376 protein-coding genes and 9 pseudogenes (2 of these 385 running past the window's edge) are annotated in these 461,373 nt (G+C 60.4%); 173 read left to right on the forward strand and 212 right to left on the reverse strand.

The window, feature by feature from the left end; all coding sequences use genetic code 11:
- The 3 genes in view from PBDP_RS13650 to PBDP_RS13660 are tightly spaced (at most 17 nt apart) and all read left to right on the forward strand, a layout consistent with a single transcriptional unit that may run on beyond the window.
- Window positions 1-261: the final stretch of a SphA family protein gene (locus tag PBDP_RS13650; RefSeq protein ID WP_116832292.1), read on the forward strand. The gene continues 672 nt to the left of window position 1, outside the view; 261 of the gene's 933 nt are visible here — the last part of the coding sequence; its start codon lies beyond the left edge, outside the window; its stop codon occupies window positions 259-261.
- A gap of 12 nt (window positions 262-273) precedes the next feature.
- Complete coding sequence (locus PBDP_RS13655; protein WP_109756094.1) at window positions 274-1,530, forward strand: MFS transporter; 1,257 nt, start codon at window positions 274-276, stop codon at window positions 1,528-1,530.
- Window positions 1,531-1,547: 17 nt separating this feature from the next.
- Complete coding sequence (locus PBDP_RS13660) at window positions 1,548-3,005, forward strand: amidase (protein ID WP_109756093.1); 1,458 nt, start codon at window positions 1,548-1,550, stop codon at window positions 3,003-3,005.
- A 147-nt stretch (window positions 3,006-3,152) separates the two neighbouring features.
- Here PBDP_RS13660 and PBDP_RS13665 read toward each other — a convergent pair whose 3' ends face one another.
- Window positions 3,153-4,640, reverse strand: a complete 1,488-nt coding sequence (locus PBDP_RS13665) for an aldehyde dehydrogenase family protein (RefSeq protein WP_109756092.1) — start codon at window positions 4,638-4,640, stop codon at window positions 3,153-3,155.
- A gap of 628 nt (window positions 4,641-5,268) precedes the next feature.
- Here PBDP_RS13665 and PBDP_RS30290 point away from each other — a divergent pair.
- A pseudogene (locus PBDP_RS30290) lies at window positions 5,269-5,559 on the forward strand (PAS domain-containing protein); the annotation flags it as partial.
- Window positions 5,548-5,817, forward strand: a pseudogene (locus tag PBDP_RS30295) (methyl-accepting chemotaxis protein); the annotation flags it as partial. The pseudogenes PBDP_RS30290 and PBDP_RS30295, both read left to right, overlap by 12 nt.
- 42 nt (window positions 5,818-5,859) lie before the next feature.
- Here the strand turns inward: PBDP_RS30295 and PBDP_RS13675 are convergent.
- On the reverse strand, window positions 5,860-7,188 hold the full coding sequence (locus PBDP_RS13675) for an alginate export family protein (protein ID WP_212802395.1): 1,329 nt from the start codon (window positions 7,186-7,188) through the stop codon (window positions 5,860-5,862).
- 292 nt (window positions 7,189-7,480) lie between these two features.
- On the opposite strand from PBDP_RS13675, the gene PBDP_RS13680 reads away from it, so the two are divergent.
- From PBDP_RS13680 to feaR, 3 genes are all read left to right on the forward strand, one after another.
- Window positions 7,481-8,980: an APC family permease gene (locus PBDP_RS13680; protein WP_212802396.1), complete on the forward strand. Its 1,500-nt coding sequence runs from the start codon at window positions 7,481-7,483 to the stop codon at window positions 8,978-8,980.
- A complete protein-coding gene (locus PBDP_RS13685) occupies window positions 8,925-9,545 on the forward strand; it encodes a DUF3156 family protein (protein ID WP_162893824.1) in 621 nt (206 codons plus the stop codon). The genes PBDP_RS13680 and PBDP_RS13685 overlap by 56 nt, the downstream gene beginning before the upstream one ends.
- A 122-nt stretch (window positions 9,546-9,667) precedes the next feature.
- Window positions 9,668-10,630 carry a transcriptional regulator FeaR gene (gene feaR / locus PBDP_RS13690; protein ID WP_163853821.1) on the forward strand — a complete coding sequence of 321 codons (963 nt, stop codon included), beginning with the start codon at window positions 9,668-9,670 and terminating at the stop codon, window positions 10,628-10,630.
- A 134-nt stretch (window positions 10,631-10,764) separates the two neighbouring features.
- Here feaR and PBDP_RS13695 read toward each other — a convergent pair whose 3' ends face one another.
- The 6 genes from PBDP_RS13695 to PBDP_RS13720 form a co-directional block, all read right to left on the reverse strand.
- Window positions 10,765-11,538 (reverse strand): SDR family oxidoreductase, encoded by a 774-nt coding sequence (locus PBDP_RS13695; RefSeq protein ID WP_176687959.1) that lies wholly within the window; start codon window positions 11,536-11,538, stop codon window positions 10,765-10,767.
- Entirely contained in the window at window positions 11,531-12,331 is an 801-nt protein-coding gene (locus tag PBDP_RS13700; RefSeq protein WP_109756614.1) for an SDR family NAD(P)-dependent oxidoreductase, read from the reverse strand. The genes PBDP_RS13695 and PBDP_RS13700 overlap by 8 nt, the downstream gene beginning before the upstream one ends.
- Window positions 12,324-13,145 (reverse strand): molybdenum cofactor biosynthesis F family protein, encoded by an 822-nt coding sequence (locus PBDP_RS13705; RefSeq protein ID WP_109756613.1) that lies wholly within the window; start codon window positions 13,143-13,145, stop codon window positions 12,324-12,326. The genes PBDP_RS13700 and PBDP_RS13705 overlap by 8 nt, the downstream gene beginning before the upstream one ends.
- 78 nt (window positions 13,146-13,223) lie before the next feature.
- Window positions 13,224-13,883, reverse strand: a complete 660-nt coding sequence (locus PBDP_RS13710; RefSeq protein ID WP_109756612.1) for a helix-turn-helix transcriptional regulator — start codon at window positions 13,881-13,883, stop codon at window positions 13,224-13,226.
- A gap of 50 nt (window positions 13,884-13,933) precedes the next feature.
- Entirely contained in the window at window positions 13,934-14,299 is a 366-nt protein-coding gene (locus tag PBDP_RS13715; protein ID WP_116832302.1) for a cupin domain-containing protein, read from the reverse strand.
- Window positions 14,300-14,479: 180 nt separating this feature from the next.
- The gene (locus PBDP_RS13720; protein WP_163853819.1) at window positions 14,480-15,778 is read right to left on the reverse strand and encodes an NAD(P)/FAD-dependent oxidoreductase; all 1,299 of its coding nucleotides are present in this window, start codon (window positions 15,776-15,778) and stop codon (window positions 14,480-14,482) included.
- A 312-nt stretch (window positions 15,779-16,090) separates the two neighbouring features.
- Here PBDP_RS13720 and PBDP_RS13725 point away from each other — a divergent pair, with 312 nt between their 5' ends.
- The 3 genes from PBDP_RS13725 to hpaR (PBDP_RS13735) all read left to right on the forward strand — a co-directional run bounded on the left by PBDP_RS13725 (window position 16,091) and on the right by hpaR (PBDP_RS13735) (window position 18,815).
- On the forward strand, window positions 16,091-17,260 hold the full coding sequence (locus tag PBDP_RS13725; protein WP_212802397.1) for a p-hydroxyphenylacetate 3-hydroxylase oxygenase component: 1,170 nt from the start codon (window positions 16,091-16,093) through the stop codon (window positions 17,258-17,260).
- A 58-nt stretch (window positions 17,261-17,318) separates the two neighbouring features.
- Window positions 17,319-18,260, forward strand: coding sequence for a p-hydroxyphenylacetate 3-hydroxylase reductase component (locus PBDP_RS13730; protein WP_109756607.1), 942 nt, complete (start codon window positions 17,319-17,321; stop codon window positions 18,258-18,260).
- Window positions 18,261-18,392: 132 nt separating this feature from the next.
- Entirely contained in the window at window positions 18,393-18,815 is a 423-nt protein-coding gene (gene hpaR / locus PBDP_RS13735; protein ID WP_109756606.1) for a homoprotocatechuate degradation operon regulator HpaR, read from the forward strand.
- A gap of 171 nt (window positions 18,816-18,986) precedes the next feature.
- Here hpaR (PBDP_RS13735) and hpaI read toward each other — a convergent pair whose 3' ends face one another.
- The 8 genes from hpaI to PBDP_RS13775 all read right to left on the reverse strand — a co-directional run bounded on the left by hpaI (window position 18,987) and on the right by PBDP_RS13775 (window position 26,403).
- The gene (gene hpaI / locus PBDP_RS13740; RefSeq protein WP_212802398.1) at window positions 18,987-19,784 is read right to left on the reverse strand and encodes a 4-hydroxy-2-oxoheptanedioate aldolase; all 798 of its coding nucleotides are present in this window, start codon (window positions 19,782-19,784) and stop codon (window positions 18,987-18,989) included.
- Window positions 19,785-19,798: 14 nt separating this feature from the next.
- Complete coding sequence (hpaH, locus tag PBDP_RS13745) at window positions 19,799-20,602, reverse strand: 2-oxo-hept-4-ene-1,7-dioate hydratase (RefSeq protein ID WP_212802399.1); 804 nt, start codon at window positions 20,600-20,602, stop codon at window positions 19,799-19,801.
- 12 nt (window positions 20,603-20,614) lie between these two features.
- The gene (locus PBDP_RS13750; protein ID WP_116832308.1) at window positions 20,615-21,919 is read right to left on the reverse strand and encodes an MFS transporter; all 1,305 of its coding nucleotides are present in this window, start codon (window positions 21,917-21,919) and stop codon (window positions 20,615-20,617) included.
- Between the two features lie 52 nt (window positions 21,920-21,971).
- A complete protein-coding gene (locus tag PBDP_RS13755; protein ID WP_212802400.1) occupies window positions 21,972-22,364 on the reverse strand; it encodes a tautomerase family protein in 393 nt (130 codons plus the stop codon).
- 45 nt (window positions 22,365-22,409) lie between these two features.
- Window positions 22,410-23,267: a 3,4-dihydroxyphenylacetate 2,3-dioxygenase gene (gene hpaD / locus PBDP_RS13760; RefSeq protein ID WP_109756602.1), complete on the reverse strand. Its 858-nt coding sequence runs from the start codon at window positions 23,265-23,267 to the stop codon at window positions 22,410-22,412.
- Between the two features lie 225 nt (window positions 23,268-23,492).
- Complete coding sequence (gene hpaE / locus PBDP_RS13765; protein WP_109756601.1) at window positions 23,493-24,953, reverse strand: 5-carboxymethyl-2-hydroxymuconate semialdehyde dehydrogenase; 1,461 nt, start codon at window positions 24,951-24,953, stop codon at window positions 23,493-23,495.
- Window positions 24,954-24,958: 5 nt separating this feature from the next.
- Complete coding sequence (locus PBDP_RS13770) at window positions 24,959-25,729, reverse strand: fumarylacetoacetate hydrolase family protein (RefSeq protein WP_109756600.1); 771 nt, start codon at window positions 25,727-25,729, stop codon at window positions 24,959-24,961.
- Window positions 25,726-26,403, reverse strand: a complete 678-nt coding sequence (locus PBDP_RS13775) for a fumarylacetoacetate hydrolase family protein (protein WP_109756599.1) — start codon at window positions 26,401-26,403, stop codon at window positions 25,726-25,728. The genes PBDP_RS13770 and PBDP_RS13775 overlap by 4 nt, the downstream gene beginning before the upstream one ends.
- Window positions 26,404-26,589: 186 nt before the next feature.
- Here PBDP_RS13775 and hpaA point away from each other — a divergent pair, with 186 nt between their 5' ends.
- Both hpaA and hpaR (PBDP_RS13785) read left to right on the forward strand, forming a co-directional pair.
- Window positions 26,590-27,495 (forward strand): 4-hydroxyphenylacetate catabolism regulatory protein HpaA, encoded by a 906-nt coding sequence (gene hpaA / locus PBDP_RS13780; RefSeq protein ID WP_212802401.1) that lies wholly within the window; start codon window positions 26,590-26,592, stop codon window positions 27,493-27,495.
- Between the two features lie 214 nt (window positions 27,496-27,709).
- Window positions 27,710-28,132, forward strand: coding sequence for a homoprotocatechuate degradation operon regulator HpaR (gene hpaR, locus PBDP_RS13785; RefSeq protein WP_116832310.1), 423 nt, complete (start codon window positions 27,710-27,712; stop codon window positions 28,130-28,132).
- A 52-nt stretch (window positions 28,133-28,184) separates the two neighbouring features.
- Here the strand turns inward: hpaR (PBDP_RS13785) and PBDP_RS13790 are convergent, their stop codons facing one another.
- The 6 genes from PBDP_RS13790 to wecB all read right to left on the reverse strand — a co-directional run bounded on the left by PBDP_RS13790 (window position 28,185) and on the right by wecB (window position 37,202).
- Entirely contained in the window at window positions 28,185-28,433 is a 249-nt protein-coding gene (locus tag PBDP_RS13790; protein WP_109756595.1) for a phage infection protein, read from the reverse strand.
- Window positions 28,434-28,633: 200 nt separating this feature from the next.
- A complete protein-coding gene (locus PBDP_RS13795) occupies window positions 28,634-29,419 on the reverse strand; it encodes an alpha-amylase family protein (protein ID WP_249411862.1) in 786 nt (261 codons plus the stop codon).
- A gap of 177 nt (window positions 29,420-29,596) precedes the next feature.
- Complete coding sequence (locus PBDP_RS13800; protein WP_212802403.1) at window positions 29,597-31,600, reverse strand: bacteriophage N4 adsorption protein A; 2,004 nt, start codon at window positions 31,598-31,600, stop codon at window positions 29,597-29,599.
- Window positions 31,597-33,711 carry a glycosyl transferase family protein gene (locus PBDP_RS13805; protein WP_116832313.1) on the reverse strand — a complete coding sequence of 705 codons (2,115 nt, stop codon included), beginning with the start codon at window positions 33,709-33,711 and terminating at the stop codon, window positions 31,597-31,599. The genes PBDP_RS13800 and PBDP_RS13805 overlap by 4 nt, the downstream gene beginning before the upstream one ends.
- 12 nt (window positions 33,712-33,723) lie before the next feature.
- Complete coding sequence (locus tag PBDP_RS13810; RefSeq protein WP_212802404.1) at window positions 33,724-35,937, reverse strand: hypothetical protein; 2,214 nt, start codon at window positions 35,935-35,937, stop codon at window positions 33,724-33,726.
- Window positions 35,938-35,975: 38 nt separating this feature from the next.
- Window positions 35,976-37,202: a non-hydrolyzing UDP-N-acetylglucosamine 2-epimerase gene (gene wecB / locus PBDP_RS13815; protein ID WP_109756616.1), complete on the reverse strand. Its 1,227-nt coding sequence runs from the start codon at window positions 37,200-37,202 to the stop codon at window positions 35,976-35,978.
- Between the two features lie 933 nt (window positions 37,203-38,135).
- Between wecB and PBDP_RS13820 the strand changes: the two genes are divergently transcribed.
- The 3 genes from PBDP_RS13820 to PBDP_RS13830 are packed head-to-tail and all read left to right on the forward strand — an operon-like array spanning window position 38,136 to window position 41,044.
- Window positions 38,136-38,696 carry a TRAP transporter small permease gene (locus PBDP_RS13820; protein WP_212802405.1) on the forward strand — a complete coding sequence of 187 codons (561 nt, stop codon included), beginning with the start codon at window positions 38,136-38,138 and terminating at the stop codon, window positions 38,694-38,696.
- Complete coding sequence (locus tag PBDP_RS13825; RefSeq protein WP_212802406.1) at window positions 38,693-39,973, forward strand: TRAP transporter large permease subunit; 1,281 nt, start codon at window positions 38,693-38,695, stop codon at window positions 39,971-39,973. The genes PBDP_RS13820 and PBDP_RS13825 overlap by 4 nt, the downstream gene beginning before the upstream one ends.
- A gap of 51 nt (window positions 39,974-40,024) precedes the next feature.
- Window positions 40,025-41,044: a TRAP transporter substrate-binding protein gene (locus PBDP_RS13830; protein ID WP_212802407.1), complete on the forward strand. Its 1,020-nt coding sequence runs from the start codon at window positions 40,025-40,027 to the stop codon at window positions 41,042-41,044.
- A 159-nt stretch (window positions 41,045-41,203) separates the two neighbouring features.
- Here PBDP_RS13830 and PBDP_RS13835 read toward each other — a convergent pair whose 3' ends face one another.
- Window positions 41,204-41,995 (reverse strand): transporter substrate-binding domain-containing protein, encoded by a 792-nt coding sequence (locus PBDP_RS13835; RefSeq protein ID WP_116832317.1) that lies wholly within the window; start codon window positions 41,993-41,995, stop codon window positions 41,204-41,206.
- A 108-nt stretch (window positions 41,996-42,103) separates the two neighbouring features.
- On the reverse strand, window positions 42,104-42,742 hold the full coding sequence (locus PBDP_RS13840) for a TetR/AcrR family transcriptional regulator (protein ID WP_212802408.1): 639 nt from the start codon (window positions 42,740-42,742) through the stop codon (window positions 42,104-42,106).
- Window positions 42,743-42,883: 141 nt separating this feature from the next.
- Between PBDP_RS13840 and PBDP_RS13845 the strand changes: the two genes are divergently transcribed.
- Window positions 42,884-44,113, forward strand: a complete 1,230-nt coding sequence (locus tag PBDP_RS13845) for an arabinose transporter (RefSeq protein ID WP_212802409.1) — start codon at window positions 42,884-42,886, stop codon at window positions 44,111-44,113.
- Window positions 44,114-44,169: 56 nt separating this feature from the next.
- Window positions 44,170-45,036 (forward strand): SDR family oxidoreductase, encoded by an 867-nt coding sequence (locus PBDP_RS13850; protein ID WP_109756584.1) that lies wholly within the window; start codon window positions 44,170-44,172, stop codon window positions 45,034-45,036.
- A 112-nt stretch (window positions 45,037-45,148) separates the two neighbouring features.
- On the opposite strand, the gene PBDP_RS13855 is transcribed toward PBDP_RS13850, so the two are convergent.
- On the reverse strand, window positions 45,149-45,781 hold the full coding sequence (locus PBDP_RS13855) for a response regulator (protein WP_212802410.1): 633 nt from the start codon (window positions 45,779-45,781) through the stop codon (window positions 45,149-45,151).
- A gap of 31 nt (window positions 45,782-45,812) precedes the next feature.
- On the reverse strand, window positions 45,813-47,174 hold the full coding sequence (locus PBDP_RS13860) for a cache domain-containing protein (protein WP_116832320.1): 1,362 nt from the start codon (window positions 47,172-47,174) through the stop codon (window positions 45,813-45,815).
- Window positions 47,175-47,488: 314 nt separating this feature from the next.
- On the opposite strand from PBDP_RS13860, the gene PBDP_RS13865 reads away from it, so the two are divergent.
- Complete coding sequence (locus PBDP_RS13865; protein WP_116832321.1) at window positions 47,489-49,549, forward strand: carbon starvation CstA family protein; 2,061 nt, start codon at window positions 47,489-47,491, stop codon at window positions 49,547-49,549.
- Between the two features lie 13 nt (window positions 49,550-49,562).
- Window positions 49,563-49,760, forward strand: coding sequence for a YbdD/YjiX family protein (locus PBDP_RS13870; protein WP_003201656.1), 198 nt, complete (start codon window positions 49,563-49,565; stop codon window positions 49,758-49,760).
- 196 nt (window positions 49,761-49,956) lie between these two features.
- Here PBDP_RS13870 and PBDP_RS13875 read toward each other — a convergent pair whose 3' ends face one another.
- Window positions 49,957-51,753, reverse strand: a complete 1,797-nt coding sequence (locus PBDP_RS13875) for a methyl-accepting chemotaxis protein (protein ID WP_176687946.1) — start codon at window positions 51,751-51,753, stop codon at window positions 49,957-49,959.
- Window positions 51,754-51,963: 210 nt separating this feature from the next.
- Here PBDP_RS13875 and PBDP_RS13880 point away from each other — a divergent pair, with 210 nt between their 5' ends.
- Entirely contained in the window at window positions 51,964-54,078 is a 2,115-nt protein-coding gene (locus PBDP_RS13880; protein WP_176687945.1) for a TonB-dependent siderophore receptor, read from the forward strand.
- Between the two features lie 69 nt (window positions 54,079-54,147).
- Here the strand turns inward: PBDP_RS13880 and PBDP_RS13885 are convergent, their stop codons facing one another.
- From PBDP_RS13885 to ribBA, 8 genes are all read right to left on the reverse strand, one after another.
- Window positions 54,148-55,155, reverse strand: coding sequence for an acyltransferase family protein (locus PBDP_RS13885; RefSeq protein ID WP_212802411.1), 1,008 nt, complete (start codon window positions 55,153-55,155; stop codon window positions 54,148-54,150).
- Window positions 55,156-55,321: 166 nt separating this feature from the next.
- Entirely contained in the window at window positions 55,322-56,365 is a 1,044-nt protein-coding gene (locus PBDP_RS13890; protein WP_116832324.1) for an LLM class flavin-dependent oxidoreductase, read from the reverse strand.
- 29 nt (window positions 56,366-56,394) lie between these two features.
- Window positions 56,395-56,880 (reverse strand): flavin reductase family protein, encoded by a 486-nt coding sequence (locus PBDP_RS13895; RefSeq protein ID WP_109755462.1) that lies wholly within the window; start codon window positions 56,878-56,880, stop codon window positions 56,395-56,397.
- A gap of 44 nt (window positions 56,881-56,924) precedes the next feature.
- The gene (locus PBDP_RS13900; protein ID WP_109755313.1) at window positions 56,925-58,076 is read right to left on the reverse strand and encodes an ABC transporter ATP-binding protein; all 1,152 of its coding nucleotides are present in this window, start codon (window positions 58,074-58,076) and stop codon (window positions 56,925-56,927) included.
- A gap of 17 nt (window positions 58,077-58,093) precedes the next feature.
- Entirely contained in the window at window positions 58,094-58,903 is an 810-nt protein-coding gene (locus tag PBDP_RS13905) for an ABC transporter permease (protein WP_053125546.1), read from the reverse strand.
- Window positions 58,904-58,909: 6 nt separating this feature from the next.
- Window positions 58,910-59,833 (reverse strand): ABC transporter permease, encoded by a 924-nt coding sequence (locus PBDP_RS13910; protein WP_212802502.1) that lies wholly within the window; start codon window positions 59,831-59,833, stop codon window positions 58,910-58,912.
- Window positions 59,830-60,855, reverse strand: a complete 1,026-nt coding sequence (locus tag PBDP_RS13915; RefSeq protein WP_212802412.1) for an ABC transporter substrate-binding protein — start codon at window positions 60,853-60,855, stop codon at window positions 59,830-59,832. Before PBDP_RS13915 ends, PBDP_RS13910 begins: the two co-directional genes overlap by 4 nt.
- A gap of 287 nt (window positions 60,856-61,142) precedes the next feature.
- A complete protein-coding gene (gene ribBA / locus PBDP_RS13920) occupies window positions 61,143-62,252 on the reverse strand; it encodes a bifunctional 3,4-dihydroxy-2-butanone-4-phosphate synthase/GTP cyclohydrolase II (protein ID WP_116832327.1) in 1,110 nt (369 codons plus the stop codon).
- A gap of 82 nt (window positions 62,253-62,334) precedes the next feature.
- Between ribBA and PBDP_RS13925 the strand changes: the two genes are divergently transcribed.
- Window positions 62,335-62,628, forward strand: a complete 294-nt coding sequence (locus PBDP_RS13925) for a DUF1330 domain-containing protein (protein WP_163853790.1) — start codon at window positions 62,335-62,337, stop codon at window positions 62,626-62,628.
- A gap of 6 nt (window positions 62,629-62,634) precedes the next feature.
- Here the strand turns inward: PBDP_RS13925 and PBDP_RS13930 are convergent, their stop codons facing one another.
- The 7 genes from PBDP_RS13930 to PBDP_RS13960 are packed head-to-tail and all read right to left on the reverse strand — an operon-like array spanning window position 62,635 to window position 67,909.
- Window positions 62,635-63,198, reverse strand: coding sequence for an NUDIX hydrolase (locus tag PBDP_RS13930; RefSeq protein WP_109755319.1), 564 nt, complete (start codon window positions 63,196-63,198; stop codon window positions 62,635-62,637).
- Window position 63,199: 1 nt separating this feature from the next.
- Window positions 63,200-63,952 (reverse strand): GntR family transcriptional regulator, encoded by a 753-nt coding sequence (locus PBDP_RS13935; protein ID WP_109755320.1) that lies wholly within the window; start codon window positions 63,950-63,952, stop codon window positions 63,200-63,202.
- A 60-nt stretch (window positions 63,953-64,012) separates the two neighbouring features.
- Window positions 64,013-64,417 (reverse strand): carboxymuconolactone decarboxylase family protein, encoded by a 405-nt coding sequence (locus PBDP_RS13940; protein WP_109755321.1) that lies wholly within the window; start codon window positions 64,415-64,417, stop codon window positions 64,013-64,015.
- A 46-nt stretch (window positions 64,418-64,463) separates the two neighbouring features.
- Window positions 64,464-64,949 (reverse strand): flavin reductase family protein, encoded by a 486-nt coding sequence (locus PBDP_RS13945; RefSeq protein WP_109755322.1) that lies wholly within the window; start codon window positions 64,947-64,949, stop codon window positions 64,464-64,466.
- A gap of 12 nt (window positions 64,950-64,961) precedes the next feature.
- Window positions 64,962-66,443 (reverse strand): aldehyde dehydrogenase, encoded by a 1,482-nt coding sequence (locus PBDP_RS13950; RefSeq protein ID WP_212802413.1) that lies wholly within the window; start codon window positions 66,441-66,443, stop codon window positions 64,962-64,964.
- Entirely contained in the window at window positions 66,440-67,273 is an 834-nt protein-coding gene (locus tag PBDP_RS13955; protein ID WP_116832331.1) for an alpha/beta fold hydrolase, read from the reverse strand. The genes PBDP_RS13950 and PBDP_RS13955 overlap by 4 nt, the downstream gene beginning before the upstream one ends.
- Window positions 67,274-67,318: 45 nt before the next feature.
- Complete coding sequence (locus tag PBDP_RS13960; protein WP_042728218.1) at window positions 67,319-67,909, reverse strand: amino acid synthesis family protein; 591 nt, start codon at window positions 67,907-67,909, stop codon at window positions 67,319-67,321.
- Between the two features lie 638 nt (window positions 67,910-68,547).
- Here PBDP_RS13960 and PBDP_RS13965 point away from each other — a divergent pair.
- Genes PBDP_RS13965 through PBDP_RS13975 form a run of 3 tightly spaced genes read left to right on the forward strand, consistent with a single transcriptional unit; the run spans window position 68,548 to window position 71,705 of the window.
- Window positions 68,548-69,957, forward strand: coding sequence for a circularly permuted type 2 ATP-grasp protein (locus PBDP_RS13965; protein WP_003201697.1), 1,410 nt, complete (start codon window positions 68,548-68,550; stop codon window positions 69,955-69,957).
- Window positions 69,958-69,960: 3 nt separating this feature from the next.
- Window positions 69,961-70,911 carry an alpha-E domain-containing protein gene (locus tag PBDP_RS13970; protein ID WP_003201699.1) on the forward strand — a complete coding sequence of 317 codons (951 nt, stop codon included), beginning with the start codon at window positions 69,961-69,963 and terminating at the stop codon, window positions 70,909-70,911.
- Window positions 70,908-71,705, forward strand: coding sequence for a transglutaminase family protein (locus tag PBDP_RS13975; protein ID WP_109755325.1), 798 nt, complete (start codon window positions 70,908-70,910; stop codon window positions 71,703-71,705). Before PBDP_RS13970 ends, PBDP_RS13975 begins: the two co-directional genes overlap by 4 nt.
- Window positions 71,706-71,906: 201 nt before the next feature.
- On the opposite strand, the gene PBDP_RS13980 is transcribed toward PBDP_RS13975, so the two are convergent.
- Both PBDP_RS13980 and PBDP_RS13985 read right to left on the reverse strand, forming a co-directional pair.
- Entirely contained in the window at window positions 71,907-72,758 is an 852-nt protein-coding gene (locus PBDP_RS13980; RefSeq protein ID WP_109755326.1) for a CAP domain-containing protein, read from the reverse strand.
- A 194-nt stretch (window positions 72,759-72,952) separates the two neighbouring features.
- Window positions 72,953-73,726: an L-iditol 2-dehydrogenase gene (locus PBDP_RS13985; protein WP_109755327.1), complete on the reverse strand. Its 774-nt coding sequence runs from the start codon at window positions 73,724-73,726 to the stop codon at window positions 72,953-72,955.
- Between the two features lie 246 nt (window positions 73,727-73,972).
- On the opposite strand from PBDP_RS13985, the gene PBDP_RS13990 reads away from it, so the two are divergent.
- Window positions 73,973-74,875: an AraC family transcriptional regulator gene (locus PBDP_RS13990; protein WP_212802414.1), complete on the forward strand. Its 903-nt coding sequence runs from the start codon at window positions 73,973-73,975 to the stop codon at window positions 74,873-74,875.
- An 11-nt stretch (window positions 74,876-74,886) separates the two neighbouring features.
- Here PBDP_RS13990 and mhpT read toward each other — a convergent pair whose 3' ends face one another.
- Entirely contained in the window at window positions 74,887-76,098 is a 1,212-nt protein-coding gene (mhpT, locus tag PBDP_RS13995; protein WP_109755328.1) for a 3-(3-hydroxy-phenyl)propionate transporter MhpT, read from the reverse strand.
- A gap of 316 nt (window positions 76,099-76,414) precedes the next feature.
- On the opposite strand from mhpT, the gene PBDP_RS14000 reads away from it, so the two are divergent.
- From PBDP_RS14000 to PBDP_RS14015, 4 genes are all read left to right on the forward strand, one after another.
- A complete protein-coding gene (locus PBDP_RS14000) occupies window positions 76,415-77,722 on the forward strand; it encodes an OprD family porin (protein ID WP_109755329.1) in 1,308 nt (435 codons plus the stop codon).
- A 383-nt stretch (window positions 77,723-78,105) separates the two neighbouring features.
- Entirely contained in the window at window positions 78,106-79,548 is a 1,443-nt protein-coding gene (locus PBDP_RS14005; protein WP_212802415.1) for a coniferyl aldehyde dehydrogenase, read from the forward strand.
- Window positions 79,549-79,567: 19 nt separating this feature from the next.
- The gene (locus PBDP_RS14010; protein WP_212802416.1) at window positions 79,568-80,539 is read left to right on the forward strand and encodes an alpha/beta hydrolase; all 972 of its coding nucleotides are present in this window, start codon (window positions 79,568-79,570) and stop codon (window positions 80,537-80,539) included.
- Complete coding sequence (locus tag PBDP_RS14015; protein WP_212802417.1) at window positions 80,539-81,237, forward strand: TetR/AcrR family transcriptional regulator; 699 nt, start codon at window positions 80,539-80,541, stop codon at window positions 81,235-81,237. The genes PBDP_RS14010 and PBDP_RS14015 overlap by 1 nt, the downstream gene beginning before the upstream one ends.
- Before the next feature lie 27 nt (window positions 81,238-81,264).
- Here PBDP_RS14015 and PBDP_RS14020 read toward each other — a convergent pair whose 3' ends face one another.
- Window positions 81,265-83,094 carry a sigma-54-dependent Fis family transcriptional regulator gene (locus tag PBDP_RS14020; protein ID WP_109755333.1) on the reverse strand — a complete coding sequence of 610 codons (1,830 nt, stop codon included), beginning with the start codon at window positions 83,092-83,094 and terminating at the stop codon, window positions 81,265-81,267.
- A 274-nt stretch (window positions 83,095-83,368) separates the two neighbouring features.
- Between PBDP_RS14020 and PBDP_RS14025 the strand changes: the two genes are divergently transcribed.
- From PBDP_RS14025 to PBDP_RS30305, 7 genes and pseudogenes are all read left to right on the forward strand, one after another.
- Window positions 83,369-84,136, forward strand: a complete 768-nt coding sequence (locus PBDP_RS14025) for a coniferyl-alcohol dehydrogenase (RefSeq protein WP_109755334.1) — start codon at window positions 83,369-83,371, stop codon at window positions 84,134-84,136.
- 109 nt (window positions 84,137-84,245) lie between these two features.
- Entirely contained in the window at window positions 84,246-85,892 is a 1,647-nt protein-coding gene (locus PBDP_RS14030; RefSeq protein ID WP_109755335.1) for a DUF1302 domain-containing protein, read from the forward strand.
- A gap of 18 nt (window positions 85,893-85,910) precedes the next feature.
- Window positions 85,911-87,272, forward strand: coding sequence for a DUF1329 domain-containing protein (locus tag PBDP_RS14035; protein ID WP_109755336.1), 1,362 nt, complete (start codon window positions 85,911-85,913; stop codon window positions 87,270-87,272).
- 84 nt (window positions 87,273-87,356) lie between these two features.
- Window positions 87,357-88,436 (forward strand): WD40/YVTN/BNR-like repeat-containing protein, encoded by a 1,080-nt coding sequence (locus PBDP_RS14040; RefSeq protein WP_212802418.1) that lies wholly within the window; start codon window positions 87,357-87,359, stop codon window positions 88,434-88,436.
- A gap of 43 nt (window positions 88,437-88,479) precedes the next feature.
- Window positions 88,480-90,915 (forward strand): efflux RND transporter permease subunit, encoded by a 2,436-nt coding sequence (locus tag PBDP_RS14045; protein WP_109755338.1) that lies wholly within the window; start codon window positions 88,480-88,482, stop codon window positions 90,913-90,915.
- A 113-nt stretch (window positions 90,916-91,028) separates the two neighbouring features.
- Window positions 91,029-92,132 (forward strand): annotated as a pseudogene (locus PBDP_RS30300) (methyl-accepting chemotaxis protein); the annotation flags it as partial.
- A complete protein-coding gene (locus PBDP_RS30305; RefSeq protein WP_502936875.1) occupies window positions 92,124-92,987 on the forward strand; it encodes a methyl-accepting chemotaxis protein in 864 nt (287 codons plus the stop codon). The pseudogene PBDP_RS30300 and the gene PBDP_RS30305, both read left to right, overlap by 9 nt.
- 12 nt (window positions 92,988-92,999) lie before the next feature.
- Here the strand turns inward: PBDP_RS30305 and PBDP_RS14055 are convergent, their stop codons facing one another.
- Window positions 93,000-93,488 carry a MarR family winged helix-turn-helix transcriptional regulator gene (locus PBDP_RS14055; RefSeq protein WP_109755340.1) on the reverse strand — a complete coding sequence of 163 codons (489 nt, stop codon included), beginning with the start codon at window positions 93,486-93,488 and terminating at the stop codon, window positions 93,000-93,002.
- A 214-nt stretch (window positions 93,489-93,702) separates the two neighbouring features.
- On the opposite strand from PBDP_RS14055, the gene PBDP_RS14060 reads away from it, so the two are divergent.
- From PBDP_RS14060 to PBDP_RS14070, 3 genes are all read left to right on the forward strand, one after another.
- Window positions 93,703-94,533: a p-hydroxycinnamoyl CoA hydratase/lyase gene (locus PBDP_RS14060; RefSeq protein ID WP_109755341.1), complete on the forward strand. Its 831-nt coding sequence runs from the start codon at window positions 93,703-93,705 to the stop codon at window positions 94,531-94,533.
- A gap of 108 nt (window positions 94,534-94,641) precedes the next feature.
- The gene (locus tag PBDP_RS14065) at window positions 94,642-96,090 is read left to right on the forward strand and encodes an aldehyde dehydrogenase (protein WP_212802420.1); all 1,449 of its coding nucleotides are present in this window, start codon (window positions 94,642-94,644) and stop codon (window positions 96,088-96,090) included.
- Window positions 96,091-96,229: 139 nt separating this feature from the next.
- The gene (locus PBDP_RS14070) at window positions 96,230-98,107 is read left to right on the forward strand and encodes a feruloyl-CoA synthase (protein WP_163853772.1); all 1,878 of its coding nucleotides are present in this window, start codon (window positions 96,230-96,232) and stop codon (window positions 98,105-98,107) included.
- Between the two features lie 182 nt (window positions 98,108-98,289).
- On the opposite strand, the gene PBDP_RS14075 is transcribed toward PBDP_RS14070, so the two are convergent.
- Window positions 98,290-98,607, reverse strand: coding sequence for an ElaB/YgaM/YqjD family protein (locus tag PBDP_RS14075; RefSeq protein WP_163853770.1), 318 nt, complete (start codon window positions 98,605-98,607; stop codon window positions 98,290-98,292).
- Between the two features lie 158 nt (window positions 98,608-98,765).
- On the opposite strand from PBDP_RS14075, the gene PBDP_RS14080 reads away from it, so the two are divergent.
- A complete protein-coding gene (locus tag PBDP_RS14080) occupies window positions 98,766-99,020 on the forward strand; it encodes a hypothetical protein (protein ID WP_003181187.1) in 255 nt (84 codons plus the stop codon).
- 3 nt (window positions 99,021-99,023) lie between these two features.
- On the opposite strand, the gene PBDP_RS14085 is transcribed toward PBDP_RS14080, so the two are convergent.
- On the reverse strand, window positions 99,024-99,932 hold the full coding sequence (locus tag PBDP_RS14085) for a LysR family transcriptional regulator (RefSeq protein ID WP_212802503.1): 909 nt from the start codon (window positions 99,930-99,932) through the stop codon (window positions 99,024-99,026).
- Between the two features lie 86 nt (window positions 99,933-100,018).
- Here PBDP_RS14085 and PBDP_RS14090 point away from each other — a divergent pair, with 86 nt between their 5' ends.
- Window positions 100,019-100,942 (forward strand): carbon-nitrogen hydrolase family protein, encoded by a 924-nt coding sequence (locus tag PBDP_RS14090; protein WP_163853768.1) that lies wholly within the window; start codon window positions 100,019-100,021, stop codon window positions 100,940-100,942.
- Window position 100,943: 1 nt separating this feature from the next.
- Here the strand turns inward: PBDP_RS14090 and PBDP_RS14095 are convergent, their stop codons facing one another.
- Window positions 100,944-101,414: an LEA/WHy family protein gene (locus PBDP_RS14095; RefSeq protein ID WP_109755346.1), complete on the reverse strand. Its 471-nt coding sequence runs from the start codon at window positions 101,412-101,414 to the stop codon at window positions 100,944-100,946.
- Between the two features lie 269 nt (window positions 101,415-101,683).
- Here PBDP_RS14095 and PBDP_RS14100 point away from each other — a divergent pair.
- From PBDP_RS14100 to PBDP_RS14115, 4 genes and pseudogenes are all read left to right on the forward strand, one after another.
- Window positions 101,684-102,399 (forward strand): annotated as a pseudogene (locus PBDP_RS14100) (helix-turn-helix transcriptional regulator).
- Window positions 102,400-102,450: 51 nt separating this feature from the next.
- Entirely contained in the window at window positions 102,451-102,792 is a 342-nt protein-coding gene (locus PBDP_RS14105; RefSeq protein ID WP_212802421.1) for a nuclear transport factor 2 family protein, read from the forward strand.
- 259 nt (window positions 102,793-103,051) lie between these two features.
- A complete protein-coding gene (zapE, locus tag PBDP_RS14110; RefSeq protein WP_109755349.1) occupies window positions 103,052-104,173 on the forward strand; it encodes a cell division protein ZapE in 1,122 nt (373 codons plus the stop codon).
- Between the two features lie 56 nt (window positions 104,174-104,229).
- A complete protein-coding gene (locus PBDP_RS14115; protein WP_163853763.1) occupies window positions 104,230-104,724 on the forward strand; it encodes a GNAT family N-acetyltransferase in 495 nt (164 codons plus the stop codon).
- 24 nt (window positions 104,725-104,748) lie between these two features.
- On the opposite strand, the gene PBDP_RS14120 is transcribed toward PBDP_RS14115, so the two are convergent.
- Window positions 104,749-106,488, reverse strand: coding sequence for a phosphoethanolamine transferase CptA (locus PBDP_RS14120; protein ID WP_212802422.1), 1,740 nt, complete (start codon window positions 106,486-106,488; stop codon window positions 104,749-104,751).
- Between the two features lie 388 nt (window positions 106,489-106,876).
- Window positions 106,877-107,050, reverse strand: a complete 174-nt coding sequence (locus PBDP_RS14125; protein ID WP_018601582.1) for a DUF6026 family protein — start codon at window positions 107,048-107,050, stop codon at window positions 106,877-106,879.
- A 250-nt stretch (window positions 107,051-107,300) separates the two neighbouring features.
- On the opposite strand from PBDP_RS14125, the gene gnd reads away from it, so the two are divergent.
- Genes gnd through PBDP_RS14140 form a run of 3 tightly spaced genes read left to right on the forward strand, consistent with a single transcriptional unit; the run spans window position 107,301 to window position 110,640 of the window.
- Window positions 107,301-108,305, forward strand: a complete 1,005-nt coding sequence (gnd, locus tag PBDP_RS14130) for a phosphogluconate dehydrogenase (NAD(+)-dependent, decarboxylating) (protein WP_256594279.1) — start codon at window positions 107,301-107,303, stop codon at window positions 108,303-108,305.
- The gene (gene zwf, locus PBDP_RS14135; protein WP_109755353.1) at window positions 108,302-109,822 is read left to right on the forward strand and encodes a glucose-6-phosphate dehydrogenase; all 1,521 of its coding nucleotides are present in this window, start codon (window positions 108,302-108,304) and stop codon (window positions 109,820-109,822) included. Before gnd ends, zwf begins: the two co-directional genes overlap by 4 nt.
- Window positions 109,819-110,640 carry an HAD family hydrolase gene (locus PBDP_RS14140; RefSeq protein WP_109755354.1) on the forward strand — a complete coding sequence of 274 codons (822 nt, stop codon included), beginning with the start codon at window positions 109,819-109,821 and terminating at the stop codon, window positions 110,638-110,640. The genes zwf and PBDP_RS14140 overlap by 4 nt, the downstream gene beginning before the upstream one ends.
- 172 nt (window positions 110,641-110,812) lie before the next feature.
- Here the strand turns inward: PBDP_RS14140 and nhaB are convergent, their stop codons facing one another.
- The 3 genes from nhaB to PBDP_RS14155 all read right to left on the reverse strand — a co-directional run bounded on the left by nhaB (window position 110,813) and on the right by PBDP_RS14155 (window position 114,150).
- The gene (gene nhaB / locus PBDP_RS14145) at window positions 110,813-112,315 is read right to left on the reverse strand and encodes a sodium/proton antiporter NhaB (protein WP_116832350.1); all 1,503 of its coding nucleotides are present in this window, start codon (window positions 112,313-112,315) and stop codon (window positions 110,813-110,815) included.
- A 95-nt stretch (window positions 112,316-112,410) separates the two neighbouring features.
- The gene (locus PBDP_RS14150; RefSeq protein ID WP_116832351.1) at window positions 112,411-113,700 is read right to left on the reverse strand and encodes a hypothetical protein; all 1,290 of its coding nucleotides are present in this window, start codon (window positions 113,698-113,700) and stop codon (window positions 112,411-112,413) included.
- Between the two features lie 183 nt (window positions 113,701-113,883).
- On the reverse strand, window positions 113,884-114,150 hold the full coding sequence (locus tag PBDP_RS14155) for a hypothetical protein (protein ID WP_109755357.1): 267 nt from the start codon (window positions 114,148-114,150) through the stop codon (window positions 113,884-113,886).
- A gap of 341 nt (window positions 114,151-114,491) precedes the next feature.
- Here PBDP_RS14155 and PBDP_RS14160 point away from each other — a divergent pair, with 341 nt between their 5' ends.
- Window positions 114,492-115,817: a sigma-54 dependent transcriptional regulator gene (locus PBDP_RS14160; protein ID WP_109755358.1), complete on the forward strand. Its 1,326-nt coding sequence runs from the start codon at window positions 114,492-114,494 to the stop codon at window positions 115,815-115,817.
- A gap of 137 nt (window positions 115,818-115,954) precedes the next feature.
- Here the strand turns inward: PBDP_RS14160 and fapF are convergent, their stop codons facing one another.
- From fapF to PBDP_RS14205, 9 genes are all read right to left on the reverse strand, one after another.
- Window positions 115,955-117,238 (reverse strand): fibril amyloid transporter FapF, encoded by a 1,284-nt coding sequence (gene fapF, locus PBDP_RS14165; protein WP_109755359.1) that lies wholly within the window; start codon window positions 117,236-117,238, stop codon window positions 115,955-115,957.
- Window positions 117,239-117,284: 46 nt separating this feature from the next.
- The gene (gene fapE, locus PBDP_RS14170; RefSeq protein ID WP_109755360.1) at window positions 117,285-118,031 is read right to left on the reverse strand and encodes a fibril amyloid subunit FapE; all 747 of its coding nucleotides are present in this window, start codon (window positions 118,029-118,031) and stop codon (window positions 117,285-117,287) included.
- A 58-nt stretch (window positions 118,032-118,089) separates the two neighbouring features.
- Entirely contained in the window at window positions 118,090-118,770 is a 681-nt protein-coding gene (gene fapD, locus PBDP_RS14175; protein WP_109755361.1) for a fibril amyloid maturation endopeptidase FapD, read from the reverse strand.
- 104 nt (window positions 118,771-118,874) lie between these two features.
- Complete coding sequence (fapC, locus tag PBDP_RS14180; protein WP_109755362.1) at window positions 118,875-119,852, reverse strand: amyloid-like fimbrin subunit FapC; 978 nt, start codon at window positions 119,850-119,852, stop codon at window positions 118,875-118,877.
- 59 nt (window positions 119,853-119,911) lie between these two features.
- Window positions 119,912-120,505 carry a fibril amyloid subunit FapB gene (gene fapB / locus PBDP_RS14185; protein ID WP_212802423.1) on the reverse strand — a complete coding sequence of 198 codons (594 nt, stop codon included), beginning with the start codon at window positions 120,503-120,505 and terminating at the stop codon, window positions 119,912-119,914.
- Window position 120,506: 1 nt separating this feature from the next.
- Complete coding sequence (gene fapA / locus PBDP_RS14190; protein ID WP_109755364.1) at window positions 120,507-120,953, reverse strand: functional amyloid chaperone FapA; 447 nt, start codon at window positions 120,951-120,953, stop codon at window positions 120,507-120,509.
- Window positions 120,954-121,272: 319 nt separating this feature from the next.
- Window positions 121,273-121,797, reverse strand: coding sequence for an AAA family ATPase (locus tag PBDP_RS14195; protein ID WP_212802504.1), 525 nt, complete (start codon window positions 121,795-121,797; stop codon window positions 121,273-121,275).
- Window positions 121,794-122,357, reverse strand: coding sequence for a nicotinamide riboside transporter PnuC (pnuC, locus tag PBDP_RS14200; protein WP_109755365.1), 564 nt, complete (start codon window positions 122,355-122,357; stop codon window positions 121,794-121,796). The genes PBDP_RS14195 and pnuC overlap by 4 nt, the downstream gene beginning before the upstream one ends.
- Window positions 122,358-122,623: 266 nt before the next feature.
- Window positions 122,624-124,258, reverse strand: coding sequence for a methyl-accepting chemotaxis protein (locus PBDP_RS14205; protein ID WP_212802424.1), 1,635 nt, complete (start codon window positions 124,256-124,258; stop codon window positions 122,624-122,626).
- A gap of 273 nt (window positions 124,259-124,531) precedes the next feature.
- Here PBDP_RS14205 and PBDP_RS14210 point away from each other — a divergent pair, with 273 nt between their 5' ends.
- Window positions 124,532-125,362, forward strand: a complete 831-nt coding sequence (locus PBDP_RS14210) for an undecaprenyl-diphosphate phosphatase (protein ID WP_109755367.1) — start codon at window positions 124,532-124,534, stop codon at window positions 125,360-125,362.
- Entirely contained in the window at window positions 125,359-125,778 is a 420-nt protein-coding gene (locus tag PBDP_RS14215; protein WP_212802425.1) for a DUF1294 domain-containing protein, read from the forward strand. Before PBDP_RS14210 ends, PBDP_RS14215 begins: the two co-directional genes overlap by 4 nt.
- Before the next feature lie 4 nt (window positions 125,779-125,782).
- Here the strand turns inward: PBDP_RS14215 and PBDP_RS14220 are convergent, their stop codons facing one another.
- Window positions 125,783-126,133 (reverse strand): MmcQ/YjbR family DNA-binding protein, encoded by a 351-nt coding sequence (locus PBDP_RS14220; RefSeq protein ID WP_109755369.1) that lies wholly within the window; start codon window positions 126,131-126,133, stop codon window positions 125,783-125,785.
- A complete protein-coding gene (locus PBDP_RS14225) occupies window positions 126,130-127,038 on the reverse strand; it encodes a LysR substrate-binding domain-containing protein (RefSeq protein WP_109755370.1) in 909 nt (302 codons plus the stop codon). Before PBDP_RS14225 ends, PBDP_RS14220 begins: the two co-directional genes overlap by 4 nt.
- Window positions 127,039-127,166: 128 nt before the next feature.
- Between PBDP_RS14225 and PBDP_RS14230 the strand changes: the two genes are divergently transcribed.
- Both PBDP_RS14230 and PBDP_RS14235 read left to right on the forward strand, forming a co-directional pair.
- A complete protein-coding gene (locus PBDP_RS14230; protein WP_109755371.1) occupies window positions 127,167-127,775 on the forward strand; it encodes an FMN-dependent NADH-azoreductase in 609 nt (202 codons plus the stop codon).
- Between the two features lie 184 nt (window positions 127,776-127,959).
- Window positions 127,960-128,997, forward strand: coding sequence for an alpha/beta hydrolase family protein (locus tag PBDP_RS14235; RefSeq protein WP_109755372.1), 1,038 nt, complete (start codon window positions 127,960-127,962; stop codon window positions 128,995-128,997).
- Between the two features lie 106 nt (window positions 128,998-129,103).
- On the opposite strand, the gene PBDP_RS14240 is transcribed toward PBDP_RS14235, so the two are convergent.
- Together PBDP_RS14240 and PBDP_RS14245 are read right to left on the reverse strand one after the other, a co-directional pair.
- On the reverse strand, window positions 129,104-130,297 hold the full coding sequence (locus PBDP_RS14240) for an MFS transporter (protein ID WP_212802426.1): 1,194 nt from the start codon (window positions 130,295-130,297) through the stop codon (window positions 129,104-129,106).
- A 210-nt stretch (window positions 130,298-130,507) separates the two neighbouring features.
- Window positions 130,508-132,097 carry an ABC-F family ATPase gene (locus PBDP_RS14245; RefSeq protein WP_003181279.1) on the reverse strand — a complete coding sequence of 530 codons (1,590 nt, stop codon included), beginning with the start codon at window positions 132,095-132,097 and terminating at the stop codon, window positions 130,508-130,510.
- Between the two features lie 403 nt (window positions 132,098-132,500).
- Between PBDP_RS14245 and lpxO the strand changes: the two genes are divergently transcribed.
- Window positions 132,501-133,400 (forward strand): lipid A hydroxylase LpxO, encoded by a 900-nt coding sequence (gene lpxO / locus PBDP_RS14250; protein ID WP_163858837.1) that lies wholly within the window; start codon window positions 132,501-132,503, stop codon window positions 133,398-133,400.
- Window positions 133,401-133,415: 15 nt separating this feature from the next.
- Here the strand turns inward: lpxO and ligD (PBDP_RS14255) are convergent, their stop codons facing one another.
- Both ligD (PBDP_RS14255) and ku read right to left on the reverse strand, forming a co-directional pair.
- Window positions 133,416-135,401 (reverse strand): DNA ligase D, encoded by a 1,986-nt coding sequence (gene ligD / locus PBDP_RS14255; RefSeq protein ID WP_163858835.1) that lies wholly within the window; start codon window positions 135,399-135,401, stop codon window positions 133,416-133,418.
- Window positions 135,402-135,433: 32 nt separating this feature from the next.
- Window positions 135,434-136,324 carry a non-homologous end joining protein Ku gene (gene ku / locus PBDP_RS14260; protein WP_212802427.1) on the reverse strand — a complete coding sequence of 297 codons (891 nt, stop codon included), beginning with the start codon at window positions 136,322-136,324 and terminating at the stop codon, window positions 135,434-135,436.
- Window positions 136,325-136,599: 275 nt separating this feature from the next.
- Between ku and PBDP_RS14265 the strand changes: the two genes are divergently transcribed.
- The 4 genes from PBDP_RS14265 to PBDP_RS14280 all read left to right on the forward strand — a co-directional run bounded on the left by PBDP_RS14265 (window position 136,600) and on the right by PBDP_RS14280 (window position 140,184).
- A complete protein-coding gene (locus tag PBDP_RS14265) occupies window positions 136,600-136,941 on the forward strand; it encodes a hypothetical protein (RefSeq protein WP_212802428.1) in 342 nt (113 codons plus the stop codon).
- 47 nt (window positions 136,942-136,988) lie between these two features.
- Window positions 136,989-138,137, forward strand: coding sequence for a PQQ-dependent sugar dehydrogenase (locus PBDP_RS14270; protein ID WP_116832362.1), 1,149 nt, complete (start codon window positions 136,989-136,991; stop codon window positions 138,135-138,137).
- A gap of 363 nt (window positions 138,138-138,500) precedes the next feature.
- A complete protein-coding gene (ilvA, locus tag PBDP_RS14275; protein WP_116832363.1) occupies window positions 138,501-139,565 on the forward strand; it encodes a threonine ammonia-lyase, biosynthetic in 1,065 nt (354 codons plus the stop codon).
- A gap of 319 nt (window positions 139,566-139,884) precedes the next feature.
- On the forward strand, window positions 139,885-140,184 hold the full coding sequence (locus PBDP_RS14280) for a DUF1652 domain-containing protein (RefSeq protein ID WP_109755379.1): 300 nt from the start codon (window positions 139,885-139,887) through the stop codon (window positions 140,182-140,184).
- Between the two features lie 81 nt (window positions 140,185-140,265).
- Here the strand turns inward: PBDP_RS14280 and PBDP_RS14285 are convergent, their stop codons facing one another.
- The 11 genes from PBDP_RS14285 to PBDP_RS14335 all read right to left on the reverse strand — a co-directional run bounded on the left by PBDP_RS14285 (window position 140,266) and on the right by PBDP_RS14335 (window position 152,281).
- Entirely contained in the window at window positions 140,266-140,529 is a 264-nt protein-coding gene (locus tag PBDP_RS14285) for a DUF2790 domain-containing protein (protein ID WP_109755380.1), read from the reverse strand.
- 204 nt (window positions 140,530-140,733) lie between these two features.
- Window positions 140,734-141,672: a carbohydrate kinase family protein gene (locus PBDP_RS14290; RefSeq protein ID WP_109755381.1), complete on the reverse strand. Its 939-nt coding sequence runs from the start codon at window positions 141,670-141,672 to the stop codon at window positions 140,734-140,736.
- 12 nt (window positions 141,673-141,684) lie between these two features.
- A complete protein-coding gene (gene xylB / locus PBDP_RS14295; protein ID WP_109755382.1) occupies window positions 141,685-143,172 on the reverse strand; it encodes a xylulokinase in 1,488 nt (495 codons plus the stop codon).
- A 207-nt stretch (window positions 143,173-143,379) separates the two neighbouring features.
- On the reverse strand, window positions 143,380-144,861 hold the full coding sequence (locus PBDP_RS14300) for a mannitol dehydrogenase family protein (protein WP_163858828.1): 1,482 nt from the start codon (window positions 144,859-144,861) through the stop codon (window positions 143,380-143,382).
- Window positions 144,862-144,876: 15 nt separating this feature from the next.
- The gene (locus PBDP_RS14305) at window positions 144,877-145,980 is read right to left on the reverse strand and encodes an ABC transporter ATP-binding protein (RefSeq protein WP_163858826.1); all 1,104 of its coding nucleotides are present in this window, start codon (window positions 145,978-145,980) and stop codon (window positions 144,877-144,879) included.
- Window positions 145,981-146,019: 39 nt separating this feature from the next.
- Window positions 146,020-146,850 (reverse strand): carbohydrate ABC transporter permease, encoded by an 831-nt coding sequence (locus tag PBDP_RS14310; protein ID WP_109755385.1) that lies wholly within the window; start codon window positions 146,848-146,850, stop codon window positions 146,020-146,022.
- Window positions 146,851-146,860: 10 nt separating this feature from the next.
- Complete coding sequence (locus PBDP_RS14315) at window positions 146,861-147,796, reverse strand: carbohydrate ABC transporter permease (protein ID WP_053184628.1); 936 nt, start codon at window positions 147,794-147,796, stop codon at window positions 146,861-146,863.
- Between the two features lie 163 nt (window positions 147,797-147,959).
- The gene (locus tag PBDP_RS14320) at window positions 147,960-149,270 is read right to left on the reverse strand and encodes an ABC transporter substrate-binding protein (protein WP_109755386.1); all 1,311 of its coding nucleotides are present in this window, start codon (window positions 149,268-149,270) and stop codon (window positions 147,960-147,962) included.
- Window positions 149,271-149,563: 293 nt separating this feature from the next.
- The gene (locus PBDP_RS14325; RefSeq protein WP_109755387.1) at window positions 149,564-150,469 is read right to left on the reverse strand and encodes an AraC family transcriptional regulator; all 906 of its coding nucleotides are present in this window, start codon (window positions 150,467-150,469) and stop codon (window positions 149,564-149,566) included.
- Window positions 150,470-150,539: 70 nt separating this feature from the next.
- The gene (locus PBDP_RS14330) at window positions 150,540-151,832 is read right to left on the reverse strand and encodes a glycosyltransferase (RefSeq protein ID WP_116832368.1); all 1,293 of its coding nucleotides are present in this window, start codon (window positions 151,830-151,832) and stop codon (window positions 150,540-150,542) included.
- Window positions 151,833-151,909: 77 nt separating this feature from the next.
- On the reverse strand, window positions 151,910-152,281 hold the full coding sequence (locus tag PBDP_RS14335) for a response regulator (RefSeq protein ID WP_212802429.1): 372 nt from the start codon (window positions 152,279-152,281) through the stop codon (window positions 151,910-151,912).
- Between the two features lie 259 nt (window positions 152,282-152,540).
- Between PBDP_RS14335 and PBDP_RS14340 the strand changes: the two genes are divergently transcribed.
- Genes PBDP_RS14340 through PBDP_RS14360 form a run of 5 tightly spaced genes read left to right on the forward strand, consistent with a single transcriptional unit; the run spans window position 152,541 to window position 159,078 of the window.
- Entirely contained in the window at window positions 152,541-156,023 is a 3,483-nt protein-coding gene (locus PBDP_RS14340; protein ID WP_212802430.1) for a response regulator, read from the forward strand.
- Window positions 156,023-156,838: a CheR family methyltransferase gene (locus tag PBDP_RS14345; protein ID WP_109755391.1), complete on the forward strand. Its 816-nt coding sequence runs from the start codon at window positions 156,023-156,025 to the stop codon at window positions 156,836-156,838. Before PBDP_RS14340 ends, PBDP_RS14345 begins: the two co-directional genes overlap by 1 nt.
- Window positions 156,835-157,422 carry a chemotaxis protein CheB gene (locus PBDP_RS14350; RefSeq protein WP_116832370.1) on the forward strand — a complete coding sequence of 196 codons (588 nt, stop codon included), beginning with the start codon at window positions 156,835-156,837 and terminating at the stop codon, window positions 157,420-157,422. Before PBDP_RS14345 ends, PBDP_RS14350 begins: the two co-directional genes overlap by 4 nt.
- Window positions 157,423-157,427: 5 nt before the next feature.
- On the forward strand, window positions 157,428-158,708 hold the full coding sequence (locus tag PBDP_RS14355) for a hybrid sensor histidine kinase/response regulator (protein WP_109755393.1): 1,281 nt from the start codon (window positions 157,428-157,430) through the stop codon (window positions 158,706-158,708).
- Window positions 158,701-159,078, forward strand: coding sequence for a response regulator (locus PBDP_RS14360; protein ID WP_109755394.1), 378 nt, complete (start codon window positions 158,701-158,703; stop codon window positions 159,076-159,078). The genes PBDP_RS14355 and PBDP_RS14360 overlap by 8 nt, the downstream gene beginning before the upstream one ends.
- 204 nt (window positions 159,079-159,282) lie before the next feature.
- Here PBDP_RS14360 and PBDP_RS14365 read toward each other — a convergent pair whose 3' ends face one another.
- The 8 genes from PBDP_RS14365 to PBDP_RS14400 all read right to left on the reverse strand — a co-directional run bounded on the left by PBDP_RS14365 (window position 159,283) and on the right by PBDP_RS14400 (window position 172,104).
- Complete coding sequence (locus PBDP_RS14365) at window positions 159,283-160,953, reverse strand: response regulator (protein WP_109755395.1); 1,671 nt, start codon at window positions 160,951-160,953, stop codon at window positions 159,283-159,285.
- Entirely contained in the window at window positions 160,950-162,452 is a 1,503-nt protein-coding gene (locus PBDP_RS14370) for an ATPase domain-containing protein (protein WP_212802431.1), read from the reverse strand. Before PBDP_RS14370 ends, PBDP_RS14365 begins: the two co-directional genes overlap by 4 nt.
- A gap of 151 nt (window positions 162,453-162,603) precedes the next feature.
- Window positions 162,604-163,662, reverse strand: a complete 1,059-nt coding sequence (locus PBDP_RS14375) for a tetratricopeptide repeat protein (protein ID WP_109755397.1) — start codon at window positions 163,660-163,662, stop codon at window positions 162,604-162,606.
- A 347-nt stretch (window positions 163,663-164,009) separates the two neighbouring features.
- Entirely contained in the window at window positions 164,010-165,431 is a 1,422-nt protein-coding gene (locus PBDP_RS14380) for an efflux transporter outer membrane subunit (RefSeq protein WP_109755398.1), read from the reverse strand.
- Window positions 165,428-168,607 (reverse strand): efflux RND transporter permease subunit, encoded by a 3,180-nt coding sequence (locus PBDP_RS14385; protein WP_003202298.1) that lies wholly within the window; start codon window positions 168,605-168,607, stop codon window positions 165,428-165,430. The genes PBDP_RS14380 and PBDP_RS14385 overlap by 4 nt, the downstream gene beginning before the upstream one ends.
- A 15-nt stretch (window positions 168,608-168,622) precedes the next feature.
- A complete protein-coding gene (gene mexE / locus PBDP_RS14390; protein WP_109755399.1) occupies window positions 168,623-169,876 on the reverse strand; it encodes a multidrug efflux RND transporter periplasmic adaptor subunit MexE in 1,254 nt (417 codons plus the stop codon).
- A 337-nt stretch (window positions 169,877-170,213) separates the two neighbouring features.
- The gene (locus PBDP_RS14395; protein ID WP_109755466.1) at window positions 170,214-170,978 is read right to left on the reverse strand and encodes a substrate-binding periplasmic protein; all 765 of its coding nucleotides are present in this window, start codon (window positions 170,976-170,978) and stop codon (window positions 170,214-170,216) included.
- A gap of 247 nt (window positions 170,979-171,225) precedes the next feature.
- Entirely contained in the window at window positions 171,226-172,104 is an 879-nt protein-coding gene (locus tag PBDP_RS14400; RefSeq protein WP_109755400.1) for a LysR family transcriptional regulator, read from the reverse strand.
- A gap of 101 nt (window positions 172,105-172,205) precedes the next feature.
- Between PBDP_RS14400 and PBDP_RS14405 the strand changes: the two genes are divergently transcribed.
- The 4 genes from PBDP_RS14405 to PBDP_RS14420 all read left to right on the forward strand — a co-directional run bounded on the left by PBDP_RS14405 (window position 172,206) and on the right by PBDP_RS14420 (window position 175,612).
- Entirely contained in the window at window positions 172,206-172,631 is a 426-nt protein-coding gene (locus tag PBDP_RS14405) for a VOC family protein (RefSeq protein WP_109755401.1), read from the forward strand.
- A 100-nt stretch (window positions 172,632-172,731) separates the two neighbouring features.
- Window positions 172,732-173,352 (forward strand): TetR/AcrR family transcriptional regulator, encoded by a 621-nt coding sequence (locus PBDP_RS14410; protein ID WP_109755402.1) that lies wholly within the window; start codon window positions 172,732-172,734, stop codon window positions 173,350-173,352.
- Between the two features lie 113 nt (window positions 173,353-173,465).
- Window positions 173,466-174,290, forward strand: coding sequence for a thioesterase family protein (locus PBDP_RS14415; protein WP_232201563.1), 825 nt, complete (start codon window positions 173,466-173,468; stop codon window positions 174,288-174,290).
- 50 nt (window positions 174,291-174,340) lie between these two features.
- A complete protein-coding gene (locus PBDP_RS14420) occupies window positions 174,341-175,612 on the forward strand; it encodes an OmpP1/FadL family transporter (RefSeq protein WP_212802432.1) in 1,272 nt (423 codons plus the stop codon).
- Between the two features lie 125 nt (window positions 175,613-175,737).
- Here PBDP_RS14420 and PBDP_RS14425 read toward each other — a convergent pair whose 3' ends face one another.
- Window positions 175,738-176,523 (reverse strand): SDR family NAD(P)-dependent oxidoreductase, encoded by a 786-nt coding sequence (locus PBDP_RS14425; RefSeq protein WP_116834217.1) that lies wholly within the window; start codon window positions 176,521-176,523, stop codon window positions 175,738-175,740.
- 44 nt (window positions 176,524-176,567) lie between these two features.
- Entirely contained in the window at window positions 176,568-178,028 is a 1,461-nt protein-coding gene (locus tag PBDP_RS14430) for an efflux transporter outer membrane subunit (protein ID WP_212802433.1), read from the reverse strand.
- A 207-nt stretch (window positions 178,029-178,235) separates the two neighbouring features.
- On the opposite strand from PBDP_RS14430, the gene PBDP_RS14435 reads away from it, so the two are divergent.
- The 10 genes from PBDP_RS14435 to PBDP_RS14480 all read left to right on the forward strand — a co-directional run bounded on the left by PBDP_RS14435 (window position 178,236) and on the right by PBDP_RS14480 (window position 194,915).
- Window positions 178,236-179,345, forward strand: coding sequence for an efflux RND transporter periplasmic adaptor subunit (locus PBDP_RS14435; protein WP_212802434.1), 1,110 nt, complete (start codon window positions 178,236-178,238; stop codon window positions 179,343-179,345).
- Entirely contained in the window at window positions 179,342-182,422 is a 3,081-nt protein-coding gene (locus PBDP_RS14440; RefSeq protein ID WP_109755406.1) for an efflux RND transporter permease subunit, read from the forward strand. Before PBDP_RS14435 ends, PBDP_RS14440 begins: the two co-directional genes overlap by 4 nt.
- A gap of 52 nt (window positions 182,423-182,474) precedes the next feature.
- Window positions 182,475-183,767 (forward strand): beta-ketoacyl-ACP synthase II, encoded by a 1,293-nt coding sequence (gene fabF, locus PBDP_RS14445; RefSeq protein ID WP_212802435.1) that lies wholly within the window; start codon window positions 182,475-182,477, stop codon window positions 183,765-183,767.
- 284 nt (window positions 183,768-184,051) lie between these two features.
- A complete protein-coding gene (locus PBDP_RS14450) occupies window positions 184,052-185,767 on the forward strand; it encodes a type I secretion system permease/ATPase (RefSeq protein ID WP_163858810.1) in 1,716 nt (571 codons plus the stop codon).
- A gap of 19 nt (window positions 185,768-185,786) precedes the next feature.
- On the forward strand, window positions 185,787-187,097 hold the full coding sequence (locus PBDP_RS14455; RefSeq protein ID WP_249014923.1) for an HlyD family type I secretion periplasmic adaptor subunit: 1,311 nt from the start codon (window positions 185,787-185,789) through the stop codon (window positions 187,095-187,097).
- 1 nt (window position 187,098) lies between these two features.
- Window positions 187,099-188,439: a TolC family protein gene (locus tag PBDP_RS14460; protein WP_212802437.1), complete on the forward strand. Its 1,341-nt coding sequence runs from the start codon at window positions 187,099-187,101 to the stop codon at window positions 188,437-188,439.
- A gap of 90 nt (window positions 188,440-188,529) precedes the next feature.
- Complete coding sequence (locus tag PBDP_RS14465; protein WP_212802438.1) at window positions 188,530-192,288, forward strand: M10 family metallopeptidase; 3,759 nt, start codon at window positions 188,530-188,532, stop codon at window positions 192,286-192,288.
- A gap of 318 nt (window positions 192,289-192,606) precedes the next feature.
- Complete coding sequence (locus tag PBDP_RS14470) at window positions 192,607-193,440, forward strand: oxidoreductase (protein WP_109755412.1); 834 nt, start codon at window positions 192,607-192,609, stop codon at window positions 193,438-193,440.
- An 84-nt stretch (window positions 193,441-193,524) separates the two neighbouring features.
- Window positions 193,525-194,511, forward strand: coding sequence for an acrylyl-CoA reductase (NADPH) (acuI, locus tag PBDP_RS14475; protein WP_212802439.1), 987 nt, complete (start codon window positions 193,525-193,527; stop codon window positions 194,509-194,511).
- On the forward strand, window positions 194,508-194,915 hold the full coding sequence (locus PBDP_RS14480) for a hypothetical protein (RefSeq protein ID WP_109755414.1): 408 nt from the start codon (window positions 194,508-194,510) through the stop codon (window positions 194,913-194,915). The genes acuI and PBDP_RS14480 overlap by 4 nt, the downstream gene beginning before the upstream one ends.
- A 37-nt stretch (window positions 194,916-194,952) precedes the next feature.
- On the opposite strand, the gene PBDP_RS14485 is transcribed toward PBDP_RS14480, so the two are convergent.
- The 12 genes from PBDP_RS14485 to PBDP_RS14540 all read right to left on the reverse strand — a co-directional run bounded on the left by PBDP_RS14485 (window position 194,953) and on the right by PBDP_RS14540 (window position 204,170).
- Window positions 194,953-195,777, reverse strand: a complete 825-nt coding sequence (locus PBDP_RS14485; protein WP_163858803.1) for a DUF4198 domain-containing protein — start codon at window positions 195,775-195,777, stop codon at window positions 194,953-194,955.
- Between the two features lie 8 nt (window positions 195,778-195,785).
- Window positions 195,786-196,076, reverse strand: a complete 291-nt coding sequence (locus PBDP_RS14490) for a hypothetical protein (RefSeq protein ID WP_232200777.1) — start codon at window positions 196,074-196,076, stop codon at window positions 195,786-195,788.
- 55 nt (window positions 196,077-196,131) lie between these two features.
- A complete protein-coding gene (locus PBDP_RS14495; protein ID WP_249411852.1) occupies window positions 196,132-197,118 on the reverse strand; it encodes a metal ABC transporter solute-binding protein, Zn/Mn family in 987 nt (328 codons plus the stop codon).
- On the reverse strand, window positions 197,115-198,020 hold the full coding sequence (locus tag PBDP_RS14500; protein WP_109755417.1) for a metal ABC transporter permease: 906 nt from the start codon (window positions 198,018-198,020) through the stop codon (window positions 197,115-197,117). Before PBDP_RS14500 ends, PBDP_RS14495 begins: the two co-directional genes overlap by 4 nt.
- Complete coding sequence (locus PBDP_RS14505; protein WP_232200779.1) at window positions 198,017-198,697, reverse strand: metal ABC transporter ATP-binding protein; 681 nt, start codon at window positions 198,695-198,697, stop codon at window positions 198,017-198,019. Before PBDP_RS14505 ends, PBDP_RS14500 begins: the two co-directional genes overlap by 4 nt.
- Window positions 198,698-198,711: 14 nt before the next feature.
- Window positions 198,712-199,644, reverse strand: coding sequence for a metal ABC transporter solute-binding protein, Zn/Mn family (locus PBDP_RS14510; RefSeq protein ID WP_109755419.1), 933 nt, complete (start codon window positions 199,642-199,644; stop codon window positions 198,712-198,714).
- A complete protein-coding gene (locus PBDP_RS14515) occupies window positions 199,641-200,375 on the reverse strand; it encodes a DUF6162 family protein (protein WP_109755420.1) in 735 nt (244 codons plus the stop codon). The genes PBDP_RS14510 and PBDP_RS14515 overlap by 4 nt, the downstream gene beginning before the upstream one ends.
- A complete protein-coding gene (locus PBDP_RS14520) occupies window positions 200,375-200,863 on the reverse strand; it encodes a DUF6644 family protein (protein WP_109755421.1) in 489 nt (162 codons plus the stop codon). The genes PBDP_RS14515 and PBDP_RS14520 overlap by 1 nt, the downstream gene beginning before the upstream one ends.
- A 39-nt stretch (window positions 200,864-200,902) precedes the next feature.
- Window positions 200,903-201,385, reverse strand: coding sequence for a DUF6644 family protein (locus PBDP_RS14525; protein ID WP_109755422.1), 483 nt, complete (start codon window positions 201,383-201,385; stop codon window positions 200,903-200,905).
- 21 nt (window positions 201,386-201,406) lie between these two features.
- Window positions 201,407-202,903, reverse strand: a complete 1,497-nt coding sequence (locus PBDP_RS14530; protein WP_249411853.1) for an alpha/beta hydrolase domain-containing protein — start codon at window positions 202,901-202,903, stop codon at window positions 201,407-201,409.
- Between the two features lie 44 nt (window positions 202,904-202,947).
- Window positions 202,948-203,712 carry a hypothetical protein gene (locus tag PBDP_RS14535; RefSeq protein ID WP_212802440.1) on the reverse strand — a complete coding sequence of 255 codons (765 nt, stop codon included), beginning with the start codon at window positions 203,710-203,712 and terminating at the stop codon, window positions 202,948-202,950.
- Window positions 203,713-203,786: 74 nt separating this feature from the next.
- A complete protein-coding gene (locus tag PBDP_RS14540; protein ID WP_109755425.1) occupies window positions 203,787-204,170 on the reverse strand; it encodes a DUF6152 family protein in 384 nt (127 codons plus the stop codon).
- Between the two features lie 237 nt (window positions 204,171-204,407).
- Between PBDP_RS14540 and PBDP_RS14545 the strand changes: the two genes are divergently transcribed.
- Window positions 204,408-205,745 carry an alginate export family protein gene (locus tag PBDP_RS14545; protein ID WP_109755426.1) on the forward strand — a complete coding sequence of 446 codons (1,338 nt, stop codon included), beginning with the start codon at window positions 204,408-204,410 and terminating at the stop codon, window positions 205,743-205,745.
- Window positions 205,746-205,844: 99 nt separating this feature from the next.
- Here the strand turns inward: PBDP_RS14545 and PBDP_RS14550 are convergent, their stop codons facing one another.
- From PBDP_RS14550 to PBDP_RS14560, 3 genes are all read right to left on the reverse strand, one after another.
- A complete protein-coding gene (locus tag PBDP_RS14550; RefSeq protein WP_109755427.1) occupies window positions 205,845-206,408 on the reverse strand; it encodes a cytochrome b in 564 nt (187 codons plus the stop codon).
- 105 nt (window positions 206,409-206,513) lie between these two features.
- Window positions 206,514-207,968: an aldehyde dehydrogenase family protein gene (locus PBDP_RS14555; protein ID WP_212802441.1), complete on the reverse strand. Its 1,455-nt coding sequence runs from the start codon at window positions 207,966-207,968 to the stop codon at window positions 206,514-206,516.
- Between the two features lie 42 nt (window positions 207,969-208,010).
- A complete protein-coding gene (locus PBDP_RS14560) occupies window positions 208,011-209,384 on the reverse strand; it encodes an aspartate aminotransferase family protein (RefSeq protein ID WP_109755429.1) in 1,374 nt (457 codons plus the stop codon).
- Window positions 209,385-209,599: 215 nt separating this feature from the next.
- On the opposite strand from PBDP_RS14560, the gene PBDP_RS14565 reads away from it, so the two are divergent.
- From PBDP_RS14565 to PBDP_RS14575, 3 genes are all read left to right on the forward strand, one after another.
- A complete protein-coding gene (locus PBDP_RS14565) occupies window positions 209,600-210,568 on the forward strand; it encodes a helix-turn-helix domain-containing protein (RefSeq protein ID WP_109755470.1) in 969 nt (322 codons plus the stop codon).
- 44 nt (window positions 210,569-210,612) lie between these two features.
- Window positions 210,613-211,353, forward strand: a complete 741-nt coding sequence (locus PBDP_RS14570) for an IclR family transcriptional regulator (RefSeq protein WP_109755430.1) — start codon at window positions 210,613-210,615, stop codon at window positions 211,351-211,353.
- A 203-nt stretch (window positions 211,354-211,556) separates the two neighbouring features.
- Window positions 211,557-213,005 carry an APC family permease gene (locus tag PBDP_RS14575; RefSeq protein WP_109755431.1) on the forward strand — a complete coding sequence of 483 codons (1,449 nt, stop codon included), beginning with the start codon at window positions 211,557-211,559 and terminating at the stop codon, window positions 213,003-213,005.
- Between the two features lie 55 nt (window positions 213,006-213,060).
- Here the strand turns inward: PBDP_RS14575 and PBDP_RS14580 are convergent, their stop codons facing one another.
- From PBDP_RS14580 to PBDP_RS14600, 5 genes are all read right to left on the reverse strand, one after another.
- On the reverse strand, window positions 213,061-214,005 hold the full coding sequence (locus PBDP_RS14580; protein ID WP_212802442.1) for an alpha/beta hydrolase: 945 nt from the start codon (window positions 214,003-214,005) through the stop codon (window positions 213,061-213,063).
- A 52-nt stretch (window positions 214,006-214,057) separates the two neighbouring features.
- Window positions 214,058-215,080, reverse strand: a complete 1,023-nt coding sequence (locus tag PBDP_RS14585; protein ID WP_109755433.1) for a transketolase family protein — start codon at window positions 215,078-215,080, stop codon at window positions 214,058-214,060.
- The gene (locus PBDP_RS14590) at window positions 215,077-215,925 is read right to left on the reverse strand and encodes a transketolase (protein ID WP_109755434.1); all 849 of its coding nucleotides are present in this window, start codon (window positions 215,923-215,925) and stop codon (window positions 215,077-215,079) included. Before PBDP_RS14590 ends, PBDP_RS14585 begins: the two co-directional genes overlap by 4 nt.
- Window positions 215,926-215,942: 17 nt before the next feature.
- Window positions 215,943-217,244: an MFS transporter gene (locus PBDP_RS14595; protein ID WP_163858786.1), complete on the reverse strand. Its 1,302-nt coding sequence runs from the start codon at window positions 217,242-217,244 to the stop codon at window positions 215,943-215,945.
- Window positions 217,245-217,338: 94 nt separating this feature from the next.
- The gene (locus PBDP_RS14600; protein ID WP_212802443.1) at window positions 217,339-218,088 is read right to left on the reverse strand and encodes an SDR family NAD(P)-dependent oxidoreductase; all 750 of its coding nucleotides are present in this window, start codon (window positions 218,086-218,088) and stop codon (window positions 217,339-217,341) included.
- Between the two features lie 190 nt (window positions 218,089-218,278).
- On the opposite strand from PBDP_RS14600, the gene PBDP_RS14605 reads away from it, so the two are divergent.
- Complete coding sequence (locus PBDP_RS14605; RefSeq protein ID WP_109755437.1) at window positions 218,279-219,196, forward strand: LysR substrate-binding domain-containing protein; 918 nt, start codon at window positions 218,279-218,281, stop codon at window positions 219,194-219,196.
- A 56-nt stretch (window positions 219,197-219,252) separates the two neighbouring features.
- Here the strand turns inward: PBDP_RS14605 and PBDP_RS14610 are convergent, their stop codons facing one another.
- Window positions 219,253-220,008, reverse strand: a complete 756-nt coding sequence (locus tag PBDP_RS14610) for an NADPH-dependent F420 reductase (RefSeq protein ID WP_212802505.1) — start codon at window positions 220,006-220,008, stop codon at window positions 219,253-219,255.
- A 231-nt stretch (window positions 220,009-220,239) separates the two neighbouring features.
- The gene (locus PBDP_RS14615) at window positions 220,240-220,998 is read right to left on the reverse strand and encodes an SDR family oxidoreductase (RefSeq protein WP_109755438.1); all 759 of its coding nucleotides are present in this window, start codon (window positions 220,996-220,998) and stop codon (window positions 220,240-220,242) included.
- A gap of 100 nt (window positions 220,999-221,098) precedes the next feature.
- Here PBDP_RS14615 and PBDP_RS14620 point away from each other — a divergent pair, with 100 nt between their 5' ends.
- The gene (locus PBDP_RS14620) at window positions 221,099-221,725 is read left to right on the forward strand and encodes a TetR/AcrR family transcriptional regulator (RefSeq protein WP_178082499.1); all 627 of its coding nucleotides are present in this window, start codon (window positions 221,099-221,101) and stop codon (window positions 221,723-221,725) included.
- A 103-nt stretch (window positions 221,726-221,828) separates the two neighbouring features.
- Here PBDP_RS14620 and dctA read toward each other — a convergent pair whose 3' ends face one another.
- On the reverse strand, window positions 221,829-223,136 hold the full coding sequence (dctA, locus tag PBDP_RS14625) for a C4-dicarboxylate transporter DctA (protein ID WP_109755439.1): 1,308 nt from the start codon (window positions 223,134-223,136) through the stop codon (window positions 221,829-221,831).
- 102 nt (window positions 223,137-223,238) lie between these two features.
- Complete coding sequence (locus PBDP_RS14630; protein WP_212802444.1) at window positions 223,239-224,408, reverse strand: mandelate racemase/muconate lactonizing enzyme family protein; 1,170 nt, start codon at window positions 224,406-224,408, stop codon at window positions 223,239-223,241.
- Window positions 224,409-224,507: 99 nt separating this feature from the next.
- Between PBDP_RS14630 and PBDP_RS14635 the strand changes: the two genes are divergently transcribed.
- Entirely contained in the window at window positions 224,508-225,401 is an 894-nt protein-coding gene (locus PBDP_RS14635; RefSeq protein ID WP_109755441.1) for a LysR family transcriptional regulator, read from the forward strand.
- 137 nt (window positions 225,402-225,538) lie between these two features.
- Here the strand turns inward: PBDP_RS14635 and PBDP_RS30310 are convergent.
- The 9 genes and pseudogenes from PBDP_RS30310 to oxdA form a co-directional block, all read right to left on the reverse strand.
- Window positions 225,539-225,654, reverse strand: a pseudogene (locus PBDP_RS30310) (methyl-accepting chemotaxis protein); the annotation flags it as partial.
- 276 nt (window positions 225,655-225,930) lie between these two features.
- On the reverse strand, window positions 225,931-226,608 hold the full coding sequence (locus PBDP_RS14640) for an energy-coupling factor ABC transporter permease (protein WP_025569543.1): 678 nt from the start codon (window positions 226,606-226,608) through the stop codon (window positions 225,931-225,933).
- A 59-nt stretch (window positions 226,609-226,667) separates the two neighbouring features.
- Window positions 226,668-227,108, reverse strand: coding sequence for a nitrile hydratase accessory protein (locus tag PBDP_RS14645; RefSeq protein WP_212802445.1), 441 nt, complete (start codon window positions 227,106-227,108; stop codon window positions 226,668-226,670).
- Entirely contained in the window at window positions 227,105-227,758 is a 654-nt protein-coding gene (gene nthB, locus PBDP_RS14650; protein ID WP_212802446.1) for a nitrile hydratase subunit beta, read from the reverse strand. The genes PBDP_RS14645 and nthB overlap by 4 nt, the downstream gene beginning before the upstream one ends.
- A 19-nt stretch (window positions 227,759-227,777) precedes the next feature.
- On the reverse strand, window positions 227,778-228,410 hold the full coding sequence (nthA, locus tag PBDP_RS14655) for a nitrile hydratase subunit alpha (protein ID WP_109755443.1): 633 nt from the start codon (window positions 228,408-228,410) through the stop codon (window positions 227,778-227,780).
- A gap of 76 nt (window positions 228,411-228,486) precedes the next feature.
- Window positions 228,487-230,001, reverse strand: a complete 1,515-nt coding sequence (locus PBDP_RS14660) for an amidase (protein ID WP_109755444.1) — start codon at window positions 229,999-230,001, stop codon at window positions 228,487-228,489.
- 302 nt (window positions 230,002-230,303) lie between these two features.
- A complete protein-coding gene (locus PBDP_RS14665) occupies window positions 230,304-230,828 on the reverse strand; it encodes a group I truncated hemoglobin (protein WP_025569551.1) in 525 nt (174 codons plus the stop codon).
- A 160-nt stretch (window positions 230,829-230,988) separates the two neighbouring features.
- A complete protein-coding gene (locus PBDP_RS14670) occupies window positions 230,989-231,855 on the reverse strand; it encodes a transporter (protein ID WP_109755446.1) in 867 nt (288 codons plus the stop codon).
- Window positions 231,856-231,942: 87 nt separating this feature from the next.
- Window positions 231,943-232,998 (reverse strand): aliphatic aldoxime dehydratase, encoded by a 1,056-nt coding sequence (gene oxdA, locus PBDP_RS14675; RefSeq protein ID WP_109755447.1) that lies wholly within the window; start codon window positions 232,996-232,998, stop codon window positions 231,943-231,945.
- A gap of 571 nt (window positions 232,999-233,569) precedes the next feature.
- On the opposite strand from oxdA, the gene PBDP_RS14680 reads away from it, so the two are divergent.
- Window positions 233,570-234,505, forward strand: a complete 936-nt coding sequence (locus tag PBDP_RS14680; RefSeq protein WP_109755448.1) for an AraC-like ligand-binding domain-containing protein — start codon at window positions 233,570-233,572, stop codon at window positions 234,503-234,505.
- A 145-nt stretch (window positions 234,506-234,650) separates the two neighbouring features.
- Here the strand turns inward: PBDP_RS14680 and PBDP_RS14685 are convergent, their stop codons facing one another.
- Both PBDP_RS14685 and PBDP_RS29920 read right to left on the reverse strand, forming a co-directional pair.
- Window positions 234,651-234,851, reverse strand: a complete 201-nt coding sequence (locus tag PBDP_RS14685; RefSeq protein WP_212802447.1) for a hypothetical protein — start codon at window positions 234,849-234,851, stop codon at window positions 234,651-234,653.
- Between the two features lie 151 nt (window positions 234,852-235,002).
- Window positions 235,003-236,865: an NAD(P)-binding domain-containing protein gene (locus tag PBDP_RS29920; protein WP_239548638.1), complete on the reverse strand. Its 1,863-nt coding sequence runs from the start codon at window positions 236,863-236,865 to the stop codon at window positions 235,003-235,005.
- A 118-nt stretch (window positions 236,866-236,983) separates the two neighbouring features.
- On the opposite strand from PBDP_RS29920, the gene PBDP_RS14695 reads away from it, so the two are divergent.
- Window positions 236,984-237,844, forward strand: coding sequence for a LysR family transcriptional regulator (locus tag PBDP_RS14695; protein ID WP_212802448.1), 861 nt, complete (start codon window positions 236,984-236,986; stop codon window positions 237,842-237,844).
- 1 nt (window position 237,845) lies between these two features.
- Here the strand turns inward: PBDP_RS14695 and PBDP_RS14700 are convergent, their stop codons facing one another.
- A complete protein-coding gene (locus PBDP_RS14700; protein WP_212802449.1) occupies window positions 237,846-239,303 on the reverse strand; it encodes an MFS transporter in 1,458 nt (485 codons plus the stop codon).
- A gap of 222 nt (window positions 239,304-239,525) precedes the next feature.
- Between PBDP_RS14700 and PBDP_RS14705 the strand changes: the two genes are divergently transcribed.
- Entirely contained in the window at window positions 239,526-240,284 is a 759-nt protein-coding gene (locus PBDP_RS14705; RefSeq protein ID WP_212802450.1) for an SDR family oxidoreductase, read from the forward strand.
- Window positions 240,285-240,363: 79 nt separating this feature from the next.
- Window positions 240,364-240,870, forward strand: coding sequence for a nuclear transport factor 2 family protein (locus PBDP_RS14710; RefSeq protein WP_109755451.1), 507 nt, complete (start codon window positions 240,364-240,366; stop codon window positions 240,868-240,870).
- A gap of 58 nt (window positions 240,871-240,928) precedes the next feature.
- Here the strand turns inward: PBDP_RS14710 and PBDP_RS14715 are convergent, their stop codons facing one another.
- Both PBDP_RS14715 and PBDP_RS14720 read right to left on the reverse strand, forming a co-directional pair.
- Entirely contained in the window at window positions 240,929-242,323 is a 1,395-nt protein-coding gene (locus PBDP_RS14715; RefSeq protein ID WP_212802451.1) for a heavy metal sensor histidine kinase, read from the reverse strand.
- Window positions 242,296-242,991 (reverse strand): heavy metal response regulator transcription factor, encoded by a 696-nt coding sequence (locus PBDP_RS14720; RefSeq protein ID WP_109755453.1) that lies wholly within the window; start codon window positions 242,989-242,991, stop codon window positions 242,296-242,298. The genes PBDP_RS14715 and PBDP_RS14720 overlap by 28 nt, the downstream gene beginning before the upstream one ends.
- A 215-nt stretch (window positions 242,992-243,206) precedes the next feature.
- Here PBDP_RS14720 and PBDP_RS14725 point away from each other — a divergent pair, with 215 nt between their 5' ends.
- From PBDP_RS14725 to PBDP_RS14745, 5 genes are all read left to right on the forward strand, one after another.
- Window positions 243,207-243,818 carry a hypothetical protein gene (locus PBDP_RS14725; RefSeq protein WP_109755454.1) on the forward strand — a complete coding sequence of 204 codons (612 nt, stop codon included), beginning with the start codon at window positions 243,207-243,209 and terminating at the stop codon, window positions 243,816-243,818.
- 71 nt (window positions 243,819-243,889) lie between these two features.
- Window positions 243,890-244,513, forward strand: coding sequence for a cytochrome b/b6 domain-containing protein (locus PBDP_RS14730; RefSeq protein WP_212802452.1), 624 nt, complete (start codon window positions 243,890-243,892; stop codon window positions 244,511-244,513).
- On the forward strand, window positions 244,506-245,276 hold the full coding sequence (locus PBDP_RS14735) for a molybdopterin-dependent oxidoreductase (RefSeq protein ID WP_109755475.1): 771 nt from the start codon (window positions 244,506-244,508) through the stop codon (window positions 245,274-245,276). Before PBDP_RS14730 ends, PBDP_RS14735 begins: the two co-directional genes overlap by 8 nt.
- A 1,136-nt stretch (window positions 245,277-246,412) precedes the next feature.
- Entirely contained in the window at window positions 246,413-246,805 is a 393-nt protein-coding gene (locus PBDP_RS14740) for a RidA family protein (RefSeq protein WP_109755476.1), read from the forward strand.
- 711 nt (window positions 246,806-247,516) lie between these two features.
- A complete protein-coding gene (locus PBDP_RS14745; protein ID WP_146206877.1) occupies window positions 247,517-247,747 on the forward strand; it encodes a hypothetical protein in 231 nt (76 codons plus the stop codon).
- Between the two features lie 92 nt (window positions 247,748-247,839).
- On the opposite strand, the gene PBDP_RS14750 is transcribed toward PBDP_RS14745, so the two are convergent.
- The 4 genes from PBDP_RS14750 to PBDP_RS14765 form a co-directional block, all read right to left on the reverse strand.
- Window positions 247,840-249,957 (reverse strand): AAA family ATPase, encoded by a 2,118-nt coding sequence (locus PBDP_RS14750; protein WP_109755457.1) that lies wholly within the window; start codon window positions 249,955-249,957, stop codon window positions 247,840-247,842.
- 3 nt (window positions 249,958-249,960) lie between these two features.
- A complete protein-coding gene (locus PBDP_RS14755; RefSeq protein ID WP_109755458.1) occupies window positions 249,961-250,404 on the reverse strand; it encodes a hypothetical protein in 444 nt (147 codons plus the stop codon).
- 2 nt (window positions 250,405-250,406) lie between these two features.
- Window positions 250,407-251,267, reverse strand: coding sequence for a hypothetical protein (locus PBDP_RS14760; protein WP_109755459.1), 861 nt, complete (start codon window positions 251,265-251,267; stop codon window positions 250,407-250,409).
- 472 nt (window positions 251,268-251,739) lie between these two features.
- Complete coding sequence (locus PBDP_RS14765) at window positions 251,740-253,119, reverse strand: DUF6035 family protein (protein ID WP_109755460.1); 1,380 nt, start codon at window positions 253,117-253,119, stop codon at window positions 251,740-251,742.
- Between the two features lie 1,331 nt (window positions 253,120-254,450).
- Between PBDP_RS14765 and PBDP_RS14770 the strand changes: the two genes are divergently transcribed.
- The gene (locus tag PBDP_RS14770; protein ID WP_109754020.1) at window positions 254,451-255,740 is read left to right on the forward strand and encodes an ABC transporter substrate-binding protein; all 1,290 of its coding nucleotides are present in this window, start codon (window positions 254,451-254,453) and stop codon (window positions 255,738-255,740) included.
- Between the two features lie 24 nt (window positions 255,741-255,764).
- Here the strand turns inward: PBDP_RS14770 and PBDP_RS14775 are convergent, their stop codons facing one another.
- The 4 genes from PBDP_RS14775 to PBDP_RS14790 form a co-directional block, all read right to left on the reverse strand.
- Complete coding sequence (locus tag PBDP_RS14775) at window positions 255,765-257,138, reverse strand: sensor histidine kinase (protein WP_109754021.1); 1,374 nt, start codon at window positions 257,136-257,138, stop codon at window positions 255,765-255,767.
- Window positions 257,107-257,793 carry a response regulator transcription factor gene (locus tag PBDP_RS14780; protein WP_109754022.1) on the reverse strand — a complete coding sequence of 229 codons (687 nt, stop codon included), beginning with the start codon at window positions 257,791-257,793 and terminating at the stop codon, window positions 257,107-257,109. Before PBDP_RS14780 ends, PBDP_RS14775 begins: the two co-directional genes overlap by 32 nt.
- Window positions 257,794-258,121: 328 nt before the next feature.
- The gene (locus PBDP_RS14785) at window positions 258,122-258,826 is read right to left on the reverse strand and encodes a helix-turn-helix transcriptional regulator (RefSeq protein ID WP_109754023.1); all 705 of its coding nucleotides are present in this window, start codon (window positions 258,824-258,826) and stop codon (window positions 258,122-258,124) included.
- 2 nt (window positions 258,827-258,828) lie between these two features.
- Window positions 258,829-259,761 carry an NAD(P)-dependent alcohol dehydrogenase gene (locus PBDP_RS14790; protein ID WP_109754024.1) on the reverse strand — a complete coding sequence of 311 codons (933 nt, stop codon included), beginning with the start codon at window positions 259,759-259,761 and terminating at the stop codon, window positions 258,829-258,831.
- Window positions 259,762-260,099: 338 nt separating this feature from the next.
- On the opposite strand from PBDP_RS14790, the pseudogene PBDP_RS29925 reads away from it, so the two are divergent.
- Window positions 260,100-260,273 (forward strand): annotated as a pseudogene (locus PBDP_RS29925) (LysR family transcriptional regulator); the annotation flags it as partial.
- Window positions 260,274-260,434: 161 nt separating this feature from the next.
- Here the strand turns inward: PBDP_RS29925 and PBDP_RS14795 are convergent.
- The 4 genes from PBDP_RS14795 to PBDP_RS14810 all read right to left on the reverse strand — a co-directional run bounded on the left by PBDP_RS14795 (window position 260,435) and on the right by PBDP_RS14810 (window position 262,706).
- Complete coding sequence (locus tag PBDP_RS14795) at window positions 260,435-260,776, reverse strand: putative quinol monooxygenase (protein WP_212802453.1); 342 nt, start codon at window positions 260,774-260,776, stop codon at window positions 260,435-260,437.
- Window positions 260,777-260,864: 88 nt separating this feature from the next.
- Window positions 260,865-261,275: a DUF1330 domain-containing protein gene (locus PBDP_RS14800; RefSeq protein WP_109754025.1), complete on the reverse strand. Its 411-nt coding sequence runs from the start codon at window positions 261,273-261,275 to the stop codon at window positions 260,865-260,867.
- A gap of 39 nt (window positions 261,276-261,314) precedes the next feature.
- Window positions 261,315-261,728, reverse strand: a complete 414-nt coding sequence (locus PBDP_RS14805) for a putative quinol monooxygenase (protein ID WP_109754026.1) — start codon at window positions 261,726-261,728, stop codon at window positions 261,315-261,317.
- A gap of 72 nt (window positions 261,729-261,800) precedes the next feature.
- Complete coding sequence (locus PBDP_RS14810) at window positions 261,801-262,706, reverse strand: LysR family transcriptional regulator (RefSeq protein ID WP_109754027.1); 906 nt, start codon at window positions 262,704-262,706, stop codon at window positions 261,801-261,803.
- Between the two features lie 195 nt (window positions 262,707-262,901).
- On the opposite strand from PBDP_RS14810, the gene PBDP_RS14815 reads away from it, so the two are divergent.
- The 4 genes and pseudogenes from PBDP_RS14815 (at window position 262,902) to PBDP_RS14830 (ending at window position 264,726) form a co-directional block, all read left to right on the forward strand.
- Entirely contained in the window at window positions 262,902-263,474 is a 573-nt protein-coding gene (locus tag PBDP_RS14815) for a flavodoxin family protein (RefSeq protein ID WP_109754028.1), read from the forward strand.
- A gap of 36 nt (window positions 263,475-263,510) precedes the next feature.
- Window positions 263,511-263,810: a superoxide dismutase gene (locus tag PBDP_RS14820; protein ID WP_109754029.1), complete on the forward strand. Its 300-nt coding sequence runs from the start codon at window positions 263,511-263,513 to the stop codon at window positions 263,808-263,810.
- Window positions 263,811-263,874: 64 nt separating this feature from the next.
- Window positions 263,875-264,024: pseudogene (locus PBDP_RS14825) on the forward strand (NAD(P)-dependent alcohol dehydrogenase); the annotation flags it as partial.
- A 12-nt stretch (window positions 264,025-264,036) separates the two neighbouring features.
- Window positions 264,037-264,726, forward strand: a complete 690-nt coding sequence (locus PBDP_RS14830; RefSeq protein ID WP_109754030.1) for a type 1 glutamine amidotransferase domain-containing protein — start codon at window positions 264,037-264,039, stop codon at window positions 264,724-264,726.
- A 114-nt stretch (window positions 264,727-264,840) separates the two neighbouring features.
- Here PBDP_RS14830 and PBDP_RS14835 read toward each other — a convergent pair whose 3' ends face one another.
- Window positions 264,841-265,581 (reverse strand): SDR family oxidoreductase, encoded by a 741-nt coding sequence (locus PBDP_RS14835; RefSeq protein ID WP_109754031.1) that lies wholly within the window; start codon window positions 265,579-265,581, stop codon window positions 264,841-264,843.
- 296 nt (window positions 265,582-265,877) lie between these two features.
- On the opposite strand from PBDP_RS14835, the gene PBDP_RS14840 reads away from it, so the two are divergent.
- The 3 genes from PBDP_RS14840 to PBDP_RS14850 all read left to right on the forward strand — a co-directional run bounded on the left by PBDP_RS14840 (window position 265,878) and on the right by PBDP_RS14850 (window position 268,468).
- Complete coding sequence (locus PBDP_RS14840) at window positions 265,878-266,909, forward strand: amidohydrolase family protein (protein ID WP_212802454.1); 1,032 nt, start codon at window positions 265,878-265,880, stop codon at window positions 266,907-266,909.
- Between the two features lie 282 nt (window positions 266,910-267,191).
- A complete protein-coding gene (locus PBDP_RS14845) occupies window positions 267,192-267,683 on the forward strand; it encodes a (R)-mandelonitrile lyase (protein WP_178082487.1) in 492 nt (163 codons plus the stop codon).
- A complete protein-coding gene (locus PBDP_RS14850) occupies window positions 267,680-268,468 on the forward strand; it encodes a carboxymuconolactone decarboxylase family protein (RefSeq protein WP_109754033.1) in 789 nt (262 codons plus the stop codon). The genes PBDP_RS14845 and PBDP_RS14850 overlap by 4 nt, the downstream gene beginning before the upstream one ends.
- A gap of 4 nt (window positions 268,469-268,472) precedes the next feature.
- Here PBDP_RS14850 and PBDP_RS14855 read toward each other — a convergent pair whose 3' ends face one another.
- The 7 genes from PBDP_RS14855 to PBDP_RS14885 form a co-directional block, all read right to left on the reverse strand.
- Entirely contained in the window at window positions 268,473-269,387 is a 915-nt protein-coding gene (locus tag PBDP_RS14855; protein WP_109754034.1) for a LysR family transcriptional regulator, read from the reverse strand.
- Between the two features lie 28 nt (window positions 269,388-269,415).
- Window positions 269,416-271,626 carry an aldehyde oxidoreductase molybdenum-binding subunit PaoC gene (gene paoC / locus PBDP_RS14860; protein ID WP_109754035.1) on the reverse strand — a complete coding sequence of 737 codons (2,211 nt, stop codon included), beginning with the start codon at window positions 271,624-271,626 and terminating at the stop codon, window positions 269,416-269,418.
- 52 nt (window positions 271,627-271,678) lie between these two features.
- Window positions 271,679-272,629, reverse strand: coding sequence for an FAD binding domain-containing protein (locus tag PBDP_RS14865; protein WP_109754036.1), 951 nt, complete (start codon window positions 272,627-272,629; stop codon window positions 271,679-271,681).
- Complete coding sequence (gene paoA / locus PBDP_RS14870; RefSeq protein ID WP_109754037.1) at window positions 272,626-273,294, reverse strand: aldehyde dehydrogenase iron-sulfur subunit PaoA; 669 nt, start codon at window positions 273,292-273,294, stop codon at window positions 272,626-272,628. The genes PBDP_RS14865 and paoA overlap by 4 nt, the downstream gene beginning before the upstream one ends.
- A 445-nt stretch (window positions 273,295-273,739) precedes the next feature.
- Complete coding sequence (locus tag PBDP_RS30315) at window positions 273,740-274,165, reverse strand: LysR substrate-binding domain-containing protein (RefSeq protein ID WP_109754038.1); 426 nt, start codon at window positions 274,163-274,165, stop codon at window positions 273,740-273,742.
- Between the two features lie 421 nt (window positions 274,166-274,586).
- The gene (locus PBDP_RS14880; protein WP_212802456.1) at window positions 274,587-274,943 is read right to left on the reverse strand and encodes a type II toxin-antitoxin system RelE/ParE family toxin; all 357 of its coding nucleotides are present in this window, start codon (window positions 274,941-274,943) and stop codon (window positions 274,587-274,589) included.
- A 2-nt stretch (window positions 274,944-274,945) separates the two neighbouring features.
- Window positions 274,946-275,236 carry a type II toxin-antitoxin system ParD family antitoxin gene (locus PBDP_RS14885; protein WP_212802457.1) on the reverse strand — a complete coding sequence of 97 codons (291 nt, stop codon included), beginning with the start codon at window positions 275,234-275,236 and terminating at the stop codon, window positions 274,946-274,948.
- A gap of 280 nt (window positions 275,237-275,516) precedes the next feature.
- Between PBDP_RS14885 and PBDP_RS14890 the strand changes: the two are divergent.
- A pseudogene (locus PBDP_RS14890) lies at window positions 275,517-276,499 on the forward strand (5'-nucleotidase).
- A gap of 74 nt (window positions 276,500-276,573) precedes the next feature.
- Here PBDP_RS14890 and PBDP_RS14895 read toward each other — a convergent pair.
- From PBDP_RS14895 to hxsD, 5 genes are read right to left on the reverse strand one after another with little or no spacing between them, the layout of a single operon-like run.
- The gene (locus tag PBDP_RS14895) at window positions 276,574-277,251 is read right to left on the reverse strand and encodes a DUF5710 domain-containing protein (RefSeq protein ID WP_212802550.1); all 678 of its coding nucleotides are present in this window, start codon (window positions 277,249-277,251) and stop codon (window positions 276,574-276,576) included.
- Between the two features lie 53 nt (window positions 277,252-277,304).
- Complete coding sequence (gene hxsA / locus PBDP_RS14900; protein WP_069023878.1) at window positions 277,305-277,913, reverse strand: His-Xaa-Ser repeat protein HxsA; 609 nt, start codon at window positions 277,911-277,913, stop codon at window positions 277,305-277,307.
- Window positions 277,910-279,145: a His-Xaa-Ser system radical SAM maturase HxsC gene (gene hxsC / locus PBDP_RS14905; protein WP_212802458.1), complete on the reverse strand. Its 1,236-nt coding sequence runs from the start codon at window positions 279,143-279,145 to the stop codon at window positions 277,910-277,912. Before hxsC ends, hxsA begins: the two co-directional genes overlap by 4 nt.
- Window positions 279,145-280,632, reverse strand: coding sequence for a His-Xaa-Ser system radical SAM maturase HxsB (gene hxsB, locus PBDP_RS14910; RefSeq protein WP_212802459.1), 1,488 nt, complete (start codon window positions 280,630-280,632; stop codon window positions 279,145-279,147). The genes hxsC and hxsB overlap by 1 nt, the downstream gene beginning before the upstream one ends.
- Complete coding sequence (gene hxsD / locus PBDP_RS14915; RefSeq protein WP_212802460.1) at window positions 280,629-280,928, reverse strand: His-Xaa-Ser system protein HxsD; 300 nt, start codon at window positions 280,926-280,928, stop codon at window positions 280,629-280,631. The genes hxsB and hxsD overlap by 4 nt, the downstream gene beginning before the upstream one ends.
- 689 nt (window positions 280,929-281,617) lie before the next feature.
- On the opposite strand from hxsD, the gene PBDP_RS14920 reads away from it, so the two are divergent.
- From PBDP_RS14920 to PBDP_RS14935, 4 genes are all read left to right on the forward strand, one after another.
- Window positions 281,618-284,557, forward strand: a complete 2,940-nt coding sequence (locus PBDP_RS14920; protein ID WP_212802461.1) for a DEAD/DEAH box helicase — start codon at window positions 281,618-281,620, stop codon at window positions 284,555-284,557.
- A gap of 117 nt (window positions 284,558-284,674) precedes the next feature.
- Window positions 284,675-284,905, forward strand: coding sequence for a hypothetical protein (locus PBDP_RS14925; RefSeq protein ID WP_249411856.1), 231 nt, complete (start codon window positions 284,675-284,677; stop codon window positions 284,903-284,905).
- Between the two features lie 174 nt (window positions 284,906-285,079).
- Window positions 285,080-286,294, forward strand: a complete 1,215-nt coding sequence (locus PBDP_RS14930) for a PDDEXK family nuclease (protein ID WP_212802462.1) — start codon at window positions 285,080-285,082, stop codon at window positions 286,292-286,294.
- 407 nt (window positions 286,295-286,701) lie between these two features.
- Window positions 286,702-287,625: a phage exclusion protein Lit family protein gene (locus PBDP_RS14935; RefSeq protein WP_212802463.1), complete on the forward strand. Its 924-nt coding sequence runs from the start codon at window positions 286,702-286,704 to the stop codon at window positions 287,623-287,625.
- Between the two features lie 245 nt (window positions 287,626-287,870).
- On the opposite strand, the gene PBDP_RS14940 is transcribed toward PBDP_RS14935, so the two are convergent.
- The 3 genes from PBDP_RS14940 to PBDP_RS14950 all read right to left on the reverse strand — a co-directional run bounded on the left by PBDP_RS14940 (window position 287,871) and on the right by PBDP_RS14950 (window position 294,180).
- On the reverse strand, window positions 287,871-288,962 hold the full coding sequence (locus PBDP_RS14940) for a hypothetical protein (RefSeq protein WP_212802464.1): 1,092 nt from the start codon (window positions 288,960-288,962) through the stop codon (window positions 287,871-287,873).
- Window positions 288,963-289,761: 799 nt separating this feature from the next.
- Window positions 289,762-292,425 carry an ATP-binding domain-containing protein gene (locus PBDP_RS14945; RefSeq protein WP_212802465.1) on the reverse strand — a complete coding sequence of 888 codons (2,664 nt, stop codon included), beginning with the start codon at window positions 292,423-292,425 and terminating at the stop codon, window positions 289,762-289,764.
- An 840-nt stretch (window positions 292,426-293,265) separates the two neighbouring features.
- Complete coding sequence (locus tag PBDP_RS14950) at window positions 293,266-294,180, reverse strand: LysR family transcriptional regulator (protein WP_109754039.1); 915 nt, start codon at window positions 294,178-294,180, stop codon at window positions 293,266-293,268.
- Between the two features lie 257 nt (window positions 294,181-294,437).
- Here PBDP_RS14950 and PBDP_RS14955 point away from each other — a divergent pair, with 257 nt between their 5' ends.
- From PBDP_RS14955 to pgm, 4 genes are all read left to right on the forward strand, one after another.
- Window positions 294,438-295,463 carry a zinc-dependent alcohol dehydrogenase family protein gene (locus PBDP_RS14955; RefSeq protein ID WP_109754040.1) on the forward strand — a complete coding sequence of 342 codons (1,026 nt, stop codon included), beginning with the start codon at window positions 294,438-294,440 and terminating at the stop codon, window positions 295,461-295,463.
- A gap of 679 nt (window positions 295,464-296,142) precedes the next feature.
- Entirely contained in the window at window positions 296,143-297,633 is a 1,491-nt protein-coding gene (locus tag PBDP_RS14960; protein ID WP_109754041.1) for a hypothetical protein, read from the forward strand.
- Between the two features lie 96 nt (window positions 297,634-297,729).
- Window positions 297,730-299,127, forward strand: a complete 1,398-nt coding sequence (locus PBDP_RS14965) for an aminotransferase-like domain-containing protein (protein ID WP_109754042.1) — start codon at window positions 297,730-297,732, stop codon at window positions 299,125-299,127.
- A 91-nt stretch (window positions 299,128-299,218) separates the two neighbouring features.
- Complete coding sequence (gene pgm, locus PBDP_RS14970) at window positions 299,219-300,865, forward strand: phosphoglucomutase (alpha-D-glucose-1,6-bisphosphate-dependent) (protein ID WP_212800838.1); 1,647 nt, start codon at window positions 299,219-299,221, stop codon at window positions 300,863-300,865.
- A gap of 54 nt (window positions 300,866-300,919) precedes the next feature.
- On the opposite strand, the gene PBDP_RS14975 is transcribed toward pgm, so the two are convergent.
- Window positions 300,920-301,615: a pirin family protein gene (locus PBDP_RS14975; protein ID WP_109754044.1), complete on the reverse strand. Its 696-nt coding sequence runs from the start codon at window positions 301,613-301,615 to the stop codon at window positions 300,920-300,922.
- Between the two features lie 237 nt (window positions 301,616-301,852).
- Between PBDP_RS14975 and PBDP_RS14980 the strand changes: the two genes are divergently transcribed.
- A complete protein-coding gene (locus tag PBDP_RS14980) occupies window positions 301,853-304,318 on the forward strand; it encodes a UvrD-helicase domain-containing protein (RefSeq protein WP_212800839.1) in 2,466 nt (821 codons plus the stop codon).
- 146 nt (window positions 304,319-304,464) lie between these two features.
- Here the strand turns inward: PBDP_RS14980 and PBDP_RS14985 are convergent, their stop codons facing one another.
- Together PBDP_RS14985 and PBDP_RS14990 are read right to left on the reverse strand one after the other, a co-directional pair.
- A complete protein-coding gene (locus PBDP_RS14985) occupies window positions 304,465-304,743 on the reverse strand; it encodes a DUF1652 domain-containing protein (RefSeq protein ID WP_003201764.1) in 279 nt (92 codons plus the stop codon).
- Window positions 304,744-304,936: 193 nt separating this feature from the next.
- Window positions 304,937-306,400 (reverse strand): MFS transporter, encoded by a 1,464-nt coding sequence (locus PBDP_RS14990; protein WP_212800840.1) that lies wholly within the window; start codon window positions 306,398-306,400, stop codon window positions 304,937-304,939.
- A gap of 127 nt (window positions 306,401-306,527) precedes the next feature.
- On the opposite strand from PBDP_RS14990, the gene PBDP_RS14995 reads away from it, so the two are divergent.
- The 8 genes from PBDP_RS14995 to PBDP_RS15030 all read left to right on the forward strand — a co-directional run bounded on the left by PBDP_RS14995 (window position 306,528) and on the right by PBDP_RS15030 (window position 319,391).
- Entirely contained in the window at window positions 306,528-307,433 is a 906-nt protein-coding gene (locus PBDP_RS14995) for a LysR family transcriptional regulator (protein WP_109754047.1), read from the forward strand.
- A gap of 333 nt (window positions 307,434-307,766) precedes the next feature.
- Window positions 307,767-309,224 (forward strand): serralysin family metalloprotease, encoded by a 1,458-nt coding sequence (locus PBDP_RS15000; protein ID WP_109754048.1) that lies wholly within the window; start codon window positions 307,767-307,769, stop codon window positions 309,222-309,224.
- Window positions 309,225-309,295: 71 nt separating this feature from the next.
- A complete protein-coding gene (locus PBDP_RS15005; RefSeq protein ID WP_109754271.1) occupies window positions 309,296-309,718 on the forward strand; it encodes an AprI/Inh family metalloprotease inhibitor in 423 nt (140 codons plus the stop codon).
- 152 nt (window positions 309,719-309,870) lie between these two features.
- Window positions 309,871-311,646, forward strand: a complete 1,776-nt coding sequence (locus tag PBDP_RS15010; RefSeq protein ID WP_212800841.1) for a type I secretion system permease/ATPase — start codon at window positions 309,871-309,873, stop codon at window positions 311,644-311,646.
- Complete coding sequence (locus tag PBDP_RS15015) at window positions 311,643-312,977, forward strand: HlyD family type I secretion periplasmic adaptor subunit (RefSeq protein ID WP_212800842.1); 1,335 nt, start codon at window positions 311,643-311,645, stop codon at window positions 312,975-312,977. The genes PBDP_RS15010 and PBDP_RS15015 overlap by 4 nt, the downstream gene beginning before the upstream one ends.
- Window positions 312,978-312,991: 14 nt before the next feature.
- A complete protein-coding gene (locus PBDP_RS15020; protein WP_109754051.1) occupies window positions 312,992-314,341 on the forward strand; it encodes a TolC family outer membrane protein in 1,350 nt (449 codons plus the stop codon).
- A gap of 87 nt (window positions 314,342-314,428) precedes the next feature.
- Window positions 314,429-317,488 carry an autotransporter serine protease gene (locus PBDP_RS15025; RefSeq protein WP_212802506.1) on the forward strand — a complete coding sequence of 1,020 codons (3,060 nt, stop codon included), beginning with the start codon at window positions 314,429-314,431 and terminating at the stop codon, window positions 317,486-317,488.
- A 49-nt stretch (window positions 317,489-317,537) separates the two neighbouring features.
- Complete coding sequence (locus PBDP_RS15030) at window positions 317,538-319,391, forward strand: polyurethane esterase (RefSeq protein ID WP_212800843.1); 1,854 nt, start codon at window positions 317,538-317,540, stop codon at window positions 319,389-319,391.
- Window positions 319,392-319,643: 252 nt separating this feature from the next.
- Here the strand turns inward: PBDP_RS15030 and PBDP_RS15035 are convergent, their stop codons facing one another.
- A complete protein-coding gene (locus tag PBDP_RS15035; protein WP_109754053.1) occupies window positions 319,644-319,868 on the reverse strand; it encodes a YgdI/YgdR family lipoprotein in 225 nt (74 codons plus the stop codon).
- A gap of 223 nt (window positions 319,869-320,091) precedes the next feature.
- On the opposite strand from PBDP_RS15035, the gene PBDP_RS15040 reads away from it, so the two are divergent.
- From PBDP_RS15040 to PBDP_RS15050, 3 genes are all read left to right on the forward strand, one after another.
- The gene (locus tag PBDP_RS15040; protein WP_212800844.1) at window positions 320,092-321,822 is read left to right on the forward strand and encodes a VRR-NUC domain-containing protein; all 1,731 of its coding nucleotides are present in this window, start codon (window positions 320,092-320,094) and stop codon (window positions 321,820-321,822) included.
- Window positions 321,819-324,122 (forward strand): ATP-dependent DNA helicase, encoded by a 2,304-nt coding sequence (locus PBDP_RS15045; RefSeq protein ID WP_212800845.1) that lies wholly within the window; start codon window positions 321,819-321,821, stop codon window positions 324,120-324,122. Before PBDP_RS15040 ends, PBDP_RS15045 begins: the two co-directional genes overlap by 4 nt.
- Window positions 324,123-324,187: 65 nt before the next feature.
- The gene (locus tag PBDP_RS15050) at window positions 324,188-326,116 is read left to right on the forward strand and encodes a hybrid sensor histidine kinase/response regulator (protein ID WP_212800846.1); all 1,929 of its coding nucleotides are present in this window, start codon (window positions 324,188-324,190) and stop codon (window positions 326,114-326,116) included.
- A 186-nt stretch (window positions 326,117-326,302) separates the two neighbouring features.
- Here the strand turns inward: PBDP_RS15050 and PBDP_RS29930 are convergent, their stop codons facing one another.
- Window positions 326,303-326,533, reverse strand: a complete 231-nt coding sequence (locus tag PBDP_RS29930) for a hypothetical protein (protein WP_109754057.1) — start codon at window positions 326,531-326,533, stop codon at window positions 326,303-326,305.
- A gap of 151 nt (window positions 326,534-326,684) precedes the next feature.
- Here PBDP_RS29930 and PBDP_RS15055 point away from each other — a divergent pair, with 151 nt between their 5' ends.
- A complete protein-coding gene (locus PBDP_RS15055; RefSeq protein ID WP_109754058.1) occupies window positions 326,685-327,221 on the forward strand; it encodes a hypothetical protein in 537 nt (178 codons plus the stop codon).
- Between the two features lie 12 nt (window positions 327,222-327,233).
- On the opposite strand, the gene PBDP_RS15060 is transcribed toward PBDP_RS15055, so the two are convergent.
- Window positions 327,234-328,571: a cation:proton antiporter gene (locus PBDP_RS15060; RefSeq protein WP_116832412.1), complete on the reverse strand. Its 1,338-nt coding sequence runs from the start codon at window positions 328,569-328,571 to the stop codon at window positions 327,234-327,236.
- Window positions 328,572-328,964: 393 nt separating this feature from the next.
- Here PBDP_RS15060 and PBDP_RS15065 point away from each other — a divergent pair, with 393 nt between their 5' ends.
- The 4 genes from PBDP_RS15065 to ligD (PBDP_RS15080) are packed head-to-tail and all read left to right on the forward strand — an operon-like array spanning window position 328,965 to window position 335,133.
- Window positions 328,965-330,350 (forward strand): iron-containing redox enzyme family protein, encoded by a 1,386-nt coding sequence (locus tag PBDP_RS15065; protein ID WP_212800847.1) that lies wholly within the window; start codon window positions 328,965-328,967, stop codon window positions 330,348-330,350.
- Between the two features lie 10 nt (window positions 330,351-330,360).
- Complete coding sequence (locus tag PBDP_RS15070; RefSeq protein WP_163858725.1) at window positions 330,361-331,374, forward strand: methyltransferase; 1,014 nt, start codon at window positions 330,361-330,363, stop codon at window positions 331,372-331,374.
- A complete protein-coding gene (locus tag PBDP_RS15075) occupies window positions 331,346-332,509 on the forward strand; it encodes a carboxylate-amine ligase (protein ID WP_212800848.1) in 1,164 nt (387 codons plus the stop codon). Before PBDP_RS15070 ends, PBDP_RS15075 begins: the two co-directional genes overlap by 29 nt.
- Entirely contained in the window at window positions 332,506-335,133 is a 2,628-nt protein-coding gene (gene ligD / locus PBDP_RS15080; protein WP_212800849.1) for a DNA ligase D, read from the forward strand. Before PBDP_RS15075 ends, ligD (PBDP_RS15080) begins: the two co-directional genes overlap by 4 nt.
- 36 nt (window positions 335,134-335,169) lie before the next feature.
- Here the strand turns inward: ligD (PBDP_RS15080) and PBDP_RS15085 are convergent, their stop codons facing one another.
- Window positions 335,170-335,781, reverse strand: a complete 612-nt coding sequence (locus PBDP_RS15085; protein WP_109754064.1) for a Yip1 family protein — start codon at window positions 335,779-335,781, stop codon at window positions 335,170-335,172.
- Between the two features lie 167 nt (window positions 335,782-335,948).
- Between PBDP_RS15085 and PBDP_RS15090 the strand changes: the two genes are divergently transcribed.
- Genes PBDP_RS15090 through PBDP_RS15100 form a run of 3 tightly spaced genes read left to right on the forward strand, consistent with a single transcriptional unit; the run spans window position 335,949 to window position 337,432 of the window.
- Window positions 335,949-336,449, forward strand: coding sequence for a CinA family protein (locus tag PBDP_RS15090; protein ID WP_116834224.1), 501 nt, complete (start codon window positions 335,949-335,951; stop codon window positions 336,447-336,449).
- A gap of 13 nt (window positions 336,450-336,462) precedes the next feature.
- Window positions 336,463-336,981 (forward strand): hypothetical protein, encoded by a 519-nt coding sequence (locus tag PBDP_RS15095; RefSeq protein WP_109754065.1) that lies wholly within the window; start codon window positions 336,463-336,465, stop codon window positions 336,979-336,981.
- Between the two features lie 7 nt (window positions 336,982-336,988).
- Window positions 336,989-337,432 carry a DUF421 domain-containing protein gene (locus PBDP_RS15100; protein ID WP_109754066.1) on the forward strand — a complete coding sequence of 148 codons (444 nt, stop codon included), beginning with the start codon at window positions 336,989-336,991 and terminating at the stop codon, window positions 337,430-337,432.
- A gap of 65 nt (window positions 337,433-337,497) precedes the next feature.
- Here PBDP_RS15100 and PBDP_RS15105 read toward each other — a convergent pair whose 3' ends face one another.
- Window positions 337,498-338,355, reverse strand: coding sequence for an SDR family oxidoreductase (locus PBDP_RS15105; protein WP_212800850.1), 858 nt, complete (start codon window positions 338,353-338,355; stop codon window positions 337,498-337,500).
- A gap of 185 nt (window positions 338,356-338,540) precedes the next feature.
- Here PBDP_RS15105 and PBDP_RS15110 point away from each other — a divergent pair, with 185 nt between their 5' ends.
- Window positions 338,541-338,945, forward strand: coding sequence for a VOC family protein (locus tag PBDP_RS15110; protein WP_116832418.1), 405 nt, complete (start codon window positions 338,541-338,543; stop codon window positions 338,943-338,945).
- A gap of 164 nt (window positions 338,946-339,109) precedes the next feature.
- Here PBDP_RS15110 and PBDP_RS15115 read toward each other — a convergent pair whose 3' ends face one another.
- Window positions 339,110-340,258, reverse strand: a complete 1,149-nt coding sequence (locus tag PBDP_RS15115) for a MalY/PatB family protein (RefSeq protein ID WP_212800851.1) — start codon at window positions 340,256-340,258, stop codon at window positions 339,110-339,112.
- 983 nt (window positions 340,259-341,241) lie between these two features.
- On the opposite strand from PBDP_RS15115, the gene PBDP_RS30320 reads away from it, so the two are divergent.
- Window positions 341,242-341,949: a methyl-accepting chemotaxis protein gene (locus PBDP_RS30320; protein ID WP_371925593.1), complete on the forward strand. Its 708-nt coding sequence runs from the start codon at window positions 341,242-341,244 to the stop codon at window positions 341,947-341,949.
- A 128-nt stretch (window positions 341,950-342,077) separates the two neighbouring features.
- Here the strand turns inward: PBDP_RS30320 and PBDP_RS15125 are convergent, their stop codons facing one another.
- Window positions 342,078-342,686 (reverse strand): hypothetical protein, encoded by a 609-nt coding sequence (locus tag PBDP_RS15125; protein WP_212800853.1) that lies wholly within the window; start codon window positions 342,684-342,686, stop codon window positions 342,078-342,080.
- A 309-nt stretch (window positions 342,687-342,995) separates the two neighbouring features.
- Between PBDP_RS15125 and PBDP_RS15130 the strand changes: the two genes are divergently transcribed.
- The 3 genes from PBDP_RS15130 (at window position 342,996) to PBDP_RS15140 (ending at window position 346,207) form a co-directional block, all read left to right on the forward strand.
- Window positions 342,996-344,069: an alpha/beta fold hydrolase gene (locus PBDP_RS15130; RefSeq protein WP_212800854.1), complete on the forward strand. Its 1,074-nt coding sequence runs from the start codon at window positions 342,996-342,998 to the stop codon at window positions 344,067-344,069.
- A gap of 238 nt (window positions 344,070-344,307) precedes the next feature.
- Window positions 344,308-345,054 (forward strand): YkgJ family cysteine cluster protein, encoded by a 747-nt coding sequence (locus tag PBDP_RS15135; RefSeq protein ID WP_109754073.1) that lies wholly within the window; start codon window positions 344,308-344,310, stop codon window positions 345,052-345,054.
- Between the two features lie 244 nt (window positions 345,055-345,298).
- Window positions 345,299-346,207: an AraC family transcriptional regulator gene (locus PBDP_RS15140; protein ID WP_109754074.1), complete on the forward strand. Its 909-nt coding sequence runs from the start codon at window positions 345,299-345,301 to the stop codon at window positions 346,205-346,207.
- A gap of 46 nt (window positions 346,208-346,253) precedes the next feature.
- On the opposite strand, the gene PBDP_RS15145 is transcribed toward PBDP_RS15140, so the two are convergent.
- From PBDP_RS15145 to PBDP_RS15190, 10 genes are all read right to left on the reverse strand, one after another.
- Window positions 346,254-348,494, reverse strand: a complete 2,241-nt coding sequence (locus PBDP_RS15145) for a xanthine dehydrogenase family protein molybdopterin-binding subunit (RefSeq protein WP_109754075.1) — start codon at window positions 348,492-348,494, stop codon at window positions 346,254-346,256.
- Window positions 348,495-348,506: 12 nt separating this feature from the next.
- Complete coding sequence (locus tag PBDP_RS15150) at window positions 348,507-348,980, reverse strand: (2Fe-2S)-binding protein (protein WP_109754076.1); 474 nt, start codon at window positions 348,978-348,980, stop codon at window positions 348,507-348,509.
- A gap of 201 nt (window positions 348,981-349,181) precedes the next feature.
- Window positions 349,182-350,501, reverse strand: coding sequence for an OprD family porin (locus tag PBDP_RS15155; protein ID WP_109754077.1), 1,320 nt, complete (start codon window positions 350,499-350,501; stop codon window positions 349,182-349,184).
- A gap of 178 nt (window positions 350,502-350,679) precedes the next feature.
- The gene (locus PBDP_RS15160; RefSeq protein ID WP_109754078.1) at window positions 350,680-351,510 is read right to left on the reverse strand and encodes a phosphodiesterase; all 831 of its coding nucleotides are present in this window, start codon (window positions 351,508-351,510) and stop codon (window positions 350,680-350,682) included.
- 25 nt (window positions 351,511-351,535) lie between these two features.
- Window positions 351,536-352,567 carry an ABC transporter ATP-binding protein gene (locus PBDP_RS15165; RefSeq protein ID WP_212800855.1) on the reverse strand — a complete coding sequence of 344 codons (1,032 nt, stop codon included), beginning with the start codon at window positions 352,565-352,567 and terminating at the stop codon, window positions 351,536-351,538.
- Window positions 352,564-353,358: an ABC transporter permease gene (locus PBDP_RS15170; protein WP_116832430.1), complete on the reverse strand. Its 795-nt coding sequence runs from the start codon at window positions 353,356-353,358 to the stop codon at window positions 352,564-352,566. The genes PBDP_RS15165 and PBDP_RS15170 overlap by 4 nt, the downstream gene beginning before the upstream one ends.
- Window positions 353,355-354,173 carry an ABC transporter permease gene (locus PBDP_RS15175; protein ID WP_212802507.1) on the reverse strand — a complete coding sequence of 273 codons (819 nt, stop codon included), beginning with the start codon at window positions 354,171-354,173 and terminating at the stop codon, window positions 353,355-353,357. The genes PBDP_RS15170 and PBDP_RS15175 overlap by 4 nt, the downstream gene beginning before the upstream one ends.
- A gap of 51 nt (window positions 354,174-354,224) precedes the next feature.
- The gene (locus PBDP_RS15180; RefSeq protein ID WP_212800856.1) at window positions 354,225-355,229 is read right to left on the reverse strand and encodes an ABC transporter substrate-binding protein; all 1,005 of its coding nucleotides are present in this window, start codon (window positions 355,227-355,229) and stop codon (window positions 354,225-354,227) included.
- On the reverse strand, window positions 355,213-356,232 hold the full coding sequence (locus PBDP_RS15185; RefSeq protein ID WP_212800857.1) for a LacI family DNA-binding transcriptional regulator: 1,020 nt from the start codon (window positions 356,230-356,232) through the stop codon (window positions 355,213-355,215). The genes PBDP_RS15180 and PBDP_RS15185 overlap by 17 nt, the downstream gene beginning before the upstream one ends.
- Before the next feature lie 157 nt (window positions 356,233-356,389).
- Window positions 356,390-356,947, reverse strand: a complete 558-nt coding sequence (locus tag PBDP_RS15190; protein ID WP_109754083.1) for a helix-turn-helix domain-containing protein — start codon at window positions 356,945-356,947, stop codon at window positions 356,390-356,392.
- Between the two features lie 301 nt (window positions 356,948-357,248).
- On the opposite strand from PBDP_RS15190, the gene PBDP_RS15195 reads away from it, so the two are divergent.
- The 8 genes from PBDP_RS15195 to PBDP_RS15230 are packed head-to-tail and all read left to right on the forward strand — an operon-like array spanning window position 357,249 to window position 365,986.
- Entirely contained in the window at window positions 357,249-357,959 is a 711-nt protein-coding gene (locus PBDP_RS15195) for an iron-containing redox enzyme family protein (protein WP_109754084.1), read from the forward strand.
- Between the two features lie 36 nt (window positions 357,960-357,995).
- Complete coding sequence (locus tag PBDP_RS15200) at window positions 357,996-359,099, forward strand: pyridoxal phosphate-dependent aminotransferase (protein WP_256594259.1); 1,104 nt, start codon at window positions 357,996-357,998, stop codon at window positions 359,097-359,099.
- Window position 359,100: 1 nt separating this feature from the next.
- Window positions 359,101-360,270: an NAD(P)/FAD-dependent oxidoreductase gene (locus PBDP_RS15205; protein ID WP_212800858.1), complete on the forward strand. Its 1,170-nt coding sequence runs from the start codon at window positions 359,101-359,103 to the stop codon at window positions 360,268-360,270.
- Entirely contained in the window at window positions 360,261-361,118 is an 858-nt protein-coding gene (locus PBDP_RS15210) for a TauD/TfdA dioxygenase family protein (RefSeq protein WP_109754087.1), read from the forward strand. Before PBDP_RS15205 ends, PBDP_RS15210 begins: the two co-directional genes overlap by 10 nt.
- Window positions 361,119-361,127: 9 nt before the next feature.
- Window positions 361,128-362,411 carry an ATP-grasp domain-containing protein gene (locus PBDP_RS15215; RefSeq protein WP_212800859.1) on the forward strand — a complete coding sequence of 428 codons (1,284 nt, stop codon included), beginning with the start codon at window positions 361,128-361,130 and terminating at the stop codon, window positions 362,409-362,411.
- A gap of 46 nt (window positions 362,412-362,457) precedes the next feature.
- Window positions 362,458-363,405, forward strand: a complete 948-nt coding sequence (locus tag PBDP_RS15220; protein ID WP_212800860.1) for an EamA family transporter — start codon at window positions 362,458-362,460, stop codon at window positions 363,403-363,405.
- 23 nt (window positions 363,406-363,428) lie between these two features.
- Entirely contained in the window at window positions 363,429-364,670 is a 1,242-nt protein-coding gene (gene argE / locus PBDP_RS15225) for an acetylornithine deacetylase (protein ID WP_176687871.1), read from the forward strand.
- Window positions 364,667-365,986, forward strand: a complete 1,320-nt coding sequence (locus tag PBDP_RS15230; RefSeq protein WP_212800861.1) for an MFS transporter — start codon at window positions 364,667-364,669, stop codon at window positions 365,984-365,986. The genes argE and PBDP_RS15230 overlap by 4 nt, the downstream gene beginning before the upstream one ends.
- 20 nt (window positions 365,987-366,006) lie before the next feature.
- On the opposite strand, the gene PBDP_RS15235 is transcribed toward PBDP_RS15230, so the two are convergent.
- Entirely contained in the window at window positions 366,007-367,215 is a 1,209-nt protein-coding gene (locus PBDP_RS15235; RefSeq protein WP_212800862.1) for an MFS transporter, read from the reverse strand.
- Between the two features lie 153 nt (window positions 367,216-367,368).
- On the opposite strand from PBDP_RS15235, the gene PBDP_RS15240 reads away from it, so the two are divergent.
- On the forward strand, window positions 367,369-368,250 hold the full coding sequence (locus tag PBDP_RS15240; protein ID WP_109754091.1) for a LysR family transcriptional regulator: 882 nt from the start codon (window positions 367,369-367,371) through the stop codon (window positions 368,248-368,250).
- 71 nt (window positions 368,251-368,321) lie between these two features.
- On the opposite strand, the gene PBDP_RS15245 is transcribed toward PBDP_RS15240, so the two are convergent.
- From PBDP_RS15245 to PBDP_RS15315, 15 genes are all read right to left on the reverse strand, one after another.
- Window positions 368,322-369,023 carry a helix-turn-helix transcriptional regulator gene (locus tag PBDP_RS15245; RefSeq protein WP_162893827.1) on the reverse strand — a complete coding sequence of 234 codons (702 nt, stop codon included), beginning with the start codon at window positions 369,021-369,023 and terminating at the stop codon, window positions 368,322-368,324.
- Window positions 369,024-369,026: 3 nt separating this feature from the next.
- Window positions 369,027-369,959 (reverse strand): NAD(P)-dependent alcohol dehydrogenase, encoded by a 933-nt coding sequence (locus tag PBDP_RS15250; RefSeq protein WP_116832439.1) that lies wholly within the window; start codon window positions 369,957-369,959, stop codon window positions 369,027-369,029.
- A 176-nt stretch (window positions 369,960-370,135) separates the two neighbouring features.
- Window positions 370,136-370,915: an SDR family NAD(P)-dependent oxidoreductase gene (locus PBDP_RS15255; protein ID WP_212800863.1), complete on the reverse strand. Its 780-nt coding sequence runs from the start codon at window positions 370,913-370,915 to the stop codon at window positions 370,136-370,138.
- A 16-nt stretch (window positions 370,916-370,931) separates the two neighbouring features.
- Window positions 370,932-372,248 (reverse strand): MFS transporter, encoded by a 1,317-nt coding sequence (locus tag PBDP_RS15260; RefSeq protein ID WP_212800864.1) that lies wholly within the window; start codon window positions 372,246-372,248, stop codon window positions 370,932-370,934.
- The gene (locus PBDP_RS15265) at window positions 372,238-390,042 is read right to left on the reverse strand and encodes a non-ribosomal peptide synthase/polyketide synthase (protein WP_212800865.1); all 17,805 of its coding nucleotides are present in this window, start codon (window positions 390,040-390,042) and stop codon (window positions 372,238-372,240) included. The genes PBDP_RS15260 and PBDP_RS15265 overlap by 11 nt, the downstream gene beginning before the upstream one ends.
- The gene (locus tag PBDP_RS15270) at window positions 390,039-399,647 is read right to left on the reverse strand and encodes a non-ribosomal peptide synthetase (protein WP_212800866.1); all 9,609 of its coding nucleotides are present in this window, start codon (window positions 399,645-399,647) and stop codon (window positions 390,039-390,041) included. The genes PBDP_RS15265 and PBDP_RS15270 overlap by 4 nt, the downstream gene beginning before the upstream one ends.
- Window positions 399,648-400,097: 450 nt before the next feature.
- Entirely contained in the window at window positions 400,098-401,384 is a 1,287-nt protein-coding gene (locus PBDP_RS15275) for a TIGR02270 family protein (RefSeq protein ID WP_212800867.1), read from the reverse strand.
- Window positions 401,385-401,421: 37 nt separating this feature from the next.
- A complete protein-coding gene (locus PBDP_RS15280) occupies window positions 401,422-402,330 on the reverse strand; it encodes a hypothetical protein (protein WP_163858684.1) in 909 nt (302 codons plus the stop codon).
- A gap of 10 nt (window positions 402,331-402,340) precedes the next feature.
- Window positions 402,341-403,423: a PAAR-like domain-containing protein gene (locus PBDP_RS15285; RefSeq protein ID WP_109754100.1), complete on the reverse strand. Its 1,083-nt coding sequence runs from the start codon at window positions 403,421-403,423 to the stop codon at window positions 402,341-402,343.
- A complete protein-coding gene (locus PBDP_RS15290) occupies window positions 403,423-404,460 on the reverse strand; it encodes a hypothetical protein (protein ID WP_212800868.1) in 1,038 nt (345 codons plus the stop codon). The genes PBDP_RS15285 and PBDP_RS15290 overlap by 1 nt, the downstream gene beginning before the upstream one ends.
- Window positions 404,457-405,572, reverse strand: a complete 1,116-nt coding sequence (locus tag PBDP_RS15295) for a DUF2169 family type VI secretion system accessory protein (RefSeq protein WP_212800869.1) — start codon at window positions 405,570-405,572, stop codon at window positions 404,457-404,459. The genes PBDP_RS15290 and PBDP_RS15295 overlap by 4 nt, the downstream gene beginning before the upstream one ends.
- A 15-nt stretch (window positions 405,573-405,587) precedes the next feature.
- Entirely contained in the window at window positions 405,588-406,046 is a 459-nt protein-coding gene (locus tag PBDP_RS15300) for a DUF6484 domain-containing protein (RefSeq protein WP_109754103.1), read from the reverse strand.
- A 16-nt stretch (window positions 406,047-406,062) separates the two neighbouring features.
- Complete coding sequence (locus tag PBDP_RS15305) at window positions 406,063-408,288, reverse strand: type VI secretion system Vgr family protein (protein ID WP_109754104.1); 2,226 nt, start codon at window positions 408,286-408,288, stop codon at window positions 406,063-406,065.
- 450 nt (window positions 408,289-408,738) lie between these two features.
- Window positions 408,739-410,292, reverse strand: a complete 1,554-nt coding sequence (locus PBDP_RS15310) for a GMC family oxidoreductase (protein ID WP_212800870.1) — start codon at window positions 410,290-410,292, stop codon at window positions 408,739-408,741.
- 172 nt (window positions 410,293-410,464) lie between these two features.
- The gene (locus PBDP_RS15315; RefSeq protein WP_109754106.1) at window positions 410,465-411,226 is read right to left on the reverse strand and encodes an alpha/beta hydrolase; all 762 of its coding nucleotides are present in this window, start codon (window positions 411,224-411,226) and stop codon (window positions 410,465-410,467) included.
- 116 nt (window positions 411,227-411,342) lie between these two features.
- On the opposite strand from PBDP_RS15315, the gene PBDP_RS15320 reads away from it, so the two are divergent.
- The 9 genes from PBDP_RS15320 to PBDP_RS15360 all read left to right on the forward strand — a co-directional run bounded on the left by PBDP_RS15320 (window position 411,343) and on the right by PBDP_RS15360 (window position 421,183).
- Window positions 411,343-412,776, forward strand: coding sequence for an HD domain-containing phosphohydrolase (locus PBDP_RS15320; protein WP_212800871.1), 1,434 nt, complete (start codon window positions 411,343-411,345; stop codon window positions 412,774-412,776).
- A 197-nt stretch (window positions 412,777-412,973) separates the two neighbouring features.
- Window positions 412,974-413,678 carry a heavy metal response regulator transcription factor gene (locus PBDP_RS15325; RefSeq protein WP_109754108.1) on the forward strand — a complete coding sequence of 235 codons (705 nt, stop codon included), beginning with the start codon at window positions 412,974-412,976 and terminating at the stop codon, window positions 413,676-413,678.
- The gene (locus PBDP_RS15330) at window positions 413,678-415,051 is read left to right on the forward strand and encodes a heavy metal sensor histidine kinase (protein ID WP_212800872.1); all 1,374 of its coding nucleotides are present in this window, start codon (window positions 413,678-413,680) and stop codon (window positions 415,049-415,051) included. Before PBDP_RS15325 ends, PBDP_RS15330 begins: the two co-directional genes overlap by 1 nt.
- Window positions 415,052-415,188: 137 nt before the next feature.
- Window positions 415,189-415,449: a DUF2790 domain-containing protein gene (locus PBDP_RS15335; RefSeq protein WP_109754110.1), complete on the forward strand. Its 261-nt coding sequence runs from the start codon at window positions 415,189-415,191 to the stop codon at window positions 415,447-415,449.
- 44 nt (window positions 415,450-415,493) lie between these two features.
- Window positions 415,494-416,546 (forward strand): oxidoreductase, encoded by a 1,053-nt coding sequence (locus tag PBDP_RS15340; RefSeq protein ID WP_212800873.1) that lies wholly within the window; start codon window positions 415,494-415,496, stop codon window positions 416,544-416,546.
- A gap of 69 nt (window positions 416,547-416,615) precedes the next feature.
- Window positions 416,616-417,938, forward strand: coding sequence for an NTP/NDP exchange transporter (locus tag PBDP_RS15345; protein ID WP_116832451.1), 1,323 nt, complete (start codon window positions 416,616-416,618; stop codon window positions 417,936-417,938).
- A gap of 46 nt (window positions 417,939-417,984) precedes the next feature.
- Window positions 417,985-418,485 carry a lipocalin-like domain-containing protein gene (locus PBDP_RS15350; RefSeq protein ID WP_212800874.1) on the forward strand — a complete coding sequence of 167 codons (501 nt, stop codon included), beginning with the start codon at window positions 417,985-417,987 and terminating at the stop codon, window positions 418,483-418,485.
- A gap of 310 nt (window positions 418,486-418,795) precedes the next feature.
- Complete coding sequence (locus tag PBDP_RS15355) at window positions 418,796-419,401, forward strand: class I SAM-dependent DNA methyltransferase (protein WP_212800875.1); 606 nt, start codon at window positions 418,796-418,798, stop codon at window positions 419,399-419,401.
- 234 nt (window positions 419,402-419,635) lie between these two features.
- Window positions 419,636-421,183, forward strand: a complete 1,548-nt coding sequence (locus PBDP_RS15360; protein WP_109754115.1) for a TerC family protein — start codon at window positions 419,636-419,638, stop codon at window positions 421,181-421,183.
- Between the two features lie 759 nt (window positions 421,184-421,942).
- Here the strand turns inward: PBDP_RS15360 and PBDP_RS15365 are convergent.
- Window positions 421,943-422,947: an NAD(P)-dependent oxidoreductase gene (locus PBDP_RS15365; RefSeq protein WP_212800876.1), complete on the reverse strand. Its 1,005-nt coding sequence runs from the start codon at window positions 422,945-422,947 to the stop codon at window positions 421,943-421,945.
- A 113-nt stretch (window positions 422,948-423,060) separates the two neighbouring features.
- Between PBDP_RS15365 and PBDP_RS15370 the strand changes: the two genes are divergently transcribed.
- Window positions 423,061-423,684, forward strand: coding sequence for a TetR/AcrR family transcriptional regulator (locus PBDP_RS15370; RefSeq protein WP_178082488.1), 624 nt, complete (start codon window positions 423,061-423,063; stop codon window positions 423,682-423,684).
- Between the two features lie 83 nt (window positions 423,685-423,767).
- Here the strand turns inward: PBDP_RS15370 and PBDP_RS15375 are convergent, their stop codons facing one another.
- The gene (locus PBDP_RS15375; protein WP_212800877.1) at window positions 423,768-425,147 is read right to left on the reverse strand and encodes an XAC2610-related protein; all 1,380 of its coding nucleotides are present in this window, start codon (window positions 425,145-425,147) and stop codon (window positions 423,768-423,770) included.
- 157 nt (window positions 425,148-425,304) lie between these two features.
- On the opposite strand from PBDP_RS15375, the gene PBDP_RS15380 reads away from it, so the two are divergent.
- Both PBDP_RS15380 and PBDP_RS15385 read left to right on the forward strand, forming a co-directional pair.
- Complete coding sequence (locus PBDP_RS15380; RefSeq protein ID WP_109754119.1) at window positions 425,305-425,934, forward strand: LysE family translocator; 630 nt, start codon at window positions 425,305-425,307, stop codon at window positions 425,932-425,934.
- A gap of 63 nt (window positions 425,935-425,997) precedes the next feature.
- Complete coding sequence (locus PBDP_RS15385; protein WP_116832460.1) at window positions 425,998-426,678, forward strand: class I SAM-dependent methyltransferase; 681 nt, start codon at window positions 425,998-426,000, stop codon at window positions 426,676-426,678.
- 3 nt (window positions 426,679-426,681) lie between these two features.
- Here PBDP_RS15385 and PBDP_RS15390 read toward each other — a convergent pair whose 3' ends face one another.
- On the reverse strand, window positions 426,682-427,920 hold the full coding sequence (locus tag PBDP_RS15390; RefSeq protein WP_109754121.1) for an OprD family porin: 1,239 nt from the start codon (window positions 427,918-427,920) through the stop codon (window positions 426,682-426,684).
- Window positions 427,921-428,038: 118 nt separating this feature from the next.
- Complete coding sequence (locus PBDP_RS15395; protein ID WP_162893829.1) at window positions 428,039-429,322, reverse strand: MFS transporter; 1,284 nt, start codon at window positions 429,320-429,322, stop codon at window positions 428,039-428,041.
- 253 nt (window positions 429,323-429,575) lie between these two features.
- On the opposite strand from PBDP_RS15395, the gene PBDP_RS15400 reads away from it, so the two are divergent.
- The 8 genes from PBDP_RS15400 to PBDP_RS15435 all read left to right on the forward strand — a co-directional run bounded on the left by PBDP_RS15400 (window position 429,576) and on the right by PBDP_RS15435 (window position 437,880).
- The gene (locus PBDP_RS15400) at window positions 429,576-430,523 is read left to right on the forward strand and encodes a LysR family transcriptional regulator (RefSeq protein WP_109754123.1); all 948 of its coding nucleotides are present in this window, start codon (window positions 429,576-429,578) and stop codon (window positions 430,521-430,523) included.
- Window positions 430,524-430,614: 91 nt separating this feature from the next.
- Window positions 430,615-431,418 carry a putative hydro-lyase gene (locus tag PBDP_RS15405; protein ID WP_109754124.1) on the forward strand — a complete coding sequence of 268 codons (804 nt, stop codon included), beginning with the start codon at window positions 430,615-430,617 and terminating at the stop codon, window positions 431,416-431,418.
- A 41-nt stretch (window positions 431,419-431,459) separates the two neighbouring features.
- Window positions 431,460-431,999 carry a hypothetical protein gene (locus PBDP_RS15410; protein WP_212800878.1) on the forward strand — a complete coding sequence of 180 codons (540 nt, stop codon included), beginning with the start codon at window positions 431,460-431,462 and terminating at the stop codon, window positions 431,997-431,999.
- A gap of 188 nt (window positions 432,000-432,187) precedes the next feature.
- Window positions 432,188-433,123, forward strand: a complete 936-nt coding sequence (locus tag PBDP_RS15415) for a LysR family transcriptional regulator (RefSeq protein WP_116832464.1) — start codon at window positions 432,188-432,190, stop codon at window positions 433,121-433,123.
- A gap of 97 nt (window positions 433,124-433,220) precedes the next feature.
- The gene (locus tag PBDP_RS15420; RefSeq protein ID WP_109754127.1) at window positions 433,221-434,600 is read left to right on the forward strand and encodes a UDP-glucose dehydrogenase family protein; all 1,380 of its coding nucleotides are present in this window, start codon (window positions 433,221-433,223) and stop codon (window positions 434,598-434,600) included.
- 176 nt (window positions 434,601-434,776) lie between these two features.
- On the forward strand, window positions 434,777-435,484 hold the full coding sequence (locus PBDP_RS15425; RefSeq protein WP_109754128.1) for an HPP family protein: 708 nt from the start codon (window positions 434,777-434,779) through the stop codon (window positions 435,482-435,484).
- Between the two features lie 134 nt (window positions 435,485-435,618).
- The gene (locus PBDP_RS15430; RefSeq protein WP_109754129.1) at window positions 435,619-436,725 is read left to right on the forward strand and encodes an enoyl-CoA hydratase/isomerase family protein; all 1,107 of its coding nucleotides are present in this window, start codon (window positions 435,619-435,621) and stop codon (window positions 436,723-436,725) included.
- Between the two features lie 3 nt (window positions 436,726-436,728).
- A complete protein-coding gene (locus tag PBDP_RS15435) occupies window positions 436,729-437,880 on the forward strand; it encodes an acyl-CoA dehydrogenase family protein (RefSeq protein WP_122568594.1) in 1,152 nt (383 codons plus the stop codon).
- Between the two features lie 126 nt (window positions 437,881-438,006).
- Here PBDP_RS15435 and PBDP_RS15440 read toward each other — a convergent pair whose 3' ends face one another.
- The 11 genes and pseudogenes from PBDP_RS15440 to pssA form a co-directional block, all read right to left on the reverse strand.
- Window positions 438,007-438,780, reverse strand: coding sequence for an enoyl-CoA hydratase (locus tag PBDP_RS15440; RefSeq protein ID WP_109754131.1), 774 nt, complete (start codon window positions 438,778-438,780; stop codon window positions 438,007-438,009).
- A gap of 13 nt (window positions 438,781-438,793) precedes the next feature.
- A complete protein-coding gene (locus PBDP_RS15445) occupies window positions 438,794-439,921 on the reverse strand; it encodes an acyl-CoA dehydrogenase (protein ID WP_109754132.1) in 1,128 nt (375 codons plus the stop codon).
- A gap of 9 nt (window positions 439,922-439,930) precedes the next feature.
- A complete protein-coding gene (locus PBDP_RS15450; protein WP_212800879.1) occupies window positions 439,931-441,121 on the reverse strand; it encodes an acetyl-CoA C-acyltransferase in 1,191 nt (396 codons plus the stop codon).
- A 12-nt stretch (window positions 441,122-441,133) separates the two neighbouring features.
- Window positions 441,134-441,895, reverse strand: coding sequence for an SDR family NAD(P)-dependent oxidoreductase (locus PBDP_RS15455; RefSeq protein ID WP_109754133.1), 762 nt, complete (start codon window positions 441,893-441,895; stop codon window positions 441,134-441,136).
- Window positions 441,896-441,911: 16 nt separating this feature from the next.
- The gene (locus tag PBDP_RS15460; protein ID WP_212800880.1) at window positions 441,912-443,576 is read right to left on the reverse strand and encodes an AMP-binding protein; all 1,665 of its coding nucleotides are present in this window, start codon (window positions 443,574-443,576) and stop codon (window positions 441,912-441,914) included.
- 397 nt (window positions 443,577-443,973) lie between these two features.
- Window positions 443,974-445,398 carry an ArnT family glycosyltransferase gene (locus tag PBDP_RS15465; protein WP_232200858.1) on the reverse strand — a complete coding sequence of 475 codons (1,425 nt, stop codon included), beginning with the start codon at window positions 445,396-445,398 and terminating at the stop codon, window positions 443,974-443,976.
- 100 nt (window positions 445,399-445,498) lie between these two features.
- Window positions 445,499-445,792, reverse strand: coding sequence for a lipid-A-disaccharide synthase N-terminal domain-containing protein (locus PBDP_RS15470; protein WP_109754136.1), 294 nt, complete (start codon window positions 445,790-445,792; stop codon window positions 445,499-445,501).
- Between the two features lies 1 nt (window position 445,793).
- A complete protein-coding gene (locus PBDP_RS15475; protein ID WP_212800882.1) occupies window positions 445,794-446,537 on the reverse strand; it encodes a glycosyltransferase family 2 protein in 744 nt (247 codons plus the stop codon).
- Between the two features lie 32 nt (window positions 446,538-446,569).
- Window positions 446,570-447,541, reverse strand: a complete 972-nt coding sequence (locus tag PBDP_RS15480; protein ID WP_212800883.1) for an NAD-dependent epimerase — start codon at window positions 447,539-447,541, stop codon at window positions 446,570-446,572.
- Window positions 447,542-447,788: 247 nt separating this feature from the next.
- Window positions 447,789-448,805 carry an AraC family transcriptional regulator gene (locus PBDP_RS15485; protein WP_212800884.1) on the reverse strand — a complete coding sequence of 339 codons (1,017 nt, stop codon included), beginning with the start codon at window positions 448,803-448,805 and terminating at the stop codon, window positions 447,789-447,791.
- An 11-nt stretch (window positions 448,806-448,816) separates the two neighbouring features.
- Window positions 448,817-450,159, reverse strand: a pseudogene (gene pssA / locus PBDP_RS15490) (CDP-diacylglycerol--serine O-phosphatidyltransferase).
- Window positions 450,160-450,280: 121 nt separating this feature from the next.
- Here pssA and PBDP_RS15495 point away from each other — a divergent pair.
- The 3 genes from PBDP_RS15495 (at window position 450,281) to PBDP_RS15505 (ending at window position 452,106) form a co-directional block, all read left to right on the forward strand.
- Window positions 450,281-450,859 (forward strand): TetR/AcrR family transcriptional regulator, encoded by a 579-nt coding sequence (locus PBDP_RS15495; RefSeq protein ID WP_109754139.1) that lies wholly within the window; start codon window positions 450,281-450,283, stop codon window positions 450,857-450,859.
- A 48-nt stretch (window positions 450,860-450,907) separates the two neighbouring features.
- The gene (locus tag PBDP_RS15500; protein WP_212800885.1) at window positions 450,908-451,387 is read left to right on the forward strand and encodes a nuclear transport factor 2 family protein; all 480 of its coding nucleotides are present in this window, start codon (window positions 450,908-450,910) and stop codon (window positions 451,385-451,387) included.
- A gap of 317 nt (window positions 451,388-451,704) precedes the next feature.
- A complete protein-coding gene (locus PBDP_RS15505) occupies window positions 451,705-452,106 on the forward strand; it encodes a hypothetical protein (RefSeq protein ID WP_003202036.1) in 402 nt (133 codons plus the stop codon).
- Window positions 452,107-452,142: 36 nt separating this feature from the next.
- Here PBDP_RS15505 and PBDP_RS15510 read toward each other — a convergent pair whose 3' ends face one another.
- The 4 genes from PBDP_RS15510 to PBDP_RS15525 all read right to left on the reverse strand — a co-directional run bounded on the left by PBDP_RS15510 (window position 452,143) and on the right by PBDP_RS15525 (window position 456,775).
- On the reverse strand, window positions 452,143-454,566 hold the full coding sequence (locus PBDP_RS15510) for a TonB-dependent receptor (protein WP_212800886.1): 2,424 nt from the start codon (window positions 454,564-454,566) through the stop codon (window positions 452,143-452,145).
- Window positions 454,567-454,633: 67 nt separating this feature from the next.
- Window positions 454,634-455,578 (reverse strand): FecR domain-containing protein, encoded by a 945-nt coding sequence (locus PBDP_RS15515; RefSeq protein ID WP_212800887.1) that lies wholly within the window; start codon window positions 455,576-455,578, stop codon window positions 454,634-454,636.
- Entirely contained in the window at window positions 455,578-456,087 is a 510-nt protein-coding gene (locus PBDP_RS15520) for a sigma-70 family RNA polymerase sigma factor (protein ID WP_134924423.1), read from the reverse strand. The genes PBDP_RS15515 and PBDP_RS15520 overlap by 1 nt, the downstream gene beginning before the upstream one ends.
- A 166-nt stretch (window positions 456,088-456,253) precedes the next feature.
- On the reverse strand, window positions 456,254-456,775 hold the full coding sequence (locus PBDP_RS15525; protein WP_109754144.1) for an SgcJ/EcaC family oxidoreductase: 522 nt from the start codon (window positions 456,773-456,775) through the stop codon (window positions 456,254-456,256).
- A 173-nt stretch (window positions 456,776-456,948) separates the two neighbouring features.
- On the opposite strand from PBDP_RS15525, the gene PBDP_RS15530 reads away from it, so the two are divergent.
- The 4 genes in view from PBDP_RS15530 to PBDP_RS15545 are tightly spaced (each overlapping or abutting the next) and all read left to right on the forward strand, a layout consistent with a single transcriptional unit that may run on beyond the window.
- The gene (locus tag PBDP_RS15530; RefSeq protein ID WP_212800888.1) at window positions 456,949-458,133 is read left to right on the forward strand and encodes a sensor histidine kinase; all 1,185 of its coding nucleotides are present in this window, start codon (window positions 456,949-456,951) and stop codon (window positions 458,131-458,133) included.
- Complete coding sequence (locus PBDP_RS15535) at window positions 458,130-458,798, forward strand: response regulator (RefSeq protein ID WP_109754146.1); 669 nt, start codon at window positions 458,130-458,132, stop codon at window positions 458,796-458,798. Before PBDP_RS15530 ends, PBDP_RS15535 begins: the two co-directional genes overlap by 4 nt.
- Complete coding sequence (locus tag PBDP_RS15540; RefSeq protein WP_212800889.1) at window positions 458,795-461,107, forward strand: ATP-binding protein; 2,313 nt, start codon at window positions 458,795-458,797, stop codon at window positions 461,105-461,107. The genes PBDP_RS15535 and PBDP_RS15540 overlap by 4 nt, the downstream gene beginning before the upstream one ends.
- On the forward strand, window positions 461,104-461,373 hold the 5' portion of the coding sequence (locus tag PBDP_RS15545; protein ID WP_109754147.1) for a response regulator. It continues 198 nt past the right edge of the window; the window shows 270 of its 468 coding nt (coding positions 1-270); the start codon lies at window positions 461,104-461,106; the stop codon falls past the right edge of the window. Before PBDP_RS15540 ends, PBDP_RS15545 begins: the two co-directional genes overlap by 4 nt.

Below are 461,373 nucleotides of genomic sequence, written 5' to 3' on the forward strand. Positions count from 1 at the left end.
TACCGCCACGAGTTCGCCGTGGGCCAGCACGTCGGCCCATGGACCGTGGGCATGGGTGGCTATTACTACCGGCAATTCACCGACGACGATGCCCCGGGCCTGGAAACAGGCAATCGCGCCCGAGTGCTGGCTGTCGGGCCGGCGGTGAGCTACTTCAAGCCAGGTATGCCCCCAGTGTGGCTGCATGTCTACAAGGAGCTCGACGCGCGAAACCGCGCCGAGGGCTACACCACGGCGCTGCGTATTTCTCACAGTTTCTAAAAGGGGCTCGCCATGAACCAATCAAGTTCCGTTTCAACGGCGACCATCCTGTCTCGCCAGGCCAGTTGGCGTGAAGGACTGGTGCTGATGCTAGGCAGCAGTCTGACAATCATGGGTTCGGTGATGGTCGCGCCCGTCTTGCCCAGGTTGGGCGCAGAATTCGGGCCCCTGGAGCCACGCGCCGATCTGTTGGTGCCGTTGGCGGTCACCGGGCCGGCCCTGGCGATTGCCCTGTGCGCGCCATTGGCCGGCTGGCTGGCCGACAGGGTCGGGCGCAAGGCCTTGCTGGTGCTTGCGACGATTCTCTACGCCTTGCTCGGCGCGTTGCCGGCCATGCTCGATAGCCTGCCCTCGATTGTCGGTGTGCGGCTGTTGTTCGGTTGTACGGAGGCGGCGGTGATGACCTGTTGCGCGACGCTGATAGCGGACTATTGGCACGGTGAGGAGCGACTGCGCTACGTCAACCGGCAAGTGGTGACCATCGGCCTGGTGGGAGCGCTGTTTTTCGTAGTGGGAGGTGCGCTTGGAGAACACTCGTGGCGTGCGCCGTTCCTCCTGTACTTGCTGCCATTGTTGCTGGTGCCGGCAATGATGAAGGTGCTTTGGGAACCGCCGGTTTTGAAGCCGCAGGGGGGCGAGCCGCACGTCGAGGCGTCGGGGCCGGCCAAGGTCGCCTTGCCTCAACTGCTGGTCGGCTACCTGATGATCCTCGGTGGCATGGTCCTGACGTTCATCATGCCTATCCAGGCGCCGACGCTGTTGGTCAGCCTCGGCATCACCTCCAGCACGATGATCGGCCTGGCGGCGGGGCTGAGCCTGTTGGCGACCTTGGTCGGTTCGCTGACGTGGCCGTTGCTGCGCCGTCGCTTCGGCATCGCCGGTTGCAATGCGTTGTTGCTTGGCCTGATGGGCCTGGGGCTGTGGCTGTTGATGCGCGGGCAAAGCTATAACGAAGTGCTGGTGGCGGTGTTCATCCAAGGCCTGGGGGCCGGGCTGTTGGTGCCCAACGTGATGGCGCCGGTGATGAATGCGTTGACCGCCAGCACCCGCGGCCGGGGCCTGGGTGGGTTTACCTCGTGCCTGTATATCGGCCAGTTCGTCAGTCCGCTGGTGGTGGCCTTGGTGATTGTGTTCGCCGGTGACCTGCGTCACGCCATCCAGTGGCTGGCCCTGACCAGTTTTGCCTTGGCGCTGCTCTGGGTCGTTGCCGGCCTGCGCACACGCGGCCAAGGGCAAGCGACCACCGTCGGATCACATCAATCGTCGTGACATAAGGAACCTGAAACATGGGTACGCAAGACATTCACCACTTGATGGACAGTGAAGATGCCACGGCGCTGGCCGAATGGGTCAGGCGTGGCGAGGTCCGGCCAGGCGAACTGCTGGAGACTGCCATCGAGCGTCTGGAGCGAGTCGAGCCGCAGCTCAATGCGGTGGCCGAGCGCTTGTACGATTCGGCCCGGCAGACGGCGCGCACGCCACAGGTCGGTCAAGGCCTGCTGGCCGGTGTGCCGACCTTGATCAAAGACCTGTTTTCACCAGTTCATGGTGCGGCGATGACCAACGGTTCTCGCGCACTGGGCGACTTTCGTGCGGATTTCGAATCGGAAATCGTGACGCGTTTGCGGCGTGCCGGATGTCTGGTGATGGGCACCAGTACTTCGCCTGAGTTTGGCACTTCATACTCCACCGAGTCTGCGCGTTTTGGTGCCACACGCAACCCTTGGAGCACCGACCACAGCGCCGGTGGTTCCAGCGGTGGCGCGGCGGCACTGGTGGCGGCCCGGGTGGTGCCGTTCGCCCACGGCAACGACGGTGGCGGTTCATTGCGCGTGCCGGCGTCCTGCTGCGGTGTGTTCGGGTTCAAGCCCAGCCGTGGCTTGCTGCCGTCAGGACCAATAGTGGGCGAGGGCTGGGCGGGGATGGGCACACCTCATGCCATCACCCTGTCGGTGCGCGACAGTGCGGCGTTGCTGGATGCCACTGCTGGGATGGACCTGGGCGCGCCTTACGCCGCGCCGATCCAGGCGTTGCCGTATGCGATGGCAGTGCAGGCCGATCCCAAGCCGCTACGCATAGCCCTGGTCGAGCAGCTCGGTCCTTGGCCTACGTCACCACAGAGCCTTCAGGCGGTGGGCGAGGCCGCGCGGTTGTGCGAGTCGTTGGGGCATCGCGTCGAATCGGTGAGCCTGCCGGTGGGGCTGCTGGAATTTCTCGATCACGTGTTCACCATCATCGGCGCCAGCTCTCGTCACTATGTTGACCTGCTGGGCCAGATGCGTGGGTTTGCCGTGCAAGCCGAAGAGCTGGAGGTACGCACGCGGATTATCTTGCGGGACAAGGGCAACGTCAGCGGCGCCCAGTATGCCGCGGCGGTGGAGTGGATTCATGCCCTCGGCCGGCAGTTGGCGGTGTTCATGCAGGATTACGACGTGATCCTGACCCCGGTCCTGACTCGTGAGCCGGTGCCAATTGGCGAGCTGGATCTGCAGGACGTGTGCATGAGCCTGGATCAACTGATCGAGCGCTACCACAGTTATTCGCCGTTCACCGCGCTGTTCAATGCCAGCGGCCAGCCGGCGATGTCAGTGCCGTTGTCCTGGAGCGCCAATGGCCTGCCGATGGGCGCGCATTTTGCCGGTCGTTTCGGCGAGGAACACACGCTGCTGGCGCTGGCCGCGCAACTGGAGCGCGCCCAACCATGGCGCGGCCGAATCCCAACGGTCAACGCCTGCCGGCGGTAAAAGTGTGGGAGCGAGCCTGCTCGCGATGGCGTTGTGTCAGTCGGCATTAACATTGACTGATGCTCCGCTATCGCGAGCAGGCTCGCTCCCACAGAGGGATTTGGGATGGGTAGGGCCCTGGGGTATGGCTCCAGGGCCCTTTGTTGTTCAGTAGCGGATCATCACCGATTTCAGCTCGGTGTAGTCGTCGATGAATGCGCTGCCGAATTCACGGCCTATCCCGGAAGACTTGTTGCCGCCAAAAGGCACGGCTGGGTCGAGCAGGGTGTGCATGTTCACCCACACCGTGCCGGCTTCGATGGCGGGGACCATGCGCAGGGCCTTGCCCAGGTCGTTGGTCCAGAGGCTGGCGCTCAGGCCGTAGGGCGTGTCGTTCATCAGCTCCAGCAACTCCTCCTCTGTGTCGTAAGGGAAGAACGTGGCGATCGGGCCGAAGGTTTCTTCGTGGAGCAGGCTGTCGTCGCGGCGATTGGCGAGGATGATGGTTGGCTCGACGTAGCAACCCGGCCCATCGATCAGCTTGCCGCCGTGGACGATGGTGTTGTTCTGCGCGCGGGCCTTGGCGAAGAATTCCTCGAGCTTGCGTTGGTGCTGACGGTTGGTCACCGGGCCGAATTCGGTGCGTTCGTCCAGGGGTGAGCCGATAGTGAGTTTGCCCAGGCGCTGGGCTAGTTTGTCCATGATCGACTCGATCTGCGAGCGATGGACAAAGAACCGTTCCGCCGCCGCGCAGATCTGTCCCGAATGCAGAAATCCCGCCTCGATGATGCCGTTGACCGCGACCTCGGGGTCGATATCAGGCAGGAACCCCGCTGCATTCTTCCCACCCAGTTCCAGGGTCGTACGGGTCAACCCGGCGCCCATGGCCGCCTGGCCCACCGCCAGGCCGGTGGGTATGGAGCCGGTGAATGAAACCTTGTTGGTGCCCGGATGCTCGATCAGCCCCTTGCCCACCTGGCCGCCGCCGGTCAGCACATTCAGGGCACCGGCCGGCAGGCCAGCCTCGATGGCCAGTTCCGCGATGCGCAGGATGGTCAGCGGGGTGAACTCGCTGGGCTTGATGATGACACTGCAACCGGTCACCAGGGCTGAAGCCAGTTTCCAGATGGCGATCATGGTGGAGAAATTCCACGGCACGATACCGACCACCACCCCGACTGGTTCGCGCAAGGTGAACGCGGTGTAGCGTTCGCCTGTGAAGGAGGGCAACGATGGGGTGATCGTCTCGCCGTTGATCTTGGTCGCCCATCCAGCGTAATAGCGCAGGAAGTGGGCGGCCTGGTCGACTTCGAAGGCACGGGAGATGTGGATGATCTTCCCCGACTGGCAGGTTTCGATCTGCGCCAGCTCTTCGCGGTTGCGCTCCAACAGGTCCGCCAGCTTGAGCAGCACATGGCCGCGGACCGCCGGCGCGGTTTGAGACCACTGCTCGAAGCCGCGGCGGGACGATTGCACCGCCACATCGATATCGCCGGCAGTGGCGTCGCTGACCTGGGCGATGACCTGGCCGGTGGCAGGGTTGACGACGTTCAGTGTCTGGCTGCCCTGGCTTTCGACGTAGCCACCGTCGATGAACAGGGCGTGATGTCTATCGAGGAAGGCTTGAACCTGAGGCAGCAGGGCAATATCGCTCATGAGGGTTTCCTGATCGCGAACAAGGGAAAGCCCCGAGAGTAATACCGGCAGGGCTGTCCAGCTTGACTGTGCCTGCCGCGTCGTATGTCTGTGGCTGCCAGTCTGCGCGTTGGCAGCCAGGAGCAAGGCCCTGTGCAGGCAGGGACAAGCCAGCCTGGCCGGTTTGCGATCAGATCCAGGTTTCGACTTGATGGCATAGGGGCAGGCGATGTTTCTCCAGACCAACAAACAGAAACTGGCGTTGACCGTACAGGTGCAGCGCGTGCTGGCCGGCGAAATGGAAGGCACGCCGATGCTCGATGCATATCCGCAACTGCGGAACCTCCTTGAGCAGCACGCGCGGCAGATGGAGAACGTCGCTGCGCACCTGCGTCAGGCCGAAGCGCAGGTGGAGGCGCAAACCCTGCGATGGCAGCAAAGTGAGCACGAACTGCACTTAGTGCGCCAGCAGCTGGAGCAAGCCTGCGAGCGCGAGCAGGCGCTTGAAATTCGCTTGGACGAACTCGGCCAGCAGGTGCAGCGACAACGCCAGGACGCGCAGATCTGGGAGTTGCTGCAATCGACCCTGACTGAAGGCTGCTGGGATATCACGGTCGTCAACGGTGATCTCCAGCACCCGGCCAGTGGCATGCGTTTTTCCAGTCAGTTCCGTTCACTGCTGGGTTACGGGCCTGACGATTTGCACGACGGCTGGGATGCCCAGGTTGGCATCACCCACCCGGACGACCTGCCGAAGATCATGGCTGTCTTCGACCGGGAAATCCTCGGTCCCCAGGGCAGCGGCGAATACGTTTTCGAATACCGCATGCGCCACAAGAGCCGCGATTACATCTGGTGCCGTGAGCGGGGTCGGGCGGTACGCGACCCACACGGGCAACTGGTCCGGGTCATTGGTGCGGTACGTGATATCAGTGACGAGCGCTCGGCCCAGTCCACCCATCAGCGCATGCTCGAACAGAACCAGGTGACCTACGCCCAGATTGCCACGGTCGTGGGGGTAATCAAGGGCATCGCCGACCAGACCAATCTGCTCGCCTTGAATGCCGCGATTGAAGCCGCCAGGGCCGGTGAAGTCGGGCGCGGTTTTTCGGTGGTGGCCGATGAGGTGCGCAAGCTGGCGCAAAGTACCCGGCAGGCAACCCATCAGATCCAGACCATGTTGCATCAGCACAGACAGTAGACCGACCGGGAACTGCCGCTGGGGCAGTTCCCGACACGTTCAGAACGGAACCGCCACCACCAACTGGCTGTAGACGTTGGTGCCGTTGCCGCCTACCTGATTGCCACCGCTGCCCTCATCCTTTTCAGGCTTGTACAGGCCCAGCAGCGGCGTGACGATCAGGTGTTCATTCACCGCCCATTCCACGTACAGGTCCAGCTCCTGCGCGTCGAGGTTCAGCGCTTGGCGGGTGTGCAGGGTCTGGTAGTCGAAGAACAGCGCGCCAATGGTCACGGTTTCTGCTGGCTTGAGTTTGAGGCCGATGTGCTGGATGGCAGTGTTGCTGTTGAACGGGCCAGCATAGTTGCCCGCCACTTCACCCTGGAACCAGGTGCCATAGCCACGGTTCTGCCCGTTGAACATCGAGTCCCAGTCCTTGGAGTAGCGGCTGTAGCGATAAGTCAGGTCCGGCGTCCAGGGCAGGTCGGCGAAGGTGTAGCCGGCTTCGGCATACCAGGCTTTTTCCGGGCCCGCATCCTTGTCCTGCCAGGCGTACTCGAAGGCGAAGTGGGCATTTTCGATGCCGGCATTCCCGGCGCCGCGCAGGCTGTAGATGTCCATGCCTTCGCGCTGTTTCTGGAAGTCGCTGGCATAACGGTCATCGACATCGATGCCATGGATATAGGTCAGCCCCAGGGTGCCAGGCGCGGCGGTGTATTCCAGGGTGCTGGCGGTCATCTCGGTATTGGCCTGGGCAGGGTTGTCGGACTTGATCCACATCAGGCTGCCATGCACGCCGTCCTTGCCACCCAGGCGTACGACAGCGGTCTTGTCGAAGGCATGACGGGCTGCCAGGTAGTAGGCGCCGCCGCGGTTGAGCTCGCCATCGGCCACACCTTTGCCCAGGTTCAGGCCATCGTCGTTGATGATGAAACCGTCGCCCAGGGTGATCACTTGGCGACCGTAGGACAGGTCCATACCGTCCTTGCCCAATGCCGGGAACAGATCCCCCGAACGCCAGCCGGCAAAGGCTTCATCGAACTTGGTGGTGCGCTCGGAGCCGTCGCTCAGGCCGGCCGCATCGCCATCGCCCCAAGTGCCGGAGCTGACCAGATTGGCCGTGCCATAGACGCTACCCAGGTCGCCGAGTGTCTGGTCGATACTCAGGCCATACTTGATGAAGCCTTCGCGCCAGCTCGAACCGCCGGCGGTGCCGTCATAGTTCTTGCGGCTGTTGAACAGCCCGTAGACCGCCAGGAAGTTACCGGTGACGGTGGTGTCTTCGTCGGTGTAAAGCTCATAGGCCTGGGCCGATGAATCAGCGACCAGCAGGGCGATGCCCAGGCCGATGGCGTTGCGCAGCAAAGGCGGACGACGTGTGTGCTCCATGATGGATTCCCCAGTGTGATAGGACAGCAGAGAGGGCATTAAGGGGAGTGACACCTGGGGAAGTCTTTCACCTGCCTGCCAGGGAGTTGACCCAGGCCGCCAGCGTGGCGGTGTTGGCAGGCAGCAACAAAACCGGCGGCAGACATGGGCAAGACGCCCAGGGCGGGGGGGCGCAGAGTAATGCTGCACGCAACGCCGTTTCGATCAGGGACCGGTTGGGGAAGGCATGATCGCCGGTTCCTGGACGGCTGTGGCATCCATACTAAAAATCCGCTTTCGAGGATCTTGCACCATGTCGATCAATGACAGGCTCTCCGAGCACTTGAACCGGGGTTCGGTGGGTTTTCCCACTGCGTTGGCCAGCACCATTGGCCTGATCATGGCGAGCCCCGTGATTCTCACCGCGACCATGGGCTTTGGCATCGGCGGCAGCGCCTTTGCCGTGGCGATGCTGATCGCCGTGATAATGATGCTGGCCCAGGCGACGACGTTTGCCGAGGCGGCGTCGATTCTGCCCACCACCGGCTCGGTCTATGACTACATCAACTGTGGCATGGGACGCTTCTTCGCGATTACCGGTACCTTGTCGGCCTATCTGATTGTCCATGTGTTCGCCGGCACCGCCGAGACCATCCTGGCCGGTGTCATGGCCCTGGTGAATTTCGAACACCTCAACACCCTGGCCGAATCGGCAGGCGGCTCCTGGTTGCTGGGCGTGGGGTTCGTGGTGGTCTTTGGCGTGCTCAATGCGTTTGGCGTCAGCGCCTTTGGCCGGGCCGAAATCATCCTGACGTTCGGCATGTGGACCACCCTGATGGTGTTCGGCGTGTTGGGCCTGATCGCCGCACCAGCGGTGGAGCTGGAGGGCTGGTTCGGTGCATCCATGGTGGGCACCGATCTGGTCACGGTGTTGTCGTTGGTGGGCATGGCCATGTTCATGTTCGTCGGCTGTGAATTCGTCACGCCGCTGGCCCCGGACCTGCGTCACTCCGCCCGGACCATGCCCCGGGCCATGATGCTGGGCTTGTTCAGCGTCGCCACCTGCATGTTCATCTACGGTGCGGCGATGAAGCGCCAGGTGGAAAACGTGCTGCTCGATGCCACCAGCGGTGTGCATCTGCTGGACACCCCCATGGCGATTCCACGGTTCGCCGAACAGGTCATGGGCGATATCGGCCCGATGTGGCTGGGGATCGGCTTTCTGTTTGCCGGTGCGGCGACCATCAACACCCTGATGGCTGGCGTGCCGCGGATTCTCTATGGCATGGCGGTGGATGGCGCCTTGCCGAAGGTTTTCACGTATCTGCACCCGCGCTTCAAGACGCCGCTGCTGTGCATCCTGATGGCGATGCTGATTCCCTGCCTGCATGCGTTGTGGCTGGGTGGCAATACCGACAACATCATGCACCTGGTGCTGGCTGCGGTGTGTGCCTGGAGCTTTGCCTACCTGCTGGTGACCGTGTCGGTGGTCAGCCTGCGCATTCGTCGCCCTGATCTGCCGAGGGCCTATCGCTCGCCGTGGTTCCCGTTGCCACAAATCGTGTCCAGTGTCGGCATTGTCCTGGGCATGTGGTTCATCACACCGCCTGGCATGAACCCGGCGGACATCTACATTCCATTCGCGGTGATGCTCGGCGGCACCGCAGCGTATGCCTTGTTCTGGACCCTGGTGGTGCAGAAGGTCAATCCATTCAAGCCAGCGTCGGTGGAAGACGTACTGGCCAAGGAGTTTTCCCATGAGCCAGGGCAACCTGCGGACGAGTTTATCGAGCCTGCTGCAAAAACTGTCTGAGTTGTTCAGCCCCCAGCGCCCCCCGGCCGGTTATCGGCCCGGGGTAACCCTGGAGCACCTGCGACGCAACATCGCACTGGCGCGATTCGAAGTCACCGGCCCGGCGATGGCGACGGCTGTCAGCGACGATGGCAACCTGCAACTGGAGGTTGTCGAACGCACCGAATCGCAGTTGCTGATGCACCTGGTGATGACCGAGTTCGTGCTGCGCGTGCCTGCTTCCCGAGAGGGCACGGCACGCCTGGAATTGCACCACGGCGGGGCTGTCCGGCGCAGTGGTATTCGTTGTCGGCAGCGGGACGGGCACAGTGACCTGGCGACCAGAGTGCAGACGGCTGTGGAGAAGGACCCTGTGCTGTATCAAGCCCTTATGCCGCTGGATTTCAAACGGCTGCGCATTGACCTGCAGGGACACCAGTGGTGCGTGCGCCTGGAACACATGGGCGGTAGCGAAGTGGTCAATCGCATGCCGGCCTTTCGTCGCTATATCCCGTTGAGCCGCGAGCAGCGCAGCGTCTTGCTGGCGACCTTGAGCGGCCTGCAACGAGTGCTGGCAACGCTCTGATTCGATTCTCTGCCCTGGCATCATTCCTGCTACTGCTCTGGCGATCAGGTACTTGTTGCGTGCATATAGATAACATGTTAACTATTGCCGTACAAAAACAATAAGCCACTGCGGAGAACGCCATGAGCATGCAACAGGTTGGACAAGACGGTCTGGACGCCTGGAACCGGGATCTGCGGGCGACTTGCGGCCACTTCGATACCGAGCTGGCCTTCAATCGTGCGTTGTTCATTGGTGAAGTATCGAATGTCCATCGCGGTGGCCTTGCCCTCGCGAACCTGCGGACCAATGCCGGTAGCATCAAGCGTCACTCATCCAACGCCGATCACGATGATGACCAGGATTGCCTCCTGGTCAGCCAGCGCAGCGGCTACTGCCGCATTACTCAGAATGGCCGGAGTATTCAATTGGCGCCCGGTGAATTGTTGTTGATGGATTCCGTAGGGGCGCTTGAGATCAGCCCGTTCGGCCTGATCGAGCACGCGGTGCTGTCCTTGTCTCGCCAGAAAGTGTCGCGGCAACTGGGCGGGGAAACCAAGACCTTCGGCAAGGTGTCGTCCAGCAAGGCGTGCGGGCGGATGCTGCATGTGTTGATGGACCAGTTGTGCAAGGACACACCGGACGGTGATGGCGCGGCGGGCGAGGGTGAAGCCTTGCAGAGTGCCTTCGTTTCGCTGTTGGGCTCGGCCCTGGAACAGGGCAGCGATGCCCGTGACGAGGGCGTTGCGTTACAGGGCAGCCACTTGCGCAGCTATGTGCAGAAGGTCATCGACGAATCACTCAGCCAGCCCGGCCTCACCCCGGTGGGCCTGGCCAATCGGCTGAATATTTCGGTGCGGCATCTGTATCGTTTGTTCGAAGAGCAGGATGACAGCGTTTGCCGCTACATCCAGCGGGCCCGGCTCAAGCGCAGTGCCGATGACCTGACCAACCCGTTCCTGCGGGACGAGTCCATTACCTCGATCGCCTACAAGTGGGGCTTCACCGATTCGGCGCATTTCAGCCGTTCATTCAAGAAGCAGTTCGAGCTGTCGCCCAAGGAGTTTCGCTCCAGCCGTTTGCAGGTGGGGCAGGGGGTGGCTTGAGCGAGGTGGACGATCGCTATCGCGAGCCAGCTCGCTCCCACAGAGGGAGTTGATGGCTGGATAAAATGTGGGAGCGAGCCCGCTCGCGATGACGGTGGTCCAGCCACCTCCACCGCAAGCAGACTCACCCCCATTCAGGTTAAAACCTCCGGCAAGGTCGAACCGCCATCGACCACCAAGGTCTGCCCGGTCACATAGCCGGCCAGGCTCGATGCCAGGAACAGCATGGCGCCTGCGATGTCGTTCGGTTGGCCCAGTCGACCCAGCGGCACCCGGCGGGCGATGTCCTGATTGACCTCATCGTCGCCCAGGTTGGCCATGGCCGGTGTGGCGATCATGCCCGGTTCGACCCCGTTGACGCGGACATTCTCGGCCGCCAGTTCCAGCGCGGCGTTGCGAATGAAACCATTGACCCCGGCCTTGGAGGCCGCGTAGTGGCTGAGCCCCGGATACGCTACCCGCGGCCCGGTGACCGAGGATGTCACCAGCACGCAGCCTCGGCCCTGGCGCCGGAACATCGGCAGTGCGGCCTGGGTCAGCCAGAACAGCGCCGACAGGTTCACCGCCAGCGTTCGTTCAAGTATCGACGGGGTGATCTCGGCGAATGGCGTCAGTGGAAAATACCCGGCGTTGTGCACCAGGATATCCAGCCGGCCCAAGCGTTGCTCCAGCGCGGTCATCATCCCGAATATCGCCGTCGCGTCGGCCAGGTCGACGCCCACGGCTTGCACCTGACAGCCCACGGCGGTCAATTCGTCGGCCACTGCCTCGGCCCGGGCCAGGCCCAGGTCGGCGATGACCACCTGGGCCCCGCGCAGGGCAAACGCTTCGACGATGGCCCGGCCAATACCTTGTGCACCGCCCGTGACCAGTACGGTCTGGCCGCTGAAATCCAGATCGTCAGACATCGCTGGCCTCCATCCGGCTGAAGGCCAGCGTCGGCACGTCGACGATGCTGGAGCCGCCATCGGCCACCAGCGTCGCCCCGGTGATGATGGACGCTTCAGGCGAGGCCAGGAAACGGCAGACGTTGGCGATTTCCGTCGCGCTGGCCGGCCTGCGCAACGGCACGTCGGCGCAGACCCGGTCATAGGCCTGCTGCAAGGTTTCGCCATGGAATTGCATCAATACCTGCATCTCTTCATCGGCCATGGGCGTGCGCACCCAGCCAGGGCAAACCGCATTGACCCGCACGCCGTGAGGCCCATAGTCCCTGGCCAGGGAGCGGTTGAGACCCAGCAGAGCATGCTTGGCGGTGGTGTAGCCGCACACGTGCGGGCCCGCCGCCAATGAAGCAATGGAGGCGATCAGCACAATGTTGCCGGCGCTTTCCCGCAGCAGTGGCAGGCAAGCCCGGGCGCTGTAGAAGGCGCTGTCGAGATTGCTGCGCATGGCTGCCTCCCAGGACGACGGGGCGGTTTCGGTGGCGCTGCCCAATCCCATGCCACCGGCACAGGCCAGCAGCACATCGAGTCGGCCAAAACGCGTGCGAATCTGCTCGACGAAGCCGTCCCAGGTGTTGGGGCAGGCTGCGTCGCCCACCAGCACCAGGCCGCCGATGTCCTCGGCGAGCGCTTCCAGGGGCTCGCGACGGCGGCCGATCAGTACCAGGTTGGCGCCTTCGGCGGCATGCAGGCGGGCGCAGGCCGCACCGATGCCGGTGCCGGCACCGGTGATCACCACGGTGCGTGATTCAGGCATCGGGGTACTCCGTCTGATTGAGCACCTGGCAGTAGGAACTGACCGGGAAGTTGGAAAACTCATCGAAGGATTCACCGGCGTAGCCGAAGATTTTGCCGTCGCTGCGGTGCTGTTGCAGGTCGATCAGCACCAGGCCCAGGGTCGGGATGATCTTTTCTCGCCACACGAACAGGTACAACTGATCGGCGATCCTGTAGGTGTCGCAGCGATCGGTGTCGCACAGGCCTTGCTCAACGCCCTTGAGGCACTGCCAGGAGTAGAACTGGTCGTTGAGGTAAATGTGTTCGTAGACTTCGCTCGGGCTGTAGCGATACAGGTTGCGCAGCCCCACCAGCTCGGTGGTCGGTGCGTGCGGGCACAGGCCAGGCTGCCAGGGACGGTCGAGACTGCCGTGCAGGAATTGCGTTTGAACCGAGGTCAGGGGCTTGCCGGTCAACGCGCGGCTGTAGAGACCTTCACCGGTTTCTTGCTGGCTCGGCATGCGGCCGATCACGGCGGTGAAGGCGGCGCTGGCGGTATCGAGCACCAGGCTTACCGACGACGTCAGCTCGCCTTCGCGCTTGATGAAGTCCACCAGGTACAGGCCCGGGCGTACGGATGTGGCCCGGTAGGTCGCGGTGCCGCTGGAATGCCCATCGGCGGCGCTCCAGGTCAGGGTGTCCTGTTCGAAGCGGTGCTCGATCTGCCAGCCGTTGGCGAAATGCAGGGTGAAGGTCTTGCCGTCCAGGTCAGCCAGGTTTGGCAGGATGAAGGCTTCGGGGGCAAAGCCATCGGCCAGGGCGCCGACGGTGATCCAGTCTGAAGATGTGCTCATTGCAAGGCTCCGGTGGTTGAAGTAGCCACTCGGATCATGGAGCGCCGGGCAACGACGGCCTATCAACCAAATGGTTGATCAGAGGAACAGTGCGCTGACCAACTCGGTGCGACTGCTCACACCGACTTTGCGGAACAGGTGGATCAGGTGAGTCTTGATGGTCGGCAAGCCGACGTCCAGTTCCCGGGCCAATTGTTTGTTGCTGACGCCTTGGCGCAGTAGCCAGGCGATCTGGCGCTCCTTGGGCGTCAGGTCGGCCAGTGCATCTTCATGGGCCGGTAGATGGGCCACGGCCAGTTGCAGCAAGGCCTGCAACGCGTTCAGTTGGCTCAACTGCTGAGAGGTGAAGACACCTTGCTCGGCGGTGCGCAGCAACGAAATCGCGGCTTGGGGCTGGCCGTCTCGATGGGCGAAGACTTCCACCACGTCGACCACGCCGTAGCGTTGCAGAAAGTCGCGATAACGATGGTTGTCACGCAGCGGTTGGCGAGCCATCGCCAGCCCCAACGGCACCACGGCCAGCTCGCTGGACGCACAGCGGCGCGGATGCAGTGGGTCGAACTGGCGGTAGTTGTCCAGGTAGTCGCGGTGCATCTCGCCGCTCATCCCATGGAGGCTGAAGTCGTGGACTTGCAGGTGTCGATCCACGCAGTAGAACGCCGCCCGGCTGACGGGAACCAGCTGGGTGAAGGCGTGCAGGCACTGGCCGGCGATGTCCTGGGTCGGGATGACGTTCATGGGGCAAACCTTCGCAAGGGGCCGCCGGTGGGGCCGGCAGCCCGGTGCGGTCAGACTACCGCGAAGTAGTGCTTGACGAAACTATCGCTGACCACTTCCCACAGCACCGGCGTGCCCTTGGTCACGAACCAGCTGTCGCCGGCCGTGTAGCGGGTGCTCTGGCCGGTGGCCTCGTCGGTGAGGACCACTTCACCGGTGACCACGGTGGCTTGTTCGGCGAACGGGTAGACCATCCGGAACTTGCCTTGGGTGGTGCCGAAGTAGGCGCTGCTGACCGGGTCGGTGGGGGCGCCGAAGGTCATCTTGCCGAAGGCCTTGACTTCGCCTTCGAGAATCTGCGAACCGAGATCGGCGACGGTGCCCCAGGCGTCCAGGTCGGACAGCTGGATGTCTTTTTCGAGGGTGATGAGGGGCATGGCAGTGACTCCTGGTGAGTGAAAAACAGCGAAGTTGAATGGGGCTTTTTTGGCGAGGGGATTTATCCCCGCTGGGCGCGCAGCGGCCCTGAAAAACTTGTATCTGTGCTGCTTTTTGGCTGCTTCGCAGCCAGCGTGGATAAATCCCCTCGCCACCGGGTTTATGTTCAACCGCTCGTCTCAGCGCCGGCCGTTCCAGTAACCCGACAGCTGATGCCAGGACTTGCCGGCGGTCAGCAGCAATGGGCGAATGGCGTCTTTGCCGATGATGGTCGGGCGGTGGATCGAGCTGACCAGGTCGTAGCGCGCCGAGCCTTCGCTCATGCCCTCGGCCAGCACCTTGCAGATAATGTGGCTTGGGGTGACGCCAAAACCTGAGTAGCCCTGGACGAAAAACGCGTTGCTGCGACCGGGCAGGGTGCCGATCTGCGGAAACAGGTTCGGGCTGCACGCCATCGGGCCGCCCCAGGCCAGGTCGATCTTCACGTCCTTGAGGTACGGGAAAATTTTCAGCATCAGGCGCCGGTTCCAGGCCTTGAGATCCTGGGGGATATGCTCCACCAATGGCGTGGCGGCGCCGAACAGCAGGCGGTTTTCGTTGGTGACGCGGTAATAGTCGATCACCGGACGAATGTCGCTGTAGGCGCCGCGAATCGGGCTGATGCGCTGGATCAGTTCGTCCGACAACGGCTCGGTCATCATCTGGAAGGCGTAGGTGTTGATGGTCGAACGGTGCAGTTCCGGCTCCAGCTTGTTGAGGAAACTGTCGCAGGCCCAAAGCAGCTTGCTGGCCTTCACCGAGCCGCGTCCGGTGCGCACGGTGATGCGTTCGCCATAGCTGACTTCCAGGGCCGGGCTGTTCTCGAAAATCCGCACACCGTGGCTGACCAGGGCCTTGGCTTCACCCAGCAACAGGTTCAGCGAGTGCACATGCCCGCCGCCCATGTGCAGCAATGCGCTGCCGTAGGCCTTGGAGCCGATGATCTGCTGCACGTCGGAGCCGCCGAGAAAGCGGATCTCGTGCTTGCTGTTGATCGACTTGAAGTCTTTTTCCCAGGCCCGCAGGGTCTTTTCCTGGCGGGCGTTGAAACCCATGTAGCCGTAGCCGTGGCAGAAATCGGCGTCGATATCGTATTTGGCGATACGGTCCTTGATGATGTCGGCGCCCAGGTCGCTGATCTCGAAGACCTGGCGCAGGCCGTCTTCACCTACGTCCTTCTTGATCTTTTCCAGGTCGTGACCGATGCCGGCCATGATCTGTCCGCCATTGCGCCCGGTGCCGCCGAACCCAAGATAACGCGCCTCCAGCACCACGATGTTGGTGATGCCTTTTTCGGCGAGCTCCAGCGCGGTATTGATGCCGGAGAAACCGCCGCCAATCACCACGACATCGGCTTCTACGTCCTGTTCCAGGGTGGGGAAGCTGAGGTTGTATTTCTTGGTGGCCGTGTAATAGGTGGGCGTTTCGATATTGATCATGACGCAACCTGACAAAGTGAAAGGAAACTCCGTTGCAACGCCTACACAAGGCCTTGCAGGGGATGGCTCTATTAAGGGCCCTGATGAGGGCGCCTGTCTTGATCATCCGTGCCGGGGTATTTGACCGAGCGCGCCATGGGACCGAAACCTGCCCCATGAAAAGTACAATCTTGGATCTGGAAGGTGCATTTTTCACCTGCTTGCGATTGCCCATACTGGACCGGCCTTAATCGCTGATCCCTTTGCTTGTGCAACCTTGGGTTGTCGGGCAAAGGCGGGATCGGCAGATGCCAATAATAAAAGAGCCCGTCCATGAAAAAGCCAAATCCGCTGCTCGAAGACCTCAAGCCCCTCCTGCCGGTCATTGCCGCCAATGCCTTCCAGGCGGAGAAAGACCGTAGCGTGCCTGCCGAGAATATCGCCTTGCTCAAAAGCATTGGCATGCACCGGGCCTTCCAGCCAAAACCATACGGTGGCCTGGAGATTTCCCTGCCGCAGTTCGCCGACTGCATCGCGCTGCTGGCCGGTGCCTGTGCCAGCACGGCCTGGGCCATGAGCCTGTTGTGCACCCACAGCCATCAGTTGGCAATGTTCCCGGCCAAGGCCCAGCAGGACATCTGGGGCGATGACCCCGATGCCACCGCCAGCAGCAGCATCGCACCGTTTGGTCGCACCGAGGAAGTCGAGGGCGGTGTGATGTTCAGCGGTGAAATGGGCTGGAGCAGCGGCTGCGATCATGCCGAATGGGCGATCGTGGGGTTTCGCCGTAAAAACGCCGAAGGCACCCAGGATTATTGCTTTGCGGTGCTGCCGCGCAGTGACTATGAAATTCGCGATGACTGGTTCGCGGTGGGCATGCGTGGCAGTGGCAGCAAGACCTTGATCATCGATAACGTTTTCGTGCCGGAACACCGGATCCAGAAAGCCAAGGACATGATGGAAGGCAAGTCCGGCGGGTTCGGTCTGTACCCTGACAGCAAGATTTTCTACTCACCGTACCGGCCGTACTTCGCCAGCGGTTTCTCCACGGTCAGCCTGGGCGTGGCCGAACGCATGCTGGAGGTCTTTCGCGAGAAAACCAGGAACCGCGTACGGGCCTATACCGGTGCGGCCGTCGGTGCCGCCACCCCGGCGTTGATGCGCCTGGCCGAGTCTACCCATCAGGTGGCGGCAGCCCGTGCCTTCCTGGAAAAAACCTGGCAGGAGCACGCCGAGTACGGCGAGCGCCACGAATACCCAAGCCGGGAAACCCTGGCGTTCTGGCGGACCAACCAGGGCTACGCCACCAAGATGTGCATCCAGGCCGTCGACCGTTTGATGGAGGCGGCCGGTGGCGGCGCCTGGTTCGAAAACAATGAATTGCAGCGATTGTTCCGCGACGCCCACCTGACCGGCGCCCATGCCTACACCGACTACGACGTCTGCGCGCAGATCCTCGGTCGTGAGTTGATGGGCCTTGAGCCTGACCCTTCCATGGTTTGACCGCCTGTCCTCCAGAACAATAATCGAGGCCGTCGCTTGAGGCGGCCGGGAGTCTTGCATGTCCAGTCTTTGTAATACCGCTTTCGACACCCGTGCGTTCCGCCGGGCCCTGGGTAACTTTGCCACCGGCGTGACCGTGGTCACGGCTGCCACTGAAGATGGCCGCAAGGTCGGTGTGACGGCCAACAGTTTCAACTCGGTGTCCCTGGACCCGCCACTGATCCTGTGGAGCATCGACAAGCGCTCCAGCAGTCACGAGGTGTTCGAAGCCGCCAGCCATTTTGCGGTGAACGTGCTGGCCGCCGACCAGATAGACCTGTCGAACAACTTCGCCCGGCCCAAGGAGGACCGTTTCGCTGAAATCCAATTCGACATCGGCGAAGGCGGTGCTCCGGTATTTGTGGACTGCTCGGCGCGTTTTCACTGTGAAAAATTCCAGCAGGTCGATGGCGGCGATCACTGGATCATGATTGGCAAGGTCGTGGCCTTTGACGACTTCGGCCGCTCTCCGTTGCTCTACCACCAGGGCGCCTACTCGATGGTCTTGCCCCACACTCGCATGACCAGGCGGGAAGAGGGCCAGTCCCCCAGCAGCCACTTCCAGGGACGCTTGAGCCACAACCTGTATTACCTGATGACCCAGGCACTGCGGGCCTACCAGGCCAGCTACCAGCCACGTCAGTTGTCCACGGGGTTACGCACCAGCGAAGCGCGGATGTTGATGGTGCTGGAGAACGACGCCGGGCTGAACCTGTGCGACCTGCAGCGGGAAGTGGCGATGCCGGTGCGCGAGATCGAAGAAGCCGTGGCCAACCTCAAGCGCAAGGGGCTGGTGAGCGATGAGGGCGAGCGGGTACGCCTGACTGTCAAAGGCATCGATGAGACCGAAGGGCTCTGGGCCATCGCCAAGGAGCAGCAGGACAAGGTGTTCGGCCAGTTCAGCGAGGAACAGGTCGAGCATTTCAAAGAGGTGCTCAAGGGCGTGATCAAGGGCGCTTGAGCTGTTACAGGCGTTCAGGCGCGAGTCCAATCCTTGTGGCAGGGGAATAATCCTCTTGCCACAGGTAACTCGGCGCCGAAGCTGTTAGGATTTAGTTAACTCGTTAACTAATCCTCCTCGCGACTACTCTCCATGCCCAAACCGCGCCAATCCTTGACCCTCACCCTGCTACAGGCCCGTGAAGCGGCCATGGGGTTTTTCCGACCTTCCCTCAATCAACATGGCTTGACCGAGCAGCAATGGCGGGTCATCCGTATTCTCAGCCAGCACGACGAGCTGGAGATCAATCGCCTGGCCGAGCTGGCCTGCATCCTCAAGCCCAGCATGACCGGTGTGCTGGTGCGCATGGAAGCGGCGGGCATGGTGGAGCGGCGCAAGGCCGAACAGGATCAGCGCCGGGTGCTGGTGCGCCTGGCGCCGCAAGGGCAAGCGAGCTTCGATTCGATGAGCCAGAGCATGGAAGAGAATTACCAGCGTCTGCAGGACAAGTTAGGGGAGGAAAAATTGCAGACGTTGCTGGGGTTGCTCAATGACCTGAAGGCGATCAGGCGTTGAGATCGCCAAGAGAGGTCAGCTTTTGTGGCGAGGGGATTTATCCCCGTTGGGCTGCGCAGCAGCCCCTGGAAAAGCCACCTTGATGGACCCGAAACACCGAGTCGGCAGATATAGGGCCTGCTGCGCAGTCCAGCGGGGATAAATCCCCTCGCCACATGGGATGCGGCAAACTCAGTACACGCCGCCAGCCGCAGGTTTTGGTGTGTCTTTGAACATCGCCGCCAGCGTCTGCAAACCCCGCATCAACACCGTCGTATCCACGCCCACCGCGACAAATGCCGCGCCGAGTTCGATGTAGCGGCGGGCCAGTTTCTCATCGGCGCTGAGAATCCCGGCCGCTTTACCAGCCTTGCGGATGCGGGCGATGGCGTCTTCGATGGCCGCTTGCACATCCGGGTGCCCTGGATTGCCACGAAAGCCCATGGACGCGCTCAAGTCCGCCGGGCCGATAAAGACCCCATCCACGCCTTCCACCGCCGCAATGGCATCCAGGTTGGCCAGGCCTTCGCGGCTTTCGATCTGCACCAGCAGGCACATCTGTTCATCGGCTTTATCGAGATAGCCGGGGATGCTGTTCCAGCGTGACGCCCGGGCCAGTGCGCTGCCTACACCACGTACACCGTGGGGCGGGTAGTGGATGGCGCGCACCAGTTCGCGCGCCTGCCCGGCACTTTCCACCATCGGCACCAGCAAGGTCTGCACGCCGATGTCGAGCACTTGCTTGATCAGTGCCGTGTCACCGATCACTGGGCGTATCACCGGCTGGCTGGGGTAGGGGGCCACGGCCTGGAGTTGGCCGAGCAGGGTGCGCAAGTCGTTGGGCGCGTGTTCACCGTCGATCAGCAGCCAGTCGAAGCCGGCATTGGCCGCCAGTTCCGCACAGTAGGCATCGGCCAACCCCAGCCACAGGCCGATCTGCGCCTCGCCGCTGCGCAGGCGTTGCTTGAAGGTATTGATGGGCATGTCCATGAGGCGGTCTCCGATCAGACGAAACGGCAGGCGATGGAACCGAGCATGTCGTAGTCGACATGGAAGGTATCGCCGGGGCTGGCGGCCACGGGGCGGGTGAAGGAACCACCGAGGATGATCTGTCCTGGTTGCAGGGTAACGTCATAAGCCGCCAGCTTGTTCGCCAGCCAGGCCACGCCTTTGGCCGGGTGATTGAGCACCGCCGCCGAGACGCCGGATTCTTCGATCACGCCGTTGCGGTAGAGCACCGCCGGCACTTTGCGCAGGTCAATCTCGGTCGGGCGTACGGCGCGACCGCCCATGACCACGCCGGCATTGGCGGCGTTGTCGGAGATGGTGTCGAAGACCTTGCGGGTTGCCTTGGTCTGCGGATCGATCTGCTGGATACGCGCATCGATGATTTCCAGCGCCGGGATCACCCATTCGGTGGCGTCGAGCACGTCGAACACCGTCACGTTCGGGCCTTTCAACGGCTTGCCGAGAATGAACGCCAGCTCCACTTCCACCCGTGGCACGATGAAGCGCTCGAACGGGATGTCGGTGCCTTCGTCGAAAAACATGTCGTCGAGCAGCGCGCCGTAGTCCGGCTCGGTGATGTTCGACGATACCTGCATGGCCCGGGAGGTCAGGCCGATCTTGTGGCCGACCAGCTTGCGCCCGTCCTTGATCTTTTGTGCCACCCACGCACGCTGGATGGCGTAGGCATCCTCGATGGTGATGTCCGGGTGGTCGAGGGAAAACTGCCGCACCTGCTCGCGGCAGCGCTCGGCTTGGTCGAGGCGGGCGGCGGCTTGCTGGATGAAGTTCTGGTCGAGCATGGCAAGGGTCTCTTAGTGAGGATTGACGATGGCGGCCCGGGTGCGCAGCACCAGCAAGCCGCCAAGGGCGATGAGCAGGGCCAGCACATACAGGGCGAGGCTGGCGCTCTGGGTGGTGTCGCGCATCCAGCCGATCAGGTAGGGCGCGAAGAATGAGGCGATGCTGCCGAAGGAGCTGATCAGCGCGATCCCGGCGGCTTGGGTACCGTTGGACAGGAACGCCGGCGGCAATTGCCAGAACATCGGCAACGCCGCGCTGGCGCCCATGCCGGCGACGATCAGGCCAGCCAGCACCAGGGTCGGGTTGCCGGGTGAAAGCCCGGCGAGCGCAATGCCCAGCGCTGCCATCAACAGCGGCACACACAGGTGCCAGCGGCGTTCGCGATTGCGGTCAGAGGAACGCCCGCAACCGATCATGAAGAAGCAGCCGGCCAGATAGGGCACGGCGCTGAGTAGCCCGACCTTGCCGTCGCTGCCGATGCCGGCGCCGTGGATCAGGGTGGGCATCCAGAAGGCCAGGGTGTTCACCGCCAGCATCACGGCGAAGTACACCGCTACCAGCAACCAGACCTGCGGGTTGTTGAGGATCGCCGAGAACGAGGTGATGGATTTGCGCTGTTCTTCAAGACTCAGTTGTTCGCGCAGTTGCTGCTTGGCTTGTGGTGTGAGCCACTTGACCGCCTCGAAACTGTCCGGCAGGCACTTGAGCACGACGAGGCCCAGGAGGATCACCGGCAGCCCTTCAATGACAAACATCCATTGCCAGCCGCGCAGGCCGCCAAGGTCATGGAAATGCTCGAGAATGCCGCCGGACAATGGCCCGCCAATCACCCCGGCCATCGGCACGGCGATGGCGAACAACGCGGTCACCTGGGCCCGGCGCCGGGCCGGATACCAACGGTTGAGGAAAACCAGGATGCCGGGAAAGAAACCGGCCTCGGCCACGCCGAGCAGAAAGCGCAATACGTAGAAACCGGCGGCGCTTTCGATGAGGAACATGCCGGTGGACAAGGCGCCCCAGACCACCATCAGCGTGGCGATCCAGCGTCGCGGACCGACGCGGTCCAGGGCCATGTTGCTGGGTACGCCAAACAGCGCATAGGCGATGAAGAACAGCCCGGCGCCAAAACCGTAGACCGTGTCGCTGAACTGCAGGTCGGCGCTCATCTGCATCTTCGCGAAACCGATGTTGATGCGATCCAGGTGGGCGAAGAGGTAACAGACCAGCAGCAGCGGCATCAGCCGCCAGGTGATGGTGGCATGGGTGCGGTCGTGCGCGACAGTGCCGGCAGTGTCGGCGGTATTGGCTGTGCTCATTATCTTGTACTTTTTGTCAGAGAGGCCGATGGGGAGCGCGGGGCAGACGGATTCAGCTGGCCTGGCCCTTGAGGAAGGCGTGGACGTTGTTGGCCTTGAAATTGAGCTGTTCGTGCAGCTCGATCATCTCGAAGGACAGGGCCAGCAGGCGTTGGGCCTGGAGTTCGGCGAAATGCGCGGTGATCACCTCGAAGAGTTTTTCCGCGACTTTCTGGCGCGTGGCGAGGTCACGGCCATGGCCGACTTTCAAGGTCATGTGCATGAAGGCGTAGTCGTGCTTGCCGTCGGCCATGCGCCAGGTATCCAGGCGCACGCCGCGGCTGCGGATGCCGCCCAGGGGAAACACGCCGCTGTCGCCCAGCAAGGCGTGGACCTTTTCAAACAGGCCGGGCAGGTCGGCCTGCTGTTCGATGTTGTCGGTGTATTCAGCGATGAAATGCGGCATGAACGGCTCCTTCAGGCCGCACGGGGATGCCGTACGGCCGCAGTGTCAAACAGGGAAGACAGCGTTGATCTGGCCGGTGCCGGAGCTGCCGAAAGGTTCGGTGATGATCTCGGCGGGCTTGTCGTAGTCCGGTCCGCCGAGCAGCCCCAGCAGCATCGCCGTGTCATGCATCTTGCCTTCGCCAAAGCAGTGTTCGGCGTAGTCCGGAAGCATGGCGCAGAACTCTTTCCAGCGGCCCTGGCGCCACAGTTCGACGACGTGCAGGTCGACTTGTTTATCGAACTCGCGGGTCCAGTTGTGGATGTTGGCTTCGGCGTCGCGATCATCGGAAAAACGGTGCGACAGCGAGCCGGAAGCCAGCACCAGTACCTTGCGATCGCTTTTCTCGATGGCCCGGCGCACGGCGGCGCCAAAGGTGAAGCTGTCTTGCAGACGGTGCCAGGCGCACCAGGCGGCAATCGACACGACGTTGAATTTCTGTGCCTGCGGGACATCCATGTGCATGTAGCGCATGGGCACCAGCGTGCCGTATTCCAGCTCCAGGCTTGGGATGTTGTGGGCCAGGGTGCGCACGTCGGCGGCATTGGCCTCGGCGGCGATCAATTCGCCCAGTTCCGGGGCCCCCGAGTACTCGTACTCCATGTTCTTGATGAAGTGCGGCAGTTCGTTGCTGGTGTAGATGCCTTTGAATTGTTCGCCACTGTTGACGTGATAGGCACTGTTGACCAGCCAGTGCACGTCGAACACCACGGCAGTGTCGGCGCCCAGTTCGCGGGCGCGGCGGCCGATCTCCTTGTGGCCGGCAATCGCCGCCGCGCGGCAGCCGTGGTGCTTGCCGGGCAGCTCGGACAGGTACATCGAGGGAACGTGGCAGATTTTCGCAGCCAGGACGACTTCGCCCATGATGATTCTCCTGAAAAAATTGTTCTTGTTGAGCTTCGAGTAATCGGTGAGTCACAGCGCCTGTGGTGAGGGATATCCCCTCTATGTGGGAGCAAAGCTTGCTCGCGAAACAGGCGCCCCGATTTCTGAAAAAACCGCATCGCCTTCATCGCGGGCAAGCCTTGCTCCCACAGGAACAGGGATAAATCCCCTCGCCGCAGGGTTTATCATCAGGCTTGGTTGGGTTTACACCCCCCACCGCGGTATGTGATGACTGCCCATGGAAATGCAGACGTTCTTGATCTCGGCGAACACTTCAAAGCTGTACTGTCCACCTTCGCGGCCGGTTCCGGAACCCTTTACGCCGCCGAAAGGCTGGCGCAGGTCACGTACGTTCTGGCTGTTGATGAACACCATGCCGGCCTCGATGCCATGGGCCAGGCGATGGGCCTTGCCGATGTCCTGGGTCCAGATATACGAGGCCAGGCCGTATTCGGTGTCGTTGGCCAATTGCAGGGCTTGGGCCTCGTCCTTGAACGGGATCAGGCACACCACCGGCCCGAAGATTTCTTCCTGGGCGATACGCATGTTGTTGTTCACGTCGGCGAACACTGTCGGCTGGATGAACTGGCCGCGGCTCAAGTGGGCCGGCAAATTGGCCGGACGTTCCAGGCCACCGGCCAGGAGGGTGGCACCTTCTTCGAGACCGATCTTGATGTAGCCGGTGACCTTGTCGTAGTGGGCCTGGGTGATCATCGAGCCGACCTGGGTTTTCGGATCCTGCGGATCGCCGACGATCAGGCGCTTGGCCCGGGCGGCGAACTCGGCCACGAACTGCGGGTAGACGCTTTCCTGGATGAAGATCCGGCTGCCGGCGGTGCAGCGTTCGCCATTGAGGGAAAAAATGGTGAACAGCGCCGCATCAAGGGCCCGCTCAAGGTCGGCGTCTTCGAAAATCAGTACCGGCGACTTGCCGCCCAGTTCCATCGAATACTTTTTCAAACCGGCTGTCTGCATGATTTTCTTGCCGGTGGCAGTGCCGCCGGTGAAGGAAATCGCTCGCACATCCGGGTGGCGCACCAACGCATCGCCAGCGGTTGCGCCATAGCCCTGGATCACGTTCAGCACGCCATTGGGCAGGCCAGCCTCGACCGCCAGGCGACCCAGCTCGTTGGCGGTCAGCGGCGACAGCTCGGACATCTTCAGCACGGCAGTATTGCCCAATGCCAGGCATGGCGCGGTCTTCCAGGTCGCGGTCATGAACGGCACGTTCCACGGCGATACCAGTCCACAGACCCCCACCGGCTGGTACAGGGTGTAGTTGAGCATCTGGTCGTCGACCGGATAGGTATGACCGTCCATCCGCGTGCAGACTTCGGCAAAGAAGTCGAAGTTGTGGGAGGCCCGAGGGATCAGCACGTTCTTGGTCTGGTGGATCGGCAAACCGGTGTCGAGGGTTTCCAGTTCGGCCAGCTTAGGCACGTTTTGCTCGATCAGCTCACCGAGTTTGCGCATCAGTCGGGCGCGTTCCTTGGCCGGGGTGTTGGCCCATTTCGGAAACGCTTCCTTGGCTGCTGCGACTGCTTGGGCCACTTCCTCGGCACCGCCGCTGGCAACTTCGCCGATGGCTTCGCCAGTGGCCGGGTTGTAGTTGACGAAGACGTCTTTGCTTTCGACCTCACGGCCGTTGATCCAGTGTTTGATCATGCTGCTCAAGCCTCTTTACGGGATGCGAAGAACTCGGCTTCGCTGACAATGTGGTTGACCAGGCGACCGACGCCTTGCACTTCCACGATCACTTCATCGCCGGGCACCACGTCCGCCAGGCCTTCCGGCGTGCCGGTGGCGATCATGTCGCCGGGTTGCAAGGTCATGAAGCCGGACAGGTATTCGATCAGGTAGGGGATGTCGAAAATCATGTCCTTCGTGCTGCCTTCCTGGCGCAGTTCACCGTTGATCCAGGTGCGCAGCGTCAGGTTGCTCGGGTCCGGCACATCGGCCACATCGACGATCCATGGGCCGACAGGCGTGGTGGCGTCGCGGTTCTTCACCCGCAGGTTGGGGCGGTAGTAGTTTTCCAGGTAGTCGCGAATCGCGTAGTCGTTGCACACGGTGTAGCCGGCCAGGTAGTCCAATGCATCCTCGCGCTTGACGTTGCGTGCCTCCTTGCCGATGACCGCCACCAGTTCGCACTCGTAATGCATGTAGGCGACGTTGTCGGGGCGCCAGGTCACCTGGTTGTGGCCGGTGTAGGTGCCGGGTGACTTGATGAACGCCAGGGGTTCGGTCGGCGGTTTGAACGCCAGTTCGGCGGCGTGATCGGCGTAGTTCAGGCCCAGGGCGAACATGCTGCCTTCCGCCGGTGGCAGCCACTGGACCTGATCCTCGGCCAACAGGCGACCGTCGGCCAGGCGCACGGCGTTGTCGGCTTCAACGGTAACGGCGTGGATCTGGCCGTCAAAACGAATGCGCGCGTGTTTCATGAACCTGCTCCTGTTTCCTCGGCCACGACGGTATTGACGAGACGGCCCAGGCCGCTGATCTCCACTTCGACACGATCGCCGGGCTGGACATCGACCCGACCTTCAGGTGTGCCGGTGATCAGCACGTCGCCGGCATGCAGGGTCATGAATTCGCTGATCTCGGCGATCAATTGGGGAATATTGCGGACGAAGTTCGCCGTGCTGTTTTGCTGGCGTACCTCGCCGTTGACATACAGGGTGATCGCCAGGCTGTGAGGGTCGGTCACCTGGGCGGTCGGCACCAGTTCCGGGCCGACGGCACAGAAGCCGTCCCGGCACTTGGCCTTGACGGCGGGGCGGTAGTAGCTGTCTTCCGGCAGGCTGAATTCATTGACGACGGTGTAGCCGGCCACGTAGTCCAAGGCTTGGGCGGCGCTGACGCGACTGGCCGACTTGCCCATCACCACGCCAAGCGCCGGCCCTGGTTGCAGTATTTCGCCGTGACCGGGATGAACCACATCGGCGTCGTGCCGGTTACGGGTATTGGGCGTCTTGATGAATAGCACAGGCTTGAGCGGCGGCTTCTGATAGGGCGGTTGCTCGAACTCGGCGAGGCGCTGCTTCAGCAGCCCCTGGTAGTTCAGCGCGACCCCGAACAGGGTGCCGGTCGCGACGTCATGCAGGGCACGGCTCATGCTTGTCTCCTGGCGATGGCAGAGGGATGAGGGCTCTGCGGTTATTGTTAATGTGTTAACAGTTATAATTAAGATGTTAACTATCGTCAAGCGTGACAGAATGACCGGGCACTGGTTGCCTTGTCGGATTCGAGGCAGGATGAGTACGACAGGCACCTGAACCAGAATAAAAACGAGTACTGCGTGATGACTGACCGCCAGCCGATCCCGAACATCAACATCGGTCAGGTGTACGACCAGCGTTACAGCGACGCCGAAGTGCATTACGACCGGCTCGCCAACCTGGCCGACTTTTTCGGCCGCAACATGCCGGTCCACCGCCACGATCGTTTCTTCCAGGTGCACTACGTCAAGAGCGGCACCGTGCGCGTGTATCTCGATGACCAGCAGTACGTCGAGTCCGGCCCGATGTTTTTTCTCACCCCGCCGACCATCCCCCATTCCTTCGTGACCGAGGCTGACAGTGACGGGCATGTTCTGACGGTGCGCCAGCAATTGGTATGGCAGCTGATCGACGCCGACCCGAGCCTGGCGCCGGCAGGCGTGCAAATGCCGGCCGCCTGTGTGGCGCTGGCGCAACTGGGGCTTGAGCAGGCGGGGGAGGTGCGACGGCTGGAGTACCTGTTCGAGGAGCTGAGCGAGGAGGTGGTGGCGGGGCGTCCGGGACGCAGCGCAGCGCTGGACGGGTTGACGCGGCTGATCATGATCAGTCTATTGCGCTTGTGTTCGAACTCCCTGGAGGCCAGGCCGGCGCGGCATGAGGACCTGAAGATCTTTCATCGCTTCAGCGAGCTGATCGAGGCCCACTACCTGCAGCACTGGCCGCTGTCGCGCTATGCCGAAGGCATCGGCGTGACCGAGGCGCGCCTTAACGACGTGTGCCGACGTATCGCCGACCTGCCTTCCAAGCGCCTGATCATGGAGCGGCTGATGCAAGAGGCCAAGCGCCTGTTGTTGTTCACCGGCAGCTCGGCCAATGAAATCTGCTACCAGCTCGGGTTCAAGGATCCGGCGTATTTCAGCCGGTTTTTCCAGCGTTACGCGCAGCTTACTCCGGGGGAGTATCGCCAGCGGCAATCGGGGTTGCGTTGAGCACCACTAATGATGGAGACCAATACTTATTTGTGGCGAGGGGATTTATCCCCGTTGGGCTGCGAAGCAGACCCAATGAGTCGATGCGCCGCAGAGTCTCATCTGAGGGCCGCTTCGCGCCCGAGCGGGGATAAATCCCCTCGCCACGGCTGCTCTTGCAGCGGTGTGATGGCGACACTAAGCTGCCGACTCGCCCATTCAAATCAATCCGAACATGGCCAACCCCAGACCTTCATTGACCCTGACGCTGTTGCAAGCCCGCGAAGCCGCCATGGCTTTTTTTCGACCGGCGCTGAACCAGCATGACCTCACGGAACAGCAATGGCGGGTGATCCGCATCCTGCACCAGCAAGGGGAGCTGGAAAGCCATCAGCTCGCTCATCAGGCCTGTATCCTCAAGCCGAGCATGACCGGTGTGCTCAGTCGCCTGGAGCGTGATGGCCTGGTGCGTCGGCAGAAGTCCAGCCAGGATCAGCGGCGGGTCTTTGTCGGGCTGACCGAGCTTGGGCAGCAGTGCTTCGTGTCCATGAGCGAAGGCATGGAAAGCAACTATCGGCGGATCGAAGAACAGTTCGGCGAGGAAAAGATGCAGCAACTGCTTGCGTTGCTCAATGAGCTGAAGAACATCAAGCCTTGAGCCTTATTGGCTTTTGTGGCGAAGGAGCAAGCTCCCACGCCACAAAATCGCTTCACACCGCACTGCGTTCACGCAATTCCTGCAACCGATCAGCACCACCTTCCGCCACGCGATTCTCGATCAAGCGATCAGAGCCGCCTTCGGCCACGCGATTCTGGATCAAACGATCGGAGCCGCCTTCAGCCAGTTGATGCGCAGCCTGGGCCGGGGCGTTCTTTGCCGAGGCCGCGTTCGACAGGCCGACACCGCCCACCAATGTCAGGGCGATAGCCAGGGACGATACTTTCGAGAAATTGAACATGATGACTCTCCTTGCGCTTGATTGAGTGGGCCGTGGCAGCGAATGTGTTGCTGTCCGGTGATCAAAGTTAAACGCGCGGATGTATCGACGGTGTGTGTCGGGAGAGGGCGAAATCCATTGTTTCGTATCAGTCCGCACTTCATATACAGACTGATACAAACTCAGTAAAGCGAGGGCAAGCGGATGGCTTGAAGGCCTGATCAAGGCTGGGCCAGGGCTTGTTTCAGTTGGTCCACCAAGGTCGGCGTCATGTAGTGCGGCCCGTCGAACAAGTAGAGCGGGTAGCCTGCATAGGCCGCCAGTTGGGGTGTGAGTTCGGCGACTGTGGCGGAGCGGAAGCCACCGCCGTATTGGGGACGGAAGGCTTCGACGATGATCCGCACGCGATCCTTGCCAAGTCGATCACGCAGGGCATCTGCATAGTTCCGGGCCACCGGGGCGGTGCGGGCGTAGACGCCGACGCCGTCCTGGAAAAACACGCCGATGTCGTTCGGCAACCACTGCTTGAGCCAGTCTGCGGTAGCGGCGGGGCCGATGTTGGCGCCATCGTAGACGCTGATCCACAGCGGGCGCGGCAGTTTGGCCAGCAAGGCCGGCAACTCCTTGGCAGCCGCCCAACTGGGGTCGACTTCGGCCGGAAAGTACCAGCCGGTGACATGCAATGGTGTCGGCAACCCGGCAATACGCTCCGACAGCGCTGCCAGTTGCTCGATGTCGTCCCGTGAGCGGTTCTCACTGAAGTAGCCGGCCAGCCCGAGGATGACATCCTGGGCCCAGGGCGTCTTGGCGATGCGCGCCCAGTCCGGCAGTACCGGTACGCCGGGCAGGCCGGTGCCGGGCACGAAGGCCTGGTCGTCCACTACAGTCCATTGCACCAGTAGCTCGTGTACCCCCAGTCTTTCCCAATTGCCGCTGATGCCGACGGTCTGGTTGTCCGGCTGCCAGACGATACCGACGATGTTCGGTTTCGCAGTGATAGTGCTCATGTAGTACGTCCCTGTACCTGCGCCGAGGAGCACGGCCAGTAACAGCGCCGCGACGGTCTTGCGATTGACGAACTTCGCGAAGCTTTTCAAACAAGTCCCTTCTGGAGGCAGTGTAGTCGCGGCTCGGCAAGGCGAACCGCTTTTCGTACCGATGGACCGGGCATCACACCAACGTCCTCAATAGGAGTAGGTCAGGCGCGCGAACACGCCTTTGGCGCGATCCTCGCCAAACACCCTGGCTCGGTATTGCAGGGAAAAGTCCACATAGGAACGTGGCGCGTTGTAGGCGTCTTCCCGGAACCAATAGCGTACGTTGTTTCCTATCCCGATACCCCCCGCGTCGCCGGAAGAAAAACCACCGCCGGCTTCGCTCTTCATCTTGGAATCGTAGTCGATCGCCGCGACGACATGGGGAAAGGTCACCCAGCGCGAGCCGGTCCCGCCGATGGCATAACTGCGGCCCACTTGCCATTCGCTGTTGAAGTAATCCCGCGAGTCTTCGATGTAGTGACCGACCTCGGCATACAGCTGGGAGGTCCACCAGCTCGGCACATCGACCCGCAGATCGGTGCCGATGCTCGAACCGTAACCGAGTCGCACCAACCAATCGCCGTCGACATTGGAAGAACCGAGCGGGAAGGTCCGTTCAAGGGCCGCCATGATGTTGACCGAACTGAAAGGCTTGACCCGTACGCCGAGGGCGCCTTGCAAGGCATCCGCGCCCGTGTCCGAATCGCTGTTCTTGCTCCAGAGAGTGTCGGTGATGCGTCCGTAGAGTTCGACAAAGCGGCCATTGCGATAGCCCAGCGGACGCCACGACAGCTCGGTGCTGTTTTGCAGCAAGTCATTGCTTTGACTGCCGCTGCTGCTGGAACCCGGGGCGGCGCTCAGGCCACTGGAACTGTTGCCGCGATAGCTGGTGGTGCTGGTCAGGCCGATAGTGCGCGAAACGTCACCCACGGTGCGGCGGGTATCGAACAGCTGTTGCGCGGAGAGCGGCGACTCTGCGGTTTTTTGCCCATCGATGACGCGCTTGAAGTACGCCACGGCCTCGTCGTCTTCATGGACCCGCATGGCGTTGTAGGCGGCGTCCTGGGCGGGTGCCGGTGCCAGTCGAGAGGTGGCGTCCGCCTTGCGGAACGCCGTATGGGCTGCTTCGTCGTCGCCGGCCCGAACCAAATTGTAAGCAAGCTGCAGGTCACTCTGCGGAGCCTGTTCGTTGGTGTTTCCCGGCGAGATGGCGCAGGTCAGACCGTAGGTGCTTTCCTGACATAGCAGGACCGGTGGTGTGGATTGGGCCTGGGCGGAGCGGATGTCACGAGCCTCCCTTGCCGACAGACCCGCAAGGCTCTGGGCTTGGTTCAGATCGTCCTGGGCCGCCTGCGTCTTGCCCTGGCGGTTACGGGCATAGCTGCGCAAGACCCAAGGGGCGGCTTGGCGGTCGTCCACCGCCAGCGCGGTAGAAGCGGCCTGTTCGGCGGAGACGTAATCCTTCGCCGCCAACAATGCGCTGATGAGTAATTGTTGGTTGGCGGCGATTTCCGGGGCCCAGGCCACCGCTTTGCGCGCCTGGTCCACGGCCAGGGCTGTGTTGCCTTGTTCCAGGGCGCGATAACCCTGGGTCGCCAGCGGGACGGCCAGTTGACGGCGAATGGCTTTGCGGCGCATCAACAACGTGTTGTCGTTGGCAAAGACACCAAGGGCATCGCTGGTGGCGCGGTCGGCTTCTTCCAGGTGTTGTTGGCGTTCCAGGGAATCGATCAGCAACAGGCGATAGTCATGGCGTCGGGGGGCCTGGGCGACGGCCTTGCGAGCCGATTGCGCGGCCAGGCCGAATTGTCCGCGGTCATAGGCTTTGAATCCCTGGGATGCGGCGATGAAACCCGGCGCCGCGCGAGTGGGACGAGAGGCTGCCAGGGGCTGGGGGTGGTCGCGCCGTTTCTTGTCCCGCTCGGCCAACTCGATCAGGGTGTTCAGGCGTGTCACATCGGCACGCAGGCGCAGGGCCTCGCGTGCCTTGGCGATGGCCAGGTCGTAATCCTTGCGTTCGTAGGCGCTGTAGGCGTCGTTGGCGGCGGTATAGGCCGGGCCGGACAATGGCAACGGCAACGTTTCGGCAGGAGCAAACGCAGGTATCAGGCTCAGCCCCGTGGCCAAAAGGGTCAGGAAGGGGCGGTTCATGCCGGGAGCTCCGTCGGGTAGAGATTGTGCTGGCGGGCCACGGCCTGTTCGATCGTCGTGCGTGGCAGCACGCCGCTGTCGACCAGGTAATCGCCGATGCGGCCGTGGTGTTGGGGCCGGTACTGGAGCATCACGCGACTGAATTCGTCGCGATCGAGCAGCCCCATTTCGATCAGCAGGTCGCCCAGCAGCGGCGCCCGGGCATCGGGTACGGCATGACCGTTGTCCGCAGGCAACTTGCGCAACAGCGCGAGAATTTCACTTTCGCGCGCGATCAATTGCACAGGTTCGCTGCCCAGTTCGGCGCTGACCTGTTGCAGGCCTTCGTCGGGCAAGGGATTGGCGACGGCGATCTGTTCGCGGCCTTCGCCGTTGCGTCCCAGGGACACGGCTCGCCAGCGCAAGGCAAACTCGGCGCTCAAGGTGGATGCCGAGGCAGCGGCTTTTTCGGCGACGTCAAAGACCCGGGGCAGGTCATTCTGGAACGCGATGGCTTCAGCCAGGGTTTCATCGTCCAGCCAGCCGTTATTGAGCAGAATTCGTCCCAGCGGTACGTTGCGCGACTGTTGTTCGTCGAGGGCGCTTTGCAGGTCCGTGTCGGTGATGGCTTGCCAGGACAGCAACACGCTGCCCAGGCGGCGCGGCGCAATGGCCACCAGGTCGGTGGAAGGGAAGTCGTGCATGGTCTTGTCCCAGACCAGCTTGCGATTCATCACCTTGCCCACCAGGAACATGCGCCAGGCCCGGGAGGCGGCCATGAAGTTGACGAAGTTGCCGACCAGCATGCGGGGCATGGACAGCAAGCCATGCTGCCAGCCGTACAACACGGTGGTGAAGTAATAGCGGTGCGCGATGCGCCAGGCCAGGGCGACGCCGTTGGCCAACAGCAGGTATTTGACCAGACTGTTGCTTTCAAACGGCGTAGGGAAGGTGATATCCCACAAGCCGCTGTTGCGCAGGATGATCAAGCCCAGCAGCTGTACCAGGATGACGTAGGCAATGATGCTCACGAATGCCGTCACCACCCCCTTGCGGTCGCGAAACAGCAGGTATCGGTTGGCCAGCGAGCCGTTCCAGCCCATCTGCTCCCAGCCTTGCAAGCCGATGCCCAGGGTCCAGCGGGCCTTCTGCCGGAAGGCAGTGCGGAACGTGTCGGGGAAAAACTCGCGCACGCACAGCGGCATCGTCAGGGTCGATTCGTAGGGTTTGCGGAACCAGGATTTGCGCAGCACCCGGAACTGCACCGGAAAACGTACGAAGATCGCGTTCATGCCCACCTTGGCCAAGCGTGCGCCAACGTCGTAGTCCTCGGTGAGGCTGTCGGTGTTGAACGGCTGGTTTTCGGTTTCACCGGCCAGCACCCGCAAGGCACGGTGGGAAAAACAGGTGCCGACGCCGGCCGAGGGCACGGTGTCGGTCATGCTTTCACGCACTACCAGGTCCTTGCCATGCCATTCGGCGAATTCGTCCATGTAGACACCCGCGACCCATTCGTACCAGTTGCGCTCCAGCGAAACCACCGGCAACTGGATCATGTCCTTGCGCGGCAGCAGGTAGTTGAACAGTCGCAGTTCCAATGGATGCAGCACGTCTTCGCTGTCGTGCAAGACGACGCCGGCGAAGGTCATGCCATGGGTTTTTTCATGCAGGAAAATCGCCTGGATCACCCAGTTCAAACAGTCGGCCTTGCAGGTCGGCCCGGCATGGGGCACTTCCACCCGATGCAGTTGTTTGTAGCGCCTGCGCATCCGCTCGACTTCGTCGATGGTGCGTTGGTCGTTGATGTACGTGCCGACGAAGACCACGTAGTTCTGGTAGTCGAGCGTGGACACCATGTTCTCGATCATCGGCGCGATGACGTCGTATTCCAGCCAGGCCGGGACCATGATCGCCAGGGGCTGTTCGTCCCGGGCCAACAGTTGTTCGGCGGTCAACGGCCGGTATTTGCGGTCCACGGTGAACTTGCGGTACAGGCGACGAGACCAGTACCACAGGTCAATGATCAGATCGTCCAGGCTGGAGATCAGGATCAGTACCGCGACCACGATGGTCGCGATCTCCAGGTAGTTGTAGTAATGGGCCAGCCAATAGGGCCAATAAAGCGACGTCATCGAAGGGTACCGTTACTGGCGATTGCGACGGGCGCTACGGCCGGCCAGCAACAAGAGGAGGAACAGGATAATGCCGCCCGGGATCAGCCAGAGCAGCGAAGGTTTACGCCAGGCATCCAGTCCCTTGGGTTCCTCGCGGCCGATCAACAGGCTACCGCTCGGGTCCTGGGTATCGAAGGTCGCCACGGCGCCGTTGTTGCCCAGGATCGCCACGTCGCCACGGGTCAGCACAATCGGTTTGGCCAGGCTTGGCGGCTGGTTGCCCAGCGCCCGGTAGACCAGGCCGTGCTGGCCCGCGGTCTGCACCACTTGCAGCGAGGCCAATTGGTTGAGGGGCTGGACGTCCAGCAGCACTTGGTCCTTGTGGTTGATGCGCAGGCGACCTTGCTCGTCGACCTGGACCGATTCCTGGCTGTCCTTGAGCGGCAACTCGAAAGCCAGGAAGGGCTTGTCCGGGCTGACGACGGCTTTGGGGTCAGCGCTGACCTTGAGCTGCGCGCGCAGTGGCGAGACACCGCTGCTATCGGCCACCGAAATGACCCGCGCCAGGCTGCTGGCCGGATGGTCAAGGTAGGCCTGGGGCACCAGGATCTGAGTGTCCACGGCGAAGCGCGCGGCCATGCCGGAGAAGTCGTCGTCCAGCGAGGTTTTTTCCAGGACGATATGGCTGGTCGGCAGGACCGACACCGGGAAGGCTTGCGGCGTTTCCAGGCAGCGATCGCTGACCGGCTGGCGTTGGAACGATACGCGCAAGGTGTTTTTCGAGCCCAGGGCGTAGCGCGGGATATGCGCCTGGATGCGCTGCGACGCACCGTCGGTGGTCAGTTGCTGCGCACCGATCAGGAAGTCATTGAAAAACAGCGACGCCACCGGCGCTGTAGCGGAAGCTCCCGGGGCCGCGGAGACGTCCACCACGGCGGTGACGGGCAGGCGACCGTCATAAGCCACGCTGCCCAAGGGGAACGAGGTGCTCCAATCGAATCGCGAGGCCACGTCGAAGTTGCCGGGGGCGCCGCCCAGTCGCGACAGGGCCACACGGCCATCGTCGCTCAACGGCGTTTGCGCTTCGCTGACGGTCAGTTGGCGACTTCGTGCCAGTTTGCTCCAGGCCGAACCGAGCAGCGACAAGGCCTTGTCGGTGGATTGCGGGGCGATCATCAGTACCGGGCGGGTACCCAGCAGGGCCAGGCTTACATTGTCGGTGCCGGCGCTCGCCAGTGCTGCGTTGACGTGCTGTTCGCGCCATTGAGTCAGGGCACTGGCTGCCGTCGTGTCGAGGCCTTGGACCTGGCTTTGCAAGGCGTCCAGGGATTGGTTGATGGCCTTGAGCAGTTGCGGGTCGTTGATCGCCAGGTCGGCCTGTACGTTCGGGGTCTGGCCCAACACCAGCAGTGCGCCGATCTCGGCCGGGTTGGCCAAGGTGTGCGGGCCTTTGCCGTTGAGGCTGGCGAAGGCTGGAATGACCAATAGCTCGGCAGGGATGCGCAGGCTGCCCAGGTCGACGCTGTCCTGCACCGCAGGGAAAGGCAGGATGCGGCTGTGTTTGCCGATGCGCTCCAGCGCCACGCCCAGGCGCCAGGCCGAATCGTAGCTGGCGGCGGACAACGAGCCGGGGGCGACGAGGATGCCGGGTTCGCCGGGCAGGGCCGCCCAAGCCGCACCGACATCGCGCAACTGGCTGGCGTCATAGCTGTAGTTCAGGCGCGTCTCGGGTTGGATGCGCAGCACATTGCCGATGACCCGGTCGTCTTCGCACAATGGCCGAGACACCACCGAGGACCAGGCAATGCCCAGGCGCACCAGGCCGTTGTCACGCGCGGCCTTGTCGACGCCAAGTGTGGCGCTGGCATCGCCTTGTGCCTCGCTGAGCCCTTCAGCGCGCACCGGGTAGCCGTCGAGGGACAGCAGCAGGGTGTTGCGACCACCTTCGCCATTGAGGTAGCTGGCGTCCAGTTGCAGCGTCGCGTCATCGAGGATAACTCCCGCAGGTACCGGCAGATAGAGCTCGCGACGTGCGTCGCTGGCGCCCAAGAGGATCGGAGCCGTAATGCCCAGGTCGCTCAAGCGCACCTCACGCGTCTGCCGAGTATCGGCGTTGAGTCGATGAATGGCCTGGGTCAGCGGGCTGTCCGCGGCCAGGGCAGAAGTCGGCATGAGCGCGAGCAGGCTCAAGCCACAGGCAAGGGCGCTGAGCGCACCCGTAGGGATGGCAACGGAAGGCTTCATTCAGGCAAGTCTCGATCTGATAAGGGAAATAGCAGTGGTCAGTTGAAATCGGCGAGCAATTCGCGTGGCTCGGACAGTGACGTATCGACTGACCGCTGTGCAGGCAGTGGGGTGACGACGAAGTCGTCGACCGGGCGTCCCATCAGGGTATCGACAATGCGTTGGCTGGCCTTGCCATCGCCATAAGGGTTGGCCGCCTGTGAGGCGCGGCGCCACAACGTGTCATCGTCGAACAGTGCGTCCACGCCGGCGATGATCGAGGCCGGCGAGGTGCCGACCAGGCGTACCGTGCCCGCCGCCACCGCTTCAGGGCGTTCGGTAACGTCGCGCATCACCAGCACCGGTTTGCCCAGGGACGGGGCTTCTTCCTGCACGCCACCGGAGTCGGTGAGGATGACATGGGCGTGTTGCATCAGGCGCACGAACGCCAGGTAGTCCAGCGGCTTGATCAAATGCACATTGAGCAATTCGCCCAGTTGTTCGGTCACTGGACCCAGTACGTTGGGATTGAGATGCACTGGGTAGACGATCTGGATATCCGGCCGCTGGGCCAGGTGACGCAAGGCCTTGCAGATGTCCAGGAAACCCTCGCCGAAGTTTTCCCGGCGGTGGCCGGTCACCAGCAGCAACTTGCGTCGGGTTTGCAGGAACGGGAACTGTTGGTCCAGTTCGGCACGCAACCGGGCATCCTCATCGATGCGCCGGGCAGTCAGTTGCAGCGCGTCGATCACTGTGTTGCCGGTCACCAGGCAACGGCCTTGCAGGCGTTCGCCCAGCAGGTTGTCGCGTGATTGTCCGGTGGGGGCAAACAGCAGGTCGGCGCTGAGGTCGATGCACCGGCGGTTCATTTCTTCCGGCCAAGGGCTATAGATGTCTCCGGTGCGCAGCCCGGCTTCCACGTGGCCTACAGGGATGCGTCGGTGGAAGGCGGCCATTGAAGCCACCATGGCCGAAGTGGTGTCGCCGTGGACCAGCACCCGATCGGGGCGGGTCTGCTCCAGTACCGGGTCGATGGCCGCGTACAACGCGGCGGTCAGGGAGTTGAGTGTCTGGTGGGGCGTCATCACGTCGAGAGTGAAATCGGCCTTGAGATCGAACAGATCCAGCACTTGCTTGAGCATGCTCTGATGCTGGCCGGTGACGCAGATCAGCGACTCAATGCCCGGTTCGGCGGCGAGGGCCTTGACCAGGGGCGCCATCTTGATGGCTTCCGGACGGGTACCGAAGATCGAGAGGACCTTGATTCGGGGATGATTAGTTGCGATGACGCCCTTCCTCGCGCAGTTTGCTGCGCCGCACAACAGCTCGCCCGGACGCGATGAGGCGTTCGAGCAAGCAAGCGATTTAAGTTGAGTAACAGCCCGTTGTCAGACAGCGGTTTAACGTACACAGGAAGTGACGTAGTGGCATCTTGCAGGTCGGGGCGGCAGATTAATAGCATTAAAGATCGCGGGCGCAAAGGTTTATATGCGGGGGGTTATTAATAATTTTTTAGAGGGCTTTTTATTGGTCGGGCAGGGGAGCCTTGCGTGGTTGTTCTAAGTTAAATTACCTATTGATATTGAAGGGTTTTTAAATTGTTAAGCGCCGGTTTAATGTCCTGTTGCGGTTGAGGAGGGCGGCGCCGTGGTTTTTTTGGCGCCTAATTCCACGCTTAGTCGCGGCGCGACGTGTCATTGGAATGACGCCTGTAAGTCGTCGTGATGGAGTTATTAAATTGGTTAGTTACTGGGAGGTGAAGTTGGCTGTTGGGTGAAAGTTCAATTTATTTTGAGCTTTTATACTAATGGTCCAAAGGCACGTTGCTGTCATCACGCTCCCAGGAGAGTTATTAATTACGATAAGAAAGTTGCATGGGGCGGCCCATCCAAATCCAAGTGCCGTTCAGGTACTCGCCATTGCGACCGATAATCGCACGCTTTGTGATCTACACCTATCTGGGTTATTGACCAAACTAACCGGGTGGTACATTTTAGCGGCAACCTGTCTTGCCTGACGTGGCCAAGACCATAATAAAAAAACAGGAATACCCCATGCCTATCCGTCCGCGAGCGCCGCACGTCTTCCCCTCGATCCGTTGTTCCAGTCCAGGAACACCTTCCAACCTCTCGGGTTCGATCCGTTAGCGGCCCACGCTTGTTGCGGTCTTATCGCGCCATTGAGATGTCGGCGCTCGGCAAGTCTCGGAGGTCTTCAGGATGACAAAAGTCGTGGATCTGTATTTCAACCTGCTCAAGCTGCTGATCGTGTTGTGCATGATCGCAATGATCGTGCTGGTGTTCGGCAATGTGGTGCTTCGTTACGCCTTCAACTCGGGCATCAGTGTGTCGGAGGAGCTGTCGCGCTGGTTCTTCGTCTGGATGATTTTTCTCGGTGCCCTGGTGGCGCTCAAGGACCGTGCTCACCTGGGCATGGACAGCCTGGTCAAGCGCTTGCCGCCAACAGGCAAGCGCATCTGCCTGGTCATTGGCCATCTGCTGATGTTGTACATCTGCTGGCTGATCTTCAGTGGTAGCTGGCAACAGGCAGCGATCAACCTGCATGTCGTCGCCCCGGCGTCGGGATTGTCCATGGCACTGTTCTACGGTGCTGGCCTGGTGTTTGGCGCCAGTGCCGCGCCGATCCTGCTCTATGAACTCTACCTGGCGCTGTTCGGCAAACTCGGGGATGACGAGCTGGTGATGGTCAAGGACAACGATGCCGAGGTGATCACACATAACCCCATTACCCCTGACCCTACAAAGAGTGCCCGCCCATGACGCTGGTTATTTTCCTCGGGTCTCTGATGGGTAGCATGGCGCTGGGAATGCCCATCGCGTTTGCCTTGCTGGTGGTCAGCGTGGCGTTGATGGTTTACCTGGATCTGTTCGACGCGCAAATCATTGCCCAGAACCTGCTCAATGGCGCAGACAGCTTCCCGCTGATGGCCGTGCCGTTCTTCATGTTGGCCGGCGAAATCATGAACGTCGGAGGCCTGTCCAAACGCATCGTCAACATTGCCATGGCGCTGGTGGGGCATAAGCGCGGTGGCCTTGGTTACGTGGCGATCATCGCTTCCTGCCTGCTGGCGTCACTCTCCGGTTCGGCTGTGGCCGATGCGGCGGCACTGGCGGCGTTGCTGGTGCCGATGATGGTGCTGGCCGGACACAACCGAGGGCGCTCGGCCGGCCTGATCGCCGCCGGTAGCATCATCGCGCCGGTCATTCCGCCGAGTATTGGCTTTATCGTCTTTGGCGTGGCGTCGGGGGTGTCGATTTCCAAGCTGTTCCTGGCCGGCATTGTGCCGGGCCTGCTGCTCGGGGCTTCGCTGGCCGTTGCCTGGTGGTACATCTCCCGTAGCGAGAACGTCGAGACGCCGCCCAAGCGTTCCCGTGCCGAAGTGCTGCGCACGTTGCTCGACGGCAGTTGGGCAATGGGCTTGCCCTTGATCATCATCCTGGGCCTCAAGTTCGGCATCTTCACCCCCACGGAAGCAGCCGTGGTCGCGGCGGTCTATTCGCTGTTCGTGTCCCTGGTGATCTACCGGGAAATGAAAGTCAGCCAGTTGTACGAAGTGATCCTGTCCTCGGCCAAGACCACCTCGGTGGTGATGCTACTGGTGGCCGCGGCGATGGTTTCATCGTGGCTGGTGACCATCGCCGATCTGCCGGGGCAGTTGGCGGAACTGCTGGCACCCTTCATGGACAACCAGACCCTTTTGCTGCTGGTGATGATGGTGCTGATCATCCTGGTGGGGACGGTGATGGACATGACCCCGACCATTCTCATTCTTACCCCGGTGCTGATGCCTGCCGTCATCCAGGCGGGGATCGACCCGGTGTACTTCGGTGTGCTGTTCCTGATCAACACCGCCATCGGCCTGATCACGCCGCCCGTGGGCACGGTGCTCAACGTGGTGTGCGGGGTGGCCAAGCTGGACTTCGAGGAAATCGTCCGCGGGGTGTGGCCGTTCATGTTTGCGCAGTTTGTGGTGCTGTTCCTGTTGGTCCTGTTCCCGCAGCTGGTCCTGGGGCCGTTGAAGTTCTTCACCGGATGACAGCGGTGCCGACTGGCTCGACCTTAAAAACAATAATGATCGGAGAGTGACATGGGAAAACTGATGAAAACCCTGCTGGCCGGGGCGTGCGCGACGGGCTTGCTGTTGACCGGTGTGGCCAGCCACGCGGACGAGATCCGCGAGCGGACCTTGCGATTCGCTTTCCAGAACGTCAAGGAACACCCCCAGGGCCAGGGCGCGCAGAAGTTCGCCGACCTGCTCGGCGAAAAGAGCGGCGGCAAGATCAAGGTCCGCCTGTTCCCCGGCGGTACGTTGGGCGGCGACGTGCAAACCGTGTCGGCGTTGCAGGGCGGCACGCTGGACATCACCGTGCTCAACTCCGGCATCCTGGCCGCCCAGGCACCGGATTACGCCATGCTCGATTTCCCGTTCCTGTTCAATAACGTCGAGGAGGCCCATGCGGTCATCGATGGGCCGGTCGGGCAGAAACTGGCGGCGCAACTGGACAGCAAGGGGCTGGTAGGGCTGGGTTACTGGGACCTGGGTTTTCGTAACCTGACCAACAGCAAGCACCCGGTGACCCGGCTCGAGGACATGCAGGGCCTGAAGATCCGAGTCATCCAGTCGCCGATCTACCTGGAAACCTTCTCTGCCCTGGGTGCCAACCCCGTGCCGATGGCGTTCCCCGAGGTCTACACCGGCCTTGAGCAGCACACCATCGACGGCCAGGAAAACCCTTTCACGGTGATCGAGGGCAACAAGTTCTACGAGGTGCAGAAGTACCTCTCCGTGACGGGCCACATCTTTAACCCGCAGTCGTTGATCATCAGCCAGAAAACCTGGAGCCGTCTCAACGATGATGAAAAGGCAATGATTCGCGCGGCCGCGGCCGAGGCGCAAACATTCCAGCGTGAAGTCACGGCGGCGAGCATGGACAAGGCCAAGGCCACGTTGGCCGCTGCGATGACCGTCAATGAAATCAGCCCAGCCGAGAAAGATCGCTTGCGCGAGCGGGTGAAACCGGTGGTCGACAAGTTCGCCGCATCCCTGGATGGCGACCTGGTGAAGACGATGTACGAGGAAATCGCCAAGGTGCGGGCGGCACAGTGAGGTGAGTGGGCTTGATGTCAAAATCAGGCTCGACCGATTCAACCCTGTGGGAGCGAGCCTGCTCGCGATAGCGGAGTGTCAGCCAAGATCAATGTGACTGACCTGACGCCATCGCGAGCAAGCTCGCTCCCACAGGTTTTTTGTTTCGTCAGCGAACGGTCATTGGGCGGCTGGAACGGCCAGCCACTGCCCAATCACTTTCTGGTAACTGCCATTGGCCTTGCTCAGGTGCAGCCACTGATCGACGTACATCTTCCAGGTGGTGTCGTCCCGTGGCAGCAGGTAGGCCTTCTCGCCATATTGCAGGTAGCGGGTCGGGTTGACAGCGCACAGGCCGGGCTTGAGTTTCTGCTGGTAGAGCGCTTCCGAAGCGTCGGTAATCATCACGTCGGCTTTCTTGTCCAGCAGTTGCTGGAAGATGGTCACGTTGTCGTGGAAGCTGAGCTGGCCGTTGGGCAGGAACGCCCGCACGAAGGCTTCGTTGGTGCCGCCAGCCGGCTCGACCAGGCGCACCGAAGGCTGGTTCATCTGCTCGATAGTCTGGTAACGCTCCTGGTCTTCGCAACGCACCAGCGGGATCTTGCCATCCACGTCCAGGGTGGTACTGAAATAGGCTTTCTTCTGGCGCTCCAGCGTCACCGAAATCCCACCCATGCCGATGTCGCATTGACCTGCAACCATGTCCGGCATCAGGGTTTTCCAGGTGGTCTGCACCCATTGCACCTTGACGCCCAGGCTGGCGGCCAGCGAGCGGGCCATGTCGATGTCGATGCCTTCGTATTCGCCGGTTGCGGTTTTAAAGGTATAGGGCTTGTAGTCGCCGGTGGTGCACACCTTCAGTTCGCCGCGTTGCAGGACCTGGTCCAGGAGCGAGGGGGCCGGCTCGGCGAGAGCAGCGCAAGAAAGCGCCAACAGGCCACAGAGCGTCATCGAGCTTGTTATGGTTTTCATAGTGATGGGACGTCTCACAGCGCAGGGGAACAAGATCGGGGAGTGTAGTAAAAGTGTCGACGGGCTGTCACTGGAGCATTGCTGACGAACAATCGACACAGAGCAGTCTCAAAGCGGGCATCGCTGCAAGCTTTCCAGGTAGGCGCAGAACATATCGGCCATGGCGTCGCTATAGGTGGCAACTTCCACGGGGGAGCGGGGCGCTGATGAAAATCGCTTGCCCACGGTGCTGAGCGTCGTGATTACCAGGTCTCCTGCCAGGGCACGGGTTTGTGTCGGGACGGTTGGCAGTGCCTGCAGCATGAAAGCGTCCACCGACTGCTGCACCGACATTCGCGCCGCGTGGTGCTCGGGGGCGTCGCGGTAGAGCGGTGCGGCGTCGTTGAGCGCGACGCGTATCTGGGCCTCGTCGCATTCGGACTGGATGAACGCCCGCACGAGGGTACGTAGCCGCTCGAAGGGCGGATTGCGGTCGTCTTCAAGAATCTCGCGCAGCATATCGCTGGTTTGCCGCCATTCATCACTTTGCAGCCGAAACAGGATCGCCGCTTTGTTCGGGAAGTACTGGTACACCGAGCCGACGCTGACGCCCGCTCGCTCGGCAACCCGGGCCACGGTGAAACGGGCCGCGCCCTGGGTCGCCAAAACCTGAACAGCCGCCTCCAGAACGGCGGCGACGAGCTCGGTGGAGCGTGCCTGTTTCGGTTGTTTACGCGAGGAAATCTGCGGGCTTGAGCGTTCGGACATACAGGCATGAGCCTCGGAAGGGAATGCGAATAGGAAATGCGACGGATTATTCGTATCTTGAATGCGACGAATTGATCGCATTCTAGTCGGCTCCACGAACAACGTTCAACGTCACATCGCATCCTTTCTGTGAGCAGGGTTATGACTCAAAAAAAAGTTCATCAGGGCGCCTCCTTGGCGCCTCAGGCAACCGCTGACGCCAAGACGGTGCTCAAGCTGTTGCCACTCACACTGACGGTATTCATCGGTTTTCTCACCCTGGGCATGCAACTGCCGGTCTTGCCCCTTCACCTGCATGACACGCTGGGCATGGGTACGCTGGTCATCGGCCTGGTGGTCGGCGCGCAATTCGCCGCGGCGCTGTTGTCCCGCGCCTGGGCCGGTAACTTCGCCGACATGCGCGGCGGCAAGCGCGCTGTCATGGTTGGCCTGGTGACTGCGGCGGTTTCCGGGTTGATTTATCTGGTTTCCCTGGCGTTCGTTGCCGCGCCTGTCACTTCGGTCTGGCTGCTGCTGGGCGGACGTGTCCTGCTGGCGCTGGGTGAAAGCCTGATCGTCACTGGCGCGTTGGGCTGGGGCATCGGCCTGGTCGGTGCGCAGCATGCCGGCAAGGTCATGGCATGGAATGGTATCGCCATGTACGGCGCGTATGCCCTGGGCGCTCCGCTCGGCGTGGCGCTGAATACCGGCTGGGGGTTCACGGGCATTGCCGTCGCGACGATTTTTATCCCGCTGCTGGCGCTGGCGATTGTCACGGGTGTCCGGGCTGTGGCGCCCACGGCGACCCGGCGAGCACCGTTCTACAAAGTGATGGGCGCCGTGTGGGTGCCAGGCCTGGGGTTGGCGTTTTGCAGCGTGGGCTTCGGTGTCGTTACGGCCTTTATCGCGCTGTTGTTCGCGGCCAGGGATTGGGGCAATTCATCCTTGGCGTTCACGGCGTTCGGTGTGGCGTTCATCGCGGCGCGCCTGCTTTTCGGGCACCTTCCGGACAAGATCGGCGGCGCCCGGGTCGCGCTGGTCTGCGTATTGATCGAAACCGTTGGGCTGCTGCTGATCTGGGGTGCCGACACCGCGACCATTGCCTATTTGGGCGCGGCATTCACCGGTTTCGGTTATTCCCTGGCGTTTCCCGGCTTCGGCGTGGAAGCGGTACGGCGAGCACCGCCGCAGGCACGCGGTCTTGCCATGGGCGCCTACGTCGCGTTCCTGGATATTTCCCTGGGTATCACCAGCCCGCTGGCCGGGTTGTTGGCGAGTGGCTGGGGGATCGGTGCGGTTTACCTGGGTGGCGCCATCGCCGTTGCACTGTCCTTCGCAGTGGCCTTGATGCTGCTCAGAGGGCGGGAAGCACAAGTTCTATACAAATCCTGAGCTTTCGATGGGTTATAAGATTTTCGATCTCGCTTTTTAGAACAGGAGCATTGCACATGCACGTATTCGTTACCGGTGCCACGGGCTGGGTTGGATCTGCCGTGGTCCAGGAATTGATCGATGCCGGCCATCAGGTCACGGGCCTGGCCCGTTCCGATGACAAGGCAGCAGCACTGGCCGGGACCGGCGCTAAGGTGATCCGTGGGACGCTGGATGACCTCGACGTGCTGCACCAGGCCGCCTCGGCGGCGGATGCGGTGATTCACACGGCGTTCAATCATGATTTCTCGCGGTTTGTCGAGAACGCTGAGCAGGATCGCCATGTGATCGAAACCTTGGGCAGCGCGCTGCAAGGATCCGAGCGACCTTTGCTGGTGACGTCCGGCCTGTTGGGTCTGACGCGGGGGGCGAGCGAGCTGGAGGTTCCCAGCCCGGCCTCGCCACGTAAATCCGAAACGGCGGCCCGGGCGCTGGTCGAGCGCGGGGTGCGGGTCGCGACAGTACGGCTGGCCCCTTCGGTCCATGGCCTCGGCGACCATGGGTTCGTTCCTATCCTGATTCGCCTGGCCAGGGAGACGGGCGTCTCGGCCTACCTCGGGGATGGCAGTCACTGCTGGTCGGGTGTGCATCGGCTGGACGCCGCACGGGTCTATCGGCTGGCGCTGGAACAGGGCGTGACGCAGTCCGTCTACCACGCCGTCGCCGACGAGGCGGTGCCGTTCAAGGACATTGCCCTGGCAATCGGCCGTGGTCTGGGGTTGCCGGTCGAGTCCCGGGAGCGCGAGCACTTCGGTTGGTTCGCCCACATGGCGGGCGCGAACATGGCGGTGTCCAGCCAGTACACCCGTGCCTTGCTGGGCTGGACGCCAAGTAGCCCGGGTCTGTTGGCCGATCTTGAACAGCCTGGTTACTACGCTGGATGACTAACCCTGTGGCGAGGGGATTTATCCCCGCTGGGCTGCGAAGCGCTCCAATCGGTCGGAGCGCCTGCTTCGCAGCCGAACGGGGATAAATCCCCTCGCCACAAGGGTTCTTCTAGCGGGAAATGATTCCGTGATCGATCGCGTATTTCACCAGGGCTGCGGGCTTGTCGATGTTCAGCTTGCGGCGGATGCTCAGGCGATGGGTTTCAACGGTCCGTACGCTGATGTCCAGTTCGCGGGCCATTTCCTTGTTGTTCAGGCCCTGGACCATTTTGTACAACACCTGGCTTTCGCGCGGCGTCAGCTCGTTGTCGGTGTTTGGGTCGGTGGCGAGTCGCTGGGCAATCTCGGCACTGTAGAAAGTGCCGCCGCTGATGATGGCTTCGATGGCCGCGATGATCTCCCGCGACGGCGCATTCTTGAGCACATAGCCGCTGGCACCGGAACGCACGGACTCACTCACGTACTCGTAATTGTCGTACATGCTGAGGATGAGGATCTTGAGGCTGGGGTATTGCTTGCCCAGCAGCCGCGTCAGCTCGAGCCCGTTCTTGTCCTTGAGGCCGATGTCCATCAGCAGCAGGTCCGGCTGGCAGCGACCGACCATTTCGATCGCTTGCGCGCCGTTCTCGGCTTCGTCCACCACATCCAGTTGCGGCATCACCGAGAGCAGGGCCCTGATGCCGTCGCGAACCAGAGAGTGGTCGTCGACCAGCGCAACGCGAATCACGGGGGGCAGGTTCATCGGCAGGTGCTCTTGTTGGAATGGGGGCGCATCAGCTTTCCGTGACCGAGAGGTTCATGGGCAGCAGGATGTCCAGCTCGCTGCGGCCCGGCACCGACGTCACTTCCAGGCGTCCGCCGAAATGCTCGACTCGCTCGCGGATGTTACGCAGGCCGATGCCGGCATGGCCGCGTTCCACTTGCGGGACGTTGAACCCCATCCCATCGTCGACCACCGTCAGGCGCAAGGACTGGCTGGAGCCGAACAGGGTGATGCCGACACTTTTCGCCCCGGCATGGCGCTCGATATTGGTCAGGGCTTCCTGGGCAATACGAAACAGCGAGACAGGGGCGCCATTTTCGAGGCGGCAATCGAATTCGTTGCTTCGGTAGGACACTTCCAGCCCGCTGCGTTGTTGGAATTCGGTGGCGAGCTGGCCGATGGCGGCGGGCAGGCCCAGGGTGTCGAGCAGTGACGAGCGCAAGTCGTGGGAGATGCTACGGATCTCGCCGATGGCTTCGCCCAGCCGCTCGGTGGCATTTTTCAGAATGCCCAGGCCGTTTTCCTGGCCGTTCTCCAACACATGGCTGGCCAGTTCGAACTGGAATTTTATCGATACCAGCAGTTGGCTGATGCCGTCATGCAGTTCGCGAGAAACCCGCGAGCGTTCCTCTTCCTGCAAACTGACGATGCGCTGGTTCAGGCGCTGCAGCTTTTTGTCGGCCAGGCGATGTTCGCTGACGTTGAGGGTCATGCCGCCGGCAAATACCAGCAGGACCGCCACCAACGCGATCGCGGCGATGGCTTGCATGGTGCTGTGGATGCCCTGGGCAACTTCGTCGCGGGCTTGCTGGGTGGCGCGTTCGACGTCCTCCAGGTAAATCCCGGTGCCGAGCATCCAGCCCCATTTATCCAGCATTACGACATAGGCCAGCTTGTCGGTCACCTGGCCGGAGGAGGGCTTGTTCCAGGCATAGCGCTGGAACCCTTCGCCTGACTCGGCGCTTTTGAGCAATGCCTGGATGACCGGCAGGCCGTGGGGATCCTTCATGTCCCAGAGGTATTGCCCCACCAGCTCCGATTGGCGGGCATGCATGAGGCTGCGGCCCTGGCGGTCATACACGAAAAAATAGCCGTTGATGCCGAAGCTGAGCTTGCGCAGTTCTTCCAGTACCTGCTGTTGCGCGCGCTCGTCGCCTTGGCCGTTGTCATACAGCGGAGCGATCAGGCTCTGCGCCATTTCGACATAGTTCTTCAGCTCGGCGCGCTTGCTCGCCAGGATGCTGTCTTCGATCAGTTGCGCCTGCTGGTCGCCCAACTGGCGGTTGAGCGAGATCACCAGGGCGCAGATGACGGCGATGGCCAGGACCAGCGGCAGAATCCCGAGGGCGACGATTTTGTGTTTGAGCAGCATCTGTACTCCTGTCCGGACTCGGCGGGGAGGCCAATGGCGGCATCATATGCCAAACCCATGGGTGAGGCATAAAACCTGTGGCGCAAGACATGTGGGAGCAAAGCTTGCTCGCGATGCAGGCGCCGCGGTGTATGAAAGACCGAATTGACTCTATCGCGGGCAAGCCTTGCTCCCACAGGGGAAATTGGGGTTCTACGTAGTACTACGGATTTATTTATTGACCCATTGCAGGGATATTGGGCCGGCTCCGAATAGCCGGGGCACACTATAAAAACAATCGCCGCAATCCACTGGATATCGGCAGGAGACACGCAATGACAACCCGTCTGGTTAAACACCTCGCCTGGTTTGCCGTGGCTGTTCTAGGAGCCTGTGCGTTGAGTGTCGTGGCCTTGCGCCGCGGCGAACCGATCAACGCCCTCTGGATCGTCGTCGCGGCCGTGGCCATCTACCTGGTCGCCTACCGCTACTACAGCCTCTTCATCGCCAACAACGTGATGCAACTCGATGCGCGCCGGGCCACCCCCGCCGTGCTCAACAACGATGGGCTGGACTATGTCCCGACCAACAAACACATTCTCTTCGGCCACCACTTCGCGGCCATTGCCGGCGCGGGGCCGCTGGTCGGGCCGGTGCTGGCGGCGCAGATGGGCTACCTGCCCGGTACGCTCTGGCTGATCGCCGGCGTGGTGCTGGCCGGTGCGGTGCAGGACTTCATGGTCCTGTTCCTGTCCACCCGCCGCAACGGGCGCTCCCTGGGCGACATGGTCCGCGAGGAAATGGGCCGCATCCCCGGCACCATCGCGCTGTTCGGCTGCTTCCTGATCATGATCATCATCCTCGCGGTGCTGGCGCTGATCGTGGTCAAGGCCCTGGCCGAGAGCCCGTGGGGCATCTTCACGGTGATGGCGACCATCCCGATCGCGATGTTCATGGGCCTCTACATGCGCTACATCCGCCCGGGCCGCATCGGCGAGATCTCGCTCATCGGCGTGCTGTTGCTGCTGGGCTCGATCTGGCTGGGCGGGCAGATCGCCGCCGACCCGGTCTGGGCCAAGGCCTTCACCTTCACCGGGATCCAGATCACCTGGATGCTGATCGGCTACGGTTTTGTCGCGGCGGTGCTGCCGGTGTGGCTGATCCTGGCGCCGCGGGACTATCTGTCGACCTTCCTCAAGATCGGCACCATCGTCGCCCTGGCCATCGGTATCCTGGTGACCATGCCCGAGCTGAAAATGCCGGCGCTGACCCAGTTCACCGACGGCACCGGGCCGGTGTGGAAGGGCGGGCTGTTCCCGTTCCTGTTCATCACCATCGCCTGCGGCGCGGTCTCGGGCTTCCATGCGCTGATCTCCTCGGGCACCACGCCCAAGCTGCTGGATAACGAAACCAACGCCCGCTACATCGGTTACGGCGGCATGTTGATGGAATCCTTCGTGGCGATCATGGCCATGGTCGCCGCTTCGGTGATCGAGCCAGGCGTGTACTTCGCCATGAACAGCCCGGCGGCGATCGTCGGCGGTGATGTGGTGGCCGTGGCCCAGACTGTCAGCAGTTGGGGCTTCGCCATCACGCCAGAGGCGCTGCAAGCGGTGGCCAAGGATATCGGCGAGACCACCGTGCTGGCCCGTGCCGGCGGTGCGCCGACCCTGGCGGTGGGGATCGCACAGATCCTGCACTCGGTGCTGCCGGGTGAAAACACCATGGCGTTCTGGTACCACTTCGCGATCCTGTTCGAGGCGCTGTTCATCCTCACGGCGGTGGACGCCGGCACCCGTGCCGGGCGGTTCATGCTGCAGGATCTGCTCGGCTCGTTCGTGCCTTCGCTCAAACGTACCGAATCCTGGCCGGCCAACCTGATCGCCACCGCCGGTTGCGTCGCACTCTGGGGCTACTTGCTGTACCAGGGCGTGATCGATCCGCTGGGCGGCATCAACACCTTGTGGCCGTTGTTCGGCATCTCCAACCAGATGCTGGCCGGTATCGCGCTGATGCTCGCCACCGTGGTGCTGATCAAGATGAAGCGCCAGCGCTACGTCTGGGTCACGCTGCTGCCGGCGTCCTGGCTGCTGATCTGCACCACCACCGCGGGCCTGATCAAGCTGTTCGACGCCAACCCGGCGATCGGCTTCCTGGCCCTGGCACGCAAATACAACGATGCCCTGGCCGCCGGTCAGATCCTGGCCCCGGCCAAGAGCATCGAGCAGATGCAGCACGTGGTGTTCAACGCCTACACCAACGCGACGCTGACGGTGTTGTTCCTGTTCGTGGTCTTCAGCATCCTGTTCTACGCGCTCAAGGTCGGCATCGCCGCCTGGGGCACCAAGGAACGCACGGACAAAGAAGCGCCATTCCAGGCACTGCCGGACGCTTGAGAGGATTGCAACGATGTTCAATGACTTGAGTCGCCTGGGTAAATACCTCGGTCAGGCCGCCCGCCTGATGGTCGGCATGCCCGACTACGACAACTACGTCGAGCACATGCAGACCAAACACCCGGACAAGCCGTTGATGGACTACGAGGCGTTCTTTCGCGAACGCCAGGAGGCCCGTTACGGCGGCAAGGGTGGGCCCAAGTGCTGTTGAAGCATCGCTTGGATTGAGGTAACCCCCCTGTGGGAGCGGGCTTGCTCGCGAAGGCGTAGTGTCAGTTAGCAGATCATGCGGCTGACCCACCGCGATCGCGAGCAGGCTCGCTCCCACAGTTGTTTTGAGGTGGTCTCAGGATTTGCATGCACCACAGATCCCTTGTGGGCGGAGCAGGAGTCGTGCTACCGCACCATCACTCCGCCAGCAACACCGCCGCATCGAACCCCACTCGCAGATTGCCCCAATGGCGGCCGCCGAAGAAGAACGGGACGTCGATCTCGGTCATGATTTCCCCGGTATCGCGCAGGTAGGTCTGTAGCAGGAAGCGCTGGACGTTGCCCGCCGCGCGCAGGCCGATCGGGTCGTTGAAGATCCGCTTGTTGCGGCACACTGGCAAATCCACCGTCCGGTCGCCGGTCGGCGGCTTCGAGACCCAGCTGTTGTTCACCGGGCAATAGCCTTTGCTGTCGACAATGAACGAAACCTTGCCACCCGGCGTGCTGCGGGTGAGTTTGTCGCATTCTTCCTGGCAGACCTGGGCAAAGCGTTCGGTATAGCTGGCCATGTACTGCTTGGGATCGGTGCCGGGAATTAGCTGGTAATTCTGATCGAACAGGTTCAGGCCTTCGCCTTGCAGGGCTTCCAGACGAACCTGCAAGTTATCGCGGCACTCGCTGGCGCGGGTAATGGCAGCGTCCAGTTTGCCGTGGCCGAGCACGAAGCGACCCAGCAACGCCTGGACCTTTTCGGCCACGCCGGACAGGTCGCGGGTGGCCGTCGCCGAATGCTGCATGCGCTGGTCGATCAACTGGCTGTCGGCGTGGATCTGGGTGACCCGGTCGTTGATCCCCGTGTTGCTGTCGGCGAACTCTTGGATATGGGTGGCGATGTCCGCCAGCTTGCCGTTGGTGGATTCGAAATCGCCGATCATGCTTTCGAAATGGCCGGAGGCGCGCTCCACCACTTTCTGGGTTTCCCGGGCGCTGTGGCTGATCTGCGTGGTTTGCTCGTGGGTGGAGCTGACTTCCTCGAGCATGGCGTCGATGTTGCGCGAGATATCGTCGGTGGCCCGACTGACGTTCTGGGCCAAGGTGCGCACTTCATCGGCCACCACCGCGAAGCCACGACCGCTTTCGCCGGCCCGGGCCGCTTCGATGGCAGCATTGAGGGCCAGCAGGTTGGTCTGGGCGGAGATCTGCTGGATCAACCCGACAATCGACTTGATGCTCGAGGAACGCTGGTTCAGGGCGCTCACCAGGGTGGCGAATTCACCGAGGCTGTTGGAGATTTCACTGATGTTGCCGGTCACTTCCAGCAGCTCGGCGTAAGAGTCGCGGGCCATGCTCAGGTTCTGGGCGGTGGTGCTGGAGATGCCCTGGGTCTGGCGCGAGACTTCTTCGATGCGGCCCACGGCGGTGTTGCTTTGGTCCATCACTTCCTTGGCGAAGCGGGCCTGGTGGGTGGCACTGTCGCTGGAGTCGCTGATGTTCTTCAACGAGCGGGCCGACTCGACGGCGATGTGCACGGTCAGCGCCTGGACGTTGCTGATGATCTCTCGCTGCTTGGCCAGGAAGCGGTTGCAGGTGCCGGCCAGCACGCGGATCTCGTCGTGGGTCACCAGCGGCAGGTCCTTGGACAAGTCGCCTTCGCCGTTGGCGATCTCTTCCAGGGCCTTGGTCATGGCGGTGACAGGGCGCACGATGAGGTGGCGGAAATACCAGACCATGAAGCTGATCATGCCCAGCGTCAGGACCGCGCCGAAGAGCAGGGCATGGGTCAGGCTATCGAGCCGGCCTTCGATCTGCCCGAGCAAGGCACCGTCCAGTTGCGCGTTGCGCAACAACAGCAGGATCTCGGCGCGGGCGCTGAGGGCTACCCAATAGAGCAAGCCACTGACCAGCACCAGCAGGAAAAGGCTCGACAGCTTTTTGGTGAGCGTATCGAAAAACTGCATCTCGATAGACTCGTACAAGGCCTTCAACGTCTGCATGCCACCGCTCCTGGGCAAAAAAATCTCTCAATGGAATACATTCGACCGCGAGCGCAAAAGCTTTAGGACAATAGGGCTATTTGATATCACCCTGTGAGGTCAAGCCCGTTCACACAGGGTTTGGGGAATTACATTTGATACAAAAGATTTACTGGGAATGATTCTCAAAGTATATTTGCTCTCATTAACGTCCCTTCCAGAGTGCGCGTCTTGAATCGTTCCACCCCCCTCGCAAATCGCAATGTCTTCATCAAGTGTGTATTGCCAACCTTGTCCTGCTGCTTCATTGCAAGCCCATTGTGGGCGCAGGACTCTCTCGAGCTGCCCGCCACGGACATCCAGGGCAGTCGCGTCACTCAGGACGAGGGCTATACGACGTCGCAAGCCAGTACGGCGAGCAAGAGCGATGTACCGATCAAGGAAGAAGCGCAGTCGATCAATGTGGTAACCCAGCAGACCTTGGCGGACTACCAGGTGCGCTCGCTGAACGACGCGATGAAGTTCGTCAGCGGTGTCAGTCAGGGCAATACCCTGGGCGGTTCGCGGGACTCGCTGGTCAAGCGTGGTTTCGGTACCAATGACGATGGCTCGATCCTGCGCGACGGCGTGCGTTCGAACCTGGGGCACAACTTCAGTGCCACCACCGAGCGGGTCGAAGTGCTCAAGGGCCCGGCCTCGATGCTGTACGGCGCGCTGGAACCCGGTGGCTTGGTCAACGTCATCAGCAAAAAGCCGGAGTACACCCAGAGCACCACCTTGAGCGGTTCGGCCTACAGCGAAGGTGGCGGCACCATGGCCCTGGATACCACCGGGCCGTTGGGCGATACCGGCCTGGCGTATCGCTTGATTGCCGAGCGGGGGCATGAGGACTACTGGCGCAACTATGGCGTCAATGAGAGCACGCTGGTGGCGCCGTCCTTGGCTTGGACGGGGGAGCGGGCTTCGTTGAATTTGAGTTATGAATACAACGAATATTCCAATCCGTTTGACCGGGGTACGGTGTTCAGGAATGGGCATCCGGTGGATATCGACTACGACAAGCGCATGGATGAGCCTTGGGCCAAAAGTGTCGGTATTCGCGAAACGGCTACGGCGCGGTTCGAATATGAGTTGAGTGAGGCGTGGAAGACCCGTGTGACTTATGGTTGGAACAATGATCGGTACAGTCTTTCGATTGCGCAGCCTGTTACCCTGACTGGAAATATGTTGAGCCGACGGGCCAATGGCGCTCATTACGATGATGAGACCCGTTACGCCAGCTGGGATTTCATGGGTAAGCAGGACTTGTTCGGCCAGCGTCATGACCTGTTGGTTGGCATTGATAATCAGGTGTCCGATCAGTTCCGGGGCAAGACTTACCGTGGGAAAGTTCAGCCTGGTTTCGATATCACTTCACCGGTCTACGGCAATCTGCCAGAGCCAAGCCTGGTCAGCTCTACCGACAGTGATCTGCGCAACCAGTTGAATTCCAGTTCGATCTATTTGAAGGATAACTGGCATCTGGATGACCGTTGGATTCTGGTGTTCGGAGGTCGTTATCAACACTACGACCAGTACAGCGATCAAGGTTTAGGCAAGGATTATGACGTCAATCGCGATGACAACGGTGACGCCTTCGTGCCATTCCTGGGGTTGGTCTACAAAGCCACCGAAACCCTGTCGCTGTACGGCAACTACAGCCGGTCGTTCAAACCCAATGACGTGGTCGACAAGGATCGTCGTACATTCAAACCGGAAGAGGGTCGCAGCTATGAAATCGGCGCCAAGTACGATCCATTGCCAGGTTTGAACATCAACCTCGCCCTGTTCGACATCGTTAAAAAGAACGTGGTGACCACTGTTGACGACGTCTCCGAAGCCGCCGGCAAAGTCGGCTCCCAAGGTCTCGAGTTGGACATCACCGGTCGCTTGGCCGACCGCTGGGACTTGATAGGCACTTACGCCTACACCCATACCGAGATATTGGATGACCCGAAAAACGAAGGTCATCGCCTGCCCGACGCACCCAAGCACACCGCCAGCCTCTACCTGACCCACCACCTGAACGTGCCGGCTGAATTCGGTGCCTGGCACGCCGGCGCCGGTGCGCGTTATGTTGGAGAGCGGGCCGCGAATGCCGCGAATGATTTCTGGCTCAGCAGCTACACCGTCGCCGACGCCTTCCTGCGTTGGGAGTCGCCGGTGTTCGGGCACAAGACCTCACTGCAACTGAACGTCGACAACCTGTTCGACAAGCAGTACTACCCGTCCTCCACCGGCAGCCAGTTGCAAGTCAACGTCGGCGAGCCGCGTACCGCCAAGCTGAGCGCCAGCGTGACGTTCTGATTCCGCCGCACTGAAACACAAAATGCCCGGGACCTGCGTCCCGGGCATTTTTTGTACGGCGGTCAGAGACTAAGCCACCGTGCTGCCAACGGGAGCTTGTGTGGCAGCGGATTTAACGCCTGACCTGAGAGCATGACGAAGCTTCAGCGCCGGCCGCTCGACCCCGTAGTACGACACGCCACTCAACGCAAACGACAGCACCAGCACCGCGGTGATGATCAGGGCGCTGTATTCGACCGGCCAGAATGCCCGCAACACGTACATCACCACAAAGTGGTTGAGGAACACGCCGTAGCTGATATTGCCCAGGAACTCATCCAGTCGGTGATGCTTCAGCTTGCTGAGCAAAAACACCGCCGGCAGGCCCAGGGCGATGCCCAGGGTCACCTCGGCGTTGAAAGGCCGACGGGGAATGATCCCCACGACAATGCTCAGGAACATCAACGCGGCAACGAGCAGGGTGACGGACACGATCCACAGCCCCTTGGCCCGGACCCGATACAGGTAGCTGCCGCAAAGAAAAATGAACAGCACACCGGGCAGCAGGCGATAGCCGTAGATGTCGGTGTCGAGGTAGCCCAGCGAGGCGAGCATGAACACCGTCACGGACACCGCAAAAGCAATACCCCGCGCCTTGTAGAGGATCAGGAACGGGATCAGCAGGTAAAAACACATTTCCAGGCCCAGCGACCAACCGGGTGGCAGGATTTCGGGCACGGTGATGCCGAACATGTAGAAACCCAATGGCACGATCGGCAGGCTGGTGGTGATGTTTTCGAGGGTCAGCGCTGCTGCCTGGGGTGTTCCCGGCAGCAGGAAATGGATCACCGCGCAGGACAGGACGAAGTACACCAAAAACTGCGGGTACAGCCTCAGCAGTCGATCCGTGTAGAACAGGCCGATTTGCCCCGGGGTGTTGTAGGTCTTCTCGATCAACGAGGTCATCACAAAACCGCTGATGATCAGGAAGGACACCACGGCAACGACGCCGGGGTTGAACCCTATGAACGTCACGCCCATATGCGAAACCGCCACCAGCAGGGCCAACAGCAACCGATAAACCCCCACGCGCATCATCCTTAATCAGAGTTGATCCGTTTGCGCGGTACGTTATGTGGCTTTGCGAGCCGTTAACAGAGGTTTGCGGAGCGGCGGCGGGGTAGTGGGGGCAATTGTCACTTTTGACACTTATGTTTCAGTTATCTGGCCATCGCGAGCCCGCTCGCGATGGCCAGATAACCGATCAGCGAAACACCGGCACCACCTGCTGGATGAACAACTCCAGGGATTTCTTCTTCTCGGCATGGGGCAGACTGTTGTCGCACCAGAAGCTGAACTCATCCACTCCCAGTTCCTGGTAGTACTTGATGCGTTCGATGATTTCCTGCGGCGTGCCGATCATGGTGTTCTTGCGGATGTTCTCCAGCTGGAACTCCGGACGCTCGGCGAACTTTTCTTCCGGGCTTGGCGCGAGGAAACCGTTGACCGGTACTTGCTTGTTGCCGAACCAGGCATCGAAGGTGCGATAGAACCTGGAGATCGCCTGGGCACCAACCTTCCAGCCTTCGGGATCATCCACCGCATGCACGTGGGTGTGACGCAGCACCATCAATTGCGGGCGTGGCACGTCGGGGTTGTTGTCCAGGGCGGCCTGGAACTTGTTCTTCAGGTCCAGGACTTCCTCATCGCCCTTCATCAACGGCGTGACCATCACGTTGCAGCCATTGGCGACGGCGAAGTTGTGGGAGTCCGGGTCGCGGGCGGCGATCCACATCGGTGGGTAGGGTTTGCGGATCGGCTTGGGCACGCTGGTGGAGGTGGGGAATTTCCAGATCTCGCCATCGTGGGCGTAGTCGCCTTGCCACAGGGCGCGCACCACCGGGATCATTTCCCGCAGCGCCTGGCCGCCGGAGGATGCCGGCATGCCGCCGGCCATGCGGTCGAACTCCACTTGATAGGCGCCCCGGGCCAGGCCCACTTCCATACGGCCATTGCTGATCACGTCCAGCAGCGCGCATTCGCCGGCCACCCGCAGCGGGTGCCAGAACGGCGCGATGATGGTACCCGCGCCCAGGTGGATAGTGGTGGTTTTGCCGGCCAGGTACGCCAGCAGCGGCATCGGGCTTGGCGAGATGGTGTATTCCATGGCGTGGTGTTCGCCGATCCACACGGTGCTGAAACCGCCAGCCTCTGCCAGCAGGGTCAGCTCGGTCAGGTCTTCGAACAACTGGCGATGGCTGACGCTTTCGTCCCAGCGCTCCATGTGTACGAACAGGGAAAATTTCATGGCGCTTTCTCTTGTTGTTGGCGATCGGTTCAGGCGAGGACGGGCAGGGCGCCCATCTTGCCGTGGCAATAAACCAGCGGCCCCGGTGTGTGTTGCGGCACGATCAGATTCTTCACGGCACCGACCATGATGGCGTGGTCGCCGCCTTCGTATTCTCGCCACAGTTCGCATTCGATGATGGCGGTGGCGTTACTCAGCAACGGGTTGCCCAGCTCGCTCAGGGTCCATTCGATGCCCTGGGCCTTGTCCTTGCCTTTGCGCGCGAAGGCATAGGCTTCGTTCTGCTGACCGCCGGAGAGCACGTGGATGGCGAAGCGGCGGTTCTTGATCAGCACCGGGTAGGAGTCGGAACTGTAGTTGGGGCAGAACAGCACCAGGGCCGGGTCCATCGACAACGAGCTGAACGCGCTGGCGGTGAGGCCGACGATCTGCCCATCGTCATCGAGCGTGGTGATCACCGTCACCCCGGACGGGAACGAGCCCATGACTTGTTTGTAGACACTGGCATCGATCATCGGACGATCCTCGGGCTTTATCGGTTGTGGGCGCGCAATGTTCATCAATGGGCACCTGCGGCTTTGTTCAGGTCGCTCTCGGCCCATTGGGTGTAGACGCAGGCATCGGCGGTGGCCCAGCGCACACGCACCGGGTCGCCGGCCTTGAGCGGCATGCCGGCGGCGGACAGCGCCTTGACGGTCATCGATGTTCCGCCCGAGGTCACCACGCTGCAGGTCTGGCTTTCACCAAGGAACAGCACTTCGACGACCTTGGCCGAGACTTCATTCCAGCCAGCCGCCAAGGGTTCCTGGCCGGCTTGCTCGACGCTCAAGGCGAGGGCTTTTTCCGGGCGCACCATCAGCAGCACGTCCTGCTCGATTTGCAGGCCAGCGGTCAGGCGGATAGACAGTGGCTGGCCTTCGAAGGACGCTACCGCGTTGCCCTGGGCCTTGAGCTTGAGGAAGTTGGAATTGCCCAGGAACGAGGCCACGAACGCGTTCGGTGGGTTCTGGTAGAGGTCATAGCCACTGCCCAGGCCGACGATCTTGCCGTGGCTGAAAATGGCGATGCGCTGGGACAGGCGCATGGCTTCTTCCTGGTCATGGGTGACGTAGACGATGGTGATGCCCAGGCGCCGATGCAATTGGCGCAGTTCGTCCTGCAGGTCTTCGCGGAGTTTTTTATCCAGGGCGCCGAGTGGTTCATCCATCAGCAGAATGCGTGGTTCATAGACCAGTGCCCGGGCGATCGCCACACGCTGTTGTTGGCCGCCAGAGAGTTGCGAAGGACGCCGATGGGCGAACTCGCCCAGTTGCACCAGCTTGAGCATGGCATCGACCCGGCGCTCGCGTTCCGCGCTGGCCAGTTTGCGAATCGCCAGGGGAAAGGCGATGTTGTCGCGCACCGACAGGTGCGGGAACAGTGAGTAACGCTGGAACACCATGCCGATGTCGCGTTTGTGCGGTGGCACGTTGACCAGGGATTTGCCGCCCACCAGGATTTCGCCGCTGCTGGGCGTTTCAAACCCGGCCAGCATCGACAGCGTGGTGCTCTTGCCCGAGCCGCTGGAGCCGAGGAAGGTCAGGAATTCACCGTCCTGGATGTCCAGGGAGATGTCGTCCACGGCGGCAAAGTCGCCGTAGTGCTTGTTCAGGTTGCGCAGGCTGACCAGGGTCTTGTTGTGCTGTTGTGCGGGGTCTTTGACGGCACTCATCGTATTCTCCTAGGCGCTCAGGCGCTGATTTCATTGCGCCGGCGCAGGGCGGCGGCGATCACCATCACCAACACCGAGAGGCCGATCAGCAGCGTCGAAGCGACGGCGATCACGGGCGTCAGGTCCTGGCGCAGGGTGGTCCACATTTTTACTGGCAGGGTTTGCAGAGTCGGGCTGGCCATCATCACGCTCAGCACCACCTCGTCCCACGACACCAGGAAGGCGAACAAGGCGCCGGCGACCATGCCGGGGCGAATCGCCGGAAAGGTCACCTTGAACACTGCTTGCAGGCGTGAGGCGCCGCAGATCACCGCCGCATCCTCGATGGATTGGTCGAACAGCTTGAGCGAGTTGATGATCGAGATAATGGTGAAGGGCAGTGCGACGATTACGTGACTGACCACGAACGCGAACATCGTCCCGGTGTAGCCCAGTTTCAGGAACAACGCGTACACCGCCACCGCGATGATCACCAGCGGCACGATCATCGGCAAGGTGAACAGGCCGTAGAGCATTTCCCGACCGGGAAAGCGCCCGCGGACCAGGGCAAACGCGGTCGGCAAACCCAGCGCCACGGCGCAGACGGTGGTCAGTACCGCGACCTTTAGGCTTGTCAGGGCCGCGCTCATCCAGTCGGGGTTGGAGAAGAACTGGCCGTACCATTTCAAGGTCCAGCCTGGTGGCGGGAACACCAGCCACTGGGACGAACCGAACGACAGCAGCACGATGAACACGATCGGCAACAGCAGGAACAGCGCGATCAGGCCAGTGGTGAAGTACAGCCCGAACCGCATGCGCCGGCTCATGGCATTGGGAGTCAGGAGCATGACGGCTTACCTCGCGTTGCTGGCACCCACCGGGGATTCCGGCTGGAGCTTCAGGTAGAAGTAGAACAGCACCAGGGTGATCGCCACCAACAAGGCGGCGCCGGCACTGGCCAGGCCCCAATTGAGGAACGACTGCACCTGCTGGATGATGAATTCCGGCAGCATCATGTTCGGCGCGCCGCCCAGCAGTGCCGGGGTCACGTAGTAACCGAGGGACATCACGAACACCATCAGCCCGCCGGAGAACAGCCCCGGTCGGCACAGCGGCAGGAACACCCGGAAGAAGTTGGTCCAGGGGCTGGCGCCACAGATGGAGCCGGCCTGCAGGATCATCGGGTCGATGGCCTGCATGGTTGCCTGCAACGGCAGGACGATGAACGGGATCATGATGTAGCTCATGCCGATCACCACGCCGGTGAGGTTGTGCACCATCTCCAACGGTTGGTCGATGATGCCCATGGCCATCAACGCCTTGTTGATCACCCCGGAGGCTTGCAGCAACACCAGCCAGGAGTAGGTGCGGGCCAGCAGGCTGGTCCACATCGACAGCAGCACGATGTTCAGCATCCAACGGCCCCAGCCACGAGGCACCAGGGTGATGGCCCAGGCCAGGGGGAAACCCAGCAGCAGGCTGAACAGCGTCACCAGCCCGGCCACCGAAAAGGTGTTGAACAACACCCGGGTATAGGCCGAGTTGGCGAACAGTTGCTCGTAATTACCCAGGCCGGGCACCGGTTCCAGCACGCCGCGCAACAACAGGCCAATCAGCGGCGCCAGGAAGAACAGTCCGAGGAACAGCAGGGCGGGAAGCAGATTGCCGCTCCCGCGCCAGCGCTGGGCCAGCGACGGGGTTTGCGGGGCAACGGTCTTGGCGATTGTCACACCGGCAGCGCCAGCGGTGTGCTGGGTTGCCGGTGCCGCTATTTTCATTTGACCAGCCATTCGTTCCACCGTGTCGCGATGTCCTGACCGTTCTTGGCCCAGTACGCGAAATCAAGTGTGATCTGGTCCTTGGCGTAGGCGGTCGGCAGGTTGGGAGCGAGCACCGAATCCAGGCGTGCGACGCTGTCGACGTTGACCGGGGCATAGGCGGTCAGGTTGGAAAAATCGGCCTGACCCTTGGCGCTGCTGGCGTGGGCCAGGAACTTCATGGCCGCGGCCTTGTTCTTCGAACCCTTTGGAATGACCAGGATGTCGGCCATGACCAGGTTCTGCTTCCAGCTTACGCCGACGGGAGCGCCATCCTGTTGCAAGGCATAGATGCGCCCGTTCCAGAACTGCCCGATGCTGGCTTCGCCGGAGGCGAGCAACTGCTGGGACTGGGCACCGCCGCCCCACCAGACAATGTCTTTCTTGATGGTGTCGAGTTTCTTGAAGGCGCGGTCCAGGTCCAGCGGGTAGAGCTTGTCGGCCGTTACGCCGTCGGCCAGCAAGGCCAGCTCAAGCACGCCAGGGCTTGGCCATTTGTACAGGGCGCGTTTGCCGGGGTAGGTCTTGGTGTCGAACAGTGCGCTCCAGTCCTGGGGCTTGCCGGAACCGAGCTTGCCTTCGTTGTAGCCGAGGACGAACGAAAAATAGAACGAACCGACGCCGTGATCGGAGACGAAGCGTGGGTCGATCTTGTCGCGCTGGATGACCGAGAAGTCCAGGGGCTCGAGCAGGCCTTCAGCGGCGGCGCGCAAGGCGAAGTCCGCCTCGACGTCGACCACGTCCCATTGCACGTTACCGCTTTCGACCATGGCCTTGAGCTTGCCGTAGTCAGTCGGGCCATCCTGGACCACGATGATGCCGCTGGCCTTGCTGAACGGGTCGGCCCAGGCCTGTTTCTGCGCGTCCTGGGTGCTGCCGCCCCAACTGACGAAGTTGACGCTTTCCGCCGCCATTGCCACATGACTGACCGTGGCCAGCAAACCTGCGAACAGTACTGCGGCTGCACTTTTCTTCAACACCATTTTCACGCCCTCATTGTTGTGTTTTTGAGCGGGCTTTTGTTGCCCGCCTATCGGGAGCAGTAGGTCCATCTGGCCTTAAAGGCGACCGAGCCAAGGGCTTTTGTTTGTGCTTTCCCTGTCGAGGGGCACTTGGCTGAAGTGTTCGGTCTATGGAATATCATATTATGGTATTCCAAACTTTCTGCAAGCATTTTGCCGTACCGGCTATCTGTCCGGCCGGGTTTTTCGCGATCTTTTGTGGGAGCGAGCCTGCTCGCTCCCACAAGGCGTTGTGTGTTGTCTCGGGTTTATCCGGTGAAGGGAATACTTTCCACCACCTCCAGGTCATACCCGGTCAACCCTGCGTATTTGAGCGGCGGGCCCAGGTGTCGCAACTTGCCGACGCCCAGGTCCTGGAGAATCTGCGCTCCGGTGCCCACTTCAGAATAGATGCGCGATTGCGAGCGGCTGAACTGTCGTGGCGGCTGGGTCAACTGCGGTACACGCTCGAGCAACGCCTGGGACGACTCGTGATTGGCCAGCACCACCACCACGCCGCTGCCTTCTTCGGCGACCCGTTGCAGGGCCGCCCACAGCGTCCAATTGGAAGGGCCGTTATATTCGGCGCCCACCAGGTCCCGCAGCGGGTCGATCACATGCACCCGCACCAGGGTCGGTTCTTCCCGGCGAATGTCGCCCATCACCATCGCCATGTGTACGCCGCCTTCGATACGGTCTTCGAAGGTGAACAAGCGGAAGGTACCGTGCACGGTGGGCAGTTCCCGTTCACCAATGCGTACCACGGTGTGCTCGGTGCTCAGGCGGTAGTGGATCAGGTCGGCGATAGTGCCGATCTTGATCCCGTGCTTGCGGGCGAAAATCTCCAGGTCCGGGCGGCGGGCCATGGTGCCGTCGTCGTTCATCACTTCGACGATCACCGATGCCGGTGTGAAGCCCGCCAGGCGCGCCAGGTCGCACCCGGCTTCGGTGTGCCCGGCGCGGGTCAGCACGCCGCCTTCCTTGGCCCGCAATGGGAAGATATGCCCCGGCTGCACGATATCGCTGGGCCCCGCATCGGCGGCCACGGCGGCGGCGACGGTGCGTGCCCGGTCGGCGGCGGAAATACCGGTGGTCACGCCCGTGGCGGCCTCGATGGAAACGGTGAAAGCTGTGCTGAATGCACTGCCGTTGCTTGGCACCATCTGCTCCAGCCCCAGGCGCTGGCAATGTTCGTCGGTCAAGGTCAGACAGATCAGCCCACGGGCTTCGCGGGCCATGAAGCTGATGGCCTGGGCGTTGCAGCAGTTGGCGGCGAGTAGTAGGTCGCCTTCGTTTTCCCGATCCTCGTCATCGACCAGCAACACCATCTTGCCCTGGCGATAGTCTTCGATGATTTCCTGAATGCTGTTAAAGGCCATGTCGGGCTCTCTTTGTTTGGATGGGGGCTTGCTGGAATGTCGTTGTGGTATACCATAATACGAAACAAGCCGAGAGGTCACTATGAAGGCGTACTGGATTGCTCATGTGGATGTCACCGACTCCGATCAATACAGCCAATACACCCAGCGGGCGCCAGCGGCGTTTGCTCAGTACGGTGGTCGGATGCTGGCCCGGGGCGGGCGCAGCGAGGCGATGGAGGGCAGGGTTACGCCACAACGCAGCGTGGTCATCGAGTTCGACTCATACGAGCAGGCACTGGCCTGTTATCACTCAGAGCAGTATCAGGCGGCGAAGGAACATCGCGAGGGTGTGGCACGGGCCGAGGTGATCATCGTCGAGGGCGTGGCGCCTTGAAGCCTGTCAGCGGATGAAATGGATCTTGCCGCTGTCGTCGTTGCCGATGTAGATGCCATAGACCCCGGCCTGGCGTTCCTCGATATAACGTTCGAGGATCTGGCGGATGGCCGGGTAATAGATGCTGTCCCAGGGAATGTCCTGGGGGGCGAAGAATTTGTAGTCGAGGGTTTCCGGCCCGTACTGGCCAGTGATCTCCAGGGCTGTGGCGCGGAAGATGATGTACACCTCGCTGATCTTCGGCACACTGAAGATCGAGTAGGGCGAGACAATTTCCGCGCGCACGCCGGTCTCTTCCCAGACCTCCCGCAGCGCCGCGTCCTCGGTGGTTTCGCCGCCTTCCATGAAGCCGGCCGGCAATGTCCAGGTACCGGGGCGCGGTGGGATGGCGCGCTGGCACAACAGGTACTTGCCGTCCTGCTCGATGATGCAGCCGGCAATGATCTTCGGGTTGACGTAATGGATGTAGCCGCAGCCGCCGCACATCAGTCGCTGGTGGGTATCGCCCGCTGGCAGGCGGTGACTCAGGTCACTGCCGCCACACTTTGGACAAAAGCTCGGGCTGAACATCTCAGCGACCTATACGGGGTTCTTTCAGGGCGATGGGCGCCGTGATTTCAGGGATATCACCGGTTTCTTCCTGCTGGCGCTTGAGGTACTCCAGGGCAACCTTGGCAGCGGCGCGTACATGGTCGACGCACGCCTGGTGGGCAGCCAGGGGATCGCCGCTCTTGATGGCCTCGACCATGCGTTCCATTTCCTGGTTGCTGCTGCCGCGACGGTTTTCCTGGGACACCGATGTGGCCCGCAAGTAACTGATGCGGGCCTGCAACTGACGCAATTGGGTGGCGGCAACATGGTTGCCGGAGCCTTCGAGCAAGACGTCGTAGAAGCCTTGCACCGAATCGATGACTTGTTGCAGCTCGCCATCCTTGAGGGCCTTGCGGTTTTCCTCGAGGGCTTTTTCCAGGGCCTTGATGTCCTTGGCCTTGGCCCGCAGGGTGAAGAGCTGGACGATCAAGCCTTCGAGCACGCAACGCAATTCATAGATGTCGCCGGCATCGGCCAGGGTGATGATCGCCACCCGTGGGCCCTTGGCATCGGCGAATTCCACCAGGCCTTCGGATTCGAGGTGGCGCAACGCTTCGCGCACCGACGTGCGGCTCACGCCCAGGCGATCGCACAGGTCGCGCTCGACCAGGCGATCGCCCGGCAGAAGCTGGAAGTTCATGATGGCGCTTCGCAGCTTATCCAGCACGATCTCGCGCAGGGTAACGGGGTTGCGATTGACCTTGAAGCTGTCGTCGAGTGGCAGGCGTTTCATGGGGTCCGCTCTGTAATATGGCTGTCCATGCCAAACGGGCAACATCCGTGCACGTTCAGATCAAACAGCCGAGGGTTGACTGGAGGCCTCGGCGTCGGCTTCGGCGAAGGCTTCACGGGCAAGCCGGAAACTGTCCACGGCAGCCGGGACGCCGCAATAGATACCGACCTGAAGCAGAATTTCGCGTATTTGCTCACGACTCAAGCCGTTACGCAAGGCGCCACGCACATGCAGCTTGAGTTCATGGGGGCGATTGAGCGCCGAGATCATCGCCAGGTTAATCATGCTGCGTTCCTTGAGGGACAAACCCTCTCGACCCCAGACATGGCCCCAGCAGTATTCGGTGACCATTTCCTGCAAGGGGCGGGTGAAGTCGTCGGCGTTCTCGATGGAGCGTTGCACATAAGCCTCGCCCAGCACCTGAGTGCGGATCTTGAGGCCTTGTTCGTATTTGTCGTTGCTCATGGGGCTGCCTGAAAAAGTGGATGAACCTGTGGGATGTGTATAGCCATCAGGCCAGTGCCGGCAGCGGGCCCAGCTTGCCCTTGTGGTAGATCATCGGTGTGACCGGTTGCTCGGGCAGGATCAGGTGCTTCACCGCGCCAACGATGATCGCGTGGTCGCCGCCATCGTATTCGCGCCACAGTTCGCATTCGATAATCGCCGTGGCCTTGCTAAGCAGCGGGTTGCCCAGTTCGCTGAGGTGCCAGTCGATACCTTTGGCCTTGTCCTTGCCTTTGCCTGCAAATGCGTAGGCTTCGGCGGTCTGGTCAGCCGAGAGCAAATGAATCGCGAACTGCTTGCTGTCGCGCAGGATCGGGTAGGTGTCGGAAGCGTAGTTGGGGCAGAACAGCACCAGTGCCGGGTCGATCGACAGCGCGCTGAACGCACTGGCGGTGATGCCGACGATATTCCCGTCCGGGTCCAGGGTGGTGACCACCGTGACGCCGGACGGGAAGGAGCTCATGACTTCTTTGTAGATGCCGGGTTCGATCATTTCTCAGGACTCCTAGCGCATCACGAACGGATCAGGCATGGGCGCCTGGGAAAGATTGATCCACACCGTCTTCAGTTCGGTATAAGCCAGCACCGAGTCGATGCCGCTTTCGCGTCCATAACCGCTGTTCTTGAAACCGCCGATGGGCGCCATGGCCGAGACCGCGCGGTAGGTGTTGACCCAGATGATCCCGGAACGCACGTCCCGGGCCAGGCGATGGGCGCGGCCCAGGTCGCGTGTCCAGATGCCGGCGGCGAGGCCGAACTGCGAGTCGTTGGCGATTGCCAGGGCTTCGGCTTCGTCCTTGAAACGGATGACCGAGGCCACCGGGCCGAAGACCTCTTCCTGCATGATTTTCATCGAGTTGCGGTCGCATTCGAACAGGGTCGGTTCATAGAACCAGCCGTCCCCCAGGTTCTGTGGACGCTTGCCGCCCAGGCGCAGGCGGGCGCCTTCGGCGATGGCGTCGGCCACCAGGCTTTCGACCACGGCCAGTTGCTGGGCGGTGGCCATGGGGCCCATTTCGCTGGCGTCTTCCTGCGGGTTGCCAATGCGGATGCGCTGGGCCCGTTCGACCAGGCGCGCAACGAATTCGTCGTAGATTTCCTCCTGCACCAGCAAGCGCGAACCGGACACGCAGCTCTGGCCGGATGCGGCATAAATCCCGGCAATCGCCCCGTTGATGGCGCTGTCGAGATCGGCGTCGGCGAAGATAATGTTCGGTGATTTGCCGCCCAGTTCCAGCGACAGCTTGGCGAAGTTTTCCGCGCTGCTGCGCACCACATGCCGGGCCGTGGCAGCGCCGCCAGTGAAGGCGATCTTGCGCACCAGCGGATGGCGGGTGAGGGCGGCGCCGGTGCTCGGGCCGTAACCGGTGACGACATTGACCACGCCCGGCGGGATCCCCGCTTCCAGGGCCAGGCGCGCCAGCTCCAGAATGGTCGCCGAGGCGTGCTCGGACGGTTTGATCACGATGGTATTGCCCGCCGCCAGCGCCGGGGCGAGCTTGATCGCTGTCAGGTACAGCGGGCTGTTCCAGGGAATGATCGCCGCGACCACACCCATGGCTTCGTGCACGGTGTAGGCAAACAGGTCCGGCTTGTCCAGCGGCAGGGTGCCGCCTTCGAGCTTGTCGGCCAGGCCGGCGGTGTAATGGAAAAACTCCGGCAGATAGCCGACCTGGCCACGGGTTTCGCGGATCAACTTGCCGTTGTCGCGGCTTTCCAGCTGGGCCAGCTGTTCTTTGTTTTCGGCGATCAGATCACCCAGGCGACGCAGCAGTTTGCCGCGAGCGGTGGCGCTCAGGCCGCGCCAGGCGGGGCTATCGAAAGCGGTTTGCGCCGCCTGCACGGCGCGCTCGACATCGGCTTCGTCGGCGTCAGGCAGCTCGGCCCAGGGCTGGGCCAGGGCCGGATTCAGGCTTTCGAAGGTTTTGCCGGACAAGGCATCGACCCATTCACCGCCGATGCACATCGAAAAGCGTGCGAGTGTCATGCAACGATCCCCTTTATTTGGTTTTGTCGGGCGTTTGCTGTGTCGAGAAATTCCAGCAACAGCTGGTTGACCAGGCGCGGCGACTCCACCGGCATCATATGCCTCTGCTCGGCGAGCACGGCAACGGTGGCGCCTGGAATTCGCTCGGCCAACTGCCGGGCCATTTCCGGCGTCGAGCCGGGGTCCAGTTCGCCGGTGGCGATCAGCGTCGGGACCTGGATGTCGCCCAGGTCATCGGCGCGGTACATGTCCTGGGTGGCGAACAGTTCATAGGTGGTCAGGTAGCCCTGGGGATCGTTGCCTGCCAGGGTCTGGCGCAGCGCGGCGATCTGCGCCGGGTTGGCCGCCTGGTATTCACGGCTGAACCAGCGCGACAACGCCGCCTCGGCATTGGCGTCCGGGCCATGTTCGGCGGCTTGGGCGGTACGGGCGATGACCCCGGCGCGCTGTTCGGCGCTGCGGTTGAACACGCTGTTGAGCACCACCAGGCCTTGCAAGCGCTGTGGGTAATGCAAGGCAAACGCCCGGGCCACCAGGCCGCCCATGGAGAAACCGATCACCGTCGCTTGAGGCAGTTGCAAATGATCGAGCAGTTCCAGCAACTGGTCGGCGTAGCCCTGCAGCCCGGTACCGCTTTGCGGACGCGGGCTGGCGCCATGGCCGAGCATGTCGTAGGCAATCACCTGGTATTGCGTGGCTAGGCCAACGACCTGGCCGCCCCACATTTCTTTGTTCAGGCCCACGCCGTGGATCAAGACCACGGGTTGGCCTTGGCCGGTTGCCAGGAAGCTGGTGCCGGCCGGGGTGAGTTCAGCGGTGAGCCGAATCATGGAGCGCTCCTGCATGCCTTTTTTATTGTGGTTGCCCAGGCTGGATCACTGCGCATTCTCGGCGGCCAGTTCTTCCAGGTCGATGTAGCGGTTGCCGATACGCGGGTGCAGGCGGCCGCCATCGGCGCAGCCCAGTACCACGACGATTTCGTCGGCACGCGGGGCGTCTTCAATCTGCATTTCCAGGGTGATGTAGTGCGAGCGCAGGCCTTCGTCGTCCTTGTGCATCATCGGGATCTGGATCGACGTGCCCGGGCCGCCGCGCTTGTTGGTGAAGCTCAGGTAGCTTTTGGCCTTGACCGCTTCACGGTAGTGGTTGCCAAAGCGCAGGGTGTGGATCACGGCGGAGGCATGCTCGATTTCGCCGTCGGCACCCACCACGGCGGCTTTGCCATAGGCTTCGATCTTCTGCGCACCACCGATGATGCCCACCAGGCGCTCGACCATCAGTGCGCCGAGGTCGGAGCAGTTGGCGCGGATTTCCGGCTTGAGGTCTTCGACGAAGCCGCGACCCAGCCAAGGGTTTTTCATCACCACCGCCAGCCCGACCATGGTCACCGGTTTGTCGGTGGCCTTGCCGCCTTCGATAAAGGTTTCTTCGACATAGCTGACGATCTTGCGGATTTCGAAACTCATGGGCTGCTCCTGGGCGGTGAATAAGTCTATGCGTATGATGGTATACCATAATACTGTCGACGCAAGTGCTGCTATTGAATTTGTGCGAAGGGAGGCGACGGAAGGCTGAAGGCTGGAGGTGCTGAGGTTGCTGCGGGATCGACGCGCTCGCTCTTGTGGCGAGGGAATAAATCCCCTCGCCACAGGTGAAATGTGTATCTGCAGCGAATGGGTATAAATTTCCCCATTTCAGGGCATCCGGCGGCGTCTACCCACCTTCTTGCACCGATTCGACCCGTTCCGGGGCATGTAGGGAAAAGCTGAAATAAACGTTTCAGCCTTTAAAGAGGCTTTTGTCGCAGAAATGAAAACAAATTTCGCCATGGCGCACTTTTAAGGCGTTTTTTCCAAGCTGGATCCGATTCGCTGCGCTTAGGCACAGCCTTTGCTACCGCTTCAAGGAAACCCAACCTATAGGAGCCATGCATCACGCGAATTTAACCAGGGGGCGCACGTCATCCAGACGCAAAGGCCAGACCAGAGACCCATGCCTATCGAGGTGCTCAGAGAAACAGGGCTCATTAAAGCAAAGCAAGGCCGGACCATTGGAATGACGAAGTGATAAGAAATGCCGTGTAGAACGCGGCTGGGAGTTGGCTATGCCCCACGCTTTTTTTAATGAAATGTATGACGCGAAGGGTGACTGCCGCCCGCATTACCAAGCCTTCTCACGCTGGTTGGCGGACACGCCGCTTGAACTGCTTGAACAACGCCGCCGCGAAGCCGACCTGCTGTTCCACCGAGCCGGTATCACTTTCACCCTCTACGGAGACGAGCAGGGCACTGAACGGTTGATTCCGTTCGACATCATTCCTCGCAGCATCAAGGCCAGTGAATGGCAGATGGTCGAGCGGGGCTGCATTCAGCGGGTCCAGGCCCTGAACATGTTCCTGGCCGACATCTACCACGGGCAACACATCCTAAAGGAAGGCATCATTCCTCCCGAGCAGGTGCTCGCCAACGAGGGTTATCAGATCGCGATGCAGGGCCTGAACCTGCACCGGGGCATTTATGCCCATATCGCTGGCGTCGACCTGGTTCGCGACGGTGACGGCAGCTACTACGTGCTGGAGGACAACCTGCGCACACCCAGCGGCGTGAGCTACATGCTCGAAGACCGCAAGATGATGATGCGCCTGTTCCCCGAGCTCTTCGCCGCCCAGCGCGTGGCCCCTATCGATCATTACCCGAACCTGTTGCTCGACACCCTCAAGAGCTCAAGCCCCCTCGAAAATCCCACCGCTGTGGTGCTGACCCCGGGACGCTTCAACAGTGCCTATTTCGAACATGCGTTCCTCGCCCGCGAAATGGGTGTGGAGCTGGTGGAAGGTGCCGATCTGTTCGTGCGTGACGACCACGTCTACATGCGTACCACCGCCGGCCCTCGGCAGGTGGATGTGATTTATCGTCGCCTTGACGATGCCTACCTCGACCCGCTGTCGTTCAACCCCGATTCGATGTTGGGCGTGCCGGGGCTGATCGCCGTGTACCGTGCCGGCAATGTGGTGCTGGCGAACGCGGTCGGCACCGGCGTGGCCGATGACAAGTCGATCTACCCGTACGTCGACGAGATGATCCGCTTCTACCTCACCGAAGAACCGATCCTGAAGAACGTGCCCACCTGGCAGTGCCGCAAGCCCCAGGACCTGTCCCATGTGCTGGCCAACCTGCCTGATCTGGTGGTCAAGGAAACCCAGGGCTCCGGCGGCTACGGCATGCTGGTCGGGCCGGCCGCCAGCGCGGCGGAGATCGAAGATTTCCGCGCACGCCTCAAGGCCCGTCCCGAAGCCTATATCGCCCAGCCGACCTTGAGCCTGTCCACGTGCCCGACCTTTGTCGAGAGCGGCATCGCGCCGCGCCATATCGACCTGCGCCCATTCGTGCTGTCGGGCAAGGAAACCCGCCTGGTGCCTGGCGGGCTGACCCGCGTGGCGCTGCGCGAGGGCTCGTTGGTGGTGAACTCGTCCCAGGGCGGCGGCACCAAAGACACTTGGGTCGTGGAGGACTAAGACATGCTTTCAAGAACTGCTTCGGACCTCTATTGGATGTCCCGCTATCTGGAGCGCGCCGAGAACCTGGCGCGCATGCTTGAAGTCAGCTATTCGCTGTCGCTGATGCCCCAGGCCGGGCGCAGCGACGGCCATGCCGAGCTGGCGATGTCGCTGCTGGCCGCCGGTACGCTGGACGACTACAACGCCCGTTATGACGCGCTAAACACCGAGCGCATGCTGCATTTCTTCGCACTGGATGAAACCAACCCTGGCAGTATCTACAGCTGCCTGCGGGCGGCGCGGACCAATGCCCACGCGGTGCGCGGACGCATCACCGCCGACATGTGGGAGAACATCAACGCCACCTGGCTGGAAATGCGCAACATCGCCAGCAATGGCCTGGGCCGCTACGGCATCAGCCATTTCTGCGAGTGGGTCAAGGAACGTTCGCACCTGTTCCGTGGCGCGACGTCGGGTACGATCATGCGCAATGACGCTTATTGTTTCATTCGCCTGGGGACCTTTATCGAGCGGGCGGACAACACCCTGCGCCTGCTGGATGCGCGTTATGAGATGTTCGGCGAGGAATCGGAGGAGGTCAGCGACAACTCGGCCCGCGGTTATTACCAGTGGAGTGCCTTATTGCGCGCGCTGTCTTCGTTCGAGGCGTTCAACGAGATCTACCGCAATGCGCCCAACGCCGAGCAGGTCTCGGAGATGTTGCTGTTGCGCGCCGATGTGCCGCGCTCGCTGCATGCCTGTATCGAGGAACTGGACCATATCCTCGCAAGCCTGCCGGGCAACAACGGTCGGCCGGCGCAACGCCTGGCCGCCGAACTGAATGCGCGCCTGCGCTATTCCGGGATCGACGAGATCCTCGCCTCGGGCCTGCATCAATGGTTGACCGACCTCATTGGCCAGATCCGTCACTTGGGCCAGACCGTTCATGAGTCTTATCTGGAGGTCGTATGAAACTGTCCATACGCCACGACACCACCTACAGCTATGCCGATGAAGTCTGCACCAGCATCCAGTTCCTGCGCCTGACCCCCAAGGACAGCCAGCGCCAGCGCATCCTTGAATGGCACTTGGAGCTGCCGCGCCTGGTGCGCAGCCAGATCGACCCTTACGGCAACATCCTGCACGTGATGACCATGGACGAGCCCCATGGGGCTTTGGTATTGACGGCCTATGGCGAGGTGGAAATCCATCAGTCGATAGCGATGGAGCCGGACAACCAGTCGCCACTGCCGTTTTTGCGCACCAGCCGCCTCACCCAGGCAGATGAGACCCTCAGCGCCTTCGCCGTCGAGCAATGCGCAGGCCGGCGCGATCGTTCGGCCTTGACCGATCTGATGAATGGGCTGGCGGCGCGGATGCCTTACAGTCCCGGCACGACAGCGGTCAACAGTACCGCCGCCGAGGCGTTTGCCGGCGGGGCGGGGGTCTGCCAGGACCATACTCATGCGTTCCTGGCCTGCGCCCGCAGCCTGGGCATTCCCGCGCGCTATGTTTCCGGCTATTTGTGCACCGACGATGAAAGCCATCTGGCAAGCCATGCCTGGGCCGAAGCCTGGCTGGATGACGGCTGGTACAGCTTCGACGTGACCAACCGCCTGACTGTTCCCGACCGCCACCTGAAGCTGGCGATCGGCCTGGACTACCTCGACGCCTGCCCGGTACGCGGCATGCGCCGCGGCGGTGGTGCGGAGCAGATGCAGGCGCGGGTGCAGGTGAGCTCGATGGTGCAGGTGCAGCACCAGTAGCCGGGGAAGCCTGAAGGATTGTTCTGTGAATTCGGCCATGAACCTTTCTTTCAGGCAGCTTCGCTTTCATCTTGATCGCCGAAACCTCAACGACGCCAGTACCGGCATTGAGGTCGATGGCGTACCGCATCGTTCCCATGAACACCCAAAAAAACTTGTGGGGGCGAGCCTGCCCGCGATGGCGACGGCTCTGCCACCGCGCTATTGGGTGCCAAACATCGCCGTCCAATAAATCCCTGCATCGCTTTTCGGATCGGTCGCATACCCGGCGCCCAACTCGCGGAACTGCGGGTTCATCAGGTTGGCGCAATGCCCGGGGCTGGCCAGCCAGCCGTCCACCACTTTCAGGGCCGTGTCCTGCCCGGCGGCGATGTTTTCGCCGATCAACTGGCCGAGATAGCCCGCTAGTTCGGCGCGGTCGCCCGGCATGCGGTTGTCACGGTCCTTGTGATCGAAGAAATTGTTGTTGGCCATGGCCCGGGTGTGATTCACGGCGGCCAGGGCCAGGGTGGCGTTCCAGGCCAGCGGTGTGGTGGCGGCGAAGGCTTCGGTGCCGCAACGGCGCGGCTGGGCACGGGCGCTGTTGATCAGTTTCAGCAGTTTCTGGCCCTCGGCTTGCCAGTCGCCCAGGCGCGCCGACAACAGGGGGCGTGCCAGCACAATGCGCCATTCGCGATCCAGGCGGCTGACGCCAATGTCGACGAATTGCGGGTCGAGCACCACCTGGCAGAAGCTTTCCTGGACGGCTTTCATGGCCGATTGCGCGTCGCGCGGCCCGGACAGGCTGATGGCCTGCACGTTGACCATTGGATAGGCCGCCCGCGCCAGCGCCTGCTGCAAGTCGCCGATGCCATTGGCCGACAGGATCAGCCGCGAATCCATCGCCAGCGGTGGCAACTCCAGCGAGGCCTGGCCGGCACAGCTTTGGGACTGGCTGCGGTAAAGGTTGATGGACTCGACCAGCTGTGTCTCTTCGGTGGCTGTGGCACTGGTGGTGAACACCAGGCCCAGCGACAGCACGACAAGACCCATGACGGATGAAATGGCACGCATGTAAATCTCCCTTGAGCGGACGGCGCCTATGATGCGCAATTTTTGCCCCGCTGGGGCAACGGTATTCACGCTCTCTTGAAATCCCTTGGAACGGCACCGTTGGGTAGCGTTCGGGATGATCCTCAAGTAGTGGGATCAATTTTCCGGCGAATAAGTCCATTTCCGTCCTTTCAAGGCCATAAAAACGCGGATTATCAGCTCATCCAGTTACCGCCATCGACGTTGTAGGTCTGCGCCACTACGTATTCGCTCTCCGCCGAGGCCAGGAAAATCGCCATTCCGGTGAGGTCCTGCGCAGTCCCCATCCGGCCATACGGCACTTGCTGCCCGACCTGACGCTTCTTTTCCCCCAGCGGCAGGTTTTCGTGGCGAGCGAACAGCGCATCCACGCCATCCCAATGTTCGCCATCCACCACGCCGGGGGCGATGGCGTTGACGTTGATCCGATGCTTGATCAAGTCCAACCCGGCGGACTGGGTCAGGCTGATCACCGCCGCCTTGGTGGCGCAATAGACCGCCACCAGGGCCTCGCCACGCCGGCCGGCCTGGCTGGCCATGTTGATGATCCGCCCGCCATGGCCCTGGCGGATCATCTGTCGCGCCGCCGCCTGCAGGGTGAACAGCGTGCCGGCGACGTTGATGGAAAACAGCCGCTCGTAGCTCTGGCGCGTGATCTCCACGATGGGCGCCAGGTCGAACAGCGCGGCGTTGTTGATCAGGATATCCAGCTTGCCTGCCCGGGCCACCACCGCCTCGATGGCCTGGTCGATCGAGGCCTGGTCCGTCACGTCCATTTTGACCGCATAGGCGCTGTTGCCCAGCTCGACTGCGGTAGCCTGGGCCCGCTCGAGGTCGATATCGGCAATCGCCACCGTGGCGCCTTCGTTGATATAAGCCTGGGCGAACGTCCTGCCGATGCCACGGGCGGCACCGGTTACCAGGGCACTTTTTCCTTCCAGTCGTTTCATGGGATTGTCCTATTGTTGTGGGGCCGTGGCGTCGGGCGGTGCTGCCTGTCTGCAATGGCAAGCCGATTACACCAACGCCCGTGGAGGCCGACAAACGCAGGGAGGATCACGAGTTGATACTTTTTTAACGCTCGTCAGTGCGCCAGGCGCAGGTTAAAAAAGTATCGGCGGGCGGTCAGGCCAAGACTGGCGAACGGCTGCGCACTCGGCGTAAGGTGCCTGCTATAACGCTAAAAGAGGCGCGACATGCCTGATCACCGAACGCCCCTGTTCGAGCAGCGACCCGCCGAACTGGAAGTCATTCTGCCCGAGCCCGAACACAGTTTTCGCTGGTACGAGCATGACTACCCGTACCCGATGGCGCGCCGGAACCATCACCCTGAATTTGAAATCCACCTGATCCGCCAGGGTAGCGGCAGACTGTTGGCGGGCGACTACATTGGCCCCTTTGGTCCAGGCCATGTAGCGATGATTGGCCCGCATTTGCCCCACGACTGGATGGGGGACCTGGCGCCGGGCGAGCACCTGCCCGGGCGCGACGTGGTGTTGCAGTTCGATGGCGCGACGCTGCTGACCTTGCGCCGAACGCTGCCCGAACTGGGGGATCTGCAGGGGCTGTTCGAGCGCGCCCGCCGAGGCCTGGCCTTTGGCGGCGATACGGCGTTGCAAGCCGCGCACCTGCTGCAAGCCATCGGCCCGGCCCAGGGGCTGGCGCGGTTGACGCTGTTCCTGGAGCTGCTCCACACCCTCAACCAAGCCCCTGTCGACGAAGCTTTGAGCCTGGCGAGCCCTTGCTACGCACCGACGCTGGATGCGCGCAGTTCCGAGCGCATTCACAAAGCCTTCGAATACCTGCAAACCGAACTCACCGGCGACCTGCGCCTGTCGGTGATCGCCCGTCAACTGGACATGAGCGAACCAGGCTTCTCGCGGTTCTTCAAACGCATCACCGGACACGGCTTCATCGACTTGATGCGCAAGCTGCGGGTCCAGCGCGCCTGCCGCTTGCTGTTGCAGAGTGAAATGCCGGTCACTGATATCTGCTTTGAAGTGGGCTACAACAACCTGTCCAACTTCAACCGACATTTCCGCATCGAGATGAACCAGACGCCGAGTGAGTATCGGCGCGGGGCTTTGTCGTTCAATTGAAACCGTAATGCTCAGCGGGCAGCCTGCGCCTCACCCACCGGCACCGCACGCGCCATCACGCTGATCGCTGCCACAGTCGCAATCAGCAGCCCCGGCGACGTCGCGAGCAGCACCCCAGTCGTCCCCGCTCCGGCGGCCAGAATCTGCCCCGCAGCCAAAGGTCCGGCGACCGACCCCAGGCGCCCGATAGCCACCGCCGCGCCGACCCCCGTCGCACGTACGGCCGTAGGGTAGGCGGGCGGTGCCAAGGCGTAGAGTACCAATTGCGCCGCCATGACGAACAACCCGGCGGCAAAGCCGGCGATCGCCATCGGCACGATACCGACTGACAACCCGACGCCGGCCAATGCGCTCAGTAGCCCGGCATAGACGAACAACACCACCTTGATGCCGTTGCAGCGGTCCAGCAACAGCCCCCCGAGCAATGAGCCAAGGGTTCCGCCGATATTGAACAGCATTTGCACCAGGCCGGCTTGAGGCTTGCTGAACCCTTGTTCGAGCAACAACGATGGTAACCAGTTGAGCAGCATGTACATCACCGTCAGGGTGAAGAAATAACTCAGCCAGAGCGCCAGGGTCGTGTGACCCCGACCTTCACCAAACAGCGCCTGGCCGGTGGAGCCGCGCAGTGGCGCGCTGGCGCCCTGCACCTGGCGAAAGGCGCTGGACTCGGGCAACCACAGCAACATCAACGGCACCACCAGCAGCGGCGCCAGCCCGCCGATGAAAAAGGTCATTTGCCAGTGTTCACCAAACAGCATGGCAACCACCGCCGCCAGCGCGCCACCCAACGGCACACCCGCGTACATCACACTGATCGCCGTGCCGCGCCGTTGCTCGCCCACGGCTTCGGCACACAATGCGATGAGGTTGGGCAGGGCGGCGCCCAGGCCCAGGCCGGTCATGAAGCGCACCAGCAGCAGGCTGGAGAACTGTTCGACATACGCGGTGCTGAGGGAAAACACGCCGAACAGCAGGACCGCAGCGATGAGGATCTTCTTGCGGCCGATGCGATCGGCAATCCAGCCACCAAAGAACGCCCCGGGCAGCAGGCCGATGATCCCGGCGCTGAATACCCAGCCCATCATTTTCGGGTCCAGGGCAAACGTCTGTCGCAAACCGGCGGCGGCAGTGCCGGCCGATTGCAGATCGAACCCCTCGATCAACGCAACGATAAAACACAAGGCGATGGTCAGCGTCGCACGACGCGCCGGACTGTTCATGGCAAATCCCTCTTATTGTTTTTGTCTGTGGAGCACCGGTAACGGGGGAAACCGGCAGATGAATTAAGATTAACAAAGCTAACTAAAAAATGAATCGCCGCGAGCTGGCGGTGGATTAAGGTGATATTTCGATAAAATTCAATAGGTTGACGAGTTATTTTGGACGAACTGAAAAATTGGTTAACTATATTAATGTTCGATTATCGGTCAGTCTGGATTGACGAAGCACCCGCGCCATTTCCATTCTTAGTCCGCATAGCCCGCTATTACGAAAGCTCGGGCCGACCAAAACAACAACAATAAGTGGACGTTGAACATGCCTGACTTTGTCCGGGACGCCGTTGCGGCGCCTTCTCTTTCACCTGTCGTCCGTCTGCTGGCCTGCCTCGGGCTGAGCCTCGCTTCCAGCGCAGTGCTCGCCGAGGGATTGATCGACGACAGCCACGGAACCTTGACCCTGCGCAATTACTACCTGGACCGCGACTACAAGGATGACGGCGCCAAGACCGCGGCTCGGGAATGGGCCCAAGGTGTGTTCATGAATATGGAATCGGGGTTTACCCCAGGTCCCGTCGGTTTCGGCCTGGATGCCCGGGGCCTGGTGGGGATCAAGCTGGACTCGTCGCCGGACCGCAGTGGTACGGAGTTGTTGCCGGTCTCCAGCAGTGACAAGCGTGCCGCCGATGAGTATTCGCGTCTGGCGTTGACCGGCAAGCTGCGAATCGGCCAGACCATGGTGAAGACCGGGGACGTATCGATTTTCCTGCCGTTTGCCTTCGCCAGCCCGTCGCGGTTGTTGCCGCAGACCTTTCGCGGCACGACCCTCAGTGCCAAGGGCATTGAAGGGCTGACGTTGAATACTGGTTACATCGACCGCATCAACCGGCGCGACTCCACCGACTACCAGCCGATGAGCATCGCCTCGCCCAACCGCCGCTTCAATGGCGCGGCGACCGCGTCTCATATGGCTTACGTGGGCGGCGATTATCAGGCCAACAAAGACCTCAGCCTGCGGGCCTACCACGCCGAAGTGGCGGACTTGTACCGACAGAATACGCTGGCGCTGCTGCATAACCTGCCGTTGGGTGACGGCGTGTTGACTACCGATCTGCGCAGTTTTTTCAGCGACGAAGACGGCGCGGCCAAGGCCGGCAAGGTGGATAACCGCAATGTTTCGGCGCTGGTGGGTTATCGCTTGGGCGGTCACCGGGTAAGCCTGGGCTACATGCACGCCAGCGGCGATACGGCCACGCCATACGTGTCTGGCACCGAGTTGATGGGCCTGAGTGAAATGACCATGAGCTCGGATTTTCTCAACGCCAAGGAGCGCACCTGGCAGGTGATCCATGATTATGACTTTGCCGCAGTCGGCGTACCGGGCCTGAGGACCCGTTTGCGCTACGTGCGCGGCGACCACATCGAACTGGCGGCGCTCAATGCCGAAGACCGCAAGGAGCGCGAGTTCCAGATGGAACTGGGGTATGTGATCCAGAGCGGCGCATTGAAGAACCTCGGACTGCTTGCGCGTAAATCGATTTACCGCAATGACTTTCCCGGGGCGGCCGCGTTTCGCGATGAAAACCAGACGCGGTTTCTGCTGACCTACAGTGTGCCGATCTGGTGATGGACTGATGCGAGGCTCATGGCGAGGGAATTCATCTGTGGTGAGGAGATAAATCCACTCTCCACAGAACCGCTGCGCTTGAACCAGACGGGGGGAGGTTGCTGCGGTAATTAGTTATTAAAATTAATTAGTTGCCAATTATTTGCTCATTGCTGAACGCCGCTCAAGCGCTCAGCGTTATGGTGCGTTTCATCCGATTTATGCTTGCTATTCTCCAATATCCACCTGTTTCTCTATCTTTAGCGGCCTTGAAAAATTAAGAAACTTAACGGTTTCCTTTGTCATGTTTTTTGGCATACTTCTCTGCAACGAGTCGGCAAAGGCGCCTGCTCGTCGAATATTAGTGCTGAATAATAACAATCCAACCAGCAGGAATTCACGCCATGAGCATCATCGGTCATCATGCTGCGCCGGTCTGCGCCGAACAACTCGCTGCGACGCTGGCGAAAATGAAGCAGGCCCATCTGGACGAAGGGCCGGCGAGCCCGGAATTACGCCGCGACCGCCTCGACCGGGCCATTGCCTTGCTTCTGGATAATCGCGAAGCCATTGTCGCTGCGGTGTCGGCAGACTTCGGCAATCGCAGTCGCGAGCAAACCCTGCTGTCGGATATTGCCGGTTCTGTGGCGAGCCTCAAGCATTGCCGTGAGCACTTGGTCGAGTGGATGCGATCAGAGTCCCATCCGGCACCGTTTCCCGGTTGCCAGGCGCGGGTCGATTACCAGCCGCTGGGCGTGGTCGGTGTGATCAGCCCGTGGAATTTCCCCATCGTGCTGGCCTTCGGGCCGCTGGCAAGCATCCTGGCCGCCGGTAACCGGGCCATGCTCAAACCCTCGGAGCTGACCCCGCGCACCTCGGCGTTGATCGCCGAACTGATCGCCCGCTATTTCGACGAGAACGAACTCACCACGGTGCTCGGTGACGCTGAGGCCGGCGCGCTGTTCAGTGCGCAACCCTTCGACCATCTGATCTTTACCGGGGGCACCGCAGTGGCCCGGCACATCATGCGCGCTGCCTCGGACAACCTGGTGCCGGTGACCCTGGAGCTGGGCGGCAAATCGCCGGTACTGGTTTCCCGTAGCGCCGACCTCGCGACCGTGGTGCAGCGGGTCATGACGGTGAAGACGTTCAACGCCGGGCAGATCTGCCTGGCCCCGGACTATGTGCTGCTGCCGGAAGAGTTACTGGAGGACTTCGTTGCCGAGGCCGTGCGCTTCGTCAGTGCCATGTACTCCACCTTGCGCAGCAACCCTGATTACACCTCGATCATCAACCCGCGTAATTTCGACCGTCTGCAAGGCTATCTCGTCGATGCCAAAACCAGAGGTGCGCGGCTGATCGAGATCAACCCGGCGCAGGAGGATCTGAGCGATCGCGAGATCCGCAAGATTGCCCCAACCCTGGTGCTCGACACCCGTGAGCAGATGCAGGTACTGCGCGAGGAGATTTTCGGGCCGCTGTTACCGATCAAAACCTACCGATATTTCGCCACGGCGATTGATTACGTCAACAACCAGCCGCGACCGTTGGCGGCCTATTACTTTGGCGAGGATGCCGATGAGCGTAGGCAGGTGCTGGAGCGCACGACCTCGGGTGGCGTGGTGATCAATGACGTCTTTAGCCATGTCCTGTTCGAGGCGCTGCCGTTCGGCGGTGTCGGTCACTCCGGCATGGGCGCTTATCATGGCGTCTATGGTTTCCGTACCTTCAGCCATGCCAAGGCGGTCGTGGTGCAGAGCCCGATCGGTGAGTCCAACCTGGCCATGCGCGCGCCCTACGGCGCAATGATCCACGGCCTGCTGGATCAATTGCTGACGGCCCATTGAGTCGCCAAGGAGTCTGACCATGAACGCGATGCAAACCTTCAAGGCCAAACTGCTGCGGGCCTTTGCCAAGCGCATGAAAGCCAAGTTCATCTACGACGCAGCGGCGTATCCGTTACGCGCGGTCGAAGAGAAAATCATCCCGACGGCCTGGGGACCGGCGCGGGCGCTGTTCTATTGGCCCGATATGCCGTCCGTGGAGCCCTTGCCGGTCTATCTGAACCTGCATGGCGGTGGTTTCGTGGCCGGGGTGCCGGAGCATGACGACAGCTATTGCCGGCGGCTTGCACACAATCTCGGTTGCCTGGTGGTCAATCTGGATTATGTCCTGGCCCCAGAGCATCCCTTTCCCGCAGGTGTGCGACAGAGCTTCGAGGTGCTGGAGTGGCTGGCCGGACAGGCCACGGCCTTGGGGATCGACCCACAGTGTATCGCCGTCGGCGGGCACAGCGCCGGTGGCAACCTGGCCACCGGCGTGGCCAATCTGGCGCGGGGACACCAGCGGCTGCGGGTGGTGCATCAGATCATCGATTATGCGGCGCTGGACTTGGCCCTGGATCCCGAACAGAAGCACTCGCCCCTCGACAAACCGCTGCTTGGCACGGGCCTGATGCGCTTCTTCAATAGTTGCTACCTGAGTGATCCGGCCCACGCGCACGACCCTCTGGCCTCGCCCTTGCGGGTGCCGCTCGAGGCGTTGCAGGGCATGCCCGCCACCACGCTGATCACCGCCGAGTACGACATTCTGCGCGTTGAGGGCGAGGCCTACGCAGAGAAACTGCGTCAGGCCGGCGTGGCGGTGCATGAGCGGATGTTCGCCGGCTGCGATCATATGTTCACCCACCTGGGGCCGGATGACTCGGCTCAGGAGGCCTGGCAACTCATCGAGGACTCTTTGCGCAAGGCGTTTTCAGCCCATTGCGCTAGGCTGGGCACCTTGGCCAAACCATCACTGTCAGGACACGTGCACCATGCCAATCAACCGGGCTCGTAATGCCTGAAACCACTGCGCAGCCCGCCAAGCGCGGTCGTCCTCCGTTGCGCAGCCGTGAGGAGCAGATGAGTTTGCTGCTGGACGCGGCGGCGCAGGCGCTTGGCAGCGGCAACTTCGCCAATGTCACCATGGACGCCATCGCCCGCGCCGCCGGCATCTCGAAGAAGACCGTGTATCTACTGGTGGCCAGTAAGGAAGCGTTGCTCTCACAGTTGGTGGCCCGCGACTTATCCACCCTCGAGCTGCTCCTGGAAAGCGGTATCGACTGCGCCGAGGATCTGCTCAGCGAGTTGCGCATGTACCTGACCCTATGGGCGCGCCTGACCCTTTCGCCATTGGCCCTGGGTCTCTATCTCATGGCCGCGCAGGGGCGCGAGACTGCGCCGGGCATTGCCCGGATCTGGTATCAGGAAGGTGCCGAACGCTGCCTGGGCCTGTTGCGTGGCTGGCTGGGCAAGGCGGCGGGCAAGGGGCTGTTGGCAAACGAGGATGTCGAGGCGGCCATCGAACTGATCGACGCGTTGTTGATTTCCCAACCGCTCAAGCTCTTCACCCTTGGGGTGCAACAGAGCTGGTCCGACGAGCAGATCGAACGGCGGGTCGAAGTGGCCCTCGGCATGTTCAGTCGATGTTTTATCCAGCATGCGCCCTGTGGTGAGGGGATAAATCCCCTCGCCACGATGATTTCATTCCCATAAGTGGCTTGAGCGCTCCCGCACAACCTTTTACTCGCTGATCGGCCGCCGCGACAGGCGATAGGACAACTGCGCGCGAGTCAGGCCGAGACGGCGGGCCGCTTCGGAGACATTGCCTTTCACCTCGCTCAGGCAGTGGTCGATCATCGTGTCCTCGATCTCTTGCAGCGACAGCCGGCTCAGGTCCTTGCCGCCGAACAACGCCTGGATCGCTTCATTGCCTGTATCGGCAGGTGCGACAGTCGTGCGCTGGGAGGGTGCCTGGTCGTTCGGTGCCGCGGCCAGTTGGCCGCGTTTGCCGATGGAGAACATGGGCAAGGCCAGGCGTTCGCCGCTGGTAAACAGGTGCGCCAGGTCGATTGCGCCGCCGTCCGGAGCACTGATCACGCCGCGCTCCACCAGGTTCTGCAACTCGCGAATATTGCCCGGGAAGTCATAGGCCAGCAGGGTGTCGGCCGTGCGCGGGGTGAAGCCGCTGATCTGGCGGCCGTGGCGCTGGGTGAAGCGATGCAGGAAATGCGTCATCAGCAGCGGGATGTCTTCCTTGCGTTCGCGCAACGGCGGCAGGTGGATCGGGAACACGTTCAAGCGAAAGAACAGGTCTTCACGGAACTCGCCACGCTGCGCCGCAGCGCGCAGGTCGACGTTGGTCGCGGCGACCACCCGCACATCGACCTTCAAGGTGCGACTGCCGCCAACCCGCTCGACCTCGCCTTCCTGAAGTGCGCGCAGCAGCTTGCCCTGGGCCACCAGGCTGAGGGTGGCGATTTCGTCCAGGAACAGCGTGCCGCCATCGGCGCGCTCGAAGCGCCCGGCGCGCGATTGAGTGGCACCGGTGTAGGCGCCGCGCTCGACGCCGAACAGCTCCGACTCCATCAGGTTTTCCGGAATGGCCGCGCAGTTGATGGCGACGAAGGGCTCATCGTGACGCGGGCTGATGCGGTGCAGCATCCTGGCGAACATTTCCTTGCCGACCCCGGACTCACCGGTGAACAGCACCGTGGCCTGGGTTGGCGCGACCCGCCTTAACATGTGGCAAGCGGCGTTGAAGGCTGAAGAAATACCGACCATGTCGGTGTCTTGCGCCGGTGTCGGACCCGCTTGCAGGCCAGTGGGCAGGGCGCCTTTATCGCTGCGGTTGGGTGCCGTGGCGCTGCGTCCACCGGTGCTGACGAAGGGTTCGGCGTTGAGGTCGGCCAGGTCCGCTTCGGCGTCGTCCCATTCCTCGGCGGGTTTTCCGATCAGCCGGCAAATGCTCGAGCCGGTGGAGCGGCATTCGACCTCGCGGTAGACGATCAACCGGCCGACCATCGCCGAGGTGTATCCGGTGGCATAGCCTGTTTGCATCCAGCAGGCCGGCTCGGTGCCGATGCCGTACTGGGCGATGTGCTCATCATCTTCGCTGGAGTGGTGCCAGAGGAACTCTCCGTAATAGGTTCCCAGGTTCATGTCGAATTCGAAGTGCACCGGCTCGACCTTCACCGCCCCTTCAATCGCATGGATGATCGGGCCGGCGGCAAACAGCGCCAGGATATCGGCCTCGGGAAAGCGTTCCTTGATCAACGCGGCGTCCCGGGCACCGCAATGGTAGCCGGTGCGCAGCATGATCCCTCGGGCGCGGGCCAGGCCCATGCTTTCAATCAGCTCCCGGCGCAGTGCGCCGATGCCGCTGTTGTGCATCAGCAGCATGCGCGCGCCGTTCAACCAGATGCGCCCATCGCCCGGGCTGAACAGCAGGCATTCGGTCAGGTCCTGCAGGGTAGGGGCGGCGCCGGGTGGCAATTGCTCGCTGGCGCCACGTCCGGGTTTCTTTTGTGCATCACGAGAGAGTTCGGCCAGGGAAATCAGCTTGTCTGCCATCAGAAACCCTTAATTTGAGTAATCATAATCCGCATAGTGCAGCATGAAATTGCTGAAATCATCACTTTTCTAACGCGCTCCATCCCGCCTTCCTGTCGCTGTTTTTCCCTATTCAGGCTGAATGCCGCGTGCTTGAGCGGTTTCCTCGTCATTGTCCAGAGATGGCATATCGCTTGCTACAACTAGTTACCGACATTAACTAATTCGGCGAATAACAATATGGCTTGGCTGTCGCCCTAACGCGGGCAGCACAAGCACGAATCGGGGAACCCGTATGAAGCTGACCAGTAAAAGGATAGTCGTGACCGGGGTGTCCTCGGGCATTGGCGCCGAAACCGCCCGAATCCTGCGTGCCCACGGCGCCATCGTCATCGGCATGGATCGCAATGAGCCCCACCTGAGCCTGGATCATTTCATCCAGGCTGACCTCAGTCACCCGGATGCCATCGACGCGGCGGTGCGGCAGTTACCGGACACCCTCGACGGCCTGTGCAATATCGCCGGGGTGCCGGGCACCGCCGATCCACAACGGGTTGCCCAGATCAATTATCTGGGGCTGCGCCATCTCTGCGCAGCGCTGCTGCCGCGTATCCGTGCCGGTGGCAGCATCGTCAACGTCGCTTCGATCCTGGGCGCGGAGTGGCCACTGCGGGTGGATCTGCACAAGGCCTTGGCCCGTACCGACAGTTTTGCGGATGGCCAGGCCTGGTTGGCCGAACACCCGGTGCCTCCGGAGAGCTGCTACCAGTACTTCAAAGAAGCCTTGATCGTCTGGAACGCGTTGCAGGCCCAGCCATGGTTCTTGCAGACCTCGGTTCGCATGAACTGCGTGGCTCCGGGCCCGGTGTTCACCCCAATCCTGGGTGATTTCGTCGCCATGCTCGGTAAAGAGCGCATCGACGCTGACGCCCACCGCATGAAACGCCCGGCCTACGCCGATGAGGTGGCGGCCGCCATTGCCTTCCTGTGCGCTGACGAATCTCGCTGGGTCAATGGCATCAACCTGCCCGTCGATGGGGGGCTGGCGTCCACTTACGTCTGAATGAGGAACCTTGGGCCACGCCTTTTCGCGCAATTCATTGTCGGTCGTTTTCGAGCGAATGATCGGCTCATAAAACCTGCTTCCAACAACAAGAATAATGAGGAACAACATGCACAACTCTCGTTGCTATCCAGGCTTCAAGCGTTCCGCCATGGCGCTCTCGGTGTGTCTGGCGAGCTGGGCCGGCCAGTCTCAAGCCGCACAAATAGACTTGGGCGACAGTGAATGGCGTTTGCGTTGGGACAACACCATCAAATACAGCCAGGCCTGGCGACTCAACGGCGCCGACGACAATCTGGTCAACGCGCCGACGGCGGGAGGCTTGTATCCCTCGATACAAAGCCAGGGCGACAAGAACTTCAGCAGCGGCCTGGTCTCCAACCGCCTGGACCTGTTCAGTGAAATGGACCTGAGTCGGGAAAACTATGGCCTGCGCCTCAGCGGGGCGGCCTGGTACGACGATGTCTATAACAAGGACACCGACAGCAGCGACCAGCGCCACTTCCTCGACGATACCCGCGAACTGCACGGGCGTGACGCCGAGTTGCTGGACGCCTTCGTGTTCGTGCGCGGCGATGTCGGTGACGCAAGCCAGGGCACCGTGCGCCTCGGCCGACACAGCCTGATCTATGGCGAAAGCCTGTTCTACGGTGGCAACGGCATCGCCGCCGCCCAAGGGCCTAGCGACATCGTCAAGCTGCTCAGCGTACCAGGTACCCAGTTCAAGGAAATCCTGCGGCCGGTCAATCAAGTGTCCGGGCAGTTGCAGATCAACCCTCAGTTGTCGGTGGGTGCGTACTATCAGTTCGAATGGGAGCGTTCCAACCTGCCGGGTGCGGGCAGCTACCTGAGCGATAACGATGGCATCGGCAAAGGTTCGGGCGACTGGACTGAGGTGTTTGGCAACACCACCGTTCATGCCTCTGACATCGAAGCCAAAAATAGCGGGCAGGGCGGCATGCAACTGCGCTACAAGCCCGAAGGCACGGAGCTTGAGCTGGGCTTCTACGCCGCGAAGTATCACGACAAGGCCCCGAGCGCACTCTATGCCTACCTGGATGGTGCAGCGGCGGCCGCTACCGGGCTGCCGATCCTCGGCTCCTACCGCCAGGTCTACGCCGAAGACATCAAGACCGTCGGCGTCAGCTTCTCCACCGCTCACGGCCCGTTCAACTTCGCCGGCGAAAGCTCGGTGCGTTGGGATGCGCCCCTGGTGAGCAACCTGCAGGTGGTGACACCTGGCATGGCGGCCGACAACAGCGACAACGCGCTCTACGCCAAGGGCAAGACCGCGCACGTCAACCTCTCGACCATTTACCTGCTGTCGCCCAACGCATTATGGGACGGCGGTTCGGTACTCGCCGAACTGGCCTGGAACCGCACCCTCAGCGTTACCGAGAACCGTGCGGCATTGGACTCCAATACCACCCGTGACGCCACCGCACTGCGGGTGCTGGCCGAGCCGGCCTACTTCCAGGTGGCCGACGGCCTCGACCTGACCGTACCGGTGGGCTTTGGAGTGGTACTCGATGGGCGTTCCTCGGCGGTCAGCAAGGCCGGTTTCGGCAACACCCACGCCGGCGACTGGAGCGTCGGACTCAAGGCCACTTATTTGCAGCGCTGGGACTTCGGCGTGAACTACGTGAACTTCTTCGGCAAGAAGGAGGCGGGACTGCGCGAAGACGGCAACTTCAGCTATGGGCAATCGCTGGCCGACCGTGACTTCGTCTCCATGTACGTGAAAACCACATTCTAATAAGAGGTTTCATCCGCTATGCAAAGCAAATTTTCCTTGCGTATTTCGGCCCTGGCCATTGCCTTGTTAAGCGCCGGCCTGGTGCAGGCGGCGGTTTCCCCTGAGCAGGCCGCACGGCTTAATACCGACCTTACACCTATGGGCGCCGAGCGCGCCGGTAACAAAGACGGCAGCATCCCCGAATGGACCGGTGGCTACACCAAAGCGCCGGCAGGCTACAAGAACGGCGACAAGCGTGCCGACCCATTCGCTGCCGACAAGCCGCTGTATTCGGTGAGCGCGTCCAACATGGCCCAGTACGCCGATCAGTTGGCCGAGGGGACCAAGGCCCTGTTGCAGAAATATCCGGGCTACCGCCTGGACGTCTATCCGACCCGGCGCAGTGCCGCTGCCCCGCAGTGGGTGTATGACAACACCCTGAAGAACGCCACCCGTGCAAACCTCGAGGTGGAAACCGAGAAAGTCAGCGGTGCTTATGGCGGGATTCCCTTCCCATTGCCGCAGAACGGTGCCGAGGTGTTGTGGAACTACCGCCTGTCCTGGCAGGGTGGCGACACCTTCTATGCGCCTTTTGATACCTGGCTGATGACCGCTGGCGGCAAGAAGATCCAGGCCACCCGCGCGCGTTTCTGGTACCAGCATCCCTATTACTTCAAAGAGGGCAGCCTGGATACCTTTGATGGCAAGTTTCTGATCGGCAAGCTGGCCACGGAACTCCCGTCGTCCAAGGCGGGCGAGGGGCTGATGACCCATTGGGACATGGATCCGGGCAAGCGTGCCGCCTGGCAGTACCTGGTTGGCCAACGTCGGGTACGGCGTGCGCCGAACATTGCCTATGACACGCCGGACTTCGTCACCTCGGGCGTCGGCTTTTTCGACGAAGCCTTCATGATTTTCGGCCCGACCGACCGCCACGACCTCAAACTGATCGGCAAGAAAGAGCTGCTGGTGCCTTACAACAACAACCGCGCCGCGGCGGCACCCAGCGACGAGCTGGTCAAGCCGGGCTTCCTCAACCCGGATCTGGTGCGCTGGGAGAAACACCGGGTGTGGGTGGTGAGCGCGACGCTCAAGGACGGCAAGCGTCACGTGGTGCCCAAGCGCACCTATTACGTGGACGAGGACTCCTGGCAGGTGCTGCTGCTCGACGGGTATGACGCGCAAGGCAAGTTGGGCCGGCATAACTATTCGCTGACGCTGCTGGCGCCTGAAATGCCCGCGCTGACCGCGCAAATGATGTGGGGCAGCTACAACCTGGAGACCGGCGCCTACTTCCTGAACTCATCGGCCAACGACCTGGGCGTGCAGTACCAGAGCTATCCACGTCCGCCGTCCGCGTTTTTCACCCCGGATGCCATGGCCAGCGACAGCATGCGCTAACGGATTGCCCAGGGCGCCGAACCCCAGGTTCGGCGCGTTGTGCAATTAGCGTTTGGATAACTCTTATGGGTGGTTGGAGCAGACATGATCGTTAACTTTTCACTCACGAGGGTGCTGCCGGCGACCTTGCTGCTGGCGGCATTGCTGGTGCCAGGTTGGGCCGCGGCCAGCCCGCGGATTTCGCTACTCGACCAGGCAGCGCTGCAAAGTGCCAAGGCCGACCATGCGGTGCTGCTGGCGGTAACCCGTGCCGGCGAACGGCTGGTGGCGGTCGGCGAACGCGGCATCGTCCTGCTCTCTGATGACTCCGGCAAACACTGGCGCCAAGCCCGCGTGCCTGTGAGCGTCAGCCTGACGGCGGTGCAGTTTGTCGATGCCGAGCAGGGCTGGGCAGTCGGCCATATGGGCGTGATTCTTCACAGCTCGGATGGTGGTGAAACCTGGGTCAAACAACTCGATGGTGTCGCCGCCGCGCAGCTGGCGTTGGTGGCGGCGCAACAGGGCAACGACGCCAAGCAGCTCAAAGACGCCGAGCGACTGGTTGCCGATGGCCCGGACAAGCCATTTCTCGACCTGTACTTCAGCGACCGCCGTAACGGCTATGCCGTCGGCGCCTACGGCCTGATTCTGCGCACCGTGGACGGTGGCGACAACTGGCAGCCATGGATGCAACAGGTGGATAACCCCGAGGGCCTCAATCTGTACGGTATTCGCGCCGCCGGCGGCGCGCTGTTCATCGTGGGTGAGCGCGGTCTGCTGCTGCGTTCCAGCGATAACGGTCGCAGCTTCCAGGCGCTGGACTCGCCCTATGACGGCAGTTTTTTTGGCCTGCAGGGCGGCGCCGGTGGAACGTTGGTGGCCTTCGGGCTGCGTGGCAACGCTTATTGGTCGAACGACCAGGGGGCCAGCTGGCGACGCATCGAAACCGGCTTGGAGGTAGCGTTTTCTGCGGCCACCAAACTGCCTGACGGCGCGCTGGTGCTGGTCAGCCAGGCTGGCGATCTGCTGATCAGTCCGAGTCAAGGGAGCAGCTTTAGGCACCTGGCCGGCCCGACCGGCACCTCGGTTGCAGGTTTAGTGGCTGCCCCGGATGGCAGTTTGATCTGCGTCGGCATGAGTGGCCCGACCCGTCTCAACCAAGACCTTTTCTCGGCCCAACGCTGAAACAACCTGCCAGAGCCCTACACGGCCGAATTTGGAGTCCGATGTGAACGACCATAATCCCTCCCTTGAACAGCAAGTGGTGATCGCCCGCCTGGAGGATTTCGATCCGCGTTCCGGCAACCTGGGTGAGCGGGCGATTTTCAACCACCGGCCCTGGGTGATTCTGCTCTGCTTGCTGGTGACCTTGGTGCTGGGTTTCCAGGCCAGCAAGATCGGCCTCAACGCCAGTTTCGAGAAGACCATCCCGGCCTCTCACCCTTACGTCGCCAACTTTCTCGAGCGGCGTAGCGAATTGAGCGGCTTGGGCAATTCGATTCGCATCGCGGTGGAGATCAAGGACGGCAGTATCTTCGACAAGGACTACCTCGAGGTCCTGGCCAAGCTCAACGACGAGATCTATTTGCTGCCCGGCGTCGACAAACCTTATATGAAGTCGTTATGGACGCCGACGACCCGCTGGACCGCGGTGACGGAGGAGGGGCTCGATGGCGGTACGGTGATCCCGGACGCCTATGACGGTTCTGCGGCGAGCCTGGAGCAGGTACGCACCAATGTGGCCCGTTCCGGTGAGATCGGCCAACTGGTGGCCGGCAATTTCCAGTCCAGCGTGATATTCGTGCCGCTGCTGGAACTCAATCCGGTGACCGGCAAGGCCTTGGATGCTGGCGAGTTCTCCCGGCAATTGGAGGCCTTGCGCGACAAGTACCAGAGCGATCGAATCCAGATTCACATCACCGGATTCACCAAGATCATCGGCGACCTGATCGCCGGATTGGTCCAGGTCATGCTGTTCTTCGTGGTTGCCGTGCTGGTGACCGTGGCGGTGCTCTACTGGTATACCCGTTGTGCGCGCAGCACGTCGCTGGTGGTGCTCTGCTCGCTGGTGGCGGTGCTCTGGCAGATAGGCCTGCTCGCCAGCCTCGGTTACGACCTTGACCCTTACTCGGCGCTGGTGCCTTTTTTGGTGTTCGCCATCGGCATGAGTCACGGCGCGCAGAAGATGAACGGCATCATGCAGGACATCGGTCGAGGCACGCACCGGGTGGTCGCTGCGCGCTATACCTTCCGCCGGCTGTTCGCCGCCGGCATGACCGCGTTGCTCTGCGATGCGGTGGGCTTCGCCGTGCTGATGGTGATCAAGATCCGAGTGATCCAGGACCTGGCGATCACCGCCAGTATCGGCGTGGCGGTGCTGATCTTCACCAACCTGATCCTGCTGCCTATTTTGCTCAGTTATATCGGCGTCGGCGCCAAGGCGGCCGAGCGCAGTTTGCGGGCGGAAACCGCCGAGCTGAAAGCGAACGTCAAACATCCGCTCTGGAGTTTTCTCGATCTGTTCACCCGGCGCTCCTGGGCCTATGTGGCTTGCCTGGCCGGTCTGGCCCTGGCGATCGGTGGTTTCGCCATCAGCCTGCACTTGAAGATCGGCGACCTCGATCCCGGCGCCCCGGAGCTACGCCCAGACTCGCGCTACAACCGCGATGCAGCCTTCATGACGCAAAACTATGCGGCCAGTTCGGACATCTTCGTGGTCATGGTGAAAACCCCGGAAGACCAATGCACCCGTTACACAACCCTGGCGGCGGTGGACGCCCTGGCCTGGCAGCTCGAGCAATTGCCGGGCGTCGAATCGACCAACTCCATGGCCGCCCTGAGCAAGATCGCCGCCGCCGGTTATAACGAGGGCAACTTCAAGTGGTACGAGTTGATCCCCAACGACGGCGCTCTCGGCGCGGTACAGACGCGCGCGCCACGAGAACTGTTCAACCAGGGCTGTTCACTGCTCTCGCTCTACGTTTACCTGGCCGACCATAAGGCCGAAACCCTGGAACGGGTGGTGCAGGCCAGCGAAGCGTTTATCGCCCAACAGCACCTGCCGGAGGTGAAGTTCATGCTTGCCGCGGGGAGCGCCGGGATCGAGGCGGCGACCAATATCGTGGTGAAGAAAGCCATGCGCGAGATGCTGTTCTGGGTCTACGGTGCGGTGATCCTGCTCTGCTGGGTGACCTTCCGTTCCTGGCGTGCGGTGCTTGCCGCCGTGCTGCCGCTGATGCTCACCTCGATCCTCTGCGAGGCATTGATGGTCGGCCTCGGCATGGGGGTCAAGGTGGCGACCTTGCCAGTGATCGCCCTGGGGGTGGGCATTGGTGTCGACTATGCGCTCTACGTGCTGAGCGTCATCCTGACGCACATGCGTGCTGGCGCCACGCTGTCCGAGGCCTACTACCGCGCGCTGTTATTCACCGGCAAGGTGGTGCTATTGACCGGCATCAGCCTGGCCATCGCCGTGGCGACCTGGGCTTTCTCGCCGATCAAGTTTCAGGCCGACATGGGCATCCTGCTGGCCTTCATGTTCCTGGTGAACATGCTTGGCGCGCTGATCCTGCTGCCGGCTTTGGCGTACTTCCTGTTGCCGAAACGGTTGTTCGCAAAAAAGCCTGAGGTTGCCAGCGCGTTGCAGCCGGTCGAAGAGGGCTGACAGGCGGCACGCTGGCAACCATGGAGGTGGGCCGGGCAAGCCAACGCGGCTTGCCCGGGCCTGGATACGCCAACAATGCTGCTGAATTCCCTTCAGGCATAAGGATAAGAACAATGCTGAAGAAAACTGCCCGGTTGCTCGTCGACTGTTCGGTGGGGCAGAAACTGCTGCTCGGTTTCGGCCTGGTTTCCCTGCTCGCGGTGGTCGCTATCGCCCAGGGTCTGTATGCCACCGCCAGCCTGCTTGAACACAGCCTACAGGTCAGCACCATGGTGGAGATCAATCACCTGACGCTGCAGATGCGCAATGCCGAGAAAACCTACGCACTGGATCCCGAGCCCCTGGCGATGCGCGAGGTCAAGGAACTGATAGGCACACTCGGCGCTCGGCTCCAGGCGGTAAAGGCGCAGGTAACTGCCACCGATGTGCCCTTGCTGACCGCGATGCAGCGATCCATCGAGGATTACCAAGGCCAGTTCGCACAGTTTGTCGATCACCAACGCCTGGCGGCAGAGGCGTTGCGTCATATGCAGGAACAGGCTGAGCAGGCCCGCCTGCAGTTCGAGACTGTCGAACTGGATATGTACGACCAGGTACGCGACGTATTGAACAGCGGCCAGGCGCTGGAGGGTGATCCGCTGAGCCTGGCAGAACAGGCCTCGGCACTGCTGCGAAAATTGCTGGTCGCCCGCAATAACGAGTTTGTCTATGTGGGCGAGGGCGCACCGGCTGCTCTCCAACGCTGGGACGAATTGGTGGAGGAAATGAGCAACGCCCTGGAGTTGCTCCAGGGCCGGGTGGATGAGAGCTCCGAGGCGTCCCTGGCGGCGGCAAAGGCGGCTTTGGTCGAATATCGCAAGGCGTTTGCGCGCTATCGCGAGAGCCGTGGGCTAAGCAAACAAACCGCCGTGCAGATGGACGCCCAGGCGCAAACCGTATTGAGCCAGGTCGAACAGGCCGCCGCCGACAGGCAGGTACAGATGGGCGAACGCGGCCATTCAGTCATGCGGCTGCAAGCAGTGGGGGCCGTGGTGATCGTCGTCCTGGCGTTGTTGGCCTCCCTGGTTATCCGTCATCTGATCGTCGTGCCCCTGCGCGAAGCGTTGCAGGCTGCCCAGCGTATTGCCCACGGCGACTTGAGTGGTGCAGCCAATAACATGACTGCACGACGAGACGAGTTGGGAGAGTTGATGGCGGCGGTGGAGGACATGACAGCCAATTTGCGCCAACTGGTCACGCGCATCGGATCGAGTGTTGCAGGCCTTGGGCAAACGACCGCGGCGCTGGGTGCATTCAGTACCCAGAGTCATGGCGCTGCCCAACGCCAACGGGTCGAGACCGAGCACGCGGCCACGGCCATGCAACAAATGACGATCACTGTCCAGCAGGTGGCACAGAACGCCGAGCAAGCCTCGCAAGCGGCCGACGAAGCGGATAACCAGGCGCGCCGTGGCGAGCAGATCGTGCAACGGGCGAGTGAGCAGATCGATCGTTTAGCGGCTGAGATGGTGCGTTCCGAGCAGGCCATCCACTCCTTGCAACAGCAGGTCGAGAGTATCGGTACCGTCGTCGATGTGATTACCTCGATCGCCGAACAGACCAACCTGCTAGCGCTCAATGCCGCAATCGAAGCCGCCCGGGCGGGGGAGCAGGGGCGCGGTTTTGCCGTGGTCGCCGATGAAGTACGTGCGCTGGCGCGACGGACCCAGGAATCGACCCACAAGATCGAGACGCTGATCGCCGGTTTACAGCATCTTTCCCGGCACAGCGTCGAGCAGATCCAAGGGTGCGGGCGTTTGATGGCAGACACCGTGTCGCTTGCCGATCAGGTGAGTACCGCATTGGGTGGCATCGCCGGTGCAGTGTCGACCATCGAGCAGATGAACCAGCAAAACGCTGCCAGCGCTCAGCAGCAAAGTGTTGTGGCCGAGGAGGTGGGCCGCAATGTCAGGCAGGTGCGAAACGAGGCCGAGCATTGCGCGGGAGTTAATCAGCAGGTGGTGCTGGCGTGTGGTGACCTGGAGAGTCTGGAACATGAATTACGTGAGGCTGTTGCACAGTTTAGGACCTGAGCGCGCTGGCTCTTACTGCTGATAAACCTTCTTCAGCAACCGCAGCAACTCCTCCCGCTCGCCACCCGAAAGGGCTGCCGTGGAGTCCAGGTCGCTCTGTGCGGCAATCTGCTTGAGTTCCTTGAGCAAGGTTTCGCCGGTCTTGCTGAGGAATATCCCATAGGAGCGCTTGTCTGGCTTGCAGCGTACCCGCACGGCCAGGGCCCGGCTTTCGAGTTTGTTCAACAGCGGCACTACTTGCGGCGGTTCGATCGCCAGGGCCTTGGCCAGGTCGGCCTGCATCAAGCCGGGGTTCTGGTCGATGATCGCCAACGCCGAAAATTGGGCCGGCCGCAGATCGTGGGCGGCGAGCCGGCCGATCAGGTTCTGGAACAGTTTCAACTGGGCACGGCGCAGGGCATAACCGATCAGGTCATCCAGCGCAGAGTCCAGCGGCGCCTGCGCCTCGGTGCCGGCAGCCAGGAGTTCGGCGGGTTCGGCAGGCTTGGAAGACTTGGCCATCGCAGAAAGCATCCTCAAAGTGAGTAATTAACAAGGCTATCCAGTTTGCCGGGGTTTGGGCGCCATGGCTACGGTGAAACACATATTTGTTGATTTGCTGCTCCTCCAGGACCGCGAAAGAAATACAGATAAATTAGCTAATAGTTAATTGACATAACTAATTTTCCGGTTTAGTTTTTGATCATCTACAGCCCAGAACAAGAGAGCACGCAGCATGAGCAATTACGAAGGTCGCTGGAAAACGGTTAAGGTCGATATCGAGGAGGGCATTGCCTGGGTCACCCTCAATCGTCCGGAAAAACGCAACGCCATGAGCCCGACCCTCAACCGCGAGATGATCGATGTGCTCGAGACCCTGGAGCAGGATCCGGCCGCAGGCGTATTGGTGCTGACCGGGGCCGGTGATGCCTGGACCGCCGGCATGGACCTCAAGGAGTATTTCCGCGAAGTGGACGCCGGGCCGGAAATCCTCCAGGAGAAAATCCGTCGCGAAGCCTCGCAGTGGCAATGGAAGCTGCTGCGCATGTACGCCAAGCCGACCATCGCCATGGTCAATGGCTGGTGCTTCGGCGGCGGTTTCAGCCCGTTGGTGGCGTGCGACCTGGCGATCTGCGCCGATGAGGCGACCTTCGGTCTCTCGGAAATCAACTGGGGCATCCCGCCCGGCAACCTGGTCAGCAAGGCCATGGCCGACACCGTGGGCCACCGCCAGTCGCTGTACTACATCATGACCGGCAAGACCTTCGGCGGGCAGAAAGCTGCCGAGATGGGCCTGGTCAATGAAAGCGTGCCCCTGGCGCAATTGCGTGAAGTCACTCTGGAGCTGGCGCGCAACCTGCTGGAAAAGAACCCGGTGGTGCTGCGCGCCGCCAAGCATGGCTTCAAGCGTTGCCGCGAACTGACCTGGGAGCAGAACGAGGATTACCTGTACGCCAAGCTCGACCAGTCGCGCCTGCTCGACACCGAGGGTGGCCGCGAGCAGGGGATGAAGCAGTTCCTCGACGACAAGAGCATCAAACCTGGCTTGCAGACCTATAAGCGCTGAGTCGACAAGTGAATAGCGGGCCGCATCCCGCTGTTCGCTGCGTCGCCCTGACGCTACTGTTACACCACTGCGATGCATTCCCGATAAAGACAATAAAGAGGAATCACCATGCTGGACGTGCCCCTGTTGATCGGCGGTCAGTCGTGCCCCGCCCGTGACGGCCGGACCTTCGAGCGCTGCAACCCGGTGACCGGTGAAGTGGTCTCGCGCGTGGCCGCCGCCACCCTGGAAGATGCCGACGCCGCCGTGGCCGCGGCCCAAGCCGCGTTTCCCACCTGGGCCGCCCTGGCGCCCAACGAGCGCCGCACGCGTCTGTTGCGGGCGGCCGAGCAGTTGCAGGCTCGTAGCGGTGAGTTTATCGCCGCGGTCGGCGAGACCGGCGCCATGGCCAACTGGTACGGTTTCAACGTGCACCTGGCGGCGAACATGCTCCGCGAAGCCGCGTCGATGACCACCCAGATCAATGGCGAAATCATTCCTTCCGACGTGCCTGGCAGTTTCGCCATGGCCCTGCGCCAGCCCTGCGGTGTGGTGCTGGGCATCGCCCCCTGGAACGCCCCGGTGATTCTCGCCACCCGGGCCATCGCCATGCCCCTGGCCTGCGGTAACACCGTGGTGCTCAAGGCTTCCGAGATAAGCCCGGCGGTGCACCGGCTGATCGGCCAGGTACTGCAAGACGCAGGGTTGGGTGACGGTGTGGTCAACGTGATCTGTAACGCACCTGCGGACGCGCCGGCCATTGTCGAACGGTTGATCGCCAACCCGGCGGTACGCCGGGTCAATTTCACCGGCTCGACCCACGTCGGGCGCATTGTCGGCGAACTGTCGGCGCGCCATCTCAAGCCGGCCTTGCTGGAACTGGGCGGCAAGGCGCCGCTGTTGGTGCTGGACGACGCCGATCTGGACGCCGCCGTGCAAGCGGCGGCCTTCGGGGCTTACTTCAACCAGGGCCAGATCTGCATGTCCACCGAGCGACTGATCGTCGATGCCCGCGTGGCGGATGAGTTCGTCGCCCGGCTGACTGCCAAGATCGCCACCCTGCGCGCTGGCGATCCGGCGGCCAGTGATTCGGTGCTGGGCTCGTTGGTCGATGCCGGTGCCGGCCAGCGCATCAAGGGGCTGATCGACGATGCCCTCGCCAAAGGTGCAAGGCTGGTTACGGGTGGGCAGTTGGAAGGCAGCATCCTGCAACCGACCTTGCTCGACGGCGTCACTGCGCAGATGCGCCTGTACCGCGAAGAGTCCTTCGGGCCGGTGGCAGTGTTGCTGCGCGGTAACGGCGATGAAGAGCTGCTGCGCCTGGCCAACGATTCCGAGTTCGGCCTGTCGGCTGCCATCTTCAGTCGCGACACGAGCCGTGCGCTGGCCTTGGCCCAGCGGGTCGAGTCGGGCATTTGCCACATCAACGGGCCGACCGTGCACGACGAGGCGCAGATGCCCTTCGGTGGGGTCAAGTCCAGTGGTTACGGCAGCTTTGGCGGCAAGGCGTCCATCGAGCATTTCACTCAGTTGCGTTGGGTGACCTTGCAGAACGGCCCCCGGCATTACCCGATCTGAAATCCGTCGCATTGGGGGGCCGAGCCTTGAACGCCGTCGCCCCGATGCAGGCCAGAATAACAATGACAAGGCCGCAGCCCAGTGCTGCCACGCTCCGCTCGTATCGCGACCCGAGCGTGCCTTGGTGGAGGAAATGTACGTGAGTTCCGAGTCCAGATCATCCTCCCGACCCGAGGCCGGGCGCTATCGCCAGGTGTCGATTGGTCATCCTGCCGTCGAAGTCCGAGAAGAACGTGGCATCTTGCACATGCGTTCCCTGGAGCCCCTGGCCCCGCTGCCGGCACGTTTGCTCGAACGCCTGGTGCACTGGGCCGAGGTGCGCCCACAGCAGACGTTTATCGCGGCCCGTGAGGCCAGCGGTGACTGGCGCCGGGTCAGCTACGCGCAGATGCTTGACAGTGTCCGGGCCATCGCCCAAAGCCTGCTCGGTTACGGTTTGTCGGCGGAAAAACCCTTGGCGCTGCTCTCGGGCAACGACATCGAACACCTGCAAATGGCCCTCGGCGCGATGTACGCCGGTATTCCCTATTGCCCGGTATCGCCGGCTTATTCATTGCTCTCCCAGGATTTCGCCAAGCTGCGCCACGTCTGCGATCTATTGCAGCCGGGGCTGGTGTTTGTCAGCGAAGCCGCACCGTTCGAACGTGCGATCACTGCTGTACTGCCGGCGAATGTTCCCTTGATTACGGTACGTGGCGAGATGGCCGGCCGGTCCAGGACAAGCTTCGCCAGCCTGCTGGCGCAACCCGGCGGCGTCGAGGCCGAGCAGGCGTTCGCCGCCACAGGCCCGGACAGCATCGCCAAGTTCTTGTTTACCTCTGGCTCCACCAAGTTGCCCAAGGCGGTGATCACCACCCAGCGTATGCTTTGCGCCAATCAGCAAATGCTTCTGCAAACCTTTCCGGTGTTCGGCGAAGAGCCGCCGGTGCTGGTGGACTGGTTGCCGTGGAACCACACGTTCGGTGGCAGTCATAACGTCGGCATCGTGCTGTACAACGGCGGCACGTTCTACCTGGACAACGGCAAACCCACTGCCCAAGGTTTCGCCGAAACCCTGCGCAACCTCAAGGAAATTTCGCCCACTGCCTACCTGACCGTGCCCAAGGGCTGGGAGGAACTGGTCAGCGCCCTGGAGCAGGACGGTGAGTTGCGCGAGCGCTTTTTCAAGCGCATCAGCCTGTTCTTCTTTGCCGCGGCAGGTTTGTCCCAAAGCACCTGGGACCGGCTCGACAAGGTTGCCGAGCAGCATTGCGGCGAACGGATCCGCATGATGGCGGGCCTGGGCATGACCGAGGCGTCGCCGTCCTGCACCTTCACCACCGGGCCATTGTCCATGGCCGGCTACATTGGCCTTCCGGCCCCCGGTTGCGAAGTGCGCCTGGTGCCGGTGGACGGCAAGTTCGAAGGGCGCTTTCGCGGGCCGCACATCATGCCTGGCTACTGGCGCTCGCCGCAGCAGACCCTTGAGGTATTCGACGAGGACGGTTTCTATTGCTCGGGGGATGCAATCAAGCTGGCCGATCCCGGCAATCCGCAACTGGGACTGATGTTCGATGGGCGGATCGCCGAGGATTTCAAGTTGTCTTCCGGTGTGTTCGTCAGCGTTGGGCCGCTGCGCAACCGGGCGGTGCTGGAGGGCACGCCCTACGTCCAGGACCTGGTGATCACCGCGCCGGATCGCGAGTGCCTGGGCGCGCTGGTGTTTCCACGGCTTGCTGAGTGCCGACGTCTTTCAGGCCTGGGCGCGGATGCCAGCGATGCCGAGGTTCTCGCCAGCGAACCGGTACGCCAATGGTTCGCCGACTGGTTGCAACGCCTGAACCGCCAAGCCAGCGGCAATGCCAGTCGGATGGAGTGGATTGCCTTGCTCGATGAACCGGCGTCCATTGATCGAGGTGAAATCACCGACAAGGGCTCGATTAACCAGCGGGCGGTATTGCAGTGGCGGGCAGGGAAAGTCGAGGCGTTGTATCGAGGGGAGGATGCGTCGATCCTGCGGGCGGACCCTGCTGCCTGAGGCAAGGCCTTGTGAGTGTGCACACATCGCATGCCTACTCACCCCCCTGTGGGAGCGAGCCTGCTCGCGATAGCGGTAGTTCAGCAGAACTAATGTCGCCTGACATATCGCTATCGCGAGCAGGCTCGCTCCCACAGGACTAACCACTTAGAAAATCTCTTGGGCGTTCTGAGGGCTGTTGCTCAACGCCGTCCCAGCAGCAAGCCCACCACCAGCCCGAAACCGGCGGAAATCGCCACGGTCTGCCATGGGTGGCCACCGATGTAGACCTCGGTGGCATCGACCATGGGACGGGTGCGTTCCCGCGCGCTGGCAACCGAATCAAGCGCTTGCTGCAGTTTCTGGGAGATCTGGCCCCGCAGGTCCTCAGCGTCTTCGCCTACCAGCGAGGCACTGCTTTTGAGCAGCTTCTCCGACTCTTCGATCAACGCCTTCAGTTCGCTGAAAGCTTGATCCTTGATTTGCTCTCCATTCGCTTGCACGGTGTTTTTACGGGCCATTGAAGTACTCCTTGCTGAGATGGCGTTGAACAATGGAGTGCTGCGCTTGCACAAAAGTTGCACGTTCGGCCTTGGTAGCGCAGCCCAACACAAATCGTGGTTAAGACGTTTCCCTGCAAGGTGTAAGATGGCGGCTATTTACGCAACAGGTAATTCCCATGAGCTTCAATCTGGCTGACAAGCCCCTGGCCGAGCGCGCTGCGCTGGAAGACGAAAAATCCCGACTCTTTGAACTGTGGCAAAACAACCTGGGCAAGGCCAAGGGCGATGCCGCCCGCCTGTTCGGCGAGCGCTCCAAGCGCAAGGGCAAGTGGGCCGAGTGGGTGCGTGCCGAACTGGACGGTATGTCGCCGCCGGAATACGCCAACATGGTGCGCAGTGAAGTCAACCGACTGATGGCTGCCAACAAATAAGCCTTAGGCAAATGTTGCCGCAATGGCTTCGCGAACCTTGAGCACTGCCGGGTCCATTTGCGTGTGGGTTCGCCATCCCAGCTCGATGGGGTAGCGGGGCAGCGCCAGGGGGCAGGGCAGCAAGGCCAGGCCACTGAGGCCCGCGATGGCCCGGGCGGCATGGGTCGGGATGGTCGCCACTGCCTGGCTGCCCTTGAGCAGGAACGGCAACGCGGCAAAGTGAGTGGTCGAGGCGCAGACCCGCCGGCTCAGGCCAAGCCCGGCCAGCCCTTCATCGGTGATGCCGATGAAGCCCCCTGAAGACACCAGCAAATGCTCACGGGCCACGAACGCTTCCAGGCTGAGGGTTTGTTGGCCCTGCGCCAGGCTCGCCGGGTCCAGGAGGCAGGCGTAATCGCCTTCGCCCAACACCTGGCGGCTGAGCAAGCGCTGCGCGAAACCACCTGCGGTGATCGCCAGGTCAAGGCTGCGCTCCATCAGGGCCCGGCCGACGATCTTGCTGTGGGTCTGGCGGAAAATCAAGCGCAACCCCGGCGCACGCCGGGCCACTTCGTCGATCAGGCGGCGCCCATGGGCAATCTCGAAATCGTCCGACAGGCCGACGATGACCGAGCGGCCCTCATAGTGGCTGGCACCCGGATCGACCATCGCCAGGCTCTGGCGACATTTGTCCAGGGCTTCGCTGATCACCGGTTTCAGTTGATTGGCCCGCAGCGTCGGCGCCAGGCCCCGGCCCGTGCGCACGAATAATTGATCGTCATACAAACCGCGAAGCCTGCGCAGGGCCGCGCTGATGGCCGACTGGGTCACGCCCAGGCGCAGGGCGGCACGGCTGGCGCTGGATTCGTCATGCAGGGCTTCGAAGGTCTTGAGCAGATTGAGGTCGATATCGGCGATATTCATGAGGCTCATATCATTTAGCAGCATTCGGGGCTTTATTCATGATCGACCGCTCCTTGAGAATCAGCAATACCTGATGATCAAGGAGTTGAAAGACCATGCCCAAATCCATTGTGGCTGCCCTGCAGATCGGTTCGTTGCCGGGTGGCAAGGACGCGACCCTGGCGCAGATCCTTTCCTATGAAAACGCCATCCGCGAGGCCGGTGCCCGCTTGGTGGTGATGCCCGAAGCCTTGCTCGGTGGCTATCCCAAGGGCGAAGGCTTCGGCACTCAATTGGGTTACCGCCTGCCGGAAGGACGTGAGGCGTTTGCCCGTTACTTTGCCAATGCCATCGACGTGCCCGGCGTTGAAACCGAGGCGTTGGCCGGGCTGTCGGCGCGCACCGGGGCGAGCCTGGTGCTGGGCGTCATCGAGCGGGCCGGCAGCACCCTATATTGCACCGCGCTGTATTTCGAGCCGGAGGCGGGCCTGGTGGCCAGGCACCGCAAGTTGATGCCTACCGGCACCGAGCGGCTGATCTGGGGCAAGGGCGATGGTTCGACCTTGCCGGTGATCGACAGCCAGGTCGGCCGGGTTGGCGCGGCGGTGTGCTGGGAAAACATGATGCCGCTGCTGCGCACCGCGATGTACGCCAAAGGCGTGGAGGTCTGGTGTGCGCCGACGGTGGATGAGCGGGAGATGTGGCAGGTGACCATGCGCCATATTGCCCACGAAGGACGTTGCTTCGTGGTCAGCGCCTGTCAGGTCCAGGCCTCGCCACAGGCATTGGGCATCGAGGTTGCGAACTGGCCGGCCGAGCGTGCATTGATTGCTGGCGGCAGTGTGATCGTCGGCCCCATGGGCGATGTGTTGGCCGGGCCGCTGAAAGACATCGCCGGGTTGCTGACCGCCGAAATCGACACCGATGAGCTGGTACGGGCGCGCTACGACTATGACGTGGTGGGGCACTACGCCAGGCCGGATGTGTTCGAACTGGTGGTGGACGAGCGCGCCAAGCCCGGTGTGCGTTTCATCGCTTGATTCACCAGTTGGCCGCGGAACCCGGCAGGTCGAGGGTGCCGCGGTCGACGAAGCGCAGGGTACCGAATACACCACCGGCGAGCTTGCCCTTGAGCACATAGGGCAGGTTGTCCAGGCTTTGGGTCTGGCTCAGGCCCAGGGTCTGGCGCAGCACGGAAAACGCCGAAATGCTCACCGGGACGCTCACGATCGCCTCGGAAAAGCGTGGGATGGAGCCGGACTGGTCACTGACTCCCGTCGCCAGCGTACGGCCGTTGACCTCCAGGTCCAGCGCCACGCCGTTGTAGTCGATGGCGGTTTCGTTGGGGTTCTGCACGCGCAGTTTCACGGCGAAACGCACCTCCAGGCCCTGGTTGGGCAACGGCTCGATGCCGACCACGTTGATGTTCAGCGGATCGCGGTGAGGAAAGAGGGCGCAGGCGCTCAGGCTGAGCAGCATCAGGAGAAGGGAAAAGCCGAGGATTCTGCGCATGGATAGACTCTCAAAGAATGAAAAAACGAACCCTTGTGGCGAGGGGATTTATCCCCGTTGGACTGCGCAGCAGTCCCAAAAATCTGAATCCAACCAGTCGAGTCGGGCTAGATCATCCATTTTGGGGCCGCTTCGCGCCACAGCGGGGATAAATCCCCTCGCCACAAAGCCAGTATGTTGCTGGGGTGACCGTGAACCAAGGCTCCTGACAGTTTCTGACACCAGCCTCTGCTAATCTGCGTCAACTTTTTCCTTACGGACTGTCCATCGTGTCGCGTACCACTCGGCTGCTCACTTTGCTGCAAGTCTTGCGGGGCAAGCGTTGCCCAGTCACTGCTGCGGCATTGGCGGGCGAACTGAATGTTTCCGAGCGCACCTTGTACCGTGATATCGCCGAACTCACGGCCCTCGGCGCGCCGATCCAGGGCGAGGCGGGCATCGGTTATGTGTTGCGCAGTGGCCTGTTCCTGCCGCCACTGATGTTCACCGCCGATGAAATCGAGGCCATTGTGCTGGGTTTGCGCTACGTCGATCAGCGCGCCGACGAGGTGCTGGGCAAGGCCGCCGCCGACGCCCTGGCGAAGGTCGCCGCGGTGCTGGCGCCCGATGTACGGGACGCCTTGCGCAACCCCACGGTACTGCCCGGCCCACCGGGTTATGGCTATCCGCAGAACACCGTGGAACTGAATGTCTACCGCCAGGCCATTCGCGCCCAGGCCAAGCTGCACATCGATTACGCCGATGTGAACAAGACCCCGAGCCAACGCTTGATCTGGCCCTGGCGCTGGGCTTTTTCAATGAGGCGCGGGTGGTGGTGGCCTGGTGTGAATTGCGCGGTGCCTATCGGACTTTTCGCACCGATCGGATTGCCGCTGCCACCGAGCAGGGCGAGCGCTATCCCGGGCGGCGCAGTGATTTGCTGCGGGACTGGTTTGCCCTGATGAAGTTGGATGAAACCGGGCGGTTCACTCCTGACAAAAACTGACACAGTGCTGTTCTAGCATGGGGCCAGATCGATAAAACAAGGAGCCATGCCATGTCCAACCCCGTCTCTTCCCTGGCCCCGGCCATCGCCGGCTACATTGCGGCCGCCAATGCCCGTGACAGTTCGGCGGTGACGCGTTACTTCGCCGAGGATGCCAACGTGTTCGATGAAGGCCAGCACCGTGCAGGCACCCAGGCCATCGCCCAATGGATGGAAGACACCGCCCAACGTTTCCAGCCACGGGTGGAAGTCCTCAATGTTCAGCAACGTACTGGCAAGGTGCTGGTGCAAAACCTGATCTCCGGGACGTTCCCCGGCAGCCCGTTGGAGTTGCGCTACACCTTCCGGCTCGATGAGCAGGGCAAGATCAGTCGGCTGGATATCTCGGTTTAGCGTTGCGCGTCCTGTAATGTGAACCCTGTTGTGGCGAGGGGATTTATCCCCGCTGGGTTGCGCGGCAACCCCAAAAGGCACTGCGGTGCATCAGGTAGACCGCGCCGGTTGGTTTGCGACTGCTGCGCAGCCGAGCGGGGATAAATCCCCTCGCCACAGAGGGGGGCATCATCTCCCCGGTCCAGACAGCTCTGCGCAGTGTTTCGCCTGTCGCCCGTCATGGCATACTCCCCACCTTCGTTTTCCGGACCCGGGCCGTATGACTTTCGACTCCCCCTTGAGTGCCTGGCAGCATGCCATCGAACACCACGGCTTCGTCCAGGACGAGGCCCAGGAATTGGCCATCATGACGCTGGAGCAATGCCACAAGGCGTTGCACGAGGGGCGCAAGTCAATCAAGGGCGTTTATCTCTGGGGCCCGGTGGGACGTGGCAAGACCTGGCTGATGGACCGCTTCTATGAAAGCCTCAAGGTGCCGGCCCGTCGCCAACACTTCCATCATTTCATGGCGTGGGTGCATCAGCGTTCGTTCCAGCTCACCGGCACGCCGGATCCTTTGCAAGCCCTGGCCCGGGAGTTGAGCCAGCAAGTGCGGGTGCTGTGTTTTGATGAGCTGTTTGTCACCGACATTGGCGACGCCATGATCCTCGGGCGCCTGTTCCAGGTGATGTTCGAACTGGGCATGGTGGTGGTGAGCACGTCCAACCTGCCGCCGGAAGAGCTCTATGCCAACGGCCACAACCGTGAGCGGTTTCTGTCGACCATCACGGCGATCAAGCAGCACATGCAGGTCGTGCCGGTAAACGGATGGCAGGATCATCGCCAGCATCCGGGCAGATTGCAGCAGCGTTACTGGCTGCGTGATCCCGGGCAACCGGATCCGTTGGGCGAGGTTTTCGGTCAGTTGACCGTTGGCCAGGCACTGGCCAGCGGGCCGATCGAAGTGGGGCATCGCCGGCTCCAGCCGGTCGGAGCCAGCGACACCGTTCTCTGGAGCCGTTATCCGGATCTTTGCGAGCAGCCTTTATCGGCCGTGGATTTCATGGCCCTGTGTGACCGCTTCAACGTTATCTTGCTCAGTGACGTGCCTTGCCTGAGTGCCGAACAGCGTGAAGGGCGCATCGCCCGTGGCACGGAAGACGGCGTGGCGCGGGTCGAGGCGGGTGATCGCGAGTTGCCGCAGCTGTCGATCCACGACGACGGTGTCCGGCGGTTCATCGCCCTGGTCGACGAATGCTATGACCGCAAGGTGCCGTTGTACCTGTCGGCCGCGGTACCGATGGATGAGTTGTACACCCAGGGCTATCTGCAATTCCCGTTTCGCCGTACTCTCAGTCGCCTCCAGGAAATGCAAATGCAACGTTTTGGTCAGCAAGGCTGACTGTATCTTGCCGGCGGCATCGAGTCGCCGGTACTACCGAAGTGAGATGGAAGGTCATGGAAGAAGCCAAGGGCATTCTTGTTCTGCAAGCCAGCTACACCAACCCGGTCCACGCCGAAGCGATCTGTCATGTGCTCAATGGCTATGCCGAGGACCCGATGGGGGGTGGTCATTCGCTGCCTCCCGAGGTGCTGCTGCACCTTCCTGAAGAACTGGCCAAGCGCCCCCATGCCTTTAGTGTGCTGGCTTTCGTCAATGGCGAACCGGCGGGGTTGGTCAATTGTTTCGAGGGTTTTTCAACCTTCGCTTGTCGGCCGCTGGTGAATATCCACGACATGATAGTCATGAAGGAGTTTCGCGGCCTGGGCCTGAGCCAGAAGATGCTGCAGAAGGTCGAGGACATCGCCCGTCAGCGTGGCTGCTGCAAAATCACCCTGGAAGTGCTCGAGGGTAATGCCGTGGCGCAAGGCAGTTATACCAAGTTCGGTTTTGCCGCCGGCATGTTCGACCCGGCCCACGGCACGATGCAGTTCTGGATCAAGCCCCTGTAAAAGCGGGCATCTGGCTGGTTCAGGTTATTTCTGCACGACTTCAGCCAACGGCGCCTTGGGCTGCATCAGGCTGAAGTCGATCAGGGCCTTGCGCGGGGCTTGATAGGGGTTGCCGATCAGCAGCGGACGGGCCTTGAAGTCATCGCTGACCAGGCTCTTGCTGCGGTCCAGCTCATCAAAACTCAAGCCCGCCAGGTCGGCCCAGGTGTGAATCAGGTGCGAGCTGCTGTAGGGCCGTGAAAGGTCGCCGGCAAAGTTCCAGTCATGGCTTTCGCGCCACTTGGGCGAGGCCCAGGCCATGAAGGGGATGGTGTACATCGGCGCGGTCGGCTTGCCTTCGTTACGGCCCAGCGTGCCGTGACCTGGCGAGTCGAACACGTCTTCACCATGGTCCGACAGGTACAGCAGGAAACCGTTGGGGTCGGTCTTGGCGTAATCCTTGATCAGGCTGGACACGACGAAGTCGTTGTACAGCACCGCGTTATCGTAGCTGTTGTAGGTCGGGACCTGATCGTCACGCAAGCTCGCCGGTACGCCCTGACGGTCGGTGAACTTGTTGAATGTCGGCGGGTAGCGATACTGGTAACTCATGTGGGTGCCGAGCAGGTGCACCACGATGAGCTTGCGCGGAGCGCTGTCGGCCAAGGCCTTGTTGAACGGTTCGATCACATCACCATCGTATTGCGCGGCATTCTGGTTACGGTTGTTGTTCAAGTACACCTGCTCGTCGGCCTGCTGGGAAAAGGTCGTAAGCATGGTGTTGCGCTTGGTCATGGTCTGCTGGTTGGTAATCCAGAAAGTCTTGTAGCCGGCCTGCTTCATCATGCTCACCAGCGACGGCGTGCTCAGGTACAGGTCCGGGTTCTGTTCGTCGGCGAACGTCAGCACCTGCTGCAAGGCTTCGATGGTATAGGGGCGCGGGGTGATGACGTTGTCGAACACCGAAAGCTGGTCCTTGAGCTTGTCCAGTTCCGGTGTGGTTTCCCTTGGGTAACCGTAGAGGCTCATGCGCTGGCGATTGGTGGACTCGCCGATCACCAGCACCAAGGTCGCGGGCTGGTCGGCCATGGCATCCTTGAGGTTGCGCAGTGGCGCGATCTTGCTGGCGCTGTGGAGCATGCCTTGCATGTTCTCCAGCTGTTCACCGTAGCGACGGTAGGCCACCAGCATCTGCCACGGCACCGCCGGCTCGATGCGATCTTCGAACTTCTCCAGGCCACCGGCGAAGCTGCCGGTACGCTGGGTCTGCTTGATCAGCGGATAGCCGACCACGGCCAGGACAATGGCGACTGCTGCGACCAGGGCCTGGCCCCGGGGCAGGTACACCGGGCGCAGGCGGGTCCAGAGCCAATAGCCGACGGCGGTATGGGCCAGGAACGCCGCCACCATCCACCAGGCAAAATACTGAGTCAGGTACTCACCAGCTTCAGACACGTTCGATTCGAACATGATGAAAATGACGCTCTGGGAAAATTCTTGCTGATAGATGAAGAAATAGCCCAGGCTGGCCATGGAGCAGGCCCACAGCACCACGCCGATCAATGCGGCGAGCAAGCGTGTACGGGCGGGGAAGAGCAGCATAGGCGCCAGCCATACCGCGCTCATCACGAACGCTTGGCGAAAGCCGGTGAAGCCGGAGGTGTCGCTCAGCAGAATGAGCAGTTGGGTGATGCCCGAAAAGTACCAGAAGAACAGAAACAGCCAGCCGAGTCCGGCCCAGTCGAAACCTTTCGCAGTCGTTTTGCTGCGTTTGAACAAGCTCATCAAGCGCTCCAGCCCTTATCGACGAAGCTGCCGGCACCGGATTGGCGACCGCAGGCATTACGCCGAACAACCTATAGGCCGGGGAGTATTGCGAGGCGGTTGTGAAAAGTTCGTGAGTTTTTCGGATACAAATCGGTAACTTGGCGCGAATGCACCCAGGCGAGGGAGGTATTTGTGACGTGTATTCACCTGAGAGCAAGCCCTGTGGGAGCAAGGCTGGCCTGCGATGAACGATGCCGCAAGTTCAGCCTTTCGACCGCCGCGCGGCTATCGCAGGCAAGCTTTGCTGCCGCGGATAGAACCCTCGCCACAAGTACGCATGGCGGGTTTACAGGCGAGTGACACCGGAATGCCAGTGTCACTTGCTGGCGCTGTGCCTCTGGGGCGCTTACCGCGCCAGGGACTGGCTTTGGTGGGGCAGTTGTGCGTGCTGCAGTTGCATGCGCAACTGCATCACTTCATCGAGCAGCAGATCGCGTTCTTCCTTGAGTAGGCGCAATTCATCGCGACGAATGGTCACATAAAGGGTTTGGGGAGGACGTGCGGTAACGACAGGGCCCATTGCTCACCTCGCAAATGGCGTACATCAACTATAGAGATGTCGCCAGTATTTGGTCGACACCTCTACTATCGGCGCCGATTCTGATTTCTTTTGCTTGTGATTGGAACTTTTTTATTTTTCATGGTCGCTGTGTCTTTGGCCGGATCGTGAGCGTTATCCCTTGTGATCGCTCGAATTACCCGGAAACTATGCGGCAATGCTCTGGACTAACCTCCACTAGTCGATAGCGTTTCATCTTTGACACACCTTTATTTGTAGTAGGGAGCATCAGCACATGCAACTCGGGATTATTGGACTGGGCCGCATGGGCGGCAATATTGCGCGGCGCCTGATGCTCAATGGGCACACCACCGTCGTTTATGACCGCAATGCCGCTTTTGTCGAAAACCTGCGCCAGGAAGGCGCCACAGGCGTCGCGGACCTGCCGGCGCTGGTCGCCGGCCTGGAGAAGCCACGGGCGGTCTGGGTCATGCTGCCGGCCGGCGCACCCACCGAAGACACCATCAATGACCTCAGTGAACTGCTTGAGCCAGGCGACGTGATCATTGATGGCGGCAACACGTACTACAAGGACGACATCCGTCGCGCTCAGGCCCTGTCGGAAAAAGGCCTGAGCTACATCGACGTCGGCACCTCCGGCGGCGTTTGGGGCTTGGAGCGCGGCTACTGCATGATGATTGGCGGTGATGCCGAAGTGGTCCAGCGCCTGGACCCGTTGTTCGATAGCCTGGCGCCGGGCATGGGCGACATCCCGCGCACCCGTGACCGCAAATCCGACGATGACCGCGCCGAACGTGGCTATATCCATGCAGGTCCGGCCGGCTCGGGGCATTTCGTGAAGATGATCCACAATGGGATCGAATACGGAATGATGCAGGCCTTTGCCGAGGGCTTTGACATCCTCAAGACCAAATCCAGCGAAAGCCTGCCACCGGAGCAGCGTTTCGACCTGAACCTGGCCGATATCGCCGAAGTCTGGCGTCGCGGTAGCGTGGTGTCGTCCTGGTTGCTGGACTTGACCGCCGATGCGCTGGCCAGCGATCCGAAACTGGACGGTTTTTCCGGCGAAGTCGCCGACAGCGGCGAAGGGCGCTGGACCATCGAAGCCGCCATCGAGCAAGCGGTGCCGGTTCCGGTCCTGTCCAGTTCGCTGTTTGCCCGTTTCCGCTCACGCCAGCAAAGCACGTACGGTGACAAAATGCTCTCGGCCATGCGCTTCGGCTTTGGCGGCCACGTGGAGACACCGAAAAAATGACCTCGATCGGCAGCAAATCCAAGGCAGAACCCGCGCCGCCGACCACGCTGTTCCTGTTCGGCGCCCATGGCGATCTGGTCAAGCGTCTGCTGATGCCGGCGCTTTACCACCTCAGTCGCGACGGTCTGCTGGACGATGGGCTGCGCATCATCGGGGTTGACCACAACGCTATCAGCGATGTGGATTTTGCCAAGAAACTCGAGGACTTCATCCGTAACGAAGCGGCGAGCAAGGGCGGTGATGCCAACCGTGCGCTCGACCCGCTGCTGTGGGCCAAGCTGGCCCGGGGCATCAGTTACGTCCAGGGTGATTTCCTCGATGACGGCACCTACCAGGCGCTGGCGGCGAAAATCGCCGCCAGCGGCACCGGCAACGCGGTTTTCTACCTGGCGACCGCGCCGCGCTTTTTCAGTGAAGTGGTCAGCCGCCTCGGTGCGGCCGGGCTGCTTCAGGAGCAGGAGGGGGCCTTTCGGCGCGTGGTGATCGAAAAACCGTTCGGTTCCGACCTGCACACCGCCGAAGCGCTGAACGCCTGCCTGCTCAAGGTCATGAGCGAGAAACAGATCTATCGCATCGACCATTACCTGGGTAAGGAAACGGTGCAGAACATTCTGGTCAGCCGTTTCTCCAACAGCCTGTTCGAAGCGTTCTGGAACAACCACTACATCGACCACGTACAAATCACCGCCGCCGAAACCGTCGGCGTGGAAACCCGTGGCAGCTTTTATGAACACACCGGCGCCTTGCGGGACATGGTGCCCAATCATCTTTTCCAACTGCTGGCGATGGTGGCCATGGAGCCGCCAGCGGCCTTTGGTGCCGACGCCGTGCGCGGAGAAAAGGCCAAGGTCGTCGGGGCGATTCGGCCCTGGTCGGTGGAGCAGGCGCGCGCCAACTCCATACGGGGCCAGTACACGGCCGGTGAGGTCGGCGGCAAGGCGGTGAATGGCTATCGCCAGGAGGCCAACGTGGCGCCTGACAGCAGCACCGAGACCTACGTCGCCCTGAAGGTCATGATCGACAACTGGCGTTGGGTCGGCGTGCCGTTTTACCTGCGTACCGGCAAGCGCATGAGCGTGCGCGACACGGAAATCGTCATCTGCTTCAAGCCAGCGCCTTACGCGCAGTTTCGCGACACCGAAGTCGACGAACTGCAACCTACATACTTGAGAATCCAGATTCAGCCCAATGAAGGCATGTGGTTCGACCTGCTGGCCAAACGGCCGGGGCCGGCGCTCGACATGGCCAATATCGAATTGGGCTTCGCCTACAAGGACTTCTTCGAAATGCAGCCGTCCACGGGTTACGAAACCTTGATCTACGATTGCCTGACCGGTGACCAGACCTTGTTCCAGCGCGCCGACAACATCGAAAACGGCTGGCGCGCCGTGCAGCCATTCCTTGATGCCTGGCAACAGGACGCAGCGGTCCAGCCTTACAAGGCCGGTGAAGATGGCCCGTCGGCCGCCGATGATCTGCTGATACGCGACGGTCGCGTCTGGCACGGCCTCGGATGAGTGATCAACTGAAACACCCCATCCGCTTTTTGCTCAGTGACATGGACGGTACGCTGCTGCTGCCTGACCACAGTCTCAACCAACGCACCATCGAAGCCGTTCGTTCATTGCGTGAGGCCGGCGTGCTGTTCAGCCTCGCCACCGGGCGGCCGCCCCGGGCGATGTTGCAGCAGATCGAGGCCTTGGGCGTCGATCTGCCCACCGCGGCGTTCAACGGCGGCACGCTGGTTCATCCCGACGGCAGTTTCCTCGCCGTGCATTACTTGCCTGCCGAGGCGGCGCTAGCCACCTTGGCGCTGTACGCCGATCAGCCTGGCATCGAGGTCTGGGTGTTTGCCGACGGCGACTGGCTGGTGCGTGACGCCAACGGGCCGATGGTGCCGGTTGAAACCCGCGGGCTGGGGTATCCGCCGGTGCAGGTCGACAGCTTCGAACCCTATCTGGAACGTATCGACAAGATTGTCGCCACCAGCGCTAACACGGACCTGCTGGTGGAACTGGAGGCTCGGCTGCATCCGCTGCTCAAAGGCCAGGCCCAGGTGTCACGTTCACAACCGATCTACCTGGATGTGACAGCGATGCAGGCCAACAAGGGCGAAGCACTGGCGACCCTGGCAGCGTTCCTGGAAGTGCCGCTGGAGCAGACGGCGGCCATGGGGGATGGCGGCAACGACCCGGCGATGTTTCATCGTGCGGGTTTGTCGATTGCCATGGGGCAGGCGGAGGAGGCGATCAAGCGTCAGGCGGATGTCGTGACCGCCGCCGTGACCGAAGACGGTGCGGCCCTGGCGATCGAGCGGTACATCCTGCCGCGGTAGACCGCCCAGGCCTTTGGTGGAACGGGAATTTATTCCCACTGTGGGAGCAAAGCTTGCTCGCGAAACAGGCACCTCGGTTCCTGAGAGACCGCATCGCCTTCATCGCGGACAAGCCTTGCTCCCACAGAAGGATCCCCTCGCCACAGGTTTTTCTTCTGTTCAGCAATATTTTCTACAACCAGTACGTCACCGCATACCAGCCCAGGCCACCCATCACCACGGTATAGGGGAGGGCCATCCAGACCATCCGGCCATAGGACAGGCGAATCAGTGGGGCAATCGCTGAGGTCAGCAGGAACAGGAAGGCGGCCTGGCCGTTAGGCGTGGCGACGCTGGGCAGGTTGGTGCCGGTGTTGATGGCTACCGCCAGGGTCTCGAACTGCTCACGGCTCATGTGGCCGGAGACGAAGGCCTGCTTCACTTCGGTAATGTAGATGGTCGCCACGAATACGTTGTCGCTGATGGCTGACAGCAGGCCGTTGGCAATGAAGAGCATGCCTGGCTGTTGATCGGCGGGCAGGGCGAGCACCCATTGAATCAGCGGGGTGAACAGTTGCTGGTCATGAATGACCGCTACCACCGCAAAGAACACCACCAGCAGTGCGGTAAAGGGCATTGCGTCCTTGAACGCGTTGCCGAGCCGGTGCTCGTCGGTGATCCCCGTGAAGGCGGTAATCAACACGATGACCATCAGGCCGATCAGGCCGACTTCGGCGATGTGCAGGGCCAGGCCGACGATCAGGATCAACGCAGCGATGCCCTGCACGATCAGGGCGGCGCGTTGGCGTGCTGTGCGTTCGCGATTGTCCTGCTCGGCGTAGTCGGCCAGTACGGTACGTACGTTGTCCGGCAGCAGCGTGCCGTAACCGAACCAGCGCAGCTTTTCCAGTGCCACACAGGTCACCAGCCCTGCCACCAGCACGGGCAACGACACTGGCGCGACTTTCAGGAAGAAATCTGCAAAATGCCAGCCCATCTCATGGCCGATCAGCAGGTTCTGCGGTTCGCCCACCAGGGTGCATACGCCGCCCAGCGCGGTGCCTACGGCGCCATGCATCAGCAGGCTGCGTAGAAACGCCCGAAACTGGTTGAGATCTTCATGATGGTGCGACGGCAGCTCGTGGTCTTCATCGACGTTGCTGTCCAGGCGTGGATCATTGCCCGAGGCCACACGGTGATACACCGCATAGAAGCCCACGGCCGCACTGATGATCACCGCCGTGACGGTCAAGGCATCGAGGAAGGCCGACAGGAACGCCGAGAGAAAGCAGAACATCAAGGCCAGCAGCGCCTTGGAACGCACGCCCAGGAGCAGGCGTGAAAACAGGAACAGCAGCAGATCCTTCATGAAGTAGATGCCGGCGACCATGAACATCAGCAGCAGGATGACCGGGAAGTTATGCAGCAGCTCGTCGTACAGCGCTTTGGGGGTGGTCATGCCCAGCACCAGGGCTTCGACCAGCAACAGGCCGCCAGGCATCAGCGGGTAGCATTTAAGGGCCATGGCGAGGGTGAAGATGAACTCCACCACTAGCATCCAACCGGCAATGACCGGACCCAGGGTCCACAGCACCACGGCATTGAGGATCAGGAAAGTGATGATGCACGCCTTATACCAGCGTGGGGAGTGCCCCAGAAAGTTGTGCGCGAAAGCCTGAGCCATTGGACCGGACATCGGCTGCTCCTTTTAATTAGAAGCGCGCAACTTGCCGTAAGAGATGGGGAATATCAAGCGTAGGAATAAATACTGTTCCCCCGGGATAATTCGGTTCAGGCCCAATATCGCGCAACCACCGCTCGATAACGACCGTGGAGCGAATAGCCGCCCACCAGGATTCTGCCGTCAGCCTGCACCGCCAGGGCGGTGGCGGTGTCCAGGCTGTAGCCGAGTCGTGTACGAACCCAGCCTTTGCCCTGGCCGAAATCCGGATCGAGGCTGGCATCCGGCAAGTGCCGGGCAAGTATGAAATCGGCCTCGATACCGCCGATGGTGGCACCGGCGGTCACCAGTTTTCCGTCCGGCTGAAGTTGAGCGGCGGTCCACTGACTGGCGTTGCGTCCGATCGCCATGAGCCGGCACTGGCCCTGGTTGCAGTGACGGTCCGGCTTGCCGTCCGGGCGCACTTTCAGGGCCAGGCTATGCATCGGGTCACGGCTGCTGCCGAATACTTGCAGATCACCGTTCGCATCCTGAACGATCTGGCTGACCATTACGCTGTGACCTTGCGCCAGGATTGTCATGAAACCGTTCTCGCCGAAGCTGTCATCGAGTTTGCCACTGCTGTCATAGCGGGCAATCAAACCATGCTGGGGCAAGTCGATGGCACCGCCGACGACAATATGACCGTCAGCCTGGAGCACCAGGCAGCCGAGCCAGGTATTTTTCAATAAGCGTCGGACCATCACGAAACCGCGACCGTTGAACGAGGTATCCAATGTTCCGTCCGGCAAGAGGCGGATCAGTACGCCGACATGATCGGACAATTGGTAGTGGTGGTTGGCGAGCACAAGGATCCGGCCATCGGCCTGCACTTGCATGTCGCAGGCTTCAAGCCCTGGCACGCCGGGCGGCAGCCACGGATCGCGCAGGCCTTGGGAGAGATTGCCGCAAAGCCGGATGATGTGCCGGCCGCCGTTGCCGAAGCTTTGAACGGCGCGACCTTGCTGGTCGAACAGCGCCAGGGCAGGAAGGGTGTGGTCGTTGTTTTCGTAGTGCAGGCCGGACAGCAGGATCTGCCCGTCGGGCAACTCGATCACTTGGCCTGCGGTTGCTTCGAAGCCGTTTTCAAATGAGCCAATCACGCAACCGTCGGTACCGAAGCCCGGGTCAGGCAAGCCGTCATGATTGAGTCGCGCCAACCCGAACCGACTGCCGCGGGCTGTCTCGATCCTGGCTGCCACAAGAATTCGTCCGGCGTGGTCGAGGGTCAGCCCGGTGGTCAGGCTCGAGGTGCTGTCTTCGAAATGAATCCAGGCTTTGCCGTTGGCGGCAAAGCCTGAGTCAAGTTGCCCGGCGTGGGCCATGGCCCCGGGGAGCACAAACGCGAACTGATCGAGCATGCCTGCCTCTCCTTGCGTATCGACCGGCCCGAAAGGGCGACGACTGCATGAGGGCATCATTCAATCCCTGAATGTGGCAACGCACAACTGTCATGTTCTACAGATACAGCGGCGATTCGTGCCATAACAATGGCTTTACAACCCAGAGCCAAGCCTGCAATCGATAACAGGCTTTACAGGTCGTTATTCAGGCATCGACCAGGATTGCAGTTTGTAGCCTTCCTGGCTCAGTTCGGCACGGGCCTGTTTCAACAGGTCGGCCAGTTGGACCGGGTCGGTATAGGCGCTGCTTGGAATCTGGGTGCGGCCAATATGAGTATTGGTACGGTCGATGACGGTCAGGCTGAGTTCACCGTTGCCGTCTTGTGGAGCCCAGGCCACGCATTGGAAAGGACGGAATGCGCGGTCGGCAATCAAAAGAGCTTCGTTGATACGGAGCGGGGCGTTCATGGCGTTTTCTCTTAAGTGTGCCCAAACAAATGATGTGCCGTCGGTTGGGCGTACCGTGCGGCTGGTTACTTGTACTGATGTTCCGAACCCGCACGCGGGTCACACATTATTTAAATAAATTTCGATTTTCTTTCAGACCAGGCTTTTAGGCTTTTGTTTGAAAGCGCCATGAAAGAAACAGGTGCGCGACAACTAACGAAACGCTCGCTTATAACCACTTTGACGCGATCTCGATAATCAATTGATACAAGGAGGCGTCAACTTCTTGCTACTGTTACATGCAGGTTTGCCAAACGACTGTTTCTAATCATATTTCCTTATTTTGGCGCCAAGGATCAGTCATGATCGAAGCCAGTACGTCACGTCGTCTGCTCGTGGTTGATCCCTGCGACGATTGTCATCGTTTGTTGCCAGGTTTGCGCACCATTGGCTGGGATGTGGACAGTTGCTCCCTCGAACACGCCGGCGATCGGACCTGTGACGTCGGTCTTTTGCGGTTGCAGCCCTTCCATCTGGAACGCCCGGAAGCAGTCAAGGAGTTGATCAGTCGCAGCGGTACCGAATGGATCGCCGTGCTCAACCAGGAAGTGTTGCGCCTGCAAAACGTCGGTGATTTTGTCTGCGAATGGTTTTTCGACTTCCATACCTTGCCGTTCGACGTGTCCAGGGTCCAGGTGACACTGGGCCGGGCGTTTGGCATGGCGCGCCTGCGGGGACAGGGTTCGATCCACATTGATCAGCCCGAACATGAACTGCTGGGCGACAGCAAGCCGATTCGCGAGCTGCGTAAATTGTTGAGCAAGCTGGCGCCTGCCGAGTCGCCGGTGTTGATCCGGGGCGAAAGCGGTACCGGCAAGGAGCTGGTGGCGCGCACCCTGCATTGTCAGTCTCACCGGCGTAACCGGCCGTTCATTGCCATCAACTGCGGAGCCATCCCGGAGCACCTGATCCAGTCCGAGTTGTTCGGGCATGAGAAGGGCGCGTTCACTGGCGCTCACCAACGCAAGATCGGACGGATCGAGGCGGCCCACGGCGGCACGTTGTTTCTCGATGAAATTGGCGACCTGCCGTTGGAGTTACAGGCCAACCTGCTGCGCTTTCTACAGGAAAAACACATTGAGCGGGTCGGCGGTAGCCAGCCGATTGCGGTCGATGTGCGAGTCTTGGCGGCTACCCATGTGGACCTTGAGGCTGCCATCGAGAACAAGCGGTTTCGCGAGGATCTGTATTACCGCCTGAACGTGTTGCAAGTGGTGATGGCGCCGCTGCGCGAACGCCATGGCGACCTGGCGATGCTCGCCAGCCACTTTTCCCATTTCTACAGCCGGGAAACCGGCCGCCGCCCCCGCAGCTTCAGCGACGATGCATTGGTGGCGATGGGCATGCATGACTGGCCCGGCAATGTGCGGGAACTGGCCAACCGCGTCCGTCGCGGCTTGGTGCTGGCCGAGGGGCGACAAATCGAGGCCCGGGACCTCGGCCTGGCCAGTCACCAAGGCGTGGCGGCCCCGATGGGTACGCTGGAGGACTACAAGACCCGCGCCGAGCGCCAAGCCCTGAGCGATGTGCTCAATCGTCATAGCGACAACCTGAGCGTGGCCGCGAGGGTGCTGGGCGTGTCCCGGCCGACGTTCTATCGGTTGCTGCACAAGCATCAGATCCGCTGACTCAAGCCCTGCACGATTCCTTGTGGGAGCGAGCCTGCTCGCGATAGCGGTGTCGGTCACAGTTAAAATGACTGATCTACCGCTATCGCGAGCAGGCTCGCTCCCACAGGGTATGGTGTCAAGACCGTCATCCTGCGCTAGAAGTAATACGGGAATTTCAGGCTGAAGCTGAAATCCGGCGCATCGTCAGTCAACCCGATGGACAGGTTGGGCACGATGGTCAGGTTGTCCGAGGCAGCGACGGTCATGCCGATGTTGAAGTAGCCGGCGTTGGCGTCGCTGGAGACCACCGATTCCCAGTCGCCGCCGTCCTGTTTGAGCTTGCTTTTCTTCTGGATCAGGTCAGAGACCGAGAACGACATGCTCATCTTCTCGTTCAAGGCAAAGGCAATGCCCGCGCCGAGCTGGAAGCTGTCGCCGATCCGCACCTTGCCCGGTACTTTCTGGTTGACCGTGGAACTGATGTCGTCGAACGATTCTTCGAAGTTATGGGTGTAGGAAAGGGTACCGAATAACACGGCCGGGTCGAAGGTCTTGACCAGCGAAAGCCCAGGGGTGATCGACCACACGCCATTGCCGGTGGGCAGGTCGTCAGGCACGAACAGGTTGGTGTTGGCCTGGGATTGACGCAGCTTGATGCCGAACGGGTCCTTGCCGGTTGGAGCCTTGACCCGCAGGGTGACCACCGCGTCCGGGTAGTTGATCGACTCATCCATGAACTTGTAGGCGATGCCGAAGTTGACGTCACCGATGGTCGGGTCGCGGGTCACGGTTTCTTCGCTGGTGACGCCGGCTGCGCCGTTGTTCGCGCCGCCTGACTGGTACGTGGATTCGCGGTAGACCACCGGGACGTTGAGGTCGAACTGCCAGCGGTTGTCAAAGTTGTAGCGACCGGTGAGGTCCAGCGTCCAGGTGTCGGCCTTGATCCGGTCGAGGTTGATGTTGCCCAGGAAAATCGAGTCCAGGGCCAGGAAACCATTGAGGATCAGTTGCCGCGTGTCGTAGCGCGAATAGGTCACGCCGGTCTCGAAGCTGAATTTGCCGCCGCCGAAGAAACCGCTGGCCTCGTCATAGAGGTTGGAGACGCTCTGGGCCGGCTGGGAATCATCGGCCAGGGATTGTCCATAGCCGCTGCCGCCGGTCGTTGCCGCGCCACCGCCGGCCACGGTCTGGTTGCCTTTCATGTCGGCGGGGGACTTGGCCAGGCGCTTGGGCGGTGGAGCGGCGGGTTGATCCTCCACTTGGCGAACCCGCTGTTCGAGCACCGCCAGGGCCTTCTGTTGGACCTCGTAGCGTTGCTTGAGCTCGAGAAGCTCCTGTTTCAGGGCCTCTATTTCGGCATCCGGGGCCGCGTGCAACACGGTCGCCGGGAACAACGTGCTTAAACACATCACAGCGCGCAACGATACGGATCGATACATGAAATATGCCGTCCCTAATTGCCCAATGATCGGAAACCAGCGTAGTTCAATAACCGAGGTTACGCAGGCCGCGCAGTTGGGTCAGGTTGCAGTCCAGTGCGCCGGCGCTGGCGCCGTTATTGTTCAGCACCACGTTGAGTTGCGTCATGTTGTTGACCAGGTTGCTGTTGCCCAGCAGGCGAGTGTTTTGCAGCAAACCACCTTGAGCCACTTGTTGCAGGGTACTGCCCTGGTTATGGCTGGCCTGGATTGCCATTTGCACACCACTGCCGGTGGCGGTGACCGCGACACTGCCGGCGGCGTTGCTGCCGCTGATGGTCTGGCCCTTGGTCAGCAGTTGACCTTGGGAAGGCACGAGCGCGGGCGCCTGGTTGCTCTCTTTCACATTGATGTTGACGTTGTTGTAGGCGGTATTGCCGTCGCCGGCGGCACGTACGCTTTGGGTCACGCCCTGGCTCGTGCCAAGGCCGGCACCACCGGTAATATTGCCGCTACCCTGTTCCGGGACGCTGCCGTTGCCGGTCTGCTTGATGGTGGAGACATAAAACTGGGGTTTGACGGTGGCGGACTGGATTTGCATGGTGCTGGTGGCGCCGATCAGGTCGCCGCTGGCGTTGCGCCAGGTACTGCTCATGACGATGCCGAAGCTGATGACTCGGCCGGGCATGACATAACGACCGCGCAGCTCGGCAAGCTCCTGGTCCTTGACTTCGATGGGTTTGAAGCCGGCATGGGCATAGCCCGAGGCAGCCGCGGCCAGGCAGGCCAGCGACAGCCAGTGTGAAGTTTTCATGTGCTGCTCCCGGAGCGTCCTGCTCCTTTTTGTACTTATGTTGGCAGTTGGTCGGCGATTAAAAGAAGTCGCTCTGTATGAAGCCGAAATCCATCAGTTCTGCATCCCTGACCGGGTTGAACCCGTCCAGTTTGTTACGTGCCGTCAGTGGTTGTGGAGGGTTGCGCAGCGTATTGGTCTTGTCATAGCCGGGGCCGACGATCGCAAAGACGATGCCGTTCCAGCCTTTGACGAAATCATCGTGGGCGTAGCGCTTGTGGCCCAGCACCGGGTCGCCGATGTAGACCCATTGCTTGTCGGCCCGCTGCAACACCACGAAGTGCTTGTAGCCGCGGATTTCCATCAGGACCACCACCGGGATCGTTACCGCTTCGAGTTTCTCTGGCGGTATCCGGTAGCCTCGGGCTCGCATGCCGATGGCTTCCACGTAGCGCTTCATGTCCAGCATGGAAAACCCTTGGGTACGGACCAGATCCTGGTCGGCATTGACCAGCATGCCTTTGATGACGTGCTCTTCATCGACATCCAGCCAATAGGCCTGGCGCAGCACCGTGGCCAGCGCGGCGGCGCCGCAACTGAAATCGGTTTTCTGCTCGACGATGTCGCTGAACTTGCGCTCGCGTATGCTTTGCACCGGTTTGTAGACCAGCATGCCGCCAGGCAGGGCGGCGACTGGTATCTGCGCCGCTTCGGCCACGCAGGCCATGCAGAGCAGCAGGGAAACGGCAGTGACACGCATGATCGATACGCCTGGTGGGAACCCTGGAAAAAAGCCCCTGTGGGAGCGAGCCTGTGGGAGCAAAGTTTGCTCCCACAGGGCAACTACCCCCGCAGTGGTACTTTTTACATGCAAGCCCTGCAGCCGGCAGCGATGGAGAGCGAGTTGCTCTGCTGGTTGCCCACGCCCGCTGACACGTTGGCGCCGCCGTTACCGGAGAAGCCGTTCATGGAGTTGGTCATGGTGGCGTTGTTGAGCACAGGGTTTTTCCAGCCGTCGCGGGTCAGCACTTGCTGGGTGTTGGTGCCGGACAGTTCGAAAGTACCCACGGCGGAGAACTTGAACTTGTCGTCATCGTGACCGCCACCGTAGCCACCTTTGTTGCCCCATCCGCCATGGCCGTCATCCTCGACGGTGCCGGTGCCTTTGGCCTTGAAGGTGCCGGAAGCGCTGGAGGTGCTGGTAAGGGTGTCGGTTTTGTAGGTCCGCACGCCTTTGTTGTCGACCACCAGGCCTGTGGAGGACTGATTGGCCTCGGCAGAGGCCTGTGCGACACGGCCACCCGATACGGCGATGGCCAGGTTGTTTTTCTGTTGGTTGAAGTTACCGGCGGTCACGTTGATGCCGATGTTGCCGGAGCCGTTGTTGCCCGCATTGGTGAGCGAGGCGTTGTTGTGGGTCGAGTTGTTTTTTACATAGTTGTTGGTATTGGTTTGCGTGGCACTTGAGGCGGCGACAGCCGAGCCGAAGATGAAGCTTTCGTCAGCGGTCGCCAGCGCTGCGGCGTTGTCTTGTTGGTTACCGTCGCCGGCGGCGATGTTGGCCCCCATGTTGCCGTTGCTGCCATTGAGGGAGTCGGTGGCTTCGGCGGTGTTTTTAGTACCCTGGTTGAGCACCTCGTTGCCGTCGCTGTTCTGCTCATCCATCACGGTAGCCATCGCGCTGGCGTTGATGGAAAGCTGTTCTTCCCACGTTGGGCCTTTGGGACCATGGTGGCCATGACCATTGCCGTGCCCGTTATCGTTTCCTCCAGCCTGTGCGGCCATTGCCATGACAGCGGCGAGAGCGAAAACCAATGGTTTGAGTGCCATTGTAGGTTTCATGGTGTTTCTCCTTGCGTGTCGTTGGTTAAGTGTCGGTACTTTCTTATGTAGCCTCCGGGTCAATCAGCGACTCGGATGCTCAGGGTGTTCGCCATACGGTTTCCCACCCCTGCGCTCTGGTTCACCTGGATGACCCCTCGGCTGCCGGTGAAGGCCTGGTCGCTGGTAACGACCTGGCGACTGCCGGTTGGGGCGCCAGTTGCTCCTGAGTTCGGTAGCAACGCCACGTTCTGTTGAGACAGGGCGCTGTCGTCAATGCTCTGCGGATGGGCACTGATGCCCACTCGCATGACATTGGCCATCTGGTTGTTGGCCCCGGCGGACTGGTTGACGCCCAGCACACCGTTGCCGTTGGTAAAGGAGTGGCCGCCGATGCGGGCGGTGGCGTTCATGGACGGGTTGGCCGGCGTGTCGACGCGTTGTTGCACATGGGTGCTGGCCTGGGCGTGGCTGCCGATGGCGATGGCTCGGGTGTTGGTCTGCTGGGTCTGGTCGCCGGCCGCCTGGTTGACGTTGAAGTTGCCGGTGTAATGGCTGCCGGAATCCTGCAGGTTGGCGCTACTGATCACCGCAACACCCGAATCGGCAAATACGTTGAAAGAGCTGAGCAGGGAAAGCATGAGCAGGGCGAGGAGAAACAGGGCGGGCTTCATGTCACTGGCCTCCCGCCAACCGACCCAACGGAGCCAGGCCGGAACTGAGCGAGCGGTTGATGGTGCCGGAGATCGCGCCGCCGCTACCACCACCGTGGCCGGCACTCATGCCCGGCATGCCGTTGGGGTTGGTCACGACGTTCAGGCCTTGCACACCGGTGTTCGGGGTGACGATGTTGCGGATCGACGAACCGCTGGCCACGCTGGCGAACTCGCCATCGCTCAGTTCGGTGCTGGCGGTCGCCTGGTTGATGCGTTCGGAGGGGTTGGCATTGACAGTGGTCGGGTAGGGGTCTTTGCCACCGTTGCGACCGATTGCAATGGGCTGCACGTCACGGGTGAGCACAATGACGCCGTTGCCCTCGGCCCGCGCTGGCAAGCTGAGCGTTGCGCTGGCGGCGCAGCCGATCAACAGCAGACAGGTCATGCCCCTATCGAAAATCCCCATGGCATCGATTCCTTCTTCGGTACGCTGGCCCTAGTCAGCGTTGCGAAGTTGGAGAGCAGGTGTCGTGCCGTGTTTTGAAATGTTTTTTATTTCAATGAGTTGGAGCTACGGGGGGGATGCCGGGGAAGGAACCTGTTTCAACACTGAGACAAGGGGCATGGTGACCAACCGGTCACCTACTGTCCCAGGGCTCTGGATCCAGGCTTTTGGGCGGGTGTTTCGGAAGCTTGACAGTCTTGATGGCAATTTGGTGAAGCGGCGTTGGATCCGGGTTTGGAGCGACTGCGTTGTTTCAAGAATGAAACAGATCACCCAGCGATCAAGCTTGAAGCAGCTGGGTAACGGCGGCGAACACTTGCCGTTGGCGTTGCGCCCAATCGCCCTCAATGACCTGGAACGGTCGCTGATGTTCGCTCAGCCAGGCCTCGATCGCCTCAAAAAACGCCAGCCGTTCTGCCAGCCCGGGTTGGCAACGCAAGCCGTCGCCGGTCCATTCGACCTGCTCGGGGCTCAGCAGCAGGTGCAGGTCATAATGGCGGGCCAGCAGGGCCGGCTCGAGCCAGCCCGGGCAGTCGCCAAACAGGGTCTGGCTCCAGAGGATGTTGCTCAGCAGGTGCGTGTCGAGGATCAACAGCGCCGGACGGCGGGCACGCGCTTCATCTTCCCAGGCCAGTTGGCCGGAGGCGATGTCGGTGATGTCGGCCAGACAGGTATCGCGTTGGGTCTGCTCCATGAAATGGCGCACGTACTCATCCACCCGCACGCCACCAAAGTGTTCCTGCAATTGCGCCGCCAGCCAACTCTTGCCGCTGGATTCCGGGCCGGTCAGCACCACCACCTTCATGCGCGCAGGGCCGGGTCGGCGCGCCATTCCCGCCAGCCTTGCACGGCCAGCAGGGTGAACAGGGCGTAGAGTGCGGCGGTCAGGTGCAAGCCCTTATAGATGAACAGGCCGACGAAAATCACATCCAGGGCGATCCACAGCGGCCAGCATTGCACGCGTTTTTGCGCCATCCACCATTGGGCCACGAGGCTGAAGCCGGTGAGTGCGGCATCGAGCCAGGGTTGGGCGGCGTCGGTCCAGTGAGCCATGGCGGCGCCCAACAACAGGCTGCCTGCCGCGCCGATAGCCAAGCCGAGCAACACCGACGGCCCACCGAGGCGGGTGACCTGGCGTCCATCATGATTGTGTCCGGCACGAGTCCATTGCCACCAGCCGTAGAGTTGCAACACCGCGTAGACAACCTGCAGCAGCATGTCCGAATACAACTTCACCTCGAAAAAGATCCAGCTGTACAGCAGCACCATGACCAGGCCGATCGGCCAGCACCAGGGGTTCTGCTTGACGGTCAACCAGACAGCGATCACGCCGAGGGCTGCGGCAAACAGTTCAAGCCCGGACATGGCGGTTCCTTGGGGAAAAGAGGAGAGGGCGGGGATTGTAAACGTTATGGCGTGGGCAGCTCCAATATCAGTGCGGGATGTGCCGCCGCCATCGCGAGCAGGCTCGCTCCCACAAAGGTATTTGCGGTGGACTCCCAGCCTGGGACCGACGCAAAACCAATGTGGGAGCGGGCTTGCTCGCGAAAGCGGTGGGTCAGCTTGCTCAATGTTGGATGTGCCAACGTCTTCGCGAGCAGGCTCGCTACCACTGGGGTATTCATCAACCCCTAGACACGGAACTGTGTGAGCAACCCGTTCAACTGTTCACTCAGCGCCTTGAGACGGCTGCTGGCCTGGCTGGATTGTTCGGCGGCCATGGCGGTGCTGTGGGACAGTCCGGCGGCCTGGGTGACGTTCTGGTTGATGTCTTCCACTACATGGGCCTGTTGCAGGGTGGCACTGGCGATGGAGGCGTTCAGGCTGTTGAGATTGCGCAGGGCCTGGCCGATGGCGTTGAGGCTGGCACCGGCCAGGCCCGCCTGTTCGATGGTCAGTTGCGAGGCACGGCTGCTGTCGCTGATGACTTTCACCGCGGCCTCGGAATGGGTTTGCAGGCGCTCGATCATCGCCTGGATCTCTGCGGTGGACTTCTGTGTGCGTTGGGCCAGCAGTCGCACTTCATCGGCGACCACCGCAAAACCCCGGCCTTGTTCGCCGGCGCGGGCAGCTTCGATGGCGGCGTTGAGGGCCAACAGGTTGGTTTGTTCGGCAATGGAGCGGATCACCTCCAGCACGCTGCCGATCTGGGTGCTTTCGCTCGCCAGGGTACGGATCACTTCCACCGCCTGATCGATGGTCTGGGACAGGCGGTCGATCTGCTGCAAGCTGCCGTCGATGTTGACCTGGCCTTGTTGGGCCTGAGACTCGGCGTCGCGCATTTCACTGGCTGCGTGCTCGGCGTTCTTGGCGACGTCCTGCACGCCATAGGTCACTTCATTGATCGCGGTCGCCACCAGCTCCATTTGCTGCGACTGCTGCTGGCTGCGCTCCTGGGCTTGGGCGGCATCGTTGCCCAATTCGTTGGAGGATTGCCCCAGCGCACTGGCCGAGGCTTGCAGTTGGGTCACCACTTGCCGCAACTTGGCGGTAAAGGCGTTGAAATGCCGCGCCAGTTGAGTAACTTCGTCCTGGCCATGAGTGTCGAGGGTGCGGGTCAGGTCGCTCTCGCCACTGGCGATGTTGGCCATGGCGTTGACGGTTTCCTGCAGCGGGCCGACGATGCTGCGCACGATCAGGGTCAACAGCAGGCCCATGAGCAGGGTGATGATCAAACCGACCACGGAAGCCTTGATCAACTGGGACTGGAACTCGGCTTGGACGTCATCGATGTACACGCCCGAACCGATGACCCAACCCCAGGGCTCGAACAATTGGACATAGGAAGTCTTGCCCACTGGGGCCTCGGCGCCCGGCTTCGGCCAGAGGTAATTGATCATGCCGGCGCCCTTGGACTTGGCGATGGCAACCATCTCGTTGAACAGCGCATAACCGTTCGGATCGCGGATGGCCGAGAGGTTCTGGCCTTCAAGCTTAGGGTTGGTCGGATGCATGACCATGACGGGCGTCAGGTCGTTGATCCAGAAGTAGTCACTCTGGTTATAACGCAGGCCACGCACGGCGCTGAGGGCCTGCTTTTGCGCGGCATCGCGAGTCAGGGTGCCAGCGGTTTCCAGGCCATGGTAGTAGCTCAGCACGCCACTGGCGGTCTGTACCACGTGCTGGGTTTTCTGCACTTTGGCTTGGTAAAGGTCGGTGTGGATCTGTTTAAGCATCAAGGCGCCAAGCGTGAACAACATCACGATGGCCACCACCAGGATGAGCCACAAGCGTCGGCTGATCGACACACTGCGCAAGCTATTCATACGCTGTCACTCCGGTTTCTTATTCTTGTCATTAACGACGGCCGGCACTTTAGCGCCCGGCAGCTATACGTAATTGACCTGGGTCATAACGCGGCAGCGTTATCAGGGCTTGTCTGATAGGATTTCGGCCCCGCAGCGCAAAACCTGAGCCTGTTCTGATTTTTCATTGGTTTTTTTTGAAAGATCACAGTTATCGTGCACCCGCTGCGAGCACCTGCTTGACACTTGAATATTGATAAGACCTGCATGAACAGCGTCTTTTTTGGGGGATGAATGGATTTGTGGACCGCCTTTTCGGCACTGATTCTTGGCGTAGTGGAAGGCTTGACGGAATTTCTGCCGATTTCCAGCACGGGACACCAGATCATTGTCGCCGACTTGCTTGAGTTCGGTGGCGAACGTTCGATGGCGTTCAACATTATCATCCAGCTCGGCGCGATTCTGGCGGTGGTCTGGGAGTTCCGGCGCAAGATCTTCGACGTGGTGCTGGGCCTGCCGACGCAACCCAGCGCCCGCCGGTTCACCGCTAACCTGCTGATCGCCTTCCTGCCGGCCGTGGTCTTGGGTGTGCTGTTCGCCGACTGGATCCACCACTACCTGTTCAACCCGATCACCGTCGCCGCCGCGCTGGTGGTGGGCGGCCTGGTGATGCTCTGGGCCGAGAAGCGCCAGCACCAGGTGCACGCCGAAACGGTGGACGAGATCTCCTGGAAGGACGCACTGAAGGTTGGCCTGGCCCAGTGCATTGCGATGATCCCGGGCACCTCGCGTTCCGGAGCGACCATCATCGGTGGCCTGCTATTCGGCCTGTCGCGTAAAACCGCTACCGAGTTTTCGTTTTTCCTGGCGATGCCGACCATGGTCGGCGCGGCGGTCTACTCGGGCTACAAATACCGCGAGCTGTTCGTCCCGGCAGATTTTCCGGTGTTCGCCATTGGCTTCGTCACAGCGTTCATTTTCGCCATGATTGCGGTCAAGGGCCTGCTGCGGTTCATCGCCAGTCACAGTTACGCCGTGTTCGCCTGGTATCGAATCGCCTTCGGCCTGTTGATCCTGGCCACCTGGCAGTTCGGCTGGGTGGACTGGAGCGCTGCCAAGCCATGAACGATTCAGGTGGCCGCAAACGTACCGGGCGCAGTGCCGACGGCGCCGTGCAGCACCTGCGGCTCAAACTGATGGTGTTTGCGCTGCTCTGTGCCTTGCCGCTGTTCGGCTCGCTGCTGTTCGGGTTGCGGGCGGTGTCGTGGGTGCCAATGGCAGCCTATGGCGTCGTCAGCGTGGTGGCGTTCCTGCTGTACTGGAGCGACAAGCGCAAGGCGCGCGCCGACGCCTGGCGCACGCCAGAGAATGTGTTGCATGCAGTGGAACTGGCCGGCGGTTGGCCTGGCGCCTTGCTGGCCCAGCAGCTGTTTCGCCACAAGACCCGCAAGGTGTCGTTCCAGGTGGTGTTCTGGTTCATCGTGCTGTTGCACCAAGTGTTCTGGATCGACCAGTTGTTCCTGGGCAGCTATCTGTTCTGAATGGCTAGAGCAACAAACCCACCTGCGTGCGCTTGGGCAATTTGCTCACCACCAATTGATGTGAGCGTTGCAGCAAGCCACGCAGCTCTTCGGCACCCAGCGGGTAGGGCACCTGCATGATGACCCACTGGGCCCGCGCCAGGTAAGGCGCGGGGTGAATGCCCGGCCGGTCGCAATGACCCAGGAACAGATCCTTGTCGACCTTGAACGCCAACGAGTCGCTCCTCAGGCCCTGGAGGGCGAACATCTTGTTCCCGGCAATGGAAAACACCCGCACGCCGCCCCATTTGTAGTCCTCCCGGGCGCCGGGCAGGCCCAGGCAAAACCGCGCGACATCCTCTTCGCTCAAACTCATAGCGTTCTATCTCCACAGCCCTCGAAGGCTTCCACCAAATGGTCGATCCATGCACGCACCGCTGGCAGCATGCCGCGTCGATGCGGGTAGACCGCCTGGAGCCAGCCATCGGGCAACGACCATCCAGGCAGCAATTCCACCAGTGTGCCGTCAAGCAATTCCTGCTCGCAATACATGCTCGGCAATAACGTGAAGCCCAGGCCGGCGAGGGTGCAGGCGCGACGCACAATGAAGTCGTCAATGCCCAGGCGCGCCTCCAGGCTCAGTTCCACACGCTGCCCATCGGCGCTGACCAGGCGCAGGTGCACCTGGCGATCGGCTTCCAATGCCCCCAGTACTGGCAACTGTTTGAGATCATCCGGGGATTCGATCCGCCGCCCTTCGACAAAGGCCGGGCTGGCGACCAGCATCAGTCGTGCCCGGCGCAAACGCCGGGTCATCAGCAAGGGGTCTTCATCCCCCAGGTCGCGCACCCGCAACGCCACGTCGATGCCTTCGCCGATCAGGTCGACCCGGCGGTTGAGCAGGGTCATGTCCAGTTGTACCAAAGGGTATTTAGCCAGGAAGGTTTCGATCACCACGGGCAGGAATTGGTGGGCCAGGCCCACCGGGCTCGACACCCGCAATCGGCCACGGGGCTCGCTGGACATGCTCGCCACCGCTTCGTCGGCCATCTCGGCCTCCAGCAACATGGCCTGGCAATGGCGCAGGTAACGTTCGCCGACCGCGGTCAATTTCAACTGACGGGTAGTACGCTGGAGCAACCGGACGCCGAGGCGTTCTTCCAGCTCGGCCATACGCCGCGACAATCGCGACTTGGGAATGCCCAGCAGGCGCCCGGCCGCCGCGAAACCGCCGGCTTCGACGACTTTGGCGAAGTAGTACAAATCATTGAGGTCTTGCATGGTGAACTCGATTGTCCTGTCAGTGGGACAAACTATCGCATTTATGCTGACTTATCGATCATTGGCTTCATCGATAGGATGGTCGCCAATTGATCGCCTGGTGCGGTCCTTACTTGGAGAGCACTCACATGAAACTGCTGCACATCGATTCGAGCATCCTCGGCGACAACTCCGCTTCCCGCCAATTGAGCCGTGAAGTGGTTGAAGCCTGGAAAGCTGCCGAGCCAGGCATCACCGTCACCTACCGTGACCTGGCCGCCGACGCCATCAGCCATTTTTCCGCCCAGACGCTGGTTGCTGCCGGCACCAGTGCTGAATTGCGCGACGCTGCCCTGAAATACGAAGCTGACCTCAGCGCTGAAACAATGGCAGAGTTCCTGGCGGCGGATGCGCTGGTCATTGCCGCGCCCATGTACAACTTCACTATCCCGACCCAGCTCAAGGCCTGGATTGACCGCATTGCCGTTGCTGGCCAGACATTCCGCTATGGCGATTCAGGCTATGAAGGTTTGTGTGGTGGCAAGAAGCTGGTGATCGTTTCCACAGCTGGCGGGTTGCATGCCGGCAAGCCGAGTGGCGTGGGTCATGAAGACTATCTGACATTTATGTTCGGCTTCCTGGGCATTAGCGACATCGAAATCGTTCGTGCCGAAGGGTTGAACAAGGGGGATGACTTGCACACCAAGGGCATGCGCGAAGCTAAGTCGAAAATCAGCCAGCAATTCGCCGTTGCCTAAAATCTGCGTAAAGGCACCAAGCTCTTCGGGCAACCTTGGCAAAACCCTGTATTCTCGTCGTCATTGGATGGTCGGGATGCAGGGTTTTGCTGCATTCGGCGCTGGGCTTCATGGCGCAGGTTATGCACGGCCAAGAGTGCGAGCGACGGGGTCTTCCCGTGCGCTGGTGAAGGTGGAAGATTCGATGACACGTTTTGGTGCAGCGCTGCTGCTTTGCTTGTTTGCCAGTCTCGGTTCAGTGCAGGCCGCACCGGGGCCGCATCCGCATTGGAGCGCCGGCTTCCATGAGCTGAGCTTTCTCGATCCGCTGGATCAGCAGCCGATGCACGCCTTCGCCTTTTATCCGTCCACCGACCGGGAACAGTCCAGCCTGTTGGGTGGCTACCAGATCGATGCCGCGCCAGACGCCCAGATCGCCATCGGCCGCTTTCCGCTGCTGATGCTGTCCCATGGCAATACCGGTACACCGCTGGCCCTGCACGACCTGGCCACCTCGCTGGCGCGCAAGGGATTTGTCGTGGTGGCGGTGATTCATCCCGGCGACAACGCCCAGGACCACAGCCGGCTCGGGACCCTGAGCAACCTGTATGGCCGGCCGATCCAGATTTCCGAAGCCATTACCGCAACGTTGAACGACCCGATGCTCTCGCCGTTCGTCAACGCCGGGCAGGTCGGGGTGATCGGCTATTCGGCCGGTGGCGAGACGGCGCTGATCCTGTCCGGTGCGACGCCGGATCTCAATCGCCTGCGTCGCTACTGCCAGGAGCGACCGGACGACCGTGATGCCTGTAACACCCAGGGCGAACTGATCGCCGACCGCGACGACCTGCAACCTGTGGCCGACCCCAGGGTCCGGGCATTGCTGCTGATGGCGCCGTTGAGCCTGAAATTCGGTCGTCACACCCTGGCCGATGTCCATGTGCCGGTGCTGTTGTACAGCGGTGATGGCGACAAACTCGTGGCTTTCGACAAGAACGCTGCCGCCTTGGCCCGCAAGTTGCCCACCGCGCCGGACTTCAAGACCCTGGCCGGCGCGGGGCACTTTGTCTTCCTGGCCCCGTGCACCGATGAGCAGATCGCCGCGATGCCCGCGCTCTGCACGGATGCTGACGGGGTCGATCGCAAGGACATCCACCGCACCATGATTTCCGAGGCCAGCCGCTTTTTTGGCGAGGCCTTGGGCAAGCCGACCCGGGCGGGGATGAGGACGGCTGATCAATAAGGATGGTGTGTATATCCGTTACCGCAGAAATGGATATACACACCAGAGCAAGTAAATACCGGGTCTTCTCAAAAAAGCCAAAAAACGGCAATGAACAGTATTACGATCAATAAGGTGAGTTTATGGCCCGGCGACGCAGCAGCAAGGTCAGCCCCAGGCCGCTGACGGACAGCAACGCGGCACAGAAGAAGATCGACGAATAACCCAGGTTCAATGCCACCGCGCCCATCAGCGGACCGGCAATCGCCAGCGCCAGGTCAAAGAACACCGCGTAGGCACTCAAGCCCGCGCCACGACTGGTGTTCGGCACCTGCTTGATGGCCTCCACCCCGAGCGCCGGATACACCAGCGACAGCCCGAAGCCGGCCAGCCCGGCACCGACCAGGGCGAACGGAGTGGATGGGGCCAGCCACAGCAATACCAGCCCGAGGGTTTCGATGCTCATGCAGGCAATGGCCGAGTTGAAGCCGCCGAAGCGGGCGATGCTGGAAATGAACACTAATCGCGCGAGGATGAAGCAGACGCCGAAAACCGTCAGGCACCACGCCGCGCCGGTCCAGCCGCGGCTGATGTAAAACAGTGTGATAAACGTGGTGAGCGTACCGTAGCCGATTGATGCCAGGCTCAGGCCTGCTCCGTACGGCGCAATGCGTCCAAATACCGCCCAGAAAGGCAAGCGCTCGCCGCGAATGACCGGTACCGACGGTTTGTTGCGAATCATCAACAGCGCAGCGCCCGCCAGCAACGACAACGCAATGCCCAGACTGGCGAAACCCAGTTCACCGACCATCACCACACCCAGCGGGGCGCCAATGGCAATGGCCCCGTATGAGGCGATGCCGTTCCAGGAAATCGAGCGAGCCGTGTGTTCCACACCCACCTGGCCCATGCACCAACTGATGGTGCCCACGCCGATCAGCCCTTGGGCCACGCCGAGCAGCAAGCGGCCGGCAATCAGAATCAGCAGGCTGGGCAGGGGAAACCCTTGCAGCAAGGTCGAGAGCAGCGTCAGCACGCCGCTGAGCACAATCCCCGACAGCCCGTAGACGATTGCCCGCTTGGTGCCGACGCTGTCCGACAACCGACCGGCCATGGGACGGCTGAGCAGGGTAGCCAGATATTGTGAGCCGATGGTCAGCCCGGCGACCACTGCGCTGAAGCCCAACTGTTCGTGGACATACCCCGGCAGTACGGCAATGGGCAGGCCGATGCAGAGAAAGGCGATGAAGGTGTAGAAAACGATGGAGACGATCTGCAGGGTGATCGACAGGGAACTGGGGGCAGGTGAGGGCGTGGGCATGGGGCTCGTTCGCGGGCGGCGGTAAGAGAGCCTCATCATGGCGCGAGGTGGGGATAAAAGAAAGCAGGCTAACTAAATGTGTTGGCGCAAGCGGATTTCAATCTGGGAAGCCACCACAAATCCCACAGGCCCAGTTGTGATCTTGGAATACAAAAAGCCCTGTCGCTACGGACAGGGCTTTCACTTGCAGCTTACAGCTGAGGGCTGTGCTTAGAACACCACACCCTGGCTACGCAGGTAGTCATCATAGGTGCCGCTGAAGTCCACCACGCCGTCGGCACTCAGTTCGATGATGCGAGTGGCCAGGGACGAGACGAACTCACGGTCGTGGCTGACGAAGATCAGCGTGCCCGGGTAGTTTTCCAGCGCCAGGTTCAGCGCTTCGATGGATTCCATGTCCAAGTGGTTGGTCGGTTCGTCCATGACCAGCACGTTCGGCTTTTGCAGGATCAGTTTGCCGAACAGCATGCGGCCCTGTTCACCACCGGAAATGACCTTGACCGACTTGAGGATCTCGTCGTTGGAAAACAGCATGCGGCCCAAGGTGCCACGCACCAGTTGTTCGCCGCCCTGGGTCCATTGGCCCATCCAGTCGAACAGGTTGACGTCGTCTTCGAAGTCGTGGGCATGGTCCTGGGCGTAGTAGCCCAGTTCCGCGGCGTCGGTCCATTTCACGGTACCGGCATCCGGTTCCAGTTCATTGACCAGGGTGCGCAGCAAGGTGGTCTTGCCGATACCGTTCGGGCCAATGATCGCCACGCGTTCACCAGCTTCGACGGTGAAGCTGAAGTCCTTGAACAGCGGCTTGCCGTCAAAGCCCTTGGCCATGCGCTCGACAATGACCGCCTGGCGGTGCAGTTTCTTGGTCTGTTCGAAGCGAATGAACGGGCTGACGCGGCTCGATGGCTTGACCTCGGCCAGTTGGATCTTGTCGATCTGCTTGGCGCGGGAGGTGGCCTGCTTGGCTTTCGAGGCGTTGGCCGAGAAACGGCTGACGAACGACTGCAGTTCGGAAATCTGCGCTTTCTTCTTGGCGTTGTCCGACAGCAGTTGCTCGCGGGACTGGGTTGCCACGGTCATGTATTCGTCATAGTTGCCCGGGAACAGGCGCAGCTCACCGTAGTCCAGGTCTGCCATGTGGGTGCAGACACTGTTCAGGAAGTGACGGTCGTGGGAGATGATGATCATCAGGCTCGAGCGCTGGGTCAGCACGTTTTCCAGCCAGCGGATGGTGTTGATATCCAGGTGGTTGGTCGGCTCGTCCAGCAGCAGCACTTCCGGGTCGGAGAACAGCGCCTGGGCCAGCAGCACACGCAGTTTCCAGCCTGGCGACACTTCGCTCATCGGGCCGAAATGCTGCTCGATGCCAATCCCCAGGCCCAACAGCAGTTCACCGGCGCGGGATTCGGCGGTGTAGCCGTCCATTTCGGCAAATTCGGTTTCCAGCTCGGCCACGGCCATGCCGTCTTCTTCGGTCATTTCCGGCAGCGAATAGATGCGGTCGCGCTCGGCCTTGACCTTCCACAGCTCTTCGTGACCCATGATCACCGTATCGATCACGGTGAATTCTTCGTAGGCGAACTGGTCCTGGCGCAGTTTACCCAGGCGCACGTTCGGCTCGAGCATGACCTGGCCGCCGGACGGCTCGAGGTCGCCGCCGAGGATTTTCATGAAGGTCGACTTGCCGCAACCGTTGGCGCCGATCAGACCGTAGCGGTTACCCGCGCCGAATTTGACCGAGACGTTTTCGAACAGTGGCTTGGCGCCGAACTGCATCGTGATGTTAGCTGTAGAGATCAAAGGTTTATCCTGCGGAACATTCAGAGTAGCTAAGGGTGCGGCAGTACCTGTTCAGTACCTGTTTGCGCACGTCCCGACCGCGCAAAGGCATCGCGGTCGCAAGCGCAAGGGTCCATCCGGCATAAGAGGACAGCAGCATACGGAGCGCCTGGCCCGGTAGACGTGCGCCGAAGCCGGGTTAACGGTTTCGGCCAAAAGGGGGCGCGTGATAGTTGGCGGCGATTGTACTGATCTGGCCGCATAAACGATAGGGTATTGCCCGGACAAGACAGTTTTTCACATTTGCAGGATAACTTTTGCTTACAAACTGTGGCTAAAATGCCATCTCACCCGATGCGATCTCCCTTGCCGCTTGGCTGGCCTGGAGAAGCAGCCTGTTCACTCCTGCATTGTGACGGATTCCGTGAAGCTCATCATTGCCGCGATCTACATCCTCTCCATTGGCTACGTCCACCTGCGCGGGCGCGTGCGGCATAAGTTCGGGCGCCAGTTGAGCGATCACTCGTCTTTTCTCGCCCCGATCAATTGCCTGCTTTACCTGTGCTCGAAACTGCCCAACAAGCCGTTCCTGAGCCCGGCGCAGTTTCCGGACCTGAGCCCGTTGCAGGCTCACTGGGAAGAGATCCGGGCCGAAGGCCAGAGCCTGCTGCATGCGGGAGAGATCAAGCGATCCAATCAATATGACGACGTGGGCTTCAACTCGTTCTTCAAGACCGGTTGGAAGCGTTTCTACCTGAAGTGGTACGGCGATAGCCATCCCTCGGCCATGAAGCTGTGCCCACGCACCACCGAGCTGGTGCAGAGCATCGGTTCGATCAAGGCGGCGATGTTCGCCGAGTTGCCTCCGGGCTCGAAGCTGGTCCGGCACCGTGACCCGTATGCCGGGTCCTATCGGTATCACCTGGGCCTGGAAACGCCCAACGATGCCGGCTGCTACATCAATGTCGATGGCGAGCCTTATCATTGGCGCGATGGCGAGGCGGTGATTTTCGACGAAACCTTCATTCATTACGCCGAGAACACCACCAACCATAACCGCATCATCCTGTTCTGCGATGTGGAGCGGCCCATGAAGTTTCGCTGGGCCACCGCGTTCAACCGCTGGTTCAGCCGCACCGTGATGGCGGCGGCCGGTGCGCCCAACGACGCGGGCGACAGGACGGGCGGCCTGAACCGGGCGTTCTCCAGGCTGTACAAGATCCGCTTGCAGGGCAAGGCCCTGAAGAAACGCAACCGCACGCTTTATTACCTGCAGAAATGGGCTTTTTTTGGCGGTTTGCTGGCGATCTTCGTCTGGATTTGAACGCCGTGTTCGTCCTCATGCCTCGGGTTTTTGCGCATCCAGCTGCGCCCACATCCTGGTGGTGATCCGCTGGCGGTGGTTGTAGCCTTCCCAAGGATCGGTCCGCAGGCCTTTAGCCCGTTCCAGCGCGGTATAAATGTCCCATTGCTGGGCATTGCGCAGGGTCTGCAGCTCGGCCCGGGCAATTGGCACCGAAACCGGTAGGCCTGGCCTGGCGCGCACCGAGTAGGCGGCCACTGTACTGGCCCCACGGGCGTTGCGCAGGTAGTCGACGAATATTTTCCCGACGCGGTTCTTCGGCCCCATGGTGGCGGTCATGCGCTCTGGCATCTGCCGGGCCAGGAACTGTGAGATGGCCTTGGCGAATGCCTTGGTGGTGTCCCAACCCTCGCTTCTGGCCAGGGGCACTATCACGTGCATGCCTTTGCCACCGCTGGTCTTGAGGAAGGCCTGCAAACCCAACTCGTCGAGCAGCGCCAAGGTCATGCCGGTCGCCTCGATCATGGCGCTCCAGGGCAACGAAGGGTCCGGATCCAGGTCCAGGACAAACAGGTCAGGCGTCTCGATCCGATCATGAGTCGCGGTCCAGGTGTGCAACTCCACCGTACCCATCTGCGCCGCGCTGACCAATGCGTGGATGTCATCGATTTCCATCAGCGGTGCGTGGCCTGGGTCCAGTCCAGGATCCAACTGCTTGATATGGGGAATCTCCAGGCGATCGGCGTGTTTTTGAAAGAACTGTTCTTCGCCGATACCATCCGGTGCCCGCAGTAGCGCGACCGGCCGCTGCTTGAGGTGCGGCAGGATCCAAGGGGCGATGTCCAGGTAATACTGCGCCAGCTCAGCCTTTTGGACACCGCTGACACTGTCGATGACCCGGTCGGGGTGGGTGATCATCACGCCGTCGACTTTGGCCGCGCGGGCTTTGCTGCGACGCTGGGGTTTTGTCGCAGGTTTTATCGGCAGGGGTTGCTCGCGAACGATCTTGTTGGCCGGCGTATTGTTCGACAAATCCAGGAAAATCGCCTGCCGCACCTGGCTGTCGGCAGTCCATTCAACGAACTCGACCTCGCAGGTCAGGCCAGGTTCGACCCATTGCACGCCGCGTCCTTGCGCACCGGCGAGTGGCAAGGCCAATGGTGAAGTCTCGCGCTGTTGCGCGCTCAGTTGTGCGTGTAACTGTTTGATTTGTGCCTGGCTGAACCCGGTGCCCACCCGACCGGCATACACCAGCCCCTCCGGCCCGTTGACTGCCAACAGCAGCGCGCCGAAACCGGCGCGCTTGCCTTGGGGCCGGGTGAACCCGACGATGACAAAGGACTGGCGCAACCGACACTTGAGTTTTACCCAATCGGCGCTACGTCGGGACATATAGGGGCTGCCCAGGCGCTTGCCGACCACGCTGTCCAGTGACAGGGCGATGGCGCTTTCGAACATCTCGTGCTGGCTGGCGGAAAACGACTCGGAAAAGCGCAGGCGCTTGCTGGCGTTGTTGCCAAGGGCTTTTTTCAGTGCTGCACGGCGCTCTTCCACCGGCACCTGGCGCAGGTCGACACCGTTGAGGAACGGCGCATCGAACAGGAAATACACCATGTCGACGGTGCGGCCGATTTCGAACGCCTGGCGCAGGGCCGCGAAATCGCTGTGGCCGGTATCGTCGAGCAGGACCAGTTCGCCGTCGAGCCAACTGTCCTCCAGGTTCAACCCGGCCAGGGCGTCGGCATGCAGCTTCAGCCGCTCGGTCCAGTCCTGATGATTGCGGTTGTATAACCGGACTTCACCGTGTTCGATGCGCGTCAGCAGGCGATAACCGTGGAATTGGACCTCATAGCGCCAGTCGCCGGTGGGTGGTTCTTCCACGGGCGTGGCCAGTTGCGGGGCCAGGCGTTCGGGGAGGCGGTTTCCAGGGGCTGTCTTGCCCAGTCGGCCAGGGTTGCGGGGCGTCGTTGCATCCGATTCGGTATCGGACGAACGAGCATATTCACTCTCGGCGTTGGCCATGACAGATTCCTTTGTATTGCGCACGCCAGGGTTTACCCCCGGGAGGCCTTGGTGGCTTTTTTAGCAGGAGCGGATTTGCCGGTTTTCGCCGGTTTTGCAGGGGCCTTCCCAGAGGATTTGTCAGGTGCCTTGCCCTTGCTGCCCAGGCTGCGCTTGAGCAGTTCGGTAAGGTCGATGACATCGGCGCTCTTGCGCTGCTCCTCGCCTGGGTCGGTCTCCACCGCTTCGAGGCGGCCTTCGTTGGCTTTTTTCTCCACCAGTTCCATGATCTTGTCTTCGAAACTGTCCCGGTATTCTTGCGGTGTCCAATCGGCGCTCATGTCCTCCACGAGGCGCTTGGCCATTTCCAGCTCGCCCTTGGCCAGGGGCGGGTGAGTGACTTCGTCGCCCAGCTCCAGGACATCCAGCTCGCGCACCTCTGCGGGCCAGCGCAGCATCACCAGCACCAGCGCCGATTCAAGGGGCATGAGCGCTGCCAGGTGCTGGCGGGTATGCAGCACGACGTGGGCCAGGGCGACCTTGTTGCTCTTGACCAGGGTTTCGCGCAGCAGGGCATAGACTTTGCCGCCGCGCTTGTCGGGGGCGAGAAAGTAGGGCGTATCGATGTTTTGCAAGGGAATCTTCTCGCTGTCGACAAAGGAAAAGATATCGATGGTCTGGGTCGACTTGGGATGGGCGGAACGAATTTCCTCTTCGCTGAGCAGCACGTATTGGCCTTTCTGGTACTGGACGCCCTTGACGATGTTTTCCTTGGTCACCTCCTTGCCCGTGACCTTGTTGACCCGCTTGTAGCCAACCGGGTCCATGCTGCGCTTGTCCAGCCAGTCAAAATCCACCCCCTGGGAAGAGGTGGCCGACACCAGCGCTACAGGAATATGGACCAGCCCGAAACTGATTGCGCCTTTCCAGATTGCCCGTGCCATGGTGGTGTTTTCCTTGCCGATGGATGTCTCTCTGGTGACCGTCGCGCCTTGGCAAAAGTTTCCACCATCCTGCTTCACTGTGGGAGCGAGCTTGCTCGCGATAGCGGCGGTACAGACGTCATGGGTGCAAGCTGCCCCCCCGGCGTCGCGAGCAAGCTCGCTTCCACAATGGTTCGGAGACGCTTCGTTACATCTTCACCGGGACATTTCGCTTAACAACGGCGAACCTGCAGCGTAGCTTGCTTTCGATATGCCTGAACCCAAGAGGTGCTCGAATGAACAGGCTGATGCTTGCCGTCATGACGCTACTACTGACCGCTGCCGCCCAGGCCGCCACGCCCAGTGCAGGCCCAATGGTCCTGGCCCAGAACCTGCCGGGCAACAACAATCCCTATAACAGCCCGATACGCCGGGCCAATCCCAATAGCATGCAAGGTACCCGGCCCAACGTGCCGATGATTCAAAACAACCCGACGATACCGGCTCCTCGTCCACCGACCCTGGAAAACGGCGGTATCGGCAATGGCTACCCTCGTTCCGGCCAGCCGCCGGCTTCGCCACGGCCCACCCTCGACTACACCCCGCCGCCCAGGAGCACGAACAACGGCAATCGCTAGGCGCTGAATCCTGGCTGTTTCTTTCCACCCTACAGAAGGAGGTGTGCATGTTGCGTAAAACACTCCTGGCCGCACTCTGCGCCAGCGCTGTTCTGACCCTTGCCACGCCGGCCGCTGCCGCACAAACCCAGCAAGCGAAAAGCGAGGAGGGCACCTTGGAGGTGAGCACCGTGGTCAAGGGCCTGGAGCACCCTTGGGCGCTGGCGTTCCTGCCGGACCAGCAAGGCATGCTGGTCACGGAGCGCCCCGGCAACCTGCGCCTGGTGGGCCCCGATGGCCAGTTATCGGCGCCGTTGAGGGGCGTTCCCAAGGTCTGGGCCAAGGGCCAGGGCGGTTTGCTGGATGTAGTGCTGTCACCGGATTTCAAACAGGACCGCACGGTCTACCTGTCCTATTCCGAGGTCGGTGAAGACGGCAAGGCCGGCACTGCGGTGGGCCGTGGGCAGTTGTCACAAGACTTGAAGAGGCTGAACAGTTTCAACGTGATCTTTCGCCAGCAGCCCAAGCTGTCGAAGGGCAACCACTTTGGCTCGCGCCTGGTGTTTGACCGGGACGGCTACCTGTTCATCACCTTGGGGGAAAACAACGACCGGCCCACTGCCCAGGACCTGGACAAGCTGCAAGGCAAGGTCGTGCGCATCTACCCCGACGGTAAGGTGCCGGACGATAACCCGTTTGTCGGCCAGGAAAACGTCCGCCCCGAGATCTGGGCCTACGGTATTCGCAATCCTCAGGGAGCGGCCCTCAACCCACGTAACGGCACGCTGTGGGAAAACGAGCATGGGCCCAAGGGGGGCGATGAGCTGAACATTATCGAGCGTGGCAAGAATTACGGCTGGCCGTTGGCGACCCACGGCATCAATTACTCCGGTGCCCCGATTCCCGAAGCGCAGGGCACGACGGTCAAAGGCACCCTGGGTCCTCACCATGTCTGGCAGGTGTCCCCGGGGCTCAGCGGCATGGCGTTCTACGACAGTGATCGCTTCAAGGCCTGGCAGCACAGCGTGTTCATCGGTGCGCTGGTCTCCAAGAACCTGATCCGCCTGCAATTAAAGGGCGATAAGGTCGTGCACGAGGAGCGTTTGCTTGGTGAACTCGACGAGCGTATCCGTGACGTTCGCCAGGGGCCGGATGGTTTCTTGTATGTGCTGACGGATGAAGGCGATGGGGCGTTGTATAAAGTTGGCCTGCAGTAAGTGGCAAGGGGATTTAGCGCAATGTCGCACCGCTCCGTTGGGCTGCGCAGCGGCCCTCAAACCGGTCACCGCCGGATGTCCGGTTGATTGCATCCAGATTCATGGGGGCCACTTCGCGGCCCAGCGGGGATAAATCCCCTCGCCGCAAGCGGGTGAACCAAGCCCATCTGTGTATTTTGGATTGACTTGGCCCCCATCCCCCAGCTAACTTTCAATCATGACTTCCACCGTACTGCGCAGCCAGCCAAGCATTATTACCGCCATTCCTTATTTGGCGGGCTAGCTGACGACTGCACCCAACCCGCCCTAGAGGCGGGTTTTTTCTTTCTGTCTCCAGGGTTCTGTCCAAACCAGGAGACCGCCATGACCGCTACCCCCGCCGAGCAAGCCCTGCTGGAACATTACGTCAAAAAAATCCTGGCCGCGCCGGTGTACGAACTGGCTGTGCGCACGCCACTGCAAGCGGCCCCTGCATTGTCCGAAGCCTTGGGCAACACGATCCTGCTCAAGCGTGAAGACCTGCAGCCGACCTTTTCCTTCAAGATCCGCGGCGCCTACAACAGACTGGTTCAATTGACCCCGGAGCAGCGGGCCCGTGGGGTCATCACCGCTTCGGCGGGCAATCATGCCCAAGGCGTGGCGCTGGCGGCGCGGGAGTTGGGTATCTCGGCCACCATCGTCATGCCCTTGACCACTCCGCAATTGAAGGTGCTGGGCGTACGCAACCGGGGTGCTGAGGCGTTGCTGCACGGGGAGAGTTTTCCGTTTGCCCTGGAGTACGCCCTGGATTTGGCCCGGCAGACCGGGCGGGAGTTCGTGTCGCCTTTCGATGACCCGGACGTGATCGCGGGGCAGGGCACCGTCGCCATGGAGATCCTGCGCCAGCACCCCGGCAGGCTGGATGCGATTTTTGTCCCGGTCGGCGGCGGTGGGCTGATCGCTGGAATCGCAGCCTACGTCAAGTACCTGCGTCCGGAAGTGTGCATCATCGGTGTCGAGTCGCAACACTCCGCCTGCCTGCAGGCGGCGTTGGTGGCGGGGGAACGGGTGACGCTGCCGAGTGTGGGAACCTTCGCCGATGGTGTGGCCGTCGCGCAAATCGGCGCCCATGGCTTCGAGGTCTGCCGTTTTTGTGTCGATGAGGTCATGACCGTCAGCAACGATCAACTGTGCGCGGCGATCAAGGACATCTATGACGACACCCGCTCAATCACCGAGCCCTCTGGCGCCTTGGCTGTGGCGGGCATCAAGCAGTACGTGGCCCGAACCGGCGCGCACGGCCAGACCCTGGTGGCGATCGATTCCGGTGCCAATATCAACTTCGACAGCTTGCGGCATGTGGCCGAGCGCGCGGCCATGAATCCGGTTTGCAGCCCGAGTCACAGTTTTTTTGCACGAGGCGACGGATGCCCTCTCACCCAGCCGTAATAGGGGCTACTCTAGCTTTCGACAGGAGAAAAGCGATTGCAGTTTGCATGGGGTTCTTACCGTTGCCTTGCATTCTGCACGACCGGTCCGGCGTCAGGTAAAGCTAAGTGATTGATTTGAATCAAGCCAGGGCGTCGTGAATTCAGGCATGTTATTTGCGGGATGATTCAGGAGTTCGCTTAATGGGGCTCATTGATTAGAAACGCCAAAAACGAAGAACGGCACGGCATTCGTAGTCCCAGTCCGCATGGAAGAAACGGACGAAAAGAATACCGCCGTTGTGTACATAAATTGGCCGCCTCAACAGGAGAGAGTTGCCATGTTTTTATCTGCCCTCGAAATGCGAAATATCATTGAAAGCAGCTTGCTGCCCAAGCGCTCGCAATGCACCTTGTCACCCGATTTGTCGATGACCATCAAGATCTACGATGATCATGAAACCGACCGCGTGGCCTTGGTAAAAACTGGCATCGATGCTCAAAAACTCACGGGTTGCCGTGCAATCAACGACTTGATTGCCGAACTGCGCACCGAACTCGACCAGAACCACGGTCAGAATCAACACCACAATCCCGCCGGCAATCATTTTCATCAGTTACATCGGATGACCGGGCGTTAAAATACGCGCCCTGTACAAGCACATCGACGCCTGGCCCGGTCATTGTCCGAGCCAGGCGTTTTGTTGTCCGCCACCCGCCAGTCAATTTTGATAACTGCAGGAATCCGATAGTTTGCGGTAAGAGACATCACGGGTTTGCCCCGTCTTGTCGATGTACACCATCTGCGCCGTCACGACCTTGCAATAAGGCGTTGATGGCTCCTTCAGCGATACCACCTTTTTGATCTCCAGCGGCATGCCATAACGGTAGGGCGTGGGTTGTCCGGCGTTGTCAGCCTGGGCCATCACGCTGATGCCAGTCAGCAGTACCAAAGACGACGCGGCGACTAATCGACGAATATTCATGAGCGAGACTCCGCAGCAGAGAGAAAATCGACCTGATGTTCAAACATCGGGCCTGCCGCGCGGGACCTCAGGAGGGATACGCGGTCCGGGACAGTGTCGGATCGCGGGATTAAACGAGGGTTAAAGCGAATCGCTTGGCTTTTGTGTGGGGTGGCAACCGCTGCCGAAGGCTCGGTGGCGTTCGGCAGCGGCGGGTTGCGAGCGTCAGTTCAACTGTCGCCGGTAAGGCAGGTCTGGGCCGGTCTTTGCGCAGGTCAGGGCCGCGGCGCGTATGGCGAAGTCGAGCATGGCGCTGATCTGGTCGCGGGTCAGGGTGTTCAGGCCTTCGACCGAATCCAATTGCTGTTCGGTGAGCCAGGTAATCAACGCAGCCTGGAAGGTGTCGCCGGCGCCCACAGTATCGGCGATCTTCACCGAGCAGGCGGGCATTGACCACGAACCGTGTTGGCGACTGAATACCGTGGCGCCCTGGCCGCCGCGGGTCAAGAATACCAGTTGGCAACGGTGCTGCAGCCAGCCATCAATGACCGCTTGTGGCTCAAGCTCGGGGTAGAGCAGGTGCAGGTCTTCGTCGCTGACCTTGATCAGGTCGGCATATTGCACCAGCGTTGCGATCCGTGAACGCCACAGTTCGATATCCGGCTGCGGGTTGAGGCGCACGTTCGGGTCGAGGCTGATCAGGCGCTTGCCGCTCTCGCGCTGTACCAGGGCCAGCAGGGTGTCGGCAATCGGCTGGACCACCAGCGAGAACGAGCCGAAATGCAAGCCACGCACCTCCGGGCCCAACGTCGGCAGATGGGCCAGGCTCAATTGTCGGTCCGCGCAGCCTTCGCCGCGAAAACTGTAGTGGGGCGAGCCGTTGGCGCCGACGGCCACCATCGCCAGGGTCGTCGGTGCGTCGAAGTCCAGCAGGTATCGGGCGCTGACGCCTTCGTTGAGCAGCACCTGCTGCAAGCGTCGGCCCAGGTAGTCAGTGGACAGCCCGGCAAACAGCGCGGACTCGACACCCAGGCGCCGCAACCCGACCGCCACGTTGAACGGCGAGCCGCCGGCAATGGCCTTGAAGTTCACTTGCGAGGCCGGGCCGCCAGCCTCGGTTTCACTGAAAAAATCAAACAGTGCTTCACCACACACCAAATACATAGTTGCCTGCTCTCAAAGGGTTGCGACGTGTTGTCGATAATGTTCATAAGCGTGTTGGGCGGCCGCGACGTGCCCGGCGATGGGCTGGGTTTCACTGTCCAGGTCGAGCTTGACGCAGCGCTCGCACAGTTCGGTCAGGTTCTCTTGCGTCCCTGAATGGCACCATGCCGCCTGAATCGCCGCGCCAAGGGCTGCGGCTTCGCTCTGTTCGGTGCAGATGACCGGGGTATTCATGATATCGGCGACGATCTGCCGCCACACCGGGCTCTTCGAACCGCCGCCAATCAGGCGAATGCTCTGGGCTTCAAGCCCGTTGGCCCGCAGCAGGTCCAGGCCGTAGCGCAACCCGAAGGTCGTGCCTTCGACCACGGCCCGGCACAGGTTGGCCCGGGTCAGGTTGGTGGTGGTCAGGCCCAGCAGGCTGCCGCTGGCATGGGGCAGGGCGGGAACGCGCTCACCGTTGAGGAACGGCAGCATGCACACGCCCTCGGCGCCAATCGGGGCTTGGGCCACCAGGGCGTTGAAGGCGGCGATGTCCAAGTCCAGCAATTCGCGTATCGCACCAGTGGCGTTGGTCAGGTTCATGGTGCAGATCAGCGGCAGCCAACCACCGCTGGAAGAGCAGAAGGTCGCCACCGACGCTTCCGGGCTGACCACTGGCTCTGCGGCATAGGCGTAGACCGTGCCGGAGGAGCCGAGGCTCATGGTGATCACGCCGGGCTGGATGTTACCGGTGCCGATGGCGCCCATCATGTTGTCGCCGCCACCGCTGGACACCACGGCATTCGGGTTGATGCCCAGGTGCGCGGCAATGGCCGGCAGGATCCGACCGACCGGCTGATGTGCGTCGATCAGTTCCGGCAACGCCACTTGCAAGCGGCCGCTGGGGTCGATGTGTTGCAGTAACGGCACGTCCCATTGCCGGGTACGTACATTGAAATAGCCGGTGCCCGAGGCATCGCCGTATTCGCTGCAATGGCGGCCGGTCAGCCAATGATTGAGAAAGTCGTGGGGTAGCAGGATGCTGGTGATGCGGGCGAAAACCTCGGGATGCTGTTCGCGGGTCCACAGCAGCTTGGACACCGTGTAACCCGGGGCGATGACCACGCCGAGGCGTTCCAGGGAGCCGCTTTCACCGCCCAGGTGGGCCAGTAGCCGTTCGTTTTCCGGAGTGGTTTCGGTGTCGCACCACAGCTTGGCCGGGCGCAGGACCTGGCCTTGCTCATCGAGCAAGACCAGGCCGTGCTGCTGGCCGGAAACGCCGATGCCGAGGATGGCCTGGCCATCGACCCCGGCGGCGGCCAAGGCTTGATGGGTCGCCTGGGTAAATGCATCGAGCCATTGCTGGGTATCTTGTTCACGGCGACCGTTGGCCCCGCTGATCATACTGTGGGCAGCGGCGCCCTGGCCGAGTACCTGGCCGCTGAACGCATCCAGGATCAGCGCCTTCGTGCCTTGGGTGCCGCAGTCGATGCCCAGGAACAATTGTTGGTTTGCCATAAAAATCCTTTGTGTCAGATCAAATCACCAACAGGTAATAGCAATTCGTTCAGCAAACACATCTGTGGCGAGGGAGCTTGCTCCCGCTGGGCTGCGCAGCAGCCCCTGAGTCCAGGCAGCGCGGTGAACCTGACAAACCCAGGGGGTCGCTTCGCAACCCAGCGGGAGCAAGCTCCCTCGCCACAAAAAGCGGTTCACGGTCGAGCCTCAGTTCGCGTCAGCCAACACCCGCTCAAGCGTCCGCGTAACACCGTGCTCGCGCAAGCTATTGCAGCACCATTCGAATGCTGCCACGAACTCCGGCGAGCGGGGAATCGCGGTGCCAAAGATTTCTTCTACCTCCAGCAGCCGCTGGGTTACCAGCGCATCGTCAGCCACCAAGGCCTGGCAGAATGCCGCCCGTGGGTCCGGGATCGAATACGTCACGCCGTTCTCGTCCACACCCTTCAGGTACACCGCCCAGGCCGCCACGACCAGCGCCGCGCGGCGGGTTTCGCCGCCGTCGGCGATCAAGCGGTTGATGGTTGGCACGGTGAATTTCGGAAACTTCGAAGAACCGTCCGAACAGACCCGCTCCAACTGGTCGGCAATCGCTTGGTTGGAAAAACGTTCCACCAGGGTGTTCTTGTAGTCGGTCAGGTCGATGCCCGGTACCGGGGCCAGTTGCGGCGTCACGTCCAGGTCCATGTAGGCCCGCATGTAACGCACGAACAACGGGTCGTTCATGGTCTCGTGGACGAAGCGATAACCCTTGAGGAAGCCCAGGTAGGTCAACGCCAGGTGACTGCCGTTGAGCAGCTTGATTTTCATCTCTTCATAGGGTGAAACGTCATCGGTGAATTGCACGCCGACTTTTTCCCAGGCCGGACGACCGTTGACGAACTTGTCTTCCAGCACCCATTGCACGAACGGTTCGCAGACCACCGGCCAGGCGTCGTCAATGCCATGTTCGTCATGCAACTGCAAGCGATGGGCGCCGCTGGTCATCGGGGTGATGCGATCGACCATGGCATTGGGAAAACTTACGTTCCCGTCGATCCATTGGCCCAGTTCCGGGTCGCGCAGTGCGGCAAACGCCAGCAGTGCCTTGCGAGTGACCGCTCCGTTGTGGGGAAGGTTGTCGCAGGACATCAGCGTGAACGCCGGCGTCCCCGCAGCACGGCGCTTGGCCAGGGCGGCACAGAGGAAGCCGAAAACCGTTTTCGGTGCCTCGGGATGGGTCAGGTCATGCTGAATCTGCGGCAGGTGGGCCATGAACTCGCCATTGCTGTCGTCGATGCAATAGCCACCTTCGGTAATGGTCAGCGAAACGATGCGGATCAGCGGATCGGCCAGTTTGTCGATCAGCGCCTGGGCGCTATCTTCGGCCAAGAGCATGTCGGCGATGGCGCCGATGACGCGGACTTCGGTGTCGTCGGTGTCGCCCAACTCATAAAGCGTGAACAGATAATCCTGGCCTGCCAGGTCATCCCGGGCGCGACGGTCTTCGGGTCGAAGACCTACGCCACAAATGGCCCAGTCGAGGCCTTCGCCGGTATTCATCAACGCATCGGTGTAATACGCCTGGTGCGCGCGGTGGAAACCACCGACGCCAATGTGGGCGATACCCTGGCGACGGTCGCCCAGGCTGTAAGCGGGCAGGGCGACCTCGGCGTTGAGGTTGTGCAGGTTCTGTCGGTTGAGTTTCATCACAAGTCTCTACAATCAGGCGGCGGCGCGCAGCGCACGGGTCACCGCTACGCCTTCGGCATCGAATAAATGGCAGTGTTCAGCGTCCAGGTGCAGGTTCAGTTGCTCGCCGAAACGGCTCGCCAGATCGCCGCGAACCCGCATGGTCAAAGCTTCACCCGACGCGGTCACGACATGGCAGAACGTGTCGCTGCCCAGGCGTTCGCTGACATCGGCGGTAACCTGCAGCGTGCAATCGCCCGGTTGCGCCAGGTTCAGGTGCTCCGGACGAATCCCCAGGGTCACCGCACCGCCAACGCTCAGGCTGGCACCGCTCAATGGCAGGCTGATACGGGTTCCGGCGTCCAGCAGGACCTCGCAGCCCTGGCTGTCCAGGCCCGTGACCTTGCCTTTGAGAAAGCCCATTTTCGGTGTGCCGAGGAACCCGGCGACAAACAGATTGGCGGGGTGGTGATACAGCTCCAGCGGCGAGCCGACCTGTTCGATGCGCCCGCCATTGAGCACCACCACCTTGTCGGCCAGGGTCATGGCTTCGACCTGGTCGTGGGTCACGTAGATCATGGTCGCCTGCAGCTCTTTGTGCAGCCGGGCCAGTTCCAGGCGCATCTGCACCCGCAGGGCGGCGTCGAGGTTGGACAGCGGTTCGTCGAACAGGAAAATCTTCGGGTTGCGCACGATGGCCCGGCCAATTGCCACACGCTGGCGCTGGCCACCAGACAGTTGCTTGGGCTTGCGTTCGAGCATTGGCCCCAGTTCGAGGATGCGCGCCGCTTCATTGACCTTCTTCTCGACCTCGGCCTTGGGTACACCGGCCAGGTCCAGGGCGAAAGACATGTTCTTGCGCACGCTCATGTGCGGGTAGAGGGCGTAGGTCTGGAACACCATCGCCAGGTCGCGTTTGGCCGGGCTGACTTCGGTAATGTCCCGGCCGTCCAGCTCGATGGTACCGTCGCTGACTTCCTCCAGGCCGGCGATCAGCCGCAGCAGCGTGGACTTGCCGCAGCCCGATGGCCCGACGAAGACCACGAACTCGCGGTCGTTCACCTCAAGGTCGATGCCCTTGATGATGGAGAAGCCTTCGAAACCTTTTTGCAGATTCTTGATTTTCAGGTTGGCCATGATGATGGGCCTCCACTTCTGATTATTGTGTAGGGCGCGTTACTTCACGGCGCCGAAAGACAAACCGCGCACCAGCTGTTTCTGGCTGATCCAGCCAAAAATCAGGATCGGCGCACAGGCCAGGGTCGAGACGGCCGACAATTTGGCCCAGAACAGACCTTCCGGGCTGGAGTAAGAGGCGATCAACGCCGTCAATGGCGCGGCTTTGGACGAGGTCAGGTTCAGTGACCAGAAGGCCTCGTTCCAGCACAGGATCAACGACAGCAACACGGTGGATGCCAAGCCGCCCTTGGCAATCGGCAGCAGCACGCGGACCATTTCCTGCCACAGCGTGGCGCCGTCCAGACGCGCGGCCTCGAGGATGTCGCGAGGAATGTCCTTGAAATAGGTGTAAATCATCCAGACCACGATGGGCAGGTTGATCAAGGTGTAGATGATGATCAACGCGATCCGCGTATCCAGCAGACCAAATTGCTTGGCCAGCAGGTAGATCGGCATCAGCACGCCCACCGGCGGCAACATCTTGGTGGAGAGCATCCACAGCAAGGTGCCTTTGGTGCGCTGGGTTTCGTAGAACGCCATGGAGTAGGCCGCCGGCACCGCGATCAGCAGGCAGAGGGCGGTGGCGCTGAAGGAAATCACCACCGAGTTCCAGGCGAAACTGAAGTAGTTGCTGCGCTCGTTGATGTGCAGGTAGTTCTCCAGCGTCGGCGCGAAGATGAATTGCGGCGGCGTGGCGAATGCGTCGATTTCGGTCTTGAAGCTGGTCAGCACCATCCAGAAGATCGGGAAAAAGATCAGGATCGCGATGGCCCAGGCCAACGTGCCCAGCAGCAGGCTTTGCAGGCGACGGGTTTGTTGAAGAGTCATGGCGACGGCCTCAATGCTTGTCGGTGAGGTTTTTGCCGATCATCCGGACCAGGATGATGGCGGCGATGTTGGCGATGACCACGGCAATCAGGCCACCGGCCGAAGCCATGCCGACGTCGAACTGCACCAGCGCCTGGTTGTAGATCAGGTAGGCCAGGTTGGTCGAGGCGTAGCCGGGGCCGCCGTTGGTGGTGGTGAAGATCTCGGCGAACACCGACAGCAGGAAAATCGTCTCGATCATCAGCACCACGGCAATCGGGCGGGCCAGGTGCGGCAGGGTCAGGTGCCAGAAAATCGCGATCGGGCCGGCACCGTCCAGGCGCGCGGCTTCTTTCTGTTCCTGGTCGAGGGACTGCATGGCGGTCATCAGGATCAGGATCGCGAAGGGCAACCACTGCCAGCTCACGATGATGATGATCGACAGCAACGGATAGTGGGCCAGCCAGTCCACCGGTTGGGCACCGAACAGTTTCCACACCGAGGCAAGGATTCCCGAGACCGGGTGGAAAATCAGGTTCTTCCAGATCAGCGCGCCCACCGTGGGCATGATGAAGAATGGCGAGATCAGCAGCACCCGGACGATGCCGCGCCCAAAAAACTCACTGGCTTCCAGCAGCGCACTGATCAACACCCCTAGCACGATACTGATCAGCAACACGCTGCCCACCAGCAGCAGGGTATTGGTCGCACCGGGCATGAAGCCCGAGTCGGTGAGGAAATAAGTGAAGTTCTCCAGCCCCACGAATTCGTTTTCGCCGGGGTAGAGCAGGTTATAGCGAATCATCGAGAAATAGACGGTCATGCCCAGCGGCACGATCATCCACAGCAGCAATAAAGCGACTGATGGGCTGACCAGGAACCAGCCGGGGTTGGCCAGGCGGATCTTGCGCGCTGGCGGCGGGGCAATCTCGATAGGGGCTTTGGCAGTTGTCGTTGAGCTATTCATGAGTGCTTACTCTTATGCGACGCATTCCCTGTGGCGAGGGAGCTTGCTCCCGCTGGAACGCGCAGCGGGCCCATGCCGATAGGCAATCCTCTCGATCGCCAGGGCGGGCTTCGCCCGCCAGCGGGAGCAAGCTCCCTCGCCACAAATGGATGTTTACAGGCCTTTACTTGGGATAGCCCGCGCGTTTCATCTCGCGTTCGGTGGTGGACTGCGCTGCGGTCAACGCCTGGTCCACGGTCTGCTGGCCGGTCAGCGCGCCCGAAAAGAACTTGCCGACCTGGGTACCGATGGCCTGGAACTCGGGAATGGTCACCAACTGGATGCCGATATAGGGCACAGGCTTGAGCGTGGGGGCTTTCGGGTCGGCGACTTTCAACGACTCCAGGGTCACCTTGGCAAACGGCGCGGCCTTCATGTAGTCGTCGCTGTAGGTCGAGGTGCGTGTGCCTGGCGGTACGTTGGCAATGCCATCGGTCTTGGCGACCAATTGGCTGTACTCCTTGGACGTCGCCCAGGAAGTAAAGACCTTGGCCGCTTCCTTGGCTTTGGAACTGGTGGGGATGGCCAGCGACCAGGAGTACATCCACGAGGTGCCTTTGTCGGTCGTTTCATGGGGAGCGAAGGTGAATCCGACGTGATCGGCCACCTTGCTCTGGGTCTTGTCGGTGACGAACGAGCCGGCGACGCTGGCATCGACCCAGACCGCGCACTTGCCGCTGTTGAACAACGCCAGGTTTTCATTGAAACCGTTGCTGGAAGCGCCCGGCGGGCCGGATTTCTTCATGTTGTCGACGTAGAAGTTCAAGGCATTCTTCCACTCGGGGCCATTGAACTGCGGCTGCCACTTCTCATCGAACCAGCGCGCGCCAAAACCGTTGGCCAGGGTCGTGATCAGCGCCATGTTTTCGCCCCAACCGGCCTTGCCGCGCAGACACAGGCCATATTGCTCCTTGGTCTTGTCGGTGAGTTTTTCGGCGAACTCACCGATCTGGGTCCAGGTAGGGTGTTCGGGCATGGTCAGCCCGGCGTCCTTGAACAGGTCGGTGCGGTAGTAGGTGATCGAGCTTTCGGCATAGAACGGCAGGGCGTACAGCGAGCCCTTGACCGACAAGCCATCGCGCACGGAAGGGAAGACGTCGTCCAGGTCATAGGAGGCGGGCAGGTCTTTCATGGGTTCCAGCCAGCCCTTGGCGCCCCAGAGTGCAGCTTCGTACATGCCAATGGTCAATACGTCGAACTGTCCGCCTTGGGTGGCGATGTCGGTGGTCAGGCGCTGGCGCAGGACGTTTTCTTCGAGCACCACCCAGTTCAGCTTGATGTCCGGGTGCTCGGCCTCGAAGGTTTTCGAGAGCTTTTGCATGCGGATCATGTCGCTGTTGTTGACGGTGGCAATGGTGAGGGTCTGTGCGCCAAAGCTGACGCTGCTGAGGGTCATGCAGGTGGAGACAAGCAGAGCTTTTACCGAAGGTTTCATCGCGCACTCCTTTTCCGCGCCCAAAGGCTGCAGAAGGACAGTTATTGTTTTTGTGTCTTCCGGATGAAGGGAAGAATGTGCGCTGATTACAGCCCTCAATGGACGGCATGACAAATCATCCGTCGCACTTGTGCTGATACTTTTTTGCACTGCATGGGGCGGCGATGGGAATTATCTGTGGGAGCAAGGCTCGCCCGCGATGAAGTTGACACGGTCTTTCGGGGAACCGAGGCGTCTGCATCGCGGGCAAGCCTTGCTCCCACATAAATCCCGCCACAGAAATGAGCCGAGATTCAGCCCTGGTTCTGCTCGGTCAACCGCTGCACCGCCAGTCGCCGGTAGTGGGACGGGGTCATGCCCTTGAGCTGCTGGAAACGCCGGTTGAAGTTGGAGATGTTGTTGAAACCGGATTCGAAGCACACGTCGGTCACCGGTTTGTCGCCATCGGCCAGTAACTCGCAGGATTTGCTGATGCGCAGGCGATTGACGAATTCAATGAAGCAGCGGCCGGTGGCCTGTTTGAACACCCGGCTGAAATAGGTGGGTTTCATGCCCAGATGCTCGGCCACTTCTTCCAGGGACAGTTCCCGGGCGTAGTGGGCAAAGATGTAGTCCACCGCGCGGTTGGTGCGGTCGATGCTATGTTCGTCCGCCGTTTGCGGGGCCGTGGCGCCGGAAAGCAGTTGATAGTCGTCCGTGGCGGCCAGCAGTTCCATCAGGATGAAAAAATGCCCCAGGCGGCTCATGCCCTGGGAATCGGCGATGCGTTGCATCAGGATCATGGCCTGGCGGATGGTGCGCTTGCAGCGGAACTCGATACCGTACTGGGCGCGTTCAAGCAGCGGTGCGACGGTCTTGAGTTCGGCGAATACCTGGTGGCCGCTTTCGAACAACTCATCGGTGAAATTCACCAGCATGTCGCGCTTGGGCACCACTTCGTCCTCAGCCACCTGACTGATCCAGTTGTGGGGCAGGTTGGGGCCGGTCAGAAACAGCGACTGCGGATAGAAGTTGCCGATGTAATCGCCAATGAACACTTTGCCGGAACTGGCCACGATCAGGTGCAGTTCGTATTCCTTGTGGAAATGCCAGCGCACCAGCGGGCAGGGGAAACCGTGCTGGCGGTAGATGATGGACAGCCCGTTATGGTCGTCCATCAATTCATAGGAAGGGTCGGTGACTCTGGCTGGTCGGGTCATGGGCCTGGCGCTTTTATTGTTATCGCCGTTGGATAATGCCCCCTTCGCCAGGCGGGTGCCACTCTGACTTCTAAGCGTTGCGATTTTTTTCTTCGATCCACTGGGACATGTACTGGGTGCTTTTGTGCTGGTGGTGACGCAGCATGCTGCCGGTGAAATTGTCCCGGCGGCGTTGCACCAGGTTCGCCCGGCAAGCATTGATGCTTGCGATCAGCGCCGGGCCGTGCACCTGTTGCCGGTAGCGGTTTGCGAGGAGGGCGAGGCCGGCAGCCTGGGCCTGGGTCCAGCGCCCCTGGTCGCGATACAACTGCACTGCCGCGTTGGCGATACCTTCGGCACTCTGGGCAATCGCGCCGGGCCAGGGCATGTCGCCGTGCATGGCTTCGGCCCCCACGGGCGTGGTGACGTTGGGTGTGCCACAGAGCATGGCGTCGATCAGCTTGCCCTTGATGCCGGCGCCGAAACGCAACGGCGCCAGGCAGATGCGCGCCGCCGACATGACCTGCAAGGCGTCCTCGGCCCAGTTCATGATATGAAAGCCCTGGGCCGGGTTATGCAGCGCGGCAGCCTTGGGCGGCGTGTAGGCGCCGTACAGGTGCAGTTGCGCGCCGGGCAATTGTTGGCGGATAAGTGGCCAGACGGCGTTTTTCATCCAGAGCACGGCGTCCCAGTTCGGCGCATGGCGGAAGTTGCCGATGCTCAGGAAATGCGCTCGTTCCTCGAACGGCACCGATTGTTCACCGGGCAGATCCAACATCAACGGGCACCAGTGCAGCAGGCTGCGGGGCAACTTGAAATGTTCCACCAACAGTTCGATTTCCACCTCGGACACCATCAGGGCGAGGTCGCAACGATACAGGGCGGCGATTTCCCGCTTGGCCAGGTCGGTGTCGGCCATAAGCTGGAATTCCTCGGCCAGGGCCGGGGCGAAGAGGTCGCTGAAATCCTCGTTGGCCTCGTCGCGCTTCAAACGGTCCTTCAGGCGCTGATGCCGGGCGTGGCGCAGGCTTTGCAGATCGGAGGTCTCCAGCAGCCGCAGGGCGTCGGGGCAATGCTTCTCGACCCGCCAGCCGAACTGCTCTTCCATCATGAACTGGTCGAACAGCACGATGTCGGGCGCCAGTTCACGGATGAACGCGTCGAAGCTGCTGCTGTTGAGTTCGATTGGCACTTCGCGGATGCCCAGTGTGATCAGGTCCGCACGGTTTTCGCCGGGGTTTGCCGGGCTGCTGAACGTGATGTCCCAGCCTTGCCCGAGAAAAGTGTCGAGGATCTGCATGACGTGCCCACTGGCAGCCGATGAACGCGGCTCGGGCCAGACATAGCCGATAACCAGGACCTTGGTGGCGGTGGGGGGCAGCATGGGCAGGGGATTCCTCGAAGCGGATCAGGCGCCATCGGCGCGCGGGGCGCCGATAGTGACCAAGAATGCGATCCGGCTCAAGAAAGAATGCGCTTGACCTTGTCACGCAACTGATCGATGGAGAAGGGCTTGCCGATCACCGACATGCCTTCAGGCACGTCGATGCTTTCGGCATACCCGCTGGCAAACAGCACCGGCAGGTCCGGGCGCACGGACCGAGCCTGCTTGGCCAACTCCCGCCCGTCCATCACCGGCAGGCCGACATCGGTCATCATCAGGGCGATGGACTGCTCCTCGTCGCGCAAAAATGCCAGCGCCTGTTCACAACCGTCCGCCTCCAGCACCTGGTATTCCAGTTCCTCCAGTACGTCGACGATCAACATCCGCACAATGTCGTCGTCTTCGACTACCAGGATGGTGGGCGGGATGGCAGGAGGAGGGGTGGACATAGTTGACATTCTCGAAGATAGGGACGGGAGGGAAGGTAAAAAATACGGCCTCATTCATGAGTAAGTGCCAAGGCGGCACAAGTTCCCTGGGTTGTACAAGAAAGGATCTATAGTACAAGAGCTGACTAGGATAGTCGCTTCCTTGCTACAAGGCAGATCGTCGCGGGACTTGCGTCTTTGACTCGTCGGAAAGTGTGGATCCAACCGCCGTTTTTCGGGCAAACTCCACGGTTTTCAACTGTCCACCAAGGCCCATTCCATGACTCCTTCGTCTTCGGTCGACGAGAAAAGTTTTCGCAAACTCCTGAGCCGCAATATCAGCCTGCCATTGGCCATGGGCGCCCTCAGCGCGGTGTTTTTCATCATCCTGATCACGTACCTGCTGTCGGTGATCCAATGGGTCGGGCATACCGACAGGGTGATCAATAATGCCAACGAAGCGCTCAAACTGAGCGTGGACCTGGAAACCGGCATGCGTGGCTACCTCCTGAGCGGTGACGAACATTTCCTCGACCCCTACGAAGTGGCCAAGCCGCGGATCGCTGTCGCGCTGGACACTCTGTTGGAATTGACAGCCGACAACCCCGTCCAGACCGACCGCCTGCACAAGGTACAAGCCCTCCTGACGGAGTGGGCCAATTACGCCCAGAGCATGATCGACCTGCAACGCAGCAGCGGCGATTACCGGGGCGCGGTAAAGGCCGGGCGGGGCAAGCGCCTGACCGATGAAATTCGCAAGTCTTTCGAAGACATCGTCGAGACCGAGCAGCAACTGCGCGCGGCGCGCAACCAGGATGTACGCACCACCACGGTCTGGAGCATTGTCCTGTACCTGCTGTTCGTCGCCGCGGTCAGCGGGTTGCTGGCCTACGTCGGTCGCCGGGATCTGCTGAGCCTGTCCAATAGCTACAGTGCCAGCCTGAAAGTCCAGCAGCGCAGCGCCTTGCATTTGGAGAAACAGGCCTGGTTGCGCAATGGCCAGACGCTGCTGGCCGAGCAGGTCCTGGGGCAGTTGTCCCTGAACCTGTTGGGCCGCAATATCCTGCAGTTCTGCGCGAAGTACCTGGACGTCGCGGTCGCTGCGCTTTATGCGCGAGAAGAAAATGGTGTCCTCAAGCGCGTCGCCACCTACGGTCTGTCTCGGGAGGATGACGAACAGCAGCAGGTGATCGTCGACGGTGAAGGCATCGCTGGCCAGGCCGTGCAGCAGGGGCGCCTTATCCGCCTGGATGACGTACCGAATGACTATCTGAAAGTCAGCTCCGGGTTGGGGCGAGGCCTGCCCAACAGCGTACTGGTGGTGCCTACCAGTGACGATGACCGGATCAACGGTGTCATCGAGCTGGGCTTCCTGCGGCCATTGACCGAGCGCGACGTCGAGCTGCTGGAGCTGATTTCCGGCAATATCGGCACCTCGATCGAAGCGGCCCGTTATCGCCAGCGCTTGCAGGAAGTGCTGGCCGAAACCCAGCAGTTGAACGAAGAGCTGCAGGTCCAGCAGGAAGAACTCAAGACCGCCAACGAGGAACTGGAAGAACAGTCGCGCATCCTCAAGGAATCCCAGGCCCACCTGGAAACCCAGCAGCAGGAGCTGGAGCAGACCAACGAGCAATTGGCCGAGCAGCGCGACGCCATGGACCAGAAGAACAGCGAACTGAACCTGGCCCAGATCCAGTTGCAGGAGCGCGCCGAAGAGCTGCAGCGTTCGAGCAAGTACAAGTCCGAGTTCCTGGCCAACATGTCCCACGAGCTGCGCACGCCGCTCAACAGCTCGCTGATCCTGTCCAAGCTGCTGGCGGAAAACCCGCAGAAAAACCTCAGCGAGGAGCAGGTCAAGTTTGCCGAGTCGATCTACTCCGCTGGCAACGACCTGCTGAACCTGATCAACGATATTCTCGACATCTCCAAGGTCGAGGCCGGAAAGCTGGAAGTGCGCCCGGAAAACACCAGCGTGCAGCGTTTGGTGGATGGGTTGCGGGATATGTTCGAGCCGCTGGCGGCGGATAAGGGCCTGAGGTTCGAGGTCCAACTGCTACCCGATGCGCCGACGATGCTCTATACCGACCGCCAGCGCCTGGAGCAGGTGATCAAGAACCTGCTGTCCAATGCCGTGAAGTTCACCGAGCAAGGTTCCGTCTGCCTGTCCGTGGCCGGCCAACCAGGCTCGGGCATCGCGTTCATGGTGCGCGACTCGGGGATCGGCATCGCCGCCGATCAGCAGCAGAGCATCTTCGAAGCGTTCCGCCAGGCCGATGGCACGACCAATCGTCGTTACGGCGGCACCGGCCTGGGCTTGTCCATTTCCCGGGACCTGGCCGCGTTGCTGGGCGGCTCGATCTCCGTTTCCAGCGAACCGGGGCAGGGCAGTGTGTTTACGTTAGTAATGCCTGAACGTTATGTCGAGCCCGGGGACACACCGATAGAGCCGATGACGTTCACCCCGACGGCTGCCGCGCCAGCACCGGCTGCGCCAAAAGCCGCGCCGGCACCGCTGATCGCAGAGGTGGACACGCCGATTGCCCGATTTGCCGACGACCGCGACAAGGCACCGTTCGACACCCGCTGCATCCTGGTGATCGAAGATGAGCCCGGTTTCGCCCGGATCCTGTTCGACCTGGCCCACGAACTCGGCTATCAATGCCTGGTAGCTCACGGCGCCGATGAAGGTTTTGACCTGGCTTTGCAACTGGCCCCCGACGCGATCCTGCTGGACATGCGCCTGCCAGACCATTCCGGGCTGACGGTGTTGCAGCGGCTCAAGGAGCGGGCCGAAACCCGGCACATCCCGGTGCACGTGATTTCCGTCGAAGACCGCGTCGAAGCCGCCATGCACATGGGCGCCATTGGCTATGCCGTCAAGCCGACCACTCGCGAAGAGCTCAAGGATGTATTCGCCCGCCTGGAAGCCAAGCTGACCCAGAAGGTCAAGCGCGTGCTGCTGGTGGAGGACGATGACCTGCAACGCGACAGCATTACCCGCCTGATCGGCGACGATGACATCGAGATCACTGCCGTTGGCCTGGCCCAGCAAGCCCTGGACCTGCTACGGAGCAACGTCTACGACTGCATGATCATCGACCTCAAGTTGCCGGACATGCTCGGCAATGACCTGCTCAAGCGCATGTCCAGCGAAGACATCTGTTCCTTCCCACCGGTGATCGTCTACACCGGGCGCAACCTGACCCGCGACGAAGAAGCCGAACTGCGCAAGTATTCACGCTCGATCATCATCAAGGGCGCTCGTTCGCCAGAGCGCCTGCTGGACGAGGTGACACTCTTTTTGCACAAAGTCGAATCCCGGTTGTCCCATGAACGGCAGCGGATGCTCAAGACTGCCCGCAGCCGCGACAAGGTGTTTGAAGGCCGCAAAGTGCTGCTGGTGGATGACGATGTGCGCAACATCTTTGCCCTGACCAGCGCCCTGGAGGCGAAGGGGGCGATCGTTGTCATCGGCCGTAACGGCTTCGAGGCGATCGATCGCCTGAACGAATTCGACGACATCGACCTGGTGCTGATGGATGTAATGATGCCGGAGATGGACGGTTTCGAGGCCACCGCGCTGATCCGCAAGGACCCGCGCTGGCGCAAGCTGCCCATTATTGCCGTGACGGCCAAGGCCATGAAGGATGACCAGGAACGCTGCCTGGCGGCGGGTTCCAACGACTACCTGGCCAAACCGATCGATCTGGATCGTCTGTTTTCGCTGATTCGCGTGTGGTTGCCGAATATGGAAAGAATTTAGTGGAACGTGACTCTGACATTGAACTGCGTTTGTTGATCGAAGCGATCTACCTCAAGTACAGCTACGATTTTCGCGATTATTCCGGTGCCTCGGTCAAGCGCCGGGTCCACCACGCGCTGAACCAATTCGAGTGCAAGACCATTTCGGCATTGCAGGAGCGCGTACTGCACGATCCGGGAGCGTTCATGCAGTTGCTGCAACTGTTGACGATCCCCGTCAGCGAGATGTTTCGCGACCCTTCGCATTTCCTGGCCATTCGCGAGGAAGTCGTGCCGTTGCTCAGGACCTATCCTTCGATCAAGATCTGGATCGCCGGTTGCAGCACGGGGGAGGAGGTCTACTCCATGGCGATCCTGCTGCGCGAAGAAGGCCTGCTGGACCGCACATTCATCTATGCCACCGATATCAATCCGCGTTCGTTGGAGAAAGCCAAGCAGGGGATTTTTTCCCTGGAAAACGTGCGCACCTATACCCAGAACTACCAGAATGCCGGAGGGCGGCGCTCGTTTGCCGATTACTATACCGCCGCCTACGATTATGCGATGTTCGACAAAACCCTGTGCGAGAACGTGACCTTTGCCGATCACAGCCTGGCGACCGACAGTGTCTTCTCAGAGACTCAGTTAATTTCTTGTCGTAACGTATTGATATATTTCAATAAAAAGCTACAAGATCGTGCGTTTGGATTGTTTCATGAGTCCCTTTGTCACCGTGGTTTCCTGGTATTGGGCAGTAAGGAAACGCTGGATTTCTCGGCTTACGGCCATCGATTCGAGCCGTTGGTCAAACAGGAACGGATCTATCGCAAGTTATGAACCACACGAAGGACAGATCCAATTCGCCCATCGAGGCCATTGTCGTCGGTGCGTCGGCCGGCGGTGTCGAAGCGCTGCTCAGGGTGTTCGGACACCTGCGCAAAGGCTTTGGCGTGCCCATCATGGTGGTATTGCACTTGCCGGATGAGCGCAACAGCCAACTGGCCCATGTGTTCGGTCATCGTCTGGCGGTGCCGGTGGAGGAAGCCCGGGACAAGCAGGACATCGTGCCGGGAACCTTGTACGTCGCCACGCCCGGCTATCACTTGTCGGTCGAGGCCGACCGTAGCCTGTCGTTGAGCCTGGAGGAACCGGTACACCATTCACGGCCGTCCATCGATGTGTTGTTCGAGTCGGCCGCCGATGCCTACGGCCAGAAACTGCTCGCCGTGGTGCTGACCGGTGCCAACAACGATGGAGCCCTGGGCTTGGCGAGGGTCAAGGCGCTGGGCGGGATCACGGTGGTCCAGGACCCCGGCGAAGCCCAGGTCTCGACCATGCCCGAAGCGGCGCTGGCCCTGCACAAGCCCGACCATATCCTTACTTTACAGGGCATCGGCCAATTGCTGGCCGGGCTGGAATGAACCACATGCCAAGAGATATTCAAGCCAAACTGCTGATCGTCGACGATCTGCCTGAGAATCTGTTGGCCCTGGAAGCGTTGATCAGGGGAGGCGACCGCGAGGTCTTCAAGGCCCTGTCGGCGGACGAAGCGCTGTCCCTGTTGCTGCAACACGACTTTGCCCTGGCCATCATCGATGTGCAGATGCCGGAGATGAACGGTTTCGAACTGGCCGAGCTGATGCGCGGTACGGAGAAGACCCGCAGCATTCCCATCATCTTCGTCAGTGCCGCCGGCCGTGAGCGCAACTATGCCTTTACCGGTTATGAAAACGGTGCGGTGGACTTCCTGCACAAGCCACTGGACACCCAGGCGGTCAAGAGCAAGGTCAATGTGTTCGTCGAGCTGTATCGCCAACGAAAGGCCATGAAGGAGCAGGTCGTGGCCCTTGAGCAGAGTCGCCGCGAGCAGGAGGTCCTGTTGCAGCAACTGGAGGCTACTCGCGGTGAACTGGAGCAGGCGGTGCGCATGCGTGACGACTTCATGTCCATCGTCGCCCACGAGGTGCGCACGCCTCTCAATGGGCTCATTCTCGAGACACAGTTGCGCAAGATGCACTTGGCCCGGGACAACGCCGCGGCGTTTAGCCTGGACAAGGTGCGGGCGATGGTCGAACGCGACGAGCGGCAGATCAAGAGCCTGATCCGGCTGATCGAGGACATGCTGGACGTGTCGCGGATTCGCACCGGCAAGCTGTCGATCCGTCCGACTCGCTTCAACTTGACGGCGCTGGTGGAAAATCTGCTGCGCAATTTTCAGCCGCAGATCGCCATCGCCGAGTGCTCGTTGACCTGCATGGCCGAACCGTCGGTGGAGGGGCTCTGGGATGAGTTTCGCATCGAGCAGGTGGTCTCGAACCTGTTGACCAATGCCTTGCGCTACGGCGGCAAGAGCCCGATCGAAGTGCGTGTCTACAAGACGCCGGAGCATGCCTGCATCGAAGTCCAGGACCATGGCATCGGTATCAGCGAGGAAAACCAGAAGCGTATCTTCCAGCAATTCGAGCGCGTATCGTCCAAGGCGGCCGCTGCAGGCCTTGGGCTGGGGTTGTTCATTTCCGAGCAGATCGTCACGGCCCATGGCGGGACAATCACGGTCAACAGTCGGCTCAATGAAGGCGCGTTGTTTCGTGTTTGCCTGCCCTTGCAGAAAACTGTCTTGGACAAAACCGCCCAACAGACGCAACCTCTGAGAGACCCCAAGGTCGTATCAGCAGCTATTGATCGAACAAAGGCTTCTCATGAGTGAAGATGCGCAAGATGTTGTATTGATCGTCGAGGATGACCCGTCGATCCTGATGGTGTTGTCGGCCTATTTATCGGGCGAAGGGTATCGGGTGCTGCAGGCAGAAAACGGCGAGCAGGCGTTCGAGATCCTGGCGAGCAAGCCTCACCTGGACATGATGATTACCGACTTCCGCCTGCCGGGCGGTATCACCGGTGTGCAGATCGCTGAGCCGGCGGTCCGGTTGCGCCCCGACCTGAAAGTCATCTTCATCAGTGGCTACGCGCAGGAAGTGCGCGACACCGATAGCCCTATCACCCGCAAGGCGCCGATTCTGGACAAGCCGTTTGACCTGGATGAGCTGCAGCGCATCATGCAGTCGATGTTGTCGTAGGTAGGAAGAGGGGGAGATCCTGGCAGCAACCCCTGTGGCGAGGGAGCTTGCTCCCGCTGGGCTGCGCAGCAGCCCCAATGCCAGGCGAAGGGGGTGTGTCAGATTGTCTTGATCAGCTTGATTGGGGGCGCTTCGCACCCCAGCGGGAGCAAGCTCCCTCGCCACAGTGCTCAAAATGCCCCCAGGCGATGTCCTCCCATCGCCTCAAACCTGGATCATCTCCCGCACCTTGGCCGTCAACAAATCAAACGTGAACGGCTTGGTGATCATCTGCATTCCCGGGTCAAGGAAACCGCCGCGTACCGCTGCATGTTCGGCATAGCCGGTGATGAACAGCACCCGCAGGTCCGGGCGGATCTGCCGGCCGATTTCCGCCAGTTGCCGACCATTCATGCCGGGCAGGCCCACGTCGCTGATCAGCAGGTCGATACGTTGGCCTGACTGGAGGATCGGTACCGCGCCGTTGGCGTCAGCCGCTTCCACAAAGGCATAACCCAGCTCGCTCAATACCGCGCTGACCAGCACCCGCACCGCTGGATCATCCTCGACGATCAGCACGGTCTCACCGTCTTGTGCATACGGTGCGTGCTGGGTGGTGACCTGGGGTTCATGTATTTCTTCGCCGCGAAAACGCGGCAGATAAAGATTTACGATGGTGCCTTTGTCGACTTCGCTGTCGATGGTCACATGGCCACGCGACTGCTTGCTGAAGCCATAGATCATCGACAGGCCCAGCCCGGTGCCCTGGCCGATTGGCTTGGTGGTGAAGAACGGGTCGAAAGCGCGGCCGATGACGGCTTCGGGCATTCCGCAGCCACTGTCCTGTACGCTTAGCACCACATAGTCGCCGGGTTCCAGGTTGGTGTAGGCGTCAGTGAAGTCGGCGTCCAGGTGTCGGTTAGAGGTCCGCACCACCAGGTTCCCGCCGTTGGGCATGGCATCCCGGGCGTTGAGGACCAGGTTGAGCAGGGCACTTTCCAGTTGGTTGGGGTCGGCTTCGGCAATCCAGAGTTGTTCGTCCAACTGCATGTCCAGGTGGATGCTTTCGTTGAGGCTGCGTTGCAGCAGCTCGCCCATGGACAGCACCAGCGTGTTCATCTGGACGGCTTTGGAGTCCAGCGATTGTCGTCGGGAAAACGCCAGCAGGCGATGGGTCAGGCCGGCAGCGCGGTTGGCCGAGGTCACGCCCAGGTCGATCAGGCTGTCCAGGTCCTCGGTGCGGCCCCGGGCCAGGCGTCGACGCAGCAGTTCGAGGCTGCCGATGATCCCGGTGAGCATGTTGTTGAAGTCGTGGGCGATACCGCCGGTCAATTGGCCGACGGCCTCCATTTTCTGCGACTGACGCAGGGCTTCTTCGTTGTGGCGCAGTTGGGCGGTGCGCTCTTCCACCTGCTGCTCGAGGGTTTCGAGAGTGTTTTGCAGCCGCAGCTCACTGTTACTCAGGTCGATCAAGCGGTCGCGGGCTTCGTACTGCCTTCGGCGGCCGCGCAGGGCGGTGGTCACCAGGCTGATCAGGGTCACCGGGTGGAAAGGGCGCTCGAGGAAGGTGACGTTGCCCAATTGCGCACCGATACGTGCCGCCGGGTTCTGTTCCGGGCCGCCATGATGGGTCAGCAAGACAATGGGCAGGTCGGACCAGGCCGGCTGTTGCTCGATGTGCAGGGACAGCGTTTCCAGGTCGGGCCCGACCAAGGCTTCCGAGGAAATCACGAGCAGGCCGGCACCGTCTTCCAGTTCCTGGCACAAATGCCCCAGATGACGGCAGATGAGGCCTGCAAAACCGGCCTCGTTGAGGATCATCAAGGCGATCTGGCTGTCCCGTCCCAGTGGCGCGAGGATCAATGCCCGCTCCGACAGGGGCTCGCTCAAGGTCACTGGAGATCATCCTTGAGCAGCGGGTGATCCGCTCCCATGTAGGTCGGCACGCCACGCAATACGCCCTGGAATGCTTCCAGCGGTTCACCGATGGTCATGCCCTGGCCGCTGATGCGGTATTCGCGGATGGTGGACTCGTGGCTGCCGGTGCGTTTCTTGATGATGGAAATCGCGCGGCGAACCTTGCCCAGTGCTTCGAAATATCGCAACAGAATCACCGTGTCGGCCAGATAGGTAATGTCCACGGGCGCTTGCATGTCGCCTACCAGCCCGTGCTGGGCAACCGTCATGAAGGTCGCCGCACCCTTGCGGTTGAGATAGAGCAACAATTCATGCATGTGCAGCACCAGGGCGTTCTCTTCCGGCATGGCCGCCTGGTAGCCGTTGATGCTGTCGATGACCACGGTTTTGATGTCGCCCTCATCGACGCAACGGCGCACGCGGTGGGAGAACTCGCCCGGGGACAGCTCAGCGGCGTCCACTTGTTCGATCAGCAGGTTGCCGGTCTCCTGCAAGGCCCGCAGATCGATGCCGATGTTATTCATGCGCTCGAACAGCAAGCCCAGTTCTTCATCGAAGATGAACAGTGCCGCTTTCTCGCCGCGATGCACGGCGGCTGCGGCAAAAATCAGCGCAATCAGCGACTTGCCGGTCCCTGCCGGGCCCAGGATCAAGGTGCTGGAGCCGGTCTCGATACCGCCGCCGAGCAGCGCATCCATTTCGCCGATGCTGCTGGAGAGTTGCTGGCGCAGGTACCGGCCGCGGTGTTCGGCAGCCACCAGGCGCGGGAAGACGTGCAGGCCATCGCCCATGATGGTGAAGTCATGGTAGCCGCCGCGGTACTTCTGCCCGCGATACTTGACCACCCGGATCCGCCGCCGCTCGGCGCCATAGTTGGGGGTCAGTTCTTCCAGGCGAATCACGCCGTGGGCGACGCTGTGCACGGTTTTGTCGAGGGACTCGGTGGTCAGGTCGTCGAGCAGCAGGACCGTGGCGTCGTAGCGCACGAAGTAGTGCTTGATCGCCAGGATCTGGCGACGGTAACGCAGGGAGCTTTGCGCCAGCAGGCGGATCTCCGACAGGCTGTCGAGCACGACCCGGGTCGGCTTGACCCGTTCGACCACTTCGAAGATCTGCCGGGTCGCTTCGCCCAGCTCCAGGTCCGAGGAGTACAGCAGACTCTGCTGGTGTTCGGCATTGAGCAGGCTTTCGGGCGGGGTCAGCTCGAAAATATGAATATTGTCGTCCAGCGTCCACCCATGGGAGGTTGCGCCCTGACGCAGTTCACGCTCGGTTTCCGATAGCGTGATGTACAACGAGCGCTCGCCAGCCTTGGCGCCGGCCAACAGAAAATGCAGCGCGACCGTGGTCTTACCAGTCCCCGGTTCTCCCTCAAGCAGGAACACGTGGCCGCGGGACAAACCACCGGAAAGGACATCGTCCAGTCCTTCGATGCCGGTGGCGGCTTTTGCACTGATCAACTCGTTAGATGTAGACAAAAATAGCCCTCTCATGACTAGGGAAGTGGGCAGCAGGCGGGGTAGCGCCTGAAATTAACTGCCTGAACACTTGACCTTTGGCGGTGATGGCGGTTCCGCTTACATCTACAAAACGCGGTGTACTGCACAACTTTCAGCGTGCAACCAGGGCCTACAGACCCTGTTGCAACGCCGGGTCATCGGGGTTCAGCTGTTCAAGTTGCGCCAACAGGATCTGAACGTTCTGCAATTGACCGGTTTCCTTCCAATAGTTGATCAGCAACACCCGGGCCTTGCGGTCGGCGGGGTAGCGCTGGACGATTTCCTGCAGCTGTTTCTGCGCAGCTTCCACCTCCTGCTCGGCATGCAGGGTAGTCGCCAGGTCATAGCGGTAATGGCGGTTCTCGGGCTCCAGTTCCACGGCTTTCGCCAGGCCAAGCACCGCATATTCGCTCTGGCCGTGTTGCAGCAACCACATGCCCAGCGCATGTTGCAGATAAGCCGACGCTGGCTGGGTTTGCAACTGCCGGGCGAGCAATTGTCGTGCAGCTTCGCCCTGGCCCTGTTTGTCCAGCACTTCGATCTGCATGACCAGCGCCGGCAGGTTGTCCGGTTGCAGGCGCAGGGCCTGCTCAAGGGCCAGTTGGGCTTTCTTCAGTTCGGCGTTGTGCAGGTGCAGCCGGGCGAGTTGGTAGTGGGTCTCGGCGGTTTTCGGGCCGTCCTCGAGTACCTGTTCCCAGGTATCGATGGCGATCTGCATTGCACCGAAGTACAAGCCCAGATCATCCGGTGACAGGCCCAGCAGCGCGTTCACGGCGGCGAACCGGACGCTCTGGTCGTCATCATCCAGCAGCGAGCCGAGCAACAGGCTGCGCTGGCCCGTCGGCACCAGACCGACGATGCTGCCGATGGCTGCCTTGCGCACGTCCGGTGATTCGCTGTGCAGATCCGCGTCCGCCAGTTTCAAGGCCTGGGGGCTGGGGTAGTTGGGCAGTTCGGCGTGCAGCCACACGCGGCGCTTGGGCGAGAGGTCCGGGCGCCCCAGTTGCTGGTAGAGCATCCGCGCCGCCCCTGGCTGCCCGTTGCGGGCGTTTTCCAAGGCTTCACTGTAGCCACGCTTGATTGCTTCGGGGATTTGCGGGGTGGTGCTGCGTAGCCACACTGCGACAAGACCGATCACCAACAGGATACAGAGGCTGAGAAGCAGATAGCGGCGGCGAGGCGAGGGCATGCAGGAAATCCATTACCAGAAGCTTGAAATGTCGCAAGCTTCGGTCAGGTGGGGGCTTGAGTCAAACCTTGTGACGCATCTCGCTCCACCGGTGATTGTGGATGCAGATCTGTGACCCTCCCCAAAACCCATGTAGGAGCGAGCCTGCTCGCGACGGCGTCGGTATCTTCAACATCTATGCAAGCTGACCCACCGCTATCGCGAGCAGGCTCGCTCCCACAGGGGTTGTGCTGAATGCTGAATCTGTGGAGTCGCTGGCGAAAAAAAGCCCCGCGTCCGAATGAAAACGCGGGGCAAGGATTTGGTTGGTTGCGGCCAACCAAAGGAGCTCGGTTGAGCAGGGCGGATCAGTTGCTGGCAACGGTCTCCGGTTTCCAGCCGCCACCCAGGGCCTTGTAGATCGCGACGATGCCGCGGTACAGGTCCACTTCCGCCTGGGCCTGGGTGTCTTCGGCGGCCAGGCGTTCACGTTGGGCGTCGAGCAGCACGAGGAAGTCCACGGTGCCTTCGCGGTAGCGAATCTCGGCCAGGTCGGCGGCGGCACGGCTCGATTCGCTCTGACGGATCAGCGAGATCAGCCGTTGCTGGCGCTTGCCGTAGTCACTGAAGGCATTCTCCGATTCCTCCAGGGCCAGCAGCACTTGCTGTTCGTAGGTCGCCAGGGCACCGTCCGCCTCGGCGCTGGCACCGCGCAAGCGAGCCCGCACGCTGCCCAGGTCGAAGGCGGCCCAGGTAATGCTCGGGCCCAGCGCCCAGGCATTGGCGGCCGAGGAGCCGATCTGCGAGCCGCGTCCGGCGGTAAAGCCCAGGAAACCGCTCAGGCTGACCCGTGGGAACAGGTCAGCCTTGGCCACGCCGATGCGCGCCGTGGCAGCGGCCAGTTGGCGTTCGGCGCTGAGAATGTCCGGGCGCCGTTGCAGCAGCTCACCCGGGTCGCCGATGGGCAGGGCCTTGGCGATGGCTGGCAACTGTTTCGGGCTCAGGTCCACGCTCAATTTGTCCGGGCGCTCACCCAGCAAAGTGGCGATGCGATTGCGTTGGCGCACTTGTTCGGCCTGCAACTGCGGGACGCTGGCTTCCACCGAGGCCAGGCGGGCATCGGCGCGGACCACGTCGAGCTGGTCGCCGACGCCGGCATCACGCAGGCTTTCGGTGATCTTGCGCGAGTCCTGCTGGTTCTTCAGGTTCGCCAGGGCGATCTTTTCCCGCAGCTGGGCGCCGCGCAGTTGACCGTAGGCGTCCACCAGCTCGGCGATCATCGTCACCTGCAACTGATAGAGATCGGCTTCGGCGGCCTGCTGGTCGGCATCGGTGGCTTCCAGGTTGCGCTGGATGCGTCCGAACAAGTCCAGCTCCCAGGCCATGTCCAGGCCCAGGTCGTAACGCTCGGTATTGACCCGGTCGGTGGTCTGCCCCGGGACCTGGCCTTTGCCCAGGTTGCTGCTGGCGCGGCTGGTGATGGTGGGCATGGCGTCATTGCTGGCGTCATCGCGAATCGCCCGGGCTGCCCGCAGGCGGGCGAAGGCTACGCGCAACTCGCGGTTGCCTTCCAGGGAGCGAGTCACCAACGCGTTGAGCGTCGGGTCGTCGAATTGCTGCCACCAGATGCCTTCGAAACGGGCGCGGTCGAAATTCTTCTGGCCGGCGGCGCCGTCGGTGGCGGTGGTGATGTTCGCCGCCTCCGTTTGCGGGGCCTTGTAGTCCGGGCCCACGGCACAGGCACTCAGTGCCAATACCAGCAAGCTCGGCATGAACGCTTTCAAACTCATTGTTGCGCCTCCAGTTTCAAAGCCCGGGCCGCCTTGCGGGCCTCGCTGCGCTCGACGAAGTTGCGGATCAGTACATAGAACACGGGGGTGAGCAGCAGGCCGAAGAAGGTCACGCCGAGCATCCCGGAGAACACCGCCACACCCATGGCATGGCGCATTTCCGCACCCGCGCCGCTGGAGAACACCAGGGGCACCACGCCCATGATGAAGGCGAAGGAGGTCATCAGGATCGGCCGCAGACGCAGGCGGCACGCTTCGAGGACCGCCGCCAGCGGGTTCATGCCTTCGAGCTGTTTGTCCTTGGCGAACTCGACGATCAGGATCGCGTTCTTGCAGGCAAGCCCCACCAGTACGATCAAGCCGATCTGGGTAAAGATGTTGTTGTCGCCACCGGAGAGGATCACCCCGGTAATCGCTGACAGCAGGGTCATCGGTACGATCAGGATCACCGCCAATGGCAGGCTCCAGCTTTCGTACTGGGCCGCGAGCACCAGGAACGCCAGCAGTACGCAGAGCGGGAACACGAACAGCGCGGTGTTGCCCGAGAGGATCTGCTGGTAGGTCAGGTCGGTCCACTCGTACGTCATGCCGTTGGGCAATTCGTCCTTGAGCAGTTTCTCGATGGCTTTTTCAGCCTGGCCGGAGCTGTAGCCCGGGGCGGCGGCACCGTTGATTTCAGCGGTGATGAAGCCGTTGTAGTGCATCACGCGGTCCGGCCCCGAGGTGTCGCTGACCTTGATGAAGGTCGCCAGCGGGATCATCTCGCCACGGTTGTTGCGCACCTTGAGCTGGCCGATCTGGTCCGACTCGAGACGGAACTGCTGCTCGGCCTGGACGTTGACCTGGTAGGTGCGGCCGAAACGGTTGAAGTCGTTGGCATACAGCGAACCCAGGTAGATCTGCAGGGTGTCGAAGATGTCGCTGACGGCCACGCCGTGGGTCTTGGCTTTTTCACGGTCGATGGCAGCATCGACCTGGGGCACGTTCACGGTGTAGCTGGTGAACAACCCGGCCAGTTCCGGCACGCTGCGGCTCTTGGTGATGATGTTCATGGTTTCTTTGTACAGCTCGTCGTAGCCCAGGTTGCCTCGGTCTTCGATTTGCAGGCGGAAACCACCGATCGTACCCAGGCCCTGTACCGGCGGCGGTGGGAAGATCGCCATGTAGGCTTCCTGGATCCCGGCGTACTGGCCGTTCAAGGCTCCGGCGATGGCGCCGGCCGACATGCTCGGGTCCTTGCGCTCGTCGAAGGGCTTGAGGGTCACGAACACGATGCCGGCGTTCGGGCTGTTGGTGAAGCCGTTGATCGACAGGCCCGGGAAGGCCACGGCGCTTTCAACCCCCGGTTGCTTGAGGGCCAGGTCCGACATGCGTTTGATCACGTCTTCGGTACGGTCCAGGCTCGCGGCGTCCGGCAATTGGGCGAAGGCCACCAGGTATTGCTTGTCCTGGCCGGGCACGAAACCGGTCGGGGTGGTGGAGAAACCGAAGAAGGTCAACACCATCAGGCCCGCATAGAGCACCAGGGCGATGCCGCTGCTACGAATCACTCGGGCGACGGTGCCCACGTAACCGTGACTGGCACGCTCGAAGAAACGGTTGAACGGACGGAACAGCCAGCCACCGAAGAGCTTGTCCAAAAACTTCGAGAAACGGTCCTTGGGCGCGTCATGGCCTTTGAGCAACACGGCAGCCAAGGCTGGCGACAGGGTCAGGGAGTTGACCGCCGAAATCACTGTCGAGATGGCGATGGTCAGGGCGAACTGCTTATAAAACTGTCCGGTCAAGCCACTGATGAACGCCGCCGGAACGAACACCGCGCACAGCACCAGGGCGGTGGCGATGATCGGACCAGTCACTTCGCCCATGGCGCGCTTGGTCGCTTCCACTGGGGTGAGCCCCAGTTCGATGTTTCGCTCGACGTTCTCCACCACCACGATGGCGTCGTCCACCACGATACCGATCGCCAGTACCAGGCCGAACAATGAGAGGGCGTTCAGCGAGAAGCCGAACAGGTGCATCACCGCGAACGTACCGATCAGCGACACCGGTACAGCCACCAGCGGGATGATCGATGCACGCCAGGTCTGCAGGAACAGGATCACCACCAGCACCACGAGGATCAGCGCTTCGAACAGGGTGTGCACCACTGCCTCGATGGAGCCGCGGACGAAGATCGTCGGGTCATAGACAATGCTGTAGTCCATCCCGGCCGGGAAGCCCTTCTTCAACTCTTCCATTTTCTCGCGAACATCGTTGGAGATCTGGATGGCGTTGGAGCCTGGACGCTGGAAGATCGGGATCGCCACCGCCGGCTGGTTGTCCAGCAGCGAACGCAGAGCGTATTGGCTGGAGCCCAGTTCGACCCGGGCGATGTCTTTCAGGCGAGTGATCTCACCGTTGGCGCCGGAACGAATGATGATGTTCTCGAACTCCTCCTCATTCACAAGGCGCCCTTGGGTATTGATCGACAGCTGGAAAGCCTGGGCATTGGGCGCTGGCGGCGCACCCAGGGCGCCGGCAGCCACCTGGCGGTTCTGTTCGCGGATCGCGGTGACCACGTCGGTGGCGGTCAGGTTGCGCGAAGCGGTCTTGTTCGGATCCAGCCAGACCCGCAGGGAGTAGTCACCCATGCCGAACAGCTGCACATCACCCACGCCGCCCAGGCGCGCCAGCTCATCCTTGATGTTGAGCAGGGCGTAGTTGGACAGGTAGAGCATGTCGTAGCGTTTGTCCGGCGAGGTCAAGTGCACGACCATGGTCAGGTCGGGCGACGCCTTGTCCACCGTGATGCCGATCCGGGTCACTTCTTCTGGCAGCTTGGGCTCGGTCCGGGTGACGCGGTTCTGCACCTGCACCTGGGCGTTGTCCAGGTCGGTGCCCAGGGCGAAGGTGATGGTCAGGGTGATCTTGCCATCGGCGGTGGACTGCGAGGACATGTACAACATGTTCTCGACGCCGGTGATGGCTTGTTCCAAAGGAGCGGCCACGGTCTCGCCGATGACCTTGGGGTTGGCACCTGGGAAGTTTGCGCGCACGACCACGGTCGGCGGCACGACTTCCGGGTATTCGCTGATCGGCAATTGGAACAGCGAGATGGCGCCGGCGATCAGGATCAGCAGCGAAAGTACCGCTGCGAAGATCGGCCGCGAAATGAAGAACTGGGAAAATTTCATCTTGGATTCAGTCCCTTAACCGCGTGGGGTCGCAGCGGCCAGTTTGCCTGCCGCCCCTGACGCGTCCTTGGATGGCGCGACTTGGGGCAGGTTGCTGGCTTCTAGCGCTTTACGTTGTTGTGCGAGGGCGGCAATGGTTTCGTCGCTGGCCATCGGCACGGTTTCAGGTGTGACCGGCGAACCTGGACGAGCCCGCTGCAGGCCCTTGACGATGATGGTGTCGTCCTTGCTCAGGCCGTTACGCACGATGCGCAGGCCTTCGATCTTCGGCCCCAGCTCGACGGCGCGGTAGGCCGGCTTGTTCTCGGCGTCCATCACCAGCACGAATTTCTTGCCCAGGTCGGTGCCCACGGCTTCGTCGTTGATCAGCACGGCGGAATAAGTGCCGCTGCCCACCAGCTTCAGTCGGGCATACAGGCCAGGGGTGTAGGTGCCGTCCTTGTTGTCGAACACGGCCCGGCCACGGATCGTACCGGTCTGCGGGTTGACCTGGTTGTCGACGAAATTCATCTGGCCCAGGTGTGGATTGCCGTCCTCGTTGGACAGGCCCATGTAGACCGGCGTGGCCTGGCCGCGCTGGCCTTGGCGGGCGAGTTGGGTGTACTTGAGGAAGACACGTTCGTCGGCGTCGAAGTAGGCGTAGACCTTGTCGGTGGAGACCACGCTGGTCAGCGCGGTGACGTCGGCGGTCACCAGGTTGCCTGCGGTGATTTCTGCCCGGCTGACGCGACCAGTGATGGGCGAGGTGACACGGGTGAAGCTCAGGTTCAGCTTGGCCAGGTCCAGTTGTGCCTGGATCGCCGCAGCGGCAGCGCGGGCTTCCTGGGCGGCGCTGGTGCGCGAGTCTGCCAGCTCGGCGGAAATGGCATTGCTCAGACGCAGGCGTTCGCCACGCTGGGCTTCGTTCTCGCTGCGGGTGGCGGTGGCACGGGCTTGGGCCAGTTGGGCTTCGAGACGACGTACTTCAGCCTGGAAGGGGCGCGGGTCGATCTGGAACAGCAGGTCGCCTTTCTTGACCAGCGCGCCCTCGGTGAAGGCCACTTCGTCGATCTGTCCGGATACCCGCGGACGGATTTCGACGGTTTCCGGCGCTTCAAGGCGTCCGGTGAATTCATCCCATTCGTTGACTGGCTGTTCCAGTACCTTGGCCACACTGACTTTGGCTGGCGGCATGGAAGCTGCCGTGTCGGGAGTCTTGCCGCAGGCGCTCATCACCAGTACCGCCAGCAGCGCGAGAGGAAAACGCAGTTTTGAAAGTGAATGTTCCATGGATAGCATCCGCCAATGTATTGAGAATGGGCGGATGATGCGTGGAGCAAGGCAGAGGAACGAATCGAATGAAGCAAAGGTAACTATCATTCAGAATGATATAAGCCATCGACAAGGCCTCTAGTCCGGCGATGTGTGCCACTATTTGGAAGCCGAGGAACCGTGGCGAGGGCGCTTGTTCCCGCCGGGCTGCCTGGCAGCCCCTGTTTATGAGCTCCTGGCGCCCAATCGGGAGCAAGCTCCCTTGCCGCAATGACTCACGCAAACCTTGAACACACTGCACCGTTTCAGGGCGAGCTTGGGTTCTTTGCTATCAAATGTATTGATGGGTCGCGGCCTATTGCGGCAAATAGAGGTCATGGATTTGCTTGAGCGTCCCATCCGCCCGAAGCGCTTCAACCGCTTCGCGTAAATCCTCGACCATTTTGGGCGCGCATTGTTTCGAGCAGGCCAGGTAAAGATCGGCGCTGCTGCCGACCCGACTCATGAGCAGTTTGCGTTTAGACACCTTCGGCCAGATGTATCGACTCTCGGGCACGCCGTTGAACCAGGCATCGATGCGCCCCATCAAGAGCAGCTGGGCGGGGTTGTCGCCAATGGCCAGCGGATAGATCTGCTCATCGCTGAAACCTTCGGTGCGCAGGATATCTTCCTGCGCACTGCCCAGGCCGACGCCGATCTTGCGGTAGGTTTCTTTCGCTTGGGCGAAGCTGTTCACCCGCCGCTCAAGGCTGAAAAAAGCTCGTTCCATGGGCATGATCGAGGCGATCCAGGTAAAACGATCCTCACGAGTGGGTATGCGCGAGAGGGGTGTGATCAAGTGGTCGTGTTCTTCGCTGACGTGTTTCTGAGCCCTGGCCCAGGGCAGCACATGGATTTTTACGGTGTACCCGGCCTTGGTCATGGCCGCGACGGCGACATCACCAACGATTCCGTGCCCCCTGGGGTCATTGACGAACGTCAGCGGCGGCGCGTCGAGGATGTGCAGTTCTATCTCCAGGGGTTCACCGCGCGCGTTGTGTGCAACCAACAGCGGCAGTAATAGACAAAGCCTGGATAGTGTTCTGGTGGGGGCATTCAAAGCGCGTTTGCTCAGGCTCATGATCGGTACTTCAGGCATTGGAAGGGGGGGTACGCCATTCAAAGGATGCTTGGCGCGCAAACAGCGTCTTGCAGGCCGACGTCTTATGTGACGCAGCGCACTTGAAGCGGGGCGCCGCGGTCGTTTTATCAGGACACGCCAGTATGTTGTCTTGGCCTGGCTGCGTGTACTTGAAGGTATAGATCATCCGCTCGACAAAAACCTTGAGCCCTGCGCATTGGTTTTTGTCTGGGTCGATGCAGGGGATTCATACCGGGTTGGCCTGGGCTTGCTCCGCGATCAGTTGCACCAGTCTTCCTGCGGGTTCGTTGAGACTTTGTCGAGCCCGGTGGACGAGGCCGATCTCACGGTGGAAGGTGTGCTCTGCGAGGTCGAGGGCGCGTACACCCTGCGGCCATTTATGGTGAGTCGCGGTTTGCGGCACCAGGGCCACGCCAACGCCGTTTCCAACCAGCTTGATAATCGCCTCCAATTCATCCAGCTCGCAGACTTCATGCAAGGTGAAGTGCATTTTGCGCAGGAAGCGGTCCACCTGCCGGCCACCGAACGATGCACGGTCATAGCGAATGAAGGGTTGACCGCCAAGCAGTTCGGCCCAGTCCTCCCCGGGTAGTGCGCTTGGTACGATCAGTCGATAGGGCTCCAGTGCCAGGGGCCTCCAGCGCAGATCGCTTTGCAGCGAGAAAGGCGGGCGGATGATGGCGGCCATGTCGATTTCCCCGGCATCCACCAGGTTGAGCAACTCCATCGATACGCCAGGCAGCACGCGCGTGCGGCATTGCGGGCATTGCTGGTGAAACCTGGCGAGCGCGTCTGGCAGGTAGGAGCGCTGCACCGACGCGATAGCGCCGATGTTCACCAGGACGCTAGGTGCAAGCCCGGCAGTGCTTGTGCCGAGATTGTCGTAGAGACGCAGCAACTCTTGCGCTTGCAGGAGTACTTGATGGCCCATCCGATTAAGGTGGGCCGAGCGGCCCTTGCGGTCGAAGATCTCGAAGCCGAGTTCGGCCTCCAGGCGCTGGATCTGCGCGCTGACCGCGGCCTGTGTGAGGCCGATTTTATTGCCTGCGGCAGCGAAAGTACCTTCCCGCGCTACGGCAATAAGGGTCTTGAGTTCTTTTATCATTCATAAATATTAATTGTGTTATTGAGAGAAATATATTGTTTTTCTTGTTTTTAGCCCGGCCTTACGATGGTCCGGTCCTTATAAAAGCAACAGGAGCCATGATGAGCCTTTCTCCCTTCCACCTCGCAATCCCTGTCTACGACCTTCCAGGCGCTCGGGCCTTTTATGGCGAAGTGTTTGGGCTACAAGAGGGCCGCTCCAGTGCCCATTGGGTCGACTTCAACTTCTATGGCCACCAGTTGGTGATTCATGAACAGCCAAAGACCGCTTCTCAAGAGAGCGTCCACAGCAACCCGGTAGATGGGCATGACGTGCCGGTCCCTCACTTCGGCATCGTTTTGGGATGGCAGGAGTGGGAGGCGTTGGCCGAGCGGCTGAAATCCTTTGGCACCGAGTTCGTGATCGAGCCCTACATACGTTTCAAGGGGCAGGTGGGGGAGCAGGCCACGATGTTTCTGTTCGATCCTTGCGGTAATGCGCTGGAGTTCAAGGCGTTCAAGGATATGAGCCAGCTTTTCGCCAAATAGCAGGCGCAGGGGGGCAATTTCTGGGGAATGGGCAAAATGTGACGAAATCACGACCTGGTCACAAGTTGTCAACCGACTTCAGGATGCGTAAGCTGCCCCCATGAACCAGTCATCCCTACCTTCGCCCAGCACCCGAGGCCCGGCCGATCACGACATCCGAGACCAGATCGTCGCGGCGGCCAATGAGCATTTCAGTCAATACGGCTACGGCAAGACCACAGTCTCTGACTTGGCCAAGGCCATCGGGTTTTCCAAGGCATACATCTATAAGTTTTTCGACTCCAAGCAGGCGATTGGCGAAGCTATTTGTACTCGCTGCCTGGCCGAAATCGTTGCAGCTGTGGAGCAGGCCATCAACGAAGAAGGACTCTCGTCGACGGAGCGTTTTCGACGCCTGGTCAAAACCCTGGTTACCACGGGCGTGAACCTGTTCTTCAATGATCGCAAGCTCTACGACATTGCTGCGTTCTCTGCCTCGGAGCACTGGCCCAGTTCACGGGGTTACGACGCCCGGATCAAAGGCTTCGTATTGCAAGTCGTACGCGAGGGGCGAGAACTCGGTGAGTTTGAACGCAAGACGCCACTGGACGAGACAGTAGACGCGATCCACTTGGCGCTTCGGCCTTTCGTCAACCCTTTGCTGCTGCAGTACAGCCTTGACGTCATCGAAGAGGCTCCCACGCTCACCGCCAACCTCATCTTGCGTAGCCTCATGCCGTGACCTTGGGCTGACGATTCCAAGCAACGCATTCCAATCGATTTCAGTGCTCGGTCATGATGGGCTGACAAAGGTAATTGTTTATCTTGATTGTGACTATTGACACAAATGGTCACATGAATAAGATATGGCGTATTGCTCTTAGTCCTGAGAACGTCGACATGACGAGCTTCGCCCAATTGCTGCAGCAATTCGATCCGGATGCGCCATTTGTGTCTCCACCCAACTGGCAGCAGGGCCGTACGATCTTTGGCGGGTTGTCCGCTGCGCTGTCTCTGCAAGCGGTTTTGCTTGAGCGTCCGACAGGTTTTCCTCCATTCAAGTCCGCCCAGGTGTCGTTCATAGGCCCGGTCACGCAGGCCCAGACATTCGATGTCAGCGTGTTGCGTCAAGGACGATCCGTCACCTCCGTATCGGTCGACTGCTTGTCGGGCGACGACCTGGCGTTGCGCACGACCCTACTATTCGCACAGCCGCGGGCGAGTTGTATTGCCCATGATGCCTGGGGCCGTCCGCTTGTAGAGGGGCCGTCCCGGTACGCGCCATTGAAGCTGGACAGAAAGATCGCGCCGGCCTGCGCCTATAACTTTGAGATGCGCCCTGCGGGCGGTTCTCTGCCGGTATCCGGCGCTGATAATCCGGAATTACTGATGTGGGTACGCCACCTGGATGCTCGGGGCGTAGATCCGGCGGTCGCCTTGATTGCATTGGCTGACAGCTTGCCGCCAGCGGCCATGACCTGCTTCACCGAACCCGCTGCCATCAGTTCTGCGTCCTGGATGATTGACCTGCCGCAGCCGGCCGTCGCCAGTGAGTGGTTCCTGATCAATTCCTTTAGCCAGCAAGCGCTGGAAGGCTATTCGCTCCAGGACATGGAAATCTGGGACGAAAGCGGCCGGCGTGTGCTTTGGGCACGCCAGACCGTGGCGATCTTCACGTAATACAAAACCACTGCTCCCATTACCCGCGCTACGTTTCCAGAGTTCTAATAATGAAAAAAATATTGCTCAAGACCCCGGTGGGTCTCTGCTTTGTGTTCGCAACTTCCCATGTATTTGCCAGCGGCTTCGCGCTCAATGAACAAAGCATCAGTGGGATGGGCTCGGGATTTGCCGGTCGTTCTTCTTCCGCCGAAGATGCGAGCACGGTCTTCGGTAATCCGGCGGGGATGTCTCGCTTGAAGAAGGAGCAGTTCAGCCTGGGAGCGGCGACGCTGTTCGCGAAATCCGACATAAGCCAGACCCGCAGCACCTTCGGCGGTCAAGACGGCGATGACATGGTGCCAACGACCACGGTGCCGATGGGTTATTACGTCAAACCCGTTGATGAGCACTGGGCGTTCGGCGTTGGTTTTTATGTGCCGTTCGGTTTGATTACCGATTACGGCAGCGATTTTGCCGGGCGTTATTACGCAAATAAGAGCGAGGTCAAGACACTCACGTTTCAGCCTACGATCAGCTACGCCTTCAACGACATCGTGTCGATCGGGTTCGGCCCCACGATTAACCGTATCAGCGGTGAGATATCAGGCATGGTGCCCAATCCACTCAGCCCTGGCCGCAATGACGCAAAGCTCAAGAGCACCGGCGACGACACGGCCCTGGGTTTCAATGCTGGCGTCCTGGTGCAGGCTACAGATCGAACCCGCTTGGGGCTGACGTACCATTCCAAGGTCAGCTATCACCTGGATGCCAAGACCAAAGTCAGCGACGGCATCTTCAGCCTGGTAGGGGTTAGTGGGCGCAGCTATGACGCTTCGCTGGATGTGGATACCCCGGAGGCGGTGGACTTCTCGGTGACTCACCAGCTCAACACGGACTGGACGCTTTACCTGGGCAGCACCTGGACGCGTTGGAGTCGCTTCAAGGAGCTGACCATCGAAAACTCGGGGTTGCCGCCGTTGTTGAGCGGCCAGTTGGGTACCATCAGTGAAGAGCAGAATTGGCATGACACGTGGGCCCACGCTATCGGTACGGCGTATCGGTTGAATAATCAGTGGGTGCTGCGTGCAGGCTTTTCGGTTGACCAATCGCCTGCCAACAATACCAACCGCGGACCACGTATTCCTACCGGCGACCGGAAGGTGCTCAGCTTCGGGGTCGGCTGGACGCCAGTGGAAGATGTCACGATCGACGTCGCTTATTCCTATCTCTGGGAGGAGAGCGTATCGGTCAACGATGCGTCGGCGACCCGCGGCGCCTACAGCTCCAAGTACAAAAACAGTGCGAGTGGGTTTGGCACTTCACTCAGCTATCGCTTCTGATTGAGTGCTGCTCTAAAAGCCGGGAGCGCATGCTACCCGGCGTTTGGTGTGGGCGAGTCGACTGTGACGAAGATATTGATGATGGTGATTGCGTAGAGTGTTGCAAGGGCTGCTGCATGGCCTGCTCAGACACCCATGATGCGTGCCATAAGACCCTGGTGAAACCGGCGAGGTGTGGCCCAGGTCAGGACGGTAACAGCCTTGTTGCCAAAGCCTGGTACGACACTCATGCGTCCGGCTTGCAATGCACGGATTCCCGCTGCCACAACGGGCTGGGGCTGCATCATGACCATTTTCAAGGCTGGCGTGAGCGTTTGCCTGGCGCTTTCTGCAAACCCGGTGTCCGACATCCCAGGGCAAAGCGCGGTCACGACGATGCCGTCGTTTTTGAGTTCACGATGAAGCGCATCCGAGAAACGAAGTACATAGGCCTTCGCTGCAGAATAAACAGCGAAACTCTTCACACCCTGAAAGGACAACAGGCTTGCGACCATCAGGATGTGTCCACGTTTGCGGGCCCGCATGTCTACCGCGAAGAGTCGTGTAAGGGCTGTCAGACTGGCGATATCCAAATCAATCATGGCCAGGGCCTGGTCCAGGGGCTGATCCAGGAAAGGTCCCTGCAAGCCATGCCCCGCATTGTTAATGAGCACATCGATCACGATATCGCGCTCGCGCAGCCGCTGGTGCAGTTCGATGACTGCCGGGATCGAGGAAAGGTCTACTTGCTCGACAATGACATCAACGCCGAAACGTTCGCGCAATTGCGCTGATAGCGATTCGAGCTTTTCCAGCCTGCGTGCTACCAGGACGAGAGATTTCCCTTGGGCGGCGTATTGCCGGGCAAACTCCTCGCCAAATCCGCTTGAAGCACCTGTGATGAGCACCCAGGAGTTATCGTTCGGTTTCATCTCGCTGATCTCGGGTTGTTGAGTTGAAAGAAAAGGGGCGTCAGTCATCTGGCAGCCACCGGCAGGGCGTCAGGTGGCTGCCAGCCACCTCCGAGCGCCCGGAATGCCGCGACCGCCGCCCGTGCTGATTCGGTTCGTGCTTGCGCTCGGGAGTCGGACGCTTGCAGCAGTGTCTCGTCGGCATTCAAGACATCGATCAGGCTGGCCGTACCTTTCTGATAGGCAATGAACGACGATTGCCGAGCTTGGGTCAACGAAGCTTCGCCCTGGCTGAGGGTGGTGGCCTGGGCTTCTCGATTGACCAGCGCGGAAAACGCGTTCTCGACGTCCTCGGTGGCGCGCAGCGCGGACTGGCGGTAAGCGGCGAGTGCTTCGGCTTCCTGCCCCTTGGTTTGATCGATCTGAGCGTTGATGCGGCCAAAGTCGAACAGCCTCCAACGCAATCCCAATACGCCGGCTGCCTGACTGGCGTCGCCACTGAACAAGTTGCCGGCGGAAACCGCCGTGGCGCTGCCAAGCAAGGCGCTGAGAGAGAATTTTGGATAGTACTCGGCGATGGCTTCGCCGATGCGCGCGTTGGAGGCTGCGAGGCGGCGCTCTGCCACGATGAGGTCTGGCCGGCGGCGCAGCAGATCGGCCGGCGTGCCCATGGCGGTTATCTGTGGTGCCGCAGGGATGTTCCCGACAGTTGCCAGTTGCTGGCGATGGGTGCCTGGCGGTGTGCCGAGCATGACATCCAATGCGTTCATCGCGGCATCCAGACCGGTTTGCAGCACTGGCACTGTTGCCTGGACTTGCGCCAGCGCCCCCTCGGTCTGGTGCACCTGATAGCTGGCGGCGAGGCCCTTGCTGTAAAGCAATCGGACTTTTTCCAACAGGTCTTGTTGGGTTTTGACTTGTCGGTTGGCGATGTCCAGCCGGGTCTGCAGCCCGCGAAGAGTGATGTAGATATCAGCGGTCTGTGCGGCGACAGCCAGTCGTGTGGCGGCGGCGCCTGCCTCGCCAGCCTGGTACTCGGCCAGTGCCGCCTCGCGCCCGCGGCGCAGACCGCCAAAGAGGTCCACCTCCCAGTTGGCGTTGAGGTTGACCTCGTAGGAACTTCCATACCGATCATACCCAGGCGTCGAGTTCAACACCTGGCCGAGTGGGGTTTGCACTGACTGATAGGCGCGCGCGGCTTGACCGTTGATGGTTGCCGAGGGCAACAACGCGGCATTGGCTGCCCCCAGGCCCGCCCGTGCTTGCGCGACTCGCGCCGCCGCCTGAGCCAGGTCCAGGTTCTGTTCAAGTGCCTTGGCGATGAACTCGGTCAATACCGGATCACCAAAGCCTTCCCACCAGGCTACAAGGTTGGTTCGCGTTGCGCTGGGCCTCTGTTCGACAGACGACTGACCCAGGAAACGGTGCGAAAGCGCAGCGTCCGGACGATGGTAGTCCGGACCGACCGCGCAGCCTGCCATCAAGCTGGCGCTCACCAAAAGGGTAAGGGGGAGGAGAGGCGACATGGGATACCTGGAGAAGGGTGGTTTGTGACCATATTATATTATGGTCACTTCCTGTCAATTGCGGCTCAGCCACATAGTTCTTGGCTGGCAAAGAACGTCAGGGAGGGTTTTTAGCGGCTAAGCCGTTAGCGATATGTGACCATTGACAGTATTGGTCACGAGATTGAGAATGAGGCTCCTGTCCTCATTGCTCAAGTAAGGGAACCTATGCTCCGGCTTCGACCTGTCACCTTTGCCGTCTGCTTGTTGCCTCTCGTCCTGACGGCGTGTGGTGACCCATCCACCGCTAAAGATCCGCGTACGCTTGCCCCCTTGGTGCGGGTCTCTGAAGTCCAGGGTTCGTCCGATCTCTCGCGATCTTTTACCGGTATCGTTGCGGCCAGGGTCCAGAGTGACCTGGGCTTTCGGGTCTCGGGCAAGGTGCTTGAGCGCCTGGTCGATAGCGGGCAAGCCGTCAAGCGAGGACAGCCGTTGATGCGCCTGGACCCCATCGACCTCGGGTTGCAGGCGCGCGCCCAGCAAGAGGCGGTCGCTGCCGCGCGAGCCCGGGCCAAGCAGACCGCCGACGACGAGGCGCGCTACCGCGATCTGGTCGCCGCGGGTGCTATTTCCGCATCGGGCTACGACCAGATAAAGGCTGCTGCCGATACCGCCAAGGCACAACTGAGCGCCGCGCAAGCCCAGGCGGACGTCGCCCATAACGCCTCTGGTTATGCCGTGCTGCTCGCGGATGCCGATGGCGTTGTGATGGAAACGCTTGCCGAGCCCGGGCAAGTCGTCAGCCCCGGACAAACCGTGGTCCGACTGGCGCGGGCAGGGCAGCGCGAAGCCGTTGTGCAATTGCCCGAGACCTTGCGTCCTGCCGCAGGCGCCACCGCACAAGCGACCCTTTATGGCGTTACCACGGGAGCGGTCACCGCGAGGCTGAGACTGCTCTCGGATTCGGCCGACCGCGTGACGCGTACCTTCGAGGCGCGGTACGTGCTGGAGGGGCCGCTGGCCAATGCGCCGCTGGGGTCGACGGTCACGCTGCGCATTTTCGAAGACAGCGCGCAACGGCAGGCGCTGCAAGTGCCGATCGCTGCGGTTTTCGACTCGGGCAAAGGCACTGGCGTGTGGGTCATAAACGGCGAACCGGCGAAAGTCACCTGGCGACCTGTGCAAGTCCTGGGTTTGAGCGATGACGCCGCGCGCGTCGCCGGCCAGCTCAATGTTGGCGAGCGTATTGTCGGACTCGGTGCCCATCTGCTGCATGAGGGTGAGGAAGTGCGACTGGCTCAGCCGGGTGACGTGAAGGTTGCCGGGGGCCGTCCATGAGCCTCAACCTGTCCGCACTCGCGGTTCGCGAGCGCTCTATTACCGTGTTCCTGATCTTTCTGATTGCCGTCGCGGGAACCTTGGCGTTCTTCCAGTTGGGGCGTGCCGAGGATCCGCCGTTTACGGTCAAGCAGTTGACCGTCATCACCGCATGGCCGGGTGCGACTGCCCAGGAGATGCAGGACCAGGTCGCCGAGCCGCTTGAAAAGCGCCTGCAGGAATTGAAGTGGTACGACCGCACGGAAACCTACACCCGTCCCGGCCTGGCCTTCACCATGGTGTCACTGGTCGATCGCACGCCACCTTCGCAAGTGCAGGAGGAGTTCTATCAGGCGCGCAAAAAGCTCCAGGACGAAGCGCTCAAATTGCCGGCGGGCGTTATCGGGCCAATGGTCAATGATGAGTTTTCCGATGTGACGTTCGCACTGTTCGCCCTGAAAGCCAAAGGCGAGCCACAGCGGCTGTTGGTGCGCGATGCCGAAGCGCTGCGCCAGCGCCTGTTGCATGTGGCGGGAGTGAAAAAGGTCAACATCATCGGTGAGCAGGCCGAGCGCATCTTTGTTTCCTTCTCCCATGACCGGCTGGCCACCTTGGGCGTCTCGCCCCAGGACATCTTCGCCGCGCTGAACAGCCAGAACGTGCTCACGCCCGCCGGCTCCATCGAAACCAACGGGCCACAGGTGTTCCTCCGGGTGGACGGCGCCTTCGATAAACTGGCGAAAATCCGTGACACCCCCCTTGCGATCCAAGGACGCACGCTCAAGCTCTCGGACGTCGCGACCGTCGAGCGCGGATATGAAGATCCGGCCACTTTCCTGGTGCGCAATAACGGCGAAGAAGCACTGTTGTTGGGCGTCGTGATGCGCGAAGGCTGGAACGGCCTGGACCTGGGCAAGGCCCTGGACGCGGAGACGGCCAGGATCAATGACGCCATGCCCTTGGGCATGACGCTCACCAAGGTCACCGACCAGTCCGTGAACATCGACTCGGCCGTCGGCGAATTCATGGTCAAGTTCTTTGTCGCGCTGCTGGTGGTGATGATCGTCTGCTTTCTCAGCATGGGGTGGCGTGTCGGAGTCGTGGTCGCGGCGGCCGTGCCGTTGACGCTGGCCGTGGTGTTCGTGGTCATGGCGGCCACGGGAAAGAACTTTGACCGCATCACTCTCGGCTCGCTGATCCTGGCGCTCGGGTTGTTGGTGGACGACGCTATCATCGCGATTGAAATGATGGTGGTAAAAATGGAGGAGGGCTACGACCGGATCAAGGCCTCCGCGTATGCCTGGAGCCATACAGCCGCACCGATGCTGTCCGGTACGCTGGTGACGGCTATCGGATTCATGCCTAACGGCTTCGCCCAGTCGACCGCCGGTGAGTACACCAGCAACATGTTCTGGATCGTCGGCATTGCCCTGATCGCTTCCTGGGTGGTGGCCGTGGCGTTCACCCCTTACCTGGGGGTGAAGCTGTTGCCGGATATCAAACAGGTCGAAGGCGGCCACGCGGCCATCTACAACACCCGTCACTACAATCGTTTTCGCCGGGTCCTGACCCGCATCATCGCCCGCAAATGGTGGGTGGCCGGCAGCGTGATCGTGACGTTCGTCGTGGCGATTCTCGGTATGAGCCTGGTCAAGAAACAGTTCTTCCCGACCTCCGACCGCCCGGAGGTGCTGATCGAAGTGCAAATGCCCTATGGAACCTCCATCGAGCAGACCAGTGCCACCACCGCCAAGGTCGAGGCCTGGTTGCAGAAGCAGGATGAGGCAAAAATCGTCACGGCCTACATCGGCCAGGGCGCGCCACGCTTCTACCTGGCGATGGCACCGGAGCTACCCGATCCTTCGTTCGCCAAGATCGTGGTGTTGACCGACAGTCAGGAGGCGCGCGAGACCCTCAAGTTCCGTCTGCGCGAGGCGGCGGCCGAGGGGCTTGCCCCAGAGGCGCGTATCCGGGTGACTCAACTGGTGTTCGGTCCGTATTCGCCATTTCCCGTAGCCTACCGGGTGATGGGCCCTGATCCGTCGAAATTGCGTGAGATCGCCGGCCAGGTCCGGGATGTCATGCAGGCGAGCCCGCTGATGCGGACCGTCAATACCGACTGGGGGCCGCTGACGCCGACGTTGCATTTCACCCTGGACCAGGATCGCTTGCAGGCGGTAGGGCTGACGTCGAATGCTGTCGCGCAGCAATTGCAGTTCCTGCTTGCAGGAGTACCGATCACGGCGGTTCGCGAGGACATCCGTTCGGTGCAGGTGGTCGGCCGTGCTGCCGGTGATATTCGCCTCGATCCGGCCAGGATAGAAGGGTTTACCCTGGTCGGCGCGGCGGGCCAGCGCATTCCGCTGTCCCAGGTGGGTGAGGTCGATGTGCGCATGGAGGATCCGATTCTTCGGCGTCGTGATCGCACCCCGACCATCACCGTACGCGGCGACATTGCCGAAGGTTTGCAGCCACCGGACGTCTCGAATGCAATCCTGAAGGCGCTGCAGCCGGTCATCGACACCCTGCCGAGCGGCTACCGGATCGAGCAGGCCGGCGCCATCGAGGAATCGGGCAAGGCCGGTAAGGCGATCGTGCCTCTGGTGCCGATCATGGTGGCCCTGACGCTGTTGATCATCATCGTGCAGGTGCGTTCGATCTCGGCCATGATCATGGTGTTCCTCACCGCCCCGCTGGGCCTGATTGGCGTAGTGCCGACCCTGCTGATCTTCCAGCAGCCATTCGGGATCAACGCCCTGGTCGGCCTGATCGCACTCTCGGGCATCCTGATGCGCAACACGCTGATCCTGATCGGGCAGATCCATCACAACGCCCAGGAAGGGCTGGATCCGTTTCACGCGGTCATCGAGGCCACGGTGCAACGGGCCCGGCCGGTCTTGCTGACGGCGCTGGCGGCCATCCTGGCTTTCATTCCCCTGACGCATTCGGTGTTCTGGGGCACGCTGGCCTACACGCTGATCGGCGGCACGTTCGTCGGCACCATCATGACGCTGGTGTTTCTACCGGCGATGTATTCCATCTGGTTCAAGATCCGTCCTGACCATTCAGCACACACGCAAACGGCACCGCAGGCGTAAGCCGGCGTGTTCGTTATTTTGTGGACATTGACTGAGACATGAAGAGGTTCCAATGAAGACTTCCCAAGGTCAAAAACGCATCGTTGTCACCGGCGTGGGCATTGTCGGCCCACTGGGTTGTGGCGTAGAAGAAGTCTGGCAGCGGTTGCTGGCGGGGCGCTCCGGCATTCGTATCCTGCCTGGCGATATCACCGAGGGGACAGGGGTGGCCGTGGGCGGCCAGGTGCCGTCGTTGGAAGAGGACGTCATCGCCGGTTACGACCCGGAGCGCATTATCCCGGCCAAGGATCGCAAGAAGATGGATCGCTTCATCGAGTTCGCGCTGGTGGCTGCCGAAGAGGCGTTGCAACAGGCAGGCTGGCAACCGGCCAATGCCGCCGACCAGGAGCGGACGGCAACCATCATCGCCTCGGGCGTGGGCGGCTTTGGCGCGATTGCCGGTGCCGTACGCACCACCGATGCCCGCGGCCCGCGCAAATTGTCCCCGTTCACCGCACCTGCCTTCCTCGCCAACATGGCGGCGGGGCACGTTTCCATCCGGCATGGTTTCAAAGGCCCTCTGGGGGCACCGGTAACAGCCTGTGCGGCGGGGGTGCAGGCCATTGGCGACGCGGCGAGGCTGATCAGGAGCGATGAAGCGGATATCGCCATATGCGGCGGGACGGAAGCGGCGATAGACCGCGTGACCCTGGGTTGTTTTGCCGCCGCTCGCGCGCTGTCCACGGGTTTTGCCGAGCGTCCGCAAGAGGCCTCGCGGCCCTTCGATCGTGATCGCGACGGTTTTGTCATGGCCGAGGGGGCCGGGTTGCTGGTGATTGAATCACTGGAACACGCCCTCGCACGTGGCGCCAAGCCCCTGGCGGAACTGGTGGGTTATGGCACCAGTGCCGACGCCTATCACCTGACGGCAGGCCCGGAAGATGGCAACGGTGCCCGGCGCGCGATGGAGCAGGCGCTGCGCCAGGCCGCTGTCAGCCCCTTGGATGTGCAACATATCAACGCCCATGCGACGTCCACCCAGGTTGGCGACAATGGTGAGCTGGCCGCGATCCGCTCAGTGTTCGGGCGCGATTGCGATGTGGCGATCACCTCCACCAAGTCGGCCACCGGACATCTGCTGGGGGCGGCTGGCGGTATTGAAGCCATTTTTACGGTGCTGGCGCTTCGTGACCAGATCGTCCCGCCCACCCTGAACCTGATTCATCCCGACGAGGCCGCTACCGGGCTTGATCTGGTAGGTTTACAGGCCAGGAAGATGCCGATCACCCACGCGCTCTCCAATGGCTTCGGATTCGGCGGGGTCAATGCCAGCCTGCTGTTGCGCCGTTGGGTGCCTGAGGCTTGAGTATTGATCTTTCGTTCCGCGATGTAGTTTTTACGAGGGGGATTTCAGGGTACCTCGCCTAGGTCGGCATACCTGCATTCATCCTGTGGGAGCGAGCCTGCTCCCACATTCGCCAGTGGCGCCATTTTTTTCTTAAGAACTGCCCAAACGTGCCGATACATCGCGGTAGATCCGATTGTGCGGGCACTCCCGGGGTGTCCTGCCAAAGATATTCGAGGCGTTCGCGCGCCTGTGCCCTTGTGATTTTTCAGGTTTGAGCAGAATCGGACCTCAGGTAATGAACCATGCCAGCCCACGCCAGAACCGAACTGGAAGGCGCCCTTGCCGTCTGCAAAGGTAGTTTTCTTTCCGTTGGTTTTTTCAGTTTTTTCGTCAACTTGCTGATGCTGGTTCCTTCGTTCTACATGCTGCAGGTGTATGACCGCGCGGTAGGAAGCGCCAGCCTGTCGACGCTGTTGATGCTGACGCTGATCATGTTGTTGTTGATGATCACGATGGGTGGCTTGGAGTGGGTCCGTTCGCGGATTATGGTGCGGATCAGCACTCGCCTGGACACGTTGCTGAGCCAACGGCTGTTCGACGCCAGCTTCAAGCAGGCGCTCAATACCAGTGGCATGAATGCCACGGCCCAGCCGTTGAGCGACCTGAACGGGTTGCGCCAGTTCCTGACTGGCAACGGCCTGTTTGCGTTTTTCGATGCGCCGTGGATCCCTATCTACCTGGCCGTCATGTTCATGTTTCATCCCTGGTACGGCTGGATGGGGCTTGTGAGTGCCGCGTTGCTGGGGGGGCTGGCCTTCGCCAATGAAAAGCTCACCCACGGGCCGCTGCAGGCTGCCAACCGTGAGCAGATGACGGCTACCGCCTTCACCAACAAGAGCTTGCGCAATGCCGAAGTGGTGGAGTCCATGGGCATGCTTGCCAGCCTGCGCCAGCACTGGAGCGGGCGAACCCACAGGATTCTCGCGCTGCAAAGCCTGGCCAGTGACCGCGCCGCGACCATGACATCGGTGTCCAGGACCTTCCGACAGATCGTTCAGTCGTTGGTACTGGGCCTGGGCGCCTATTTGACGATCAATCACGAGATTTCTTCCGGGCTGATGATTGCTGGCTCGATCTTGCTGGGGCGTGCGTTGGCGCCCATCGATCAGTTGATCGGCGTATGGAAAGGTTTTCTGGGTGCCCGCGCGCAATATGCCCGGTTGCACGAGTTGCTATTCAAGATTGCCGCCGAGCCCGAGCGCATGTCGTTGCCGGCGCCTGAAGGGGCGATTCGCGTCGAGGGACTCTCGGCAGGATCGCCGGATGCTCGCAAACCGATTATTCGTGGTGTGGACTTTCAGGTGGCTGCGGGCGAAGCAGTGGGCATCATTGGTCCCAGCGGTGCCGGGAAGTCGACCCTTGCCAGGGCGTTGCTGGGTGTCTGGCCAAGCCTGGCCGGCACCGTGCGCCTGGATGGTGCGGATATCAGCCAGTGGCGTCGGGAGGAACTGGGCCAGTACATCGGTTATCTGCCGCAGGACATCGAGCTGTTCGAGGGCACCATCAGCCAGAACATCTCCCGCTTCGGCCCGCTGAACGCATCTGCCGTGGTCGCCGCCGCGCGAATGGCCGGTGTGCATGAACTGGTGCTGCAACTGCCTGATGGCTACGACACCCTGATCGGCGCCAATGGCGGTGGGTTGTCCGGCGGCCAGCGGCAACGTATCGGCCTGGCGCGCGCCTTGTATGGTGAGCCGCGCCTGGTAGTGCTCGATGAACCGAACTCCAACCTGGATGATGCCGGCGAAAAAATGCTTGCCGAGGCGCTGCAAAAGCTCAGGCAGAGCAGGGCCACGGTGTTTGTCATCACCCATCGAGCCGGGGTGTTGGCGCAGGTGGATAAATTGTTGGTCCTCAATCATGGCGAACTGAGTCTGTTCGGGCCGCGTGACAAGGTCCTGGCGCGACTGCGGGAAACGACGCCCGCGGCCCGCCAGGCTGCTGGGATTCAATCGTAGGAAGCGGATGAGCCATCTCATGCAAAACAGTCAGCACTCATCCAACACGTTGCCCGTCGATGACAGGCCGGTTCGACGCATCGGCTACCTCATGTTGCTGGTCACCTTTGGCCTTTTCGGTGGCTGGGCTGCGTTGGCCCCGCTCGACAGCTCGGCACTCGCACCGGGCGTGGTCACGGTCAAAAGCTACCGCAAGACGGTGCAGCACCTTGAAGGCGGCATCGTGCGCGAACTGCGCGTGCATGACGGTGACCTGGTAAAAGCCGGCGATGTGTTGCTGGTGCTCGACAACACCCAGGCGCGTTCGGAAGTGGAAACGACACGCAGCCAGTTGATCGCCGCGCTCCAATTGCAGGCGCGGTTGGAGGCTGAGCGCGACGGGCAGCCCGAACCTGTGGCGGTGCCTGCCTTGGATCCCACTGACCCGCGAGTACAAGAGGCTCGCGACAGTGAAGCGCGGATTTTCCAAACCCGACGAACCTCGTTGCTGGGCGAAATCGGCCTGCAAGAGAAGACCATCGGACAAATCGAGGAGCAGATCCGCGGACTCAAGGCGATCATCGCCAGCAAGCAGATGCTGGCGGCCTCCTACCAAGAAGAAATAGTCGATTTGCGGGCGTTGCTTGCCGAAGGCTACGTGGACAAACAACGGCTACGCGAGCAAGAGCGCAGCCTCTCCAGGCTGCAAACCGAAGTAGCCGAAAGCCAGTCCGGGATCGCGCAGGCGCGGGTGAATATCGATGAAGCGAGGTTGAAGATCCTGCAGTTGAAAAAGGCCTTCGCCAGTGAAGTCGCCGGCCTGTTGGGCGATGCGCGGACCAAGGTGTATGAACTGCGCGAGCGGTTGGCGACCCTGCAGGACCGTGATCAGCGTACCGATATTCTCGCGCCCGAGTCAGGCATGGTCATGGGCATGACAGTCCACACCCTAGGCGCCGTGGTCAGCCCCGGCACAGCGCTGCTGGACATCGTCCCGGCCAACGAGGAACTGATCGTCGAGGCGCAGGTGTCGCCGATGGACATCGACCGCATCGCATTGGGCAAGCTGGCGGACATTCGCTTCAGCGCGTTCAAGAGCAGCACCACGCCCGTCATCGAGGGGCGACTGGTGCAGATTTCCGCCGACCGCTTGATCAACAAGGACACCGGCACCGCTTATTACCTGGCGCGCGTGGCCCTGACGGACAAGGGGCGTCAGACGCTGGGCAACCTGACCCTGGTTCCGGGGATGCCGGTCGAGGTGCTGGTCAATACGGGGGCGCGGACGCTGTTGCAATACTTGATGCAGCCTGCCAGCAATGTGTTCGCCCGTTCGCTGATCGAGGACTGAGATGAAGTTCCTGATCACCCTGTGCCTGGCCCTCATGCCACTGGGAGCGCTCGCTGACGATACTTATGTTGACCTGTGGCAGTTGCATCAGGAAGCGCAGGGGGCTGATCCGCGCGTGCTGCGGGCGCAAGCCCTGGTCCGAAGCGGCGAGGGCAAGGAGCGTGCGGCCTTTGGTCAATTATTGCCGCAGCTCAACGCCAGCGGCAGCGTCAACCGCAGCCGGCGCGATGACGACTTGAACCGTATCCAGTACAACGGCAAGCGCATGGCCGTGGTGCTCAATCAGGTGATCTACGATCCGCAGGTCTGGCGCAGTTACCAGAAGTACATTGAGTTGACCCGGCAAAGTGGCTACGAGTCGGCCGATACCCAGGTGCAGGCCAGCATTGATCTGTCCGAGCGCTACTTCGCCGTTCTTGCGGCAGAGGACGAGTTGTCGCTGGTGCGCAGCGAGCTGGAGGCGACCGAGCGCAACCTCAAGCGGGTCAAGGCCTTGTACGCGCGGCAGATGGCGATGGTGACCGACGCACTGGATCTTGAAGCGCGAGTGGATGCGCTCAAGGCCGACGAGATCGAAGCCAGCAATAAAGTCCTGGTCAGTCGTGAGGCCATTTCCGAACTGGTGGGGCGTGATGTCAGCGAGCAGTTCAAGCGCATCGGCGACAATCCTGCCTTCAGCCTGCCGGCGCAAGCGCAAGACTACTGGGTGCAGACTGCGCTCGACAGCAACCCGGCACTGCATGCCCGGGAGCACAGCGTCCGAGCCGCCGAGGCGGCAATAGACGAAAACAAGGCGGGTCATCTTCCTCGGTTGGGCCTGAACTTGACGGCGCAACGCAGTGATATCGGCTATGAAGGCGCAGTGACGCCTCGCTCGGACAACCTCGTTGCTTCTCTCGACTTGCAGATGCCGCTCTACAGTGGGGGCTCCACCCGGGCACGGGTATCGAGTTCCGAAAGTGACAGGGAGGCCGCCCAGCAAGAGCTGGAAGCCTTGCGTCGCCAGGTCGTCAAGGAAACCCGTACCGCTTATCTCGGCATGACGGCCGAACTCAGCCGGATCAAGGCAACACGGCGCGCGCTGGAGTCGGCTGAAAAGTCACGGGCAGCCACGGAAAAAGCGTTCGGTTATGGGGTCAAGAATGCTGTCGATGTGTTGGACAGCATCAAGGAAGAGTTTCGTGCACGGCGTGATTTCTATCAGTCCCAATACAAGTTCGTGACCAGTTTGCTGGTGCTGCATCGCTGGAGCGGAAGGCTGGGAGATGGGGATATTCGCCGGGCCAATGAGTGGTTGGTTGCGCCATCGTTGTCGAATATTGAATTAAAAAGCAGTGGCTAAGTGATATCAAAACTCCTGTTTCTCGTGCAAAATACCCTTATGTAGCGGCCGCATCCAGGAAGGTCCGCAGCTAGCCCTCAGGAAATATAGATGCCCAGTCCATTAGGTTACTCATCCATTTCGTACGCAAAGCTGACTGGTAACGCACAGGTCAACAGCTTGCTTTACGGCACTTATTGGGCTGGAAATACGAGCACCGGAGCGTTCACCACGTCTCTGACGTACAGCTTCATGACCATGAGTTCGTATTTCGCCAGCGCCTACAGCAGCGAAAATGAATATGAGTACGGCTACGTCCTCTCGTCGGCGCAGAAGAACGGCATTGTCAGTGCGCTAAGTACATGGAGTTCGGTTGCCAACATCAAATTCCAACAAGTGAGCGAGACGGCCAGCAATGTCGGTGACTTGCGATTCGGCGGTTACCTGTACATGGACGATGACACCGCTGCCTGGGGCTATTTTCCTGGTAATACCCCCAGCGCCGGTGATGTCTGGCTGGGGCCAGTCACGAATAACCCGGCTCCCGCCAAGGGCACCTATGACTACCTGGTGTTCATGCATGAGATAGGTCACGCCCTGGGCCTCAAGCATCCGTTCTCGCCAAGCTCGTCGAACTCTACCGTGCTTTCCGCTCAGTTCGACGACGTTCGATACACAATCATGAGCTACAACACCGCGTATTCCTATGAGCCGACTACGCCCATGTTGCTGGATATTGCCGCCATACAGAGTCTCTATGGGGCAAACACCCAGTGGCAGACGGGTAATACCACTTACAGCTGGGCCGTCGGCCAATCGGTTTTCGAGACGATCTGGGACGCAGGCGGCAATGACACGATCGACGCAAGCAATCAGCTGGCAGCGGTGCGCATCAACCTGAATGAAGGCCAGTTCAGCAAGATCGGCCAAGCGTTCCTGAAACTCGACACCCAGACGGCCTTCAATGAAGGATTGGCGATCGCCTACGGGGCCAAAATTGAAAACGCGGTCGGCTCGGCCAATGACGACACATTGATCGGCAATGCATTGGCCAACCTCCTGAACGGTCGTGCCGGGAAGGATACGATGATCGGTGGAGCGGGCAACGATACTTACGTTGTCGATAATATCGGTGACAAGGTGCAGGAAAGCAGCACCTTGGCGAGCGAAATCGACACTGTCATCTCGTCCGTCAATTACACCCTGGGTGCCAACATCGAGACCCTGACGCTGAGCGCAAGTACCAATATCAACGGCACGGGCAACACGTTGAACAACCGCATCAACGGCAACTCCGGTGCCAATACCCTGGACGGCGGCAGCGGTATCGATACCTTGATTGGCGGTGCAGGCAATGACACTTACGTGGTCGACAATCTCAAGGATGTCGTCACCGAAACAAGTACCCTGGCCAGCGAAATCGATACCGTGCGCTCTTCGGTGAGCTGGGCCCTGGGCGTCAACCTGGAAAACCTCATCCTGACCGGCTCCGCTCATCTCAATGGCACCGGCAATGCCCTGAACAACGTGCTGACCGGCAACGCTGGCAACAACGTACTCAACGGTGGGGCCGGACGGGACACACTGATCGGTGGCGCGGGGAACGACACCTATGTGCTCGACCGGGCTGATGAATTGGTTCTGGTACAAGAAACTGTCAATCAGGGCAGTGATGGCCTGATTGTCACCTATGCCGCCAGTTCGTCGAGCAGCGTTGTCAACCTGGGCCTGAGCAATCTGCGCAACGTCGAGAACGTTGTCCTGAGCGGCACCGGGGCGTTCACGGTGGTTGGCAACGATCTGAACAACAGCCTGGTGGGCAACGCCTCCGTGAACAACCTTCAGGGCGGGGCAGGCAACGATGTTCTTGATGGTGGTGCGGGTGCCGATACCTTGATTGGCGGCATTGGCAACGACACCTACGTGGTCGATAACCTCAAGGATATTCTCAGCGAAACCAGTACCCTGGTCGGCGAAATCGATACCGTGCGCTCCTCCCTGAATTGGAGCCTGGGTGCCAATCTGGAGAACCTCACACTGATTGGCAGCGCCAACCTCAACGGCAGCGGCAACGCCCTGAACAACGTACTGATCGGTAACGCCGGCAACAACGTGCTGAGTGGTGGGGCAGGCAACGACACGTTGGACGGCAGCAGCGGTATCGATACGCTTGTTGGCGGTACCGGCAACGATACCTACGTCGTCGACAACCTCAAGGATATCGTCAGCGAAACCAGCACCCTGGCTGGTGAAATCGATACTGTGCGCTCCTCGGTGGCCTGGACTTTGGGCGCGAATCTGGAAAACCTCATCCTGACCGGTTCCGCCCTGCTCAACGGTACCGGCAACGCCTTGGGTAACGTGCTGATCGGCAACGCCGGCAACAATGTGCTAAGTGGCGGGGCAGGCAACGACACGTTGGACGGCAGCAGCGGTATCGATACCTTGATTGGCGGTACCGGCAACGACACTTATATGGTCGATAACCTCAAGGATATCGTCAGCGAAACCACCGTCCTGGCCAGCGAAATCGACACCGTGCGCTCTTCGGTGAGCTGGGCCCTGGGCGTCAACCTGGAAAACCTCATCCTGACCGGCTCCGCTCATCTCAATGGCACCGGCAATGCCCTGAACAACGTGCTGACCGGCAACGCTGGCAACAACGTACTCAACGGTGGGGCCGGACGGGACACACTGATCGGTGGCGCGGGGAACGACACCTATGTGCTCGACCGGGCTGATGAATTGGTTCTGGTACAAGAAACTGTCAATCAGGGCAGTGATGGCCTGATTGTCACCTATGCCGCCAGTTCGTCGAGCAGCGTTGTCAACCTGGGCCTGAGCAATCTGCGCAACGTCGAGAACGTTGTCCTGAGCGGCACCGGGGCGTTCACGGTGGTTGGCAACGATCTGAATAACAGCCTGGTGGGCAACGCCTCCGTGAACAACCTTCAGGGCGGGGCAGGCAACGATGTTCTTGATGGTGGTGCGGGTGCCGATACCTTGATTGGCGGTATTGGCAACGACACCTACGTAGTCGACAACCTCAAGGATATTGTCAGCGAAACCAGTACCCTGGTCAGCGAAATCGATACCGTGCGCTCCTCCCTCAATTGGAGCCTGGGTGCCAATCTGGAGAACCTCACACTGATCGGCAGCGCCCATCTCAATGGCAGCGGCAACGCCCTGAACAACGTACTGATCGGTAACGCCGGCAACAACGTGCTGAGTGGTGGGGCAGGCAACGACACGTTGGACGGCAGCAGCGGTATCGATACGCTTGTTGGCGGTACCGGCAACGACACCTACGTGGTCGACAACCTCAGTGATGTCATCAGCGAAACCAGTACCCTGGGCGGTGAAATCGATACCGTGCGCTCCTCGGTAGGTTGGATCCTGGGTGCCAATCTGGAGAATCTCACACTGACCGGCACTGCTTTCATAGGTATCGGCAACGGTCTGAACAACGTGCTGATCGGCAATGCCGGGCGTAACGTGCTGGATGGTGGGGCGGGCAATGACATTCTGAGTGGCGGCCAGGGCACCGATAGCCTCACCGGCGGAGATGGAAGCGACCGCTTTGTTTTCAACACGCTGAGCGACCTGGGCATAGGTTCTGCCCGTGATACCATTTCTGACTTCAGCAGCCTGCAGGGCGACAAGCTGGACCTGTCGAAAATCGACGCCAATCTTCTGACCACGTTCGGCGATACGTTCAGTTTCATCGATTCGAATGACTTCACTGCTGCCGGACAGCTGCGTTTCGTCGATCAGGTGCTGTATGGCAACGTCAACGGCGACCTGGGAGCGGATTTTGAAATCCAGCTGGTGGGTGTCAATACCCTCACTGCCAACGATCTGATCGCTTGATAGAGCGGTTCGGCCCTGTTGGAAACAGTCCAGGGCCGGACCGCTTTGCGTTCAAGCGCGAGCAAGCTTACTCGCCACAAGGTCGTCGACCGCCTGATTAATCATTGATTTCATGTGTACTGATTTATCCAAGTGCCGGGAGCAAGGCTGCTACCGGCATTTTTTTTGATGTCAATCAGCATCAAAAATATTGACCGCTACGATTATGCTCATCATCATAAGGCTGCCAGTCTATGACACGCACTGACGTCGGAGCCATGCCAGCCCACAGTTGCGATCTCTGACCGGATAACCTCGATAACCGGAAGGAAACTCATGATGATCAACAAACCCGTCGCGTTAGTGACCGGCGCTTCATCCGGCATCGGAGAGGCCATCGCCCATAAGCTCGTCGCGGCAGGCTACAGCGTCTATGGCACGAGTCGACGCGGCGGGCGGGCGGGGCAAAAGGGGGGGCCACTGTTGGTGCTTGATGTCACCGACGATGCCAGCGTCGAAGCTGTCATCCAGGAGTTGCTGACGTTGGAGGGGCGGATCGATCTGCTGGTCAACAATGCCGGTTTCGGCATCGCGCCCGCCGCTGCGGAGGAGAGTTCTGTCGAGCAGGCCAAGGCCCTTTTCGACACCAACTTCCTCGGCATCGTACGCATGACTCGCGCGGTTGTGCCACACATGCGACGCCAAGGTGCGGGTCGCATCATCAATATCGGTTCCATCCTCGGCGTCGTGCCTGTTCCCTACGCGGCCCTCTATTCAGCCAGCAAACATGCGGTGGAAGGTTATTCGCAAGCGCTGGATCACGAATTACGCACACACGGCATCAGGGTCACGGTCGTCGAGCCCGGCTATACCAAGACTCAATTCGAGAGCAACAACCTCCAGGCCGACGCTAAACTCGACGTGTATGAAGACATTCGAATGAACGTGACGAAAGTGGTGCAACAGGCCATGGCCACCGCCGACAGCCCCGACGTGGTGGCTGAAGTGGTACTCCAGGCCGCGCGCGCCGAGCGCCCGAAGTTGCGTTATACCGCTGGCAAAGCGGCCGGCCAGCTGCAGTTCATGCGCAGTTTTGCCCCGGCGCGCTTGCTGGACACGGGCATCCGCAGGGCGTTGCAACTCGAAACCAAACGGCCTTCTCAGGCACACTGACCCGGCCTGGCCATACCCTTTGCTGTGTCTGTTGCATCTACAGGGCAGCGATGACGATCCGTTTGAACGAACAGGACAAAAGCAATGACATTCAAGGCGCTGCTCACGACCAAAACCGGCGAAACGATCTCGACCCATCTGGTCGACTTCAAGGACGAGGACCTGATGCCCGGTGACGTCACCGTCGCGATCGAGTTTTCGACCGTTAACTACAAGGACGCCATGGCCCTCAGCGGACGTTCTCCCGTCATTCGCCAGTTTCCGCTGATTCCGGGCATCGACTTCGCCGGTATCGTCGAGACGTCCAGCCATCCGGGGTTCAAGGTCGGCGACCGTGTGCTGGTCAACGGTTGGGGGCTGAGCCAGACCCACCACGGTGGCTTTGCGCAGAAGGCGCGGGTCAGCGGTGACTGGCTGGTAAAAATCCCGGAAGTATTCTCGACCCAGGCAGCCATGGCTATCGGCACCGCAGGCTACACGGCGATGCTCAGCGTCCTGGCATTGGAGCATGGCGGGCTGACCCCTGATCGTGGCGATATCCTGGTCACCGGCGCCAGCGGCGGCGCCGGCTCGGTGGCCATCGCACTGTTGTCGGGCCTGGGCTATCGAGTGATCGCCTCGACCGGACGGCAAGAGGAGGGCGACTACCTGCGCGACCTTGGTGCGACGCAGGTCATCGACCGCAATACTTTGTCGCAGCCGGGCGCACCGATCGCCAAGGAACGCTGGGCTGGTGTCATTGATTCGGTGGGTAGCCATACCCTGGCCAACGCCTTGGCACACACCCAATATCGCGGCGTTGTCGCTGCCTTCGGCCTGGCCCAGGGCGCGGACCTGCCTGGCTCGGTGTTGCCTTTCATCCTGCGCAACGTGACCCTGGCCGGTATCGATTCGGTCAATGCCCCGCAGGAGGTACGTCTGCAAGCATGGTCGCGGCTCGCTCAGGACCTTGATTTGAGCAGGCTGGCCCGCACCACCCAGATGGTTGGCTTGGCAGAGGTTCCGACCGTTGCGGGTCGGGTGCTGGAAGGAAAGGTGCGCGGGCGTACTGTCGTGGACGTGAACGCATGAACAATGCTTCCCGCGCTTTCCGCTACCTGGCGAGTTTTTCGGCGCTGTTGTTTTTTACGTTGGCGATCATCTGGTTGTTAGCGCCGGCCACGTTGCTGGGCAATTGGGGCGTGGTCTTCGATGGCGCTACCACGGGCTTGGTAGGCCGGCGTGCTGCACCGCTCTACGCGGGCATTGGGGTTGCGCTGCTGTTGGTACGCAATGCGCCGCCGTCGCCAGGGCGAACCGCCGTAGTGGCGGGATTTGTCACCACGTGCTCGCTGCTTGCACTGTTGGGGCTGGTCGAGTGGGCCGTGGGCAATGTCGAGTCGGGCATCCTGCCGGCGGTGCTGGTCGAAGTTGCCCTGGCGCTGGCCTTCCTGGTCATCGCAGGTGCCGAAGGCCGGACCAGGGCTCACCGGTGAACATTTGAGGGTGAGCCTCGGGATTTGCCGCGCATTGTCACTTCATGTCCCTGGCCTGCACCCACAGCACGGCATCTTGCGACAGCGGTTTGCCCTTGTGGGTTTTCGTCGCACCGATGTCGAGCGCCGCAATGCCCCACCAGCCGGCCCGGGGCAGGCCAATGGTCACGATGCCTTGGGCGTCCGCGTAGGTGCTCAGGGCTTTGAATGAAGCTTGAGGTGCCGTCACATAGTCTTGCTGGCCGAAGGCGTTTTTTTCGAGATCGATGGAGTGGTTGACGTATTCGATTTCGATTTCGGCGAACGGAACAGGCTTGCCATCGGCCAGCACCACGGCGCGGAACACGCCGCCGGTCCAGTTGGCATAAGGCTTGTTCAGTGGCTGGATCTCCACCGGCAACCCTTGTGGCTCTGACCAGTTTCCGGGAACTCCACCCACGTTCACGATCAACTTGGTGAACTGTTGGATGTAGACATCTTCCTCGGTTTCCAGATATGGCTCGGGTTCGAGTACGAAGATATGGTCACCCAGTGAACGCACCAACTCCCGTGGAATCGAGGCACGATAGGCCGTGGTCCGGTTGTCGCGACTCTGCCACTCGACGGGACGCAAGTATTTGCTCAGGTCGATTTTTTCCTCGCCGTGGGAGCTGCTGTGGCTGAAGGCGCGAGGTGTACCCATGGCCATGGTGGGGCCGCCGGAGAAGGGGTGAGTGAACACCAGCGCGAACTCAAGGTTTTCCGCACGCTGCAGTGCCGTTTCTTCCACGTAAAGCATCTGGAAATGGGCGTGTGCAGCGCCGGCCAAGCCAGTGAATGTCGTAGCGGCAAGGGCTTGGAGCAATTTTCGTTTGAACGTCATGGTCGCTTTCACCTTGAAATGTCGGAAGACTGAATCGTGAGCTCATGGCCGGCGCCACCGAGGAACACCACGGAGTAATTTCCGGCGGGGGGCTGGAACGTGTAGGCGTTGTCCTTGCCGACTTCGCCTTCGAGCAACACTTTGTTGCTCGGGTCCTGGACATGGATTTTTCGGCCGGCGGCCGAGCTGCCATCGGTGAAGCCCGCCTCGCACTTCACCTGGTTATCCCCCTCGATGTAGCAATCGAAGACGGGGCCATGAGCGAAGGTCACCTGGCAGAACACCAGGGCGCCTGCCATCGTTATCCGTGTTGCTGAACCTATGGGTTTCATAACGCCTCGCCGTCAAGATCGATCATTGGGCAGGCGACTGGCCGTCGCCTCTCGTGTTGTCGTTGCCAGTCGCGGCGAAGGCCGCCAGCAAGGCTTCCAGGTTCGAGCCCAGGAGTGCCTCGTATCCGTTGGCCGTGTCGGCGAGTATTCCCGGGTTGCCCGTATCGAGTACCAACAACCGCGCGCCCCCGTCCTCGATGGCTTTGATGATCTTGGCGTCCGGTGCCCACTTGTGGACCACCACGCGAATATCGCGCTCGCGCAGGTAGTGGGTCAGCGCGGCGTAGTCAGCGTCGCTCCAGTCAATGTCCTGTCGGACGAACCAGCCGTCGACAAAGACGCCGAATTCGCCGAACAGGTAGGTGAACTCATTGGCCAGCGACAGCACGCGCAGATCCGACACCGCTGTCAGCCGGGCACCGTAGTCGGCCTTGAGCCGGCGCAAGCGGTCTTCAAGTGCGGCGAGGTTGCGCTTTATTCGCGGCGCATCGGCGGGGGCCAGGCGCTCCAGGTCGGCGGCGACCAGCGCCGACATGCGCATGGCGTTGACGGGGCCGAGCCAGGCGTACGGGGACTGGCCTTCATCAACATCGCTCGCCGCGGCCCAGGGAACATCGTTCGACGGTACGCGGGTCACCGCCACGCTGGGTTTGACCGTGTCCCATGAGCGCGAGGCATCGATCTCGATGATCCGTAGATTGTGGCGGCGCGCCGTCGCATACAGCGGATCCGCGCGCCAGAGACTGCTGAGGGTGACCACGGCTTCGGCCTGTTGGAACACTGCGGCGTCCAGGCGTGACAGTGCGTTGGCCTGGCTTTCCATGGGCACTGCCGCGCCTGCCGGTACACGAACGACCTCAAGGGCCGTGCCGTCGCTGAGTGCCGAGGTGAGCGCATACACGGCAGGCAGCGCGACAAGCACCTGCTGCCTTGCGTTATCGGCAAAGACCGAAAACGGCAGGCCCAGCAACAGGGTCAGAATCGTCAGCCAGGATCTGTAGAAGTTCATACGCTGGCCCCCCTGAACCGTGACGCGGTAGCGCGCATGACGGTGGTGACGACGAACACCAGGGCGGCGACTATCACGATTGCCCCGCCCGTAGGTACGGGGATGTGGAATTGCATCGGCGCCAGGATTCCCACCACGCAGGAAAAGGTCGCAATCAGGATGGCGCGCACCACCAGCCCCGGGAGCGAACGACTGATGTTGCGTGCTGCCGCCGCCGGTATGAGCAGAAGGGCTTCGACGAGCACGGCGCCGATGATTTTCAGGCAAGCGACCGTCACCAGGGTGACCAGCACCACAAACAGGTACTCGACGCTTCGCACCCGCACACCGCGAGCATGGGCCAGGCTCGGATTGAGGCTGGCCAACAACATGCCGTTGTACAGCGGCAGTCCGAGCAAGGCACACAGCGCCGTTACGCCAAGCAGCACGTTCATGTCGGTGTGGTCCACCGCCAGGATGGAGCCGAACAGCACGCTTTCCATCACGTGGGTGTTGATCTTTGCCGACACGAACAGCAACAGCGAGGCACCGACCGCCAGCGAGATGGACAGGAACACACCGATCAGCGTGTCATTGGCCAACGTGGTGCGATGCTGCGTGTACTTCAGCGTCAGCGCGAACAGCAAGCAGAAGCCGAACATCGAGAAGTAGGGGGACGTATAGGATTCACCGATCAGCACGCCAATCGCGACGCCGGTCATCGCGGCATTGCCGACGGACTGACTGAAAAACGCCATGCGCTTGATCATTACCATCGTGCCCAGCACGCCCAGCAGGGGGCCGATGAGCACTGCGCAGAGCAGGGCATTGATCACGAACTCATACTCGAACGGCTGCGGCAGGATGCCACTGGCGGCGAGCGCCTGCAGGTAGTTGCGAATGAAGTCGTACAGGGCGCTCATTGGGCCCCCTCCTGCGAGTAAGCGACTTGGTCGGGGGCGCCATGGAACAGCACCCTGCGGTTGATAACCGTCACCGATTGGGCGATGCGCCTGACTTGTTCCAGGTCATGGTTGATCCACAGGATGGTGACGCCACGGCCGTGCAATTCGGCCACCAGCGCCTCCACCAGCCGCACCCCCGATTCGTCGATGCCGGCAGTCGGTTCGTCGAGGATCAGCAGCCAGGGCGCCGGGCTGATCGCCTGGGCCAGTAATACTCGCTGACGTTGCCCACCGGACAGGCTGCCAAAGGGTTTGGTGCCCATTCCTGCCATGCCGGTACGAGACAGGGCCTCGGCATTGGCCGACTTGGCGGATCGGTTGGCGCCCAGGAAGGCCGGCCGGCGTTGACCGAGAAGGGCCATGAGATCGTTGACCGTCATCGGCACGTTGCGGTCGAAGTCTGGCAATTGCGGGACATAGCCCACCGGGGTCGTGAGCTGGCCCTCGAAGCGGACCGCTCCCGAATGCGGCATCTGGCCCAGCAGCGCACGCACCAGTGAAGTCTTGCCGCCACCGTTCGGCCCGACCAGGCAGTGCAGCGCCCCGGCTTCCACCCGAAAACTGACGTCTTCAAGCACTTGCGTGCCTCCCAGCCGCAGGGAGACGTTGTCGAACACTATGGCGGGACCGCACATCGCTTGTTTCTCCTTCATCGCTGCGTGAACTCGACGGCTTCGGCCAAGGTCTCGAGGTTTTCGCGCATCGCCACCTCGAATTCGTCCGCGCTGTAGGTATCGCCGGTGATGTGAGACAGCGAGAAGACCTTCACGCCGGTGGCGGCCTCGATAGGCTTGGCGAGATCGAGGGAGAAGTTTTTCTCGGCGAACAACACCTTCACATTGGCCTTCTTGATTGCGTCGATGGTGTTGGCCAGTTGCCGCGCAGTCGGCGCGACGCCGTGACGGGGCTCGATCACGGCGCTCACGAACAGGCCGAACTCCTGCATCATGTAGTCGTAGCCGGCATGCGTGGTCGCGCAGCGGAAGGAAGACAGATCCAACGCGGCGAAGCGGGTCATGAAACCAGCCCGTAGTGCTCGGATGCGCGCGGCATAGGCCAGGGCGTTCTGTCGATACGCAGCAGCGTTGGATGGGTCCAGCTCCCCCAGCCTGCGAGTGATCTCGAAGACCTGCTGTATCGCTGCCGTGGTGGAAACGAAGGTATGCGGATTGACCACCTTGGCACCGTCCTGGTCGCCGCCGATGGGAATGAGGGCGACCGAGGCATTGGCCTGGATGATCGGCAGCGTTGCCCCGCGACCGGCGGCCTTGATGATCTGGAAGGCCCATTCATCGTGGCCGATGCCGTTGACGACCAAGACATCGAGGGTCATCGCACGGGTGATGTCGTCGGGTTGCGGCTGATAGTTATGCGGGTTCGCTTGCGCCGGAATGAGCGCAACGACCTCGGCCCGATCGCCGACGATGTTCGCCACGAAGCTGTAGTAGGGGTGCAGGGTGACACCGATCTTGAGCTTCTTGTCCAAGGGGGCAGTCGGGTCGGCGAATGCAAGGGCAGGTATCAGCACCAGCAGCGCAAGGCAACTGCGCCACAGTGCGCGGTGTCTGGTAGAAACGGTCATGGCTGGTTTCCTTTTACACGTTCGACTTCGCTGGCACCGTCGTAAGGAATGACCTGGCGCCAACCTTGGCCGACCAGCGATTCGGGCTTGACGATGTCTGGGTAAGGTGCGTTCGGGTCGCGGTGGATCCAGATCGTGGCCTGGTTGGCCCACATGACGCCGGCATGGGCGTGCCCAATGACGAGCAGGTAGGCGCTCTGGCCGGGCGCGCGGCCGGCGGAGCCGTAGTAGACCGTGGCGCCCTGGCCCAGGGTGGCTTTCGAGACGTCGCTGGGGGGCGTCGGGGCGTCGGCGTCGTCGTGATCATCGACGGAACCGGCATGAGGCAGGTGGGTGCCAGGCAAAATCAACTGCCAGTGCACCTCGCCATTGGTCTTCCAGAAGGCGTCTCGGTAGAACGGCGGCAACAAGATCTTCTGGGCTTGCTCCAGGCTGATCCAACCGCCGGTGTCGTTATTGTTCCAGATGATTTCTTCACCGGCGGGCAGCAGGGCGCTGTGGATGGCCTGGTCGACTGCACCGAGGCCATCGAAGGAGCGCACCTGCCAGCTCAAGGGTGTCGGCGGGCCGGCGTGCTGTGGGCGCAGCAGCACATAACCTGTCACGCTGGCGATGATTGCCAGGGCTGCAAACAGCAGGGCCAGCGATTCCCAGCGGCTGGAAGCCGGACGCACGACATGGACCGCGTCGTTTGCGTCATCGCCGAGGCTGGTTCGCGACAGGTGAGCCATCAGACAAACCCGATCCAGCGGCCAAGGCATATCACGCCCACCCACAGTGCCAGCGAGCTGAATCCGGCGATACGGGCCTGGCTGGGAGGCGGCAGGATGGTGTCCCACTCGGCGATCCGGCGATAGGCGCCCAGGTGGAATATCCCCATGTTGAGGCCGGCCAGCGCCAACAGCCCCATCTTCCACCAGAAAACGCTGTTCTGCGCATAGGTGGTGGCATTGGAGGCGAACATGAGCAAGCCGGTGATCACGCAGGCTGCGAAAGCAACCCAGGTAAATGGCAGCAGTTCCCGAATCAGTCGTAGCGCGCTTCGACGATGGGAGGCGACGCCGAGCAGGCGCAAGTCGACGACGGCTATGGTCCCGAACACGAGGGCGATGCCGATCACATGCACCGACTCCAGGTTTGGAAAAATGGAGCCCGACTCTCTGATATAGGCTGCGATCGGGGTGCCCTCGAGGGCTTGCAGTATCGATTGAATGTCCATGGCAAATACCTGAGAAAACGTTCGTTGAAAACGCTGGGATCAGTAGGCGATCCAGCGGCCGCAGAAGATCACGCCGCACCATAGGGCGATCGACAGCCAGGCCAGTGCCTTGATGGGCGGCTTCTCGTTATCGCCTTGTGCCTGAGCAGCGGGACGCAGCAATGGACGTCGGATTGACCAGGCCAGGGTGAACACGGCAACGACCATGAACATCTTCAGCCAGAACGTCGTGTTGACCAGTACGCGGTCAGGCTCGCCGATGATCATGACCAACCCGGTGAGGAGCAGGACGATGAGTGCGGCGCGCATCCACGGGTAATAACGGCGAATGACGCCGCGCAAGGGTTCGTCCGTGGCGAGCACGCCGGCCAGCCGCAGGTCGGAGATCACGGCGGCACCGAAGATCATTGCGATGGCGACGATATGAACGCTCTGGATGGTGGGCACGACCCAGGACAGGTCCCTGATGGCGGTGCTCAACGGTGTCGCGTAGATCCAGGCGATGATGAGTTCTGGTGACATTTGCTTTGCTTCCGCGTGGGGTTAGAAGTCTTGGGGTTTTGCGATCGGACGCAGGCCCTTTGCATCCTCCGGGAGGAGATAGCCCTGCTTGATCGAGAGGCCCTTGGCGTCTTCGAATGCCTGTTCGTAGTGGCTGAAACTGCCGTAACGTTGGCCAAGCGCTTCCTTGGAATAGGGCACCTTGGTGTCGTAGATCAGGCCGCAACCGGTCTCCTGGTCCGTGAGGTAGGTCGCGCTGGGCACCTGGATCCACGGCGGGCGCACGCCCCCTTGCAGGTTGCCTGTGGCGGGGTCGCGTGCGACGGTTTTGCCTTCGCGCAGGACTCGCGGCGCCTTCGGCATGGCTTTGCCCGCGCGCACCCATTGGTCCATGCCATCGAGCAGCGCCGAAACGACCAGTTCCGCCGGTTCGTCGTACAACGTCCGGCACCGTGGGTCGTCACCCTTGCCGATGTCGGCAGCTAACAGTTCGGTATGCTCCGTGCCGAGGTCGGCCAGCCGCAGATGCGGTATGCCGGTCACTTCGTAGTAGCGAAGCTGCGGGCTGTCGGTATCCGGCGGCAGGTCGATGCCTTCGATCACGTCATGCATCAGTTCCGATTGGCTGTAGACGGTCACGAACGGCACGCCGTCGGGCATCTGCCGCGGCAGTCGGATGACATCGCCGCCCACCTCGCCATAGGCCATGCGGCCTGTCATGTAGGCATCGATCAGTGGCCTTGCGTCAGGCATGCGCCATTGCTGGTGCCGGCCCTGGTCGAGGTAGTCCATCCAGACTTGCGCGGTCACGGCCCAGCTATTGACATAGACGCGTTGCACGTTGAGGCCTGCCAACGGGCCTTGCGCCGCATTGGTCTTGAGCAGCAGCGCCAGTTGTGCGGCAATGCCTTGGGACTGTGGAACGAACGGATCGGGACCTGCACCGCGAGTGAAGCGCTCCGGATCGTAATAGGTGCCCAACGGCGCATAGCGTGCGTAGTCGAAGCGGCGCATGAATTCGAAGTTCACGATCCGTCCGTATTGGGCGACCTGCTCGGCCTCGGCGGCCGGGGTGTCCGAGATGAACTTGGGGTCGACGGCCGGCTTGTTCATGTTCAGCGTGTAGCCGACGTACGCGTAGCCACGCCGTAGCAAGTAATCACGGGTCAGGATCCACCCTGCGGCGCGCTCGCCAAACCAGCTGAACGGCTCGATCACCACCGTGCCGTTGAAGTGCGCAGGGTCTGCCGGCTTGCGCACCAGAATGCGCGTGGTATAGGGCGCCTCGAAGAGGGTTTTGCCCGCGGCGGTGATGGCCGGGGCGACGCCTTGCAGGTAAAACTCCTCTTCGACGTAGTCGTACATGTCGAGGTCGCTGTGTTCGGTACCCGGACGTTTCGCCGACGACAGCGGTGGCACACTGGAGGGCGGCACGGCAACGACTGTGGGCATGCGGGGCACTTCGGCGAAGGTGTTCGAGGTCAGCATCAGCGACAGCAGGACGCCGTGCAGCGTTGGTCGCAGGATGCTGATGGTCATCGATCGTTCCATCCGCTCACCTCCAAGGGGTCATTGATAGGGCTTCACTCACGGCTGAGGGACGCCTTGCCCTCGCTGTCGATCACGATCTGGTTGTTCTCGCAGACATATTCTTGAATGGCGTAGTCGGAGCGCTTGTAGTCGAACGTGAAGCGATACGGGGTGTTGAGCACCTGTGGATCTTCAATCACGACTTGGTCCTCCAAGTGGTCCGGTCCCCGCAGCCTGATGCGTTCGATGATCTTCATGTCCGCACCATGGGGAACGTCATAGAACGTCACGTCCGTTCGCACACGTTGTGTCTCCACGACGAGCGTGTCGCCTTCCCAGTGGCCTCGCGAATGGCCCTGGTACTTGGGGTCGAGCTTCTCTTTGGGCGGCATTGCCTCGTTCAAGAGAATCCGGCGTACCTGCTGGAGATATTCGCCAAGGACGACCACTTGCTTGTCGTCGTGAATGATCTGGATCGGGAAGAGCGCCGCCATCAACGTCGGCATGCCCTCGGGCAGGCACTTGGAACTCGTCGTGGCCAGCGGCGTCCCGGCTTCGTTCGCGGCGGCCTGTTTTTTCTTCAGCTCGGCGTATTGGCTGGCATAGGGTTCCTTCAGGTCCATCGGTCCGCCCGGGTGCACTGGCTCGTCCGGGTTCTCACCGAACCAATCATCCGGAGTCCTTTCCCAGGTGCCGCTGATGTCCGGGCGCTTGTCGTGCTGGGTTTTCGACGCTGCCGCGTTGCACATCCCGGCGACGGTCACGAGGACGACGCCGAGCAAGATCGTTGCTGCGCTCAAGGTTCGTGTCGGTTTCATTGAAACGTCTCCACGCTGCTGGCCTGTCTGGTTCGGTTGAGTTCGGTAGTCATGAAGCGGAGGAGGGACTTCGCCTAACCGCCGCCCGTGAGCACGACGTCACCGATCTTGATCTCCACGAGCAGTCCTCCCGGATCACCGTTTTTCAGCGGTCTGAAGGACACCTCGGCGCTTTCGCCAGCCTTGATCGAATCAGCGTTCCAGCCTGCGCGCTGCAGCGCGTTGACACTGCCCGTCTCGATCTTGAAGCGCTGGGGGGGCGGGCCGGGCGTATCGAGGTAAATCGTGATGTGCGGATTGGTCCAGGCAAAGCGCTCGACCACGCCCTGGACCGTGACCATCTTGGTCTGGTCGAAAAGCGCGAATGAGTGGTGAGCGGTGGCCAGGGACGGTAGGGCACTGCAAGCGACGATGGTCAGCAGGCAAAGCCCCTGACGTAACAGCGGGGATGGGGTCATGACGGATGCCTCGTTCTTATGCGTTCTTATGGCCCCAGCATAGGGGGGACACCTGCGCAGGCCGTAGCCCAAAACGGCAACCATTCAAATCCCAGGACAGGTTTTTCAGTGGGCAGCGATGGGACCAAGGGAATAGGGGCGCCGCCCTGTGCACATGCTGATTTGGGCTACCGCATGGGCGGCCCGAATCGGAACACTCATGACTCGCCTCATAAATATAAAAACAGGAGAGACGTCATGCGCACCCCCCACTACGCTCCATTAATTTCTCTGGTTGCACTCTGTACATTGGGGCCGCAGGCACAGGCCTACGAGCTCTACAACGAAGACGATGGTGCTACCGTCCTGAATGCCGACCTCTGGGCTGGATTTGGTTGGTTCGGCAGTGAAAAGAACTACCTCGCCAACCCGCAGGAGGAACCCGGCAGGATGCGATGGCAGGAAGGCTTCGCAAAGTACGGTCTAAACGGCACGACGGACAAGATCGGTCCCGGCTCGATCTACGGCGGGTTCAGCCTGATCAGCACGGGCTCATGGGGCGACGGGGACGCGGGAGCGATCACTGCCGGGAATGAAAGAAGAACGGCGGTAGAAGACGCCTATCTGGGCTGGAAGTCAGGCGACCTGATTCCCGCCCTGGGTACGGACGGCGTTGATTTCTCCTTTGGCCGGCAGCTCGTGACGGTGGACGGTTTCCTGATCACCGACGACGGGTTCGCTCCCGGCAAGGCCTTCAGCCCCATCCCAGGTGTGGCGGACGGTCGGTTCAATCGCGGCGGCGCCTTTTACCTGGGGCCGCGATTGGCCTTCGGCAATACGGCCGTCCTGAAACTGGGCGGTACGCAGGGGCTTCACGGCAGTCTGATGTGGTTGAAGTCGGACAATCCAGGACAGTCGGAGACCGAAGTGGCGGCCGCCACCATCGACTACACGACGCCCATCGGCTCGATTGGTTCGACCTATGTGCACGGGCTGGATGTCAACGAGCGATATACCTTCGCCGATCGGAGTGAGCGCAAGGGCATGGATATCTACAGCATCCGTGGCCAGGGCAATGCCGGCATCGAGAACGCTGATTTTGCATTCGAGGTGGCGCGCCAGGAAAAACGTTCGGGGTCGCAGCGGGCGATGTTCTTCGACGCGGGCTACACCTTTGCCGACGTCAAATGGCAACCGGCGGTAAGTTACCGTTATTCGCGTTATTCCGAAGGCTGGGACTTCCTGTTCCAGGGCGGCTTCCGCAAGCGGTACCAGGGTGAAGTAGCCGCGAACTATGCCGGTTCAGTGACCTCGAACATGCAAATCAACGATGTGCTGTTCTCGGTGCAGCCGACCGACAAGCTGACACTCAACGCGATGTACTTCCACTATCACCAACTCTCCGACCGGGATGCTCAAGACTTCAGCGCCCGTGAGGTCGACCTGTACCTGGACTGGATGGTGACGGACAACATCACGTTGTCGCCTCTGGTGGGTTTCTACAAGCCAAAGAAGTGGCTCGAGGACGGTGGTTTGCAGAGCGGGAGCGCATCAACCAACACTTACTTGCAGTTCATCGTGTGGGTGACGTTCTGATCTGAGTCGCCGCTGGCGGCATCTGTTGCAGGGAGTTTGATGCGTAGGCGCCACCAGCGGTGGCGCTTTCCGGCGGGAAAGGTGATTAAGACGGGACGGTCACAGCATGCGGCGCAGGACGTCGTTGCGAGGGTCCGGGTCGAAGAAGCGGTGCTTGAGGGCGCCGGCGACATGCAGCACGATCAGGCCGAGCAGGGTATAGGCGAGCACTTTGTGCAGCCACTGGAAGACGACGAACCAGTCGTCATTTTTCGGTAGCAGCTCCGGCAGGTTCACCCCAAAAAAGAATACCCCGTCGCTCATCGTGTAGGTGCTCGACATCGAGTAACCCATCAACGGCACGATCACGATCAGGACGTACATGGCACGCTGCACCAGCTGTGACAAAAACCGCTCATGCCCGGCCAGTGTTTCCAGCGGTTGTGGAAGCTTGGGGGTGCGCCAGCGCAGGGTGATCTGGACCAGGACCACCAACAGCATCAACACCCCAAAGGATTTGTGCCACGGGTAATAGAGCTCGTATTTGCTTGCTACTTCATCATTCATCCCGGTCATGTGCCAGCCAGCCCAGAGGAGGCCGGCGATGAGCACGGCGCGCACCCAGTGCAACATACGCAGGGACGTCGGATACCGATCAATTGTTGTTTGATTTACCGGATTCATCGCAGTCTCTCCATCGATCATCAAGGCATCGGAATGCACATTTGAACGGCCACCCTCTACGACACAGGGCTTGGAGGGTGGTCCGGTCAGTGCGGTTTTTTGTTCTCAGTTAGGCAGCAACACGGTGATGACCTTTTCTTCGGTATAGGCCAACGCGCCGCTGAACCCGCCTTCACGGCCAATGCCACTGGACTTGACGCCGCCCCAGGGCAGGTTGGCGTCCAGCGGGCTCCAGCAGTTGATGCCCACGGCACCGGCCTTTACCGCCGCGGCAACGCGGTGCGCTCGCACCAGGTCGCTGGTCCAGATCGTGGCCGCCAGGCCGTAGGTGGAATCGTTGGCCATTGCGACCGCCTCATCTTCGCTGTCGAACGTGATCACCGTGCCAACGGGGCCGAAGATCTCGTCTCGGGCGATCGCCATGTCGTTGCTGGCGTTGGCGAAGATGGTCGGCTGCACAAACCAGCCCCGCTCGGGGTTCGATACGCCGCCGGCCAGCAGGGAGGCGCCTTGTTCGATGCCCAGCTGGATGTAACGGTTGACCCGTTCGAACTGTGCTTTCTTGGCCACTGGCCCCATCTGCACGTCGGGCTGTCGAGGATCGCCTACCTTGACTGCTCGAGCAGCATCGGCAAGCGCTGCGGCGAAGCGATCGGCGATGCTGCGTTGTACCAGGATACGCGAGCCGGCGGCACAGACCTGGCCCTGGTTGACGAACAAGCCGAGCGCGCAGCCGCGCAACGCGTCGTCGAAGGACGCGTCATCAAAGACAATCTGTGGGCTCTTGCCGCCCAGCTCCAGCGCCACACGCTTGAACAGCACGCCGGCGGTGCGCTGGATCTCGCGTCCGGCCTCGGGGCTGCCGGTGAAACTGATCTTGGCCACGTGCGGGTGTTCGCACAAGGCGCGACCCACCTGTGCACCGTAGCCGGTAACCACGTTGATCACACCGTCAGGGAAGCCCGCTTCCTGAGCCAGCGCGGCCAGGTGCAGGGCCGATTGCGGTGTCTCTTCCGAAGGTTTGATGACCACGGTGCAGCCGGCGGCCAGCAAAGCGGCGAGCTTCCAGACCGTGATCATCAGCGGCGAATTCCAGGGCACGATGGCACCGACCACGCCCACCGGCTCGCGCACCGTGTACGAGAGGGTCTTGCTGCCGAAATAGCCGCCGGTGGGAATGGTGCGCCCCTCCAACTGGTTGGCCCAGCCAGCAGCGGCGCGCAGGTTGGCGACCGCGTTGGGCAGGTCCATCCGGCGCGGCTCGACCGGGGAGCGACCGATGGCGTTGGCGTCCAGATCGGCCAGCAAGTCGGTGTCGCGTTCCACCAGGTCAGCCAGCTTCGACAGCAGTCGACCGCGCTGGGCGCCGTCGAGCTGGCTCCAGGCGCCATCCTCGAGTTGGCTGCGCGCTGCCTCCACGGCGCGGTCCACATCCGCGCTCGTGCCGCATGCGGAGCTACCGTACACCTGCTCTGTCACAGGGTTGATGAGGGTCATGCGTCCACCGTCGGAGGCTTCTAAGGACGCTCCTTGGATGAAGTGATTCAGGTGCTGAGTCATGTCAGGGGCCCTGCGTAATGTGAGTGATCGGTGGGGCACGCCTCATGCTTCGAGGGAGGCCAGGGCGTCGCCAAAGATGTCCAGCGCCTTGAAAAACAGCGAGCGTGTGATCGTCAGCGAGGGCATGACGCGCATCACGTTGCTGTAGCGACCGCAGGGAATCATCAGCACGCCGTGGTTCAGCAGGTAACCCATGAGTTGACCGATCTTGGCGCCCTCCAGCGGTGCCTTGGTGACCGGGTCTTCGACTAGCTCGATACCGATCATCAGGCCACGACCGCGTACCTCGCCGACGAAGGGGCTCTTGAAGCCACGGATACGTTCCTGAGCCTCCAGGCCCAGCGTGTGCGCGCGATTGAGCAGATCTAGCTCCGGGTCCTGCAGGATGCTGATGTTGGTCAGCGCCACTGCCGCGGACAGCGAGTTGGCGGCGAAGGTATTGGGCATCGATCCGTCGGGGATCGCGGCTGCCAGGTCCGAACGCATGATCAGGCCCGCCATCGGCAGGTCGCTGCCAATGCCCTTGCCGAAGGTGAGCATGTCGGGTTTCACGCCGGAATGTTCGACCGCCCACATCTTGCCGGTACGCCCCGCGCCGGATTGCACTTCATCGACGATCAACAGCGCGCCGCTGAGGTCGCAGGCCTTGCGCAGCAGTTGCAGGAACTCTGGCGAGGGAGGCACGTAGCCGCCTTCACCCTGTACCGGCTCCACGATCACGGCGGCCACGTCATCGGCGGCGGTGTAAGGGGTATTCAGCAGGTAATCCACGTAGTCGCCGGCGATCTGTTCGGCGCTTTTGTGCGTGGTGTCGAAGGGGAAGCGGTAGGCATAAGGGTAGGGGGCGTGAATGACGCCGCCCATCTGGGCACCGTAGCCCTTGCGGTAGGCCGTGCCGGTGGTCAGCGCACCGGAGGCGTTCCACACGCCGTGGTAGCCGCCATGGAAGGCGATGATCTGGTGCCGTCCGGTGACGCGTTTGGCGAACTTGATCGCGGCTTCCAGCGCATCGCTACCGCTTTGCGTGAAGAACGTAATGCAATCGCCGCGCAAGCCGTCGGGCGCGATCTCGGAGAGCTTGGCGGCCAACTCGGTGCGGCGGGTGCTGTTGACTTCCAGGGCGTGCATCAGCACTTCGGACTGTTCGCGGATGGCCTGCACCACTTTCGGGTGGCAGCGACCTACGCTGCTGACGCCCACACCTGCGGACAAATCGATATAGGTGTTGCCATCAGCGTCCTTGAAGGTCGCGCCGAACGCCCGGTCCATGGCCACGGGCATGCGTCCGCCGCCGCGGGCCATCGACTCGGTACGCGCCGACAACGCCAGGGCCTCGGTGGTCTTGGGACCGGGAATGGTGGAAATGATCCGCGGGGCATCCGCGAAGTGGAGGGATTCAAGCTTGGTTTCACTCATGACGGTCTCTCAGGATGTCGGTTTCAGTGTCTCGATCATCCCCGTCGCTTCCGCCTGGCCGGTAGCCCGAATCGGCACATTGGGAGGGTCGCCTCGAACGCTGATTTCGATGAGCGGCTCCTTGCGTAAAGAAATTTGCATAATTCTCTTAATGTGAGAATATCGCACAAGAAGGCAACCTAAAAAGAAGAATATTGGCCGAGGCTTTCGTCATCATGAAAATTCAGAACATCAGCCACTTTCGTGACATCCATGTCCACGCCGCTACCGTCCAGGAGTGGAATCAGGACTACAGCCAGTTAACCGCTGGCTCGATCGAGAGTTCGCTCATACAGTTGACGACGGCGCGTTGCCACATATTCCGTGAGCAGATCAACCAACGCGTGGTGCAGCATGGCGTGGCGCCCCGGGGCAAGATGTGCTTTGCCGTGCCCATCACCGTTCCGGGTTCGATTCGGATGCAGGGGCGGGAAGTGGACGACAGCAGCCTGTTCTTTCTTCACGGTGGCGAGGAGTTCATGTTTCACATGCCGATGGGCATGGAACTGCTGGCCATTACCTTCGAACGTGAACTGTTCGAGCAGGCATTGGCGCAAACGGCGTCGGCCAAGGAAATCAGCCAGTTGCTGCGTCAACCGGTGATCAGGGTCTCCACGCAGCGCTATGCAGACGCTCGACGTCGAATGCTGGCTGTATTCTCCCAGGCGCTCTCGAACGAAGATCTTGGCAATACGCAAGATCGGGAGCTGGAACTGGAACAGGCCATGCTCGGCGAGTTGCTGCAACTGATGACCGACCCGGCCTGCGACAAGCAGCAGCGTCTTCCAAGCTCCACACGCAGCTTCATTGTCGAGAAATGCCATCGCCTGGCGACCGCGGAATTGAACAACGTGCCCAGCGTGGACGAGTTGTGCCAGCGACTCCAGGTGAGTCGACGTACCGTGCAGAACAGCTTCCGCTCGGTTGCCGAGACGACACCCATCAATTACTTGCGCTCCGTGCGGCTCAACGGTGTACGTCGGACCTTGATGTCCACCCAGGCCGCGCACCTCTCGATCGGCGATGCCGCGGCCCAATGGGGCTTCTATCACCTCAGCCATTTTGCGGCGGAGTACCAGGAACTGTTCGCAGAATTGCCCTCCCATACCACCCGCGCGGCCATCGCCGATTGCGCGCGCGCCTGAGCATCTACCGAGCATGGTGTCGACTGCACAAGGATGTAGCAAAGATGAATAGCCTTCGCCGCCTGCTCATGGTGTTCGACCTGTTTCGGCCTGATCAGCCGGTCATTGACGTGGAGACCATTTGCCAGGAGCTCGGCTTTACACCCGCGACCGCCTATCGTTATCTGCGCGAGCTCGGCGATGCGGGCTTCCTGAAGCGATTACCGCGCGGCTACGCACTCGGCCCGCGAATCGTCACGCTGGAGCATCAGATGACGAAGTACGATCCGTTGCTGGCGTGCAGCCGGGACCTGGTCGATAAATTGGTCGACGATACCGGCCTGGATGCGCTGGTCAGCGAATGGCATGGTGATTCAGTGGTCAACGTGCTGATCCAGCGGGGTTCCGATGCCGGCCCGGTCGGTGGCGACAGGGGGCGACCGATCGATCTGCTCCACAGCGCGACTTCCCGGGTCGTATTGGCGTATCTGCTGCCGCGCCAGATCCGCCGCATCTATGACGTTCACGCGAAGCCAACCGAACCGCAGCAGCAGGGCTTGGCGTGGAAGCCGTTCAGCAAGAGCCTGCTCGCCATTCGCAAGCAGGGTTACTGTATCAGCGAAAGCGAGCTGCACCCGGGACGCAGTGGCGTCGCCGCGCCGATTTTCGACGAAAAGCAGCGCGTCCTTGGCAGCATGACCCTGGTTGGACGCAGTGAGCGGTTCCGTGCTTTTCAACCGGGCTACCTGTGCGACCTGGTGACCGGCGCAGCGGCGGAACTGACGGCGCGCATCGCTTTGCAATGAGGTGATAGCGGGGGACGGATGACAGCCCTTCGGTTTTTTTGACGAGCGAACTCTGGTTACCGATTTGGGATAGTGGAGCGTTCAGGGAGAGGCATAGGATCGAATCCAGCGTGCAACAAGAACAACAACGCTATTCGGTGGCGGTGAGCGGTTGACTGCATCGATCCCACAGCGACTGCCTCATACAATAAGGTCAAGAAAACATGAGTGTATCTCTCCCGGTCAACAACTCCACGGAGCTCAAGCGTGGGGCCCTGGGTGTCGGCTTCATCATCTTCTTCGTGGTTTCGGCGGCGAGTCCCTTGAGTGTCATCGCTGGCGGCTTCCCCATAGGCATCATGCTGGGCAACGGCGCCGGTACACCGGCATTGCTGATCCTGGCCCTGCTGGTGTTGCTGGCCTTCTCGGTGGGTTACACCACCATGTCCCGGCATGTCACCAACGCCGGTGGTTTCTATGCATTCACTGCTCGCGGCCTGGGTGGTTTGGCTGGCGGGGCTGCGGGGGTGTTGGCGATGTTCGCCTACAACATCCTTCAGGTGGGCCTGTATGGCATGTTCGGTGGCGTGGTCAGCGGCACGATGGAGAGTGTGTTCGGCCTGGTGTTGCCCTGGTGGACGTATTCGCTGATGGCGATGGCCAGCATTGCGATCCTTGGCTATCGCAAGATCGACCTGTCGGCCCGGGTGTTGTCGGTCATCGTGATCGCCGAATACCTGGCGATCCTGCTCCTGGACTTCGCCATTCTCAGGACGGGCGGTGACAGTGGCATCAATCTCGACGCATTTGATCGCAGCCACGTACTCAGCGGCACCCCGTCAATCGGCTTGCTGTTCTGCTTCGCCGCGTTCATCGGCTTCGAGGCCACCACCATCTACGGCGAAGAAGCCAAGAACCCGCAACGCACGATCCCGATTGCCACCTACTGTTCGGTGCTGCTGATCGGTGGTTTCTACGCGCTATCGGTCTGGTCGATGGTGATCGGCGTAGGGGCGGACAAAATCGTCGCCACGCTCCAGGCGTTGCAGGATCCGACGACCTTTATCTATGGCATGTCCGACCACTTTGTCGGCCCGCAGCTGACCCAGGTCATCCGCGTGCTGTTCATGGTCAGCATCTACGCCGGGCTGCTGGCCTTTCACAATGCCGCGGCCCGTTACTTCTATGCCATCGGCCGTGACGGTCTGCTGCCCAGCCGGCTGGGAACCACCCATCGTGTGCACCAGAGCCCGCACATGGGCTCGGCGTTGCAGAGCTTGATCTCCGCCGTGGTCGTGCTGATTTTCGCTGCGATGGACGCCGATCCGATCCTGCAATTGTTCGCCTGGCTGTCCAACCTGGCGACGCTTTGCGTGATCTTGCTGATGGCGCTCACTTCCGCGGCGGTATGGGTCTTCGCTCAGCGCCATCCCGAGCTCAAGCTGGGGATCTGGCGTGGGCGGATTTTCCCCGGTTTCTCCTGCCTTGCGTTATTGGCGGTCCTGGTTATCGCGGTGGTGCATTTCGATGTGCTGACGGGCGCTAGCAAGGCCTTGTCCTATGGTCTCTGCGCGATCATTCCCGCAGCGCTGCTGGCAGGTGTGTTTCTGGCGGCGCGGCTGCGCAAGGCATCGCCACAGCGGTACCTGGTACTGGGCAGCCACAAGCTCTGAAAGCCGCAAATGGCTCAGGGACTGAGCTTTGGAGAACGTCGGACAGGCCCCGTGCTCATGCTGCCCACATTCGCCCGAGCGCAATCGCGACGTCGTTCCTGCACTGATCTGTCATCCGCCCCGGATACTGATCGAACATATGCGGGACGCCCGGGTAGACGTGAAGCTCGCTGGGCACGCCTGAGCGCGAAAGTTTCAGCGCGAAGTCCACACTTTCCTCCAGAAACAGATCCAAGCCCCCAACACCAGTAAAGCTGCGGGGTAAACCCTGCAAATCGACCGCGAGCGCGGGGGAAAACAGGAAGGCTTTTTCGTCCCCAGGGGCGTAGGGCCCTTGCAGGCATTGCCAGCAAAACTGGTTGGCTTGCGGCCTCCAACTCAATGCGCCGGTTGTGGGATTGGCCGAGGGGGCTGCCGCCGAGCCGGTCCTGTGATCGAGCATCGGGTAAATCATGACCAGGCCTGCGACGGAGTATTGGTGTCGCTCCCGAACCAGTAGGGCCAGCGCTGCGGCCAGGCCGCCTCCGGCACTGTGGCCCATGATGACGATTTTTTGTCGATCAAGGCCCAGCGTATGGCTTTGCTGCAAAAGCCAGCCCAGCGCCGTGTAACAGTCTTCCAGCGGAACAGGAAACGGATGCTCCGGGGCCAGTCGATAATCGACCGCGACGATCACCGTTCTCAACTGGCCAGCGAGATCGGCCAGGTAGTCGTCGACCATCTCCGGGCTTCCCAGGACGAAACCTCCACCATGCAAGTACAGGATAGCCGGGAGCAGCTGGTCCTCGAAGGCCGGGGCAGGCCGGTAAATACACATGCGCACGCTATCGGCGCCAGGGGTAGCGCCTGTCCAGCGCTGTTCGCCGTGCGACATCTCGGGAGTTTTCGAGTTGGCGCTTACTCGGTCTCGGATACCGGGGAGAGCGGCGAGGGTCCATTGACTGGAAGGCTCTTCAAGGAAAAAACCATAATCGGGGTCAAGCAGGTGATCCGTGTTCAAGGGGTACTTCCTCCTTGCCAGGGGCTTATTCAGCCCCCGCAGGTTTTAAACCCTATAACCAACCCTTGATCTGCGCGCACACAGCCTGGGTGGAAATCCCATAGCGATCGTGCAATGTCGGAAGCGCTCCAGCATCGAGAAAGGCGTCCGGCAGCGCGATTTGCCGGAACGTCGGCGTGACGCCATTGCGCAACAGCACGGTCGCCACGGCTTCGCCCAATCCACCGATGATGGAGTGGTTTTCCGCCGTCACGACCAGTCGTCCCGGCTTTCTCGCCTCGGCCAGAATGGTCTGCTCGTCCAAAGGCTTGATGGTGGGGACGTGAAGCACTGCGACATCCACGCCGTCAGCCTGAAGTTCCTTGGCCGCTTCCAAAGCACGCATTGTCATCAAACCAGTGGAAATGATTAAAACCTCGTTGCCCGTGCGCAGAGTCTTGGCTTTGCCGATCTCGAACTTATAACCGTATTCGTCGAGCACCAGCGGTACGTTGCCCCGCAGTAACCGCATGTAGACGGGCCCTTGATGGGCGGCAATGGCAGGAACCGCCTGTTCGATTTCCAGGGCGTCGCAGGGGTCGACGATCATCAGGTTCGGCATGGCGCGGAAGATCGCCAAGTCGTCAGTCGCCTGATGGCTGGGGCCATATCCGGTGGTCAGTCCTGGCAAACCACAAACGATTTTGACGTTGAGATTTTCCTCGGCAATCGCCATGCAGATGAAGTCATAGGCCCGGCGCGAAGCAAATACCGCGTAAGTGGTGGCGAAGGGCACGAATCCCTCCCGCGCCATGCCCGCTGCCGCACTCATCAATAACTGCTCAGCCATACCCATCTGGTAGAAACGCTCGGGGTGCGCCTTCGCAAAAATGTGCAGGTCGGTGTATTTGGACAAGTCAGCCGATAAACCCACGATATCCTGGCGCTGGTTCGCGAGTGCGGCCAAGGCGTGCCCGAAGGGCGCCGATTGGGTGGCCTGACCTTCAGCGGCAATCGAGGCAATCATCGCCGAGGTCGTCAGTTTTTTCTTCGCGACCGCGGGCACCTGAGCGTTAGTGTTGTGTGAGTTGTTCATGCTGTTTTGCCTTCTTCGAGGTTGTTCAGGGCCACATCCCATTCATGCTCGTCCACGCGAATGAAGTGAGTTTTTTCGCGGGTTTCCAGGAACGGCACCCCTTTGCCCATCTTGGTATCGCAGATGATGACGCGCGGTTGCGCGGTGGGATGGCTGCGGGCGGCGTCGAACGCCTTGACCAGGGCGTCCAGGTCATTACCGTCTACTCGCTGGGTGAACCAGCCAAAGGCTTGCCATCGATCAACGATAGGTTCGAATGCCAGCACCTCGCTGGAGTGCCCGTCGGCTTGCTGATTGTTCACGTCGACGATGGCGATCAGGTTGTCGAGTTTCCAATGGGAGGCTGACATGACCGCTTCCCAGGTGGAGCCCTCATTCAGTTCGCCATCCGATAACAGGTTGTAAACGAAAGAGGCGGATTGCTTGCGCTTCAAACCCAGGCAGGCGCCTACGGCGATGCCCAGCCCCTGGCCCAGCGAGCCACCGGTGATCTCCATGCCGGGGGTGTAGGCGGCCATGCCAGACATGGGCAGGCGGCTGTCATCCGAACCGTAGGTTTCAAGCTCATCCAGTGGAATGATTTCAGCCTCGATCAGAGCGGCATACAGCGCGATCGCGTAGTGGCCGATGGAGAGGTAAAAGCGATCGCGCTGTTCCCACTCGGGATGTTCGGGCTTGTAGTTCAAGGCGTGAAAGTACGACACAGCCAGCAAGTCTGCGGCGCCCAGCGCCTGGCCGACGTAGCCCTGGCCCTGGACTTGCCCCATGCGCAAGGCATGGCGGCGAATGTTATGGGCCCGTTGCACCAGGGTGGTGGTGGAGGCGCGGGATAAAGTGGCAGTCATGGAAATTCTCCGTTAACTCAACGATTGACCGAAGCGGCGGGAATGCGCAGCACCAAGCAGGCACCGATGCACAGCACACCGGTAATCAGGTACATGCCGATGGCGCTCGAACCGGTCGTGGTGGTGATCCATCCAATCAGGTACGGCGAGCAGAACCCCGCAAGATTGGCGAAGCTGTTGATCCCGGCGATCCCCGCTGCGGCGGAGACGCCACCGAGCAATGTGGTAGGCAGCATCCAAAACAGTGAAGACGCCGACAGCACGCCTGCTGCTGCAAGGCACAAGAACAACACCGACAGCATCAGGTTGCCGCCGAACACCGCAGCCAACGTGAGGCCCAAAGCGCCGGCAATCATTGGCCCGACCAGATGCCAGCGGCGCTCCTGGTGCTTGTCGCCGCTGCGGCCCATGAGCACCATCGCGACGATGGCACACAAGTAAGGGAGGCTGGTGAGCAATCCGATGTGCATCGGATCGGCAACGCCTGCGTTACGGATCAGCGTCGGCAGCCAAAAGGTGATCGCGTACTGGCCCATGACCACGCAAAAGTAGATACAAGCGAGAATCCACAGGCGGCGGTCCCGCAGGAACGCCCCGACCGATGCATGGGTGACTTTGCGGCTGTTGTCCTCGGCCAGTTCTTTGCTGACCAGGGCTTTTTCTTCCTCCGTGAGCCAGGTCGCCTGGTGGACGCCATCCTTGAGATAAGCCAGCACCATCAGGCCAACGATGACGGTCGGAATGGCCTCGATCACGAACATCCACTGCCAGCCCGCCCAACCGTGAAAGCCTGCGAACTTGGTCATGATGTAGCCTGAGAGCGGTCCACCGATCATTCCTGAAAGGGGGATGGCAATGAACCACAGCACGGTCATTTTTGCCCGTCGGTAAGAGGGGAACCAGTAAGTGAGGTAGAGCAGCAAGCCCGGGGCGAGACCCGCTTCGGCGATCCCGAGCAGAAAACGCAGCGTATAGAACTGCCAGGCCGTTTCCACGAAGGCGAAGAGGGCGGAGATGATGCCCCACGAGATCATGATGCGCGCGATCCAGCGGCGGGCACCGACCCTGTGGAGAATGAGGTTGCTTGGCACTTCGCAGAGAAAATAACCAAGAAAGAACATGCCGGCGCCGAGCCCGTATACGGTCTCGCTCAGGGACAGGTCACTCATCATCTGAAGCTTTGCAAACCCGACATTTACCCGGTCCAGGTAAGCGCACAGGTAGCACAGCATCAGGAAAGGCATCAGTCGCCAGGCGGTTTTGCGATACGCGCTTGAGCGCACTGTGGACACAGCGTCGAGCGTCATGGTGGTCATCATGAGGGTCTGATCTCTTGTTTTTATAGAACGCCGGGCTTGAGCCCGACGTATCTTCGATACAGAACTTAATGGGCGGCGGTGCTTACACCTGTCGTCAGTGGATCAACATGCCGCCGTTTACATCGAGCGTGATGCCGGTGAGGTAAGAGGACAAGTCGCTGGCGAGAAACAGAGCCGCATTGGCGACATCCTGCGCGGCGCCCAGACGACCCAGCGGGATGCTTTCGATGATCGCGTGGCGGCGCTCATCCTGCATCAGCCCGCCGGTGATGTCGGTATGGATCAAGCCTGGCGTGATGGAGTTGACGCGAATGTTGTCTGCGCCGAATTCGCGCGCCATGGCCTTGCCCAGCCCGAGCACGCCGGCTTTCGCTGCGCTGTAGTGTGGGCCGCCAAAAATGCCGCCGCCACGCTGGGCCGATACGGATGACATGCAGACGATGCTGCCCGAAGCCTGAGTGCGCATCAGCGGAATGACCGCCTGGGACATCAACAGCGTGCCGCGCAGGCTGACATCCAGGACCTTGTCGTAGTCGCTCGGGCGTATGTCCAGGGTCTTGATCGGCTGCGTGATGCCGGCATTGTTGACGAGTACGTCGATACGGCCGTAGCGCTCGATAACCTTGGCGACGGCGGCTTTGACTTGCGTTTCGTCGGCGACGTTGGCAGCCAGGCCCAGATGGCCTTCGCCGAGGGTGGCCGCGGCATCACGGGCGGCGGCCTCGTCGAGATCCAGGATCACGACGCGAGCACCGTGTCTGGCGAAGGTGACAGCCGTTGCGCGGCCGATACCACGTTCGGATGCGGCGCCAGTGATAATCGCGACCTTGTCTTGAAGAAGCATGAGGGGTACCTCTGATTGTTTTTATGGTTCGATTCAGCGATCGATGACTCAGAGTGGGCTCCCTCGACATGTCGAGCAATAACGCAAACGTCACTGCTAGATGAATAAAATTCAGCACTCGTCAACGCGGATCGCAAATGCTTGAATGGCACTTACCCGTTCGAGACCAAAAACAATAGGCTGAATACCGATGCGCCAGGACGATACCCCTTCATCCAACCTGCCACCGCTGAGAGCAATTCAAGCCTTCGAGCAGACCGCCCGTTTTGGCAACCTGGCAAGAGCCGCCGAAGTGCTGGACCTCACGCCGTCAGCGATCAGCCACCAACTGGCCAAACTGGAGGTCATGATTGGCCGACAGTTATTCGTGCGGGCAGCCCGTGGGGTGACGCTGACACCGGTCGGTGAGCAGTACTTGAAGGACATTTCCGGTTTGTTGCAGAGCCTCGAGGTCGCCACCGAGCGCGCAGCGAGTGACGTCAGTCTGGATTGCCTGCGGCTGCATTCCTCTCCCAGCTTTGGCTTGCTCTGGCTGATGCCAAGGTTGGAGTCATTTCGCTTGACCAACCCGGACATCCAAATCAATTTGTCTTGCTCCTATGAGTCGCTGCATTTCAGCCAGGACAAGATCGATGTCGATATTCGCCACGGCCGGCCGAATTGGCCCAGCTATGAAGTGCGCACCGTGCGCAACGAGAGCTTCGCCGTGCTGGCCTCGCCCAAGCTGATCGCGCGCTGCGCGGTAAAAAACGCAACCGATCTCCTGGCTGAAGACCTGATCCTTTCCGAAGCGACCTTGCTCAGATGGCCTGAGTGGTTCGCCCAGCATGGCCTGGCACGCCCTGAAAAACCCTACGCCTTGAGTTTTGACCGATCCTACATGAGCCTGGAAGCGGCGAGCCACGGCTTGGGATTCGCCCTGGAAAGCACACTGCTGGCACAAAAATACCTCGCCAATGGTTCGCTGGTTGAGGTCGCCCCCGAAGCCTTGAGTTCTCCGGTGGCCGCCCACCACCTGGTGTTCCCGAAGGCTCATTCCAGTTTCCCCAGGGTCAGGCGATTCTTGGGTTGGATGGAAGGGGAGTTGGGGCATAGCTTCGTGTTTTAAAGGGGGTGGTCGTACGAAGGGCGACCGCCATGATTTTCAGCAATCGAACACGATAGTCAGGCTGTCATAGCGCGGTTGGTGGCAACAATTTGCTCGTGTGTGAACTGACTGCCGGGAGTCATAAACTTGGCGATCAATGCGTCGCGGTTTTGAGGCGCTCGCGCCTTGTCTGCCGCTTGCAGCGCCAATTTCAGCTCCGGCAATGTCAGCTCGGTGCAATAGGCGGGTGTACCTGGTTGCTGACGCCACGAATCTTCAAGGCTACCGGCGGCAAGTGCGATAAAGCCCGTATCCTCAACGAGATGCCGTGCGATTGACTCAGCCTGAGTGTCATCCCCGGCTACCGGTAAGGCGATGCGTGCTGCAGCCCCGTCTGCCTGCCTATTGTCGGCAAGGGTCGCTGCGAGGACCGCGTTCCAAGCCTTGATGACCGGGTGGCCGATCTGCTCGCTTACCCAAATGCTCTCGGGCTTGCCGTCATCAACTTCCTTGATTGCCCCATCGCGCCCGGGATAATAATTGGATGTGTCAATTACGACGATTTTCTTGGGGACACTACTCAGCGTCTGTTTGAGATCTGGGTATTTCGCGAAGGGGATCGAGAGGATGATCACGTCTACCTCGGAAACAACATCTTCCTTGGTCACCGCGTGCACGCCGATTTCATTGGCAAGGCTCTGGATGCTCTGAGGGCCTTTCGAGTTTGCCAGCTTAACTTCATGGCCGCACGCAGCGAGCTTGCAGGCTAGGGTAGCCCCAATATTGCCGGCACCGATAATTCCGATTTTCACTTTAAGAACCTCCTTACCTATAACCAATATTTAAGTGACTGTCTGGCTGGGTATGCGAATGAATTAGCGCACCGTGAAGCCTGCAACCTGGGATGCGCACGCCTGTCGTCTGACTCTGGTAAATACGACTTTTCAAGAATGAGAGGTCATGCTGTTGGTAAACAATGCACGATCCGTGTGCATGTGGTTGCCTGGAGCGATCTCATCTGGTTAGCCGAATGACCGCATAAGGCAATACCCACAAGGTCAATGTCACTCTGCCGGAGGTTTGTACGCCGCAAGCATTTTCAACACTTCGTCATGTGAACCCGTCGCTTCAGCAAACCTTAATGGTTTGGCGCGCTCAACAACGAGTTCTGATGGGGTCGGAGAGATCTTTAGCAGTTCAAGGATTTCATCCAAAAACTCCTCCAGAGGCATCGCGTGCTCGTCATTTTCCTGCCCGAGCAAAGTGGTGCGCACACCCGGCGGCGCAAGCTCGATAACTTCGACGGAGGAGTCCTCCAACTGTACTCGAAGACTTTGAGTGAACGAATGAACCGCTGCCTTGGTGGCGCTGTAGGTCGGTGTGGCAGGCAGTGGAACGAATGCCAGGGCCGAGCTGACGTTCATAATGGTTGCGCTGGGTTGTTTGAGCAGTTGGGGAGTAAATGCATACACCATGCGAATCGTGCCAAGTAAGTTCGTTGTCACGATATCTTCGGCTGTGCGCAGGCCTTGCGGCTCAGTCAGATTCTCCCACTGCATAATCCCGGCATTGTTTATGAGAACGTTGAGATTTGGATGGCTGATCGCAAGCGCTTCGCTGCTGCGCTGGATGGAGTGCGGATCGCAGATGTCCAGCAATACTGATTCAATACCTGGATGCTCCGACGCGATCTTGTCGAGCAGAGCCTTGCGACGTCCAGCGATGATGACTTTATTGCCCGCCTGATGAAGCCTGAGCGCCAGACCGAGGCCGATGCCCGAGGTGCCGCCAGTAACCAGAATCGTGTTGCCAGTGCCGTTCATAGTAAACTCCAAGGGAAAACGGTTAATCGGACAAGTGTCCACTTTTAGAAAATACCGGACAGCTGTCCGCTTAGCAATGCATTGAAGGAAAACTTTGCTCATGACTGACGAGCTGGTGATGCGTTCTGACGCCAAGAAAAACCGCGAACGGATACTGGAGGTCGCGGTGGTTGAGCTGACTCGCGATCCTGCGGTTCCCTTGAGCACGATCGCCAAGAAGGCTGGTGTGGGGCAGGGCACGTTCTATCGCCATTTCGCCACCCGAGAGAAGCTGGTATTCGAGGTTTATCAATTTGAGATGCAGCAGGTGGCAGCGTTGGCGGAACAGTTCCTCGCGACCAAACCACCTAAAGAGGCCCTCCGTGAATGGATGGACTGCCTTGCTGAATATGCGATGACGAAGGCAGGGCTTGCGACTGCCATACAACAAGCTGCGTCCATTTATGAGTTCCCGGGAAAGTGCGGATACGCTCCCGTCCAGGCGGCAGCCGAGTTGCTTTTGAGGGCAAATGAAAAGGCCGGAACGATTCGCAGCGGGATAACCAACGATGACTTCTTTCTAGCCATCGCTGGAATATGGCAAATGGATGCCCAGAGCGAATGGCGCTCGCGTCTCGCAAGACTGATGAACTTGGTGATGGATGGTCTGTGTGCTGGCAGCCCCGAAAGTCTGAAAAAGAGTAACGCGCCTTCCTCCATGCCACTTTGTCCGTCCAGCGCCTCGTAGGTCGCGTTGATTGCGGACATTAGGCCTCATGTGTTGAACGAGACCTGGAAGGCACTACCGGTCATAGCCGCTTTTGACGCGCAATGACCGGATCGCTTACAGATTATTTTTGCGCCAGCAATGCCTTCCGTGCCGCCTTTTCATTTTTCATGGCAGCAATTTCACGCTCGCAGGCCTCGACATCGAACGAATTATCCCACTTGGCAATGGCGATGGTGCCGATGCCATTGCCGATCAGATTGGTCACGGCCCGCGCTTCGTTCAGGAACCGGTCAATGCCCAAGAGCAAGACGAGCCCTACCAGAGGAATGGAGTGGATGGTTGTCAGCGTTGCAGCCAACGTCACAAACCCCGCACCCGCCACACCGGCCGAGCCTTTGGATGTCAGCAGGAATACGCCTAACAGAATCATCTGATCCATGAAACTCAGGGGGGTATTGGTCGCCTGGGCGATGAAGATAGCGGCCATGGTGAGATAGATGCAGGTGCCATCTGCATTGAAGGTGTAACCCGTAGGCAGCACCATGCCCACCACCGATTTTTTGCAGCCAAGCTTTTCAAGTTTCACCATCATTCGTGGCAGCACGGCTTCTGTTGAACAGGTGCCAAGCGTGATGAGAATTTCATCCTTGAAATAGCGGAGAAATTGCATCAACGGCATACCCGACCATCTGGCAACCGAACCGAGCACAACCACGATGAAAACCAGGGTTGTGATGTAGAGCGCGACCAGCAACTGACCGAGTGACAGCAAGGTACCAATCCCGTACTTGCCGATCGTGAACGCCATACCTGCACCAGCCCCAATGGGCGCCAAGCGCATGACCATGGCAACGATCTTGAACAGCCCTTGCAGGAACAGATCTATGGTGTTGATCAACGGTTTGCTGGTTTCGCCCATTTGAACCAGAGCAATACCCATCAATATCGAAAGCAGGATGACTTGGAGCATGACGCCATTGGAAAATGCGCCAAGGAACGTCGGGGGGATGATGTTGAGGAAGAAATCAATGATGCCACCCTGTTCACTGGCAGCCTGGCTGTACTTGCTGACAGCACTTCCATCAAGCGCGCTGGCGTTAATGTTCATGCCGACGCCGGGCTTGACGATGTTGACGACGATGAGACCAACGACCAAGGCGATGGTGGATAGGATCTCAAAGTAGATCAGCGCTTTTACGCCAATCCGACCGACCTCTTTGATACTGCCCATCTTTGCGATACCCACGACCACGGTGCCGAAAATAATCGGTGCCAATAGCATTTTGATCAGTTTGATGAAGCCATCGGCGAAGGGCTGGAGCTTGGCTCCGATATCAGGTACGAAGTAACCGATTGCTGCACCGATCACGATGCCGATCAGCACTTGGACATACAGCTGGCTGTACCAGCGGGACTTGGAAGTTTCCACGTAAGCACCTCATTTTATTTTTGTGATGGGCATGTGGCTTGGCGTCACTGGGTGACGCCTAAGTCTGCGGCCTCTTTCAAAGAAACCGCAGATCGAGGGTGATCAGCCTTCTCCCAGCTCACGCATGACTGCGTACAGAGCGGACTTGGCTTCGAAGCCGACACCTGGAATATCCGGCAGCCCGACATAGCTGTTTTCGACCCGGATGCCGTCAGCGAAACCGCCGAAGGGCTGGAACACGTCAGGGTAAGATTCGTTGCCGCCCAAGTGCAGTCCGGCTGCGATGTTCAGGGACATCTGGTGACCACCATGAGGAACCACACGGCGGGAAGACCAGCCCATTTCTTCCATCACCTTCAGGGTGCGCATGTACTCCACGAGACCGTAGGACAGAGCACAGTCGAACTGGAGGTAATCGCGGTCAGATCGCATACCGCCGTGGCGCAGGAGGTTACGAGCATCCTGGTGGGAGAACAGGTTTTCCCCAGTGGCCATGGGCAGCTCATAGTGATTGGCAAGCTCAGCCTGGAGTGCATAATCCAGCGGATCGCCGACCTCTTCGTACCAGAAGAGGTTGTACTTCTTGATGGCTTCAGCGTAAGCAATACCGGTCTGTAGATCGAAACGCCCGTTGGCATCGACCGCCAATCGACGACCGTCGCCAACCACCTCAAGCACCGCTTCGATGCGACGAATATCTTCATCCAGTGGTACCGCACCAATTTTCATCTTGACGACATCGTAGCCACGATCCAGATAGCTCTGCATTTCTGCTTTGAGCTTGGTCTGATCTTTGCCAGGGTAGTAGTAGCCACCTGCTGCATAGACCCAGACCTTGTCATCCGCGACGCCGTTACGGTAGCGGTCAGCCAGCAGGCGATACAGCGGTTTGCCTTCAATCTTGGCGACGGCATCCCATACAGCCATGTCGATGGTGCCAACGGCGACCGAGCGCTCGCCGTGGCCGCCTGGCTTTTCGTTGGTCATCAGGGTTTTCCAGATGGCGAACGGATCCAGGTTGTTGTTTTCATGGTCGACCAGCGTATCCGGATCAGCTTCGGTGATGCGCGCCAGGAAGCGATCACGCATCAGTGCGCCTTGGCCGTAGCGACCGTTGGAGTTGAAGCCATAGCCGATGACGGGTTTGCCGTCGCGAATCACATCTGTGATGACCGCGACAACTGAGCAGGTCATTTTCGAAAAATCGATGTAGGCATTGGCGATCGGCGAGGCGATAGACACAGTTTTTTCACGAATATCTACGATGCGCATGACGGGGTCCTCTTGTTGTTTGTGACCCCACGTTATGCTTTGCGATGTCACCCGCCCAATGCTATTAATGCCGCACCCTATGCACGGGAGGCATGGCCCTTGGAACTCGTTTGGCTCGAAGATCTTTCAGCGCTAGCGGAATACGGCAGCTTTGTTCGTGCCGCAGAAGCGCGGCATGTTACTCAGCCGGCTTTCAGTCGCAGAGTGCGTTCATTGGAGAATTGGATGGGGGTTGAACTGTTTGTTCGCACCCCACAAGGAGCCATCCTTACCGAGGCAGGAAGGAAAATTTTGCCCAGCGCCCAGGAAGCTGCCCGACATTTGTACCGGATGCGCAACGAGGCTCAGGAGGTCGCTGGAATGGCAGCCAGGTCGCTGCAATTCGCTGCAACTCACTCGCTGTCGTTTACTTTTTTCCCCAAGTGGCTTCGAAGCTCGGAAAACGGTGCCCCGATTGAGGCCGTGAAACTGCACTCGGATAGCATGGCTGTTTGTGAGCAGATGCTGATACATGGCCACGTCCAGTTTCTGCTCTGCCACCGTCATCCCGACGTTCCGCCTCTACTGGCTCCCGATCAGTTCATCAGCAAAAAGGTGGGTGAGGACGTTCTCGTTCCTCTTGCGAGTGCTTGCGCTAACTTCGGCACCTCGCCTGCGGCATTGCCATACCTCGCTTACACCCATGAGTCTGGACTGGGGCGTATCGTTGCTCACAGACTGCGTGGCAAGGAAGACTACCTCCACCTCAAACCACTTTTCAGCAGCCACCTTGCAGCGGTACTCATGTCCATGGCCCTGGAAAGCAAAGGCGTGGCGTGGTTACCCAAGAGCCTCACCGAGCAAGAAATCCTGGATGGGCGCTTAGTCAGAGCGCTCGACGAAAGCTGGGATATACCTTTGGAAATTCATCTGACTCGCCCAAAAGCAGTCCTCAGTCAGTCTGCCGAAGAGTTCTGGGGCAGGACGGGCAGTGAACCGCAGCCGTCCACATGACAGGTTGCTCTGGTATGATTCAGAGACTCTCAGGATCCCCGAAAAACATTTTGACTGGGCTCTAGGACGGTGGTTTCAGCTCAAAAAAATCGAGTTATGCCCCATTTTCCCCCCCATTCGCACCGAGTAGCTCGAACTCAGTACTTCTCGATCATGTCGGCCGCCTGTTGGAGCGCCTGGCTGGTACGGGTGGCCAGCTTGCGGACCTCGTCGGCGACTACTGCGAAGCCCTTTCGGCCTCACCGGCTCTGGCCGTCGGAGCGCCGTGCGATCGGCGAGCAGGCGTTCTATGCCATCCAGTACCCGCCGCAGTAACGAATCTTTCGCCGCTATGGATACCCCCTCGCCATCGGGTTGTTCCAGCCTGTCGCCGAGCAGCTTCAGCTCCTTGCGAGTGCTATTTCTGAAAAACATCAATACCTCTGCCTTTGCTCACGAGGTTTCTGGGCGGTTCTTGCTCTTGATGCCCCGAGCATTACGGCCTTCGAATGCCCGGGGACGATCTGAACTTGGACTGGCGTACGCTGACTCAGGCGGCCTGGTACAGTCGGCGCTCGACCAGCATGCTGCCACGCAGGCGATGGGTTGCCTTGGCACCGGCCAGCACGGCCAGGTCCAACAGCGGCTCGAGGGTGACGACGGTCATGTAGGCACTGCCGAAGGTCAGAATTGACATTGCGTTTTCCGCTGTGAAGCCTTGCCCGTAGAAGGCCCAGAAGGCAACCCAGGCGACAATGCCCGCCTGGAAGGCCGTCGACAGCCCCAGAGCTTGTCTATAGCTCAGCTCCACGTACGGCGTGTTTGGCGCGATGATGCGTTTCGCCAGGGTAGCGACTGCGAACAGCGGTACCAGAAGGGTGGTGACGTTCATGCCGTATTGCGGCAGGTCGAATGGCGCGAAGAACAGGCTCTGGATCAGCAGTCCCAGGGCGAGACCCGCCGCCGCGGGGGCGGCGCCAAGCAGCAGGAACAGGGTTGACCCCAGGATGAGATGCACCTCGGAAACACCGACTGGATAGTGCGGTAGTAGCTCGAAGAAGCTGAACACCAAGGCCGTGGCAGTGACAGTGCGAGCTAGCAGCGAGAAGACACCACGCTCACCGATGGCTTGCGCAGCGAGTTTGAGGGTGTAGGCGCCGACACCTGCGGCAGTGACATAGCTCAACCAGATTTTTCCAGCTTCCACCAGGTTAGGTTCGATATGCATGACGATTGCCCCTTGGCCGCTTCGCGACCTCGAAAGTTAAAAATAAGACGATCCAGGCCTCAGCGAGTGGCACGGCTGATCGCTACGGGCTCGTGCCGTGGCAGGTGTTCGTGCCCGTTTCCATGGGCCGGTGGGCAACTCGCATTGAGCAGTGCCACCGGTTGTCCATGGGGGGTATTCAAGTAAGCTCGCTGCCATTCCTCGGTGCGCTGGGTGATGTCTTCCATACCCGCTAAGCCGAGTGTGGTGATCATTCTTTCCATCGCTGTAATCCATTGCCGGTAGTAAGTGTCGTTGACGCTTTCTCCGGGTTGCGCCGGGGCAGCCTTGATCTCGTCGCTGAATACCTGCACCCAGTCCTTCCAGGAAAACAGACCGGTTTGGTGCAGGTGCAGCAGCAGGGAAAAGGCCTGGGCCTGCCAAGGTTTGTCGAACACCGGGCCTTCATCGTCGAGAGACAGACCGGCTATTGGCGGGATGAAAGGCATGCTTGCGCTCATACGGCCTCCAGATAGTTGTCCCACAGATCAATGCAAACACTGTCCGGTCGCGCCACTCCCCACAATTCTGTAGCACTGAAGCGAACGGCATAGACCTGTTGGGGTTGTTCGCCTAGACCGTGGGCCATCGTGTCTGGGGTAGCAAACGCTCCGTGTGCAATCTCGATTGTCCCGACCTTGCCGCGCGCGTAACGCGGCAGTCGAGTGTGGGTGGTTGGATTGAGATTCTTCGTCCGCACCCGGTCACCGACCCGGAAGCGGCCGCTGACATGTTCCTTTGCCCTGGATGAGGCGCCACCGAGGATCACCGCCTCGACGATGTCCAGTGTGAGCACCGTAGGGGGCTGCGCCGGTGAGGTCGGTTTGGCCGTGCCTTGCAGTTCGGCAGCGCTGATCACGCCTTTTTCCAGCAGCAGGGTCTCGAAGGCGTGCAGCCAGTGCTCGTAGTAACTCGACTGCAAGTATTCAGACGGCTCCATGCGTTCAATGGAATGCCGGAACTCGTCGACATTGAAGTGTCCGCCGACGAAGAGCGAGGCGAACAGCGGAAAGATCCTGCGCTCCCAGTCGTGATGGAAGATCGGTTCATTTTCTTCGGTGAGCACCGGGCCGAAACCGTGCATACCGCCTAAGTCGTGTACACCGTTCATGGTTTTCTCCTTCTCGGGGTCAGGCTTCGTCGCCCGGCGTCTTGGGCAGGCCGGTGCCGATCATGGCGTCCCGCGTCACCAGCTCGACCAGTCGTTCCTCGCTCCAGCCGTCAGTGCCAGCCGGACGTTCCGGCAGTACCAGGTAGCGCAGCTCAGCACTGCTGTCCCAGACGCGAACTTCCTTGTCATTGGGAATAAGCAAACCGAATTCGGCCAGCACACTGCGCGGATCGATGACTATCCGTGAGCGATAGGGCGCGGATTTGTACCAGGCTGGGGGCAGGCCCAGGGTCGGCCAGGGGTAGCAGGAGCACAGCGTGCAGACCGTCACGTTGTGCACGGTCGCGGTGTTCTCCACCACCACCATGTCTTCGCCCTGCACGCCGGAAAAACCCAGTTCGGCAATGGCCGCCGTGGCATCGTCCAGCAGCCGATGTTTGTATTCGGGATCGGACCAGGCCTTGGCGATCACCTGAGCGCCGTTGCGCGGGCCGACCTTGTGTTGGTAAGTGTCCACCAGAGCATCCATGGCGGTTGGGTCGACCAGGCCTTTTTCTATTAACAGGGATTCGAGCGCCTTGACACGCAAGGCGATGGTCTCGGGTGGCTCGGTGTGGTCGTGATGGTGATGATGTTCGTGCGTATGGCTCATGTATTGGCTCCTCTGAAGTTGGTACTTACTTTCAGTGCTACTTGCCGGTGTTTGTTCGCCAATGCGATGCGCAGGTTTACAACGTCCGCCAATCGACAGAGGCCTCGAATGCAGCTGCGGCTTGGTAGAGGGTGCCTTCGGCATAATGTCTTGCGACAAACATCAGCCCTACGGGCAGTCCGTCCACCAGGCCACAAGGGATCGACATGGCGGGGTGCCCGGTAACGTCCTGAGCGGCCGTGTTGCCTAACATCTCCAACGCACGAGTGACGGTCTCGGTGATTGAAGACCCCGGTTCCGGCAGCGGCTGAGCGGTGATTGGTACGGTTGGCATGACGAGCAGGTCATAGGTGTTCAACGCCTTGTCATAGGCAGCTCGGGCAAAGCGCGCAATGTTCTGGGCCTTGGCGTAGTAGCGACCGTTGTAGCGCTCCAGACCGAACTGGCCCACGAACATGCAGAGCTTGAGTGACGGGGACAATGCGTTCGCCTGATCGCGCCAACCGGCCTGTTTGTCCAGCAGGCCCACGTCGTAAAGCCCCTTCCAGTTAAAACCCGCTCCGTTGCCATGCATCATTTGCATGGTCAGGCCTTCACAGCCGATTGGGCTCCACAACGATCCCGCCAGGGTGTGTTCGGGAACCGAGACCTCCTCGACCCGCGCGCCCAACGCCTCGAGTCGGGCGATAGCGCTGCGCACCTTTTCTGCGATACGTGGATCTTGGTTTGCGAGTTGGAAGCCTTCCTGGAGAACCCCGATCCTGAGTCCGATCACGCCTCGCTCCAAATAATCGCAATAGGCATCGACCTTGGGGGCGCTCTGGCGAGGGTCGAGCCCGTCGGCTCCGGCCATCACTTCCAGCATGAGAGCGTTATCGCGCACGTTGCTCGTCATGGGGCCGACATGGTCGAAAGTGGACTCGATCGCCATGACGCCGGTATAGGGCACCAGACCGAAGGTGGGCTTCATTCCGTAAATGCCGCACCATGCTGCCGGAATGCGGATGGAGCCGCCCTGGTCTCCACCGACAGCCAGGTCGACCTCGCCCGACGCCACAAGCGCCGCGCTGCCAGAAGAGGAGCCGCCGGTGGTGAAACCATGGCGATAAGGGTTGTGCACAGGAGCCGGGTCCGAGGTGTGGCTACCACCGGAGAGGCAGTAATGCTCACAAGTGGCTTTGCCAAGGATGGTTGCCCCAGCGTCGAGCAAACGCGTCACCACGGTGGCATCGAACGACGGTACGAAACCCTCCAGTGGTGCGGCACCGTTCATCATGGGGACACCGGCCAGAGAGATATTGTCTTTGAGCGCTACCGTCTTGCCAGCAAGTTTGCCCGAACTGGCACCCATCACCTCCGTTCTGTAGTACCAGGCGTTTAGCGGATTATCCGTGCTTGAAGGGCGATAACCAGAGCTGCGCTCATAGCGCACTGGAGGGATGAAGTCTGGCAACTCATCGACGAGATCATAGGCATCAAAACTGGGTTGCATAAGTGCCAGGTATTCGCTGGCTTGCTCGGGTGTCAGCTGTATGTGCAGGCGGCTGGCGAGATCCTGCACTTGTTCGAGAGTCGGGCGGATGATGGCCATGGGGTGTCCTGTTTCCTGTGCCAACCCGTAGGGTGGCAATGTTTGTTCAAACGTCATCTCGGGATGCCCGGGCGCGGCGTGCACTATTGACGAAGTCGCGGCCGGGGCTGGTATCAAGCTATCTCCGCAAATTGAGCGGTGCTTGGTTGAGGAGGACATTCGCTTGGTTGAGCGGGACGCGGGTGCCCGTGTTTTTTTAGCCACACCGCGGTAACCGTCGGCTGCCAGAGCGAGCCTCGGCAGCATGGGGGACACCCCATGGATGCGCCCCCATTGGTGTGGCTCAGGTTTTGACGAGCGTGTCAGTTTTCGGATTCAGGCGTGGTCTGTTTCTGCGAGGACTTCCCGGGTTTCGGCCAGAAAACCCCAACGCTCTTCATGCCTTTGGCTGGGTCCATTTCCGGGTGCGCGAGTACGACGTCCCGATAGGAGGGGCTCCCGATCACCGCCGGTTTGAACTTGATGAGGAAGTCATTGACCTCCTTGCGCAGATCCGGGGCCAGACCGTAGTCGTCGTAGCACGCCTCGAGACAATCGAGCACGGCTTGCCAATGCACCTCGGTCAGACCCATTCCGCGATGCGCGGTGACCATGTCTCTGCCCCTGTATTTGGCGCTTCCACCCCAGTGCTCGGAAAGGAAATCGACAAAATTGATGTGCTCCTTTTGGAACGTTGATTCCGACATATGGGCCCAGATGTGCCCGATGGCGGGGTGTCCCATTGTTTTTCTCAACACTGCGCCTGCGAACTGATAGATAGCGTCATAGCCACCAAGACGGGTATAGAGGGAGGGTTGTTTTTCCATGGAGGGTTGCTGGTCGGTCATTGCCTGGTTTCTCCGTTTCGAGTGAGGGTCATCTCATTAGCCAACTGTCGCGTTGGCACGGTTGCTACGGGATGTGAAGTCTTGCGACGGATCCAAGTCGAATTCGTCGTTGGGCACACGCTTGGTTGATAAGGACAACGGTTGGTGGAGGCGGGCGGATCTAGAAAACCCGCACGTAGCGCAGGTTCATGCGAAAGTCCTCCTTGGGGCCGTTCTCCACCGCAAGGTCGCGTCCCAGTTGCACTTGGATTTGGTCCTTGGCGGTGAAAAACTTTCTGGCCGTGACGCGGACGTTGGTGGTTTCCGTCTTGTCGTCCTGGTTGACACCATCGACCTGGTTTTCCCCGCCCCAACTGTGGCCGAAGCCGATAGCCAGCGCAGTTGTCTCGTCGGGCATGTAGCGCCCCATCAACTGAGCGCCGTAGGAAACGTCCTGCTCCCGACGGGCGGAGCTGGCGCCGAAGTCGTTGTTGTCTGCGTACCAGATGGCGTCACCTACGAGGTCGATGGCCCACTTGTCCGAGAAGTGCTTGACGTAAGCGGCCTGGAGATCAACCTTCCAACGGTTCTCGCCAAGGTTGAGGGCGTCGTCTTTGTCATAGTCGCCAGTAGGCACGTACAAGTAAGCAGTCGCACCGAGGGTGTCATTGGCGTCGTTGAGACGGTACTTGAGTGGCGCTGTAAGAATGAGGTCGCCGATGCCGCTGGCGTCGCCTAAACCAGAAGCGTCACCACCGCCTGAGACATGACCGAAGGGCAACAGGAATTGCGGCTCGATGGTCAGCCGCTCGCTCAACTGGTAGACGTGCAGCAGACGCAGAATGCCGATATCGGAAGTCAGGTTGAAATCGGAACTGGTCTTGTGCCCCTGGGAGTAGGCATTGTCCGTGGTGGCGTGCTGGTAGTAGACCACGCCAATGGTCGCCCCAACGGGGAGCGGCTCGTAATCGCCAGGATCCACCTCGAGAGCGTGGGAGGAAAGGCAGGGGAGGAGGGCTGCAAGCGACAGGTAGCGGAACTGTTTCATGATCGAAGATCCTTTTTTCGGGCAAAAAGAGCCCCGCAGGCGCCAATCAGGCGACGCGCAGGGCTAAAAGTGGAGTCAGCGATGGAATCAGGTGGGCGACACTTGCGCGTCGCGCATCATCCCGGTCTGCGGATGGCAGTTGATGTACTCGAACAGTTGCTGGCTACCGTCCGCTACCGAGACCTCGTGATACAGCCGCAGCTTCGAAAGGCCCCCGATCACGCGAAAGAACGTGGTGAAAATACGCAAGTGAGTGGGATGGGATTCTGCCCAGCGTTCCAGTTTGTCGAGTGATCGCCAGTGACCGATGTCATAGGCGATGTCGAGCAGATTGCCATCCAGGTCGACATTGCGTACGAAGCGATTGCTGTAGCAGCCCAACGCCTGGCCCTCGTCACGCAGGAAGTTCATGCCGTCTTGTAGAGGGGGGAGCATTTCGGTGAAGTACAGCGCGCGCTCTTCCTCGCCGGCTTCGACCCAGTCCTGTCCAGAACGGATCAGCGTCAGGTTGTCGTGGCCGCGTATCACGACCTTGCCGCCCTTGGCCGGGTCCCCGGAAATCACTTGTAGTTCGCCGGTCGGTTGCATCCAATCGGTCTGTGATATGGCAAATCGGTCGCGTGCCGAACCCCAGTAGCCGTGCTCTTCGACCTCGCCACTAATGCCGTCCATGACCGCACCGACACCTGGCAAATCTTCCTTGAATGCATACAACGTCTCGAACTGATCGGCGCGCGGTGCGATGACCTCGCGGAAATACCCCAGTCCCTCGCTCAGGCGTGCCTCGTCACCCCACCAGTCGGCTACAGGCGCTGAAAGTAACCAACGGTGATAGGTGGCGGGATCACGCCAGTAGCCCACGGCGATGAAGTTTCCATAACCCTGATTGTCGAGGTGGTAGGTCAGGTCGTGATTCCCAGGGCCATCGGCGAGGGCAAAGCTGGCGTCAATGTAGCGCATGGCCTGCAGGGCGGCGGCGCGTTGTTCGTCGCGAAATTGCACCCCGAGGTAGGCCATCACAACTTGCTTCACGTTTTCGTCAGCTCGCCCAACAAACATCGGGAAGGGTGGCTTGTAATCGTCGTGAACACGACGGGACAAAGTCCGGGGACATTTGAGATGTTTATCGATTGCAGATTCCATGGGGGCTCCTTTATTTCCGTCTCAAACGGACGGTTTTCTGTTCTACATCCCAGTGGATGTTGGTGTTTTGCGGTGGGTACCACTCCATCGGCGTTGCAGCGCCAAGGTCCCGAGCTGTAGCAGGTAAGTGGCAAACTCTTCGGGTGCCATGTCCCATCGCTGTAAAAACCAGGATGAATCGGACAGTCGCTGCTGTTCTCGTGGATGCATGAGACACCTCATCATTCGTGCTTGTAGGGACACGGCGTGGAGTAAAAATTATCCAGGGGAGATGAAACGTGCTTGGCTCGAATGGACAACCGTTTGGTTAAGAAGGACAGGTAGAAAAGGCCGGCATATCAGCGCGCAGCAATGGTGCGGGGCTTGTGAAATAAGGGGACGAGCGCCCCGAGAGGTGGCATGGGGAGTGTTGGAGGGATCTACCTATGTAACTCCAGCCGAGTTCGCAGGTGGCTATCTTCCACGGTGTCTGGCAGCGGGAATCAGGCTATGGAGATGGCCTGCTAATTGCTTGGCTCGCAAAAAACGTTACCACGCTTTTTTGTTGAACCGCCGCCGCGAGGTGAATGCAATGAGTCAGCCATGTCAGTATTCAACCCTTGCCGTTACGGCACCCCTGCGGTTCGATTACTGGAAGGAAGTGGTTTGTCACCACTGCCTCGACGCAGACAGCAAACTGCTGGCGCAGAGCGATTTTGACGGGGCGCTGGAGGTACATAGCATGGGCGTATTGGACATCTGCACGTTGTCCGCACCCTTGCACTATTGGGAGCGGTCCGCCCAGCACTTACGCAGTGATCCTAACGACGATTTGTGGTTGGGCTTTACCAGGAGCGGTTATGGCGAACTGGAGCAAGCTGACCGACGGACGAAGCTGACGGCGGACGATCTGTTTCTTTATGACGCATCCCAGCCGTTCAGATTCAGCTTCGGTGGTACGGACAATCACCTTGTCCGCATTCCGCGACAACTGCTCAGCCAGCGGTTGCCCGGCATAGCAGATTGCACCGCTGTGGTTCTGGATGATCGTCGTCCAGGGGTGATTCCGTTACGCGAGATGCTACGCCAGGCTGCGAGTATGCCATTAGGCTTCCAGAACACAGGAGTATCCAGTCGTTACTCCAGCACGTTGCTCGACCTTCTGGTGGTCAGCCTGGAACTCCAGGATTTAAAGCAGACTCATGACGAGTTGGACCTGTATGGTCGGATCATGAATTACATCCGCCAATATTTGACCGAGGCGGACCTGTCGCTCGAACGCATTGCTCAAGCTCACCATGTCTCCACGCGCACTGTTACGCGTGCTTTCGCTCGTCATCAGAAATCGCCGGTCGCGGAAATCTGGAAGGCGCGATTGCTCGCGAGCCGCGACGCGATTGAGCGTGGTCAAGTCCGCAGTATTTCTCAGGCGGCGCTGGATTTCGGTTTCTCCGACTTCTCTCATTTCAGCCACGCCTTTCGCAAGGCATTCGGCATTGCTCCCCACACTCTCCTGCGGCGAGAGTGAAAAGAATGCGGCGGCGGACTGAAAATCCCTATAACCTTCTGTTAGTAAAGAGTTTTTAATACGGGCGAGAGCCGTTACAGGCTATCTGGATCCCCGAAGAGGGCATTTTGACTTGGCTCTAGGCCGGTTTTTTCAGGTCGATAACTCAGTCGTCTTCGAGCACCACGTTGTCTTCATAAAATTGCTGGTTCAGAAAAAGGCTCCCTAACCCCACCGTAATGGAGGGAAACCACGTCTGGAAAAAAATTATTGCTACATCGATCTCCTTGCGTTTCAGGTAATCCCATGTGTAGCCAGAGGGTAAAACAGTGAAACTGCGAATTTGATCGATCGTTGGCCATTTCATGCGGTTCTGCTCGTCTTGGTTGTCTAATTGCCTTGCAGGAATCGGTCGAAGGAAGGGGCTTATTCAGTCGCTTCTCTTATCGAGCTGTCTGCGATTTATCAGCGATTCCCGGGCGTCTAGTTGGGAGGGACGGAGAGCCTGACCAGGCGCTCTACGCGGGATCGGGCATGCTCAACGATTTTTCCAGCCACTGCGCGACTACCTTGAAAGCCGAATCTGAATTGCGTTCATAGATCAATCCGTGGCCGTTGCCGTGGATGCCCAGTGCCGGTAGATCCAGGTGTTGAATGTTGGCACCCGCATTTCGCAGGAAAGGGACGATGCTGGATGCGTAAGAAGCAAACGCTGATGTCTCACCTGTCAACAGCGCTACCGGAACACCCTGCAATCCGGGGATTTTCAGGGTTGATGGTTCTGCTGTGCGGACTTGCTCCGGCGTTTTGCGAGGTGGATCAAAGGTCAGAGGGGCGGCGGTCAGGCCCCAGTCGAGGCTGCCTATACCCGGCGTGTGGCCAAATACCGGACCCATAGGCTCCACCGCCACAATCCCTGCGATCAGGTCGGGTCGACGATCGGCGACCAACCAGCCACTGGGCCCGGAAGCGGAGTGTGTAACGATGATGGCCTTGCCGATTCTGTCGAGCAGTTCGGCCAGTCGATCCGCGTCCAGGGTCTGCGAGGCCGCAAGGTCAGCCGGCATGGGGCCGTAAGCTGCTATGAAGGCGTCAAACGCCGCTTCGTCATCTGGCTCAAACGGCCATTGCGTTTCTCCACCTCCCTCTGGAAAGTAGACTTCGCGGGCGCGCTCATAGGAGAACGCTGGCCCCACCGGCCCCATGATGTCGGGGTGATACGGCGATCGCCCGTGGCCGGGCCTGTCGACGCGAAAGACTACGAAGCCTGCTTCGACGAACCGCTGGGCCCAGCCCGGACGACCATCGGGTGTATCCAGCCATTCAGTGCCTTGCAGCGTGCCACCGTGCACCAGCACCACGGGATAGGGCTGAGTGATGTGCTCAGGGGATTCCCAGGCTACGTACATCGGCCCCTTTTGGTAGCTTTTACCGTTATGGGTAACGCGGGCTCCGGTCACCCAGAAGTTGCCACGGCGCGAGCGTTTTATCGGTGCGGTTCGCCAGGGTTGCTGGGCGTGATCGGTTGATCGGATAACTGTCTGCGTAGCGAAAACCGACCAGTCCTTGAGCCCGTATCCCCGGGTTACTGCCGACGTCATTTTCGATCGCGCGGCATCGGCTGCAGGCAATTCCAGGCTCTTGAGACGTGCCGCATCAATAGCCAGATTTATATCCTTGAGGCCAAGAGACAGTTTGAAACCCGGTTCAAAACGTCCGTTCACGATGTTCTGCCCATAGCGCTGATAAGTAGAGCAGGCGAACAGTGTCTGGGTCATGAGGGCGACGAAAATCGAGGGGCTCAGACCATGGCGTTGAACGAGTTCGGTTGCTTCGCCCAGCGACTGGATGGCTTGAGTGATCATCATGTTGCCGGCGATCTTCGCGATACACGCCTGTTCAGGTTGATCGCCCAGGTACCAGGTCTTTTTCCCGAGCAGGTCAAACAGCGGTTGGACCGTCGAGATCGCTCCCTGCGATCCGGCCGCCAGGATATTCAACTCGCCATTTGCCGCCACGGCAGGCACGCCGAAAACTGGCGCCGCGATCAATTCAATGCCGATTGCATCATGCACGCCCTGCAACTCCACCATGAGCGAAGGCGACAAGGTCGACATCACGATATGAACGCAAGCCCTGTCTGCTTTTTCCAGGGCTGCGCTGGATAGCAACACCTCCCTGACGGCGGCATCATCGGCAAGCATGTTGATGACGACCTCCTGCTGAAATGCCGAGGACGGGGATTCGAGAACGCTTACTCCTTCCAGATCCATAACCGCAGCGTGACTACGGTTCCACGCCGATACGTGATGGCCGGCCCGGATGAGCAACGGAATGATCGCTCTGGCCATGCTTCCCACACCGATAAAGCCAATCTTCATTTGCAGTCCCCGGTTGGTGTTTCGACGAAGGTGTATGCGGAGAAGTATGTCGGGCCCGGGATTGCTACGGCAGTGCCATTGCTGCACTCTCACTGTTCATTTTTGTTCGGGGTAGAGCATGGACTGGAGTGACGTGCGGGTCTTTCTCGCGATTGCCCGCAGCGGGTCATTGGGCGCTGCCGCCAAGCAGTTGGGTGTTAGCCATCCGACCGTGGGGCGGCGCTTGCAGGTGCTTGAACAGTCCAGTGGCCAGCCCATTTTTCTTCGCACCACCCAAGGTCTGGTGCTGACCGACAGCGGAGAAAAGCTGCTCAGCCTGGCGCAGGAAATGGAGCAAAGTGCGTTGGCAATCGAAAGGCGCCTTGCGGGGGACAGCGCACAGCCAGAAGGTGTGTTGCGCATTTCTTCCGCTGACTGGTTCGCCTGTTACGTGCTGGCCCCGGTCCTGAACGAACTGGGGCGACGTTATCCGCTGATCGTGCCCGAGGTCATCGCGGGGCATCGATTGTTTGACCTTGCTCGTCGCGACGCCGACATCGCGTTTCGGATCGTGCCTTTCACCGAACCCGATATCGTTCACCGCAAGCTGACTACCCTGAGCTATGGGTTATACGCAGCCGTCGGATTTCCTGACCCCGCGCCACAGGGCGACGGGGTTGGTTTGATTACCATGAGTGTTGCCCAGTCTCATTATCCCGATGTGCAGTGGCTGCAGCAGCGTTACCCTCTGGCCCGTACTGTGTTCACCAGTAGCAGCCGCACAGTCCAGGCGCAAATGTGCGCGCAAGGGCAGGGTGTCGCCGTATTGCCCCGCGTCCTGGGCGACCAGTTAACGGCGCTGCGGCTGATTGATCCGCATGAACCGCCACCGGGTCGCGACATATGGATGGGTTATCACCAGGACATGCGGCGGATGGACAGCCTTCGCGCCCTTGCCGACCTTGCCTCGAGCATGATCGGCTCGCAGGAAGGCAGTTGACTCACTCTGCCGGGCGCATGGCTGCCGTTTGCAATTGCGCAGCAGGTTGGCGCGCCAGGGTAAGGCTGAGTCCCGCGCCCAAGGCCAGGCATGCCGCGATGCAGAATATGGAAACGGTGAAGGCGTGGGTGATGGCCGCCACGTCTGTATCCGTGCCCAGAAGGGTGTAGAAAATGCCGCCTATTATCGCCACGCTCAGTGACGTGCTGATTTGCAGGGTGGAACTGGCAATGCCCGCAATCATGCCGGAATACGCGGGCGCCACGCGTCCTGTGATCATGCGCATCAATGTCGGGAGGGCCAGTCCTTGTCCGAAACCGATCAGAAAAAGGATGACGGCGAGGGGCAGCGCAGGGGGCGTGACGGCCATCGGTGTGTGCGCCACGAGCCAGGCCAGGAGCACGAATCCCAACACTTCAAGTCCCATCCCGACCGGATTGACGTATGCCCCCAGAAAACGCCTGAATTGAGGGGTGGAGAGTGGTCCCAGCAAAAAACCCGCGCCGAAAGGAAGGAAGACGAGGCCTGCATTGAGTGGGCTCGTATGCAGCGCTCCCTGTAAATAAATGGAAAACAGCAAGAAAAACACGCCGATCGCGTAAAAGGTCAGGGCGACGAGCAGTGCCCGGCCCAGCCCAGGCGTGCGCAGTACGGCGGGATTGAGCAACGGTGCGCCTTGCGCTTGGTGCAAACGGGCTTCGTAGTGCCAGAACAGCCAGGCCAGCAGCGGCACCGCCGCAAGCGACAGCCAGGCCCACAAAGGCCAGCCCGCCTCACGCCCTTCGATCAATGGAACGATCAGAGCCCCAAGCGTCACCATGGACAGTACCGTTCCGCCCAGATCCAGCTTGCTTGTATGTTGTGCGCGGGTTTCCCTGACCACGGGAATTGCGATCAGGATGACCAGCAACGCAATCGGCAAATTAACCAGAAATATCGCCCGCCACCCCAAGCCCATCAGGTTGAGCGATATCAATATCCCGCCAAGTGCCTGGCCGACTACCGACGCCAGTCCAAAGACCGCGCCATAGAGACTCAGCGCCAAGGGCTTTTCGGACTCGGGAAATATAGCCTGCGCCGAAGCGAGTGCCTGGGGCGCCATGACGGCTGCCGTCACGCCTTGCAGCGAACGTCCGGCGATTAACACCCAAGGTGACTCGGCGACGCCGCAGATCAGTGAGGCAACTGCGAAACCAACCAGGCCAAGGAAAAACATTCTCATGCGACCGTAGATGTCACCAAGCCGTCCGCCGGTAATCAGTGTCACGGCATAAAGCGTCGCATACGAGGAGATGATCAACTGTTCGGCGGATGAGGCCGTGCCCAGCGATTGCTGAATCGAGGGCAGCGCCACGTTCACGATGAAAAAATCCAGAGGCGGTAAAAACGCACCGACCAATAAGATGGCGAACATCAACCAGCGCCGCGGTTCTGGTGGGGCGACTTTTTTCTGAGGCATAGGGTCTCCTGTCTGAAACCATTCGGTTCCAGAATATTCTCGATTGCGGGTCATGCTCTGAATCAGCTGGCTCCAATCTAAACGATCAAACCTTCGCTTACGCCTCACATAATTGAACGGCCAATGTTCATTTATGGCAGTGCCGCTCAGCTCCTGACTCCTCTCAAAATGGCCGCACTGTGGTTTCAGTCGATCCACACAACCGAGACTGAGGAGTCAGATATGTCAGGTAAATTCGCTAATCAGGTTGCGGTCGTCACCGGCGCATCCACCGGGATCGGGTTTGCGATTGCGCAGGGCTTGATTGCCGAGGGGGCCAGACGTGTTTACATCACTGGGCGTTCTGCAGCCACGCTGAAAGCGGCGGTGGCCAAGCTGGGCGATAGAGCGATCGCGGTCACTTCCGATGTCGCGCGCCAGGCTGATCTGGATAAGCTCAAGGCGACGATCGAGGCCCGCAACGATCAGTTGGACTCAGTGTTTGCCAACGCGGGTATTTGCGAAAAAAACCCGCTGGGCGAGACCACTGAGGCGGCTTACTTCAACATGTTCGACATTAACGTGAAGGGCGTCTTTTTTACTGTGCAAACGTTGATGCCTTTGTTGAAAAATGGCGCTTCGATCGTGCTGACGGCTTCTATCTGCTCCAGCAATGGGATGGAAGGACTGAGCCTCTACAACGCATCCAAGGCTGCGGTGCGGTCTTTCGCAAGAACTTGGGCCAACGAACTGAAAGGTCGCAAGATTCGAGCGAATGTCCTGAGCCCAGGCTTCACCCGCACCCCTCTGATGGATAACGGCTTGAAGATGAGCGAAAGCGACATTGCCGCGCTGCGCCAGCATGTCGAGCAGATCACTCCGCTGGGGTATATGGCCCAACCTGAAGAAATCGCCTCGTCGGCACTGTTCCTTGCATCCGCCGATGCGAAATATGTCAACGGTGTGGAACTGATGGTCGACGGCGGCCTGTCGCAGATCTGAACACTCGCTCAACCGTAGCGCAGCCCTCTCAGAGGGTTGCTTTCAGCGCTTTTGCGAAGCCTCAGCAGGAAACCTCATCATGAACATTGAAGAACTGACCACCCGACTGGACGCCCTGGAAAGTCGCGCCGCCATCGAGTCGCTGATCAGCGCCTACGCCAATGCCTTCGACCGCGTCGACGCGTCGCTCCTGAGCGCAATCTGGCACGAAGAATCGACACTGGATCTACCGGGTTTCGGCAAGGCCGGAAACCGTGACGAAATCCTGGTTATGGCGCAAAACAGCTGGCGCCAGATGCCACATATGCACCACTGGATGGCCAATCCGCTGATCCAAATCGAGGGTGACAGCGCGGTAGGTACGGTAGCTGCGGATTGCCTGTTCCATGACATTGAAAAAGGCCCGGTGCAAGTCAGCGGGTTGTACCACGACAGGTTTGAACGTCGGGACGGAAAATGGGCGTTCTTGTCACGTCGTTTTGAACTGCATTTCCTGACACCGTTGAAAGATTGGGTACCCATATCGGGTGATGAAAAGTACGCAGTGGAGCAACATCAGAGCCGGAGCACGCTTTCAAAGGGATAACGTGCTTGCATGATGTTCAGTGAAGGCGCGAACGACAAACGCTGCCCGCTGATGTCGTTCAAGCTGCAGGGAATGACAGCGAAAAACGGATAGTTCCGGGTTTCGGCTGTTCGACACGCACGTGCCCCCCATGCAGTTGCATGATTGCCACGACGATGGCGAGGCCAAGGCCGTAAGAGTCGGAGTTTTGGTGGCGAGACGCATCGCCACGGTAAAAGCGGTCGAAGAGTTTGCCCAAGGTTTCGTCACTCAGCACAGGCCCTTGGTTCTCCACCTCAATCCGGGCACCGCCGTGGGTTTCCATTACCCGCATCAGAATATCGGTGCCTTCGTAGGCGTAGCGAATTGCGTTTGCTACCAGGTTGCTCAAGGCTCTGCGCAGCAGCAAGGGGTCGGCGAGCACGTTGCCATCGCCTGTTATCTGGAAGCTCATTTGCCGCTCTTCGGCCAAGCCTTCAAAATATTCGGCAATGCGCTGTGATTCGTCATGCAGCGATAGCTTTTGGCGCTCCACCACTGCTTGCGCTTCATCGGCGCGCGCAAGGAACAGAATGCTTTCGACGATGCGCGAGATCCGTTCGAGCTCTTCAAGGTTCGAAGCGATCAGTGCCTGATAGTCATCCTCGCTGCGGCGTTGGCGAAGGGCGACCTGGCAATGCCCCATCAGCGATCCCACCGGCGTGCGGATTTCATGGGCAAGGTCGGCGGAAAACTGCGTCAACCGCTGATAACCCTGGGCAAGGCGATCGAGCATCGCGTTATAGGCGTCACTCAGCTGTTGCAGTTCAACCGGCGTATCGGCGCTGTCCATGCGGCTGTGCAGACGCTCGGGCGTTATGGCTGCCGCATGGGCGGCCATTTTGCGCAACGGGCGCAGCCCTCGACGCAGTACCAGGTAACCCAGCAACGCGGTTGCCAGAAAGGCCAGGGCAACGGCCAGGTAGATACGCTCGCGATACGCCGCGAGCATAGCCATTTCCTTGCCCATGAGGTGCGCGGCGGTCAGTCGGACTTCACGTCCACCCGACGTCGTGACGACGGTCGCGGCGCGCAGCATTGTCCCCGAGTCAGTCACGCCGCTGCGCAGGTCACTGACGCTCAGCTTTGTATCCTGGCCGATCACCGGCAGTCCAGGCAGCGTGACGTTGAGTGGGTTGACCTGGATTACCGGTGGCTGCCCCGGCTCTTCAATGATGAAGATGTCGTCTTCGCTGTCGAGCATGTTCTTGAAAATCTGCGGGCTGTCGCGCAGCTTTTCGATGGCGAGCTCGTAATGCAGCAGCTTGCGAAAGTGCTCCAGACGGCCCATGACCGCATGATCGCTGTATACCAATACCGAGGCTTTCATCGTCTGATACAGATAAGCACCCGCACCGGCCACGGCCAGCATCGCTACCATGGAAAACGCCACGGTCGATCGCAGGGTCAGAGAGGGTTGGCGTCGGGACCGCATGGCCTCACCTCGCAGACATAGCCGATACCACGAATGGTATGGATCAGTTTGATCGAATACGGCTGGTCGACTTTGTTGCGCAGACGCTTGACCGCTACGTCCACCACGTTGGTATCGCTGTCGAAATTCATGTCCCAGACTTCCGAAGCGATCTGTGTCCTGGACAGCACATCGCCTGCCCGACGCAGAAACAGATGCAGCAGGGCGAATTCCTTGTTGGTCAGCACAATCACCTGCTGTTGGCGTGTAACGCGGCGCCGCACCAGGTCCAGCTCCAGGTCGGCGAGGTGGAAATGGTCGGCTTCGCGCACTACACCGCGACGCAAAATGGTGCGGATGCGTAACAGCAGTTCGGTAAACGAAAAAGGTTTGACCAGGTAATCATCGGCGCCCAGTTCCAGACCGCGAATGCGGTCATGCAACTGGTCGCGAGCGGTGAGGAACAGCACGGGGACGTCTTGTCTGGCGCGCAAGAGCTCAATGATCTGAAACCCGTCAATCCCGGGCAACATGACGTCCAGCACGATCAGGTCGTAGCGCGTATGCAAGGCCATGTGCAGGCCGTCGGCACCATGCTGGGTCCAGTCGACGTTGTAACCGGACTCGCCGAGCCCCTTTTTGAGGTACTCACCTGTTTTGGTGTCATCTTCGATCAGCAGGATATGCATCGTGAGGCGCGCTCGGGTCTCTTCATGACGGGATTCAGCCCGCGACATCGGTATCTCGGCTGTGCAGTGTAACGAGATGAGCCGGCGCAGTCGGTTACATTTCTGTCATTCAAGGGCAGGGTTGGCGAATGACAAAAATGTCATTCGGCGGTCATCGTGACGTCCCGGTCTGCGGTCGAGGATGGCGGCACATCAACCCATGAGGAATCGTCGCCATGCAACTCAAACACGCCCTGTCTACCACATTCGGTTTGTTGATGCTCAGTGCTGCCGTCATTGCCACCGCGGCCGACATGCCGGTCATCAAACCGTTGCGCGGTACGGTGGAGAGCGTCAGCAACAACACGCTGACATTCACTGTCCGCTCCGGCGCCCAGCAGACGATCGGACTGACAGACAAGACCGGTATCAACCGGGTATCGAAGGCCAATATCGACTCGATCAAATCCGACAGCTTCATTGGCTCGGCGGCCATCCCGCAGGCCAACGGAACATTGAAGGCGCTGGAGGTCACGGTATTCGACGCCAGCCTCAAGGGCAGCGGCGAAGGTCATTACGGCTGGCAGAATGCGGATGGCAGCACAGGCACCATGACCAACGGTACCGTGGGGAAACTGTCCAAAGCTGACGGCCGCACATTGACCGTCAACTACAAGGGCGGCGAGAAACAAATCGTCGTACCGGATGATGTGCCAATCGCCTACGTCGAGCCAGGCAAAGCCGATGAACTGGTCAAAGGTACGAAAATTGTCGTGTTCCCGGCCGCAGATGGAACCACCGCGCGCGGCATCGCGGTTGGCAAGGATGGCTTCCAACCACCGATGTAATTACCTGAAAAGGCAGGGGCGCTGTCGTCTGGCAACGCTCCGCTACATGGATGGCTTCCAAGGGGAAACACGTGAGACAGAAAAAGCTTCATCCCTGGCCGGTTCGCCTTACCCACTGGCTCAACGCCGTTTGTATGGTCTGCATGTTCATGAGCGGTTGGGCCATTTACAACGCCTCGCCGCTGTTCGGCTTCAGGTTTCCGGCAGCGGTGACCGTGGGCGGTTGGTTGGGCGGGGCGCTGGCCTGGCATTTCGCATTCATGTGGCTGCTGCTGATCAACGGCTCAATTTATCTGCTGTACGGGTTCGCCAGTCGGCATTTCAAACGTGAGTTGCTGCCCATCGGGCTAGCCGCGTTGAAGCATGATTTGACGGACGCTTTGCGCTTACGGCTGGTGCATGAAAAGGGCGTCTATAACGCGGTGCAGCGTCTGATGTACTGGATGGTGCTGGCGGCAGGCGCACTCGTCGTGATCTCGGGCGTGGCGATCTGGAAACCCATTCAACTGCAAGAGTTGGTCGCGCTGCTGGGCGGCTATGACGTTGCTCGTTATGTACATTTCGGGGCGATGGCGATGATTGCTGCATTCGTCGTGATTCATCTGGCCTTGGTGATTTTGGTACCGAAAACCCTGCTGCCAATGATTACGGGTGGAGTGCGGTCTCTTGATACCGGGGAAAATGGCCATGACTGAACCCAGAAAAAAAACTCTTCAGCGCGTCAGGCTTGAACCTGTGCAACAGCTTGAACTTGAGAACATTCAGCGCCGCCATTTTCTTCGTGCCGGCTTGACCGTGGGCGCGATGTCGATGCTGACCGGTTGCAACCTGCAGGACGGCGATCAGGTCGACAAGGTCCTTTGGGCCATGTCGCGCTGGAACGATCGGGTCCAGGCCTGGCTGTTCAGCGGACGGAAACTGGCGCCAACCTTCACAAGGGCGCAGATCACCACGCCATTTCCGTTCAACGCATTCTATGGTCAGGACGACATCCCAGAGGTGGACTTGGCAAGTTACTCGCTCGCCGTCTCCGGCCGGATCAGGGACAAGGCCCCCTGGACACTCGAAAGCTTACGCAAACTGCCGCAACGTAGCGATATCACCCGTTTGATCTGTGTTGAAGGCTGGAGCGCCATAGGGCAATGGGGAGGAGTACCGCTCAAAACCTTCCTGGAACACATCGGGGCCGACACCACAGCGAAGTTTGTCGGTTTCAAATGTGCTGATCGTTATTACTCCAGTCTGGACATGCCAACTGCCTTGCACCCACAAACACTGCTGGCGCTGGATTACGCTGACGTCGCGTTGCCGCCCGAATACGGCTACCCGCTCAGGGTTCGAGTACCCACCAAGTTAGGCTTCAAAAACCCCAAGCATGTTGTCGAGATTTTCGTGAGCAACGACAACCCGGGCGGGTATTGGGAAGACCAGGGATACAACTGGTTCAGTGGGATCTGATGAGGCAAAAAACCTAAACAATAGACATTCGATGCAGAAACCGCTCCTGACGCTTACGGCCGAATCAGTTTTCTCTTGGATGCGCGTTAACTCCCCATCTCACCCGCGCTACTAGCCACTCTTGCCCCCATGGGGCAGGCAGGTCGAGGTAGCGCCGTTCCGTTCTGGTAGTGCATAGCAACGCCAGGAGCATCGGAGTGAGTGATGACATCAGCTCTGGTATGAGGTGCTCTTATGACCGGTATTTCTGCGGTACCGCCAGCTCCAACCGTGTTGCCTACTTCAGAAAGCAAAATGCGAGTTCCTACCGATGGAGCCGATTTCCGCTCCCACTTGCAGGCTCAGTCCAGGTCACATGTGCAGCAGCCGGATACAACAAGCGCACAGGTGTTATCTGACTCGACCATGAACGTGTCACGCCGACCGGAGATGGAGGCAATGCTTCAAATGTTGGCATGGCGCAAGCGTACGCAGAGCGCTCCGAGCAAACCAGGTCGCACAGTGCCAGGTACGCGAGCCGGTGGCCTGGATACTACGGGCTTCAACTTCCCCGTTCGAGGCGTTTTGGCTACCAGTGGAGTTATCCAACAGAGCTGCCTAAATGAGGAGGGTAGGCCGCTCTACTTGAAGTCTTTTGATGACCGGGCCGTGTGTACTTCTGGTGACGAAGAAAGCGAACTCTCCTCTGACGTTATCTGCGGAGGGGGGCTGAATGCATTCGCAATTGCAGTGGCTCTGTCCGCGATAACCCTCACCTGGATACCGATTGAGATTGTTCGAGCGCCACTACGATCGCCCAATATTCGGATTTTGCGCCGTCGCAAACCCTCTTCAGCCGAGAGCCATCTTTTCGACCAGTCAGATTCAGAGGAAAGGGGGGAAACAGACGGCTCTCGATAGCTCTTTCGCCACAGGCTAGGATTTCTACGGGGAATGCAGCTGCGGCGATTTCGGTGGGCCTTTGATTATCCTACCCATCGAAGGAAGCAGGAGGCTGGTTGAACTGTTCAGATTCCACGTAAGCGTCCGCCTAATACCTGCCGGATTTGATTGATTAATGAGGAGTGACCCGAGTGGACGCCGCTCTGGCGCCTGGGTCAGCTTTCGTATCCGTTTATATTTTGGGCCCCACAACCATGACTGATCGTCAGATTATTGTTCCAGATAGCATGAGATTGCTCTACGAGCATGCTGGTTATGCACCAGCTGTAAAGGTAGGAAAAACTCTTTATTGCGCTGGTCAGGTAGGCCGGACGCCGGAATTATCAGTTATCGAAGACCCCGAGCAGCAGTTTTTGGCAGCATGGGACAATCTTCGGCTTGTCTTGAAAGCCGGTGGCTGCGAATTTGAAGATGTCGTCGAAATGACAACTTATCACGTCGATATGCACCGCCATATGCCCATTTTTAGACGCGTGAAAGATGAAGTCTTTCCCAGGGGCACTTGTGCATGGACATGCATAGGTGTCGGTGAACTGGCTCGCCCCGGCCTGCTCGTGGAGATCAAGTGCATCGCCGTAGCGCGGTAATTTTTCTGATGGGCACCTGGATATACAAAGCTTGGATGTGTGTCCATCTATGCCTCAGTCGATCTGAAATTTTACTCGCCCGCTGCGTCGGCAGGAGCGTGAGAACGTTCTTGCGTGGTTGTGAACCGCAGCGGGTGAGGTTTTGAGGAGAGGGCTGCTGGACCTCAGGCTGGGGGCAGCCTTTTCAAACCATCCAAATCATGTCCTCAGATGTGCCCCCAATGTAGCAATCCACTGGAAGTGAATGGCGCTCCATGGTTTGTGGAAAGGCTGAAATGCTCAGATAAACAGCCCGTCCGACGAAACCTAGAGACTGTCAGGCTCGCCAAAAAATATTTTGACATAGCTCTAGGACGGTGGTTTCAGGTCAAAAATATTTGATCTTGCCCCCAGCGATGCCCCAAGTCGCCGACGGTACACGAGTAGTCATCCTTCCTGAGCCGCCCCGCATGCGCCGTCAATCAAACACGCTGAGAATCGATTTGCCGGAAGCGCTTCGCGAGGAAGGGGCGTACCTGGATGCCCTGATGCAAAGTCCTGCTAGGCCATCGGTGTCGTTGCAGACGATCACCTGCCGCTGTCGCCTTGGCCACCCCGGCAGACTAGGCGACACGGTTTGTCGCCCGACGCTGGAAGATGGGCTCAAACGCCACCGAGCACACGGAAGGGGACCTTGCTTGTTTCTCCAATGGCCCTCGTGGGCGTACCCGGATGATTGCTAATAGTAATGGTAAGGTCGGCCTCACGGCATCACTTTGGGCTCAACTGGCTTTCCTGCTCGCGCTGTTGTTCCTGTCGCTCAGCTTTATCGCGCTGCACATGGGGGATCGTTGTGCTGATCGGTTTCATTTACATAATCACGAAGCTGACGTACTCCTTCCAAAAGTTCTGAAGAACAGCTTTTTGAGGACGCATCTCGCAAGCCACGGCTTCGGTGCCTGACTGGGTTTTCAGCAACTCCTAGGTGTTTGTAGGCCGGCTGCTCTTGGCATAATGGCCCACGTATGCCAAGAGCAGGGCTGAATCAGTGACGGCTAGTCATCGCCTACCGGTGTGGTGTCTCCGTCGGGCACGATGGCTTTTTTCCCCAGCTTGATGAGTTTGAACGTCACATCTGCGGTGGCTTCAAGGTAGGCGGGTTCGCTGTCATCGAACGACGCAGCCACGATACTTTGTAACCCCTCCAACTTGTTAAGGCATTTGAACAGGGCTCGCTGGCTCTTTGTGGCCATGGAGTGCTGCCCGGGCTCATCAAACAGCAGGAAGCCAGGGTGATTGCCCTTGACGGTTTCATGTGCAGACGTTTCATAAATTGAAAGGATGTAACTCCATATCAGACGGACAAAATCGCTCGCACTGGATTCGGATGCTATGTTGGTGCTGTCGCGTGATGTGCTGCGAGTAGATGCCTTTTTGAGTTCGCTAAACTTGCTGTTTTGAATCTCTCTCAGCTCGATTTTTTCAAGCTCCGGAAGCAGGTTGTCAATGTTGAACTTGACGTCCTTCACTGGGGCACTCTGGTAGTCAAATTCGCCCACATAAGATCTGAAGAATTTTTCAAACAGATCGTACTTTTTCAAGTCGTCATCGGTATATATGTCGCTTGGTAGTTCTGCTCGGGCTTCTTGGTTGGTAGCGAACTGTTCAGCGATATCTCCCAGCTGGATAAGGTGTTCATCAATGCGCCGTGAGAACTTTCCGATATCTTCAAGATTGATTTCGATCTGAAGCTGGAGGCGCATGTTTGCCTTGGAGACAACGGATGTCGTTGTCAGGTCAGATCTCAGAGCACGAAGCCTGCTCTTCGAGTCGGAAATTTGTTTTGTAAAGTTTTCATTTGCAACTGCCACCTCCCGCATCGAACGTTCAATCGCAGCATTGTCACGCTCAAGCATAATAATTTGCGACTTGAGGTAGTTAATGTTCGTTTCGATGTCCATGTGCGGCACTTGCTCGGACAGGTCTATAAGGGATTTACCCACGCTCTGATAGCATGCCGGACAAACGTTCTTCGAAATATTGAGATCGAGCGAGGCACCGTACTTGACCAGCTTATGAGTGGCCTCGTTCTTGATCAGCTCATCTTCCGCTTGCTTGATATGCTGAAGGTTTGCATTTTTTGAGGCCCGGTGGAGTGTGAGGTCTCCAAGCGACGACTCATAAGCCACGGTCAACCGCTGCAGGTGCTCAGTTTCGGCATCGATAGCGCGGAGTGTTTCCGCAGGAGTCGTATCCTTCCACGCCGTTTCGTCCTTTTGAAGTTTGGTCAGGGTTTGCAGTTGCGCGCGTTTGTGTTCGCCCAGAGCCACGTTGTTACCGTTGGCCATCACCTTGAAAAGTTGGACGCTACGGGGGTCAAACTCTGTGACCGGAGACTTGGGAAGGTGAGCCACCTTCACAAGATTTTTGAGGGCGTCGCTATGAATGGATTTGGTAATGTCGGCCCAAAGGTTGTGAAGCGTCAGGGCTTCGACATCGAGCCTGGCTTTCTCAGTCTCCAGTTCGAAGACATTGGTACCGACCAGGTAGTCAACGACCTTTATGCGCGCATCCCGAATGCCGAAGTAGGGCAGGTTGGCAATGTAGTCTGTCCAGCCCCGTTTCTGCTCGATGGCCATCGCTGCAAAGACGTATTGCAGGTACAGCTTTCTTGGGTTGCCATTCTTGTCTGGAACCGACGGAAGATTAAGCCCAAGGAATTTTTCAAGGTAGGTGTAGTACCCATCATTGTAGATAGCGCTGCCGGAGTCATGAAGAAACAGAAACCGCCCCTCAGCAGTCTGGCCTTCAGTGAGGCCGGCACATTCCTGCACCTCGATGAGGCGAGTGTCGAAGCCCTCATCTTTAATTTTGCGCGTTACCGTGATGGTCTTTCCAAGGGACTCCATTTCCATGGTGACCCAGGAGCGGATGATATTGCAGCGCAGGCCATCATTGTCGACATAATCCTTTAGTACGTAAGTAAGCGCTTTGTCGTTTTGGGCCCCGAAAATCTGCTCCATGCCGAGCGCATAAAGAATGCTCTGCACAATGGTACTTTTGCCCGCAGAGTTCCGACCACGAATAATGTTGAGGTTCCGATTGAAAAATGCGAGAAAGCCGTAGGGGCCGTCGTCTGTTTCGATAAAGATTCTGATGCCTTTGATGAACACGTTTTAGTCCCATTCCTTGGATACGGTCTTGACCATATCTTCCGTAATCTTTCTACCGATGGCGATGAGTGCAGCCTTTTCGTCTGTCATCACAGTGCCGTCAGACATTATCTTCTTGACCAACTCCCGCCCCTTGTCCGTGAGCATGAAACCGGTTTTGGTGGGCTCGATCAGTTGGTCGCCGCAGGCCAGCTGCAGGGCAATCGAGAGTGCTGGGTCAAACCCCCATATTGGCAACGTGATTTCACCCAACTCTGCTGCCAAAATCATGGTGTTCACGTGGCGCTGTTCTTTGATCGCCCAATTCATCAAGTGGAGCTTCACTAAGCTGCACTTTCCTTTATAGCCCGTTCTGTCGAGTATGAGTAAGGCTTGGCATATCTTGTACATCGGCCTGAGGTCGACAAGTACTGGCATTGGACGTGATGTGAATTTTAAGGTGGCCATTTTTACCGGAAGTCCATTCGGCAGACAGCGAGCCAGCGTGCCACGGTTCTCTTGACGATGTCGTCCGCCATGGTCGCATCAATATTTAATAGCTTGTCATCCTTGAGGTGTTGCGTGAGGCTCGTTCGTACCGTGCTGACCAGATTGTCAGGGTTGCCGGTGAGCTCATAACTCATTTCTTCAACTCTCTCCTCAAGTCCGTGCAATGTCCGAGCGACTTGCCAGTAGGTATGTGGGTGGGAGTTGTACAGCTGGTGGAAGAATGGATCATGATCCAAAAAAGCACGTCGAGTCAGTTTGAGTAGCCCCTCGAAAGCAGATTCACCTTTATCCCCTGCGCGCAACTTGGTTTTGCGCTCTAGATTGCCTTCGTAGTCTGTCTTTTCGTCGTTCAGTTCCGGGATCTTCGGTGTTTCGCGGGCGATCGTGATTGGCGCACCTTCAATTTGGCGCACCTCATTGATCTCGTTCATGTAGTAGCCCGCGTCGTGCACATAAACGGTGAATTCTTCGTGCAAGTGCGGCAGGCCCCAGTCGCGAACCTCGTTTTGCTTTTTGACCGCGTGCACGATGAGATCTTTGTTAATGACGTCAGGTGTAATGAGATACCAGTTTTTTATTCTTGTTTCGCCGAGTATCGATTGAAGGCCGGTTGCATAATTTCTCAAGCTGTTCAGGTCGCTTGTTATTTTTGTGCGCTGATGAGCATAGAGCTCTTTGCGCTCATAGTGAAAGTCTGGGCAGTAGCATTGAAACGCATGACCGGTTTCTCGGGTAAATCCCTCAATGCCGAAATCACCACCTGAGGCCGGAACATGCTGATAACCCTCAGCAGCATACTTTTTTTTAAGAACCAGTTGCATCAGTGCTTCCCAACTCGGCCCGTTAAATGCCCCAATCGATGTGTTAATCAAAACTCGACCGCCCCGCCTATTACCGGTTAATCCATTCCGAGATTGAGCTGTCGCGCGCCGTCCCGGTGTCGCTAAATTGCACTCGACGCTATCAAAATGCTGGCACAGCGTCTAGCATGTGCTCGATTTAGCAGATTATTGATACTGTTCATAAATACAGCTATTGTCGTGCGATGAACTGAAGGATGTCGCGGGCAGCTGCAACACCGTTACTGATGCCAGGCCGGTTTGCACTTTACGCATGTCAACGAACGGACTGCTATGACTGATTACGTTTGCCGCGAATGTGTGGGTATTCGTGGCGGAGGTGAGGTGATCAGCATCTAAGCCCGCGCGCTTTTCTAAGGCGACTCTCATGTGGAGAGTAAACGCGCCAATGAGCTACTAGGCGTGAAAGGCCAGGGGTGAGCCAAGCCTTTTCTCACCAATGTCTCTCAGCCGCAAGTTCTTCCTTGATCTCAGGCACCAAGAACGCAAACAACCGATTGTATTTGAGGTCTTGGCGGTATGCCGGATCTTTGCTTCGCAGAGCTTCTCGAATGATTTTGCGGCGTTTTTCCCACGTCTTTTTCGTGTCCTGGGAGGCCAACGACTCTGCTTGGTGGAAAGCTTCCAGTGTCCAGCCGAAAGGCAACAAGTAGGCTTTGTAGTAGTCGAATGCGGTGTTCGTCACATTGATTAGGCGGGGCAGGCGGTAGCCAATGGGGCGACCATATCTTGCGCTGAGAACAATGGATACTGCGCCATGAAATCGGCCCTCATGAAATGAGCGAGGCAGCAAAATCTGAGGCATTGCGAGAGTCATACGTTCTCGCAACTCGCTCCAGGCCAAGTCAGCCTCGGGCTCCTCGCTGGTACCGTGCTCTAGCCAAAAGTCGTGGAATTCTTGGCAAAGTCGGGCAGGAGCGATCGTTTCCTCCAGCTCTTTTCGGTGAGTCACATAGTCGTAGAAATAGACCAGTTGCTGTTCCGTATCGACAGTTAGCTGATCAAGAAATACCTCTTCTTCATGCCATTCGTTGAAGATCATCCGACCTTTGAGATGTGGAACCGCGTACCAGCAGGTCAGCGCCATACGTTTTGCTTCTCGGGAGCGCTCCAACGTTCGCTCATTCACAACGAAGACGTTCAGGTTATTGAGGTAGAAAATATCCTGTTCAGCGGTACGGTTTTCTTGGGGGTTGAAGCCCTCGAAAACCCATACGATGGCACCACCGTTGACCCGGTAGAACTCTCTTCTGCCTACGATCTCCGTAAGAAAGGTAGTGGACAGCTGGACTTCAAACGCAAACCGCTGCTGCTTTCGGTAAACTTGAACATCAGGCTTGCGCCATCTTGCCCGGTCAGCGATGGGCATCCCACGCCATACCTTTTCAACCTCCGGTTCGGAGCAGGCCGAATCGGCATATAAGCTGTCCCTGATAATGCCTTTGAGTCGCAGGTGAGCCGCGCTTTCTTTCGCAGCGTTGTATTTCATCCGATTAATCTGATCAGCGCTGAATGCCCCCTTAGTCGATATCGGGCAGCCCCTGGTGCCTTCTTCATCCGGATGGTGACGGAAGTGAAACCGCCGCTGTTGCGTAAGCACGAGCATCACCGCACCGCCGCAAATCCTGCATACCAGCCATGGCTGATTTGGGTCGCGAGCGTAGCGGCCGGCGAGTTCGTTCCTGTCCTGTATTACGACCACCAAATCGCGCCTCAGGAACCTGTCTACATCCAGAGGCTCCCCGTTATCGAGATTTAGGATTTCGTTTAGCAGCATTTGATCCGTAGGCTGGGCTACGTCATAGGTGAACATCGATCACTCCCTGATTGGTCTTGCATCCTGGTCTGATGGGTAAAACGCACCATTCCTATTGAAAGGTCGCTGGGCCACTATGGTGCTATCGGACCCATTGAGTCAAAACCTCAGCCGGCAAGTCTGCTACCAGGAGGCCTTGCATTGACTTAGGTGGGACTCACGGGAAGAAAGTGGCTCGCCGTCCGGCAACTCAGGTACCCGATCCCGGCCATAAGAACGGGAAGGTAACTTCACCATACCCTTACACCCGTTCCTCATTGATCGTGTTGGTCTCCGCATTTCACCTTTGGGCCATGCCGCTATGTTCGGGAGGGGGGAGGGCCGTATCGCGTGCCTGCACCGGGCTGGCAGTATTTCAGAAGTGCCAGAAGAAGTAACCGACAAGCTGATGTGATCGGATAGCGCTCGGCGGCGATTTGGGAACAGCTGCATGCGACTCTTTCTAGGAGTGCGCTGTTGAGCCTCAGGCTGGGGGCATCCTTTTCAAACCATCCAAATCATGTCCTCAGATGTGCCCCAAATGTAGCAATCCATTGGAAGTGAATGGAGCTCCATGGTTTGTGGAAAGGCAAAAATGATCAGATAAACAGCCTATCCGACGACGCCTAAAGACTCTCAGGGTCGCCAAAAAACATTTTGACTTGGCTCTAGAGTGGTGTTGTCAGCTCGAAAAAATCTCGCGATGCCCCCACATTTGCCCCCAGCCATATGCGATGCCCGAGCAATTACGTGCCTGCCCCCCGGCAGTGATCCAGCCACCGCGACTGGATACCTTTGCCGTAAAGTGAACGGTGTGTGAGGCATGTTCTTAAGCGACGCATTCAGCTTCGCTGTCTAAGCTGAGGCTTATCGGAAGTCAGGGTAGGGTGACTACCCCAGCACGAAGCAATGATCGACGCATTGGAAAGACAAGATCGGGATTCGCTCGTTAGCTTGTCCAAAGCTCACATCCAGCCTGCGAAGAACCTTTATCTCGAAATGCACGTCCGACAATGATCCCGCGACAAATCGGCTAGGCTGAGTCGAACCACATTCATATACGCCCCTCCGAGTCGCGCTGAGGGCGCTCTTTAAATTCCCGCGCAGGCTGATGATTGTATCGAAGCCTGTAGCTGGAACGCTCGACACTTTTGGCTTTTGATAAAGAACTCTCAATGAGAGTTGTCTAGAGCACATGCTCCGTAAGTATCTGGTAAGGCGCCTCGTCCTAAAGTTGCATCTCATCCCAACCGAGGTCACCGCGAGTACCTCGTCAAGTTGATGAAATTCAGCTCACTCCTCACCTCTCCGGTCGGAAGTGACACGCTTCGGCTTAAAAAGGAAGGCTAATGTCCAAACTACTCTTGTTGTTTTCACTTGCGCTAGTTGTAACGGGTTGCGCGAACATCCCAAGAAGCGAAATGTCGGAGTCTGTGTTTTCTTCGCTGGATTGTCCTGCAATCGTCAATCAATTAGATCAGGCACGCGCTACACGTGAGAATGCAGTTCAAGCGAAGCGCGGTTCTTGGAAGGTCATCATTCCCATCGCTATTGGCGTGCGTTACTTCAACGCAGCAAGTGTAGAGAATGAGGCTGATAAAAGGGTAGCTCTGCTGGTTGAGGAGCAACGGGCAAAGAGATGCACTCAGGTCTCTGATTTAACCAAAAATGCGCTACCTGCAGGAGATCGAAAAATGACCCCAATATCCGTTGTGTCGTTTCCATCTCCTCATGATTGGCCTATTTGGGTAGCCCAAGAACTCGGCTATTTTAGCCGCAGCGGAATAACCGTTTCACTGACCCCAACCCCGGATTCGAAATTTCAGCTTGCCGGACTCATTGAAGGAGATTTCGACATCGCGATGACTGGCATCGACAATGTTATTGCCTATACAGAAGGGCAAGGTGAAGCCCGTACGCAGCGGAACCCGGATTTATTCGCCTTCATGGGCGCCAGCAACAAAGGCTTCCTCCGGCTAGTGACCTCGCCGGAGATAAAAAAATACGCCGACCTCAAAGGTAAACAACTCTCAGTGGATGCTCAAACCACAGGCTACTCATTCGTGCTCCGTGAGTTACTGAAGGAGGGCGGTCTAGGGGCGGCGGATGTCGAGTTTGTCAGCGTGGGTGGGTTGCGTCAGCGTTACCAAACGTTAGTTGAGAATAAATATGCTGGCACGCTTCTTATCTCGCCATTACATGCGGCCGCTCAACAAAAGGGCTTCAATGTTCTTGCCAATGTGGAAGATGTACTGGGTCACTATCAAGCATCGGTCGGTGCCGCGCGCCGCGATTGGGCGAAACACAATCACGTTGAGTTAGTCGGCTACATTCGTGCGTATATGCAGGCTATCGAGTGGCTCCGTAACCCAACAAACAAGGCTGAAGCAATAGCGATCCTGAGTAAAAATATGCCGAACTTATCAGAAACCATGGTCGGCCAAACTTATGAAATGCTGTTGGTCCAGCAAGACGGACTTGATCCACGTGCTAAATTAGATATTTCGGGAATTGAGACTGTTCTCGCATTACGCAGTGAGTATGGAAAACCGCAAAAGACTCTAAGTTATTCTGGAAAGTACTACGATCTACAGTATCACGCAGAGGCAACTGAATCGCTGAGGTACCCGGAAAGCTGATCCGGCCTCCTTCGATCTAGCTGATCAGCTTTCCGATCGACACAAGCAAAAGATCAGGCCAGGCTCCGCTCTTCGGGCAGAAAGTGTCCATCGGTGCGCCCGCGCGATCTCTTGGCAAATAGTCAGGCCTAATCCGGCGCCATGGTCGCGTCGATGAGAGCCGCGCCAGAAACGAGCAAATACCTGCGATAGCTGCTCTGGCCCCACACCAGCGCCCCAATCACGTACAGTCAGGGAGTTTTCATCAAGCGTTACATGGACTTCAGTGCCCCGCGGGGCATGCTGGATAGCATTCTCAAGCAGGTTTTTCAGTAGCGTAAAAAGGGCGCTGCGGTCGGCCTGCCATAAGCACAGCGCAGCAGTACTGTTTACCAGAATGAGGCGGACGCCCGCTGCGTCGGCCATTCGTCGCAGATAAAAGATGGCTTCGTTTGCAACGTCCAGGGTATTAACGGCTGCAAGGCTGTAATTTTGTACCTCACTGGCTTCGGCCAAAAGCAACAGTTGTTGAACCTGCCGCGTCATGTGGGCGACATCGCTGAGTAGTGAACTGCGACCTTCGCTCTGCTCCATCAATTCGATTTGTGCGCGTATCAGTGCCAGCGGCGTTTTCAGTTCGTGTGCAGCTGTTGCCAGAAAATCCTGTTGTACACGGTACCCATGCTCTAAGCGCTCAAGCGTATGGTTAAAGCTGGCCACCAGCGGTGCAATTTCGGATGGCACAGTTTTTACCGCTAATCTGGAATGCAGAGACCGAGGGGAAATTGCGGCCGCAGACTCCGATACCTCACGTAAAGGTTTAAGCGTGTAGCCCAGCGTAACGTATGCGCAGCCGCCGAATACAAAAAGCAATACCAGGCTGAAGAGGACAATGCCAGCCCCCATGAACGGCCAGGCGAACCCGACATGGAGCAGCTCCATCAACCTCTTACTGGCCGCAAACTGCAAGTACCAGGTTCTGCCGTCATGCTCGACAGAGGACGTTGCAGCGTACATCAACAGGCCTTCACGCTCGAAGTTGAATGCTCCGCTCTCTGATCGGGTAATTACTATGTTAGAAGGCCAGAATTTATCCTCAGTGGACGTCAATCTGACATTCGCAGCGGAATCCAGCACTCGATAGCCGATTTCCTGGCCCAGGCTTTTATAGCTCCAGATTCGATTATCCTGGCTGCTATCGAATCCGATAGGCGTGCCAGCACTATCAAACTGAAGTTTGTTCGCCAACTCATGGCTACGCTCGGCCACATCCGCGGTCAGAAAAACATCGCTTTCTGAAACGATTAGAGCGAGTGCCGCTGACGCGATCAGGAGGATACTCAGCAGCACCCCAGCGACGTAGGCAAGCAGCATTTTAAAGCTAATACTATGGCGCCACATCGCATTGGCGTAACGCATATCCAAAACCTCGCAAATTAACAATTCGTTGAGGGCAGCCGATGGATATTAGTTTGCGGCGAATTCGATGGAGCGCCACATCCAGAGCATTCGGTGTCACTGCGTCACCTAGCCCCCATGCGGCAGCCTCAATTGCATTACGACGGACGAGCTCTCCCGGCTTGCGAAGTAACAGCAACATGATCTGCATTTCCGCAGGCGCCAGGGCGATGCTTGCATCGGCATTGCACATCATGCCGGTATCAGGTTGCACACTGAGTTCGCCATGGGAAGGCGCTAAGGGGCGGTGTTCGGCAGGTCGACGCAGAAGTGCCCGCACTCGAGCCACCATTTCGTCCATCGCGAATGGCTTGGGTAGATAATCATCGGCGCCAGCGTCCAGCCCCTCAACCCGGTCGTGCAGCGCATCTCTTGCCGTCAGGACAAGGCAGGGAAGCCCCATTCCCGCGTCACGCAAGCGCCGCAGCAAAATCAGCCCATCCCCGTCCGGCAAACCTCGATCAAGTACCAGCGCCTGATAAGGAACCTGCTGGAGGGCCGCCCACGCATTATCGACGCGGCTAATGACATCAACGGCAATTCCAGAGGTCGTTAAGCCTTTGCAAATAAGATGTGCCAAGCGCTCGTGGTCTTCGACCAAAAGAATACGACTCATAGGAACAGGCACATATAGCCGACCCGCGAATTGATTTTCGCAGAACGGTCCGGAACGGGCAGGCTTTTCAATAGAGCGCACAGGCTAGACATCTTAACGTTACTCAATGCGAAACAATGATCAAATGGGCAGTTGGCTACAGTGAATGGAGACTTACGAATCGCCAAGCTGCAAACTCCGCTATCCTCCGCTGCTTCATCTTACTGGCCGCTTACTGACTCATCCGGAAACTGCGCTCTGTGCGACCTTTGTGGCGTATCGGTGCCCTATCCGAACCTAACCCAGCGCAAAAATGCCTGGCAACATCCGACGTCTTTTATTCCTCCGATCAGCACACCTCGCCAGAGCCGTTACAAGGCAAGACCTCATGAGCCCGCCATTCCTTAATAAGCTGGCGCCGGTTACGACTGTAGCGCTCGGCAAGCACTTCCAGTTTTGCAATGTCATCCATAGCAATCACGCGGAACCGATTGTCCGCTTCACACCACGCCGACAGGAAGCGCTTTGCGTCTATGAAGCCCAGCATGATCGGCCAGATAATTTGTTTATCTGCAGGTGCGTGGGATATCGACAAGGTGATAAGCAGTTTGCGCTGATCACGCAATGCGAATCGGACTTCACTCAGGTCGATTGAAGTGGAAAGGTTGGAGTGGGCGCCCACGTAGAACGTTTCGTCGTCAAAGGTGTGACGCATATCCAGAGGCAACACGGCATTGATTTTGGCCAACGCATTCTTTACTGCGAGGGCAAATTTATCGTCTGTCTGACGACTGACCCACTGGGCACCGACTACAAGCGCCTGTATTTCTTCTTCTGTAAATGCAAGCGGGGGTAACAGAAAACCAGGTTTCAAAATATAACCTAAGCCAGGCTCGCCCTCGATGTCGGCGCCCATCCCCTGCAAGGTCACCACATCGCGACGTATGGTGCGTAATGAAACGCCCAACTCCCGCGCAAGTGTCTGGCCCGACACCGTTCTACGATGTCGGCGCAGCACTTGCATTAGCTCAAACAAACGGTGACTCCTGGCCATGTCTACTCCATCGCGATGACACCTTTACCGCCGAGCTTACGGCCTTTCTCAAGCTCAGTGATAAGCCGAATCGACTCGGACATCGAAACGGTTTCCGCAACTCGGACGTTGTAGCGCCTCTCACTGGCAGCCTTGGCAAGCTTATCCAATATCTCGGCGCGCGGTGAGCCTATGATCATTTTGAGTCTGCGATCAAAAAAAGCGCGGACAAACTTACCTAGGCCGGGGTTTAGATCAAGAAACACGCCTCCCGATTTTAGCGTCGCAACGCCTTTAGATATCGGCAGCGTTGCCGCGGTGTCGTAAACCACGTCGAATCGAGTGGCAATACTCGATAGCTGCATGTTCCGATAATCATAAACAGTCTGCACACCCAGCGACTTTGCTCGCTGCATGTCCCTGTCACTGCAACTGCCCGAGACGACGGCCCCATGAATCAGAGCTATTTGTACAGCGGCTTCGCCTACGGCTCCGGCACATCCATTGACGAAGACATGCTGGCCGGCTCGCAGCTTGGCCTTGTCTATAAGCCCGTTCCAGGCAGTTATACCTGGGGTGCCCAGGCAGGCGGCGTGCTCGAATGACACATCATCCGGCTTATGGGCTAAAAACGCCTCTTTTGTGATAACAGCATGGCCAAACGCTCCGCTTTCTTTAAATCGAGCAAGTCCAAACACCGGGTCCCCGACCTTGAATCGCGTGACGCCGGCGCCGATCGATATAACCCTGCCAGAGAAATCCATTCCCATCGTGCGAGGGAATTTCCGACCGGTAACGATCTTCATTTGCCCAGTCCGCAGCTTCCAGTCAATTGGATTGATCGCTGAAAACTTGACACTGACACCGACCTCACCTTCGCCTGGGGTAGGAAGCTCAAAGTCTTGAACCTGCATAACCTCTGGCCCGCCATATCTGCTGTACTGAATGCGTTTCATGATGCGTCTCCAAACTCCGGCATACGACTGGGGTAGTCACCGAGTGGAATCTACAGAGCAAGGCGGTCAGTTTTTGTCACCATTCGATCAGCTTTCTACTTAGTTCGCCTGTGCTGAGCTGTCGCCGATTTCGATGGTGTGCAATTGTTCGTTGAGGTAGTTGAAGCCGATGGTTTTGCCAAGGCTGGCAAACGACGTGCTCGCACTTTGAGCTTCCCAAGATCCTCGAAAGCCAAGCGCCAATTAACCCGACATCACCAGCGCAGCAAGTTACCGGTGTATCACGCTCATTTACGCAAGCACGGGGGGAGTCGGGGTCGAGCAGGCCGGCGCGATCACTGGCGGAACCGGTACGTGACTGGCCGTGGATTCTGCAGCCGCAACCCCGCCCGGCGCGTATCAGCTTTCACTTGGCGTTGCAGGACCTGGCACTGCCCAGCCCGCCCGATATCATCGAATGCGGCTCGGTGTATTTGATGCAGCAACTGATCCAACTGACCGATGCGGTGATGTGTCATCGGAAAGCGCCTGTGTAGGAGGGGGCTTGACCGCGAAGGTCGTTGACGCGGCCCCCTATGGAAACGTGGAGCTTCCATGGCAGAGGGCGGCCCACTGATGGTGATAAATATCTGTAAGGTCTTGAGCCATTATTGGGCTCGATACCTGATCTATTTTACTGGACACACCAATCGAAGCTCTTGGCCCCTAGAACCGCTGGAGAGGTTTGTATGATCTGTCGCGAAATGACCTTGCCCTCGCTTGCTCGAAGGAACGTCTTGAAATGTGCAGATTCCACGTGTGCCTGATAAGCCGCCTGATCCCGATAAACCTCCACCACATAGAGCCTGGTCGGGTCGTCTGTATCAACGGCGCAATACATTGAGAAAACACCCGGCTCGCTCCGTAACGACGTCTCAATATTTATCCTGCCTGCTTCGAGAAACGGTGGTATGTCGTGTGGATCGAGCACGAACTCGAAGATTCGCAGGATTGGAACATCATTTTCGATGGCCATGGTTTATTTGCTCCAACGGATCGCTATCAACATGATCATGGCAGGTCTTCCAAGCCCCTCTGATCCACACGCTCATGGTTATCACTTTCTACTTCGGCTCGCCTTCGACGATATAGGCATTGGTATGGCCTGATCGCTGCCGGAAGGGCCGGATCTTGGCGTACTCAGGTGAGTTGTACCAGGCACGAGCCTGCTCAAGGCTATCGAACTCGATGATGATCAACCGATGACTCGGTGGACTGCCTTCGAGCGGGCTGACTCCGGGGGCACGCACTATGTATCGTCCGCTGTAGCGCTCAAACGTGGCATCCACCTGATCCCGGTATGGCTTGATTCCCTCCGGGTCGGTCAGTTCGAATTCGGCAATGTAGTAGGCAGGGGCGCTTCCTTTAGCCTGCTGAGCCTGGGGAGGCGGTGTCTGAGCTTGGGCAATGGGCGCGCCAAGGGTCAAGATTACAGTCGCGACGGCCATATAAAATGCGGTGTTATTCAGCTTCATTGGTCATGCTCCTTCGCAAGATTGAGGTGGCGTTGGTCGTCAGTCAGGCTGTGGCGCTTTGGCGCTGAGTTGGACGGGTTGTGTTTCAATCAGCTTGCGCGACAAGATCATGGGCTGTGTGATCGCTACATATTTCTTGAAGTGCGGGGATTCGATGTGTGCTCGATAGGCTTCCTCGCTAGCGTATATCTCGAAAAAACGAAGACTGTTGGGCTTTCCCTTTTCCGCGACTGAATAGATGGCGAGCACGCCAGGTTCAACGCGGATGGATTCTTCCATTTCTTCCCTGACGGCCACCTTGTAGGCTTCAAGCTGTGCCGGATCGATCACCAATTCGGCAATGCGTACGACGGTCGCGGGTGTCTCTTGTGCCTGCACCGTACCTGCTCCGAGGCTAAATGCCACACCAGCGCAAAATAGCGCCGACAGGAGTCGGTTTCTGTTTTTTGTCATGTGATATCTCCTTGGGTCAATGGGGTCTGATGCAGCGGCGCATGACTTACCTTTCAATCATCGAGGGTGCTTTCAGTCTTGCGGGTATTTCTCCAACTCGCATACAAGCACGTCGATAGCAAGTCGAGATCGAAGCGGCTGATATTGGGCAGCAGGCCAGACCACATAGCACTCCATGGCTGCTCTAGGCCGATCTCCCCATATCTCTACGAGCGAGCCCTGCTGCATCCGATCCCGGATCAGCCAGTAAGGAAGCCAAGCCAGGCCCATGCCCTCGGCGGCGGCATCCGCAATCACCTCCAAGTCGTCGAAGCGCAGGCGTGAAGTGACATTAACGTCAACCAGCGCACCTTTTGCGTCGGGAAGCTTCCACGCCAAACCGTGATCGTTGCGCCAGTATGGAAGTAGGTCATGGTCAGTCAGATCGGCTAACGTGTGTGGCTCGCCCCGTCGTTCAAGATAAGCCTGCGAGGCGCACAGCACCTTTCGTTGACTGACTAACTGGCGCGCACGCAGGGTCGAGCCATTGCCTAGCCGACCGTTGCGCACTGCGAGGTCAAAACCCTCGGCGATCAAGTCAACCTGGCGGTCGCTGAAATTGAGCTCCAGCTCTAGGTTGGGATGTTGGCGCGCATATGACCGCAAAATGGGCGCGACACGATAGCGCCCGAACAAAACAGGAAGCGTGACTCGCAACTTGCCGACGACCTCCCGCCGGCCGTTCTCCAGCATGGTCTCACCCGCGCGCAACTCATCGATCGCACGTAGGCAGCGCTCATAGTACTGCTGGCCGTCCTCGGTCAGACACTGAGTTCTCGTGGTCCGCTGAAACAGCTGAACGCCAAGTCGCTCCTCTAGACGTGCAATCGCCTTGCCGACCGCCGAGCGCGTCAAGGAAACCCGTTCACCGGCTTTCGCAAAACCACCGGCGTCGACGACTTCCACGAACAGCTGCACACCATCGAATCTATCCCGCACGGCTAGCTCCCTTGGATTGTAGAATTAAAGGACGCACTGACGATAACTATTACCTCCAATGCTGATTAATATTCTACTTTAAAGTAGCACAGCAGCACACGGTGTCTCTCTGTGCTTTTGCAACGTTGTGGTTCACACCAAAAGAACTACCTGCCTATGGATCTCACGTATGGCCAAAGAACAGGGGGGAGTTATATGAAGTTGATCTCAATTGTGTATGACAGTGGTTATGGTCATACCGCACGTGTGGCCGAGGCAGTTGCTGAAGGCGCCAGATCGGTCGACGGTGCCGACGTCCGGCTGATCGCCGTGGCGGATGGTCCGATCGACTGGGAGCGGCTAGAGAAGAGCGACGCGATTATCTTCGGCTCACCGACTTATAACGGCATGATCAGCGCTCGCTTCAAGCAGTTCTTTGAGGACTCCACGAAGGCCGCGTGGATCGAACTCAAGTGGCGCGACAAGCTCGCTGCCGGTTTCACCAATTCTGGCGCGCAGCACGGCGACAAGCTGAATTCGCTGGTCTCCATGGCGCTGTTCGCCGCTCAGCACGGCATGATCTGGCTTGGTCTGGACATGATGCCGGGTAACAGCAGTAGCACCGGTAGCGAAAACGATCTCAATCGTCATGGAAGTTGGCTCGGCGCCATGACGCAGTCGAACAACGACCAAGGCGCCGATCTCACGCCGATTCGCAGTGATCTCGATACCGCCTCTTATCTAGGCAAACGGGTCGCCCAGACTGCCCGTCGATTCAATTCTGTATAAGCCATTTCGCCTCAAATCCAATCCAGGAGCAAGACCATGAAATTGCTTTGCCTCGACGTCCCGCAGCCCGGCGCCACGATGGAAAAATATGCACCACATATGGCGGACGAAGTCCGCCACACCTGGCAGATGTACAAGGGCGACATTATCCGGGATATCTATTTCCGGCAGGATCGTCCCGGTGTCGCGATCATCGCCGAAGCCGAATCTGTCGAAGTCGCCAAGGCAGCATTGGCCGAGTTCCCGCTCGCCAAGGCAGGCCTCATTGATTGGGAGGTTATCCCGCTTGGTCCCTTCACCAACTGGGAAGCGCTGTTCGCTGCTGGCAACGCCTGAGACCAACAACAGGAGGCACCGATGGGATCGACCGCGCTGCGCAAGTGGAGCGGCCGGATTCGGACAGGAGATGCTGGATTTCTGTGGAGAGCACGGCATTGTCTCGGACGTCGAGATCATTCCCATCCAGAAGATTAACGAAGCCTACGAGCGCATGTTGAAAAGCGATGTGAAGTACCGCTTCGTCATCGATATGGCCACGATAAAGTCCTGAGGAAGTAAAAACATGACAAGCACGATCAAACCCATCCTGTGCGTGGTCACCAGCCATCCGATCCGCGGCGACAGTGGCGAACCCACCGGTTTCGCCATGGTTGAGCTGACCCATCCGCTGGAAGTCTTCGAGGCAGCTGGGATTGCGGTGGAGATCGCTTCCATCCGAGGAGGTCATCCGCCGATCGACTTCTTTGACTTGTCCGATTCAACCAACGACCACTACTGGAAGGACAAGGGCTTCCGAGACGCACTGGCTCATTCCCTGGTGCTCAGCGATCTCGACCCCTCGCGCTACTCGGCGGTCTTCTTCGTCGGCGGCCATGGCACGATGTGGGACTTTGCGGACAGCGCGGCTGTGCAGAAGGTCATTCGCGAGATATGGGAGGCCGGCGGCATCGTCTCGGCCGTTTGCCACGGCCCGGCCGCGCTGGTGAATGCGACATTGTCGGACGGCAGCTATCTCGTCGCCGGCAAGAAGCTCGCATCCTTCACGGATGAGGAAGAGGCCGAGGTCCAGTACACCACGGTTGTGCCGTATTTGCTGGCGAGCACGTTAAAGGCGCGCGGCGCACTGCATCAGCCAGCCCCTAACTGGTCAGAGCAAGTGGTAACCGATGGGCACCTGGTGACCGGCCAAAACCCAGCCTCAGCGCGTGGCGTGGGCAAAGCGGTCGTCGCCCAGTTGAAGGCGACGACCTGACGGAGGGACGGAAGTGGTTCGTCTGCCGATTTTGTCATCGGGGCTGGCACGATTCTGGCTCCGATATGGAGGCAGCATGCAGCCACGATCATTCAGGGCCCGCTTGGGTTCGAATCAGCCGAGGCTGTTCATTCTTTCGAACATGGCTTCTCCAAGCTCGCGTGTCTTGGCCGAAACACCGATCAACACTTCATCCTTGCCTTCGGCAAGTTGCTCAAGCGTCTCCTTGGCGAAGTCGTCGGGGGTGACCATCATGTGATTGACGGTGCCTTCGCTGCGGGCGCCGCCACCCAGTCCGGTATCGACGATCGGCGGGGCGATCTCGATCACTCGGATGCCGGTCGTCTTGAGTTGATGCCGCAGACTGAGCGTGAAGGAGTGAATCGCGGCCTTGGTCGCGCAGTAGACCGGCACGTCAGCCATGGGCGAGAAGGCCAAGCCCGAACTGACGTTAATCACATAGGCTTGGGCTTGCAGCCTGAGCGTAGGCAACAAGTCAGCAATCAAGTGGATGGGCGCAGTGAAATTGATCGCCACTTCTTGATCCAAGCTGTCCGTTGCGGGATCGGTGGTGAAGTCGCGATGCGCCTGGATGCCGGCATTGTTGATAAGGACGTTCAGGGTCGGATGGTGGGTCTTCAACCACTGAACCAATGCACGGCGACTGACCGCGTCGGCCACGTCGCAGACGTGCGTAACCAAGGCCGGCACCGCGTCCTTGGCCTGCCGCAAGGCGGTCTCGCTACGGCCGCAGATGATGACCTTATTGCCTTCGCTGGAAAAGCGTTTTGCCAGCGCCAAGCCGATGCCTGTTGCGCCGCCAGTAATGAGAATGGTGTTGTCTGTAAGTTTCATCGTCTTTCCTTCCGTGTTGATAGAGAAGGTGTGCCGACGATTAATGAGGTATCCGCGGGCACACCTTCGCAACCGGCAAGCCGGGCTAGGTGTCGCGGATACCCCATGGGGAGGAGTTGCCGTTCCGTGGAACAGCGACCGGGCTACCATCCGGCCAGCACTCTTTCGACGGCTAGAACTTTATCGGTTTGATTGGCCGTTCACAACCATTTGCCGACGTTGGCAACGGGCACGCTTTGAAGGCGACAGAGAGCGCTCGTGAAGGGCGATCACTTTTCGGAACCCAGGAAGTCATCATGAAACTGATCTGTGTCGAAGAACATGTACTCGATTCTGCCATTGGTAAAGCTACGCAAATGCGCGCACTGGCGCAGGCTCCTTATCTTCCTGATTGGGGTAATCGCGTAACCGACGGTTGCAATGTCACGGATGACAGTCGTCCGCATGTGGTTGCGGCCAGCGAGTCGGCAAGAAAGGCACTGGAGATGGGCGCCGCACGTTTGGCGGACATGGACGCGGCGGGAATTGGCATGCAGGTGCTTTCCTATGGTGGGTTCCCCCAGTTGTTGCCTGCGCAAGAAGCCGTCGAACTGAATCGAGCTGCCAACGACAGGCTGGCCGAGGCTGCCCAAGCCCATCCAGAACGTTTCGCCGGCTTTGCAACCCTGCCGTGGCAGGCGCCGGAAGCAGCTGCACGGGAATTGGAGCGGGCAGTAAAGGAGCTGGGCCTCAAAGGAGCACTTATCAACGGCCGTCCTGGCGAAACGTTTCTGGACGATCCGCGCTATGCACCGATCCTGGCAGCGCTCGATGAAATGCAGGTGCCGCTGTTCGTCCATCCCGGCCTGCCGCTGCCGGCGGTGCAGGCCCCTTACTACGGTGGATTTGATCGCGAACTAACCGCTCGCCTGTCGATGTTCGCTTGGGGTTGGCACAACGAAGCCGGTATTCACGTCGTGCGTTTATTGCTTGCAGGTGTGTTTGACCGTTATCCAAATCTGCAGGTCATCAGCGGACACTGGGGGGAAATGGTGCCGTTCTACCTGCAGCGTTTGGAAGACTCCATTCCGCAGGAGGCCTCTGGCCTGAAACGACCCATCGTGCAGACTTATCGTGAGCATGTGTACGTCACCCCCAGTGGCATGCTGACGCTGCCGCACTTTCAGTTTGTTCATTCGTTGATGGGGTCTGAGCGCATCCTGCACTCCATCGACTATCCCTACCAAAGCCTGGATGGCGCGCGAGCCTTCATCGACGCACTCCCAATTAGCGATGCGGAGAAAGCACTCATCGCTCACGGTAATGCCGAACGTCTGCTGCGTCTTTGAAGCGAACAACCGGGCTGCAAAATACGCGGGCCGGGAACGCTTGAGTGCCTCGGCCACCGCCTTCACGACAATGGTGGGAGTATGGAAGCGGTCCCCGGGCGATCCCGCGAGGTCTCGGACCATCGCTCGCGCCAGCCGACGTTTGCGCAAGCCCAGCGCTGAGCGCACACCGGCCTATTGTTGAGGGCTGCTCATCGGTGCATAAACCAAACAGCCGGTAGTTGAACGTAGAGACATCAATTAGGTTGTTCGCAACTCTATTCATTGAGCAAGGAGCTACCGATGCGCCCAAGAGCAGCCATGCCTGCAGTCGCCCTGCTGGCCACCATCGCATTTAACGCCTGCGCTGCTGATGCCCCCTCCGAGCAATCCATGACGATCGTGAGAAATGGTGAGCAGGCATCCCTAATCGGGCCGCCAGCTAATTTTGTGGGGCATGCACGAATTGACCCTCTCTTCGCCCCACGGGCACCGTCGAAAGTCTCGGCAGGGTATGTGACCTTTCAACCGGGTGCGCGATCGATGTGGCATACCCACCCGTTGGGACAAATGTTGGTGGTCACAATGGGTACCGGATGGGTTCAACAAGAGGGCGCTGATAAACAGGTCATCAAGCCTGGAGACGTGATATGGACGCCGCCTGGCGTCAAGTATTGGCATGGCGCAACGAGCACGACCGGCGTGACTCACATGGCCATTCAAGAGACGCTTGACGGCAAAAATGTCGAGTGGCTTGAGCCAGTTACCGAAGCCCAGTACGGCGCTTCATTATGATTATTCGAACATTTGCAGCAGCAGGCTTAGCGCTGTGCTTGTCTGCATGCGCCACCCCCGAGGGGGCGCGGACTAAGGAAATTTCGCACATGTCAAATTCAGCCGATATACACGCCGCATCACCGGTAATGGCTCACAACGCTGGCACATTATTGCTCGGTGAGGTCTGGAAGCGCCCAGAGTTGTCTCCCCGTGACCGGAGCCTGGCAACGGTCGCCGTGCTGATTGCGCGAGGTCAGACAACTGAGCTGGCGGCATACCTGGATCTGGCGTTGAAGAACGGGGTGACGCCTTTGGAGTTGTCCGAAACTATCAACCATCTCGCATTTTATTCGGGTTGGGGTAACGCCGCTGGAGCAGCGCCGATTGCCAAAGAGGTGTTTAGCAAGCATGGCATAGCCTCTGACCAACTGGCGCCGGTGTCGCCCGTGCTATTGCCTATCGATCAGGCTGCCGAAGACGCACGCGTTGCAGCTGTCGACAAATCTGTTGGCCCGGTTTCGCCAGGGTTAGTGAAATTCACCACCAGTGCGTTATTCAACGATCTCTGGCTGCGTCCGGGTCTTGCGCCCAGAGACCGTAGCCTGATTACTGTTACGACGTTAGTTGCAAACGGTCAGGTTGCGCAGATCGGTTACCACCTTAATCGTGCGATGGACAATGGCCTGACGCAGACCGAGGCTTGCGAATTGCTTTCACATCTGGCGTTCTATGCTGGATGGCCTAACGCCTTCTCAGCCGTGCCGGTATTTAGCGATGTGTTCACCAAGCGCCAGGCGAGCTGAGTCGCTAGGGGAGTGGCCCCATGGGTTCGAGTTCGCGGATGAGGTCAATCAGTAGGCGAATGCCTACGGGAACTTGTCTGAAGCTTGAGTAGTAGATGTGAAAGCCTGGGTCATGGTGAGCCCAGTCCTCAAGGACTCGCCGCAGGGAGCCTTCCGTGATCTGTCGTTCGACGACCTTCGCAGGAACATACATCAAGCCGGCGCCGCGCATTGCCATCGCCACACCAACGCGGGTCTCATCGATAGTGATGGCGCCCGGCGCGTCTATCTCCATCTGTTGATCCTCCTTCGAGAATTGCCAGTGGTAAATGCGTGCATTCCCCAGACGCACGCGTAAACAACGATGTTGGTACAGCTCTTCCGGATGTAGCGGGGTGCCGAATCGCTCAAGGTAATCAGGCGCGCCAACGACGGCCCATGCCACATCGGGAGAGAGTCGTTGAGCGATCATGTCTTCGGGCACCGTCCCGCCGAAACGAATCCCTGCATCGTGGCCGTCGCCGATAATATCGACCATTCGGTTAGTCACGGTGAGGTCAACCTCGATGTCCGGATAGCGATCAATGAAAACCGGAAGAACGGGGCCGAGCAGCAGTTTTGCGCCATCGCTCAACACGTTCAGGCGGATACGCCCGGCTGGCTCATCGCGTAGCCGGTTCAGGGTCTCCAGCGCCTGTCCGATATCATTGACCGGGGTGCTGATGAGGCTTTGCAGCTCCTCACCAGCTGCTGTGAGTGTCACGCTTCGGGTGGTGCGATTGAGCAGTCGAACGCCAAGCCGTGTCTCCAGACCTTTCATGGCATGGCTCAGCGCAGACGCGCTGATGCCCACGTCCAGCCCCGCCTTTCTGAAGCTTTGATGCCGAGCGATGGCAAGGAAATAAACAATATCTGCCAGGTTCGTGCGGCTCAGTTGCATTGATGACTCCGAAGCAAAAGCGGTAAGGTCAGCCCACAGCGGGCAAGTGGTCAATCAACTTGTCGAGCGTAATGGGGTAATCACGAACCCTTATGCCGGTAGCGTTATAAACAGCGTTGGCAATCGCCGCTGCCGCTCCTGAAATACCGAGTTCGCCTACACCTTTAGCCTTCAGCGGAGTCGCATAGGAGTCAACTTCATCCAGGAAAATAACCTCCTGGTGGGGGATGTCGGCATGCACCGGTACTTCGTAGCCAGCCAGATCGTGATTAACAAAATAGCCCAAGCGGTGATCCACAATCATTTCTTCCATAAGTGCTGCACCCGCGCCCATGGTCATTCCCCCGATGATCTGACTACGTGCTGTTTTGGGGTTGAGTATTCTGCCTGCTGCGCACACTGCCAACTGGCGACGAATGCGAATTTCTCCTGTGGCCGCGTTTACACCAACCTCTACGAAGTGAGCGCCAAAGGTTTGTTGGGCATACTGCTTAGCCAAGTCGCCAAACTCCATGACGTCTTCGGCCTGCAAGTCGCCGTCTCTTGTCGCTTGTGCCAATGGTAGGTTTTTCGACCCTTCACGGACGTGACCATCGATAAATTCGGCTTTTGTCGGATCGAGGCCTAACTTGGTTGCGACCGCTTCTCTAAGTTTCACACAAGCAGCATAGACGCCCGCCGTGGATGAGGCTGCGCCCCATTGGCCGCCTGAACCCGATGACTCCGGAAATCTTGAGTCGCCCAGGTAGACGTTCACCTTGTCCATGTCCACGCCCATCATTTCCGCAGCCGTTTGAGCAATGATTGTGTAAGAACCGGTGCCAATATCGGTCATGTCGGTTTCGACGGTGACCATGCCTTTGCGATCAAGTCGCACGCGCGCAGCGGACTTTGTCGTGGGTGCGCCTCGAATCGCCGACGCCATCCCCAGCCCGACCCACCAACCGTCATGTAGTTCTTTAGCCGGTTGGGTACTACGCCGAGCCCAGCCAAAATGATCGGCTCCCGTATGCAGGCATTCGACTAACTGGCGCTGAGAGAACCGGCGATCAGGCTGCTCCGGGTCTACCTGAGTGTCGTTGATGACGCGAAACTTCACAGGATCAATCCCCAGTTTCTCAGCTATTTCGTCCATGGCAATTTCCAGTGCCATCATGCCTGGAGCTTCACCCGGCGCGCGCATGGCGCTACCTTCGGCAAGGTCGAGTTCGGCGAGATACAAGCGTGTCATGCGGTTTGCGCCCGCATACAAGGTTCGGGTCGATGCGGTGGCCGCTTCAGTGCGACCACCGCGCAGATTGCCAGACCAGCTCTCGTGGCCGACGGCAGTGAGTGTGCCGTCCGGATTTGCACCGAGCCGGATTCTTTGAATCGTCGCGGGTCTATGGGTCAGGTTGTTAAACATGAGCGGGCGGGGGAGTGCTACTTTCACCGGGCGCCCGGCCGCTCTAGCGGCAAGAGACGCCAATACGGCGTCGCACAGGATGGTGCCTTTTCCACCAAAGCCGCCGCCGATGTAGGGTGAGATCAGGTGAATGTTGTCTTTGGAGATGCCTAGCGTTTTAGCGAGGTCTCTGACACCCCAGTTCATCTGCTGAATGGATGTCCATAGCGTCAGTTTGTCTCCCTGCCACTGAGCGATGGTGGCATGAGGCTCCATCATCGCGTGGGCATGATCCGGGGTAGTGTAATGGCCGTCGAGGGTGACGGCTGCCTGCTTGAACGCGCCTTCGAAATCCCCGATCGCGGTGTGGGGAGGAGGGCCGAACGCACCCGGCGCGGGTGTCTTGGCTGACGCTCTCTGTGCGGCGAGGTCGTAGGCCCCAGGCTCTCTTACGTAGTAGACCCGAAGCAGAGTCGAAGCAGCCCTGGCTTGTTCAAACGTCTGTGCGACGACAATGGCTACGGCCTGGTGATAGTGATCGATCTTTGGGCCGGCAAGTGCGCGGTCAACGTAAAATTCGCCCTTGTCCAGTCGACCCGCATTCTCATAGGTGACGATTGTAATCACGCCACTGGCTTGGCGTGCTTCGCTCGAATCAATTGAGGAAATTCGACCTTTGCCGATTGCTGAACCCACGACATAGCCGTAGGCGGGGGGACTGACAGCGGCCTGTTGTTCGTAAGCATAGGTCGCCGTGCCGGTTGTTTTCAGTTTGCCTTCAACTCGATCTTTGGGTTGACCAATCACCTTCATTTGATCAATGGGATTGGTGCTCGCAGGCGTATCAAACTTCATGAGGCTTACTCCTGGTCAATCGACCGCAGCCGTGCAATGTCGGTGATGTCGCTTAGGAAGATGCGGTGGAAAGCGCAAGGCCAATTGTCCGTTCCGCCAGTTTGATCTTGAAGGCGTTCTGCGCGGTAGGATTAGCGGCAGCCAGCAAATGTGTGGCTACGGCCTTCGCGCCATCAGGCAGATAAGCTTCGGCCTCTTCACTTCGCCAAGGCTTGTACGCCACGCCTCCCAGGGCGAGTTGCCCCGTCCGGTCTGGCAGTATGATCGCCGCGACAGAAACCAGCGCAAACGCGTAGGAGGTGCGGTCACGAACCTTGTAGTAGATATGCTCGCCCCCTAAAGGTTTAGGCAGCGTCACGGCAGTAATCAGTTCGCCGTTGTTCAGGATGTTCTCGATATGTGGGGTGGTCCCCGGTGCGCTGTAAAGGTCGGCGAGATCAATCGTTCTAACTTGGCCGTCCGAGTTGAGTGTTTCTACCCTTGCGCCCAATGCTCGCATCGCCACAGCCATGTCACTGGGATGGCTTGCAATGCAGGCATCGCTGACCCCGACGATCGCTTGTTGCCGACTGGCGCCACCGATTGCAGAGCAGCCGGCACCCGGACGCCGCTTATTGCAAGGCTGATTGGTATCGTAAAAGTAGGCGCACCGGGTGCGTTGCAATAGATTGCCTGCCGTTGTGGCTTTGTTGCGCAATTGCCCTGACGCTCCCGCGAGCAGCGCCTTGGATAGTACGGCATAGTCTCGACGCACCTGAGGCGCAGCAGCCAAGTCAGTGTTACGCACCATGGCGCCGATCCTTAGCCCGCCGTCCTCAGTCGGGGTGATTTCATCGAGCGCCAGTCCGTTTACATCTATCAGGTGCTGGGGGATTTCTATTTCCAGTTTCATCAAGTCGAGCAAATTAGTACCGCCGGCGATGAATCGGGCGCCCGGGTTATTGGCAACGGCATTAACTGCTTGCTGCAAAGAGGTGGCTCGTTCGTAAGTAAAGGATTTCATGCCTCATCTCCGGCTATCTCTTGAATGGCATCGACGATGTTGGAGTACGCCCCGCAACGGCAGATATTTCCACTCATGCGCTCGCGAATTTCAGTGGCTGTGACGGTGCTACTGGCGATCAAATCGCTGGTGACGTGGCTGGGTATGCCGGCCTTTATCTCTTCAAGCATCGCGACTGCCGAGCAAATCTGCCCAGGCGTGCAGTAACCGCATTGGTAGCCGTCGTGCTTGATGAATGCCGCTTGCAGAGGGTGCAGGTTGTCCGGCGTACCGAGCCCTTCAATGGTGGTGATGCTGTCACCTTCATGCATGACCGCAAGCGTGAGGCACGCGTTTATTCGTCGACCTTCTACGATCACCGTACAGGCACCGCACTGGCCGTGGTCACAACCCTTCTTGGTGCCGGTTAAATGCAGCCTTTCTCGAAGGACGTCCAGGAGCGTGCTGCGGTTGTCGACATCCAAGGCAACTCGCCGCTCGTTGAGGGTAAACGTCACATGACTGCCTGGTGGGCTCTGCGCTGCTGATTTCGTGTTGGCAGTCGCTTGGGCATCATCGACCTTCGCTAATACGGCCGTGACCGCAGTACCTGCGGTACCTATCAGCACTTGTCGTCGGGAGAGTTCTATCCCAGCTCCCGTTGCGGTGGGGGTTTTAGTGTTCATCAACGTCTCCATTCGCAGTAGGTGTTGCTGAAGCCGGTGTTCAGTGTGGGAGCCTATGGCACTAGGTTGCAGCTGATAACTGGCGTTTTCAGAATGAATCCGTGAGCAGCGCTCAGTAATCCAGGCCAAGGCCCCGCGTGGACAGGAACCGGACCTGCGGGCTATTACTCGGTGGCGGAAAAAGAACACCCAAATTGGCTGCACTTCTTCGAGATCTATGCAGATGAGGCGGCATATCGAAGCCGTATGGCGTCTGCACATTTTCAGAAGTACATGAAGACAATCCAGTCGACGATTCTGTCCAGAGTCTCAGTCGAAACCGAACCAGTTCAACTCAGCACTCGCGGGGTCGATGACCGATTCTTCATGAGTGTGTGGTCTGTAAGAGAGTGACGCTGAGCACATCAGTTTTACGCTCAGGAACGCAAGGCACCGGCACGTTTGTTCAACGCCGCAAGCGCAGTGCCCCAACGATCAGCGACAGTGCGGGCGAAGATTGGCGGTGGTTTGCGTAGAAGATATGAAGCCCAGGAACGCTCGGCGCCCAGTCATTGAGCACGACTTGCAGGTTACCGTTCTCGATGTAAGGCCGTGCTAGCTCTTCCGGTATATACGTCAGACCTGAACCTACACTCGCAGCTTCGATAGCTTGGTAGGTTCGAGTTGAACGTCCACGAACCCTGCGTACGCCCTTCAGAAATAGGGCCGATTGATATTTTCGTTCAAGCAGTTTCAGTCGCAGAGATGTAGCCGTCCGGCCAATACATATTCCATTGAAAAAATCGACCGGGGTTCTCGGGCTTCGGAACATTCTGGAAATCGCAAAGGAGTATTTCGAATTGATCCGCCGGGTTTTGACTTTGTTGGACATTCAGCCATTGATCGAAGTGGATCGGAGAGCGCTTGACGGCGGTTTGGGAACAGCGGCTTGTGATTTTTTCGACACGGGGGAATGTTACACCTTAGGTTGGGGGCATCCTTTTCAAACCATCTAAAGCATGCCCTCAGATGTGCCCCCAATGGCGCAATCCACTGGAAGTGAATGGAGCTCCATGGTTTCTGGAAAGGCAGAAATGATCAGCCGAACAGCCCACCCGACGACGCCTAAAGACTCTCAGGGTCGCCAAAAAACATTTTGACTAGGCTCTAGGACAATGTTTTTAGGTCGACAACACTTTTGTATGCCCCCACTTTTGCCCCCATTCGTACCGAGTGTGCGAGTGATCGCGAATGGCGATCTCCGACGGACTTAGCTATTCCTGACCAGTTAAGCTGTTGGGCCAGGTCGCTGATCAGTCGTTAGGCAAGTGCAACTGCACTTCCATGGCGTCATGAAGGAGTCTGACAACCTCGATCACGTCGTCGTTTGCCACACGATAGAACACGATATGGCGTGGGCTTTTGACCGTTCCATGGGTTTGTTTGGCCTGCTGGCGTGAGTAGATGAGGTGATAGCTGCGAAGGCCCGGTGCAAGCTCATCGCGGTCATTGCTGCCAATGCGATAAGGCGTGTCGGCCAGCGCTTGCAACGCCGCGAGGATCAGCGTCTGGTAGCGCTGGCGTGCTTGATCGCCGAACTGCGTCTGGGAGAGCCTAAGGATGTCGACAATGTCGGCGCGCGCCGGGTTGGAAATCCGATACTGCGGCATGCTCAGTGTTTCTCTCTCGCGGGGAGGGTTGCTTCCAGGCTCAAGCCCTCAAGGTAGTGCTCCAGATCCCCTTCGTTCACCTGAGTAAAGCGCTCGTGCTCAAGATCCATGATGCCGATCGAGGTCGCCTGACGCAGTGCCTCAATTTTGGCGGTGTCTTCGGCGACGCGCTGCTCCAATAAACGTAAACCTTCTCGCATCACTTCGCTGGCATTCTGATAACGGCCGGACTGCACCAAGTCATGGATAACCTGTTCCTGGTGAGGGGTGAGCACAACGTTTCGCGTTGCCATAACTAGCTCCAGTTTCACGTAAACAGATACTTTTGATTGGTGGCATATTATGCCATCTTCTCTCAGGGGAATAGCTTGAGGCCGACGTCCGGCGATCAGGTGATGGGTGGCTCAGAGTCAACCCCCTACATAAAGCAACCTGCTGATTGATTTGAAGATTGATATGCCTGACTGTGCATGCAGGAGGCGCGCGATGTGTGCTTCTCGATCCGCCCTGAAATCGATCGGCATGTTTGATGCCCATCAATATCTGCGTTTAGAGGCATCAAGAGAGGTTCCAATGCCCTACGAGTTAGAAAATCGCCTGGTGATCGGCGTCGCTTCCAGCGCTGTGTTTGATTTGCTGGCATCGGACGCAGTGTTTCAGAGTCAGGGGGAGGAGGAATACCGCAAGTTTCAGCAAAAAAATCTTCACGTCCCGCTTCCTAAGGGGATAGCGTTCCCCTTCATCAAGCGCTTACTGTCAGTGAATGACCTGAGCGTCGATCCAACGGATCCGCTCGTCGAGGTAATACTTCTTTCGCGCAATGATCCCGACACTGGGCTGCGCGTACTGAAGACTATCGAGCACTACGGGCTTGGGATGACAAGGGCGATTTTCATGCAGGGAAAATCCCCTTATGAATACATACCAGCACTGAATATCGCTTTATTTTTGTCGGGTGACAAAAAAGACGTGGAAGCGGCTATCAAGGCCGGGTACCCGGCTGGCCAGGTGCTCGATTCAAAATTCGAAGACGACGAAACTGATAAAACCCTACGCATCGCATTCGACTTTGACGGCGTACTCGCCGGCGATGAGTCCGAAACAATCATGCAGGCCTCTGGATTGTCTGAGTTCCATGCGCACGAAGTGAAGAACGTTATGCAGCCCATAACCCTGGGCCGCTGAAGGAATTCATGGTGCGGATATCCAAAATCCAGTCGGTCGAGGAGAAGCACAAAAAGCTCAATCCCAAATACGAAAACCGCATACGCGTCTCGATCGTCACAGCCCGCAATGCTCCGTCTCATGAGCGTGCGATGAATACACTCAAGAGTTGGGGTGTCATGGCCAATGACGCATTCTTCCTGGGTGGCATCGAGAAAGGCAAAATTTTAGGCGTATTGAAACCACACATCTTCTTCGATGACCAATCAGGGCACCTTAAATCGACTAGCGCAGTTGCTCCATCCGTGCACATTCCTTTCGGCATCACCAACCATGTCGCGACAGTGGTTGCGCTAGAGCCTGAAGCTGATCAGGTCCAGCAGGTGATGTAATACGGAGGATTGAGCGCGTAATGCTAAAGGAGTCCGTATAGGTTCCTCGGGCAGTCCGAGATCGGATGGGGTAATTAGGATTGCTCGCGAACCTGCATCCAGTCGAAAAAATCTTCGGATGCAAAGCCAACGCTGCAGTTGGCGTCGAACCGCTCGTTGATTCTGATGAGCGTCATCCGCTTAGCTTCTTGTGGAGAGGTCGGGAAGAAAGCTCCACCAGGTTCGCTGTGCATGAAGAAATCGCCGAGCTTTGCTCCGCAGTTTTCGCAGTGATTCATCAGGTAGCGGCTGCCTGCCGTTTTGCTGTAGGCCTGCCTGAACTTGTTGGTGAAGTGATGGATCTGCTTCGTGACCAAGGGAGAGAGGCTGGCGACGTTGGAGACCGTTCCGCGATACCCATGGCACTTCCATTCGCCGAGGTTACTTGTGAGCGCGAAATCTTCGTCCTCATCCTCGTAGTAATCGAACTCTTCGTGTTGCTCGGGCAGCTTGAACGAGAACACGCGGGTCAAATTAGAGCAGCCCCAGCACTCGGACACGGACTCTATGACGTAGTAATACGGTGCTCTTACACTAAATTCAGGTCCGTGCTCCAAGTCTGCATGCGTTGTTACGGACAGCCATTGAGCCAAGGGGGCGATGTCGACACCTTCCGGGATGTACCAAGTCTTCAGGCTTGGGTCCCATCTGGCACCGAGTGATTTCGCTTCATCTTTTTCTGAGAAGGGGACTTTCAGATCAATCCTTGCCATTTCTGTATCCGTACGTATTGCTCATCAGTAAGCGCAGCTTTAACCTGAAGCGACTATGGAATCTTGATACCTAAAGCATTCAACGATGGCGTATCCATCCGGCCATTCACGGTCAGCCCACTGTCCATCTGAAAGGCCATCAACGCACCACGTGTCGTCTTGCCCATCACTCCATCAATGGCGCCTTGGTAATACTGGCGCACCATCAGCGCGGTCTGCACACGGGTGACCAGGTTGCTTTTCTGCTCATTGGTCGCGCGGCTCTTAGAAGTGCTCGAACTTGTCCCGCTGGTAGTGCCAGACGACTGATAAAGGCTGTTGCTGCTTGGGGTGCTGCTCGAAGCACTCGGCGCGCTGTAGCTTCGGGTGCTGGTAGCGGGTGGGCTGTAGTAGCGAGGTGCGCTATAGCCACCCGAGCCGCTGTAGTGAGAGCTGTGCGAGCTGTGGGAGCTATGTGAACTGTGCGAGCGATGTGCCGCATAGATGTTCACGGCGTCTGGAACATTCAGCGTATCGGCAAATACCGGTGGTTGCAGCTTGTCGGCAGGCTGCCAGTTCGCATCGGCGAGCGACATATTGCCCGCCTGTGCCAGGGTGGTACCTGCCATCGGCAGCAGGGTGATCCCACTGATCAGGACTTTCCAGCGGTCAAGCAATTTCACTGTGCACTCCTTGCGTAGGCGCTAAAGGCCTCGGTCGATAGGTGTCGTACGCCGCGGCTCTGCCAGCGGTCGGTGTGGGATTTGAAGAAGCCGGAGCAATGTTTGACGGCTGCGCATTGCTGGCAGCTATCGATGAACAGGTTCTTCCAGTCCGAGATGCTCTGCCGGGCGAAACGCGAGAGGTGGGCCGGGATCAGGCACAGGGGCAGGTTGTAGATCGAAACCGGCACTCCTCGGTTGAACAGGAAATACACGGCCTGGCTCAACGACTCCTGATAGTCCAGCGGGTCAATCCACAGATCTTCGTAGTTTTTCCTGGCCAGGCCGGTGCTTTCGATACCCATCAGCGCAACATGCCGCACGAAGGACAGGTTCCTGAAAACGTAGTGGGCGAGCTCTGGCAAGCGTGGCGCGGTCAGGCGATTGAGCACCACGCGTATCTCGATGATCTGGTTGGCGCGCGCCAGGTTGTAAAGACCTTGCAGGGTTTCGCTGAACGCGCCTGGAGCCTGCACCACATGGTCATGGTCCTCGGCATTGTCGGCATACAAGGGTATGCCCCAGCTCAACTGATGGTGGCCGATTGCAGAGAGCGCTGCGATCCAGCTCGGGTCTTGGAACAGACGCCCGTTGCTGAGTACATGAATGGATTTCTGTGGCAAAACGGCTTTGCACTTGGCCAGGATTTCCAGCAGGCCGTCGCGATAAAGCGTTGGTTCTCCACCGCTGATTCCCAGATTTTCTTCGCCCGGGTCCATCAGGTCGATCAGCCGGAGGTTCTCCTCGATGTGCCAGCGGTCATCGATATCTTTGGGCGGCTGCGAGCACATCAGGCAGAGGCTGTTGCAACGGTCGGTCATGAACAGCAGGTTGCTGTCTGAGCCTCGTCGATAGAGCACTCGCACCAACGCGTTGCCTGGTGTGATGGCAATGACATCGCCGGGCTGCACGACATCCGCATCTTTGGGGGTGTGCAGGTGTGGCCGCGCGCTATCGAAGTTGCCGATCAATGGCTCAGGGATCAGGAATCCACCCACTGGTAATGAGAGCAGATGCGGGCTCCGTAGCCGTTCTTCGTTCGGCAGCCAAAGCAACAGGTCACCGAGCCCAGCGCTTCCGGCACAAACAGCCAAGCCTTTTTCGATGAACTCATCCAGAGTGATGACCTTGAGCAGTTTCTGCTCATTAAGATGATGGATTTCGAAGTGGGTATCTTTGCGTAGCATCGCCATCAGCCCCTGTAACCCGGAAATCGAACATCGTTGTAAGAGCGCCTGTTCAACCACGACAGCAGCACCCTTTGGACGTTGTCGTCGCCATCGCAAAGCAGGCCGAAAAGATGCTTCAGCAGCCCCATGTTCTTTTTGCAGAAGCTGCTGAACACTCGGTGTCCGATCGGGTCAGCTTGGCGGGCATAGTGTTCGATAGGGTCGGCACCACAGTACGGGACAAGTGCGCAGTCGGAGCAGCCCGGCAGCGCCTCTGCTACACCACTGGCGAGCAACGCATTCATAACGGGCGATGCGAGTAATTCAGACAAGGGTTGGTGTACGGTGCCGAGCCTAAAGCCTTCTTCACCCATCTCCAGCAACATTCGGGCTTCGTCCGACGGATAGACGTAACCGTCATAGTTGTAAACCAGCGCCGCAGTGCCTGCGCCAGCAGGGGAGCGGAGGTCTACATAGCCGGAGGAGAAGGGTGTCAGGATATTCTTCAGCAACAGGCTCGTATAACTCTCTGAGAGGTATACGCCCTGTTGGTTGATATGCAGCAAATAGGCCAGTGCCTTCTTGTAGAAGGCCAGGTATCGCTCAATAGGGTAATCAAGTCGATGGGCACTCTTGGTGGCAAACCCATAAGGGCTCAGAGGCCGAAGCGAGATGCTGGAGAAGCCCTGGCTTACATACTCATCGATGATCGCTTCAGGCTGTTCGAGGCTTCTTGAAGTCAGCGTGGTCAACGCGGAAACTGCATCATGGCCAAGGCGCTCACGGACCCACTGGATGCCTTTTACAGTGCGCTCGTAGGAGTCTCGTGACGGGGTAGGGCGGTTGGCATTGTGCAAGGGCGCCGGCCCATCGAGCGAGGTCGAAAACTGGATGCGATATTCTTCTGCGAAGTCGAGTATTTCCTCCGTCAGATGGTGCAGTGTAGTGGTGATGACGAACTGGATATCCCGTTGTTCGACCACGTTCCGTTCGACGACCCATTCGACAATCTGGCGAACGCGCTCGAAGGCCAGAAGCGGCTCGCCACCCTGAAACTCCACAGTCAAGGCGGGAGCGTTCGATTCGAACAGACGATCGACCGCCGCCTGTGCATCCGCTTCCGACAGATCGTGGCCGGATCCTCCCAGAGGGGCCCGCGACACCTGGCAGTACTGGCAGGTGTGGTTGCAGCGCAATGTAACCACGAACAAGTGCAGAGCAGGGCCCTGGAAGAGGAAGTCCTTGCGGCTGCGATACTGCGCAGCCATTTCCGGGAACGGGTCGTGGCGGCCTGGTTCGTAGATGAAGTGGCGGGCCAGCAGGTCTTTGTAAAAAGGCGTACTTGCTTGAACGTCGAAGTAACTGAGGGCTCGTAATTGCGCGTCGTTCACGTGCATGTACTCACCGGTATCGGAGGTGAGCAGGATGTCACGGTCATGTCCCGTGTTCATGCGCATGAATCGAAAAGGCAGCAAGCGGTAGTGCTTGGCGTCTGTCGCAATCAGTGTCACTGCGAAACCCCACATCCAGCGAGAGCGGCTCGGGCCAGGACCTCGCGCAACCCTACTGTTTCGCGGTTGATATGGTCGCGTAGGGCGAAGTCGTTCAGATGCTGAAGGATCAGCGAGTGAGCCTGCTCCGGGGAAAGCGTAAGCCTTGCTTCAGCGGGGTGGGCCGTTAGGCTTATCTGATTGGTTTCAATACCGACCTGGATCGCGACAGTGTCTGACAGGGAATAAGCGGCGCGTTGCACCACGCTGAGCGGGTAGGCTGCGTTGTCGAGTTTCAGCATGACTGGCCATGTCATCGGAACCGCTCCTTCAAATCCGCTGGAAACGTGTGGATTTTGCAGGTTGCCGAGGCATTATGCCATCATAATTTTTTACATTTGCACGCGTTTGTCCAGCTTAGTGGGTGGTGCGCTCACTACGGCTTGGCCATTGATACGAGGTAGGGCCGAGGGTTCATATCTCCCTCAGTCCACCCATCGTCATCTATAACCTGCTTGGCCTCTGGCTGGGGGCATCCTTTTCAAACCATCCAAAGCATGCCCTCAGATGTGCCCCCAATGTGGCAATCCACTGGAAGTGAATGGAGCTCCATGGTTTGTGGAAAGGCAGAAATGATCAGCCGAACAGCCTGCCAGACGACTCCTAAAGACTCTCAGGGTCGCCAAAAAACATTTTGACTTGGCTCTAGGACGATATTTTCAGGCAGAAAAATATCAAATATGCCCCCAATTTTGCCCCCAATTGCATCAGTTTTGCGAGTGATCGCGAATGGCGATTTCTTACATAGACCAAGATGGATTCGGATGGCTTTCAGTGTACCTTCATCTCAGATTGGACTGTTTGGCATCGATCGTTGGTTGGTGAAGGCAGAGGGCGTGGCGCGTTTGAGCACTGCTTTTCGGGGTACACCTGAAATGATGTTCACTGATAGCATGTGGCCATTGAATAATCAGCGCTGATTTTCACATTCAATTTGGTGAGCGCAATGGTCGATGCTACAGGGAAGTACTTAGACGTATATCAAAGCTGGCAGCAACACCTCTTCAACTTCAACCTGGCAGTCCGGGATACCAATACGCCGGGCTTGCGTAAGCCTCAGCTTGCCGCCCTATACGCTTCACTGGGCCACCTGGTGATGTCTCCGGCCACGACGGCAACGATCGTGATGCCAACGGGTACCGGCAAGACCGATACCATGCTTGGTCTGCTTATCGCAGGGCGGTTGGCAAGGACATTGGTGCTCGTCCCGTCAGATGCCTTGCGTTCCCAGCTTGTCGAAAAATGCCTCGGGCTGAAAAAACTTCGGGAGATCGGTGCTGTTTCTGCCACAGCACTTAACCCCGTGGTTAGGGCGATCGGCTCAGGAATGTCGGCTGAAGATGTCCAACAGCTTGCCGAGGCGAATGTAATTGTCGCTACCCCGCAAGCATTGCAGCGATTCGACACAGAGTCCCTCCAAGCCTTGGCTGAGCTCTGCAGCCACCTGATCATCGATGAAACCCATCATGTGGCCGCCATGACATGGGGGCGGGTGAAAACCGCGTTTAAAGAGAAGCCATGCCTGCAGTTCACTGCTACGCCTTTCAGGGAGGACAATCAGCCCCTTGAAGGCAAGATTATCTACAACTACCCGTTGAAGGATGCGCAAATCGATGGCTACTTCAAATCGATCGAATTTCACCCAGTGCGCGAATACAACCTCGAGTTGGCTGACCAAATGGTTGCTGATAAGGCGGTAGAGTTGTTGCGAGGCGATCGAGAGCAAGGCTTTAACCACCTACTGATGGTACGCGCACGATCGCAAAAACGTGCTGAAGCCCTGTTTGAGCTCTACAAAAAGCATGAAGACCTCTCACCCATTCTCATCCACAGCAAGGTGCCGAATCGGGTCAAGCTGCTGGGTGAAATTGTCGAGAAGAAATACAAGATCATCGTATGCGTGGACATGCTGGGCGAAGGCTTCGACCTGCCAGAGCTGAAAATCGCGGCTATTCACGACCAGCATCGCAGTCCGGCCGTCACGCTACAGTTCATCGGTCGGCTAACCCGGGTTGATGACACGCTAGGCGACGCCAAATTCGTCTCAAACATTGCCAACCAGAAAGTCGATTACCAGATGGCAGTGCTTTACAAGGAAAGTGCCGACTGGAGCGCCGTGATTCGAGATGTGAGCCAAGACAAGATCGCCCGCGAAATCGAAAAAGAGACGTTCACTGAACAGTTCCCGGATGATGCCGACTCCGAGGAGATCTTCGGGTTGAACCCAAACCCCAAGATCAGTGCGATCGCCTACCATGTGGAGCGCGACCATTGGCGGCCAGAAAAAGCGAATCACTTCTCCCAGAAGAAAGAACCGCTGCAGTTCCTTTCTATCAACGACGATTCAGACACCATCATCATGGTGACCCGACGAGAAACACCCGTCGGATGGGCTCAGACCTCGGCGATTGTGGACACGAACTGGATTCTGTACCTGGCGTACTACCACGCGCCCGACAAGACGCTCTTCATTCACTCCTCTGGTGATGAGTCGCAAGCGACGCGTTTTTTGAATTTGATTGCAAAGGATGCCAGGCGAATCAACGGTGAGCCTACCTTCCGAACCCTGCACGACATCAAGCTCATGAAGCTGCAGAACGTGGGGCTGTCCAGGACACGCAAGGATCTGAGATTCACGATGCACGTCGGGCGTGACATCAATACCGTCATCAGTGAAATCGAGAACGGCACGGCGAAAAAGTCCAACATCTTCGCAACGGGCTATGAAGATGGACAGCGCACCACCGTTGGCTGCTCTCACAAAGGGAAGATCTGGGAGATGAACTCTTCCAGCATCATTTACTGGATTGAGTGGTGCAAGCGCGCCTCACAGAAACTCAACAATGCCACGATCAATCCTTCTGAAGTGCTCAAGGATGTGATTCGCTCGGAGAAGATTGAGGGAGCCTGGCCAACTGGACTCTTCTATGCGGATTGGCCTGAGTCCATTGCGATCGAAAACGAGCAGAAAATTTCGCTGGCGCTCAATGGTGAGATCTTCAACCTGCTTGATGTCGAGCTTGGCAAGCCTCAGCGGACCGACGATCTGACACTAGAAGTGCCCGTCATCGCCATAGCAGCAGATGGCACGGAGTGTCAGCTTCCTGACATCACGATACGGTTACTGAACGACAGCTACAAAGTCTCCTGCCCTGGGGTGAAGATCATTTTCGCTGAAGAGAGCTCGTTTGAGCAGTACCTGGATGCGAACCCCTTGGTACTGCTAGCCGTGGACGGTTCGATGGTCGAGGGCAATTATCGGTTTTACACACCCAATAGTTTGGACTTGAAGCTTCCGATAGCGCTGATTGAGGCTTGGGACTGGGGGACCACTCAGATCCACAGCGAGTCCATGAGAGCAACTCGTAACAAGGACACCGTCCAAGGGTTCACCTACAGCCGAATCGAGGACGACTATGCATTCATTTTCAACGATGATGGTGCAGGTGAGATTGCGGATTTGGTGGCAATCAAAGAGAGCAAAGACGCAATCTTTGTCGACCTTTACCACTGCAAGTATTGCCCCCAAAAAGATGGCGAGGCTCGACCTGGAGCTCGTGTGAACGATGTCTACGAGGTTTGCGGCCAGGCCTCACGCTCGGTGAAGTGGCTGCACACCGAGGAAAAATTCTTCAATCGATTGATGGGTCGGTACCAGCAATCGCTGCCGAAAGGGTTCGACAGAATCCTCAAGGGTGACCCAATAGATTTGGAGCTGCTTCGCAACAAGTGCCACGATCACGAGATGATTTTCAGATTTGTGATCGTACAGCCTGCCATTTCAGCAGCGAAGATCTCCGCTGATCAGCTTGCAGTCCTCGGCACCAGTTACTCCTACATTAAGAACGTGTCTGGTTCAGATGTGCGGGTCGTAACCAGTGCATAACAGAAAGGGGGCACCATAACGCCTTCGGCTTCTTGGGCAGGTGAATCTGGAAATAGGGCAGGAAGGTATTCATTGATCAAAGAGTTTTGAAGCCTCGGAATTGGGGCAGGAGCAAGGATGGCCCATTCAAAGAGAATCAAAGTAATGCTGTCCAGTCGTTGTAACGATCGCTTTCCCGCGGACGGCGATCAAACGCTCAGCAGTATCCGTGAGCAACTCAAGCGTGAGATGAAGGCACGAAGCTTTTTGGCAAACAGGTATTTGAAGATTGGATTAACGAAGATGCGCCTCCTGCGGATGGCATGCAGGACAGTTGGGATGCCTGTTGCAGGCGGTCAGGGATTGTGATGTGCTGCTTCTGCTGTCTAATGGCAATACCGGGTGGGCTAGCCGCATTCAGTGCAGTGACGCCAATGCTGAGCATCGTGATCAACAATCTTTTTGCATTGTCTTGCCGTATCTATCGATAAGCCCCATGAAAAACCCGAACTAATCGTGGAGCAATAAAGACCTGGAGGTCATGTGGGAATCCTGGATTTTCGTGAAATTCCCTCTGCCAGCCCTAAGCTGCGAAAGGCTAGAAAAAAGGCGTTGATGAAGGACGAGCTGGATGCATTTGAAAAGTTTGCGGAAGAGTATTTTGAAAAGGTTCTAGGCGGAGTTGTATTGGCAGGTACCACAAGAGGCCCCGATAATGATCTGGACCTCAAGGTCCAATTGAATGGTGAAACTCTGCTAGTCAGTTGCAAGCATTATGCTCATGGTGATAACGCCGTGGGTGCCGATCAGGAATACGATCCGGTGTCAGCTATCTACTCCAATGGCTGCACAAAGTTCATCGGTTTTTACTCCACGGTTCCCAGCGCCCCTCTAATCACTAAATTGGAAGGCCTGAAGAGCAACAAAAGCATACCCTTTGACTACGAGATCCTGAAAAACTCGGACATTGAGTCGCGCCTTCTTGATAAGGACAGTGTCGTGGGTTGGTTATTTGCCGCCCGGTATTTCCCAGTCAGTTACGCAAACCTGTTCAGGCGATTTGTCGTGCCTATCGAACACTACAAAGAAAAAGACTTGAAACAGATCGCCCCAACAATCTGGAGTCTGGATGGGCCCTTTGGCGGAATGTTCTCTGGTGGGGGCGTTGATAAGGCTCAAATCGTTCATGAGGCAAACGATGCGTTGACCAACAATGTCCACTCCAGTTTTTTCACTGAGGCATTGAAAGACGCCATCGATTGTTTCCCAGAATACTTTAAGTACCGTGCGGATGCGGATCTGCAAGCGCTGGGAAATAGTGATATCTCACCTGATTGGGATAGGGCTTTGACCTATGAGGGTGAGATGGATTGTAACTTACCTATTATGGTATGCGGCCTCTGGTCTTTCTGGTGCCCCAGAAGAGCGCTTGAAAAATATCTGATTTTTACGCAAGCCTCTGAACTGTTGAATGATCCGCCTGACAGCAAAGCGTTAATCATTGCCCGCGCGCAACAAAGCCTAGCTTATTCCTCATTTTTGTCCGTCGGCAGTATCGCGCTTAAGTCCTCAGGTAAATATCGAGATATATTTTCCAGGCTGACTGCTTTTTGTCAGCTTTCACTTCCAGAATACGGGGGCGCGAACAGCACAAGTTTTAGGCGGGAGACTGGCGAGCGGGTCATCTGGAAGTTCAAGGCAGGCGAGGGGTTGAGCTTTCTATTTGACAGGATTCTAGACAACTCGAGAAAAACGTAGCTTGGGCCAGCAAAGGCACAGATCACTGAGGGAAAGCTCGATCATGTAAGGTTGTCCGTCGGTGAATGTTTTTGACGGACGTAAGGCTTGAAGATATGGCCGCCGAACGCCGCTTCCTTGGTGGTCAAGGTTGGACTGAGGTCGACGCGGGTGATTGATGGATACGCCTGCTGACCGATCCACAGATACCTCGCCGCCGACGGAAACTAGCATCTGTAGCTTGTACTACTGGTAGCACTAGTCGCAACCCGCACCACAGCGCGCAAGCTCGACTTCTGCTGTCTGTCTCTTGGTAGGTTGAATCTGCGTAAGACTGTATTATCGACATTATCCGCTCTACGATTGAAGAGAGGATCCGAGATCTCTTACGATCCTAACCCCCCTAAACTTCCCCGCAGAGAGTATTTATGGCCACGGAGCTATCCGACCAGACGATAGTGCTTAGCCTGTTGCGAGGCGCCGTTCCTGAAAAGGGCGATGAGCTTTGCAAGCTTTGGACCGACCATCGCCATTCCGTCGAAGTCGCTGCTAGCGGGAAAGGCCTTACATTGAACGCGACGAGCAAGCGGATCAAATTTGATACTAAGACGGTCGACTTTTTCTGGCTATTGGGCTTTTCCGCCTGGCGCGCGATCGAGGTTTACGCGCCAGCGCTGGTCCTCGCCACAAGCACTGGCGTTTCTCTCGACGTCGCGCTGAAGGCCGATCATGGGCGGGGCCAGTTCGAGTTCGACTTCAAGCAACGCATTGCCGCTGCCATTGCGCTCCGGTCGGCAGACACCACCGCCGACATCGAATGGCCCCAAGACATCCCATTGCCGACAGCTGATCGCACGAGTTTGTGCAGTGCGCAGGAGATGGTGGCTTTTGACCTTGTCGGCCTAGCATTCGCTTTCGCACTCCTACACGAACTGAGACACGTCATGTTCCGTGCCGCCGGGGACGCTCCCGCCCAAGGCTATGAGGAGGAGATGGCCTGCGACACCTGGGCGAGAGAGATGATGATGAGCAATCTTGCGCAATATGCCCGATCCGAAGGTCATAGCTTCGCACAAGTTGCACAGAAGCGGGCAATGGGGATCTCGCTCGCGGCAATCATCGTCCACGCCATGACGCCTCCACAAGCGCACTGGGGAAATGATGACTACCCACCCATTGCCGAGCGTATTCGTGCCATGATCGACGGATACAATCTGTCAGAAGGCTCTCCCTTCTGGACGTTCACTGCCTGCCTGCTCGTAGCGCTCATGCGGCAGGACGGCCGCCATCTCGATCTCGTTGCCATATCGGACAAGTCAATGGTCGAGGGTCTACTCAATCTGATCGCGTAGGGCAGGAACGCGTAATGCCAATCTATTTCATCGGAGAAAAGGACGGTTCGCAACTGAGTCAGCGGATATCCTGATATTAGGGTGGTGTGCCACGCTATGCCGTTGTGCGGCAGGTGTAAATAACGCCACCAGGTTATGGGGATTTATATCTAGGTGAGAAATGAAATTTTTAGATTCTCCTGTTGGGGGAATATTAATAATTTCAGTCTCGCTGAGGTTTCGTATCTATGTAACTCTTTTGGGCTCTACGAGTGTTTTTTGTTAGGAAGAGTATTCATCATGAAAAGTGCCATTTCTTGGGCTAGTTGTAGTGAGTGCGCATCGATATTTACCTTTTTTACGCCGTGAGCAACATCATTTCGAAGGTTGCTGAGCTTGATAAGATCTAGAAGGAGTTTTGTTTCTGGTGGTTTCTCTTTGGTAGTATTTTTTCTAAAGTTTTTCACTAGATATTGATATATAAAAATCATTACCGTCCTTTGGCTGCTTCCTCTTATTGATGAGGCGACCTTGGGGTCGTCAACTTCGAATAAGGTGTGCGATAATTTTTTAGTGAATGATTCTGTTTTGAATATGTCTTCGATAATTTTGTAAAAGCACAGCAGGCTTTCTTCATGGAACTCCAGAAATTTATAATGTACTCCTTTTTGATATAGTTTTCTCAAGTCGTCAGAGATGCCGATCTGGTATTCGTATATTTCGCGAATAGTTTGACTTGTTAGTTGGCCTGGATGCAGAGGGTTTTGGCCTGCAGTGTTGCAGTTGGTGCCTGACTGAATGATTCTTAATGTTTTTTTGTTTTGCGTGATGTATAAATTTATAGTCGACGGTTTAAATTTAGCATAATAACCGGATAGCTCAATAAACATAATTATTTGGTCTTTCAGTGACTCGCATAGCTTGGAGAAGTACTCGACCAAGAAAGCGGTTGCGGTGTCGGTCTCTTGTGCTTTATTGCCTTGTGCTCTTCTAATAATTATTTCTTTAAATTTTGAGTTGTCAATATCAGGTATCTGAAAGCATGCCTCAATATGGTAAGGGTCTGTAGTTGTGTACGATAAAGAATCAAGCTGCTGGATGTTGATCGATTTAATTAGAAATCCTTCTGCGGAAATCAGGTTGGCAAACTGAAATTTTCGTCTTGAGAGGCATGTCAAAGAATTTGCTTCAATTGGTTTTGGTTGGTGTTTTGTTTTTTTGAATTTACGCAAAATAAGCGCAGTTGAAAAGCTAAAGCCCGCGTCTATGCTGAAGTCCAATATGAAATCGGATTTCTTGTGGTCTTGGTCAAGAAAATTTCCCCAGTCAATATGATTTGTGGTTCGGATGGGTTGCATGGTAACTCCAATAGTTATGGTGTTTTACAATGGTGTCACAATCTAATTTGGAAATATGTATGAATGCAAGTCAAATAATCTTGGATGGAGGACCGTTCATAGCTTCAATAATTGGATCTAAGTAGTGATGCCTGATAAAGCCGAAAAGCAGGCCAGTGAACTGATTGAGCCGAAAGAGAATTTTTATGGCAAATAGTCTACATGCGGCGTTTGGAAGAAGAGCACTTAGTCATTCAAGTAATTTATATGCATTTCGATTCCTGAGTCCCAGTTCTAGAGGGAAGGTAAGGAGTTGTGACAGAGTCAGTTTGCACCTAGCCTGGGCTCAACCATGCATACGAATCGGTGACACCATTTTCGCTCGCCGTCTTGGAGCGTGATTTATATCTGCCAGCGAGTTCTTCCAGGGTGGCACCTGCATCCACCATCCATTACGTAACACTGTGCCTGAAGCCCGCTAGCTGTCCAGTAGGGTCTCAGGCAAGTCAAAGAACATTTTTACAAGGGTCTAGAACGGCTATCTCAGGTCGATAAAACTTGGTTTTTTCCCACTTTTGCCCCATTGAGCGTAGCGTGATTTTGCATACGCTATCCGAGCGCATTTCTCTTTTTTTAGTCACTTTTAAGATTCTTGGCCAGCAATAAAATTTCCAACTACTGCTTCTTGTGGTAATACCCAAGCCCAATTTTTCAGAATGACTCCTTTTTTTGCAAACATGACAATACGCATAATCACATAGGGGAGCTGCCCCAGATGTCCACCGGTTCTACCATCTGTGGCACTCCTTGGCTTAGCTTGTCACCATTTGCTAGCCAGATACGGCCTGAGATCCTCCAGGTTGTGTGGGAGCTTCTGATGACAGACCATACCGAGGTAAGTCGCCGCCCGGGTGGCGCCCACATATAGGAACCGCTCGAACAGCGTCGGTTTTGCTTCGACGAGCTCGTCCAGCCCGATAAAGAACACTGCTTCGAACTCGAGCCCCTTGATGTGTTGAACATCGAAAACCCGGATATCGGATTGGTTGCCCAATGACTGGCCATCGACACAGGGGACCGCGAGCAGACTTCTGCTCTCTAGCTTCTCGGTAAGCGCTTCGGAGACGGGTTTCACGTGCGACTCGGAAGCGACCAGGATGGCAATCGTAGGCACCGGTTCATTTTTGGAGCGGATGTGATCCTCAATCTCGAAGATTCTCTCTGCTACCCAGGTGACGACGCTTTCACCCTGAAGGTTTTCCCCGAGCACCGGCTGAACGCCTTCGTGAGAGGAATGCTCTGGCAGGCTGCCTACAGCTTTGGCGTCTCCATCCATATGCTGCAGTAGCTTGATGGCAAAGCTGTTCAGAAGGCGACTCTGCCGATAAACCGTGTTGATCCGCTGAGACGTGAGGCGAGGGGAGATCCACTCGAGCTGATCCAAGTGCTTGAGGCCATTCCCTGTGATCCGTTGGTTGAAGTCTCCGCAGGCGAAGAACGACTCAATGGCAGGGTCAGTCAGGCTCTCCATGCATGCAAGCTGGAGGAGCGAGAAGTCCGTGGCTTCATCCACTAGGACTTGCTGCAGGAACTGGCTCGAAATCCTGGCCAACTCGGTGAAGCGAGGTTCGTCGATATGCCGCTTCACGAAATCTTGGCGGATGAGTTCGCGAGCGGATCGAAGCATGAGGAGGAGAATTGCGTCGAGTTCTGTCTCATCAATGTGGGAAGCGTGCTCTGGCCGCTGATAGCTATACCGATCAAGCGTCACGCTGTCGCGACGGAATGCTCTGTAGCTTGCAGGGACGTCAAGTACGTAGCGTCTCCATGCATTCCTGAAGCGCCGTAGCGCGTTTTGGAAGCACATCTCTCGCCCAAGCGTTTTAAGCCATTCATCTGAGGGGACTCGATCCCCAAGCCAGTCTCGTACTTGAGCTGCACGGCTTGCCTTACCTAGATTGCCATTGCGATAGCGAGTACGCGCATAGGTCTGGAGAAACTGTTGGTAAGCTGCGAATGCTTTGAGCTCTGCGGTGTGCGTGGGTGTGCCTGTTCCTTCCTCTCCGTTATCATCATCAAATTCGGCACCATCCTCGTCTTCATCATCGTTTTGGCCGAGGACTTCGAGAAAGGTGGCCATCTCCCCGAAGACAGCATTGTTCCGGTTATGGAGGAGGTTACCTTGCTGTTGTATCAGCTTATCTGAGGTTGCACGACTGGCTTTGAGCATAGGGTCAATCCGCGCCTCGAGATTGTTCCACTCGGCATAGGCGCTCAGCAGTCCTTCTGGCTGAAGTTCATCGACCGTGGCAAACAGCTTGTGCACAACTGCGTCTACTAGGTTAGGAGCCGAATCTCTCAGCAGAATTGCTCCTTCCTTCAGGGAGGAGAGGAGGCGGCTTTGGTGTAGTGACTTGAAATCGGCGAACCACTGGCGCGGATCATCGTTGATGTCCATCGGGGCGAATTGGCGATCCTCCTTGAGAATGCATGTGCCCCCGTTGCCCGTCTTGAGGATGCCAAATGTCGACCTTGCCAGCTCATGTCGGCGCTTGCTCCAGGTCTTGATGTGCTCGTCAGAAGCCGGGACATTCTCACGGCTGAAGGCCTCTTTGACGTAATGCTTTAAGAGGTCTGAAGGCGTGAACATCATCCAGCGCGAGCGCTTAGACTGAGGGCCCAGCAGGAGGCGTTCGTCCTGGCTAAGGGCTTCCCAGTCCAGCTTCTGGCCGAGACGTTTGATCAAGGTGGTTGTCTTGCCTGTCCCGGGAGGGCCCAGGATGATTAGCTGGTGGTCTACTGAGAGGCGAAAGATTTCGTCCTGGAATTTGTCGAGAATCGCTTGGTCTCGAAGGGCCATAGCCTTTCGGATTTCGTGACGCACTCCTTCCCGGATCTTCTCGGTTTCGGACTTGCCGCCAAGCATGGCGAAGAAGGCATTGCTGTCATCCGGCTGGATAACTTTACGAAGAGAAGGAATCGTCTGAGGTGCTAAACGTTCTTGCCGCCAAATGCTGTCGATTGAGTCCCAGAGCTCAGCGCTCTTCTGAGGCTTCAGATCGAGTTTGTCCAAGACCCGGTAGCTGACTTTTTTACCCGCGATTTCTAGATCAACGTCCTCACCAGCGCCATGAGCAGCCAAGCGACCGAACGGTGAGCGGTAGCCTGCTAGCTTGCCGTGATTAAGGACAAATCCTCCAGTCGTGCGGCAGATGTAGTAGGTCTCAACTTGGCCTTTGTCGTTCTCAACTACTATCCGTGAGACAGCTGGCTCTCGAACGAGGCTAGCAAGCGATTTGGTCACGTCGTCAGAGATGGATGCAATCTGCTCGACGGCCGCCGCGCCAGTGAAGGTATTGACGACTGCCAAGGCTTCAGAGGCCTCGCGACTTCCAGTGGCGAGCTGCTTGGACGCAATTTGTTCGATTTGGTGGAACGAATCTAATGCGTCGTTGGCAATTTCCAAGGCATCACTGGAACTCATTGAAGCTCTCCCTGTTTCGAATGGGCGTGACCTGAGCGGCAAGGCGTGCGAGTGAGCAGCTTCCTATGCTCAAGATTACGATGTCTGTCGGTTAACCCATATCCTAAATCCTCGCGGCATGGGTTGATAGCATATTGCCATGAATGGGTGCATCCATGTAGTGAGAGTCATCCAATGAAGTGGTGGCAACCTCTGCTGAGGTTGACTGCTTGGTATCATCGGTCGATGTGCTGTTGGAATGCGTGATGGTTGTGAAGCGGGGTAGCGGGACCCCGAGCTCCCGAGTAGCATCTTTTTGCCTTTGCAGTGTGCGGCGCTAGTGGCTCGGCCAGGTCTCTAAGTTGGTATTTGTTATGCGTCATCGTCATTGGCGAGCACGCCGGCAAGGGATCGGTTCATTTTCGATCAGGCTTTGGGGGCAGAGCGCAACATAATCACAACAGGCCTTTCGAGGCCCGGAGTGCCGCAGAAGGCTGGATAACCAGCTTCTTGGCGTCCGTTGTCACGGGACAGGCCCATGGTTACTCCTACTGTTTCTTTCCAACGACCACTGTGGTTGGCGTTCCTGGACGGATTGTCAGGATTTCAGAGGCGCCAGAAGAACGCTTCAAGTCTACAAACTGAGGTGATTGGATAGCGCTGGACGGCGGTTTGGGAGCAGCAGCGTTTGACTTTTTCGAGAAGGGGGCGGTTGGACCTCAGACTGGGGGCATCCTTTTCAAACCATCCAAAGCATGCCCTCAGATATGCCCCCAATGTAGCGGTCCTCTGGAAATGGATGGATCTCCATGGCCTATGAAAAGTCAGAAATGATCAACTGCACACCCTGCCCGACGACCCCTAGAGACTCTCAGGGTCGCCGAAGAACATCTGAATCCGCGAGCGCAACCAGCGTTCCCCCGGGTCATTGTCCTGGGATCCGCGCCAGGCCATGTGCAGTTCGAAGCTGCGCACCGGTATGGGCGGGTCTTCGGCGCGGACGCCGCCGGCGGCGGTCAGCGCGTCGGCGGTGTAGTCGGGCACGGTGGCGACGATGTCGGTGCCCGACAGCAGGGTGCTCAGGCCGTTGAACTGCGGTACGGCCAACACCACATGGCGCTTGCGGTCGAGTTTCGCCAGTTCTTCGTCGATGAAGCCGCTCAAGTCCCCTGCGAAGGAGACCAGGGCGTGGGGGCGAGCGCAGAATTCGTCCAGGGTCAGTCGGCCCGGCGCGGTGTCGGCCCGCAATACTTTGGGCAAGCTGCGGCGCAAGACCTTGCGCTTGGCGTTGGCCGGCAGGTCGTCGGTGTAGCTGACGCCGATGGAAATTTCACCGGAGGCCAGCAAGCTTGGCATCAAAATGTAGTTGACCCGGCGCACCACCAGCACAATGCCGGGCGCTTCAGCCCGCAGGCGCTTGAGCAGCATGGGCAGCAGGGCGAATTCGGCATCGTCCGACAGGCCAATGCGAAATACCGAGGTGCTGGTGGCCGGGTCGAATTCCGCCGCGCGGCTGACTGCCGTGGAAATCGAATCCAGGGCTGGGGAGAGCAGGGCGAAGATCTCGACTGCCCGGGCCGAAGGCTCCATGCTGCGGCCGGTGCGCACGAACAACGGGTCATCGAACAGGCTGCGCAGGCGCGACAGCGCGGCGCTGATGGCCGGTTGGCCCAAGAACAGCTTCTCGGCCGCGCGGGTCACGCTGCGTTCATGCATCAATGTTTCGAACACGATCAACAGGTTCAGATCGACACGCCGCAGGTCATTACGATTCATCTGGGGTCCTGGCAGATTCGGCAAGCTTGACGTGAGCGGCCATATGGGAACAATGGCCGGCATGAATCTTACGGGGAAAGGCTGGTACTCTGCACCGGCTAATTGCGTTTTCTTAGGTTAAGTCCTACAGGATTGATTGGTTTTTCTTACTGCGGAATCAATGACAGGCATGTCGACTATTAATAGCCACTGATGGTCTTGGGTACAAAGCCCGGATAGAGTTCATGGCATTAGAGGTTACTTTGACGAGGTTTGCGATGTCCCGCACGATCCGTTTTCACAAGTTTGGTGGTGCCGAGGTGCTCAAATGCGAAGAGCATGCGGCGGCTCTTCCTGCGCCAGGAGAAGTGCAGGTCCGCGTCGAAGCGATCGGCATCAGTTGGTACGACACCTTGTGGCGCCAGAACCTGGCATCTTCCCAGGCGCGCCTGCCTTCCGGCCTGGGCCATGAGATGGCCGGGGTAGTCACGGCTGTCGGCGATGGTGTCGATGATCTGGCCGTGGGCGACAAGGTCGCCAGCTTCCCTGCCGAGAGCCCGAACGATTATCCGGTGTACGGTGAAGTCATCGTGCTGCCACGCACCGCCCTGACCCGTTATCCCGACGTGCTCAGCCCCATCGAAGCTGCCGTGCATTACACGCCGCTGCTGATTGCGTACTTCGCCTACATGGACCTGGCGCGGGTCAAGCCGGGGCAATTCGCCCTGGTGACCGATGCCAGTCATTGCGCCGGTCCTTCCTTCGTACAGCTGGGCAAGGCCCTGGGTGTGCGGGTGATCGCGGCCACCAAGACGGCTGACGAACGGGAGTACCTGTTGTCGCTGGGCGCCGAGAAGGTCATCGTTACCGAAGAACAGGACTTGCTGATGCAAATCAACAAGCTCACTGACAACCGCGGCGTCGATGTAGTCTTCGACGGCCTCGGCGGGCCGCAGATGTCGCTGCTCGGCGATGTATTGGCGCCTCGTGGCAGCCTGGTGCTGTATGGCTTGCAGGGCGGCAACCAGACACCGTTCCCAGCCTGCGCGGCGTTCCAGAAGAACATTCAGTTCTTTGTACACTGCATCGGCAATTTCACCGGCAAGCCGGAACTGGGCATCCTCCAGGACCATGTGGCTTTGCAACGAGCACTGCGGGATATCAATCAATTGACCGCCGATCGCGTGCTGTTGCCACTCAAGACTCGGGTCTTCCCGTTCTCCGAGTTCGTCGAGGCTCACCGTTACATGGGCGAGTGCCCTTGCCGTGAGCGCGTTGCCCTTCAGGTCGTCGACCCGGCCTGAACCCCCTGTCTTGCGCAAGAGTCATCACCTCGGCTCTTGCGCTGCCGTCCTGATCCCCATCCTTTCTTACGGCAGTTCCTGCCTGGCGGGGCTGCGTTCGTAGCTCGCCATTTCGCGCCCTGAATTGCCTGCCCCGGTTCGCTCAAAGACTGAGACGGTTTGTCGGCCAACATCTGAACTGGTTTTTGCCCTCAATCTGTATCTTCTAATCAGTGTTTAAGTCTTGATAATTGAACGCTGATTTCCATATCAAGGAAGAAGTCGTGGTGCGGTATAACTTTTTCGAAGGTCTTCAACCTTCAGGGTGCATTCAAAAGGCAACGGGCATTAATTGGTGCGAGGCTATCTATCGACCCTGGAGGAAACAGGGTGGGGTAGAGCATCAATTAAAGTTCGGCAAGTTCTTTATTTCTCGTGCTCATTATCTGTGGGACGTTGTCGGAATTCTCCTAGGACGCCCCGGCCAGCCGGCAAGAGCCCCGTTTTTAAAGGCTCCCGGCGGAGACCAGAAAGGGCGAAGGCCGACTCCCGGCATATGTGTCAAATAATTACGACAAGCGATGCTTGAGCGTATTGCTAATACTCTTTGAGTACTAGAACAACCCATCTAGACCAACACGTCGCGCAGTCACGTTGGTGCGGGTGCGACGCCGATAGTTGAATTTCCAGGTAAATGGCTATGAGTGCAATTCATGAGCAGGCAATGACTCACGTGTATCAACAGATATTGCAACGACTGTCGGGTTTTTATTCCCGGGCAGAACGTACCGCGTTGCAGCTTTTGATCCAGCGTTTAATTGTCGCCGCCGGAGGCATCGACCGGATTGGCGATTATCGGGTGTTGACGGTCCAGAACGGGAGCAGGGAGAGTTTTTATGTGCTGACCGCCTTGCGAGCCGCACAGCTGAGCATCGCCGGGCGGCATCCAGTGACCTTCGCCTTGCGCGTTGCCACGCCACGCCTGAGCGAGACCACCCAGGCGACGCTGGAAAACATCCACCGCTGCTACAGCGCGCTGTTTGTCTATGATGACCCCCGGGTCGAATTGCTGATGGCGGATAACCGCGAGGTGTTGCCGTTCAATCACCGGCAGCCCTTGTCGGTGGCGGGGCACGAAGCCAATCGCATGGACCTGCTGGTCCTGGGACACCTTCGTACGGCCGACAGCCCCCTGGAGATTGGCGATGACGGCTACCTGGCGATGGCCGAGTTCTACCGGCACATGGCCCGCTGGGAGTCTGGCGTGGATTCGTTGGTCAGCAGCGATACGCCGCGCCAGCAAAAACAATTCATATCGGGCCTGCGCCGCGCCACCCGCAAGATCGGCCTGCTGACCGACCACCCCTGCGGTTTCGACAACCTCTTTGCCCATCTCGACACCCTGGGCGGTGATGTCTACCGGCATTTCTATGGTCCGGATCGCCTCGATGCGTGGCGGCCCGAGGGCCATTTCGAGGCCTGCCGGCGAGTGGGCCACGTCGGCATCGACGACCTGATCGTCGATCGTTCGGAGGGGACCAACTGGCCGCTCTTCAACGAGTTCCTGCGGGTGCAGACCGAAGGTCTTGTCCCATCAGCGCCTGAAAACGAGTATCTCAGCCCGCTGCTATCGGCTCATTTGCATGGCCTGCAGGCCTGCTATCTGCAAGGCCGCAGCTATGAAACGGGCTACGGGGACTACGTGCAACGGGCGATCATGATCATGCATCGCAAGCAACTGCCGGAGCACGCCTGCGAACAGGCTCGGGCGCTGTTCGGCTCTCCGTCGTCGATTCCCGAGCGTCGTGCCTACGCCGCTCTCGAGGCGCAAAAGATCCTGGGGCTCAGCGAAACGCAATTGGTGTGCATGCTGTTCGCTCCCTTCGTGGGACAGGGCACTGGCCTTGAGCACTTTCTGCGTTGCTGCCATCCCGGCATGCTGGTAGCGATGCCGGACCTGCACAAGGCCATGCAGGGCGCGACCGTCGCCGATCAGATAGCGCAGTGGATGGTCGATGTCAGCGGCCTGCCCATCGACATCCTTGGCAAACTGTACCGGGCGAGTGCCTCCCTGCCGGAACAACCGGAAATTACCCCGAGCGACGATCTTCAGCAGGCCATTGACGACGTAGACACTGCAGAAGCCGAACCGGCCGTCGATGAGCGGCACGAACGCTCGGCAAGGCATTGAGGAACGAGGTTTGACTGACTCATCTACCTCGTTCCAAGTCGTTGCCCCCTGCGTTACGACAGGACTGGCCACGACCTGCGCTCCCGGCCTGAGCCGATGAAAGGCTGCCGGGAGACGGACTTCGCCTACCAGGCGGTTTATCGATACCTGACCACGCTGATCAACGAGCTGGAGGTGGATGCGCGGGTTCGTCTGCCGTCGCTGCGGCAACTTTCCGAACGTCTGAACGTGTCGATATCGACCATCCAGTACGCGTATTCGCTGCTGGAGAAGGAAGGGCGGGTCTATTCGATCGCCAAGTCCGGTTACTACGCACTACCCGCGCCCAGCATGACGACCCTGGACGGCGGTGACGATTTACTCGAGACCCTGTACGTCAACGCCCGACGGCCAGGTATGCAGGTGCTCAGTGCGGATGAGCCGGCGTCGATGCAGCCATTGGACAGCCCGTTGTTGTTGCTCGAGCGCGAATTGCTGCGCCAGTACCCACGCTCCCCGCAGGCGCCTTCGCAACCCTGGGGCGAGCTGGAGCTTCGCAACGCGCTGGCTGCCCGTTATACCTCCTCACCGGCCCGTTGCTGGAATGCCGATGACGTCTATATTGGCGCCGACCTGCGGGGCGCCCTGGAGATCCTGATCGCAGTGCTGGCCCTCAGGGGCGCCGTGGTGCTGATCGAATCACCCTGCGATTGGACAGTGCTGCGCCTGCTGCAGGCGGCGGAGGTCCACGTCATCGAATTGCCGCTACTGGCTGGCGGGGAAATCAATATCGAGCAGCTGGAACACCTGCTGCTGAGCGAAACGGTACGCCTGGTGGTGCTGTCTTCAGTCTTGAACATGCCCAGGGGCACGTTCGTTCCTGAAGAAAACCGTCGCGCCATCGCTCATCTGCTGGAGCGGCATGGCACTTGGGTGCTGGAGAACGATAGCCATACAGACCTGGTGTTCGAGGCTAGGGTTACACCTTTTCGAGACTTGCTCGACCCGGATCGGCTGATCGTCTATTCGACGTTCGAGAAAACCATCGGTCCGGAGGCGCCGTATGGCTACGTGTTGTCGCGCCAGTTGACCCTGCACCTGCAGCGACATTTCCTGCTGCGCGCGTTTCGTTTGTCGCCGATTCGCCAGAAAGCCATCGCCCGACTGTACAGCAATGGTCGGATCGACCAGCACTTGCTGGTCTTGCGGCGCTTGCTACGCGAAAGTGCAACTTCGACCACGCAATTGCTGCGCGAGCGGCTGGGGGACAGCCTGCAATGGGCAGAGCCCCAAGGTGGCGCGACAATCTGGATGCAGTCGACGCGACGGGTCGACTTGCGCAGGGTTTTCCATCGGCTGCTTGCCCAGCGCATCGTCATCGCGCCGGGGGAGCTGTTCAGCCTTCAGGGCCTGTATGGGCAACATATGCGCCTGACTCATGCCCTGAATGGGCCGCAGGACATGGACGCTGCGCTCTGCGCGCTGGCAGATGCCCTGAGGCTCGAACAATCGTAATCGGCGGCGATGGATCGAACCCATCGCGCCATGGTCGAACTGTCAGTAAACTGCACCCCATTTCCCGAGCCATTCCACTCAGAGGTTTTGCATGACAGTCAGTCCATTTGCGGGCAAGCCGGCACCGGCAGAGTTGCTGATCGATATCCCGCGACTGGTGACGGCCTATTACACCGGCCGACCCGATGCTTCGGTTGCGACCCAGCGTGTGGCTTTTGGCACCTCCGGTCACCGTGGCAGTTCCTTTGACCTGGGCTTCAACGAGTGGCACGTGTTGGCAATCAGCCAAGCGATCTGCCTGTACCGCGAGGCCCAGGGCATTAACGGGCCATTGTTCGTCGGTATCGACACCCACGCGCTGTCGACCCCGGCCGGTGCCAGCGCGCTGGAAGTGTTCGCGGCCAACGGTGTGACCGTCATGATCGCCGAAGGTGATGAATACACCCCGACACCGGCGGTTTCCCACGCCATTCTCTGCTACAACCGTGGCCGCACCTCGGGCCTGGCGGACGGTATCGTCATCACGCCGTCCCACAACCCGCCGCAAAGTGGCGGCTACAAGTACAACCCTACCAACGGCGGCCCGGCCGACACCCACATCACCAAATGGATCGAAGCCAAGGCCAATGAACTGCTGGCCAACCAGCTCGCCGGCGTCAAGCGCGTCAGTTACGAGCAAGCCCTGAAGGCCGACACCACCCACCGTCACGACTACGTCAACACGTACGTGGCGGACCTGATCAATGTCATTGATTTCGATGCCATTCGCTCCGCCGGGCTGCACCTGGGCGTCGATCCGTTGGGTGGCGCAGGCGTGCGCTATTGGCCGGCCATTGCCGAGCACTACCGCCTGGACCTGGAAGTGGTGAACACCCACGTGGATTCCACTTTCCGCTTCATGACCGTCGACTGGGACGGACAGATCCGTATGGACCCGTCCTCCAGCCATGCGATGCAAGGGTTGATTGGCCTGAAGGAGCGCTTCGACGTGGCCTTCGCCTGCGATCCGGACCATGACCGCCATGGCATCGTGACGCCGTCCGGCGGCCTGTTGGCGCCGAACAATTACCTGGCGGTATCCATCGACTACCTGTTCCAGAATCGCCCGCAATGGCGCGCCGATGCCGCCGTGGGCAAGACGGTGGTCAGCAGCGGCCTGATCGATCGTGTGGCCAAGCGCCTGGGTCGTCGCCTCTACGAAGTGCCGGTGGGCTTCAAGTGGTTTGCCGACGGGCTATTCGATGGCTCCCTGGGCTTCGGCGGCGAAGAAAGCGCCGGGGCTTCGTTCCTGCGCAAGGATGGTGGCGTCTGGAGCACCGACAAGGATGGCTTGATCCCGGTGTTGCTGGCCGCTGAAATGACCGCGCGCACCGGTCGCGACCCGAGCCAGGCCTACCGCGCCCTGACCGATGAGCTGGGCGAACCCTTCTCGGTACGCGTCGATGCCAAGGCCAGCCCGCAGCAGAAGGCGCTGTTGAGCAAGCTATCGCCCGATCAGGTGGCTTCCACCGAACTGGCCGGGGAGAAGATCCAGAATATCCTCAGTCATGCGCCGGGCAATGACCAGGCCATTGGCGGTTTGAAAGTCATGACCGAAAACGGCTGGTTCGCGGCGCGCCCATCCGGGACCGAGGATATCTACAAGATCTACGCCGAAAGCTTCATTGGCGATGCGCACCTCAAGCAATTGGTGGATGAGGCGCAAACGTTGGTGGATGGGGCTATAGCCAGCAAGTGATGTGGGCTTGTGGCTAGGGAGCTAGCTCCCTAACCACAAGAGCGGCCGCGCAGGTTAGGCGAGGTCTACGAGAACGATTTCGCTGTCTTCGATGGCGGTCACCTGCAACACCTGCTCGTCTTCAATCGCAACACCGTCTCGAGCTTTTGCGCGCAACCCATTGATTTCTATCAATCCAGTGGCCGGCACCAGATAGGCCCGACGTGCGGCGTCCAGTCGATATTCGGCACTTTCACCCGCCTTGAGATTGGCCGCTACCAGGCGCGCGTCGGCGCGAATGCGCAGGCTTTGGTCATCGCCGGCCTTGCCACTGGCCAAGGTCACGAAGCCTTCACGCGAATCCTTGGGAAATGGCTTGGCGCCCCAGGACGGTGCCAGGCCTTCCTCATTAGGAATGATCCATATCTGGAAAATACGCGTGGCCGTCGATTCCAGGTTGTACTCGCTGTGGGCAATCCCGGTGCCTGCGCTCATGACCTGCACATCACCAGCCTCTGTACGGCCCTGGTTGCCCAGATTGTCCTGGTGGGTGATCGCGCCTTCACGCACATAGGTGATGATTTCCATGTCCCGGTGCGGGTGTCGAGGAAAACCGCTGCCGGGGGCGATGACATCATCGTTCCAGACCCGCAAGTTGCCCCAGTGCATGCGCTGTGGGTCGTAGTACTCGGCGAACGAAAAATGGTGGTGGGCATCCAGCCAGCCGTGATTGGCGGCGCCCAAGGTGGCGAAGGGCCTGAGTTCGAGCATGTTCGTGTCCTTTTCCGCTGAGTGCGAAAACGATGGTTGATGGGGCTATTTTCGCCAAGGAAATCATCGATAAAAAGCTTAAAAAGCGCGTCAAAACCATCGTTTATTTAGATATAAAATCGCGAGCTCACTTTCACTTCATCACCTAAACCCATGACTTAAAAGCTTTTGGGTGGCACCTGGCGGCAAATACAGACACCATAGCCGTCATGGTTCATGAACACCGGAGTTCCCAGCGTGGCGCAACACACTCCCGATCTTCCCCCCGAGCTTTTATCCCTGGCCCAGATGCCGCTGTTCAAGCGCCTGGCCGCCCGGTTCTTCGGCCATGGGCTGACGCGCCTGCGCGCCCAGCATCGAGCATCCTGGTTGCATGGCCAGGCCGACGGCTTTCGCAGCGGTCATACCGCCGGTTTTGACTATGGCTACAAGGAGGGCCGGGCCGAAGGGCTTGAGGAGGGGCGTCAGGTCCTGTTGATCCGTGATTCGCGCAGCACGGAGCATCCGGCACCGCAGGTCGATGACTTGCTGTTCGATGACTGGCACCTGCCGCTAACCGCCGAGCTGAAGAAGCGAATCAAGTCGGATGTCGCCCGATTGCTGCCGGCGCACGCGCAACCAAGTGCCGCGCAATGGAAGATGATTTTCAGCGACACGCCATCGACCTCGGTGGTCGCCGGAGCCGGTGCGGGCAAGTCCACGACCCTGGTGCTGCGCATTGTGCTGTTGTCTCATTACCTGGGTTTTGAACTGGACTCGATGACCGTGGTGACGTTTACCCGGGAATCGCGCAAGGATTTCATCCAGAAACTGATCGAAGTGTTTGGCCTGTGGGGACGAACCGTCAGCCTCAAGGAAGCCCGTGATCTGGTGCGTACGTTCCATTCACGTATCTTGCCTATGGTCCGCAGCCTGCCCGGGTTCGAACGGCTCCAGGCCTTCGAGACCCTGAGTCATCGTGCCGAAGCGGGTGACGATGATGCCCAGGGCAATCCGTTCGATTTACGCATCAACGACGCCCAACGCCAGCAGCTCAACGCCTGTTACTACAACCTTTATCAACGGGACGCGCGTTTTCGTGAGCTGATCCAGCCGTTGTCCCGCCACGCCCTGCAACTCAAGGAGCTGGAGCGTGATCACCCGGATGTGCAGAAACGGGTCGCGGTGACCGAGCTGGCAGCCCAGCGCGACGAAGAATTGTGTGACGCCATCGAAGACCTGTGGTTTCGCGCCGGTGCCTGGCCGATCAAGGGTATCGAGCCGAAGCGACAAACGTTTGAGATCAATGGGTCGACGTTCCACTGCCATGGCTACGCACCCTCACTGGATGCCTGGGTGATACTGGGGTTCGATCCGCGGGAAGACGCGCGCCTCAGTCGTCCAGGCGCCAAGTTGAGCATCCGTGCAGAATGGGCGGTAAAGCGTACCCTGTTTCAAGCTTTCTGCCGTAAGCCACTGATATGGCTTGAAAGTTATGAGGCTTCAAAGCGTGTATTGGCTTCGATGGCCGGCGATGCCAGCGCAGGGCCGGGATTCGATTACAAGGTCAAGGGCGAGTTGGGTTCAGCGCCATTGCTGGACTGTTTTGTCGCGGCGGCAGGCTTTATCGAGAACCTTGGCCTGGACGTCCCGGATGCCGTGGGCCGGATGTCCTTCGCCCAGGACGACCCCGATCGGTATTTCTTCGAGGCGTTGAGTCGCTACTGGCGGGCGTTCGAAGATCATCTGCTCGATCAATCCCCGCCGGTCATGACCTATAACCGTATGTTCGCGCTGTTCAGCGAGCACTCGCCGGAAAATTTCAAGTTGCTGGGCGATGCGTTGCTCAGGCCGCTTTCGCACCTGATGATCGACGAGTTCCAGGACGTGTCACCGCAGATCGTCTCCTGGCTTCGAGCCAGTCTTCGGGAAATCCGCCGTCGTGGTCCAGCGATGCACGTGGGGCGTGGCGCCCAGCGTTCTTCCTTGTTGTGTGTCGGGGACGATTGGCAATCGATCTACGGCTGGCGCGGCAGTTCACCGAACTATTTCATGGCGTTCAACAAGCAATTCCCGTCGCCGACGACGACCCGGGTCATGCTCACCGACAACTATCGCAGCCACCAGCACATCATCGATGCGGCTGAACACATCGTGCGCGCCGCCGCGGCTATTCCTGGCAAAAAAGCCAAGGCCAGCGGCAGGGCTCGCTCGCTGAGTCCGGTCAACGTGCTGGATCGAGACGACGAAGGGCTGGCGCTGCGGCTGGAAGAGCACTATCGCAAGGGCGATTCGATCTTGATGTTGTATCGAAAAAGTAGCGATAAATTATTGATAGAAAAGCATATTCAACCAATAGTTAATGTGGATTCTAGCTTGCCGTACGATGCACGACGGATCCGGCAAATGACTTACCACAGTGCCAAGGGGCTGCAGGCCGATGCGGTGTTCCTGTTGGGTGACTGTCAGCACTTGAGCAGTTCTCCCTACAAGAACCAGGTCTATCGAATGGCTGGGCTGGGCCAGGATGGAGATGCCGAACCTTACGACACGGCGCAAAAGGACGAGATCCTGCGTTTGGCGTATGTGGGGATCACTCGTGCGGTGCAGCATTGCTACTGGTATGTCGATGGGCAGGATGGCCAGGCGGCCAATGGGCCCAAGGCTTCGGATCGTGTTGCTGCGGACAAGGCCTTTTTTGCTGACCATCGTCGTAAAGGATAAGGGGGCTGTTTCCAGGTATGGGTATGGTGTGTATATCCGTTTCTTCGGTAACAGATATGTACCAATCCATCCAAAAAAAACGGCACCTTCCATAAAAAATGGGAGGCGCCGCCTTCACGTATGCTCAAGCTACCAGTATTTCCCTGTCAGGAAGCAAACCGCCGCAACCCCACCGGTGGCACAAAGGCTTCCAGCTCGGCCTCTACCGCCTCGATTATTCGTTCCACATCCGGCGCATTCATCACGGTCGCGCAGGGAATGCCCGCAATGGCGATCATGGTCTCGCCGCTGGCACGGTCAAACAGCCGGGCAACCATACTGCCAGGCGCATCCATGCTCGCTTCAAAGCCCATGGGATGGAAGTGCCAGCGCATCAACTGGCAAGCGTTGGGGAACGTAACCTTGCTGAAAGAACCTTTATTCATGTGTTGCCCGCCTTCTTCAATCGAGCGCTTCCTTTTGCTCAGGTCAGGAAGGAAGAGCCATCATGGCTCTACCAGTGAGAACTAAAAATAGCACCTGAAAATGAACCTCATGTGGATTTTTTCAGTCCGTTTTGCGATTGGTTCATTTTTTTTGATCTGGATCACGACTTAAGCGGCAATGTTCAGAATGCCATCACGCTTGGCCAGGGTTGTCCCGGGGCTCGGGTAATGGCTCTGGTACGCGGCATTTCCAGGCGATGCCCAGGGCCAGGGCTACCATCGCCAGGGCGACGGCGAAGGTCGTGTGCAGACCCTTCGTCACTGCCTCCGCACCGGCACGGGAGATGTCATTCGTCGCTACCGCAGTCGCAAACACGGCGCCAAGCACGCAAGCTCCGGTGAAGAACCCCAGGTTGCGCGACAGGTTCAGCAGCCCGGCGATGACGCCTCGGCTCTGGGCCGCCACATCGGCCATGACTGCCGTGTTGTTGGCCGTCTGGAAGAACGCGTAGCCCAGGGTCGTCACCACGATGGCCATGATGTAACCGAAAATACCAAGGGCAGGGGGAACCAGTGACAGCATCAGGCAGCCGAGGGCCATGGTCGCCAGGCCGGCGAGTCGCATGGGTATTACGCCGAAGCGATCCGCCAGGCGACCGGCAGGGACTCCCGCCAGCGCCGCGACGGCTGGCCCGGCCGCCAGTACCAGTCCGACGAGGGCTGCAGGCAGTCCGAGGGCGATGGACAAGTAAAATGGCCCGACCAGCAGCGTCGCCATCATGACCGTCGCGACCAGGGCGCTGGTCGCCAGGCCAGAGACCAGCAACCGGTCGCGAAAGACGACCAAGGGAATCAGCGGCGACACCGCCCGGGACTGGGCCCGAATGAACAGCCCGCCGCTCAGGAGCGCGATCAGCAGCAGGGCGACATTCAACCCGCCAAAACTCCCGCGCCCGGAGGTCATGGCCAGGGCATAGGCGGCAAGCGTTATCGCCAACAGCAATGTCCCGGTTACATCGAAGCGTTTTCCTTCGGTTTTCGGTGGCACTTGCCGCACCGGCAGCGAGTACCACGCCAGCCCCAGCGTCAGCAGGCCGAGGGGGAGATTGACCAGGAACAAGGCCTGCCAGCCGAACCCGCCGATCAACATGCCGCCAAAGGACGGTCCAAGGGCCGTGCCCACCGCCGACAGCGTTGCCAGCAACCCCATGGCGCTGCCGGTTTTTTCCTGGGCGACCGTTTCACCGACCAGGGCCAGGGTCAGCGTCATCATGATCGCGGCTCCCAAGCCTTGCAGCGCCCGACCTGTAATCAGCCACCAAAGCGAGGGCGCCAGGCCGCATACCGCCGAGGCCAGGGTGAACAGGACGATACCGCCCAATAGCAGCTTGCGCCGGCCCATCAGGTCCCCCAAGCGGCCGACACTGACAATCAGCGTGGTGATTGCCAGCAGATAAGCCAGCACTACCCATTGCACTTGCTGGAAGGAGGCATCGAGTGCCTGGGCCAGCGTGGGCAGGGCCACCGCGGCCACGCTGGCGCCAAGGGACGCGAGCAGCGTCGAAAGCGCAAGGCTGGCCAGGGCCCAACGAGGTGACAGGTGTCGGTGTGCGGGCGCGGTTGTCTGCCGGTTTTGTTGCGTATTGACGGGTCTCATGGGGTTACCTGTATCCGTGGCGCTCGAAACGGAGCTGTCAGAACGTTACGCCTGGGCATAACATGGCGGAAGACGCAGCATTTGCATGTTATAGCTGCACCAAACGCCATCTCTGCGAGATCCAACTATGTCCTCGCCCGACCTCAATTTGCTCGTCACCCTCGACGTGTTGCTCTCGGAAGGCAGCGTGGCCCGGGCCGCCCGGCGCTTGCGGCTCAGCCCGTCGGCCATGAGCCGGGCGCTGGCAAGGCTGCGTGAAACCACCGGCGACCCACTGTTGGTGCGGGCCGGGCGAGGGCTGGTGCCGACACCTCGTGCGTTGGCGTTGCGCGAACAGGTCAGCGACCTGGTACAGCAGGCCCAGGCCGTGCTGCGGCCAGTGACGACACCGGATCTTGGACGCTTGAACCGTACCTTCACGTTGCGAACCCGTGAGGGGTTCGTGGAAAACTTTGCCATCGACCTGATCAGCCGCATCCGCGAGCAAGCCCCCGGCGTGCGGCTGCGTTTCGTGGAAAAGACCGATCGGGACAGCACGGCGCTTCGCGAAGGTACCGTGGACCTGGAGACCGCCGTCGTGGACAAGGACACCAGTCCGGAGCTGCGTACCCAGGCGTTGTTCAGCGACCGCTTGATTGGTGTTGTGCGTGCGGGGCACCCGTTGAGCCAGGCGGCGGTGAGCGCTGCGGGTTATGCGGCGGGCGGGCATGTGGGCGTCTCCATGCGCGGCCTGGATCATGGCCTCATCGACCAGGCCTTGGCGGTATTGAACCTGTCTCGGGAAATCGTCACCACCGTGCCAGGTTTTTCCTCGGCGCTGGGGTTGGCCCGCTCAAGCGAGCTGATTGCCAGCGTGCCTGAACGCTACACCGCGAGCCTGCGGGTCGGCCTGCACAGTTTTGTGCTGCCGTTTCCGGTGCCTGAATTCACGATCGCCATGCTCTGGCATCCGCGGATGGACGCCGATCCTGTGCATCGCTGGCTTCGGGGCTGCCTGCGGGAAGTATGCGCGCGTAAAACCGTTAAGGTTTAGTAGATATTAATTAATAGCATTTCGCTGGCACTTAGTTGGCGAAAGTGCGACGCCGTCCGCAATTGGCTAGTTATCGTTATTTAATATTTAAATAGAATTTTGTCTGACAATCCGCAACTCGGACAGTTGAGCATGCGCACTAAGCAGGGAGAAACCTATTGTTTATTGGCGTTAAGGGGCCGGGGGTGAAATTGAACGAAAAAAATGACTAGACGTTTGATTTCCAATTGTGTCAGGTTTCTTACGTCCTCATTGGGCGAGTGATAGGACGATCTCGCCAGAGATCGTCTGTCTGACTAAAACTGTTCCATTAGCAAACAAGGAAGTGTGTTTATGTCGAAAGTCAAAAGCAGTGCTATTGATTCTGCCGAACAACTCCTCTGGGCGCCGCAATCGTTGGCGGCACCCAGTAATGCGTTCAACCAGATCAATAGTTTCAGCCACCAATACGACCGCGGTGGTAACCTGACCGTCAACGGCAAACCGTCATACTCCGTCGACGAGGCGGCCACTCAATTGCTGCGAGACGGCGCGGCTTACCAGGACCGGGACGGCAGCGGCAAGATCGAGCTGACCTACACCTTCCTGACTTCCGCCTCTTCCAGCACCATGAACAAGCATGGGATCAGCGGCTTCAGCCAGTTCAGCGCGCAGCAGAAAGGCCAGGCCGCCCTGGCCATGCAATCCTGGGCGGACGTGGCCAATGTCACCTTCACCGAAAAAGCCAGCGGTGGCGACGCTCACATGACCTTCGGCAACTACAGCGGCGGCCAGGATGGCGCGGCGGCGTTCGCTTATCTGCCGGGCACTGGTGCCGGCTATGACGGGACCTCCTGGTACCTGATCAACAGCAGCTACACCCAGAACAAAACCCCGGACTTGAACAACTACGGCCGCCAGACCCTGACCCACGAAATCGGTCATACCCTCGGCCTGGCCCACCCAGGCGACTACAACGCTGGCGAAGGCAGCCCGACCTATGATGACGCCACGTATGGCCAGGACACCCGTGGCTACAGCGTCATGAGCTACTGGAGCGAAAGCAATACCAGCCAGAACTTCAGCAAGGGCGGCGTCGAAGCCTATGCCTCCGGTCCGCTGATGGATGACATCGCGGCCATCCAGAAACTCTACGGTGCCAACACCACGACCCGTACCGGCGATTCGACCTACGGTTTCAACTCCAACACCGGGCGCGATTTTCTCAGCGCGTCTTCGTCGTCGGACAAAGTGGTGTTTTCGGTATGGGACGCCGGCGGCCGCGACACCCTGGATTTCTCCGGCTTCACCCAGAACCAGAAAATCAATCTCAATGACGCCTCGTTCTCCGACGTTGGCGGCATGGTGGGCAACGTGTCCATCGCCAAGGGTGCAGTCATCGAAAACGCCATCGGCGGCTCGGGCAGCGATCTGCTGATCGGCAACGCGGTGGCCAACGAGCTCAAGGGCGGTGCTGGCAACGATATCCTCTGGGGCGCCGGTGGTGCAGACAAACTCTGGGGCGGTTCGGGTTCGGACACCTTCGTGTTCGCCGCCAGTTCCGATTCGCGGCCGGGGGCGACGGACCAGATCCTCGATTTCGTCAGCGGCCTGGACAAGATCGACCTGACCGGTATCACCAAGGGCGCAGGCCTGCACTTTGTGAGCGCGTTCACCGGTGCGGCGGGCGATGCGGTGTTGTCGACATCGGGCGGCAACAGCCTGCTGTCGGTGGATTTCTCCGGGCAAGGCGTGGCGGATTTCCTGGTCAGCACCGTGGGCCAGGCAGCGGTCTCGGATATCGTGGCCTGATGTCCATGTCCCGTGGGGGCGGATGCTCCTGCGGGATCCCGGCCAGGATGAAAGCTATGCGTAGAAAATTCATGCCCAGTAGCGTCCAGGCAATCGCCGGGTTATTCGCTACGCTGATGATGTTTTGTGGAGAAAACGCCATGGCGCGCAGCCTGTTGTTAGTTGAACCCTCGCAGTTGGCCGGTCAGTGGCAGGCCGTTTTGTCGAGCCCGCAGGACAATGCGCAAACCCAGGCGATGCAGGACAAACCGTCCAACAGTTGCCTCGTCGAACTCAAGTTGGACCAGACCTTGGGTGGGCAAACCGATTGCCTGGGCCACTGGTTGGGGGATGAACCGGTGCGTTGGTTCACCGAACCCGACGGTCTTTCCCTGATTGGCAGGCAAGACTCCAGGACTCACCTGGGGCTGCGCCAGGGCGATCATTATCAAATGACGTTGAAGTCCGGTTTGATACTCAGGCTTGAACGGAATAAGTCCCAGAGCGCTCATTAACGAGTGAGTACAGTTGAGCCGTGATCGAAGCACGTTTGTTTAAATGCACGCGTGTCTCGATACGCGTTTGGCTGTGGGCCAGAACAATAATTGAAGATTGGTAAGTTGAACTAATGGCCGGTTCGCTGGCGAAGCCAACAGCAAGGAAGATCATGAATAGGGCAAGGAGCGCTGCCGCGGTGCCGCTGTTTAAAGCGCTGGGTGATTATAAAAACATTCTGATCAGTGTCGGTTGTTTTACCGCGCTGATTAACGTCCTGATGCTTGCGCCTTCGATTTATATGCTCCAAGTGTATGATCGCGGGTTGTCATCGCAGAACGAGACCACGCTGGCCATGTTGTCATTGATGGTAGTGGGCTTCTTCGTGTTCATCGGGCTGCTGGAAATGGTCCGCAGCTTCGTGGTCATCCGCATTGGCAGTCAGTTGGAGAGACGCCTCAATCTCCAGGTGTACAAGGCCGCGTTCGAGCGCAATCTGCGCCAAGGTGAAGGCAACGCCGGGCAATCCCTGGGCGACCTCACGCATATTCGTCAATTCTTCACTGGGCCGGCGCTGTTCGCTTTCTTCGACGCGCCGTGGTTTCCCATCTATCTGCTGGTGATCTATCTGTTCAACGTCTGGCTCGGCGTGTTCGCCTCCGTTGGCACGCTGCTGCTGATCGGCCTGGCCTGCTTGAACGAAGCCATGACCAAAAAAGCCCTGGGGCAAGCCAGTGTCTACTCGCAACAGTCCAGCCAACTGGCGACCAGCCACTTGCATAACGCCGAGACGATCCAGGCCATGGGCATGCTCGGGGCGCTGCGCGGTCGCTGGTTCGCCGTGCATTCACGGTTTCTCGGCCTGCAGAACCAGGCCAGCGATACTGGCGCAGTGATCAGTTCCTTGAGCAAGACCCTGCGCCTGTGCCTGCAATCACTGGTGCTGGGCTTGGGCGCACTGTTGGTGATCAAGGGTGACATGACCGCCGGGATGATGATTGCCGGGTCGATCCTGATGGGGCGGGTACTGAGCCCCATCGACCAGTTGATCGCCGTGTGGAAGCAGTGGAGCGGCGCCAAGCTGGCTTACCGTCGTCTCGACGCGCTGTTGCAGGCGTTTGCGCCCCAGGACGATGGCATGACGCTGCCATCGCCCAAGGGCCAGGTGAGTTTCGAACACGTCAGTGCCGGGCCGCCAGGACAACGCAACGCGACACTGCAACAGGTCAGCTTCAGCCTGGCCGCGGGGGAAGTGCTGGGTGTGCTGGGGGCGTCCGGTTCCGGCAAGTCCACCCTGGCCCGGGTACTGGTGGGTGTGTGGCCGACCCTGGCGGGTACGGTACGCCTCGACGGGGCCGACATTCATCGCTGGAATCGTGACCAACTCGGCCCGCACATCGGCTATCTGCCCCAGGACATCGAGCTGTTCAGCGGCAGCATCGCCGAGAACATCGCCCGGTTTCGCCAAGCCGACCCGCAAAAAATCGTCGCCGCCGCGCAACAGGCCGGTGTCCATGAACTGATCCTGCGCCTGCCCCAGGGCTACGACACGGTGCTGGGGGAGGACGGCGGTGGTTTGTCGGGCGGGCAGAAACAACGGGTTGCGCTGGCCCGGGCGATGTATGACCGGCCCAGCCTGGTGGTACTCGACGAGCCCAACTCCAACCTCGATACGGTCGGCGAAGCGGCGCTGGCCAGCGGCATCGCCCAGATGAAAGCCCAGGGCACCAGCGTCGTGCTGGTCACCCATCGCTCCTCGGCACTGGCCCAGGCTGACAAGCTGCTGGTGCTCAACGAAGGCCGGCTCCAGGCCTTCGGGCCAAGCCAGGAAGTATTGCGGGCTTTGTCCGGGCAGTCGGAATCCCAACGGGACAAACCCCAGGCAGCCCCCAACGGACTGAGCATGAGCCGTCAGTACCAGGCCGCCAGTAAACCCGGTGGCGTATGAGCAAGGATCGCGACATGAATCTGGAACAGTCTCACGACTTCGTGCGCCCGGAGCGCGACGCCGGTTTTTTTACCCGCCTGGGTTGGGCCTTGGCGCTGATTGGCGCGGGTAGTTTTTTCACATGGGCCAGCCTGGCACCGCTGGACCAGGGCATCCCCGTGCAAGGCACCGTAGTGGTTTCAGGCAAGCGCAAGGCAGTGCAATCGATGAGCAGCGGCGTGGTCAGCCGGATCCTGGTGCGTGAAGGCGAGGCGGTGAAGCAGGGCCAGCCGCTGTTTCGCCTGGACCAGACCCAGGCTGCCGCCGATGTGCAATCGCTGCAGGCGCAGTACCGGATGACCTGGGCCAGCCTGGCACGCTGGCAAAGCGAGCGGGACAACCTGTTGCAGGTGAGTTTCCCGGCTGAGTTGAGCCGCGATCCCGATCCAGGCCTGGCCCTGGTGCTCGAAGGCCAGCGCCAACTGTTCAGCAGCCGCCGCGAAGCCTTCGCCCGGGAGCAGGCAGCGTTGCGCGCCAATATCGAAGGGGCTACGGCGCAGTTGGCGGGCATGCGCCGGGCCCGCAGCGACTTGACCGCCCAGGCTCAATCCCTGCGCCTGCAACTGGGCAACCTGCAGCCCTTGGCGGACAACGGCTACATCCCGCGCAACCGGCTGCTGGACTATCAACGCCAACTGTCGCAAGTACAGCAGGAACTGGCGCAGAACAGCGGCGAAAGCGGGCGTGTGGAGCAGGGGATCGTCGAGTCGCGCCTGAAGTTGCAGCAACATAACGAGGAATACCAGAAAGAGGTGCGCAGCCAGTTGGCCGACGCCCAGCTCAAGAGCGAAACCCTGCAACAGCAACTCAAATCCGCCGGGTTCGAGTTGCAACACAGCGAAATCCTCGCCACTGCCGACGGCATTGCCGTGAACCTGGGGGTGCACACCGAAGGCGCGGTGGTGCGCCAGGGCGACACCCTGCTGGAAATCGTGCCCCAGGGCACGCGGCTGGAGGTGGAAGGGCACCTGCCGGTTCACCTGATCGACAAGGTCGGCCCGCATTTGCCGGTGGACATTCTGTTTACCGCCTTCAACCAGAACCGTACGCCAAGGGTGCCAGGGGAAGTCAGCCTGGTGTCCGCCGACCAGATGCTCGATGAGAAGACCGGCGCGCCGTATTACGTGCTGCGCAGCAGCGTCAGCGACGTGGCGATGGACAAGCTCAACGGCCTGGTGATCAAGCCCGGCATGCCGGCCGAGATGTTCGTGCGCACGGGCGAGCGCTCGTTGCTCAACTACCTGTTCAAACCGCTGCTCGACCGAGCCGGCTCTGCGTTGACCGAAGAATAAGGATGTCCGGCGGTATGAAGCGTTTCTATTGGGTGGCCGTGCTGGCCGTTTGTGCGTGCAACACCGCCTGGGCCATGGGGCCCTTCGAGTTCTATGAGCAGGCGCTGCGCAATGACCCGGTCTACCTGGGCGCGATCAAGGAGCGCGATGCGGGCCTGGAGAACCGCGCCATTGGCCGCGCCGGGCTGTTGCCGCACTTGGGCTACAGCTACAACAAGGGCCGTAACCAATCCAAGGTCACTTATCTCAACGACCGTGGCGCCAGCCAGCATGACGATCGCAACTACAGCAGCTACGGCTCCAGCCTGACACTGCAACAACCCCTGCTGGACTACGAGGCGTACGCCGCCTACCGAAAGGGCGTGGCCCAAGCGTTGTTCGCCGACGAAAGTTTTCGGGGCAAGAGCCAGGAACTGCTGGTGCGGGTGCTGAGCCATTACACCCAGGCACTGTTCGCCCAGGACCAGATCGACATTGCCCAGGCCAAGAAAAAAGCCTTCGAGCAGCAATTCCATCAGAACGAGCATCTGTTTCGCCAGGGCGAAGGCACGCGTACCGACATCCTCGAGGCGCAGGCGCGCTATGAACTGGCAATCGCCGAAGAGATCGAGGCGCGCGATGAGCAAGACGCCGCCTTGCGCGAGCTGGGCTCGCTGATTGGCGTCCCGGCCCTGGATATCGGCGACCTGGCCCCTTTGCACGACACGTTCCAGACCTTTGCCTTGCAGCCGGCCAGTTTCGATACCTGGCATGAATTGGCGGTGAGCAATAACCCCAACCTGGCGTCCCAGCGCCAAGCGGTGGACGTGGCGCGTTTCGAGGTCGAGCGCAATCGCGCCGGCCACCTGCCCAAAGTCAGTGCCTACGCGACGATGCGCCAGAACGAGTCGGAAAGTGGCAACACCTACAACCAGCGTTACGACACCAACACCATCGGCCTGGAAGTCAGCGTGCCGCTGTACGCCGGCGGCGGGGTCTCGGCGTCGACCCGCCAGGCCAGCCGCAACATGGAGCAGGCCGAGTACGAGCTGGATGCCAAGACCCGTGAGACGCTGATCGAACTGCGCCGTCAGTTCAGCGCCTGCGTCTCGGGTGTGAACAAGCTGCGCGCCTACCAGAAGGCCCTGAGTTCCGCCGAAGCGCTGGTGATATCCACCCGGCAAAGCATTCTGGGTGGCGAGCGGGTCAACCTCGATGCGCTCAATGCCGAGCAACAGCTCTACACCACCCGCCGCGACCTGGCCCAGGCCCGCTACGACTACCTCATGGCCTGGACCAAGTTGCATTACTACGCCGGCACCCTCGGCCCGCAGGACCTGGCGAAGGTGGATGAGGCGTTTGTATCCCGGGCAGGTACTCAATGACTGACCGGTAGATGTTTGCAGCAATTCAAAAAGCGCTACTAAGGATGGTTCGTGATGAAAATCGATAACAAAAAACAGCCTAGGCAGATGGGGCGCGTATTTCTGCTCAAGACCCTCAACCACGCCATGCTCTGCGCACTGGCGACCTTGGGCACGGCTCAGGCGGCGCCTTATGTCGAGAACGGCAGGGCGGGTAACCCGGACAGTTGGCGCAGCAGCGAATTCAACGCCGAATGGGGGCTTGGGGCGATCAACGCGCAGCAGGCCTACGCCGCCGGGTACACCGGCAAGGGCGTCAAGCTGGGGATCTTCGACCAGCCGGTCTACGCAGCTCATCCGGAGTTCTCCGGCACTGGCAAAGTGGTGACCCTGGTCACCAGTGGCATCCGCGAGTACACCGATCCGTATATCCCGGTAAAGGCGGGTGATCCATTCCGCTACGACGGTTCGCCCACCGTTGGCTCCGACGGCAAGCTGGGCTCCCATGGCACCCACGTCGGCGGGATCGCCGCCGGCAGCCGCGATGGCAGCCCAATGCACGGCGTGGCGTTCGATGCGCAGATCATCAGCGCCGACAACGGCGATCCGGGCCCCGAGGATGGCATCATCCGTGGCAACGATGGTGCGGTGTACAAGGCAGGCTGGGATGCGTTGATCGCCAGCGGCGCCCGCATCATCAACAACAGTTGGGGCATCGGCATCACTGACCGCTTCGACCAGGGCGGCCGCGATCCTGCATTCCCGCATTTCACCGTGCAGGACGCGCAACTGCAATTCGACCAGATCAAGCCGTTGCTGGGTACCAAGCCTGGCGGTGCCTATGAGGGCGCCATCGCCGCGGCCCGCAGCGGTATCGTCACGATCTTCGCCGCCGGCAATGACTACAACCTCAATAACCCTGATGCCATCGCAGGCCTGGCGTATTTCGTCCCGGACATCGCGCCGAACTGGCTCACCGTGGCGGCGCTGCAGGTCAACCCGAACACCGTCAGCCCCGATCCGTACACCATCAGTACCTTTTCCTCGCGCTGCGGCTACACCGCCAGTTTCTGCGTGTCGGCGCCGGGTACCCGGGTCTACAGCGCGGTGATCGGCGGCACCAGTGCCGACGACCTGACCGTGGGCTACGCCAACAAGAGCGGCACCTCCATGGCCGCGCCCCACGTCGCCGGCAGCGTGGCGGTGTTGATGGAGCGCTTTCCGTACATGACAGGCGCCCAGGTCGCCAGCGTGCTGCGCACCACCGCCACCGACATGGGCGCGCCGGGCGTCGATTCGTTGTATGGCTGGGGCATGATCAACCTGGGCAAGGCCATCGACGGCCCATCGATGCTGGTGACCGCGCAGGACATTCCCGAGGAATTTCGCATCGATGGCGCCTACGGCTCCGGTCAGTTCGTGGCGGACCTGCCGGGCATCGGCGCGATCATCGATGCCGGCAAACCCACGGAGCGGGTGTGCAGCGGTATCCAATGTGGCCTGGACGTTTGGCGCAACGACATCGCCGGTCACGGCGGGCTGACCAAGGAGGGCATCGGCACCCTGGTGCTCACCGGCGCAAACACCTACAGCGGGCCGACCGTGGTCAATCAAGGACGACTGGCAATCAATGGCTCGCTGGCGTCGGCCGTGACGGTCAACGACGGCGGTATCCTCGGCGGCAACGGGCGCATCGCCAGCCTGAGCGCCAATAGCGGTGGCAGCGTGGCGCCCGGTAACTCCATCGGCACGTTGCAAGTGGCCGGCGATGTGACCTTCCAACCCGGTTCGAACTACGCGGTGGAAGTCTCGCCCACCTCCAGTGACCTGATCGTGGCCGACGGCAAGGCGTCCATTGACGGGGCGACGGTGTCGTTGTCCTTGGAAAACAGTCCGACGCTACTCACGGCCGGCGAGGTGAAAAGCCTGCTGGGCAGGCAGTTCAATATCCTGCAGGCCGCCGGGGGCATTGACGGGCGCTTCGCTGAAGTCTTGCCCAACTACGCGTTTCTGGGGGGCGACCTGGCGTACAGCGCCAGTGGCATTCAGCTGGCGGTCGAGCGTAATGACGCGTCATTTGCCAGCCTCGGCCTGACGCCCAACCAACGTGCCGTGGCCAGCGCCGCCGAGCAATTGGGCGCCGGCAACGGGCTGTATGAAGCCTTGTTGCTGTCACCCAGCGCCGCCGTGGCGCAACAGGCATTCCAGCAACTGTCTGGGGAAATCCATCCGGCCATCGGCACGCTGCTGATCAACGACAGCCGTCAATTGCGCGACGCCGTGGGTGATCGCCTGCGCCAGGACGCACTGTACGACGCCGGTACGCCGACCGATGCCAGCAGCAATGCCTGGTTCAAGGTGCTGGGCGCTTGGGGCAAGAGCGACGGTGGACATGACCAAGCCAGTACGACCAGCTCCATCGGCGGGCTGCTGGCCGGTGTCGATGGCCTGATCAGCGATCAGACGCGACTGGGCTTCGTCACCGGCTACAGCGACAGTTCGCTGAGCATGGGCGATGGCACCCATTCCTCGGCCAAGGCCGACAGCTATCACCTGGGGGCCTACCTGGGGCATGAAATCGATGCGCTGCGCCTGACCGTCGGCGGCGCCCACAGCTGGCATCGCATCGACGTCAAGCGTGACCTGCAATGGGGCGACGTCAGTGGCCGGGAGAAAACCAAGCGCGATGCCCGGACCACCCAGCTCTTCACCGAAGCGGCGTATCGCCTGGACTTGCAACCGCTGGCCCTGGAACCGTTCGCCAACCTGGCCTATGTACACCTGGACAGCGACAGCTTCCATGAGAAAGGCGACAACGCCGCCCTGCACGGTGGAGACGACCGTCGCGATGCGCTGCTTTCGACCCTGGGCGTGCGGGCCAGCCACACCTTGACGCTGTCGGATCAACAGCGACTGCAACTGTCCGGTTCCCTCGGCTGGCAGCACAACCTCAGCAGTACCCATTCCGAACAGGACCTGGCATTTGCCGGCAGCAGCAACACCTTTGCGGTGCAAAGCGTGTCCATGGACCGCAACGCCGCCGTGATCGGCGCCCGCGCGGGGCTCGCGGTCGCCAAGGATGTGCGGGTCAACCTGGATTACAACGGCGTGCTCGGCTCCCGGGATAAAACCCATGGCGTGGGCCTGACGCTGGACTGGCAGTTCTGACCACAACACCCGGTTCCCAGCATTCCAACAACAAAAGAGAGCGACAACCATGGGTATCTACGACTACAAGAACCTCGGCACCACCGAATCCAAGGCACTGGTCAGCGACGCAATGGCCATCATGCTGTATTCCTACCACAACCTCGACAACGGCTTTGCCGCCGGTTACCAGCACAACGGCTTCGGTGCCGGCCTGCCGGCGACCCTGGTCACCGCGTTGCTGGGAGGCACCGATTCCCAAGGGGTGATTCCCGGTGTGCCGTGGAATCCCGACTCGGAGAAACTCGCCTTGGAGGCGGTGCAGAAGGCCGGCTGGACGCCCATCAGCGCCACGCAACTGGGTTACGCCGGTAAGGTCGATGGCCGCGGGACGTTTTTCGGTGAAAAGGCCGGCTACACCACCGCGCAGGTAGAGATCCTTGGCAAGTACGACGCCGAGGGGCACCTGCAGGAAATCGGCGTGTCGTTTCGCGGCACCAGCGGCCCTCGGGAGAACCTGATTGGCGACTCCATTGGCGATGTGATCAACGACCTGATGGCCGCCCTGGGGCCCAAGGACTATGCGAAAAACTACGTCGGCGAAGCTTTTGGCAACCTGCTCGGGGACGTCGCGAAGTTTGCCCAGGCCCACGGCCTGACAGGCAAGGACGTGCTGGTCAGCGGCCATAGCCTGGGTGGGCTGGCGGTCAACAGCCTGGCGGACTTGAGCACCAGCAAATGGTCAGGGTTCTATTCCGGTGCCAACTACATCGCCTACGCCTCGCCGACCCAGAGCAGTACCGACAAGGTCTTGAACATCGGTTACGAGAACGACCCGGTGTTTCGCGCCCTGGACGGTTCGACCTTCAACCTCACGTCGGTGGGCGTGCACGACGGGCAGCAGGAATCGGCCACCAACAATATCGTCAGCTTCAACGACCACTACGCTTCAGCGGCCTGGAACGTACTGCCATTTTCCATCCTCAACATCCCCACCTGGATTTCCCACCTGCCCACCGGCTACGGCGATGGCATGGGTCGGATCATGACTTCGGCGTTCTACGACCTCACTGAAAAAGACTCCACCGTCATCGTCGCCAACCTGTCAGACCCCGCGCGGGCCAATACCTGGGTGCAGGACCTCAACCGCAACGCGGAAACCCACACCGGCAGCACGTTTATCATCGGCAGCGACAGCAATGACCTGATCCAGGGCGGCCAGGCCAGTGACTACCTGGAGGGGCGAGCAGGCAATGACACCTTTCGCGATGGCGGTGGCTACAACGTGATACTGGGCGGGCAGGGCAGCAATACCTTGCAACTGCAGCAGTCGGTGAAGGATTTCAGTTTCGCCCATGACGGGGCCGGGACGCTGTATGTGCGCGATGTCCATGGCGCGATCAGCATCACCCGCGACATTGGCACGTTGGTCAGTAAGGAGTCCGGGTTGTTCTGGGGGCTGCTCAAGGATGAAGTGAGCCACAGCGTCACCGCCAATGGCCTGGTGGCTGGCGCCAACCTGACCGCCTATGCGTCTTCGGTCAAGGGCAGCGCGGCCAACGACACCTTGGTGGCGGGAGCGAAGGGGGACTGGCTGTTCGGCCAGGACGGTGACGATGTGTTGGTGGGCGGCGCCGGTAACGACACCTTCGTCGGCGGTGCGGGCAATGACCAGATGCACGCGGGAGGCGGCAGTGACACCTTCCTTTTCAACGGTGCATTCGGCCAGGACCGGATCAGCGGTTATGAGGCCGGGGACAAGCTGGTGTTCCTCGGCGTACCAGGCGCCGGGGCGGGGCATGACTACAGCCAGTACCTGGCACAAGTGGGCAGCGACACGCTGCTTAAGGTCGGCGACAGTTCCGTGACGCTGGTGGGCGTTGGTATCGGTCAGGTTGGCGGCGACGGGATCGTGTTCGCTTGATAGTGCTATTGCGAGCAGGTTCGCTCCCACAGGGGATCTCGGGTGGATGAAGTATTGGTGTTCACCACCACACCCTGTGGGAGCGGGCTTGCTCGCGAAGGGGCCTGGACATTCAACATCAGTGCAAGCTGACCCACCGCTTTCGCGAGCAAGCCCGCTCCCACAGGGATGATGGTGAATACAGGATTCTGTGAACACCGGAGAGCAAATGTGGGAGCGAGCCTGCTCGCGATGACGGTGTAGCTGTCGAACTCAGTCTTCCTTGCGAATGGTAGCCACATCATCGGCGCGGACCCGGACTTTCTTGCCGGAAATATCCTCGAACTCGTAGAAACCATCAGCGGTGCGGGTATTGGGGGTGTCCTTGGTCAAATACTGAGTACCGTTCTGCAAAGTCACCACGGTTGGCGAGGCGCAGCCAGACAGAGCCAGAAATGCCACGACGACCAGGGGCAGGCCCAGAAACCTGATGTTCATAACCATAACCTCTCAATCAAAAGGACACGGATCAGCTGATTCGACCGCGCCATCACGTTAGTCAACCGCCATTGGTCTCGCTTGCCGTAGGAAAGTTCATCGCTGGCTGAAGGATTTCACCTTAAATATAGGAGACCGTTCATCTTTTGCGGTTGCCTGAGTGGTTTACAGCTGTTATCTGTATGCATAACCAGTACCCCAAAACTCTTGGCGTTTCTTTTCCGTGGCAGCCCGTGCTCTCGACGATCCGTTTTATTACCTGAACAACTTCCAGCAGGTACTCGCTTGGTTGACCCAGCGGTATGCCGATGTGCTCAGCCCCGAAGAACAACGCTTCATCGACCACTTCGTAGCGCTGCCGCGTGGCTCCCAGGGCTTGCTGGTGCGGATGGTGATGCGCAAGGGACTGCGGTTTCGCCATAGCAAGCTGAATTACCCGGAAATCGGCGACATAGGCGTAGCCGTCGCGCCGTTGCTGGCGTTGGGTTGGGTCAAGGAACAGGCTCCCATCGGGCTCGTCGAGCTGTTCGAGGTGCTGCTCAAGCCGGAAATCCTCCTGTGCCTGGGCCACTTGATCGAACACCCCAAGGCGAAAAAGACCGAATGGCTCCAGGCCCTGGACGAACACCTCAGTCAACCCCAGCCGTTCCGGGCCTGGTGCCCGCAGCTTGACGATCGGCTGTACAGCTTGACGATCATGCATCTGTGCGACAGGCTGCGGTTGATGTTTTTCGGCAATCTTTACCAGGACTGGTCGGAATTCGTCCTGGCGGACCTGGGCATTTTCACCTACGAAACCGTCGAGTTCAGCGCCGAGTCACGGGGCTTGCGCAGTCGCGAAGACGTCGATGCCTGCGTGTTCCTGCACGACTGCCAGCAGCGCTTCGAAGCCGGCGACCCCCTGGAAGAAATTGTCGCCCAGGTCAACCAACTGTCCCTGGACAATCCATGGCTGGAGCGACGCCGGGGCAAGTTGTTGTTCCAGATCGGCCAGCATGGCGAACGCATCGGCGATTTTGCCTTGGCCTTGGGCATCTATCGCGATTGCACCTACCCCGGCGCGCGGCTGCGGATGGTCCGGGTGCTGGAGCGCGTGGGTGAGTACACCCTGGCTCTTGAACTGGGCGAGGCGGCGGCGCAGGCACCGCAAAGTGCCGCCGAAACCCAGGCCTTGCTGCGGATCCTGCCCCGTCTGCGGCGCAAGTTGGGTGGGCCACCGGTGCCACGGGGCATGACCCGGGAAGAAGATCGCCTGGAGCTGCACCTGCCTCGCGTCGATCCGGCCTTATCGGTGGAGTACCACGTCCAGGCCCATCTGCACGACGAAGCCGCGCCGGTGCATTACGTCGAGAACAGCCTGATCAATTCGCTGTTCGGCCTGTTGTGTTGGCCGGCGATCTTCGCGCCGCTGCCGGGAGCGTTTTTCCACCCGTTCCAGCGCGGGCCGGTCGACCTGCTCAACGAAGATTTCCACGCCCGTCGCGCCGAGCTGTTCGCAACTTGCCTGGCAGAGTTGGACGATGGCCGCTATCGACAGACCATCGTCCGTCGCTACGCGCAAAAGTGGGGTGTGCAGTCACCTTTCGTGTTCTGGGGCGCGTTGTCCGAGTCCTTGCTGGAACAGGCCCTCGATTGCCTGCCGGCGGAGCATCTCAAGCACTGGTTCCACCGTTTGCTGCTGGACATCAAGGCCAACCGCGCCGGCATGCCGGACCTGATCCAGTTCTGGCCGCAGGACAAGACCTACCGCATGATCGAAGTCAAAGGCCCCGGCGATCGCCTGCAAGACAACCAGCTGCGCTGGCTGGAGTTCTGTCACGAGCACCAGATGCCCGTCGCTGTTTGTTATGTGCAGTGGGTGGAGTCCCCCATTGCGAGCGAGCTTGCTCCCACAGGTGATCTGGGGCAGTCGGTCCCTTGTGGAAGCGAGCTTGCTCGCGATGGGCACACATGAATCTGCTGCCAGGCTACAGCATCGCCGTGCGGGCGCTTTGTGAGTTCACTGCCAAGGTGGGTGACCTCGACCTGCGCTTCACACCGTCGCCCACGGCCTTGGAAGGTATCGCCGGCCATCGCACCGTGGCCTCGCGGCGCAGCGAAGGCTATCAGTCTGAGGTGGTCCTCGAAGGTCACTACCAGGCACTGAAAGTCAAAGGCCGGGCCGACGGCTATGACCCGGATCGCCAGTGCCTTGAAGAAGTGAAGACCTACCGGGGCGACCTGGCCAAGCAGCCCGCCAATCATCGCCAGCTGCATTGGGCACAGGCGAAAATCTATGGCTGGCTGATGTGCCAGAAGCTGCAGTTGTCGCACATCGACGTGGCGCTGGTGTACTTCGACATCGTCAGCGAAAAGGAAACCTGCATCACGCAACCCTTCGAGGCGACGGAGCTGCAAGCCTTTTTCGAAGCGCAATGCGCGTTGTTCCTGGCCTGGGCCGAACAGGAAATGGCCCATCGACAGGCACGCAACCTTGGCGCGCAGTCGCTGGTGTTTCCGCATGCCGGTTTCAGGCCCGGGCAACGGCACTTGGCCGAGTCGGTGTTCAAGGCGGTCAGCACCGGTCGCTGCCTGATGGCCCAGGCACCCACTGGCATTGGCAAGACCATCGGCACCTTGTTTCCGTTGCTCAAGGCCCTGGCGCCGCAGCGACTGGACAAGGTGTACTTCCTAACGGCGAAGACCCCAGGGCGCAAGCTGGCCCTGGATGCGGCACGAGTGCTTACCCACAGCGCACCGTCAATGCCGTTACGGGTGCTGGAAATAATCGCCCGGGACAAGGCCTGCGAACACCCGGACAAGGCCTGCCATGGCGAATCCTGCCCGCTGGCCCGCGGTTTTTACGACCGCTTGCCGGGCGCCCGGGCGGCAGCGAGCCAGGTCACGTTGCTCGACCAGACGGCGTTGCGCGAAATTGCGCTGGCCCATGAGGTCTGCCCGTATTACCTAAGCCAGGAAATGGCCCGTTGGGCCGATGTGGTGGTAGCCGACTACAACTATTACTTCGATTTCAATGCCTTGCTCTTCGGCCTGGCCCAGGCCAATGGCTGGACCGTCGCGACCCTGGTGGATGAAGCCCACAACCTGGTGGAGCGCGGACGGCAGATGTACAGCGCGACCCTCGACCAGGCCGCGCTAACCAGCGTGCGAAAAACCGCCCCTGAACCACTGAAGAAATCCCTGGAGCGGGTCAATCGCCAGTGGAACGCCTTGCACGCGCCCCAGATGGCGGCCTATCAGGCCTATGAAAAGCTGCCGGAAAAACTGCTCCAGGCCCTGGCTAGCTGTACCACGGCCATCGGCGATTACCTCAACGATCATCCCCAGGGCCTGGACAGCGGTTTACAGGCGTTTTACTTCGATGCCTTGCAGTTTGGCCGAGTGGCGGAATCCTTCGACGAGCACTTTGTGTTCGACATCCACAAGCGCGAACTCGGTCGCCAGCGCAGCCTGTCCACTCTGTGCCTGCGCAATGTGGTGCCGGCTGCATTCCTGGCCCCCAGGCTGACGGCCGCCCGTAGCACGGTGCTGTTTTCCGCGACCCTGAGCCCTCGACACTACTATGCGGACTTGTTGGGGACGCCGGGCGACACGGTATGGATCGATGTCGAATCACCATTCAAGGCCGAACAGCTGGACGTGCAGGTTGTCAGCCGCATCTCCACCCGTTTTGCCCACCGCCAGGCGTCCCTGGAGCCGATTGTCGAGTTGATGGCTCGCCAGTTCCGCGAGCGGCCAGGCAACTACCTGGCCTTTTTCAGCAGCTTCGATTACTTGCAGCAAGTGGCCGGGCTGTTTGCCGAACGGTACCCACAGATTGAACTCTGGACGCAATCGCGGGGCATGGGCGAAGCCCCTCGGCAGGCGTTTATCGAGCGCTTCATGGAGCACAGCCAAGGTATCGGTTTTGCCGTGTTGGGCGGCGCGTTCGGCGAGGGCATCGATTTGCCGGGCTCACGCCTGATCGGCGCCTTCATCGCCACCTTGGGGCTCGCGCAGTTCAACCCGGTCAATGAGCAGATGAAACAACGCATGGCGGCGATCTTCGGCGACGGCTACGACTACACCTACCTGTACCCCGGCCTGCAAAAAGTCGTACAGGCGGCTGGCCGCGTCATCCGTACCCAGCAGGATCGCGGAGTGGTGCTGCTGATAGATGATCGGTTTGGCGAGGCGAGGGTGCAGCACTTGTTGCCGCGTTGGTGGTCAGTTACTCAAGAGGTGCACAAATCTCCCGGTGGGAACCAGGTTTGACGATTTTTCCTGGCGCCCGACTTGCTCCATACTCCGCAAAAAATCCACATGGACGCCTCGGCCAGATGCTTGAGAAAGACTCCAAGACCTCACTCATGAACGAAGAGCAGCGCTTTCGCCTGCTCATCGACGCTGTGGTCGACTACGCCATCTACATGACCGACCCCTCGGGCATCATCACCAGCTGGAACTCCGGCGCCAGGCGATTCAAGGGCTACGAGGAATCCGAAATCCTGGGCCAGCACTTCTCCCGTTTCTACACCGACCAGGACCGCGCCGCCGGCCTGCCGCAACGGGCGCTGGACACGGCCGTGCATGAGGGGCGCTTCGAAGGCGAGGGCTGGCGGGTGCGCAAGGACGGCACGTTGTTCTGGTCCCATGTGGTGATCGATCCGATCATCGACAGCCAGAGCGGCACCTTGCTCGGCTTCGCCAAGATCACCCGCGACCTGACCGATCGCAAGATGGCCGAGGAAACCCTCAAGCAAAGCGAGCAGCAGTTCCGCCTGCTGGTGCAAAGCGTCACCGATTACGCCATCTACATGCTCGACCCGCAGGGCCAGGTCACCAACTGGAACCAGGGGGCGCAGCGGATCAAGGGGTATCTGCCGATCGAAGCCATCGGCCAGCATTTCTCGATGTTCTATACCCCGGAGGATCGTGAAGCCGGTGAACCACAGCGCGCGCTGAGCATCGCCGCCAGCGAAGGGCGTTTCGAGAAAAAGGGCTGGCGCATGCGCAAGGATGGCACACGCTTCATGGCCCACGTGGTCATCGATGCGATTCGCAGCGACACCGGCACACTGTTGGGATTCGCCAAGATCACCCGCGACATCACCGACGCCACCAAGGCCCAGGAAGCCCTCGAGCAGGCCCGCGAGGCGCTGTTCCAATCGCAGAAACTGCAAGCCATCGGGCAGCTCAGTGGCGGCATCGCCCATGATTTCAATAACCTGTTGACGGTCATCCTCGGCAACCTGGAAATCGTGCGCAAGCGCATGCCTGGCGATCCGAAACTCGCTCAATTGCTGGACAACGCGACCCAGGGCGCGCTGCGCGGTGTTTCCCTGACCCAGCGGATGCTGGCATTTGCCCGCCGGCAGAAATTGACCTACGAATCGGTCGAGCTGTCGGCCTTGGTGCAGGGCATCAGCGGCCTGCTGCAAAGCTCCCTGGGCCCGTCGATACACCTCCGGACCTGTTTTGCCGAGGCGCTGTCGCCGGTGCTGGCCGATGTCAACCAACTGGAGCTGGCGATTCTCAACCTGGCGACCAATGCCCGGGACGCCATGCCCCATGGCGGCCAGATCACGATTACAGCCGAAGAGCGGCAAGGCTCTGATGCGGCCCCGGACCAGCCAATGGCGCCGGGGCGCTACATTTGCCTGACGATGACCGATGAGGGCGAGGGCATGGATGAGGCCACGCTGGCCTCGGCCGTGGACCCGTTCTTCACCACCAAAGGGGTCGGCAAGGGAACCGGCCTGGGGTTATCCATGGTGCATGGCCTGGCGGAACAGTTGGGAGGCCGCCTGATTCTCAGGAGCCAGAAAGGTGTCGGGACTACCGCGCAGTTGTGGCTACCAGTGGCTGACAACCCGGCACCGGACAAAGTATCGGTCCAGGAAACGCCGCAACCCGTCGACGAATTGAGGGTGCTGGTGGTCGACGATGACAGCCTGGTGCTCACCAGCACACGCTTGCTGATCGAGGACCTCGGGCATCGGGTCCTTTGCGCGTCATCGGGCGCCCAGGCACTGGAACTGCATGAGCGCAATCCGGATATCGACCTGGTGATCACCGACATGGCCATGCCGCAGATGGACGGTGCGCAGTTGGCGAAACTGTTGCGCGATCGCCAACCGAACCTACCCATCATCCTGGCTACCGGTTATGCCGAACGCCTGGAAGGTTTTGCCGCGAATTTGCCTCGGTTGATCAAGCCATTCAAGCAAATTGACCTGGTGCAGATCATTGCGCAGACGATGAAATAGATACGGATCCCAGGTTGAATGCGGCTCCCCTGTGGCGAGGGGATTTATCCCCGCTGGGGCGCGAAGCGGCCCCCATCGTACCGACGCCTCGGTGTATCAGGCGATCCAGGGGGCTGCTGCGCAGCCCAGCGGGGATAAATCCCCTCGCCACAGGGGGTGTATGCCTGCCCACAAAGGGGACCATGCCTATTCGGTGTTCTTCCTGAACCCACGCAAATTCATCGCACACAGGCAAAACTGCAACACGATCAATGCATACGCATCCGTATGCAGCCCCCAGACCACCCATAGAATGTTGCTCGCAATAAAACAACTGAATCCCGCCACCCTGCGTCGGGGTTGGCGTGAGCCGATCAACCAGGCAGCCAGCACCGTGACGACCATCGCCGGCCATTGCACCCATCCAAGATAATCCACATAACCCTCCTCTTGTCCTGACACCCTAGAGACCTTGACGGTGGGAGAGCGTTTCCTCGGACTTCGATACACCTGCGGTCCATTGGCTTGAACTTGCCGCGCACCGGGTTCTTCTAATGAGTCCGAATCGACACTGAGATACAGCCACACGATGCCCAGAATCCTCACCAGCCAGACTCCGGATGAAGAACTGACGGAGCACAACGCCAAACTGTTCGGCTCGCCCAAGGAGCGACTGGATTTCTATCGCCGGGAGATCCAGTACGAAACCAGCATCCTGGCCAATCGGACCGATGCCTACCTGGCCGCCCAATCCTTCCTGGTGATCGCCTTTGCCTCGTGCATGGCCAACCTGAACCCGGAATGGGGCAAGCTGTTCACGTTGATCGTGCCGCCATTGCTGGCGTTGTTGGGATTCTTGAGCTCACTCAATGCCTGGCCGGGTATTCGAGCGGCCTACGAGATCATCGATCACTGGCATTTCAAACAGAGCGAGCTATTGCGCGCCGAACCCTTGATGGGCATGGCCTACGACGAATCGCCACTGTTCAACGAGCGGGAATCGACGCACAAAGGCTACCGTAAATCGTTGCTGTTCTCGGTGCGCACACCGTGGATCTTCGCCACGTTCTGGGTGCTGCTGGGGGTGTATTCGGTCTTTATTCAACTGACCGATCCAGGTAGTTGAGGCCCACTCGCCTCAGCTCGATTTTTTATGACGCTCGTACCAGGCCAGGGTGGGCTGGGTCGTGACGCCATGGACCAGAATGCTCAAGGCCACCACCGACAGGGTAAGGTTTATGCACAGTTGCGCCACTTCTGGTTGCAGCTCATGGTTCAAGGCGAAGAACAGATAAAACAGGCTGCCGATCCCACGAATGCCAAACCAGCCGATCAGCAATCGTTGCGGCGTGTCCAGCAATCGCCGCCAGGGCACGATCAGTACACTCAGCGGGCGAATCACGATGAACAGCAGGGCGCTGATGAGCAGCGCACGGCTATCCCAATGGGTTGCCATGACAACCCCCAGCAAGGTCACCAGGAACACTTCCATCGAGCGCTCCACCAGGCTGCCGAACGCCAGCATGTCGCTCATCATGACCCCTGCGGCCAATTGACTATCGTCCAGCGACTCGGTATCGCCGAGGACGGCCTGTTGGGGATCGACGGTCTCGTGGCCCACCACCGGTTGCACCAGGTGTTCCGCCGGTGGTGCCGCTTCATCGGTGGATTTGACCTCGGCCTGACGCAGCCCCAGGCCGGCGGCGAACACGGAAAGAAAGCCGTAGCCCTGGATCCACTCGGCCACGACGTAAGCGAGGGCAATCAGTGCCAGGGCCAGGTAATCATTGGGTGACAACGTACTGTCGGCATTCCTGATGCGCATCGACAAGGTCAGCTTGCCAATACCGCGGCCCATCCAGTAACCGACCAGCAGCCCGGCCGGCACGGCCCAGAGAACGTTACGCAACAGCCAGTCACCGAGAAAACCGCTGCCGTCCTCGTGCAGCATCAACAGGCCGAGAATCACAAAGGGAAACGCCGTGCCGTCGTTCAGCCCCGCTTCGCCCGACAACCCGAAACGCACCCGGTCGTCATCCCTTGCATCATTGACCTGCACCAACGCCGCCAATACCGGGTCGGTGGGCGCCAGCATCGCGCCGATCAGCATCGATACGCCCCAACCGAGACCGAACAGATAATGCAATGCCAGGCACAGGCCAGCGATGCACAGGATCATCACCGGCCCGGCCAGCCCATAGGCTACGCGCCAGGTTCGATCCTTGAGGGGCAAGCGCAACTTGAGGCCGCTGACGAACAGCGAAAACACCACCGCGACTTCCGTGAGGTGCTCCATCCAGACCGACGAGTCGCTGATGTCCAGCTTCAGCACACCCAAACCCATCGGCCCGATGGCGACGCCCAACACCAGGCACATCGCCGAGGTGGTGACCGGCATCCAGCGAAGGTAGGAGGAGGTCAGGGCCAGGGTCAGCAACACGGCCCCAAGCACCGCTACCCATACTGTGAACGTCATCGTTGCTCCTTGGGTATCGGATCGGCCAGCCGCAACGCAGAGATGTGCGACCAACATCAAACCGTGTGGCGAGGGGATTTATCCCCGTTGGGCTGCGTAGCAGCCCTCGATCAATCTGCAACACCGAGGAGCCAGTTGCATGGGGCCATATCGCGACCCAGCGGGGCGGTGCGACGTTTCGCTAAATCCCCTCGTCACAAAGTGTCTACTTTCTGGTTTTGGCGCACTTGTCACTCATTCGAGGCTCGGAGCGAAGCGAGGGTTCCCACCAAAACTGCACAGCTCCGTTTATCCGCCTGCCTTTCAATCCAACGGAATTTTTCGCCGCTCCTGGCGCTCTGCAAGAGAAGAGACGTTCTGACTCAGCGTCCGCCGAGAACCCAAGAGGCCCTTATGACTGCGCTGACACCCCTTCAATCCCAGCCGGCAACCATGCACCCTGTCAGCCCCGACGGGCACGTGCGCCAGTGCTATGAGCGACTGCTCCAAGGGCCCGATGACGCTGACAAGCAAGCCGTCGCCCAGGCGTTCCTGAAGGAATGCATTGCAAAGGCTGCGGCGCTCCCCCAGGAAATGCCCGATGAGCCCATGGCGCTGCAGGCCTGGGTCGAGCGGCACAGCGCCGGCGTGGCCCGGCAATACGCTGATTATCTGGAACGACGCAAAAGCGGTGGTCCACGGGAGTTCTTCAGCGGCAAGGCCCATGCCTTGTACTTTCTGCAGGCTGTAGCCCCGACCAAACGGGTCGACGGCGCCTGGCTGTACGGCGTGCTCAAACACTGGCACGACCATCGGTTCGAAGGGTTGCTGTGCACCTACCTGGAAGAGTTGGGGGACGGTCATCCCTCGCAAAACCATGTGGTGATCTATCGCAAGTTGCTCGCCGAATACGACCTGTCCGACGCCCCGGACATCGACGACGACCTTTATTTGCAAGGCACCGTGCAATTGGCCCTGGGTTATGCCGGCGACGAATACCTGCCAGAGGTCATCGGCTACAACCTGGGCTATGAACAATTGCCCCTGCATCTGTTGATCAGCGCCTATGAGCTGAGCGAACTGGACATTGATCCGTACTATTTCACCCTTCACGTCACCATCGACAACGCCAGTACCGGCCACGCCCATAAGGCCGTGCAAGCATTGCTGCAACTACTGCCATTGGAGGCCGACCGTGAAGCTTTCTGGCACCGGGTCACTTTGGGTTATCGCCTCAATGACCTGGGGCTGGGCAGCCGGGACATCATCGGTTCGTTCGACCTGGACCGCGAAATGCTGGACATGCTCGAGCGCAAACGCCCGTTCGGCCAGCACATGCATTCCGATTACTGCAAGTTCGAAGGCAAGACCGTCAACCAATGGCTCTCGGCGCCGGGCCAGTTGGAAGGGTTCCTGGCGGCCATGCAGAACAAAGGCTGGATCAAGCGCCATGAAGACCCGCAGAACAGCCGTTTCTGGACGCTGATCGACGGGGCAGGGGCGGCCATGTTCGGGGTGTTCAGCCCTTACGAGAAACAGCTGCTGCATGACTGGATTGCTGGTGACTGGCTGGACGAGAGCACCAGGTCCGGCGCCCGGCGCGGTCCGGTTGCGGCTTGCGAACCGGCGACGTCGATTGATGATCCCGATGTGCAAAGCCTGCAACAGTCCCTGCAAGGCCGGGCACTCGATGAGCAGATGCAGATTCTGATGCCCTGGCTCTGCGCCCGGTGTCATAGCCATCCGGCCGGGCTGTTGGCGACTCGCCGGTTCATTGAACTCAAATCCGCTCTTCGCTAGGGAGCCCTGCATGAATGAAGAAGAACGCTTGTCCGAACAGGACCTTGCGCTGCTGCAATTGGGCCGACGCCTGCAAGCCGACGGCTACCGCTTTATCACCCCGACCCCGTTGACCCACGAACGGGTCAACCAGCGTCCCGGCAACGAGCGTTCCAAGACTTTGCGGGACGTGTTCGGCTGGTCACGGCCGTTTGCGCCGGGGCTGATCAGCGCCGATGAACAGCGGCAATTGCAAGACGCCCAGGTGCTGGAGGAGTGTGACGGCTTGCTGCGTAGCCGGGTGCGCTGGTCGAGCCTGGATGGCTTGCTGTTCGCTCATTCGCAGTTCCCGACACAGGCCACCGACGCGGTGTTTTTCGGCCCTGACAGCTACCGCTTCGCCCAACTGATCCATACTCATCTGCAACAGAATTTCACGGCGGTGCATCGTGCCGTGGATATCGGTTGTGGCGCCGGCGTTGGCGCGATCGTGATCGCTCGCGCCCGGCGTGAAGCTCAGGTGCTGGCGGTGGACATCAATCCGCAAGCCCTGCGCCTGAGCGCCGTGAATGCGGCGCTGGCCGAGGTGGCCAATGTCGAGGTCGCCCGCAGCGACGTACTGCAGGACGTGCCAGGCAACTTCGACCTGATCGTCGCCAACCCGCCGTACATGGCCGATCCATCCGAGCGCGCCTATCGCCATGGCGGCGGCGTACTGGGTGCCGGGCTGTCGTTGCGCATCGTCGACCAGGCCTTGCCCCGGCTCACGCCTGGTGGCTCGCTGGTGCTCTACACCGGTGTGGCGATGATAGATGGACGCGACCCGTTCCTGGAGGCCCTGGGCCAGTGGCGTGACTCAGCGGACTTCGGCTGGACCTACAAGGAATTGGACCCGGACGTGTTCGGTGAGGAATTGCTGACGCCGGGTTATCAGGACGTGGAAAGGATCGCCGTGGTGGCGTTGGTTGTAACCCGCATCGGAGCAGGTATAGGCGGGGTTATCGGAGGGACTATCGATGAACAGGCGCATGAAATTCGGCATTGAAGAGGAGTATTTCATTACCGATCTGCAAACCCGTTGCATGCCAGGCGAGCCACCCGCGCAAGCGGTTGCGGCGTGCCAGGCCGAATTGGGCAAGCATTTCGCCCATGAAATGTTCCAGTGCCAGGTCGAGATGGCCTCGCCCATCTTTCGCAGCCTGGCCGAGGCCGCCGACTACCTGAGCCAAGTACGTACGGGCCTGAACCAGCGACTGGCACCGTATGGTCTGGGCCTGCTCAGCGCCGGTTCACACCCGAGGGCGGCCCAGGTGCTGCAACCCACCGACGAGCTGCATTTCCAGCAACTGTTCGATGATTACCAGCGGGTAGCGCGGCGCAGCGTGCTGTCGGGCTTGCATGTCCATGTGGAAGTCCCGGCCACGCAGGATCGGGTGCGGGTCATGAATGAGATCCTGCCCTCGTTGCCGATGTTCCTGGCCCTGAGCGCTTCATCGCCGTTCTGGAACGGTGGCTACAGTGGATTTAGCAGCTACCGGCAAGTGGCCTGCGATGAATGGCCACGCATGGGCGTGCCGGAATACTTCGAAGACGAGTCGGCATTCGCCGGCTACGTCGACATGCTCATGCGCACTGGTTCCATTCACCAGCCCAGCGATTGCTGGTGGGTGATACGACCGTCCTCACGTTACCCCACGCTGGAGATGCGTATTTGCGATGCTTGTCCGCGGGTCGAAGACGTCCTTTGCCTCGTCTCGTTGTTTCGCCTGATGGTAGCCCACGCCGTGGCACAACCTCGGCCCGGCGCTCGCTACAGCCAGATGTCCCAGTGGATCCTCAAGCAAAACCGCTGGCGGGCCAAACGCCACGGGATTCTCGCGGAATTTATCGTCGAGGGGCAGGAACAGCCGATGCTGATCGGTGAATGGCTGACCCTGGCGGAGCAGACCTTCGGGGAGACCGCGGCCGAGCTGGGCGTCCAGGAGGTGTTCAAGCAGGCACGGCGCATGGTGCAGGAAGGCACTAGCGCCGACCGGCAAATCGTCGTCTTCGAACAGGGGCTGCTGCTGGGCGATTCTGTCGAACAGGCCTTGAACCGCGTGGTTGATCAACTGCTCGCGGAAACCGCCGGCATGCCGGCCGCCTCTCCAGCGCTGCAACAGGTGGCAGGTGGTCCATGAGCAGCAAGACCCTGGATGACTACAACCGCATGCGTGACTTCGCCGCCACCCCGGAGCCGGCGGCGAAGCGCTCACGAAAATCGGCGAAAACCGCCCACGCGTTGCAGTTCTGCATTCAAAAGCACGACGCCTCGCGCTTGCATTATGACTTCCGCCTGGAGCTGGACGGCGCCCTCAAGAGTTGGGCGGTGCCCAAGGGACCTTCCCTGGACCCGAAAGCCAAGCGCCTGGCGGTGCATGTCGAAGACCATCCGCTGGATTACGCGACGTTTGAGGGCAGCATCCCCGAAGGCCATTACGGCGCCGGTGACGTCATCGTCTGGGACCGGGGCGTCTGGATTCCCCAGGGCGACCCCCATGAGGCCTATGAAAAAGGCCGGCTCAAGTTCGAGTTGCAAGGCGAAAAGCTCAGCGGCCTGTGGAACCTGGTGCGCACGCACATGCCCGGTAAACAGGAACAGTGGTTCCTGATCAAGCATCAGGACCATGCGGCTCGCCCTGAAAGCGAATATGACGTGGTCCAGGCCGAGCCGGACAGTGTGCTCAGCGATCGCACCCTCGTGCCCAAGCGCCGGGGCAAGGCCGCTGCAACCAAAGCGGTGAAACAACCGGAAAAGGCCGCTCAGCCGAAATCGCCGAAACGTTCTTCGAAAACCACCCTCAGCGGCGCGGTCGCCGGGCCGCTGCCGGAAACCCTCAAGCCGGAACTGGCGACGCTGGTGGAAAGTGCGCCCGACGGCGAATGGCTCTACGAAATCAAGTTCGACGGTTACCGGGTCATGGCGCGGATCGAAAGCGGCGACGTCAGGCTGCTCACCCGCAATGGTCATGATTGGACTCACAAACTGCCAAAACAGGCCGAGGCCTTGGCCGCGTTGGGGTTGGAATCGGCCTGGCTCGACGGTGAAATGGTGGTTGCCAACGACCAGGGCGTTCCGGACTTCCAGGCCTTGCAGAACGCCTTCGAGGTCGGCAGCAGCGGCAAGATCGCCTATTACCTGTTCGACGTGCCTTACCTCAACGGCATGGATTTGCGCAAAGTACCGGTGCAAGAACGCCGGGCCGCATTGGCCGCGGTGCTGGAGCCCAACAAAAGCCCCTTGTTGCGGTTTTCCGATGCCTTCGAGGAAACCCCTGAGGCGCTGCTCAACAGCGCCTGCCAGATGCAAATGGAAGGGCTGATCGGCAAGCGCGTCGGCAGCGCCTATGTGTCCAGGCGCAGCAACGACTGGATCAAGCTCAAGTGCAAGAATCGCCAGGAATTCGTGGTAGTGGGCTTCAGCGACCCCAAAGGCGCGCGCAGCGCCTTCGGAGCCTTGCTGCTGGGGCTGCATGACGCCGACAGCGGCCAGTTGCGCTACGCCGGCAAGGTCGGCACCGGGTTCAACGAAACCACCCTTAACAGCATCTACCAGCAATTGCTGCCGCTGGAGACGAAAAAGGCCGCCGTGGTGAACCCACCCACCGGTTACGAAGCCAAGGGCGTGCACTGGCTCGAACCGACGCTGTTGGCCGAGGTGGCCTTTGCCGAGATGACCAAGGAAGGCTCGGTGCGCCATGCGGTCTTCCATGGTTTGCGCAACGACAAGCCGGCCAGGGACATCACCCAGGAGCTTGCCAAACCCGTGAAAAAAAACGCCGCAGCGAAGAAAACCCGCGCCAAGGATGAGCCTGCCGTGGCACCGAGCAAAAGCACGGGCGGGTCCAAGGCAAAAGCCAAGACACCGGCCATGGACGGCAAGGTCCGCATCACCCATCCGGAACGAATCATTGATGCCAGCAGTGGCACCACCAAGTTGCAACTGGCCGAATACTACGCCAGCGTTGCCGAGTTCATCCTGCCGGAACTGGCGGATCGCCCGGTGGCCTTGGTCAGGGCGCCAGAAGGTATCGCTGGTGAGCTGTTCTTCCAGAAAAACGCCGAGCGCCTGGCGATTCCCGGCATCACCAGCCTGGACAAGGCGCTGACCGGGCAGCCGGTGATGATCATCAACAACGCCGAGGCGCTGATCGGCGCGGTGCAGATGAGCACGGTCGAACTGCACACCTGGAATGCGACTTCCGTTGACCTGGACAAGCCCGATCGCTTCGTCCTCGACCTTGACCCGGACCCTGCGCTGCCCTGGAAAAGCATGGTCGAAGCGACGCAGCTCACGCTATCGGTGCTCGATGAATTGGGGCTCAAGGCGTTCCTCAAGACCAGCGGTGGCAAGGGCATCCATGTGGTGGTGCCATTGACGCGTAAATTGGGCTGGGACGAGGTCAAGGACTTCAGCCATGCGATTGTCAGCCACATGGCCAAGTTGCTGCCGGACCGGTTTTCGGCGGTGTCCGGACCGAAAAACCGGGTAGGGCGGATCTTCATCGATTACCTGCGCAATGGTTTGGGCGCCACCACCATCTGCGCCTACGCCGCGCGGACCCGGGAAGGGTTACCGGTGTCTGTGCCGATCTTTCGCGAGGAGGTGGCCGAGCTCAAGGGGGCGAATCTGTGGAATGTGCACAACGTGCATGAGCGTCTGGCGGAGGTTGGTCATGAGCCTTGGGCCGAACTCAAGAAAACCCGCCAAAGCATCACCGCCGACATGCGTCGGCGGATTGGCATGAAAAAGCCCAAGAAGTAGGCCCAGTGACAGGTGAACCTCGCCAAAAGTCGGCGCTTAACTCGCCGGAAAACGCAGGTATTCCGGCTGCAACACGTTGAACCACAGCAGGATCATCTCCACCAGGATGGTCACCAGCACCAACAATCCCACGCCCCAGACGCTGGCTGAGTACAGCAGGCCTTGTTCCTTCTTGAGGCTCATGAACTTGGGCAGCCCGACAAACAGCAAGAACGTCGAATACGCCGAGGCCAGGCCCAATGCGGCGACCGCCAGCCACCGGCTGGGATAGAGCCCGAAGATTCCGGCCAGAAAGTAAGGCGTGGCGGTATAGGCCGCAAAACCAATGCACTGGTTGATCGTTGGACGCGCGTCGAAAGTGCGTGACATCCAGCGAATGAACAAACCCATGAGGGCCACGCCAGCGACGATGGTCAGGTACAGCAGCACGCATAATTGCAGTGCGCTGGCGCTGCTGAGCCGTACGGTTTCGTTCTCGGCAAGGCTCCAGCCAGTCCAGGTGGTACCGATGAACAGGCACACCGCAGGAATCAAGGCCAGCAACAGCAGATGGCCCAGATAATGGCGCGGATGAGCCTGCTCTTGTTCGCGGATGTCCGCCCAGGCGAACTCGGGATGGGTGAACAGTTTGACGAAAGGTGCAGACATGACGACCTCCTGATCAAGACGGCCTCTGCATGAGGCTCCTATGGATTTGAGGTTCAGGATCGGGGCACGGTTTCATTTATTTACCGTATGCGGTCCACGGCGCGATAAAGGGAATGAATAACAGCGACAAGGGTCAACCCATCAGCCCCCTGAAAGGACTGCTTGCCATGACCGTTGCCCACTTCATTTGTGAGTACCTGCGTGAACATGAACTGCGGCTGACCACAGCCGAATCCTGCACCGCTGGCCAGATCGTCACGTTACTGGCCGAGGTGCCGGGCTGCGGTTCGCTGATCGAAAGCGGCTACGTGGTGTACTCCCCGGAAGCCAAGCAACGGCTGCTTGGGGTCAGCCCGCGAACCATCGAGATGTTCAATCTCACCAGCCGCGAAGTGGCCGAAGAAATGGTCCTCGGCGCCTTGCACGACGCTAACGCCAATGCGGCGGTGGCCACCACCGGCATTCTCGGGCCGGACGACATGGATGGTATCCCCGCCGGTACGGTGTGCTTTGCCTGGGCGTTCGATGTGAACGGCCAACGCGCACTGTTCAGTCGCCAGGAACGCTTCTTTGGCAGTCGCGGCCAGGTGCAGTTATGGGCTGCTGAACACGCGCTTCTTCAACTGCGGCACTTCCACCAACGGGCTTTGGCCGGTGAACGCAGATAAATAAGGAGTCACCATGCCCCGGCACATTGAACCAGAGGACTTTCACAGCCGCGTGTATCCAGTGCGAGAGGATATGGATTACCAACTCAAGGTTTGGCGTTTCGAACGGGTGGGCTGGTATGTCCTGGTGGCGTTGGTGATCATGACGCTACTTGGCTTGTTCTCCCGCGGCCCCTTGAGTTCGCGCGATCTACGAAGCGGCGATGGCAGTCTCGGTGTCGAGTACGAGATGTTCCATCGCAACGGCTCCAGCAATCCGATGATCATTCATATGAAGGGCCAACCCAACGCAGTGCTGGAAGTTGAATTGGGCGGCGCATGGCTGCAAGGTTTTGAGGTGCAAACGTTGCAACCTCTGCCTATGCGCTCTGCAAGTGCCGGTCAAGGCATGCGGCTTTGGGTCCAGGCGGATGCCCAAGGGCAGGCCAGCCTGTATCTCTCATTGCTCGGTCAGGGTCTGGGGATTTATCACGGCCGCCTGTCCATGCCCGGTGGCACCTCGCTCGGTTTCGATCAATTCATTTTCCCTTAGGTGACCTATGGACTCGGTACTGCGGGCCGCCGCGATATATATGGCGTTGCTGGTGTTGTTCAAGATCGCCGGGCGTCGCTCCCTGGCGGACCTCACCACTTTCGACTTCGTATTGTTGATGATCATCGGCGAAGCCACCCAACAGGCGCTGCTGGGAGACGATTTTTCGTTGACCAACGCGCTGATGGTGATCGTCACCTTGATTGCCATCGACGTCGGGTTGTCGTTGCTCAAGCAGCGTTCCAAACGGGTTTCACGATTGATCGACGGCGGTCCGACCATCATTGTCGAGAACGGTCGGATACTCCAGGGCCGCATGCGCCATGCCCGATTAGTGGAAGAGGACATCATGGAGGCCGCACGTTCGAGCCAGGGCATCGAAACGCTGGAGCAGATCAAGTTTGCGATCATCGAGCGCAATGGGAAGATTTCGGTGATTGCCAAGGAGTAGCCCCGAAGTTGACTGTGGCGAGGGGATTTATCCCCTCGTCACAAAATCTGCCTCGGTTTCCTCGATCAAAGGATCGGCTTGCCCCCGGTAATCCCATAGCGGGCTCCGGAGATGTAGCTGGCTTCGTCCGAGGCCAGCAGCACATAGATCGGCGCCACTTCAACCGGTTGGCCCGGGCGGCCAAGCGGCGTTTGAGAACCGAAATTCTGAACCTCCTCCTCAGGCATGGTCGCCACGATCAATGGCGTCCAGATCGGCCCTGGCGCCACGCTGTTCACGCGAATGCCTTTGGGGCCGAGCATTTGCGCCAGGCCGCCGGTGAAGTTGGCAATGGCGCCCTTGGTGGTGGCATAGGCCAGCAGCGTCGGCTTGGGCATGTCGGAGTTGACCGAGCTGGTGTTGATGATCGAGCTGCCGGGCTTCATGTGTGGCAAAGCGGCCTGGCAGATCCTGAACATCGCCGTGATGTTGATATCGAAGGTGCGCACCCATTCTTCGTCGGATATTTCCTCGAGGCTTTCATGAGTCATTTGAAAGGCGGCATTGTTGACCAGGACGTCGATGCGCCCGAAGCGGGTGACGGTTTCATCGACGATTTTACGGCACTGGTCTTTGTTGGCCAGGTCACCCGGCAGCAATAGGCATTGACGCCCGGCCTGCTCGACCCAGCGCGCGGTTTCCTTGGCGTCTTCATGCTCGTCCAGGTAGGCAATCGCCACATCCGCGCCTTCACGGGCGAAGGCAATGGCCACGGCGCGACCGATGCCGCTGTCGGCGCCAGTGATCAGGGCGATTTTGTTCGCCAGTCTTGCGGAGCCGGTGTAGCTCTGTTCGCCGCAGTCCGGGTAGGGTTCCATTTTCCGCTGGCTGCCGGGCACCGGCTGGCTTTGTTTCGGGAAAGGCGGGAAAGGGTAGTCGACCATTGTCATTCTCCAGGCTGGTTGCAATGGAGGGTGGACTATGGGGTTTCGGGCAGAGTTCGGTCGGATTTTCTTGCCCGTCGATGAGCGTGATGACGGGCGTTTCGTCGTTGAGTAGCGGACACCGGCGAACATCGGACGATGCTGTATTCTCCAATGTCGGTACGGTTTCGATAAGGAGCAAGGCAATGTTCAGCCACATACAGATCGGTGCGCGCGATCTGCCGAAAATGGTCGCTTTTTACGACGCAGTCCTCGGCTGCCTGGGGCTGGAACGCATCGAGGGCGAAAACGATTCGGGCCCGCCGGGGGAGGGTTGGCGGCGGCCCGGCAAGCATTGGCCGCAGGTTTTCGTCCAGCTGCCTTTCAATGGGCTGCCCGCCACCTGGGGCAATGGCATGCAAGTGAGCTTCGCCGCCGACTCCCCACAAACCGTTCGCGCCGCGTGGGAGCAGGCGCTTGCCATGGGCGGCTTCGACGAAGGCCCACCCGGCCCGAGGCCGCAGTATTGCGAAGGCTATTTCGGGGCGTATTGCCGCGATCCGGAAGGGAACAAGCTGTGCTTTGTCCATGCGCCGGATATGCATGAATAAAGCAATCGTGGCAGATGACTATTGTGGCGAGGGGATTTATCCCCGTTGGGCTGCGAAGCAGCCCCAATAAACAGCACACGAAGTTAATCTGATACAACGAGTGATCTGTTTTTAGGGCCGCTTCGCACCCCAGCGGGGATAAATCCCCTCGCCACAGGGGCGGATCAGCCCCTGGCTTTCAGGCTGCGTTCCATCCGCGCGATGCCTTCTTCCAGCAGCACCAGCGGACAGCCGAAGTTCAAGCGCACGAACTGACCGGCATCATCGCCAAAATCCAGCCCGGCGCTCAGCCCGACCTTGGCTTCTTTGAGAAAGAATCCATGCGGGTCATCCAGCCCCAACCCGGAGCAATCCAGCCAGGCCAGGTAAGTGCCCTGGGGCACGGTCATGGTGACGCCCGGCAGGCGAGTGTGCACCGCCTCGACCAGGTAATCACGGTTGGCTTGCAGATACGTTTTCAAGGCTTCGAGCCATGGGCCGGCTTCGCTATAGGCCGCACGGGTCGCTTCGAGGCCCAGGGCATTGACGCTGTCGACCATGCCGGCCCGGGCACTGTTGACCCGTTCGCGCACCTTGGCGTCCTGGATAATGGCGAACGAGGTCTTCAACCCGGCGATGTTGAAGGCCTTGCTGGCGGACATCAGGGTGATGGTGCGCTCGGCAATTTCCGCACTGAGGGACGCGGTGGGAATATGCACGCGGCCGTCGAAACACAGCTCGGCATGGATTTCATCGGAGATGATCCAGGCGTCCTGCTCCAGACAAATATCAGCCACCGCCTTGAGTTCTTCGCGGTCAAACACCTTGCCCAGCGGGTTGTGAGGGTTGCTCAGCAACAGGGCGCCGCCGCCTTGCAACGCTTCGCGCAACGCGGCCAATGGCGTCTGGAATTCACCGTTGACCGGGTTGAATGGCAATTCCACTTTGTTCAACTGCCAGTGACCCGGGGCGTTGCGCAGCGGTGGATAGTTGGGCACCTGCACCACGACATTCTGCTGGGGTTCTACCAAGGCATGCAGCGCCATGTTGAAACCCGGTTCGACACCCGGCAGGAACACGATCTGCTGGGGCTCGACGCGCCACGCGTACTTGCTCCACAGGTCAGCCACGACGGCGGCACGCAGATTGTCCTGGGCCACGCTGTAGCCCAGCATCGGATGTTCAAGGCGCTTGTGCAGCGCGTCGATGATCACCGGTGGGGCAGGGAAGTCCATATCGGCGACCCACATTGGCAACACATCGGCCGGGTAGCGGCTCCATTTGGTGCTACCGGTGCCGTGGCGCTCCAATATCGTGTCGAAATCGAAAGTCATGGGGGTTCCATCAGTCAGTCATGGGATGGCGAACATCATAAAGCAAAGACCCATGAGAAAAGCTTGGTGGCGTAGTGCCACTAATTAATGGTAATCAGTTAAAGTTCCATCTCGAAACGCCGCCAAGACGTGAACGGCATTGGTAACGGACCCTCCGAGTCTTTGAAAAGGACGACCCCATGACATCGCCCGTGCGCTTTAACGATCACCACCGTAAAGCCGATCGCATCATGTTGGGGCTGCTTTGGCTCACGTTGTTGTATTCCCTGAGCCTGGCATACCTGCACTCGACGTTTACCCAGGCGCTGCTGGTCGGGGCGACTACCTGCGTGGCGAGCACCGCGCTTTACCGTGTCCTGGCGGGCACTCGGGCCATGCGTTGCATTATCGCGGTGGCGTTGATGGTCATGGCGGCATTGCACATCAACCAGACCCGGGGCGTGATCGAATTCCACTTCGGGATCTTCGTGCTGCTGGCCGTGTTGACGTTCTACCGTGACTGGCTGCCGATTGTCGTTGCCGCTGCCACCATTGCGGTTCATCACCTCGGTTTTCACTGGCTCCAACACCAGGGTTATCCGGTGTTTGTGATGGATACCCACGCTGGCTGGTCGATGATCTTTCTCCACGCGTTCTACGTGGTGGTGGAAAGTGTGATCCTGATTTACCTGGCGAACCAGAGCCTGGCCGACGCCACGGAAAACCAGGATGTGCTCGACAAGGTTCTGGTGGCGGCTGCGCAATTGAGCAACGACGCTGGCAGGCAGCACAGCGAGGGCGTCAAGGTCTCTTCGAGCGAGCGTTTCGATCATTTCCTCCAGCAGGTTACCCAACTGGTGGACGGCGTAGTACGCGACACCCGAAACCTCTCGGACCTGGGCCAGGACCTGTCCCAGGTCGGCCAGACCCTGGAAACCGGCGCCCGCCACCAGCTCGATGAAGTGGCACAGATGAGCAGTGCGATCAGCCATCTGGTCCAGGCCATGGAGAACATTGCCGGCCATGTCGACCAGACCTTGCAGCGCGCCGGCCAGGCCAACGAGCAGGTCAATCGCGGGCGCAGCACGGTTGATCAGACCCGAGAAGAGATCGTCGAGCTGGCCGGTCGCATCAACCTGACCAACGAAACCGTGCAAGTCCTGGCTGAACAGGCACAGCAGATCGGCCAGGTGCTCGATGTAATCAATGGAATCGCCGAACAAACCAACCTGCTGGCCCTCAACGCCGCCATCGAGGCCGCTCGGGCCGGCGAGCAGGGCCGTGGTTTCGCGGTGGTGGCCGACGAAGTCCGGACCCTGTCCCAAAAGACCTCGACATCCACCACGGAGATCCAGCAGATCATTGCCAAGCTACAGCAGGGCAGCCGCCAGGCCGCTGTCGCCATGCAAGACAGCCGCGACGGGGTGGAGCGCTGCGTGTCCGCCAGCCAATTGGCCTCGCAATTGCTGCACGCCGTGGTGGAAGACATTGCCGTGATCAACCACTTCAACGACCTCATCGCCAGCACCACCCAGGAACAATCCAAGGCGTCGATGGGTATCAATGAGCGCTTGCAAAGCGTGCAGACCGTGGCTGAGCGCAACGCCGACAACATTGGCATCCTGACCCGAAGCAGTCAAAGCCTGCCGCCAATGGTGCAGCGGTTGGCGCTGTTGGGGGAGGCGTTTCACAGGAAGGGCGGGGCGGTCTGAAAAGCTTATAAATCCAGGTATGGGATGGAAAAGCGTCATGAAAAATTTCAGATGTTTTGCGTTGATGCATCTAAATGTGCGCGCTGCGTGTGAGTTCAGCGCGCGAAGACATCCCTGATTATGAGGGACTATATGAATTGGAGTTGCTTCAGCACGATAAAAGCGAGCAGAGCTGTGGCAAGCCCATAGACGAGGGAAATCAAGATCGGATTGTTCGTGAGTGTCGTCAACGGTGTAGGTGCACTGCGCCTGACGAAAAAGTTGATAGCTCCCACCCCGGTAATCATCATGAGGGCAGTTATCGAGAATAACCCCAACGGAAGGTAATCGGAGCGCTTGACCTCCACGATCGTGGCGACCATGAGGAAGGAAGACGACAAGGTTATTACGGCGCCCAATGTCCACAATGAAAGATCGCCCGCCAGTCGGCGGATTACGCCTGCAAAGCCTCGCCCCATGAAGGCCTTAAGCGTGGGATTTTTTATGCTGGCCTCCAGATCCTTGAACATAAGTGCCGGCACGCAGAGCAAGATCGACGCACTGCCCACGCTGTTCACCAACCGGCCCAGGGAGTTACCCATTCTGTCCAGGTAATCCAACGGCTGAATATTTAGCGTATGGATCGCAAAATAGGTCGCGATTCCCGAAATGATCAACCAGACCAACGCCCGGAATACGAGGTCACGAACGAGATTTTTCTTCAGCCAGTCGTCAAACTGGTTTTTATCGGTGGACATGAAAATCCTTGTTAGATATCGGCTACATGAGTGAAGGCGTAATGATATCAGTTGGCAAGGATGATACGGATGTGAGTTTTCCGATTTTGGCGATGACTACGTCGCAGATACTCGTGGGTTAAGCCGTTGTGGGCAGGTGATACCCATCAGTCAATGTATCTCTGTGTATCCACCGCACGTACAGATACGGACTGTTTCTTTTAAGCGCATCGATGACACATCCGGGATACCTCGCCGGCGTCAAATGGACCCATCGAGACAGCATAAGCGGTCTCACGGGCTCACCCGCCGTTCGCAAGGAAATCCGCCATGGACACGACTCTGACGCACCACACTTCTGCACCACGCCGCCGCCTGCTCGCGCCCTCCATCCTGGTACTCGCCATGATGCAATTGGGTACCTTGGGACTTGCCTCGTCACAGGCCAGCGCTGCCGACGTACCGGCCAGCACCATCGGCACCATCACGCCGGGCAGCCACACATCTTTCGGCCCGTTGAAACACGTCAAGGCTGGCCTGCTGGACGTTTCCTATGCCGAGGTCGGTCCTGCCGATGGGCCGGTGGTCATCCTGCTGCACGGTTGGCCCTATGACATTCACAGCTACGCCGATGTCGCTCCGGCTTTGGCCGAGAAGGGCTATCGCGTGCTGATCCCCTATGCCCGCGGCTACGGCGACACACGCTTCCTGTCGGCCAAGACCGTGCGCAACGGCCAACCTTCTGCGCTGGCGAGCGATCTCATCGACTTCATGGACACACTGAACATCAAGCAGGCCGTGCTCGGCGGCTACGACTGGGGTGCCCGTACCGCCGACATCGTCGCGGCCCTGTGGCCGGAACGAGTGAAAGCCCTGGTGGCGGTCAGTGGCTACCTGATCGGCAGCCAGGAAGCCGGCAAGGCGCCGCTGCCGCCGGCCGCCGAGTTGCAGTGGTGGTACCAGTTCTACTTTGCGACAGAACGTGGCCGCTTGGGCTATGAAAAGAACACCCACGACTTCGCCAAGCTGATCTGGAAACTGGCGTCACCAAAGTGGAACTTCGATGACGCGACTTATGACCGCAGCGCCGCAGCTTTGCAGAACCCCGATCATGTCGCCGTCTCGATCTTCAACTATCGCTGGCGCCTGGGTCTGGTCAAGGGCGAGGCAAAGTACGACAAGCTGGAGAAGAAACTCGCGACCTTTCCGTCCATCAACGTGCCAACCATCACTCTGGAGGGTGACGCCAACGGTGCGCCGCACCCACCGGCCGAGGCCTATGCCAAGCGATTCACCGGCAAATACGAGCATCGTTTGATCGAGGGCGGCATCGGTCACAACCTGCCGCAAGAGGCGCCGCAGGCGTTCGCCCAGGCTGTGATTGATGCTGATCATCTGCGCTAGCCCAGGGAGCTGCATCCTACGGTAATAACGACTCCTGATGTTCATCGGCCCAAATCGCAGGGTTTCGATTTGTCTGAGACCTGGAATCACCTTGGATCAGGCAACTATGCCGGCGGATCCGGCAAACGGATTGGCGTTTCGCTCCACATACTCTCGCGGCCCTGAGGCCCTGCCACGCGTGTATCCGAGTGGCGGGGGCTTCTGTAGGCGTTCGAAAACATGTGTATGAGTGCTTGATATGGAAAACGACACGATCCGCTTTGCCTGCAACGGCTGCGGGATCTGCTGCAAGGGGCGGCTGATTCCACTGACATTGGACGAAGCAAGACAGTGGTTACAACGCGGACATGAGGTGGCGGTCGTACTGGAGGCATTCGATGAGACGACTTGGTCTTCAGAGCCTCGACAATTCGCCCACAGCGCTCAACGGGCCGTGGCTGTCACCAGTGGCGATGCCCAGATTCGAGTCGTTGCGGTACTGGCGGGCAATGCGCTGACGCAGTGCCGCAACCTTGGTGACGATGGGCGTTGCGGTATCTATGAAGAGCGGCCGTTGGTCTGTCGAATCTACCCGATGGAAATCAATCCGCTCATTGCCTTGCGTCCAGCCGACAAGGTCTGTCCTCCTGAGGTCTGGGAGGCGGGCGAGGTTCTGTTTACCGACCGCGTCGTCGATCCGATCCTGGCTGATCAGATCGAACGCTCCCGCCAGGCGGACAGGGACGATGCCCAGGCCAAGATTGCGCTGTGTGAAGCGATGGGCATGAACGTCGCTGCCTGGAAGGGCAACGCATTGGCGGTGTACTTGCCTGATCGAGAGCAGTTGGCGGAAGCGATCATTCGTTACGACCGCGCCCCCGTGGCACCGAAAGGCCTGGATTGGAAAGTGCGGGTCGAAACGCCGGCCCTGGCCCAACGACTGCTGCAAGCAGGTGTCGCGTTGGATGATCAACGTTCAACCGGCTACATCTTCCAGGGTCTTTAGTTTTCGATCCAAGCCATCACTTTGTGCATCCCTGGCTCATTGAAACATCTTGTCATAACTGGCCTGGTGTGGTTGGTGTCGGTTATGGCTCGTTGAATCGTGCAAGAAATTACGCCAATCAGGCAAGCGATTAGAATCGCCAACCCAGCATACTTGCGTCCATATTGATCAACGACTTGCGGTGATGCCGAACAGTGTTCGCCATCACCACAAGTCGTGAGCCCGATGTTTGAAGGAGTGAAGTGTGCACAGCGATTTCAAAAGCGACCAGGTTGTCAGCGACATCAGTCGCCTGGCCGGTTCGGTCAGCCAGCTTGTGCCAAGCGATGGCGACCAGATCACCGCCATTGCCGGCTTGAGCCTGCATCGGCGCAAAGCAATCACCGCGCCGATGCATTGCATCTACGGCCTGGGGATCGGCGTGACCTTGCAAGGTCGCAAGCAAGCCATGATCGGGGACGAGATACTGACCTACGCGCCCGGCCAATCCATGGTGACCTGCGTGGATCTGCCGGTCATTTCCCATGTCTCCCAAGCCAGCATTGCCAAGCCATTCCTGGGCATGATGCTGCGATTCGACAGCACGATGGTGATGCAGGTGGCCGAGCGCATGCAGTTGTCACAACGCATGAGAGACGACGCGTTTCGACCGATTACCGTACAGGCACTGGATGCCGGGGTGCTGCACGCCCTGCGACGCTTGATAGACCTGCTGGAGGAACCGTTACTGCTCGATACGGTGGCTCCGCTGATCAAGGAAGAGATTGTCGCTCGCCTGTTGAGCGGTGCCCACGCGCCGCAGTTGCTGCATGTGATCGCTGCCGGTTCACCCAGCCAGCACATCGCCAAGACGGTCGCCTGGCTGAAACTGAATTTTCGCCAGGCGTTGCGCATGGACGATCTGGCGGCACAAGCCCACATGAGTCCTTCTACGTTTCGCCAGCATTTTCGCTCCGTGACCGGAATGAGTCCGTTGCAATACCAGAAGCAATTGCGGCTACAAGCCGCTCGGCAGTTGATGTTGAGCCAGAACGTCGACGCGAGCAGTGCAGGAGGGCTGGTTGGCTATGAAAGTGCCTCGCAGTTCAGTCGTGAGTACAGCCGCCTGTTTGGGGCTCCACCGCAGCGGGATATCAAGCGGATTCGTTTGTGATCGTGAGGCTTGTCTGGCATTGCGACCAGACAGCCTCACACGCCTGTCATGCTAACTTGAACGGCAACTCACGCAACGGTTTACCTGTCAGGCTCGCCACGGCGTTGGCAAAAGCAGGAGCCAGCGCCGGCAGGCCGGGTTCGCCCATTCCCGTAGGCGGTTCGGCGCTAGGCACGATGTGAACGGCAAACTCCGGCATGTCGGTGATGCGCGGCACGCTGAAGTCAGCGAAATTGCTTTGCTGCACCACACCATCCTTCAGGGTGACGGCGCCACCAGGCAGGCACATCGACAGTCCCATCAGCGCCGCGCCTTGTACCTGGGCCTCGATGCTGCGTGGGTTGACGACCAGATTGCAGTGCACGCCGGCAGTCACGTTGTGCAGCACCGGACGCCCGTCCTTTACCGAGGCCTCGACGACGTAGGCCACCACCGAACTGAACGACTCATGGACCGCCACGCCCCAGGCGCGGCCCGCCGCTAGCTGACGTTTACCGTATTCGCTCTTGTCCACGGCCAGTTGCAGCGCAGCGCGATGGCGCGGGTTCTCGTCGCCAAACAGCTTCATCCGGTAAGCCACCGGATCCTGCTTGGTGGTGCGGGCGATCTCGTCGATCAGGGTTTCCATCACAAAAGCCGTATGGGTGGAGCCCACGCTGCGCCACCACAATACGGGGACGTTGAGTTTGGGGTGATGGACTGTCAGGCGCATCGGCAGCGGATAAGGATTACGCATGCCCTCTGTTGCAGTCGCATCGATGCCGTTCTTGATCATTCCTTCGAACGGAGTGCCACTGACGATGGACTGCCCGACCAGGGCATGGTCCCAGGCCAGCACCTTGCCGCTGTCGTCAAAACCGATGTGCGCACGGTGCAGGTGCATGGGGCGATAGTAGCCGCCCTTGATATCGTCCTCACGGCTCCAGAGCGTGCGGATCGGTACATCAAGCCCGGCGGCGTGCGCGGCCTTGGCCACCTCGCAAGCCAGCACGACGAAATCGTTGGTGGGCACGCCACGCCGGCCGAAACCGCCGCCCGCCGTCTGCACATTGACCTGGACTTGTTCGGGTTGCAGATTCAGGACCCGTGCCGCCGCCGCGCCATCACCGCCGGGAAACTGCGTGCCGACCCACAACTGGGCACGGCCCTGGGCAAGTTGCACGGTGCAGTTCAACGGCTCCATGGGCGCGTGGGCGAGGTAAGGGAACACAAACTCGGCCTGCAACTGATGCGGCGCGCTGGCAAGCGGTGTCATGTCAGCGTCGAACTGTCGTGGCCCGGGTTGAGTGGCCAGCTCGCGGTATTGGATCAGTTGTTTTTCACTGTCCACTTTCTCGACGTTGGCCAGGTCCCATTCCAGCTTCAGCGCATCGCGCGCCAGCTTTGCTTGCCAATAACCGTCCGCCACCACCGCAACGCCTTCGGCGCCTCGGTCCAGCGGCACCCGAAACACGGCTTTTACCCCTTTGGTTGCCCGTGCCGCGCTGTCGTCCAAAGAGGCAATCCTGGCGCCGAACACTGGCGGACGCGCCACCACCGCGGTGAGTTGCCCCGGCAGATGCATATCGATGCCGAAATCCTGCTGGCCGCTGCTCTTGGCCTTGGCATCGATGCGCGTGGTGGCCTGGCCGATGATTCGGAAGTCCTTGGGATCCTTGAGCGTGACCTTTTCCGGCACCGGCATTGCCATCGCGGCTTCGGCCAGTTCGCCGTAGCTCGCTTTACGGCCCCCCGGGCCGAACACTGTGCCGGCTTGGGTGCTCAGGCTTGCCACGTCCACGTTCCAACGCGCGGCTGCCGCCGCGAGCAACATGCCGCGAGCGCGGGCGCCCAGTTCGCGGTATTGGGTATAGCTGTTCTTGATCGAACTGGAACCGCCGGTGAGGTGAATACCTAGATTCGGATCCAGGTAGGCGGCGTCGCTGTTGCCGTTGCGACTGCGCACCAGGCTCCAGTCGGCATCGAGTTCTTCGGCGAGGATCATCGGCAGGCTGGTCTGTACGCCCTGGCCGAACTCCAGGCGGTTGAGGGTCACCGTCACCACGCCGTCAGGGGCGATCTGCACGAATGCGGAGGGCTGCTGAGTCGGTTTCAGCGGCGTTGCGGCTGAGCCGTTGGCCTCCTGGGCCAGGGCCAGGTGAGGAAAAGCGCCGAGGGCCAGGCCGCCAATGCCGACAATCTTGAGGAAGCTGCGACGGGGAAGGGTGGCGGGGCCATCGGCCTGATCGCGCTCCAGGCTGTGCTGCAGGGCGCGAGGCAGCTCATTGGGGAAAATTTCGTTCAGCATGGTGGGCTCCGATCAGGCAAGGGCTTTGGCGGCATCCGCCACCGCGGCGCGGATACGGGCGTAGGTGCCACAGCGGCAGATGTTGCCGGCCATGGCCGAGTCGATCTCGGCGACCGTGGGTTGCTTGCCCTTGGGCTGGGCCTTGAGGAACGCCGTGGCGCTCATGATCTGCCCGCTCTGGCAGTAACCGCACTGCGCCACGTCGTGCTTGACCCAGGCCTCATGCACGGCAGTGCCGACCGGGTCGCTGCCATTGGTTGCCGCTTCGATGGTGGTGATTTTCTTGCCTTGAGCGGCGGCGATGGGCGTTACGCAGGAGCGAATGGCCTGGCCATCCAGATGAACGGTGCAGGCACCACACAGCGCCGCGCCGCAGCCGAACTTGGTGCCGGTCATGCCCAGCGTGTCGCGCAGGGTCCAAAGAATCGGGGTGCTTGGGTCTACGTCAACCGTGTATTCACGGCCGTTGATATTGAGGGCGCTCATAGGGGTACCAGCTCCAGATGGTTTGGCTCTGGTTAACTATAGAAAGCAATGTTGGGGACCGATTGCACGATCCGGGCTGATTATTGCCTGATCATGCGAATCGCCACGCCCCATGAAGGTGCGCGCGGTTGTTTCAGCGCAGCAAGGGTAGAAGGAAAGGAGCCGCAGTGAGCGTACTGCCGGCTCCTTCCTTCTGCACGGTTACATCAATGGAATGCTATAGCTCACAATCAGGCGATTCTGATCCTGGTCGCGGGCAATATCGCTTCGCGACATACCGTTGCGCCAGCCGAAACCGACGTTCTTCAATGCGCCGCTCTGAATCACATAATCCAGGGAGATGTCACGTTCCCATTCACTGGCGTCATTGCCGCTGGTGGTCTGGATATTGTCGCCCTTGAGGTACATCACCGAGGCCTTCAAACCCGGAACGCCAAGCGCTGCGAAGTCATAGGCATACTGGGCGAATGCCGTGCGTTCGCCGGCCTGGATGAATGTCTGGATGGTGCGGTCGGTGTAGAGATACAGACTGGCGCCGCCTTCACCTTTGCCCACCAGGCCGCCTTGGTTCAGTTGCGTAAAGTTGCTGTCTTCGGAAACGCTTTGATAACCGGCAGTAATGGCGTGGCCGCCCAATGAGTAGATGAACGCCGCGCTCCAGGTATCGTTGTCGATTTCACCGCTACCGTCCTTGGTATAGCCGCCAAGTTTGTAACCACTGGCGCGACCAGCCGCGCTGCTGTTCTTGCCATCGGAGGTGGTCTTGAAGTAACGCAAGTCGGTTTTCAACGAGCCATATTCACCCAGCGGCAACACATGCAGCAAACCGGCGAAGTGCTGCTGGTAATAGTCTTCGAGATTGGCGTAGTAATACTGGGCGGTCAGATCCTTGGTCAATTTGTAATCGCCACCGGCGAAGGTGAATTTGTTGCTTTCCTGGCTGCCGCCCGCCACCGCGAGGCCGGCGCTGTCGCTGGAAGCCCGGCCAGTAGCGTGTTCCAGTTGGCCGGCGGTGAAGGTCAGGTTGTCGATGTCATTGCTGGTGACCTGGCCACCCTCGAAGGTTTGCGGCAGCAGGCGGCCATCGTTGGAAACCAGGATCGGCAGTTTCGGTTGCAAGGTGCCGTAGCGCAGTTCCGTCTTGGAGACGCGCATCTTCGCCGTCGCACCGAGGCGGGCCCATTGATCGGCAGCCTTGTCACCGTCGTTGGGGAACATCGAGCCACCGACATGTCGGCCCGCGCCACTGTCGAGCTTCAAACCCAGCAGGCCCATGGCGTCCAGGCCGAAGCCGACGGTGCCGTCGGTAAAACCGGATTGATAATTGAGCATGAAGGCCTGGCCCCACTCTTCGGTCTTCGAAGGCGCGGCGGCTCCGTCACGGTTATCGTTGTTGAAGTAGAAGTTGCGCAAGTTCAAGTTGGCTTTACTGTCGTTGATAAAGTCAGCCGACGCCAATGGGCTGAGGACAAGCGTCACGCCACCCGTTAAAACACTCAGTACGTTAAATAGAACTTTCATCAGGGCGAACTCCGCCGCGGAATCACTGTTCCGGGCATGTTGAAAAGGCAGCAGGAAGCGCTCGGCCGATCACATGATTGGCCGATGCGTTAAATGACTCGTTAGAAAATCTTCAATGCATAGAGTGGGTTAGGGGATAAGTCTCCAAAGAGTGCTATCAGTGAAAGTCCCTGGGTTATCAGTCGATCAATCCATGAGCGTCATAAAACGGATACGGTCCGGGATATTCGCCAAACACACCGTTATGGGTCACCAAACCCTGGCCATGCCAGTGATGCAGCAAGTATCCCGGTGGTTCCAGATTGAAATGCGCAGGAGCGGTTGGTTGTAGATCCAGGACGATTTGATGCGATGTGCCGGGGCAGACGCAGCTCAGGCTACCGCCGAAGCGCCGTTGCATCGGCCGATGCAAATGTCCGCAGAGCAAGCGTTCCACCTGCGGATGGCGGGCGATGACCTGTTCCAGCGCCGAGGCATTGATGAACGGTTCGCGGTCCATGTGACCAATTCCGCTGACAAACGGCGGATGGTGCAGGACCAGTAGCGTTGGCACCTCGGGACGACAGGCCAATTGTTCATCGAGCCAGCGCAATTGGCTGTCCAGCAACTGACCGCCATGGCCGCCGGGAATCGTGCTGTCCAGGCCGATCAGGCGCAGCGGATACTCTTCGACCACCCAATCCAGGGGGGCGCCGGGCAAGCTTGGCAGGTAGTGGTGATCAGCAAATGCCGCCCGCAAGTGTTCGCGGTTGTCATGGTTGCCGGGCACCAGGTAGCAAGGCATGTGCAGGCGCGCCAGTTCGGGGTGCAGCACGGCATATTCGTCAGGGCGACCGAAGTCCACCAGGTCGCCGCTGACTACCACAATGTCGGGACGCGGCACCTGGCAATTCAAATGATTGACGGCACGACGCAACGCGGCGAGGGTATCGACGACGCCATAGGTCAGTTTTTCCCCGGCCTTGAGATGCAGGTCGCTGATCTGCGCAATGAGAAACGGATGATTCAAAATAAGGCCTCTGAAAACACGAATATCACGATGCCAGGGTGAACAGCACCTGCGGCTCGACGGCCAAGGCGATCAGTGAACCGGGGGTGTGGATGACGCCGTCGGTGCTGTCCACCAGCAATGGTTGGGCGGCGCCGACGTCCACCAGCAAGCGGCTTTGGGCGCCCTGGAAAAACTGGCCCACCAAGCGCCCACGCAGATGCCCCACGCTGTCCATCACCCGCAAATGCTCGGGCCGGCAGTAGACGGTGGCAGGCAGCCCGCCACCGCGCCACGGCAACTCTCCGCCGCTGACTTTCAAGCCCAGGGGCATGTGCTCAAGTACCGGGAAAGCGTTGAGGTTGCCGACAAAACTGGCGACGAAAGTGTTGGCCGGTTGTTGGTAGATGTCCCGTGGACTGGCCAACTGCGCGACGCGGCCGTGTTCCACGACCAGGATCCGATTGCCCAGGGCCATGGCTTCGCCCTGATCGTGGGTGACGAACACCGCGGTAATGCCCAGATGGCGGAGCAACTGATCCAACTCGCTGCGCAAGCGCTCACGCAATTGCGCGTCCAGTGCCGCCAACGGTTCATCGAGCAGCAGGACCCGGGGCTTGGGCGCCAGGGCACGGGCGAGGGCGACCCGCTGGCGTTGACCGCCGGACAACTCATGAATGCCGCGCTTGCCGTGATCCCGCAGGCCGACCAGTTCCAGCAACTCCGCGCAACGCTTGTTGCGTTCGGCGGGCGCCATGCCGCGAATCTTCAAGCCATAGACGATGTTGCCGGCCACATCCAGGTTGGGAAACAACGCATAGTTCTGGAACACCATGCCCACGTCACGACGTTCGATGGGCAGGCGGGTGACATCGGTGTCACCAAAAAAAACCTGCCCCACATCCGGGCGCTCAAGCCCGGCAATCAGCCGCAAGGTGGTGGTTTTACCGCAACCGGACGGGCCGAGGATCGCCAGGGTTTCTCCGGCGTCGATGGTCAGGTCCAGGTCATGCACGGCCACGGTGCCGTCCGCGAACGCCTTGCGGCAACCCGCCAGGCGAATGGTGGTTCCGCTCATCGTTTTTCTCCACGGGAAAGGCGGGCGCTGATGGCCTGCAGCGCAATCAGCAGCGGCACGATCATCAACAGGAATATGAGGGTGTAGGCGCTGGCGACTTCCAGCCTCGCCGAGGCATAGCTGTCAGCCAGGCCCACCGGCAATGTCTTGGTCATCGGGGTGTGCAGCATCCAGGTCAGGTTGAACTCGCCCAGCGACAGCGTGACGACCATCAAGACTCCGGCGAGGATCCCCGCCCGGCAGTTGGGCACCACCACACTGAAGAACCGTCGTAGCGGTCCGGCACCCAGGCTCGCGGCGGCTTCTTCCAGGACCGGCAGGTGCTGGCGTTGCATCACCGCCATTACCGGACGCACCAGAAACGGCAGGGTGAACAGCACGTGGCCAACGAGAATGAACAGCCAGCTGCCGCGAAATCCGCCGAACTGGCCATAGGTGAGCAGCAACGCCAAGGCGCTGGCCAGGCCTGGCATTGCCACCGGCAGCACCAGCAACTCCTCGAACGCGCGGCTGAAGCGGTTGTTCATCCTTACCAGCGCGTAGGCCGCCGGTACCCCGACCACGCAGACGCACAACGCACAGGCCACCGCCAACTGCAGGGATAGCCAGACCGTCGGCGAATAGGCCTGCCAGACCTGCACCAGCCAATCGAACGTCAGGCCGCTGGAGACACCCTGGAAATAATTGCGGGTCAGCCCGGCCAGCAGCGACATCAGCACGGGCACCAACATGAAGGCGCAGACCAGCAAGGTGAACAGCAGTTGCCCGACAAACAGCGTTGAGCGCCTCACAGGACAGTCCTCGCATTGTGCGCCAGGCGCCTGGCCAGTAGCAGCACCGCCCAAGTCAGTGCCCCCAACACTACCGACAGTGCGGCGGCCACGGCGAAATTGGCGTAGTTGGTGAACACGTTGTAAATCGCCACCGGGGTCACATTAAGCCGGGTACCCAGGGTGAACGCCGTACCGAAAGCGCCCATGGACGTCGCAAAGCAGATCGCCCCGCAGGAGACCAGTGCCGGTGCCAGGCCGGGGACGATGACATCACAGACCACCCGCCAATGACCGGCGCCCAATGATCGAGCGGCTTCTTCCAGGCTGCGATCCAGGCTTTCGCAAGCAGCCATCACCGTGAGGATCACTCGCGGGATCGAGAAGTACAGGTAACCGATGCACAGCCCCATCAGCGAGTATGCAAAAATCCAGCGCTCACCGGCCAGCTCAAGACCGAGACTGGCGAACAAACCCTGGCGGCCGGCCAGCAGAATCACCAGGAACCCGACGACCACACCGGGGAATGCCAGCGGGAAGGTCAACAAGGCAACCAGCAGTGAACGACCGAAGAAGCGCTGGCGACTGAGGAAAACCCCGCTGATGCCACCCACCAGCAGCGCCGCGAGGGTCGTGGCGAGGGCAAGCAGGCAGGTCTGCGCCAGGCTGCCCAGGTATTGCGCGCTGCTCAGCACTTGCCAGTAACCGCTTTCGCTACCCTCGCGACTTTGCCCGCCCAGCACGATCAGGTGCGCCAGCGGCAACAGCCAGAACGCGAACAACACCGCCGCGGCAGGCGCCAGGGCCCAGGCCGCGGTCAACCGTAAATGCGGCAGCGAGGCCCTGCCCGAGCGGACTGCCCGGGCTTTTATTACCGAGGCGGTCACTTACTTGACCTCACGCAGATAGCGTGCGGAAAAGGCTTCCTGTGCCGCCGCCATTTGCTCGTAGTTGACCACCCCGGCCCGGGCGTAATCGCTGTCGGGCAGGAACTGCGCAGCGATCTCGGCAGGCATCTTCATCGCCCGTACCGGCCGCAGGTAGGCCTTGGCCCAAAGTGCCTGGCCTTGCTCGGACAGGACGAAATCCAGGACCTTCTCGGCGTTGGCCCGATGGGGGGCGTTGTCGACGATGCTCATCACGTAAGGCACGCTGATGCTGCCTTCCTTGGGAATCACAAAAGCAACGTTGGCCTTGTCCTTGTAACGGGCGCGATAGGCGTTGAAGTCGTAATCGACCAGGATCGGCAGCTCGCCGGACAGCACGCGTGCATAGGCCGTTTGCTTGGGCACGATGGGCGAGTTCTTCGCCAGTTTCTGAAAGTAATCGATAGCCGGGGCGAAGTTATCCAGGCTACCGCCCATGGCCTGGTTGATCGCGACCGCAGAGACGTAGCCAACGAACGCGCTGGACGGATCCAGGTAGCCGACCATGCCTTTGTATTCAGGCTTGAGCAGGTCGCTCCAGCTTTGCGGCACGGGCAGGCCGCCCAGCGCATCGACATTGACCATGAAACCCAGGGTGCCGGAGTGAATGGCAAACCAGTGTCCCTGCGGGTCCTTCAAACCGGCCGGGATCTGCTCCCAGCCCTTGGGTTTATAAGTGCCTACCACTCCGGCTTTTTGTGCCTGCAAACCGAACGTCACGCCGTAATACACCACATCCGCCACCGGAGCGGCCTGTTCGGCCACCAGTTGCGCCAACGCCTGCCCGGAGTTCTTGTTATCCAGCGGAACCTGCACGCCGGTGGTGTCGGCAATCGCCTTGAGCTGAGCGCCCCAGTCGGCCCATTCCGGCGGGCAGTTGTAGCAAATCGCCGTTTCGGCGGCCTGGGCCAGGCTGGCAACACCGCACAGCAGCAACGTCGCCAGGGTTTTACGCAAGCGGATCATCAAGTGTCTCCTCGTAAGGTTGAGTACTTTCGCCCGGCCGGATATGGCAGGCCAGGCAATGGGAAACCGGGGGGGCGCCGGCGATCTGCGCCAGCAGTTGATCGATCACCGTGCAGGCCAGCGCCTCGATGGGCTGAACGACGCTGCACAGCGTCGGGTGCATCTGGGTGCCGAGGGCGATGCCGTCAAAGCCAATGACCGAGAGTTGCTGGGGCACGTGCCAGCCGTTGCGGCGCAACTCGGCAATCAGGCTGATGGCGAGTAAATCGTTGGAGCAAACCAGCGCACTGAGCCCCTGTGGACCTTGCAGCAGCGGCTCGATGGCGGCGAAATCGGCTTGGGTATGGGCCGGCATTTCAATCACCGGCAGGCTGTCGAGACCGGCCTCACGCATGGCGTCGCAATAACCGGCGTAGCGCTGGCGAGCGCGGTCCGATTGCAGGGCAGGGCCGGCAACCATGCCAATGCGCCAATGCCCGACCTCCAGCAGATAACGGGTGGCGAGGGCCATGCCGGCGCGGTTGTCCACCGACACGGCGCTGTAGTCCGGGTTGCCCGGCTGGTGATAGGCCAGCACAAAGGGCGTGTCCTCGTTGTCCAGGCTTTGCAGCACGCGGTTGCTCTCGGCGTCGGTCACCGTGAGCACCAGGCCATCGACGCGCTGGCGCAACAGTTCCTCGACCACCACGCTTTCGCGTTCACTGCTGTAGTCGGTCGTTGCCAGGAGCAGGTTGTAACCGCGCAAACGCGCAGCACGCTCCATGGCCTGGAATTGTTCGGCGAACACCGGGTTGAGGAGGTTGGGGACTACCACGCCGATCAGTTTGGTCACCTGCAAGCGCAGTTGACGGCCAAGGCGATTGGGTCGAAAACCCAGTTGGCGCGCGGCGGCGAACACCTGCTCGCGGGTGGCCGGGCGCACCACTTCAGGGGAGGCAAAGGTGCGAGCGGCGGTTGCTCGCGAAACCCCTGCCAAACGTGCCACTTCTTTCAAGTCCGTCATGATCACTCGCTTGAGATCGATCTCATTGGCGAGGACAGTACCCAGGCGCCGTGGCATTTCGGCGACAAAGTGATGACGATTTGATGTCAGATTCTGATGTCTGCCTCTGACGGCCATCCAGGACGCGTATGCGGTGCCCGGTTGCTCATGACGGTTGCTATTTGCGGATCAGGGCGATGACGTACTCGCAAACATGCGCCGTGGCGTTTTCGAACGTGCAGGCTTCTTCAGGTAGCCCCAATTGCAGACAGTCGCCTTGTTCCAGGACGTAGGTGGTGGTGCCCTTGGTAAAGGTCAGCGTGCCTTGCGTGGTCCACACTTGCTGATGAAGGAATGCGTAGGCGGTGGCGGGGTAGCTGATGCGCACGCCCGGGGGCAGTTGCACGCTGATGAGCTCCAGTGGCCAACCCTCCCGCGGGGAGACTTGCTGGCGCGCGTAGCCGGTTTCCGGGTCGACCCAACGTGGTTGCTCCGCAGCCTTTGAGAGCAGCCCCGAGCGCCCCTCGGCTCGATGCAGCAGGGTGGACAGGGGCAAACCAAAAGCGCCCGACAATCGTCCCAGGATCGTCGAGGTAGGGCTGACCTGCGCGTTTTCAATCTTGCTGATCATTGCCTTCGATACACCAGAGAACTGGGCGAGCTCGCCGATGGACCATTGGCGCGCGGTTCGCTCGGCTTTGATGGTTAATGCGATATCAATGGGCTGGTTGTTCACTATAGAGGACTTCCAAGGCGGGGTGAGTTATTTGTAGCTTAGCGAGCTGGATGCATCTATTTAGTGCGGAAAATAAATAATGCGCCATTTTTGTGCAGATTATTTTTATTATTAAAGTAACCTATTGATTTTAAAGGTTAATATTTATTAGATTTTTTCGTTTCAAAATAAATCTATTGTTGTTATCGCCACCGATTAAAACTATCAATTTGTTTGCATGGATTGCTTGTTTACTATCTGAAACGCGCAGCGACATTCCGTCGCCGTCGTCCAAGCTACCTTATCGTATTTGGGGGGATCTATGCCGGCTCAGCAAATGGAACAAGGCTATCTGACGGGTGAGCAAATCATCCATTCGATTAAAGGAATGATCACGGCTTCGGGGATCAACACCAACGCATTCTACAAAACGTTTCGCCAGGCCCCGCTGCCCAAGGCAACGTTGAAGAAAGTGTTCCAACAGTACTTTTATTACATTCGTACGTTCCCCCAGATCCTGGCAGGTACTTCGCACCGCACTGACAGCGAAGTGATTCGGATGAAGTTGGCGCGCACGGTGGTGTCTGAGCTGGGTGATGGGGTAGGCGAAGCACACTTCATCATGTTTGAGCGTGTACTTGCCGGTGTCGGCATCACGCTGGATGACTGGAAGAAGGTTGAATACATTCCCGAAGCCAGCGAGCTGGTCGACGGCCTGCGCCGGATCTTTCTCGAAGGTTCGACGGAGCACGCCATTGGTGCTCACTACGTCATCGAAGAGTTCGGTTTTCCGATGATCGCCAACCTGTACGAAGGTTTCCGTCTCTACAGCGGTTGGAAACACGAAGACTTCACCTACTTCTACCTGCACATGCTGGTGGAAACCGATCATGTGCAGTGGATCAGTGATGCGGTCATGGAGGCAGCCCGGGACACTGACAACGGCAACAATATCCTGGAGGGTGCTGCCGATGTATTGAACTTGTTGACCCGATTCTGGCAAGGACTCAACCGAGTAGCCACTCACGCCTGACCGATCGGTACAAGGGGACAGGAAGTCATGGACGATATGACATTGATTGGTCGAGTGGCGCCCTTCAGGGATGCCAGTGCATATGCGGCATCCTCAGGGGCGTTGAACCTGTCGCAAGGACTTCCTGAACCCTTGTTTGACAATGCCATGAATGCGGCGTTGGCCCACCAGGTCCGGTCGGGCTGGCAGTACGCCGACCCTCGCGGCGAAATGATCTTGCGTGAAAGCATTGCGGCCCACAGTGCCGGCTATGCACCTGACAGCGAAGTGCTGGTGACCAGCGGCTGTACCGAGGCCTTGTACTTGGCCCTCTACGCAGCGTCTTCGCAATACGGCAGCAAGGTCGCCTTCTTTGAACCCTTTTATCCCTATTACCCCGGAATGGCCACACTGCTGGGGCTGGAGTCTGTTGCACTGCCGTTGGCGGCAGGGGGGCCTGACTGGGCAATGTTCGAGCAGCAATTGCGTGCCGGTGTTCGCATCTTGCTGCTCAACACCCCCCATAACCCGACCGGATGGTGCATGTCCGCCGATGATTGGCAGCATCTGGTGGCGCTGGCAAAAAACCATGACTTCATGGTGATTGTCGACGAAGCCTACCGTCACTATCAGTACGACACCGACGCACCGACGCAGTACCCCCATCAACAGATTCCCATGATGGTGGCAGGCAGCGCTTCGAAGTTGTTGTCCATGACCGGAGTCCGGATCGGCTGGTTGTGCGCGCAGGCAACCTTCATGGCGCGAGCCTATGCCCATCACCTGTACCTGAGCTATTGCCAACCCACCCCCATACAGGCAGCCGTCGCGGTTTTGCTCGATGAGTTGACCATCGGGCGACTCGAAAGCCTGCGCGAGCACTACAAGCACAAACGCGATCGCCTGGCAGGTGCGCTGATGGCCGCCGGGCTGGATATCCAGTTACCGGCGGGCGGCCATTACCTCATGGCCGACTATTCACGGCGGGCGCCTTCATTGTCCCCGGTTGAATTCAGTCAACACCTGGCCGTTCGTTGCGGGGTCATGCCATTGCCCGCGACGCCCTTCTATCTGGGGCAGTGCCCCACCTATGTCAGATTTTCTTTCTCGGTAGCCAAACCCATTGTTGATCAAGCTTGTGCCCGCCTGGAGGATTTTTGAAATGGAGCAGCATGTGTTCGACGTCATTGTCGTAGGCGGCGGTCCCGCAGGGCTGAGCGAGTGTATCCGGTTGATCGATCTGGGCCTGAAAGTCGCGGTCATCAGCGATGTATTCGGGGGATGCATGGGCATGATGGGGGACCATCCATTGCAGTCGTACTGCAATGAACTGGAGATCGAAGGGGCCCCCTATCCCTTGCATCGGTTCATGCGCAAGTTGTGCGTCAGCCCCACTGGCGAGGAATACGCCGCCTATATCCGGAGCAACTTCGAAGCCTTGCCATTGACCAGGATCCAGCAACGGGTGGTCACCGTAAGCAAGGCGCAGGGGCTGTTCGAGGTAAACCTGGCCCCGGGTTCCCAGGGGCATCCCTTGCGTGCGCAGCAGATTATCCTCGCGACCGGGATTCGCCCGAAGGCGCCGCCCTTCGAAATGCCCAATGCGCATTGGCTCAATTGCTTTGACGTCTACCAAATGGTTGCGCGGGGCCAGGTCCAGCGTTTCCTGCAGCAGGACGTCGTCATCTTCGGCAGCGGTAACAGTGCGTTCCAGATCGCACTGCTGCTTGCCCCGTTCGCCCGCAATGTGTCGATCCTGATCAAATCCTATCTGGGGCTGTATCCCCAGGAGACCGATGACCGGTTTGCCCTCAGGTCCCTGAGCCAGCGCACGCTGGAGATGATAGCCAAGACGTCGTCCAGTTCCTTTCAAGGGCCGCTCAACGGCGCCAACAGTACGGGCCGGGCCAATATCTGGCTGCATGCCTACAACAGCATTCGCCAGGAAGGCGACAAGGTCGTCCTGGATCTTCCGGCGTCACTCAACGGCAATTCGCTGCTCCAGGCTTCCTGCCGCAAGGCTCGAGAGGCCGGCCGGCTGGTCGAAGCCCAGGCATCCGAGGGGTATGAGCTGCACTTGGATATATCGGCGAAGGATCAATGCCTGGTTTCGGCCATCGGCGTCACCGCACAACTGCCCGCCACCGACTGGCCGCAACTGCTCAACCCACAGACCGGATTCACCTGCCACCAGGATGGGAAAAGCCCTGTCGCAGGCCTGTATTTCGCGGGGGCAGCCTCAGGTTATGCGTCGATCAACACGATGGTGCCCGCAGCAGCGGAAATGAGTGCCACGCCATCGCTGCAAGAAGGGCTGCGGTCATGGGCGTGAGGATGTTCCAGCCGCTGCGCATGGACCTTGGCGATGTGCTCGAGCAATCGACAGCGGAGCTCAAGCAGGCCATCGCCCGGGCCAAGGTGCTGGTCATCGCCAACCAGGACGTCAGTGTTGCCCCTTATGTGCAGTTGATGCGCAGGCTGGGTTCGCCTGTGCATCATGTGTTGGCCAAGTACTGCCTCGAGGATTACCGAGAAGTGCTGACCGTGACCAATCTCCATCGCAACGGCCAGGCCTTGGGCGTGCATGAAGGAGGCGGGTATTGGCACACCGACATGTCGTACAAATCGGCGAATACGGTGTTCACGTCACTGCTGTCCGTGCAGGTGCCGGACCAGCACGGCGAGACTCAATTCATCGATTGTGTCGCAGGCCTGCACCAGGTTCGCCAGTGGCTGGAAAGTCCGGGTTGCCCGCAACACCTGAAGGGCCTCGATCTGGAAAACCTGCGGGTTCACCACCGTTTCGGCAATCGCGACACCCTGCGCAATGCCGCCGCGGCGGTGCAACAGCTCAATCCCCAGGAGGCAGGCGCGCTGGAAGACACCGTGGTTCACCCCCTGGTGCTCAAACATCCGCTCTCCTGCGCGACGTCGCTTTATGCGCCAGCCGCCACGGCCATGCAAATAGAAGGGGTAACGCCTGCACTGTCCCATCGCATTCTCGACAGTCTGGTCGACTTCCTCGTTCAGCAGGCGCCGCGCTATCGGCATGCCTACCGCCCAGGCGACATCGTGATCTGGGACAACCTCTCAACGCTGCATAAAGGTCCGCCAATCCCCAAAAGTGAAGGGGGGGCCGATGCGCGCCTTCTCTACCGCATGAACGTCGACTTCCAGTGAGGCATTACCATGATCAAGACTATCGTTTTCCTGACGCCCCATTACCTGAACTTCGCCTCCGAGAAGGCCTTGCAGACGCTGGGACGAGACTGTCGCACCGTACTGATCGCCTATCATGCCGATGTCCTGCCGCCCGTGCTCGAGCGCAACGTCTCGCAGGTGGTGCGCGTCGATGCCGACCTGCAGCGCAACATTCGCCCGTTGCTCGATCATGACCAATGTCGAGATGTCATCAGCGATGAGTTGCGCGCCGTGCAGGGCAACACGTCGTCATTGCGTATTTTCTGCCAGGAAGAATGCCACGTTGAGCTGGCGGCCCAGTTACGCGAAGAGTTCGGATTAGAGGGCGATACACAGGCGATCGTGGCGAATTTTCGCGACAAGGTGCTGATGAAGCACGCCGTCAGCCAGAAGGGGATACGCATTCCCGAATTCGTACCACTGGATCACGTACGCCTATCGGCTGAACCACAGGCGTACTACGCTGAGCTGACGACGCGATTGGGCTTGCCCCTGGTCCTGAAACCGGTGAACGCGGCAGGCAGTTTCGAGGTGTCGATCATTCGCAACGAGGTCGAATTCAACAAGGCCCGCGAGCAAGTATTGGCGTCACCGTATCATTTCGATTATGAGGTGGACGAGTTCATCGACGGCGACATGTTCCAGTGCGATTCGTTTGTGGTTGACGGCCAAATCCGCTACTGCGGCGTCCTGGAATTGGGTTGCACCAACTTCGACTTTGTCCAGGGCAAGCCCTTGAGCGTGATTCCCGTGGCCGACCCTGCGCTCAGGGCGACCCTGGAAGCCTTCAACCGGGACGTGATCGCGGCCCTGAACTTTCGCAACGGCTCGACGCACCACGAGGTTTTTGTTGACCGCAAACGCGGTTATCCGGTGTTCCTGGAAATTGCCGCACGCGTACCTGGCGGCATCGGCGTGCCGTATCACGAGAAAAACAGCGACATCAACCTGATCGACGCCAATCTCTACCTCGTGGCCGGTGCCGCGGCGCTCGATGACATCAAGCCCAACGAGAAGAACAACGTGGTGTCCGCCTTGTTGCCCTTGCGCAAAGGCCGGATCAGCCAACTCAACGAACCGCCCATTTCCAGTGCCTACGACATCGATTGGCGGGTCGCCCCGGGCATGGTGGTGGACTCCCGGTCCCTGGCCGATACCGCGGGCATCCTGACGTTGTACAACGCGGATCCACAGGTACTGCGCGCCGACTTCGAAGCCTTGCAGCAGTACGTGCCAACCCAGGTGGAAGTGCTGGAGCCGGGAACCGCATGATCAATCCAGTGGGCGGCAGGCAACAGGTTTTTCTCAAGGAGCAGGCATGAAGACAGGAATACTCGGTGCCGTCAGCATGGCGGTCTACTGCATCTCGACGGCGCTCTCGGCCGTCTGGGTCATGGTGGCGTTCACCCGTATCAGTGGGGCGGCGCTGACATTCATTACCTTCCTGATGGCCTGGGCGGTATTTTTCCTGGTGCATACCTTGCGTGGTCATGACCCGTTTCGCCTGCTGCGCGAGGAGTGGCGCGGCGTGCTGCTGCTCAATGTGCTGACGCTGTTCAGTTGGTGGCTGATGTTCATGGCCCTGCAGCGCATCGAGGCGTCGGTGGAATCGGCCATCTATCAGGGTTGGATGCCGCTGGTGGTGGTGGTCTGTGAAATGCTGGTGGCGCGGTCCTCGGTCAGTCGTTCCCGGTGGCTGGGCGCGCTGCTAATCCTGTTGTCACTGATGGCCCTGGTTCTTATGCGTCTCGCGCTGGGGGTCACGGCCCAGGTCAGTCTTGTCAATTTGCATGAGGGCATTGCCCTGGCCTCTGTCGCCGGGATCACTGGCGGGATCTACGTGTTCTGCTCGGCTCGACTGAACCGCGACAGCAAGTACAGCGCCATGGATATTCTGTGCGTCAGGTTCTTCCTGCTCTTGATTGTCACGGGATGGGTCGGCCGGGAAAACCTGCACCAGTTGCTCACGCTTGATACCGCCATGCTCGGCCAATTGATCAAGCTGGCATTCGTCAGCGTGCTGATTCCGGTGTTCACCCTGCAGTTTGCCATCCAGCAATTGGGAGGCGGGCGGGTGTCGATTCTCACGCCGTGCGTGCCGGTCATCGCCTTGGCGGCCGAGTTCGTGCTCTCCACCTGGCACAGCCCCTGGGTGCCAGTCCTGGTTACGGTGGTGTGCGTGGCGGTGTTGTTGTCCAACGTCTGGTTTTCGCGAGACAGGCAGGTTGTTCGCTCGGGCCCCATGCCTGTCGCCCTTCAAAAATAGACTTCGGTTTACTGGAGCATCCCATGACTCTTTCCTTGGCCTTCGCACAGGGGGCGGCAGACGCTTGCTCGAATGACGGCCGCAGCGTGCTCGCACGCACGTTGGAAATCGCACGAACCCTGATTGGTTTCCCTTCGGTCAGCGACCGTTCCAATCTGGACCTTATCGAATGGGTGAGCGGGTACCTGCACGGCGTCGGGGTGCAGGCCCAGATTCTACCGGACGTCACCGGGCGCAAGGCGAACCTGTTTGCCAGTCTCGGACCGCCGCGCCCCGGGGGCATCATTCTGTCCGGACATACCGACGTGGTGCCCGTCGCGGGCCAGGCCTGGGCGCAGGACCCGTTCAGTGCCCACCTGGACCACGGACGGCTGTACGGTCGCGGCAGTTCGGATATGAAAGGGTTTATCGCTGTCGTACTGGCGATGGCTCCCGAGCTGATGGCGTCTGCACGGCAAAGCTTTCACCTGGCCTTGTCCTATGACGAGGAGGTGGGCGCGATGGGTGCGAAACATCTGGCGCCCTTCATCTCGCAGGCACAGCTGGAGCCCGCCGGTTGCATTGTCGGCGAGCCGACTTCAATGGAGCTAGTGATCGGCCACAAAGGGCGTCATGAAATCAATTGCTGTGTCCATGGCAAAGTCGCGCATTCATCACTGCCCAGCGAGGGGGTCAATGCCATCGACTATGCCGCGAGGGTGCAGATGCAGCTTCAGCAAGTGGCCAAGCGGCTGGCGAAAGGGCCGCTGGACGGCGGGTTTGATGTCCCGTACACCACGGTTCAGGTCTGTCGGGTCAACGGCGGTGTCGCTGGCAATGTCATTCCTGGCCAATGCAGCTTCGACTTCGAGATTCGCTACCTGCCCGGATGCGATGCCGAGCAGCTGTTGGTACAGATCAAGGACGACGCCAACCAGGCCATGCACGGCGAAATGAATGATCGCTCGGCGGGGGCGTCCATCGAGTTTTCCCACACGCTGCATACCCCGGGGCTGGATGAGAGGGGTAATCAGGCGTTCGCGCAGTGGATCCGTCAGGCCAGTTCGATGGCCCATGGCCGACAGCGCGTGGCGTACAGCACCGAGGCTGGGTTGTTCCAGGCCGAGGGAATCCCCACGATCGTCTGTGGCCCGGGCAGTATCAAGCAAGCGCACAAGGCGAACGAGTATGTGGACCTGGCTCAACTTGAGGCTTGTGAACGATTCCTGCGTCGCCTGGCGCGTTGTGAGTCATTACCTCCACTTCCAGCCAGGGGTGAGCAATGAGCGCCGCAGCCCTGGATAGCCAGGGGCGCGAACGCAAAAAGCTGGTGCTGGCGGTGAGTGTGGGCGCCGCATTGGAATGGTTCGACTTCACCCTGTTCGCGATCTTTGCCATGCAGATCGCCGCAGCGTTCTTTCCGGCTTCCGACCCCTTGATGTCGTTGCTCGCTTCCTACCTGGCGCTCGCCGTCGGCTTCGTTGCCCGGCCATTGGGGGCGCTGCTGATGGGACGTTATGCCGATCGCCGGGGGCGCAAGGCCGCGCTGACCCTGTCCATCATGCTGATGGGCGCCGGGACCCTGATCATTGCGGTGTGCCCGACCTACCAGGCCATTGGTTGGTGGGCACCGTTGAGCATTGTCGTCGCACGCATATTGCAGGGGGGCGCGGCAGGAGGAGAGATTGGTGGCGCGCTGGCCTATCTTGTCGAAACGGCACCCGCCGACCGCCGTGGTCTGTTTGCTTCCAGTCAACAAGTGGCACAAGCCGGATCATTTTTACTCTGTGGCTTAAGTGCGAGCCTGTTGTCGAGCGCATTGACGCCAGCCCAGCTGGATGAATGGGGTTGGCGCGTGCCCTATGTCTTCGGACTGCTCGTGGTGGTGGCGGGCTTGCAGATTCGCCGCAGCCTCGAGGAAAGCGAGCCGCTGCGCCGCTTTCTCGATAGCCAGGGTAATCAAGCGCTGGCAGGGAAGGGGGCAAGCCTTCGCCCCTATCTGCCTAACCTCGTGATGGGGGTGTTGATCGTCGTCCTCTGGACAGTCGCGACGCAATTGATCAACTTCATGCCGACCTATGCGTCGATGGTGCTTGCAGTTCCACGCAACGAGGCCTATCTGGGGCTGGTGCTGGTCGGTCTCATCACGCTGCTGTGTCCCTTGACCGCACTGCTATCGGACCGCATCGGGCGCTATACCGTCATGCTCATCGGTGCCGTGGGGGTCGCGCTCTGCGCATATCCAGGGTTCGTATGGTTGAACAGCAGCCCCAGCCTCCAGACGCTGATCAGCTTCCAATGCGGGCTGGCGGTCTTGATGGTGCTCTACACGGGCCCGGCCGCGGCGGCATTGGCAGAGCTGTTTCCGGTGCAAGTCAGGGCCCTGGGGGTTTCGCTGGCGTACGCCTTGTCGGTGACCGTCTTCGGCAGTTCAACGCCGACCCTGATTACCCTGATCTACCGACAGAGCGGGGATGCGCTCGCCGCTGCCCACTGGCTGTTCGCGGCGGCGTGTCTGAGTGCGATACCACTGGCCTGGGTAAGCCTGTCGAAATATCGGGCAAGTGCTAATCCGGCGTTGGTTGTCGAGCATGAGACGTGAGCGAAGAGGGGCAACGAACCTCATTGACGACTGCGGGGGAATCCGCGCTGCTTGGCTGACCACACGACTGCCAACGTCAGAAGCAGGAGAACCACCAGGACAGGCGCAAATGCAACGACCCCCAGGTGATCGAGCAGAATGCCTCCGACGATTCCGCCGCCGGCAATGGCCAGGTTCCAGGCCGTGACCAACATCGACTGGGCGAGATCCGCTGCGTCTCTGGCAGTCTTGGCGATGGCCGTCTGGAACAGCGTCCCAGCCCCTCCGAAAGCGATTCCCCAGGCGGCCACGGCGATATACACCGCCGCTGGCCTGTCGCTCATCGCCCCTAGCGTCATTGCCGAGAGGGCGAACAGCACCGTACCTGCAAGCGTCAACGCCCGTAGATGGCGATCGATCAGCACGCCGACGACCCAGATCCCCAGCAACGACGCGACGCCAAAGACCAGCAGGACCAGATCCGTCCGCTCGCCCAGGCCCGCCGCCGCCAAAAACGGAGCGATATAGGTAAAGAGAATGTTGTGCGCCAGGACAAAAGCCAGCACCACGAACAACACCGAGCGAACGCCCGGCAGCGTGAAGACCTGACCCAAGGCGAGGCGTTTATGGGTGGCCTGCCCAGGAAAATCAGGCACCTTGAGTCGTACCCAGACCATCAAGGCCACGGCGAACAGGCTCATGATGGCGAAGCTCATTCGCCAGCCGACCAGGTTGCCGAGCAGCGTGCCGGCCGGTACGCCGAGGGATAACGCCAAGGGCGCGCCCACCATGGCGATCGCAATCGCACGACCTTTCTGGCTTTCGGACACCATGCGGGCGGCATAACCGGCCAACAAGGCCCAGAGCAGCCCGGCCGATACGCCACCGAGCAAGCGCGCGACCATCGTCAAAACATAATGGGTGGAAAGCGTCGTGACGGTATTGGCAACGGCGAAGCCGGCGATGGCCAGCAACAAGAGTGTTCTGCGTCGCATACCTTGGGTCGCGGCGGTCAATGGAATGGCCGCCAGCAAGGAGCCGATCGCGTAGACCGTTACCAACTGGCCGGCCAGGGCCTCGGAGATCGCCAGCCCTTCGCTGATCTGTGAAAGAAGCCCGGCGGGCAAGGCTTCGGTGAGGATGGTCACGAACGCCGCGAGGGCAAGGGCAAACAGTGATCCGATGGGGAGCGGTGCCGAGGCTTGAACAACCTCGGCCTCGGCGTCGATGTGGGTATTGGCAATCGTCATGGGTCACCTGTTTGGAGCGCGCCTGACCCGCCGGGACGACGCGGTCAATTGCAGATTGATAAGTGTCGACTACGGTAGGTGCCCGTCTTTGGCGAGACAAGAATGCTAGAGTGCACAACACATCGGAAAAAATGTCCGTAATGGAGGCCAGGCGTGGAATCACTGAGCGGGATTGATTTTTTTGTGCGCGCGGCCGAAACCCGCAGCTTTTCAGAGGCGGGCAGGGCGCTGGGCATTTCGTCTTCGGCGGTGGGCAAGAGCGTCGCCCGGCTTGAGGCGCGACTGGGTGTGCGGCTGTTTCATCGCAGCACGCGAAGTATCACTCTGACGGCGGAGGGGACGCTGTTCCTCGAGCGTTGCCGGCGCATTCTCTGCGAAGTCGAAGCGGCCGAACTGGAGTTGTCGGAAACCCGCAAAGCGCCACGGGGCAAACTGCGCGTGAGTTTGCCTCTTGTTGCGGATTTGGTCATGCCGACGCTGATCGCCTTCATGCGCCGCTACCCCAGTATCGAACTGGACCTGGATTTTTCCGATCGGCTGGTGGACATCATCGAGGAGGGTTTCGATGCGGTCATTCGAACCGGAGAGCCGAACGACTCCCGGCTGATGTCCCGTCCGTTGGGCCCGTTCAAGCTCGTTGTGGTCGGTTCGCCCCGGTACTTCGCCGAACACGGCACACCGCACGCACCGGCGGACCTGCTGCGCCATGCCTGCCTGCTCTACAAGTTCCCCAGTACTGGCAGGATGCAAGTGTGGCCGGTAAACGGGGACGGGGAGCCGGAACTCAACCTGCCGGCGACCCTGGTCTGCAACACCACCGAGGCGTTGCTGCACGTGGTGCACGATGCGCTGGGCATCGCCTGTGTGCCAGATTTCACTGTGCGCGAGGCGATCGCCAGCGGTGAGCTGGTCACCGTCCTGGACGACTTCAATCGGCATCAGAGCACCTTTCGCATGCTCTGGCCCTCAAGCAAACACCTGGCGCCGAAGCTGCGGGTGTTCATTGATTTCATGAGCAGTGAGTTGTTCAAGTGACTGAACCACCGCTATCGCGAGCAGGCTCGCTCCCACAGAGGAAATGGGTTGGCCATAGAGCAAGTCGGCTGCTAGCTGCAATCCTTCTGTTTGCACGGGTGCGCTTCCCGGGAGCGCCACTCCTTGACCAGCTGTTGCCTGGGACGGGCGTAGCGCTCTTCCAGGACAACCACCTCGACGATCCGGTCCGTTCGGAATAAACGATAGTCGCCGCGCAGTTCGCACCAGCCTGCGATATACCGCTGCGACTCGACGAACCCCAGCATGATCGGCCAGAGGATTCGTTGCGTCCGCTCCTCATTTTCGTCCTTGTAGACGATCTGCATTTTCCGCTGTTCGCGAAGCGCCAGCCGGACCTGGGCCAGATCCAACGCCGCCGGGGCGCCTTGATTGCGACTGACGTAGATCGTGTCGTGGTCCAAGGTTCGCCGCATGTGTGGCGGCAGGACACTGTCGATTTTTGCCAGCGCGTTCTGAACGGCGTGGGCCAGGCCTTCATCGGTTTGGCGGCTGACCCATTGCGCACCGGCCATCAGCGCCTGGATTTCTTCCTCGGTGAAACTCAAGGGCGGCAACAGAAACCCCGGGCGCAGGATGTAGCCAACGCCGGGTTCGCCAACGATGTCCGCCCCCATCGACTGCAGCGTGATGACGTCCCGGCGGATGGTACGCAATGAGACATTCAGCTCACGGGACAGCGTGACACCGGAAACCGTCCCGCGATGACGCCGAAGCACTTGCATGAGATCGAATAATCTATGGCTTCTTGACACGCTTCAGTCCATGACCACAAGGGCCTTGCCACGCAGCTTCCTGCCTCCCTCGATGGCCGCGATAAGCTCGATCGCATCGTCAAGAGGCACCACTTCCGCTACAGGAAGCCGGAAGCTGCCATTCTGGGCGGCGTGGGCGAGCGTGTCGAGGACGTCGGGGCGCGGTGTGCAGATGACGGGTTTCAAGCGTTTATCAAAAAAGGAGCGAATGAACTTGCCGGGGCTCGGATTCAGGTCAAGCAGCACGCCGCCTTTGCGCAGCAGGTCGAGGCCGACCGGCAAGGACAGGGTGGCCGCCGTGTCATACACCACATCGAAACGTTCAGGCAGCTTGGACAGATCGGTTCTGCGATAGTCGTAAACCGTATCGACCCCCAGTTGCCGCGCCCGCTCCAGCGTCTCTTCACTGCAAGCACCAGTGATCGTGGCCCCCACCATGCGCGCTATCTGCACGCAGGCTTCACCGACCGCGCCACTGCAACCATTGATGAATACACGCTGGCCCGCGCTCAGCCCGGCCTTGTCCCGCAAGCCGTTCCAGGCCGTCATGCCCGGTGTCCCGAGGCAGGCGGCTTGCTCGAAGGAAACACCATCGGGTTTGCTGGCCAGCAGCGATTCCTTGGTGACCACGGCTTGAGCCAGTGCACCACTTTCCTTGAAGCGCGCGAGACCAAAGACGGCATCGCCCACTTTAAACCGCGTCACGTTGCTGCCCACGGCGGTGACGGTGCCCGAGAAATCCATGCCCATGGCCCGGGGGAAGGATCTGCCCGTGACGATCTTCATCTGGCCGCTGCGCAACTTCCAGTCGATAGGATTGATGGCGGCGAATCTGATTTTCACAGCGACTTCGCCCTGGCCCGGTGAAGCCAACGTGAATGCCTCGAGCTTCATCACCTGCGGCCCGCCGTAATTGTGATACTGGATACGCTTCATAGCCGACGCTTACTCTGGATGATTGATGAGATGGAAACAGGGCTGGGGCAGGGGCGCTGTTTCCAGCGCATCGTTTCCTGCCAACCCTTTCACTCTAACCATCGACAGGGTCAGTTTCTGGCACCATTGTTTTGCCAGGCTCCAGGTGCGAGCGGCCGTTGCGGCGTATGTTCAGATCAAGGGGCCTTGTTCTCGACCAGGCAGTTTCCGCCATCTATCACGATGACTTCGCCGCTCATGTAACTCGCGTCTGGCGATGCAAGGAACGCAACCAGCGCAGCCACTTCTTCGGGGCGTCCCGCCCGGCCCATCGGCGTGTACCGTGCGGCCTCGACTTCCTCGGGAGAGCTAGACCCCGTAGCGATCCAGCCGGGAGCCACGCTGTTGACCGTGATCCCTAGCCGGGCGACTTCCAGAGCCAGGCCCATGCTCATCCCTACCATCGCGGCCTTCGCAGCGCTGTAGGCCGCCTCGCCGGGGTTACTGCAGCGCGTGCCGGTAGTGGAACTGATGTTGACGATGCGCCCGTAACGGCGCGCCTGCATACCGGGCAGAACAGCCCGTGTAAGAAGAAAAGCCGTGGTCAGATTTCGAGCCAGCGAAAGGTTCCAGGCTTGCAAATCCATGATCGCCAGCTCCGAAAGCACCTCTGGGGAACCTTGCATGGCCATGCCCGCGTTGTTAACCAGGATATCGATCCGCCCCCAGCGCGACTCTGCCCAAAGGCTGAACTCGCGTACCTGGTTTTCATTGGTCAGGTCGACGGCCCGCCCTTCGACTTCGAAGCCTTCGGTACGCAGTTCTTCGACTCGATCGAAGACCCGAGCGCTGCTGGCGGTGATGATCAATCTGGCTCCGGCCAGACCAAGCCGGCGTGCGATTGCCATCCCAATGCCGATCTCACTTCCAGCGCCACTGACGATTGCCACATGATCCTGCATTACCGCGTTTGGCATGGTGCTCTCCAAATGATCAGCCAGGTTCGGCCACGACCTGGGTGGACGCAACCCACCCAGGCTCAAGCCGACGAAACGGTGCGATGGTCAATCCCAGGCCGGCCAGCAGCACATACAGCAGGCCGGCGACGGCGAAGAGCAAGCTCAAGCCACCGACCTTGCCGATACCGAGCACGGGGGCCAGCCAGGCTTGCAGCTCGCTGCCTTGGCTCATCAATGGAATCGCCCAACCGTCGGCCAGCACGCCCGCGCCCAGCGCCCCGAGCGGCAGGGCCAGCAGGCAGACGATCTGCCGGGCTGACAGTACCCGACCGAGGATGGCGTTGGGCAGGCTGCGTTGCCAAAAGCTCTGGTCGCTGCTGGTGCTCAGTGAAAAGCAGCCAAAGGCGACGAATGCCGCCGCATACAAAACCATCGGCGAGGTACTGACACCTATGCCCAGGATGCTGATGCCGAGCATCAGGTCCGCGAGCAATACCGTGCGGATCAATCGCTGTGGTGGACGGGCGACCACCCACAATGAGCCGCCCAGCATGCCCAGGCCGCCGCAGGTCATCAGTGTGCCCAGCACCAATACCGAATAACGCTCCAAAACCATGGGCGCCAACAGGACCGAGGCCAGCCCGAGCATCAAATGCTCGACGCCCAGGTAGGCAAGCAACGCGCAAAACGCCGGACGCCCGCGCAGCACCGCCAAGACGGCTGCCAATCCGCCCACGGCCACGACACGCCCTTGGCCGGTGGCGCGCACCGCCGTCGCCACCCAGGCGAGCCAACCGAGCACGCCAGCGGAAAACAGCACCGCACCGACATCCAGCAACAACAGTCCAGGAACTCCAACGCTGCCCAGCAACAGGGCCGCCAGGGTGGGCGCGATCAGTTGCGGCAAGCCGACCATCAGTTGCATCAGGCCGTTGGCCCGGCCAATCGCTTGCGCACTGCTCAAGATTCGCGGGATCGCTGCCTGGCAAGTGAGCATGCGCATGACCTGGCCACTGGAATTGACGGCGGCAAAGGCATACACCTGCCACCGCTCCAGCTCGCCTTGCTCGAACAGCCACCAGAGGATCAGCGCCGCGAAACCGCTGCCGGCCTCGACGCCGAGCAGGATCGCCCGCGCCTCGCAGCGGTCCACCAACCAGCCCGCCACGGGCGCCAGGAGCAGTCCCGGCAACGCAGACAGCGCGATGACCAGGGCGTAGTCCGTCACACTGGCGTGTTGCTGCAACAACCAGATGCCCAGGCTGAAGGCTGCAAGGGCCGACCCCAAGGTAGAGACGACCTGACCCGCCCACGCCCATACCCAGGGCCGCACCGAATGCTCAATTTTCATGGGTTTGAAACGCCTCCAGCGCGGGCCAATAGTGTTTTAGGTACTCGGCTAAAGTCCGTGCCGCAGGCGCTTTGAGAATCGACAGGTGATCACACCCTTCAAGCACGTGGCACTGACAGTCCCCGGCGAATGCCTCCCAGCCATCCTCGGTTTCGCCATGACCTCGCCCGGCCTTGAACACTACCACGGGGCCCGGATAGACCGATGCCGGTCGATAGTCTTTCGCCAGGTTGGCGTAAAACACCCGCAAAGGACCGCGCAACGCATCGGCACGGGCTTGCGCGGGCATCAAACCGACGGCTTGCATGCGCGTCAGCAATCGGGCGCATTGCTCGTCCGGTTCCAGCTTGGCCAGGCTGTCGACGTCGAGGCCCAGCTCACACCCGGCCTCCATCTCCAGCAACGCCACATAGTGCGCCAGGGCCCCACGCGAATCACTGGCCAACCGCGTGCCAGGCGCGCGGCTGTCGAGCACCAGCACCGGTGCCACCCCAGTACCCTCAGCGTGCAATTGGCGGGCGACTTCAAAGGCCAGCCAGCCGCCAAATGAATGCCCGAGCAGGTAGTAGGGGCCGTTCGGAACCTGCGCGCGGATTTCCCGTACATAAGCGCTGGCGGCAGCCTGTACCGAGGCATGGGGCTCGCGCTGGCCGTCGGAACCACGGGCTTGCAGGCCGATCACCGTCAGTCGCGGGTCCAGTTGCCGGACCAGGGGCACGAAGCTGGCGACATTCGCGCCGGCGCCGGGGATCATGAACAGGCAGGGCGCGTTCGGCGCGCCGGTTTGCAGGACCAGGCTGACGCGCGCACCCGACGGAACGGCAGGGCGCTGCTCGGCTCGCGCCAGCGCCTGCTCCAAGGCCTGCGCCAGCCGTTGCAAATGCTCGGGGTCGCGCATGATCGACCAGTGATCGCCCTCGATGCGCTGCTCGACCAGCTCGGACCCCAGCAGCGCACGCCAGTCGGCTGCCAGATCTCGCGAGTCACTTCCCGCAGGGCCTGCCGATGTGGCGCGGAACAGGTGCACGGGCAGGCCTAGCGGCGCCGGCCGATAGCGAACCATGGCATTGCGCAGGTTCAGGTTGAGACGGGCTCGGCGGCTCAGCTCCTGGCGGTCGAAACCGGCTGGCAGCCAACCCCGTGCCTGGGCCGCAGCGATCACCGCGTCCAGGTCGAGCCCGGCATACCAGGTGTCCTGGGCAGGGTCATCGGCGCTGTCGCCGACCCGGTGGTGCGCAAAGTACCCGATCAGTTGCTGGCGCAGGCCAGCTTCGTCGAAGCTCAGCTCCAACGATGCGGCGCGCAAGGCGCCCGGCTGGCTGCTGTCGATCAGCCCGAGGAACGCTACCGGGCAATCCTCGCCCAGCAGTTGGCGGGCCATTTCATAGGCCAGCACGCCGCCCGCCGACCAGCCGGCGAGCTGATAGGGACCGTGCGGTTGGACCGTGCGCAGCAGCTCGATGTAGCGTCTGGCCAAGGTCGTGTTGTCGACGCCGTCGTCCAGCTCGGCGGCGGCCTGCACGGCATAGATCCCCCGTTCCGGGTCCAGATGCTGCGCTAGCCGGACGTACGGCAACGCCTCGCCCGTGCCTTCATGGATGAAAAACAGCGGCGCGCGACCCGGCGACCCCGCGCGAATGCACAGCAGGCCTTGGGCCGCGACGCTGGCAACGTCCAGCGTAACGACCTCGCGGGCCAGCGCGGCGAGGCTTTCAGCGCTGAACAGGGCGCCGATGGCCACATCCATTCCCTGCGCGCGCAAGCCGTCGAGCAGTTGCACGAGCAGCAACGAATGCCCGCCCAGGGCGAAGAAGTTGTCGTCACGACCGATCTGCTCGATGCCCAGCAGTCGCGACCACAGTTGCGCCAGTCGCGTTTCCGTGGTGCCGCGTGGCGCCGCATAAGGACGCTGTTGCAAGGCTTGCTGATCGGGAGCCGGCAGGGCGCGCCGGTCAAGTTTGCCGTTGGCGGTCAAGGGCCATTGCTCCAGCTGCACATAGGCGCTGGGCAACATGTGCGCTGGCAATTGTCCGGTCAGTGCTGAGCGCAATTGCCCAGGCTCCAGGTGCCGGCCCGGCTCGGCCAGCAGATAGGCGACCAGGCGCGCATCGCCGGGATCGTCCTGACGCGCCAGCACCACCACCGAGCGCACGCCGTCCAGGGTACTCAGCCGGGCTTCGATTTCGCCCAGTTCGATGCGGAAGCCACGCACCTTGACCTGCTGGTCGTTACGGCCCAGGTAGTGCAAGGTGCCGTCGGCGGTCCAGCGTGCCAGATCGCCGGTCTTGTAGAGACGCTCGCCTTGGCCGCCGAGAAAGCGCGCCGGCTGGAAGCGCTCGGCATCGAGCGCCGGTTGATTCAGGTAGCCGCGCGCCAGGCCTGGGCCGGCGACATACAGCTCGCCGACCACGCCTCGTGGTACCAGTTCGCCGTGGGCATCGAGCAGGTAGACCCGCAAGTCCGGGATGGGCCGGCCAATCGGTGCCAGCCCGGCCTGGGCATGGCAGTCGGTGGCTTCGATCGGCTGGTAGGTCACATGCACAGTGGTCTCGGTGATGCCGTACATGTTCACCAGGCGGGTAGCCTGGCTGTCCGGCCGTTCGAACCAGGGCCGCAGCGCGGCGGCATCCAGGGCCTCGCCACCGAAGATGACACAGCGCAACCGATGGGGTTCGGCGCGGGTCTGTTTCATCCAGGTATAAAAGGCGCTAGGGGTCTGGTTGAGCACGGTGACGCCGGCGTCCACCAGCAGGTGGTAGAAATCCTCCGGGCTGCGCGAGGTCAAGTAGGGCACCACCACCAACCGGCCACCGTGCAGCAGCGCACCCCAGATTTCCCACACCGAGAAGTCGAAGGCGAAAGAGTGGAACAAGGTCCAGACGTCCCGGTCGTTGAAGCCGAACCAGGCGTCGGTAGCGCTGAACAGCCGCATCACCGCGCGATGCTCGATCATTACGCCCTTGGGCACGCCGGTCGAGCCCGAGGTGTAAATGATGTAGGCCAGGTCCGTGTCACTGGCTCGCGGATCGGCTGCCAGGTCAATGCTGGACAAATGCCCCCATTCACCGGTGTCCGGGTCCAGGGATACCACTGCGCACGATGCGGGGATCTGCAGCGTCTCAGGCAACGCAGCCAGGGTCAGCAGGACCCGTGGCGTACTGTCGTCGAGCATGAAGTTCAAGCGCTGCGCCGGGTAGACCGGGTCCAGCGGGACATAGGCGCCTCCGGCCTTGAGGACCGCGAGTATGCCGATGAGCATTTCGATGCCGCGCTCGGCGTGGATCGCCACGCGGCTGTCCGGGCCGACGTCCAGGTCGCGCAGGCGATGGGCCAGGCGATTGGCCCGCTCGTTGAGCGCCCGGTAGCTGAGGGTCAGGCTCTCGTATTGGAGCGCGACGGCGTCCCCCCGACGTGCGACCTGGGCCTCGAAACGTTGGTGCAATCGTTCGCCGGTCGGGGCCGCCAGTGCCAGCGCCGGATTGAAGCCATGCAGCAACTGCTCGCGCTCGGCCGGGCTGAGCAGGTCGATGCGGGTCACGGCCCGACGGTCGTCGTCGACCATGGCCCGCAGCACGGCCAACAGCGCCTGCCAGTGACGGGCCACGGTGTCGGCATCGAACAGCGCGGTGGCGTAGTTGAAGCCACCCTCGATGACATCGCCCGCTTCATGGACATCCAGGGCCAGGTCGAACTTGGCCGTGCTGACCGGCGCGCCGACGCTGTGCAATTGCAGTCCGTTGCCGAGGTCGAGGTTGCCCTGCGGAACGTTCTGCCAAGCCAGCATCAGTTGGAAAATCGCGTTATGAGCCAGCGAACGCGGTGGGTTGAGCGCTTCGATCACTTGCTCGAACGGCAGGTCCTGATGCTCTTGGGCGGCCAGCGCCAGGCCCTTGACCTGGGCCAGCAGCGCACCCACCCGAGGCGCGTCGCCCAGGTCGATGCGCAAGGCCTGGAAGTTCACGAAGAAGCCGATCAGCGGCTCCAGCTCGACCCGGTTGCGGTTGGCGACAGGTGAGCCGATCACCACCTCGGCCTGGCCCGACAGCCGACTGACCACCACGGCCCAGGCCGCCAGCAAGGTCATGTACAAGGTGGTGCCATGGCGCCGTCCAAGGGCCTTGAGCCCATGGCTCAGTTCGGCATCGATACGCACCGGCAGGCTCGCCCCAGCGTAGTCCTGTCGAGTCGGACGCGGGCGGTCGGTGGGCAGGGTCACGCAGGTCGGCGCGCCGTCCAGGTGGGCCTGCCAATAGGCACGTTGGCGTTGCAATTCGTCCGCCTGCAGCCATTGGCGTTGCCACAGCGTGTAATCGCCGTACTGGCGCGCCAGGGGCGGCAAGGGATCGACCTGATCCTGGCTGAAGGCTTGGTAGAGACGGGAGAACTCGTTGGTGAGTACGCCCATGGACCAGCCGTCCGAGACCAGGTGATGCACCGTCACCAGCACGACATGATCGTCGACATCCAGGCGCAACAGGCGTGCGCGGATCGGCCACTGACAGGTCAAGTCGAACGGTCGGCCGGCTTCCTCGGCGCACAGCACCTGCCAATCCGCCGCGCCGGGCGCGCTCAGGTCTAGTACGTCCAGGGCCAATGCCCGTGGTGGGTCGATCACCTGCCGCGCTTGGCCGGCAAGGCTCACGAACCGGGTCCGCAGGCTTTCGTGGCGCGCCACGATGCGATCCAGGCTGCGGCGCAGCGCCTCGATGTCGAGCTTGCCGCGCAGGCGCAAGCCCGCCGGCATGTTGAAGGCTGCTGTCGAGTCCGGGTTGAGTTGCTGGATCAGCCAGAGGTTTTGCTGGGCGAACGAGAGTGGCAGGGGTTGGCTGCGGTCGGCTTCCTGCAACGGTTCCAAGCGACTGCGCCCGGCGTCGGCCAGCACTGCCGCCAACGCGTGCAGGCGCGGTTGGGCGAAGACCGCCGAGAGCGGCACTTCCAGGCCCAGTCGATGGCGCACTTGTGCGAGCAACCGCAATGCCAGCAGCGAGTGTCCGCCCAAGGCGAAGAAGTCGTCTTCGCGACCGATGGATGCGACACCCAGCAACTCGCTCCAGATCGCCGCGAGGGTCATTTCCAGTTCGCCCTCGGGCTGGCTGTATTCCGTTTGCGCAAACGCCTCGGGGGCTGGTGCCGGCAAGCGTTGGCGATCGACCTTGCCATTGCTGGTCAGCGGCAGGGCATGCAGCTGTACGAAGGCGCTGGGCAACATGTATTCGGGCAGACGCTCACTCAGTTGGCTACGCAGGTCCAGCGGCGACAAGGTCTGCTCGGCGCTGAAATAGGCGACCAGGCGCGGGTCGCCGTGGTCCGCCGGCAGCACGACGACCACCGATTCGCGCAGCCCGGGCAATTGATCGAGGCGGCTTTCCACCTCGGCCAGTTCAACCCGATAACCGCGAATCTTCACTTGGAAGTCATTGCGCCCCAGGTACTGCAGCGTCCCTTCGGTGGTCCAGCGGGCCAGGTCGCCGGTCTTGTACAGACGCGCGCCGGGAGTGGCGTGGAACGGCGGCTCGATAAACCGCTCGGCGGTCAGCTCGGGACGGTTCAAGTAGCCTTGGGCCAGGGCCACGCCGGTGACATGCAGTTCGCCGACAGCGCCTTGGGGCACCCATTGGCCATGGGCATCGAGCAGGCACACTTGGGTATTGGCAATCGGCCGTCCGATCACCGGTACGTCCGGCCATTGGTCCGGATCGTCGGGCAGGGTGTGGGTACACACCACATGGGTTTCGGTCGGGCCATAGTGGTTGTGCAGGCGCGCTTGGGGATGGTGCCTGAACAATGTGCGTAACGCGCCGGTGATGCGCAGCGCCTCGCCCGCGACAATCACGTCCCGCAGCATGGGCAGTTCAAGCGGGGCGTCGGCCCAGCTGTCGGCCATCGCTGCCAGGGCGATATAGGGCAGGAACAAACGCTCGATACGCGCCTGGCCGAGCCAGCGCGGCAGGCTCGCGAGGTCCAGGCGCTGGGCTTCGTCCAGCAACACCAGGGTGCCGCCGCTGCCCAGGGTTGAGAAAACCTCCTGAAACGCGACATCGAATCCCAGCGCGGCGAATTGCAGGGTACGAGCCGGGCCGGGCAACGGCTGTTCAGCCTGCCAGGCCAGCAGGTTGCTCAACGCCAGATGGCCCATGGCGACCCCCTTGGGCAGGCCGGTGGAGCCGGAGGTGTACATGACATAGGCCAGGTCATCGGGGCTCGGTTGCCCGAGCGATGGCGCGGAGGGTGCCTGCATCGCCGTTGCCGCCAAGCGCACCGACAGCGGCGTGCAACTGTCGCTGCATTGCAACGCTTCGACGCGCTGCGCATCCCACAGCAGCAGGCACGGCTGGCAATCCTCGATGATGCCTTGCCGGCGTGCGAGGGGCTGACTCGGGTCGAGCGGCACGTAGGCCGCACCGGTCTTGAGGGTGGCGACCAGGGCCAGCACCATCTCCAGGCTGCGCGGCAGATGGATCGCCACGCGTTGGCCGGGCCCCGCGCCCAGCGCGATCATCTGCCAGGCCAGGTGATTGGCCTGGCGATCGAGCTCAGCGTAACTCAGCCCGCGCCCATGCAGTTCGACCGCGATGGCGTCGGGCTGCAACAGCGCCTGGCGCTCGAACGGTTGGTGCACCCAGCCGGCCTGCGGGTAGGCGGTTGGCGCCGGGTTGAGGCCGTGCAGCAGGTGCTCGCGCTCCTGGGCATCGACCAGCGACAGGCGGGCCAGCGGTTGGCGGTCGTCGGCGCACAGCTGGCGCAACACGTTGACCAGGTAGCGCCAATGCCGATGCACGCTGGCGGCATCGAACAGCGCAGTAGCGTAGTTGAGCCCGCCGACGATGCGCCCCTCGGCCTCATAGAGTTCCAGGGACAAATCGAAAGGCGCAGTGACCTGCTCGGCGGCCAGACTGGTCAGGCTCAGGCCATCGAGGTCCAGTGCGCTGCGTGGGGCGTTCTGCCAGGCGAACATCAATTGGAATACCGGGCTGTGTGCCAGCGAGCGGGGCGGGTTGAGGGCTTCGACCACATGCTCGAACGGCACGTCCTGGTGCGCCTGGGCCTGCAGCGCGTGCTCACGCACCTGGGCCAGCAACTGGCTGACGTCCGGTTGCCCGGCCAGGTCGATGCACAGCGCCTGGGTGTTGACGAAAAAGCCAATCAACGGCTCGACTTCGCTGCGTGTGCGGTTGGCGACCGGAGTGCCGATCACCACGCGTTCCTGGCCGGCCAGGCGCCCGACCACAATCGCCCAGGCCGCCAGCAAGGTCATGTACAGCGACGTGCTGTGGCGGCGACTCAAGTCCTTGATCGCAGCGCTGGTCGGCTCATCGAGTGCGACCGTCAACCGCGCACCGGCGAAGTCCTGGCGGGGGGGCCGTGGACGATCGCTGGGCAGGTCGACCCGCTCGGGCGCATCGCGCAGGTGTTCGAGCCAATAGGCCAACTGCTCGGTACGACGCTCGCCGGCCAGCCAATCGCGTTGCCAGGCGGCATAGTCGGCGTATTGGATCGCCAAGGCCGGAAGCGGATCCGCCGCGCCCTGGCGGAACGCTTTGTACAAGGTCGACAGTTCGTCGATCAGCACCCCGATGGACCAGCCGTCGGCGATGATGTGGTGCAGGTTCACGTGCAGCACGTGGCAGCAAGGGCTCTGCCGCACCAGCAGCACCCGTAGCAACGGGCCCTCGCTCAATGAGAACGGCCGGGCAGCTTCGCTGGCCATGACTTGTTGCAGGCGGGCCGGGTCGCTAGCGTCCAGCGCCAGGCAGGCGAACGCCAGGCGCGGCTGCGCGTCGATGACCTGGCGGACTTCCGCGTCCTGCTCGACGAAACGGGTACGCAGCACGGCGTGGCGTTCGACGATGCGCGTCAAGGCGTTGCGCAGCGCCGCTTCGTCCAGTTCGCCATCCAGGCGCAAGGCGCCGCTGATGTGGTAGGCGGCGCTCGCCTGCGCATCCAGGCGGGCGATGAACCATAGACGTTGCTGGGCAAACGACAAGGGGCGCGCAACGCTCTGCGGCAGCACCGTGATCGGCGCCAGGGCGCTGCGCGTCGCATTGCCCATGACGCTGGCCAGCGCGGCCACGGTCGGGTGCGCATACAAGGTCGCCAGGGGCAATTCCAGCCCCAGGCGCTGGCGCACCCGGGAGACCCATTGCACCGCCAGCAGCGAGTGTCCGCCGAGTTCGAAGAAATGATCATGACGCCCCACCTGAGCGACGCCCAGCAGGTCGCGCCAGATCTCGGCCATGAGCGTTTCCTGTTCACCGCTTGGCGCTTCATAGGCCTGGGCGGTCCAGGCGTCTTCGCCGGGCACCGGCAAGGCGGCGCGGTCGAGTTTGCCGTTGGGGGTCAGGGGCAGCGTGTCCAGGGGCACGACCAGCGCTGGCACCATGTACCCCGGCAAGCGGCTCGCCAGGGCCTCGCGCAGCGCCGTTGGCGTCAACGGCGCTGCGTCCGCCGTCGCCACGGCATAGGCCACCAGCGCGGGCTCGCGACCATTACGCTGGACCGCCAGCACTGCTGCGGCGGCCACGTGTGGAAACGCGAGCAGAGCCGCTTCGATTTCCCCCAGTTCGATGCGAAAACCACGAATCTTGACCTGGAAATCGTTGCGCCCCAGGTAATGCAACTGGCCGTCGGCATCCCAGAAACCCAAGTCGCCAGTGCGGTACAGCCGCGCCGTCGGCTCGGCACTGAACGGGTCGGGCAGGAAGCGCTCGCGGGTCAGTTCGGGCCGCCGATGGTAGCCACGCCCCACGCCGGCCCCGCCGATATACAACTCGCCAGTCACGCCCACCGGCAATGGTTGCCCCGCGTCATCCAACACGTGCACCTGAGTATTGTCGATGGGCCGGCCAATGTGCGGGACAAAGCCGCGCGCGCGGTCCATCGAGGCCCAGGTCGAATAGACCGTGGTCTCGGTCGGGCCATAGAGGTTGTTGACCTGGTGCACCGCGCCATGGGCGAACAGCCGCTCGACCAAGTGTCGCGGCAGCGCTTCGCCGGCGAGGTTGACGGTGCCCAGCGAGTCCGGCAGCGCATCGGCGCGCAGCAAGGCGTCAACGGCCGACGGCACACTGTTGAGCAGGCTCAGGGCGGGACGGTGCTCAAGCAGGGCAAGGGCGTCGTCGACCAGTTCGAGGGTGCCGCCGCAGGACAACGGCGCGAAGCATTCGAACACCGACAAGTCGAAGTTGATCGAAGTGCTGAACAGGCTGTGGGCAAGGGTTTCAGCGCTAAAGCTACGCAGGGCCCAGTCGAGGAAATTGCGCGCGTTGCGGTGTTCGATCATCACCCCCTTGGGTTGCCCGGTAGAGCCGGAGGTGTAGATCATGTAGGCCAGGTGGCTGGCCTCCAACGCCACAGCCAACGGCGTCGTGTCGCCGGTGTGCAAGGCCTCGTCGACATTGAGCTGCCGGCAGGTAGCGGCGAGGGTGAGGCCCAGCGGCGCGTCGCCCATCGTCAGCACTGCCACGGGGGCACTGTCGTCGAGCATGTAGGCCAGGCGTTGAGTCGGGTAGGCCGGGTCCAGCGGAACGTACGCGCCGCCCGCCTTGAGCACGGCCAGCAGCGCGACGATCAATTCCGGACAGCGGCGCAAGTGAACACCGACCCGTGCCTCGGGCCCGACACCCAGTGCTTGCAGTTGCCGAGCCAGGCGATTGGCCTGGCGGTCGAGCTGTCCGTAGCTGAGCACGCGCCCCTTGCAACGCACCGCCTCAGCCTCCGGGGTCAAGCGAGCCTGTGCTTCGAAGCGCTGGTGCAGCAAGGCACGTTCGGGCTGCGTACGCTGCGTGGCGTTGAACCGGGCCAAGCGCTGATGCTCGTCCGCCGGCAGGACGTCGAGGGTTTGGGCGAGCTGTTGCGCGTTGTGATCCAGGGCTTCGACCAGGCTGGCGAGGGCACGGTGCAGGAAGGACCAGACCCGTTGCGCCCCCACCGAACCGGCAATTTGCGCAGTCACGCCGAAGCCTTGGCCAAGGTCGTCCACTGAAACGGTGAAGGGATAGTTGGTGCGTTCAGCGCTGCTCAACACTTGCATGCCCTCGACACTTTGGTGTGGCGTGTCTTCCAGGCTGTAGCGAAAATTCAACAGCGCGGAAAACAACGGCGTGCTGGCCGGCACGCCGCTGCAGCGCTGGGCCATGGTCAACGGTGCGTGCTCATGTTCGAGCAACCCCAGCAAGGCCTGATGAGTACGTTGCAGGCTGTCGCTCACCGAGCTCTGCGCGAAGCCGATGCGCAACGGTAAGGTATTGATGAAAACCCCCAATGCCTGATCGGCGCCTTGCACGCCTTGCAAACGACCGAGCAAGACAGTGCCGAATACCACGTCGGCGCGTCCGGTGGCCTTGCCCAACACCAGCGCCATGGCCAGGTGAAACAGACTGGCGACACTCACCTGATGGCGCCGCGCCGCCTGGCGCAGGGCGAGCGCCAGCGTGGGGTCCAGCGGCCCGTGGGCCTCGTCGATTTCACCGGTATTTTGCACATCCAGCAGGCCAAACGGGGCGGTGGGTTCGCTGACGTCGGCGAGCATGGTTTGAAAAAAAGCCTGCTGTCGGGCGCTGTCCTGGCCGCGCCGGGCGTGCCCGACGAAGGTCCGGAACGGTACCGGTGCGCGCAACTGCGCCTCGCGGCCCTGCTGGATCAGCACGATTTCCTCGACCATGCGTTCCAGGGTGGTGTGGTCCAGCACCAAATGATGGTGCAAGACCTGCAGCAACCAACGTTGCTGGCCGGCGTCGAACGCCTTCACCACCCGTAGCAGCGGCGCCTGGCGGATGTCCAGGCGCCGTTGCCGGGGATTGGTGTGGGCCTGTAGTTGAGCGAGCGCATCGGCTTCGGTAATGCGCAGGATCTCGATGGGCAGCGGCGCCTCCCGCCAGACCACCTGCACGGGTTGCTCCAGGTCTTCCCAGGCCAGGGCGGTGCGCAAAATGTCGTGGCGGGCGATGACTTGTTGCAGCGCCAGGCAAAAAGCGTCCAGTCGAGCTTCGTCGCTAAAGGCCAGGGTGGTGTGCAGCAGGTAGGTGTCACCTTCGTCTTGCAACAAATAGTGAAAGAACAGGCCTTCCTGCAGCGGCGCCAGGGGATAGATGTCCTGCACGTTGGCCGCGCCGCCCTCGACGCTGGCGACGATGCGGTCGATCTGCGCCTGGGTCAATTCCACCAACGGCAACAACTCAGGCGTGATGTGGGTGCAGCCCAACGGCAGGGACGCTCCCAGTACCTCGGGATCATGGCTGGGGGGCGTTTCGCGGTGCGCCAGCGCCGTGGCCAGTGCGGCGATGGTGGGCGCACCGAACAGGGTGCGAACATCAATGGCCCAGTCTTCGGCACGCATGTGTTCGACCAGTTGCACCGCCAGCAGCGAGTGCCCACCCAGGGCAAAGAAGTTGTCCTGGCGTCCCACGTGCGGCACGCCAAGAACCTGGGCCCAAAGCTCGGCCAGGCGGGTTTCCACTGGCCCTTGCGGCGCCTCGTAGCGTTGCTGGGCGAAATGATTTTCGGCGGGGTCGGGCAGGGCACGACGGTCCAGTTTGCCGTTGGCGGTCAGGGCAAAACTGTCCACCTGGACGAAGGCCGCGGGCAGCATGTAGTCCGGCAGCACGGCGGCCAGGCGCGTGCGCAATTCGCTCGGTTCCTGGGCTGTGGTGGCGGTGAAATAGGCCAGCAGACGTTGCTGGGCATCGGCCAGGACCACGGCTTCGCTCACCTCGGGCAAGGCCTTGAGCTGCGCTTCGATCTCGCCCAGTTCGATGCGAAAGCCACGGATCTTGACCTGGAAGTCGTTACGTCCCAGGAACATCAGCACACCGTCGGCGCGCCAGCGAGCCAAGTCGCCGGTGCGATACAGGCGCGAGCCCGGCTGGAACGGGTTGGGCACGAAGCGTTGTTCGCTCAGTTGCGGCTGGTTCAAGTAACCCAGGGCCAACCCGTCGCCGCCGATGTACAGCTCGCCAGCGACGCCAATGGGTAGCGGACGGCGCTGTTCGTCGAGTACGTAGACCTGGGTGTTGCCGATGGGTTTGCCAATCGGAATATCGCCGTTCAGGGCGTCTTCTAGGGTGATGCGGTGGGTGGTGGCGAAGGTGGTGCTTTCGGTCGGCCCGTAGCCGTTGAGCAGATGTTGGGGCGGCGAGTGGCGCAGCACCTGGGCGATGCGCCGAGGGTCGAGCACATCGCCGCCGACCATCAGGTAGCGCAGGTTGCGAAATGCCGGGGCCAAGGGTTCGGCAAACTGATGAAAGAGCCCGGCGGTGAGCCACAGCACGCTGACTTCATGGTGCAGCAGATGCTCATTGAAACGCGCAACGTCGAGCAGGGTATCGCGTGGGCAGACCACCAGGCAGCCGCCGTTGAGCAATGCGCCCCAGATTTCCAGGGTGCTGGCATCGAACGCCGGGTTGGCGGCCAGGGCAATCCGGTCCTGGGCGTTGAACTCGGCGAAACCGTTGTTGCGTACCAGCCGGGTAACCGCACGGTGGGGGACTTGCACACCCTTGGGCGCGCCAGTGGAGCCGGAGGTATACATGATGTAGGCGGTCGCTTCGGCAGACACCGAGGGATGCTGGCGCGGCGTGGCGAGAGAGCCCTGGGCCAGGGTGTTTTCCCAGGCTGCCAAGGCCAGGTGTCGGACCGTCGGGTCGAGCACGCTCGAGGGCGGTTCGTCGGTGAGCAACCAGGCACTGCCGCAATCGTGCAGTAGGGTACGTTGCCGCTCCAGTGGGGTGGCCGTGTCGATGGGCACATAGGCTGCGCCGTTTTTCAGAATCGCCAGGATTGTCGCGACCAGACGCGGGCCACGGTCCAGGCGCAGGGCCACCCGATCACCCGGTCGCACGCCGTGTTCGGCCAGCCAGTTCGCCAGTTGTTCGGCGTAATGGTCGAGCTGACGATAGCTTAGCGAGTGGTCGCCATCCTGCACCGCCGTCGCCTCGGGGCGGCGCTGTACCTGGGCCTCGAATAACGTGTGTAGCGACTCGCTTGACGGGTAATCGAGGGCGCTGGCATTGAAGGCATGCAGCACGTGTTCGCGCTCGGCTGCGCCGAGAATCGACAGCCCATCGAGGGGTTGCTGGTCATCGTCGACCATGGCCTGCAACGTGGCGCACAGGGCCTGCCAATGCCGCTGCACGGTGCTGGCCTCGAACAGCGCCGTAGCATAGGTCAACCGACCGCCAATCACGCCGTCGCGTTCGTGCAGGTTCAGGGTCAGGTCGAATTTGGCGCTGTCTTCGTCGGTGCTCAGCGGCGTCAATTCCAGGGCGCCCAGCGCCAGGCTCGGTTGCGGAGCGTTCTGCCAGGCGAACATGACCTGGAAGATCGGGCTGTGGGCCAGCGAACGGCTTGGATTCAAGGCCTCGACCAAATGCTCGAAGGCGACTTCCTGATGGGCCTGGGCGTCCAGCGCGGTGCGTCGCACCTGGGCGAGCAGTTGCGCAACCTGGCTGACCTCGTCGAGCCGTATACGCAACGCTTGGGTGTTGACGAAAAAGCCGATCAGCGGCTCGACTTCGACACGGGTCCGGTTCGCCAGCACCGAGCCGATCACCAGGTCATTCTGCCCGGACAACCGCGCCAGCACGATCGACCAGGCGGCCAGGACGGTCATGAACAAGGTGCTGCCGTGCCGGTCGCTCAGCTGTTTGATGGACTGGACCAGACCCGTGTCGATGCTGACTTCCAGGCTGGCACCGGTGAAATCCTGGCGCGCCGGACGTGGCCGGTCCAAGGTCAGCTTCAACAGTGGCGGGGCGTCTTCGAGCTGGGTGCGCCAGTAAGCCAGTTGTTCGGCGATTCGTTGCGCCTGGCGCGGTGAGCGTTGCCACAGGGCGTAGTCGGCGTACTGGATGGCCAGCGGCGGCAGCGGGTCGGCCTGGTCCAGGACAAAGGCCCGGTACAGTTCGGTCAGTTCGCGGGTGAGTACCCCCAGCGACCAGGCATCGCCGACGATGTGGTGCAAGGTGACCAGCAGGACGTGCTCCTGGTCGGCCAGGCGCAACAGGCGCGCGCGAATCAACGGGCCGCGCGCCAGATCGAATGGCGCCTGTGCTTCGGCGGCGCAGCGGGCCTGGAATATCGCCTGTGGCTGGCCGCGCAGGTCTTCGTTGGGCATGACGAAGGCCTGCGGTGGGGCGATGACCTGGACCGGTTCACCACCTTCGGACACGAAACGGGTGCGCAAGGCTTCATGCCGCTCAACGATGCGCGACAGTGCAGCGCGCAATGCCGATTCGTGTAACGCTCCGCGCAAATGCAGACCACCGGCCATGTGGTAGGCGGCGCTGGCCTGGGCATCCAGGTGGGCGATAAACCACAAGCGCTGTTGGGCAAACGACAGCGGCAGCCGTGCGGGCCGCGCAACGGCCGGGATGGGCGCCGCACCGTATTGTCCGGACGCGGCCAAGGCTTCGATAGCCTGGGCCTGACGCTGCAGGGTTGGCTGGTCGAACACGCAGGCCAGCGGTAGCTCGATCCGCAGTTGCTGACGCAGTTGGGAAATCAACTGCACTGCCAGCAACGAATGGCCGCCGGCTTGGAAAAAATGCTCGTCCCGACCGACCCGTGGCAACCCCAACAAACGGCTCCAAATGGCCGCCAACTGGATTTCCAGTGGGCCTTGGGGCGGTTCGAAGTGCCCCCCGGTCGCGCCATGCTCGGGCGCGGGCAGGGCGCTGCGATCAAGCTTGCCATTGGGCGTCAGCGGCAAGGCCGACAAGGCGACGTAAGCGCTGGGCTGCATGTACTCCGGCAGGCCAGAGGCCAGGACGTCGCGCAGTTGTACCTCGGACACCGACACGCCTGGCTGGGCCACCCAGTACGCCACCAGGCGTGGGTCCCCGGCCACATTTTCCCGAGCGATCACCACGGCGTGCTGCACGCCCGACACCCGGCCCAGGGCCGCTTCGATTTCCCCCAGTTCGATGCGATAGCCACGCACCTTGACCTGGAAGTCGTTGCGCCCCAGATAGAGAAGCTGACCCTCGGCGGTCCAGCGGCCCAGGTCTCCGGTGCGGTACATCCTCGCGCCGGGCTGGGTGGCGAACGGGTCCTCCAGAAAACGCTCTGCGCTCAGTGCTGGCCGATTCAGGTAGCCACGGGCGACCCCGGCGCCGCCGATATAGAGCTCCCCGACCACGCCCAGCGGTACCAACTGTCGATGGGCATCGAGGATGTACACGTGGGTGTTGTCCAGCGGCCGTCCGATACCGGGCACGAAACCCTGCTCGCGGCTCATCGACACCCAGGTCGAATACGTGGTGGTTTCCGAGGGACCGTAGAGGTTGCACAGGCGCTGCACCGCGCTGTGGGCGAACACTTGCTCGACCAGGCTTTGCTTGAGGGGCTCGCCAGCCAGGTTGACCACACGCGTCGAGGCCGGGATCGCCTGGGCACCGACCAGCGCGTCAAGCGCCGAAGGCACGCTGTTGATCAACGTCACCGGCACCGGGCAGTCGAGCAAGGCCAGGGCATTGCGGGCCACGTGCAAGGTCGCGCCAGCGGCCAGAGGGACGAAATACTCGAACACCGCCAGGTCGAAGTTGATCGAAGTGGCAAACAGGCTGTCCCGCAGGCTGACCGCGTCGAATGCGTGCAGCGCCCAGTTCAGCAAGTTGCAGGCGTTGCGGTGCTCGATCATCACGCCCTTGGGTGTGCCCGTGGACCCTGAGGTGTAGATCACGTAGGCCAGGTGCGCGCTGGTCAGGCCCAGGCTAGCTGGGTCGGGGTTGTCGCTGGGGAGTTCGGCCAGGCTGGCCTGGGTATGGGGGTCGTCCAGGCACAGCAGCTCGCAACCGCTGGGCGCTGGAACGCTGGATTGCAGGGCGCGAAGTGTCAACAGTGCCCGCGGCGCGCTGTCTTCGAGCATGTGCAGCAAACGTTCCCGAGGATACGCCGGATCCAACGGCACATAGGCGGCGCCGGCCTTGAGAATCCCGAGCAGGGCGATCAGCAAGTGCGGGCCGCGTTCCAGACAGATCGCGACACGGCTGTCGGGCTCGACCCCGGCCTGCAATAGACGGTGCGCCAACCGGTTGGCCTGGGCATTGAGCTGCCCATAGGTCAGCGGACTCGAGCCATCGGCGGCCTCGAAACGTGCGGCGATGGCTTGTGGTTGCCGCTCGGCCTGTTGCTCCAGTGCCAGGTGCAGCAAGCCCGGGCCAGGAAGGGCGCGGGTGGTGGCGTTGAAGGTGCGTAACAGCCGTTCCTGTTGCGCACCAGGCAACACCGAAAGTTGGCACGCCAGGGTCTGTGGATGCCGTTCGAGGGCCTCCAGCAGGTTCTGCAGCGCTGTGTTGAGCCAGTCGAGCACCGGTTCGGCACCGACCTGGGCGTCGATTTGCAGGCTCAGCGAAAAACCTTCACCCAGATCGTCCACCGACAAATTGAAGGGGTAGTTGGTGCGTTCCTCGCCACCCAGTACGCGCATGCCGGCCAGCACTGGGGCGTGCTCGGTGGCGGCGCTATGCCGGTAGTTGAGCAACGCCGAGAACAGCGGCGTGCCACTGGGCAAGGCACTGCAACGCTGGGCCAGGCCGAGGGGCGCGTGCTCATGGGCAATCAACCGACTGAGCAGCGCGTGGGTGTCGCGCAGCGCCTGTTCCACCGGCACCGCCAGGCGCACCCGCAATGGCAGGGTATTGATGAACAGCCCCATGGCGGTCGCGGCTTCGCCGGCGCCGAGCAAACGACCGAACATCACCGTGCCGAACACCACGTCGTCGCGGCCGCTGGTCTTGCCCAGGACCAGGGCCCAGGCCAGGTGCAACAGACTGGCGCTGCTGACGCCGAGGTTGCGTGCGAGCAGACGAATCCGGCGACTCAGATCGATCGCCAGCGGTGCCTCCAGGGTCTGGACCTGGCTGCCATCGCCGCGTACGTCGAGCAGCCCGCACGGTGCGGTGGGTTCATCGATATCGCCCAGCAGTTCGGTGAAGAACGCGGCATGTTGCGCTTCGCTCAGCCCCTGGCGAGCGCGCAGCACGAAATCGCGGAACGGCTGTGGTGGCTGCAGTTCGGCCAGCCGACCTTGCTGGATCGCCGCGACCTCCCGAACCAGCCGTTCCAGCGAGGTGTGGTCCATCACCGCGTGGTGGTGCAACAGTTGCAACAGCCAGCGGCCGGCGTGTGGGTCCTCGGCGGCCACCGCGCGCATCAAGGGCGCCTGGCGCAGGTCCAGGCGCTGCTGCCGTGGATCGGCGTGGGCGCGCAATGCAGCCTCGACATCGGCCTGGGCGGGGTTGATCAACTCCAGCGCCAGCGGCGCCTGGCGCCAGACCACCTGCACCGGTTCATCGAGGCCTTCCCAAGCCAAGGCGGTGCGCAGGATGTCATGGCGGGCGATGGCTTGGTTGAGCGCGTCCATGAAGCGCCGCAAACATGGCTCGTCGTCGAAGGCCAGCAGCACGTTGAGCAGATAGGTGTCGCCGCGCTGTTGGAGCAAGTGATGAAAGAGAATGCCCGCTTGCAAGGGCACCAGTGGGTAGATGTCCTGGATATTGGCGGCGCCGCCTGGTACGCCGGCGACGATGCTGGCGAGCTGGGCTTCGTCCAGTTGGCAGAGGTCGAACATCGCCGGGGTAATGTGCGTGGTTCCCTTGGGCAATCCGCTCTCGAGGGGCGGTAGCGCGACAGGTTGGCGCAAGGCTTCGATCAGTGCCGGTTTGTGGCTGCGCAGCAGCGCGATCAGCTCCTGGTCGGCCAGGACCTGGTCGTCGGCCACCACCGATAATTGATCGCCACGCAATGACAGGGTCACGCCACGTTGTTTGAGCAGAGCCAGCAGTTGAGCCGCAGTCACAGGAGCATCTCCTTCAAAGGGGTAGTGGCCGCGGCCAGACCTGCCAGGGTCGGGGCGGTGAACAGTTGGCTGATATCCACCCGCAAGCGGTGTTGGCGCATGCGTTCGACCAGACTCATGGCGATCAACGAGTGACCGCCCAGGGCGAAGAAATTGTCGTGGCGACCGACCCGCTCGACATTCAGCAGCTCGCACCAGAGCGCCGCCAGGGTGATCTCCACCTCGCCTTGGGGGGCTTCATAGTGCGTTTGCACGTAGGCCTGGGCGTCAGGTTCAGGCAGGGCGTTGCGGTCGAGCTTGCCGTTGGCGGTCAGCGGCAGGCTGTCCAGGCGCACATACGCGCTAGGCAGCATGTAATCGGGCAAGCGTTCACCGAGGGTGGTGCGTGCCTGGCTCGGGGTTGGCAGGGCCGAGCCCTGAAGGTAGGCGACCAGGCGCGTCAGGCCATGGCGGTCGGCGCGCCCCACCACCACGGCCTGGCGCACGCCGGGCAGCGCCAGTAGGTGGCTTTCGATTTCACCCAGCTCGATGCGGTGCCCATGGATCTTCACTTGAAAGTCCGTGCGCCCCAAGTAGCTGAGGCTGCCGTCCAGCTCCCAGCGTCCGAGGTCGCCGGTGCGATAGAGCCGCGCGCCCGGCTGGCGGGTAAACGGGTCGACAATGAAGCGCTCGCGGGTCAGGTCCTCGCGTTGCCAGTAACCACGGGCCACGCCATAGCCACCAATATGAATTTCCCCTGCCACCCCCAACGGCGCGCGTCGGCCATGGCCATCGAGCACCTGCACCTGGGTATTGGGCAGCGGCTGGCCGAGGCTTGGCTGCGAATGGTGATCGAGCCAGGCGCTGGTGGTGTCGACCGTGCATTCGGTGGGGCCGTAGACGTTCAACACCCGTACCTCGTGCTCGCTGGCCAACTGCGTCCACAACTCGCTGGGCACTGCTTCGCCGCCGAGCAGGATGCGCCGCGGCAACGGTACGGCCGATGCCAGCGTTTGTCGGTGCTTGAGCAAGGCCTGCATCTGGCTTGGGGTGCAATCGAATACAGTGACCTGCTGGGCGCTCAGGTAGCCGAGCAAGGCGCCGGCATCCAGGCGCACACGTTTGGGGACCAGCACCAGGCAGTGGCCACTCAGCCATTGGCAGAGCTGCTGCACCGAGGCATCGAAGGCGACCGAGGCGTTGAGTGAGCAGCGTGTGCCGGGCGGCAGATCGTCCAGGCGTTGGCGCAACCCGGCCCAGAGGTTGAGCACCGAGCGGTGTTCGACCATGACGCCTTTGGGCTGTCCGGTGGAACCGGAGGTGTAGATCAGGTAGGCCAGGTCGCTGGGTTGCTGACCCAGCGCGGCGCCATCGGGGTTGTCTGCGCAGGCCTGTTGCCAGGCCGCGAGCCCTTGCGATTGTGCATCGAGGCTGAGCAACGGTCTGCCGTCGAAAGACGGTAGCCGGTCGCGCAGGTGTTCCTGGGTAAGCAGGGCGGCCGGAGCGCTGTCGCTGAGCATGTAAGCCAGGCGTGTCACCGGGTAGTCCGGATCCAGCGGTACATAGGCGCAACCGGCTTTCCACACGGCCAGCAGGGCGATCGCCAGATGGGCCTCGCGTTCCAGGCAGACCGCGATGCGCTGGCCGCGCTGTATACCCATCGCGAGCAGATGATGGGCCAGGCGATTGGCCTGTTGGTTGAGCTGACGAAAGCTCAGGGCCTGGTGTTCGTCGATGACCGCCAGGGCGTCCGGGCTGCGCGCGGCCTGTTCGGCAAAGCGTTGTTGCAAGGTCGCGTCGGGGGCCTGCGCGGCGAGCGGTGGGTTGAGGCGGTCCAATTGCGCCTTTTCTTCGTCAGGCAGCACGCACAATTGCAGCACGGAGGTATCGCCGGCTTGCTCCAGCGCTTCCACCAACGCAACCAAGGCTTGTTGCATGAACCCGACGAGCCGGGCCGGGGCGTGTCCGGGGTGGGTCTGGGCGGTCAGTTGGAAACCTTCGCCCAGGTCGTCCACCGCCAGGTTGAACGGATAGTGGGTGCGCTCTTCGCTGTGCAACAAGCTCATTCCCGGCATGGCCTGGCGCAGGTTCGCCTGCTCGGCATGGCTGTAGCGGTAATTGAACAACGCGCTGAACAGCGCGGTGCCCGCCGGCATGGCGCTGCAACGCTGGGCCAAGGCCAGCGGGGTCTGCTCGTGGCTCAGCAAACCGTTCAACGCATGCTGCACCCGGGCCAGCACTACCTGCACACCGTCATCCAGGCGCACGCGCAACGGCAAGGTGTTGATGAACAGCCCCACGGTCCGGTCCGCGTGGGCTCCGGCCTGCAGGCGCCCGAACAGGACCGTGCCGAAGACCACGTCATCGCGCCCGCTGAGGTGACTCAAGACCAACGCCCAGGCCAAGTGACAGACACTGGCCGCGCTCACCCCGTGGGCGCTGGCCTGTTGACGCAAGCGCCGCGCCAGTTCGGCTGGCAGCGCTTGCCGGTGTTCCAGGGCCTGCCAGCGCGGATCGGTTTCCAGGTCGATGGCAAAGGGCAGGGTGGGTTCCTCCAGGTCGCCCAACTGTTCGCTGAAAAATGTCCGCGCAGCCGCCACGACGTGCGCCTGTCGCGCCTGGGCCACCAAGCCGCGGGTGCTGGTGGGTGGCGGCAAGTCCGCCTGGCGGGCGCCTTCGATCAAGGCGATCTCCTCGATCATCAGCTCCAGCGAGGTGTGATCCACCACTACGTGATGATGCAGCAGCAACAGCAACCAGCGCTCATGGACGGCATCGAACGCCACCCGCGCCTCGATCAGCGGTGCCTGGCACAAGTCGAGCCGGTAATGGCGGGGATCGGCGCTGGCCTGCAATTGCCCGGCGACGTCGTCACTACTGAACAACAGACGACGAGGCACGAAGGCCACCTGGCGCAAGACCACTTGCAGGGGTTCGTCCAAGTCTTCCCAGAGCACCAGGGTACGCAAGGCGTCATGCCGGGCGATGACCTGCTCCAATGCGGCGCAAAAGCCTTGCAGGTATGCCTCGTCGGTAAACGCCAACAGGCTGCGCAACACGTAGCGATCCCCGGCGCTTTGCGCGCGATGGTGATAGAGCATGCCTTCCTGCAAAGGGCCCAGCGGATAGATATCCTGGATGTTGGCGGCACCACCGGGGACCCGGGCCGCGATCAGGTCGATCTGGGCCTGGGGCAACTCGACCAGGTCGAGCATCGGCGGGGTGATCCGTGAGCAAGGGGTAGGAATGCGCGTGACACTGGCTTCAGGCGCGGCGCCAGTGCCGAGTGTCTCCAGGCGCTGGGCCAAGGTGGCGAGGGTCGGACGTTCGAAAATGCTGCGGATGTCCAGGTCCCAGCCGTTGCGCCGCAGTTGTTCGAGCAGTTGTACCGCCAACAACGAGTGCCCGCCGAGGCTGAAGAAGTCATCCTCGCGACCGATGTCCGGTTCACCGAGTATCTGCGTCCAGATCGCTGCCAGGCGCCGTTCGGTGTCCCCGCGTGGCGCCTGTTTGGCGTGGCCAGAGGATGCTGCGGCAGGCGCTGGCAAAGCTTGGCGATCGAGTTTGCCGTTGGGTGTCAGTGGCAGGTGAGTCAGGACGACACATGCGCTGGGCAGCATGTAGTCCGGCAAACGGCTTTCCAGATGAGCGCGGACTTCGGCCAGATCCGGGGCAGGGCTGGCGGGGTCATGGGGCACCAGGTAGGCGACCAGGCGCGAGTCGCCGGAAGGGCCGGGTTGGGCCAATACCACCGCTTCGCGCAGGCCCGGCATGCCGAGCAATTGGGCTTCGATCTCACCCAGTTCGATGCGAAAGCCGCGTACCTTGACCTGGAAATCGTTACGCCCCAGGTATTCCAAGTGACCATCGGCACGCCAGCGCCCCAGATCACCCGTGCGGTACATGCGCGCGTCGGGCGCGGTGACAAAAGGGTCGGGTAGAAACCGCTCGGCGCTCAGCTCCGGCCGGTTCAGGTAGCCGCGCGCCACGCCCGCGCCGCCTATGTAGATTTCCCCGGCCACCCCCAGCGGCACCGGCTGGCGATGCCGATCGAGCAGGTATACGCGGGTGTTGTCCAGCGGTCGGCCGATGCCGGCTACGTAGCCTTCTTCGCGACGCATCGACAGCCAGGTCGAGTAGGTGGTGGTTTCCGTCGGTCCGTAGAGGTTGCAAACCCGACGCGTGGCGCTCTGGGCGAACAGTTGTTCCACCAGGCGCGCCTTGAGCGGTTCGCCGGCCAGGTTGACGACTCGGGTCGCGCCGGGGATGGCGCCGATCCTGAGCAGCTCCTCGACCGCCGACGGTACGCTGTTGATCAGCGATACGGCGCTGGGCTGCGAAACCAGGGCCAAGGCATTGTCGACCAGTTGCAGGGCCGCGCCGGCGGCCAAGGGGACAAAGCATTCGAACACCGCCAGGTCGAAATTGATCGAGGTGGCGAACAGGCTGCGTTGCAGTTCATCCGTCTCGAAGCTGCGCAGGGCCCAGTGCAGCAGGTTGCAGGCGTTTCGGTGTTCGATCATCACGCCCTTGGGCAGTCCGGTCGAGCCGGATGTGTAGATCACATAGGCCAGGTGCGCCGCGTGCAGGCCGTTGACGTCGGGATTTTCCATCGGCAAGGCGGACAACTGCGCTTGCAACGCCGGGTCGTCCAGCTCCCAGCGCTCGGTCGTCGGCGTGGTCGGTAGCCGACCTCGAAGTGACTGGCTGCTCAGGACCATGCGCGGCGCGCTGTCTTCGAGCATGTGCAGCAGGCGTGCCGGCGGGTAAGTAGGGTCCAGGGGCACGTAGGCGCCGCCGGCCTTCAAGATGGCCAGCAAGGCGACCAGCAGGTGCGGGCCGCGCTCCAGACAGATCGCCACCCGATCATCGGGGCGCAGTCCGGAGGCCAGCAAGGCATGGGCCAGTTGGTTGGCCTGGCGGTTGAGCTGGCCATAGGTGAGCGTCGTGGTACCGGCGGTTGCGGTTGCAACATACGCGACCACGGCGTCGGGGCGCAACGCGGCCTGCTGTTCGAAAGGTTGTTGCAGCATGGTCTCGCGTGGGTGCGGCTGATGGGTCGCGTTGAACCCTTCCAGCACCTGTTCGCGTTGTCTCGCGGGCAAGCTGTCGAGTGTGCAGGCAAGGGTCATCGGCGCCGTTTCCAAGGTCTGCGCAACCACCGACAGGGCTTGGACCATATGCGCCAGGACCGCTTCGGCGCAGACCGAACGCTGGATTTGCGCGGTCAGGGCAAACCCGTCGCCCAAGTCATCGACAGACAGGCAGAACGGGTAGTTGCTGCGTTCCTCGCTGCCCAGCACCTGGATGCCTGGCAGGTTGAATTCCGGGCGTGCCGAGTGCTGGGCCTGGCTGTGGCGGAAGTTCAGCAGGGCCGTGAACAGCGGCGCCTGGGCCGGCAAGGCGCTGCAACGTTGTGCCAGGGCCAGGGGCGCGTGTTCATGGGCGAGTAATTCGATCAGCCGTGTATGGATCTGATGCAACGCAGTGTGCAGCGGCGTGTCGAGGTCGATGCGCAGTGGCAGGGTGTTGATGAACATGCCCAGGGCCCGATCGACCTGCTGGCCCCCGGTGAAACGCCCGAACAGCACCGTGCCGAAGACGACGTCGTCACGGCCACTGGTCTTGCCGACCAGCATCGCCCAGGCCAGGTGGAACAGGCTGGCGACGCCCACCCCTTGGGTCTTGGCCAGGCGCCGCAAGCGCAGGGACAAGGCCGGTTCGAGCTGACACTGCGCCTCGCGATTGTCACGGCCCGTGCCTTGGATATCGTGCAGACCATAGGGCAGGGTCGGCTCGTCAACGTCGCCAAGCAGTCGCTGGAAATATGCCTCGGCACTCGCTTGACGCCGAGGCTCGCGGGCCTGGGCCACGAACGGGCGAAATGGCACGCTAGGCGGTAGCCGATGATCGGGATCGAGCATCAAGGCACGGACTTCGGCAAATAGCAGGCCCAGGGTGGCATGGTCGATGGCCAGGTGGTGGTGGACCAATTGCAACTGCCACTGTTGCCGGGGTGCGTCGAAGCGCGTGAACGCCTGCGCCAACGGCGCGCGACGAATGTCCAGTGCACGCTCGGCAAAGGTTTCCCCATCGGTGAGGTGGACCACGGGCAGACGGGCAGTGCGCCAGACCACTTGCACCGGCTCGTCCAGGCCCTCCCAGAGCACCCCGCTGCGCAGGATGTCATGGCGGGCAATCACTTGGTCGAACGCTGCGATGAACCCCTGCAGGCGCTCGCGGCTATCGAAGGCGAGGGTGGCTCGCAGCAGGTAGGCATCGTCCGTGGGCTGCAGCAAGTGTTGGAACAGCAGGCCTTCCTGCAACGGCGCGAGGGGGTAGATGTCCTGCACGTTGGCGATGCCGCCGTCGACGCTGGCGACGATGCGATCGATCTGCGCTTGGGGCAGGTTCATCAGCGGCACATGCTCTAGGGTGATGCGGACACAGTGCGGCGGGATGGACGCTGTTACCGGTTCGCCGGCCTCGACGGGCTCGCCGGGGTGTTCCAGCGCCAGGGCCAGGTTGAGCAAGTTGCTGGCGTTGAACAACGTTCCGACATCCAGGCTCCAGCCCTGTACGCGTAATTGTTCGACCAATTGCACCGCCATCAACGAGTGCCCACCGAGGGCAAAGAAGTTGTCCTGGCGCCCCACGCGCGGCACGCCGAGGACCTGGGCCCAAAGCTCGGCCAGGCGGGTTTCCACTGGCCCTTGCGGCGCTTCGTAGCGTTGTTGGGCGAAATGATTTTCGTCGGGTTCGGGCAGGGCGCGACGGTCCAGCTTGCCGTTGGCGGTCAGGGCAAAACTGTCCACTTGCACGAAGGCTGCTGGCAGCATGTAGTCTGGCAGCACGGCGGCCAGGCGCGCGCGCAACTCGCTCGGTTCCTGGGCCGTGGTGGCGGTGAAATAGGCCAGCAAACGTTGCTGGGCATCGGCCATGACCACGGCTTCGCTCACCTCGGGCAAGGCCTTGAGCTGCACTTCGATCTCGCCCAGTTCGATGCGAAAGCCACGGATCTTGACCTGGAAATCGTTACGCCCCAGGAACATCAGCACACCGTCGGCGCGCCAGCGAGCCAGGTCGCCGGTGCGATACAGACGCGAGCCCGGCTGGAACGGGTTGGGCACGAAGCGTTGTTCGCTCAGTTGCGGCTGGTTCAAGTAACCCAGGGCCAACCCGTCACCGCCGATGTACAGCTCGCCAGCAACGCCAATGGGCAGCGGACGGCGCTGTTCATTGAGCACGTAGACCTGGGTGTTGCCGATGGGTTTGCCGATGGGGATATCGCCGTTCAGGGCGTCTTCAAGGGTGATGCGGTGGGTGGTGGCGAAGGTGGTGCTTTCGGTCGGCCCGTAGCCGTTGAGCAGGTGTTGGGGCGGCGAATGGCGCAGCACCTGGGCGATGCGCCGAGGGTCGAGCACATCGCCGCCGACCATCAGGTAGCGCAGGTTGCGAAACGCCGGGGCCAAGGGTTCGGCGAACTGATGAAAGAGCCCGGCGGTGAGCCACAGCACGCTGACTTCGTGGTGCAGCAGATGCTCATTGAAGCGCGCAGCGTCGAGCAGGGTGTCGCGCGGGCAGACCACCAGGCAGCCGCCGTTGAGCAATGCGCCCCAGATTTCCAGGGTACTGGCATCGAACGCCGGGTTGGCGGCCAGGGCAATCCGGTCCTGGGCGTTGAACTCGGCGAAACCGTTGTTGCGTACCAGCCGGGTAACCGCACGGTGGGGTACTTGCACGCCCTTGGGCGCGCCAGTAGAACCAGAGGTGTACATGACGTAGGCGACGTCGCCTGCGCTATTCGTCAGTAGACGACTTGGGCCAGCGGTCGAATCTTCGTTCAAGGCCTCGACATCGATGACCTGGACGCCATCCTTCGGCGCTGGGCTGTCACCTGCGCTGAGCAGCCAAGCCGTGCCGCAATCCATCAACACTCGGGCTTGATGGGCGGCCGGGGCGTCTCGATCGATGGGCACATAGGCCGCGCCGAGCTTCAAGATCGCCAGGATCGACACGATCAGCGACGTGTCTCGAGCCATACACACTGCGACCTTGCTGCCGGTTTCGACGCCACTTGTCGCCAGGTGGCGAGCCAACCGTTCAGCGCGCTGATCGAGCTGGCGATAGCTCAGCGAGTGGTCGCCATCCAACACCGCCGTCGCCTCGGGTCGACGCTGTACCTGCGCCTCGAACAACATATGCAGTGGCTCATTGACGGGGTAGTCACGGGCGGTCGCGTTGAGTTTTTCAATGACCTGATGCCGTTCGGTGTCATCGAGCAACGGCCAATCGGCCAGGGCCCGGGTGGGGTCGGCGAGTACCTGCTCGGTCAAGTGTTCGAGCCGCCGCAGGTGCGCGGCGATCTGCTCGGCGTCGAACAGCCGCAGGTCGTAGTTGAACTCCAGGAGCGGTTCGGCTTGGGCCTCGTAGTCCCGCAGGTAGATGGCCAGCGGATAACGCTCGTAGCCGCTGTGCCAGGTGCGCAGCGAACAACGCGCCGACCCCAGGTTGACATCGCCGGGGTACTGCTCGACCGACAGCATCAGCTCAAACAGGTGGCCGGGATGTCCGGCCCGCGCGCGTAGCTCGCGATGCAAGGCTTGCAATGGATAGCGTTGGTGCCGATAGCTGCGCAGGGTCTGGCCGGCGACCTGTTGCACGGTCTGGATAAAGTTGGCGAGAGGATCGACCGCGACCGCCAATGGCAACACCGAAGAAAACATGCCCACGGTACGTTTTTGCAAGGCATTGGCGCGGTTATGCACCGGCAGACCGATGACCAGGCGCTCCCGTTGATCGGTCATCCGGCTGAAGTAAGCGGCCAGTAAGGCGCTCAGACAATGGCTCAGCGTAGCGCCCTGAGCTTTTGCCAACTGGCTCAGAGCATCCAGGCGCCGTGCCCCCAGTGACCAGTTCGCCTGGGCGCTGACAACATGAGCGGTTGCATTGGGCTGTGGCTGGTGCTGTACGCTCGGCGACCGGGCGGCCTGGAACAACGGTTCCGGCAGCGCCGCGAACTGCTCCAGCCAGTATTCACGGGCCTTGTCGTAGCGCGACGAGCGCAGGTAATCCTGGTCCCTGGCCGCAAAGGTTCGGTAGCCTTCGGCCAGTTCGGGGTCCAGCACCGGTTGTTCACCACGCAGCAACTGATTGTAGGCCGCACTAACGGCCTGGCCGACCAGGCCCACCGAAGTGCCATCGCAGATCAGGTGGTGATACCGGCTGTTCCACAGGGCCTCGGTGGCGGACAACTGGAACCATTCCATGCCCCACAACGGTTGCTCATAAAGTGCGAACGGCGTGCGATTCAGTTGCGTGATAGTGGCCAGGGCCTTGGCGCGTGCCTCGGGCTCGCCGCGCCAGTCATGGTAGGCGAAAGGCGCCTCCAGGTCGGTCGCTACCCGCTGCTGCGCGTGCCCGTCGCTTTCGCTGAAGATCAGCCGCAACGCATCGTGTTGAGCGATTACCACCCGCACCGCAGCGGCAAATACCGTAAGGTCCACCGCACCGTGGACCTGCACCGTGACGCCGATGTTGTAGGAGGGGATATCGGGCGATAACAACTGGTCGAGCCAGACGGATTGCTGCGTGGAGCTTAACGAAAAGCATCGCGGTTCGATCATGACACGTCCATGTAATGTGAGGGCTGGTGCAAGCTGGTTCCATGAGACTGGAGCCGGCAGTCGCTCGCGGCACATTCCCTTGCCAGAGGAGCGTCAGAAAGGACTGTTCGTTGATGCGACGTCCTATGACTGCTCCGGTTTTTGCCGCGCGCTTAGGCTAGGACGCTATGACTGGGCGGTCAACCGTTGAAAATCGGTAGACGGAGAGAGATGTGATGTCCGATGCGGCCAGCGCTAAAGGCTCAAAGCCCACGGGCTCAAAGGCCCAGAAGACGCGCGCATTCCCTGGAAGATCGCTGTTTTAGCGACCGAAACGTAGGATAATTATTTTGTACATCTCCTACATTTTGTGTGCTGCTTCACCAAAAATCGTTGTTACCCTGCCGCGCCTCAGGCCACACACCCGGGAATCGCAGCCGATCGGGATCACAAATGCCCGCCGGTACAGGATTAGCTCGGTGGTTTCGTGCCGCTGATGTTCGATGCGGCGTTGACCGCTGCCAACCACCTCTTTTGCCGCCAGGCCGGCGCGCTAGTGGGAAACAGCACGTCGTTTGGCCGATAGCGGGCGAGGCCGCAGGCGGCGGCGATGCGCTGGCGTTGCTGGCCGTGGACAAGGGCTTGCTGAAAACTGTGTTCGCTATGGGCCAAACCCAGCATATAACGCGTACCCACCTGGAATTGTCCGCCGTTGGCTTGCCACCATTTTTCGATTGCCTGCGGGTCGGGCCAGGGCAGGTTCTCATCGGGGTCCATCGCGACATTGGGATCTTCAGGGTTGTCGTTCGGGCCCGCATCGAAATCCGGCAGGGCCTGCAGTTCCAGATCAAGCAACGCCAGGTCAGCGCCAGTGATCAGGCTGAAGGCTTCGCCGGCGACCCGGGCAAAGGGCAGGTCGCTCATCTGTTGGATCAACCAAGGCACGCAGACCGGATCGCCCAGCAGCCCAAGGGCCTCGATGCCGATGCGCCGATCCCGGGGATCCTGTACCCACTGGCGTATCCAGGCGATGCTGGGCTCGCGTTCCTGCCAGGCCAGCAGCACACAGAGCGCGCGGTATTGAAATTCGCCCGGTTGTTCGGCGAATGAGCGCAGAGGCTCCAAGGCCTGCTGATCGCCCATTTGGGTGGTGGCCCAGTTGGCCCAGAAGCGCGTGGCGGCGTCTTCATGCTGGCGGTGGGCACGAATCACCGGCAGCAGGTCACGCCGGCGCAGTTCGCCAGCCGTGCGCGCGGCACGTGCCAGCACGCTGGGGTCGGCATCGGAAAGTCCGGCCAGCAGGGCGGGGCCTGGGTCGTGGCGATGCATGCCGCAGGCGGCGAGGCCGAGGCGGCGGAACAGCGGGGCAGGGGCGGCGAGCATGCGCTCGATCCAGGGCGATATCCGCTCCCAGTCGAGCCAGCCCAAGGCCATCAGATAACCGCGCTCCGTTTCCATGGCCGTGCGCAAATGTTCGCTGAGCCGCGACAGCACGTTCGCATCGGCCGCCTCGAAAGCCAGCACCACACTGGCGAACATCTCGCCGATGGCGTGCGGGCCGAGCTGGGCCAATAGAGTTTGCAGGCCGTCAGGGGTTGCGATGCGCAAGCCATCAAGGTGGGCGTCAAGGCGGTTATCGAGTTTGTCGAGGTGCTCGATGTCGTAGTGCGGTGCGCGCAGGGCATAGTCGCGCAGGACCACGAGGAAGCTGGCTTCTTCGGCGTGCTGCTCGACCACCCGGGACAGCGAGTTGTTCATGAACCAAGCATCGCAATGATCGAGGTGGCGGGCAAACTCATGTGTTGTGCGGGCATATCACCCGCTCCCACTGATTGCCATCAAACTTGAGTATGTCGTCAACACCAAAGGAGTACAGCAGTCCATCACGGGCATCAAGTTTATGGGCGCCGGGAGGGGGTATAAGGCCCGTATCGATGTCGAAGAAGTCCTGCCCATCATATCGAACGATGCCGTGCACATGGGAAAGGTACAGATCCCCGTTGTACAGCGCCATGTCCCAGAAATTCATGGTTCTCTCTGTGTCGATGACCTGCCATCGATCGCGGTTGCCTAGCAGCAACAGACCATCATTCCCGCATGCATAAACCTCCTCTTCACTCTTGCACCTTACGCATGACAGCGGGCGATTGGTTGGGGAGTCCAGGGTGCTCCAGTACGATCCGTCGTAGTACAGGATGAGGCCCTTTTCACCCACCGCATAGATATTGTCGTGCGACAGGCCATCCAGGCTTTCCAAGGTTGGAGAGCCTATTTTCGTTCCGGGAGGGCTCATGTTCGTCCATGCACCGTTTGAGTGACGATAAACCTGGGATGACTGGCCGCAGATGTACAACTGGTTCTCGACTTCTCTTATGCAAAGCAGCTCGCCAAGCCGACCTGTTTCGATGCGATGGTTTTCGAACTTTCCTCGAATGTTGTCCAGAGTGAAGTCCGCCGAGCCAGACCTCACATAACGAAGGTTGCCATTTCGTCCAAGCATCCAGAGGCTGTTGTCACTGCGTCTGAAGCAGACCGCCCCGATGACATCGTTGTCTACGTCGTTGTAGACCCAATTTCCATCGAAGCAGAAGGCGACCCTGGACATCTGTTCGTCCGGCAGGGAGTTGTACTGCGCAGGAATAACGATTGTGCCCGGCTTAACAATTAGGCCACAGGTGAAAAACAGGGAGTCTTCATTGTTCATGATGGCATCTCTATATCAAGGGGGCCGGGTTCTTCGGCTTCTTTTCAAGGGCGGGTGCGCGAACTTCCCCCCTGCGCATACTTGATTCCGGGCCAACGCCCAGGTCTGCGTGACCTTTGTCGATCTGAGCCTTCAGGCAGTTTTTATCGCAGCCCGTCTCATCGGCGACCGCTTGGGCCGAGAGGTCACTTATTTGCGCGTAGGTGAAATCATCACGACCGTCCAACATCGCATCTCGTTTGACCACGTACCCCCTACCGATACGTCCATGCTGCATGAGTTTTTCCGTCGGGCCTTGACGAGAGTTGTGGTCAGCGCCCTCTACACATATGCAGGGGGCCTTGTTGTGATCGTATGTCGGGACGAAAGGATCACCACGGACTTTCAGCTTCCCGGTTTTCGGATTGATGGGCCGGGGTGTCGATAAATCTGCTACCGGTACCGGGTGGTGCGGGGTCTTTCCCCCACATTTTGAACAGCGGGTTTTGGGCGAATTTGGTACCAGCATGCATTTGCGTGCTTCACAGCACGCGGGGCTTGTATTGTCGGCGGGGCCGGGTATTGCGCCGCGAGACAATGACTTGGCTGGCGGCGGGCAGGCCGCCTTTACTTTTTCCACGGTGCCTGACTTGACACAAGGGTTGTTGGGGTCGGCCATTGCTACCGCATCCAAATAGGGCCATGCCAGTGTGTTGGACGTTGAACCGTGGTTATGGGTGGTCAGGTCCATATTTCGTACGACGTTTTCAGCTTCAAATTTCACATTCATCGACCAGGCCGTGAAATAGACCTTCCCTTTGATCTTGCCGGTGATGATCCCCTTTTTCGGGGCATTGCCAGCCTCGTCCCCATAACTGGTCTTGAAATAGCTCTTATCCTTGAGCATGGCTTCCTTGCCACTGATCTTAACCGTTCGCGTGCCCTTGGTCGTATCCTTGGCCATGCCGGTATTGGGGTAGGGAATCGGCACCCCCAGCGGGGTGGGCGGGGCCTGGGGCGGGGTGAAGCAGACATCCGGGAAGCAGGCGATCGATTTGCCATCCGCCGCCTTGCAGGAAATTTCCATATTGTTGGCATACACCTCATTCGCCATTACGCAGCCCTCACAGTCTGGTAACTGAGCATCACGGCGGCGCGTTCGCCAGCGTCGTTGCCGAGGTGGCAGAAGATATTCGGTCCTTCGCCATAGCCCTTGCGACTGGCAGCCAGGGCCACGGCGAGCATGGCCGGGCCGATGGCGGCGCCGACTTCGCCAATGCAGTCGGCCGGGTGCCAGAGATGGAAGAACTCCTTGCGCACGCGCAGGGTTCGGCTGAGGGCCAAGGATGCTTCCTTGAAGTAGTACTGCTCACCGGAGATGTCGGTGAGCCGATAATCCATCTGCTCCAACCCACAGCCGGCTTCGCTCAGGGCTGCGCGCACGGCTTGAGTCAGACCATCGGCGCGCAGGGGAATGTCTTCGGCCTCCACGGTGGCCTTCTCCACGCCGAACCCCAGCCCCATGCAGGCCAGTTGCGGCTCTTCACGGGCGACGGGGGCCGCCAGCACCACGGCGGCGGCGCCTTCGCCGGGGATAAAGCCGTTGGAGTTCTGGCTGGTGAGCAGGCGCTCGCGTTCTTCGAAGGCGGCCAACGTCGATGCGTTCAGAAAAGAGTCGACGCCGGCAATCAGTACGTGGCGATGGCCGCTCTGGTAGATCAGCGTGCGCGCATTCAGCAGGGCCACGGCGGCGCTGACCCGACCACGGGCGATGATGTAAGAGTCCGGATGAAAACGCAGGCCCAGTTCGGTTTCGATAGCCTGCAGCAACCCCTTGTCGAGGCCGGCGAGGCGGCCGGGACGCTCGACTTCGGCCACGCCCAGCAGCAGCGGGGTTTTTTCCGGATCGACCCCGGGGGTGCTCTGTAAGGCTTCGGCGATGGCGCGAGCGGCCATCTTGAGCAACTTGGTGCGGCCGCGCCAGGGCTGCTCCAGAGGTACGCTGGCGGCCATCAGCCATTCGCCACCCTGGTCGATGAAACGGGTTTCCTGGAAATTGTCGATGGCGCAGCGGATCGCCGCGCAGCTCGCGGGTGCACTGAGGCCGACAGCGCTGACCATGCCGGAGCCGATGATGCAAAGTGCGGTCATCCGTCCATTTCCTCGGGGGCGCGCCTGGCTTTTACCAGGGAGGAGAGCGACGGGTAGTAATCCTTGCCCAGTTCACGGGCGCGCCACCAACCCGTGGACATTGTGCCAACCAGCACCTGGGCGATCTCGAACAGGTTGCGCCGCAGGGGACGGGAAACACGCCAGGTCAGTTGCACCTGGCGCGCGTCTGTGTCGATCAGCAGGGTGTCGATTACCGCCTGCACAGTCTCATGGCCACCTTTTTTCAAGAAGAACGTCACCGGCACCTCCATTTCAGGGATGCGAAAGCCCGCGCGCTCTTGGGGCGTGAGGTTGAGCAGTAGCACGTCCTCGCCGCCACGCAGGTAAGGAATCTGCTGATCGTCAGGGGCTGCCTGGAAGTAGCGACGGTCGAAATCTTGCGGGAGAAACGGAAAGCAGTCGGCCAGCCAGGCCTCGTCGTAGGTACCGGCGAAACGGGCGCGTTGTGGCCAGCTACGACCGATGGGGCCGAGGGCCATGGGGCGAAAATCGCCGGAGGGGCTGTCGATCGGCTTGCCCAGTTCTTCCGTATTCGGCATTGGCTTGTAAGCGACTTCAGCACTGTCGATGCTGCCTGGAAACCAACCGCAACCGCTTGGATTGTCCGGGTAGCAATGACGCATATCCGGATTCTTGGCCATGGGATGGGAGCCTCCGTAGGCCTGGGCATAGGAGATGTCCTGCTGGGTAAAGGGTTGCGGTAAACCGGGAGATACCCCCAATAGCCCCGGTTGCCATTGTCGGGGGCCGAGGACGGAAAAGGCTTTGCTCATCTGCCCGACGCGAATGCCCGCGGCCAGCTGCGTCACGGGCCGCCCGCCTGGGGCATAGGCCTTGCCGCGTACCAGCACATCGCAGAATGGCTTGACCGGGGCGAAGTCCATTTCCTGCAGCGGGGCGCTGAGGCCCGGCTCGCCGAGGAAGGTGTCGGCCATCAGCAGCGGTTGCTGGGTGTCGGCGAGGGTTGCCGCACGGCCGTCCAGCGGTAAATCAAACGTGCCTTTGGCCACGATCACCAGGGATTCGCGACCATCGGGCTCCAGGCCCTGGGTGTAGGCCGCAAACAGTTTGCTGGCGTTGAGCAGCTCCATGAGTCGACTACCTGTCTAGTTGATCTGCACCGAACCGCCCTTGATGCGGTTCACGCCGGATGACCGGTTCGAAAGATAGGTCCCACGGATCAGCACCTTGCCCTCACGCGTGAGGGTAATGCTCGCCTTACCGCAGCGCAGGACGATTTCCCGCTCTGCCGTGAACTCCAAGCGCTCGCCGTCCAGGTGGGCGACGGCTGGCGTGGCGGTTTGCGGCAGGCGCTGGATGCGACCGATCACCAGCGGCCGGGTCAAATCGCCGGCCTCGAACATCAGTGCGACCTGGGCGCCGATGTCTTCACGGGCGAGCGGGGTGGTGGTGCGCGCGGCGAGGCCCGTTTCGCCGGGGCAGCCAGGGAAGGCCACCACCGGGGCATCTGCCCCGGGCACATCCAGCAGCACCCCAATCACGACGCCATCCACGCGCGCGGGCGTGGCGGTAGAGGAAACGGGGAAATGATATTCAACGGTCATGGCGCCCACTCCGTGGCTAGTTCTGCAGGATTTTCTGGCCTTTGACGACCACGTTTTTGTTGGCCTTGATGTTGATGGCGCCGGATCCGTCGATGGTGATGTTCTTGCCGCTGATCACAATGGTGCCGTCCTTCTTCATGGTGATGCTGGCCGCGCCCGTGGTCAGGCTGATGGAGTCACCAGCGTTGAGGGAGAAGTGCTTGCCCACATCCAGGCTGTCGTTCTGCTTGATGCTCGTGCTGCGGTTCTGAGCGACATCGCGGGACTCGTTCTGGCCGATCTGGGTACTCTGGTTGCCGTTGATCTCGATCCCTTCGTTGCCCTGGACCGTTTCGTTGCGGTTGCCGCTGATGCCGATGGTCTCGTTGCCACCCACGTCCTCGGTGCGGTTGCTGGCGATGCTGATTTTTTCGTTCGCACCGACTTTTTCCGTGCGGTCGGCACCGATGGTGATGGTCTCGTTACTGCCCACGCTCTCGGTGCGATTGGCACCAATAGTGATTTTCTCGTTGCTGCCAACATCCTCGGTGCGGTTCACGCCAATGGAGATGGTTTCGTTGTTGCCGACCTTTTCCTTGCGGTCCACACCGATGGTGATGGTTTCGTTGTTATCGACGGTTTCGGTGCGGTCGTGTTTGACGTGCACGGTTTCGTCGTTATCGATGGTCTTGCTGCGGTCATGACCGACCCAGTGGGTCTCGTCGTTCTCGACCTCGATGTCCTGGTTCTTCTCGGCGTGGATAAACAGTTGCTCGGCGCCTTTCTTGTCCTCCATGCGGATTTCATTGAAGTTGGCCGGTGAGCCGCCCTTGCTCGAACGGCTTTTCACCCCGCTCTGGGTGGCGTTGGCCGGCAGCGCATAGGGCACGGTCTGTTCGGCGTTGTAGACGCGGCCAGTGATGATCGGTCGATCCGGATCGCCCTCCAGGAAGCTGACGATGACTTCCTGACCGATCCGCGGGAGCTGCACCGAGCCCCAATTCTTCCCGGCCCAGGCCTGGGACACGCGAATCCAGCAGGAGCTGTTTTCGTTGGATTGGTCATGGCGATCCCAATGGAAATGCACCTTGACCCGGCCATACTGGTCGGTCCAGATCTCCTCGCCACTGGGGCCGACCACCACGGCAGTCTGCGGCCCGCGGACAATGGGCATGGGCGTGAGGGGGAGAGGGCGGAAGGCCTGGTTGGCATCCATGCAGTCCAGTTCGCTGACGAACTGTTCGGCGATATCCGACTGTCCGCTTTCATAGGCTTCCTGACGGATCTGATAACGGGCGACCACCACGAGGTATTCGCGGTTCTGGTCCGCGCGGTCATAGCCCGTCAGCGTGAACATATGGCCGCAACCCAGCCCGCGAGCGCGACCGCGCAACTGCACACGCTCGAACTGGCTGTGAATAGCCTCGATGCGGGTGCGCGCGTAGTGCTCGCCATCGTTGCTCTGTACGTACTCACCGGGATAGTCATAGAGCGGATGGTCGCCGTTGCTGTGGTTGCGCGGCACACTGGAGCGCACCTCAAGGCTGGCGCGAGGGCGTAGGAAGTCGTAGTCGTTCAGCGCCAGCGAACCGGGTTGTACTTCCCGGGCCAGTTGCCAGTCGTAGAAATGATCACGCTCGCGCATTTGTCGATCGGGCGGATAAAAGGGCACTGATTCATAGTCCGCCGCAGTGGTGTGAGCGCCATAGGCATCGGCCAATACCAGGACATGCCGCGATTTCTCATGGCGAAAGTAGTAATAGATGCCTTCCTGCTCCATCAGCCGACTGACGAAGTCGAAGCTGGTTTCGCGGTACTGCACGCAATATTCCCACTCGCGGTAACTGCCGCTGAGGCCGTCTTCGAAATCGGAGAAACCGAGGTCGCGAAACACCTGCTTGATGATGTCCGGCACCGTCTTGTTCTGGAAAATCCGACAATCCGAGGTGCGCGTGAGCAGCCAGAACCAGGGACGCAAGCTGATCCGGTAACCGGCGAACTGGCCGTGGCCGGTCAATTGCCGGCAACTGCAGACAATGCCGTGAAAGTAGCGTTTGCCGCCGTCGTACAGCTCCAGGGTCAGGCCCATCGGCTTGCCCAGCAACTGGTCGAACGTGATTGCTCGGTCTTCGGAAGTCAGGTCCAACTCGTAGTGGAACAACCGCCCCAACTCTTCGCTACCTTCCATGCCTTGCAGCAACAGCACATCTTCGCCGAGAGGACTGTCGACCTGCACCAAGCGATTGTTTTGCGTGATTGCCATGAACGGCTTCCTGTGGCTCGTATTCGGGCGTCAGTCAGCCTTAAGGAAGGCGGCGTCGAATCCAGGGTTGTCGCCACAGGAAGGGCCAGGGGAAGTCGAGTCCAACAACTGCTGCCTATCCACCACGAAGGTGATCTCCATATCGGCCTCGCAATCCTCTTTATTCAACAGGAACCTGAGGGGTTTCAAGATTTTAAGATAGGTGAGCTAAGGTCGTTTATTTAGTTTCTTTAGCTATTTATTTAATTCCAAATATGCATAAGAGATGATGCGGATTAACAAGCACATCGTCCCGGATCATTGCCGGAACCCGTTGAAAAAGCCCCCGGCATCCATGTGCCTGCGAATTCGTTCCGCATGCCCCCGCATTGGCTGTCTGAAGGTCGAGGCGGATAGCCAAAGCCGCCCCACACTTTTTATGAAACCGTCGCAATGGTGCCGCCACCAATGCTATATGCCGTAAGTGGCCCGTATAGCCTCCACGGCCCGCTCACCGATCACGACGCACGGGGCCATCGTATTGCCGCTGGTGACATGCGGCATGATGGAAGCGTCGGCAATGCGCAGGCCCTGGACTCCGTAGACCCGCAGTTGACCATCGACCACGGACATCGCGTCCTGGCCCATTTTTGCCGTACCGCATTGGTGCCAGTAAGTCACGGCCGCGTTGCGCGCGTAGTGTTCGAGCGATTGGGTATTCAGTTTTCCAGGCAGGCTTTCACCTTTTACCAAGCCCTTGAAGGGGGCCTGCGCGCCCAGTTCCTGGACAAATCGAATGTTTTCCAGCGCGTTGCGCAGATCGGCCGGATGCGACAGCGTGTTGGGTTCGATGATGGGGGCATCGGTCACATTCGGGCCGCTGAGCTTGACCCGTCCGCGACTTTCCGGGTGGGCAAGGCCGGCGAACATTGTCCAGCCGTGTACGGGCACGCCGAGTGAGGCGGTCTCTGCGCTGGGTACTGGAAATTCGACCTGGCAGTGGAACATGTCCGGGAGACGCAAAGTGCTGTCGCTGCTCCAGTAGAGCGTCGCCTCCGAACCGCCGTAACCCACCGCTTGTGGCGTCGCGTATTCGAAAATAACCGCAAAGGACACGTGATCCTGATGATTGGCGCCAACACCGGGGAGCTGCTGGACGAGCGCAATGCCATGGCGCTGCAATTCTTCCTCCGGCCCCACGCCTGATTGCATCAGGACCTTCGGCGTGTTGACCGCTCCCAGCGAAAGAATGACTTCGTGATTGGCGTAAAAGCACTCGGTCTGGCCATTGCTTATGGTTTGCACGCCGATGGCGCGTTGGTCCCTGAATAGCACGCGACTGACAAGCGTATCCGTCAAGACCGTGAGATTGGGCTGGCCACGGCGTGGCGCGACGTATGCGCGGTAGATGGAGTTACGCCGGCCATCCTTGACGATGAGATCGTTCAAGGCAGCACCTCCGCGGCCTTCCATCATGGCGCCGTTCGGGTTGTCAAAAACCGGTATACCCATTCCGGCAGCCGCGCTGAGCATGGCGTTCGCAATCGGCTGAGCGTCTCGCACAGGCGCGACATGAACCGGTCCGCCTTTGCCGCGACGGACTGGATCGCAGGCCCCCTGATAGTCTTCCACGCGTTGATAAATCTTCAGGGCCGAGGCGTAGTTCCACGCAGGATCGCCACTTTGCGCGGCAAAATCTTCCCAATCGTTTTTGTGACCGCGGGCCCACAACATGACATTGACGCTGGACCCACCGCCCAATCCGCGGCCCATATTCAGCGGGATTTCCCTGTCGTTGAGATGAGGGTTCGCGGCACCTACGAAGTTCCAATCGCGCTCGCTGCCAAGGTTCAGGGGCCAGTTTCCCGGCTCCAGCACATGGGGGTGTTCATCGCCGCCCCCAGCCTCGATGAGCAATACCTCGACCTCGGGATTTTCGGCCAGCCGTCCGGCCACGACGGAGCCGGCGGTGCCCGCTCCACAGACGATAAAGTCGAAATGATGTTTTTTCAGCTCGGAACTCATGAGCAGGGCTCCTTGGGCGGAGTGTTTCGTTCGCCAGATTCATGGAGTTTCGCCAGGGCAGGGAGGTACGTTGCGGCTGGCTGTTCGGCTACCGCTTGCGCTATGACTCGCGGCGGCAAACATTCCAGGTGCAGCGCACTTCCCTCGACCTCAGCGCAGAAGGGGCCAGGGATTACTGGCTCTTCTGAACAGCCTGGATGATGACTTTTGCAACATCGGCCGGGCGCGATTGTTGCGGCACGTGGCTGGCGTCGACTTCGCTGACCTTGGCACCGATCTTCTTGGCGAAAGCCCGCTGCAGATCAGGCTGGATCATCCGGTCTTCCTTGGCCACGACGTACCAGGTTGGCTTGCCTTTCCAGGCGGCGACGCTGGTTTTGTCATCGAAGGCCGAGGCGCGGATCGGCCCCTGCGTCGCCGCCATTACCGCGGTTTGCTGTGCGGAAAGATCCTGGGCAAACCCGGTGGCCATGCCCTCGGCGGTCATGTACAGGAAACCGTTTTTGTCGGCGGCGATGTCTTTCACACCGGACGGGGCAGGGTAGTCCTTGCCCAGGTCTTTACTGGCTTGACCGGCATCCGGGGCGAACGCGGCGACGTACACCAGGCTGCGTACTTTCTTGTCGGTGCCAGCCTCGCTGATGACGGTGCCGCCCCAGGAATGGCCGACCAATACGACGTCGTTCTCCTGGTTGTTCAGTACACGCTGCGTGGCGGCGACATCGTCAGCCAGCGAGGTCAGCGGATTTTGTACCACGGTGACCTTGATGCCTTCCGCCTGCAGCAGCGGGACGACCTTGCCCCAGTCGGACCCGTCGGCGAAAGCGCCATGGACGATGACGACAGAAGGTTGCTGCGTCGCGGCATGTACTGCGCCGCCGAACAAGGAACAGGTCATGGCGAGTGTGAGGGCAAGGGCCTTGGGTTTGAACATGATGCGATCTCCTGTATGGGGTGAGCGCAGTTTCAGCGATACTCGGCGGCTGAGGTATCGGTCATTTATCCGAGGCCACATCAATAATGTTCAATCGAATGTCCGGAGGAAACGACATGTCGGCAGGTGACTGTATCGAATTGGAAGACGCCATTCTGGCGTTGTCCATGGTCGGCGACCTGAGCATGGGCCAACCGTTCGATCAGTCGCGCCGCACCGCCCGATTGGTGCTGATGCTCGCGCAGGCATGCAATGGTGCTGGCGAGCACACCGAGATCGGACGCCAGGTCGCCTTGCTGCGCTGGTCAGGGTGCACCGCCAATGCGCAGGGTTTCACCCAACTGCTGGGCGATGACGTCGAGGGCCGCAACGCGATGCTGACGAATACCCTCAGTGCGGCGGGCCAGCGAGCGATGCGCAGGTCCACGCCGCTGGCACAGATTCATTGCGAGGTGTCCGGTGATATCGCTCATACATTGGGCTTGAGAACCGAAGTCGAACACGGGCTGCGTCATGTGTTCGAGCAATACGACGGGGAGGGAAGGCCGTTCGGCCTGCGTCATCCGCAGGTACCGGAGGTGGTTTATCAGGTGTTGCTGGCAGGGGATCTGGAAATTCTGTCCCGCAGCCACGGTCTGGAGGTGGCTTTACAGTGGATCAGCAGCAAGAGCGACCGACGTTATCCAGCAGCGCTCGCCAGCGAAATGTTGAAGCACGCTGAGGACTGGTTGGATCAGCTGCGGACATCACAGTCTGTCGATCCGCGGGAAACCACGGCACAGGTGCCGCTGACCCTGGTCGGCGATGTGATCGATCTCAAGCTCCCGTGGCTGTCGGGATATTCGCGCTGCGCCTCGGAACTGGTGCGCGAGGCCGCCAGGCTTTCCGGCCTGGCGGCATCAGCCGTTGACCATCTCGGCCAAGCGGCGCTCATCCATGGTATTGGCCGCGCAGCAGTGCCCAATCGAGTCTGGAACATTCCCGGAGCGTTATTGGAGGGCGATCTTGAGCAAGTGCGGTTGGTGCCTTACTGGACGTCGCGGGCCTGCGGCCAGATACCGGCGCTGGCCGTGTCGGGTCGGATAGCGGCTCACGCGTACGAACGACTGGATGGCAGTGGTTACTTTCGCAGTCTCAGCGGCGACGCGCTGCAAAGCGAACACCTCTTGCTTGCCGCGGCCCTGGCTTGGCAAGCGTTGCTGAGCGACCGACCGTGGCGACCGGCCCTCAGTCATGACGATGCCACCCGCCTGTTGCTGGACGAAGCGGATCAGGGACGCTTTGACCGACGCGCCTGTCAGGCGGTCATCGCAGCGGCGCGCGGGGATACCACGATGACCGCCTGCAAGCCTGGCGGTGGCCTGCTTTCCGAGCGTGAAACCGAAATTCTACGGCGCATCAGTGCAGGCGGAAGCAACAAGGAAGTGGCGCGTCAACTGGGCATCAGTCCGAGCACGGTTCGTACCCATGTGGAAAACGTGTTCCGTAAACTTCAATGCACCACCCGTGCGGCTGCGACGCTCAAAGCCCTGACGCTAGGATTGATTTGAGGCGCTTTCCGGACGATGGTTTTTCCAGCGACGGGGCCAGACGTCGGTCTATTCTGACAAGAATGTCAGGAAGCGGTCAGGTTCAGGACACCTTTGTTCTGTAGTCTGGAAAATGGTGCACACAGCCTGTCCAGAATGCTTGAGAGATGGATAAAAGTCCGTCTCGACCCGCGCCGCTTCTACGGAGGAGTTACCCGATGCGTTTGCTCATCGTCGAGGACGAGGAAAAGACGTCCTCTTATGTGCACCGTGGCTTGAGCGAGCTCGGCTACATCGTTGATGTCGCGACTAATGGCATCGATGGCCTGCACTACGCGCTGGAAATGGATTATGACGTCGTTATCCTGGATGTCATGTTGCCGGGCAAGGACGGCTACGGCGTGCTGCAGGGCTTGCGCCTGTACAAGAAAACCCCGGTCATCATGTTGTCGGCAAGGGGCACGGTGGATGATCGCGTCCGTGGGCTGCGAGAGGGCGCCGATGATTACCTGGCCAAACCCTTTTCATTTGCCGAACTGGTTGCGCGCATCCAGGCATTGATCCGGCGTTTCGCCGACGACACGGCCGACCCGACGCACTTGCGCATCGATGACCTCGAGGTCGACCTGCAAGCGCGCAAGGTCACCCGGGCCGGGGTGCGGCTGGACCTCACGGCCAAGGAGTTCTGTCTGTTGAGCCTGCTGGCGCGGCACCAGGGCGAGATTCTTCCCAAATTGATGATCGCCGAGCAGGTCTGGGACATGAATTTCGACAGTGATGCCAACGTGGTCGAGGTTGCGATCAAGCGTGTGCGCGCTAAAGTGGATGCGCCTTATCCTCGCAAGCTGCTGCATACGGTCCGTGGCATGGGCTATGTACTGGAAAGCCGCGAAGCCGATGGCAGGCAAAACGGTACGCCATGATGAAAGGATCGATATCCAGGCGGCTCGGCCTGATGTTTGCGCTTTCGGTCATGCTGATCACCGCGGTGAGTGCGACGCTGTTGCGCTGTTCCTTGAAGCAATCGCTCGAAGATCAGATGCAGAACGAGCTGATCCTGCGTCATTCCGTACTCGACCCCGTGCTCGCAAAATACGATTCGCCGGCGTTCTGGGTCGGCTTGCGTGAGAAGCTGGATGGCCTGACTCCCGCGGACGAGCGGGTGCGTTATTGGGTGCTGGTTGACGACCCGGCCTACAGTTATGGCGGGGCCATGCCGGACGGCCAGGATTGGTCGAAGCGCCCGGATGGATTCTCCACGGTCGAGTTACCTGACCGGCATCGTCCCATGGTGCTGCTGGTCAAGACCATCGCCGCCATGGGGAGCCGGCCGGAGTTGCGCTTTATCGTGGGGCTCGATTCAACGCCGTTCATGAAGACCTTGGACCAATTCACCAAGGTGCTGATCCTGATTTCGGCGCTGGGCGTTGTGCTGGTGGCATTGCTCGGTTACTGGATCGCGCGTTTTGGCCTGGGGCCGGTCAGGCGCCTGAGCCGTCAGGCCAACAGCCTGCCGCCGGGGGATTCGAAGCAGCGACTGGACACCGAGGCGCTGCCAAGCGAATTGCAGGAGTTGGCGGTGTCGTTCAACGGCGCCTTGGCTCGCCAGGAAGCGGCCTGGTGCCAGCTCGAAGGGTTCAATGCCAATGTGGCCCACGAGCTGCGAACGCCGTTGACCAACCTGATCGGGCAGACCCAGGTTGCGTTGGCCCACGGGCGGGACGTGAATGAGCTTCAGGATCTGTTGCAGTCCAACCTCGAAGAACTGGAACGGATGGGCACCATCGTCAATGACATGCTGTTCCTGGCGGGTGCCGAAAGTGGGCAGCGGGCGACCGAGCTCAGTGATGTCTCGCTTTATGAAGAGGCATCGAAGACGGTGGAATACCTTGAGCCTGTCTTGCATGACAAACAGCTGAACGTGGTGATCAAAGGCGACATGCGCGTATGCATCGACCGACGCCTGTTTCACCGCTCCCTCGCCAATCTGATACAAAACGCGGCGCGATACGCGGTGCCGGAGAGCGTCATCATCGTCCGCCTGGAAAGCCATGGCATGCAGGCCCAGGTGAGCGTTTCCAATGCAGGCGAGCCTATCGACAACGTGCATCTGGAGCATTTGTTCGAACGCTTCTATCGCGCCGACGCCGCCAGGGCCCGGAGCGACGCGCACCATGGCCTGGGGCTTTCCATTGTGCGGGCCGTGGCGTCCATGCACGGTGGACGAGTGTTTGCCCACAGCAAGGATGGGCTCAATACCTTCGGATTTTCCCTGACGAGCCAAGCGGCGCGCTAGTTGCGTCTTAGCGAACGCCGGTGTTTCCCCAACATCGGCGTTTGACATCTTCCTGTCAGTCAGCAGTCACCTTGACGTCAGTGTCCCCCTCCTAGAGTGCTAACACCATCCCGGTAAAGGCAGTCGTGGAGTCCATCATGAATATCCAAAACCTGTCGATCGCCAGTCTGCTGGCCGTCATCACATTGAGCGGTTCACCTCTGTTCGCCAAAGAAAACACGGAACCACCGGCTTACGAGTATGGCATGCCGCTGGACATCGCCCACGCCATTCGCATCGAGGCACCGAGCTCGCAAGTGTGTGAGGTCGTGCGGGCAAAAATGACCTATGTGGATACGCAAGGGCAAACCCGCCAAGTCAGCTTTCTGCAACTGGCTGAGGCGTGTTCCATCCAGTGATCGCCGGTCGTGTCGGTTCATTGTTTCAAATAGAGGATTCAACCATGTGGAACACAGCAACCCCCGCAATCGGCCTTCTGAACACCATAAACCCGTTGATGAGACTGGTCCGGGCACTTGTCGCCGGTGTCGCGCTGCTCAGTGCCGTAAGTATCGAAGCATCGGCTCGTGTCGCACCGAAACCCGACTGGTCGACCAACGACATGCCGTCTCAGGAGGGCCGAATCGTCTTGGTCACCGGCGGCACCAGCGGCATGGGTTATGAGGATGCGCTGGCACTTGCCCGTGCCGGCGCGCAGGTGATTATCGCTGCTCGCAATCCAGAGCGCGGTGCACAGGCCATTGCACGCATTCAACAGGCGGTGCCCGATGCCAAGGTGCAGTTCGAGGCCGTGGACCTGGCCAACCTTTCATCCGTGCGCGACCTGGCCCAGCGTCTTAATCAGAGGCTGCCGCGCCTCGACGTGTTGATCAACAATGCCGCCATCATGGCGCCGTCCGAACGAGGTACATCAGCCGATGGTTTCGAACTTCAGTTAGCAACCAATTACCTGGGGCACTTCGCGCTGACCGGCCTGCTGGTGCCGCTCCTGCGTCAAAGCCAGGACGCACGCGTGGTGAGCCTTTCAAGCATTGCAGCGACCCGTGGCGCGATAAACTTCGATGACCTCCAGGCCAACCAGAAGTACGACCCGTACGCGACATACGCGCAATCGAAACTGGCCATCCTGCATTGGGCGTTCGCGTTGCAGCGGCGCAGCGATGCCGAAAATTGGGGCATTCGTAGCATCGCCGCGCACCCCGGCGTTGCCGTAACCGAGTTGGTCGAACGCGGCCCCGGCCTCAACAGTGAATTCGGCCAGCGCTGGGCCCAGGACCGCGACGCCTACCACTCAGCGGCACAAGGGGCGTTGCCCACGCTGTATGCCGCCACCGCTAAGCAGGCCGTCGGCGGCGCCTATTACGGCCCGACCGGAGACCAGGAAAAACGCGGCCCGCTGGGTTTTGCCAAAACGCCTGCCGCAGCAACCAGGGAGGCGGATTCCGATCGGCTTTGGGCCGTCTCCGAACGGCTGACCGGCGTCACCTACCCCTGATGCAACCTTGGGCGCGGGTGTCCGTCCCGTGCCCACCCTCTGGCCTGTTGCCGCCTTCCTGGAGCTCCCATGAGTACGCCTTCCTATCTGCACCGGCTGAGCCTCGCCCTTAATGCCCGCGACGGTGAGCTGCGTCCTGCGTTGTACGGATTCCTGCTGTTCCTGTGCCTCTTTACCGGTTACTTCATGCTGCGCCCGATCCGCGAATCGATGGGCATCGCGGCGGGCGTGGAGAATCTGCAATGGCTGTTTACCGCGACCTTCCTGGTCATGCTGGCGGCGGTTCCGATGTTTGCCTGGCTCAGTTCCCGGGTACCGCGCTTGCGCCTCATCGATTGGGTGTACGGCTTCTTCGGCATCAATCTGCTGATGTTCGTCGAGTTCTTCCAGTTCCAGCCGGACAGTGTCTGGCTGGCCCGGGTCTTTTACGTCTGGATCTCGGTTTATAACCTGTTCGTCGTGTCCGTGGCCTGGAGCTTGATGGCGGATGTATTCGACAGCGAGCAGGCCAAGCGTTTATTTGCCTTCATCGCTGCCGGTGCCAGCATCGGCGGTTTGCTGGGGCCGGCCCTGAGCGCGCTGCTCATCGATACCCTCGGCGCCTCTGGGTTGATGCTGCTGGCGGCCTTGTTGCTCGGGGCCACGCTGGTCTTGAAGCGGGCGTTGATGAGATGGCGCGAGGAGGGTGGGGCAGGCCGACCGGGCGCCGCGCCGACGCAAAGCCCTCGGCAGCCACTGCGCGGCAACCCGTTCAGCGGCTTGACGGCGGTGCTCAGATCACCTTACCTGCTGGGAATCGCCGGGTTCGTGGTGCTGTTGGCGACCGTCAGCACCTTTCTGTATTTCGAGCAGGCGCGCCTGGTGGCCGAGCACTATCCGGATCGCGAATCGCAAGTTCGCATCTTTGGCACCATCGACATCATCGTGCAGGCGGGCGCGTTGCTGTCCCAGCTGTTCATCACCGGCCGTATCGCACCGAAGCTGGGGGTACGCGCGTTGCTGGCCATCGTGCCGCTGCTCATGTCCATCGGCTTCCTGGGCCTGGCGTTGGCGCCCGGGTTTGCGCTGCTTACGACGTTGATGATCGTACGACGAATCGGCGAGTACGCGTTCGTCCGGCCGGGCAGGGAAATGCTCTTCGCACCCTTGGACGCCGAGAGTAAATACAAGGCGAAGAACTTCATCGACACCGTGGTTTATCGCGCCGGTGACGCCATGAGTGGCTGGGCCAAGAGCCTGCTTGACATGCTGGGGCAGGGCGCCGGCCTGGCCGCGATGATTGGCGCGTGTTGCGCGTTGCTGTGGGGTTACTTGGGCTGGCAATTGGGACGGCAGGCCGATTATGCCGCTTCGCGGGAACTACGCCTGGCAATTATCTCGGCCAGGGCATGAAGATTTTTTATTCTCCATCGCATCCTTACAGTGAGAGGTGATACAGATGACTCTAAAAAACAGCGTACTGGCAATAGGTGCGGTCATTGCCTTTTCGGTTTTCCCCACAGCCTTCGCGGGCGAACAAAACTCGTTGATCGGCACTTGGCGCATGATCAGCGCAACGGTTGAGCACCAGGGCAGTAGCTCGGATGCTTATGGACCCAATCCTCATGGCTGGCTCGTTTTCACCCCGGAGTTGACGTTTGTTGAAGTGCTCACGGATCCACGCGTGCCGCCGTTTCGCTCCAACGTGCGTGGCGAAGGCACCGATGAGGAAAACCGCGCAGCCATGCTCGGTAGCATCGGTTTCTTTGGACGATATACCGTTAACCAGAACGGCGAGTTCACGGGCAACACCGTCGAAGGATCTACGTTTCCAAACTGGGTGGGCGCTGTGCGTACCCAGGATGACTTGCAACTGAAGGTTGACGGCGACCGGATGGTGGAAGATTTTCGGCGCCCGGATGGGATGAAGGTTCACATCGTCTGGGAGCGTGTAAAGTAGCTTCGAAGCATCTTCCATGCTTCTCGTGAGACAGGGCGGTTCCAGCGCTCTGTCGAATACATTCATTTCCTGGCCAATCCCCCGGCAGCTCTGAGTGGAGTGGCGGTGCTGCTGAAATCTCTATAGCGTTGCAATGGCCGGCCCCGGTGGGGCTAGAATCAGTACGAATGCATCCGCCTTAAAATCATAAACACTCTGTTTAACATAATATACATTACACGCACCAACAGATATTCCACACAGGCCATCTCCCAGGTACATTTGAAAGCTCAGTCACATCCCTCGACCACATTCCCCAGGATCTTCTCCCATGCATGAGGCAGCCCATCAGATCATCGACCTCTACGAGCGTCACGCTCAAACATGGGATCGCGTTCGCCCGCGGTGCCTCGTCGAGCAATCATGGCTGGATCGTTTTCGTCAGGCCATGCCTGTTGTCGATGCTCATGTCCTCGACATTGGCTGTGGTTGCGCCGAACCCATGGCTGGTTACTTGATCGACGCGGGACATGCCGTATGTGGCATTGATTCGTCCAAGGCGATGATCAGTCTATGCCAGCAACGTTTCCCGCAGCACGATTGGCATGTTGCCGATATGCGCCAGTTAGCGCTTGATCAGCGTTTCGCTGGCATTCTGGCGTGGGACAGTTTCTTTCACCTGACGCCTGAGGATCAGCGTCGGATGTTCCCGATTTTCCAGGCCCATGCCCAGCCAGGCGCTGCACTGATGTTTACCAGCGGGCCGGCCCATGGCATTGCATTAGGCACTTTCGAAGGAGAAACGCTTTATCACGCCAGCCTGGACCACAATGAATACTTCGAATTGCTCACAACCCATGGTTTCAACGTCGTTGAGCAAACTACGGAAGATCCGGCTTGTGGTGGTCACACGATTTGGCTAGCTGTTAGCTGTTAGAAACGTCGCGTCGAGTACAAACCGCCAAGCGCAGATCACCGTCCTGTCAGATCCTGTAATAAATCGTCTCGTATGAAATGCTGGAAACCGTTGTAGGATTTCTTTCCCAATTATTTCCAGGTCAGTATGAACACGCCCCAGGAACCTCCCAGTAGCTTTCCAAAGAACAGAATTCCCTCCAGCGCTCCAGCACCTTCTTCCCTCGCATTGATCGCCCGAGGGAGCGAATAACCCATGGAATGGATCGTTGACCCCACGGCCTGGCTCGGCCTGCTGACCTTGATCGTGCTGGAGCTGGTGCTCGGCATCGATAACCTTGTATTCATCGCCATCCTGGCTGACAAACTTCCGCCCGAGCAGCGCGACCGCGCCCGCATCATCGGCTTGTCCCTGGCGTTGTTGATGCGCCTTGGCCTCCTTGCCAGCATCTCCTGGATGGTGACGTTGACCAACCCGTTGTTCGAGGTCTTCGGCAAGACGTTCTCGGGCCGGGATTTGATCATGCTGTTCGGTGGTGTATTCCTGTTGTTCAAGGCAACCATGGAGTTGCATGAGCGACTCGAAGGCCACGTGGCACAACGGTCCGGCAACGCGGCCTATGCGATGTTCTGGCCTATCGTTGCGCAGATTGTGGTACTGGACGCGGTCTTTTCCCTGGATGCGGTGATCACGGCCGTGGGTATGGTGGAGCACCTGTCGGTCATGATGATCGCGGTGATGTTCTCTATCGGCTTGATGATGATCGCGAGCAAACCGCTGACAAAATTCGTCAACGGCCACCCTACTGTCATCATGCTGTGCCTGGGCTTTTTGATGATGATCGGCTTCAGCCTCACGGCTGAAGGCCTGGGTTTCCACATTCCGAAAGGCTACTTGTACGCCGCGATTGGTTTCTCGATCCTGATTGAATTGTTCAACCAGCTGGCGCGCTCGCGCCGCAAGAAAAGCCTGCAAGGTCTTCGGCCGATGCGCGAGCGCACCGCCCATGCGGTGTTGCGCCTGTTGGGCGGCCAAAAGCTGGGGGCCGATGAAGTCGGTGAGGAAATCGCCGACATGCTGGAAGGTGACGAACCGGAGCAGGTTTTCCATCGACGCGAACGGGTCATGATCAGTGGCGTACTGCAATTGGCCGAGCGCCCGATACGCAGCGTGATGACACCTCGTGCGCAAATTGACCACCTCGACTTGGCCAATGAAGCGCAGGAAATCCGTACGGCACTGATGCACTCTTCCTACTCACGCTTGCCGTTGATCCGGGAAGGACGCGTGGATGAGCCGCTAGGCTTTGTCCATAAGAAAGAACTGCTCAAGGAAATACTGGCGGGCAATCAGCCCAATCTGGAAGTCATGGCGCGCAAAGCCATCAACCTGCTCGACAGTTTCACGATCCTCAACGCACTGGAGCAAATGCGTAAAGAGTCGACCCACATCGCGTTCGTGGTGAACGAGTTCGGTGACTTCGTCGGCCTTCTCACAATGACTGACATCCTGGAATCCATTGCAGGTGAACTGCCGGATGCCAGTGAAATTGAAGGCCCGAATATTGTCGCCCAGGATGGAGGCTTTCTCGTCAGCGGCGCCCTGCCCCTCAGCCAGGTTCGTGAACACATCGGCTTCCAGGCGAAAGCGACGCAAGATTACCAGACGCTCGCCGGCTTGGTGATGAGCCTGCTGGATCGCTTGCCAATCATCGGAGACACTCTTCGTTGGCAAGAGTGGAGCATGACTGTGCTGGAGGTCGAAGAGCGCCGGGTGACCAGGGTGCTGTTACGTAAGGAATAAGCGTAGAGCGAGGCCGCAGATGCTAGCCCACCGCACGTATGCACCTTATCCAGAACCGGCTAAAAAGGGTCCACTCCACAATCAGATGCAGTTAAACTGCGCGCCCTCTGATGTCACCTCCAGGAAGGATTCGATGACGTTTCGGCTATTGGGAGCTGCTGCGGCCCTACTACTGCTATCCGCTTGCTCTAACTATCAGTACAGATCTTTTGTCGGCAATTTAGATGATCCTGCCCTCCAGGTCTTGGACTTGTCCGATGGAGTCGCCGATGCCCCGGTTATCTACTTCGAGACGCTCCAGTATCGGGATCTGGGCGTACCGTTCCACCGCCTGCTTCTCGCAACCCGGGTGGATGGCCAGTCCTTACCTTATGCCGGTAAGCACTCAATCCTGGAGTACTTCGGTTACCAAGCCGTTCGGTTGACGCCAGGTCCGCACTCATTGGAGTGGTGCTGGGTCTCGATGAACAAACTGGGTACAGGTGGAGGCAAATGCGGCTTCAGTGCCCCGGACATCAGGTTGGAAGCCGGCAAGCGTTATTTGGCTACGTGGTCATCGTCGACATCCATGATAGGGGTCTCAGGGAGTGAGCAAATGCAGATCAGGGTGAATTCCTACGTACTTGACCGGGATACTAAGAAGCAGGTCTACCCCTGATAGCAAAACCTCGGTCAGCCATATTGATCGCCGTTGCGAGGCCCGTGCTTTTTTTGATAAGCCTCCGAGGAAACGATCAGCACACGGAGTTTCGTAACTCATTACCCCTGCAGCTTGCGTAACTCCCCGCCCTCCTCCTTCAGACGCTCCAGATACATGGCGGCGTCCAACAGTTGATAAGGGAAATAAAGCCCTGGCGGCGTCGGTGGCTGGCCGTCCAACCCGAGGAGTCGTTCAAGAGTCATTGCGACGCTGAGGCCGGTCAATGGCGCAGCGCCTGCCGGGTGGATGACTGCATGACGCGTATGCAAGGGTTCGCCCTGGAGGTCCTCGCCAACGAGTTCGATGATGATCTCGGTGGACATCGGCCTGCCCTGGCGCCGGGTTGAACTCACTGCGGTGGCCAAGTTGAATTGGACATTTGCTGCACCCGTCGCAGCCGCCAGGCCGACGACATCAATGGACGAAAAGCCGGAAGCCTCGATTTCCGTACCATCCACCGCATGGAATCGTGTCTTGGAATCCTCTCCTTCGCGCCAAACGAACACACCGTCGCGTCGTGTCAGTGCGGCAGGCAGCATTTTGTTCAGGTGTTCAAAGTCAGTGGCGACGGTTGGGCCGCCGGTGTCCTGCTCATCGACCAGCGCGTTGATACGGATGTCCTGGACCCGGCCAAATGCCCGGGCAACGCTCAGCGTCGCCACGGTCGTCGCCCCTGCCATCCATTCGTAACCGAGGACAATGGGCGAGGCGTCAGGCGTATGCATGTACGTCGCAATTTCCGGCGCGATCTCGAAAACGCCGGAGGAAATGCTGAGGTGCGGCACGCCGCGTTTTTGCGCAAAACGCAATCCGGCAAGGGCGTGGTCCATATAAAAGACCACGACGGCGCTGACCGGGCGATCGCCGAGGCCTAGATCGTCTGCGTTAGAGTCAATCGCCACGCCCTGTGCCCCGCCAATGTGATCCGCGGCGCGCTGAGCCTTGGCAAGGTCGCGACCACCGATCAGCAGTGGTACCTCGGGGTGGGCGGCGCGAAGCGCCCGGGCAGTGTGATGACCAATGGCGCCGGAACCGCCCATTAATAAGATAGGATCAAGTGACATGGTGTGTTCTCCTTGTCTCTGGTTTAAACCTACTTTCAGTAGGTAACCTAACACAACATCACGCACTTCAACCTACCATTAGTAGGTTTTTTAGCGATCAGGAGCAAAAAACCGTGCAGAAAGACATTGAGCACAGCCCTGTCGGTTCCCCTCCCCGCCGGCTTGCGAAAGCCGAACGGCGGCGACAGTTGCTGGATACCGCGCTACTGATCGTGCGCGAGGAAGACGCGGATCGGCTGACCTTGGGGCATCTGGCCGTTCGCGCCGGCGTGTCCAAACCGGTTGTCTACGATCATTTCGGCACCCGTTCGGGTCTGTTGATCGAGCTCTACAAATGGATCGATACCGAGCGGGTCAGCGCTTTCCGTGACGCCATGTCCAAGACTGCGCGGAGCCTGGAAGAGACAGCCTTGGTCCTGTCCAGCGCCTACATTCATTGCGCGGCCGATAACACCGACGAATTCCATGCTGTGGGCGCAGCCCTGGCAGGCAGCGAAGAGAAGGCGGCGGTGTTCCAGGAGCTCTTGGATAACTGTGTGCAGATGTTCATATCTGTGCTCGAACCTCATACGACGTGGCCAGCGGACGAACTCGAACGATGCTGCATTGGCCTGGTTGGCGCGGGGGAAGCCCTGTCCTGCGCGTTGGTACGAGGGCGGCATGGCGAAGACGAGGTCATTGAAACATTCGCTTCACTGATCCGCAGCGTCGTAAAGCCGACAGAGGCGCAACTTTAGACGTCGTGATAGCGGACCCGAGCTCGTTTACATGTCCGATGGACTGCAAGCTCTTCTACGGCTTGCGGATTGCTGCTCCGTGCTCAACGCTGCTTCAAATACACCCCGGCCAGCCCGTCCTGTGAATCCGGAACCGCGTTGTAGGCAATGACAGCAAAGCCTTTCACCAATTGAATATGATATGGACCGTTCTTACCGGAGGCTTGCGGCTCGCGCACGATGATCAGGTTGCTGCTGTCCATCGGCACGATGTGATGCTCGGTCACGCTGTCCTTTGTGGCCATGGTGAATTCGGCGACTTCTCTTCCATTGGCATCCCGCTCAGGGAGAATCTTCAGGTCCAGATCGGCGTCGTGCCCCAGTGCGTCCTGCATCTGGTAATGGCCGCTACGCTGGGCCGCGTCGACATCGTCGATCTTGTCGTTATCCAACTCGCGTTCTTCATCGTGCAGCAGGACAGCCCCTTGGTGGTCGTCGCCCTTGGCACCGCTGACCCAGATACCGGTGAAAGAGTACGGTTCGACTTTTTCCCGGGAGATCCGCCAGGTACCCGTTTGACGACCATCGCCGGCATATTCATGGAGGCTGATAAGGTCGTCATCCGCGTCTTCCCGAATGCCCAGCAGCTTGATCGGTTCGCCGTTGCCCGCCTGGGTATAGCGCACCTCACCAACGATCACGGCACCTTGCACCTGGTACCAGAGTTCTACCGGGGTCTTTGTGTCGAGGGTACCGGCGAGGATCACGGGGTCCTCCTTCTCGGGGCCTTCCAGGCGCGATTGCTCAAGCCATTGGCCCTCTTTCAATTCACCCGTGGTGCGCAGCGTGTAGCCGCTGGGCATGCTGGTGTTTTCGCCTGGCTCGGTCGGCTGGATTTGCTCCTCGGTGTCCGAGCGAAGCAGGACCAGCTCGTCGCCGTGCATTTTCCATTGAGTGGCGCGGGTCCAGCAGCAGTCACGGTCGGTTTGTGACAGCAGAACGCCGTCCAGCGGGCTGACAGAGAACATGCCTTTGCTGTCCCCCCTGGCCAGGGCCGTCAAGGCCGGATTGAGGATCCATTGGGTTTTCCGCGGGTCTTGCAGATAGACGTCGAACGTCGGTTTGTAGCTCGCGTCGGGATCGTTGCCATTGCGGATCGCCAAGTCCTGGCGGCCATCGAAGTTGAAGTCGTCGAAGTACAACAGGCTCTGAGGGCCAAGTAGCCAGTTATCGACCTTGCCGTTGCGGTCCACGGGCACATTGCCGGCGGGCGTCTGCAATTGCTGCAGGGCTTCGTGGGTGTTGTTGTCGCGCACGGTGATGAACGCTTGCGCCAGTTGATGCGGGTCTTCCGGCGGCTCCGGGAACAGCACTTCGACCAGATATTGGCCACTGCGGTCATTCACCGCGAACGCCCTTGGCTCGGCCATGACCGGGGCCGCCACAGTCATGGAAAGAAGCACACTGCTGACGAGCGAACGCATCCACCCACTTCCTTGCTGAAATTCGGGGCCGCAGTTTAGCGACTCCCGTGATTCATCGCGAGAGAGACGACTGTTGCTATCAGTTAGGCCCGGACTGTAACTGACGCCCTGCTCGCCGTTCGCTTACTGTCGAGGCTCATCCCACGGAGTGATTCCCATGCCGGATACCGCCAATCTCTACCTGTTCGTGGTTGCTGTCGTGCTTTTGCTGATCGTTCCGGGGCCCAACATGGCCTTTGTCACCAGCCATGCGTTGGCCCACGGCTGGCGTGCTGGCGTCGCGGCCGCCCTCGGCATTTCCTTGGCGGACGTGCTGATGACCATGATGGTCAGCGCTGGCATCGGCGCGCTGGTGATGAGCTGGGCACCGGCGTTCGACGTGCTGCGCCTGGCCGGGGCCGCTTATCTGCTGTGGCTTGCCTGGCAAGCACTGAGAGCGCCGGCTGCGACTCAGGATAGCCAGCTCCAGGTGGCTTCGCAGTGGAAAATCTTCTGCCGAGGCGCCCTCAACAGCCTCTTGAATCCCAAGGCGCTGCTGTTCTTCATGGTGTTTCTGCCCCAGTTCGTCAACGTCAAGGCCGGCGGCGTAAGCCTGCAACTGATCTTCCTCGGAGCGTTGCTGGCACTGATTGCATTCGTCTTCCATACGCTGCTGGGTGTTTGCGCCGCACAGCTCAGGGCGAAACTGGCAAACAGCGGGATTTCAAGGCGCCTGGGTACGTATGGTTTTGCCGGGGTCATGGCAGCGCTGGCGGCACGCCTGTTGTTTCTCGACCGCCCGCTTTGACCCGCGGCGTCCTTGCGCCAGCGATTGTCCTATGCTTATCCAATCCACTGCGGAGCTGGACCCATGTCCTCCGAAACCACCCTCCTCCAAAGCTGGCACCACAATGCCCAGGCCTGGATCGAAGCCATCCGCACGGGGGCCATCGAAAGCCGCCTGACGGTCACGGACCAGGCCATGCTGCTGGCGGTACTGAGCCGCCAGCCCGAGCGTGTGCTTGATCTGGGTTGCGGCGAAGGCTGGCTGTTGCGGGCGCTGACTGAACGGGGCATCGAGGCGGTCGGTGTGGATGGCGACGCGACGTTGATCGATGCGGCCCGGGCAGCGGGCTCCTCCCTGGTGCACCTGGCAAGCTATGAAGCGCTGGTGGAGGCCAAGGTGGACGTCGGCAGCGGCTACGACCTGATCTGCGCCAACTTCGCCCTGTTGCACCAGGACATCATCCCATTGCTCGCGGCGATGAACGCCCTGCTCAACCCGGGCGGAGCGCTAGTGATCCAGACACTGCACCCGTGGACTGTGGCGGCAGGCAATTACCAGGACGGCTGGCGAGAAGAAACCTTCGACGGGTTCAAGGGCCAATGGCGGCCCATGCCGTGGTACTTCCGCACCTTGTCCAGTTGGCTCAATGCCCTGGACATGGCCGGTTTCCGACTGGTGGTGCTGCAGGAACCGCAGCACCCACAAAGTCCGGTGCCGCAGTCGTTGCTTTTGGTGGCCGAACAATACCGGTCGGCAGAGCGATGATTCTTACCACAGCGCCATCGTATAGCTGACGATCAACCGGTTCTCATCCAGATCGTTGCCAAAATTCGAACGGACCGTCGCATTGCGCCATTTCAAGCCCAGCCCCTTGAGCGTGCCGTCCTGCACCACATAGGCGATATCCGTGTTGCGCTCCCACTCCTTACCTTCGCCTGGTGCGGTGCGCTGGACATTGTCGCCAGTGATGTAGCGGGTCATGAACGTCAACCCGGGCACGCCAATGGCGGCAAAGTTGTAGTCATAACGCGCCTGCCAGGAACGCTCGTCGATGTTGGCGAAGTCGCCGATCTGCACGAAGTTGACCAAGTACGGATCGCTGCGTCCGATGTAGGGGAACGGATCGTCGCCGCTCATGCGTTGATAACCCAGGCCCAACGCATGGCCCGCCAGGCTGTAGGTGAACAAGGCGCCGAAGGCCTGGTTGTCGAGATCGCGAAAGTTGCCGTCTTCGGTGCTGCGCGAATAGCGCACGTCGCTCTTGAACGACTGGCCTGCGCCCAGGTCCAGGGTGTGGACGAACCCGAGGTAGTTTTGCTGGTAGATGTCTTCCAACTGGCTATAGCGGTATTGCGCCGTGAGGTTCGGCAGGAACTGATAGTCCGCCCCGGCGAACTGGAACTTGTCGCTGCTTCCACCGATGCGATTGGCGGTCATGTCCTGGTAGTCGGTGGAGTCGACAAAGTTGATCTGCGTGAGTTGCCCGGCGCTCAGCTTCAAGCGATCGATTTCCTGCACGCTCAACAACCCGCCCTTGAACGTTCCCGGCAGCAGGCGCGTGTCGTTGGAGCTCACCGCCGGGTCCTTGATCTGCAACGTCCCCAGCTTCAAGGTGCTATTGGATAGGCGCACCTTGGCAGTCAGACCGAGTTCGCCATAACGGTCTTGCGAACCGCCCGACAAATCCGCCGGTAACAGATTGGTGCCCGCCGTGCCGCCCCCGGAATCGAGTTTGAAGCCGGCCATGCCCAAGGCATCGAGGCCGAAACCCACGGTTCCGGCGGTGTAACTCGACTCCATCCGCAGCAAAAAGCCCTGGGCCCATTCTTCAGCCTTGTCCCGTGCCCCCTCCTGGCGGAAGTCGCGATTGAAGTAAAAGTTGCGGGCCTCCAGGCTGCCTTTGCTGTCGGCGATGAAGTCGGCCTGGGCGTTCGGCATGCCGATCAGGCTCAGGCCGAGCAACGTACCGGCGGGGGTATGAAACCAGGTGGATGTGAAATGCCGCATGGCATGCTCCTTTTTATGGACGCGAGCGAACCCTCTCGGGGGCGCTGCCTTCGCGTCCGATGGTTGTTGTTTTAAAGGTTGGTACGGCGTCCGCTCTTTGCGCGGACGCCACGGGCAGTCAGGATTCGAGCTGTCTGCCGCGGGTTTCCGGCAGGCTCAACGCCGCCAGGATCACTACGCCATAGGCGCCGGCGGCGAACACACCGATCCCGGTGCCGATGGGCAAGGTGTTGCTCAGCGTGCCGATGAACAACGGGAACAGCGCCGCGATGGAGCGCCCGGCGTTGTAGCAGAACCCCTGACCCGACCCACGCATACGGGTGGGAAACAGCTCAGTCAGGAACGCGCCCATGCCGGCGAAGATGCCCGAAGCGAAGAAACCCAGGGGGAAGCCCAGCCAGAGCATCCAGGCGTTATCGATGGGCAGTTGGGTGTAGGCCAGGACGATTGCCATGGACCCGACGGCGAACAGAATGAAGTTCTTTTTGCGGCCGATGGCATCGGTCAACAACGCACTGGTCACATAGCCGACATAGGAACCGACGATGACCATCGCAAGGTAACCGCCGGTACCGAGCACACTCAGGCCGCGCTCGGTTTTCAGGTATGTCGGTAACCATGTGGTGATTGCGTAGTAGCCGCCCAGCGCACCGGTGGTCAACAGCGAGGCACGCAAGGTAGTGCTGAGCATCCGAGGGGCAAATATCTCGAAAAATGCCCACCGCGAACCCAGCTCTGGCTTGGCCTGGCGCTCCCGCACAGCATGTTCGAAGGTGTCCGATTCCTTGACCAGTCGACGGATTACCAGCACAAACAGCGCCGGTACCAGGCCGATCATGAACAACGCCCGCCAGGCCTGTTCCGGTGGCAGGAAAGTGAACAGCCCGGCATACAGCAGCGCCGTCAGCCCCCAGCCCAGCGCCCACCCGGCCTGCACCATGCCCACTGCTTTGCCACGGTCCTTGGCGCGGATAACCTCGCCGATCAACACCGCCCCCGCGGTCCATTCCCCGCCGAAGCCAAAGCCCATCAAGGTCCGGGCCACCAGCAATTGTTCGTAGTTCTGCGCCAGCCCACACAAAAAGGTGAAGAACGCGAACCACAGGACCGTCAGTTGCAGGGTCCGTACCCGGCCGATACGGTCGGACAGGATTCCGGCGATCCACCCGCCTGCCGCCGAGGCCAACAAGGTGCAGGTGCCGATCATGCCGGCGTCGCCCTTGGAGATTCCCCAGGTCGCGATCAGGGTCGGGATAACGAAACTCAGCATCTGCGTATCCATGCCGTCCAAGGCATAGCCGATCTTGCAGCTCCAGAATGTACGTTTTTCATTTTTCGACAGGGGGCCGTACCAACTGAATGGGCCCGTGCGCCCTGTCCCGGTGGTTACGCCGTCAGTCATGGTCTTTTCCATGGAAGGTTCCTGCGGCAGCAAGCGAAGATGACGGACACGCCTCGTTATTCTTTTGTGAAGGCGTTGTCGTTGGGGATGCGGACGCAGTGGCTGCGTCGTGGGGCGGATTCTTTGTGGCAAATCCACGCAGCGTCAAACGGGAAAAACACCCGATCGGGCATAAGAAAATTTGATGCGTCCAATGGCCTGATCTGGAGTAACAATTGCAATCATAAGAACCACACGCACCCAGAGAGCCTTCATGAACCTCAAATTCCTCGAAACCTTCGTCTGGGTCGCCCGACTGCAGAGCTTCAGCCTCACCGCCGAGAAGATGTTCAGCACCCAGGCAGCGATCTCCAGCCGGATCGCTTCATTGGAAGAAGAATTGGGCTTGCGCCTGTTCGTGCGGGATTCGCGCGGGGTCTCGCTGACACCCGAAGGCCTCAAGGTGCTCGACTACGCCGAACAGATGCTCGAAGTCCAGCGGGCGTTGAAGCAGTCACTGGACACCAACAGCCCGCAGCAAGGCCTGGTGCGCATCGGCGTGATGGATACGGTGATTCATACCTGGCTCAGCCCGTTGATGTCGATGCTGATGCAAGCCTTTCCCGCCGTGGAAATCGAAATCACCGCCGATGCGGCGCGCAACCTCTGTGAGCAATTGCAGAAAGGCTACCTGGACATCGTGTTCCAGACCGATCTGGTCCGCCACGAAAGCGTGCGCAACCTGGAACTGGGTCACTATCCCATGCACTGGATCGCCGCCAGCCAGTCCATCTATGCCCGCCCCTACGCTTCGCTGGTGGAGATGGCGGGCGAGCGCATCATCACCTTCGTCAAGCATTCGCGTCCGCACCAGGATGTGCTCAACCTGTTGTACGCCCATGGGGTCACGGCACCGCGGGTCAGTTGCGTCAATTCGGTGTCGGCCATGACCCGGCTGATTCGCGACGGATTCGGCATCGGCGCCTTGCCAGCAGCGCTGGTGGCCAAGCCGCTGGCCAGCGGCGAATTGATCCAGCTCGAGCCCGGCACCGCCCTGCCCCAACTCGACGTCGTCGCCTCCTGGCGCGCTGGCGTCGGCCTGGAGCTGATCGAGAACATCGTCCAGATGAGTCGCCAGGTGGTCAGCCAATACGCCGCTGATGTCGGGCCGCAACGCATGGTGGCGGCCCCGGGCCTGAACAGCCAAGCGCCTCTGGAATAACTTTTACTTGTCACGGGGTACCAATATTCCTTGTTGGACGTCATCGCCATGCTGTTCTCAAAGTAACGGACGAACGCTTGGAGACCCCGTGATGAATCAACCCGCCCTGCCTTTCGAACAACTGCAGCAATGCACGCCCGTCGCCCTGCGCCAGAGCATCGCCGCCGGCCAATACCAGGGCCATACCAGCGGCCTGGGCCAAGGGCGCGTGCAAGCCAATATCGTGATCCTGCCCAGCGACTGGGCCAATGAATTCCTGCGCTACTGCACCCTCAACCGCCAGGCCTGCCCAGTGCTAGACGTGACCGAGCCAGGGGATCCGTTCTTCCGTAACCTGGGCGCCGCCATCGATATCCGCCATGAGGTGCCTCAATACCGGGTCTACCGCCACGGCGAGTTGAGCGAAACGCCGCTGGACATCGCACACCTGTGGCAGGACGACCTGGTGGCCTTCGCCCTCGGTTGCTCATTCTCCTTTGAACAGCCCTTGCTGGAGGCTGGCATCCGTTTGCGGCACATCGAGCTGGGGCGCAATGTCGCGATGTTCCAGACCAACATCGACACCCGTCCCACCGCTCGCCTGTCTGGCAAGATGGTGGTAAGCATGCGGCCGATGAAAGCGGCCGCGGCCATCCAAGCGATCCAGATTACCGGGCGCATGCCCAACGTTCACGGCGCCCCGGTGCACATCGGTGATCCTTCATTGATCGGCATCCGGTCCCTGGACATGCCGGATTATGGCGACGCCGTACCGGTGGAAGCGGACGAAATCCCGGTATTCTGGGCCTGTGGCGTAACGCCCCAATCCGTGGTCCAGGCCTCGCGTCCACCGCTGTGCATCACCCACGCTCCGGGTTGCATGCTGGTGACGGACTTATGGAACAGTGATTTGTAAGCCTCGAACAAAGGCTGTTTTTCAACCTGAAAGGACACGCGATGAACACCGCTCAGCGATCGATTCAACAGTACATCCACGGCAAGGACGGCAACCGCCCTCACCTGCTGGCCCAGGCCTTTACACCGGCGGCTATTCTGGACATGGTCGTGCGCACCGGTTCCATCGCGTTTCCCGCCCACGTCGAAGGCCGTACCGCCATTGGCGACGTGTTGGTCAGTCGCTTTGGCCAGACCTTCGAAAATGTCTACACGTTCTGCCTGGCCGCCCCTCCACCCGCCAACACAGAGGCGTTCGAGTGCAAATGGCTGGTGGCGATGTCAGACAAAAGCAGCGGCGAGGCGCGTGTCGGGTGTGGCCTGTATGACTGGCAGTTCGATCCAGCCTCGAGACTGGCCGAGCGACTGACCATCACCATCGAACACATGAAGACCCTGCCGGCGACCGATCTGCCGATGATCATGGCCTGGGTATCGAAGTTGGACTATCCCTGGTGTAGGCCTGAGGCGGCTATCAATAATGTTCCGGATTTAGCCGAGTTGCGAGAAGTAGTCCTGTACATGGCTAATGCCGAGCAGTGAAGAATAGGAAACCTGCCTAGCCACTGCGCGAGGGGACTTCCCTGTGGGAGCAAAGCTTGCTCGCGATGCACGCACCTCGATTTCCAGGAAGACCGAGTTATCTTCATCGCGGGCAAGCCTTGCTCCCACAAGGTGGGGATACGCCCGTCGCCACTGTTTCTATGCTTCATGACCAAGGAAACGCCCAAGTGAACATCAAGTTTCTCGAAACCTTCGTCTGGGTTGCCCGCCTGAAGAGCTTTCGTCTCACCGCCGAAAAGCTGTTCACCACCCAGGCGTCCATTTCCAGCCGGATCGCGGCCCTGGAGGACGAAATGGGCGTGCGCCTGTTCGTGCGCGATTCCAAAGGCGTATCGCTGACCTCCGAAGGCCAGCGCGTGCTGGAATACGCCGAGCGCATCATGGACACCATGCAAAGCATGAAAGCCGTGATCAAGGATCCACGCCAGGTACGCGGCCGGATCCGCATCGGGGCAATGGATACGGTGATCCACACCTGGCTCAGCCCCTTGGTGACACGCCTGATGGAATACTACCCAGCCCTGGAAATCGAGCTGTCGGCCGACACCGCGAGCAACCTGTGCTCACAATTGGAGAAAGGCTACCAGGACATCATTTTCCAGACCGACATCCTGCGCCTGGACAGCGTGCGCAATACACTGCTGACTCGCTACCCGATGCACTGGGTGGTTCGCACTGGTTCCCCCTATGACCGATCCTATGCGTCGCTGGAGGACTTGTCCCAGGAGCGCATCGTGACGTTCTCGCGCAACTCGCGGCCCCACCAGGACATTCTCAACCTGCTGCATTCAGCCAACATCGTCTCGCCCCGCATCAACTGTGTGAACTCCGCGTCGGCCATCACCCGCCTGGTTCGCGATGGCTTCGGCATCGGTGCCATGCCCGCGGCGTTGGTTGTCGGCGAACTGACCCAAGGCACATTGACCTTGGTGGACGGCGTGCCGCTGCCATCGGTCATGGACATCGTAGCCAGTTGGCGCACCGGTGCCGGAATGGAAAGGGTGGAAGACATTGTCAGCTTGACCCGGGAAGTGGTCGGCGAGTTTGTCGCGCAACTGCCAGCAACGTACCGATTGCCGACACAAGACATCAGCGGACTGTAAGTGAACTGCAATATCCCCGACTTATTCTGAGCCAAACGCACTGCGGCGAACGCTGGTTGTGCATGTCGCCCGCTCGGAATGACCCAGGGAATCCGCCATGAAAATCAGTGTATTCGGAAGTGGCTACGTAGGTTTGGTGCAAGCCGCGGTGTTGGCCGAGGTGGGCCATGACGTGGTGTGCATGGACATCGACGAGCGCAAGGTGGAAAGCCTGCGCCAAGGCCAGGTGAGTATTTTCGAACCCGGTCTCGCCGCGCTGGTGCGTGAAGGCCTGGAGGCCGGACGCTTGCACTTCACCTGTGACGAACAACTCGCCGTGCAGCACGGCCAAGTGCTGTTCATCGCCGTGGGCACACCATCCCGGGACGATGGCAGCGCTGACCTGGCCCAGGTCCTGGCCGTCGGCGAGGCCATCGCCCGCTACCGCGAGCTGCCGGTCATTGTGGTGGAGAAGTCCACCGTGCCGGTGGGCACTGGCGATGTTCTGCGGGCGCACATCGACAAATGCCTGCTCAAGGCCAGTCGCCTGCTGCAGTTCGATATCGTCTCCAACCCCGAATTCCTCAAGGAAGGCTCGGCGGTCGCCGATTGCCGTCGTCCGGACCGCATCGTGATCGGCTGCGAGCGCGATGAAGTGCGCGAAACCATGCGCGACCTGTACGCCCCGTTCAACCGCAATCACGACCGGGTCCTGTTCATGGACCTGCGCAGCGCCGAACTGACCAAATACGCCGCCAACGGCATGCTGGCGACCAAGATCAGCTTCATCAACCAGATCGCCGAACTGGCCGAACACTTGGGGGCCGACATCGAATCCGTGCGCCTGGGCATCGGCGCCGACTCGCGCATCGGCTATCACTTCATTTACCCGGGATGCGGCTACGGCGGCTCATGCTTTCCCAAGGACATGCGTGCCCTGATCCACACCGCCGAGCAGGCCCACTGCTCCAGCGACCTGTTGCAAGCGGTGGAAGCCATCAATGGACGGCAGAAACACAAGCTGTTCGAGCGGATCAACGCGTTTTACCAGGGCGATCTGCGCGGCAAGACCTTCGCGCTGTGGGGCTTGGCGTTCAAGCCCAACACCGACGATATGCGCGATGCACCGAGCCGCACCCTGCTGGAATCGCTTTGGGCCGCAGGTGCCAGCGTCCGCGCATTCGACCCGGAAGCCATGCAGCAGACGCAATTGCTCTACCCCGACGAGCCCCGACTCATGCTGATGGGTACGCCGGAATCGGTGTTGCCGGGGGCCGACGCGCTGGTCATCTGCACCGAATGGCAGCCCTTCAAGGCGCCGGATTTCAACCTGATCCAGCAACGGCTCAAGGCCCCGGTGATTTTCGACGGTCGCAACCTGTTCGATCCGGAGCGCATGGCCGACAAGGGTTTTACTTATTTCCCGATGGGTCGCGGGCAGTCGCGCAACCTGCCCGTTGCCCAGCAAACATGGTTCCGGCCCTCGAGAAGTGCTTGAGCCTGAGCGATACCTCAAAATTAATGCACTCAATCAGCATTAATATGAATTTGTAACCAAGGGTTGTGAACGGCACACTGTGCAGCGTTCCTCCCCCAACTGTTGGAACATTTAAAGGGCTTTCTGGGACTCACCCGTAAGCCCCTTTTTTTGTTCGTTTTTTGGATTTTCGTTTAATGCTTTCTCGCTGGTTCCCCGCCGCTATCAATACCCGTCCCACCGAATGGAGCCGCGCCGCCATCGGCATGGCGTTGGGGACGATGTTCAGTGTCTGGCTTTGTGGACAGGTATTCGGTCTTGAGGTGGCGCAACACCTGATCGGCCCCCTCGGCGCCTCGGCTGTATTGTTGTTTGCGGTGTCCTCGGGCGCGCTCGCCCAGCCCTGGTCGATTGTCGGCGGCTACCTGTGTGCGTCGGTCGTCGCGCTGCTGGTGGCCCATGTACTGGGCCGCACGCTGGGCAGCGCCTGCCTGGCGGCTGGCATGGCGCTGGTGTTGATGTGCTGGTTGCGCTGCCTGCACCCACCGGCAGGGGCCCTGGCGGCAACGTTGGTGCTGGCCGCCCCGTCCATCATCGCCCTGGACTGGCAGGCCGTAGGCGCGGCCATGCTGGCCGGCTCCGGACTGCTCGCCTTTGCGCTGGCCTACAACAATCTGACCCGGGTGCGCTATCCAAAGCGCGCCAGTGAACCGGTGGCCGTCATACCGGCTGACCACTCTCCCGTCGACCGGCACGCCATCACGGCCGAAGACCTGAAACTGGCCCTGGCGGAAATGGAAGCATTCTTTGACGTCACGCCAGAAGATCTCGAGCAGTTGATCCACGCCAGCGAGCGAAATGCCAAGCGCCGCAGCATCACGGAGGTTCTCTCTGGTCGCGGTTGAGCCTGTGGCTGCTATAAATATGCAGACAGGACCTGCACGTATCCCGGTTGTGCAATGCAAATTTGCACTGGTACGATCCTGAACGGATACGCGCGATACAATTCATAAAGAAGAATAAAAGCAGGGAGTTAGCGATGACTGCTCAGGTTTCATCACAAGCCGCGCAAACCAGCGAAACCGCGGCCTATGAGGTGCTGGTCGACGTTCGCAATCACATTGGGCACTTGACCCTGAATCGCCCCGCCGGCCTCAATGCCCTCACCCTGGGCATGGTGCGCAGCTTGCAGCAACAACTCGATACCTGGGCACTCGACCCGCAGATCCGCGCCGTGGTATTGCGTGGCACCGGTGACAAGGCCTTCTGCGCCGGCGGTGATATCCGCTCGCTGTACGACAGCCACAAGCAGGACGACACCCTGCATGAAGATTTCTTCGTCGAGGAATACGCCCTCGACCTGACGATCCACCACTACCGCAAACCGATCCTCGCCTTGATGGACGGCTTCGTCCTGGGCGGCGGCATGGGCCTGGTACAAGGCGCCGACCTGCGGGTGGTGACCGAACGCAGTCGCCTGGGCATGCCGGAAGTCGCCATCGGGTATTTCCCGGACGTGGGCGGCAGCTATTTCCTGCCGCGCATTCCCGGTGAGCTGGGGATCTACCTGGGGGTCAGCGGCGTGCAGATCCGCGCCGCCGATGCATTGTATTGCGGGTTGGCCGACTGGTACCTCGACAGTCGCAAGCTCAAGCAACTCGACGAACGTCTCGATCGGCTTGAGTGGCACGACACGCCGCTCAAGGACCTGCAAAGCCTGCTGGCCAAGCTCGGCCAGCAACAACTGCCTGCGCCGCCCCTGGCTGACTTGCGGTCGGCCATCGATCATTTCTTTGCCTTGCCCGATGTGCCAAGCATGGTCGAGCAGTTGCGCCAGGTCACTGTCGCCAACAGCCACGAATGGGCGCTGAAGACCGCCGACCTCTTGGACAGCCGTTCTCCCCTGGCCATGGCCGTGACCCTGGAGATGCTGCGGCGCGGTCGGCATTTGAGCCTGGAAGACTGTTTTGCCCTGGAACTGCATCTGGACCGGCAATGGTTCGAACGCGGTGACCTGATCGAAGGCGTGCGCGCCTTGCTGATCGACAAAGACAAGAACCCGCGCTGGAACCCGCCGACCCTGGAGGCGCTGGACGCCAACCACGTGGCGAGTTTCTTCGACGGCTTCGACGACCACGGGAACTGAGCCATGCACGACCTCGAACTGACCGAAGAACAAGTGATGATCCGCGACATGGCCCGGGACTTCGCCCGTGGTGAAATCGCCCCCCATGCCCAGGCGTGGGAAAAGGCCGGCTGGATTGACGACGGCCTGGTGGCGAAGATGGGCGAGCTGGGCCTGTTGGGGATGGTGGTGCCGGAAGAATGGGGCGGCACCTATGTCGATTACGTGGCCTATGCCCTGGCGGTGGAAGAAATCTCCGCGGGCGACGGTGCCACCGGGGCGCTGATGAGCATCCACAACTCGGTAGGTTGCGGGCCGGTCCTGAATTTCGGCACCGATGAACAAAAGCAGACCTGGCTGGCCGAGCTCGCCAGTGGCCAGGCCATCGGCTGCTTCTGCCTGACCGAGCCCCAGGCCGGCTCCGAAGCCCACAACCTGCGCACCCGGGCCGAACTGCGCGATGGCCAGTGGGTCATCAACGGCGCCAAGCAGTTCGTCAGCAACGGTAAACGGGCGAAACTGGCCATCGTGTTTGCCGTGACCGACCCGGAGCTGGGCAAAAAAGGCATTTCGGCGTTCCTGGTGCCCACCGATACACCAGGGTTCATCGTCGATCGCACCGAACACAAGATGGGCATCCGTGCTTCGGACACCTGTGCGGTCACCTTGAGCAACTGCACCGTTCCCGAAGCCAACCTGCTGGGCGCCCGTGGCAAAGGCCTGGCCATCGCCCTGTCCAACCTGGAAGGCGGTCGCATCGGCATCGCGGCGCAAGCCCTGGGCATCGCCCGTGCGGCGTTTGAAGCGGCGCTGGCCTACGCGCGCGATCGCGTGCAGTTCGACAAGCCGATCATCGAGCACCAGAGCATCGCCAACCTGCTGGCCGACATGCACACCCGCATCAACGCCACCCGTCTGCTCATCCTCCACGCCGCCCGCCTGCGCAGCGCCGGCAAACCGTGCCTGTCCGAGGCCTCCCAAGCCAAGCTGTTCGCCTCGGAAATGGCCGAGAAAGTCTGCTCCTCGGCGATACAGATTCACGGTGGTTATGGATATCTCGAGGATTATCCGGTGGAGCGCTACTACCGCGATGCGCGGATTACCCAGATCTATGAAGGGTCGAGCGAAATACAACGGATGGTCATTGCCCGGGAGTTAAAGAACTACCTGGTGTGATGGCTGAAAAAACATCGCGAGCAAGCTCGCTCCCACAGGGCTTTGTGGTGTACACACATGTGGCATACACCTCAGATCCACTGTGGGAGCGAGCCTGCTCGCGATGGCGTCAGTAATGACGCCGCATTACTTATCCTGAAACTCCGCCGCCCGCTTGGCCACGAATGCCGCCATGCCTTCCTTCTGATCCTGTGTCGCAAACGCCGCGTGGAATACCCGGCGCTCGAAGCGCACACCTTCGGACAAGCTGACTTCAAAGGCGCGGTTGACGCTTTCCTTGACCATCATGCTGATGGGCACCGACTTGGAGGCGATCAACGCCGCCGTTTTAAGGGCCTCATCCAGCAGTTCATCAGCCGGCACGATGCGTGCGACGATGCCGCAGCGCTCGGCTTCCACCGCGTCGATGAAGCGCCCGGTCAGGCACATTTCCATGGCCTTGGCCTTGCCCACCGCCCGGGTCAGACGCTGAGTGCCGCCCATGCCCGGCAGCACGCCGAGGTTGACCTCCGGCTGGCCGAACTTGGCATTGTCGCCGGCCAGGATGAAATCACACATCAACGCCAGCTCGCAGCCACCGCCCAAAGCGAAACCGTTCACCGCCGCGATGATCGGCTTGCGCCGGTTAGCCACGCGATCGCTGTCGCTGAACAGGTCGTCCAGGTAGATCTGCGGGTAGGTCAGCTCGGCCATTTCCTTGATGTCAGCACCGGCGGCAAAGGCTTTTTTCGAGCCGGTCAGCACGATGCAGCCAATCTTCGGATCGGCTTCCAGGCTGTCCAGCGCCTGGTTCAGCTCGCTGACGATCTGCGCATTCAAGGCGTTCAAGGCCTGGGGACGGTTGAGGGTGATCAGGCCAACGCGGTCCTTGATCTCCAATAAAATCGTTTCGTAGCTCATGCAGGACTCCTGTTCAAAGATTGCGCGAAATGACCATGCGCTGAATGTCGCTGGTGCCTTCGTAGATCTGGCAGACCCGCACGTCGCGATAGATGCGCTCCAGCGGGAAGTCGTTGAGGTAACCGTAACCGCCCAGGGTCTGCAAGGCCATGGAACAGACCTTTTCAGCCATTTCCGAGGCGAACAGCTTGGCCATGGACGCTTCCACCAACGCCGGCTGGCCGTTGTCCCGCAGCGCGGCGGCGTAATGCACCATTTGCCGGGCCACGGCGATCTGGGTGGCCATGTCGGCCAGACGGAACGCCACGGCCTGGTGCTCGATGATCGGCTTGCCAAAGCTGGCGCGCTCCCGGGCGTAGTCACGGGCCGCCTCGAACGCAGCGCGGGCCATGCCCACCGCTTGCGCGGCGATGCCCACTCGGCCGCCTTCGAGGTTCGCCAGGGCGATCTTGTAGCCCTCACCCTCCTCCCCCAGGCGATTAGCCAGTGGCACCTTCACATCCTCAAAGAGGATCTGGCAAGTGTCGGACGCGTGCTGGCCGAGTTTGTCTTCGACCCGCGCCACGCTGTAGCCCGGCGAATCGGTCGGGACGATGAACGCACTGATACCACGCTTGCCGGCACTCGGATCGGTCACCGCGAACACAATCACCAGCCCGGCGTTCTGCCCCGACGTGATGAACTGCTTGCAGCCATTGAGCACGTAATGATCGCCCTCCAGCCGCGCCCGAGTCTTGAGGCTGCTGGCGTCCGAACCGGCCTGGGGCTCGGTCAGGGCAAAGGCGCCGAGCATCGCGCCACTGGCCAGGGGCGTGAGGAATTTCGCCTTCTGCTCATCGCTGCCGAACTTGAGGATCGGCACGCAGCCCACCGAGTTATGCACGCTCATGATGGTCGAGCACGCGCCGTCGCCGGCGGCGATTTCCTCCAGGGTCATGGCATAGGCCAGGTAACCGGTGTCACAACCGCCCCACTGCTCCGGCACCAGCATGCCGAAAAAGCCCAGTTCGGCCATGTCACCGATGGCTTCCCTGGGGAAACGGTGCTCACGGTCCCATTCAGCGGCGAACGGTTTCAAGCGCTCCTGGGCGAATTGCCGGGCCATGTCACGGATTTGCGTCTGTTCTTCAGTCGGGAGCATGGTGATTCCTTAGTACAGGCATTCGACAGCCATGGCCGTGGCTTCGCCGCCGCCGATGCAGATCGCCGCAACGCCGCGCTTCAGGCCTTTCTGGCGCAGGGCTGACAACAGGGTTACCAGGATCCGCGCGCCAGACGCGCCAATCGGGTGGCCCAGCGCACAGGCGCCGCCATGGACGTTGACCTTGTCATGGGCAATTTCCAACTTGCTCATGGTCACCAGGCCCACCACGGCAAAGGCTTCGTTGACTTCGAACAGATCGACTTGATCCAGCGACCAGCCGGTCTTTTGCATCAGTCTCTTCACGGCACCGATCGGCGCGGAGGGGAACAGACTCGGTGTATCGGCAAACGCCGCATGGCCGTGAATAACCGCCAGAGGCTTGAGGCCACGCTGGACCGCCTGGCTCTGGCGCATCAGCACCAGGGCTGCGGCGCCATCGGAAATCGAACTGGCGTTGGCCGCCGTCACCGTGCCGCCCTCGCGGAATGCCGGTTTGAGTGAGGCGATCTTGTCGATCCGCGCCTTGGGCGGCTGCTCGTCGTGGCGCACGGTCACTTGTTCCTTGCCGACCATGACCTGCAACGGCACGATCTCGGCGTCGAAGCTGCCGTCCTTGATCGCCTGCTGGGCGCGGGTAGTTGAGGCGATAGCGAAGGCATCCTGGGCCTCGCGACTGAAGCCATTGGCCTCGGCGCAATCTTCGGCGAAGGTGCCCATCAGCCGACCTTTGTCGTAGGCGTCTTCCAGGCCGTCGAGGAACATATGGTCAAGCACCCGGCCATGGCCCATGCGGTAACCGCCGCGGGCCCGATCGAGCAGGTACGGCGCGTTGGACATGCTTTCCATCCCGCCAGCCACCACCACCTCGGCACTGCCGGCGATGAGCATGTCATGGGCAAGGATCGTCGCTTCCATGCCCGAACCGCACATTTTGTTGAGCGTGGTGCAGCGGGTCGACTTGTCGAGCCCGGCGCCCAGCGCAGCCTGACGCGCCGGTGCCTGGCCCTGGCCGGCGGCGAGCACGCAACCGAACAGCACTTCTTCAACGGCGCCCGGCGCGATGCCGGCCCGTTCTACCGCCGCCTTGATCGCAGCAGCCCCCAGTTGCGGGGCCGTGAGGCTTTTCAATTCACCTTGAAAGCCGCCCATGGGGGTGCGGACGGCGCTGACGATGACAATAGGATCGTTGGACATCATGAATCCTCCTGATTATTTGGCAGCCATACGCAAGGCACCGTCGAGACGGATCACCTCGCCGTTGAGCATGCTGTTCTCAATGATATGCCTGACCAGCGCCGCGTACTCGGCGGGTTTGCCCAGGCGCGGTGGAAATGGCACGCCGGCGGCCAGGGAATCGCGTACTTCCGGGGTCATGCCGGCCATCATCGGGGTTTCGAAAATGCCCGGCGCGATAGTCATCACCCGGATACCGAAGCGCGCCAGTTCCCGGGCGGCCGGCAGGGTCAGGCTGGCAATGGCGCCCTTGGACGCCGAATAGGCTGCCTGGCCGATCTGGCCGTCGAAGGCTGCCACCGAAGCGGTGTTGATGATCACGCCGCGCTCGCCGTCGGTATCGGCCTCGGTTTCGCTGATCGCGGCAGCTGCCAGGCGCAGCAGGTTGAAGCTGCCGATCAGGTTGACGTTGATCACCTGGCTGAAGCTCGCCAGCGCGTGGGGGCCGTTCTTGCCGAGGATCTTCTCGCCGCGCACGATGCCGGCGCAGTTCACCAGGCCATTGAGGCCCCCGAAGGCATCCACCGTAGCCTTGACCGCCGCTTCAGCCGCGGCTTCGTTACTGATGTCGGCCACCACGCTCTGGCAGCCCAGTTTCTGCGCCTGGGCAGCCACGGCTTCGGCGTTCAGGTCCACCAGCATCACTTTGGCGCCGGCCCTGACCAGCATCTCACCAGTGGCCGCGCCGAGGCCGGAAGCACCGCCGCTGACGAGGAAAATCTTGTTGTCGATCTGCATCATGGTTTCCTTGGGTTCAAGCTGAAACGTTAGGCGCCGCGGCTTCTTGGGCCTTGGCGATCTCCTGGTTGCGCAAGATAAAGCGCTGCAACTTGCCGCTTGGGGTTTTCGGCAAATCGCTGACAAATTCGATTTCACGGGGATAGGCATGGGCCGCCAGGCGTTTGCGCACATGCTGGCGCAATTCTTCGGCCAATTCTGGCGCGGCGCGGTATTGGGCGCTGAGCACCACGAAAGCCTTCACCAACTCAGTGCGTTCCGGATCAGGTTTGCCGATCACGGCCGCTTCCACCACCGCCGGGTGTTCGATCAGCGCGCTCTCCACGTCGAACGGGCCGACCCGGTAGCCGGAGGTGGTGATCACGTCGTCGCTGCGGCCGACGAAGCTGATGCTGCCGTCCGGGTTCAGTTCCACGGTGTCGCCACTCAGGTAATAGTCACCAACGAAAGCCTTGGTCGGCCCGCCTTCGTAACCGGCAAACCAGCACATCGGCGACTGGCTGCGATCGACGGCAAGGATCCCGGGCTGGCCGATGCCCAGCTCGCGATGGTTTTCATCCAGCACCACGATCCGGTGGCCAGGCGAGGCGAAACCGGCCGCGCCCAGGTGCACCGGGTGTTCCAGGCCGTGGTGGTTGCACAGCACCATACCCAGTTCGGTCTGGCCGTAATGGTCGTGGATCACCACGTTCAGGTTGTCGGCGAACCAACGGATCACCTCCGGGTTCAACGGCTCGCCGGCGCTGCTGACGATGCGCAGCTTGCCCTTGATCGACCGGGCGAACTGCTCGCCACCGGCAATCAGCAGGCGATAGGCCGTGGGCGAGCCGGTCAGGTTGGTGATGCCGTATTTGTTGATGACTCGGCAGGTGCTTTCCAGGGTGAACGGGCCATCGTAGAACGTGATGGGGTGCCCTATCGCCAGCGGCCCGGTCACGCCAAAATAAATGCCGTAGGCCCAGCCTGGGTCGGCGACGTTCCAAAAAGCGTCTTCAGGGCGCAGGTCCACCGCGTCTCGGGTGTAGCTCTGGAACGCGACAATGGCCTTGAGCGGTACCGACAGCGCCTTGGCGGGCCCCGTGGTGCCGGAGGTGAACATCAGCAGGAACGGGTCTTCACCAGTGAGCATCACGGGTTCGCACTGGTCGGAATGGTTTGCCACTTCGGCCCAGAAACTGTAGTCGCCTCGTACGATACCCTGGCCTTTTTCGCCACCGACCGTGACCACGGTGGGGCAGCCGGCGACTTCGTTGAGCTTGGGACGGTTGACCGCATCGGTGACGACCACCCGCGCGCCCGAGCTGCCGAGGCGGTGCTCGATGGCCTTGGGCCCGAACGCGGTGAACAGCGGTTGATACACCGCCCCGATGCGCCAGGTGGCGAGCACCACGATCAAGAGTTCAGCGGTGCGTGGCAGCAGGCCGGCCACTTTGTCGCCCTTGCCCACACCTTGGGCCAGGAGGAAATTGGCGAACCGCGCGGCGCGGTCCCGCAAGTCGCGGTAAGTCCAAGTCGCGTCGCTGCCGTCGCGGCCCTCCCAGAACAGGGCAATGCGCCCTGGCAACGCGTGCCGGTCACAACACTCGACACAGGCATTGAGTGCCTCGAGCGAGCCGTGCAGCGCGGCGTTGACGGTGTTCAGGTAATCGAACTGCGACGTGGCGGACGAATAATCGCGCATGAGCAGAATCCCTCTGTATTTTTTATTGGTTGGGGGAACCGTAGACAGCAGGGAAATACTCGCGCCGGAGGGCGTTGGGGGCAATGGTCAAAGCCATCAAGTTGCTTGACTGGTTTGGCCATGGTTCGAGGGATGTGTTGCCCGTAAGGCCGTCATCGCGAGCAAGCTCGCTCCCACAGGGAATTTGAGGTGGGCCCCGATTTGGCGAGCCCCCAACCATTCATGTGGGAGCGAGCCTGCTCGCGATAGCGGTGGTTCAGCTACATCGTGATCGGCTGTCAGGACGTCTTCGCGAGCAGGCTCGCTCCCACAGGTGATTAGTGGTGAGCCTGGATTTTGTGACCGTCCAAGCCCCCGTATGGGAGCGAGCCTGCTCGCGATGACGATGGTTCAGCCGCTACAAGGGCTGCTTCCAGGCAAATGAATAAACCTTCTCCGGCGCCGGGGGCTGGCAGCGCTGGTTATCCGCATCAGCCCCCACCAGGAACCACTCGGCCCTTGAAGTACCGCCAACCCTGCGCGCTTTTTGCGGGTCATAGCAGCGGGCCAGGTCCCGCGCGGGCACCAAGGCGAAGGCCTGCGGGTGGCTGCGTAGCCAGGTGACGGATCGTTCCAGAGACCGGCTGTCATGGAAACCAAAATGCACGATGGGTTGCTGGGCGAACAGCCAATGCCCCTCACGCCACCCCACGAGCACCAATTCGGCATTCGAAGTCAGCCCCGCGACATCACGCATCAGGCTTTCATGGGGGTTGATACCTTCCCTGTGGGGCTCGATGAAACCGCGCACAAACCAGGCGCACAGCCACACTGCCGTCAATGTGGCGAATACCACCCTGCCCCTCGGCCTTGAGCCAAACCAGCGGCGTAGCATCCACGGCACCAGCGGCGCCACCAGCAGGATCAAGGCCGGCAACGCGGGAAAGATATACAGCTTGCGCTTGCCGCTGCTCAGGCTGAAGAACAACAGCACCAGGACCACCCAACCCAGCAGCACCAACACGCGACCGTCGTGCTTGAGCAACTGCTTGCGCCAGGCCGGCACCAGCCAGGGGAGCATGAAGAATATCGGCAACCAGTACTTCGGAATCACCTGGACGAAGAAATACCAGAAGGGTTCGCGGTGTTCCCAGGCATTGGCATAGCGCCCAGCCGTCTGCTTCAGCAGGATTTCCTGGGCGTACGCCAGGCTGTCGGGGCTGCCCTGCCACACGATCAGCAGCAAAGGCCCAAGCCATAGCGCGATGGCTGCCAGCGCCACGGCCAGCCCCAACCACCAGGCGCCTGCCTTGCCAGGCATGGACACCACGCCTTTCCAACCCCGGCGCAGCGCATAAGCATAGGGAATCAGCATCAACACCGGCAGAAACCCCACGCCTTTGCTGATGATCCCGAACCCCATCGCCGCACAGGCAACGTAGTACCAGCGCCAGGCCGGGCCGAGCAGTAAATGCCGGCACAGGCCATAGACCCCCAGGATGGTCCAGAGCGCAAGGAAACCGTCGATCTGCCCGGTTCGCAGGATGCTGTAAGTCTGGTAGGTGGCGAGAAACAACAGCGCAGCGATCACCCCCACGCGTCGCCCCCACAAGCGCCGGCCCAGGTCATACAGACACGCAGTGGTGACGGCGCCTGCCAGCAACGCGGGCAAGTACAGGGCGACTTTGGGCAAGTGGGTCAGTTGCACGAACAACGCCACCATCCACATGAACAGCGGCGGTTTGTCGGCGTAGATTTCACCGGCGCGATGGGGAATGAACCATGAACCGTTCTGCAGCATCTCCAGGGCCACACCGAGGAAACGCTCTTCATCAACGTTCATCGGTTGGCGCCAGCCCAGGCCAGCGCCCACCAGGATCAAGGCCAATGCTACAAACGCCAGAAGCTCCAGTCGCGAGGAGGATAACCGTATCCGCACCGTCTCAGCCCTTCTCGGCCAGTTCGCGGTTTTCCTGCTGATGATGCTTGGCGATCAACTGCAAATTGCGCAGGTAAACGATAAAGCCGAAGGACTGACCGACAATGAACACCGGATCTTCACGGTAGATGGCATAGGCCAGCAACAGCGCGCTACCGATGATGCTCAGGTACCAGAAACCAACGGGAATCATGCTGCGCTTCTTGTATTCGCTGTACAGCCATTGCAGGGCAAAACGCCCGGTGAATGCCAATTGCCCTCCGAAGCCAACGGCCAGCCACAACGTTTCTCTGCCCATGTTAAACCTCGGTCTCTTGTGCGTTGATATCCAGGCGGGTGCGTTTTATCAGCCACCACACCCCGAACAGATCGACAATGCCCACCAATGCCCGGTCCAGGTTGCCGTAGTTGGACACCCCGGCCCCGCGTTCACGATGATTCACCGGGTGAACCAGCATCCGGCCGTTGTGACGACGGATCAGTGCCGGAATAAATCGGTGCATGTGGTCGAAATACGGCAAGCGCAGGAACGCTTCGCGCTCTATCAATTTGATGCCGCAACCGGTATCGGGCGTCTGGTCCTTGAGCAGGCTGGCGCGCAGTTTGTTGGCAAATCGCGAGGCCCAACGCTTGCTCGCCGTGTCCCGACGGTTGACCCGATGCCCGGCCACCAACTTGACGCCCGTAGGCGTGCCCTCCGAACCACGCACCAGGTCGAGCATTTTCGGCAGGTCGGCCGGGTCGTTCTGACCATCGCCATCGAGGGTCGCCAACCAGTGCCCACGGGCCACTTCAGCGGCATGGTAGATCGAGGTGCTCTGCCCGAGGGAACGGGCGTGACTGAGCACCCGCAATTGGTGATAGCCGCTGCCTTGCAGCATCCGCAGTTCAACGGCGGTGGCATCAGTGCTGCCGTCGTCGACCACGATGACTTCAAAAGTCTCGTCGACCAGCGCCACACGGACTTCTTCCAACAGTGGAATGAGGTTGCCTGCTTCGTTCTTTGCCGGGATAAGGACCGACACATAAGGAGTTTGGTGCATGACGCTCCAGTCAAAAGCTGAGGAGTGAGGGGTTAAACGCGGTAATACTCGCGGTACCAATCGACAAACGACTGCACACCGACGGGCACCGCGACCTGCGGGCGAAACCCCACGCGTTCTTCCAGCTCGCGGGTGTCCGCCCACGTGTCGACCACGTCGCCCGGTTGCAATGGCAAGAAATTTTTTATCGCAGCGATCCCCAGTGCCTCTTCCAGACACTCGACAAACTGCAAGAGCTTCACTGGCCCGCCGAAGCCGATGTTGTAGACCTTGTTGCACACGCCGGTCTCATTGGCAGGCGGAAGCGCTAACAGCCGCACCAGCGCTTCGACGATGTCGTCGATATAGGTGAAGTCCCGCGACATCGCGCCCTCGTTGTAGAGGTCAATGGCGCGGCCGTTGAGGATGGCGTCGGTGAATTTGAACGGCGCCATGTCGGGCCGTCCCCAAGGTCCATACACGGTAAAGAAACGCAGGCCGGTGGTGGGAATACCGTAGAGATGCGAGTAGGCGTGGGCCATCAGCTCATTGGCACGCTTGGTAGCCGCATAGAAAGACACCGGCTGATCGACCGGGTCGGTCGTGGCATACGGCAGACGGTCGTTCAAGCCATACACCGAGCTGCTCGAGGCGAAAACCAGATGAGCCGGCCGATGGGCGCGGCAGGCCTCCAGCACGTTGAGGAAACCCACCAGGTTGCTTTGGGCATACAGGTCGGGATTATCGATGGAATAGCGCACGCCGGCCTGGGCCGCCAGGTGAACCACGTACTCGAATGGGGTTTGCGCAAACACCTCCAACAGCGCCTGTTTGTCGGCCACGTCCAGCCGCAGGAAGCGGAAGTTGCGGTATTCGGCCAATAACGCCAGCCGTGCCTGCTTCAGCTCGACACTGTAGTAGCTGTTGAGGTTGTCGATGCCGATGACCTGATGGCCCTCGCGGCACAACCGCCTGGCGGTATGAAACCCGATGAACCCTGCGACGCCGGTGACCAGTACTCTCATACGCGGCCCAAAACGGTCACTTGCATACATTACCCTGATAGATGGCCCGGCTTTCCGGCACCTGCACAGGCTTTTATCAAAAAAAAATGACAGTTTTATGAGCAGCCCAACCTGCCAAGCACCCTCTGTGGGAGCGAGCCTGCTCGCGATGGCGATGGGTCAGTTAACACACATGTCGATTGTTAAATGGCTATCGCGAGCAAGCTCGCTGCCACAGGGAAGACTCTTGGTGTCAGATTCAGCGGGATCAATCGGAATCGTTGAGAATCAGGCTGCGATAATGCCCCGGGTTGGACCCGGACCACTTGCGAAACGCCTTGTAGAAGGAGCTGGCATCGGCAAAGCCCAGGCGCGAGGCGATTTCGACGAAACTGATGGAGGGTTCGGCCAGCCAGGTGATCGCCAGGTCCTTGCGCACGCTGTCCTTGAGGCCTTGGTAAGTCTGGCCCTCCTCCGCCAGGCGTCGACGCAGGGTAGACGCGGACACGCACAACTGCTGGGCCAGGGCCTCGGTTTCCGGCCACCGTTCGGCAGGCAACTGCCGCAGGTCGTGCCTGATCCGGCTGGCCAGGCTTTGCGGGTTACGGTATTTGACCAGGATGTTGGCCGGCGCCTGGGCCAGGAAGCGCTTGAGCTCGTCAGCGTTGCGCCTGATCGGCAGGTCGAGGCATTCGGCCGCGAAAATCATCCGGGTTCGGGGCCGGTCGAAGCGCAGGTTCTGGGAGAACATCACCCGATAGTCGTCGCAGAAATCCGGTGCCGAGCAGCGCAATTCGACGGAGAGGATGGGAATGCGCCGCCCGGCCAGCCAACAGGCCACGCCATGGACGATCATCCAGTAGGTGAAGTAGGTAAAAGCCCGGCGCGGTTCCTGATCGTCTTCCAGCAGCACGATCTCCGCCAGGCTTTGCTGGCGCATCCACTGGGCCGGCAGGTTTTCGAGCATCAGCGACAGAAACCCCAGCCCCGCCGTCAAGCCGCTCGCCAGCGAGGGCTGGGCCATGGCGCACTGGCAGAGAAACGCCAGGCTGCCAGACTTGAGCTTGCGCGGGTCCATGCCAAAAAACTCGTCATCCAGGCGTCGGGCGAGCAAACGCCAGAGCCGCGCATAAGCATGGGCCGGAACCCGTGCCTGCGCGTCGTCGAGCAACGCAGGGTTTATGCCGACCTTGCTCAGGACTTCATCGGTGGCCGCTCCGGGAGCGCAGCTTTGCAACAGCGCCTCACGCACCAACTGGATGGAGATGGTGTCTTTTTTCGACATGGCGCGGGCGTTCACAGGATCCGGTAAAGCAGCCGTTCTATCCGCACCCGGCTGACCCGTTTCAAGAACCTGGCCACAGCCTCGGGGTAATCCGGCAAGGTTTCCAGGTCCAGATAACGTCCGATCCGCTGGGTGTGGCGGTAGATCCGCTCCAGCTCGGCCTGGCGCGGCGCAAGCAACTCGCCCTTGGGGTCGTCCAGCAACAGCGCGTTTTCCAGGTCCAGGCGAAACGCCCGTGGGTTGAGGTTATTGCCAGTCAGCAAGGTGTAGCGCTCGTCGATCCACATGCCCTTGAGGTGATAGGTGTTATCCCCGTCACGCCATAGGTGCAGGTTCAACTGGCCGCTGTCGATCGCACGCTGATGCCGCTTGGCGAAGCGCCGCAGGCTGATTTCGTAGAGGTAGGGCAACGCCGCGATGATCTTGAACGGCTCGCTTGGCGGAATGTAGAAGTCGTTGGCAGTCTTGTCGCCGACGATGATGTCGATCCTGACCCGCGGGCCAGGGCGCGGTTGAGCTCCCGGGTCACCGCCAGGGGCAGGTTGAAATACGGGGTGCAGATGGTCAGTTGCTGGCGGCTGCTGGCGATCAGTTCACCGATCACCCGGCTCAGTGGATTGTTCTTGCCTACCCCCAACAACGGGCTTACCGACAGGCCGCTCTTGTCGAGACTGCCAACGCTGGTGTCATACGTCGCGTACTTGAGGCGACTGCGCAGGTCGCCGATGTCCTTGCGCAGACTGCGGGTGCTGGGCAGGTTCGGCAGGTCCAGGCGATGCACGGCCCTGGAGGTGATCAGGCCGTGCTGCACCAGGTGGTGCATCGAATCGGCCAGTGCCATGTTCTGCAGCAGGTGATAGCGGTCGTAGCGGTATTTGTCGAACTTGTGCAGGTAGACGTTATTCAGGCTGGCGCCGCTGTAGAGCACACAGTCGTCAATCACGAAGCCTTTCAAGTGCAGCACGCCGAACAGCTCGCGGGTTTGCACCGGCACGCCGTAGATCGGCACTTCGCTGGCATGGGTACGGGTCTGCTCCTGGTACCACGCCGAGTTGCCCGGCTGCTTCTTGGCACCGATCAGTCCACGCTGGGCCCGCAGCCAGTCCACCACCACGACCACGTCCAGTTCCGGACGCGCCGCTTTGGCGGCATGCAGGGCATCGAGGACTTCCTGGCCGGCCTCGTCCTCTTGCAGGTACAAGGCGACGATGTAGATGCGTTGGGTGGCCTGGGCGATTTTCTCCAGCAGGCAACGGCGGAATTGGGCGGCGCCATCGAGGATGGTCACCGCGTCGGCGGTCAGTGCAAAGCTGCGCAGCTTGGGCAGCAGGGAGCGTTTGAAAAGCGACGGCATAGGGCTCGCAAAAGGTCGATTCCGAAGAACGGATGAGCTTACACCATGGATGGGTTTGGGTCTTCCTGTCCTCAAGAAAAAAAGACTTGACCAAGGAGAACGATCATTCTACTTTTGTTCCATGAATGAAATTACTGGAAATGAAACACGAGACATCATTCTCGATGTCGCCGAAAAGTTGATCTATAAAAGTGGCATCGCCGCCACCGGCATGGACCTTCTGGTGAAAACCGCCGGCGTCTCCCGGAAAAGTGTCTATCGCTACTTCGCCAACAAGGACGACCTGATCGTGGCCGCCCTCAAGCGACGGGACGAACGCTGGATGCATTGGTTCAGCTCCGAGGTGGACAAGGCACCGACCCCGGCTGCACGGCTGCTCAACCTGTTCACCGTGCTCAAGGGCTGGTTCGACAGCGAAGGTTTTCGCGGCTGCGCGTTCATCAATACCAGCGGCGAAACCGGCGATCCGCTGGATCCGGTCCGCCAAGTGGCGAAGATGCACAAACAGAAATTGCTCGATTACGTGACCCGGCTGTGCGTCGAACAAGGTGTCGAGAACCCGGATGCGCTGGCCCGCCAGCTGCTGATTCTGATTGACGGTGCCATTACCGTGGCGCTGGTCATGGGCGACCACAGCGCGGCTGACCACGCCCAGGACATGCTGAAAATGTTGCTGCCTGTTGAGATACCCCACGTTTGATCCATTGAACCACCGTGCTATTCGTCAATGACCCACTGGAGATCTGCCATGTCTGCTTCTTCTGAAGTTCGTCCGCCTTTGCCACCGTTTACCCGTGAATCGGCGATCGAGAAAGTTCGCCTGGCCGAAGACGGCTGGAACTCTCGCGATCCACAAAAAGTATCCCTGGCCTACACGCTGGATACCCAGTGGCGTAACCGCGCCGAGTTCGCCCATAGCCGCGAGGAAGCCAAGGCGTTCCTGACCCGCAAGTGGGCCAAGGAGCTGGATTATCGGCTGATCAAGGAACTCTGGGCCTTCACCGATAACCGCATCGCCGTGCGCTATGCCTACGAATGGCACGACGACTCGGGCAACTGGTTCCGCTCCTACGGCAACGAGAACTGGGAGTTCGACGAGCAAGGCCTGATGTACAACCGCTACGCCTGCATCAACGACATGCCGATCAAGGAAAGCGAGCGCAAGTTCCACTGGCCGCTGGGCCGCCGGCCGGACGATCATCCGGGGCTGTCCGAGTTGGGGTTGTAATTGCCTCGACTGACCCATCGCTATCGCGAGCAGGCTCGCTCCCACATTTGGATTTCAGCGAACACACCTGTTGTGTCCGACTTGGATTCCCAGTGGGAGCGAGCCTGCTCGCGATGACGGACTGACATTCAACATCGAGGCTGACTGTTGCACCGCTATCGCGAGCAAGCTCGCTCCCACAATAAAGCGGTGGGGTACACAGCAGCGCCAGACAAGCGGCCCCTCCAACAGGCTTGACCCGCCTGCCGCCAGGCATCACATTGCCTGGGCCGGCGATAAGCTGGCTGTTTCATCGTGCAGCAGATTTTGTGGAGCCCATGACCGCGTCGATCCCGATCCGTCCCCCCTGCCCGCCTGGTGTCTGTGATTGCGGCCGTGATGCGTTGCTGCAAGCGCCGGGCAGCGACCTGCGCATCCTTTGCCTGAATCGCCAGGAAGAAAAACGCCTGCTTGAGCGCCTGGAGAACATCCAGAGCCTCGACGAACTCCAGCGCCTGCAACAACGCTTGTACGAAAACCTGGGGATCCGCCTGAGCGTCGAGCCCGGCTACAACGAAGTACGGACCATGCGCGGTATCGCCATCGAATTCCAGGACCAGCCAGGCCTGTGTCGCAAGATTCGCCAATCGATTCCCGCCGCCATCCGCCGAGGGCTGGAAAAACGTCCCGAGATTGCCTGGCGACTGCTGGATGCCCACGATCTGTTTCGCGATATCTGAACCCAGCCAGCTCCGTCCCTGGAGCGCCCCATCAGCTTAGAAATCAACCGTCGCGGACAGCAGGTAGGTCCGCGGCGTCGACAGCGTCAAGCCAGGCTCACTGTCATCCGACGCGCCGGCCGAACTCCAATAGCGCTTGTCTGCCACGTTTTCGATGTTGGCCCGCAAGGTGATGTTCTTTTCATCGACCTTGAACCCGTAGCGGGCGCCCACGTCGAAGCGTTCCCAGGAATCGATTTGCTTGGTGTTGGACTGGTCCAGGTATTGTGAACTGGAGTAGATGCCGCGGGTGGTCAGGGTCAGGCCCTGGACGGTCGGCACATCCCACTCGGAGCCCAGGTTGACGTTGTACTCCGGTGTCGCAGGCGCCCGATTACCATCGAAGGTCCCACCGGTGGTGTTGGTCAACTTACTGTCGATGTACATGACCCCGCCGAGCAACCGGGTGCCCTTGACAGGTTCACCAAACACATTGAGTTCCACGCCAGTGTTTTCACGCTTGCCATTCGGGCCGAAAACACGCGTCGTGGCGTCGGTGGCGTAGGCAGGCTGCTTGATCCGGAACACGGCAGCGGTGACGGCGAGCGCTCCAGCGTCATACTTGGCGCCCACTTCGACCTGGCGACTGACGAACGGCGGGAAGATCTCATCTTCGTTCACCGACGTCGACGGCGCGATCTTGCCTTGGCTCAGGCCTTCCATGTAGTTGGCATACAGGGACAATCTATCAGTGGCCTTGAACAGGATGCCACCCGACGGCGAGACCTTTTCCTCATCGTAGGCAGTGGGACCTTTGACACCGTCCGACCAGTCGTCAACCTCTACTCGCTGCCAGCGGGCGCCAAGGGTCAGCAGCAGTCGATCATCGAACAAGCCCAAGGTGTCGGACAACGCCAAGCCGCTGAAGTGGTTTTCGGTGTAGACCTTGGGATCCTGTCGCGTTGGGTTGCCTGGCGTCGATGTTTCAACCGGGTCATACAGGTTACTGCGGCCGTTGGCATAGCGCGCACCGCCGTTTGTGAAATCCATGTAGAAATAGCTCGCCGCTAGGTTGACCTCATGGCTCACCGGACCGGTATGGAACCAGTTGCGTACGCCCGCATTGGCCGTCTGGACGTTTTCATCCCGGGTAAAGTCCCGGGGAGAAACGGTGAAGTCACCCGCATCATTGGTGACCGAAACGGCATGCCGGAGGAAATCATGATTGCTTTTGCGCGCCCCCACACCGCCGTACAGCATGACCGAATCGTTGACATCGTACTCGGCGTTCACTGTACCGAAGGTGTCCACGGTCCGTGCCTTGCTCCAGGCTTGCGCATAGTTGCGGCGCACATCGCTGGCATGGGGAACCTGGGCGTTGGCGCCGACCTGCACGCGCTCCTGGGGTGCGTCGGTATCGCGTTCGGTGTGACCGATGTCCGTCGAGAGGCGCAGGCGCTCACCGCGAAAATCCAGGCCCAGCACCGCCATCTCGCGGTCCACGCTCTGGTGGTCCCATTCGGTATCGCCCGCCTGCTTCACGCCATTGAAACGAATACCGAACTTGTTGTCTTCACCAAAGCGCCGCCCGACGTCCACGGCACCGCCAAGCTGGTTGTTGGAGGCATAGTTGCCGGTGAACGAGGTGATGGGTTTATCGGTCGCGCGCTTGGGCACCACGTTGATCCCACCACCCACGCTGCCCCGTGGCGAAATGCCGTTGATGAGCTGGCTCGGGCCCTTGAGGATATCGACGCGCTCGGCCATCTCCATGTCGATCGTGTATGTCGGCAGGACGCCGTAGAGACCGTTGTACGCGACGTCACTGTTGAACAGGCTGAAACCGCGAATGGTGAATTGTTCATAGCGCCCGCCCGCCGGGTTGGTAGCGCGGACCGAAGGGTCGCTGGCGATCAGGTCACCCAAGGTACGCGCTTGCTGGTTCTTGACCGCCGCGCTGGTGTAGGTGGTCATGCTGAACGGCGTTTCCATGAAGTCCCGCGAGCCCAGTAAGCCTTGCGAACCACGACGAGCAACCTGACCGCCGGCATACGCCGGGCTGTCCTCCGAAGCCGTGGCGCCGAGAATCGAGGTAGGTGCCAGTTGCAGGCTGCCGCCTTCCGGCACCGGGGTCAGGATATAGGCCTGCTCACCCACCGCTTGCAGTTGCAGGCCCGAACCCCGCAACAGTCGGGCAAACCCCTCCTCTACCCCAAACTCACCCGAAAGCCCGGCGCTGTCCCGACCACTCACCAAGGCCGGATCCACCGAAAGGTTGACCCCGGCCAATCCGGCGAACCGGGTCAACGCCGCGCCGAGGCTGCCGGCCGGCACTTGATAGCTGCGCCGGGCAGCCTCGTCGGCCAGGCTCGATGAGATAAAGAACGGGCTGGTGCTCAGGCTCAGCATGAGGCTCAGGTTCAACAGCGGACGCCAGCCGGCAAGGGCCGGGCGAAAACGCAAAGGTGCAACTGCGGACATTGGAAAGCGCTCTCATTTTTGTTCAGTTGCCTTGAATGACAAGCGAGACAAAAAAAGGGGACAGGCGTCAGGCGATATTTTTGCGAAGCGTCAACGTGACCCAGTAGCGCGTGCGCATGTGCACATCCAGCGGCAGGCTGGCGGCAAGCAGCGCGAGGATTCGATCGGTGTTGTCCAGGCGGAAACTGCCCGTGACTCGCAGGGATTCGAGGCTTTCGTCCCAACGCAACACGCCGGGACGGTAGCGGTCCAGTTCTCGCAGGAAATGCCCCAGCGGCTGATCCTGGGCAACCAATACGCCGTCACGCCAACCCAGCTGTGCCACGTCGAACGCTCTCACTGGCCCCGCACCCGAGGCCTGGAAGTTGACCTGCTGGCCCGCTTCCAGTCCAAGCAATGGCCCGCGCAGTGGGTGCAGTTGCGCCGAGCCGCTGACCACCGACACCCGGCAATCGCGCTCGCCCAGGTACACGCAGACTTCGCCACCACTGATCGTGACGAGCCCATAGGGGGACTGAACGGCCAGCGGCGTGCTCCCGGCGAGCTTGAGGGCCATCTCGCCACGTACCAGCACCAGGCGGCGCGCCTTGAGGTCCAGGTCAACGGCGCTGTCGGTGTTCAGTTGCAGCACACTGCCATCGACCAGCGACCAGCGCCGTTGCTCACCCGTGGCGGTGTGCAAGTCAGCGCGCCAGGTCTCCAGCGGCAGCTCTCGCCCCAGCAGCCAAGCGGTTGGGACCAATGCAGCGACGCCCAATGCACGCTTGAGCACTTCGCGTCGGGCCAGCGCCGGACGGTCCAGGGTTGCCATGCCCAGGGACGCGGGCACCCCGGCGAAACGCTGGCGCAATCGCTGGGCCTTCTGCCAGGCCGCCTCGTGATGAGCGCTGCTGTCGCGCCAGCGTTGCAGGGCCGCCGAATCGAACGCGGCCCCGTCAGACTCCATCAGGGTCAACCAGCGAGCCGCCGCCCGCGCCGCTTCACGGGCTTCGAGCGAAGGTGCCGAGCGCATCAGAAATCCACCAACAGGCAGTGCTCATAGGCCTGGGCCATGTAGCGTTTTACGGTGCGTTCGGACACTTGCAGGCGTTCGGCGATCTCGCGATAACCCAGGCCTTCAAGCTGGCTCCAGAGAAAAGCCCGCCGTACCAAGGGCGCCAGGCCATCAAGCAATTCGTCCAGGGCTTGCAGGGTTTCCAGCAGCAGCCAACGTTGTTCCGGTGACGGTGCGCAGGCTTCAGGCAGGCTTGCCAGGGCGTCGAGATACGCCTGTTCCAGGTTTCGCCGGGTGTAGAAGTTGCTCAGCAGGCGTTTGCCAACGGTCAGCAGATATGCCCGGGGCTCTTGCAGGTCAGCCAATGTCCGGGAACTGGCAAGAACCCGCAGGAACGTATCCTGGCGCAGGTCCGCCGCATCCCAGGCATTGCCCATGCGCCGGCGCAACCAGCCTTCCAGCCAACTACCGTGGTCACGGTATAAAGCATGGAGGGAATGCTCCGTCGGCGTAGCTGCATCACACATGTCCAGAAGCCTGCGCAAAGTCTTAAATGAGACTGATTCTAATTAATGTTCGCGCGTTAATCCAAGCTCTTTATACAAAGTGTGTCTAATAACCGTTCGGAAAAACCCTACCCTGTGTGAGCGAGCAAGCTCGCTCACACAGACAGGTCTTTTGCAGGCAGCGTTATCAGTGACTGGCGTGCAGGGTCTTCGGCACCTCAGGCATGGCCGATGAGTGATGGTTGATGATCTTCCACTGGCCGTCGAGACGCTCATAGAGGAAGGTGTAGCGCGCCTGGACCTCGCGCTTGGAACCGTCGGCCTGGGTGAGCGTGAAGGTATAGACGCCACTGTCCATCGCCGCATCGGGTCCCAGATGGCGGATTTCCCGGTAGTTGATTTGCCCGACCGGTTTGCCTGCCAGGAAATGCTCGAAGTAATCCTGGATCTGCGCCGGCGTGTTGCGCACCTTGTTGGAAACAGTCGGTTGCAAAATCGCATCCGGGGCGTAGAGGCCGGTCACGGCGCTGGCGCTACCGGTTTGCAGCGCGGCGTTCCAGCGATCGAACAGTGCCGCGATCTCCCGGTCATTCACATTCTTGGGCTGCTCGGCCACCGTGCGATACACGTAGGGCGTAGCCTCGAGAGCCTGGACCAGCGGCGAAGCCAGCAGGAATAAAGCAGCGATGGCGCAGGTTTTCATTTTCATCAAAGCGTTCCTTTGGGTTTCAATGAGCCCACTTTGCCGGCGTTCCCGGCCTTCGCCATCGGCCAACCGGTGCCAATCGCCTATGCCGTTCGGCAGATAGGCCCGGTGCCGGTGACACGTTCTAATGACGCCACCGCGAACCGGACCGGTCCTCTTCAACGCTGGAGCTACTCATGCAAAGCCCACCCCATGACCCCGGCAGTGCCCTGGCCATTCGCAGCCAGTATCGCCAGTCGCAAAGCCGTGCAGCACGCCTGGGCCTGCTGCTGGGCGCCGGCCATGAACTGACGCAGTTGCCCTTGTCGGCCATGCGTCAACGTGCGCTGCAACGGGCGTGCGCGTTCATGGCCATGGATCATGGCCTGTTGTTGGAGTGGGCGCCGGGCCACCCGCTGCGCACCCTCGCCAGCCACGGCAGCGCGGAACGACTTGAGCTGCTCGCTAACCTGGCCCAGCCGCAAACGCCCGGTCCACAATGGCTCGAATTGCCCGGCAGCGCCCTGCCCCAGGTCTTGCGGGTGCCGTTGCGTGCCTCTGACGGCGTGGCGTTCGGGGCTTTGCTGCTGGGCAACAGCCTGGCTCTCGGCGCGCCGGACAACGAAGACATCGAATCGCTGCAATTGCTCGCGACGCTGTTGGCGGCGCACCTGGAGAACAGCCGCTTGCTCGAAGCGCTCCAGGCCCGCGAGCGCACCATGTCCGAGCTGGTCCACCGCTTGTTCAGCGCCCAGGAAGACGAACGCAAGCGTGTGGCCTACGACCTGCACGATGGACTGGCGCAGAACCTCGCCGGTTTGCACCAGCGCTTGCAGGGCTTTGCCGGGCGCTGCCCGTCGCTACCGCCGGCCCTGGCGAACGAGCTGCAAAGCATCCTCGAGCTGGCCCAGGGCTGCGTCGGCGAAGGCCGGCAGTTGATCGGCGGGCTGCGCCCCCACGTATTGGATGATTTCGGCCTGTACAAAGCCGTCGACAAGGAGGCCGATCGCCTGCGTGACGCGGGCCTGACGGTGACCTGGGCCGAACACAGCACCGCACGCCTGCCGGGCAACACCGAGATCGCCCTGTTTCGCATTGCACAGGAAGGCATCAACAACATTCTCAAGCACGCCCAGGCCCGCCACGTGCGCTTGGGCTTGGCGGTGGAAGACGGGCACGCTTGCCTGCGCGTGGAGGACGATGGCCGCGGCTTTGCCCTCGAGCAACCCATCGAGACCAACGGCAGCTGCCATTTGGGGCTGGCCGCCATGCAGGAGCGCGCCCATTTGCTGGACGGCCACCTGAGCTGTTGCAGCCAGCCCGGCGACGGCACCCGACTACTGGCCAGCGTGCCACTACCGGCTCACGGAGGACACCCATGAACCAACCTTTGCGCCTGCTGCTGGCCGACGACCACGAAGTCACTCGCACCGGTTTTATCAGCATGCTCGCCGGCAGCCCGGGATTCGAGGTTGTCGGCCAGGCCCGCGACGGCCAGGAAGCCCTCGACCTGTGCGATCGGCTGAAACCGGACATCGCGATTCTCGACATCCGCATGCCCGTCCTCAACGGCCTGGGCGCGGCGCGGATCCTGCAGCAGCGCCAGCCGGAGGTCAAAGTGATTATCTTCACCATGGATGACAGTCCCGACCACCTCGAAGCCGCCATCGGTGCAGGCGCGGTCGGCTATCTCCTCAAGGACGCCAGCCGCGATGAAGTGCTCGACGCCCTCAAACGGGTTGCCCAGGGCGAAGAGGCGCTGAACAGTTCGGTCAGCGCGCGCCTATTGCGCCGTATGGCCGAGCGTGGTGCGAACGGCGCCACTCAAGTCCAGGCCCTGACCGCCCGGGAGCGCCAGGTATTGGGGCTGGTGGCCGGCGGTTTCAGCAACCGTGAAATCGGCGAAAAACTGGGCATCGCGCCCGGCACGGCCAAAGCCCACGTAGAGCGGGTCATTGGCAAGCTGGGCGCCGCCGATCGCACCCAGGCCGCCGTGCGCGGCGTTGCCCTGGGCCTGGTGGCGCAACCCGCCGGGCAATGGCCATGAGGTTTCTCGCCGCCCGCCGCTGGGCCGACTTGCCGTTGCGAGGCAAGGCCCTGGTGGTGATTTCCTTGCCCCTGGTGGTCCTGCTGCTGTCGCTGGTGCTGATCTACATCACCGAACGCCAGACTGCCCGGGCCGAAGAGGATGTGCGCCGGGTGCTGCTGGTCCAGGGTGATATCCAGACAGTCCATACCCTGCTGGCCGAGGCTGCGGCCAGCGTGCGGGGTTACCTGCTGACCCGGCGCGAAGATTTCCTGCCCAGCTACGAACAGGCCACCCCGCTGATCCATGCCGCGTTGCAGCGCCTGGACCACAACATTCGCGATGCCAGGATGCGTGAACATCTCCAGACCATCACCCCGCTGATCGCCGACAAACTCGACGGCTTGCTCGCCTTGCGCAACGGCAAGCGCGACGACCCCGAGGCCATCACCGCGATCCTGATCGAAAACAAGCAGGTGCTGGACGTGCTGCGCGAGCAGATCAGCGCCATGCGCATTCGCGAAGATGCCCTGCTCGCCGACCGCAGCGCCGCCGCCTCGGCCACGCGCATGCGCCTTTTGTTCGCCACGTTGCTGGCGGCGGTGTGTGGACTGCTGGGGGCCATTGTCGCGGTGCTGTTTCTGTCCAAGGGCATTGTCGCCCGGGTCCAGCAGGTCCAAGGCAACGCCCAGCGCCTGGCCTTGGGCCAACCCTTGTTGCCGCAACCGCCAGAGCAGGACGAAATCGGCCAACTCGGTACCCGTCTCGTAGAAGCCGGACAATTGCTTGCCGAACGCGAGCGGGCCCTGCGCGACAACGAGGAGCGCTTGCGGCTGATCATCGATGGCGTGAAGGACTACGGGATCTTCGCACTCGATGCCCAAGGCTATGTCACCACCTGGAACGCTGGCGCCGAACGGATCAAGGGCTACACCGAGCAGGAGATCATCGGTCGGCACTTTTCCCTGTTCTATTTGGCCGAGGAATGCCCGGCGCACCCGGACATGGCCCTGCGCGAAGCCACCCGCGACGGTCATTACATGGAAGAAGGCTGGCGTTGCCGCAAGGACGGCAGCCGCTTCTGGGCCAGCGTGGTCATCACCGCCCAGTACGATGGCACTGGCGCCCTGCGCGGCTTTTCCAAGATCACCCGCGACATCACCGACCGCCGCGCTGCCGAGATCGCCCTGAGCACCGCCCGCGAAGAAGCCGAGAGCGCCAGCCGGGCCAAGAGCGAGTTTCTTTCTCGCATGAGCCACGAATTGCGCACGCCATTGAACGCTATCCTGGGTTTCGCTCAATTGCTGGACATGGACTCCACGGCCGGCCAACGCCCCCAGGTCAGCCATATCCTGCGGGCTGGCCAGCATTTGCTGGCGTTGATCAACGAGGTGCTGGACATTGCCCGGATCGAGGCCGGTCGCCTGCCGCTGAACATCGAACCGATCGCCCTGTCGACGGTGCTGCACGAAGCCCTGACCTTGGTTTCACCGATGGCCGCCGACGCCGGGATCCACTTGGCCGAGCTGCCACCGCTGGCGGACGGCTGCGGCGTGCTCGCTGACCGTCAGCGCCTGGTGCAGGTGTTGCTCAACCTGCTGTCCAACGCCATCAAGTACAACCGGCCCGGCGGCGAGGTGCGCATCGAAGTCAGCGTCCAGGCCCATCAGGTGAGCATTGCCGTCAACGACACCGGCCATGGCATTGCCCCGGAACAGCTGGACCAACTGTTCAAGCCCTTCGAACGCCTGGGCGCCGATCCCCAGGTCGAAGGCACCGGCCTGGGGTTGTCCTTGAGCAAGAGCCTGCTGGAAATGATGCAGGGCAAGCTGCAGGTCCACAGCGAGCCCGGACACGGCTGTTGTTTCACCCTGCAACTGCCGGGTACCGAGGTGGTTGGCGCGCATCTGCCGCCCATTGCCGCGCTGGCGGTGACGCGTGCCCCCGTGGACTATCACGGCAAAGTCCTGTGCATCGAAGACAACCTGTCGAGCCTTGCGCTGATCGAAACCCTCATGCAGCGCCGTCCCGGCATTCAACTATTGTCGAGCATGCAAGGCCAGATGGGCCTGGACCTCGCCCGCCAGCACACTCCGCAACTGATCCTGCTGGATGTCAGCCTGCCGGACCTCGAAGGCCTGGAAGTCTTGCGACGCCTGCGCCAATCCCCGACCACGGCGACCATACCCGTGCTGATGATCACCGCCGATGCCAGCGACCTGACCCACCGCGCCCTTCACGAGGCCGGTGCCACGGCGATCCTGACCAAACCTATTCATATCCAGGCCTTCCTGGGCCATCTTGAGCACTATCTACCGGAGCCCGCATGAATCGCGACTTGCGCATTCTGATCGTCGACGATCAACGCCCCAACCTGGACCTGATGGAACAACTGCTGGCCCGCGAAGGGCTGCACAATGTGCTGAGCAGCACCGAACCTTTGCGTACGCTCGACCTGTTCAACAGCTTCGAGCCGGACCTGGTCATCCTCGACCTGCACATGCCGGCGTTCGACGGCTTTGCCGTGCTGGAGCAACTCAACCGGCGCATTCCGGCCAACGACTACCTGCCCATCCTAGTGCTGACCGCCGACGCG

Origin of the sequence: Pseudomonas sp. St290 (assembly GCF_018325805.1) — a bacterium.
GTDB lineage: Bacteria > Pseudomonadota > Gammaproteobacteria > Pseudomonadales > Pseudomonadaceae > Aquipseudomonas > Aquipseudomonas bijieensis.

What these genes read in the sequence shown, in the direction of transcription:
- PBDP_RS13655 (WP_109756094.1), top strand. Translation starts at nt 274, where the DNA reads ATGAACCAATCAAGTTCCGTTTCAACGGCGACCATCCTGTCTCGCCAG.
- PBDP_RS13660 (WP_109756093.1), top strand. Translation starts at nt 1,548, where the DNA reads ATGGGTACGCAAGACATTCACCACTTGATGGACAGTGAAGATGCCACG.
- PBDP_RS13665 (WP_109756092.1), bottom strand. Translation starts at nt 4,640, where the DNA reads ATGAGCGATATTGCCCTGCTGCCTCAGGTTCAAGCCTTCCTCGATAGA.
- PBDP_RS13675 (WP_212802395.1), bottom strand. Translation starts at nt 7,188, where the DNA reads ATGGAGCACACACGTCGTCCGCCTTTGCTGCGCAACGCCATCGGCCTG.
- PBDP_RS13680 (WP_212802396.1), top strand. Translation starts at nt 7,481, where the DNA reads ATGTCGATCAATGACAGGCTCTCCGAGCACTTGAACCGGGGTTCGGTG.
- PBDP_RS13685 (WP_162893824.1), top strand. Translation starts at nt 8,925, where the DNA reads ATGAGCCAGGGCAACCTGCGGACGAGTTTATCGAGCCTGCTGCAAAAA.
- feaR (WP_163853821.1), top strand. Translation starts at nt 9,668, where the DNA reads ATGAGCATGCAACAGGTTGGACAAGACGGTCTGGACGCCTGGAACCGG.
- PBDP_RS13695 (WP_176687959.1), bottom strand. Translation starts at nt 11,538, where the DNA reads ATGTCTGACGATCTGGATTTCAGCGGCCAGACCGTACTGGTCACGGGC.
- PBDP_RS13700 (WP_109756614.1), bottom strand. Translation starts at nt 12,331, where the DNA reads ATGCCTGAATCACGCACCGTGGTGATCACCGGTGCCGGCACCGGCATC.
- PBDP_RS13705 (WP_109756613.1), bottom strand. Translation starts at nt 13,145, where the DNA reads ATGAGCACATCTTCAGACTGGATCACCGTCGGCGCCCTGGCCGATGGC.
- PBDP_RS13710 (WP_109756612.1), bottom strand. Translation starts at nt 13,883, where the DNA reads ATGAACGTCATCCCGACCCAGGACATCGCCGGCCAGTGCCTGCACGCC.
- PBDP_RS13715 (WP_116832302.1), bottom strand. Translation starts at nt 14,299, where the DNA reads ATGCCCCTCATCACCCTCGAAAAAGACATCCAGCTGTCCGACCTGGAC.
- PBDP_RS13720 (WP_163853819.1), bottom strand. Translation starts at nt 15,778, where the DNA reads ATGATCAATATCGAAACGCCCACCTATTACACGGCCACCAAGAAATAC.
- PBDP_RS13725 (WP_212802397.1), top strand. Translation starts at nt 16,091, where the DNA reads ATGAAAAAGCCAAATCCGCTGCTCGAAGACCTCAAGCCCCTCCTGCCG.
- PBDP_RS13730 (WP_109756607.1), top strand. Translation starts at nt 17,319, where the DNA reads ATGTCCAGTCTTTGTAATACCGCTTTCGACACCCGTGCGTTCCGCCGG.
- hpaR (WP_109756606.1), top strand. Translation starts at nt 18,393, where the DNA reads ATGCCCAAACCGCGCCAATCCTTGACCCTCACCCTGCTACAGGCCCGT.
- hpaI (WP_212802398.1), bottom strand. Translation starts at nt 19,784, where the DNA reads ATGGACATGCCCATCAATACCTTCAAGCAACGCCTGCGCAGCGGCGAG.
- hpaH (WP_212802399.1), bottom strand. Translation starts at nt 20,602, where the DNA reads ATGCTCGACCAGAACTTCATCCAGCAAGCCGCCGCCCGCCTCGACCAA.
- PBDP_RS13750 (WP_116832308.1), bottom strand. Translation starts at nt 21,919, where the DNA reads ATGAGCACAGCCAATACCGCCGACACTGCCGGCACTGTCGCGCACGAC.
- PBDP_RS13755 (WP_212802400.1), bottom strand. Translation starts at nt 22,364, where the DNA reads ATGCCGCATTTCATCGCTGAATACACCGACAACATCGAACAGCAGGCC.
- hpaD (WP_109756602.1), bottom strand. Translation starts at nt 23,267, where the DNA reads ATGGGCGAAGTCGTCCTGGCTGCGAAAATCTGCCACGTTCCCTCGATG.
- hpaE (WP_109756601.1), bottom strand. Translation starts at nt 24,953, where the DNA reads ATGATCAAACACTGGATCAACGGCCGTGAGGTCGAAAGCAAAGACGTC.
- PBDP_RS13770 (WP_109756600.1), bottom strand. Translation starts at nt 25,729, where the DNA reads ATGAAACACGCGCGCATTCGTTTTGACGGCCAGATCCACGCCGTTACC.
- PBDP_RS13775 (WP_109756599.1), bottom strand. Translation starts at nt 26,403, where the DNA reads ATGAGCCGTGCCCTGCATGACGTCGCGACCGGCACCCTGTTCGGGGTC.
- hpaA (WP_212802401.1), top strand. Translation starts at nt 26,590, where the DNA reads ATGACTGACCGCCAGCCGATCCCGAACATCAACATCGGTCAGGTGTAC.
- hpaR (WP_116832310.1), top strand. Translation starts at nt 27,710, where the DNA reads ATGGCCAACCCCAGACCTTCATTGACCCTGACGCTGTTGCAAGCCCGC.
- PBDP_RS13790 (WP_109756595.1), bottom strand. Translation starts at nt 28,433, where the DNA reads ATGTTCAATTTCTCGAAAGTATCGTCCCTGGCTATCGCCCTGACATTG.
- PBDP_RS13795 (WP_249411862.1), bottom strand. Translation starts at nt 29,419, where the DNA reads ATGAGCACTATCACTGCGAAACCGAACATCGTCGGTATCGTCTGGCAG.
- PBDP_RS13800 (WP_212802403.1), bottom strand. Translation starts at nt 31,600, where the DNA reads ATGAACCGCCCCTTCCTGACCCTTTTGGCCACGGGGCTGAGCCTGATA.
- PBDP_RS13805 (WP_116832313.1), bottom strand. Translation starts at nt 33,711, where the DNA reads ATGACGTCGCTTTATTGGCCCTATTGGCTGGCCCATTACTACAACTAC.
- PBDP_RS13810 (WP_212802404.1), bottom strand. Translation starts at nt 35,937, where the DNA reads ATGAAGCCTTCCGTTGCCATCCCTACGGGTGCGCTCAGCGCCCTTGCC.
- PBDP_RS13820 (WP_212802405.1), top strand. Translation starts at nt 38,136, where the DNA reads ATGACAAAAGTCGTGGATCTGTATTTCAACCTGCTCAAGCTGCTGATC.
- PBDP_RS13825 (WP_212802406.1), top strand. Translation starts at nt 38,693, where the DNA reads ATGACGCTGGTTATTTTCCTCGGGTCTCTGATGGGTAGCATGGCGCTG.
- PBDP_RS13830 (WP_212802407.1), top strand. Translation starts at nt 40,025, where the DNA reads ATGGGAAAACTGATGAAAACCCTGCTGGCCGGGGCGTGCGCGACGGGC.
- PBDP_RS13835 (WP_116832317.1), bottom strand. Translation starts at nt 41,995, where the DNA reads ATGAAAACCATAACAAGCTCGATGACGCTCTGTGGCCTGTTGGCGCTT.
- PBDP_RS13840 (WP_212802408.1), bottom strand. Translation starts at nt 42,742, where the DNA reads ATGTCCGAACGCTCAAGCCCGCAGATTTCCTCGCGTAAACAACCGAAA.
- PBDP_RS13845 (WP_212802409.1), top strand. Translation starts at nt 42,884, where the DNA reads ATGACTCAAAAAAAAGTTCATCAGGGCGCCTCCTTGGCGCCTCAGGCA.
- PBDP_RS13850 (WP_109756584.1), top strand. Translation starts at nt 44,170, where the DNA reads ATGCACGTATTCGTTACCGGTGCCACGGGCTGGGTTGGATCTGCCGTG.
- PBDP_RS13855 (WP_212802410.1), bottom strand. Translation starts at nt 45,781, where the DNA reads ATGAACCTGCCCCCCGTGATTCGCGTTGCGCTGGTCGACGACCACTCT.
- PBDP_RS13860 (WP_116832320.1), bottom strand. Translation starts at nt 47,174, where the DNA reads ATGCTGCTCAAACACAAAATCGTCGCCCTCGGGATTCTGCCGCTGGTC.
- PBDP_RS13865 (WP_116832321.1), top strand. Translation starts at nt 47,489, where the DNA reads ATGACAACCCGTCTGGTTAAACACCTCGCCTGGTTTGCCGTGGCTGTT.
- PBDP_RS13870 (WP_003201656.1), top strand. Translation starts at nt 49,563, where the DNA reads ATGTTCAATGACTTGAGTCGCCTGGGTAAATACCTCGGTCAGGCCGCC.
- PBDP_RS13875 (WP_176687946.1), bottom strand. Translation starts at nt 51,753, where the DNA reads ATGCAGACGTTGAAGGCCTTGTACGAGTCTATCGAGATGCAGTTTTTC.
- PBDP_RS13885 (WP_212802411.1), bottom strand. Translation starts at nt 55,155, where the DNA reads ATGATGCGCGTGGGGGTTTATCGGTTGCTGTTGGCCCTGCTGGTGGCG.
- PBDP_RS13890 (WP_116832324.1), bottom strand. Translation starts at nt 56,365, where the DNA reads ATGAAATTTTCCCTGTTCGTACACATGGAGCGCTGGGACGAAAGCGTC.
- PBDP_RS13895 (WP_109755462.1), bottom strand. Translation starts at nt 56,880, where the DNA reads ATGATCGATGCCAGTGTCTACAAACAAGTCATGGGCTCGTTCCCGTCC.
- PBDP_RS13900 (WP_109755313.1), bottom strand. Translation starts at nt 58,076, where the DNA reads ATGAGTGCCGTCAAAGACCCCGCACAACAGCACAACAAGACCCTGGTC.
- PBDP_RS13905 (WP_053125546.1), bottom strand. Translation starts at nt 58,903, where the DNA reads ATGCTCCTGACTCCCAATGCCATGAGCCGGCGCATGCGGTTCGGGCTG.
- PBDP_RS13910 (WP_212802502.1), bottom strand. Translation starts at nt 59,833, where the DNA reads ATGAAAATAGCGGCACCGGCAACCCAGCACACCGCTGGCGCTGCCGGT.
- PBDP_RS13915 (WP_212802412.1), bottom strand. Translation starts at nt 60,855, where the DNA reads ATGGTGTTGAAGAAAAGTGCAGCCGCAGTACTGTTCGCAGGTTTGCTG.
- ribBA (WP_116832327.1), bottom strand. Translation starts at nt 62,252, where the DNA reads ATGGCCTTTAACAGCATTCAGGAAATCATCGAAGACTATCGCCAGGGC.
- PBDP_RS13925 (WP_163853790.1), top strand. Translation starts at nt 62,335, where the DNA reads ATGAAGGCGTACTGGATTGCTCATGTGGATGTCACCGACTCCGATCAA.
- PBDP_RS13930 (WP_109755319.1), bottom strand. Translation starts at nt 63,198, where the DNA reads ATGTTCAGCCCGAGCTTTTGTCCAAAGTGTGGCGGCAGTGACCTGAGT.
- PBDP_RS13935 (WP_109755320.1), bottom strand. Translation starts at nt 63,952, where the DNA reads ATGAAACGCCTGCCACTCGACGACAGCTTCAAGGTCAATCGCAACCCC.
- PBDP_RS13940 (WP_109755321.1), bottom strand. Translation starts at nt 64,417, where the DNA reads ATGAGCAACGACAAATACGAACAAGGCCTCAAGATCCGCACTCAGGTG.
- PBDP_RS13945 (WP_109755322.1), bottom strand. Translation starts at nt 64,949, where the DNA reads ATGATCGAACCCGGCATCTACAAAGAAGTCATGAGCTCCTTCCCGTCC.
- PBDP_RS13950 (WP_212802413.1), bottom strand. Translation starts at nt 66,443, where the DNA reads ATGACACTCGCACGCTTTTCGATGTGCATCGGCGGTGAATGGGTCGAT.
- PBDP_RS13955 (WP_116832331.1), bottom strand. Translation starts at nt 67,273, where the DNA reads ATGATTCGGCTCACCGCTGAACTCACCCCGGCCGGCACCAGCTTCCTG.
- PBDP_RS13960 (WP_042728218.1), bottom strand. Translation starts at nt 67,909, where the DNA reads ATGAGTTTCGAAATCCGCAAGATCGTCAGCTATGTCGAAGAAACCTTT.
- PBDP_RS13965 (WP_003201697.1), top strand. Translation starts at nt 68,548, where the DNA reads ATGCCCCACGCTTTTTTTAATGAAATGTATGACGCGAAGGGTGACTGC.
- PBDP_RS13970 (WP_003201699.1), top strand. Translation starts at nt 69,961, where the DNA reads ATGCTTTCAAGAACTGCTTCGGACCTCTATTGGATGTCCCGCTATCTG.
- PBDP_RS13975 (WP_109755325.1), top strand. Translation starts at nt 70,908, where the DNA reads ATGAAACTGTCCATACGCCACGACACCACCTACAGCTATGCCGATGAA.
- PBDP_RS13980 (WP_109755326.1), bottom strand. Translation starts at nt 72,758, where the DNA reads ATGCGTGCCATTTCATCCGTCATGGGTCTTGTCGTGCTGTCGCTGGGC.
- PBDP_RS13985 (WP_109755327.1), bottom strand. Translation starts at nt 73,726, where the DNA reads ATGAAACGACTGGAAGGAAAAAGTGCCCTGGTAACCGGTGCCGCCCGT.
- PBDP_RS13990 (WP_212802414.1), top strand. Translation starts at nt 73,973, where the DNA reads ATGCCTGATCACCGAACGCCCCTGTTCGAGCAGCGACCCGCCGAACTG.
- mhpT (WP_109755328.1), bottom strand. Translation starts at nt 76,098, where the DNA reads ATGAACAGTCCGGCGCGTCGTGCGACGCTGACCATCGCCTTGTGTTTT.
- PBDP_RS14000 (WP_109755329.1), top strand. Translation starts at nt 76,415, where the DNA reads ATGCCTGACTTTGTCCGGGACGCCGTTGCGGCGCCTTCTCTTTCACCT.
- PBDP_RS14005 (WP_212802415.1), top strand. Translation starts at nt 78,106, where the DNA reads ATGAGCATCATCGGTCATCATGCTGCGCCGGTCTGCGCCGAACAACTC.
- PBDP_RS14010 (WP_212802416.1), top strand. Translation starts at nt 79,568, where the DNA reads ATGAACGCGATGCAAACCTTCAAGGCCAAACTGCTGCGGGCCTTTGCC.
- PBDP_RS14015 (WP_212802417.1), top strand. Translation starts at nt 80,539, where the DNA reads ATGCCTGAAACCACTGCGCAGCCCGCCAAGCGCGGTCGTCCTCCGTTG.
- PBDP_RS14020 (WP_109755333.1), bottom strand. Translation starts at nt 83,094, where the DNA reads ATGGCAGACAAGCTGATTTCCCTGGCCGAACTCTCTCGTGATGCACAA.
- PBDP_RS14025 (WP_109755334.1), top strand. Translation starts at nt 83,369, where the DNA reads ATGAAGCTGACCAGTAAAAGGATAGTCGTGACCGGGGTGTCCTCGGGC.
- PBDP_RS14030 (WP_109755335.1), top strand. Translation starts at nt 84,246, where the DNA reads ATGCACAACTCTCGTTGCTATCCAGGCTTCAAGCGTTCCGCCATGGCG.
- PBDP_RS14035 (WP_109755336.1), top strand. Translation starts at nt 85,911, where the DNA reads ATGCAAAGCAAATTTTCCTTGCGTATTTCGGCCCTGGCCATTGCCTTG.
- PBDP_RS14040 (WP_212802418.1), top strand. Translation starts at nt 87,357, where the DNA reads ATGATCGTTAACTTTTCACTCACGAGGGTGCTGCCGGCGACCTTGCTG.
- PBDP_RS30305 (WP_502936875.1), top strand. Translation starts at nt 92,124, where the DNA reads ATGACAGCCAATTTGCGCCAACTGGTCACGCGCATCGGATCGAGTGTT.
- PBDP_RS14055 (WP_109755340.1), bottom strand. Translation starts at nt 93,488, where the DNA reads ATGGCCAAGTCTTCCAAGCCTGCCGAACCCGCCGAACTCCTGGCTGCC.
- PBDP_RS14060 (WP_109755341.1), top strand. Translation starts at nt 93,703, where the DNA reads ATGAGCAATTACGAAGGTCGCTGGAAAACGGTTAAGGTCGATATCGAG.
- PBDP_RS14065 (WP_212802420.1), top strand. Translation starts at nt 94,642, where the DNA reads ATGCTGGACGTGCCCCTGTTGATCGGCGGTCAGTCGTGCCCCGCCCGT.
- PBDP_RS14075 (WP_163853770.1), bottom strand. Translation starts at nt 98,607, where the DNA reads ATGGCCCGTAAAAACACCGTGCAAGCGAATGGAGAGCAAATCAAGGAT.
- PBDP_RS14080 (WP_003181187.1), top strand. Translation starts at nt 98,766, where the DNA reads ATGAGCTTCAATCTGGCTGACAAGCCCCTGGCCGAGCGCGCTGCGCTG.
- PBDP_RS14085 (WP_212802503.1), bottom strand. Translation starts at nt 99,932, where the DNA reads ATGAGCCTCATGAATATCGCCGATATCGACCTCAATCTGCTCAAGACC.
- PBDP_RS14090 (WP_163853768.1), top strand. Translation starts at nt 100,019, where the DNA reads ATGCCCAAATCCATTGTGGCTGCCCTGCAGATCGGTTCGTTGCCGGGT.
- PBDP_RS14095 (WP_109755346.1), bottom strand. Translation starts at nt 101,414, where the DNA reads ATGCGCAGAATCCTCGGCTTTTCCCTTCTCCTGATGCTGCTCAGCCTG.
- PBDP_RS14105 (WP_212802421.1), top strand. Translation starts at nt 102,451, where the DNA reads ATGTCCAACCCCGTCTCTTCCCTGGCCCCGGCCATCGCCGGCTACATT.
- zapE (WP_109755349.1), top strand. Translation starts at nt 103,052, where the DNA reads ATGACTTTCGACTCCCCCTTGAGTGCCTGGCAGCATGCCATCGAACAC.
- PBDP_RS14115 (WP_163853763.1), top strand. Translation starts at nt 104,230, where the DNA reads ATGGAAGAAGCCAAGGGCATTCTTGTTCTGCAAGCCAGCTACACCAAC.
- PBDP_RS14120 (WP_212802422.1), bottom strand. Translation starts at nt 106,488, where the DNA reads ATGAGCTTGTTCAAACGCAGCAAAACGACTGCGAAAGGTTTCGACTGG.
- PBDP_RS14125 (WP_018601582.1), bottom strand. Translation starts at nt 107,050, where the DNA reads ATGGGCCCTGTCGTTACCGCACGTCCTCCCCAAACCCTTTATGTGACC.
- zwf (WP_109755353.1), top strand. Translation starts at nt 108,302, where the DNA reads ATGACCTCGATCGGCAGCAAATCCAAGGCAGAACCCGCGCCGCCGACC.
- PBDP_RS14140 (WP_109755354.1), top strand. Translation starts at nt 109,819, where the DNA reads ATGAGTGATCAACTGAAACACCCCATCCGCTTTTTGCTCAGTGACATG.
- nhaB (WP_116832350.1), bottom strand. Translation starts at nt 112,315, where the DNA reads ATGTCCGGTCCAATGGCTCAGGCTTTCGCGCACAACTTTCTGGGGCAC.
- PBDP_RS14150 (WP_116832351.1), bottom strand. Translation starts at nt 113,700, where the DNA reads ATGCTCGATCAGTTCGCGTTTGTGCTCCCCGGGGCCATGGCCCACGCC.
- PBDP_RS14155 (WP_109755357.1), bottom strand. Translation starts at nt 114,150, where the DNA reads ATGAACGCCCCGCTCCGTATCAACGAAGCTCTTTTGATTGCCGACCGC.
- PBDP_RS14160 (WP_109755358.1), top strand. Translation starts at nt 114,492, where the DNA reads ATGATCGAAGCCAGTACGTCACGTCGTCTGCTCGTGGTTGATCCCTGC.
- fapF (WP_109755359.1), bottom strand. Translation starts at nt 117,238, where the DNA reads ATGTATCGATCCGTATCGTTGCGCGCTGTGATGTGTTTAAGCACGTTG.
- fapE (WP_109755360.1), bottom strand. Translation starts at nt 118,031, where the DNA reads ATGAAAACTTCACACTGGCTGTCGCTGGCCTGCCTGGCCGCGGCTGCC.
- fapD (WP_109755361.1), bottom strand. Translation starts at nt 118,770, where the DNA reads ATGCGTGTCACTGCCGTTTCCCTGCTGCTCTGCATGGCCTGCGTGGCC.
- fapC (WP_109755362.1), bottom strand. Translation starts at nt 119,852, where the DNA reads ATGAAACCTACAATGGCACTCAAACCATTGGTTTTCGCTCTCGCCGCT.
- fapB (WP_212802423.1), bottom strand. Translation starts at nt 120,505, where the DNA reads ATGAAGCCCGCCCTGTTTCTCCTCGCCCTGCTCATGCTTTCCCTGCTC.
- fapA (WP_109755364.1), bottom strand. Translation starts at nt 120,953, where the DNA reads ATGGGGATTTTCGATAGGGGCATGACCTGTCTGCTGTTGATCGGCTGC.
- PBDP_RS14195 (WP_212802504.1), bottom strand. Translation starts at nt 121,797, where the DNA reads ATGAAGGTGGTGGTGCTGACCGGCCCGGAATCCAGCGGCAAGAGTTGG.
- pnuC (WP_109755365.1), bottom strand. Translation starts at nt 122,357, where the DNA reads ATGTCCGGGCTTGAACTGTTTGCCGCAGCCCTCGGCGTGATCGCTGTC.
- PBDP_RS14205 (WP_212802424.1), bottom strand. Translation starts at nt 124,258, where the DNA reads ATGAATAGCTTGCGCAGTGTGTCGATCAGCCGACGCTTGTGGCTCATC.
- PBDP_RS14210 (WP_109755367.1), top strand. Translation starts at nt 124,532, where the DNA reads ATGGATTTGTGGACCGCCTTTTCGGCACTGATTCTTGGCGTAGTGGAA.
- PBDP_RS14215 (WP_212802425.1), top strand. Translation starts at nt 125,359, where the DNA reads ATGAACGATTCAGGTGGCCGCAAACGTACCGGGCGCAGTGCCGACGGC.
- PBDP_RS14220 (WP_109755369.1), bottom strand. Translation starts at nt 126,133, where the DNA reads ATGAGTTTGAGCGAAGAGGATGTCGCGCGGTTTTGCCTGGGCCTGCCC.
- PBDP_RS14225 (WP_109755370.1), bottom strand. Translation starts at nt 127,038, where the DNA reads ATGCAAGACCTCAATGATTTGTACTACTTCGCCAAAGTCGTCGAAGCC.
- PBDP_RS14230 (WP_109755371.1), top strand. Translation starts at nt 127,167, where the DNA reads ATGAAACTGCTGCACATCGATTCGAGCATCCTCGGCGACAACTCCGCT.
- PBDP_RS14235 (WP_109755372.1), top strand. Translation starts at nt 127,960, where the DNA reads ATGACACGTTTTGGTGCAGCGCTGCTGCTTTGCTTGTTTGCCAGTCTC.
- PBDP_RS14240 (WP_212802426.1), bottom strand. Translation starts at nt 130,297, where the DNA reads ATGCCCACGCCCTCACCTGCCCCCAGTTCCCTGTCGATCACCCTGCAG.
- ligD (WP_163858835.1), bottom strand. Translation starts at nt 135,401, where the DNA reads ATGGCCAACGCCGAGAGTGAATATGCTCGTTCGTCCGATACCGAATCG.
- ku (WP_212802427.1), bottom strand. Translation starts at nt 136,324, where the DNA reads ATGGCACGGGCAATCTGGAAAGGCGCAATCAGTTTCGGGCTGGTCCAT.
- PBDP_RS14265 (WP_212802428.1), top strand. Translation starts at nt 136,600, where the DNA reads ATGAACAGGCTGATGCTTGCCGTCATGACGCTACTACTGACCGCTGCC.
- PBDP_RS14270 (WP_116832362.1), top strand. Translation starts at nt 136,989, where the DNA reads ATGTTGCGTAAAACACTCCTGGCCGCACTCTGCGCCAGCGCTGTTCTG.
- ilvA (WP_116832363.1), top strand. Translation starts at nt 138,501, where the DNA reads ATGACCGCTACCCCCGCCGAGCAAGCCCTGCTGGAACATTACGTCAAA.
- PBDP_RS14280 (WP_109755379.1), top strand. Translation starts at nt 139,885, where the DNA reads ATGTTTTTATCTGCCCTCGAAATGCGAAATATCATTGAAAGCAGCTTG.
- PBDP_RS14285 (WP_109755380.1), bottom strand. Translation starts at nt 140,529, where the DNA reads ATGAATATTCGTCGATTAGTCGCCGCGTCGTCTTTGGTACTGCTGACT.
- PBDP_RS14290 (WP_109755381.1), bottom strand. Translation starts at nt 141,672, where the DNA reads ATGTATTTGGTGTGTGGTGAAGCACTGTTTGATTTTTTCAGTGAAACC.
- xylB (WP_109755382.1), bottom strand. Translation starts at nt 143,172, where the DNA reads ATGGCAAACCAACAATTGTTCCTGGGCATCGACTGCGGCACCCAAGGC.
- PBDP_RS14300 (WP_163858828.1), bottom strand. Translation starts at nt 144,861, where the DNA reads ATGAAACTCAACCGACAGAACCTGCACAACCTCAACGCCGAGGTCGCC.
- PBDP_RS14305 (WP_163858826.1), bottom strand. Translation starts at nt 145,980, where the DNA reads ATGGCCAACCTGAAAATCAAGAATCTGCAAAAAGGTTTCGAAGGCTTC.
- PBDP_RS14310 (WP_109755385.1), bottom strand. Translation starts at nt 146,850, where the DNA reads ATGACTCTTCAACAAACCCGTCGCCTGCAAAGCCTGCTGCTGGGCACG.
- PBDP_RS14315 (WP_053184628.1), bottom strand. Translation starts at nt 147,796, where the DNA reads ATGAATAGCTCAACGACAACTGCCAAAGCCCCTATCGAGATTGCCCCG.
- PBDP_RS14320 (WP_109755386.1), bottom strand. Translation starts at nt 149,270, where the DNA reads ATGAAACCTTCGGTAAAAGCTCTGCTTGTCTCCACCTGCATGACCCTC.
- PBDP_RS14325 (WP_109755387.1), bottom strand. Translation starts at nt 150,469, where the DNA reads ATGACCCGACCAGCCAGAGTCACCGACCCTTCCTATGAATTGATGGAC.
- PBDP_RS14330 (WP_116832368.1), bottom strand. Translation starts at nt 151,832, where the DNA reads ATGCTGCCCCCCACCGCCACCAAGGTCCTGGTTATCGGCTATGTCTGG.
- PBDP_RS14335 (WP_212802429.1), bottom strand. Translation starts at nt 152,281, where the DNA reads ATGTCCACCCCTCCTCCTGCCATCCCGCCCACCATCCTGGTAGTCGAA.
- PBDP_RS14340 (WP_212802430.1), top strand. Translation starts at nt 152,541, where the DNA reads ATGACTCCTTCGTCTTCGGTCGACGAGAAAAGTTTTCGCAAACTCCTG.
- PBDP_RS14350 (WP_116832370.1), top strand. Translation starts at nt 156,835, where the DNA reads ATGAACCACACGAAGGACAGATCCAATTCGCCCATCGAGGCCATTGTC.
- PBDP_RS14355 (WP_109755393.1), top strand. Translation starts at nt 157,428, where the DNA reads ATGCCAAGAGATATTCAAGCCAAACTGCTGATCGTCGACGATCTGCCT.
- PBDP_RS14360 (WP_109755394.1), top strand. Translation starts at nt 158,701, where the DNA reads ATGAGTGAAGATGCGCAAGATGTTGTATTGATCGTCGAGGATGACCCG.
- PBDP_RS14375 (WP_109755397.1), bottom strand. Translation starts at nt 163,662, where the DNA reads ATGCCCTCGCCTCGCCGCCGCTATCTGCTTCTCAGCCTCTGTATCCTG.
- PBDP_RS14380 (WP_109755398.1), bottom strand. Translation starts at nt 165,431, where the DNA reads ATGAGTTTGAAAGCGTTCATGCCGAGCTTGCTGGTATTGGCACTGAGT.
- PBDP_RS14385 (WP_003202298.1), bottom strand. Translation starts at nt 168,607, where the DNA reads ATGAAATTTTCCCAGTTCTTCATTTCGCGGCCGATCTTCGCAGCGGTA.
- mexE (WP_109755399.1), bottom strand. Translation starts at nt 169,876, where the DNA reads ATGGAACATTCACTTTCAAAACTGCGTTTTCCTCTCGCGCTGCTGGCG.
- PBDP_RS14395 (WP_109755466.1), bottom strand. Translation starts at nt 170,978, where the DNA reads ATGAGCCTGAGCAAACGCGCTTTGAATGCCCCCACCAGAACACTATCC.
- PBDP_RS14400 (WP_109755400.1), bottom strand. Translation starts at nt 172,104, where the DNA reads ATGATAAAAGAACTCAAGACCCTTATTGCCGTAGCGCGGGAAGGTACT.
- PBDP_RS14405 (WP_109755401.1), top strand. Translation starts at nt 172,206, where the DNA reads ATGAGCCTTTCTCCCTTCCACCTCGCAATCCCTGTCTACGACCTTCCA.
- PBDP_RS14410 (WP_109755402.1), top strand. Translation starts at nt 172,732, where the DNA reads ATGAACCAGTCATCCCTACCTTCGCCCAGCACCCGAGGCCCGGCCGAT.
- PBDP_RS14415 (WP_232201563.1), top strand. Translation starts at nt 173,466, where the DNA reads ATGAATAAGATATGGCGTATTGCTCTTAGTCCTGAGAACGTCGACATG.
- PBDP_RS14420 (WP_212802432.1), top strand. Translation starts at nt 174,341, where the DNA reads ATGAAAAAAATATTGCTCAAGACCCCGGTGGGTCTCTGCTTTGTGTTC.
- PBDP_RS14425 (WP_116834217.1), bottom strand. Translation starts at nt 176,523, where the DNA reads ATGAAACCGAACGATAACTCCTGGGTGCTCATCACAGGTGCTTCAAGC.
- PBDP_RS14430 (WP_212802433.1), bottom strand. Translation starts at nt 178,028, where the DNA reads ATGTCGCCTCTCCTCCCCCTTACCCTTTTGGTGAGCGCCAGCTTGATG.
- PBDP_RS14435 (WP_212802434.1), top strand. Translation starts at nt 178,236, where the DNA reads ATGCTCCGGCTTCGACCTGTCACCTTTGCCGTCTGCTTGTTGCCTCTC.
- PBDP_RS14440 (WP_109755406.1), top strand. Translation starts at nt 179,342, where the DNA reads ATGAGCCTCAACCTGTCCGCACTCGCGGTTCGCGAGCGCTCTATTACC.
- fabF (WP_212802435.1), top strand. Translation starts at nt 182,475, where the DNA reads ATGAAGACTTCCCAAGGTCAAAAACGCATCGTTGTCACCGGCGTGGGC.
- PBDP_RS14450 (WP_163858810.1), top strand. Translation starts at nt 184,052, where the DNA reads ATGCCAGCCCACGCCAGAACCGAACTGGAAGGCGCCCTTGCCGTCTGC.
- PBDP_RS14455 (WP_249014923.1), top strand. Translation starts at nt 185,787, where the DNA reads ATGCAAAACAGTCAGCACTCATCCAACACGTTGCCCGTCGATGACAGG.
- PBDP_RS14460 (WP_212802437.1), top strand. Translation starts at nt 187,099, where the DNA reads ATGAAGTTCCTGATCACCCTGTGCCTGGCCCTCATGCCACTGGGAGCG.
- PBDP_RS14465 (WP_212802438.1), top strand. Translation starts at nt 188,530, where the DNA reads ATGCCCAGTCCATTAGGTTACTCATCCATTTCGTACGCAAAGCTGACT.
- PBDP_RS14470 (WP_109755412.1), top strand. Translation starts at nt 192,607, where the DNA reads ATGATCAACAAACCCGTCGCGTTAGTGACCGGCGCTTCATCCGGCATC.
- acuI (WP_212802439.1), top strand. Translation starts at nt 193,525, where the DNA reads ATGACATTCAAGGCGCTGCTCACGACCAAAACCGGCGAAACGATCTCG.
- PBDP_RS14480 (WP_109755414.1), top strand. Translation starts at nt 194,508, where the DNA reads ATGAACAATGCTTCCCGCGCTTTCCGCTACCTGGCGAGTTTTTCGGCG.
- PBDP_RS14485 (WP_163858803.1), bottom strand. Translation starts at nt 195,777, where the DNA reads ATGACGTTCAAACGAAAATTGCTCCAAGCCCTTGCCGCTACGACATTC.
- PBDP_RS14490 (WP_232200777.1), bottom strand. Translation starts at nt 196,076, where the DNA reads ATGGCAGGCGCCCTGGTGTTCTGCCAGGTGACCTTCGCTCATGGCCCC.
- PBDP_RS14495 (WP_249411852.1), bottom strand. Translation starts at nt 197,118, where the DNA reads ATGAACTTCTACAGATCCTGGCTGACGATTCTGACCCTGTTGCTGGGC.
- PBDP_RS14500 (WP_109755417.1), bottom strand. Translation starts at nt 198,020, where the DNA reads ATGAGCGCCCTGTACGACTTCATTCGCAACTACCTGCAGGCGCTCGCC.
- PBDP_RS14505 (WP_232200779.1), bottom strand. Translation starts at nt 198,697, where the DNA reads ATGTGCGGTCCCGCCATAGTGTTCGACAACGTCTCCCTGCGGCTGGGA.
- PBDP_RS14510 (WP_109755419.1), bottom strand. Translation starts at nt 199,644, where the DNA reads ATGACCGTTTCTACCAGACACCGCGCACTGTGGCGCAGTTGCCTTGCG.
- PBDP_RS14515 (WP_109755420.1), bottom strand. Translation starts at nt 200,375, where the DNA reads ATGGCTCACCTGTCGCGAACCAGCCTCGGCGATGACGCAAACGACGCG.
- PBDP_RS14520 (WP_109755421.1), bottom strand. Translation starts at nt 200,863, where the DNA reads ATGGACATTCAATCGATACTGCAAGCCCTCGAGGGCACCCCGATCGCA.
- PBDP_RS14525 (WP_109755422.1), bottom strand. Translation starts at nt 201,385, where the DNA reads ATGTCACCAGAACTCATCATCGCCTGGATCTACGCGACACCGTTGAGC.
- PBDP_RS14530 (WP_249411853.1), bottom strand. Translation starts at nt 202,903, where the DNA reads ATGACCATCAGCATCCTGCGACCAACGCTGCACGGCGTCCTGCTGTCG.
- PBDP_RS14535 (WP_212802440.1), bottom strand. Translation starts at nt 203,712, where the DNA reads ATGAAACCGACACGAACCTTGAGCGCAGCAACGATCTTGCTCGGCGTC.
- PBDP_RS14540 (WP_109755425.1), bottom strand. Translation starts at nt 204,170, where the DNA reads ATGACCCCATCCCCGCTGTTACGTCAGGGGCTTTGCCTGCTGACCATC.
- PBDP_RS14545 (WP_109755426.1), top strand. Translation starts at nt 204,408, where the DNA reads ATGCGCACCCCCCACTACGCTCCATTAATTTCTCTGGTTGCACTCTGT.
- PBDP_RS14550 (WP_109755427.1), bottom strand. Translation starts at nt 206,408, where the DNA reads ATGAATCCGGTAAATCAAACAACAATTGATCGGTATCCGACGTCCCTG.
- PBDP_RS14555 (WP_212802441.1), bottom strand. Translation starts at nt 207,968, where the DNA reads ATGACTCAGCACCTGAATCACTTCATCCAAGGAGCGTCCTTAGAAGCC.
- PBDP_RS14560 (WP_109755429.1), bottom strand. Translation starts at nt 209,384, where the DNA reads ATGAGTGAAACCAAGCTTGAATCCCTCCACTTCGCGGATGCCCCGCGG.
- PBDP_RS14565 (WP_109755470.1), top strand. Translation starts at nt 209,600, where the DNA reads ATGAAAATTCAGAACATCAGCCACTTTCGTGACATCCATGTCCACGCC.
- PBDP_RS14570 (WP_109755430.1), top strand. Translation starts at nt 210,613, where the DNA reads ATGAATAGCCTTCGCCGCCTGCTCATGGTGTTCGACCTGTTTCGGCCT.
- PBDP_RS14575 (WP_109755431.1), top strand. Translation starts at nt 211,557, where the DNA reads ATGAGTGTATCTCTCCCGGTCAACAACTCCACGGAGCTCAAGCGTGGG.
- PBDP_RS14585 (WP_109755433.1), bottom strand. Translation starts at nt 215,080, where the DNA reads ATGAACAACTCACACAACACTAACGCTCAGGTGCCCGCGGTCGCGAAG.
- PBDP_RS14590 (WP_109755434.1), bottom strand. Translation starts at nt 215,925, where the DNA reads ATGACTGCCACTTTATCCCGCGCCTCCACCACCACCCTGGTGCAACGG.
- PBDP_RS14595 (WP_163858786.1), bottom strand. Translation starts at nt 217,244, where the DNA reads ATGATGACCACCATGACGCTCGACGCTGTGTCCACAGTGCGCTCAAGC.
- PBDP_RS14600 (WP_212802443.1), bottom strand. Translation starts at nt 218,088, where the DNA reads ATGCTTCTTCAAGACAAGGTCGCGATTATCACTGGCGCCGCATCCGAA.
- PBDP_RS14605 (WP_109755437.1), top strand. Translation starts at nt 218,279, where the DNA reads ATGCGCCAGGACGATACCCCTTCATCCAACCTGCCACCGCTGAGAGCA.
- PBDP_RS14615 (WP_109755438.1), bottom strand. Translation starts at nt 220,998, where the DNA reads ATGAACGGCACTGGCAACACGATTCTGGTTACTGGCGGCACCTCGGGC.
- PBDP_RS14620 (WP_178082499.1), top strand. Translation starts at nt 221,099, where the DNA reads ATGACTGACGAGCTGGTGATGCGTTCTGACGCCAAGAAAAACCGCGAA.
- PBDP_RS14630 (WP_212802444.1), bottom strand. Translation starts at nt 224,408, where the DNA reads ATGCGCATCGTAGATATTCGTGAAAAAACTGTGTCTATCGCCTCGCCG.
- PBDP_RS14640 (WP_025569543.1), bottom strand. Translation starts at nt 226,608, where the DNA reads ATGCATATCGAACCTAACCTGGTGGAAGCTGGAAAAATCTGGTTGAGC.
- PBDP_RS14645 (WP_212802445.1), bottom strand. Translation starts at nt 227,108, where the DNA reads ATGAGCGCAAGCATGCCTTTCATCCCGCCAATAGCCGGTCTGTCTCTC.
- nthB (WP_212802446.1), bottom strand. Translation starts at nt 227,758, where the DNA reads ATGAACGGTGTACACGACTTAGGCGGTATGCACGGTTTCGGCCCGGTG.
- nthA (WP_109755443.1), bottom strand. Translation starts at nt 228,410, where the DNA reads ATGAGCCATACGCACGAACATCATCACCATCACGACCACACCGAGCCA.
- PBDP_RS14660 (WP_109755444.1), bottom strand. Translation starts at nt 230,001, where the DNA reads ATGGCCATCATCCGCCCGACTCTCGAACAAGTGCAGGATCTCGCCAGC.
- PBDP_RS14665 (WP_025569551.1), bottom strand. Translation starts at nt 230,828, where the DNA reads ATGACCGACCAGCAACCCTCCATGGAAAAACAACCCTCCCTCTATACC.
- PBDP_RS14670 (WP_109755446.1), bottom strand. Translation starts at nt 231,855, where the DNA reads ATGAAACAGTTCCGCTACCTGTCGCTTGCAGCCCTCCTCCCCTGCCTT.
- oxdA (WP_109755447.1), bottom strand. Translation starts at nt 232,998, where the DNA reads ATGGAATCTGCAATCGATAAACATCTCAAATGTCCCCGGACTTTGTCC.
- PBDP_RS14680 (WP_109755448.1), top strand. Translation starts at nt 233,570, where the DNA reads ATGAGTCAGCCATGTCAGTATTCAACCCTTGCCGTTACGGCACCCCTG.
- PBDP_RS14685 (WP_212802447.1), bottom strand. Translation starts at nt 234,851, where the DNA reads ATGAAATGGCCAACGATCGATCAAATTCGCAGTTTCACTGTTTTACCC.
- PBDP_RS29920 (WP_239548638.1), bottom strand. Translation starts at nt 236,865, where the DNA reads ATGAAGATTGGCTTTATCGGTGTGGGAAGCATGGCCAGAGCGATCATT.
- PBDP_RS14695 (WP_212802448.1), top strand. Translation starts at nt 236,984, where the DNA reads ATGGACTGGAGTGACGTGCGGGTCTTTCTCGCGATTGCCCGCAGCGGG.
- PBDP_RS14700 (WP_212802449.1), bottom strand. Translation starts at nt 239,303, where the DNA reads ATGCCTCAGAAAAAAGTCGCCCCACCAGAACCGCGGCGCTGGTTGATG.
- PBDP_RS14705 (WP_212802450.1), top strand. Translation starts at nt 239,526, where the DNA reads ATGTCAGGTAAATTCGCTAATCAGGTTGCGGTCGTCACCGGCGCATCC.
- PBDP_RS14710 (WP_109755451.1), top strand. Translation starts at nt 240,364, where the DNA reads ATGAACATTGAAGAACTGACCACCCGACTGGACGCCCTGGAAAGTCGC.
- PBDP_RS14715 (WP_212802451.1), bottom strand. Translation starts at nt 242,323, where the DNA reads ATGCGGTCCCGACGCCAACCCTCTCTGACCCTGCGATCGACCGTGGCG.
- PBDP_RS14720 (WP_109755453.1), bottom strand. Translation starts at nt 242,991, where the DNA reads ATGCATATCCTGCTGATCGAAGATGACACCAAAACAGGTGAGTACCTC.
- PBDP_RS14725 (WP_109755454.1), top strand. Translation starts at nt 243,207, where the DNA reads ATGCAACTCAAACACGCCCTGTCTACCACATTCGGTTTGTTGATGCTC.
- PBDP_RS14735 (WP_109755475.1), top strand. Translation starts at nt 244,506, where the DNA reads ATGACTGAACCCAGAAAAAAAACTCTTCAGCGCGTCAGGCTTGAACCT.
- PBDP_RS14740 (WP_109755476.1), top strand. Translation starts at nt 246,413, where the DNA reads ATGACTGATCGTCAGATTATTGTTCCAGATAGCATGAGATTGCTCTAC.
- PBDP_RS14745 (WP_146206877.1), top strand. Translation starts at nt 247,517, where the DNA reads ATGATTGCTAATAGTAATGGTAAGGTCGGCCTCACGGCATCACTTTGG.
- PBDP_RS14755 (WP_109755458.1), bottom strand. Translation starts at nt 250,404, where the DNA reads ATGGCCACCTTAAAATTCACATCACGTCCAATGCCAGTACTTGTCGAC.
- PBDP_RS14760 (WP_109755459.1), bottom strand. Translation starts at nt 251,267, where the DNA reads ATGCAACTGGTTCTTAAAAAAAAGTATGCTGCTGAGGGTTATCAGCAT.
- PBDP_RS14765 (WP_109755460.1), bottom strand. Translation starts at nt 253,119, where the DNA reads ATGTTCACCTATGACGTAGCCCAGCCTACGGATCAAATGCTGCTAAAC.
- PBDP_RS14770 (WP_109754020.1), top strand. Translation starts at nt 254,451, where the DNA reads ATGTCCAAACTACTCTTGTTGTTTTCACTTGCGCTAGTTGTAACGGGT.
- PBDP_RS14775 (WP_109754021.1), bottom strand. Translation starts at nt 257,138, where the DNA reads ATGCGTTACGCCAATGCGATGTGGCGCCATAGTATTAGCTTTAAAATG.
- PBDP_RS14780 (WP_109754022.1), bottom strand. Translation starts at nt 257,793, where the DNA reads ATGAGTCGTATTCTTTTGGTCGAAGACCACGAGCGCTTGGCACATCTT.
- PBDP_RS14785 (WP_109754023.1), bottom strand. Translation starts at nt 258,826, where the DNA reads ATGGCCAGGAGTCACCGTTTGTTTGAGCTAATGCAAGTGCTGCGCCGA.
- PBDP_RS14790 (WP_109754024.1), bottom strand. Translation starts at nt 259,761, where the DNA reads ATGAAACGCATTCAGTACAGCAGATATGGCGGGCCAGAGGTTATGCAG.
- PBDP_RS14795 (WP_212802453.1), bottom strand. Translation starts at nt 260,776, where the DNA reads ATGGCCATCGAAAATGATGTTCCAATCCTGCGAATCTTCGAGTTCGTG.
- PBDP_RS14800 (WP_109754025.1), bottom strand. Translation starts at nt 261,275, where the DNA reads ATGAAGCTGAATAACACCGCATTTTATATGGCCGTCGCGACTGTAATC.
- PBDP_RS14805 (WP_109754026.1), bottom strand. Translation starts at nt 261,728, where the DNA reads ATGACAAAAAACAGAAACCGACTCCTGTCGGCGCTATTTTGCGCTGGT.
- PBDP_RS14815 (WP_109754028.1), top strand. Translation starts at nt 262,902, where the DNA reads ATGAAGTTGATCTCAATTGTGTATGACAGTGGTTATGGTCATACCGCA.
- PBDP_RS14820 (WP_109754029.1), top strand. Translation starts at nt 263,511, where the DNA reads ATGAAATTGCTTTGCCTCGACGTCCCGCAGCCCGGCGCCACGATGGAA.
- PBDP_RS14830 (WP_109754030.1), top strand. Translation starts at nt 264,037, where the DNA reads ATGACAAGCACGATCAAACCCATCCTGTGCGTGGTCACCAGCCATCCG.
- PBDP_RS14835 (WP_109754031.1), bottom strand. Translation starts at nt 265,581, where the DNA reads ATGAAACTTACAGACAACACCATTCTCATTACTGGCGGCGCAACAGGC.
- PBDP_RS14840 (WP_212802454.1), top strand. Translation starts at nt 265,878, where the DNA reads ATGAAACTGATCTGTGTCGAAGAACATGTACTCGATTCTGCCATTGGT.
- PBDP_RS14845 (WP_178082487.1), top strand. Translation starts at nt 267,192, where the DNA reads ATGCGCCCAAGAGCAGCCATGCCTGCAGTCGCCCTGCTGGCCACCATC.
- PBDP_RS14850 (WP_109754033.1), top strand. Translation starts at nt 267,680, where the DNA reads ATGATTATTCGAACATTTGCAGCAGCAGGCTTAGCGCTGTGCTTGTCT.
- PBDP_RS14855 (WP_109754034.1), bottom strand. Translation starts at nt 269,387, where the DNA reads ATGCAACTGAGCCGCACGAACCTGGCAGATATTGTTTATTTCCTTGCC.
- paoC (WP_109754035.1), bottom strand. Translation starts at nt 271,626, where the DNA reads ATGAAGTTTGATACGCCTGCGAGCACCAATCCCATTGATCAAATGAAG.
- PBDP_RS14865 (WP_109754036.1), bottom strand. Translation starts at nt 272,629, where the DNA reads ATGAAATCCTTTACTTACGAACGAGCCACCTCTTTGCAGCAAGCAGTT.
- paoA (WP_109754037.1), bottom strand. Translation starts at nt 273,294, where the DNA reads ATGAACACTAAAACCCCCACCGCAACGGGAGCTGGGATAGAACTCTCC.
- PBDP_RS30315 (WP_109754038.1), bottom strand. Translation starts at nt 274,165, where the DNA reads ATGTCCAACAAAGTCAAAACCCGGCGGATCAATTCGAAATACTCCTTT.
- PBDP_RS14880 (WP_212802456.1), bottom strand. Translation starts at nt 274,943, where the DNA reads ATGCCGCAGTATCGGATTTCCAACCCGGCGCGCGCCGACATTGTCGAC.
- PBDP_RS14885 (WP_212802457.1), bottom strand. Translation starts at nt 275,236, where the DNA reads ATGGCAACGCGAAACGTTGTGCTCACCCCTCACCAGGAACAGGTTATC.
- PBDP_RS14895 (WP_212802550.1), bottom strand. Translation starts at nt 277,251, where the DNA reads ATGGCAAGGATTGATCTGAAAGTCCCCTTCTCAGAAAAAGATGAAGCG.
- hxsC (WP_212802458.1), bottom strand. Translation starts at nt 279,145, where the DNA reads ATGGCGATGCTACGCAAAGATACCCACTTCGAAATCCATCATCTTAAT.
- hxsD (WP_212802460.1), bottom strand. Translation starts at nt 280,928, where the DNA reads ATGACATGGCCAGTCATGCTGAAACTCGACAACGCAGCCTACCCGCTC.
- PBDP_RS14920 (WP_212802461.1), top strand. Translation starts at nt 281,618, where the DNA reads ATGGTCGATGCTACAGGGAAGTACTTAGACGTATATCAAAGCTGGCAG.
- PBDP_RS14925 (WP_249411856.1), top strand. Translation starts at nt 284,675, where the DNA reads ATGGCCCATTCAAAGAGAATCAAAGTAATGCTGTCCAGTCGTTGTAAC.
- PBDP_RS14935 (WP_212802463.1), top strand. Translation starts at nt 286,702, where the DNA reads ATGGCCACGGAGCTATCCGACCAGACGATAGTGCTTAGCCTGTTGCGA.
- PBDP_RS14940 (WP_212802464.1), bottom strand. Translation starts at nt 288,962, where the DNA reads ATGCAACCCATCCGAACCACAAATCATATTGACTGGGGAAATTTTCTT.
- PBDP_RS14945 (WP_212802465.1), bottom strand. Translation starts at nt 292,425, where the DNA reads ATGAGTTCCAGTGATGCCTTGGAAATTGCCAACGACGCATTAGATTCG.
- PBDP_RS14950 (WP_109754039.1), bottom strand. Translation starts at nt 294,180, where the DNA reads ATGAATCGTAATGACCTGCGGCGTGTCGATCTGAACCTGTTGATCGTG.
- PBDP_RS14955 (WP_109754040.1), top strand. Translation starts at nt 294,438, where the DNA reads ATGTCCCGCACGATCCGTTTTCACAAGTTTGGTGGTGCCGAGGTGCTC.
- PBDP_RS14960 (WP_109754041.1), top strand. Translation starts at nt 296,143, where the DNA reads ATGAGTGCAATTCATGAGCAGGCAATGACTCACGTGTATCAACAGATA.
- PBDP_RS14965 (WP_109754042.1), top strand. Translation starts at nt 297,730, where the DNA reads ATGAAAGGCTGCCGGGAGACGGACTTCGCCTACCAGGCGGTTTATCGA.
- pgm (WP_212800838.1), top strand. Translation starts at nt 299,219, where the DNA reads ATGACAGTCAGTCCATTTGCGGGCAAGCCGGCACCGGCAGAGTTGCTG.
- PBDP_RS14975 (WP_109754044.1), bottom strand. Translation starts at nt 301,615, where the DNA reads ATGCTCGAACTCAGGCCCTTCGCCACCTTGGGCGCCGCCAATCACGGC.
- PBDP_RS14985 (WP_003201764.1), bottom strand. Translation starts at nt 304,743, where the DNA reads ATGAATAAAGGTTCTTTCAGCAAGGTTACGTTCCCCAACGCTTGCCAG.
- PBDP_RS14990 (WP_212800840.1), bottom strand. Translation starts at nt 306,400, where the DNA reads ATGAGACCCGTCAATACGCAACAAAACCGGCAGACAACCGCGCCCGCA.
- PBDP_RS14995 (WP_109754047.1), top strand. Translation starts at nt 306,528, where the DNA reads ATGTCCTCGCCCGACCTCAATTTGCTCGTCACCCTCGACGTGTTGCTC.
- PBDP_RS15000 (WP_109754048.1), top strand. Translation starts at nt 307,767, where the DNA reads ATGTCGAAAGTCAAAAGCAGTGCTATTGATTCTGCCGAACAACTCCTC.
- PBDP_RS15005 (WP_109754271.1), top strand. Translation starts at nt 309,296, where the DNA reads ATGCCCAGTAGCGTCCAGGCAATCGCCGGGTTATTCGCTACGCTGATG.
- PBDP_RS15010 (WP_212800841.1), top strand. Translation starts at nt 309,871, where the DNA reads ATGAATAGGGCAAGGAGCGCTGCCGCGGTGCCGCTGTTTAAAGCGCTG.
- PBDP_RS15015 (WP_212800842.1), top strand. Translation starts at nt 311,643, where the DNA reads ATGAGCAAGGATCGCGACATGAATCTGGAACAGTCTCACGACTTCGTG.
- PBDP_RS15020 (WP_109754051.1), top strand. Translation starts at nt 312,992, where the DNA reads ATGAAGCGTTTCTATTGGGTGGCCGTGCTGGCCGTTTGTGCGTGCAAC.
- PBDP_RS15025 (WP_212802506.1), top strand. Translation starts at nt 314,429, where the DNA reads ATGGGGCGCGTATTTCTGCTCAAGACCCTCAACCACGCCATGCTCTGC.
- PBDP_RS15030 (WP_212800843.1), top strand. Translation starts at nt 317,538, where the DNA reads ATGGGTATCTACGACTACAAGAACCTCGGCACCACCGAATCCAAGGCA.
- PBDP_RS15035 (WP_109754053.1), bottom strand. Translation starts at nt 319,868, where the DNA reads ATGAACATCAGGTTTCTGGGCCTGCCCCTGGTCGTCGTGGCATTTCTG.
- PBDP_RS15045 (WP_212800845.1), top strand. Translation starts at nt 321,819, where the DNA reads ATGAATCTGCTGCCAGGCTACAGCATCGCCGTGCGGGCGCTTTGTGAG.
- PBDP_RS15050 (WP_212800846.1), top strand. Translation starts at nt 324,188, where the DNA reads ATGCTTGAGAAAGACTCCAAGACCTCACTCATGAACGAAGAGCAGCGC.
- PBDP_RS15055 (WP_109754058.1), top strand. Translation starts at nt 326,685, where the DNA reads ATGCCCAGAATCCTCACCAGCCAGACTCCGGATGAAGAACTGACGGAG.
- PBDP_RS15060 (WP_116832412.1), bottom strand. Translation starts at nt 328,571, where the DNA reads ATGACGTTCACAGTATGGGTAGCGGTGCTTGGGGCCGTGTTGCTGACC.
- PBDP_RS15065 (WP_212800847.1), top strand. Translation starts at nt 328,965, where the DNA reads ATGACTGCGCTGACACCCCTTCAATCCCAGCCGGCAACCATGCACCCT.
- PBDP_RS15070 (WP_163858725.1), top strand. Translation starts at nt 330,361, where the DNA reads ATGAATGAAGAAGAACGCTTGTCCGAACAGGACCTTGCGCTGCTGCAA.
- PBDP_RS15075 (WP_212800848.1), top strand. Translation starts at nt 331,346, where the DNA reads ATGAACAGGCGCATGAAATTCGGCATTGAAGAGGAGTATTTCATTACC.
- ligD (WP_212800849.1), top strand. Translation starts at nt 332,506, where the DNA reads ATGAGCAGCAAGACCCTGGATGACTACAACCGCATGCGTGACTTCGCC.
- PBDP_RS15085 (WP_109754064.1), bottom strand. Translation starts at nt 335,781, where the DNA reads ATGTCTGCACCTTTCGTCAAACTGTTCACCCATCCCGAGTTCGCCTGG.
- PBDP_RS15090 (WP_116834224.1), top strand. Translation starts at nt 335,949, where the DNA reads ATGACCGTTGCCCACTTCATTTGTGAGTACCTGCGTGAACATGAACTG.
- PBDP_RS15095 (WP_109754065.1), top strand. Translation starts at nt 336,463, where the DNA reads ATGCCCCGGCACATTGAACCAGAGGACTTTCACAGCCGCGTGTATCCA.
- PBDP_RS15100 (WP_109754066.1), top strand. Translation starts at nt 336,989, where the DNA reads ATGGACTCGGTACTGCGGGCCGCCGCGATATATATGGCGTTGCTGGTG.
- PBDP_RS15105 (WP_212800850.1), bottom strand. Translation starts at nt 338,355, where the DNA reads ATGGTCGACTACCCTTTCCCGCCTTTCCCGAAACAAAGCCAGCCGGTG.
- PBDP_RS15110 (WP_116832418.1), top strand. Translation starts at nt 338,541, where the DNA reads ATGTTCAGCCACATACAGATCGGTGCGCGCGATCTGCCGAAAATGGTC.
- PBDP_RS15115 (WP_212800851.1), bottom strand. Translation starts at nt 340,258, where the DNA reads ATGACTTTCGATTTCGACACGATATTGGAGCGCCACGGCACCGGTAGC.
- PBDP_RS30320 (WP_371925593.1), top strand. Translation starts at nt 341,242, where the DNA reads ATGGAGAACATTGCCGGCCATGTCGACCAGACCTTGCAGCGCGCCGGC.
- PBDP_RS15125 (WP_212800853.1), bottom strand. Translation starts at nt 342,686, where the DNA reads ATGTCCACCGATAAAAACCAGTTTGACGACTGGCTGAAGAAAAATCTC.
- PBDP_RS15130 (WP_212800854.1), top strand. Translation starts at nt 342,996, where the DNA reads ATGGACACGACTCTGACGCACCACACTTCTGCACCACGCCGCCGCCTG.
- PBDP_RS15135 (WP_109754073.1), top strand. Translation starts at nt 344,308, where the DNA reads ATGGAAAACGACACGATCCGCTTTGCCTGCAACGGCTGCGGGATCTGC.
- PBDP_RS15145 (WP_109754075.1), bottom strand. Translation starts at nt 348,494, where the DNA reads ATGCTGAACGAAATTTTCCCCAATGAGCTGCCTCGCGCCCTGCAGCAC.
- PBDP_RS15150 (WP_109754076.1), bottom strand. Translation starts at nt 348,980, where the DNA reads ATGAGCGCCCTCAATATCAACGGCCGTGAATACACGGTTGACGTAGAC.
- PBDP_RS15155 (WP_109754077.1), bottom strand. Translation starts at nt 350,501, where the DNA reads ATGAAAGTTCTATTTAACGTACTGAGTGTTTTAACGGGTGGCGTGACG.
- PBDP_RS15165 (WP_212800855.1), bottom strand. Translation starts at nt 352,567, where the DNA reads ATGAGCGGAACCACCATTCGCCTGGCGGGTTGCCGCAAGGCGTTCGCG.
- PBDP_RS15180 (WP_212800856.1), bottom strand. Translation starts at nt 355,229, where the DNA reads ATGATCCGCTTGCGTAAAACCCTGGCGACGTTGCTGCTGTGCGGTGTT.
- PBDP_RS15185 (WP_212800857.1), bottom strand. Translation starts at nt 356,232, where the DNA reads ATGACGGACTTGAAAGAAGTGGCACGTTTGGCAGGGGTTTCGCGAGCA.
- PBDP_RS15195 (WP_109754084.1), top strand. Translation starts at nt 357,249, where the DNA reads ATGCCGGCTCAGCAAATGGAACAAGGCTATCTGACGGGTGAGCAAATC.
- PBDP_RS15200 (WP_256594259.1), top strand. Translation starts at nt 357,996, where the DNA reads ATGACATTGATTGGTCGAGTGGCGCCCTTCAGGGATGCCAGTGCATAT.
- PBDP_RS15205 (WP_212800858.1), top strand. Translation starts at nt 359,101, where the DNA reads ATGGAGCAGCATGTGTTCGACGTCATTGTCGTAGGCGGCGGTCCCGCA.
- PBDP_RS15210 (WP_109754087.1), top strand. Translation starts at nt 360,261, where the DNA reads ATGGGCGTGAGGATGTTCCAGCCGCTGCGCATGGACCTTGGCGATGTG.
- PBDP_RS15215 (WP_212800859.1), top strand. Translation starts at nt 361,128, where the DNA reads ATGATCAAGACTATCGTTTTCCTGACGCCCCATTACCTGAACTTCGCC.
- PBDP_RS15220 (WP_212800860.1), top strand. Translation starts at nt 362,458, where the DNA reads ATGAAGACAGGAATACTCGGTGCCGTCAGCATGGCGGTCTACTGCATC.
- argE (WP_176687871.1), top strand. Translation starts at nt 363,429, where the DNA reads ATGACTCTTTCCTTGGCCTTCGCACAGGGGGCGGCAGACGCTTGCTCG.
- PBDP_RS15230 (WP_212800861.1), top strand. Translation starts at nt 364,667, where the DNA reads ATGAGCGCCGCAGCCCTGGATAGCCAGGGGCGCGAACGCAAAAAGCTG.
- PBDP_RS15235 (WP_212800862.1), bottom strand. Translation starts at nt 367,215, where the DNA reads ATGACGATTGCCAATACCCACATCGACGCCGAGGCCGAGGTTGTTCAA.
- PBDP_RS15250 (WP_116832439.1), bottom strand. Translation starts at nt 369,959, where the DNA reads ATGAAGCGTATCCAGTATCACAATTACGGCGGGCCGCAGGTGATGAAG.
- PBDP_RS15255 (WP_212800863.1), bottom strand. Translation starts at nt 370,915, where the DNA reads ATGCCAAACGCGGTAATGCAGGATCATGTGGCAATCGTCAGTGGCGCT.
- PBDP_RS15260 (WP_212800864.1), bottom strand. Translation starts at nt 372,248, where the DNA reads ATGAAAATTGAGCATTCGGTGCGGCCCTGGGTATGGGCGTGGGCGGGT.
- PBDP_RS15270 (WP_212800866.1), bottom strand. Translation starts at nt 399,647, where the DNA reads ATGATCGAACCGCGATGCTTTTCGTTAAGCTCCACGCAGCAATCCGTC.
- PBDP_RS15275 (WP_212800867.1), bottom strand. Translation starts at nt 401,384, where the DNA reads ATGAACAACTCGCTGTCCCGGGTGGTCGAGCAGCACGCCGAAGAAGCC.
- PBDP_RS15280 (WP_163858684.1), bottom strand. Translation starts at nt 402,330, where the DNA reads ATGAACAATGAAGACTCCCTGTTTTTCACCTGTGGCCTAATTGTTAAG.
- PBDP_RS15285 (WP_109754100.1), bottom strand. Translation starts at nt 403,423, where the DNA reads ATGGCGAATGAGGTGTATGCCAACAATATGGAAATTTCCTGCAAGGCG.
- PBDP_RS15290 (WP_212800868.1), bottom strand. Translation starts at nt 404,460, where the DNA reads ATGACCGCACTTTGCATCATCGGCTCCGGCATGGTCAGCGCTGTCGGC.
- PBDP_RS15295 (WP_212800869.1), bottom strand. Translation starts at nt 405,572, where the DNA reads ATGGAGCTGCTCAACGCCAGCAAACTGTTTGCGGCCTACACCCAGGGC.
- PBDP_RS15300 (WP_109754103.1), bottom strand. Translation starts at nt 406,046, where the DNA reads ATGACCGTTGAATATCATTTCCCCGTTTCCTCTACCGCCACGCCCGCG.
- PBDP_RS15305 (WP_109754104.1), bottom strand. Translation starts at nt 408,288, where the DNA reads ATGGCAATCACGCAAAACAATCGCTTGGTGCAGGTCGACAGTCCTCTC.
- PBDP_RS15310 (WP_212800870.1), bottom strand. Translation starts at nt 410,292, where the DNA reads ATGAGTTCCGAGCTGAAAAAACATCATTTCGACTTTATCGTCTGTGGA.
- PBDP_RS15315 (WP_109754106.1), bottom strand. Translation starts at nt 411,226, where the DNA reads ATGTTCAAACCCAAGGCCCTTGCCCTCACACTCGCCATGACCTGTTCC.
- PBDP_RS15320 (WP_212800871.1), top strand. Translation starts at nt 411,343, where the DNA reads ATGTCGGCAGGTGACTGTATCGAATTGGAAGACGCCATTCTGGCGTTG.
- PBDP_RS15325 (WP_109754108.1), top strand. Translation starts at nt 412,974, where the DNA reads ATGCGTTTGCTCATCGTCGAGGACGAGGAAAAGACGTCCTCTTATGTG.
- PBDP_RS15330 (WP_212800872.1), top strand. Translation starts at nt 413,678, where the DNA reads ATGAAAGGATCGATATCCAGGCGGCTCGGCCTGATGTTTGCGCTTTCG.
- PBDP_RS15335 (WP_109754110.1), top strand. Translation starts at nt 415,189, where the DNA reads ATGAATATCCAAAACCTGTCGATCGCCAGTCTGCTGGCCGTCATCACA.
- PBDP_RS15340 (WP_212800873.1), top strand. Translation starts at nt 415,494, where the DNA reads ATGTGGAACACAGCAACCCCCGCAATCGGCCTTCTGAACACCATAAAC.
- PBDP_RS15345 (WP_116832451.1), top strand. Translation starts at nt 416,616, where the DNA reads ATGAGTACGCCTTCCTATCTGCACCGGCTGAGCCTCGCCCTTAATGCC.
- PBDP_RS15350 (WP_212800874.1), top strand. Translation starts at nt 417,985, where the DNA reads ATGACTCTAAAAAACAGCGTACTGGCAATAGGTGCGGTCATTGCCTTT.
- PBDP_RS15355 (WP_212800875.1), top strand. Translation starts at nt 418,796, where the DNA reads ATGCATGAGGCAGCCCATCAGATCATCGACCTCTACGAGCGTCACGCT.
- PBDP_RS15360 (WP_109754115.1), top strand. Translation starts at nt 419,636, where the DNA reads ATGGAATGGATCGTTGACCCCACGGCCTGGCTCGGCCTGCTGACCTTG.
- PBDP_RS15365 (WP_212800876.1), bottom strand. Translation starts at nt 422,947, where the DNA reads ATGTCACTTGATCCTATCTTATTAATGGGCGGTTCCGGCGCCATTGGT.
- PBDP_RS15375 (WP_212800877.1), bottom strand. Translation starts at nt 425,147, where the DNA reads ATGCGTTCGCTCGTCAGCAGTGTGCTTCTTTCCATGACTGTGGCGGCC.
- PBDP_RS15380 (WP_109754119.1), top strand. Translation starts at nt 425,305, where the DNA reads ATGCCGGATACCGCCAATCTCTACCTGTTCGTGGTTGCTGTCGTGCTT.
- PBDP_RS15385 (WP_116832460.1), top strand. Translation starts at nt 425,998, where the DNA reads ATGTCCTCCGAAACCACCCTCCTCCAAAGCTGGCACCACAATGCCCAG.
- PBDP_RS15390 (WP_109754121.1), bottom strand. Translation starts at nt 427,920, where the DNA reads ATGCGGCATTTCACATCCACCTGGTTTCATACCCCCGCCGGTACGTTG.
- PBDP_RS15395 (WP_162893829.1), bottom strand. Translation starts at nt 429,322, where the DNA reads ATGACTGACGGCGTAACCACCGGGACAGGGCGCACGGGCCCATTCAGT.
- PBDP_RS15400 (WP_109754123.1), top strand. Translation starts at nt 429,576, where the DNA reads ATGAACCTCAAATTCCTCGAAACCTTCGTCTGGGTCGCCCGACTGCAG.
- PBDP_RS15405 (WP_109754124.1), top strand. Translation starts at nt 430,615, where the DNA reads ATGAATCAACCCGCCCTGCCTTTCGAACAACTGCAGCAATGCACGCCC.
- PBDP_RS15410 (WP_212800878.1), top strand. Translation starts at nt 431,460, where the DNA reads ATGAACACCGCTCAGCGATCGATTCAACAGTACATCCACGGCAAGGAC.
- PBDP_RS15420 (WP_109754127.1), top strand. Translation starts at nt 433,221, where the DNA reads ATGAAAATCAGTGTATTCGGAAGTGGCTACGTAGGTTTGGTGCAAGCC.
- PBDP_RS15425 (WP_109754128.1), top strand. Translation starts at nt 434,777, where the DNA reads ATGCTTTCTCGCTGGTTCCCCGCCGCTATCAATACCCGTCCCACCGAA.
- PBDP_RS15430 (WP_109754129.1), top strand. Translation starts at nt 435,619, where the DNA reads ATGACTGCTCAGGTTTCATCACAAGCCGCGCAAACCAGCGAAACCGCG.
- PBDP_RS15435 (WP_122568594.1), top strand. Translation starts at nt 436,729, where the DNA reads ATGCACGACCTCGAACTGACCGAAGAACAAGTGATGATCCGCGACATG.
- PBDP_RS15440 (WP_109754131.1), bottom strand. Translation starts at nt 438,780, where the DNA reads ATGAGCTACGAAACGATTTTATTGGAGATCAAGGACCGCGTTGGCCTG.
- PBDP_RS15445 (WP_109754132.1), bottom strand. Translation starts at nt 439,921, where the DNA reads ATGCTCCCGACTGAAGAACAGACGCAAATCCGTGACATGGCCCGGCAA.
- PBDP_RS15450 (WP_212800879.1), bottom strand. Translation starts at nt 441,121, where the DNA reads ATGATGTCCAACGATCCTATTGTCATCGTCAGCGCCGTCCGCACCCCC.
- PBDP_RS15455 (WP_109754133.1), bottom strand. Translation starts at nt 441,895, where the DNA reads ATGCAGATCGACAACAAGATTTTCCTCGTCAGCGGCGGTGCTTCCGGC.
- PBDP_RS15460 (WP_212800880.1), bottom strand. Translation starts at nt 443,576, where the DNA reads ATGCGCGATTATTCGTCCGCCACGTCGCAGTTCGATTACCTGAACACC.
- PBDP_RS15465 (WP_232200858.1), bottom strand. Translation starts at nt 445,398, where the DNA reads ATGAACGTTGATGAAGAGCGTTTCCTCGGTGTGGCCCTGGAGATGCTG.
- PBDP_RS15470 (WP_109754136.1), bottom strand. Translation starts at nt 445,792, where the DNA reads ATGGGCAGAGAAACGTTGTGGCTGGCCGTTGGCTTCGGAGGGCAATTG.
- PBDP_RS15475 (WP_212800882.1), bottom strand. Translation starts at nt 446,537, where the DNA reads ATGCACCAAACTCCTTATGTGTCGGTCCTTATCCCGGCAAAGAACGAA.
- PBDP_RS15480 (WP_212800883.1), bottom strand. Translation starts at nt 447,541, where the DNA reads ATGAGAGTACTGGTCACCGGCGTCGCAGGGTTCATCGGGTTTCATACC.
- PBDP_RS15485 (WP_212800884.1), bottom strand. Translation starts at nt 448,805, where the DNA reads ATGTCGAAAAAAGACACCATCTCCATCCAGTTGGTGCGTGAGGCGCTG.
- PBDP_RS15495 (WP_109754139.1), top strand. Translation starts at nt 450,281, where the DNA reads ATGAATGAAATTACTGGAAATGAAACACGAGACATCATTCTCGATGTC.
- PBDP_RS15500 (WP_212800885.1), top strand. Translation starts at nt 450,908, where the DNA reads ATGTCTGCTTCTTCTGAAGTTCGTCCGCCTTTGCCACCGTTTACCCGT.
- PBDP_RS15505 (WP_003202036.1), top strand. Translation starts at nt 451,705, where the DNA reads ATGACCGCGTCGATCCCGATCCGTCCCCCCTGCCCGCCTGGTGTCTGT.
- PBDP_RS15510 (WP_212800886.1), bottom strand. Translation starts at nt 454,566, where the DNA reads ATGTCCGCAGTTGCACCTTTGCGTTTTCGCCCGGCCCTTGCCGGCTGG.
- PBDP_RS15515 (WP_212800887.1), bottom strand. Translation starts at nt 455,578, where the DNA reads ATGCGCTCGGCACCTTCGCTCGAAGCCCGTGAAGCGGCGCGGGCGGCG.
- PBDP_RS15520 (WP_134924423.1), bottom strand. Translation starts at nt 456,087, where the DNA reads ATGTGTGATGCAGCTACGCCGACGGAGCATTCCCTCCATGCTTTATAC.
- PBDP_RS15525 (WP_109754144.1), bottom strand. Translation starts at nt 456,775, where the DNA reads ATGAAAATGAAAACCTGCGCCATCGCTGCTTTATTCCTGCTGGCTTCG.
- PBDP_RS15530 (WP_212800888.1), top strand. Translation starts at nt 456,949, where the DNA reads ATGCAAAGCCCACCCCATGACCCCGGCAGTGCCCTGGCCATTCGCAGC.
- PBDP_RS15535 (WP_109754146.1), top strand. Translation starts at nt 458,130, where the DNA reads ATGAACCAACCTTTGCGCCTGCTGCTGGCCGACGACCACGAAGTCACT.
- PBDP_RS15540 (WP_212800889.1), top strand. Translation starts at nt 458,795, where the DNA reads ATGAGGTTTCTCGCCGCCCGCCGCTGGGCCGACTTGCCGTTGCGAGGC.